This is a genomic window from Arthrobacter sp. EpRS71 (assembly GCF_001512285.1).
Classification (GTDB): Bacteria; Actinomycetota; Actinomycetes; order Actinomycetales; family Micrococcaceae; genus Arthrobacter.
The window spans coordinates 594,059-1,004,685 of the sequence record NZ_LNUV01000003.1; the positions used below are offsets into that span (position 1 = coordinate 594,059).

General features: G+C 62.9%; 371 protein-coding genes, 1 tRNA gene, 1 rRNA gene, 3 pseudogenes and 3 riboswitches. Of the genes and pseudogenes, 227 read left to right on the plus strand and 149 right to left on the minus strand.

Annotation, left to right across the window (positions count from 1 at the left end; all coding sequences use genetic code 11):
* Positions 1-442: LysM peptidoglycan-binding domain-containing protein (locus AR689_RS22650; protein WP_156424543.1), on the minus strand; the 442-nt coding region annotated here is incomplete at its 3' end.
* Between the two features lie 257 nt (positions 443-699).
* On the opposite strand from AR689_RS22650, the gene AR689_RS05525 reads away from it, so the two are divergent.
* Positions 700-1,053 carry an Rv2175c family DNA-binding protein gene (locus AR689_RS05525; protein ID WP_062067875.1) on the plus strand — a complete coding sequence of 118 codons (354 nt, stop codon included), beginning with the start codon at positions 700-702 and terminating at the stop codon, positions 1,051-1,053.
* Between the two features lie 170 nt (positions 1,054-1,223).
* On the opposite strand, the gene AR689_RS05530 is transcribed toward AR689_RS05525, so the two are convergent.
* The gene (locus AR689_RS05530) at positions 1,224-2,318 is read right to left on the minus strand and encodes a polyprenyl synthetase family protein (RefSeq protein WP_062067878.1); all 1,095 of its coding nucleotides are present in this window, start codon (positions 2,316-2,318) and stop codon (positions 1,224-1,226) included.
* Positions 2,315-2,893: a hypothetical protein gene (locus AR689_RS05535; RefSeq protein WP_062067881.1), complete on the minus strand. Its 579-nt coding sequence runs from the start codon at positions 2,891-2,893 to the stop codon at positions 2,315-2,317. Before AR689_RS05535 ends, AR689_RS05530 begins: the two co-directional genes overlap by 4 nt.
* A 72-nt stretch (positions 2,894-2,965) precedes the next feature.
* On the opposite strand from AR689_RS05535, the gene dinB reads away from it, so the two are divergent.
* The 23 genes from dinB (at position 2,966) to dnaE (ending at position 30,164) form a co-directional block, all read left to right on the plus strand.
* Positions 2,966-4,228 (plus strand): DNA polymerase IV, encoded by a 1,263-nt coding sequence (gene dinB / locus AR689_RS05540; protein WP_082697814.1) that lies wholly within the window; start codon positions 2,966-2,968, stop codon positions 4,226-4,228.
* A gap of 238 nt (positions 4,229-4,466) precedes the next feature.
* Positions 4,467-4,835 (plus strand): SCO2097 family morphological protein, encoded by a 369-nt coding sequence (locus AR689_RS05545; protein WP_062067895.1) that lies wholly within the window; start codon positions 4,467-4,469, stop codon positions 4,833-4,835.
* Positions 4,836-5,316: 481 nt separating this feature from the next.
* Complete coding sequence (mraZ, locus tag AR689_RS05550; protein ID WP_062067897.1) at positions 5,317-5,748, plus strand: division/cell wall cluster transcriptional repressor MraZ; 432 nt, start codon at positions 5,317-5,319, stop codon at positions 5,746-5,748.
* A gap of 167 nt (positions 5,749-5,915) precedes the next feature.
* A complete protein-coding gene (rsmH, locus tag AR689_RS05555; protein ID WP_062067899.1) occupies positions 5,916-6,914 on the plus strand; it encodes a 16S rRNA (cytosine(1402)-N(4))-methyltransferase RsmH in 999 nt (332 codons plus the stop codon).
* Positions 6,911-7,579, plus strand: coding sequence for a cell division protein FtsL (ftsL, locus tag AR689_RS05560; RefSeq protein WP_062067901.1), 669 nt, complete (start codon positions 6,911-6,913; stop codon positions 7,577-7,579). Before rsmH ends, ftsL begins: the two co-directional genes overlap by 4 nt.
* A gap of 42 nt (positions 7,580-7,621) precedes the next feature.
* The gene (locus AR689_RS05565) at positions 7,622-9,418 is read left to right on the plus strand and encodes a peptidoglycan D,D-transpeptidase FtsI family protein (RefSeq protein WP_062067903.1); all 1,797 of its coding nucleotides are present in this window, start codon (positions 7,622-7,624) and stop codon (positions 9,416-9,418) included.
* 102 nt (positions 9,419-9,520) lie between these two features.
* Positions 9,521-11,167: a UDP-N-acetylmuramoyl-L-alanyl-D-glutamate--2,6-diaminopimelate ligase gene (locus tag AR689_RS05570; protein WP_062067905.1), complete on the plus strand. Its 1,647-nt coding sequence runs from the start codon at positions 9,521-9,523 to the stop codon at positions 11,165-11,167.
* A gap of 6 nt (positions 11,168-11,173) precedes the next feature.
* Positions 11,174-12,664, plus strand: a complete 1,491-nt coding sequence (locus AR689_RS05575) for a UDP-N-acetylmuramoyl-tripeptide--D-alanyl-D-alanine ligase (RefSeq protein ID WP_062067906.1) — start codon at positions 11,174-11,176, stop codon at positions 12,662-12,664.
* Entirely contained in the window at positions 12,661-13,770 is a 1,110-nt protein-coding gene (gene mraY / locus AR689_RS05580) for a phospho-N-acetylmuramoyl-pentapeptide-transferase (RefSeq protein ID WP_024820469.1), read from the plus strand. The genes AR689_RS05575 and mraY overlap by 4 nt, the downstream gene beginning before the upstream one ends.
* Complete coding sequence (murD, locus tag AR689_RS05585; RefSeq protein ID WP_082697815.1) at positions 13,752-15,341, plus strand: UDP-N-acetylmuramoyl-L-alanine--D-glutamate ligase; 1,590 nt, start codon at positions 13,752-13,754, stop codon at positions 15,339-15,341. The genes mraY and murD overlap by 19 nt, the downstream gene beginning before the upstream one ends.
* 2 nt (positions 15,342-15,343) lie before the next feature.
* Positions 15,344-16,645 (plus strand): putative lipid II flippase FtsW, encoded by a 1,302-nt coding sequence (ftsW, locus tag AR689_RS05590; RefSeq protein ID WP_062067908.1) that lies wholly within the window; start codon positions 15,344-15,346, stop codon positions 16,643-16,645.
* Positions 16,646-16,651: 6 nt separating this feature from the next.
* The gene (gene murG, locus AR689_RS05595; protein ID WP_062067910.1) at positions 16,652-17,770 is read left to right on the plus strand and encodes an undecaprenyldiphospho-muramoylpentapeptide beta-N-acetylglucosaminyltransferase; all 1,119 of its coding nucleotides are present in this window, start codon (positions 16,652-16,654) and stop codon (positions 17,768-17,770) included.
* Complete coding sequence (gene murC, locus AR689_RS05600) at positions 17,767-19,137, plus strand: UDP-N-acetylmuramate--L-alanine ligase (RefSeq protein WP_062067912.1); 1,371 nt, start codon at positions 17,767-17,769, stop codon at positions 19,135-19,137. The genes murG and murC overlap by 4 nt, the downstream gene beginning before the upstream one ends.
* Positions 19,130-20,041 carry a cell division protein FtsQ/DivIB gene (locus tag AR689_RS05605; RefSeq protein WP_062067914.1) on the plus strand — a complete coding sequence of 304 codons (912 nt, stop codon included), beginning with the start codon at positions 19,130-19,132 and terminating at the stop codon, positions 20,039-20,041. The genes murC and AR689_RS05605 overlap by 8 nt, the downstream gene beginning before the upstream one ends.
* Positions 20,042-20,257: 216 nt before the next feature.
* A complete protein-coding gene (gene ftsZ / locus AR689_RS05610; protein ID WP_024820475.1) occupies positions 20,258-21,478 on the plus strand; it encodes a cell division protein FtsZ in 1,221 nt (406 codons plus the stop codon).
* Between the two features lie 25 nt (positions 21,479-21,503).
* Positions 21,504-22,277 carry a purine nucleoside phosphorylase YfiH/LACC1 family protein gene (locus AR689_RS05615; protein ID WP_062067916.1) on the plus strand — a complete coding sequence of 258 codons (774 nt, stop codon included), beginning with the start codon at positions 21,504-21,506 and terminating at the stop codon, positions 22,275-22,277.
* Positions 22,270-23,028 carry a YggS family pyridoxal phosphate-dependent enzyme gene (locus AR689_RS05620; RefSeq protein ID WP_062067918.1) on the plus strand — a complete coding sequence of 253 codons (759 nt, stop codon included), beginning with the start codon at positions 22,270-22,272 and terminating at the stop codon, positions 23,026-23,028. The genes AR689_RS05615 and AR689_RS05620 overlap by 8 nt, the downstream gene beginning before the upstream one ends.
* Positions 23,029-23,113: 85 nt before the next feature.
* Positions 23,114-23,650, plus strand: a complete 537-nt coding sequence (locus tag AR689_RS05625; RefSeq protein ID WP_062067920.1) for a cell division protein SepF — start codon at positions 23,114-23,116, stop codon at positions 23,648-23,650.
* A gap of 106 nt (positions 23,651-23,756) precedes the next feature.
* Complete coding sequence (locus AR689_RS05630; protein ID WP_062067922.1) at positions 23,757-24,044, plus strand: YggT family protein; 288 nt, start codon at positions 23,757-23,759, stop codon at positions 24,042-24,044.
* Between the two features lie 155 nt (positions 24,045-24,199).
* Positions 24,200-24,898, plus strand: a complete 699-nt coding sequence (locus AR689_RS05635; protein WP_062067924.1) for a DivIVA domain-containing protein — start codon at positions 24,200-24,202, stop codon at positions 24,896-24,898.
* Positions 24,899-25,021: 123 nt separating this feature from the next.
* Positions 25,022-25,630, plus strand: coding sequence for a signal peptidase II (lspA, locus tag AR689_RS05640; RefSeq protein WP_062067926.1), 609 nt, complete (start codon positions 25,022-25,024; stop codon positions 25,628-25,630).
* Entirely contained in the window at positions 25,623-26,549 is a 927-nt protein-coding gene (locus AR689_RS05645) for an RluA family pseudouridine synthase (protein WP_062067928.1), read from the plus strand. Before lspA ends, AR689_RS05645 begins: the two co-directional genes overlap by 8 nt.
* A 57-nt stretch (positions 26,550-26,606) precedes the next feature.
* On the plus strand, positions 26,607-30,164 hold the full coding sequence (gene dnaE, locus AR689_RS05650) for a DNA polymerase III subunit alpha (RefSeq protein ID WP_062068641.1): 3,558 nt from the start codon (positions 26,607-26,609) through the stop codon (positions 30,162-30,164).
* 21 nt (positions 30,165-30,185) lie between these two features.
* On the opposite strand, the gene AR689_RS05655 is transcribed toward dnaE, so the two are convergent.
* Complete coding sequence (locus AR689_RS05655) at positions 30,186-30,686, minus strand: flavin reductase family protein (RefSeq protein WP_062067930.1); 501 nt, start codon at positions 30,684-30,686, stop codon at positions 30,186-30,188.
* Between the two features lie 111 nt (positions 30,687-30,797).
* Between AR689_RS05655 and AR689_RS05660 the strand changes: the two genes are divergently transcribed.
* From AR689_RS05660 to nrdR, 3 genes are all read left to right on the plus strand, one after another.
* Positions 30,798-31,331, plus strand: coding sequence for a hypothetical protein (locus AR689_RS05660; RefSeq protein ID WP_062067932.1), 534 nt, complete (start codon positions 30,798-30,800; stop codon positions 31,329-31,331).
* A 4-nt stretch (positions 31,332-31,335) separates the two neighbouring features.
* Positions 31,336-32,709: a histidinol dehydrogenase gene (hisD, locus tag AR689_RS05665; RefSeq protein ID WP_062067934.1), complete on the plus strand. Its 1,374-nt coding sequence runs from the start codon at positions 31,336-31,338 to the stop codon at positions 32,707-32,709.
* 166 nt (positions 32,710-32,875) lie between these two features.
* On the plus strand, positions 32,876-33,376 hold the full coding sequence (nrdR, locus tag AR689_RS05670; RefSeq protein ID WP_082697816.1) for a transcriptional regulator NrdR: 501 nt from the start codon (positions 32,876-32,878) through the stop codon (positions 33,374-33,376).
* A 61-nt stretch (positions 33,377-33,437) separates the two neighbouring features.
* On the opposite strand, the gene AR689_RS05675 is transcribed toward nrdR, so the two are convergent.
* The 3 genes from AR689_RS05675 to map all read right to left on the minus strand — a co-directional run bounded on the left by AR689_RS05675 (position 33,438) and on the right by map (position 35,979).
* Positions 33,438-34,217, minus strand: a complete 780-nt coding sequence (locus AR689_RS05675) for an SDR family oxidoreductase (RefSeq protein ID WP_062067938.1) — start codon at positions 34,215-34,217, stop codon at positions 33,438-33,440.
* A gap of 7 nt (positions 34,218-34,224) precedes the next feature.
* On the minus strand, positions 34,225-35,028 hold the full coding sequence (gene ppgK / locus AR689_RS05680) for a polyphosphate--glucose phosphotransferase (RefSeq protein WP_062067940.1): 804 nt from the start codon (positions 35,026-35,028) through the stop codon (positions 34,225-34,227).
* 72 nt (positions 35,029-35,100) lie between these two features.
* The gene (gene map, locus AR689_RS05685; RefSeq protein ID WP_062067942.1) at positions 35,101-35,979 is read right to left on the minus strand and encodes a type I methionyl aminopeptidase; all 879 of its coding nucleotides are present in this window, start codon (positions 35,977-35,979) and stop codon (positions 35,101-35,103) included.
* Between the two features lie 106 nt (positions 35,980-36,085).
* Between map and AR689_RS22975 the strand changes: the two genes are divergently transcribed.
* Entirely contained in the window at positions 36,086-36,250 is a 165-nt protein-coding gene (locus AR689_RS22975; protein ID WP_156424532.1) for an SPOR domain-containing protein, read from the plus strand.
* Between the two features lie 45 nt (positions 36,251-36,295).
* Here AR689_RS22975 and panB read toward each other — a convergent pair whose 3' ends face one another.
* Positions 36,296-37,201 (minus strand): 3-methyl-2-oxobutanoate hydroxymethyltransferase, encoded by a 906-nt coding sequence (panB, locus tag AR689_RS05690; RefSeq protein WP_062067944.1) that lies wholly within the window; start codon positions 37,199-37,201, stop codon positions 36,296-36,298.
* 190 nt (positions 37,202-37,391) lie between these two features.
* Here panB and glnA (AR689_RS05695) point away from each other — a divergent pair, with 190 nt between their 5' ends.
* The gene (glnA, locus tag AR689_RS05695) at positions 37,392-38,732 is read left to right on the plus strand and encodes a type I glutamate--ammonia ligase (RefSeq protein ID WP_062067946.1); all 1,341 of its coding nucleotides are present in this window, start codon (positions 37,392-37,394) and stop codon (positions 38,730-38,732) included.
* Positions 38,733-38,741: 9 nt separating this feature from the next.
* Positions 38,742-41,753, plus strand: coding sequence for a bifunctional [glutamine synthetase] adenylyltransferase/[glutamine synthetase]-adenylyl-L-tyrosine phosphorylase (locus tag AR689_RS05700; protein WP_062067948.1), 3,012 nt, complete (start codon positions 38,742-38,744; stop codon positions 41,751-41,753).
* Here AR689_RS05700 and AR689_RS05705 read toward each other — a convergent pair.
* Complete coding sequence (locus tag AR689_RS05705) at positions 41,741-43,231, minus strand: arylsulfatase (RefSeq protein ID WP_062067950.1); 1,491 nt, start codon at positions 43,229-43,231, stop codon at positions 41,741-41,743. The two genes, AR689_RS05700 and AR689_RS05705, sit on opposite strands and share 13 nt — an antisense overlap.
* Before the next feature lie 62 nt (positions 43,232-43,293).
* Here AR689_RS05705 and AR689_RS05710 point away from each other — a divergent pair, with 62 nt between their 5' ends.
* The 4 genes from AR689_RS05710 to AR689_RS05730 all read left to right on the plus strand — a co-directional run bounded on the left by AR689_RS05710 (position 43,294) and on the right by AR689_RS05730 (position 46,447).
* Positions 43,294-43,878, plus strand: a complete 585-nt coding sequence (locus AR689_RS05710) for a GNAT family N-acetyltransferase (protein ID WP_062067952.1) — start codon at positions 43,294-43,296, stop codon at positions 43,876-43,878.
* Between the two features lie 318 nt (positions 43,879-44,196).
* The gene (locus AR689_RS05715) at positions 44,197-44,547 is read left to right on the plus strand and encodes a hypothetical protein (RefSeq protein WP_062067954.1); all 351 of its coding nucleotides are present in this window, start codon (positions 44,197-44,199) and stop codon (positions 44,545-44,547) included.
* A 480-nt stretch (positions 44,548-45,027) separates the two neighbouring features.
* Entirely contained in the window at positions 45,028-45,858 is an 831-nt protein-coding gene (locus tag AR689_RS05725) for an alpha/beta hydrolase (RefSeq protein ID WP_286158871.1), read from the plus strand.
* A 91-nt stretch (positions 45,859-45,949) separates the two neighbouring features.
* A complete protein-coding gene (locus AR689_RS05730) occupies positions 45,950-46,447 on the plus strand; it encodes a hypothetical protein (protein ID WP_156424533.1) in 498 nt (165 codons plus the stop codon).
* Positions 46,448-46,953: 506 nt separating this feature from the next.
* On the opposite strand, the gene glnA (AR689_RS05735) is transcribed toward AR689_RS05730, so the two are convergent.
* Positions 46,954-48,378 carry a type I glutamate--ammonia ligase gene (glnA, locus tag AR689_RS05735; protein ID WP_024820496.1) on the minus strand — a complete coding sequence of 475 codons (1,425 nt, stop codon included), beginning with the start codon at positions 48,376-48,378 and terminating at the stop codon, positions 46,954-46,956.
* A gap of 311 nt (positions 48,379-48,689) precedes the next feature.
* Here glnA (AR689_RS05735) and AR689_RS05740 point away from each other — a divergent pair, with 311 nt between their 5' ends.
* On the plus strand, positions 48,690-49,127 hold the full coding sequence (locus tag AR689_RS05740; protein WP_062067962.1) for an RDD family protein: 438 nt from the start codon (positions 48,690-48,692) through the stop codon (positions 49,125-49,127).
* Positions 49,128-49,235: 108 nt separating this feature from the next.
* Here the strand turns inward: AR689_RS05740 and AR689_RS05745 are convergent, their stop codons facing one another.
* From AR689_RS05745 to lipB, 3 genes are all read right to left on the minus strand, one after another.
* The gene (locus tag AR689_RS05745; protein WP_062067963.1) at positions 49,236-49,997 is read right to left on the minus strand and encodes a DUF4191 domain-containing protein; all 762 of its coding nucleotides are present in this window, start codon (positions 49,995-49,997) and stop codon (positions 49,236-49,238) included.
* A gap of 84 nt (positions 49,998-50,081) precedes the next feature.
* Positions 50,082-51,101 carry a lipoyl synthase gene (gene lipA, locus AR689_RS05750; protein ID WP_062067964.1) on the minus strand — a complete coding sequence of 340 codons (1,020 nt, stop codon included), beginning with the start codon at positions 51,099-51,101 and terminating at the stop codon, positions 50,082-50,084.
* Positions 51,098-51,766: a lipoyl(octanoyl) transferase LipB gene (lipB, locus tag AR689_RS05755; RefSeq protein ID WP_062067965.1), complete on the minus strand. Its 669-nt coding sequence runs from the start codon at positions 51,764-51,766 to the stop codon at positions 51,098-51,100. Before lipB ends, lipA begins: the two co-directional genes overlap by 4 nt.
* A 147-nt stretch (positions 51,767-51,913) precedes the next feature.
* On the opposite strand from lipB, the gene AR689_RS05760 reads away from it, so the two are divergent.
* Positions 51,914-53,542 carry a protein kinase domain-containing protein gene (locus AR689_RS05760; protein ID WP_062067966.1) on the plus strand — a complete coding sequence of 543 codons (1,629 nt, stop codon included), beginning with the start codon at positions 51,914-51,916 and terminating at the stop codon, positions 53,540-53,542.
* Positions 53,543-53,589: 47 nt separating this feature from the next.
* Here the strand turns inward: AR689_RS05760 and AR689_RS05765 are convergent, their stop codons facing one another.
* On the minus strand, positions 53,590-54,489 hold the full coding sequence (locus AR689_RS05765; RefSeq protein WP_062067968.1) for a TIGR01777 family oxidoreductase: 900 nt from the start codon (positions 54,487-54,489) through the stop codon (positions 53,590-53,592).
* A gap of 86 nt (positions 54,490-54,575) precedes the next feature.
* Here AR689_RS05765 and AR689_RS05770 point away from each other — a divergent pair, with 86 nt between their 5' ends.
* Complete coding sequence (locus AR689_RS05770) at positions 54,576-58,103, plus strand: S41 family peptidase (protein ID WP_062067970.1); 3,528 nt, start codon at positions 54,576-54,578, stop codon at positions 58,101-58,103.
* Between the two features lie 105 nt (positions 58,104-58,208).
* On the opposite strand, the gene AR689_RS05775 is transcribed toward AR689_RS05770, so the two are convergent.
* Positions 58,209-58,637: an OsmC family protein gene (locus tag AR689_RS05775; RefSeq protein ID WP_062067972.1), complete on the minus strand. Its 429-nt coding sequence runs from the start codon at positions 58,635-58,637 to the stop codon at positions 58,209-58,211.
* Positions 58,638-58,770: 133 nt separating this feature from the next.
* Between AR689_RS05775 and AR689_RS05780 the strand changes: the two genes are divergently transcribed.
* Complete coding sequence (locus AR689_RS05780; protein ID WP_062067974.1) at positions 58,771-59,154, plus strand: VOC family protein; 384 nt, start codon at positions 58,771-58,773, stop codon at positions 59,152-59,154.
* Between the two features lie 18 nt (positions 59,155-59,172).
* Here the strand turns inward: AR689_RS05780 and AR689_RS05785 are convergent, their stop codons facing one another.
* From AR689_RS05785 to AR689_RS05800, 4 genes are all read right to left on the minus strand, one after another.
* Complete coding sequence (locus tag AR689_RS05785; protein ID WP_024820506.1) at positions 59,173-59,526, minus strand: hypothetical protein; 354 nt, start codon at positions 59,524-59,526, stop codon at positions 59,173-59,175.
* 150 nt (positions 59,527-59,676) lie between these two features.
* Complete coding sequence (gene sucB, locus AR689_RS05790) at positions 59,677-61,431, minus strand: 2-oxoglutarate dehydrogenase, E2 component, dihydrolipoamide succinyltransferase (protein ID WP_062067976.1); 1,755 nt, start codon at positions 61,429-61,431, stop codon at positions 59,677-59,679.
* A gap of 111 nt (positions 61,432-61,542) precedes the next feature.
* On the minus strand, positions 61,543-62,925 hold the full coding sequence (lpdA, locus tag AR689_RS05795; protein ID WP_026005508.1) for a dihydrolipoyl dehydrogenase: 1,383 nt from the start codon (positions 62,923-62,925) through the stop codon (positions 61,543-61,545).
* Positions 62,926-63,220: 295 nt separating this feature from the next.
* Positions 63,221-64,744 (minus strand): leucyl aminopeptidase, encoded by a 1,524-nt coding sequence (locus tag AR689_RS05800; protein ID WP_062067978.1) that lies wholly within the window; start codon positions 64,742-64,744, stop codon positions 63,221-63,223.
* A gap of 333 nt (positions 64,745-65,077) precedes the next feature.
* Between AR689_RS05800 and AR689_RS05805 the strand changes: the two genes are divergently transcribed.
* From AR689_RS05805 to AR689_RS05820, 4 genes are all read left to right on the plus strand, one after another.
* On the plus strand, positions 65,078-66,016 hold the full coding sequence (locus AR689_RS05805) for a proteasome assembly chaperone family protein (protein WP_062067980.1): 939 nt from the start codon (positions 65,078-65,080) through the stop codon (positions 66,014-66,016).
* Positions 66,017-66,051: 35 nt separating this feature from the next.
* Positions 66,052-67,407: an MFS transporter gene (locus AR689_RS05810; RefSeq protein ID WP_062067982.1), complete on the plus strand. Its 1,356-nt coding sequence runs from the start codon at positions 66,052-66,054 to the stop codon at positions 67,405-67,407.
* Between the two features lie 91 nt (positions 67,408-67,498).
* A complete protein-coding gene (locus tag AR689_RS05815) occupies positions 67,499-68,758 on the plus strand; it encodes a DUF4192 domain-containing protein (RefSeq protein WP_062067984.1) in 1,260 nt (419 codons plus the stop codon).
* Positions 68,759-69,003: 245 nt separating this feature from the next.
* Complete coding sequence (locus AR689_RS05820; RefSeq protein ID WP_062067986.1) at positions 69,004-70,311, plus strand: RNA polymerase sigma factor; 1,308 nt, start codon at positions 69,004-69,006, stop codon at positions 70,309-70,311.
* A 205-nt stretch (positions 70,312-70,516) separates the two neighbouring features.
* Here the strand turns inward: AR689_RS05820 and AR689_RS05825 are convergent, their stop codons facing one another.
* Positions 70,517-70,738, minus strand: coding sequence for a DUF7455 domain-containing protein (locus AR689_RS05825; protein WP_018778705.1), 222 nt, complete (start codon positions 70,736-70,738; stop codon positions 70,517-70,519).
* A 255-nt stretch (positions 70,739-70,993) separates the two neighbouring features.
* Between AR689_RS05825 and AR689_RS05830 the strand changes: the two genes are divergently transcribed.
* Positions 70,994-73,102: a DNA gyrase/topoisomerase IV subunit B gene (locus tag AR689_RS05830; RefSeq protein ID WP_062067988.1), complete on the plus strand. Its 2,109-nt coding sequence runs from the start codon at positions 70,994-70,996 to the stop codon at positions 73,100-73,102.
* Here the strand turns inward: AR689_RS05830 and AR689_RS05835 are convergent.
* Positions 73,099-74,307: an MFS transporter gene (locus AR689_RS05835; protein ID WP_062067990.1), complete on the minus strand. Its 1,209-nt coding sequence runs from the start codon at positions 74,305-74,307 to the stop codon at positions 73,099-73,101. The genes AR689_RS05830 and AR689_RS05835 overlap by 4 nt on opposite strands.
* Positions 74,308-74,341: 34 nt before the next feature.
* Here AR689_RS05835 and AR689_RS05840 point away from each other — a divergent pair, with 34 nt between their 5' ends.
* On the plus strand, positions 74,342-74,878 hold the full coding sequence (locus AR689_RS05840) for a Chromate resistance protein ChrB (RefSeq protein WP_062067992.1): 537 nt from the start codon (positions 74,342-74,344) through the stop codon (positions 74,876-74,878).
* 39 nt (positions 74,879-74,917) lie between these two features.
* Here the strand turns inward: AR689_RS05840 and AR689_RS05845 are convergent, their stop codons facing one another.
* Together AR689_RS05845 and AR689_RS05850 are read right to left on the minus strand one after the other, a co-directional pair.
* The gene (locus AR689_RS05845; protein ID WP_062067997.1) at positions 74,918-75,919 is read right to left on the minus strand and encodes a M56 family metallopeptidase; all 1,002 of its coding nucleotides are present in this window, start codon (positions 75,917-75,919) and stop codon (positions 74,918-74,920) included.
* Between the two features lie 5 nt (positions 75,920-75,924).
* Entirely contained in the window at positions 75,925-76,311 is a 387-nt protein-coding gene (locus AR689_RS05850; RefSeq protein WP_011774471.1) for a BlaI/MecI/CopY family transcriptional regulator, read from the minus strand.
* Positions 76,312-76,591: 280 nt separating this feature from the next.
* On the opposite strand from AR689_RS05850, the gene AR689_RS05855 reads away from it, so the two are divergent.
* From AR689_RS05855 to AR689_RS05870, 4 genes are read left to right on the plus strand one after another with little or no spacing between them, the layout of a single operon-like run.
* Positions 76,592-78,190 carry a cytochrome ubiquinol oxidase subunit I gene (locus tag AR689_RS05855; RefSeq protein ID WP_062067999.1) on the plus strand — a complete coding sequence of 533 codons (1,599 nt, stop codon included), beginning with the start codon at positions 76,592-76,594 and terminating at the stop codon, positions 78,188-78,190.
* Positions 78,191-78,209: 19 nt separating this feature from the next.
* Positions 78,210-79,292, plus strand: coding sequence for a cytochrome d ubiquinol oxidase subunit II (gene cydB, locus AR689_RS05860; RefSeq protein WP_062068001.1), 1,083 nt, complete (start codon positions 78,210-78,212; stop codon positions 79,290-79,292).
* Between the two features lie 7 nt (positions 79,293-79,299).
* The gene (gene cydD / locus AR689_RS05865) at positions 79,300-82,791 is read left to right on the plus strand and encodes a thiol reductant ABC exporter subunit CydD (protein WP_062068003.1); all 3,492 of its coding nucleotides are present in this window, start codon (positions 79,300-79,302) and stop codon (positions 82,789-82,791) included.
* A gap of 9 nt (positions 82,792-82,800) precedes the next feature.
* Positions 82,801-83,811: a GNAT family N-acetyltransferase gene (locus tag AR689_RS05870; protein WP_062068005.1), complete on the plus strand. Its 1,011-nt coding sequence runs from the start codon at positions 82,801-82,803 to the stop codon at positions 83,809-83,811.
* Positions 83,812-83,814: 3 nt separating this feature from the next.
* Here AR689_RS05870 and AR689_RS05875 read toward each other — a convergent pair whose 3' ends face one another.
* A complete protein-coding gene (locus AR689_RS05875; protein WP_062068007.1) occupies positions 83,815-84,333 on the minus strand; it encodes a DinB family protein in 519 nt (172 codons plus the stop codon).
* Between the two features lie 139 nt (positions 84,334-84,472).
* Here AR689_RS05875 and AR689_RS05880 point away from each other — a divergent pair, with 139 nt between their 5' ends.
* Complete coding sequence (locus AR689_RS05880) at positions 84,473-84,856, plus strand: VOC family protein (protein ID WP_062068009.1); 384 nt, start codon at positions 84,473-84,475, stop codon at positions 84,854-84,856.
* A 125-nt stretch (positions 84,857-84,981) separates the two neighbouring features.
* Here the strand turns inward: AR689_RS05880 and AR689_RS05885 are convergent, their stop codons facing one another.
* On the minus strand, positions 84,982-87,498 hold the full coding sequence (locus tag AR689_RS05885) for a DNA gyrase/topoisomerase IV subunit A (protein ID WP_062068011.1): 2,517 nt from the start codon (positions 87,496-87,498) through the stop codon (positions 84,982-84,984).
* Between the two features lie 55 nt (positions 87,499-87,553).
* On the opposite strand from AR689_RS05885, the gene AR689_RS05890 reads away from it, so the two are divergent.
* The 4 genes from AR689_RS05890 to AR689_RS05905 are packed head-to-tail and all read left to right on the plus strand — an operon-like array spanning position 87,554 to position 93,019.
* Positions 87,554-90,241 carry a bifunctional acetate--CoA ligase family protein/GNAT family N-acetyltransferase gene (locus AR689_RS05890; RefSeq protein WP_062068014.1) on the plus strand — a complete coding sequence of 896 codons (2,688 nt, stop codon included), beginning with the start codon at positions 87,554-87,556 and terminating at the stop codon, positions 90,239-90,241.
* Between the two features lie 57 nt (positions 90,242-90,298).
* Positions 90,299-91,024 carry a DUF5998 family protein gene (locus AR689_RS05895; RefSeq protein WP_062068015.1) on the plus strand — a complete coding sequence of 242 codons (726 nt, stop codon included), beginning with the start codon at positions 90,299-90,301 and terminating at the stop codon, positions 91,022-91,024.
* Positions 91,021-92,265, plus strand: coding sequence for an alkaline phosphatase family protein (locus AR689_RS05900; RefSeq protein WP_062068017.1), 1,245 nt, complete (start codon positions 91,021-91,023; stop codon positions 92,263-92,265). Before AR689_RS05895 ends, AR689_RS05900 begins: the two co-directional genes overlap by 4 nt.
* Complete coding sequence (locus AR689_RS05905; protein ID WP_062068019.1) at positions 92,258-93,019, plus strand: thymidine kinase; 762 nt, start codon at positions 92,258-92,260, stop codon at positions 93,017-93,019. Before AR689_RS05900 ends, AR689_RS05905 begins: the two co-directional genes overlap by 8 nt.
* Positions 93,020-93,064: 45 nt before the next feature.
* Here AR689_RS05905 and sepH read toward each other — a convergent pair whose 3' ends face one another.
* On the minus strand, positions 93,065-94,405 hold the full coding sequence (gene sepH / locus AR689_RS05910; RefSeq protein WP_062068021.1) for a septation protein SepH: 1,341 nt from the start codon (positions 94,403-94,405) through the stop codon (positions 93,065-93,067).
* 301 nt (positions 94,406-94,706) lie between these two features.
* Between sepH and AR689_RS05915 the strand changes: the two genes are divergently transcribed.
* Positions 94,707-95,006, plus strand: a complete 300-nt coding sequence (locus AR689_RS05915) for a DUF4193 domain-containing protein (protein WP_062068023.1) — start codon at positions 94,707-94,709, stop codon at positions 95,004-95,006.
* Positions 95,007-95,071: 65 nt separating this feature from the next.
* Here AR689_RS05915 and AR689_RS05920 read toward each other — a convergent pair whose 3' ends face one another.
* Positions 95,072-95,569: a DUF3093 domain-containing protein gene (locus AR689_RS05920; RefSeq protein ID WP_062068025.1), complete on the minus strand. Its 498-nt coding sequence runs from the start codon at positions 95,567-95,569 to the stop codon at positions 95,072-95,074.
* A 105-nt stretch (positions 95,570-95,674) separates the two neighbouring features.
* Between AR689_RS05920 and dut the strand changes: the two genes are divergently transcribed.
* From dut to AR689_RS05940, 4 genes are all read left to right on the plus strand, one after another.
* Complete coding sequence (dut, locus tag AR689_RS05925) at positions 95,675-96,214, plus strand: dUTP diphosphatase (protein ID WP_062068643.1); 540 nt, start codon at positions 95,675-95,677, stop codon at positions 96,212-96,214.
* Between the two features lie 116 nt (positions 96,215-96,330).
* Positions 96,331-97,089 (plus strand): DUF3710 domain-containing protein, encoded by a 759-nt coding sequence (locus tag AR689_RS05930; RefSeq protein ID WP_062068027.1) that lies wholly within the window; start codon positions 96,331-96,333, stop codon positions 97,087-97,089.
* Positions 97,082-97,459, plus strand: a complete 378-nt coding sequence (locus AR689_RS05935) for a hypothetical protein (RefSeq protein ID WP_231745445.1) — start codon at positions 97,082-97,084, stop codon at positions 97,457-97,459. The genes AR689_RS05930 and AR689_RS05935 overlap by 8 nt, the downstream gene beginning before the upstream one ends.
* Complete coding sequence (locus AR689_RS05940) at positions 97,456-98,238, plus strand: DUF3159 domain-containing protein (RefSeq protein WP_062068030.1); 783 nt, start codon at positions 97,456-97,458, stop codon at positions 98,236-98,238. The genes AR689_RS05935 and AR689_RS05940 overlap by 4 nt, the downstream gene beginning before the upstream one ends.
* On the opposite strand, the gene AR689_RS05945 is transcribed toward AR689_RS05940, so the two are convergent.
* On the minus strand, positions 98,205-98,942 hold the full coding sequence (locus tag AR689_RS05945; protein ID WP_062068037.1) for a potassium channel family protein: 738 nt from the start codon (positions 98,940-98,942) through the stop codon (positions 98,205-98,207). The two genes, AR689_RS05940 and AR689_RS05945, sit on opposite strands and share 34 nt — an antisense overlap.
* Entirely contained in the window at positions 98,942-99,613 is a 672-nt protein-coding gene (locus AR689_RS05950; RefSeq protein ID WP_062068039.1) for a potassium channel family protein, read from the minus strand. The genes AR689_RS05945 and AR689_RS05950 overlap by 1 nt, the downstream gene beginning before the upstream one ends.
* A gap of 113 nt (positions 99,614-99,726) precedes the next feature.
* Between AR689_RS05950 and AR689_RS05955 the strand changes: the two genes are divergently transcribed.
* The 22 genes from AR689_RS05955 to AR689_RS06060 all read left to right on the plus strand — a co-directional run bounded on the left by AR689_RS05955 (position 99,727) and on the right by AR689_RS06060 (position 124,779).
* A complete protein-coding gene (locus AR689_RS05955; protein ID WP_062068043.1) occupies positions 99,727-101,700 on the plus strand; it encodes an APC family permease in 1,974 nt (657 codons plus the stop codon).
* Positions 101,701-103,074, plus strand: a complete 1,374-nt coding sequence (locus tag AR689_RS05960; protein ID WP_062068045.1) for a class I SAM-dependent RNA methyltransferase — start codon at positions 101,701-101,703, stop codon at positions 103,072-103,074.
* Between the two features lie 243 nt (positions 103,075-103,317).
* A complete protein-coding gene (gene acnA / locus AR689_RS05965) occupies positions 103,318-106,125 on the plus strand; it encodes an aconitate hydratase AcnA (protein WP_062068047.1) in 2,808 nt (935 codons plus the stop codon).
* 199 nt (positions 106,126-106,324) lie between these two features.
* Positions 106,325-108,298, plus strand: coding sequence for a 1-deoxy-D-xylulose-5-phosphate synthase (gene dxs / locus AR689_RS05970; RefSeq protein ID WP_062068049.1), 1,974 nt, complete (start codon positions 106,325-106,327; stop codon positions 108,296-108,298).
* On the plus strand, positions 108,295-108,864 hold the full coding sequence (locus tag AR689_RS05975) for a DUF402 domain-containing protein (protein ID WP_062068051.1): 570 nt from the start codon (positions 108,295-108,297) through the stop codon (positions 108,862-108,864). Before dxs ends, AR689_RS05975 begins: the two co-directional genes overlap by 4 nt.
* Positions 108,861-109,421, plus strand: coding sequence for a hypothetical protein (locus AR689_RS05980; protein WP_062068053.1), 561 nt, complete (start codon positions 108,861-108,863; stop codon positions 109,419-109,421). The genes AR689_RS05975 and AR689_RS05980 overlap by 4 nt, the downstream gene beginning before the upstream one ends.
* 31 nt (positions 109,422-109,452) lie before the next feature.
* A complete protein-coding gene (locus AR689_RS05985) occupies positions 109,453-109,671 on the plus strand; it encodes a helix-hairpin-helix domain-containing protein (protein WP_062068055.1) in 219 nt (72 codons plus the stop codon).
* Between the two features lie 68 nt (positions 109,672-109,739).
* Positions 109,740-110,717 (plus strand): aldo/keto reductase, encoded by a 978-nt coding sequence (locus AR689_RS05990; RefSeq protein ID WP_062068057.1) that lies wholly within the window; start codon positions 109,740-109,742, stop codon positions 110,715-110,717.
* Between the two features lie 295 nt (positions 110,718-111,012).
* Positions 111,013-111,816, plus strand: a complete 804-nt coding sequence (locus AR689_RS05995; RefSeq protein WP_024818157.1) for a hydroxypyruvate isomerase family protein — start codon at positions 111,013-111,015, stop codon at positions 111,814-111,816.
* A gap of 116 nt (positions 111,817-111,932) precedes the next feature.
* Positions 111,933-112,838 (plus strand): 2-hydroxy-3-oxopropionate reductase, encoded by a 906-nt coding sequence (locus tag AR689_RS06000; RefSeq protein WP_082697833.1) that lies wholly within the window; start codon positions 111,933-111,935, stop codon positions 112,836-112,838.
* 133 nt (positions 112,839-112,971) lie between these two features.
* Complete coding sequence (gene gcl, locus AR689_RS06005; RefSeq protein ID WP_062068061.1) at positions 112,972-114,747, plus strand: glyoxylate carboligase; 1,776 nt, start codon at positions 112,972-112,974, stop codon at positions 114,745-114,747.
* 25 nt (positions 114,748-114,772) lie between these two features.
* On the plus strand, positions 114,773-115,939 hold the full coding sequence (locus AR689_RS06010) for a glycerate kinase (RefSeq protein WP_062068063.1): 1,167 nt from the start codon (positions 114,773-114,775) through the stop codon (positions 115,937-115,939).
* A complete protein-coding gene (gene allB, locus AR689_RS06015; protein WP_062068064.1) occupies positions 115,932-117,281 on the plus strand; it encodes an allantoinase AllB in 1,350 nt (449 codons plus the stop codon). The genes AR689_RS06010 and allB overlap by 8 nt, the downstream gene beginning before the upstream one ends.
* A 10-nt stretch (positions 117,282-117,291) precedes the next feature.
* A complete protein-coding gene (locus AR689_RS06020; protein WP_062068065.1) occupies positions 117,292-118,131 on the plus strand; it encodes a winged helix-turn-helix domain-containing protein in 840 nt (279 codons plus the stop codon).
* A gap of 81 nt (positions 118,132-118,212) precedes the next feature.
* Positions 118,213-118,680, plus strand: a complete 468-nt coding sequence (gene bcp / locus AR689_RS06025) for a thioredoxin-dependent thiol peroxidase (RefSeq protein WP_062068067.1) — start codon at positions 118,213-118,215, stop codon at positions 118,678-118,680.
* A 146-nt stretch (positions 118,681-118,826) separates the two neighbouring features.
* On the plus strand, positions 118,827-119,948 hold the full coding sequence (locus AR689_RS06030) for a PP2C family protein-serine/threonine phosphatase (RefSeq protein ID WP_062068069.1): 1,122 nt from the start codon (positions 118,827-118,829) through the stop codon (positions 119,946-119,948).
* Positions 119,949-119,967: 19 nt separating this feature from the next.
* Positions 119,968-121,944: a glycosyltransferase family 2 protein gene (locus tag AR689_RS06035; RefSeq protein WP_062068070.1), complete on the plus strand. Its 1,977-nt coding sequence runs from the start codon at positions 119,968-119,970 to the stop codon at positions 121,942-121,944.
* Positions 121,934-122,266: an STAS domain-containing protein gene (locus AR689_RS06040; RefSeq protein ID WP_062068071.1), complete on the plus strand. Its 333-nt coding sequence runs from the start codon at positions 121,934-121,936 to the stop codon at positions 122,264-122,266. Before AR689_RS06035 ends, AR689_RS06040 begins: the two co-directional genes overlap by 11 nt.
* Positions 122,259-122,678, plus strand: coding sequence for an ATP-binding protein (locus tag AR689_RS06045; protein WP_062068072.1), 420 nt, complete (start codon positions 122,259-122,261; stop codon positions 122,676-122,678). The genes AR689_RS06040 and AR689_RS06045 overlap by 8 nt, the downstream gene beginning before the upstream one ends.
* Positions 122,679-122,857: 179 nt before the next feature.
* The gene (locus AR689_RS06050) at positions 122,858-123,403 is read left to right on the plus strand and encodes a hypothetical protein (RefSeq protein WP_231745446.1); all 546 of its coding nucleotides are present in this window, start codon (positions 122,858-122,860) and stop codon (positions 123,401-123,403) included.
* A complete protein-coding gene (locus AR689_RS06055) occupies positions 123,404-124,498 on the plus strand; it encodes a C2 family cysteine protease (protein WP_062068075.1) in 1,095 nt (364 codons plus the stop codon). It begins immediately after the preceding gene.
* 8 nt (positions 124,499-124,506) lie between these two features.
* A complete protein-coding gene (locus tag AR689_RS06060) occupies positions 124,507-124,779 on the plus strand; it encodes a hypothetical protein (RefSeq protein WP_156424534.1) in 273 nt (90 codons plus the stop codon).
* 60 nt (positions 124,780-124,839) lie between these two features.
* Here AR689_RS06060 and AR689_RS06065 read toward each other — a convergent pair whose 3' ends face one another.
* Positions 124,840-125,934 (minus strand): pyridoxal-phosphate-dependent aminotransferase family protein, encoded by a 1,095-nt coding sequence (locus AR689_RS06065; RefSeq protein ID WP_062068079.1) that lies wholly within the window; start codon positions 125,932-125,934, stop codon positions 124,840-124,842.
* Between the two features lie 193 nt (positions 125,935-126,127).
* Here AR689_RS06065 and AR689_RS06070 point away from each other — a divergent pair, with 193 nt between their 5' ends.
* From AR689_RS06070 to purM, 6 genes are all read left to right on the plus strand, one after another.
* Positions 126,128-126,970 (plus strand): phosphatase PAP2 family protein, encoded by an 843-nt coding sequence (locus AR689_RS06070; RefSeq protein WP_062068081.1) that lies wholly within the window; start codon positions 126,128-126,130, stop codon positions 126,968-126,970.
* 153 nt (positions 126,971-127,123) lie between these two features.
* Entirely contained in the window at positions 127,124-127,633 is a 510-nt protein-coding gene (gene uraD / locus AR689_RS06075) for a 2-oxo-4-hydroxy-4-carboxy-5-ureidoimidazoline decarboxylase (protein ID WP_062068084.1), read from the plus strand.
* Complete coding sequence (uraH, locus tag AR689_RS06080) at positions 127,630-127,971, plus strand: hydroxyisourate hydrolase (protein ID WP_062068086.1); 342 nt, start codon at positions 127,630-127,632, stop codon at positions 127,969-127,971. Before uraD ends, uraH begins: the two co-directional genes overlap by 4 nt.
* An 88-nt stretch (positions 127,972-128,059) precedes the next feature.
* Entirely contained in the window at positions 128,060-128,392 is a 333-nt protein-coding gene (locus tag AR689_RS06085) for a hypothetical protein (protein ID WP_062068088.1), read from the plus strand.
* A gap of 135 nt (positions 128,393-128,527) precedes the next feature.
* Positions 128,528-130,159, plus strand: a complete 1,632-nt coding sequence (gene purF / locus AR689_RS06090; RefSeq protein WP_062068090.1) for an amidophosphoribosyltransferase — start codon at positions 128,528-128,530, stop codon at positions 130,157-130,159.
* On the plus strand, positions 130,156-131,304 hold the full coding sequence (purM, locus tag AR689_RS06095) for a phosphoribosylformylglycinamidine cyclo-ligase (protein ID WP_062068092.1): 1,149 nt from the start codon (positions 130,156-130,158) through the stop codon (positions 131,302-131,304). Before purF ends, purM begins: the two co-directional genes overlap by 4 nt.
* Before the next feature lie 84 nt (positions 131,305-131,388).
* Here purM and AR689_RS06100 read toward each other — a convergent pair whose 3' ends face one another.
* The 3 genes from AR689_RS06100 to AR689_RS06110 form a co-directional block, all read right to left on the minus strand.
* On the minus strand, positions 131,389-132,159 hold the full coding sequence (locus tag AR689_RS06100; protein ID WP_062068094.1) for a VOC family protein: 771 nt from the start codon (positions 132,157-132,159) through the stop codon (positions 131,389-131,391).
* Positions 132,156-132,938 carry a VOC family protein gene (locus AR689_RS06105; protein ID WP_197412811.1) on the minus strand — a complete coding sequence of 261 codons (783 nt, stop codon included), beginning with the start codon at positions 132,936-132,938 and terminating at the stop codon, positions 132,156-132,158. Before AR689_RS06105 ends, AR689_RS06100 begins: the two co-directional genes overlap by 4 nt.
* Before the next feature lie 184 nt (positions 132,939-133,122).
* Positions 133,123-133,347 carry a DUF3073 domain-containing protein gene (locus AR689_RS06110; protein WP_011776148.1) on the minus strand — a complete coding sequence of 75 codons (225 nt, stop codon included), beginning with the start codon at positions 133,345-133,347 and terminating at the stop codon, positions 133,123-133,125.
* 243 nt (positions 133,348-133,590) lie between these two features.
* Here AR689_RS06110 and AR689_RS06115 point away from each other — a divergent pair, with 243 nt between their 5' ends.
* Complete coding sequence (locus tag AR689_RS06115) at positions 133,591-134,478, plus strand: septum formation family protein (RefSeq protein ID WP_231745447.1); 888 nt, start codon at positions 133,591-133,593, stop codon at positions 134,476-134,478.
* A gap of 9 nt (positions 134,479-134,487) precedes the next feature.
* Here the strand turns inward: AR689_RS06115 and clpB are convergent, their stop codons facing one another.
* Entirely contained in the window at positions 134,488-137,145 is a 2,658-nt protein-coding gene (gene clpB / locus AR689_RS06120) for an ATP-dependent chaperone ClpB (RefSeq protein WP_062068098.1), read from the minus strand.
* 150 nt (positions 137,146-137,295) lie between these two features.
* On the opposite strand from clpB, the gene AR689_RS06125 reads away from it, so the two are divergent.
* Positions 137,296-137,913: an MSMEG_1061 family FMN-dependent PPOX-type flavoprotein gene (locus tag AR689_RS06125; protein WP_062068100.1), complete on the plus strand. Its 618-nt coding sequence runs from the start codon at positions 137,296-137,298 to the stop codon at positions 137,911-137,913.
* A 15-nt stretch (positions 137,914-137,928) separates the two neighbouring features.
* On the opposite strand, the gene AR689_RS06130 is transcribed toward AR689_RS06125, so the two are convergent.
* The 4 genes from AR689_RS06130 to AR689_RS06145 are packed head-to-tail and all read right to left on the minus strand — an operon-like array spanning position 137,929 to position 141,032.
* Complete coding sequence (locus AR689_RS06130) at positions 137,929-138,996, minus strand: sulfate/molybdate ABC transporter ATP-binding protein (RefSeq protein ID WP_062068102.1); 1,068 nt, start codon at positions 138,994-138,996, stop codon at positions 137,929-137,931.
* Entirely contained in the window at positions 138,993-139,811 is an 819-nt protein-coding gene (locus AR689_RS06135; RefSeq protein ID WP_062068104.1) for an ABC transporter permease, read from the minus strand. Before AR689_RS06135 ends, AR689_RS06130 begins: the two co-directional genes overlap by 4 nt.
* A gap of 7 nt (positions 139,812-139,818) precedes the next feature.
* Positions 139,819-140,625: a molybdate ABC transporter substrate-binding protein gene (gene modA / locus AR689_RS06140; RefSeq protein ID WP_062068106.1), complete on the minus strand. Its 807-nt coding sequence runs from the start codon at positions 140,623-140,625 to the stop codon at positions 139,819-139,821.
* Positions 140,622-141,032 (minus strand): TOBE domain-containing protein, encoded by a 411-nt coding sequence (locus tag AR689_RS06145; protein ID WP_062068108.1) that lies wholly within the window; start codon positions 141,030-141,032, stop codon positions 140,622-140,624. Before AR689_RS06145 ends, modA begins: the two co-directional genes overlap by 4 nt.
* Positions 141,033-141,302: 270 nt before the next feature.
* Between AR689_RS06145 and AR689_RS06150 the strand changes: the two genes are divergently transcribed.
* The 4 genes from AR689_RS06150 to AR689_RS06165 all read left to right on the plus strand — a co-directional run bounded on the left by AR689_RS06150 (position 141,303) and on the right by AR689_RS06165 (position 146,113).
* Entirely contained in the window at positions 141,303-142,637 is a 1,335-nt protein-coding gene (locus AR689_RS06150; RefSeq protein WP_062068109.1) for an FAD-binding oxidoreductase, read from the plus strand.
* Positions 142,638-142,766: 129 nt separating this feature from the next.
* A complete protein-coding gene (locus AR689_RS06155; RefSeq protein ID WP_062068649.1) occupies positions 142,767-143,636 on the plus strand; it encodes a DUF4031 domain-containing protein in 870 nt (289 codons plus the stop codon).
* Complete coding sequence (locus AR689_RS06160; RefSeq protein WP_062068111.1) at positions 143,633-144,397, plus strand: 2-phosphosulfolactate phosphatase; 765 nt, start codon at positions 143,633-143,635, stop codon at positions 144,395-144,397. The genes AR689_RS06155 and AR689_RS06160 overlap by 4 nt, the downstream gene beginning before the upstream one ends.
* Before the next feature lie 54 nt (positions 144,398-144,451).
* Entirely contained in the window at positions 144,452-146,113 is a 1,662-nt protein-coding gene (locus AR689_RS06165; RefSeq protein WP_062068113.1) for a sialidase family protein, read from the plus strand.
* Between the two features lie 12 nt (positions 146,114-146,125).
* On the opposite strand, the gene AR689_RS06170 is transcribed toward AR689_RS06165, so the two are convergent.
* The 6 genes from AR689_RS06170 to AR689_RS06195 all read right to left on the minus strand — a co-directional run bounded on the left by AR689_RS06170 (position 146,126) and on the right by AR689_RS06195 (position 152,112).
* Entirely contained in the window at positions 146,126-146,527 is a 402-nt protein-coding gene (locus AR689_RS06170; RefSeq protein ID WP_062068115.1) for a YccF domain-containing protein, read from the minus strand.
* A 182-nt stretch (positions 146,528-146,709) separates the two neighbouring features.
* Positions 146,710-147,162, minus strand: coding sequence for an SRPBCC family protein (locus AR689_RS06175; RefSeq protein WP_062068117.1), 453 nt, complete (start codon positions 147,160-147,162; stop codon positions 146,710-146,712).
* Between the two features lie 297 nt (positions 147,163-147,459).
* Entirely contained in the window at positions 147,460-148,833 is a 1,374-nt protein-coding gene (locus AR689_RS06180; protein ID WP_062068119.1) for a class-II fumarase/aspartase family protein, read from the minus strand.
* Positions 148,830-149,762 (minus strand): carbohydrate ABC transporter permease, encoded by a 933-nt coding sequence (locus AR689_RS06185; RefSeq protein ID WP_082697818.1) that lies wholly within the window; start codon positions 149,760-149,762, stop codon positions 148,830-148,832. Before AR689_RS06185 ends, AR689_RS06180 begins: the two co-directional genes overlap by 4 nt.
* Positions 149,762-150,721, minus strand: coding sequence for a carbohydrate ABC transporter permease (locus AR689_RS06190; RefSeq protein ID WP_062068121.1), 960 nt, complete (start codon positions 150,719-150,721; stop codon positions 149,762-149,764). The genes AR689_RS06185 and AR689_RS06190 overlap by 1 nt, the downstream gene beginning before the upstream one ends.
* A gap of 11 nt (positions 150,722-150,732) precedes the next feature.
* Positions 150,733-152,112, minus strand: coding sequence for an ABC transporter substrate-binding protein (locus AR689_RS06195; protein WP_197412812.1), 1,380 nt, complete (start codon positions 152,110-152,112; stop codon positions 150,733-150,735).
* Between the two features lie 218 nt (positions 152,113-152,330).
* On the opposite strand from AR689_RS06195, the gene AR689_RS06200 reads away from it, so the two are divergent.
* Entirely contained in the window at positions 152,331-153,338 is a 1,008-nt protein-coding gene (locus tag AR689_RS06200; protein WP_062068123.1) for a LacI family DNA-binding transcriptional regulator, read from the plus strand.
* A gap of 399 nt (positions 153,339-153,737) precedes the next feature.
* Here the strand turns inward: AR689_RS06200 and AR689_RS06205 are convergent, their stop codons facing one another.
* On the minus strand, positions 153,738-154,277 hold the full coding sequence (locus AR689_RS06205; protein WP_062068125.1) for an Lrp/AsnC family transcriptional regulator: 540 nt from the start codon (positions 154,275-154,277) through the stop codon (positions 153,738-153,740).
* Positions 154,278-154,412: 135 nt separating this feature from the next.
* The gene (locus AR689_RS06210) at positions 154,413-155,909 is read right to left on the minus strand and encodes an amino acid permease (protein WP_231745448.1); all 1,497 of its coding nucleotides are present in this window, start codon (positions 155,907-155,909) and stop codon (positions 154,413-154,415) included.
* Positions 155,910-156,263: 354 nt separating this feature from the next.
* Here AR689_RS06210 and AR689_RS06215 point away from each other — a divergent pair, with 354 nt between their 5' ends.
* Together AR689_RS06215 and AR689_RS06220 are read left to right on the plus strand one after the other, a co-directional pair.
* On the plus strand, positions 156,264-157,415 hold the full coding sequence (locus AR689_RS06215; protein WP_231745449.1) for an aminotransferase-like domain-containing protein: 1,152 nt from the start codon (positions 156,264-156,266) through the stop codon (positions 157,413-157,415).
* A 48-nt stretch (positions 157,416-157,463) separates the two neighbouring features.
* Positions 157,464-158,195, plus strand: a complete 732-nt coding sequence (locus AR689_RS06220; RefSeq protein ID WP_062068130.1) for an HpcH/HpaI aldolase family protein — start codon at positions 157,464-157,466, stop codon at positions 158,193-158,195.
* Between the two features lie 1,080 nt (positions 158,196-159,275).
* Here the strand turns inward: AR689_RS06220 and AR689_RS06225 are convergent.
* Together AR689_RS06225 and AR689_RS06230 are read right to left on the minus strand one after the other, a co-directional pair.
* Positions 159,276-160,355, minus strand: a pseudogene (locus tag AR689_RS06225) (IS110 family RNA-guided transposase).
* 364 nt (positions 160,356-160,719) lie between these two features.
* On the minus strand, positions 160,720-161,316 hold the full coding sequence (locus tag AR689_RS06230; protein ID WP_062068131.1) for a phosphoribosylanthranilate isomerase: 597 nt from the start codon (positions 161,314-161,316) through the stop codon (positions 160,720-160,722).
* A gap of 97 nt (positions 161,317-161,413) precedes the next feature.
* Between AR689_RS06230 and AR689_RS06235 the strand changes: the two genes are divergently transcribed.
* The 5 genes from AR689_RS06235 to AR689_RS06255 all read left to right on the plus strand — a co-directional run bounded on the left by AR689_RS06235 (position 161,414) and on the right by AR689_RS06255 (position 164,787).
* Positions 161,414-162,061, plus strand: a complete 648-nt coding sequence (locus AR689_RS06235) for a HutD/Ves family protein (protein WP_062068132.1) — start codon at positions 161,414-161,416, stop codon at positions 162,059-162,061.
* A gap of 57 nt (positions 162,062-162,118) precedes the next feature.
* A riboswitch (guanidine-III (ykkC-III) riboswitch) is annotated at positions 162,119-162,184 on the plus strand.
* Between the two features lie 10 nt (positions 162,185-162,194).
* Positions 162,195-162,509, plus strand: a complete 315-nt coding sequence (locus AR689_RS06240) for a DMT family transporter (protein ID WP_062068133.1) — start codon at positions 162,195-162,197, stop codon at positions 162,507-162,509.
* Between the two features lie 2 nt (positions 162,510-162,511).
* Positions 162,512-162,895, plus strand: coding sequence for a DMT family transporter (locus AR689_RS06245; protein ID WP_062068135.1), 384 nt, complete (start codon positions 162,512-162,514; stop codon positions 162,893-162,895).
* A 232-nt stretch (positions 162,896-163,127) separates the two neighbouring features.
* Positions 163,128-164,132, plus strand: coding sequence for an aldo/keto reductase (locus AR689_RS06250; protein ID WP_062068655.1), 1,005 nt, complete (start codon positions 163,128-163,130; stop codon positions 164,130-164,132).
* 4 nt (positions 164,133-164,136) lie between these two features.
* Positions 164,137-164,787: an MBL fold metallo-hydrolase gene (locus AR689_RS06255; protein ID WP_062068137.1), complete on the plus strand. Its 651-nt coding sequence runs from the start codon at positions 164,137-164,139 to the stop codon at positions 164,785-164,787.
* 142 nt (positions 164,788-164,929) lie between these two features.
* Here the strand turns inward: AR689_RS06255 and AR689_RS06260 are convergent, their stop codons facing one another.
* Entirely contained in the window at positions 164,930-166,651 is a 1,722-nt protein-coding gene (locus AR689_RS06260; RefSeq protein ID WP_062068139.1) for a DEAD/DEAH box helicase, read from the minus strand.
* A 353-nt stretch (positions 166,652-167,004) separates the two neighbouring features.
* Positions 167,005-168,402 (minus strand): MFS transporter, encoded by a 1,398-nt coding sequence (locus AR689_RS06265; RefSeq protein ID WP_062068141.1) that lies wholly within the window; start codon positions 168,400-168,402, stop codon positions 167,005-167,007.
* Here AR689_RS06265 and soxR point away from each other — a divergent pair.
* Both soxR and AR689_RS06275 read left to right on the plus strand, forming a co-directional pair.
* Positions 168,401-168,925, plus strand: coding sequence for a redox-sensitive transcriptional activator SoxR (gene soxR / locus AR689_RS06270; RefSeq protein ID WP_082697820.1), 525 nt, complete (start codon positions 168,401-168,403; stop codon positions 168,923-168,925). The two genes, AR689_RS06265 and soxR, sit on opposite strands and share 2 nt — an antisense overlap.
* A 45-nt stretch (positions 168,926-168,970) precedes the next feature.
* Positions 168,971-169,684, plus strand: coding sequence for an SAM-dependent methyltransferase (locus AR689_RS06275; protein WP_502686008.1), 714 nt, complete (start codon positions 168,971-168,973; stop codon positions 169,682-169,684).
* Here AR689_RS06275 and AR689_RS06280 read toward each other — a convergent pair.
* A complete protein-coding gene (locus AR689_RS06280; protein ID WP_062068147.1) occupies positions 169,681-170,718 on the minus strand; it encodes an Lrp/AsnC family transcriptional regulator in 1,038 nt (345 codons plus the stop codon). The genes AR689_RS06275 and AR689_RS06280 overlap by 4 nt on opposite strands.
* A 140-nt stretch (positions 170,719-170,858) precedes the next feature.
* Between AR689_RS06280 and AR689_RS06285 the strand changes: the two genes are divergently transcribed.
* Positions 170,859-172,076: a M20 metallopeptidase family protein gene (locus AR689_RS06285; RefSeq protein ID WP_062068149.1), complete on the plus strand. Its 1,218-nt coding sequence runs from the start codon at positions 170,859-170,861 to the stop codon at positions 172,074-172,076.
* Positions 172,077-172,106: 30 nt separating this feature from the next.
* The gene (locus AR689_RS06290; protein ID WP_062068150.1) at positions 172,107-173,399 is read left to right on the plus strand and encodes an MFS transporter; all 1,293 of its coding nucleotides are present in this window, start codon (positions 172,107-172,109) and stop codon (positions 173,397-173,399) included.
* A 74-nt stretch (positions 173,400-173,473) separates the two neighbouring features.
* Here AR689_RS06290 and AR689_RS06295 read toward each other — a convergent pair whose 3' ends face one another.
* From AR689_RS06295 to AR689_RS22655, 3 genes are all read right to left on the minus strand, one after another.
* The gene (locus tag AR689_RS06295) at positions 173,474-174,751 is read right to left on the minus strand and encodes a CynX/NimT family MFS transporter (protein ID WP_062068151.1); all 1,278 of its coding nucleotides are present in this window, start codon (positions 174,749-174,751) and stop codon (positions 173,474-173,476) included.
* Between the two features lie 70 nt (positions 174,752-174,821).
* On the minus strand, positions 174,822-175,382 hold the full coding sequence (locus AR689_RS06300; RefSeq protein WP_062068152.1) for a pyridoxamine 5'-phosphate oxidase family protein: 561 nt from the start codon (positions 175,380-175,382) through the stop codon (positions 174,822-174,824).
* On the minus strand, positions 175,379-175,618 hold the full coding sequence (locus AR689_RS22655; protein WP_082697821.1) for a DUF1272 domain-containing protein: 240 nt from the start codon (positions 175,616-175,618) through the stop codon (positions 175,379-175,381). Before AR689_RS22655 ends, AR689_RS06300 begins: the two co-directional genes overlap by 4 nt.
* A 115-nt stretch (positions 175,619-175,733) precedes the next feature.
* Between AR689_RS22655 and trmB the strand changes: the two genes are divergently transcribed.
* The 3 genes and pseudogenes from trmB (at position 175,734) to AR689_RS22660 (ending at position 177,574) form a co-directional block, all read left to right on the plus strand.
* Positions 175,734-176,639 (plus strand): tRNA (guanosine(46)-N7)-methyltransferase TrmB, encoded by a 906-nt coding sequence (trmB, locus tag AR689_RS06305; protein WP_062068154.1) that lies wholly within the window; start codon positions 175,734-175,736, stop codon positions 176,637-176,639.
* A 21-nt stretch (positions 176,640-176,660) separates the two neighbouring features.
* Entirely contained in the window at positions 176,661-177,053 is a 393-nt protein-coding gene (locus AR689_RS06310) for a hypothetical protein (RefSeq protein WP_062068156.1), read from the plus strand.
* Positions 177,054-177,574: pseudogene (locus AR689_RS22660) on the plus strand (type II toxin-antitoxin system RatA family toxin).
* Between the two features lie 5 nt (positions 177,575-177,579).
* Here AR689_RS22660 and AR689_RS06320 read toward each other — a convergent pair.
* Both AR689_RS06320 and AR689_RS06325 read right to left on the minus strand, forming a co-directional pair.
* Positions 177,580-178,254, minus strand: coding sequence for an anti-sigma factor family protein (locus AR689_RS06320; RefSeq protein ID WP_062068160.1), 675 nt, complete (start codon positions 178,252-178,254; stop codon positions 177,580-177,582).
* A complete protein-coding gene (locus tag AR689_RS06325; protein WP_062068162.1) occupies positions 178,251-178,748 on the minus strand; it encodes a sigma-70 family RNA polymerase sigma factor in 498 nt (165 codons plus the stop codon). The genes AR689_RS06320 and AR689_RS06325 overlap by 4 nt, the downstream gene beginning before the upstream one ends.
* A gap of 144 nt (positions 178,749-178,892) precedes the next feature.
* Here AR689_RS06325 and AR689_RS06330 point away from each other — a divergent pair, with 144 nt between their 5' ends.
* Positions 178,893-179,411 carry a COG4315 family predicted lipoprotein gene (locus AR689_RS06330; RefSeq protein WP_062068164.1) on the plus strand — a complete coding sequence of 173 codons (519 nt, stop codon included), beginning with the start codon at positions 178,893-178,895 and terminating at the stop codon, positions 179,409-179,411.
* An 87-nt stretch (positions 179,412-179,498) separates the two neighbouring features.
* Here the strand turns inward: AR689_RS06330 and AR689_RS06335 are convergent, their stop codons facing one another.
* Positions 179,499-180,446, minus strand: a complete 948-nt coding sequence (locus AR689_RS06335) for a type IV toxin-antitoxin system AbiEi family antitoxin domain-containing protein (protein ID WP_062068166.1) — start codon at positions 180,444-180,446, stop codon at positions 179,499-179,501.
* A 209-nt stretch (positions 180,447-180,655) separates the two neighbouring features.
* Here AR689_RS06335 and AR689_RS06340 point away from each other — a divergent pair, with 209 nt between their 5' ends.
* Positions 180,656-180,859: a hypothetical protein gene (locus AR689_RS06340; RefSeq protein ID WP_062068168.1), complete on the plus strand. Its 204-nt coding sequence runs from the start codon at positions 180,656-180,658 to the stop codon at positions 180,857-180,859.
* Between the two features lie 91 nt (positions 180,860-180,950).
* Here the strand turns inward: AR689_RS06340 and AR689_RS06345 are convergent, their stop codons facing one another.
* From AR689_RS06345 to AR689_RS06360, 4 genes are all read right to left on the minus strand, one after another.
* Positions 180,951-181,928, minus strand: coding sequence for an ABC transporter ATP-binding protein (locus AR689_RS06345; protein ID WP_062068170.1), 978 nt, complete (start codon positions 181,926-181,928; stop codon positions 180,951-180,953).
* Between the two features lies 1 nt (position 181,929).
* Positions 181,930-182,784: an ABC transporter permease gene (locus tag AR689_RS06350; RefSeq protein ID WP_062068172.1), complete on the minus strand. Its 855-nt coding sequence runs from the start codon at positions 182,782-182,784 to the stop codon at positions 181,930-181,932.
* On the minus strand, positions 182,777-183,571 hold the full coding sequence (locus AR689_RS06355; protein WP_062068175.1) for an ABC transporter permease: 795 nt from the start codon (positions 183,569-183,571) through the stop codon (positions 182,777-182,779). The genes AR689_RS06350 and AR689_RS06355 overlap by 8 nt, the downstream gene beginning before the upstream one ends.
* A 105-nt stretch (positions 183,572-183,676) precedes the next feature.
* Positions 183,677-184,525 (minus strand): DMP19 family protein, encoded by an 849-nt coding sequence (locus AR689_RS06360; protein ID WP_062068177.1) that lies wholly within the window; start codon positions 184,523-184,525, stop codon positions 183,677-183,679.
* Between the two features lie 165 nt (positions 184,526-184,690).
* Here AR689_RS06360 and AR689_RS06365 point away from each other — a divergent pair, with 165 nt between their 5' ends.
* The gene (locus AR689_RS06365; protein WP_062068179.1) at positions 184,691-188,146 is read left to right on the plus strand and encodes a DEAD/DEAH box helicase; all 3,456 of its coding nucleotides are present in this window, start codon (positions 184,691-184,693) and stop codon (positions 188,144-188,146) included.
* Between the two features lie 71 nt (positions 188,147-188,217).
* Here AR689_RS06365 and AR689_RS06370 read toward each other — a convergent pair whose 3' ends face one another.
* The 3 genes from AR689_RS06370 to AR689_RS06380 form a co-directional block, all read right to left on the minus strand.
* Entirely contained in the window at positions 188,218-188,499 is a 282-nt protein-coding gene (locus AR689_RS06370) for a hypothetical protein (protein ID WP_062068181.1), read from the minus strand.
* A gap of 110 nt (positions 188,500-188,609) precedes the next feature.
* Entirely contained in the window at positions 188,610-189,785 is a 1,176-nt protein-coding gene (locus AR689_RS06375) for an MFS transporter (RefSeq protein WP_062068183.1), read from the minus strand.
* Positions 189,782-190,444 (minus strand): GntR family transcriptional regulator, encoded by a 663-nt coding sequence (locus AR689_RS06380; RefSeq protein WP_062068185.1) that lies wholly within the window; start codon positions 190,442-190,444, stop codon positions 189,782-189,784. The genes AR689_RS06375 and AR689_RS06380 overlap by 4 nt, the downstream gene beginning before the upstream one ends.
* 285 nt (positions 190,445-190,729) lie before the next feature.
* Here AR689_RS06380 and AR689_RS06385 point away from each other — a divergent pair, with 285 nt between their 5' ends.
* Complete coding sequence (locus AR689_RS06385; RefSeq protein ID WP_082697822.1) at positions 190,730-194,248, plus strand: Ig-like domain-containing protein; 3,519 nt, start codon at positions 190,730-190,732, stop codon at positions 194,246-194,248.
* A 101-nt stretch (positions 194,249-194,349) separates the two neighbouring features.
* Here AR689_RS06385 and AR689_RS06390 read toward each other — a convergent pair whose 3' ends face one another.
* The 4 genes from AR689_RS06390 to AR689_RS06405 all read right to left on the minus strand — a co-directional run bounded on the left by AR689_RS06390 (position 194,350) and on the right by AR689_RS06405 (position 200,288).
* A complete protein-coding gene (locus AR689_RS06390; RefSeq protein ID WP_062068189.1) occupies positions 194,350-195,150 on the minus strand; it encodes a GNAT family N-acetyltransferase in 801 nt (266 codons plus the stop codon).
* 83 nt (positions 195,151-195,233) lie between these two features.
* Positions 195,234-197,132: a DUF2264 domain-containing protein gene (locus AR689_RS06395; RefSeq protein ID WP_062068191.1), complete on the minus strand. Its 1,899-nt coding sequence runs from the start codon at positions 197,130-197,132 to the stop codon at positions 195,234-195,236.
* Positions 197,132-198,280 carry a LacI family DNA-binding transcriptional regulator gene (locus tag AR689_RS06400; protein ID WP_062068193.1) on the minus strand — a complete coding sequence of 383 codons (1,149 nt, stop codon included), beginning with the start codon at positions 198,278-198,280 and terminating at the stop codon, positions 197,132-197,134. Before AR689_RS06400 ends, AR689_RS06395 begins: the two co-directional genes overlap by 1 nt.
* On the minus strand, positions 198,273-200,288 hold the full coding sequence (locus AR689_RS06405; RefSeq protein ID WP_231745450.1) for a heparinase II/III family protein: 2,016 nt from the start codon (positions 200,286-200,288) through the stop codon (positions 198,273-198,275). The genes AR689_RS06400 and AR689_RS06405 overlap by 8 nt, the downstream gene beginning before the upstream one ends.
* 163 nt (positions 200,289-200,451) lie before the next feature.
* On the opposite strand from AR689_RS06405, the gene AR689_RS06410 reads away from it, so the two are divergent.
* The 6 genes from AR689_RS06410 (at position 200,452) to AR689_RS06435 (ending at position 207,278) form a co-directional block, all read left to right on the plus strand.
* On the plus strand, positions 200,452-201,465 hold the full coding sequence (locus tag AR689_RS06410) for a hydroxyacid dehydrogenase (RefSeq protein WP_062068195.1): 1,014 nt from the start codon (positions 200,452-200,454) through the stop codon (positions 201,463-201,465).
* Positions 201,466-201,526: 61 nt separating this feature from the next.
* On the plus strand, positions 201,527-202,807 hold the full coding sequence (locus AR689_RS06415) for an ABC transporter substrate-binding protein (protein WP_062068197.1): 1,281 nt from the start codon (positions 201,527-201,529) through the stop codon (positions 202,805-202,807).
* Between the two features lie 125 nt (positions 202,808-202,932).
* Entirely contained in the window at positions 202,933-203,859 is a 927-nt protein-coding gene (locus AR689_RS06420) for a carbohydrate ABC transporter permease (protein ID WP_024818234.1), read from the plus strand.
* Positions 203,859-204,800 carry a carbohydrate ABC transporter permease gene (locus AR689_RS06425; protein WP_062068199.1) on the plus strand — a complete coding sequence of 314 codons (942 nt, stop codon included), beginning with the start codon at positions 203,859-203,861 and terminating at the stop codon, positions 204,798-204,800. Before AR689_RS06420 ends, AR689_RS06425 begins: the two co-directional genes overlap by 1 nt.
* 5 nt (positions 204,801-204,805) lie before the next feature.
* Positions 204,806-205,504 carry a DUF624 domain-containing protein gene (locus tag AR689_RS06430; protein WP_231745451.1) on the plus strand — a complete coding sequence of 233 codons (699 nt, stop codon included), beginning with the start codon at positions 204,806-204,808 and terminating at the stop codon, positions 205,502-205,504.
* 19 nt (positions 205,505-205,523) lie between these two features.
* Positions 205,524-207,278: a glycoside hydrolase family 35 protein gene (locus AR689_RS06435; protein WP_062068203.1), complete on the plus strand. Its 1,755-nt coding sequence runs from the start codon at positions 205,524-205,526 to the stop codon at positions 207,276-207,278.
* Between the two features lie 180 nt (positions 207,279-207,458).
* On the opposite strand, the gene AR689_RS06440 is transcribed toward AR689_RS06435, so the two are convergent.
* From AR689_RS06440 to AR689_RS06450, 3 genes are all read right to left on the minus strand, one after another.
* On the minus strand, positions 207,459-207,800 hold the full coding sequence (locus AR689_RS06440; RefSeq protein WP_062068659.1) for a hypothetical protein: 342 nt from the start codon (positions 207,798-207,800) through the stop codon (positions 207,459-207,461).
* Positions 207,801-208,015: 215 nt separating this feature from the next.
* Positions 208,016-209,734, minus strand: a complete 1,719-nt coding sequence (locus AR689_RS06445; RefSeq protein WP_062068205.1) for an amidase — start codon at positions 209,732-209,734, stop codon at positions 208,016-208,018.
* Positions 209,734-210,792: an agmatine deiminase family protein gene (locus AR689_RS06450; protein WP_062068207.1), complete on the minus strand. Its 1,059-nt coding sequence runs from the start codon at positions 210,790-210,792 to the stop codon at positions 209,734-209,736. The genes AR689_RS06445 and AR689_RS06450 overlap by 1 nt, the downstream gene beginning before the upstream one ends.
* Positions 210,793-210,875: 83 nt before the next feature.
* Between AR689_RS06450 and AR689_RS06455 the strand changes: the two genes are divergently transcribed.
* From AR689_RS06455 to AR689_RS06465, 3 genes are all read left to right on the plus strand, one after another.
* On the plus strand, positions 210,876-211,511 hold the full coding sequence (locus AR689_RS06455; RefSeq protein WP_062068209.1) for a TetR/AcrR family transcriptional regulator: 636 nt from the start codon (positions 210,876-210,878) through the stop codon (positions 211,509-211,511).
* A gap of 76 nt (positions 211,512-211,587) precedes the next feature.
* Positions 211,588-212,238, plus strand: a complete 651-nt coding sequence (locus AR689_RS06460; RefSeq protein WP_062068211.1) for a CG0192-related protein — start codon at positions 211,588-211,590, stop codon at positions 212,236-212,238.
* A 197-nt stretch (positions 212,239-212,435) separates the two neighbouring features.
* The gene (locus tag AR689_RS06465; protein ID WP_062068213.1) at positions 212,436-212,858 is read left to right on the plus strand and encodes a hypothetical protein; all 423 of its coding nucleotides are present in this window, start codon (positions 212,436-212,438) and stop codon (positions 212,856-212,858) included.
* 124 nt (positions 212,859-212,982) lie between these two features.
* On the opposite strand, the gene AR689_RS06470 is transcribed toward AR689_RS06465, so the two are convergent.
* Positions 212,983-213,741: a carboxymuconolactone decarboxylase family protein gene (locus AR689_RS06470; protein WP_062068215.1), complete on the minus strand. Its 759-nt coding sequence runs from the start codon at positions 213,739-213,741 to the stop codon at positions 212,983-212,985.
* A 300-nt stretch (positions 213,742-214,041) separates the two neighbouring features.
* On the opposite strand from AR689_RS06470, the gene AR689_RS06475 reads away from it, so the two are divergent.
* Entirely contained in the window at positions 214,042-214,443 is a 402-nt protein-coding gene (locus AR689_RS06475) for a hypothetical protein (RefSeq protein ID WP_062068216.1), read from the plus strand.
* Between the two features lie 6 nt (positions 214,444-214,449).
* On the opposite strand, the gene AR689_RS06480 is transcribed toward AR689_RS06475, so the two are convergent.
* The 9 genes from AR689_RS06480 to AR689_RS06520 form a co-directional block, all read right to left on the minus strand.
* Complete coding sequence (locus AR689_RS06480; RefSeq protein WP_024818246.1) at positions 214,450-214,872, minus strand: heat shock protein transcriptional repressor HspR; 423 nt, start codon at positions 214,870-214,872, stop codon at positions 214,450-214,452.
* A gap of 10 nt (positions 214,873-214,882) precedes the next feature.
* Positions 214,883-215,866 carry a DnaJ C-terminal domain-containing protein gene (locus AR689_RS06485; RefSeq protein ID WP_024818247.1) on the minus strand — a complete coding sequence of 328 codons (984 nt, stop codon included), beginning with the start codon at positions 215,864-215,866 and terminating at the stop codon, positions 214,883-214,885.
* A 151-nt stretch (positions 215,867-216,017) separates the two neighbouring features.
* Positions 216,018-216,677 carry a nucleotide exchange factor GrpE gene (locus tag AR689_RS06490; RefSeq protein ID WP_062068218.1) on the minus strand — a complete coding sequence of 220 codons (660 nt, stop codon included), beginning with the start codon at positions 216,675-216,677 and terminating at the stop codon, positions 216,018-216,020.
* 2 nt (positions 216,678-216,679) lie between these two features.
* On the minus strand, positions 216,680-218,545 hold the full coding sequence (gene dnaK / locus AR689_RS06495; RefSeq protein ID WP_062068221.1) for a molecular chaperone DnaK: 1,866 nt from the start codon (positions 218,543-218,545) through the stop codon (positions 216,680-216,682).
* 426 nt (positions 218,546-218,971) lie between these two features.
* Complete coding sequence (locus AR689_RS06500) at positions 218,972-219,202, minus strand: hypothetical protein (RefSeq protein ID WP_062068223.1); 231 nt, start codon at positions 219,200-219,202, stop codon at positions 218,972-218,974.
* Positions 219,203-219,205: 3 nt separating this feature from the next.
* Positions 219,206-220,012 carry a RelA/SpoT-related domain-containing protein gene (locus tag AR689_RS06505; protein ID WP_062068225.1) on the minus strand — a complete coding sequence of 269 codons (807 nt, stop codon included), beginning with the start codon at positions 220,010-220,012 and terminating at the stop codon, positions 219,206-219,208.
* Between the two features lie 123 nt (positions 220,013-220,135).
* Complete coding sequence (locus AR689_RS06510; protein WP_062068227.1) at positions 220,136-221,056, minus strand: DUF817 domain-containing protein; 921 nt, start codon at positions 221,054-221,056, stop codon at positions 220,136-220,138.
* A complete protein-coding gene (locus AR689_RS06515) occupies positions 221,049-221,840 on the minus strand; it encodes an oxygenase MpaB family protein (RefSeq protein WP_062068229.1) in 792 nt (263 codons plus the stop codon). Before AR689_RS06515 ends, AR689_RS06510 begins: the two co-directional genes overlap by 8 nt.
* Positions 221,841-221,857: 17 nt before the next feature.
* Positions 221,858-222,601 (minus strand): TetR/AcrR family transcriptional regulator, encoded by a 744-nt coding sequence (locus AR689_RS06520; RefSeq protein ID WP_062068231.1) that lies wholly within the window; start codon positions 222,599-222,601, stop codon positions 221,858-221,860.
* 144 nt (positions 222,602-222,745) lie between these two features.
* On the opposite strand from AR689_RS06520, the gene AR689_RS06525 reads away from it, so the two are divergent.
* Complete coding sequence (locus AR689_RS06525) at positions 222,746-223,684, plus strand: NAD-dependent epimerase/dehydratase family protein (RefSeq protein WP_062068233.1); 939 nt, start codon at positions 222,746-222,748, stop codon at positions 223,682-223,684.
* Here AR689_RS06525 and AR689_RS06530 read toward each other — a convergent pair.
* Positions 223,681-223,926 (minus strand): phytanoyl-CoA dioxygenase family protein, encoded by a 246-nt coding sequence (locus tag AR689_RS06530; RefSeq protein ID WP_062068235.1) that lies wholly within the window; start codon positions 223,924-223,926, stop codon positions 223,681-223,683. The two genes, AR689_RS06525 and AR689_RS06530, sit on opposite strands and share 4 nt — an antisense overlap.
* A 264-nt stretch (positions 223,927-224,190) precedes the next feature.
* Here AR689_RS06530 and AR689_RS06535 point away from each other — a divergent pair, with 264 nt between their 5' ends.
* Positions 224,191-226,206, plus strand: a complete 2,016-nt coding sequence (locus tag AR689_RS06535) for a hypothetical protein (protein ID WP_062068237.1) — start codon at positions 224,191-224,193, stop codon at positions 226,204-226,206.
* A gap of 54 nt (positions 226,207-226,260) precedes the next feature.
* On the opposite strand, the gene AR689_RS06540 is transcribed toward AR689_RS06535, so the two are convergent.
* Complete coding sequence (locus tag AR689_RS06540; protein WP_062068239.1) at positions 226,261-227,397, minus strand: ROK family transcriptional regulator; 1,137 nt, start codon at positions 227,395-227,397, stop codon at positions 226,261-226,263.
* Positions 227,398-227,531: 134 nt separating this feature from the next.
* Between AR689_RS06540 and AR689_RS06545 the strand changes: the two genes are divergently transcribed.
* Genes AR689_RS06545 through AR689_RS06580 form a run of 8 tightly spaced genes read left to right on the plus strand, consistent with a single transcriptional unit; the run spans position 227,532 to position 235,736 of the window.
* Positions 227,532-228,578, plus strand: coding sequence for a hydroxyacid dehydrogenase (locus AR689_RS06545; RefSeq protein ID WP_062068241.1), 1,047 nt, complete (start codon positions 227,532-227,534; stop codon positions 228,576-228,578).
* Positions 228,579-228,580: 2 nt separating this feature from the next.
* Positions 228,581-229,927 (plus strand): sulfatase family protein, encoded by a 1,347-nt coding sequence (locus tag AR689_RS06550; RefSeq protein ID WP_062068243.1) that lies wholly within the window; start codon positions 228,581-228,583, stop codon positions 229,925-229,927.
* A 5-nt stretch (positions 229,928-229,932) separates the two neighbouring features.
* Positions 229,933-231,219: an extracellular solute-binding protein gene (locus tag AR689_RS06555; protein WP_062068245.1), complete on the plus strand. Its 1,287-nt coding sequence runs from the start codon at positions 229,933-229,935 to the stop codon at positions 231,217-231,219.
* A gap of 29 nt (positions 231,220-231,248) precedes the next feature.
* The gene (locus AR689_RS06560) at positions 231,249-232,205 is read left to right on the plus strand and encodes a carbohydrate ABC transporter permease (RefSeq protein WP_062068247.1); all 957 of its coding nucleotides are present in this window, start codon (positions 231,249-231,251) and stop codon (positions 232,203-232,205) included.
* Positions 232,202-233,101 carry a carbohydrate ABC transporter permease gene (locus AR689_RS06565; RefSeq protein WP_231745452.1) on the plus strand — a complete coding sequence of 300 codons (900 nt, stop codon included), beginning with the start codon at positions 232,202-232,204 and terminating at the stop codon, positions 233,099-233,101. The genes AR689_RS06560 and AR689_RS06565 overlap by 4 nt, the downstream gene beginning before the upstream one ends.
* Complete coding sequence (locus AR689_RS06570) at positions 233,098-234,024, plus strand: Gfo/Idh/MocA family protein (RefSeq protein ID WP_062068249.1); 927 nt, start codon at positions 233,098-233,100, stop codon at positions 234,022-234,024. Before AR689_RS06565 ends, AR689_RS06570 begins: the two co-directional genes overlap by 4 nt.
* A 26-nt stretch (positions 234,025-234,050) precedes the next feature.
* Complete coding sequence (locus tag AR689_RS06575; RefSeq protein WP_062068251.1) at positions 234,051-234,842, plus strand: glucosamine-6-phosphate deaminase; 792 nt, start codon at positions 234,051-234,053, stop codon at positions 234,840-234,842.
* 45 nt (positions 234,843-234,887) lie between these two features.
* Entirely contained in the window at positions 234,888-235,736 is an 849-nt protein-coding gene (locus tag AR689_RS06580; RefSeq protein ID WP_062068253.1) for a CPBP family intramembrane glutamic endopeptidase, read from the plus strand.
* 202 nt (positions 235,737-235,938) lie between these two features.
* On the opposite strand, the gene AR689_RS06585 is transcribed toward AR689_RS06580, so the two are convergent.
* The 3 genes from AR689_RS06585 to AR689_RS06595 form a co-directional block, all read right to left on the minus strand.
* Positions 235,939-237,195, minus strand: coding sequence for an AGE family epimerase/isomerase (locus tag AR689_RS06585; RefSeq protein WP_062068255.1), 1,257 nt, complete (start codon positions 237,193-237,195; stop codon positions 235,939-235,941).
* Between the two features lie 211 nt (positions 237,196-237,406).
* Positions 237,407-238,189 (minus strand): DeoR/GlpR family DNA-binding transcription regulator, encoded by a 783-nt coding sequence (locus AR689_RS06590; protein ID WP_024818269.1) that lies wholly within the window; start codon positions 238,187-238,189, stop codon positions 237,407-237,409.
* A gap of 74 nt (positions 238,190-238,263) precedes the next feature.
* Positions 238,264-239,406 (minus strand): Gfo/Idh/MocA family protein, encoded by a 1,143-nt coding sequence (locus tag AR689_RS06595; protein ID WP_062068257.1) that lies wholly within the window; start codon positions 239,404-239,406, stop codon positions 238,264-238,266.
* Positions 239,407-239,542: 136 nt separating this feature from the next.
* Here AR689_RS06595 and AR689_RS06600 point away from each other — a divergent pair, with 136 nt between their 5' ends.
* The 9 genes from AR689_RS06600 (at position 239,543) to AR689_RS06640 (ending at position 248,479) form a co-directional block, all read left to right on the plus strand.
* The gene (locus tag AR689_RS06600; protein WP_062068259.1) at positions 239,543-240,442 is read left to right on the plus strand and encodes a carbohydrate kinase family protein; all 900 of its coding nucleotides are present in this window, start codon (positions 239,543-239,545) and stop codon (positions 240,440-240,442) included.
* A 16-nt stretch (positions 240,443-240,458) separates the two neighbouring features.
* Positions 240,459-241,343 carry an aldolase gene (locus AR689_RS06605; protein ID WP_062068261.1) on the plus strand — a complete coding sequence of 295 codons (885 nt, stop codon included), beginning with the start codon at positions 240,459-240,461 and terminating at the stop codon, positions 241,341-241,343.
* Between the two features lie 76 nt (positions 241,344-241,419).
* A complete protein-coding gene (locus tag AR689_RS06610) occupies positions 241,420-242,709 on the plus strand; it encodes an ABC transporter substrate-binding protein (protein ID WP_062068263.1) in 1,290 nt (429 codons plus the stop codon).
* Positions 242,706-243,662 (plus strand): carbohydrate ABC transporter permease, encoded by a 957-nt coding sequence (locus AR689_RS06615; RefSeq protein WP_062068265.1) that lies wholly within the window; start codon positions 242,706-242,708, stop codon positions 243,660-243,662. The genes AR689_RS06610 and AR689_RS06615 overlap by 4 nt, the downstream gene beginning before the upstream one ends.
* A gap of 4 nt (positions 243,663-243,666) precedes the next feature.
* The gene (locus AR689_RS06620; protein WP_062068267.1) at positions 243,667-244,482 is read left to right on the plus strand and encodes a carbohydrate ABC transporter permease; all 816 of its coding nucleotides are present in this window, start codon (positions 243,667-243,669) and stop codon (positions 244,480-244,482) included.
* A 58-nt stretch (positions 244,483-244,540) separates the two neighbouring features.
* Positions 244,541-245,980 (plus strand): NAD-dependent succinate-semialdehyde dehydrogenase, encoded by a 1,440-nt coding sequence (locus AR689_RS06625; protein ID WP_062068269.1) that lies wholly within the window; start codon positions 244,541-244,543, stop codon positions 245,978-245,980.
* On the plus strand, positions 245,981-246,724 hold the full coding sequence (locus AR689_RS06630; RefSeq protein ID WP_062068271.1) for a sulfite exporter TauE/SafE family protein: 744 nt from the start codon (positions 245,981-245,983) through the stop codon (positions 246,722-246,724).
* Positions 246,725-246,776: 52 nt separating this feature from the next.
* Entirely contained in the window at positions 246,777-246,980 is a 204-nt protein-coding gene (locus AR689_RS06635) for a hypothetical protein (protein ID WP_062068273.1), read from the plus strand.
* Positions 246,981-247,084: 104 nt separating this feature from the next.
* Positions 247,085-248,479, plus strand: a complete 1,395-nt coding sequence (locus AR689_RS06640) for a phosphomannomutase/phosphoglucomutase (protein ID WP_062068275.1) — start codon at positions 247,085-247,087, stop codon at positions 248,477-248,479.
* A gap of 113 nt (positions 248,480-248,592) precedes the next feature.
* Here the strand turns inward: AR689_RS06640 and AR689_RS06645 are convergent, their stop codons facing one another.
* Positions 248,593-249,201: a dihydrofolate reductase family protein gene (locus AR689_RS06645; protein ID WP_062068277.1), complete on the minus strand. Its 609-nt coding sequence runs from the start codon at positions 249,199-249,201 to the stop codon at positions 248,593-248,595.
* Between the two features lie 117 nt (positions 249,202-249,318).
* Between AR689_RS06645 and AR689_RS06650 the strand changes: the two genes are divergently transcribed.
* Positions 249,319-249,825 carry a methyltransferase family protein gene (locus AR689_RS06650; RefSeq protein ID WP_062068279.1) on the plus strand — a complete coding sequence of 169 codons (507 nt, stop codon included), beginning with the start codon at positions 249,319-249,321 and terminating at the stop codon, positions 249,823-249,825.
* A gap of 21 nt (positions 249,826-249,846) precedes the next feature.
* Here AR689_RS06650 and AR689_RS06655 read toward each other — a convergent pair whose 3' ends face one another.
* From AR689_RS06655 to AR689_RS06665, 3 genes are all read right to left on the minus strand, one after another.
* On the minus strand, positions 249,847-250,899 hold the full coding sequence (locus AR689_RS06655; protein ID WP_062068280.1) for a PDDEXK nuclease domain-containing protein: 1,053 nt from the start codon (positions 250,897-250,899) through the stop codon (positions 249,847-249,849).
* 48 nt (positions 250,900-250,947) lie between these two features.
* Positions 250,948-252,027 (minus strand): substrate-binding domain-containing protein, encoded by a 1,080-nt coding sequence (locus AR689_RS06660; protein WP_231745453.1) that lies wholly within the window; start codon positions 252,025-252,027, stop codon positions 250,948-250,950.
* Positions 252,028-252,155: 128 nt separating this feature from the next.
* Positions 252,156-254,177, minus strand: a complete 2,022-nt coding sequence (locus AR689_RS06665) for an outer membrane protein assembly factor BamB family protein (RefSeq protein WP_062068284.1) — start codon at positions 254,175-254,177, stop codon at positions 252,156-252,158.
* A gap of 289 nt (positions 254,178-254,466) precedes the next feature.
* Between AR689_RS06665 and AR689_RS06670 the strand changes: the two genes are divergently transcribed.
* The 5 genes from AR689_RS06670 to AR689_RS06690 all read left to right on the plus strand — a co-directional run bounded on the left by AR689_RS06670 (position 254,467) and on the right by AR689_RS06690 (position 261,299).
* Entirely contained in the window at positions 254,467-255,780 is a 1,314-nt protein-coding gene (locus tag AR689_RS06670) for an ABC transporter substrate-binding protein (RefSeq protein ID WP_062068286.1), read from the plus strand.
* A 69-nt stretch (positions 255,781-255,849) separates the two neighbouring features.
* On the plus strand, positions 255,850-256,782 hold the full coding sequence (locus AR689_RS06675) for a carbohydrate ABC transporter permease (RefSeq protein WP_062068288.1): 933 nt from the start codon (positions 255,850-255,852) through the stop codon (positions 256,780-256,782).
* Positions 256,779-257,726 (plus strand): carbohydrate ABC transporter permease, encoded by a 948-nt coding sequence (locus AR689_RS06680; protein ID WP_062068290.1) that lies wholly within the window; start codon positions 256,779-256,781, stop codon positions 257,724-257,726. Before AR689_RS06675 ends, AR689_RS06680 begins: the two co-directional genes overlap by 4 nt.
* Positions 257,723-258,736, plus strand: a complete 1,014-nt coding sequence (locus tag AR689_RS06685) for a hydroxyacid dehydrogenase (protein ID WP_062068292.1) — start codon at positions 257,723-257,725, stop codon at positions 258,734-258,736. The genes AR689_RS06680 and AR689_RS06685 overlap by 4 nt, the downstream gene beginning before the upstream one ends.
* Positions 258,737-258,866: 130 nt before the next feature.
* On the plus strand, positions 258,867-261,299 hold the full coding sequence (locus AR689_RS06690; RefSeq protein ID WP_062068294.1) for an HAD-IC family P-type ATPase: 2,433 nt from the start codon (positions 258,867-258,869) through the stop codon (positions 261,297-261,299).
* Here the strand turns inward: AR689_RS06690 and AR689_RS06695 are convergent.
* Entirely contained in the window at positions 261,281-261,691 is a 411-nt protein-coding gene (locus tag AR689_RS06695) for a hypothetical protein (protein WP_231745454.1), read from the minus strand. The genes AR689_RS06690 and AR689_RS06695 overlap by 19 nt on opposite strands.
* A 133-nt stretch (positions 261,692-261,824) precedes the next feature.
* On the opposite strand from AR689_RS06695, the gene AR689_RS06700 reads away from it, so the two are divergent.
* Positions 261,825-263,420: an alkaline phosphatase D family protein gene (locus AR689_RS06700; protein ID WP_062068296.1), complete on the plus strand. Its 1,596-nt coding sequence runs from the start codon at positions 261,825-261,827 to the stop codon at positions 263,418-263,420.
* Positions 263,421-263,497: 77 nt separating this feature from the next.
* On the opposite strand, the gene AR689_RS06705 is transcribed toward AR689_RS06700, so the two are convergent.
* Complete coding sequence (locus AR689_RS06705; protein WP_062068298.1) at positions 263,498-265,024, minus strand: GMC family oxidoreductase; 1,527 nt, start codon at positions 265,022-265,024, stop codon at positions 263,498-263,500.
* A gap of 213 nt (positions 265,025-265,237) precedes the next feature.
* Between AR689_RS06705 and AR689_RS06710 the strand changes: the two genes are divergently transcribed.
* The 3 genes from AR689_RS06710 to AR689_RS06720 all read left to right on the plus strand — a co-directional run bounded on the left by AR689_RS06710 (position 265,238) and on the right by AR689_RS06720 (position 268,283).
* A complete protein-coding gene (locus tag AR689_RS06710) occupies positions 265,238-266,215 on the plus strand; it encodes an AraC-like ligand-binding domain-containing protein (protein WP_197412813.1) in 978 nt (325 codons plus the stop codon).
* A gap of 124 nt (positions 266,216-266,339) precedes the next feature.
* On the plus strand, positions 266,340-266,999 hold the full coding sequence (locus AR689_RS06715) for a hypothetical protein (RefSeq protein WP_062068300.1): 660 nt from the start codon (positions 266,340-266,342) through the stop codon (positions 266,997-266,999).
* 48 nt (positions 267,000-267,047) lie between these two features.
* The gene (locus AR689_RS06720; RefSeq protein ID WP_062068302.1) at positions 267,048-268,283 is read left to right on the plus strand and encodes a pyridoxal phosphate-dependent aminotransferase; all 1,236 of its coding nucleotides are present in this window, start codon (positions 267,048-267,050) and stop codon (positions 268,281-268,283) included.
* 68 nt (positions 268,284-268,351) lie between these two features.
* On the opposite strand, the gene AR689_RS06725 is transcribed toward AR689_RS06720, so the two are convergent.
* Positions 268,352-269,389 (minus strand): zinc-dependent alcohol dehydrogenase family protein, encoded by a 1,038-nt coding sequence (locus tag AR689_RS06725; RefSeq protein WP_062068304.1) that lies wholly within the window; start codon positions 269,387-269,389, stop codon positions 268,352-268,354.
* Positions 269,390-269,482: 93 nt separating this feature from the next.
* On the opposite strand from AR689_RS06725, the gene AR689_RS06730 reads away from it, so the two are divergent.
* Both AR689_RS06730 and AR689_RS06735 read left to right on the plus strand, forming a co-directional pair.
* Entirely contained in the window at positions 269,483-269,941 is a 459-nt protein-coding gene (locus AR689_RS06730) for a carboxymuconolactone decarboxylase family protein (RefSeq protein ID WP_062068306.1), read from the plus strand.
* A 17-nt stretch (positions 269,942-269,958) separates the two neighbouring features.
* Positions 269,959-270,867, plus strand: a complete 909-nt coding sequence (locus tag AR689_RS06735; protein ID WP_062068308.1) for a sigma-70 family RNA polymerase sigma factor — start codon at positions 269,959-269,961, stop codon at positions 270,865-270,867.
* Positions 270,868-270,898: 31 nt separating this feature from the next.
* Here AR689_RS06735 and AR689_RS06740 read toward each other — a convergent pair whose 3' ends face one another.
* Together AR689_RS06740 and AR689_RS06745 are read right to left on the minus strand one after the other, a co-directional pair.
* Positions 270,899-271,357 (minus strand): hypothetical protein, encoded by a 459-nt coding sequence (locus AR689_RS06740; protein ID WP_062068310.1) that lies wholly within the window; start codon positions 271,355-271,357, stop codon positions 270,899-270,901.
* Between the two features lie 19 nt (positions 271,358-271,376).
* On the minus strand, positions 271,377-273,383 hold the full coding sequence (locus tag AR689_RS06745; protein WP_062068312.1) for a primary-amine oxidase: 2,007 nt from the start codon (positions 273,381-273,383) through the stop codon (positions 271,377-271,379).
* Between the two features lie 123 nt (positions 273,384-273,506).
* Between AR689_RS06745 and AR689_RS06750 the strand changes: the two genes are divergently transcribed.
* The 3 genes from AR689_RS06750 to AR689_RS06765 all read left to right on the plus strand — a co-directional run bounded on the left by AR689_RS06750 (position 273,507) and on the right by AR689_RS06765 (position 275,617).
* Positions 273,507-274,097, plus strand: coding sequence for a TetR/AcrR family transcriptional regulator (locus AR689_RS06750; protein WP_062068314.1), 591 nt, complete (start codon positions 273,507-273,509; stop codon positions 274,095-274,097).
* Positions 274,098-274,219: 122 nt separating this feature from the next.
* Positions 274,220-274,906 (plus strand): helix-turn-helix domain-containing protein, encoded by a 687-nt coding sequence (locus AR689_RS06755; RefSeq protein ID WP_062068315.1) that lies wholly within the window; start codon positions 274,220-274,222, stop codon positions 274,904-274,906.
* Between the two features lie 270 nt (positions 274,907-275,176).
* A complete protein-coding gene (locus tag AR689_RS06765) occupies positions 275,177-275,617 on the plus strand; it encodes a hypothetical protein (protein WP_062068319.1) in 441 nt (146 codons plus the stop codon).
* Between the two features lie 4 nt (positions 275,618-275,621).
* On the opposite strand, the gene AR689_RS06770 is transcribed toward AR689_RS06765, so the two are convergent.
* Entirely contained in the window at positions 275,622-276,263 is a 642-nt protein-coding gene (locus tag AR689_RS06770; RefSeq protein WP_062068663.1) for a LysE family translocator, read from the minus strand.
* Positions 276,264-276,425: 162 nt separating this feature from the next.
* On the opposite strand from AR689_RS06770, the gene AR689_RS06775 reads away from it, so the two are divergent.
* From AR689_RS06775 to AR689_RS06795, 5 genes are all read left to right on the plus strand, one after another.
* A complete protein-coding gene (locus AR689_RS06775) occupies positions 276,426-277,838 on the plus strand; it encodes an aldehyde dehydrogenase family protein (RefSeq protein WP_062068321.1) in 1,413 nt (470 codons plus the stop codon).
* Between the two features lie 200 nt (positions 277,839-278,038).
* Positions 278,039-278,896, plus strand: coding sequence for a prephenate dehydratase (locus AR689_RS06780; protein ID WP_062068323.1), 858 nt, complete (start codon positions 278,039-278,041; stop codon positions 278,894-278,896).
* Between the two features lie 80 nt (positions 278,897-278,976).
* Positions 278,977-279,303, plus strand: a complete 327-nt coding sequence (locus tag AR689_RS06785; RefSeq protein ID WP_062068324.1) for an ArsR/SmtB family transcription factor — start codon at positions 278,977-278,979, stop codon at positions 279,301-279,303.
* Positions 279,300-280,043 (plus strand): cation efflux transmembrane domain-containing protein, encoded by a 744-nt coding sequence (locus AR689_RS06790; RefSeq protein WP_082697823.1) that lies wholly within the window; start codon positions 279,300-279,302, stop codon positions 280,041-280,043. Before AR689_RS06785 ends, AR689_RS06790 begins: the two co-directional genes overlap by 4 nt.
* Positions 280,043-280,726 carry a DsbA family protein gene (locus tag AR689_RS06795; protein WP_062068325.1) on the plus strand — a complete coding sequence of 228 codons (684 nt, stop codon included), beginning with the start codon at positions 280,043-280,045 and terminating at the stop codon, positions 280,724-280,726. Before AR689_RS06790 ends, AR689_RS06795 begins: the two co-directional genes overlap by 1 nt.
* A gap of 30 nt (positions 280,727-280,756) precedes the next feature.
* On the opposite strand, the gene AR689_RS06800 is transcribed toward AR689_RS06795, so the two are convergent.
* From AR689_RS06800 to arsB, 4 genes are read right to left on the minus strand one after another with little or no spacing between them, the layout of a single operon-like run.
* Complete coding sequence (locus tag AR689_RS06800; RefSeq protein ID WP_062068326.1) at positions 280,757-282,130, minus strand: FAD-dependent oxidoreductase; 1,374 nt, start codon at positions 282,128-282,130, stop codon at positions 280,757-280,759.
* A 50-nt stretch (positions 282,131-282,180) separates the two neighbouring features.
* Positions 282,181-283,158: a thioredoxin-disulfide reductase gene (gene trxB / locus AR689_RS06805; RefSeq protein WP_062068327.1), complete on the minus strand. Its 978-nt coding sequence runs from the start codon at positions 283,156-283,158 to the stop codon at positions 282,181-282,183.
* 23 nt (positions 283,159-283,181) lie between these two features.
* Positions 283,182-283,604, minus strand: coding sequence for an arsenate reductase ArsC (locus AR689_RS06810; protein ID WP_062068328.1), 423 nt, complete (start codon positions 283,602-283,604; stop codon positions 283,182-283,184).
* 15 nt (positions 283,605-283,619) lie between these two features.
* A complete protein-coding gene (gene arsB / locus AR689_RS06815) occupies positions 283,620-284,720 on the minus strand; it encodes an ACR3 family arsenite efflux transporter (protein WP_062068329.1) in 1,101 nt (366 codons plus the stop codon).
* A 108-nt stretch (positions 284,721-284,828) separates the two neighbouring features.
* On the opposite strand from arsB, the gene AR689_RS06820 reads away from it, so the two are divergent.
* Together AR689_RS06820 and AR689_RS06825 are read left to right on the plus strand one after the other, a co-directional pair.
* Positions 284,829-285,185 (plus strand): ArsR/SmtB family transcription factor, encoded by a 357-nt coding sequence (locus AR689_RS06820; RefSeq protein ID WP_062068330.1) that lies wholly within the window; start codon positions 284,829-284,831, stop codon positions 285,183-285,185.
* A 47-nt stretch (positions 285,186-285,232) separates the two neighbouring features.
* Entirely contained in the window at positions 285,233-285,715 is a 483-nt protein-coding gene (locus AR689_RS06825) for a GNAT family N-acetyltransferase (protein ID WP_062068664.1), read from the plus strand.
* Between the two features lie 38 nt (positions 285,716-285,753).
* On the opposite strand, the gene AR689_RS06830 is transcribed toward AR689_RS06825, so the two are convergent.
* Positions 285,754-287,928 carry an MMPL family transporter gene (locus tag AR689_RS06830; protein ID WP_062068332.1) on the minus strand — a complete coding sequence of 725 codons (2,175 nt, stop codon included), beginning with the start codon at positions 287,926-287,928 and terminating at the stop codon, positions 285,754-285,756.
* 167 nt (positions 287,929-288,095) lie between these two features.
* Here AR689_RS06830 and AR689_RS06835 point away from each other — a divergent pair, with 167 nt between their 5' ends.
* From AR689_RS06835 to AR689_RS06855, 5 genes are all read left to right on the plus strand, one after another.
* Positions 288,096-288,617: a MarR family winged helix-turn-helix transcriptional regulator gene (locus tag AR689_RS06835; protein WP_062068334.1), complete on the plus strand. Its 522-nt coding sequence runs from the start codon at positions 288,096-288,098 to the stop codon at positions 288,615-288,617.
* A gap of 29 nt (positions 288,618-288,646) precedes the next feature.
* Positions 288,647-289,462 carry a methyltransferase domain-containing protein gene (locus AR689_RS06840; RefSeq protein ID WP_062068336.1) on the plus strand — a complete coding sequence of 272 codons (816 nt, stop codon included), beginning with the start codon at positions 288,647-288,649 and terminating at the stop codon, positions 289,460-289,462.
* A 125-nt stretch (positions 289,463-289,587) separates the two neighbouring features.
* Entirely contained in the window at positions 289,588-289,947 is a 360-nt protein-coding gene (locus AR689_RS06845) for a YciI family protein (protein ID WP_062068338.1), read from the plus strand.
* A 45-nt stretch (positions 289,948-289,992) separates the two neighbouring features.
* Entirely contained in the window at positions 289,993-291,171 is a 1,179-nt protein-coding gene (locus AR689_RS06850; protein ID WP_062068340.1) for an RNA polymerase sigma factor, read from the plus strand.
* 18 nt (positions 291,172-291,189) lie between these two features.
* The gene (locus AR689_RS06855; RefSeq protein ID WP_062068342.1) at positions 291,190-292,173 is read left to right on the plus strand and encodes an aldo/keto reductase; all 984 of its coding nucleotides are present in this window, start codon (positions 291,190-291,192) and stop codon (positions 292,171-292,173) included.
* A 37-nt stretch (positions 292,174-292,210) separates the two neighbouring features.
* Here the strand turns inward: AR689_RS06855 and AR689_RS06860 are convergent, their stop codons facing one another.
* Positions 292,211-293,302, minus strand: coding sequence for a DNA polymerase IV (locus tag AR689_RS06860; protein ID WP_197412814.1), 1,092 nt, complete (start codon positions 293,300-293,302; stop codon positions 292,211-292,213).
* Between the two features lie 151 nt (positions 293,303-293,453).
* Between AR689_RS06860 and AR689_RS06865 the strand changes: the two genes are divergently transcribed.
* Positions 293,454-294,077, plus strand: a complete 624-nt coding sequence (locus AR689_RS06865; protein WP_062068344.1) for a LysE family transporter — start codon at positions 293,454-293,456, stop codon at positions 294,075-294,077.
* Positions 294,078-294,113: 36 nt separating this feature from the next.
* Positions 294,114-294,386 carry a hypothetical protein gene (locus AR689_RS06870; RefSeq protein ID WP_062068346.1) on the plus strand — a complete coding sequence of 91 codons (273 nt, stop codon included), beginning with the start codon at positions 294,114-294,116 and terminating at the stop codon, positions 294,384-294,386.
* A 29-nt stretch (positions 294,387-294,415) separates the two neighbouring features.
* On the opposite strand, the gene AR689_RS06875 is transcribed toward AR689_RS06870, so the two are convergent.
* Positions 294,416-295,459, minus strand: a complete 1,044-nt coding sequence (locus AR689_RS06875) for a LacI family DNA-binding transcriptional regulator (protein WP_062068348.1) — start codon at positions 295,457-295,459, stop codon at positions 294,416-294,418.
* A 211-nt stretch (positions 295,460-295,670) separates the two neighbouring features.
* On the opposite strand from AR689_RS06875, the pseudogene uriH reads away from it, so the two are divergent.
* The 3 genes and pseudogenes from uriH to AR689_RS06890 all read left to right on the plus strand — a co-directional run bounded on the left by uriH (position 295,671) and on the right by AR689_RS06890 (position 299,102).
* A pseudogene (gene uriH / locus AR689_RS06880) lies at positions 295,671-296,707 on the plus strand (uridine-preferring nucleoside hydrolase UriH).
* Complete coding sequence (uriT, locus tag AR689_RS06885; RefSeq protein ID WP_062068350.1) at positions 296,707-298,149, plus strand: uridine transporter UriT; 1,443 nt, start codon at positions 296,707-296,709, stop codon at positions 298,147-298,149. The pseudogene uriH and the gene uriT overlap by 1 nt, the downstream one beginning before the upstream one ends.
* Positions 298,146-299,102: a ribokinase gene (locus AR689_RS06890; RefSeq protein WP_062068352.1), complete on the plus strand. Its 957-nt coding sequence runs from the start codon at positions 298,146-298,148 to the stop codon at positions 299,100-299,102. The genes uriT and AR689_RS06890 overlap by 4 nt, the downstream gene beginning before the upstream one ends.
* 79 nt (positions 299,103-299,181) lie before the next feature.
* Here AR689_RS06890 and AR689_RS06895 read toward each other — a convergent pair whose 3' ends face one another.
* Positions 299,182-299,493, minus strand: a complete 312-nt coding sequence (locus tag AR689_RS06895) for a putative antibiotic biosynthesis monooxygenase (protein WP_062068354.1) — start codon at positions 299,491-299,493, stop codon at positions 299,182-299,184.
* A 100-nt stretch (positions 299,494-299,593) separates the two neighbouring features.
* Here AR689_RS06895 and AR689_RS06900 point away from each other — a divergent pair, with 100 nt between their 5' ends.
* From AR689_RS06900 to pabB, 3 genes are all read left to right on the plus strand, one after another.
* The gene (locus AR689_RS06900) at positions 299,594-300,199 is read left to right on the plus strand and encodes a TetR/AcrR family transcriptional regulator (RefSeq protein ID WP_062068356.1); all 606 of its coding nucleotides are present in this window, start codon (positions 299,594-299,596) and stop codon (positions 300,197-300,199) included.
* 109 nt (positions 300,200-300,308) lie between these two features.
* Positions 300,309-300,869: a low molecular weight protein-tyrosine-phosphatase gene (locus AR689_RS06905; protein WP_062068359.1), complete on the plus strand. Its 561-nt coding sequence runs from the start codon at positions 300,309-300,311 to the stop codon at positions 300,867-300,869.
* Entirely contained in the window at positions 300,866-302,899 is a 2,034-nt protein-coding gene (gene pabB, locus AR689_RS06910; RefSeq protein WP_062068361.1) for an aminodeoxychorismate synthase component I, read from the plus strand. The genes AR689_RS06905 and pabB overlap by 4 nt, the downstream gene beginning before the upstream one ends.
* 45 nt (positions 302,900-302,944) lie before the next feature.
* Here the strand turns inward: pabB and cls are convergent, their stop codons facing one another.
* Entirely contained in the window at positions 302,945-304,417 is a 1,473-nt protein-coding gene (gene cls / locus AR689_RS06915) for a cardiolipin synthase (RefSeq protein WP_156424545.1), read from the minus strand.
* A gap of 85 nt (positions 304,418-304,502) precedes the next feature.
* On the opposite strand from cls, the gene AR689_RS06920 reads away from it, so the two are divergent.
* The gene (locus tag AR689_RS06920; RefSeq protein ID WP_062068365.1) at positions 304,503-305,444 is read left to right on the plus strand and encodes an aminodeoxychorismate lyase; all 942 of its coding nucleotides are present in this window, start codon (positions 304,503-304,505) and stop codon (positions 305,442-305,444) included.
* A gap of 254 nt (positions 305,445-305,698) precedes the next feature.
* On the plus strand, positions 305,699-307,165 hold the full coding sequence (locus AR689_RS06925; protein ID WP_062068367.1) for an amino acid permease: 1,467 nt from the start codon (positions 305,699-305,701) through the stop codon (positions 307,163-307,165).
* A gap of 210 nt (positions 307,166-307,375) precedes the next feature.
* Here AR689_RS06925 and AR689_RS06930 read toward each other — a convergent pair whose 3' ends face one another.
* The 5 genes from AR689_RS06930 to AR689_RS06945 all read right to left on the minus strand — a co-directional run bounded on the left by AR689_RS06930 (position 307,376) and on the right by AR689_RS06945 (position 312,120).
* On the minus strand, positions 307,376-307,858 hold the full coding sequence (locus AR689_RS06930; RefSeq protein WP_062068369.1) for a carboxymuconolactone decarboxylase family protein: 483 nt from the start codon (positions 307,856-307,858) through the stop codon (positions 307,376-307,378).
* A 9-nt stretch (positions 307,859-307,867) separates the two neighbouring features.
* Positions 307,868-308,011 carry a hypothetical protein gene (locus AR689_RS23290; protein WP_165450169.1) on the minus strand — a complete coding sequence of 48 codons (144 nt, stop codon included), beginning with the start codon at positions 308,009-308,011 and terminating at the stop codon, positions 307,868-307,870.
* Positions 308,012-308,168: 157 nt separating this feature from the next.
* Positions 308,169-309,233: a PLP-dependent cysteine synthase family protein gene (locus AR689_RS06935; RefSeq protein ID WP_062068371.1), complete on the minus strand. Its 1,065-nt coding sequence runs from the start codon at positions 309,231-309,233 to the stop codon at positions 308,169-308,171.
* Positions 309,227-310,792 (minus strand): aromatic amino acid ammonia-lyase, encoded by a 1,566-nt coding sequence (locus AR689_RS06940; RefSeq protein WP_062068373.1) that lies wholly within the window; start codon positions 310,790-310,792, stop codon positions 309,227-309,229. The genes AR689_RS06935 and AR689_RS06940 overlap by 7 nt, the downstream gene beginning before the upstream one ends.
* Positions 310,792-312,120, minus strand: a complete 1,329-nt coding sequence (locus AR689_RS06945) for an NtaA/DmoA family FMN-dependent monooxygenase (protein ID WP_062068375.1) — start codon at positions 312,118-312,120, stop codon at positions 310,792-310,794. The genes AR689_RS06940 and AR689_RS06945 overlap by 1 nt, the downstream gene beginning before the upstream one ends.
* 153 nt (positions 312,121-312,273) lie before the next feature.
* Between AR689_RS06945 and AR689_RS06950 the strand changes: the two genes are divergently transcribed.
* The 5 genes from AR689_RS06950 to AR689_RS06970 all read left to right on the plus strand — a co-directional run bounded on the left by AR689_RS06950 (position 312,274) and on the right by AR689_RS06970 (position 316,754).
* A complete protein-coding gene (locus AR689_RS06950; RefSeq protein WP_062068376.1) occupies positions 312,274-313,974 on the plus strand; it encodes a SulP family inorganic anion transporter in 1,701 nt (566 codons plus the stop codon).
* Positions 313,975-314,061: 87 nt separating this feature from the next.
* Positions 314,062-314,173, plus strand: a riboswitch (SAM riboswitch).
* A 13-nt stretch (positions 314,174-314,186) separates the two neighbouring features.
* On the plus strand, positions 314,187-314,447 hold the full coding sequence (locus AR689_RS06955) for a DUF1737 domain-containing protein (RefSeq protein WP_062068378.1): 261 nt from the start codon (positions 314,187-314,189) through the stop codon (positions 314,445-314,447).
* Positions 314,444-314,854, plus strand: coding sequence for a rhodanese-like domain-containing protein (locus AR689_RS06960; protein ID WP_062068380.1), 411 nt, complete (start codon positions 314,444-314,446; stop codon positions 314,852-314,854). Before AR689_RS06955 ends, AR689_RS06960 begins: the two co-directional genes overlap by 4 nt.
* Positions 314,855-316,063 carry an O-succinylhomoserine sulfhydrylase gene (locus tag AR689_RS06965; protein ID WP_062068382.1) on the plus strand — a complete coding sequence of 403 codons (1,209 nt, stop codon included), beginning with the start codon at positions 314,855-314,857 and terminating at the stop codon, positions 316,061-316,063.
* Between the two features lie 10 nt (positions 316,064-316,073).
* Positions 316,074-316,754 (plus strand): hypothetical protein, encoded by a 681-nt coding sequence (locus AR689_RS06970; RefSeq protein WP_062068384.1) that lies wholly within the window; start codon positions 316,074-316,076, stop codon positions 316,752-316,754.
* 183 nt (positions 316,755-316,937) lie between these two features.
* On the opposite strand, the gene AR689_RS06975 is transcribed toward AR689_RS06970, so the two are convergent.
* Positions 316,938-318,461, minus strand: coding sequence for a UDP-N-acetylglucosamine 1-carboxyvinyltransferase (locus AR689_RS06975; protein ID WP_062068386.1), 1,524 nt, complete (start codon positions 318,459-318,461; stop codon positions 316,938-316,940).
* 212 nt (positions 318,462-318,673) lie between these two features.
* Between AR689_RS06975 and AR689_RS06980 the strand changes: the two genes are divergently transcribed.
* Together AR689_RS06980 and AR689_RS06985 are read left to right on the plus strand one after the other, a co-directional pair.
* On the plus strand, positions 318,674-319,672 hold the full coding sequence (locus AR689_RS06980; protein WP_062068388.1) for a WXG100 family type VII secretion target: 999 nt from the start codon (positions 318,674-318,676) through the stop codon (positions 319,670-319,672).
* Positions 319,669-320,148: a hypothetical protein gene (locus AR689_RS06985; protein WP_062068391.1), complete on the plus strand. Its 480-nt coding sequence runs from the start codon at positions 319,669-319,671 to the stop codon at positions 320,146-320,148. The genes AR689_RS06980 and AR689_RS06985 overlap by 4 nt, the downstream gene beginning before the upstream one ends.
* Before the next feature lie 27 nt (positions 320,149-320,175).
* Here the strand turns inward: AR689_RS06985 and AR689_RS06990 are convergent, their stop codons facing one another.
* Positions 320,176-320,910 carry a siderophore-interacting protein gene (locus AR689_RS06990; RefSeq protein WP_062068393.1) on the minus strand — a complete coding sequence of 245 codons (735 nt, stop codon included), beginning with the start codon at positions 320,908-320,910 and terminating at the stop codon, positions 320,176-320,178.
* A 101-nt stretch (positions 320,911-321,011) separates the two neighbouring features.
* Between AR689_RS06990 and AR689_RS06995 the strand changes: the two genes are divergently transcribed.
* Together AR689_RS06995 and AR689_RS07000 are read left to right on the plus strand one after the other, a co-directional pair.
* Entirely contained in the window at positions 321,012-323,132 is a 2,121-nt protein-coding gene (locus AR689_RS06995) for a penicillin acylase family protein (RefSeq protein ID WP_062068395.1), read from the plus strand.
* A 67-nt stretch (positions 323,133-323,199) separates the two neighbouring features.
* The gene (locus AR689_RS07000) at positions 323,200-323,799 is read left to right on the plus strand and encodes a GNAT family N-acetyltransferase (RefSeq protein ID WP_062068397.1); all 600 of its coding nucleotides are present in this window, start codon (positions 323,200-323,202) and stop codon (positions 323,797-323,799) included.
* 82 nt (positions 323,800-323,881) lie between these two features.
* Here AR689_RS07000 and AR689_RS07005 read toward each other — a convergent pair whose 3' ends face one another.
* The 3 genes from AR689_RS07005 to AR689_RS07015 are packed head-to-tail and all read right to left on the minus strand — an operon-like array spanning position 323,882 to position 326,882.
* Positions 323,882-324,676 carry an energy-coupling factor transporter transmembrane component T family protein gene (locus tag AR689_RS07005; RefSeq protein ID WP_062068399.1) on the minus strand — a complete coding sequence of 265 codons (795 nt, stop codon included), beginning with the start codon at positions 324,674-324,676 and terminating at the stop codon, positions 323,882-323,884.
* Positions 324,673-326,262 carry an ABC transporter ATP-binding protein gene (locus tag AR689_RS07010; RefSeq protein ID WP_062068401.1) on the minus strand — a complete coding sequence of 530 codons (1,590 nt, stop codon included), beginning with the start codon at positions 326,260-326,262 and terminating at the stop codon, positions 324,673-324,675. The genes AR689_RS07005 and AR689_RS07010 overlap by 4 nt, the downstream gene beginning before the upstream one ends.
* Positions 326,262-326,882: an ECF transporter S component gene (locus tag AR689_RS07015; protein ID WP_062068403.1), complete on the minus strand. Its 621-nt coding sequence runs from the start codon at positions 326,880-326,882 to the stop codon at positions 326,262-326,264. Before AR689_RS07015 ends, AR689_RS07010 begins: the two co-directional genes overlap by 1 nt.
* Positions 326,883-326,957: 75 nt before the next feature.
* Positions 326,958-327,094: riboswitch (TPP riboswitch) on the minus strand.
* A gap of 291 nt (positions 327,095-327,385) precedes the next feature.
* Here AR689_RS07015 and AR689_RS07020 point away from each other — a divergent pair.
* On the plus strand, positions 327,386-328,078 hold the full coding sequence (locus AR689_RS07020) for an NUDIX hydrolase (RefSeq protein WP_062068405.1): 693 nt from the start codon (positions 327,386-327,388) through the stop codon (positions 328,076-328,078).
* 35 nt (positions 328,079-328,113) lie between these two features.
* Positions 328,114-328,374, plus strand: a complete 261-nt coding sequence (locus tag AR689_RS07025) for a DUF4235 domain-containing protein (protein WP_024818347.1) — start codon at positions 328,114-328,116, stop codon at positions 328,372-328,374.
* A gap of 70 nt (positions 328,375-328,444) precedes the next feature.
* On the opposite strand, the gene mnhG is transcribed toward AR689_RS07025, so the two are convergent.
* The 6 genes from mnhG to AR689_RS07055 are packed head-to-tail and all read right to left on the minus strand — an operon-like array spanning position 328,445 to position 334,789.
* The gene (gene mnhG / locus AR689_RS07030) at positions 328,445-328,837 is read right to left on the minus strand and encodes a monovalent cation/H(+) antiporter subunit G (protein WP_062068412.1); all 393 of its coding nucleotides are present in this window, start codon (positions 328,835-328,837) and stop codon (positions 328,445-328,447) included.
* The gene (locus tag AR689_RS07035) at positions 328,827-329,105 is read right to left on the minus strand and encodes an MrpF/PhaF family protein (protein ID WP_062068414.1); all 279 of its coding nucleotides are present in this window, start codon (positions 329,103-329,105) and stop codon (positions 328,827-328,829) included. Before AR689_RS07035 ends, mnhG begins: the two co-directional genes overlap by 11 nt.
* Entirely contained in the window at positions 329,102-329,668 is a 567-nt protein-coding gene (locus AR689_RS07040; RefSeq protein ID WP_062068416.1) for a Na+/H+ antiporter subunit E, read from the minus strand. The genes AR689_RS07035 and AR689_RS07040 overlap by 4 nt, the downstream gene beginning before the upstream one ends.
* Positions 329,665-331,278, minus strand: coding sequence for a Na+/H+ antiporter subunit D (locus AR689_RS07045; protein ID WP_062068417.1), 1,614 nt, complete (start codon positions 331,276-331,278; stop codon positions 329,665-329,667). Before AR689_RS07045 ends, AR689_RS07040 begins: the two co-directional genes overlap by 4 nt.
* Positions 331,275-331,775 (minus strand): Na(+)/H(+) antiporter subunit C, encoded by a 501-nt coding sequence (locus AR689_RS07050; RefSeq protein ID WP_062068418.1) that lies wholly within the window; start codon positions 331,773-331,775, stop codon positions 331,275-331,277. The genes AR689_RS07045 and AR689_RS07050 overlap by 4 nt, the downstream gene beginning before the upstream one ends.
* Positions 331,772-334,789 carry a Na+/H+ antiporter subunit A gene (locus AR689_RS07055; protein WP_062068419.1) on the minus strand — a complete coding sequence of 1,006 codons (3,018 nt, stop codon included), beginning with the start codon at positions 334,787-334,789 and terminating at the stop codon, positions 331,772-331,774. Before AR689_RS07055 ends, AR689_RS07050 begins: the two co-directional genes overlap by 4 nt.
* 202 nt (positions 334,790-334,991) lie before the next feature.
* On the opposite strand from AR689_RS07055, the gene AR689_RS07060 reads away from it, so the two are divergent.
* From AR689_RS07060 to AR689_RS07070, 3 genes are all read left to right on the plus strand, one after another.
* Entirely contained in the window at positions 334,992-336,395 is a 1,404-nt protein-coding gene (locus AR689_RS07060) for an MFS transporter (protein WP_062068420.1), read from the plus strand.
* Between the two features lie 64 nt (positions 336,396-336,459).
* A complete protein-coding gene (locus AR689_RS07065; RefSeq protein WP_024818355.1) occupies positions 336,460-336,942 on the plus strand; it encodes a cation:proton antiporter regulatory subunit in 483 nt (160 codons plus the stop codon).
* A gap of 5 nt (positions 336,943-336,947) precedes the next feature.
* Positions 336,948-338,147 carry a cation:proton antiporter gene (locus AR689_RS07070; RefSeq protein WP_062068421.1) on the plus strand — a complete coding sequence of 400 codons (1,200 nt, stop codon included), beginning with the start codon at positions 336,948-336,950 and terminating at the stop codon, positions 338,145-338,147.
* A gap of 99 nt (positions 338,148-338,246) precedes the next feature.
* Here AR689_RS07070 and dcd read toward each other — a convergent pair whose 3' ends face one another.
* Complete coding sequence (gene dcd / locus AR689_RS07075; RefSeq protein WP_011776299.1) at positions 338,247-338,822, minus strand: dCTP deaminase; 576 nt, start codon at positions 338,820-338,822, stop codon at positions 338,247-338,249.
* A 108-nt stretch (positions 338,823-338,930) separates the two neighbouring features.
* On the opposite strand from dcd, the gene AR689_RS23510 reads away from it, so the two are divergent.
* A complete protein-coding gene (locus AR689_RS23510; RefSeq protein ID WP_231745458.1) occupies positions 338,931-340,943 on the plus strand; it encodes a CAP domain-containing protein in 2,013 nt (670 codons plus the stop codon).
* A gap of 79 nt (positions 340,944-341,022) precedes the next feature.
* Here the strand turns inward: AR689_RS23510 and AR689_RS07090 are convergent, their stop codons facing one another.
* Complete coding sequence (locus AR689_RS07090; protein WP_062068425.1) at positions 341,023-341,466, minus strand: SRPBCC family protein; 444 nt, start codon at positions 341,464-341,466, stop codon at positions 341,023-341,025.
* 214 nt (positions 341,467-341,680) lie between these two features.
* Between AR689_RS07090 and AR689_RS07095 the strand changes: the two genes are divergently transcribed.
* The 7 genes from AR689_RS07095 to AR689_RS07120 all read left to right on the plus strand — a co-directional run bounded on the left by AR689_RS07095 (position 341,681) and on the right by AR689_RS07120 (position 347,608).
* A complete protein-coding gene (locus tag AR689_RS07095) occupies positions 341,681-343,189 on the plus strand; it encodes a M15 family metallopeptidase (RefSeq protein WP_062068427.1) in 1,509 nt (502 codons plus the stop codon).
* Positions 343,190-343,419: 230 nt separating this feature from the next.
* The gene (locus AR689_RS07100) at positions 343,420-344,373 is read left to right on the plus strand and encodes a hypothetical protein (protein ID WP_062068429.1); all 954 of its coding nucleotides are present in this window, start codon (positions 343,420-343,422) and stop codon (positions 344,371-344,373) included.
* A 154-nt stretch (positions 344,374-344,527) separates the two neighbouring features.
* Positions 344,528-344,665: a hypothetical protein gene (locus tag AR689_RS22980; protein ID WP_156424536.1), complete on the plus strand. Its 138-nt coding sequence runs from the start codon at positions 344,528-344,530 to the stop codon at positions 344,663-344,665.
* Between the two features lie 120 nt (positions 344,666-344,785).
* Positions 344,786-345,172, plus strand: a complete 387-nt coding sequence (locus AR689_RS07105; protein ID WP_082697837.1) for a Panacea domain-containing protein — start codon at positions 344,786-344,788, stop codon at positions 345,170-345,172.
* Positions 345,173-346,032: 860 nt separating this feature from the next.
* Positions 346,033-346,106, plus strand: a tRNA-Gly gene (locus AR689_RS07115).
* A gap of 213 nt (positions 346,107-346,319) precedes the next feature.
* On the plus strand, positions 346,320-346,454 hold the full coding sequence (locus tag AR689_RS23640) for a hypothetical protein (RefSeq protein WP_011776304.1): 135 nt from the start codon (positions 346,320-346,322) through the stop codon (positions 346,452-346,454).
* On the plus strand, positions 346,451-347,608 hold the full coding sequence (locus tag AR689_RS07120; protein WP_062068435.1) for a N(5)-(carboxyethyl)ornithine synthase: 1,158 nt from the start codon (positions 346,451-346,453) through the stop codon (positions 347,606-347,608). The genes AR689_RS23640 and AR689_RS07120 overlap by 4 nt, the downstream gene beginning before the upstream one ends.
* Positions 347,609-347,661: 53 nt before the next feature.
* Here AR689_RS07120 and AR689_RS07125 read toward each other — a convergent pair whose 3' ends face one another.
* Entirely contained in the window at positions 347,662-349,047 is a 1,386-nt protein-coding gene (locus AR689_RS07125; protein ID WP_062068437.1) for an MFS transporter, read from the minus strand.
* A gap of 178 nt (positions 349,048-349,225) precedes the next feature.
* On the opposite strand from AR689_RS07125, the gene AR689_RS07130 reads away from it, so the two are divergent.
* Together AR689_RS07130 and AR689_RS07135 are read left to right on the plus strand one after the other, a co-directional pair.
* Complete coding sequence (locus AR689_RS07130) at positions 349,226-350,080, plus strand: LysR substrate-binding domain-containing protein (RefSeq protein WP_011776307.1); 855 nt, start codon at positions 349,226-349,228, stop codon at positions 350,078-350,080.
* 226 nt (positions 350,081-350,306) lie between these two features.
* Positions 350,307-351,080, plus strand: a complete 774-nt coding sequence (locus tag AR689_RS07135; RefSeq protein WP_062068439.1) for a sugar phosphate isomerase/epimerase family protein — start codon at positions 350,307-350,309, stop codon at positions 351,078-351,080.
* A 27-nt stretch (positions 351,081-351,107) separates the two neighbouring features.
* Here the strand turns inward: AR689_RS07135 and AR689_RS07140 are convergent, their stop codons facing one another.
* Both AR689_RS07140 and AR689_RS07145 read right to left on the minus strand, forming a co-directional pair.
* Positions 351,108-351,860, minus strand: a complete 753-nt coding sequence (locus AR689_RS07140) for an alpha/beta hydrolase (protein ID WP_062068441.1) — start codon at positions 351,858-351,860, stop codon at positions 351,108-351,110.
* Positions 351,857-352,894 carry a LacI family DNA-binding transcriptional regulator gene (locus AR689_RS07145; RefSeq protein ID WP_062068443.1) on the minus strand — a complete coding sequence of 346 codons (1,038 nt, stop codon included), beginning with the start codon at positions 352,892-352,894 and terminating at the stop codon, positions 351,857-351,859. Before AR689_RS07145 ends, AR689_RS07140 begins: the two co-directional genes overlap by 4 nt.
* Positions 352,895-353,089: 195 nt before the next feature.
* Between AR689_RS07145 and AR689_RS07150 the strand changes: the two genes are divergently transcribed.
* From AR689_RS07150 to AR689_RS23295, 4 genes are all read left to right on the plus strand, one after another.
* Positions 353,090-354,259, plus strand: coding sequence for a Gfo/Idh/MocA family protein (locus AR689_RS07150; protein WP_062068445.1), 1,170 nt, complete (start codon positions 353,090-353,092; stop codon positions 354,257-354,259).
* Positions 354,259-355,473 carry a dihydrodipicolinate synthase family protein gene (locus AR689_RS07155; RefSeq protein WP_062068447.1) on the plus strand — a complete coding sequence of 405 codons (1,215 nt, stop codon included), beginning with the start codon at positions 354,259-354,261 and terminating at the stop codon, positions 355,471-355,473. The genes AR689_RS07150 and AR689_RS07155 overlap by 1 nt, the downstream gene beginning before the upstream one ends.
* The gene (locus AR689_RS07160) at positions 355,470-356,312 is read left to right on the plus strand and encodes a sugar phosphate isomerase/epimerase family protein (protein ID WP_062068449.1); all 843 of its coding nucleotides are present in this window, start codon (positions 355,470-355,472) and stop codon (positions 356,310-356,312) included. Before AR689_RS07155 ends, AR689_RS07160 begins: the two co-directional genes overlap by 4 nt.
* Before the next feature lie 416 nt (positions 356,313-356,728).
* Positions 356,729-356,902, plus strand: coding sequence for a hypothetical protein (locus AR689_RS23295; RefSeq protein WP_197412815.1), 174 nt, complete (start codon positions 356,729-356,731; stop codon positions 356,900-356,902).
* A gap of 4 nt (positions 356,903-356,906) precedes the next feature.
* On the opposite strand, the gene AR689_RS07165 is transcribed toward AR689_RS23295, so the two are convergent.
* From AR689_RS07165 to AR689_RS07175, 3 genes are all read right to left on the minus strand, one after another.
* Complete coding sequence (locus AR689_RS07165; RefSeq protein WP_062068451.1) at positions 356,907-357,131, minus strand: hypothetical protein; 225 nt, start codon at positions 357,129-357,131, stop codon at positions 356,907-356,909.
* A 5-nt stretch (positions 357,132-357,136) separates the two neighbouring features.
* A complete protein-coding gene (locus AR689_RS07170; RefSeq protein WP_062068455.1) occupies positions 357,137-358,216 on the minus strand; it encodes a YihY/virulence factor BrkB family protein in 1,080 nt (359 codons plus the stop codon).
* Positions 358,217-358,324: 108 nt separating this feature from the next.
* Complete coding sequence (locus tag AR689_RS07175) at positions 358,325-359,593, minus strand: ROK family transcriptional regulator (RefSeq protein ID WP_062068457.1); 1,269 nt, start codon at positions 359,591-359,593, stop codon at positions 358,325-358,327.
* A gap of 82 nt (positions 359,594-359,675) precedes the next feature.
* Between AR689_RS07175 and xylA the strand changes: the two genes are divergently transcribed.
* The 7 genes from xylA (at position 359,676) to AR689_RS07210 (ending at position 368,574) form a co-directional block, all read left to right on the plus strand.
* Positions 359,676-360,863 (plus strand): xylose isomerase, encoded by a 1,188-nt coding sequence (xylA, locus tag AR689_RS07180; RefSeq protein ID WP_062068459.1) that lies wholly within the window; start codon positions 359,676-359,678, stop codon positions 360,861-360,863.
* Between the two features lie 89 nt (positions 360,864-360,952).
* A complete protein-coding gene (locus AR689_RS07185; RefSeq protein ID WP_062068461.1) occupies positions 360,953-362,383 on the plus strand; it encodes a xylulokinase in 1,431 nt (476 codons plus the stop codon).
* A 67-nt stretch (positions 362,384-362,450) separates the two neighbouring features.
* Positions 362,451-363,434, plus strand: coding sequence for a LacI family DNA-binding transcriptional regulator (locus AR689_RS07190; RefSeq protein WP_062068463.1), 984 nt, complete (start codon positions 362,451-362,453; stop codon positions 363,432-363,434).
* Between the two features lie 226 nt (positions 363,435-363,660).
* Positions 363,661-365,382 (plus strand): ribulokinase, encoded by a 1,722-nt coding sequence (gene araB, locus AR689_RS07195; protein ID WP_062068465.1) that lies wholly within the window; start codon positions 363,661-363,663, stop codon positions 365,380-365,382.
* Positions 365,379-366,086: an L-ribulose-5-phosphate 4-epimerase gene (locus tag AR689_RS07200; protein WP_062068468.1), complete on the plus strand. Its 708-nt coding sequence runs from the start codon at positions 365,379-365,381 to the stop codon at positions 366,084-366,086. Before araB ends, AR689_RS07200 begins: the two co-directional genes overlap by 4 nt.
* 59 nt (positions 366,087-366,145) lie before the next feature.
* Entirely contained in the window at positions 366,146-367,681 is a 1,536-nt protein-coding gene (gene araA / locus AR689_RS07205) for an L-arabinose isomerase (RefSeq protein ID WP_062068470.1), read from the plus strand.
* Positions 367,678-368,574, plus strand: coding sequence for an aldose 1-epimerase family protein (locus AR689_RS07210; RefSeq protein WP_062068472.1), 897 nt, complete (start codon positions 367,678-367,680; stop codon positions 368,572-368,574). Before araA ends, AR689_RS07210 begins: the two co-directional genes overlap by 4 nt.
* An 86-nt stretch (positions 368,575-368,660) precedes the next feature.
* Here the strand turns inward: AR689_RS07210 and AR689_RS07215 are convergent, their stop codons facing one another.
* Entirely contained in the window at positions 368,661-369,671 is a 1,011-nt protein-coding gene (locus AR689_RS07215) for a LacI family DNA-binding transcriptional regulator (RefSeq protein WP_062068474.1), read from the minus strand.
* A 126-nt stretch (positions 369,672-369,797) separates the two neighbouring features.
* Between AR689_RS07215 and AR689_RS07220 the strand changes: the two genes are divergently transcribed.
* From AR689_RS07220 to AR689_RS07245, 6 genes are all read left to right on the plus strand, one after another.
* Positions 369,798-370,202 carry an L-rhamnose mutarotase gene (locus AR689_RS07220; RefSeq protein ID WP_062068476.1) on the plus strand — a complete coding sequence of 135 codons (405 nt, stop codon included), beginning with the start codon at positions 369,798-369,800 and terminating at the stop codon, positions 370,200-370,202.
* Positions 370,199-371,365, plus strand: coding sequence for an L-rhamnose isomerase (gene rhaI, locus AR689_RS07225; protein WP_062068478.1), 1,167 nt, complete (start codon positions 370,199-370,201; stop codon positions 371,363-371,365). The genes AR689_RS07220 and rhaI overlap by 4 nt, the downstream gene beginning before the upstream one ends.
* Before the next feature lie 11 nt (positions 371,366-371,376).
* Positions 371,377-373,419 (plus strand): bifunctional rhamnulose-1-phosphate aldolase/short-chain dehydrogenase, encoded by a 2,043-nt coding sequence (locus AR689_RS07230; protein WP_062068668.1) that lies wholly within the window; start codon positions 371,377-371,379, stop codon positions 373,417-373,419.
* Positions 373,420-373,427: 8 nt separating this feature from the next.
* Positions 373,428-374,936: a rhamnulokinase gene (locus AR689_RS07235; protein WP_062068480.1), complete on the plus strand. Its 1,509-nt coding sequence runs from the start codon at positions 373,428-373,430 to the stop codon at positions 374,934-374,936.
* Positions 374,937-375,090: 154 nt separating this feature from the next.
* Positions 375,091-375,522, plus strand: coding sequence for an aspartate 1-decarboxylase (panD, locus tag AR689_RS07240; RefSeq protein WP_197412816.1), 432 nt, complete (start codon positions 375,091-375,093; stop codon positions 375,520-375,522).
* A 160-nt stretch (positions 375,523-375,682) separates the two neighbouring features.
* Positions 375,683-376,609: an AEC family transporter gene (locus tag AR689_RS07245; RefSeq protein ID WP_062068482.1), complete on the plus strand. Its 927-nt coding sequence runs from the start codon at positions 375,683-375,685 to the stop codon at positions 376,607-376,609.
* A 76-nt stretch (positions 376,610-376,685) separates the two neighbouring features.
* On the opposite strand, the gene AR689_RS07250 is transcribed toward AR689_RS07245, so the two are convergent.
* The 3 genes from AR689_RS07250 to AR689_RS07260 form a co-directional block, all read right to left on the minus strand.
* Entirely contained in the window at positions 376,686-379,322 is a 2,637-nt protein-coding gene (locus AR689_RS07250) for a trehalase-like domain-containing protein (RefSeq protein ID WP_062068484.1), read from the minus strand.
* A 181-nt stretch (positions 379,323-379,503) separates the two neighbouring features.
* Positions 379,504-380,865: an aspartate aminotransferase family protein gene (locus tag AR689_RS07255; RefSeq protein WP_062068487.1), complete on the minus strand. Its 1,362-nt coding sequence runs from the start codon at positions 380,863-380,865 to the stop codon at positions 379,504-379,506.
* A 43-nt stretch (positions 380,866-380,908) separates the two neighbouring features.
* Positions 380,909-382,396 carry a CoA-acylating methylmalonate-semialdehyde dehydrogenase gene (locus AR689_RS07260; RefSeq protein WP_062068489.1) on the minus strand — a complete coding sequence of 496 codons (1,488 nt, stop codon included), beginning with the start codon at positions 382,394-382,396 and terminating at the stop codon, positions 380,909-380,911.
* A 125-nt stretch (positions 382,397-382,521) separates the two neighbouring features.
* On the opposite strand from AR689_RS07260, the gene AR689_RS07265 reads away from it, so the two are divergent.
* Positions 382,522-384,189 carry a PucR family transcriptional regulator gene (locus AR689_RS07265; protein WP_231745459.1) on the plus strand — a complete coding sequence of 556 codons (1,668 nt, stop codon included), beginning with the start codon at positions 382,522-382,524 and terminating at the stop codon, positions 384,187-384,189.
* A 22-nt stretch (positions 384,190-384,211) separates the two neighbouring features.
* Here the strand turns inward: AR689_RS07265 and AR689_RS07270 are convergent, their stop codons facing one another.
* Positions 384,212-385,201, minus strand: coding sequence for an LLM class flavin-dependent oxidoreductase (locus AR689_RS07270; protein ID WP_062068493.1), 990 nt, complete (start codon positions 385,199-385,201; stop codon positions 384,212-384,214).
* Between the two features lie 281 nt (positions 385,202-385,482).
* Between AR689_RS07270 and AR689_RS07275 the strand changes: the two genes are divergently transcribed.
* Entirely contained in the window at positions 385,483-386,472 is a 990-nt protein-coding gene (locus AR689_RS07275; protein WP_062068496.1) for an ABC transporter substrate-binding protein, read from the plus strand.
* Positions 386,473-386,606: 134 nt separating this feature from the next.
* On the opposite strand, the gene AR689_RS07280 is transcribed toward AR689_RS07275, so the two are convergent.
* Entirely contained in the window at positions 386,607-387,536 is a 930-nt protein-coding gene (locus AR689_RS07280; RefSeq protein ID WP_062068498.1) for a threonine/serine dehydratase, read from the minus strand.
* A 78-nt stretch (positions 387,537-387,614) separates the two neighbouring features.
* On the opposite strand from AR689_RS07280, the gene AR689_RS07285 reads away from it, so the two are divergent.
* Together AR689_RS07285 and AR689_RS07290 are read left to right on the plus strand one after the other, a co-directional pair.
* Positions 387,615-388,058, plus strand: coding sequence for a GNAT family N-acetyltransferase (locus AR689_RS07285; protein ID WP_062068500.1), 444 nt, complete (start codon positions 387,615-387,617; stop codon positions 388,056-388,058).
* Between the two features lie 120 nt (positions 388,059-388,178).
* On the plus strand, positions 388,179-389,384 hold the full coding sequence (locus tag AR689_RS07290) for an FG-GAP repeat domain-containing protein (protein ID WP_062068502.1): 1,206 nt from the start codon (positions 388,179-388,181) through the stop codon (positions 389,382-389,384).
* A gap of 2 nt (positions 389,385-389,386) precedes the next feature.
* Here the strand turns inward: AR689_RS07290 and AR689_RS23300 are convergent, their stop codons facing one another.
* From AR689_RS23300 to AR689_RS07325, 8 genes are read right to left on the minus strand one after another with little or no spacing between them, the layout of a single operon-like run.
* Positions 389,387-389,548, minus strand: coding sequence for a hypothetical protein (locus AR689_RS23300; RefSeq protein ID WP_197412817.1), 162 nt, complete (start codon positions 389,546-389,548; stop codon positions 389,387-389,389).
* Positions 389,548-390,891, minus strand: coding sequence for an NtaA/DmoA family FMN-dependent monooxygenase (locus AR689_RS07295; protein WP_062068504.1), 1,344 nt, complete (start codon positions 390,889-390,891; stop codon positions 389,548-389,550). Before AR689_RS07295 ends, AR689_RS23300 begins: the two co-directional genes overlap by 1 nt.
* Positions 390,892-390,900: 9 nt before the next feature.
* On the minus strand, positions 390,901-391,968 hold the full coding sequence (locus AR689_RS07300) for an LLM class flavin-dependent oxidoreductase (RefSeq protein WP_062068506.1): 1,068 nt from the start codon (positions 391,966-391,968) through the stop codon (positions 390,901-390,903).
* A complete protein-coding gene (locus tag AR689_RS07305) occupies positions 391,965-392,819 on the minus strand; it encodes a DUF1684 domain-containing protein (RefSeq protein WP_062068508.1) in 855 nt (284 codons plus the stop codon). Before AR689_RS07305 ends, AR689_RS07300 begins: the two co-directional genes overlap by 4 nt.
* Complete coding sequence (locus tag AR689_RS07310) at positions 392,794-393,960, minus strand: LLM class flavin-dependent oxidoreductase (RefSeq protein ID WP_062068510.1); 1,167 nt, start codon at positions 393,958-393,960, stop codon at positions 392,794-392,796. Before AR689_RS07310 ends, AR689_RS07305 begins: the two co-directional genes overlap by 26 nt.
* Positions 393,957-394,961, minus strand: a complete 1,005-nt coding sequence (locus tag AR689_RS07315) for an ABC transporter substrate-binding protein (RefSeq protein WP_062068511.1) — start codon at positions 394,959-394,961, stop codon at positions 393,957-393,959. The genes AR689_RS07310 and AR689_RS07315 overlap by 4 nt, the downstream gene beginning before the upstream one ends.
* Positions 394,962-394,970: 9 nt before the next feature.
* On the minus strand, positions 394,971-395,882 hold the full coding sequence (locus AR689_RS07320) for an amino acid ABC transporter ATP-binding protein (protein WP_231745461.1): 912 nt from the start codon (positions 395,880-395,882) through the stop codon (positions 394,971-394,973).
* Positions 395,879-396,844 (minus strand): amino acid ABC transporter permease, encoded by a 966-nt coding sequence (locus AR689_RS07325; protein WP_197412818.1) that lies wholly within the window; start codon positions 396,842-396,844, stop codon positions 395,879-395,881. Before AR689_RS07325 ends, AR689_RS07320 begins: the two co-directional genes overlap by 4 nt.
* 288 nt (positions 396,845-397,132) lie before the next feature.
* Here AR689_RS07325 and AR689_RS07330 point away from each other — a divergent pair, with 288 nt between their 5' ends.
* From AR689_RS07330 to AR689_RS07345, 4 genes are all read left to right on the plus strand, one after another.
* Positions 397,133-399,091, plus strand: coding sequence for an FAD/NAD(P)-binding protein (locus AR689_RS07330; protein ID WP_062068515.1), 1,959 nt, complete (start codon positions 397,133-397,135; stop codon positions 399,089-399,091).
* A 57-nt stretch (positions 399,092-399,148) separates the two neighbouring features.
* Positions 399,149-399,667 (plus strand): GNAT family N-acetyltransferase, encoded by a 519-nt coding sequence (locus AR689_RS07335; RefSeq protein WP_062068674.1) that lies wholly within the window; start codon positions 399,149-399,151, stop codon positions 399,665-399,667.
* Positions 399,668-399,676: 9 nt separating this feature from the next.
* On the plus strand, positions 399,677-401,401 hold the full coding sequence (locus AR689_RS07340) for a helicase HerA-like domain-containing protein (RefSeq protein ID WP_197412819.1): 1,725 nt from the start codon (positions 399,677-399,679) through the stop codon (positions 401,399-401,401).
* A 151-nt stretch (positions 401,402-401,552) separates the two neighbouring features.
* On the plus strand, positions 401,553-402,545 hold the full coding sequence (locus AR689_RS07345; protein WP_197412831.1) for a hypothetical protein: 993 nt from the start codon (positions 401,553-401,555) through the stop codon (positions 402,543-402,545).
* Positions 402,546-402,658: 113 nt separating this feature from the next.
* On the opposite strand, the gene AR689_RS07350 is transcribed toward AR689_RS07345, so the two are convergent.
* The 5 genes from AR689_RS07350 to AR689_RS07370 form a co-directional block, all read right to left on the minus strand.
* The gene (locus AR689_RS07350; RefSeq protein WP_062068519.1) at positions 402,659-403,147 is read right to left on the minus strand and encodes a pyridoxamine 5'-phosphate oxidase family protein; all 489 of its coding nucleotides are present in this window, start codon (positions 403,145-403,147) and stop codon (positions 402,659-402,661) included.
* Positions 403,148-403,679: 532 nt separating this feature from the next.
* On the minus strand, positions 403,680-405,653 hold the full coding sequence (locus AR689_RS07355; RefSeq protein ID WP_062068520.1) for an NHL domain-containing thioredoxin family protein: 1,974 nt from the start codon (positions 405,651-405,653) through the stop codon (positions 403,680-403,682).
* Positions 405,653-407,926 carry a bifunctional copper resistance protein CopD/cytochrome c oxidase assembly protein gene (locus AR689_RS07360; protein ID WP_062068522.1) on the minus strand — a complete coding sequence of 758 codons (2,274 nt, stop codon included), beginning with the start codon at positions 407,924-407,926 and terminating at the stop codon, positions 405,653-405,655. The genes AR689_RS07355 and AR689_RS07360 overlap by 1 nt, the downstream gene beginning before the upstream one ends.
* 122 nt (positions 407,927-408,048) lie before the next feature.
* Positions 408,049-408,336, minus strand: a complete 288-nt coding sequence (locus AR689_RS07365) for an HU family DNA-binding protein (protein ID WP_011776355.1) — start codon at positions 408,334-408,336, stop codon at positions 408,049-408,051.
* A 229-nt stretch (positions 408,337-408,565) separates the two neighbouring features.
* A complete protein-coding gene (locus AR689_RS07370) occupies positions 408,566-409,129 on the minus strand; it encodes a GNAT family N-acetyltransferase (RefSeq protein WP_062068524.1) in 564 nt (187 codons plus the stop codon).
* Positions 409,130-409,328: 199 nt separating this feature from the next.
* Between AR689_RS07370 and AR689_RS07375 the strand changes: the two genes are divergently transcribed.
* A complete protein-coding gene (locus AR689_RS07375) occupies positions 409,329-410,354 on the plus strand; it encodes a patatin-like phospholipase family protein (protein WP_156424538.1) in 1,026 nt (341 codons plus the stop codon).
* 147 nt (positions 410,355-410,501) lie between these two features.
* Here AR689_RS07375 and rrf read toward each other — a convergent pair.
* Positions 410,502-410,618 (minus strand): 5S ribosomal RNA (gene rrf / locus AR689_RS07380).
* Positions 410,619-410,627: the final 9 nt, after the last annotated feature.

Consider the following 410,627-nt stretch of genomic DNA (forward strand, 5'->3'; position numbering starts at 1 on the left):
CTGCCGGGGCCGGCTGTCCCTGCGCTGCCGGGGCTGTGCCGGTGAGCTTGATGGTCTGACCCGGGTAAATCAGCGTGGTGGCAGAAAGCTTGTTCAGCTGAAGAACTGCCGTTGTGTCCAGGTTGAACCGGCGCGCGATGGCGCTGATGGTATCCCCGCGGACAATCGTGTAGGTGTCCGGTACGGACGGAGCCATGGGGCGCAGGGCGGAGGGAAGGGTGGCTGCCACCGCATTGGCAGGAATGACGGAGCCAACGTTGACTGCTTGTGCCTTCATGGCCGCAGCGAGCGTGGCGGGGATCTTTCGCGGCTGCGGAGCCGGTGTTGCCATGGATGGTTGGGCCAGGGCCAGCGAGGACAAAACCACGGCGGGAAGCGCAGCCGTGGTTGCCGCGATAACCGGCATGCTCATGGTTCGTTTCGGCGAACGGGGCGTCGTCATGGAATGTGTCCTCATCTCAAACAGCGGGGGGATTGTTAGCGCTGTTGTCAGTGTTACCAATGTGGCTGATGTTATCAATGATGCAAATGTGATCAGTGTGAATCTCTCACACTTAGTCGATCAGCACAACAATTCCTGTCAAACCCAACAAATAGACACAATTGATGCGGACAAAAGGACCCTTGCAGTGCAGCCCGGAGGAACCAGCCCCGGGCTTCGGCTAGGCGTGGGGCGGGGCGGCGTGGCAACCTTGTTCCGTGAGTAATGTAGAAAGCCTTGTTTCCGACTGGCTGCCGCTGCCGGATGTCGCCGAACTTTTGGAAGTTTCCATCACCAAAGTCCACGGACTTCTGGATGAGCGTGCGCTTGTCGCCATCCGACGGGGAGAGCGGAACATCCGTTCAATCCCGGCCCTCTTTGTCCAGGACGGGCATGTTGTGGACAGCCTGAAGGGAACCGTTGCGGTTCTCGGCGACGCCGGCTACAACGACGAAGAATTGATTATCTGGCTTTTCACCCCGGACGAGTCATTGCGGGGGCGTCCCATTGATGCCCTGCGCGAGGGGCGAAAGACGGAGATCAGGCGTCGCGCCCAGTCTCTGGCTTGGTAACGTCGCTGGCTGAATAGCAGCGCCTCCCCAGCGTGAGACTGCCTCAACGCGGACGACGGCGGTGATTCACCGCCGTCGTCGTCGCAGGTGTTGCGATGGCTGGAACAAGCTCTTGGAACGCTCCACAAGAGCTAAGGGTTAAGAATTGTCTTTGCCCAAGGCCCCGGGGGTCAGGCTGCCCGGCTGACTGCGGCTTCGGCCAAGTGACGCAATGCCATCAAAGGCAGTTCCTCAAGGGGAAGGCGTTCAAGAGCGTCGAACGCTCTGTTGCTTAGCTCGCCGATCAAAGATTCCGTGGCCTCCAAGGCGCCGCACTCAATGATGATGCGCCGTATTTCAGCTACCTCATCCTCCGCCAGGAGGGGGTTGCCCAGCATGCGATCCAGGTAATCCGCCTCTGCCCGGGGTGCTTGGTTAATGGCGAAGCCAACCAATACCGTCCGCTTGCCTTCCCTGAGATCATCTCCCGCAGGCTTTCCGGTGGTTTCCGGATCCCCAAAAACACCCAGGACGTCATCCCGCATCTGGAATGCCTCGCCCAGCGGCAAGGAGAACTCCGAGTAACCTTTCATCAGCGCAGCGGGTGCACCAGCCAGTGCCCCACCCAGCGCCAGTGGGTGCTCGGTGGAATATTTGGCGGATTTGTAACGAATGATTGATTGCGCCCGGGCTACAGATCCGGCCCGGTCACGTACCGGGCCGGCCACTTCTTCCAGGATGTCGAGGTACTGACCTGCCATCACTTCTGCCCGCATCACATTGAAGATGCGACGCGCAGGGCTTCCCGCTGCTGCCCGGGGGCCGATTTCCGTAAAGGACTCTTCGCTGAAGGAAAGGCAGAGATCGCCGGTCAGGATGGCTGCCGCATCCCCAAAGCGACCGCTGTCCAAGGCCCAGCCATTCACTTCATGGAGCTGGCTGAACCGCTTGTGCACGCTCGGGCCGCCGCGGCGGGTGTCCGAACGGTCAATAATGTCATCGTGGATCAGGGCGGCTGCCTGGAAGAGCTCGAGGGCGCACCCCGCGGTAATGATGTCCAGGTTGTCGGCAGGGCCGCCGGCGCCTCTCCAGCCCCAGTAGCACATCAGTGCCCGAAGGCGTTTGCCGCCCGTGACAAGATGCGAAATCGATCCAATGAGCGGTTCGACGTCCGGAGAAACAGTAGCCATGAGTTCCTGTTGCGCGGAGAGGAACCCGTTCAATTTGCCGGTGACGCCGTCAATGAACTGTGCCTGCTCTGAACTGACGAGTGCAGCTGCCGTCACTTGACGGACCCGGCCGCCACGTTGGCGCCGATAGTGAACGTTGAGACGCCTTCCTTTTGCCTGACCGAAACATTCACCGTTTCGCCGTCACCACGGATGAAGTCCAAGGAAGTGACATTTCCAACAGCGGATGGACCCGGGACGAGTTTGAAGCCCTGTGACTCCATGGAGGCCTTGTAGTAGTCCATAACCCCCTCCGGTGGGGCTTTGACCGTTCCGACAAGAGCCACGGTGGCTACTGCTGCGCTTTTGTCCACGCTGCTTGAACGAATGGACGTGTTGGGCATGACCGGAATGAGCTGCGCCGGGAATCCAGGGACCAGTGCGTTTACCGTGGCCGTGGTATCGGGTGCCGGTGCCGGTGTTTCGGTGAACGTGGTGGTTTCCGGTGAGGCTGTGGAACCCGAAGCGGAGGACGACGGGGTGGGAGCCGCCTGGGCGGACGCCGCAGCGGTACCTGATGTGGACGGTGCTGCTGAACCGCCGGGCGATGGTGTGCACGCGGACGCCGCCAAAGCGACACTGACTGCGAGCAGGGCAAACCCTCGCGATTGAGGAGTTCCAAAGAGCTTCACAGGGTATCCTTCCTGGGGCTGAGCCGGACTTTGCCTCCAGTTTAGTCAGTGGCCGGGCATAGTATTGCCGATGTGAGGCAGGAAGCATTCGGTGGCGCTCAAAGCGCCGGCAGCAAGCCGCCCCGCAGTGCCGGAGATGCCCTGCGGGAAATGCGGCGAACCAGCATACTTCACGTGGATATGGACGCCTTCTTCGTCTCCGTGGAACTGCGCAGCCGCCCCGAACTTCGAGGCAAGCCGGTCATTGTCGGATTCCCGGCGGAACGGTCTGTGGTGCTCTCCGCGTCCTATGAGGCACGGGCCACAGGGGTGAAGTCGGCCATGCCGATGTCCATTGCCATGAGGCGGTGTCCCTCGGCAGTGATCATCAACCCCAGACACAAAGAGTATTACGAGGTTTCTGCCCGGCTCATGGAGATTTTTGCTTCCATTACCGATCTCGTTGAGCCATTGAGTGTGGACGAGGCCTTCCTGGATGTGAGCGGCGCAATTCGCCGTCTGGGGTCACCGATGGACATTGGCCACCTCATCCGCCGCAGGGTTCAGTCGGAACTTGGCATCACTGCATCCGTGGGGATCGCAAGCACCAAGTTTGTGGCCAAGATCGCATCAACGAGGTGCAAACCCGATGGCATCCTCCAGATCGATGCCGAGGACTCCGTTCCCTACCTCCACAGCCTTCCAGTCGGCGCCTTGTGGGGTGTCGGCGGAAAAACGGCCGAAGTGTTGTCCCGGCTGGGTATCCGCACGGTCGCCGATGTCGCAGCAACCCCGCTGGCATCGCTCAAAAAGGTTCTGGGAGCAAGTGGTGAGCATGTTCACCGCCTATCCATGGGTATTGACCCGCGGCCCGTAACTCCAGCCAGGCTTGAGAAAAGCATCGGGGCGGAGGAGACGTTCTCCGTGGATACAGGGGACGAAGCATTACTGCACAGGGAACTGCTTCGCCTCTCGCACCGGACCGCCATCCGGCTCAGGAGTTCAGGCATGGTGGCCAGGACTGTGGCATTGAAGCTGCGGTACTCGGACTTCTCAACAGTGACACGCAGCCGCACGGTGCAGACTCCCGTGGACAGCGCCCAATTGATCTACCAGGTGGCCGTTCAGCTCCTTGAATCCTTGGGCAACCGATCCATGAGCGTCCGGTTGGTGGGGGTTCGTGCCGAACAACTGGAGCCGGCCGGTCAGACGTCCCTGCAATTGAGTCTGGACCGTCGGGACGACAACTGGCGGGCGGCCGAACAGGCACTGGACCGTGTCTCCGAACGTTTTGGGTCCAAAACACTTCTTCCAGCGCGGCTTTTGGAGCCCGGGAAGCCCGCAACGGACACCTGAGCCGCGCACGGTTACCCGGCAGGACCCCCGGCGTCTTTCAGAACGGCGTCGGACAAACTATCCTATTTATTACAGAGATTTAGATCGTCTGGACAAACTGTTTCCTGAACAGTCGGCCCCGAGATGCCCGCTGAACCAAGAGGGGATTTTTGGGGAACGATTTTCTTGGTCCGATCGTTGTGGAAACAGACGCACAGGAAGCGTTTGTCCAGACGCTGGCTGACTAAAGGAGGTCGCGATGCCCCTCTCGGAGCATGAACAGAAGCTGCTTGAGCAACTTGAAAAGCAACTTCATGAGGACGATCCGAAGTTCGCCAACACCATGGGTTCGGATCCCATCCGCAGCTGGTCTACCCGGCATGTGATCATAGGTGTGCTTGGAGCCATTGCCGGCATCCTTCTCCTGCTTGTCGGAGTATCACTGCAGGCGATACCTGTGGGTGTCCTCGGTTTCGTCGTTATGGGTGCTGGCGTCTATTTCGCTACGTTGCGTGGCGCGTCCTTCGGCAAAGCCGCCAAGGGGAAACCTGGCAAGAGCAAGCCAAAGAGTTCGTTCATGAGCAGCCTGGAAGAGCGCTGGGACGAACGGCGTCGGGACGACCACTGACGTACCGCTTCGAATCAGTGGCCGGCAGCCCCGGTCCCTCCTGAGTCAACCATGCCCCTGAGATTCAACGGGACATAACGAAAGACCCGCGCTGCGGGTCTTTTCGCGTTTAAGGGCGACTATTCACCACCAGGGTTGCATCTCTCCATGTACCCATCGCTTGGCTCTGCCCCGGGTCCTCCACTTTGCACCCCTTTCTCCGCTGTTCCTCATCTGCTCTGGGTCAGGCCGGACATTTCCAGTGCCGCAGCAGAGAATCAGGGACGCTGACGCCCGCGTGTCTGCCTTGGTGGATCCGCTCCTCCACTTTTCTCCACCACGCAAAAACCCCGTGATCTCGGGCCGGATAATTCTCAAAGTGGTGGAGAAACGCCTTCCCGTGCGTTGACTGTGGGGCGTTGTGGAGTAAAGTGGAGCACATAAGAGGGTAGTGGCAGTGTTGGGAATGTGCGGGCACCTTGATTGAGGGGCGGTGGGGCCAGTGTTTCTGGGTACTCACTCGCCGCGTCTCGATGAAAAGGGCCGGATCATCCTTCCCGCCAAGTTCCGCGAGGAGCTTGCTGATGGATTGGTTCTCACCAGGGGCCAGGAACGCTGCATCTACGTTTTCAGTCAGAAGGAATTTGAGCGCATCCACGAGTCGATGCGGGAGGCACCACTGTCTTCCAAGCAGGCGCGTGATTACATTCGGGTTTTCCTGTCTGGAGCCTCTGATGAAGTACCTGACAAGCAGGGGCGCGTGACGATTCCGCCGGCGCTCCGGACTTACGCAGGGCTTGGGCGGGAATTGGCAGTCATTGGAGCCGGTACCCGGGCCGAGATCTGGGACGCCGAAGCTTGGAATGAGTACCTCAACGAGAAGGAAGCAGCCTACTCGGAAACGGATGACGACAATCTCCCCGGGTTCATCTGACCCCGGTGGGAGGAAGCCGCTGTCCGGCTTCTTGAATGGGATCTCCAGCCGCCCATCGAACTGTCTTCCTGGCTCAACTTCCCCTGAGCCAGGCGGCGGCCGATAGGCGCGGATGGGGATCCGATTCAAGAATCAGCAGTTAAGCGATTGAGGAAAGAGGAGGCAGCGTGGAAGAGCAGGACGCGGCAAAGCCCACATCGGAGCGCCACGTGCCCGTCCTGAAAGACCGCTGCATCAATCTGCTCGCGCCCGGCTTTGAAGCTGCCAGGAAACGCGGCGAGACCCCAGTCGCCATCGATGCCACGTTGGGCATGGGCGGACACTCCGAGGCAATGTTGCAGCGTTTCCCGGATCTTCACCTGGTGGGCATCGATCGCGACGAAGAAGCGTTGGCCTTGGCCGGTGCCAGACTGGAACCCTTCTCCGACCGTACCGACCTTGTTCACGCGGTGTACGACGAGATTGAGGACGTCCTGCTGGACCTTGGCATATCCGAGGTCCATGGCATTCTCATGGACCTCGGAGTTTCGTCCCTGCAGCTCGATGAGCGTGAGCGGGGCTTCGCTTACTCTTATGACGCCCCTTTGGATATGCGCATGGACACCAGCCGGGGCCAAACGGCAGCTGATGTGGTCAATAGCTACACCGAAGACGAGCTGGTGCGCATCATCCGTAAGTGGGGTGAAGAGAAGTTCGCCGGACGGATCGCCAACCGGATCGTCACTGCCCGCGCGGAGAAACCCTTTGCAACCACGGGGGAGCTCGTGGAGCAGATCCGCAGCGTTGTCCCTGCCGCCGCAGCCAAGAGCGGCGGACACCCCGCCAAACGCACCTTTCAGGCTTTGCGAATTGAGGTCAACGAGGAACTGGATGTCCTGGAACGCGCAGTTCCGGCAGCAGTGGCCGCGACGGCCATGGGTGGTCGGATCGTGGTCATGTCCTACCACTCACTGGAGGACAAGATCGTGAAGTCAGTTTTCCAATCAGGATCCAAATCGTCAGCGCCACTTGGCTTCCCCGTGGAACTTGAAGAACACAAACCCGAGTTGAAGACCATCACCAAGGGCACGGAAGTGCCTACTGCAGCAGAAATCGCTGAAAACCCCCGCGCGGCGTCTGCCCGACTGAGGGCAGTGGAGCGTATCAAACCGAGGAGAGACGCATGAGCAACGCCGCAGCGAAGACCTCGCCCTCCACGGTGGGCAACACCGCCCGTAGCCTGTCCGCGCCTGCGGAAAGGGCCGAGCCCGGTCGCAAGGCCCGTACACCTCTGTCGTTGGTACGCAGTGCCCCTGGCAAGCGACGGACCCCGTTCGTTGTCCTTTGCTTTGTGGCGATGGCGGCCGCACTCCTGACGGTCCTTGTACTGAACATCTCCGTGTCCACAGCGCAGTACCAGTTGGTGCAACTGAAAGCCGAAGCTGCAACGCTCAACAAGGAAAACCAAGACCTGACACAGAAAAAGCAGAACTACGAAGCTCCGCAGAACCTGGCTGCCAAGGCTGCAGAATTGGGAATGGTTGCTTCCACAGTCAAGGGTCAGATTGATCTGAACACTATGTCAGTAACCGGCAAGGCGTCACCGGCGGTTAAGGGAGACAACCCCGGTGCCCTGCTCGCTCCGCCGGCCGTTGAGGGGTTGATTGATGTGGTTCCGTCGGTGACTACCAAGGACCCGCTGGAAAGCCGCAAGCCTGAGTCAACTCCGGTGGCCCCGGCCGCAACGCCGTCCACCCCGGCGGCAACTCCGGCGTCCCCCGCGGCCGCTCCACCCGTTGAACTCCACGGGGGCTCGGTACCGGCACCGCAGCAAAAGGCTCCAGGGCAGTAGATCGTCAAACCACCGAAGCAGGGCCAGCAGCAAGGAATCAACGTGGCAAAGAACCCCGGCACATCGACAAAAACGAAGACGCCGGCGGCAAGAAAGCGGTTGCGCGTTGGCCTTGGCATCATGCTGACCCTGCTTCTTGTGGTGGGCGGCAAACTCTTCATGGTCCAGGGCCTGGATATGGGCGGGATGGCTGAAGCTGCGCTGGCAAGCCGCCTGACGCCGCAAATACTTCCTGCTGAGCGGGGTCAGATTGTGGATGCCAATGGCACAGTGCTGGCCAGCAGTGTGATCCGCTACAACATCGTGGTGGACCAGACCGTGAACACCAGCACGGAAACTTTCCACCGATTCAATGACAAGACTGAGAAGCTGGACGAGATCACCCGTGATCAGGGGATTGCAGACCTTGCCGGCCTTCTGGGCGCGGATGAAAGCACCATCCGCGAATCGTTGACCGGAGAGAAGAAATACTTTGTGGTGGCAAAGGACGTTAAGCCGGAGCTTGAAGACCGGATTTCCAAACTCTATATCCCTGGCCTCAGCGCCGAAGGTGTCAGCAAGCGCGTATATCCCAACGGCAGCGTTGCCGGTGGCGTGGTGGGTTTCCTCAAGGACGGAACCAACGGTCAAGCCGGCATCGAACAAACCCAGGACGAGGTTCTTCGTGGTGTTGAAGGCAAGCGTGTCTTCGAGATCGGTGCTGACGGCCTGAGGATTCCAGTGGCCACAGATGAACTCACTCCGGCCGTTGATGGTAGCGACGTCAAGCTGACACTGAACACGGATATTCAGTACTTTGCCCAGCAGGCCATCCAGAGCCAGGTCAACAAGATGAACGCCGAGTGGGGTTCCATAGTTGTGATCGACACCAAGACAGGCAATCTCATTGCCTTGGCTGATACCAATTCGCCGGACCCTAACGACCCCGGGAAGGTTGATGCCAAGGATCGCGGCGTCAGGTCCGTGACGGCAGCCTACGAACCCGGTTCGGTGCAGAAGATGATTACAGCCGCCGCAGTAATCGAAGAGGGGAAGTCATTTCCCCTGGATCACTTCACTACTCCCGCGGCCTACACCATTGATGGGCAGACCTTCACCGACGCGTTCGAGCACGGCACCGAAGAACGAACCCTTGCTGGAATTCTTGGGTGGTCCATGAACACCGGAACGGTGATGGCGGGCAGCAGGCTGACCAAGGAACAACGGTACGACTGGCTGAAGAAATTCGGCATCGGAGAGCAGACGGACATCGGCCTCCCCGCCGAGGCCACCGGCATACTGGCCAAACCCGAGCAGTGGGACGACCGCCAGCAGTACACGGTGCTTTTTGGGCAGGGTGTCTCCCAATCCACGCTCCAGACCGTGCGTGCGTTCCAGAGCATCGCCAATGATGGCGTGATGCTGCAGCCCAGGCTCATAGACAGCTACATCACTCCGGAGGGCGAGGAACAAAAAGTTCCCGCCAAGGACTCGCGCCAGGTGGTTTCCAAGGAAACCGCCCAGCAAGTCCGGGACATCCTGGAAAGCGCCGTGACCGAGGGGCAGATTAAGGATGCGGCCATTGACGGCTACCGTGTGGGAGCCAAGACGGGAACGTCCCAGGCGCCCCGCGAGGATGGGCTGCCCGGGTTCGACGGTTTCACGGCTTCCATGGTGGGCATGGCACCCATGGATGACCCGAGGTTCATCGTGGAGGTGGTCCTCCAGCGCCCCAAGGGAAACATCTATGGCGTCACCAATGGGCCCGTGTTCCGATCGGTGATGTCACAGGTCCTGCGGACCTACAACGTGGCACCGTCCACCGGAACGCCCGCGCGGTTGCCGCAGTTCGTCAAGTAAGCTTCTTGGGCGTCTGTTTCGGCCCATTATCGATCCACCACTAACGGCCCGGGCGCCGCTGGCCCCCAGCCGGTCGTTCCACGAGCACCATCGGAGAACCACGTGTCAGAGCACAATGAGGCAGCTACCAACGCCACGACGCCGGACGCCGGCCAGACCGGCTTTCGTCCCGCATCCGTGGCTGCAGTGCCGTTGGCCACCATCGCGGAAACACTCGGTGTTGCCGTTCCTGAGGCCAGCCAGGACAGGGGAGTAACCGGCATTACCCTCAATTCGAGGGCCGTCGAAACCGGTGACCTTTATATGGCCTTGCCCGGCGCCTCCCGTCATGGTGCGGACTTCGTTCCGCAAGCAATCGAAGCAGGAGCGGTTGCTGTCGTCACGGACGACGCCGGGGCTCGCCAACTGGCGCTGGCAGGGGAGCAGCCGGTGCCGGTCCTCATCGTCGCCCAGCCGCGAACCGCCGTCGGACGCTTGGCTGCTCTGATCTATCGCAGCCAGCCTGCCGATGGCGGGTTCCCGACGCTGTACGGCGTTACCGGCACTAACGGCAAGACCACCACCACCTACTTCATCAACTCCTTGCTCGCAGCTTTGGGTAAGAAGCCTGGCCTGATCGGGACCATCGAGATCCTTGCGGGCGGGAAGCCGATCCCCAGTCTCCTCACCACGCCCGAATCCACGGATGTCCATGCGCTGCTGGCTCTGATGCGCGAACGGGGACTGGATGCCGCATCCATGGAAGTCTCGTCCCACGCCATCTCTTTCCACCGCGTGGACGGAGTGATGTTCGACGTCGCCGGATTCACCAATCTGACCCAGGACCACTTGGACCTGCACGGCAGCATGGACGAGTATTTCCGGACCAAGGCGGAACTCTTTACCGGGGGAAGAGCCAAGCACGCCGTGGTCACTGTGGACGATGAGTGGGGCCGCAAGCTGGCCGGTGCAGCCGACATCCCTGTGACCACCCTCGCGACCAAGCTCGTCGATGCAGGCGGCCCGGACGCCGACTGGAAGGTTGCCTCCACCACGGCGCGCGGGCTGGGCTCGGAATTCGAGCTTAGGCACACCGACGGACGGACCCTGCGCGTCCACACCGGCCTGCCTGGCGATTTCAACGTGGCCAACGCAGCCTTGGCCACTGTTATGGTCTTGGCTTCGGGGGTGGACGAAGCGACGCTTCAGGCGGCCTTGGATACGCACGACCCCTTTACTGTGGCAGTACCCGGACGCATGCAGCTCGTTTCGGCAGAGCCAGCTTCGGTTGTTGATTTCGCTCACAATCCCGACGCTTTGTCCCGGGCCCTGGAGGCCGTTCGCTCTCCCAAGGAAGGATCCCGGGTCATCGTGGTTTTCGGGGCAACGGGTCAGCGCGACCAAGGCAAGCGGCCCACCATGGGTGCAATCGCTGCCCGCCTCGCCGACGTCGTGATCGTCAGCGACGACGATCCCCACGATGAGGACGCAGCAGCAATCCGCGCCGAGGTGCTCCAGGGGGCCTACGCTGCCCGGGATTCCGAGAACCTGGACAGCGAAATTATCGAGTCCTACCCCCGGGATGCAGCCATCAGGCTGGCCGTCGACATGGCCACTGCCGAAGACACCATCCTCATCGCCGGGCGTGGCCATGAGGTGTGGCAGGAGGTCAAGGGCGTGAATCTTGCCCTGGACGACAGAGTGGAGTTGCGGGCTGCCTTGACATCCAAGGGATTCAGCGTTTCAACGGACCAGCGGATAGAGTCCTAAACCGAGATGATTGCACTTACTGCGGCGGAGATCGCCGACATCACCCATGGCCGATTGACCGGAGATCCGGACATCGTGCCCACTTCCGTCGTCACTGATTCCCGGGAAACGAGGCCCGGATCGTTGTATGTGGCCAAACCGGGCGAGCACGCCGATGGGCATGACTTCGTCGATGCCGCTTTCGAACGCGGTGCCGTGATGGTTCTCGCCGAACGCGAAATGACCGACGCCGACGGCCGGCCCTATCCCGCCGTCGTGGTTGAGGACGCTGTGCTGGCCATGGGGGCGCTGGCGGCGGAGTCCGTGAGCCGCATCCGTGCTGAACGCAAGAGCCGTGGCGAGGACTTCACCGTCATCGGCATTACCGGGTCCGCGGGGAAAACCACCACCAAGGACCTGCTTGCCGGTGTGCTGTCCACGGCCGGTGCCACGGTGGCACCCCAGGGCTCTTACAACGGCGAGGTGGGCGTCCCGCTGACGGTGTTTGCCGCGGACGCCGGCACCCGCTTCCTGGTGATCGAGATGGGGGCAACGGGTCTGGGCCACATCAAGTACTTGGCCGAGATGGTCAAGCCGGATATCGGCGTGGTCCTCGTTGTTGGCACTGCCCACGCCGGTGAATTCGGTGGCGTGGAGAATATCGCCAAGACCAAAGGCGAACTGGTGGAAGCCTTGAGCGAGCACGGTACGGCCGTGATCAACCTCGATGATGGCCGGGTTGCTGCCATGCGCACCCGGACCAAGGCCAAGGTGCTGGGCTTCACGGCCTCGCCGGCCACCACTGAAGAAGTGGAAGCACGCAACGTTGTGGTCAATGGGCCAGGTTTCCCGGACTTCGATCTTGTACTGCCCGACGGCGGCCCGTCCGTTCAGGTGCGCAGCCGACTGATCGGTGGACACCACGTTACCAATCTTCTGGCAGCAGCAGCCGCCGCGTTCGCCGCAGGCATCCCGGCCGCTGATATTGCGTCCTCGCTCAGTTCCCAGTCCGCAGCCAGCCGCTGGCGGATGGAGCGCACTGAACGCGAAGACGGCGTCACCATCATCAACGACGCCTACAACGCCAACCCCGAATCCATGCGGGCTGCCTTGCGTACCCTGGCCGACCTGGGACAAGGCAGAAGGACCTGGGCCGTTCTGGGAGCCATGCTTGAGCTGGGCGAGGACTCCATCCGGGAGCACACCGCAGTGGGCACTCAGGTGGTTCGCCTGAACATTTCCAGGTTGGTGGTGGTGGGACGTGCGGCCCGCGCGCTCTACGTCTCAGCCATCCAGGAAGGATCCTGGGGTGACGAGTGTTCCTTCACCGAGACAGTGGAAGAAGCGTACGAGCTTCTTCAACGTGAGCTGGAACCCGGAGACCTGGTGCTCTTCAAGTCCTCCAACGGTGTGGGCCTGCGGCATTTGGGTGATCGGATAGCATTACCTCCACGGGCCGAGCCCACCGGAGAAAACGCGGATGAAGCTGCCGCAGGCGAAGGGAACGAGCTGCTGTGATTGCACTTTTGATCGGCGCCGGCGTCGCCCTTCTGGTGGCCCTGATCGGGACACCACTGTTTATCAAGTTCCTTGTGGCCAAGAGCTACGGGCAATTCATCCGGGACGACGGACCGACGTCGCACCACACCAAGCGCGGCACGCCCACCATGGGCGGAACCGTGGTGGTGGCTGCCGTGCTGATCAGCTACTTCGTGACACACCTGATCATGTGGATGATGAATCCGGCCTCGGCAGGCCCGTCCGCATCCGGGCTGTTGCTGCTGTTCCTCATGGTGGGTATGGGTTTTGTTGGTTTCCTTGATGACTTCATCAAAATCTCCAACAAACGCAGCCTTGGCCTCAATGCACGGGCCAAACTGATCCTGCAGGCAGCAGTGGGCATCATTTTTGCGGTGCTGGTCCTTCAGTTCCCCAACGAGGACGGCCTGCGCCCCGCATCAACCCAAATCTCCCTGGTCCGCGACATCCCGTGGCTGGACCTCGCTTTTGGCGGCACAGTAGTGGGTGCCATCTTGTTTGTGCTGTGGTCAAATTTGATCATCACCGCTGCCACCAACGGCGTGAACCTGACCGACGGCCTTGACGGGTTGGCGGCCGGAGCGTCCATCATGGTCTTCGGCGCGTACACCATCATGGGGATCTGGCAGAGCAACCAAGCCTGCGGGTCACCCCGGGAAGCCGGCAGCGGGTGCTATCAGGTCCGCGACCCCATGGACCTTGCCATGCTGGCCGCGATACTCAGTGCGGCGTTGGTGGGATTCCTTTGGTGGAATACCTCACCTGCCAAGATCTTCATGGGGGACACCGGTTCGTTGGCCATTGGTGGTGCCGTTGCGGCGTTCGCCATCCTGTCACGCACCGAACTCCTGCTGGCGTTCATTGGTGGCCTCTTTGTGCTCATTACCCTGTCCGTCATCATTCAAGTGGGCTTCTTCAAGCTCAGTGGCGGAAAACGCGTCTTCAAGATGGCCCCGCTGCAACACCACTTTGAATTGAAGGGGTGGGCGGAAGTCACAGTGGTGGTCCGGTTCTGGATTCTCGCCGGGCTCTTCGTGGCCGCGGGCCTAGGGATTTTCTATGCTGAATGGGTGGTGCTGCTGTGAACGAAAGCCCGGAGATGACGCCGTCGAACGCTGACAGGCTTAAGACACTCACCAGCTGGGATGCTGACTGGGCCGGTTTGCGCGTTGTGGTGACCGGCATCGGTGTGTCCGGCTTCGCGGCCGCAGACACCCTCATCGAACTAGGTGCGAAGGTGGTGGTGGTTGACGCCGCCACCAGCGCCAAGGCCGAAGCCCAGGCGGACACCCTCAAGATTGTTGGTGCCGTGGACGTGCTGCTGGGGGAGGAAGCCGTGACGGCCCTTCCGTTGATTGAGGACAGTTTGCCGGACCTCGTGGTGACGTCGCCCGGTTGGCGCCCCGACCAAGCACTGCTTGCCGCTGCGAAGCGGAAGCACATCCCCGTCTGGGGCGATGTTGAGCTCGCGTGGCGGCTCAGGGAGCGCTCCGGCCGCAAGACCGCGGACTGGCTGACGATTACCGGGACCAACGGCAAGACCACCACAGTGGGTATGGCTGAATCCATGCTGCAGGCAGCCGGGCTCAAAGCGATCGCCGTAGGAAACGTCGGAACCCCTATTCTCGATGCTCTCCGGGACCCGGTGGACTACGATGCCTTCGCTGTGGAGCTCTCCAGCTTCCAGCTGCATTGGAGTCACTCCTTGTCTCCGGTGGCAAGCGTCTGCCTGAACGTCGCCGAGGACCATGTTGATTGGCATGGCTCCTACGCCTCCTACCTTGCGGACAAAGCCAAGGTCTATGAGAACACCCAAAAGGCGGCGATCTACAACGCCGAACAGATCGAGACTGAGCGAATGGTGGAGAACGCTGACGTCGTTGAGGGGTGCCGGGCCATCGGCTTCACCACCAACACGCCCGCCATCAGCATGGTAGGCGTGGTGGATGGCCTGCTCGTTGACCGGGCGTTCATTGCCGAGCGTAAAGACTCCGCGGCGGAACTCGCCGCCATGTCAGATCTCGGTCCTGTGGCCCCCCGCCATATGGTGGCCAACGCCCTCGCGGCAGCGGCCTTGGTCCGTGCCTACGGAGTTGACGCGGCAGCCGTGAAACAGGGCCTGGCCAACTACCTGCCGGGTGCCCACCGCATCCAGCTCGTGGCCAACAACAATGACGTTTTGTGGATCAACGACTCGAAGGCAACCAACCCGCACGCGGCCTCCGCTGCCCTCTCTGCATTTCAGCGGGTTGTGTGGATTGCCGGGGGGCTGTCCAAAGGTGTCAACTATGACGACCTCGTCAAAGAGCATGCGGCCAGGCTCAAAGCGGTGGTGCTCATTGGTACAGATACAGAGGCATTGGAGGGTGCCCTCCAGCGACACGCACCCGATGTCCCCGTGATCACGCCGTCCAAGGGCGACACTGAAAGAGTGCAGACCGCAGCCGGAGACGGCGCTTCGCCCATCTATGGTGAGACCATCATGGCCCGGGCAGTGGCATCGGCGGCCGGAGTGGCAACGCCCGGCGATACCGTGCTGATGGCACCTGCGGCTGCATCCATGGATCAGTTCTCTTCCTACGCTCACCGTGGCGACGCTTTCGTCCTGGCAGTTCGCGAGCTTGTGGAAGGGCAGGCACCGACCACCGAGGAGTAACAATGGTCAGCACGCCCACCCGCACCCGCGGCAAGGAACCCCGGGACGGGAAGCCCAAGGCCGCATCTGTTGACAGCAGCCGCCCCAAGAGGCTCCGCGGACACTTGCGCGGCTTTTGGGAGAGCCTTGAAGGCAAGAGCAAAGCACCTAACAGCTCCACGTACTACCTGATCCTCGGCTGTGCCCTGGCCTTGACGGCCATCGGGATCATGATGGTGTTGTCCGCTTCAAGTGTTGAAGCTATCTCCGAGGGCAAATCGCCGTACGCTGATGCCCTCAAACAGGCACTGTTCGGTGTTGTTGGACTCATCGCCATGTATGTCATTTCGCGGACCAACGTTAACTGGATGAAGAAGCTGTCCTGGTGGGCGCTCGGCGCTGTGATTGTTCTACTGGCCCTGGTCCAGGTCATGGGCAACTCGGTCAACGGCAACAAGAACTGGATCGATATTGGAGGCATCACCCTCCAGCCCTCGGAGATGGCCAAGCTGATCCTCTGCGTGTGGATCGCTGCCGTTCTGGCGCGGAAGCAGAAACTGCTGCACCGTTGGATGCACGTCATCATTCCAGTAGTTCCCGGTGCAGGGCTCGTCATTGCCTTGGTGATGTTGGGCAACGACCTTGGAACAGTCATCGTCATCGCGGCGATCACCGCTGCCGGGCTGTATTTCGCAGGCGTTCCCGGCCGCATGCTGGCTATTGCCGGAGCGGTGGGTGCTCTCGGCGCCGTCCTGGGGACCATCAGCAGCCAAAACCGGATCTGCCGCATTACCTCCTGGTTGGGGACGGCCTCCACGCAGTGCACGGAACAGTTTGACTTCGATTTCCAATCCACCAATGGCATGTACGGCCTGGCGCAAGGCAGCTGGACCGGACTGGGCCTGGGCCAAAGCCGCCAGAAATACAACTGGCTGCCGGAGGCGCACAACGACTTTATCTTTGCCATTATTGGCGAGGAACTCGGCTTGGTGGGAACCATCGTGGTGCTGGTCCTGTTCGCGATCCTTGGCATCGCCATTTTCCGCGTCGTGGTGAGGCAGACCGACCCGTTCCAGCGCACCCTCGCTGGTGGCATCATGGTGTGGCTGCTCGGCCAGGCAAGCATGAACATGGCCGTAGTGACCCAGCTCCTTCCCGTGGTGGGCGTGCCTCTTCCTTTCATCTCCTATGGAGGATCCGCGCTGATCATGTCGCTTTGCGGTGTGGGCGTAGTCTTGTCTTTGGCCCGAGGCCAATTGCCGGCGCAGCAGCGTTCAGGATTCTTCCCGCGCCTCATGTCCAAGACCGCACGAAAGCGTACCTAGCACTTCATGACTCCTGACTCCACCAACGTGCCCAAGCCTTTGTCCGTCGTCCTTGCCGGCGGTGGAACTGCCGGTCACGTCAGCCCACTTTTGGCTATAGCCGATGCCATCAAGGACCGACGGCCGGACGCCGCCATTCTGGCTGTGGGGACGCCGTCGGGTATGGAAACCCGGCTCGTTCCCGCGGCCGGATACGAGCTCGCCACCATCGACCGTGTTCCCTTTCCGCGGCGCCCGTCGGCGGACCTCGTCAAGTTGCCCGCCCGGTTGAGCGGGGCCGTGCGGCAGGCCCGGCGAATCCTGGAAGAGTCCCGTGCCGATGTTTTGGTGGGTGTGGGCGGCTACGTCTGCACGCCCATGTACCTTGCCGCACGGAAACTTCGGATTCCCATCGTCATCCACGAAGCCAACATGAAGGCGGGCCTGGCCAACCGAGTGGGCGCGCGGTTCACCAACCATGTTGCCGTGGCCTTTGCCGGGACCCGCTTGCGGGGTGCATGCCACGTAGGCATGCCCATGCGCCGGGCCATCTCGCACTTGAACAGGACCGTAGCTGCGCCTGCGGCGAAGGCCTCCTTGGGGCTGGATGCCAACCGCCCGGCGTTGATCGTCACAGGCGGTTCCTCAGGGGCGTTGAGCATCAACCGGGCCATCACTGCCGCGCTCCCGGCACTGGCGGCTGCCGGCATTGAGACCCTTCACATCACAGGCAAGGGCAAAGCGGTGGAAGACGACGACGGCGGCCTGCTCGCCGCTGACGGCTACCGGCAGGTTGAGTATGTGGACGGCATGGAGAACGTCTACGCCGCTGCCGACGTCATCCTCGCCCGTGCCGGAGCCGGAACTGTCAGCGAGGTAGCGGCTGTGGGTCTTCCGGCCGTATTCGTGCCCTTGCCGATTGGCAATGGGGAGCAGGCGCTGAACGCAGCTCCCTTGGTTGCCGCGGGTGGCGCGCTGATGGTCAGTGACCAAGACCTCAGCCCGGAATGGCTCCGGACACAATTGATTCCGCTGCTGAGTGACCGCGGCAGACTTAACGACATGGCCCGGAAATCCGAAGCCCTTGGTATCAGAAACGCCGATCAGCAAATGGCTGATCTTGTCTTGGAAGCGGTATCCGCATGACCAACAGCATCGCCCCGATTGATTCCCTCGGACGCGTCCACTTCATCGGAATCGGCGGAGTGGGAATGTCCGCGGTGGCGCGCATCATGGTGTCGCGGGGCGTCCCGGTCAGCGGATCCGATGTCAAGGACCTTCCGGTGATGCGCGACCTCGCCGCTGCAGGTGCGCGCATTGCAGTGGGCTACGACGCCGGAAACCTGGGCGATGCACAGACCGTCGTTGCCGGTTCAGCCATCCGTGCAGACAACCCGGAGCTGGTGGCGGCGCGCGAAGCCAAGCTGCCCGTACTGCACCGCTCGGAAGCCCTGGCCGCCACCATGACCGGCCATCGGGTCGTCACCGTGGCCGGTACACATGGCAAGTCCACCACCACCTCCATGGTGGCTGTCCTCTTGAAGGAAGCCGGCCTGGATCCTTCCTTCGCCATTGGCGCAAATGTTCCGGCACTTGGCGTCAACGCAGCGCACGGAGGATCCGACATCTTCGTAGCAGAGGCCGATGAATCGGACGGATCATTCCTGAACTACCGTCCGCTGATTGCCGTGGTCACCAACGTCGAAGCCGATCACTTGGATCATTACGGGACTCCGGAGGCCGTCTTCGCTTCCTTTGATGCCTTCGCCGCGCTCCTGCCTGCCAACGGCGTTCTTCTGGCTTGTGCCGACGACGCCGGGGCCCGGGCCTTGGCGGAGCGCACTGCGTCGACTGGGACAACACGGGTGTTGACGTACGGAACCGCAGCCGACGCGGACGTCCAGCTTCACGACGGCGGTCCGGGCGACGTTTCAGTTGCCGTTGGCGGAGACGTCCACAGGCTTGAACTACAGGTACCCGGACGGCACAACGCCTTGAACGCGGCAGCCGCGTTCGCCGTCGCCGTCGAACTCGGCGTGGAACCCGGCGCCGCAGCGGCCGCGCTGGGCCACTTCACGGGTGCGTCACGGCGCTTTGAACTCAAAGGCCAGGGGAGGGGAGTGCGGGTCTATGACGACTACGCCCACCATCCCACGGAAGTCCGCGCAGCGCTGTCTGCAGCACGCTCCGTGGCCGCTGGCAACAAGGTGCACGTCCTCTTCCAACCGCACCTGTTTTCGCGGACCCGTGAGTTCGCTCAGGAGTTCGCGGCCGCATTGGATCTGGCAGACACCGCTTTGGTCCTGGATATCTATCCTGCCCGCGAGGACCCTGTCGCCGGGGTGACAAGCTCGCTGATAACGGACCATTTGATGAACGGCCGGCTCGTTTCAGCTGAGGAAGCCGTGGACGCCGTAGCGGCCATTGCAAGCGACGGCGACGTCGTGCTGACGGTCGGAGCCGGAGATGTCACTGCCTACGGTCCGGTCATCGTGGCGGCGTTGGATGGCTAGCACCCGCAAGCCCACCTTCAAACCCGCTACGGACCCGCGCCAAAGCAAGGCCGGCCGTCCCGGAGGTGACTCCGGGGAGGTTATCAGCGCTCAGCGCTCCGTTGAGCCGGAAGTGGACAGCAAGGTGACCGGAACAACTAAGGTGACCGGTGCCGCGAAGGCGGGCAAGACGTCCGCTGCGGGCAACGTTATTGCCTTTCCCGAGCCAAAAAACCGCCGACAGCGACGACTCGTTCTCTGGACGCTTTCAGTGGTGGCTGTGGTGGTAGGGGCACTGATTGCCGGGGCTGTCTTTTCGCCGGTCCTGGCAGTCCGCACCATCACCGTGGACGGCACATCGTTAGTCACCCCGGATGCGGTGCGGACTGCTCTCGCCGGCCTCGAAGGCAAGCCGTTGCCGCAAGTTACCGAGCAGGAAATCAACGAACTCCTCAAACCCCTCGTCCAGGTCCGTTCGGCCACCATGGAAGCGCGGCCGCCGTCTGAATTGCTGGTGCACGTGGATGAGCGGATTCCGGTGGCACTGCTCAAGCAGGGCGACAGCTACGTGATGGTGGATGTGGACGGAGTGCAACTCGGCGCAACCCAGGATTTGGCCACTGTGGCACTGCCCTTGATAGACGCGGGAGTCGGGACTACCAACACGGAGTTGTTCAAGGCAATTGCTGCTGTTCTGGACACCCTGCCCGCGGATATCCTGGCCAGGATGTCCACCGCTTCCGCAGCATCACCGGACGCCGTTGAGCTGAAACTGGTGGATGGAAAGACGGTAGTGTGGGGCAATGCCGAAGACAGGGAGCTGAAGGCGAAGGCACTTGAAGCGTTGCTGAGGATGCCGCCGGACCCGAAGGTCCCGGTCAGTGTCTACGACGTCAGTGTGCCAAGGCATCCCTTCACAAAATAGGCAGTTTGGAGAACGTAACCTGCGGCTGGCGGTGGCCTTATTTCGCGGCAATCCCACGACACGCGCAAGCGGAGATTGCATGTGGGAACCAGAGGAAATACCGTCGCAGTAGAGTTACTTGACATAACTATAACCTTCAACTAGAGGGTTAAGGTCCAAGGATTCAAGTTGGACTCGATCAGTTTCGCTATAGGACACAAGCAAGGGGCACGAAACGTGGCAGCACCGCAGAATTACTTGGCCGTCATCAAGGTCGTCGGCATCGGCGGCGGTGGCGTGAACGCAGTCAACCGTATGATCGAGGTCGGCCTTCGGGGCGTCGAGTTCATCGCCATCAATACGGACGCGCAGGCGCTGCTCATGAGCGACGCAGACGTCAAGCTGGACGTCGGGCGTGAGCTCACCCGCGGCCTCGGCGCGGGGGCGAACCCCGAGGTCGGCAAGCAGGCCGCAGAAGATCACGCCGACGAGATCGAAGAAGTTCTCCGGGGTGCTGACATGGTTTTCGTCACCGCAGGCGAGGGCGGTGGCACCGGAACCGGTGGCGCTCCCGTGGTCGCGCGCATCGCCCGCTCCCTGGGTGCGCTGACCATTGGCGTCGTCACCCGTCCGTTTACTTTCGAAGGCCGACGCCGTGCAGGCTCTGCCGAGGCCGGCATTGACGCCCTCCGCGACGAAGTCGACACCTTGATCGTCATCCCCAACGATCGCCTCCTGTCCATCAGCGACCGCAACGTGTCCGTCCTGGATGCTTTCCGCTCTGCGGACCAGGTGCTCTTGTCCGGTGTCCAGGGCATCACCGACCTCATTACCACCCCCGGTCTGATCAACCTGGACTTCGCTGACGTCAAGTCAGTCATGCAGGGCGCAGGATCGGCCCTGATGGGTATTGGTTCCGCCCGTGGTGAAGACCGTGCCGTCAAGGCTGCGGAACTCGCTATCGCCTCCCCGCTCCTGGAGGCTTCCATTGACGGTGCCCACGGTGTCCTGCTGTCCATCCAAGGCGGCTCTGATCTCGGCCTCTTCGAAATCAACGAGGCTGCCCGCCTTGTCCAGGAAGTGGCCCACCCGGAAGCGAACATCATCTTTGGTGCCGTTATTGACGACGCCTTGGGAGACGAAGCACGCGTGACGGTTATCGCCGCAGGCTTCGATGACGTCAAGGCAACTTCGCCTTCCATGGACCAGTCTCGTCCGGCCCAAAACCCGGTGCCGTCGGAAAGGCCTGCTGCTCCGAGCAGTGCGCCGTCCAACGCTGCAGCCCCGCAGCACGCCACCGCAGGAATCGGTGCTGCAGGCCTGAGCAACTGGGGCCAGCAGCGTCCCTCGGCTCTGCCGGCAGACTCCGGCTTCGACGTCGATCTCCCCGCAGTGGTTGAGCCGGACCTTTCGGGCAGCCGCTCCGATGATCTCGATGTTCCTGACTTCTTGAAGTAAGCCACGTTCGGAGAGTCAGTACCAGGTGTTTTGGTGGCGAAATGAAGTTCGGCCCGGCGTATCTGTAGCCTTCACGGATACAGGCGCCGGGAACCTGGCTCTCCACGTGCAGGACGACCCCTTGGACGTGATGGCTCGTCGCGCCCGGTTGGAACAGGCCGTCGGCCTGGGCGGCGACTCGGGGTCACGGCGGTTCCAGTACATGGACCAGGTTCATGGAAACCACGTCGAGTTCGTTGAAGCCTACGGTCCTGGTCCAACGGCTGATGCCTTGGTCTCCGCTGTTCCGGCGTCGTCCACGGCTTCCGGACCTGTGGCACCTTTCCCGAGCCCGGCAATCTCCGGGCGATCAGTACAGCCTCTGGCCGTCATGGTGGCTGACTGTGTTCCGGTTCTGCTTGTTGGCACCGACTCCGCTAACAGCCCCGTCCTGGCTGCTGCCCATGCCGGACGTCCCGGTGTCGCTTCAGCGGTGGTGCCCGCGACCGTCGCGGAAATGCGGCGTCGGGGAGCTGCCGGTATCAGCGCTTGGCTCGGGCCCTCTATTTGTGGATCCTGCTATGAAGTCCCGGAACAGCTGCGTGCTGATGTGGCAGCAAAGTATCCCGAGACGTGGTCTTCCACCTCGTGGGGAACGCCTGCCCTGGATTTGCCGGCGGGTGTTCGGGCCCAGTTGGCCGCGCTGGATGTCCCCGTGGAGTATTCGGGGGACTGCACCCTTGAGAACGACTCCCTATTTTCCTACCGGCGGGACTCCCTGACCGGTCGATTCGCAGGTTTGGTGTGGACGCATGACTAGCTTTGACGATGGCGACGAACAGCGGGAAGAGCCAGTTGGCGACCCCCGCGCCGCTGAGCTGGCTGAGCGGCTGGGGTTGGTGCGGCAGCGAATCGAGTCGGCCACGCGCGCTGCAGCCCGGAGTGATCTGCCGACATTGATGGTGGTGACCAAATTCCATCCCGCGGCTGACGTCCGCCGACTGGCAGCCCTTGGCGTTCGGGATGTCGGTGAGAACCGTGATCAGGAAGCAGCCGCCAAAAGTGCTGAACTCTCAGAGGTTGACGTCCGCTGGCATTTCATCGGCCAGCTTCAGAGCAATAAGGCAAAGTCCGTGGCCAGGTACGCTGCCTCGGTCCAGTCCGTTGACCGTCCGCAGCTTGTTGAAGCTTTGGCCAAGGCCGTCGCCCGGGAGAAGGATGCCACCGGCCGTAGCGATCTTGACTGTTTCATCCAGGTCAGCTTGGACCACGACGCCGGTGCGCACCGAGGTGGCGCCAGCCCCGCAGACGTTGAGCTGCTGGGGGAAAAAATCGAGTCGGCGGACGGCCTCGTGTTGTCCGGACTCATGGCCGTGGCGCCGTTGGGGGGGGACCCGGACGCTGCGTTTGAAAGGCTGGCGGCGATTTCCGAGGCGCTCCGGGCCGTTCATCCGGCAGCAGTGGGGATTTCCGCCGGGATGAGCCAGGACCTCGAATCCGCTGTGAGGTTCGGGGCGACACACCTGAGAATTGGCTCCGATATTCTCGGTTCCCGCCCAGCCGTGGGGTAGCGTCAAAGTATTGGAATGACGGGCCGGGGTTCCAATATGTCAAGTCATGGCGGCCCGCCTACTGCAGAAATGATAGGAGTGCACCATGGCTGGCGCTCTGCGCAAGACAATGATCTATCTTGGGCTCGCCGACGGCGATGAACACTACGAATCTGAGCAGTCCGTCGCCACGCACCACGATGAAGAACGCCCCCAGGCACAGGAACGGGAAGAGCGCCGTGCGCCTGCTCCCGTCCGGGAAGTTGTCCGTGAAATGCCCACTGTAGATGCCGAAGAGGAATACCGCGCACCCGTGACACCCATCAAGCGTGCGGCGTCCAGCCGCGAAGATGCCTCGGGCCTGAGGCAGATCACCACTGTTCACCCACGTTCATACAACGATGCCAAAGTCATCGGTGAGAGCTTCAGGGATGGCATTCCGGTCATCATGAATGTCACGGACATGGGCGAGTCCGATGCCAAGCGGCTTGTGGACTTCTCGGCCGGTCTTGTGTTTGGCCTTCACGGCAGCATAGAGCGGGTCACCAACAAGGTGTTCCTGTTGTCGCCGTCATATGTTGAAGTCATCGGTGATGACAAGAAGGCCAGCGAGACGCAGGCCAGCTTCTTCAACCAAAGCTGACAGACTGTTTCCATGGATGCCAGGCGGGTTCACCTGCCTGGCATCTGTGTTGCAATAGTAGGGACCGATTGACATTCCGGAACAAGTGGGAGATCTGAGCTAACTCGTGGGCATTGTTTTCGGCCTTATCTACATAGTGTTGTTGCTGTTCTTCATTGCCTTGATCATCCGGCTCGTTTTCGAATGGGTGCAGATGTTCGCTCGCCAATGGCGTCCTAGCGGTGTGGCGTTGGTTACAGCCCATGTGGTCTATTCCGTGACGGATCCGCCGTTGAGGAGACTTCGTAAGCTCATACCTCCACTCCAACTGGGCGGAATTTCTCTGGATCTGGGCTTTTTGATCCTGATTATTGCCGTCAGTATTGCCATGAACGTGGCTGCTGGCTTGGCATAACCGCCCGCGGAACCTGGGCCACCGATGGTTCACAGGCCGCAAATTCGCCAATTCAACACGATGGTGTTGAATTGGAGGAACAAGATGTTATTTAGGTACCGTAGTTTTGAACGGCCGGAAGGCCTACTGACTAACTAGACCAACGAGGTGACCAGATGGCTTTGACGCCAGAAGACGTTGTCAACAAGCGCTTTCAGCCGACCAAGTTCCGCGAAGGCTACGACCAAGACGAGGTTGATGACTTCCTTGACGAGATCGTGGTGGAACTTCGCCGCTTGAACCAGGAGAACGACGAGCTTCGCAAGAAGCTTGGCGAGGCCGGTTCGGCTGTGCCTGCTGCAGCTGCTGCTGCCCCGGTGGTTGAGAAGGTTCCGGCTCCGGTCAAGGTTGACAAGGAAGCTGAGGCAAAGGCGGAAGCTGAAGCCAAGGCTGCTGAGGCTGCCAAGAAGAAGGAAGCCGAGCAGGCTGCTGCAGCAGCATCGGCTCCCAAGGCTCCCGCAGCATCCAACACCCACACCGCTTCCGCTGAATCGGCTGCCGGCTTGCTGGCCATGGCACAGCAGATGCACGACAAGCACGTTGCTGATGGTGCACAGCAGAAGGAAAAGATTATTGCTGAGGCACAGATCGAGGCTTCCAGCCTTGTGAACGATGCCCAGGAAAAGTCCCGCAAGATTCTGGGTGCTCTGGAGCAGCAGCGTTCGGTTCTGGAGCGCAAGGTGGAGCAGCTCCGCGGCTTCGAGCGCGATTACCGCTCCCGCCTGAAGGCCTACATCGAAGGCCAACTGCGTGACCTCGACGCCCGTGGTTCCGTTGCTGCCCCTGAGGTCGGCGAAGCAACCGCTGACGTTTAGCAAGTATTCTGAAAGCCGGTGGCTGAGGACTCCTCGGCCACCGGCTTTCGCCGTTAAAGGACAATAAAGACTGACAACGGCTAAATCTGACAGCAGCCCGCACGCTTCCCGAATGAAAGCACTATGACCGACGACTTCACCGCTGACGCCACACAGCCGAAGCCCGCAGAGCGCCGTAAGTGGCGTCCTGCCATGCTCTGGCTCTTCACCGGCTTTGCCGTGTTCGCCTACGTTTTTGACCAGCTCACCAAATGGTGGGTGACCAGCACCATGACGGAGGGGGAGCGTATTCCGGTCCTGCCTCCGCTGCTGCACTGGTACTTCATCCGTAACTCCGGGGCGGCGTTTTCCATTGGCGAGAACGTCACATGGATTTTCACAATCGTCATGGCAGCCGTCTCGGTCGCGATTCTCTTTCAACTGCGAAAGTTGGGCTCGGCCTGGTGGGCGCTTTCACTCGGCCTGCTCTTAGGTGGTGCCCTGGGCAACCTGACTGACCGCCTCTTCCGGGAGCCATCCTTCGCGATGGGCCATGTGGTGGACTTCATTCAGCTGCCAAACTTTGCCATCTTCAACATCGCAGACTCGGCGGTGGTGTCCGGCGTCGTTATTATCTGTCTCCTGACACTGCGGGGGATCGGCATGGACGGTACACGTCAAGTGGCTGCCGCCAAGCCAGCCAAAGATGCCAAACCCGCCAGCGGCGCCACCGGGGAGCCCGCTGGTGAGTAAATCGGTGGTGGTACCGGAAGAACTGGCCGGGGTACGTGTTGACGCCGGGCTGGCGCAGCTCCTGGACATCTCCAGGTCAGCAGCGGCATTGCTGATTTCAGAGGGAAACGTCATCAGCGGCGGCGTTGCGCTGGGTAAATCGGCGAAGCTCGTCGCAGGCGCAGTGCTTGATGTCACGGTTCCCGAGCGGCCGGATCCCTTGGAAATCGTGGAGGAAGTTGTGGAAGGCCTGAACATCCTGCTGGACGACGAGGATTTCGTTGTCATCGACAAACCCGTGGGGGTTGCAGCCCACCCTTCACCCGGCTGGGTTGGGCCCACAGTCGTGGGAGGCTTAGCCGGTGCCGGATTCAGAATTTCCACATCAGGGGCGCCCGAGCGTGCGGGGATCGTTCACAGGCTTGATGTGGGGACGTCCGGTGTCATGGTGGTGGCCAAGACCGAGCATGCTTACACGGTGCTGAAGAAGGCGTTCAAAGAACGCACTGTGGACAAGGTGTACCACGCCGTTGTCCAGGGGCTGCCCGATCCCCTCCAAGGGACTATTGATGCCCCGATCGGACGCCATCCGGGCCACGACTGGCGATTCGCTGTGATCGAGGACGGCCGGCCCTCAGTGACCCACTACGAGGTCCTGGAAGCATTCGGCAAGGCAACACTGGTGGAAGTGCATCTGGAGACCGGCCGCACCCACCAGATCCGCGTCCATTTTTCAGCGTTGCGTCACCCCTGCGCCGGCGACCTGACCTATGGGGCGGATCCGCGCCTCGCAGCAACCTTGGGGCTCACTCGCCAGTGGTTGCACGCCCGCCAGCTCGGTTTCACCCACCCCCGCACGGGGGAGTGGGTGCAAGTCAGCAGCGACTACCCCGCAGATCTCCAGTACGCCCTGGATCTGCTGGCAAGCGGTTCTGCGTAGACTGCCATCCCGTCCCGGTTCCGCATCGTGTCGGACCCGGGACGGTAGACTGTCGTGGTGACTTCCAGCAATGATTCGTTCGTCCATCTGCACACCCATACCGAATACTCCATGCTGGATGGAGCTGCCCGGCTCGGGGAGCTGTTTGATGAAACCGAACGGTTGGGCATGCCCGCCCTGGCCACGACGGACCACGGATATCTGTTCGGTGCGTTCGACTTCTGGCGCAAAGCCACAGACAAGGGCATCAAGCCGATCATCGGCGTCGAAGCCTACGTAACCCCCGGCACTGCCCGCGGTGACAAGGAACGCGTGCGCTGGGGCGACGAAAGCCAGCGCAAGGACGACGTCTCCGGTGGTGGCTCGTACACCCACATGACGCTCCTGAGCTACAACAACGTGGGCATGCGGAACCTCTTCAGGGCCTCGTCCATTGCTTCATTGGACTCCGTCTTTGGCAAATGGCCGCGGTTGGACCGGGAGCTGCTCAACACCTACTCCGAAGGTCTCATCGCCACCACGGGTTGCCCTTCGGGGGAAGTCCAGACCAAGCTTCGGCTCGGCCTCTACCGCGAGGCCGTGGAGGCCGCAGCAGAGTTCCGCGACATTTTTGGGGCAGAGAACTACTTCTGCGAACTAATGGATCACGGCCTGGACATTGAACGGCGCGTCACCGGCGACCTCCTCCGTTTGGCCAAGGAGCTCAACCTCCCGCTGGTGGCCACCAATGACCTCCACTACACGCATGAGCACGATGCCAAGGCCCACGAGGCGTTGTTGGCGATCCAGTCGGGTTCAACGCTCCTGGAACCGACGTATGACAACGGCGGGTCCCGCTTCGCGTTCTCCGGCAGTGGCTACTACCTGAAGTCTCCGCGGGAGATGCGCGAGCTGTTCCGTGATCACCCTGAAGCCTGCGACAACACGCTGCTCATCGCCGAGCGCTGCGAAGTTTCCTTCAACACCGGCGCCAACTACATGCCGCGTTTCCCATGCCCTCCCGGGGAAGACGAGACGTCCTGGCTGGTCAAGGAAGTGGATACCGGCCTGCAGTACCGCTATCCGCAAGGCATTCCTGACAAGGTCCGGAAACAGGCGGACTATGAGCTCGGCGTCATCACGTCCATGGGGTTCCCCGGGTACTTCCTGGTGGTTGCCGACTTCATCAACTGGGCCAAGAACAACGGCATCCGCGTAGGTCCCGGCCGTGGTTCAGGTGCAGGTTCCATGGTGGCCTACGCCATGCGCATCACCGACCTTGACCCGCTGCAGCACGGCCTGATCTTTGAACGCTTCCTCAACCCGGACCGCGTCTCCATGCCTGACTTCGACGTCGACTTCGATGATCGCCGCCGCTCCGAGGTGATCGACTACGTCACCAAGAAGTACGGCGATGAACGCGTGGCCATGATCGTCACCTACGGAACGATCAAGACCAAGCAGGCGCTCAAGGACTCCTCCCGCGTGCTTGGCTACCCGTTCAGCATGGGCGAGACGCTCACCAAAGCCCTTCCGCCTGCCGTCATGGCCAAGGACATTCCGCTGGCCGACATCCAGAACAAGGAATCAAAGCGGTACAGCGAAGCAGGGGATTTCCGCCAGCTGATCGCCACCGATCCCGAGGCCGCAAAGGTCTTTGAGACTGCGCTGGGCATCGAGGGCCTGAAGCGCCAGTGGGGTGTTCACGCTGCCGGCGTCATCATGTCCTCGGACCCCATCATCGATGTCATCCCCATCATGCGCCGTTTCCAAGACGGCCAGGTCATCACCCAGTTCGATTACCCAACGTCTGAAGGCCTCGGCCTGATCAAGATGGACTTCCTGGGCCTCCGAAACCTCACGATCATTTCGGATGCCCTGGAAAACATCAAGATGAACCGGGGCGTTGACCTCGATCTTGAAAACCTGGAACTCGACGACGCAGCCTCCTACGAACTTCTGGCCCGCGGTGACACTTTGGGCGTCTTCCAGCTCGACGGTGGACCCATGCGGTCCTTGCTCAAGCTCATGAAGCCTGACAACTTCGAAGACATCTCAGCAGTTCTTGCGCTCTACCGGCCCGGACCCATGGGCGCCAACGCCCACACCGACTACGCGCTGCGCAAGAACGGGATCCAGGAAGTCATTCCCATCCACCCGGAGTTGGAAGAGCCGCTCAAGGAAATCCTCGGTGGGACCTTCGGCCTGATCGTGTATCAGGAGCAGGTCATGGCCGTTGCCCAGAAGCTGGCCGGCTACTCGCTTGGCCAAGCAGACATTCTCCGCCGCGCCATGGGCAAGAAGAAGAAGTCCGAGTTGGACAAGCAGTTCGCCGGCTTCTCCCAAGGCATGCAGGACAACGGCTACTCCATGGCCGCCGTCAAGACACTCTGGGACATCCTGCTCCCGTTCTCCGACTACGCCTTCAATAAGGCTCACTCGGCAGCGTACGGCGTGATCTCCTACTGGACGGCCTACCTGAAGGCGCACTACGCGCCGGAGTACATGGCCGCCCTGCTCACGTCCGTGGGTGATGACAAGGACAAGTCCGCCATCTATCTCAATGAGTGCAGGCGCATGGGGATCACCGTTTTGCCGCCGGATGTCAATGAGTCCTCGCTGAACTTCACTCCTGTGGGCACGGACATCCGCTTCGGTATGGGGGCCATCCGCAACGTGGGCGTCAACGTGGTGGATGCCATGGTGGCCGCCCGCACGTCAGAGGGCAAGTACACGTCCTTCAAGGACTTCCTCTTGAAGGTTCCGGCCGTGGTGTGTAACAAGCGCACCATAGAATCGCTGATCAAGGCCGGAGCGTTCGATTCGCTGGGCCACCATCGGCGTGCTTTGGCGATGATCCACGAAGAAGCCATTGATTCGGTGATCACTCTTAAGCGCAACGAAGCGATTGGCCAGTTCGATCTTTTCGCGGGCTTTGAAGACCAGGAGCCCGAAGCGTCGCTGACCACCGAGATCCCTGACCTGCCCGAGTGGGAGAAGAAGGACAAGCTGTCCTTCGAAAGGGACATGCTGGGACTTTACGTTTCAGATCACCCCCTGCAGGGGCTGGAGGGTGTCCTCAGCCAGCACGCGGAACAGTCCATTACATCAATCATCGCCGAGGATGGACCGCACGACGGCGCCATTGTCACCATTGCCGGCATGATCACCTCGCTGAGCCGCAGGATCGCCAAAGCCAGCGGCAACGCCTACGCCCGGGCCGAAATCGAAGACCTCGGCGCCTCCATGGAGGTCATGTTCTTCGGCCAGGTGTACGGGCCCATCGCGTCGGTCCTGGCGGAGGATTTGATCGTTGTGGTCAAGGGGCGGCTGCAGCGCCGCGATGACGGCGCGGTCACCCTCAACTGCATGGAGCTTTCCGTACCGGACCTCAGCGAAAGCGTGAATGGTCCCGTGGTGATCACCATTCCCACGTTCAAGGCCACCGAAGCGGTAGTAACGGACCTGCGTGACGTGCTGCGTACCCACCGCGGGAACTCCGAAGTCCGGCTCAAGCTCATGGGCGATACCAAGGTGGAAGTCATGGGCCTGCCCGTCCATATGCGGGTCAACCCAAGTCCCTCGCTCTTCGGCGACCTGAAAGTGCTGTTGGGTCCGGCCTGCCTGGATCACTAGGCAGGTGGCCTGCGCGCCCGGTCAGATCTCGTAGTCGAGCGGGGCAGGCTTGCTGTAGCCGCCGCTGTGGTACAGCAGGGGAGTGCCGTCGTCGCCGACTTGCCCGTCAACAACCTCCACCACCACCACCGCGTTGTTCTCGAAGGACAGGCGCATCTGGATCCTGCCCACGAGCCAGCCGCTGACGTCTTTGAGGATGGGGACGTCGTGGGGGCCCGGCTCCCAGTGGTCGCCGTCGAAGCGGTCGCGCGTCCGTGCGAAGCGATTGGCCAGGGCCTGGTTGTCCAGCCCCAGCATGTGGACTCCAATGTATTCCGAGTTGGCCACCGCCGGCCAGGAACTGGAGCTCCTGGCCATATTGAAGGTGAAGCGGGGTGGCTCCGCGGACAAGGAGGCCACGGAGGTGGCGGTGAATCCAAACGGGCTTCCGTTGAGGTTCGCCGTGATGATCGCCACGCCGGCCGCGTGCCGACGGAACATCTCCCTGAAAGTCTGATCGAAGCCGGATGGTTCGCTTGACACGTGGGTATTCTCCTGAATTGTGGCGGTACATCTCACCTTCAGGGTATTCCTCCCATACTGCGAGACCCACATTTTGTTGAGTAGGCATGAACCTTTGTTAATGTGTGTTGCATGACCGAGCCAACAATGCACGCCCCCGCCGTTGCAGAACCGATACCCATGGTGAAGCCGCGCAGGTCCAAGGAGGTTCTTTGGCTGGTCCTTCCGGCTGCTTTGGGCGTGGTGGCCGGGGTGATCTGGTGGCTGCTTGCTCCGGGCGGGCTGAACCTGGTGTCCGGCAATCCGGATCTTGCGACGGCGGCCAATCCTGATACGTGGCTTCCGCGGGACCTGGTCCTTGGAGCTTTGATGGTGCTGGCAGGCTGCCTCACCGGACTCATGCTTGACGGTAAGTTACAGGGTGAGGGTTCCGGGCGACGTTTGACCTTTGCCCTTGTTGGCGGCGCTGCGGGAGCGCTTATCGCGTGGCTGGTGGGGTTGCTTACCGCCCAGGTGCTGGGCCCAGCCCCGGATCCGGCTCTTGGCCCCGGGTTTGGTTTTACTCTTCGCTCCTACGCCGTGCTGGTTCTGTGGCCGGCTGCGATCGCCTTCATCACGTTTGTCCTTTCCCTGTTCGGGGTTCTGTCAAAGAAGCCCGTAAAATAGCGGGGTGACCACTTCCTCGGATACTTCTGCCCCCTCCACTGACGCCCTGAACTTCCGGAGCATCGATTTCCGGGGCCGCCACCTCTCCTTGGCGGAGCTGCGTGCGGCTGTGCCCAGGGCGCAGCATCAGACCATGGCAGACGCGGAGCAGAAGGTCCTTGACATCATTTCCGACGTCCGTAGGCGGGGCTTTGCCGCCCTGGGCGAATTGGCAAGGAAATTCGACGGCGTGGAACAGTCCCACCCCCGGGTCCCGGCTGAGGCGCTCACCAGGGCCCTGGCCGAACTTGATCCCCAGGTACGGGCCGCCTTGGAGGAGTCCATCAAACGTGCCCGGCAGTTTGCTGACCAGCAGCGCCCTGCCAACGTGGATGTCCAACTTGGCGACGGCGCTGTTGTCAGCCAAAACTGGATCCCGGTGGGTCGCGTCGGACTCTACGTCCCGGGTGGACTGGCGCCCCTGGCATCATCGGTCATCATGAACGTCGTCCCGGCGGTTGCTGCCGGCGTCGAGTCCATTGCGCTGGCCTCCCCGCCTCAGAAAGACTTCGATGGCCTTCCGCACCCCACCATCCTCGCCGCCGCGAAGCTCTTGGGCATCGATGAGGTGTATGCCATCGGTGGTGCGCAGGCGATTGTTTCGTTTGCCTACGGCATCCCGGGAAGCGGAGATGAATTGCCCCTTGAGCCTGTTGACGTGGTCACGGGACCGGGGAACATCTTCGTGGCCACAGCCAAGCGGCTGGTCAAGGGTGTGGTGGGCATTGACTCTGAGGCCGGGACGACGGAGATCGCCATTCTCGCCGACTCCACTGCGCAGGCTCCGTTGGTGGCCGCCGATCTCATCAGCCAGGCCGAGCATGACCCCAAAGCAGCCTCCGTCCTGGTGACGGACTCCGCAGAGCTGGCTGACGCCGTCGTGCTTGAACTGGCACGGCAAGCCGGTGCCACCAAGCACAGTGCCCGCGTCCTTGAGGCGCTCTCCGGGCCGCAGTCCGGTGTGGTGCTGGTGGATGATCTCGAGCAGGGCATCGCGGTCTGCAACGCGTACGCCGCTGAGCACCTGGAAATCATGACCACGGAGGCAGCCGCCGTCGCGTCGCGGATCCGTAACGCCGGGGCGATTTTCGTGGGCGATTACAGTCCGGTGAGCTTGGGCGACTACTGCGCCGGGTCCAACCACGTACTGCCCACCAGCGGGACGGCTGCTTTCTCCTCGGGGCTCAATGTCACCACCTTCCTCCGGGCAGTCCAGGTCATCAATTATGACCGCGCCGCTTTGGAGCAGGTCAGCGGTCATATAGAGAGCCTGTCCGGTGCTGAAGACCTCCCTGGCCACGGTGACGCTGTCCGGATCCGCTTCGCTCAGGGGCTTTAACCACTACATATAAGGGTGCCTACTACTACATGTAGTAATTACACGCTTGTCATTACGGGACGGCTGACCGTAAACTGGTGCCGGAAGTGAATCTTCCGGCACCTTTTGCGTATCCGGCGTCCTGCCGCATTCGATTCCGTGCCGGAGCTGTCAGGGGAGGCCCAGCGTGTATTGTCCGTTCTGCCGGAATCCCGACTCCCGCGTCGTCGACAGCCGTATGGCTGACGACGGCTCCTCCATCCGCCGCCGCCGCCAATGCCCGGAATGTGGACGCCGCTTCACCACTGTTGAAACCACCAGTTTGTCCGTCATCAAGAGGTCGGGCGTCGGTGAACCGTTCAGCCGGATCAAGGTCATCAGCGGAGTGCGCAAGGCCTGCCAGGGACGTCCCGTCACCGAAGACGACCTCGCCATGCTGGCCCAGGAAGTCGAGGAGAACATTCGTTCCTCCGGCGCAGCGGAAATCGATGCCCACGAGGTGGGCCTGGCCATTCTGGGCCCGTTGAGAAAGCTTGATGAAGTGGCGTACCTTCGCTTTGCCAGTGTCTACCAGGCGTTCGAGTCTTTGGAAGACTTCGAGTCAGCCATCTCGCTGCTCCGCCATGAGGCAGAAGAGGCCAAGGCAGGCGCCAAAGAAGCCACAGGTTCAGGAAAGAGCCAACTCTAGCTCCGGTGGCGGCAGCGGAGGGGAAGCCGCAGCCGTCACCGGCATCAATGACGGTCCGGCGTCATCGCCCGCCAGCCACGGGGAGCACCGCTCCCGTAATGTATCCGGCGGCGTCGGACATCAGCCACATCACTGCAGCTGCCACCTCTTCCGGTTCAGCTCCACGCCCCATGGGAATAGTTGGGTTCAGTCGCTCCACCCGGTCCGGCATTCCCGCCGCCGCATGAAGACCGGTGTTGGTGCTCCCCGGGGCAACGGCATTGACACGGATGCCCTGTTTGGCCACTTCTGCTGCCAGACCCACCGTCAGGACGTCAACGGCGCCCTTGGTGGCCGCGTAGTGGACCCAGGTGCCGGGCGAGCCGGCCTTGGTGGCTGTGGAGGAGATGTTGACGATGGATCCGCCGTTGCCGCCGTTGGCTGTAGAGAGTCTCCGGACGGCTTCCTGGCACATGAAGATCATGCCGGCAACGTTCACGTCAACAACCCGCTGGACCGTTTCGGCCGGTACTTCCACCAGGGTACCGATCAGATTCCCGGTGACAGCCGCGTTGTTGATGACGGCCGTTACGGGACCCATGACGGCAGATTCGTCGAACAGGCGTACGACGTCGGCGGGCTGGCTGACGTCTGCCTGCACGGGCAGCGCCTGGCCGCCGTGGGCAATAATGTCCCGGACCACCGCCTCGGCGCCGTCGCTGTCTGCAGAATAATTGACCACGACATCATAGCCGGCAGCCGCCGCGGCCTTTGCCACGGCGGCACCGATCCCGCGGCTGGCGCCCGTGACGATCGCGACTCCCGCTGCATTACCCCTGGCAGTAGTCCGGTCCCCGGCCATGCCGCGGCTACTTCGCGAGTTTGTGGTGCAACGCGACCTCAAGCGCGGCGCCCACGATCCCGGCGTCGTTCTTCAACTTTGCCGTGACGATCTTGGTCCGCAACTGAAGGTGCGGGAAGTACTCGTCGGAGCGCTTCGAAATGCCGCCCCCCACAATGAAGAGCTCAGGGGAAAACAGGAACTCAACGTGCTGGAGGTAGCGGTTCAACAGGACACCGTACTCGTCCCAGCTCAGGCCATCGCGTTCGCGGGCCACAGCTGAGGCTTTCGTCTCGGCGTCATGTCCGTCCACCTCGAGGTGGCCGAGCTCAGCATTGGGGACCAACTGACCGTTGAAGATAAAGGCGGATCCGATCCCTGTACCCAAGGTGATCACCAGGACGGTGCCATCCACACCTTCGCCGGCGCCGTAGCGGGCTTCGGCGAGGCCCGCCGCGTCGGCGTCATTAATGACCTCAACGGGGCGGCCAAGGCGCTTGGTGAACGTGGCATCGATGTCGGTGCTGAGCCAGGTCTTGTCCACGTTGGCCGCCGAGTTGACCACGCCGTGCTGAATGATGCCCGGGAAAGTTACTCCCACCGGCGTGTCCGCTGCCGGAGCATCGGGACGGCTGGAGAGTTCCTCGACGATTTGGGCAACTACCTCAGCCACAGCCTCAGGGGTGGCGGGTTGCGGAGTGGGGACGCGGAAGCGGTCGCCAATCAGCTTGCCCTTCTTCAGGTCGACAATGCCGCCCTTGATGCCGGTGCCGCCGATGTCGATACCGATCAACGGGGCGTTCTTGTGGGTCTTCTCATCCTTCTTGGACAATGCATTTCCGATCATGGCAGGAGGGGATGGGCATGGCACAGCCGCCCGGGCTGCGGGGACCTTCCAGAGAGCTCAGGGAAGGGTAAGGATTTCCGCGCCGGTCTCGGTGACCAGCAGGGTGTGTTCGAATTGGGCCGTGCGTTTGTGGTCCTTGGTGACAACCGTCCAGTCATCGGACCACATCTCCCATTCGATGGTGCCGAGGGTCAGCATGGGTTCGATGGTGAACACCATGCCTGCCTCGATCACTGTGTTGTACGCCGGGGCTGCGTCGTAATGCGGAATGATGAGGCCGGTGTGGAAGGCCTCACCCACGCCGTGGCCGGTGAAATCCCTGACGACGCCGTAGCCGAAGCGTTTGGCATAGGACTGGATTGCCCGGCCGATTACGTTGATTTCGCGGCCAGGGGCCACGGCCTTGATGGCCCGGTTGAGTGACTCCTGCGTACGCTCAACCAGCAAACGGGACTCTTCATCCACGTCGCCAACCAGGAAAGTGTAATTAGTATCCCCATGCACTCCGTTGATGAAGGCGGTGATGTCAATGTTCAGGATGTCGCCATCCTGGACCACGGTTGAGTCGGGGATGCCGTGGCAAATGACTTCGTTGAGGGAGGAACACAGCGATTTGGGGAACCCGCGGTATCCGAGTGTGGAGGGGTATGCCTGGTGATCCAGAAGAAACTCGTGGCCAACCCTGTCCAGCTGGTCCGTGGTGACGCCGGGCTGGATGTGCTTGCCTACCTCGACGATCGCCTGCGCGGCGATCTTTCCCGCAATCCTGATCTTCTCGATGGTCTCAGGAGACTTCACTTCAGAACCGGTGAACTTGGCGGGTGCCTTCTTGCCTACATACTCCGGCCTGGGAATGGATGCCGGGACGGGTCGTTCAGGGGTGATGGTTCCCGGAGTGAGGGCGCCAATGGGTGCAGTCGAAGCAAGAGAAGGCATAGATTGATCATATAAGGCACACAAGAGACGCAAGTAACAAAGCATGGCCGGGTACCCGTGACCCCGCCAACGTTACGCGTCGAAGTCACCAAATGGAGGAGGAGAAGTGACGGAGTACTGGTACAACGTCAAAACGCACGAGATCGAAGAGGACGCAATGTCCGATTGGACCCAGCTGATTGGCCCCTATAAAACCAGGGAAGAGGCTGAGCACGCCTTGGAGAAGGTCAAAGCACGCAATGAGACGTGGGACGCCCAGGATGACGACTAGCTGTACCAGCCCGGTAGGCAGGCCCAGGCAACTGGAAGGCCGCGACTAGAAGGAGTGCTCGGGTCCGGGGAACTGTCCGGACCGGACATCCTCCCCGTAAGCGGCCGCCGCATCACTCAATGTGGTGCGGAGATCCGCGTATTGCTTGACGAATTTTGCCATCTTTCCTCCTCGCAATCCTGCCATGTCCTGCCATACGAGCACCTGCCCCGTGGTGCTCTTGCCAGCGCCGATACCGACGGTGGGCACCCGCAAGGCGGCATCCACAGCGGCTGCGGTTTCGGCCGGGACCATTTCCATGAGGACACTGAAAGCGCCCGCATCCTGCAGGGCAACTGCATCCTCCACGATCCGCTGGGAGTCATCCCCACGGCCCTGAACGCGGTAACCACCCAACGAGTGCTCGCTCTGCGGCGTGAAGCCAACGTGGGCCATAACCGGGATACCGGCCTGCACCATGGCTCTCACGGTTTCCGCGTAGTAGGCCGTGCCTTCGATCTTGACGGCATGGGCCAGGCCCTCCTTGAGGAACCTGACGCCAGTGGCAACTGCCTGTTCTTTGGACACCTCATAGCTGCCAAAAGGCAGGTCCGCCACCACCAGCGCGCGCTTGGCAGACCTGCTCACTGCCCGCGTCAAGGGCAGGAGCTCGTCCACCGTGACGGGAAGGCTCGTCTCATTGCCGAACACATTGTTGGAAGCGGAGTCGCCTACCAGCAGGACTTCAATTCCGGCCTGATCAAAGATCTCGGCGGTGTACTGCTCATAAGCGGTCAGCATTGCAAAGTGCTCACCGTTGTCCTTGGCCTGCTGGAGATGGTGTATCCGGACCCGGCTGACAGGCTTCCTGCCCGCCGCTGACGGCGCAGGGGCAGCAGCTGCCGGGCCCGTGCCGTAGGGTGCGGGAACTTCGGCGGGCGTGGTGGACTCAGGAAGGTTGCTCGGGGCCATGGATAGAGCCTAAGCGGTGCCGACGGCGGCTGCCACCAGTGTGCTCGGCGTCACCTTATGTAAACGCTGTGTTACGCGCAGGTCCTGCTGCGGCATTAGCACGGAACTCTTAGTAGAGTGAAGGCTGAGCTGTCGTGGCTTCTATCCATTGAAACCAGCGGCATGGACACCGAATCGGAAAAGAGGCCCTATGGACCGCCAGCAAGAGTTCGTTCTGCGGACGATCGAAGAGCGTGACGTGCGCTTCGTACGCTTGTGGTTCACCGACGTCGTGGGTTCCCTCAAATCGGTGGCGCTTGCGCCGGCCGAAGTGGAGGGTGCCTTTGAGGAAGGCCTTGGCTTTGACGGTTCAGCCATTGAAGGCCTGGCCCGGGTGTTCGAGTCGGACATGCTTGCGCAGCCGGATCCGTCCACGTTCCAGATCCTGCCGTGGCGTGGCGAGACAGAGCAGACGTCGCGGATGTTCTGCGATGTCCTCACCCCCGACGGTGAGCCATCTGCCGCCGACCCCCGCAACGTCCTCAAGCGGACCCTTGCGAAGGCCGCTGATATGGGCTTCACCTGCTACACCCACCCTGAGATTGAGTTCTATCTGTTGAAGTCCAAGGACCTCGGTCCTGACGGCGCTCCTGAGCCCGTGGACGAAGGCGGCTACTTTGACCACGTACCAGGTGGCGTAGCGCAGGACTTCCGCCGTACTGCGGTCACCATGCTCGAATCCGTCGGCATCTCGGTGGAATTCAGCCACCACGAGGCCGGCCCGGGCCAGAACGAGATCGACCTCCGCTATGCGGATGCGCTTCAGACCGCGGATAACATCATGACGTTCCGGACGGTCATCAAAGAAGTTGCCCTTCAGCAGGGTACGTACGCCACCTTCATGCCCAAGCCGTTCACGGACCACCCCGGTTCAGGCATGCACACCCACTTCTCGCTCTTCGAGGGCGACACCAATGCGTTCTTCGAAGCCGGTGCCGAGTTCCAGCTGTCCAAGACGGCTCGCCAGTTCATTGCTGGAATCCTCAAGCACGCTCCTGAATTCACAGCCGTCACCAATCAGTTCGTCAACTCCTACAAACGCCTCTGGGGCGGCGGCGAGGCCCCCAGTTACCTGAGCTGGGGCCACAACAACCGCTCGGCGTTGGTTCGCGTTCCGCTGTACAAGCCCGGCAAAGGCCAGTCGGCGCGCATCGAATACCGCGGTATCGACAGCGCAACCAACCCGTACCTGGCTTACGCCGTCCTGCTGGGCGCCGGTCTGAAGGGCATCGAGGAAGGTTACGAGCTTCCCGCCGCAGCTGAAGACGACGTATGGTCGTTGACCACCGCGGAGCGACGCGCCATGGGGCACGCTCCTTTGCCGGCCAGCCTCCACGATGCCATTCGCGCCATGGAGGAATCCGAATTGGTGGCCGAGATCCTGGGGGAGCAAGTGTTCGAACACTTCCTGCGCAACAAGCGCGCGGAATGGCAGGACTACCGCCTCCAGGTCACCCCGTACGAGTTGCAGCGCAACCTCGGCATTCTCTAGGCCAGGGCCATGAGCCTTGCGCGTCGGCTCATCTCAGCCGGATTCAGTGACCTCGAAAAAGGCGAGCGGTTCCTCGCTGCCCCGGAACTTGACGGGATAGATGAGGACGCCCTGTTCGCCGGGCTTTCCTTGTCCGCTAGCCCGGATACCGCGCTCCAATCTTTGGTCCGGCTGATCGAGAAGAATCCGGGGCTGAAGAAGCTGGCCGCGGCGGATCAGGACACCAGCGAGCCCATGTACCGGCTCCTGGGTGCCTCGGAGGCTCTGGGGGAGTTCCTCATGCGGCGTCCGGAGCACTTGGATGTGTTCAATGTCAGGGTCAGCCCGGAGCCGGTTCAGGCCTCCAGTGAAGAGCTCCGGGCCCGGCTGCTGCGCTCCGTGAAAGCCGAGCCCGGTGCCCAGCGACCGGTTGCCGGAATGACAGGGCTGCCGGCCTACGCGGCCCTCCGGAGTGCGTACCGTCGCGGTCTGACGGAGTTGGCCATCCGTGATCTCTGCGCAGCCTCGCCGCAGGACTACATGCCCGCGGTGGGGGCTGAGCTTGCCGACTTGGCAGGTGCCGCCGTTGAAGCGGCGCTCGCCGTCTCCAGAGCCGAAACCGCGGGCCAGTTCGACGCGGAGGAGATCGCGGACGTCGGCCTGACCGTCATCGGGATGGGCAAATGCGGAGCCCGCGAGCTGAACTATATTTCCGACGTCGATGTCATTTACGTCATTGAGTCGGAACAACTCGACGATGCCAAAGCAGCCACCATCGGAACAGCCCTGGCCTCGGGAATTTCACGTGCCATTTCCTCTTCCGCTCCGGAACCCGGATTGTGGGAAGTGGACGCCAACCTTCGGCCGGAAGGAAAATCAGGGCCATTGGTGCGTACTCTGGCCTCGCACCTGAGTTACTACGCACGGTGGGCGCAAAGCTGGGAGTTCCAGGCGCTGCTGAAGGCGCGGACCATTGCCGGTGATCGGGACCTGGGGCAACGCTATGAGAAGGCCGTGGAGCCTCTGGTGTGGGCCTCAGCGGGCCGTGAGGGCTTTGTGGAGTCCGTCCAGGCCATGCGCCGAAGGGTGACCGATTACATTCCGGCGGCCGAGGAACAGCGACAGATCAAGCTGGGGCGCGGCGGACTCCGCGACGTTGAATTTACGGTGCAGCTGCTGCAATTGGTGCATGGAAAGGCTGACGAGTCACTTCGTTGCCGGGACACCACTTCTGCCATCGCTGCCTTGTCTGCCGGCGGGTACATCGGGCGGTCGGACGCCGCGGCCTTCGACAACGCGTACCGGTACCTGCGCCTGCTGGAACACAGAATCCAGCTTTTCCAATTGCGTCGGACCCACCTCATGCCCGTTGCTGAGGATGCCCAGCGCTTCCTGGCCAAGGCTGTCCTGGGTCCGTTCGCCTTGGAGCGCCCACACCCTGACCAGTTGATGGCCACGTGGCAAAAGACCAAGAAGGCTGTCCGCGAACTGCACGAGCGCATCTTTTACCGGCCGCTGCTTAACACTGCTGCAAAGCTGAGCAGCGAGGACGCGAAGCTCAGCCCGGAGGCAGCGCAAGGCCGGCTGGCCGCACTTGGCTATGTGGACCCTCAAGGTGCCATGCGGCACATTGAGGCACTCACCGCGGGAGTCAGCCGACGCGCTGCGCTGCAGCGGCAGCTCTTGCCTATCCTTTTGGGATGGCTCGCCGAAGGCGTTGACCCCGACGCCGGACTCCTCGCCTTCCGCAGGGTCAGCGAAGCGCTCGGTACCACCCACTGGTACCTGGGCCTGCTCCGGGATTCTCAAGCGGCAGCCGAGCGCCTCTGCCAAGTCCTGGCCAACTCCCGGCTGATTTCGGATCTGTTGGAAGTATCTCCGGAGTCCGTCGCATGGTTGGGCAGTGACAAGGACCTCGTGCCCATCCCCTTTGAAGCCCAGTGGCAGGAAATCCGTTCCAAACTCTCCCGCCACGCTGATCCCGAGAGTGCCATGAGGCTGATCCGGCTGATCCGGCGTCGGGAGATCCTGCGTACCGCAATTGCGGACAGCGCCGGCTTGCTCGATCAAGATGCCGTGGGCTTGGCCTTGTCCGAAACGGATCGCGCGGCGGTTCTCGGGGCATTGCATGTAGCAGAGGCCGCCATCGCGGCGTCGGGGCCTTTGAAAACCGATGTCCTGGTGGTGGCGATGGGTCGGCAGGGCGGCCGGGAGATCGGCTACGGCTCCGACGCGGACGTTATCTACGTCCACCGTGCCCGTCCCGGGTTCACTGATGCCGAGGCCCAGGAACAGGCAACCACCATCGTGGCCAAGGTATCCAGCTACCTCACCCAGCCGCTCAAGCCCGCCATCATGGCCGAACGAGTACTCATGGTGGATGCAGACCTCCGTCCCGAAGGCAAGAACGGCGCTATGGTGCGGTCCTTGGATTCGTATGCGGAATACTACCGGCGGTGGTCCCTCATTTGGGAGGCGCAGGCCCTGCTTCGGGCCCGCCCGATGGCGGGCTCGGATGAGCTTGCCGCCGACTTTGTTCGTCTCATTGATCCGCTTCGATACCCGGAGCAACTCGCGGACAACGACCTCCGGGAGATTCGCCGTGTTAAGGCGCGGGTGGAGTCCGAGCGTCTGCCTCGTGGCGCTGATCCGGCCCGTCACGTCAAGCTTGGCCGGGGCGGCCTGAGCGACGTCGAATGGCTGGTGCAGTTGATGCAGCTCCAGCACGCCGGAAAGCACCCGGAGTTGCGGACGTCCTCAACCCTGGATGCACTGGCTGCTGCCGAAAAGTTGGATCTCATTGCCGAAGACGACGCGGCGCTCCTGCGGGAGGCGTGGCGGCTCGCCAGCAGGATCCGCTCCGCCAACGTCATTGTGACCGGACGCGCCTCGGATCTGCTGCCCTCATCCCGTAAGGACCTTGAGGCTGTGGCTCGCTGGTGTGGTTACGAACCCGGGAACGCTGGTCATTTCGAAGAGGACTACCTCCGGCTGAGTCGACGGGCCCGGGGCGTTTTTGAGAAGGAGTTCTACGGCCACTGAGGCATGGCCGCGGACGCCCTTTCACGGGCGTGCCGCAGCATGGTGACAACCGGGGCTCCCGGCGTGAGGGTCCCGTCAACGACGTAACCTTCTTCGCGGTCCCGGAGCGTCTCCACCATCCTTTGCTGCCATGACTGCAGTTCACCCAGATGGGCAGGGTCTTTGGCGAGGTTGTACCGTTCCTGGGGATCGGCGTCGAGGTTGAAGAGTTCCTCAGTTCCCTCGCCGGATCCCCAGATGTATTTGTGGTGGCCATCTGTCAGCCAGTGCAGGTTCTGTCCCCAGTACACGTGCTCGCCGTGAAGGACCTCCCTCACCGCTTCGCTGCTTTCGCCCTGGACAATGCGGGCCAACGATTTTCCGTCTACGGACTCCGGGATGGGCAGCCCTGCAAGGTCCAGCAGGGTGGGCATGATGTCCCTGAGCTCCACCACGTGATCCACCACCCTGCCACGAGCGGCTTTCGGGGCGGCAGGAGAATTGGCGATGATGAACGGTACGCGGGAGGACCCTTCATACGGCACAGCTTTTCGGAACATATGGTGATCGCCCATCATTTCGCCGTGGTCGCTCGTGAAGGCAATCACGGTGTTCTCGTGCAGGCCGAAGTCGGCCAGGGATTCCTTGATGCGGTTGATCTGCAGGTCAATCTGGGCCATGAGGCCGTAGTAGCCCGCCCTGGCCCGATGGACCACGTGGTCCGGGATCCTGCCGTAGCTGGCCTGATAGTTTCCGTCTTGTCGATGCTCATCCCAGTGATGTTCCCAGTCACCTTCCACAGCTTCATAAGGCGGTATGTTGAGGTACTGCTCAAAAGCCCACGACGGCGGGTCATAGGGCGGGTGCGGGCGATGAAAGGAGAGATAGAGGAAGAAGGGTTTGACGGGATCGCGCCTGTGCATCCATTCGATGGCTTGGGTGCCGATCCACTGCGTGGGATGCAGGTTTTCTGCCTTGTCCCAGGGGCGGGCGACGATCGAATTGCAGTTGACGCCGTGATCGAAATACTCCGCGTCCGGGCCCACCCCGGGTTGGCGACGGAGCCACGGCACGTAGTCGTCAAATTTTGCGAAGTGTTGTTGGTGTTCCTGCCTGGCATGGTGCAGATATCCGTCGTGAAGGATGACGTCGTCAAAGTCGAGCCTGGAGCGCTCCGGCCACACATGCATCTTCCCGATGGCTTGGGTATGGTACCCGCCCTTCCTGAATTCGCCCTGTACCGTCACAGGATGGACCGCATGGAACGGCACGCCGTCGTTGTAGCCCACCCGGCCATGCCGTTCCTGTGATTGCCCGGTGAACAGGGCCACGCGGGCAGGTACGCACGACGGTGTAGCAGAATAGCCTTTGGAAAACCGGACGCCGTTACGGGCGAGGTCATCGAGGTGGGGTGTCTCCACAAAGGGATGGCCGTCTGCGGACAAGCAGTCACCCCTCCACTCATCAACGCAGATAAGGATGACGTTGGGCTTGTTCATCGGAAGTGGTCCCTTCATCGCACTTAACGGTTGTGACAATCCTAAGAGGAGAGACTCTGGAAATGCTTGAAGATGACTTGGAAGAAGAATTTCCAATCGAAAGTGATCACTTCGACCATGGCGATGTTTGGCTGATACCCCTCAAAATGCTCGACGACGACGCCCGGGCCATTCACCTTGGCGCGGTAGCGGAGTTGGCCGTGGAGGCAGGGCAGCGGGATTTTGTGGGCGATCCGCTGCGCATGATGCTGATCTCTCTGGAAGAGGAATCCCGCTTCCCGTATGTCATTGAGTCCGGGGGAGTCGCGGTTGGCGTACTGACCCTCCAGTCCGGGGCGGCCACACTGGCAGGCTGGCCCGATGACGAGTCTGTGTGGCTGTTGCGGGGATTTCTCATCGACTCTAAAAGCCAAGGCCGCGGACTCGGCACCTCGGCTGCGCGGGCCGCGTCGGAGGAGGCGCGCAAGCTGACGTCCAGGCTGGGAGGCGGACAGGCCGGCGTCGTGCTTTCCGTCAACGAGCGCAATCCCGCAGGCCTGGCCGCGTATACAAAGGCGGGATTCACGGACAATGGCCGCTATGTGGGCGGAACCGCGGGACCACAAAGAACAATGGTGAAGCTGTTCCGGCCGAGGATCCCGCAGTAACCAAGTAGTCGGCCGGGTACAGTGCCGGAAAAACGAGTACACACTACTCGTGCCCCAAGGCAGGGCCTGCAGGCAGCATGGTCGGTATGACAGCCTACGTGATTGAATCAGCAGCCCTGCTCCATCGCTGCCAGTGCTGCGGTGAAGAAACCGAGCACGTCTTCTGCCCGGACTGCGCAGCTCCGGAAGAACTCGGAAAGACGCCCACTACCGCGCACTGACCCTGCCCCGGACCCTTCGGTTCGGGATCGCATGACCAAAAGCTAAGTATCCTTATAGACTTCTCATGTATCTGATCTCAACGCATAGGGGAAGTACATGGAATACAACGGAAATCCGACTGAGAGGGCCATTCCTGCCGGAGAACTGGACCGGCGTCACGTTGGCCATTCTGTGAGCTTTCAGCCCAACGATTTCACCGTGGTCTTCGGAACGATTGCTGGTATCGCCAGGACCGAAGCCCTTGTGTACCTATCGCTGGCCGGCGTCTCCGGGGGTACTCATCTGAAAGACGAATACGATCTTCCCATCGATCACAACGTGTACCTTCAGTTGGACCCGCTGGGTAGCGCGGAAAAGGGAATCTCTGATGCCGCGAGTTTCGTTAAGGACAAGCTGGACGAGATCACCAAGAACCTCAGGGACCGCGACCAAGGCAAGTCTGAGTAGCCCGCACCAACAAAAGAGGCCAGCCTCCGTCTATTGGGACGGAGGCTGGCCTCTTTGCTATGCGGTGATCTTAGACGCCGTAGTAGAGCTCGAACTAAACAACCGTGGTTGGGCCTGTCAGTGGGTGCCACAAATCCGCGAGTTTGCAGGAATTTTGGGGTTGTAGGTGATGGGCTGATTTAGGGGTTAATCGGTCCTCTTGCGGACTTTCTGCGGACTGCGGTCCTTATGGCCTCTTAGGGATGCGCGGCGCCCGCCGTGGCGACGCATCCGGGGGCGGTTTTTTGCGGTTCATGACCTTAATAGCGTCAATGTCCTCTGCGCTGAACCTTAGGCTGTCCCCGAACGTGTGGTGCAGCCATTCTTGAGTCTTCTTTAACCTGTAGGCGTGCGAACGAGTGATCTTCAAGAGGCCGGATACTTCCATGATTGTGTATAGCTGTTGATCCATGCCGAGGATAGGCACGCCGGGGCCCCGTTGTGAACCACAGACAAGGCTTGACTTGCGCCGAAGTTTCAGAAGTACTGCGGACTACTGCGAGCAGTGTCACCTACGCGGTTCCGGGCATGAACACCACCACCGGTGACATGACGGGGTGGACGAAGGTTGCCCAAAAACTGCATAACCTGCTTCCTCAGGGAAGTGCTGTGGTTTCCTGGATTGGGTACGAGACCCCGCCTGCCCCTGCACTGGATAACAACCTCAACCTCGGCGTTCTTGACGTGAATCGAGCGGTCGCGGGTGGGCAGAAACTCGCCGGGGCGCTCGGTGGCCTGTCTGCAGTCCGCGGGGAGAGCGCGCCGCAACTCAATATTGTGGCTCACTCGTACGGGAGTACCACTGCCGCGGTGGCACTGACGCAGCCGGGTATCAAGGTGGATAACTTCGTCACGCTCGGCTCGGCAGGTTTACCCGATAACGTCCATACTGCCGCTGACCTCAACGCAGGACACGTATACTCCGGTCATGCGCGCGACAAGATCCCTGGCGAAACCGAAAGCGGTGACCAGTGGGCCTGGACTGGCCGGGAAGGCAGCCGTGACCACCACGTGAACCCGATTGAACCTGAGTTTGGTTCCCACGCCTTCGGCACTGATACCGGCGACGCCGGGCGGGCCGTGACCGACCACAACGGTCTTATGTCTGATGGTGGCGAGCAGGCGGGATATTTTGACGAGCGAACAGAGTCTCTAAAAAACGTAGCCTGGGCAATCAGGGGAGAAGCCGAGAAGATCACCCCGTATGTCCCGTTAGGGCCGACTGATCTGCAAGAGGCCCTATTGGAAGGAATGTCGAATGCCAGCGGTTAAGACGCATATACGAATTCTCACGGCCGCGACGGCCGTGCTCATGATGGGAATGACAATAACCGCATGCGCTGAGAAGGGGCCAAGCACGACAATGTCTGACGATGCGACGCCTGACAAGACAATCAGTGCCAGGGAAGGGCGGGATCGCGTGGTCGAACTCGTCATCAACGCCACCAAGCAGCTCGACGTCACCGGTTGGTGGCCCCGCAACGGCGTCGCCGGAGCACAGGAGTGCTCCCTCGGAAAGGGCGAGAAGGGCGCCAGCTATGGTTACGACCACTGGGCACCCCAAGGAATCGACCATATCGAGGACGCCAAACGGGTAGCCGAGTATTGGAAATCCCTAGGGATGACCGTACGCACCGTGAACCCGACAACACATCCGACCGTTTTCGCAGAGGGTGGTCCTGTCCTTCGGGCTGAGTTCGATACTGATGCATCTGACAAGTCGTACAGCGTTGGTGCCACTGCTCCCTGCTCGCCGGGAGACGCTTGGGAGCTCAACGTTGAAGATCAAGCCGAGCGGGATCAGGGCAAAGTACTCCCCGGGGATGAAGGCGTTGTCGTTCGAAAAGATCCGCCGCAATAACTCCCTGTTGGTGGCATTCTCCTTATGCCTGAAGACGATTTGCCAAGTCCGCGTTTCCTGACGATTGAGCAGGTAGCGGAGGACTGGAAAATACGTAGGCCATGCTGCCCACCGACACAAAGCGCAATCTTTGTCTCCCGGCGCATACACCACATGGAAGTTGCGCCAAGGCTGCGCCGTGGGCGCATGTGACAATTCATCCGCGATGGTGACGTTGGCGTTTCGTCAGCATCTTGGTCAAAGGAGGCTTCGGCCCACACGGTTCATTTCGGCATTGAGTACATGCTCGACAGTGCGTTTGAACGTCCACATCCATTGGTCTATGCCCGTATCCGAGGACTACTGCTCCTGGTTTTGGTCTGAGGTTCCCGGCGAGCCCTGAGCGGGTGTGGAATTGGGCATGGAAAAGCCGACCCCAAGGTGGTGAAACCTGGGGCCGGCTTTTTCTGTATTCAGATTCTTGCGGACTGCCTGCGGACTATGACCGCTTCTGCCGCGTGATCTAGCTAGACGCCGTAGTAGAGCTCGAACTCGTAGGGGTTCGGGCGCAGTGACAGCGGGCGGATCTCGTTCTCGTACTTGTAGTCAATCCAAGTATCGATCAGGTCCTGGGTGAAGACGCCGCCGGCCTGGAGGAACTCGTTATCCTCGCGCAGGGCCTCGAGTGCTTCTTCCAGGGAGCCCGGAGCCTTGGGGATGTCCTTGGCTTCCTCGGCCGGGAGCTCGTAGAGGTCCTTGTCAATGGGAGCCGGGGGTTCAATGCGGTTGCGGATGCCATCGATGCCGGCCATCAGCTGGGCAGCGAACGCCAGGTACGGGTTGGACGAGGGGTCCGGAGCGCGGAACTCGATGCGCTTGGCCTTCGGATTGGTGCCCGTGATCGGGATACGGATACCGGCGGAGCGGTTGCCCTGCGAGTAGACCATGTTCACGGGGGCTTCGAAGCCCTTGACCAGTCGGCGGTAGGAGTTAACCGTCGGGTTGGTGAAAGCAAGAACTGCGGAGGAGTGCTTCAGCAAGCCGCCGATGTACCAGCGGGCCATGTCGGAAAGGCCAGCGTAGCCCTTCTCGTCATAGAACAGCGGGTCGCCGTTGCTCCACAGCGACTGGTGGCAGTGCATGCCCGAGCCGTTGTCACCGAACACAGGCTTCGGCATGAACGTGACGGACTTGCCCCAAGCATCTGCCGTGTTCTTGATGATGTACTTGAACTTCTGCAGGTCATCAGCAGCCGCGGTCAGCGTGGTGAACTTGTAGTTGATCTCAGCCTGGCCGGCGGATCCAACTTCGTGGTGGGAGCGCTCAACCTCAAGGCCGGCCTTGTCCAGTTCGATGCACATGGCATCGCGAAGGTCAGCCTGCTTGTCGGTGGGGGAGACCGGGAAGTAACCGCCCTTGACGGGGGTCTTGTAACCGAGGTTTCCACCCTCTTCCTTGCGGCCTGTGTTCCAGTGTGCTTCTTCAGAGTCAATCTTGTAGAAGCTGCCCTGCGGGGAGGACTCGTACTGGATGTTGTCGAAGACGAAGAACTCGGCTTCGGGAGCGAAGAAGGCGGTGTCGGCGATGCCTGTGGATGCCAGGTACGCTTCAGCCTTCTCTGCCACGCCGCGGGGGTCGCGGTGGTACGGGTCGCCCGTACGGGGGTTCACGATGGAGAAGTTCAGCGCGAGAGTCTTCTCGATGCGGAAGGTGTCGATGAAGGCCGAGGTCACATCCGGGATGAGCTGCATGTCGGACTCGGCGATGCCCTGGAAGCCGCGGATGGAAGATCCGTCGAAGAGCTGGCCGTGGACGAAGAAATCGAGGTCGACGCTCTTGGCCGGCACGTTGAAGTGCTGCTGGACACCAGGGAGGTCGGTGAAGCGGATATCGACGAATTTGACGTCTTCGTCTTTGATGAACTTGAGGACTTCGTCCGCAGTCTTGAACATCTATGCTCCTTATGCATATCAAGTAACAGGCCCGGAAGGCCGCGTGGTGCAGCCCATACCAAGGGTCCGGAGACACAAAAAGATCCCCGTGCCGTGGTGGCTGGCAACTCATACCACCATAGGGAGATGGGATTTCCCGGGGGTGTCAGTATTGTTTCCGGCAGGTTACAGAATCATCTGTTGTGTAAACGGTAGTCGGCTGTCCGGTGTCCGGTCCATCCGGGTCCGGTGGGCGAACACCCGGGGCGTTGCGCGCCGATCAGTCTTCCCGCGGGTCGGTCAGCAGGCATGCCAGCCGTTAGGCTTGGAGTGTGGTGGATCGAAAAGACATTGGCTCCTGGTTGAGCGGCCCGGATACTTCCGGAATCTCCAAATATCCCGGTGAACGGCTGGGCTTGCCCGAGTCCGGTCCCGGCTCCATGGCGCGGGCCGGGCGCCGCATCCTTGGCATCGTGGTGGACTGGACCATCGCCTTGGTGATCAGCAATTTCGCCTTCGGCGGTAATTCGTGGGCTACCTTGGCCATTTTTGCTGCAGAGCAAATCCTCCTGATCGGAACGCTGGGATACAGCATCGGACACAGGATCGCCGGCATCCATGTGGTTCGTCTGGGTGGTGGCCCCGCAGGACCATTGGCCGCTGTGGTGCGGACCGTCCTACTCTGCCTGGTCATTCCTGCGGTGGTGTTCGACCCCGACCAGCGCGGTTTGCATGACAAAGCGATGAACACCATCCTCATCAGGATGTAGCCGAACGCCAGGTTAGCTGGCTCTGCGATAGAGCAACCCCAACCAGAAACCGCCCCTGTCTCACTGAGAGACAGGGGCGGTTTCAGTTTTGTCGAGCAGCTTCGTGAATCAGCGTCCCCGAGCGGCCTTGCGGTCCGGGCGGGCCTTGTAAGGATCAATGCCCTTGGGGATCGGCAGACGGTTTCCCAGGGAGTTAATGCGCTTTGACACGGCGTTCACTTCCACCTTGGTCAGTTCGTTCTTCAGTTTGCCCATGGTCTTGGCCAACTTGTTCAGTGGCACCTGGCCTTCACCGCGACCGGATTCCAGAACATGGATGGTCACGTTGGGCAGGATGCGCGCGAGGCGTTTGCGCTCGGCATCCACCAGAGGCTTGACGCGGTGCGTGGGCCCTTCGCTGACAAGGACGACGCCCGGACGGCCAATGGCCATGAACACGGCGTCTTGAGTGCGGGGGTTGACGGCAACTGGCTGATCCTGGGTGACCCAACCGCGGCGAAGAGTACCCAAGGCTGCGCCGGAAGCACCGGGCTGGTTCTCAATTTGAGCGAAGGCAGCCTTCTCAGCCCGGCGGGAAAGAATGAAGACAGCCGCGAGCAGACCCAGTGGGATGCCAATGATGAGGCCGGTAACCCAGTTCTCCAGCAGGAAGCCTACGAGCAGGGCCACAGCAACCACGGCAAGGAATGCCAGCAGCATGACCCACACAACCTGCGGATCATTACGCCGGGTCATTTTGAAGACTTCAGCGATCTGCTTCAGCTGGCTCGGCTTCTTGGCCTTGGCTTCCTTGGGCTTGCGCTTGAACAGCCCACGCTTGGGTGCGTCGGCCGAGGGGGTCGAATTGCTGGAATCAGAGGAGTTCGCCATAGTGCCTTAATTCTACGTGATGGACGCCGAAGGACCGGACGCCATGACGCAGGCATCCGGTCCCCAGGTACTGCTGTGTGGTGTTTAGCTGTGGGCGGCGAGGATGGTGGAGGCTTCCTGGCGGGTGGTGCCGGAGTCCTGGATGCCGTCGGCGATGTGGGCGAGTTCGGCGGGGATGTCGCGGCCCTTCTTGCGCATCGCGGTGGCCCACAAACGCCCGGCACGGTACGAGGACCGCACCAAGGGGCCGGACATGACGCCGAGGAACCCGATCTCCTGGGCTTCTTCCTGGAGGTCCACGAATTCCTGGGGTTTGACCCAGCGGTCCACCGGCAAGTGCCGCTCGGACGGGCGCAGGTACTGGGTGATGGTGATCAGATCGCACCCGGCCTGGTGCAGGTCGCGGAGGGCTTCGGAGATTTCCTCGCGGGTCTCGCCCATGCCCAGGATCAGGTTGGACTTGGTCACCATGCCCAAATCCCGGCCCTGGGTAATCACATCGAGGGAGCGCTCGTAGCGGAACGCCGGACGGATCCGCTTGAAAATCCTCGGCACGGTCTCCACGTTGTGCGCGAACACCTCGGGCTTGGAATCGCAGATCGCCGCGATGTGCTCGGGCTTGCCGGAGAAATCAGGGATCAGCAACTCCACCCCGGTACCGGGGTTCAGTTCGTGGATCTTCCGGACCGTTTCGGCGTACAACCACACGCCCTCATCGGCCAGGTCATCCCGGGCCACCCCGGTCACCGTGGCGTAGCGCAACTGCATCGCCTGGACACTGCGGGCCACCTTGGTGGGTTCGAACATGTCCACCGGGGACGGTTTGCCGGTATCGATCTGGCAGAAATCACAGCGCCGGGTGCACTCGGACCCGCCGATCAGGAACGTCGCTTCCTTGTCTTCCCAGCACTCAAAAATGTTCGGGCAGCCGGCCTCCTCACACACCGTGTGCAGGCCTTCCTTCTTCACCAGATTCTTGAGCTGAACAAACTCAGGACCCATCTGGACCTTGGCCTTGATCCACTCAGGCTTACGTTCAACCGGGACCGCCGAGTTACGCTGCTCAACGCGCAGCAACTTACGGCCTTCAGGTGCCAAGGTCACTGGAGTGCTCCTTCGGGTGTGGAAACGAGTGCTTCTTCGTGCTTGCTGAATTCTTCAACGAAGCGGTCAACGATATCGGCAGGGTTGATGGTCCGGCCGGTTTCCAGCGACATGGTGGTGACGCTGGCGTCGGTGATGCCACAAGCGATGATCTGCGCATAGGGTGCGAGGTCATTACTGCAGTTGATGGCCACGCCGTGCATGGTGACGCCGTCCAGGACGCGAATGCCGATCGCGGCAATCTTACGGTCAGGTCCTTTGTCGTCGGCCAGGATCCAGACTCCCGCCCGGCCCTTCACCGTGACGGCCTTGATGCCGTAGTCGTCCATCACGGCAATCATGATGGCCTCAAGACGTTCCACGTAATCGCGGATGCCGGCGCGGTTCTTAAGTTTGAGGATTGGATACGCAATGAGCTGGCCTGGGCCGTGCCAGGTCAGTTTGCCGCCGCGGTCCACGGGAACGACGGGAGTGCCGTCAAAGGGGCGTTCGTGGTCCTCCGTGAGTTTGCCGGCCGTGTAGACGGCGGCGTGCTCAAGGATCAAGACGGTGCTGTTCTTCTCGCCCGCAACAACTTTGTTGTGGATTTCGCGTTGCAGGTCCCAGCCCTGCATGTAATCAACGAAGTCCGGGGCAAGACCCAGTTGTGAAAACTCAAGAGTCATGGGTTCAAGCTTAGACCCAGCAGGAGTCTGGCCCTGGTTTTGTGGTGAACCTCTCAGTCGCATCCCGGGTGGTCAGTACGGGCACAGGTGGGGGAGGGCCTGTGGATAACTTCTGCGCAATCTTCTGCATTCGGGTACACCTTATCTATGGAAACTCTGGACCTCCCCGAGGCTGTGGCTCCCCACGTTCCGGGCTATTCGATATCCCGCCCGCTGGGCCACGGCAGTAGTTCGACTGTTTGGCTTGCCACGAGGATGAGGGACGGTGCACATTTCGCGGTCAAGTGCGCCAGGAAAGGTGTCGGAGCTGGCGGGTCAACGGAATCGGATCGGATCCGCGCGGAGACAGTCCGGGAGATGATGCTTCTCTCCGGGCTGAGGCACAAGCACCTTATACGTGTCCACGAAGTCCTCCAGGTGGGCGGCACGGACGGGGGAACCCTTGGGATCGTCATGGACTACGCAGCGGGAGGTTCGCTGGCCAACCTTGTCTCCGCGAGGGGGAGGCTCAGGATCGGCGAAGCCGTGACCATCCTGACTCCCATTGCCCAGGCACTGGACTACCTGCATGACAGCGGCTCGGAACATGGCGATGTGTCACCTGGAAACGTCCTGTTGACGGCGGATGGGATGCCTCTGTTGGCAGATCTCGGCGTTGCCGCCACGGTGGGCGGCACACCTCACGGCTTTCGGGTCGGAACGCCTGGATTCATGGAACCCCCGGGGCGGGCCTCCGGGGACGGCAACCTTTCCCGGCACAACATCCAGCCCCAACGCGACGTCTATTCGCTCGGGGCGCTGGGTTGGTACTGCCTGACAGGGACAACGCCGGGCCCGGAACAGGATCGCCCACCCCTGTCACTTCTGGTGCCGGAGGTACCCAAGGCATTGGCCGCGGCCCTGGAGTCTGCCTTGACCATGGATTCTCGGAGCCGTCCCTCGGCCAGGGAACTCGGCACGGCGATCTTCAGAAGTGCTGCCCCCGAGTCCCTCGACTTATCCGGCGTCGTGCACGAGTCGGTTATCCCGGACTTGCTGACGCGGCGCGAGACATTGGGGCGTGCACCCCGCTGTCCAACCCGGTTGTTGAAGACATGGTGGAGACTGCGGCCGTCCATGCGCAGAGCGCGGCTCCCCGCTTCACAGCGTCCGCGTCGCCAACAAGGCCGTCCCGGCCGCGGGGTGGGACGCAGGCGGGTTGTGGTGGTGGCGATTGCGGCGGTGATTGGTGTCGTGTCGTGGATTTCCTGGCAGCAGAACGAAACGACGACGGCCATACTGCAGCAAGGGGCGACGGAGAACGGCGCTGCCGATTCCGGTGAGGCAGCCGATCTTCGTGGCGCCCATCTTCTTCCGCAGGCGCTCACTGAAGGACTGCACTCCGAAGATCCCTTGATTGCCGTTCCGGCGTTGTCTGCTGTGCGCGACATCGCCTTGGCAGAGCGGCGCCTGGACCTTTTGGAGGCCGTCAACGCGCCAGGTTCACAGGCCGAGGCGAGCGATCGACAGTTGGCAGACTATCTGCGGGGCGCTGGAACAGCGTTCAACGGTTTCCATACAACGTTGACTGCGGTGACCTTGGACGGACCTCCACAGGCAGGACATGTGGTGGTGGCGGTGACTGCCACTACGTCCGGATATGAGGAACGCCGGGCCTCGGGGGAGGTTGTCAGGACCGAAGTGGCCGGGGCGCCACAACAGTTGCGGCTGGATGTTTTTCGTTCTGATGGGCGCTGGCGGATTTCAGGAGTCCTGGCCGCTGTTCCCGCACAGTGATAACAAAGCACCAGGACAGGCCTCAACCGGCCCGGGCCAAGGTCTTGTCAGCGGCCCTTTTCCGGGGCCAGCCATTCCATGGCGTCCGAGAGAGTGGGATGCAACCAGTGGAAGCCGCCTTCCTGCAATCGTGCGGGCTCCATTCGCTGGTTGGCCATGACGAGTTCGTCCGCCAGCCCGCCTAGAACCAGTTTCAGCGCTGGCCGGGGCACGCGGAGGAAAGCCGGCCGGTGGAAGGCCTTGGCGAGTTCGGCAACGATGGTGTTGACGTCTGCGCTCTCCGGGGCGCAAACATTCACGGGCCCCTCAAGGTTTGCTGTGATGAGGTAGGCAAGTGCACGGGCTTCGTCGGTCAACGTGATCCATGGCCAGTACTGGCGCCCGTTGCCAAAGGGTCCGCCCAGCCCGATTTTCAGTAAGGGAAGCAGAGGTCCGAGGGCGCCACCGGAGGTACTAAGCACCACACCGGTCCGGGGAGTGACCACCCTCACCCCGGATGGCGCCGTCCTGGCCATTCGCTCCCATTCACCGGACAGCTGCCCGAGTACGCCGTCGCCCTGGCCTGAATCTTCCCGCAGGACACCGTCGCGTGAGGCTCCGTAATAGCCTGAGGCGGATTGGCTGATGAAGGTGGCTGGCGGTTTGCTGAGTCGTCGCATGGCAGCGGTCAGGGTCTGCGTGGGCTGTAGCCGGGATTCTGTGAGGACTTGTATCCGGCGTTTTGTCCAAGGACGGTCTCCGATGCCGGCGCCGGATAGGTTGACCACAGCATCGGCACCCTCCAGGACAGCTTCATCAAGCTCACCCCTGGCAGGGTCCCACGTCCATTCGAGGGCCGACGTAGCTGGGCGTCTCACCAGCCGGACAACCTCATTGCCTTCCGCAGTCAACTGCTCGGACAGGGCCGTCCCGATCATTCCCGAAGCTCCGGACATCACGATTCTCATGACCCATCTCACCATGGCGAACGCTTGTGGTGGAAACGACCGGCCGATGCCGCAACTGAGGGGTGCCTCTTGACTATGATCGAACAATGACCTCCTCCAGCTACCTCCGTTTCCCGCATGTGCACGGCGATCTGGTCACCTTCGTGGCCGAAGACGACGTCTGGATCGCACCCCTTTCAGGCGGCCGCGCCTGGCGGGTTTCCTCCCAGCAACTTCCGGCCAGGAACCCGCGGTTCACTCCGGACGGAAAGAAGCTGGTCTGGACCACTGTTGTGGGCACGTCGCCGGAGGTGGTCACGGCAAACGTCGACGGCGGCGGGTACAGGCAGCTGAGCTACTTCGGGCACAGCACCACCAAGGTCAAAGGCTTCACACCCGCAGGGAATGTGGTGGTAACCAGCGCCTTCCAGCAAGCCGAAAGCCGCCACACGCACGCTTACAGCCTCCCGTTGGACGGCGGCGCCGCCGTCGAACTTCCCTTCGGCCCGGTGGAGGCGGTCGCCTTCGGGCCCGAAGTTGGCGACGAGAAGCCCGTTGTCCTGGCAAGCGTGCTCTCCCGTGAGCCCGCTTGGTGGAAGCGCTACCGTGGCGGCACAGCCGGGAAGCTTTGGATCGATGCTGACGGCAACGGCGAGTTCGAGCGGTTAGTGAAGGAGATCGACGGAAACCTGACCGATCCCCTGTGGATCCAAGGACGGATCGCCTTCCTCTCTGATCACGAGGGTTACGGGAACCTCTATTCGGTGCTCCCGGATGGTTCCGGACTGCGCCGCCACACGGATCACGAGGACTTCTATGTTCGGCACGCCAGCACTGATGGCACCAGGGTGGTCTTTGAATCGGCGGGCGAGCTCTGGATGTTGTCGTCGTTGGATGCCGAGGCCGAGCCGGTCAAGCTGGACGTCACTCTTGGATCGGCATCACCGGGCCGCCGACCCGCGCCGCTCAAGACCTCGGCCCACTTGGGGGACGTCTTTCCGAACGTGAGCGGAACGGCCAGCGCCGTGGAATCGCATGGCACTATCCATTGGCTCCGCCACAAAGATGGACCTTCGCGGGTGGTCGAGGCGACACCGGGCGTCCGCGCACGGCTGCCCCGGCCCCTCACTGATGGCCGGATAGCCTACATCGCGGACCATGGGGGAGTGGAAGCGCTGTACATCAAGCGCATCGCCGCCCGACTTGCGGCTGTGGTGGAGGTTCCCACCCTTAAGGCTGAACAACCCGCTCCCGCTGCAGAGGAATCAGCTTCTCTGCCGAAGCCCGTTTCCGCATCCAACGTGCTGGGACAAGCAGCAGCTCCCGCGCAAGCAGTCAACAAAGCCGCGCAGGCAGCTGGAGTACAAGGTCAGGCCGGCTCGGGGGAGACGGGCGACGCCGAACCATCCGCGGACACTGTGGGTGGCGCCGTTGCGCCCGCGGGTACCGTGGCACCGGAAGACTCCGCGGATCTCCGTTATGAATTCCCGGCCCCTAACCGGACGAGTGCGTTGGAAGCCAGCCCGGATGGCCGGTGGATTGCCGTTGGCACGTCCTTCGGCGACGTCTTTGTAGCCGACACCACTGCAGGAACGTTGGCGCGCGTTGTCAGCATTGGCGAGGGCAGCATTGAGCAACTCGCGTGGTCCAGCGACTCACAGTGGCTTGTATGGTCCGAGCCGGTGACGTCGTTCGGTTCGCGGAGCAAACTCAGGATCTCCCGCCCGGCAGAACCGGACGCGGGGATTATCGATGTTACTGACGGACGGTTCTGTGACGAGTCTCCGAAGTTTACGCCGGACGGAAAGTTCCTGGCCTTCCTGTCCAACAGGAGCTTCGACCCCGTGTATGACGGTCACTCCTTCGACCTCTCCTTCCCGAGCCCCATCAAGCCGTACATGGTGGCTTTGGCTGCGGATACACCGTCACCGTTTGGACCTTCCATCGACACGCTGGAGGACGCCGCGGCCACATCAGACGCGGTCAAGGCCGACGACGGCGAAGCGCCCGCTGTGCGCGTGGACCCGGACGGGCTCGCCCACAGGGTGATTGCTGTGCCGGTTCCCCAGGGGAATTACTCGGAGCTGAGTGTGGGTGACGGCGCTTTGCTGTGGCTCGACACCGAACTCTCCGGTGTGATGGGTGATGGTCGAGGAACCCTCCAGGACAAGAAGACGGCGCCGTCCCTGGTCCGTTACGACCTCGCCAAGCGCAAACAGGTCACACTCGTCAAAGCAGTGGACAGCTACCGGCTGTCCGCCGACCGCAGCCGCATTGTTTATGTGCTCGATAAGCAGGTGACGTCCGTCCCTTCAGAGAACAAGGTGGACGAGGATTCCGCAGAACTTGTGAAGGTGGAGCTCAACAGGGTGCGGGTGACCATGGACCCCGTGGCTGCTTGGGGACAGGCTTTCGATGAGGCATGGAGGCTGCAGAGGGACTTCTTCTGGACGGCCGACATGGCTGGCCAGGATTGGGACTCCGTGCACAAACGCTACCGTCCCATCGTGGACAGGCTCGGTTCCCACGATGACCTGGTTGACCTGCTGTGGGAAATCCATGGCGAGCTGGGAACGTCGCACGCCTATGTCAAGCCGATGGCTGTTACCGAGCCCGGACGAAACGGCCAGGGAAGGCTTGGAGCGGAGTTCCAGCTCGGCGCCAAGGGGTGGGAGATTACGCGGATCCTCGCAGGAGAGTCTTCCGACCCCCTGGCCACTTCACCGTTGACGCGTCCCGGGGCTGACGCCAAGGTGGGCGACGTCCTTTTGGCGATCGACGGCGTCGGGCTTTCGGCGGTCTTGACCCCGGCAATGCAGCTGGTGGGTTCGGCGGGCAGGACCGTTGAGTTGACCCTCTTGAACGGTGACGGCCACGGTGGAGCTGCTGGTGCCCAACGACGGGTTGCGGTGGTTCCCGTGCGTGACGAGGAACGGCTGCGATACCAGGATTGGGTCCGGGCCAACCGACGTACTGTCCGCGAAGCGTCGGACGGCGCATTCGGCTATCTGCATATCCCGGACATGATGGCCAACGGCTGGGCGCAGCTCCACCGGGATCTCGATACTGAGACGGCCTTGGACGGCCTGATTGTGGATGTGCGGCGCAACCGCGGTGGCCACACCTCTCAGTTGGTTGCCGAACTGATCGGCCGCAAGGTTACGGGGTGGAGCATGCCGCGCGGTGAAAAGCCGCGGACCTACCCGCACCACGCACCACGCGGACCGGTGATTATCCTTGCCGATGAATTTGCCGGATCCGATGGCGACATCATCACCCAGGTGTCCAAGCTGAGGGGCATCGGCCCCGTCATTGGTACGCGGACCTGGGGCGGCGTCGTCGGTATTGATAATCGCTTCTCACTGGCCGACGGCACCGGTGTGACCCAGCCTCGATACGCCACGTGGTTTAGTGGCGGGGTCGGTTGGGACGTCGAAAACCGTGGTGTGGAACCGGATATTGAAGTTCTGTTCCCGCCGCATGCGTACGCGGCCGGGACTGATCCTCAGTTGGAGTACGGAATTGGTGCGCTCAAGGAAATGATCCAGGAGCTGCCCACCGACCGTCCACCAGTGCGTGAGGGCTACCGAAAGCTCCGCCCGGCACCGCTTCCGTCGCGTCCCCAGAAGGGCTAATCGATACAGAGGAATGACAAAGAGCCCCGACACTTCCTTGAGGGAGTGTCGGGGCTCTTTTCATGGGTCCAGGGCGGTGATGTTCAACCCTGTGTGTTGCTGGTACTAGGCCGAGAGGGTGGCATCCAAGGTGATCTCGATGCTCGCCAGAGCGCCGGAAACCGGGCAACCGGTCTTGGCGTCTTCGGAGATCCGGCGGAAATCTTCCTCGGACAGGCCCGGAACCTTGGCGGTCATGGTCAAGTGGCTGCCGGTGATGCCCGTACCGGGAACGAAGGTGACGTCAGCTTTGGTGTTGACTTCCTCCGCGGTGAATCCTTCGCCTGCCAGGGCATGGCTGAACGCCATGGAGAAGCAGGCGGAGTGGGCAGCGGCGATCAGTTCTTCGGGGCTGGTCTTGCCGCCGGACTGCTCGGTGCGTGCCTTCCAAGTGACATCGAACGTGCCCAGTCCTGAGCTGTCCAGCGTTGTGTTGCCGGCGCCCTCGATCAGGTTGCCGTTCCAAACCGTGTGTGCGGTGCGTGTTGCTGCCATGTCCACTCCTTGGGATCGTTGTGAGTCGGCAACCAGCCTTCGGCAGGTGCCACCGGGATCAATCCTATGGATTTGCCTGCCGTACCGCACGGCCATTCCGCTGACGGTGGATTGTGACCCCTAAACTGGCGCCATGGATATCGAAGAACCCGCACAGCCCGGGTACAACAGCGGCCCCAGAATCGCCACCATCATGGTCAACGCCGTGGATGCCGCCCGCCTGGCATCATTCTGGTCGGAGCTGCTGGACATGCCCGTGTCAGCGGAACACGAAGGCTTCATCTGGCTACGGCCAGCTGAACCTGGTCTGCCGCAACTGGCGTTCCAACAAGTCGCAGCACCCACTGAGGGGCGACGCCGCCTGCATCTGGACCTTCACGACGCCGACCCCTCAGCGCTGCGGCGCAAAGCTGAGACGTTGGGGGCTACTTTTGTTGAGGAGCACAACATCGGCGATTTTCGCTGGGATGTGATGCAGGATCCCGAGGGTAACGAGTTCTGTATCGCCCAGGACTAAGCGCCCTGCAGGACCGGACTAGTTCCAGAGGGTGGCGATGGCGATGTTGACCAGGGCCAGCCCACCTACGCCGTGGGCCAGGCCGGTGGAAACAGGCTCGCCGTTCTTCACCTTCCGTGAGCCGATGACGGCGAGGACAGCGACGGCCACCCCAATGGCGAACTTAACACCCAGCTTGAAGTAGTTGGGATCGGCGTCCGGCAGCAACGGGAACAAGCCCATCATCGCGATGCCTGTGAGGAGCTGGAGGAAGGCACCGTCGCGCTGGCGGGGGTGGACAGTTGGCGTCTTGAGGGTGGCGATCCAGTAGCCCACAATCATGGCTGCGCCGACGATGTGCAAGAACACCAGAATGTTGAAGAGAATACTCATGGACCCAGCTTATCCAGTTGGTTCTACGTCCCGTAGCAAAGCCACGCGGATGCCCTCAGGCAGGCGTCTATCACAGCAGAAGGGCAGGTTACCGGTATCCGGTAACCTGCCCTTCTGGTTCAGCAAGCCGTGCTGTGGGGCGCCTGAATCCTAGAGACCGAGGTCTGCTTCGAAAGCACCTTCTTCAAGGCGGGCCTTGAGGGTCTGCAGGAAGCGTCCGGCGTCCGCACCGTCAACCAGGCGGTGATCGTACGTCAGCGACAGGTACATCATGGAACGGATGGCAATCGAGTCGTCGCCATTCTCGTCGGCAACCACCACTGCGCGCTTGACGATCGCGCCGGTTCCGAGGATGCCCACCTGAGGCTGGTTGATGATCGGGGTGTCAAACAGGGCGCCAACAGAACCGATGTTGGTGATGCTGAAGGTGCCACCGGAAAGCTCGTCCGGGCCGATCTTGCCGTCGCGGGTACGGCCTGCGACATCGGCGATCTTGCTGGCCAGGCCGGCGAGGTTCAGGTTGCCGGCGTCGGAAATGACGGGAACCAAAAGGCCCTTGTCAGTGTCGACCGCGATCGCCAGGTGCTCGGCGTTGTGGTACGTGATTTCCTGCTTCGACTCATCGTAGGCAGCGTTCAGCTTGGGGTGCTGCTTCAGGGCCTCGGCCACAGCCTTGGCGATGAACGGCAGGAACGTCAGCTTGACGCCATTCTGGGCCTGGAACGAGTTCTTGGCCTTGAGGCGGAGCTTGGCGATCTTGGTCATGTCGACCTCGTGCACCTGGGTCAGCTGAGTGGAGACCTCAAGGGACTCGCGCATGCGGCGGGCGATAACCTGACGGATGCGGGGGGCCTTTTCGGTGGTGCCTCGCAGGGAGGACGCCACCACGGGGGCAGCGGCCTTGGCGGCCGGAGCTGCTGCGGCCGGAGCAGCAGCAGGGGCAGCGGTTGCCTGCTTGGCTTCAGCGGCAGCCAAAACATCCTGCTTGCGGATGCGGCCACCGACGCCGGTGCCGGAAACCGAAGCGATGTCTACGCCGTGCTGGTTGGCAAGCTTGCGAACCAGGGGAGTGACATAACCGGATTCCGAAGAACCTTCAGCCGCCGGAGCAGCTGCGGGAGCCGGAGCGGCTGCGGGGGCCGGAGCGGCGGCGGGGGCCGGAGCAGCAGCAGGTGCCGGAGCGGCTTCGGGGGCCGGAGCGGCGGCGGGGGCCGGAGCAGCAGCGGGTGCCTCGGCTGCAGGAGCGGGTGCCTCGGCTGCAGGAGCGGCTGCCGGGGCAGCTGCACCGGAACCGATGACGGCCAGGACGGAGCCAACCTCAGCGGTCTCGTCCTCGCTGACACGGATTTCCTGCAGTGTGCCCGCTACCGGGGACGGAATCTCGGTGTCAACCTTGTCGGTGGAAACCTCCAGAAGCGGCTCGTCAACCTCAACGGTGTCGCCTACGGCCTTGAGCCAGCGGGTGACAGTACCTTCGGTGACGCTTTCGCCCAGTGCAGGGAGGGTTACTTCATGGCCTTCGCCACCGGAAGCAGCGGGGGCCTCAGGGGCAGGCGCTTCTTCAGCTGCGGGCGCAGCAGGAGCTTCTGCGGGGGCAGCCTGCTCGGCGGGAGCGGCGGATGCTTCCTCAGCCGGTGCGGCTTCGGCAGCCGGAGCGGCGGAGCCGGAGCCGTCACCGATGCGGACCAAGGGGGCGCCAACTTCAGCCGTCTCGTCTTCAGCGACGAGGATTTCTTCGATGACGCCAGAGATCGGAGAAGGGATTTCGGTGTCTACTTTGTCGGTTGAAACCTCGAGCAACGGCTCGTCGATCTCCACCCGGTCACCAACCTGCTTGAGCCAGCGGGTGACGGTTCCTTCGGTGACACTCTCACCGAGGGCGGGCAAGTTAACGGATTCAGACATGTCGTCCCCGTTCTCCTTATTGATCTTTGTGCGGATGAATTCTGCTGGTCCGGGTCAGGTGCATGCGGCATATATCGCCGCATGCACCTGACCCGTGGGTCTTGGTAAGACTTAGCCGTGGAGAGCTTTGCCCGCGAGGGCAAGGTGGGCTTCGCCCAGGCTTTCGTTCTGGGTGGGGTGGGCGTGGACCAGCTGGGCCACGTCCTCCGGGTAGGCTTCCCAGTTCACGATCAGTTGGGCTTCGCCGATCTGCTCGCCCATGCGGGAGCCGATCATGTGGATGCCCACTACGGGGCCATCCTTCTGGCGGACAAGCTTGACGATGCCACCGGTGCCGAGGATTGAGCTCTTGCCGTTACCGGCCAGGTTGTACTCCTGGGTCTGCACCTGGTCGTCGCCGAACTTCTCCTTGGCGGCCTTTTCGGTGTAACCGACTGTGGCGATTTCAGGCTCGCAGTAGGTGACCTTGGGGATGTTGATGTCCTCAACGATTGCCGGGTTCAGGCCGGCGATTTCCTCGGCGACGAAGATGCCCTGCTGGTAGCCACGGTGCGCGAGCTGAACGCCGGGGACGATGTCGCCAACGGCGTAGATGTTGCCGACTCCGGTGTGGAGGCGTTCGTTGGTGATGACGAAGCCGCGGTCGATGGTGATGCCGGCTTCTTCGTAGCCGAGGTTGGCGGTCACGGGACCACGGCCAACGGCAACCAGAAGGAGGTCGGCTTCGAACGTCTGGCCGTCCACCAAGGTGACCTTGACGCCGTCGTCGTTCTGCTCAACACCCTGGAAGAAGATGCCGGTGGTGAACTTGATGCCGCGCTTCTTGAAAGCACGCTCAAGGTTCTTGACGATCGAGGCGTCCTCGTTGGGGACCAAGGAGGGGAGGCCTTCGATGATGGTGACGTCCACGCCGAAGGACTTCCAGACGGAAGCGAATTCGACACCGATGACACCGCCGCCCAGGACAATGGCGCTCTTGGGGATGTAGTCCATGGTGAGGGCCTGGTCAGAGGTGATGACCTTGCCGCCGATTTCAAGGCCGGGCAGCGAACGGGAGTACGAGCCGGTGGCCAGGACGATGTTCTTGCCTGTGTAGGAGGTGCCGTTCACGACGACGGTGTTGTTGCCCTGGAGCTTGCCTTCACCCTCGATGACGGTGATGCCCTTGGACTTGATAAGACCCTGGAGGCCCTTGAACTTACCGGCAATGATGCCGTCCTTGTACGCATTCACGGCCGACATGTCGATGCTGTCGAGCGTGACGTTCACGCCGTACTTGGCGGAATCGCGTGCATGGTCGGCCAGTTCAGCCGAGTGCAGGAGTGCCTTGGTGGGAATGCAACCGTTGTGCAGGCAGGTTCCGCCGAGCTTTGCCTTTTCCACAAGGCCAACGGTGAACCCAAGCTGAACGGCCCGCAGGGCAGTGGCGTAGCCGCCGCTGCCGCCACCGAGTACCAGGATGTCGAATTCTTGCGCAGTTGCCTGATCGGCCACTAAAACGCTCCCTCGCGTGAATGATGACACGGGACTGCGTGTCATCTGGTCTTTGGAACTTGTTCTGCCGTGATTATGCCAGCACCTAAGTTCTCTTGCATTTGTGACTATCGAGTTCACCTTAGCGAACCACCTACCCATGCTCCACCCTCTGCGGGCGTTTTGGGGAGCGCTTGTGTCGAGACTCACGTTCACTTGTGACACAGCGCTACACCCCGCATAATTCCGGGGCTGTTCAGGCCGTCGCCGGGATCCGGCAGGGGCCTGCGCAACCCCGGAAGGGCAGGGTGGTGTGTTAGGCGGAGACTGCCAGGAGATCCTCGGCATAGGCAAGCAGGGTGCGGACGGTGCATCCGGTACCTTGCTTGGGTGTGTAACCATACGGGGCGCCGTTATTGAACGACGGTCCGGCGATGTCCACGTGGGCCCAAGGGATCTGCTGGCCGGCGTCGTTCTTGCCCACGAACTCGCGGAGGAAGACCGCTGCGGTCATCATGCCACCGTTGCGCTCACCGATGTTTGCAAGGTCAGCCACCTGCGAATCCAGGCTCGGACGGAGTTCTTCCGGCAGCGGCATCGGCCAGACCAGTTCACCTGCCCTGTCAGCCGCAGACTTCAGCGCTGCAGTAACGGAATCGGATCCCATGACCCCGGCCGTGCGCAGACCCAGGGCGATGAGCTGGGCACCTGTCAGTGTTGCGACATCAATGATGGCGTCCGGCTTCTCCATGCTGGCAGCGACGATGCCGTCTGCCATCACCAGTCGGCCTTCAGCGTCCGTGTTCAAAACCTCAACGGTTTTACCGCCGTAGATGGTGAAGACGTCCGCAGGCCGGGCGGCGGCACCTGATGGCATATTTTCCGCAATGCAGAGCCATGCAGTCGCCTTGATGGGCAGGCCAAGCGAGGCGATGGCCAGGACAGTGTTAAGGACGACGGCGGCACCGGCCATGTCGCTCTTCATGTCGCCCATGCCGAGGGCCGGCTTAATGGAAATACCGCCGGTGTCGAACGTGATGCCTTTGCCGACCAGGGCAATCTTCTTTGTAGCCTTTGCGGGGGCGTATTCGACCTTAACGAGGCGCGGCTGGCGCGTGGAGCCCTTGCCGACGCCGAGAATACCCCCGAAGCCTTCCTTTTCAAGACGCTTTTCATCCCAGACGGTGATCTTGACCGGAAGTCCCTTGGCCAGCTCCTTTGCGGATTCTGCGAAGGACTCCGGGTACAGGTGGCTCGGGGGCTCGTTGACCAGAGTGCGCGTTGCGTTGACGGCACGGGCGAGCACAATGGCCCGATCCAGCGCGGGCTGGGCAGACTTGGCGTCGATATCCGAGAAGATCAAGGCCTTGGCCACGGGCGCCTTCAGACCTTCCTTGCTGGAACGGTGCTCCGTGTAGGCGTACGCGCCCAACGCGGCTCCTTCGGCGACAGCGGTGACATCCGCCAGGGTCGCCGTCGGGAACGCCAAGGTGACTGAAGCGGTGCCAGCCAACTGGCGTACGGCGGATCCCGCGGCGCGCCGCAGGGCTTCCTCGCCAAGGCTTCCGTCATCGGAAAGCTTTCCTACTCCGGCCAGAACAAGAATCCCTGAGCCTGTCTCCGGCAAGCCGGGAAGCCGGTGCACCTGGTCGGCAGCGCCGGTGATCCCCAAGAGCTTCAGTGACCCCGCAAGGGACTCTGCGGTCTTCGCGCTCAGCGGGTTGGACAGCAGTAGCGGCCCGTCCGCGCCTTGGGCAACGCCAATCACGAGTGCGTCGCTGGGGGACTTTTTCAGGTCCTTGGCGATGATTCCCAGGATGATGTCAGTAGTCTTGACCACGAGGATGTGTCCTCACTTCTCTCTACATTGCATGGCGGGGCCGCATGTTTGGCGGCCTGCCCCGGTACGCGCCCGACGTCCTCTTGCGACGGCGGCCTTGGTCTTCAGATCCAGCGTCGCAAAGCGCGCCGGCCCTTTTTCGATCGTAGTCTCTAGAGTGCTGCGAACAGCAATTAAATGAGAGCTGCCGCACATCCGGGTCAGGAATGCCCGTTGGGCGTGCAGCGTTGTATCGATGAGTAGAGTCCCGCAGCCAGGCGTTGGCGCCTTTTGATGCCAGGTTGCCGGCACCCGGGACCTTCCCGAAATTTGTCATTGCGAAAGGAACACGCCGTGTTTGAACGGATATCCGGCTCCCTCCTGGACCCTGAATCGCTGTACGCCCGTAACATCGAGACCTTCCACAGCCCTGAGTTGCGTGGACTGAACATGGTCATGGGATTCACGGGCTTTGCTGATGCCGGTCACGTAGTCCGGCAGATCAACGCGGAGCTGTTGGACGAATTGGACGCTGAGGTGGTGGCCATGTTCGATGCCGACCAACTCATTGACTACCGCTCCAGGCGGCCCCACATCAGCTTCGTGGAGGACCACCTGCAGGACTACCAAGCGCCAAAGCTGGGCCTGTACAAGCTCAATGACGGCCTCGGCCAACCGTTTCTGCTCCTTGCCGGCTTCGAGCCCGATCTGCAATGGGAGCGGTTCTCGAGGGCCGTGGTTGGAATCGTGGAGGAACTGGACGTCAACCTGGTGACCTGGATTCATTCCATCCCCATGCCCGTCCCGCACACGCGTCCTGTTGGGGTCACGGTTCATGGCAACATGCCCGAGCTCATCGCGGGGATTTCGAGTTGGAAGCCCACCGTTGATGTTCCCGCCGCCATCGGACACATTCTTGAACTGCGGCTCACGGAAGCGGAACGCAATGTGGCCGGGTACGTAATCCACGTCCCGCATTACCTCTCCGAAGCCGAGTATCCGCCAGCGGCCGTAGCCGGTTTGGAATACCTGGGGGCGGCAACGTCACTCATGCTGCCCACGGACAGGCTCCGGGAAGCAGGCCGTGAAGTGGGCCGACAGATTGCCGAGCAGATCGAGGCCTCTGAGGAAGTACAGGCCGTGGTGACAAATCTGGAGACGCGCTACGACGAGAAATCCGAAGGCGTCGTCCGCCGCTCGCTGCTGGCTGATGAGAACGACGAACTGCCCAATGCGGAAGACATTGGAGCCGCGGTTGAGGCTTATCTGGCACGTAAAGACTCGCCTCAATAAATCAGCTTTGTGTAGCCGACAGGCATAATTGGGGGGTGAATGCTCCCCGCGCCTGGCTCATCTGGACGATCGGCGTCTTCGCCTACCTGGTGGCAGTGGCGCAGAGGACCTCTTTTGGCGTTGCAGGCTTGGAGGCCACGGACAGATTCCATGCCAGTGCCTCTGCCATCTCTTTTTTCACGGTGCTTCAACTTCTGGTGTACGCAGGGTTGCAGATCCCCGTGGGCGTCCTGGTGGACAGGTTTGGTTCGCGGGCCATGATTGCCGGCGGCGCCGTGCTCATGGGATTGGGACAGTTGCAGTTGGCCTTTGCGGACAGTGTTCCCGGCGGCGTCCTGGGCCGGGTCCTGGTGGGTGCAGGGGATGCGATGACCTTTATTTCGGTGATCCGATTGGTTCCTTTGTGGTTCGCTCCTGCCAAGGTTCCGCTGGTCACCCAGCTGACCGGCATGAGCGGCCAGCTTGGTCAGCTCTTCAGTGTTGTTCCGTTCGCGCTGCTTCTCCACACGGCCGGTTGGGCGCCCGCTTTCCTGACCCTGGCAGCTATGTCCGTGCTGGCAGTGGTGCTGGTACTGGCAGTCCTTCGCGATGCCCCACCCGGGCACCCACCCCGGGAAACCGGCCAGGGGCTCCGTGCCACCGGCGTTTCCCTGTCCCGCGCATGGAAACAACCCGGGACCCGGCTGGGACTCTGGAGCCACTTCACCGTTCAATTCAGTGGCAACCTTTTCGCGATGACCTGGGGCTATCCCTTCCTGTTGTCTGCCCAAGGACTTGATGCCGGAACCGTCTCCGGCCTCATGGCGCTGTTTGTGGCCACCGCGATCATTGCCGGGCCAGGGTTCGGACGGTTCGTTTCCAAACATCCCATGCGGCGGTCCGCCATGGTTCTGCTGATTGCCTTGGCGACAACCATGGCTTGGGCTGCTGTGCTCATACTTCCCGAGCGCGCCCCATTGTGGCTCCTGGTTATTTTGGTGGTGGTGCTGGCTGTGGGCGGGCCTGGATCCATGATCGGATTCGACTTTGCCCGAACCTTCAATCCCTCGCACCGGATCGGCACAGCCACCGGTATTGTCAACGTCGGCGGTTTCATCGCTGCCCTCATTGCCATCTATCTCATCGGACTGGTGCTGGACCTCCTGTACGCCAGCGGTTTCTCCGGCGGAGATCTCTACGGTCTCGCACCGTTCCGTATTGCCCTGAGTGTGCAGTTCGTCTTGCTGGCCCTTGGTACGGTGCTCATCCTGGTGGCGCGGCGGAAGGTTCGCCGCCAAATGGCAGCCCAAGGGATTCATGTGCAGCCGCTTCTGGCCGCCTTGGCCAGGCAGCGCCGGGAACGGATCGAGCGACGACGTGCCACACGCCCCGCGTCTCAGGACGAGCAGTAGACACCAGCCCTTGAGGCTTTTCCGCTGCAGCTTTTCCACATAGGCATGATGGTCACTGTCTCCTCCGGATGGAGTTGCGCAGGGTGGAACCATGACTTCCAACAGAACGCTCAGCATCCACCAGCCCGAAGACATTCTTGCTTACATTCCCCACATGTTGGGTTACTGGCCCGAGGACAGTCTCGTAGCAATCACCATGCAAGGGAAAACCCTTGGAGCCACGCTGCGCGTGGACCTGCCACATCTTGCGTCACGTGAGGCCCGTGCAGGTTTCGCAGACCAGATCCGGAGCTTCCTGGTTGCTGATGAGGACGCCAACGGGGTGGTGCTCGCGGTCTACACGGACGCCGGGTGGGAGGACGGCACCGTGGTGCGGCAGGCAATTCCGCTGCTCCATGCACTGCAGCTGAGTCTCGATGAGGTTGACTTATCGGTTCGTGACTCATGGTTGGTTGGCTCCGAGTACTGGCGTAGCGCTTACTGCACAGATCTTCACTGTTGCCCGGTCCCGGGGTTGCCTGTTGAACGCATCAAGAACAGCAGGCTCAGCGCAGAGCTGGTGTACAGGGGGAGTTCCATAGGGCCGTCACCCAGGAGCGCGCTCGGAAAACCACGGCTTGCCAGTCCGGGGGCCCTTGATCCTTTGGTTTTGGCAGCAGAGTCGCGCTACGGCAAGCAAATTCTCGGTCGATGGCGGAGTGAGCGCTGCCTGGACGCCATCCTTGCCGTGTGGCACCACGTGCTGAGCCGGGTGGAGGCGGGCCACCCTTTGCAATCCGGCTTGGATGCTCACATCATGGGCTTCTTGAGGACAACCCTCAGGGTCCCTGCCTGGCGGGACGCTGTGGTGGTCATGGCGGCAGCCGGCGTGGACTCTGCGAAGCGCGGCGCATCAGCGATCGGCCTGTTCGCTGACGACGACGATGACGGCGACACACCGTTCGACCCCCAAGAACTAGGAGTAGCAGGGCCGGTTCCCGCCGCCGCAAAGGTACTGCCTGAACGACCTGCCGACGGTGACGTCTTCACGTACGGTGACGTCCTGCTGGGGATGCAGCCGGATGTGCCTTGCTGGAGAACCTTGGATGCCCTGCAAACGGTCCTGGCCGGGTTATGTGTCGATGGCGAATCCGGCGTCGTGCCTGCAGCGGCACTGACGCTGCAGGGCTGGATTGCCTGGTGCAAGGGGCGCGGATCCATCGCCCACGCGTGCCTCAGCGGGGCGGAGGCCGCCCAGCCGGGCTATCGACTCGCCGAACTGCTCATGGGTGTCCTGGGCCAGGGGACCATTTGTGCGTGGGCGCGACGTTCCAGCACTGCCTGGCGTGGATATAAGGACACGGTCGCGTAGGGGTTTGGGCATTCATCAGGAGTATGTTTCGCAAAACCGTGAGACAATGGATGCCGAGACCCGGTTGGGTCCGCGTTCGAATGCCTGAATTGGCCCCTTCGCCGGGAACAATACAGTGTCGTCGGGAGTTCTCTATAGAGACTCTGCAGACGGCGATCGCATTTGAAATTGATCGCGGACTTGACAGGGTCATAGTGGTGTTGCCCGTATGGTGATTCCACAGACCGCCGCTAGAAAGGTTTTCTGTGACCCCGTCTTCCGTCGAGAAGGAACCCGCCGCCCAGGCCGAATTGTCCGCTGAGGAAAAGAAGGCGGCAACATCGGCAAAGCGCGCAGCGACACGTGCTGCCAACAAGGCCTCAGAGGGCGACCCTGACAAGCCGGCACCCAAGAAGCGCGGACCCAAGCCCGGCGCGAAGGCCGCCGCTGAAGCCGCAAACAAGTCTTCAGGCTCCGACGCTGAGGACTCCAGCGGCGAGGATGAAGACTTTGATCCCGCAGCTGCCGAGGAAGTCGAAGTCGGAGACGACGAGGACGGCGCCACGGCCACCAAAGACAAGGCTGCGCCTTCCGGTTCAGGATTCGTCTACTCGGATGCCGACGACGACGACGCTCCTGTCCAGCAGGTCATGTCGGCCGGCGCTACGGCCGACCCCGTCAAGGACTACCTCAAGCAGATCGGCAAGGTGGCTCTGCTGAATGCAGAGCAGGAAGTTGATCTCGCGCTTCGGATTGAGGCTGGCCTCTTTGCCGAGGAAAAGATCAACGCTGACGACGGATCCATGGATCCCAAGCTCAAGCGTGAGCTTGAATTCGTCATTCACGATGGCAAGCGCGCCAAGAACCACCTGCTCGAAGCCAACCTGCGCCTCGTCGTGTCCTTGGCCAAGCGCTACACCGGCCGTGGCATGCTCTTCCTGGACCTCATCCAGGAAGGCAACCTGGGCCTTATCCGCGCGGTAGAGAAGTTCGACTACACCAAGGGCTTCAAGTTCTCCACCTACGCAACGTGGTGGATCCGCCAGGCAATTACGCGCGCCATGGCAGACCAAGCCCGCACCATCCGTATTCCGGTGCACATGGTGGAAGTCATCAACAAGCTGGCCCGCGTACAGCGCCAAATGCTGCAGGACCTCGGCCGCGAACCGACGCCTGAGGAGCTGGCACTCGAACTGGACATGACGCCTGAGAAGGTTGTTGAGGTCCAGAAGTACGGGCGCGAGCCGATTTCACTGCACACCCCGCTGGGTGAAGACGGTGACTCGGAGTTCGGCGACCTGATTGAGGACTCGGAGGCTGTTGTTCCGGCCGACGCCGTCAGCTTCACGCTCCTGCAGGAGCAGCTGCATTCCGTTTTGGACACGCTGTCCGAGCGCGAAGCCGGAGTCGTGGCGATGCGCTTCGGTCTGACCGACGGACAGCCGAAGACTTTAGACGAAATCGGCAAGGTCTACGGCGTCACGCGGGAGCGCATTCGTCAGATCGAAAGCAAGACCATGTCCAAGCTGCGGCACCCGTCCCGCTCGCAGGTCCTGCGGGACTACTTGGACTAAACAAGCAGAGTCATGAGACGTGGCCCGGCCGGATTTCCGGCCGGGCCACTTTCTTGAGCGCAAACAGTTGAGAATCTGGAGCGAAAGCAGTTCAGGCACCTCAGCCAGTTAACTGCACGTCAGCCAGTTATACGCAACAAGGCCCCTCCCTGGTGGGAGGAGCCTTGTCATGTAGTCACCGCGGGTTCCGGGTGAGCCGGGTTGCCTAGTCGACGGGGACGGGAGCCTTCTCGTTGAGGCGCTCGGTCTCATCGTGCCAGTCGGAAGTCATGGGCCGAAGCGTGGCTTCAACTGCGCGGGCGTGGTGGCCGCAGAAGAGCAGCTCACCGCCGGAGGACTCGAGTACAACGCGGACGTACGCTTGGGCTCCGCAACGGTCACAGCGATCAGCTGCGTTCAGCGTGCGGTCTGCAACTGCTGTTGTCATGTCGGCCTCCTTAGTAGTTCTGTACATCCATATAACCAGCATTCGACGCAGATCCATGGCAAGGATGGGTCACTTTCGCTGTCCGCGTATCACATGTGCGTAACGTAACCGGGAAGGCTGCGCCCGCTGTGGAGTGGCAAGCAGGGGTTCCAGCCTTCCCCGGCTAGGCTGGTACGGGCAGTGTTTGCCGTGATTTACCAGCCATACACGGCTGGGAAGTACCCCCGAGATATACCCCGAAGGAGCACACCGCGAGTGGCACCGAGTTCTGAATACAACGCCCGGCATTTGTCTGTCCTTGAGGGCCTGGAAGCCGTTCGAAAGCGCCCGGGCATGTACATCGGCTCAACGGACTCCCGCGGTCTCATGCACTGCCTGTGGGAAATCATCGACAACGCCGTGGATGAAGCCTTGGCTGGCTTTGGACATGACATCAAGGTCATTCTGCACGCGGACAACTCGGTGGAGATTCACGACGACGGCCGCGGTATTCCCGTGGACGTCGAACCGAAGACCGGCCTCTCCGGCGTCGAGGTCGTCTTCACCAAGCTGCACGCGGGCGGTAAATTCGGCGGCGGCTCCTACACTGCCTCGGGTGGCCTGCATGGTGTGGGAGCATCTGTGGTGAACGCGTTGTCGAGCCGCTTGGACGTCCAGGTGGATCGTGGCAGCAAGACGTACCAAATGTCATTCCGCCGTGGCGAGCCTGGACGCTTCGTCGATTCGGGGGCAAAGCCAAGCCCCAATGCGCCCTTTGAACCGTTCGTTGAGAAGTCGGTGCTCGACGTTGTGGGCAAGGCAAAGCGCGGTGTCACGGGAACCCGCGTGCGTTATTGGTCGGACCGCCAGATTTTCACCCCTGACGCCAAGTTCTCTTACGACGATCTGGCGTCAAGGGCGCGTCAGACTTCCTTCCTTGTGCCGGGCCTGAAGATTACCGTGCGCGACGAACGCAAGCTGGCCGGGACGCCGGGGGAGTCCGGTGTTCATGAGGAAGTGTTCCACCACGACGGCGGTATTTCCGAGTTCGTTGAGTTCCTCGCGGCCGATTCCGGAGTGACGGACGTTTGGCGCCTTCATGGGTCCGGAAAGTTCAAGGAAACCGTTCCCGTGCTCGATGACAACGGGCACAGCAAGATCGCCGAAGTGGAGCGTGACTGTGAGGTGGACATAGCCCTGCGTTGGGGCATTGGTTATGAGACCACTATGCGCAGCTTCGTGAACATCATCGCCACGCCCAAGGGCGGCACGCACCAGTCCGGTTTCGAAACTGCCTTGTTGAAGACCTTCCGCAAAGCTGTGGAGACGAATGCACGCAAGCTAAAGGCCGGGAACGACAAGATCGAGAAGGACGATATTCTCGCCGGGTTGACTGCCGTACTCACTGTCCGGCTGGCGGAGCCGCAGTTCGAGGGACAGACCAAGGAGATCCTTGGCACCTCCGCGGTCCGGGCAATTGTTGCCAAGGTGGTTGAGAAGGAAATAACCGCGAGGCTGAATTCGGCCAACCGCAACGACAAAGCCCAGTCCGCGCTCCTCCTGGAGAAGATGGTGGCCGAGATGAAGTCGCGCATCTCGGCCCGTGTGCACAAGGAAACCCAGCGCCGCAAGAACGCGTTGGAAACGTCTTCGATGCCCACCAAGCTGGCGGACTGCCGGACTGATGACGTGGCGCGCTCTGAGCTGTTCATCGTAGAGGGCGACTCGGCTCTCGGTACCGCCAAGCTGGCGCGGTCCTCTGACTTCCAGGCACTGCTGCCCATCCGGGGAAAGATCCTTAACGTCCAGAAGGCATCTGTTGGCGACATGTTGTCCAACGCTGAGTGCGCCGCGTTGATCCAGGTTGTTGGCGCCGGCTCGGGTCGAAGCTTCGATATTGACGCTGCACGCTACGGCAAGGTGATCCTGATGACCGACGCAGACGTTGACGGCGCGCACATCCGGACCCTGCTGTTGACGTTGTTCTTCCGTTATATGCGGCCCATGGTTGAAGCAGGCCGCGTGTTTGCGGCTGTCCCGCCGCTGCACCGGGTGGAGGTCATCAACCCGGGACAGAAGGCCAATGAGATGATCTATACGTACTCGGAGGCCGAGCTCCACGTGCTTCTCTCCAACCTCGCGAAGGAAGGCAAGCGTTACAAGGAGCCCATCCAGCGGTACAAGGGTCTGGGTGAGATGGACGCTCAGCAGCTGGCCGAGACCACCATGGACCCGCGCCACAGGACCCTTCGGAAGGTGGGCATCGAAAGCGCCCAGCGCGCCGAGGAGGTCTTCGACCTCCTGATGGGCTCCGACGTTGCACCACGCAAGGAATTCATCATTGCGGGTGCAGCCACCCTGGACCGGGAACGCATCGACGCTTAGCTCGGGGTCCGGGGAGCCGGTTCGTCTCCAGCGGCTGCTTTGGTGTGCGAGGGGGCGGCGAACGTAGCGGCCCCCACCACCAAAGCCAACGCGCCCAGGCCCCAAGGCAGCCCGGCGGCGACGGCAACACCGCCCACCAGCAGCGGACCACCGGCGTCGCCGAGTTCACGGCCCAGTTCCGCTGTGCCCATGGTCCTGCCGAGCCGTTCGGGGGGCGTGGCATCGGCCAGGTGGGCGAAGGCGAGGGGCGTGGAAACCCCTATTCCCACACCGATGAGTACTGCCGCGCAGTAAATCCAGACCGCTCCTGACAACGCTGCGGCCATCAGGGTTCCTGCCGAGATGGCGAGCAGGCCTGCCACCATCCCTGGCCTGTCCACGATTCTTCCGTGATGGCGAAGCCGGCCGACGCGGGGCTGTATCAGCGCCGACGCGACTGCCAGCACCGTGACCACGGCTACGCTGCCCCCTGTCCCCAGCCCCTCCCGTGCGGCCAGGGCGGGGAGGAAACCAACGGTAGCCCCGAGGGCTCCCGTGGCGGCAGCCAGTACGAGCGTTGGCCCAAGGAATGAGCGCTCGGTGCTCTGCCGCCAGACATCCACGATGGTATATCTGGGGCGGGGAAGCGGCTGCAGCCGGGGTACCGATGCAAGGGCCCAAACAGCCACCGCCAGGCCCAGCGCCGCAAGAATACCGAACAGGAGGCTGAACCCTCCAAGGATGATGGCCAAGGCTCCCAAGAGTGGGCCGACGGCGTAGCCAAGCCCTTTCCATGATCCGTAGCGTCCAAAATAGTGTCCGGTCTTCCCGCCTGCTAGCCGGGCGACACTGGCGGACGAGGCCGGTGAAAAGGCAGAGGCGGCCATTCCTTGACCCAAGCGGGCAGCCGCGAGCAGGGCGGGCTGATCGGCCCAGAGGCCAATCAAGGAGGCGGCGGAGAAGGCCACCAGGCCACCCACGATCACCGGCTTGGGTCCAATACGGTCGCTGAGGGCGCCGAATACCGGTTTGAGAAACACTTCTGCGACGTCGTACAAAGCCAGCAGGATGCCCAGAGTCAGCAGGCTGAGTCCGATGTCGGCGCTTTCAGCCCCCAGTCCAGCAGCGACAGCATGGGCGCCGAAGGCGGTGGTAAAGCCCGCGGCGTAGAGGGGCCAACGCTGGCTGGCCGGAATATCAGGATGATCTGCTTCGGGGGCTTTCACATCATTGAATGTAACAGCTGCTACATTCGATGATGTGATTGATGAACGATGGCTCCTGATTTTGGTCCAGGTTCCTGCGCAGCCGTCCCGGCACAGGGTGGCCGTGTGGCGGGAATTGCGTCGGACCGGGGCGGTTCCGTTGTCGCCGGGAACCTGGGTTCTTCCTGCCCACCCGGCCTTTGACGAGGGCCTCTCTCGAGCTGAGGCGCTGGTGGCGAAGGGCGAAGGATCCTGGACGCTGGTGGACGCCGTGCCCCGGAATCAAGGGGCTGGGACTTTCCGTGGCGCGTTCGAAGCAGCCCGGCTGGAGGAATGGGAAGAGTTCACGGCCGATTGCGGAAAATTCGAGCAGGAGATAGCCAAAGAGATCTCACGGGAGAAGTTCACTTTTGCCGAACTGGAGGAGGAAGAGCAAAGCCTGGAGCGACTGAGGCGGTGGTTCAGGGAGTTGAAATCGCGTGATGTCCTCCGCCTGCCCCAGGCGGACGACGCTTCCGCACATTTGGTTCGCTGCACCGAAGCGCTGGAGGCTTACGCGTCCTTGGTGTATGACGCGACGCTGCCCGAGTAGGCGCTGCCCGAGTAAGCGGTTCTCAGTGGGAGGTGCTGGTCAGCCCAGTAATCCTGGAACGATCAAAAGTGCCGTGGGCACCGCAAGCAGCAGGGCCGAGGCCAAGAGGACCAGTACCCGCGCAGGCTTGGTGAGCGGCGGCTTGGGTGAGAGCAGGCGGCTGACGCGGGACGCCGTCGTGCGCGGTGAGTCGGCACCACCGGTGGCGCTGACAGCGTTGCCCTCCACGACGGCGCCAGCAGCGCTCAGTGCCTGGCCGCCGGGAACCTGCCCGTTGAGTGCCGGCTGTGAGGTGCCGCTGGCAACAATGGCGATGGCCTTGATGAGCGTGCCTTTGCTCTCGGTGCGGAGTGCGACGTCGTCGGCCAGCATTTCGATCAGTGAGTTCACGGCCGTCTGGGCCAGCCGGGTGGTGGGGAACCAGGGCAGTGCCTGACGCCAGGCGGCAAAAGCCCACAGCAGGAGATCGTGGCGTTGGGACAAATGGGCATTTTCGTGAATGAGGACGGCCCTGAGCTCGGCTGGTTCCAGCGCTGCCATGAGGCCGTCGGACAGGACCGTTACTGATCGGGCGCCGCCGGGCAGACAGTAAGCCACCGGGGAGTCGTGGTTGATCACCACGGTGCCGGGACCGTCGTCGGACGGTGATGCCAGCAGGGCGAGCAGTTCCCGGTGGCGTCGCCGCTGGCGTTCAATCTTGTAGTAGGTCAGCAGGAGGGTGAAGACCAGGTGCGCGGTCAGCAACGCCGCTGCGGAGAGCGCAAAGAGATGCCAAAAGCCAAGCGCGGTGGTGGGTTCGTTGTTGAAAACCATCCCGGCCAGGCTTTTGAGCCCAGCTATGAGGTTGTCCCCGATTGGCTCCAGTCCGTAGACCAGCATGGCCCCAATCATGGACAAGCCACCTGCAAGGGCGATCGCCTGCCACAGCACCATGGCGGTGAAAGGGGATCGCGCAGGCCACTGTGCGCGCGAGAGCAGCACGGGTACCGGCCACGCCAGAATCAATGCCAGGACCGCAAGCAGGTATGAGGTCCAGAACATAGTGGCTAATTGTAGCCGAGCAGTTTGCGCAGGGTAGCGGCTTCACTTTCGGTGACGGAACCAATGAAGCGGGCAAGCACTGCCTCGCGGTCCGGAGCGGAGCCCAGGACTTCATGCATGAGTTCGGCGGTGTGGTCCGCGCGGCTCGAGACGGCTTGGTAGCGGTGCGGCCGCGTTCCGCGTTCGCGCTCTACCAGGCCCTTCTTTTCCAGGCGTGAGAGCACGGTAAGGACCGTGGTGACTGCCAGGTCCTTGCCTTGATGACCCGCTGTGCCGTCCCCGGCCTCGGAATCCTGCGCCAAGAGATCACGCAGTGTGTTGGCAGTTGCAGCCTCCTGACCTGCCCAGAGCAGATCCATCACTGCCCGTTCCAGTTCCCCAAGACTTGCCATCGATACGTCCCTACCTTCCGCTTTCCGGTGCAGCGTGCCTGCTGCCGGAAGCGATGATCCAACATTCCACAATAAATCTACCGCTTTTCAGACCTTCATTCTACGTGAGGTAGAACTATCGGCGCGCCGCTTCCGCCGGAAGTCCCTTGCGCGTGGCTTAGGCCACTTGAAGAATGGGTTTCGTCGGCCCACGTTTGTTCTACACTGTGTAGAAGAGAAGTTTTCTACGTTACGTAGAAGTTAGGTCATCGTACTTCGGTCCACCGCACAAAGGACAGCCATGGACGCCTTGGAAATCGCACGCTGGCAATTCGGCATCACCACCGTCTACCACTTCATGATGGTGCCGCTCACTATCGGTCTGGGACTGGTGGTGGCCATCATTCAAACCATCTGGTACCGCACCGGCAAACCCGAGTACCTGCGGATGACCAAGTTCTGGGGAAAGCTCTTCCTCATCAACTTCATCATGGGTGTAGCCACCGGCATCGTCCAGGAATTCCAGTTCGGCATGGCATGGAGCGAGTACAGCCGCTTCGTCGGCGACGTATTCGGCGCACCGCTGGCCCTCGAGGCACTGTTGGCGTTCTTCGTTGAATCCACCTTCCTGGGCTTGTGGATCTTTGGTTGGAAGCAGCTCAAGCGCGGTGTGCACCTGGCCTGCCTGTGGATCGCCGTGATTGGTTCGGTCTTCTCCGCGTACTTCATCATCGTGGCGAACTCCTGGATGCAGCACCCCGTGGGCGTTGACATGGTGGACGGCCGGCCAGTGATGACCGATGCCTGGGCAGTATTTACCAACAACACGGCGCTGGTTGCCGTGCCGCACACCCTGTTCGGTGCACTCGCCGTAGCAGGAGCCTTCCTTCTGGGCATCGCCTGGTACCACCTCTGGCGCCGGCGCCACGACGGCATTGACGTTGTGGGCAAGGACGGCAAACTGGTCCCCGGCGAAGCCGCCATTCCGGGTCGCGACAAAACCGATTACACCGTCTGGATGAGGTCCCTGCGGATCGGTGCAGTGGTGGCCATGATCTCCTTCGCAGGAACTGCCATCACAGGTGACCTGCAGGGCAAGCTCATGTTCGAGCAGCAGCCCATGAAGATGGCTGCCGCCGAAGCTGCCTGCCACGACGGCACGGGCTTCTCGGTACTGAGCGTCGGTAACCTCGGCGCCACCAACTGCGACGACATTGTGGCTGTCATCGAAGTACCCGGAATCCTCTCCTTCCTGGCCAAGGGCGACTTCACCACAGAGGTCAAGGGTGTGAACAGCCTGCTGGGTGAGTACAAGGAGAAGTACGGCACGCACCTGCCGGACAACCCCCTGTACGGCGAGCGCGCCGGACAGGAAATCCAATACGTTCCCGTCATGGAAGTCACTTACTGGGGCTTCCGCATGATGATCGGCTTCGGGGGCATCGCCGCCTTCGCCGCCCTGCTGGCACTCTGGGTGACCCGAAAGGGTGTAGTTCCCGAGTCCAAGTGGCTCATGCGCCTGGCCGTCTTCGGAATCCTTGCACCGTTCGGCGCCAACGCCGCCGGTTGGATCTTCACCGAAATGGGCAGGCAGCCTTTCGTGGTGGCCCCCAACCCGGATATGAACGGCATAGATCAAGTGTTCATGTTTACCGCCGCTGCGGTGTCGCCGGGCGTCAGCGCAGGCGAGCTCATGACCTCGCTGGTGGTTCTCACCGCCATCTATGCCGTGCTCCTGGTGGTGGAAGTGAAGCTCCTGGTCAAGTACATCCGTGGCGGGGTGGCCTCGGCGATGCCCGAACTGGCGCACGCGCAGGACTCAAAGGATCCACACGATAAGAACGACGACGGCGCCGGCCCGGACAAGTCCGGCGACGACGTCCTGGCATTCGCCTACTAGAAACCAAGGGGTAATGACAATGGAACTGTTGCCAACCATCTGGTTCGTGGCCATCGCAGTGTTATGGACCGGGTATCTCTTCCTGGAGGGTTTTGACCTGGGCGTCGGCATGCTCATGAAGCTGTTCGCCCGCAACAATACTGACCGGCGTGTACTGCTTAACACCATTGGCCCGGTCTGGGATGGCAATGAAGTGTGGCTGCTCACCGCAGCCGGTGCCACTTTCGCCGCCTTCCCCCTCTGGTATGCCTCGCTGTTCTCCACCCTTTACCTCCCGCTCCTTGCAGTCCTGGCTGCATTGATCTTCAGGGCAGTCGCTTTTGAGTACCGCGGCAAGGTGGACTCAGAGCGCTGGCGCAACCGTTGGGACTGGGCGATCGCCATCGGGTCCTTCGTGGCCGCCTTCGGCATCGGCGCCGCACTGGCGCTCACCACCACAGGACTGCCTTTGAACGAGAATGGTGACCGCGTCGGTGGCCCCATGGCCTGGTTCAGCGGCCATGCACTTCTGGGCGGTTTCGGTGTGGTGGCGTTCGCGCTGGTGCACGCCCTGGCGTTCCTCGCCCTGAAGACCGACGGCGATGTTCGGTACCGGGCCCGCCGCTGGTTTGTGCGACTGGTGCCGTTTGCGGTGTTGCCAATGTTTGGCTGGATGGTGGCGGTCCAGTTCCTGAGCGGCAAGCCGTGGACCTGGGCTTTGGTGGCGGCCGCGGTTATCGCCGTCGTGCTGGCCTGGCGCTTGGCCCGCGCAGGATCCGAGGGGCGCGCGTTCGGTGCCCTCGGCGCGTTCATTGTCTGCGCCACAGCGTCCATCTTCGGAGCCGCATTCCCTGTGGTCATCCCCTCCACGATCGATCCCGCTTTCAACCTGACCATTTCCAACGCCTCTTCTTCGGACTACACACTGGGCCTCATGAGCATCGTGGCGGCCGTTGGCCTGCCACTGGTGATCGCCTACCAATCATGGACGTATTGGGTGTTCCGGCGGCGTGTCAGCGCAGCCCACATCCCGGAAGCCCACGGATTCCTGCCCGCCATTGCTGCGAAAGTGATGGTATCCAAGGACAGCCCCTCCTCCACACGAAGCCAAACGGGAGATTAGTCGCTCCATGAAACCCGTGTTCCCCTCCGGCCCGGCAACGCGATCGGCGCTTTACGCCATTGGCCTCATGTCCGCCCTCAAGGCACTGTCCCTGGTTCTCATGGCGCAAGCCGTAGCGGGGATGCTGGCAGGGCTCGCCTCCGGATCAGGGGACTGGCACAACGGACTCGTCTGGGGTGCGGCCGGTGCGGTCCTGAGGTCGTTGACCGTGTGGGGTCAAGGCATTGCGTCCAGGCGGGCTGCCTTGGGCGTCAAGGAGGAATTGCGGGCCCGGCTGCTGAGGCGCTCACTGTCCGACGCCGGTCCGTCACCGGTAGCGGGAATGAACGACGGCGGCCTGGCGATCCTCGCCACGCGGGGCCTGGACGCGTTGGACGACTATTACACCCAGTACCTGCCGGCAATCGTAAACTGCGCCACGGTCCCATTGCTCATCGGAGCACGGATCCTCTTTGCTGACTGGGTCAGCGCCGTGGTGATCGTCCTGACGGTTCCTTTGGTGCCTCTCTTCATGGTCCTGATCGGCAGGCATACCGAGGACACCGTCCGGGAGGCGCAAAGCACGCTCCGGAAACTGTCCGGCCACATTCTTGAACTCGCCAAAGGACTTCCCGTCCTGGTGGGCCTCGGACGTGCCACCGAACAGCGCGCAGCGCTGGAAGACATCTCCGAGCAATACCGTGCCCGAACCATGGGCGCCCTCCGCACGGCATTCCTCTCCGCGCTGGCCCTGGAACTTATCGCCACCATCTCAGTGGCCGTGGTGGCTGTGTTTATCGGCGTCCGGCTGGTGCATGGCGATATGGCCCTCGAAGCAGGACTCCTTGCATTGATCCTGGCCCCGGATTGCTACCTTCCCCTCCGGGAGCTCGGCACCGCCCACCACGCCAGTGATGATGGCAGGGCCGCGCTCGAAACCACCAACGCCGTACTGGACGCCCCCTCGCACCAGCGGCTGCAGGAGGGCCGCCCGTCAAGCCCGGCTCAAGTGTCCAGTACGGCTCAAGTGTCCAGTACGGCTCAGGCCGGGGTGGTGGTGAGCGGGCTGACGGTGACGTACCACGGAAGGTCCGCACCCGCCGTCGGGCCCCTCAGCTTTACGGCAGAGCCGGGCCGCGTCACGGCCCTCGACGGCGACAGCGGCGCCGGGAAGAGCACAGTCCTGGGCGTCCTTGCCGGCCTCATAGGGCAAGGGCCGGGGACCTCGGTCACCGGGACCATCACCGGAGCAGCCCCCGGAACAGTGGCGTGGGTGCCGCAACACCCGGTCATGGCCACTGAAACGGTGCAGGCAGAGATTGAGCTTTATTTGGAGGGATACCGGGGGAACGCAGCCGAAGCCGTCACCCGTGTCCTTCGGAAGGCGTCCGCCGAGCACCTGGGCGCCGGGAATCCAGCGGAGCTGAGCCCCGGAGAAGTGCGGAGAGTTGCCTTGGCGCGCGGACTGGCCCGTGTGGAAGCCGGCGCAACCGTCCTGCTGCTCGACGAACCCACCGCCCATCTGGACCACTATTCGGCAAGCGTGGTCCGCCGCGCCATTGAGTCGCTGCGTGGCAACGTCACCGTGATCCTGGTGGCCCACGACGCCGCCACCCGGGCGCTCGCCGACCACCTGGTCCCTGTAGGGAAACAGCGCCGAAACTCAGCGCTCTCAGCACCCGGAGCGGGCAGTTCGCACGGCGCCACCGCTACAGCACGGGCAGCTGCCGTCCCCCCGAAGGGCCCTGAAGCAAAAATCGCGCCACCATCGGCTCCCACGGCCAGCAGCCTGCGAGGTCTCCTCCAGACGCTGAAGCCCGTGCGGTGGAAGTTTGCCGCAGCCGGTGTAGTGGCCGTCCTGGCCGCCCTCTTCGCAGTAGCGTTGTCAGGCCTGTCCGGGTGGCTCATCATCAGGGCCAGCGAACAGCCGCCCATTCTCTACCTGCTCGGCGCGATCGTGGGAGTAAGGTTCTTCGGCATCGGAAGGGCCGTGCTGCGCTACTGCGAGCGTCTGTTGACCCATGACGCCGTCTTCGCTGCCATGACACGGCTCCGCGGTTCACTCTGGGCATCGCTGAGCCGCAAGGCGCTGTCCCTACGGCGCCTCCTTCAAGGCGGCAACGTGTTGGGCACCATCGTGGATGACGTAGACACCCTCAGGGACCTTCTTCCCAGGGTTGTCCTACCGCCCGTGACTGCGCTCGGAGTAGGAGCTGCGGCCATCCTCGCCACAGCCATCGTTATCCCCGAGGCACTGCCGGCTGTGATGGTGTCCGCCGTGGCGGGCCTGCTCATTGCGCCAACCCTTGCCGTCCTGGCTGACAGGAACGCGGCCAAAGCCGAACAACAGATGCGTTCCGTCGTGTTGCGGGGAGTGGCAGCCGCCCTCGACGCCCGGGCGGAACTCAACGCCAACGCAGTGCAGGAGCCGATCCTTGACGCACTGCGCGCCAAGGACCGCAGCGCCACTCTCTCTGCGCAGCGCTCGGCATGGGCAGAAGGGCTGGGCCAGGCCACCATTGTCCTGGCGTGCTCTCTTGCCGCCCTGTGGGCGGGCGCGCTGAGCGCACCCGGCGTGCTCAACGGCACCATCGCCCCTGAACTCGCAGCCGTCATTGTCCTGATGCACCTGGCACTGGTTGAACCCTTCGGTGGAATCGTGTCCGCTGTACGCCAAGGCCCGGCGCTCGCAGCTGTCCTGGGCCGGGTTTCATCATCCGGCGCTTTGGACACACCCGGCCCCACCACCCCTTCTGAAGAGCACGACTCCCATCAGCACTACTCAGAAGAGCACGACGGCGGCACGCTGCGCCTGCCGGATCGTCCTGGCGGGGCAGGCCTGGAACTTCTGGACGCGTCAGCGGCGTGGCCGGGTGGCCCCACAGTCTTTGCCGGCGTGAACGCGGTTGCCGGTCCGGGCCGTTGGCTGGCCGTGACTGGCCCCTCCGGCGCGGGGAAGTCCACGCTCCTCTCCGTATTGCTGGGATTCCTGCCGCTGGCGGGAGGAACTGTGAAGCTCTCCGGGACCGCGGCGTGGTGCCCCCAAGAGGCGCACCTGTTCGACTCCACCATCCGCGGCAACCTCCTGTTGAGCCGGCCGGCCGCAGCAAAGCCCAGCGAGGCCCAGATGCATAAGGCCCTGGCCGACGTCGGGCTTGACGCTGTGGTGGCAGCATTACCGGAGGGGCTGGACACCCGCATCGGGCCCGGAGGTTCTTTCCTCAGCGGCGGAGAACGTCAGCGGCTTGCCATGGCCAGGACGCTCCTGACCGGAGCGTCCGTGTTGCTGCTTGATGAACCAACGGCGCATTTGGATGCGGCCTCGGCGCGGGACATGATGGCCATTCTCCGTAACGGACTCAAGGACGTCACCGTTGTGCTGGTTACCCACAACCCTGAGGACATTGACCCGGCAGATGTGAGGCTTGAGTTGCCTGGAGGGCAGGCTGCCGCGGAGCACGCTTCCGGGAGATCCACACCGGGCGCGGCGGAACTGGTGGGAAGGCCTACTCCTCAGTAGCCTGTTGGCATGCCTTCCGAAACCCCGAGCCAAGCCATTCCTGATGCCATAGCCACCGGGCTGAGCTGGCGGCCAGCCATCATGGCGGACCTCGATAACTGGGCGGGCCTGATAGCCCGGACAGCCGCGGCCGAACATCCCGTCTGGTATGAAAAGCGCGGCGACCTGCTCCATGTGCTGGAGTCCACCAAGAACCCGGCGGAGACAAGCACTCTGCTGGGCTTGGACTCCGAGGGCGTGGCCCGTGCTTATGGGCGCATCGTCAAGAACCCTGGTGGAGACAAAGCCACCGGGATGGCGTGTGTTGACCCGGAATGGCAACGACGCGGCATCGGCTCCGCCGTCCTGGCGTGGCAGGAAGGACAAGTGCGCAAGCGGTTCCAGGCCGACCACGCTGCCGGGCATACTACGGCGCCGCCTCGTCTCCGGATCCAGACGGAGGAACAACACGAGCATCAGGCCGCCCTCCTGATGGGGCACGGCTACGGTGCCGTGCGCTGGTTCAACGAAATGCACCGGCCCCTTTCGGCCGAACTGCCCCAGGCACTCCTGAGCGCAGGGCTTGAGCTGAGGACGTTAAATCCCTCACTCTTTGAACCCGTGCGCCGGGCCCATAACGATGCGTTCAGGGACCACTGGGGGAGCGAGCCGCGGGATGAAGAATCCTGGCGCTTCACCATCGAGGAGCCTACCGCCAGGCACGATCTCAGTGCCGTGGTGATCGATTCCGCCACGGGGGAGGTGGCCGGATATCAGCTGACCAGCTTCGATCCCGACTCGGCCGCGGAGCGCGGTTTCACAGAAGGCTACACGGAGCTCCTTGGTGTGCGCCGTGCCTATCGGGGCCGGGGCATTGCCCAAGCACTCCTCGCCGACGCCATGCAGCGTTACGCCTCAGCCGGCATGGAGGTGGCGTCACTGGACGTGGACTCGGCCAACCCCACGGGGGCGTTGGAACTCTACCTCGGCATGGGCTACACGCCCGTGAACCGCAGCATGACGTGGGAGAAGATGCTCTAGGGCCTAGCCGTCCACATCATGAAGATGATGGACAACATCGTGAAGGAAATACTGGGAGAACGTCAGCACAGTAAAGGAGGATCCGTTGCTTCGGGTCCCGCTGCGCTGCCAATCATCCTCGGTGACCCTGGCGAAGGACCCGGCAATTTCCTTGCCTTCCGCCTCAAGTTCGTCGGCCACCGTCCGAGGATCCGCTGTTGCGTACTCGCCGTCGATCGCTGCTTGGTCCTGGTCCCAGTTGGCGAAGCGGGCGTCATCCTCTGTGAGCATCAGGTTCAGTCGCTGGTCGAACAGGCTGAAGACGTCGCGGACATGGCAGGCGTACTCAAGGTTGGACCACGTGTGGTCATTGGGGCGTGTGGCCACGCCTTCCTTGTGCAGCACGGACCGCCAGCGGGGGAGCATGTTCAGGACGGTGCCGGGCACCGTGGAAGGCGTCACCGTGGCGGGGTCGAAGCCGCACTCGGGGCAGGGCTCCGAGAGCACCCAGGTCCAGTCTTTTTCATCAGGAATGATGGGCATGCGGCCAGTCTAAACTGATCCAGCCCATGCGCTTGCGCGGCCCTGTAAATCCCGGGAAATATGGCGTCGTTTTCTATAACATACGGACCCGCCCGAGAGTAAAGTTCGTTCCGGGGGGAGAGCCGGAAAAGAGAAAACAATGCTCAAGGATCAGCAGGTTGGTGCCGTCCTACCGGCACAGGACATAGCCCGAGCACGCGCTTACTACAGCGAAAAACTCGGACTGGAACCCGAAAATCCGGACGACGACGACAACCTTCAGTACAAGTGCGGCGATGGAACTGGATTCTTCATCTATCAGACACCGAATGCAGGGACTGCCAAGAACACTCAGATCGGCTGGATGGTCAGTGACATCAAAGCCGCGGTACAGGAGCTGCGAGGCAAGGGAGTCAAGTTTGAAGACTATGACTTCCCTGGCTTGAAGACCGAGGATGGCGTCGCCACCATGCCGGACGGTACGGCTGCGGCCTGGTTCCTGGACAGTGAGGGAAACATCCTCAGCATCAACCAAACCGGCTAGCCCACGCGGTGGCCTCACATGGCTACGGCATCACAAGGGCCGGAGGCTTGTACCCCCGGCCTTTGCCGTGCCTGACACCACCGCCGTGCGTGACATCACCGCCGTGCGTGGCGGAGACCCTGCGGCTATTCTGCGGCTTCAGCCCACGCCATGCTCGGGCCGATCGCTTCCACGGGCTGTGACAGCGGAACCCCGGATCCATCCCTGCGGCCGTGTTCGTGGGGAAGTGCCCGTGCCACCCCGGCCGCTGAGGACGCCTTGGCGGGACCATGCCCTGCCCAAGCCAGGAGCAGAGTGTCCTCGCCCTTAAGGAACCGGTGGACACGTACGCCGCCCGTGGCCCGGCCCTTGGCCGGATACTCCTCGAAAGCGGTCACTTTCGCAGTACCAGGTGCCGTTCCGGGCAGCGCGCCGTTGGTTCCGGCGATCGTCACCACGACGGCGGCAGGGTCGTCCGCGCGGACGGTACCGAAGTGGATCACTTCGTCGCCCGCGGCGAGCTTGATGCCGGCCATGCCACCGGCCGTGCGTCCCTGCGGGCGGACGTTCGATGCACTGAAGCGAAGCAATTGAGCCTGCCGGGTCACGAAGACCAGATCAACGTTGTCCTCCTGCGCCGCTTCCACAGCGAGTACCGAGTCCTTGTCCTTCAGGGCAATGATTTCCCAGTCCTCGCGGTTCAGCGGGTAATCCGGTTGGACACGCTTCACTACGCCCTGGAGCGTGCCAATGGCGAGGACAGCGTCCAAGGGCACAAACGCCACCAAGGTTTCACCCTTAAGCAACGTGATGAAGTCCTTGGCCGGTACGCCACCGGCCAGGTTGGGCAGGCCTGATACCGGTGGCAACACAGGCATGTCCATCACTTGGAGCCGGAGCATGCGTCCCTGCGACGTAACCGCACCGATTTCACCCCGCGCGGTGGTCTTCACCACGGAGCGGAACACATCATGCTTGGTACGGGGGCCAGCCTCGGCGAGCGGCTCCTGATTGGATGTCCTGGCGATTTGGCCCGAAACGCTGAGCAGGGCCCAGCAGGGGTCGTCCGGAATTTCCAAGGGCAACGCTGCGGCTTTGCCCTTGGGCCCCGGGACGGACGCTGCCAGCGCTGCAGCAACGGTGGGGGAGACCGCTTCTGATTCCAAGAGCACGGTGCGCCGGGGCGTGCCGTACTTCTCCGCCACCACAGCCAACTCGCCGGAGACAAGATCGCGGAGCAACTCGTCCGAGGCAAGGATGGCTTCAAGTGCCTCGATTTCGCGGCGGAGTTCGTCCTGTTCCTTCTCCAGTTCAAGGCGCGAGTACTTGGTCAATTGCCGCAGGCGCAGTTCCAGGATGTAGTTGGCCTGGATTTCGGTGAGGTCATAGATGGACATGAGGCGTTCACGCGCAGCCGAGGCTTCGTCGGAGGAACGAATGATCTGGATGACTTCGTCGATGTCCACGATCGCGATCAGCAAGCCCTCCACCAGATGGAGGCGGTCCTTCTTTTTGCCGAGGCGGAAGGCGGTGCGGCGGCGCACCACATTCAGGCGGTGTCCAACGTAAACCTGCAGCAACTGCAGCAGACCCAGGGTCTGCGGCTGGCCGTCCACCAAGGTGACGTTGTTGATGCCGAAGGAATCTTCCATGGGCGAGTAGCGGTACAGCTGCTGGAGCACGGCGTTGGGGTTGAAGCCGTTCTTCAACTCGATGACCAGGCGCAGGCCGTGATTACGGTCAGTGAGGTCCACAACATCGCTGATGCCGGTCAGTTTCTTGGCGTTGACTGCATCCTTAATCTTCTCGATGACCTTTTCCGGGCCCACCATGTAGGGCAGTTCGGTGACCACCAGGCCCGTACGGCGGGCGGACAGCTGTTCCACCTCAACCTTCGCGCGGGTCTTGAAGGATCCTCGTCCCGTGGCATAGGCATCCCGGATTCCGTCCAGGCCCACGATCCGGCCACCCGTGGGAAGGTCCGGGCCTGGGATAAACCTCATGATCTCCTCCAGCGTGGCAGCAGGGTTCGCGATCAGATGGCGTGCCGCGGAGATCACCTCCACCAGGTTGTGCGGAGGCATGTTGGTGGCCATACCTACGGCGATGCCCGTGGTGCCGTTGACCAACAGGTTGGGGAATGCTGCCGGGAGGACGTCGGGCTGCGTCAATTGGTTGTCGTAGTTGGGGACAAAGTCCACAACGTCTTCGTCCAGATGGTCCGTCATGGTCAGCGCGGCGGCCGCCAAGCGAGCCTCGGTGTAACGCGGAGCTGCCGGTCCGTCGTCGAGCGATCCGAAGTTGCCGTGGCCATCGATCAGCGGCAGGCGGAGCGAGAAGTCCTGCGCCATACGCACCATGGCGTCGTAGATCGCGGTGTCGCCGTGCGGGTGGAGCTTGCCCATGACTTCGCCCACCACGCGCGCGCTCTTGACGTGTCCGCGATCCGGGCGGAGGCCCATGTCGGACATCATGTACAGGATGCGCCGCTGAACGGGCTTCAGACCGTCGCGGGCGTCCGGGAGCGCACGCGAATAAATCACCGAGTAGGCATACTCCAGGAAGGAGCCTTCCATCTCGGACGTGACGTCGATGTCCACGATGTTCTCTGTGAAATCGCCAAGGGGCTCGGCTGTGCGTGCTGATTTTTGGCTGCGGGCCATGGGGTCGGTAAATCCTTGAAAGTTGAACTGCGGATGTTTTAGCTAGGCTAAGCCTATGGTGGATCAGCCCAGCGTCGGCATTTATCCGGAATATTGGGAAGCTGATGTCGTGCTGCGCGACGGCGGGACAGCCCACCTTCGCCCCATACGGCCCCAAGACGCCGACGCTTTGCAGGCGTTCCATGCCGGCCAGTCGCAGGCCTCCATCTACATGCGGTTCTTCTCGTTCAAGCCCAAGCTCTCCGGCAAGGAAGTCCGGCGTTTCACTGAGGTGGACCACATCAACCGCGTGGCGTTCGTCATTACCATCGGCGGCGAAATCATGGGGATCGGCCGCTACGACCGTCTGGACGATCCCACCGAGGCCGAGGTCGCGTTCAACATTTCCGACGCCCATCAGGGCCGCGGGATCGGCTCCATCCTCCTGGAGCATCTGGCAGTGGCCGCCCGGGAGAACGGCATCCGCCGGTTTACGGCGGAGGTCCTCCCGGATAACCGGAAGATGCTGATGGTCTTCGCCGACGCCGGCTATGACCTCAAACGCCAATTCGATGACGGCGTCGTCAGCGTCGAATTCAACATCGATCCCACGGAGAAATCGCGGGCCGTCATGGAGTCACGCGAGCACCGCGCGGAGGCGCGCAGCGTGCGCGACCTTTTGTCGCCGTCGTCGGTGGCTGTAATCGGTGCCAGCCGCAAGTGGGGGACCGTGGGTTACCAACTGCTGGAGCACATCATTGAAGGCGGCTTCAAGGGACCGGTGTATGCCGTCAACCCGGAAGCGTTCGAACTCGCCGGAATGATTTCCTTCGCAAAGTTGTCCGAGATCCCTGGACCGGTTCAGTTGGCCATCATCGCGGTCCCCTATGAGGAAGTACCCAAGGTAGTGGACGACTGCGCCGCGGCCGGCGTCAAGGGCATTGTGGTGGCCACGGCCGGATTTGCCGACGACGGCGAGCGGGGACTCGCACGTCAGCATGACCTGGTGCGGCGGGCCAGGGCGAACGGAATGCGTGTCATTGGCCCTGAGTCCCTCGGAATTCTTAATACGCACCCGGCGGTGTCCCTGAACGCTTCCATGGCGCCCACGATGCCGCCGAGGGGCAGCCTGGGGTTGTTCAGCCAGTCCGCCGCCGTGGGTGTGGCGGTTTACGCTGCCGCCAGCCGCCGCCGGCTCGGTTTGTCCTCGTTCCTCTCCGCGGGAAACCGTGCGGATGTCTCCGGCAATGACGCCATGCAGTACTGGGAGGATGACGCCGATACTTCCGCCGTGGGCCTGTACCTGGAGTCAATCGGTAATCCCCGCAAATTCTCGCGACTGGCGCGCAGGTTGTCCCGCAGCAAACCCGTGATCGTTGCCAAATCGGACGTCACAGGCCTCAGCCTGCCGCCCGGGCACGAGGTCCGCACCACCCAGGCGCCCGCAGCGGCAGTGGATGCGATGATGCGCCAGGCCGGTGTAATCCGTGTTGAGACGATCGAACAACTCATGGACATCGCCCAGATAGCGTCCTCACAGGCGTTGCCCAAGGGGCCGGGCGTGGCCGTCTACTCGAATTCCGTGGCACTGGCCAAAGTGGTTGCCGATGCTGCCGGCCCGTTCGGGCTGGATGTGAACAGATTGGTAACGGACCTTGATCTCGACGCCGGAATGTCACTGGTACTGCCGGCGCTGAGGGCCAGCCTCCGGGAGAGCCTCGCGGACGATTCCGTGCATGCTGTGGTGGCGGCTCTTCTCCCGGCGCGCGGGCTGACCGTGGAGGCGCTCGCCGGAGTCCTTGCCGAATGCGCCGCCGAGGCCGGCAAGCCTGTGGTAGCGGCGTTCACCGGAATCCTGGACCCTTCTGTTCAGGTGGAGGGCATGGCAGGTGCTGCCGGACATCCCGTCCTGCCGTGCTACTCAAATGCAGGTGCTGCTGTGGCTGCACTTGCCGCGATTGTGCGATACGCGCAGTGGCGCGACCGGGACCAAGGGCTCTTCGTGGAGCCCGAGGGCTGTGACGTCGAAGGCACCAGGGAGATACTGAGCGCGATGCTGGCCGGCGTGACGGGCGAAAAGATCAGGAAGCTCGACGCCGGTGCTGCCGCCGCGCTGCTGTCAGGTTACGGGATCGACGTGGTGCCGACGCTGGGATTCGTTACCGCCGATGAGGCTGTGCGGGCCGCGGAGACTGTGGGCTGGCCGGTGGTCCTCAAGACGACCGATCCCGCGCTGCGTCACCGATTGGATCTCGGCGGTGTGCGCCTGGATATTCAGGACGCCGAATCCCTGCGGCAGAACGTAGCCCACATGCGCCGGGCCTTGGAGCCTTACGGATCGCCGGCGCTCGAAGTACAGGCCATGGCACCGGTTGGGCAGGCTTGCACCTTCCGTGCCATGGAGGACCCGCTGTTGGGGCCGGTGTTGTCTTTTGGGCTGGCCGGCGATGCGGTGAACCTGTTGGACGATTGGGCTCACCGGGTGCCGCCGCTCTCTGCTGCCGATCTTCACGACGTCATCCGCTCGCCTCGGGCATCCCGGAAGCTCTTCGGTTACCAAGGGCTGCCCGCGGTTGATGTGGAGGCCCTGGAGGACATCGCGGCCCGGCTTGCCAAGCTCAAGGATGACCACCCCGGGATCGCACTGGTGGAGTTCAATCCTGTCCTGGCGGGTCCCTCAGGGGCCACCATCCTTGGAGCGGATGTGTGGATCGGCAATGCTGCGCAGCGCACCGACAGCGCCCGCCGCGCCATGCGGGGTTAGTCACAGGAGCGCGCCGCACGGTTAGGTAGTCACCAACCGATCTGTGAAAATGGGGGAATGAGCACCCAGTCTCCGACGCCTCAATCCCGCCCGTCCAATGCCGGGCCCCACACCGCCCACCATCACAGCTCGCAGGGACAGAGCCTGGACCAGGCGCTGCAGCAGGCCGGTTTCTACCCGCGGTTGGTGGCCGACGTGGTTGATGACGCGTTGGATGGCCGCGAGTGCCTCTCCCATCTGGTCCATTTGGAGACCCACTTTGACCGGGCCGAGGTCCGCAGGCACATCACGGTGCTGGTGCTCACCGAAGACATGCTGGTGATTACCCACGTGGATGACCAGCAGTTGGATGAGGCCGGACAGCAGATCGTTGCCCAGGTTTCCACAGAATCGGTACCGGTGGCCCAGATCCGTTCAGTAGTCCTCAGCTACATGTATTCCCAGCCCCAGGACTACAAGCCCTCAGATCCTGTCCGTGAAATGACGGTGTCCATCGCTTGGTCAGGCGGCCAACGGCTGGACATGGGCCCCGCAAGCTGCGGTGATCCCCAATGCGAAGCCGATCATGGTTACAGCGGAACCATTGCCCAGGAAGACATTGTCCTGCGGATCAGTGCCGAAGCAGACGGGCTCCAAGCTGTTCAGGACGCCAAGATTTTTGCCCGAGCACTACGGGCAGTCAATACGGGAAACCCATCACCCGCCCAACATGCCAGCATCCCTGCACCGAGGCCGCGTTCGGGCGTCTTCAGCAACCGCCTCAGCCGCGGGCACCAGCGTTGAGAGAAGCCGCACAGAACCCGGTGAACACCTCTGCGGGAAACTCTCCGGCCGCAGACCTCCCATCGCCCCCACTGTTCGGGAGCAAGTCCATAGCGGAAGTCCTGACCAGTGCTGCAGCATCCCTGGGCATGCCAGGCTTCACCAACCACCTTCAGTTGCCACCAGCGCAGCGTGTCTGCGTGGTTCTTGCCGATGGTCTTGGCCGTAGCCTGCTGAAGCAGAAGTCCTCCCACACGCCCTTCCTCCGATCGGTCATGGCGGAGGGACAACGCAACGTCCCCACATGGATCGACGCCGCCTTCCCCAGTACCACTGCGGCATCCCTCGCCAGCCTTGGCACGGGCTTACCTGCCGGACAGCACGGAATGGTGGGCTACGACGTCCTCGACCCCGCCCAGGACAAGGTCGTCAACCTCTTGGGAAACTGGGATTCGAACGTGGACCCCGCACAGTGGCAACCCCACGCTACGGTCTTCGAGAGGCTGGCCGGGGAACTGGACGTCGTCACCGTCAGCCTGCCGCAGTTCGCAAACTCCCCGATGACGCAGGCTGCACTCCGGGGAAGCCGCTTTGTTGGCGGGACCACGCTGCATGCGCGGACCGCCGCGGCCGCTGAGGCTATGTCCGGCGGCGGCCGTTCCCTGATGTACTTCTACGCCAACGAGCTGGACAAGGCCGGCCACCGCTACGGCTGCCAATCGGACCGCTGGGAGCACCAGCTCGAAGAACTCGACTCCACAGTGAAAAGGCTCTCCACCGCCCTGCCAGCCGGGACTACCATCCTTCTGACCGGCGACCACGGCATGTTGGACGTCCCTGAATCCCAGAGGATCGACTATTCCGCTGATGAACCCTTGGTGGCTGGAGTCCGGCACACAGCCGGGGAGCCCCGTATGGTGCATCTCTATCTTGAACCTGATGCCACCCCTGCACACAGGGAATCCTTGATTGCGGCCTGGCGTTCACGCTTTGGTGAAAGAATCTGGGCCTTTACGCGGGAGCAGGCCGTTGACGCGGGCTTGTTTGGCGCGGTGCGACCCGAGGTCGCTCCCCGGATTGGCGATGTCATGATTGCGGCGCGGGACACCCTGGCCCTTTATGACACCCGGCGGGCCCGACCAGCATCACTGGAAGTGGTGGGCCAGCACGGATCGCTGACCAAAACCGAACGCGAAGTACCTTTGCTGTGCTTCGCCGCTGCAAGCAAGGGCGCTGCGGGGAAAAAGGGCAAGCGTGGCTGAGCTGGTCTTCTTCTCAGGCACCATGGACTGTGGCAAGTCCACCCTGGCTCTCCAAATGGACCATAACCACCGTGCACGGGGACGCGGAGGTGTTCGGTTCAGCTGCAACGACCGCGCAGGTGATTCAACGATCTCCAGCAGGCTGGGCCTGCAAACCGATGCCGTGGAAGTTGTGGACAGCACCGATTTCTGGGACGAAGTGGTGGCCCGGCGAACCAACGGGCTCCGCGTGGACTACCTCATTTGTGATGAAGCCCAGTTCTACTCGCCCGTCCAAGTTGAGCAGTTGGCCCGGGTAGTGGATGAGATGGCGGTGGACGTCTTCGCCTTCGGCATCACCTCAGACTTCCGCACCCGCTTGTTTCCCGGCTCACAGCGACTCATCGAACTTGCCGACAAAGTGCAAATACTCCAGGTTGAAGCTTTGTGCTGGTGCGGCCGCCGTGCAACCCAGAACGCCCGCACCGTGAACGGCATCATGGTGGTGGAAGGTGACCAAGTGATGGTGGGCGACGTGGCACCGCAAAACGGCGACGACGCTGCCCACACGGAGAACACCCTGCACGTGCAGGAGACGTTGCCCATGGAGGCCGTTCCCGCGCAAGCGGTGGGTTATGAGACGCTGTGCCGCCGGCACTACATGAGGCGTGTCACGGCTCATGGCGCCCATCTGATGGCCGGTGCGGACCAGCCCCTGCCGTTCGACATCGATGCCTGCCTCTGGCCAGGTGCAGGAGCTGTGCGGCACAGCTAGGCGATCGCCGGGATCCAATGGGCGGGTGACGTCCGGCCGGTGACATTAGTCGCCGCGGGCGCCGAACACGATCTCGTCCCAGCTCGGAATGCTGGACCGCTTGGGACGGGACGGCTGGCGTTCCGCAGGGGCATCAATGTCCTTGCGCGTCTCTGCGTCTTTCTGATCCTCTGACGGAGTCTCATCCCCATGGAGGTCACGGGCCGAGGGCGTGCCGGTGGCTTCCTCGTCTGCCTGTGGCCGCGTACTGCCGCTGCCGCCCAGGAGTTCATCCAGTCCAGCGGGTTTACGGCCCGACAGCGAAGTTACAGGCCGCAGTGGACTGGCTACCACCGTTATTTCCCGGGTGTCGGTGCTCACTCCGTTGTGGAGCTTGAGGGAGTCGTCATCGGCGTCGTGTGATTCGAAGTGCTGCGGAGCCAGGCTCAGCCGCGACAACATTGAAGGACGTCCGTCATGACGTGCTGGCTCTTCGGCGCCAGTGGCCACCGGCCCGGCATCGTGGAGGCCGGGATCTTCAGCCGCATCGTCAAGTTCTTCACCAGGCCGGGGGTGGGCTGCTGGGACGTTGCTCAACAGTACAGCCAAGGCGTCGTCGCCGTCTTCGTCCACGCCCAGGCGTTGGCCGCGCCGTGATCGGAGCATTTCCAGGAGGCTGTCTGATTCTTTCGCTGACGCACGTGCGGCTGTTTCGGCGTCGGACTCGAAATCGAACGGCTTGTCCGAGACGGCAGCAAGCCGCCTGGCGGGGACCGGGCCGTCCATCGGTTCAAGTTCGCTGAGTTGCTGGGCCCAACGGGTGGCGTTCTGCAGCGACTTGCGCTGGGGACTGAAGGTCCACATGGCAGGCGGCTCTTCGCCGATGCTCCCGTGAGCGCCGGGGACGGTTTCGAAACGCGCGACCACTGTCCAGGTGCCGTCCGGGCGGCGCCATGAATCCCAGTCCACCGTGGAGGAATCAATGCCGTGCGCAGAGAGCCGGTAGTCCACCATCTCGCCCAGAGTGGCCGGGTTGTCACCAAAAGCGGAGCGGTAGATCTCATGCCCGGGAGCAGGGGAGGCAACCTCGATGTTGCGGGCCTGGCGGACCACGTACTCGCGCTCTGCAAGAACCGGGCCTTCATAACGTTGGACGTTGGCAAGGGGGAGGCCGGACAGCTCGGCGACTTCGCTGGCTGTGGCACCGCTGCGGATCCTGGCCTGGATGTCGCGGGGCGACATGGCAATAGGAGTGTTGGAGGCGCGTGCCGCCACTTGGGCAGGGGTGCGGCTCGCCGCGGCCCTTAAGGCTTCGTCGATCGGAAGCTGGAACATCGCACCACCGGGGCCGCTCAAGAGCAGATGCCCGCCGTCGTCGTGGACGCCTACCAGTCGTAGATCCTGCATAACACCCTCCACCACATGGCATAACTGACATTCGAAACTCTGCCACCCGCGGGGGTCTTTTCCTACTAGGACAAAGGGCGTGCCGTGATATTCCGCTGAAACCGGTGGATTCGCGAGAGCTTTCCAGCCATCATCCGCTCAAAACAAGGGCTATGGACATTCAGGGCAGGGGGGGAGGACAATCTGGCCGGGATCGGGCACAAATCCGGGTTGTCCGGCGTTTGCCCTTTAACCCGGATGCAGGGAACTGCCCGCGTTCCGGTTTCCCGCCAGGAACAGGTATGGAGGACGAAGAAGGACCATGGCCACGGACTACGATGCCCCCCGAAAAACCGAGGAAGATGTCAGCGAGGATTCCCTGGAGGAGCTGAAGACGCGCCAACCAGGGAAGCAGTCCTCCGCGGTGGACGTCGATGAGACGGACCTTGCCGATGGCTTTGAGTTACCGGGTGCGGATCTCTCCGGAGAAGAACTCCTCATTCAGGTGATGCCACCGCAGCCTGACGAATTTACGTGCTTCAACTGTTTCCTGGTTAAGCACAAGTCCCAGATCGCTGCCGAAAGGGGCGGGCACCAATATTGCATGGAATGCGAGAACTAGTCACACCATGCCTGCCGCGAATCCCGGCCTGCATGGTGTGACACCCAGCCCATTGCCGGGTTCAGCTAGTCCCTTGAGGGGGTCAGTGCCGAAACGAGCTCATCAGGACGTCGGGATGATGCCAACCAGTAAGGGGTCCGGTCTGCGGGGTCGGTGATTTCAATCTTGACCACCGGGTCGATCCAGCCGCGGAAGCACATAAAGGCCAGTCCATTCAGGCGGGGGCCACGCTCGGCGGTGGCCTCTGCTTTGGTGAACGCCTGGACCGAGCCTACGAATTTGCGGTCGATGCTCGCCCGGCCCACTCTGACGGTGTCAGTAGTAACGGTGATGGTGGGCGTGGAGAGCACCAGCATGATGGTCATGATGGCCAGCAGCACCAAGGCTGCGATGATGCCGGTGGCAGCGCTGATGGGACCAAACATCAGGACGCCCGCACCGGACAAACCCACAACCACAATCCAGATCCACACTGACGGCCATAGCTTCTCGGTGTACAGGACCTCTGAGGCCGAAGGGGTGTTCCGGGCAGGAACGGGGGAGGACTGGTCAGGCGTAGGCATGGATCCAGCTTATCGGGCGTTGGCCCCGGCCTGAGCCCTCCTGCGCGGTTGGTCCGGTTGGCCGGACCGGCTCAGGAGGAACAAGTCCCGGTAGAATGGACCACTGTGAGCAATGAGACCGCAGTATTCAGTAAAAATGCCGCTTCCGCAGTCGCGGACAGCAGCGAAACCACCGCAGCATATGGCGCCCCCACTCTGGAGGTGCAGTTGAAAATGCTCGACGCCGGCTTGGAAGCCCCGTCCTATGCTCACCCGGGAGATGCGGGTGCCGATCTCCGTTCCCGTGAGGATGTTCACCTTGCCCCCGGAGAGCGCAAACTCGTTCCAACAGGTGTCTCCATTGCACTGCCGGACGGATTCGTGGCTCTGATCCACCCCCGTTCCGGGCTCGCCACCAAACACGGGCTGACCGTTGTCAACGCTCCCGGGACTGTGGACGCCGGCTACCGTGGCGAAATTGCCGTCACGCTCCTGAACACCGACCAAAACAATGCCATTGACCTCAAGCGCGGCGATAGAATTGCACAAATGGTGATTCAGCGCGTCGAATACGCGCAGTTTGTTGCTGTTGACCAACTGTCCGATTCCGTCCGGGGAACCGGCGGCTTCGGGTCCACGGGCGGCTTCAACGCACCGAAGGCCTGAGAAACCACTGAACCTTGCGTACCGCACGCCGACGCTTGACGCATGGGAGCGGTTTAGCGAGGTTTAACGTGGTTGCGGTTTACTTGGGGATAGACCACTACTAAGGAGAAAACCCAATGCTTTTTGGGCGCGGCAAAAAGTCCAAGGACGAGCAGCCGGAAACCGCCGGCACCGTCGGGGAATCCGGTTCCGAGGCACCGAGTTCTGAACCGGGTGGTTCCGGCACTCCCGGTGACTTCCGGCTCGGCAAAGGCCCCTTGGACATCGACGAAATCGACAACCGCGATGGCTATGTGGACCTCGGTGCACTGTTGATCGCACCGGCCGAGGGCCTCCAGTTGCGGCTTGAGGTTGAAGAAGCCACCCAACGCGTGGTCGCCGTGACCATGGACCTCAACGGTTCCAGCCTGCAGCTCCAGGCGTTTGCGGCACCGCGCTCCGAGGGACTCTGGGATGAGATCCGTGAACAGATCACCCAATCGGTGGCGAGCCAGGGCGGGGAAACCGAAGAAGTTTCCGGAACTTTCGGCACTGAACTCGTGGCCAAACTGCCTGCTGAAGCGGCAGACGGCAGCCGAGGTTTCCGTGCAGCCCGTTTCATGGGAGTGGACGGGCCGCGGTGGTTCCTCCGCGGCGTCCTGGGCGGGCAGGCTGCCCTGGAGCGAGATGCCGCTGCAGGACTTGAGGAGCTCTTCCGTAAAGTAGTGGTGGTCCGCGGCGACAACCCCATGCCTCCGCGCGAGCTGCTGCAGCTGCGGCTGCCCAAGGACGCTGCGGTCCCCGGCCAGGCCGGCGCTCCGCAGGGTTCGGTTCCCCCTGCAGATCCCGCCTTGCAGCAGCCGGAGCGAGGGCCGGAGATCACCCAGATTGGCTGATGAATCGGTCCGCAACGGGGTGGCCGGCCAAGGTCCCCAACGGCAGGGCGTGCGTGATCTCCCTGCCAGGGGCAGGGCGGTATGCACCGGCTTCATCGAGTCGGTAACACACCAGCCGCCCAGCGAGCAGCCGTTTTTCTCCGCTGTGGTGGTCGATTCCGGTCGTCGCGGACCTGCGCCGGACACGGGGACCGGCGGGGTCAGGAAGCCCTACGATCGCCTCCGCGTGATTTGGCTGGGCAGGACCCGCGTTCCGGGCATTGAAGCCGGCGTGGAACTCCGCTTGGACGGCATGGTGACCCAGGTTGATGGCTTTCCGGCCATGTTCAATCCCCGCTACGAAATCCTTTCCCGTCAGGAGCACCTATGACCGTGGCCAACGGCTCAGACCCGAAGGACACGGGGCGCGATACGCCCCACGAGAACGAAGAACTGCACACGGATGCTCCAAAATCCGGCGCGGAAGGGCCTACCGTGTCCCACCTCGCTGCCGGGTATGCCGAAAAAGCCGGTCTCCATCGGAACAGCGCAGGCCACGTGGACATGCTGAAGTCCGCTGGAGGTGTGCAGGGCATTGCCGAGAGCATCCTCCCGGGATTGGTGTTCCTGGTGGCTTTTACCATCACACGCGATCTCACGCCTGCCCTCATCGCAGCCTTGGCTGCAGCCGCCATCTTCACTGTGGTTCGCCTGATCCAGCGACGTCCACTGACGCAAGCGTTGGCGGGCGTGGTGGGCGTGGGTATTTCTGCCTGGCTGGCAAACACCACGGGCAAGGCCGAGGACTTCTACGTGCTTGGCTTCTTCACCAACATCGCCTACATCGCAGCCATGGTGCTGTCCGTCGCCTTCAAATGGCCGGTGGCTGGACTTCTCTTCGGCTTTGTACGTAATGAAGGACTGGAGTGGCGCAAGGACCCGGAGCGGCTCCGGGCTTACTCGTTGGGCACGTGGATTGTGGTGGCGGTGCTGACACTGCGCCTTGTGGTGCAGGTCCCCTTGTACTTCATGGGCGAGCCAGGCCTGACAGCGTTGGCCACCACCAGGCTCCTGATGGGCGCCCCGCTGTACATCCTGGGCCTCTGGGTGGCTTGGTTGGTGACCAAGCCGGTACCTCAGCCGTCGAAGCCGTCGTCCTCAGCGGACTGATCCACTGTTTCGGAAGACCCCTCGCGCGGTTCTTGAACGTCGTCGGTCGCTGGTGACAGCAGGGCCCTCAAACCGTCCTCGGCCGCGATGGTGGTGACGAAGAAGAGCTCGTCACCGCCGTCCAGGACATCATCACGTGTGGGCGTAATGGGCGCCTGATCACGGAGGATGGCAACCAAAGTGGCGTCCTCGGGCCACTGAATTCCGCCCACCGTGCTGCCAATGACGTGGGAGTCATGCGGAACAGTGAATTCCACGATCGAGGCCACACCCGTCTGCAACGTCAACAGGCGAACGATGTCACCGATTTCCACGGCCTCTTCCACCAATGCCGTCATGAGCTGCGGAGTATTTACTGCTACGTCCACGCCCCATGAATCGTTGAACATCCAGTCGTTCTTGGGGTTGTTCACGCGTCCCACGGTGCGGCCCACACCAAATTCGGTCTTAGCCAGCAAGGACACCACAAGATTCACTTTGTCGTCGCCGGTGGCAGAAACCACGACGTCGGCATCCTCGAGTTTTGCGTCCTGCAGGGTGCTGAGTTCGCAGGCATCGCCCACCAGCCAGCGGGCGCCACGCAGGCCGCTGCGTCCAATCACCTCGGGCTTCAGGTCAATGAGGAGAATCTGGTGCTTGTGGGCCAGAAGCTCACGCGCAATGGACGAGCCGACGCTGCCCGCGCCAACAATGACAACTTTCACTAAGACTCCTTGGCGGGTGCTTTTGCGAGAATCCGGCTGATCTCGGAGGTCCGGTCCAGGCTCACCATCGCGTGGACGGTATCACCCTCCTGGTATGCGGTGCCGGTTTGGGGCAACAGGCCTTCGCCGAACCTGGTGAGGAAGGCGATGCGGATTCCGGCAGCGGACTCGATGGAGTCCAGGCTGTGTCCGATCCACGCCTCGTGCAGGTCCACTTCGGCCAGGACCAGTCGGCCTGAGGGCTCGCGGTAGTCGCCGGCGAGATGCTGCTCGGGAAGAATGCGCCGAAGAACCTGGTCCGCGCTCCAGCGCACGGCTGCCACTGTGGGGATACCGAGCCGCTGGTAGATTTCGGCACGGCCGGGATCGTAGATCCGTGCCACCACATGGGCAACGTGGAACGTCTCCCGGGCAACCCGCGTGGCCAGGATGTTTGAGTTGTCGCCGCTGGAGACGGCGGCGAAGGCGTAGGCCTCTTCCACGCCGGCCTGTTTGAGGGTGTCCCGGTCGAAGCCGACTCCGGTGACTTTGCGCCCCGCGAAAGTGTTGCGCAATCGGCGGAAAGCCCGCTCGTCCTGGTCGATGATGGCCACGGAGTGGCCGGCATCCTCCAAAGTGTGTGCCAGGGTTGCGCCAACACGGCCGCAACCCATGATCACGAAGTGAGCCACCGTGTCTCCTTATGTGTGTAGTCCGTCCGCTCGGTATGACTTTACCGGTGCAGAGGAGGTATCCCGGCGACAACCGTCATGACATCCCTGGGGATTCAGAGTAGCTTTGCGGAGTGCTGACAATTCTGAATGCCGCGAAGCGGGTGTTGGTGGGCCGGCCAGTCAGGAATGACCGCCTGGCCCATACCTTGTTGCCCAAACGCATCGCCTTGCCGATCTTCGCCTCGGACGCCTTGTCCTCAGTGGCTTATGCCCCGGATGAAATCCTTCTGACTTTGGCACTTGCAGGCGTCAGCGCGGTGGCATTTTCCCCGTTGGTGGGCCTCGCGGTGATGGTGGTGTTGCTCACAGTGGTGGCTTCCTACCGCCAAAATGTCCATGCTTATCCCTCCGGCGGTGGCGACTATGAGATTGCCAACGTCAATCTGGGAAAGTACGCCGGGCTTACCGTAGCTTCCGCACTGTTGGTGGATTACGTCCTGACTGTTGCCGTGTCCATGTCCTCGGCGGCCACGTACCTCACCACGGCCATACCTGCTCTGCACGGCCAGCAGGCGTTGATCGCCACTGTCGGTGTCATCATTCTGGCGCTGGTCAATCTTCGGGGTGTCAAGGAAGCCGGGACCGTCTTTGCCATTCCCACCTATATCTTCATGGCATCCATTCTGGGAATGACGGCGGTGGGCATCTTCCAGGCCATCAGCGGCACCTTGGGGGAGGCTCCGTCCGCAAACTTCACCATCGTGCCCGAGCCCGGATTTGATGAGGGCCTGGTTGGGCTGGCCGGCGCGTTCCTCCTGCTGCGTGCCTTTTCCTCCGGGGCCGCTGCACTCACGGGTGTTGAAGCGATCAGCAACGGGGTGCCCAATTTCAAGAAGCCCAAGAGCAAGAATGCGGCAACAACCCTGCTGCTGCTCGGCGTCATAGCGGCTTCCATGCTGGCAGGCATCCTCTACCTGGCCAACGCCACCAAGGTGCACATCGTCCTGGACCCTGCCCGCGAATTCCTGGTGGACGGCAAACCACTGCCCGAGGGCTACATCCAAACTCCTGCCATCAGCCAGATAGCCGACACCATCTTCGGCTCCGGCTCCATCCTTTTCTATGTGGTGGTTGCGGCCACGGGCATCATCCTCGTGTTTGCTTCCAACACGGCGTTCAACGGATTCCCCGTGCTGGGTTCGATCCTGGCCCAGGACGGCTACCTGCCACGCCAACTCCGTACGCGCGGCGACAGGCTGGCGTTCAGCAACGGCGTCCTTGCCTTGGCGGCCGGCGCACTGGTTCTGATTCTCGCGTTCAACGCAGATGTCACCAAGCTGATCCAGCTCTATATCGTGGGCGTGTTTATCTCCTTCACCGCCAGCCAATTAGGGATGATCCGGCACTGGGGCCGCGAACTGAAGCTCGCCCGGGACAAGGCTGTCCGGCGGCGCATCATCAAATCGCGGACTATCAATATGCTGGGTTTCGGGATGACGGCCCTGGTCCTTGTCATTGTCCTCATCACCAAGTTCGAGCAAGGCGCTTGGATTGCCTTGCTCGCGATGTTCGTCCTCTTCCTCATCATGTGGAGCATCCGCGCGCACTATGACAACGTGGCCAGGGAGTTGGCGGTGGATGAGGACTCCTCGCCCCGTGCACTGCCCACCAGGGTTCACGCGGTTCTCCTTGTTTCACACGTCCGTAAGCCGGTCCTTCGGGCTCTGGCCTACGCCCGGGCGTCGAGGCCTTCGCGCTTGGACGCCGTCACCGTGGACATCAGCGCTGAAGAGACGGCCCAGACCGTCCGTGATTGGGAGAAGCTGGAAATTCCGGTTCCCCTGACGGTCTTGGCCAGTCCTTACCGCGAAACCGTGACGCCCATCATGGATTACATCAAGAACATGCGCCGCGACTCCCCGCGGGACCTGATCGTGGTCTACATCCCCGAATATGTGGTGGGCAAATGGTGGGAGCAACTCGTCCACAACCAGACAGCACTCAGAATCAAGACGAGGCTCCACTTCGAACCTGGCGTCATGGTCGCCAGCGTTCCGTGGCAGTTGAAGTCCTCCGAAGAAGCAAAGGCACTGCAGGATACCTAAATGACCTCCCACAGCAATTCCCCCCAACACCAACCCCATCACACCAAGGACCAGGGCGCGCCAGGTACTGAACTGGTGGTGGACATCGGCCCCATCGCCCATGGAGGGCACTTCGTCGCGCGGCACGAAGGGCGCGTCATCTTCGTCCGTCACGCCATCCCGGGGGAGAAAGTCCGCATCCGCCTGACCGACTCCGGCGACTCGTCGCGCTTCTGGCGTGCCGACGTCGTCGAGGTCCTTGAAGGTTCAGCGGACCGTGTTCCGCACTTCTGGAAGCAGGCGGATTCGCTGGGCTCATGGAGCCGCGGGACGGCGCCGGTAGGCGGCGCTGAGCTCGGACACATAACCTTGCAGCGGCAGCGGTCCTTGAAGGCCGAAGTGCTGGCAGAGCAGCTCAAGCGGCTGGCCGGCTTGGATCTCGCCACCGAGGTGGAAGCTGTGGGAGAGAACCACGACGACGGACTCGGCTGGCGTACGCGCGCCAGCTTCGCGGTGACTCCCAAAGGCCGGTTGGGCATGCATGCGCACCGATCAGACACGGTGCTGCCCATCAAGGAAATGCCGCTGGCGCTTGCGGGCATCAACGAGCTGAAGCTGTGGGACCTTGACCTGTCCGGCATAGCCCGCGTGGAGGTCGCGCTCCCCGCCAACGGATCGCGTCCCCTGATCCTGCTGGCCCCCGGGGAATCGACGAGCCCCAAGCGATTGCACAGCATCGTGTCTCAGTTGCCGCAGGACGTTTCAGTTGCAAGCTTCGATCCCGGCAAGGGAGAGGTCCTGCAGCTGCGGGGGAGGACGTGGGTGCAGGAAACTGCGGCTGGCCATGACTACCGGGTGACCGGTGAGGGTTTTTGGCAGATCCACAAGGATGCCCCGGACGCGCTGGTGGGCGCCGTGACGGGCTATCTTTCCCAGGGCGGGTACTTGCAGCCCGGCGCTGCAGTTGCTGATCTCTACGCCGGTGCCGGCCTGTTTACGGCACCTCTGGCGGACGCCGTGGGTGTCACGGGATCGGTCCTGTCCGTGGAAGGCGCGCCGGGCACCAGCCGTGACGCCCGCAAAAACCTGCATGGTCAGTCCCAGGTGGAGATTATGCAGGGACGGGTGGAGCGGGTCCTGCACCAACGCGCCCGCAGCTTCGACTCGTTGGTGTTGGATCCGCCGCGCGCCGGTGCGGGCAAGGCCGTGATCAAGCAATTGATGGCCACGGGACCCCGCGCAATCGCCTATGTGTCGTGTGATCCAGCATCGTTTGCACGTGATCTGGGTTACTTCCATCAAGGTGGTTGGCGGTTGGAGTCGCTGCGGGCCTTCGACCTTTACCCGCATACCCACCACTTGGAAACCGTCGGGCTGGTCGTCCCCGCCGCCTAGCCACGGCGCCGTCCCGGTTCCATGGTGCGAAAGGCCGAACTGCGCGTTTCCGCGGCTAGGCCTGATCAGTGACGCAACAGCGGAGTATGCCATTACGATGGCAGTAGTAGCCCCGGTCCGCAGCAATCATCGCCGCGGACCGGGGTGACCACGAGAGATGCCGCCCGGCTAAGTAAGGTGCGCCTAACTGGCTAGCGGCCAACCACGCGACAAAGATGAAACTGTTGCGAGAGGAGTCCTGCCATGAGCACTGTGGACAGCTTCGGTTCCAAAGGCGTACTGAATGTAGCCGGCACCGACTATGAAATTTTCCGGTTGAACTCCGTAGAGGGCGCAGACAGCCTTCCGTTCAGCCTCAAGGTATTGCTTGAAAACCTCCTGCGGACTGAGGATGGCGCCAATATTACGGCTGACCATGTCCGCGCCCTGGCCGGTTGGGATCCCAATGCGGAGCCCGACACGGAAATCCAGTTCACCCCGGCCCGCGTCATCATGCAGGACTTCACCGGCGTTCCCTGCGTCGTGGACCTGGCTACCATGCGTGAAGCCGTCAAGGAGCTCGGCGGTGACCCCAAGCGCGTCAACCCGTTGGCGCCTGCAGAAATGGTCATCGACCACTCCGTCCAGATCGATGCTTTCGGTAACTCCGGCGCACTGGAGCGCAACATGGAGATCGAGTACCAGCGCAACGGTGAGCGCTACCAGTTCCTTCGCTGGGGCCAGACCGCGTTCGACGACTTCAAGGTTGTCCCCCCGGGAACCGGCATCGTCCACCAGGTCAACATCGAATACCTGGCACGCACCGTCATGACCCGCGAGGTAGACGGCGTTGTCCGTGCCTACCCCGACACCTGCGTTGGCACCGACTCGCACACCACCATGGTCAACGGCCTGGGCATCCTGGGTTGGGGCGTTGGTGGCATCGAAGCCGAGGCTGCCATGCTCGGCCAGCCCGTCTCCATGCTGATTCCCCGTGTTGTGGGCTTCAAGCTCAAGGGCAGCATCCCCGCCGGAGCCACCGCTACGGACGTCGTGCTGACCATCACCGAAATGCTGCGCAAGCACGGTGTTGTTGGCAAGTTCGTTGAGTTCTACGGCGAAGGCGTTGCCGCTGTGCCGCTGGCCAACCGCGCCACCATCGGCAACATGAGCCCGGAATTCGGTTCCACGGCTGCCATGTTCCCCATTGATGACGTCACTTTGGACTACCTGCGCCTGACCGGCCGCTCCGAGGCAAATGTTGCCCTCGTGGAGGCTTACAGCAAGGAACAGGGCCTCTGGCACGATCCCTCCCGTGAACTGCGCTTCTCCGAGTTCCTGGAGCTGGACCTGTCCACCGTTGTTCCTTCCATCTCCGGCCCCAAGCGTCCCCAGGACCGCATTGAGCTCACGGATGCCAAGGAGCAGTTCCGCAAGGACATCCACAACTACGTCTCCATCGAAGACGGCAGCGTGGATGAGTCCCTGGACGAGTCCTTCCCGGCTTCCGATTCGCCGTCCTTCACCCACGCCGATTCGCACACCACGGAAACGGACCGCGTTTACTCTGCCGCCAACGGTGCACACGGCCGGCCCTCCTCGCCGGTCAAGGTCAAGACCGCCGATGGCCGCGAGTTCGAGCTGGACCACGGCGCAGTGTCGATCGCTTCGATCACGTCCTGCACCAACACGTCCAACCCGTCCGTCATGCTGGCTGCGGCCCTCCTTGCACGCAACGCCGTGGACAAGGGCCTGACCTCCAAGCCGTGGGTCAAGACCTCCGTGGCACCGGGCTCCAAGGTTGTCACTGACTACTACGAGAAGTCCGGCCTCACCCCCTACCTGGAGAAGCTCGGCTTCTACATTGTGGGTTATGGCTGCGCCACCTGCATCGGTAACTCCGGCCCGCTTGAGCCGGAAATCTCCGAGGCAATCCAGGCAAATGACCTTTCTGTCACTGCTGTCCTCTCCGGTAACCGCAACTTCGAAGGCCGCATCAACCCGGACGTGAAGATGAACTACCTGGCGTCACCGCCACTGGTCATCGCTTACGCCCTGGCGGGTTCCATGGACTTCGACTTCGAGGCAGACGCCCTTGGCACTGACTCCGAGGGCAACGAGGTCTTCCTCAAGGACATTTGGCCGAACCCCACTGAGGTGCAGGAAGTCATTGACTCCTCCATTGACGAGGCAATGTTCGCCAAGGGCTACGAGGGCGTCTTCGACGGCGACGACCGTTGGAAGGCCCTCGACACCCCCGCAGGCGACACCTTCGCTTGGGCCGAGGACTCCACCTACGTGCGGAAGCCCCCATACTTCGAAGGCATGAAGGCTCAGCCGGATCCCGTCAAGGACATCTCGGGCGCCCGCGTTCTCCTGAAGCTCGGCGATTCCGTCACCACGGACCACATCTCGCCGGCCGGTTCCTTCAAGTCGGACACTCCTGCAGGACAGTACCTCCTGGCCAACGGCGTGGAGCGTAAAGACTTCAACTCCTACGGTTCACGCCGTGGCAACCACGAAGTCATGATCCGCGGAACGTTTGCCAACATCCGTATCAAGAACCAGCTCCTGGACAACGTTGAGGGTGGCTTCACCCGCGACTTCAGCCAGGAAGGTGCACCGCAGGCTTACGTTTACGACGCAGCCCAGAACTACCAGGCAGCAGGAACGCCGCTGGTTGTCCTGGCAGGCAAGGAATACGGCTCCGGCTCATCCCGTGACTGGGCTGCCAAGGGCACGGCGCTCCTGGGCGTCAAGGCCGTGGTCGCTGAGAGCTACGAGCGCATCCACCGCTCCAACCTCATTGGCATGGGCGTCCTTCCGCTGCAGTACCCCGCTGGCGAGTCCGCAGCCACGCTGGGTCTGACCGGAACGGAAACCTTCGCGGTGGAAGGCGTTACCGAGCTGAACAACGGCACCACGCCGAAGACGCTCAAGGTAACGGCAACGGCTGAAGACGGTACCGACAAGTCCTTCGATGCCGTTCTGCGCATCGATACCCCGGGTGAAGCGGACTACTACCGCAACGGCGGTATCCTGCAGTACGTTCTCCGCCAGATCTCGGCATAACGAACCCGCTGGTTTCCAGCTGATTCAGTAGCCGGACAGCCCCGGCTGGTCGCCCGACCAGCCGGGGCTGTTGGCGTCCGGGCATCAGGCAGGCGACCTGGCCGGGAGAACAATGCCAAGGCTCGAAGCCGCGGCGCAACGCGCGGGCCCGGGCACGCGCTAAAGTTAACAAGCACGTCATTCACCCTAAGGAGGGCCGTTGGGACTTTTGGAAACCGTCAAGGATCCACGGGACCTGGCCACATTGTCCGGCACGGAGCTGGAACAATTGGCTGGGGAAATCAGGGAATTCCTGATCACCAACGTAGCCGCAACGGGTGGACACCTGGGTCCTAACCTGGGCGTTGTGGAGCTTACTCTCGCTGTCCACCGGAACTTTGAGTCTCCGCGGGACAGCGTCATCTTCGATACCGGCCACCAGTCCTATGTGCACAAGCTGCTGACTGGACGCCAGGATTTCACGACGCTCCGCCAGCAGGGTGGTCTTTCCGGCTATCCGGACCGTGCCGAGTCTGAGCACGACATCGTGGAGAGTTCACATGCCTCCTCGTCCCTGTCCTGGGCTGATGGCATCTCCCGGGCCCGGCAGCTAACCGGTGAAGGTGACCGGTTCGTCGTCGCCGTGGTTGGCGATGGCGCGTTGACCGGCGGCATGGCGTGGGAAGCCATCAACAACATTGCCGCGGACAAGCGGCGTCGCGTGGTGATCGTTGTCAACGACAACGGTCGCTCCTATGCCCCGACTGTTGGCGGGTTTGCCGATTACCTGGCGTCGCTGCGTCCCACCATTGACTCCTTGCGCACCACCCCTGCCTACGAACGCATGCTGGACTGGTGGAAGAAGAAGCTGCAGGACGGCGGCCCCGCCGGCCAATTCACCTACAAGAGCCTGCATGCCATGAAGAAGGGCATCAAGGACTGGTGGGTCCCGCAAGGTATGTTCGAGGACCTTGGCATGAAGTACATCGGCCCGGTTGACGGACACAACCTCCAGGCCATGGAACATGCACTCAATACCGCCAAGGCCTACGGTGGACCGGTCATTGTGCATGCCATGACGGAAAAGGGCCACGGCTACGCGCCTGCCCTGGCCAATGAAGCAGACCAGTTCCACGCAGTGGGAATCATCGATCCCGAGACCGGCGAGCCCACGGAAATGCCCGGTGCCAGGTCCTGGACGTCCGTGTTCGCCGAGGAGATCGCTGACATCGCCGATGAACGCCCGGACATCGTGGGTATCACCGGCGCAATGCTCATCCCCGTGGGACTGCACAAGTTCGCTGAGCGCCACCCCGAAAGGGTCATCGACGTCGGCATCGCTGAGCAGCATGCGTTGGCGTCCGCCGCTGGAATGGCGTTCGGTGGCCTTCACCCCGTTGTAGCGGTGTACGCCACCTTCCTGAACCGTGCCTTTGACCAGCTCCTGATGGACGTTGCCCTCCACAAGGCCGGCGTGACCATCGTCCTGGACCGTGCCGGCGTGACCGGCCCGGATGGGCCCAGCCACCACGGCATGTGGGACATGGCGATGGTTCAGATCGTGCCCGGCCTCCATCTGGCCGCTCCCCGTGACGCCACCAGGCTCCGCGAAGAACTGCGGGAGGCCGTGGCCATTGACGATGCCCCCACTGTGGTGAGGTTCTCCAAGGGCAGCGTAGGATCCGAGGTCGAAGCTATCGAGCGGCTTCATGACGGCGTGGACATCCTCGCGAGGCGACCGGAGGGTTCCACCGAGAACGATGTCCTGATTGTCAGCGTCGGCGCGATGTCAGAACTCGCACTTGATGTCGCGGCCCGCCTGGGCGCCCAAGGCATCAGCTCCACGGTGGTGGATCCGCGGTGGGTGCTTCCCGTCCGTAAGTCGATCATCGCCCTTGCTGCCCGTCACCGCCTGGTGATCTGCATTGAGGACGGAGTGCGGGCAGGTGGTGTGGGATCCCGTATCCGTCAGGAGATGCGGGCTGCCGGTGTGGATACAGCCTTGAACGAAGTGGGCCTGCCGGTGGAGTTCCTGGTACACGGCTCCCGCAGCCAGGTCCTGGAACGCGTTGGCCTGACGGCCCAGAAAATAACCCACGACGTCGTAGCCCAGGTTTTGGGGACGAAGGTCCCGTTCGCAAGGCCCCTCCCGGGTCAGCAACACCCGACCACCGGCAGCCTGCCAACGCTGTGACGGACGAGCGCGCGCCGGGCGCATTGCAGCCCGGTGACCTCGTGGTGTCGAGGAACAGGAAATGGGACGGTAAGGCCCACTGGGTGGTGCCCGGCCGCTACCTTGGTGAAGACATCCACGGTTGGTGGATCTTTCAGGGAGCAGGGGAGTTCTGCGCCCGCCCCGGCGCGGCGTTCTATACGGCGTCGGATGCACTTCTGTTGGTTCCGCGGACCGGCGAGTTCGTGGCCACCTTCTACGATGACAGCTATCCGGGCGACTTCAGGATCTATGTTGATTTGGCCACTGGCCATGACTGGAATCCCATCAAGCCCGGCGTTACCGAATTTCACATGATTGATATGGATCTGGACGTCATCCGGTCCACCAAGCATGGGGTGTTCGTGGACGATGAGGACGAATTTGAGCAGCATCGGATGGCCATGGGCTATCCGCAACAGACGGTGGACGCAATGCGCGCAGAATGCGCAGCCCTCTTTGAGGCAGTGAACACCATGAAAGCGCCCTTCGACGTCAATGGAGCCACCAGCACCAGCGCCGAGTGGTTCAGAAAAGGACGAGCATGAGCGGCATCATCCGAGCGTACAAGCGCGACGACGACGGAGTACTTCACTTCCGCGAGGCCTGGTATGACGACGAAGACCAGCAATTCGTTGTTAATCACGGTGTGGTGGGTCACCAGAGCAAAACCGACGAGGCAGACGTTGAGGACGAATCTGCCGTGGATGGCCTGATGGCTGCTTTTGCTGCGCAATGCGAGGAAGACGGCTACGCCGAGATTCCCGAGTCGGAACAGTTTTGGGTGGTTGCCCAGATTGCGTTGAAGTCCAAGGACGGCACCGAACGCGACCGTCACCTTGAGCGTAAAGCCAAAGCTGCCCTTACTGGTGAGTTGGCGTGGCGTGGGCTGGGAGTAGTGGACCGTTCGGAAATCGGCAACGGCCACCTGAACATCTTCTGCCTCTGCCCGGACGTCAACAAGGCAGTGAACGCCATCAAAATCTGCGTTCGCGGTGAGGACCTGGACTTCACCAAGCTCACGGTTGCGGCAGCTCCCCACACCGACCCCACGGCATTCCGTGTGAAGCACTCGCCCAAGCAGGGTGTGGGCTTTACTCTCTAAGTAGCACCCCAACGCACCAGGAGGTATCCCCATGGCGTCCAAGAGCAACTGGCCCGGACATACGCCGCTGCCCAAAGGTCTGGCCGCTCCGGCCAGACGGGCCTTGGCGCATGAGGGGATAGAGACGTTGGAGCAGTTGGCCGAGTTCGGCGAGGCCGGGCTGTCCAAGCTTCACGGGATGGGGCCGGTTGCTGTAGCGCAGCTTGAGGATGCCATGGAGGAATCAGGGATCTCGTACGGAACCGGCTAACTGTACTGCTGGGGGGAGATTGTTGCCTTGGGTGACAATGAGTGCCGGGGCGCGTATAGGCTGAATTCATGACTGAATACCGACGCCTTGGCCATTCCGGACTGACTGTCTCAGCTGTAGGGCTGGGCTGCAACAACCTGGGCCGCGCCAATACCCCCACCGAGTCCCAGGAAGGCACGGACGCTGTTGTCCACGCCGCGCTTGATGCCGGGGTGACCTTCTTCGACGTCGCCGATGTCTACGGCCGCGAGCCCGGCCTGAGTGAAGTCATGCTGGGCAAGGCGCTGAAAGGCCGCCGTGATGACGTGGTCATCGGCACCAAGTTCGGCATGGACATGCGCGGAGTCAACGGTAACGACTTCGATGCCCGTGGTTCGCGCAGATACATCATTCGGGCTGTGGAGGCTTCTCTCCGCCGTTTGGATACCGAGTGGATTGATCTCTACCAGTTCCACACTCCGGACCCGCGCACTCCCATCGAGGAGACGCTGGCAGCCTTGGATGACCTGGTATCCAGCGGGAAAGTCCGGTACATCGGCCACTCGAATTTTGCCGGCTGGCAGATCGCCGAGGCTGACTACGTTGGTCGCCAGTCCGCTGGCGTCCGTTTCATTTCGACCCAGAACCACTACAACCTCCTGGACCGCCGCGCCGAACTCGAAGTGCTCCCGGCCGCAGGAGCTTTCTCCCTGGGCGTCCTTCCTTACTTCCCTTTGGCCAACGGGCTGCTCACCGGAAAATACTCAGCGGGCAAAGCCCCTGAAGGTTCCCGATTGAGCCACACGCGCACCAACCTGGTGCATGACGCCGATTGGGAGCAGCTTGGCCGCTTCGGCCAGTTTGCCAAGGAACGCGATATCAGCGAGCTTCAGTTGGCCTTCTCCTGGTTGGCCGCACAACCTGGAGTCAGCAGCGTCATCGCGGGGGCGACCCGTCCCGAGCAGATCCGGGAGAATGCCGGGGCAGTGTGCTGGGTACCCACTCAGGAGGATCGCGCGGAACTGGATGAGATCTTCCCGCGGGCACCGAAGGTAGCCCTCTTCTAGCCCTCACTCAGATCCCGCCCACCCGCAGGTTGTCAAACTGTGTGGAGTCAGTGGGTGGGTTGTTTGGTTGGTTTTTCGGGGAGGTTGATTCCGACGTGGCTTCGTGGGGCCGGTGTGGTGGGTCGTTGCCGGAATCGGTGAGGGTTCTGGACCCCCTTGACTCCCACCCCCACCTTCCCTAAACTTTTCATAAAGCAGAATCTAAATTCCACAAAGCGGAAACTGAGGCCCAAGCATCAAGGCAGCAGTCAAGCAGCGGAAGATAGATCAAAGCCCCTCCTCGGAAGGACCTACGATGACGTACACAGTGAACTGCTCCATCCTCCTGACGGAGCTGCCCTTGCTCGAGCGCCCCGCCGCCGCGAAGGCAGCCGGTTTTGACGCCGTCGAGTTCTGGTGGCCCTTCGAGACCTCCGTCCCCAGCGACGCACAAGTAACCGAGTTTGAAACCGCCATCAAGGACGCCGGCGTTCAGCTCACGGGCCTGAACTTCAACGCCGGCAACATGCCCGGCGGCGACCGCGGCCTGGTTTCCTGGAAGGGACGTTGCTCCGAGTTCAAGGACAACATCGACGTCGTCGCCGGCATCGGTGAGCGTCTCGGCTGCAAGGCCTTCAACGCCCTCTACGGCAACCGCCAGGACGAGTTCACCCCTGAAGAGCAGGACGAACTCGCCGCCAAGAACCTCGCCGCAGCAGCGGAAGGCGTCGCCCGCATCGGCGGCACCGTCCTCCTCGAACCGGTCAGCGGCGCACCCAAGTACCCGCTCCTCACCGCCGAAGACGCACTCAAGGTCATCGCCCGCGTCAAGGCGGAATCCGGCGCACAGAACATCAAGCTCCTCGCCGACTTCTACCACTTGGCAGTCAACGGCGACGACGTCGAATCCGTCATCGAGAACCACGCCAAGGACTTCGGCCACATTCAGATCGCCGACAACCCCGGCCGCGGAGCTCCCGGAACCGGCACGCTCCCCCTCGGTGAATGGATCGCCCGCAGCCGCGAACTCGGCTACGACGGCTACATCGGCCTCGAGTACAAGGAACCGCAGGAATCGGCTTTCAGCTGGGCCATCCGCCAGCGCGCCAACGCCAACTAAGGACAGGGCGCCCAACTAAGTAGCAGATCAGGCCGTTCTGAGCGCTGAGAACGACGCGAACTGCTACCTAGTTGGGTAAGCACGCCCGGGTTAAAACACTCGGACTCCAGACACACATAGACTTCCCCAGAAAGAGAACCACAATGAGCAACGTTGCAGTCATCGGACTCGGAATCATGGGCCTCCCCATGGCCATCAACCTCGTCAAGGCCGGCCACACGGTCACCGGTTTCAACCGCAGCCAGGACAAGATCGACAAGCTGGTCTCCGAGGGCGGCCAGGGTGCCACCAGCATCGCGGACGCAGTCAAGGACGCCGACGTCGTCATCACCATGGTCCCGGACTCCCCCGATGTTGAGGGCGTAGTCAGCGGCAAGGACGGCGTCTTCGCCAACGCAAAGAAGGGCACCCTCTGGATCGACGCATCCAGCATCCGCCCGGACGTCGCCAAGCGCCTCTCGGACGACGCTGTAGCAGCCGGCATCCGCCCGCTTGACGCTCCCGTATCCGGTGGTGAGCAGGGCGCAATCGACGCCGTGCTGTCCATCATGGTCGGCGGCGACGCTGCAGACTTCGAGGCAGCACAGGATGTCCTCAACGCAGTGGGCAAGACCATTGTCCACGTCGGCCCTTCCGGCTCCGGCCAGACCGTCAAGGCAGCAAACCAGCTGATCGTGGCCGTCAACATCCAGGTCCTCGGCGAGGCCATCGCCTTCCTTGAGGCCTACGGCGTAGACACCGACGCAGCACTGAAGGTCCTGGGCGGCGGCTTGGCCGGCTCCAAGGTCCTCGACCAGAAGGGTCAGAAGATGCTGGACCGCAACTTCGACCCCGGCTTCCGCCTGGCCCTCCACCACAAGGACCTCGGCATCGTCACCTCCGCAGCCCGCGAAGCCAACGTCGCTGTCCCGCTCGGCGCAGTCGTCGCCCAGCTCGTCGCCGCAACCGTCAACCAGGGCGACGGCGGCCTCGACCACTCAGGCCTCTTCAAGCAGGTCCTCCAGCTCAGCGGCCGCAAGTAAGCACCCCGGCAAAAGCCAGCTAAGCAACACAAAGCAGGGAACCCGCCGTCGTACTTAAACGACGGCGGCTCCCTCACCACACCCAAAAACACCACAGACTTCGCCCGAAAGGGCAAAAAACAAGGAGTACACCATGGCTAAGATGCGCACCGTTGACGCGGCAGTCGCCATCCTGGAAAAGGAAGGCGCCACCGAGGCTTTCGGCCTGCCAGGCGCAGCGATCAACCCCTTCTATTCCGCAATGCGTGCCCACGGCGGCATCCGCCACACGCTGGCCCGCCACGTTGAGGGCGCCAGCCACATGGCTGACGGTTACAGCCGCGCGGCTGATGGCAACATCGGCATCTGCATCGGCACGTCGGGCCCCGCTGGGACGGACATGATCACCGGCCTGTACGCAGCATGGGCAGATTCCATCCCCATGCTCTGCATCACCGGCCAGGCACCTGTTGCCAAGCTGCACAAGGAAGACTTCCAGGCCGTGGACATCGAGTCCATCGCCAAGCCGTTGACCAAGTTCGCCATGACCATCCTGGAGCCGGGCCAGGTTCCCGGCGCTTTCCAGAAGGCGTTCCAGCTGATGCGTTCGGGTCGCCCGGGCCCGGTTCTGCTGGACCTGCCCATCGACGTTCAGATGGCCGAGATCGAGTTCGACATCGACGCCTACGAGCCCCTGCCGGTGGAGAAGCCCAAGGCTTCCCGCAAGCAGCTGGAAAAGGCGTTGGACCTGCTGACAGCAGCCAAGCACCCGCTGATCGTTGCCGGTGGCGGCATCATCAACGCCGGCGCTTCGGCCCAGCTGGTTGAGCTGGCCGAGATCCTGAACGTTCCCGTGATCCCCACCCTGATGGGCTGGGGCGCCATCCCGGACGACCACCAGCTGATGGCCGGCATGGTTGGCCTGCAGACCTCGCACCGCTACGGCAACGAGACGTTCCTGCAGAGCGACTTCGTGATCGGCATCGGCAACCGTTGGGCCAACCGCCACACCGGCGGCCTGGACACCTACACGGCCGGCCGTAAGTTCGTGCACATCGACATTGAACCGACGCAGATCGGTCGCGTTTTCTCCCCGGACTTGGGCATCACGTCCGACGCCGGTGCGGCGCTGGACGGTCTGTTGGAGCTGGCCCGCGAACGCCAGGCCGCCAAGACCCTGCCGGACTACTCGGGTTGGGTTGCCGAGTGCCAGGAGCGCAAGGGCTCCCTGCACCGCAAGACCAACTTCGACAACGTGCCCATCAAGCCGCAGCGCGTGTACCAGGAGATGAACAAGGCCTTCGGCCGCGACACCACCTACGTGTCCACCATTGGTCTCTCGCAGATCGCCGGCGCACAGATGCTGCACGTGTTCGGTGCCCGCAAGTGGATCAACGCTGGCCAGGCCGGCCCGCTGGGTTGGACCGCTCCCGCCGCACTGGGCGTGGTTCGTGGAACCCCGGACGCCACTGTTGTTGCCCTGTCCGGTGACTACGACTTCCAGTTCATGATCGAGGAACTGGCCGTTGGCGCACAGTTCAACCTGCCGTACATCCACGTTGTGGTGAACAACAGCTACCTGGGCTTGATCCGTCAGAGCCAGCGCGGCTTCAACATGGAACAGAACGTTTCCCTGGCCTTTGAGAACATCAACAGCCCGGAGACCAACGGCTACGGCGTGGACCACATCAAGGTTGCCGAAGGTCTGGGCGTCAAGGCCATCCGCGTTGAGGACCCCAACGATCTGCCTGCCGCTTTTGACAAGGCCAAGGCACTGATGGGCGAGTTCAAGGTTCCCGTGGTTGTTGAAGTGATCCTGGAAAAGATCACCAACATCTCCATGGGTGTTGAGATCAGCGGCGTGAACGAGTTCGAAGAGTTGGCAGAAACCGCGGCGGACGCACCCACCGCGATCCTGACCAAAGCGTAAGTAAGTAAAGGAAGGAGGCACCGGAATGCGTGTTGTCATCGCCCCGGACAAATTCAAGGGCTCGCTGTCCGCGCCCGACGTCGCCGAGCACCTGGCAACAGGACTGCTGGCGGGGTTCGGCCACGGCATACAAGCAACACGCATTCCGGTGGCCGACGGCGGCGAAGGAACCATCGACGCCGCCATCGGCTCCGGCTTCACCCGCCGGACCACCACCGTCACCGGCCCGCTCGGCGAGCCGGTGAAGGCCGACTTCGCGGTGCGGGACCAGGAAGCTGTCATCGAAATGGCGGCAGCTTCCGGTCTCGCCCTCCTCCCGGACGGCCCCACGTCCGAGGCGGCCAAGACAGCAACCAGCATCGGCACGGGCGAACTCATCCGCGCCGCGCTGGACCTCGGCTGCCGCAAGATCATCCTGGGTGTGGGCGGCAGCGCCAACACCGACGCCGGCGCAGGAGTCCTGCAGGGCCTCGGCGCCGTGTTCCTGGACAAGAACGGCAACGAGCTCCCCGGCGGCGGCGCGGCCTTGGCCGAGCTGGACACCATCGACTTCTCCAACTTCGACGTCCGCGTTGAGGCAACGGAGTTCGTGTTGGCGTCCGACGTCGACAATCCCCTTTTGGGGGCCAGCGGAGCCCCAGCCATCTTCGGTCCGCAGAAGGGCGCGACGCCGGACGACGTCACCTCGCTCGATGCGGCGCTGAGCCACTTCGTCGACGTCCTCGCAGCCACCACCGGGCAGCACGCCAAGTTCGCAGCCAAGGCCGAAGGCGCAGGAGCGGCAGGCGGCGTTGGCTACATTGCCATCGCGGCACTGAAGGCTGAGCGGCGGCCGGGCATCGACGTCGTGCTTGAATTCACTGAACTCGAGCAGCGACTGAAGGGCGCCGATCTGGTGATCACCGGAGAAGGCAGCCTGGACGAGCAAAGCCTGCTCGGCAAGACCCCCATGGGCGTCTCCCGCGCGGCACAGAGGAACGGGGTTCCCGTGATCGCAGTGTGCGGGCGGAGTACCCTGAGCCGGGAACAACTCACGGATGCCGGCTTCCACACGGTGCACGCACTGACCGATCTGGAAAAAGATGTCCAAAAATGTATCGCTGAAGCAGGTCCGTTGCTTGAACAATTAGGTAAGCACATAGGCGTGTACCTGGCGGAACGGACCGAAAACAAGGAGTACCTCAATGTCTGAAGCAATCGGCGCCTATGACCTCGTTATCCGGGGCCAGCGCATCCTCACCACCGCAGGCATCGCAGCCCGCGAAGTTGGCATCCGTGATGGCGTCATCGTCGCGATCGAACCCCTCGGTAACGGCCTGACCGGCAACGAGGTCATCGAACTCGCAGACGACGAAACGCTCCTCCCCGGCCTGGTGGACACCCACGTCCACGTCAACGAGCCCGGCCGCACCGAGTGGGAAGGCTTCGCCTCCGCCACCCGCGCCGCTGCTGCCGGTGGCGTAACCACCATCATCGACATGCCGCTGAACAGCATCCCGCCCACCACCAGCGTGGACGGTCTGGAGCAGAAGCGCGTGGTCGCCAAGGACCAGGCGTTCGTGGACGTCGGATTCTGGGGCGGTGCCATCCCGGGCAACAAGAGCGACCTCCGCCCGCTGCACGACGAAGGCGTGTTCGGCTTCAAGTGCTTCCTCCTGCACTCCGGCGTGGACGAGTTCCCGCACCTGGACGCCGATGAGATGGAAGAGGACATGGCTGAGCTCAAGTCCTTCGACTCCCTCATGATCGTGCACGCCGAGGACTCCCACGCGATCGACCGCGCCCCGCACCCCGGCGGCGACCACTACGAAACCTTCCTCGCCTCCCGCCCCCGCGGCGCCGAGAACAAGGCAATCGCCGAGGTCATCGAGCGCGCCCGCTGGACCGGCGCCCGCGCCCACATCCTGCACCTCTCCTCCTCCGACGCCCTGCCGATGATCGCCTCAGCAAAGCGCGACGGCGTCAACCTCACCGTTGAGACGTGCCCGCACTACCTCACGCTCATGGCCGAAGAAATCCCCGACGGCGCCACGGCCTACAAGTGCTGCCCGCCCATCCGCGAAGCCTCCAACCGCGAGCTCCTCTGGAAGGGCCTGCAGGACGGCACCATCGACTGCATCGTCTCGGACCACTCCCCCTCCACACTGGATCTGAAGGACCTTGAAAACGGCGACTTCGCCGTGGCATGGGGCGGCGTTTCCTCGCTGCAGCTGGGCCTGTCCCTCATCTGGACCGAAGCCCGCCACCGCGGCATCCCGCTGGAACAGGTTGTCTCGTGGATGGCCGAGAAGCCCGCCGCCCTGGCACGCCTGCACAACAAAGGCCAGCTCGCCCTGGGCTACGACGCCGACTTCTCCATCTTCGCCCAGGACGAAGCCTTCGTGGTGGACGTCAGCAAGCTCAAGCACAAGAACCCGATCACCCCGTACGACGGCCGTCCCCTGGCCGGCGTCGTCCGCAAGACCTACCTGCGCGGCACCCCGATCGACGGCCAGAACCCCGGCGGCAAGCTGCTCCGCCGCGGCAACGTTTAGGTCAACCGTCATGGCAGTCAATGCCTACGGGCCACCGCCGTCGCGAGGACCCGCAGCACGCGGCTCTTCCGCGCGGCGGGCCGGCTTGAATCAACGAAACGGCCTGACAGCACACGGCCTGGCGCTCTGGGTCAACCCTGCCGAGGGCGACGAGATCGATCCTGAGGTCTGGGAGCGGGCAGCACGCCTCGTGCTGGCCCGCGCCATGAAACTTGCCCCGGAGGCGGAAGTCCGCATCTGGCCCGCCACCGGGGCAGAGCACTCCGGCGTCGGCGACACTTCCTGGGGCGGCACTCCGCAGGAAGCCGCCGACGCCGGTACCAACGGCCGCTCTTCGAGTACGGTAACGCTCGCCGATGCCCTCGCTGCCGCCCGTGCCGACGGAAATTCCACCTCATCCGGACAATTCACCGGCGCACGCGAGGGTGAATTGTCCGGCGGAGGGGGACACCCCGAAACCGGCGGAGGGGGACGCACCGCGACGGGTGACAGCACCGCCGTCGAGCCCGTAACGTTGGCGAGCCGCCGCAGCCAACTTGCGGTGGACCTCGCCGCTGAAGTAGTGCTGCTGGACGGTGAGCCGGTTGCCTTTACTGGCATGGAATACAAGCTGCTCCGCTACCTGGTGGTGAACTGCTCCCGCGCCATTGCACGTGAAGAATTGCAACGCTTCCTGGAGTCATTTGACCTTCCCGGCGCGGCATTTCGCTCGATCGACGTCTATGTTGGAAGGGTGCGGCGGAAGCTAGGCTCCGCCCGACACACCGTCGCCACCGTTCGTGGTGGCGGTTACCAGTTCGTGCCAGGCCCCTATGCCACAGTGCGCGGACCTGCGGAATACAGCATCTAAGTTCGCTGTTGTGTCTATTAGACAATCCGTTTTTTGAATGATGAATGCCGGCTGTTTGCCGGTGAAACGTAAAGGATCGCCATGACCCAGAAACTCCTCGTCGGAACGCAAGCACCTGATTTCGCGCTTCTCGACGCCGACGGCACTAAGGTCTCGCTGTCCGATTACCGCGGACGCAACGTCATTGTGTATTTCTACCCGAAGGCTGCCACCCCCGGCTGCACCACCGAGGCTTGCGATTTCCGCGACAACCTGGCCAGCCTGCAGGGCAAGGGCTACGACGTCATCGGGATCTCCCCGGACGCTCCGGAGGCACTGTCCAAGTTCACGGGTGAATTTGCACTGACCTTCCCGCTGCTCTCCGACGAAGACCACAAGGTTGCCTTGGCCTACGGTGCCTGGGGCGAGAAGTTGGTTGACGGCGAAATCCACGAAGGCCTGGTCCGCTCCACCGTTGTCCTGGACGGCGAAGGCATCGTGAAGCTCACGCAGTACCAGGTTGCCGCTCAGGGCCACGTCCAGGCGCTGCGCGAAGAGCTGGGCGTCTAGCCCTCCCGCACATCACGCGTGCTTGAACGAATCCCTCTCGCACATAACTGAACAAAACGTGTAACGCCCGCCCACATTTGTGAGCGGGCGTTTCATGTGTCGTGACTAAACGTGACAAATACCCAGCAGCATTAGTTAATGGAGCCATGGTCTCAACCTCGTCCCCTCGCCATGCTGTCGTCGTAGAAGACGATGCTGACATCCGCGGCCTCCTCGTCCTGGTACTGGAGCAGCTCGACTTTGTGGTGACCGAAGCCCCTGACGGTCTCTCCGGCGTCGAGGCTGTCCGTAAAACCAACGCCGAGTTGGTGACGCTGGACATCAACCTTCCGGACATTGATGGTATGGAAGTCTGCCGCCGCCTCCGCGAATTCTCGGACGCGTACATCCTGATGCTCACGGCCCGCGCCGATGAGATCGACAGGCTCAACGGCCTGGACACCGGCGCGGACGACTACATCAACAAGCCGTTCAGCCCCAAGGAACTGCAGGCCCGCATCCGCGCACTGTTCCGCCGCGCCGCCCGGACGCCCGCCGCCCCTGCCGTCGACACCGGCCAGAGCGACGAACTCGCCCGGGCCGCCGTGGTGCAGCAAAGCCTCCTGCCGCGCGAAACGGTCCGCCTCAGCGGTTACGACGTCGCTGGCGCCTTCCGCCCTTCGCGCAGCGTTGGTGGGGACTTCTATGACTGGTACCAGACCCGTGACGGCATGCACCTCACCTTCGCCGATGCCATGGGCAAGGGAATGGGCGCCGCACTCATCGCCGCAACGGTCCGCGCCGTCATGCGATCCGTTGCGGACACCCCCGCGATCGACGCCGCATTTGGCTCAGCCAGCGCCACCATTACTTCAGACTTGGACCAGTCCGGCTCCTTCGTGACCATGTTCCATGCGCGGCTGGACAGCGCCTCCGGAAAACTCAGCTACATCGACGCCGGGCATGGCCTTGCGCTGCACGTTCCGGCCGAGGGCGCGGCGCGGAGGTTGGTTTCCGCGGGCCCGCCTGTCGGCATCCTGGACGATCAGCAGTGGCCTGCTTCGGAGCTGGAATTGGAGCCAGGCGATTCCCTGGTGATCGTCAGCGACGGCGTGCTGGACGCCCATAACTCCTTGGAAGAGTTCCAACGCAACGTGGAGAAGGTGGCACGCAACGGCGCCACATCGGATGATGTGTGCGCCGCCCTTCTCGAGTTGGCGCCGGCGTCAACCGCGGAAGATGACGTGACCGCCGTCGTGGTTCGCCGAAAACCAAACACAGGACTTTAAACCGCAAAAGGGGGGATTTGTGACTCGTTTCTGGACTCGACTGATAGTTCTTCTCACGGTCATTCTGGGCGTCAACTATGTGGCGTGGCGCTGGATGGCCTCGCTGAACTGGGAGGCCTGGTGGATTGCTGTTCCGTTGGTGATCGCGGAGACGTACAGCCTCATTGACGTGATGCTGTTCGGCCTCACAGTGTGGAATCTGAAGATCCGCAAGCCTCCGCCCCCTGCCCCGGCCGATGCCACCGTGGACGTTTTCATCACCACCTATAACGAGCCCCTGGATCTGGTGATGACCACGGCCCTGGCTGCGAAGGATATCCGCTGGCCGCACAGTACCTGGATCCTCGACGACGGCGATCGGCCTGAGATGCGCGAACTCGCCGAATCGAACGGGATCGGTTACGTCACGCGTGGCGCGGACTGGACACCTGACATGCCGCGGCACGCCAAAGCAGGCAACCTGAACAACGCGCTCATGGTCACCTCGGGCGAGTACCTGTTGATTCTCGACGCCGATCAGATCCCCGAGCCGGACATCCTGGACAAAACGCTGGGCTACTTCAACGACGACAAAGTGGCGTTGGTCCAGACCCCGCAGTACTTCATCAACGTCCCTGCCGACGACCCCTTGGGCAGCCAGGCACCCCTGTTCTACGGTCCCATTCAGCAGGGCAAGGACGGCTGGAACGCGGCATTCTTCTGCGGATCCAACGCCATCCTCCGCCGGGAAGCCCTCATGCAACTGGGGTTGGTGGGCTACGTCAAAGCCACGGAGAAGAGTATCCGGCGTGCCCTCGCTGCTTCCAGGACCGCCATCAAGAAGGCCCGGCGATCCTCCGAGGCGGAGAACCCGCTGGTGGCACAGATGCTCGACGAAGTGGAGGCAGCTACGGAGTCGGCCCAAAGAGAGCTCGAAGCCGGGGCCTCGTTGAGTGAGATCACGTACCGGGTTCGCCGCAAGGTGGACGACGCCGTACGCACCCTCGTGGCCGCCGACTTCTCCGCACTCCAATCCGACCTCGAAGAGATCGCCGCGATGGAACTCGCCCACGTCGGCGAAGGCGGGGTCACTACAGTGGCGAGTGACGCCGTCGAACGCATGTCCGGACGTGACTGGTCGCCCTTGGGTGCGCTCGAGTCGGTTCACGCCGTGCTGGACGCCATCTCCGTGGAACGCACTGACGAAGCACAGCCGATCATGCCGCTGGCCACCATCTCCGTCACAGAAGATATGGCCACGTCCATGCGCCTGCACGGCCTCGGCTGGAAGAGCGTGTACCACCACGAAATCCTCGCCAACGGGTTGGCCCCGGAGGACGTCAAGACCATGCTGACCCAGCGCCTCCGCTGGGCCCAAGGCACCATGCAGGTCCTCCTGCGCGAGAACCCGTTGGTTCAGCGCCGCATGTCCTGGGGCCAACGGCTGATGTACTTCTCCACCATGTGGACCTACCTGAGCGGTTTCGCGGCGGTGGTCTACTTCGCGGCGCCCATCATCTACCTGACACTGGGCATCCTCCCGGTGAGCAGCCTCAGCTGGGATTTCTTCATCCGCTTCATCCCGTTCATGGTGGTGAACCAATTGCTGTTCCTCGTGGCCGGGCACGGGATACCTACCTGGCGCGGGCAGCAGTACAGCCTCGCGCTCTTCCCCACCTGGATCAAGGCCTGCACGACGGCGGCACGGAACGTCTGGTTCGGTCGTCCCCTCGGGTTTGCCGTCACCCCCAAGGCCCGGCAGAGCGGCGGACCCAGTTGGAGCCTGATCAGGCCCCAGATCATTGTGGCTGTGCTTCTGGCTGTGGCGCTGGTGGTTGGGGTGATCCGGCTGCTCGCAGGAATGTCCGAGCCTCTTGGCACACTGGTGAACGTGGCCTGGGTTGCGTTTGATCTGGTGGTCCTGAGCGTTCTGGTCAAGGCAGTTTTGTACAAGGGCTTCGTGCCCGAGGTTGTTGGGCCGGAGCGCCCCGAGGAGAGGAATGCAGATGCAGTTTAGCTATGAAGTCAACGACTCCTACGCGGAGGTGAAGGGCGTGGGCCGGCTGAACATGGTGGCCGCGCCCAAGCTGCGCGAAGTTGTGGCCGAGGTGGTGGCCGGCGGCTCCAGCCGTGTTGTGGTGAACCTGTCAGAAACCGACTTCATGGACTCCTCCGGGCTGGGCGCCCTCATCGGCTGCCTCAAAGCCGCACGGCAGGCAGGCGGTGACCTCCGGATCGCCGGCGTTCAGCCGCAGGTCAAGATGGTTCTGGAACTGACCAACATGGACAGGGTGCTCACGGCCTACCCCACCGCAGAAGCGGCCTTCGGCGATGACTGAGGTCATCGCCCACAGGGGCTTCCATGGGCCGTCCAATGAGGAAGCCATCGAAGCCATCCACAACGAGTTGGACGCCCTGTGGGACGATGCGTCTTTCGTTCCGGACATGGACCGGATGACGTTCGCTACGGCCGTCATCGAGGCTGCCGCGAATATCGTGCAGCATGCGCTTCCGGCCGCGGAGAAACCGGTGGAGATTGACGTCGAGATCAGTGTGTGGCCAGCCCGGCTGGTGGCACGGGTCAGTGCGTTCAACGCCCGTGAGCCGTTCGCCGATGACATGCAGGCTTCCATGCCGGATTCGGAGGCTGAGTCCGGGCGCGGGCTGGCGCTCATCGAGGCTTTGGTGACCACGGTGACCTTCGAACGCCAAGACGGCACCAACACCTGGATCCTGACGCGCAACACCTGATCCTCTCTCACATCCCACGTGCTTGAGGCGAACCATCTCTCACATCCCACCCGCTTGAGCCGAACGTGAAGCGCAACGGGTTGTTCTGCCCATGGCCAAGGCGCAACTAAGCGTGACAGCATTCGGTGAGATCCGCCGTCGAGCACCTAACGAAACCGGGGAACCACATGAACCGCCGCATGCACCTTAACGCTTGGGCGCTGGCTGCTGCCCTTGCTGTGGTGACTGTTGCTGCAGGCTGCAGCAACACCCCGGACACGCCCCAACGGGAACCCAGCGACGCACCGCCTGTTACTGCCGAGCCCGGCCCGGTGGCCGAGAGCGCCGCCAAATACAACGCCATCACCACCGAGCTTGTTGCTGCCTTGGAAGCGAAGATGCCGGACATCACCTGGACCGTGGATGATCCTGCCCGCTTGAGCCGCACCCAGGACGGCAGATGCATCCTGTCACCGAGGAGCATGAAAAGCAGCGCAGACATCGTGGAGCCGTCCAAAAACTTTGAGGACGTCTTCGCCGCAGCCGATCCAGTCTTGGAACGGCACGGCTTCCCTGCCTTCGACGGAACCGACCCCGTGCCTGGTGGATGGGTGGTCACACGCAGCACGGATGCCGCGGGCGCCACGGTGACCATCGAATCAAAGAGCCCGGCATACCTCAGCGTCACCGTTCCGGTTGAGTCCGAGACGTGCGATTCCAACGAAATTCCTCAGGGGGAGAGATAAATGCCGGGATTCTACGGTGCAGATATTGCCCAGTTGCGCGCACTCGCCAAGACCATGTCGCGGCATTCGGAACGGATGAGCTCGCTCTCCATGGAACTGGGCAACCTCATCAACAACGCACGTTGGGATGGCCGCGACGCCGTGATGTTCCGCGCCTCGTGGGACTCCGAGCACCGTCCCATGCTGAAGAAGATCTCCAGCGAGTTGCAGAACCAAGCCAAAGCGCTGATCCGCAATGCGGACGAGCAGGACAAGTCCAGCTCAGGTTCCTCGGGCTCCTCGGGCTCCGATCGTTCCGGGCGGGGAGATTCGAACCCTCCCGGCGACCCGGGACCATTGGATCCGGACAAGCCCGACGTCGATGTGCACGGCGATGTCCGCAACGACCCCGATGCCGGGGACCCCAGCGACATCAACCAAGGGCAGATTGGCGACTGCTGGCTGTTGGCCGGAATCGGTTCGGTGGCACAGGTCTTGGAGCGCGAAGGAAAACTCGACGAATTCCTCGAAGAACATATGCGTCCCGTGGGTGACCCGCCAACGCACTGGGTTGTCACCCTTTACGAAGACGGCGAACCCGTGGAAGTCACTGTGGAGGCCAAGTCGGTTGACGGCGGCGTCCGCGGCGCTGACGGCGAACCCAACTGGCTCTCCATCTACGAACGCGCGGCAGCTGAGCACCGCGGCGGGTCCTATGACGACATCGACGGCGGTTTCAGCAACGAAGCGATGGAGCTGATGACCGGGCAGTCCGCTGACAAGGACGGCGAGCTGAACTTTGATGACATCGAGGACAAACTCTCGGACGGCCAAGCCATCTCCGTGGGAACGGAGGATGTCAAGGACGACGACTTCGACTGGGTCTGGGAGTCCGACGAAGTCAACCGCACCGACGTCGTGCCCAACCACGCGTACGTTGTGGTGGATGTGAAAACCAACGACGACGGCGAGAAAGTCATTGTCCTGGCCAACCCGTGGGGCCCCTCCGGCGGTTACATGGAAGGCGACGACGACCTCAAGTCCGGCACGCTGGAACTGACCGAGGACGAGTACAAAGAAAACTTTGACTCCGTATACTCCGTGGACGTGAATTAAGGATGGCCGTGGAACAGCTGGTAACAGTCAAGCAAGGCATGCAGCCCACCTTCGACGGCGTCAAAGTGGGAGTGGTCAAAATCGGCATCGCGGACGGTGCTCCGGCCATCCAGTTCTGGATCCGGACCGCCGAGCAGCAGCGAAAGCAGGCCTTCCGCGAGGGGCAGTCGGTCACCCTTCCGGGTGCTGGCCTGTTGACGGTCACCTCGATCCAACCCGCGGAAGGCAGCACGGCAGCCTCCGCCACACTGACGTACGACGGCGGCCCGGTCGCCGATTGAGCGTCGGCGCCGGAGGGGTGCGAGAGGGATCAGCTCAAGCACGCGGGATGTGAGAGAGGGTCAGGCTTTGGCGATGGCCTCTTTGAGCGCACCCAGGACCAAGGTCACCGAGGCACTGTTGGCGTTCGGGCCCATCATTCCGATGCGCCACACAGTGTCCGCGAACTCCCCCACACCTGAGCCAATTTCCATACTGAAGTTTTCCAGAAGGTAAGCGCGGACGGCAGCCGAGTTGACGCCGTCGGGCACTTTGACCGTGGTGAGGCTCGGCAACCGGGAGCCCTCGGCGGCGAACAGTTCCAGTCCCATGTCCTGCAGTCCGTCCTGCAAGGCGGCGCCGGCGGCACGGTGCCGGGCCTGCACAACGTCCAACCCTTCGGCGAGGATGCGGTCCAGGGCGGCTTCGAGCCCGGCGATCATGGTGACCGGCGCGGTGTGGTGATACGTTCGGGCGCCGCTGGCCGCTCCGACGTACCCGCCGAGCAGCCCGATATCGAGGTACCAGGACCGCGGATCCTTCACCCGGCGTTCGAACGCGCGATCGGACACTGTGAACGGCGAGAGTCCCGGCGGCACCCCCAGGCATTTCTGGGTTCCTGCGTATCCGACGTCGATTCCCCAGTCGTCTGCATGGAGTTCCAGTCCGCCGATGGAGGTGACGGCGTCGGTTATCAACAGCGCGTCACCCTTGCCGGCGCCGAGGGCCGCGATGTCGGAGAGCACGCCCACCGAAGTCTCGGCGTGGACGGCGGCGATGACTTTGGGGTTCGGGTGCGCTGACAGCACACGATCAGCGTCCACGGGTTGGCCCCATTCGTGATCGACCCGGACCACCGTGGCCCCGCATCGCCGGGCAACCTCACACATCCGCGCCCCAAAGAGTCCGTTGACAGCGATCACTGCCACGTCGCCGTCGGACACGGTGTTCACGAAAGCCGCTTCCATCCCGCCGGAACCGGTGGCACTCAGCGGAAGCGTCCGCGCGTTGGACGTACCCCACACAGTCCGGAGGCCCTCGCAGGTGTGGTCCAGCCGCTCGATGAACACAGGGTCAAGGTGGCCGAGCACGGGATAGGCCAACGCGGCCATGGCTTCGGGGTAGCAATTGCTCGGGCCGGGACCGAACAGGAACCTGGACGTCAGAATGTGCTGCATGTGCGAACTCCTTCAGCTGGTTGAGGTCATTCTGCCCCACCCAACGTTGCGGGGCCCACTCTGCGCCCCAAAACGCGCGTAGAGGGCGTAGAGCGGGCCTCGCAACGTTCAGGGCCGCTCACCCAGGATCCTCCAAGCCCAAACTGCTAAGGTTGCTCACCAATACTGAGGCCGCCACGGATAGGGGACGAGAGTGACGACTGAAGGAAAAACCGGAGCGAACGAGGCGCCCGAGCAAGGGGTCACCGGCGAAGTGAGCCAGGACCGGTTCGTTGCCGGCCAAGACCTGACGCGCTGGAAATCCCCGGCTGGCCGAGCACTGGCCGGCGGTGCTGAAAAAGTCACCTCCCTGCTCGGCCCCTATGCTGCCCTGATCATTACGCTCGTTGTTGGACTGGCCATCGCCTTGTCGCTGACGCTGGTGTTCGGCGAGGTCTACGAGTCCGTGACCGAGGCGGACGGGGTTGCCGGGCTTGACGATCCCGTACTGGCAGCCGCTAAGTCAGTACGCTCCCCCGCCTTGGACATGGCCACCACGGCGTACACCAATATTGGCGGAACAGTTGGGATGCCCCTCCTCGCCGTGGGCATCATGATTTTCCTGGCCACACGGCGGAGATCATGGACTCCTGTGATCCTGATGCTCGCTGCCGGCTTGGGATCCCTGATCATCACCGTCCTGGGCAAGCCGATCTTCGGCCGCAGCCGCCCGGACATGGCGGACGCGATTCCGCCCTACGAGCACTCTGCATCATTCCCCAGCGGCCACTCGCTCAACTCGATAGTGATCGCGGGAATCGTCGCTTACCTGATAATCCTCAGGCTCAAGACCACCAAGGCGAGGGTCATCACGGTATTGGTGGCGGCAGCATTCGCCTTCACCATGGGGCTGAGCCGGGTCTATCTGGGCCACCACTGGCTGACCGATGTCCTGGCTGCTTGGGCCATCGGCATCGCCTGGCTGGCGTTGGTCATCACGGCGCACCGACTTTACCTCACGGGCAGAACACGGCGTCACAGCGCGGTAGTCTCTTGACACCAGCCCGCCCACTCGGCTTAACTAAATTACGTATGCTGAAATAACAGTTCCATGATGCGGAAGCTTGAAGCACGGGCTTCCTCCTGCACCAGCAGGGGTTCCGCATAGCCCACACCATGGATGCCAGCATTTTGCACGAGGATGACAAGCATGGAGCTTGCAGTATTCAACAGTGTTGACCGGGAAGAGGCCATCAGGACTCTCACCCCTTGCCTGGACATCAGCCGCTGGGTGGAGACCATCGTCGACGCGCGTCCCTACGCCAGCGTCGACGAACTGCTGGGGCAAGCCCAGCGCGCCGCCGAGCCGTTCACCCCTGCGGAGGTGGAGTCCGCCATGGCGCACCACCCCCGGATCGGCGAACGCCCCAAGGCCCAGACCACCGAGGCGGCCATGTCGCGTTCGGAGCAGGCTGGAGTGGATCCCGGCGACAACCACACAACAGCGGCACTCGCCGAGGGAAACCGGGCGTACGAGGAGAAGTTCGGCAGGGTCTTCCTGATCCGCGCTGCCGGTCGCAGCGCCGAGGAAATCCTCAGCACCCTCCAGGAACGCATTACCCACACCCCCGAAGAAGAAGACACGATCGTGGCTGGCCAGCTGCGGGAGATCGCACTGCTGCGCCTCTCCGGACTGATCAGCGAAGGAGTCAACGCATGAGTGTTTCACAGGTAACAACCCACATCCTGGACACCGGTTCCGGCCGCCCGGCGGCGGGTGTCGCCGTCGTACTCTACGTCCGCGAAGGTGAGGACTGGACGCTGGTGGCGAAGGGCGAAACCGACGCCGACGGCCGCATCAAGACGCTCGGCCCGGAGCGGATCCCTGGCGGCGCGTACCGTCTGAATTTCGCCACCGGCGCCTACTACGAGGGCCTCGGAACCGAGACGTTCTTCCCGGAAGTGGACCTGAACTTCACAGTTTCGGACGCCGGCGAGCACTATCACGTGCCCCTGCTGCTGAGCCCGTTCGCGTTCTCGACGTACCGCGGCAGCTAACCCCCGGAGTTTGTGGACAGATAATGCCCCCAGGAGTCACCTGAGGGGCATTATCTGTACGCAAACGCGGAACGGTACGCTTGAAGGCATGGCTTCAGAGGACACCACCCCCAACTCCGCCCGCCGCGAGATCACGGTTCGCCGGGCACCCAAGTTTGTACCCTTCATGATTTTGGGAGCCGTGGTTGGTGCAATCGTGGCCGCAATCATCGCCTATGGCCGCCAAGCCGACCCCGCCTTTGATGCCGGCACCGTTTTCGGCTTCTTCCTGATCGTCTGCGCGGGCGGCGGCGTCATTCTCTTCTCGATCCTCGCCCTGATCCTGGACCGCATCAGCGTCAAGCGCACCCAGCGCGCCGTGGTTGAGCCCGTTCCGGATTCGGTTCCGGACGAAGGACCAGAGAACGACGACGTCCGCTAAGTCGGGCGTTCGGCTCCCTCTCTGGAGGGCTTGCAGATGTGAGACACACCGCATTTTCGCGGGAACACGCCAGTTCACGGGGTCACATAGCCTGCGGGGGAACGTACCACGCCGACATCATGAGACAATCGACCAGTGGCACGTGGCGACGGAAAACTTTCTCATGATCTTCTCCCCGGCGAAAAAGGCCCTCAGGACGCTTGTGGCGTCTTTGGGGTTTGGGCTCCCGGTGAAGAAGTAGCAAAACTCACCTATTACGGGCTGTATGCGCTGCAGCACCGCGGACAAGAATCGGCTGGTATAGCTACCAGTGACGGCAAGCGCATCAATGTCTATAAGGACATGGGCCTCGTGTCCCAGGTCTTCGATGAGACAACCCTGAACACCCTTACCGGGCACCTGGCCGTTGGCCACTGCCGGTACTCCACCACCGGTGCAAGCCACTGGGCCAACGCGCAGCCAACCCTGGGCGCTACCGCAACAGGCACTGTTGCCTTGGCTCACAACGGCAACCTGACCAATACCGCTGAACTCCGGGAAATGATCCTTGAGCGCAACGATGGCCAGCTGACCGGTGAGATGAAGCAGGGCAATACCTCGGACACCGCGCTGGTGACCGCTCTCCTTGAGGGCGAAGAGGGAAAGACCCTGGAGCAGACCGCTTTGGAGCTGCTGCCCAAGATCAAGGGTGGCTTCTGCTTCGTCTTTATGGATGAAGGAACCCTCTACGCAGCACGCGATACCTACGGCATCCGCCCGTTGTGCCTGGGTCGTCTGGATCGCGGCTGGGTTGTCGCGTCCGAGCAGGCCGGCCTGGCCACTGTTGGCGCCAGCTTCATCCGCGAGATCGAGCCCGGCGAGTTCATCGCCATCGACGAGGACGGCGTCCGTTCGCAGCGCTTCGCCGAGGCAACCCCGGCCGGCTGCGTCTTCGAATACGTTTACCTCGCCCGCCCGGATGCTGCCATTGCCGGCCGCTCCGTGTACGAGGCACGCGTTGAGATGGGCCGCCAGTTGGCCCGCGAGAACACGCATGAGGCAGACCTCGTCATTCCGGTTCCCGAGTCCGGTACCCCCGCGGCTGTTGGTTACGCTGAGCAGTCCGGCATCCCGTTCGCCCATGGCTTCGTCAAGAACGCGTACGTGGGCCGCACCTTCATCCAGCCCTCGCAGACACTGCGTCAGCTCGGTATCCGGCTCAAGCTCAACGCCTTGGAATCCGTGATCCGCGGCAAGCGCATTGTGGTGGTGGATGACTCAATCGTCCGCGGCAACACGCAGCGTGCCATTGTTCGGATGCTCCGCGAAGCCGGTGCCGCCGCAGTGCACGTCAAGATTTCCTCTCCCCCGGTTCAGTGGCCCTGCTTCTACGGCATCGACTTCGCCTCCCGTGCGGAACTGATCGCCAACGGTGCCACCATCGAGGAGATCTCCACGGCTATTGGTGCGGACTCGCTGGCTTACATCTCTGAAGACGGCATGATCGGCGCCACCCAGCAGCCGCGCGAACGCCTGTGCACCGCTTGCTTCACCGGCAAATACCCCATCGAGCTGCCGCACGCGGACAAGTTGGGTAAGAACCTGCTGGAGCGCACCGACCTCGGTGGCCTTGAACCGGCCGCTCAGTCCGAGTCTGTGGACGATTCCGAGGATCCTGCCGAGAAGCCGGGCGCCACGGGTTGCGATCCCGGCCCCGACGCCGAATTCGAAAACCTCCTTACCGACGCTGATCGTTTGACCGACGCCGACAAGAAAGAGTCTGTATGAGCTCCGCAACACCCGCCGCTGAGAATAACTCCGGTATCACCTACGCCTCCGCGGGTGTCGACGTCGAAGCGGGAGACCGCGCAGTCGAACTCATGAAGGGCGCCATTAAGGCGACTCACAACTCGTCGGTGATTGGCGGCGTCGGCGGTTTCGCAGGCCTGTACGACGTCTCGAAGCTGCTGACCTACAAGAAGCCGCTCCTGGCAACGTCCACTGACGGTGTTGGTACCAAGGTTGCCATTGCTCAGGCCATGGACATTCACGACACCATCGGTTTCGACCTCGTGGGCATGGTGGTGGACGACATCGTGGTGGTGGGTGCCGAGCCGCTCTACATGACCGATTACATCGCCTGCGGCAAGGTTGTTCCGGAGCGCATCGCTGACATCGTCCGCGGTATCGCTGCTGCTTGCTCCGTAGCCGGCACCGCCCTGGTGGGTGGCGAAACCGCTGAGCACCCGGGCCTCTTGGGTGAGCACGAATACGACGTAGCGGGTGCCGCTACCGGCATCGTGGAGGCCGACGCCCTGCTCGGCCCGGACCGTGTCCGCGCTGGCGACGTCGTGATCGGCATGGCATCCTCCGGCCTGCACTCCAACGGCTACTCCCTGGTCCGCCGCGTCATCAACCACGCTGGCTGGGCACTGGACCGCCAGGTTTCCGAACTTGGCCGCACCTTGGGCGAAGAACTCTTGGAGCCGACCCGCGTTTACGCAGCTGACTGCCTGGACTTGGCCCGCACCTTCCCGGTGCACTCGGCCAACGCGGTCCACGGCTTCAGCCACGTCACCGGTGGCGGCCTGGCAGCCAACCTGGCACGCGTACTCCCCCAGGGCCTGGTGGCCACCGTAGACCGCAACACGTGGGAACTGCCCGCCATCTTCAAGCTGGTCTCCGAGCTGGGCAACGTCCCGCTGGCCGACCTGGAGCGCACGCTGAACCTCGGCGTGGGCATGGTCGCCATCGTTTCCGCGGAGGCAGCCGACGCTGCAGTGGCCCGCCTCAACGACCGCGGCCTGCCGTCCTGGGTCATGGGTACCGTTTCGGCTGACAGCGACTCGATCGACAAGACCGGCCCGGACTACGTCCAGGGTGCCAAGGGCGTCGACGGCGGCGCTGTCCGTTTGGTGAACGCCTACGCCTAAGCGGCGTCTCGCCCACCCATCTAAGTAGCAGATCAGGTCGTTCTCAGCGCTCAGAACGACCTGATCTGCGACCTAGTTGGGTTCCTAGACCTGGATCAGGCTCAAGATCCCACCCTGCGGATCCTGGATGGTAGCGAGGGAGCCCGTTTCGGGTTTGTCCTCCGGATCCACCAAAAGCTCTCCTCCCGCGGCAACTGCTGCTTCCACGGCTTTGCGCAGATCCGCCACGCCGAAGTAAATCTGCCAGCCGGCGTCATCGCCCTCGTCGGCCGGAACAACGCCGGCCACCTCGTCACCGTTGACCATCAGCGTGCTGTAGCTGCCGCCGTCGTCTTGGGGATATTCGGTGACCTCATGCCTGAAAAGCTGCTGGAAAAACGCGACGGCGGCCTGCGGCTCAGGCGTCAACAGTTCAGCCCACGCCAACGCTCCGGGCTCGTTGAACAAATGACTGCCCGTGTGAGTCCCGGCCTGCCAGATGCCGGTGGTTCCACCACCCGGAGGCTCAATGAATGCCAGGACGCCCGTGTCCGCAACGGCCTCTGGGCCGAACTGGAGCTTCCCGCCCGCATGGACCGCGTCCTCGGCAATTTCTTCAGTGTCAGTGGCCGACAGGTAGATGTTCCACTGGCCGTGTGTTCCGGCGGCCTCCTGCTGGGGATTCTGCGGGGCAATGACGGCCACCAGCTGATCCTTGAGGAACGCCTGCGCATAGCTACGGCTGTCCGGGGTGGGAAGGTCCTTGAACGTCCACCCGAAAACCTCTCCATAGAAGGTCTTTGCCGCGGCGACGTCCCTCGTCTGAAGATCGGCCCAACACGGCTCACCACTTGCGTAGTGCTTGCGGGCCGTCATGCTGCCAGCCCTGTCATGATGCTGAACGCCGCGCCCGCCGGGTCCATCAGGACTGCCATTCGTCCCACTCCCGGCACGTCGAACGCGGGGGCGATCACGTGGCTCCCCAACTCAACGGCCTGCTCAACCGTGGCGTCAATATCCACCACGTTGAAGTACGTCATCCAGAACGGCGACAACCCCTCAATGGGCAACGTGAGTGCACCCGCAACGCGTCTCCCGTTCACCAGCAGGCTCGTGTACTCCTGCAGCTCGCCGGCCGGCTCGGTTTCGCTGCTGCATCCGGTCACGGCTTCATAGAACGCTACGGCTTTGGGGACGTCATTTGTTTGCAGTTCGTTCCAGATCATGGCTCCCGGCTCGTTCACCAGACCCGAACCGGGATGCTTGCCGGCTTCCCAGAAACCGATCTGCGCGCCGGTGGGATCTGTGGCGAAGAACATACGTCCGCTGCCGTTAGGAACCGAGTCAGGCGGGAAGAGAAGGGTCCCACCCGCAGCCTCCACCCGCCGTGCGGCTTCGTCGGCGGAGTCCACCGCAAGATAGTTGGCCCAGTAAGAAGGCATTCCCTCGGGAGCATCAGGCTGTTGCTGCATCATCCCGGCCACGTAGCGGCCGTGGAGTTTGGCCATGTAATAGGTCATGCCATTTCCGGCATCCATGGCGTCCAACTCCCATCCGAGAAGGTCGCTGTAAAACTTCTTGGAAACATCAATGTCGGTGGAGGACAGGTCCACCCAACACGGTGTTCCCTGCTGATAACTCTGGACCTCCGGCATGGATAACCCTTTCGATGCGCTCGAACTCCAGCCTACGCACAAAAGGACCCCCAGGGTACGCCAATGAACGGCGTGGCCTGAGGGCCCTTTTCAAAAGAAATACGGCATTCGAAAATGCGCGATGACCGTAATGTACGACGGCGGTCCGCAACTCAGCGCCGAAGGCACCTGTTGGTTGCGACAGCTATCCGATCCGGCGGGTGTCAACCTCGTCGTCGTCATCTTCCGCGTACTTATCCTCGTAGGCCGAATAGTCCGGCTCCGGGGGATCGTCGGGGAAGTGGCTCTTTACACGACTGGACGGACCCGTGAGCTCCCGCTCAAGTGCCGAATAGTCAGTGTTCGGGGAGTAGTACTTAATATCCCGAGCCTGCTTGGTAGCTTTTGCCTTTTGACGGCCGCGCCCCATGGCGTGACCCCCTTTTGTACTTGGACCGGAGGTGGTCACCTTGGCTATCGGTGAGGCCCCGGAATGTTTGGTCAATTTGTCGTATGTCTAGATTACATGCTTTCGGGGGTGCCTGCGCGCCACCTCAGCGCCGCGTCCGGGCCGACGACAGCCGAAACCACGCCGTTGCACCTCCAAGAGACGCGAAAATTGGGTAGAGTCTGCCTCAATGCGGCTCCACAGCAGGAAGGCACACCCCGGAATATGAGCCAGGACAACACTTCACCCCGCGATGGTTCACCACGCGATAATGGCGAGGATGGAGAACCTTCCGCGCCCCAAAATCCGCCATCACCGGGCCAACAACCGCCGGCAGCTCCTTGGACGCCGCCATCAGGCCTGCAGCCGGATCCCGCCCCCGAGCTCGACCCTGACTTTGTACCCAACCCGGCAGAACAGCCCGACCCCGCCTTGCCTCCCAAGGATGCAGAGCCGAGTGACACCGCCGATGCGCCCACATACGCAGGAACGCAACCATATGCTGGGCAACAGCCCTACGTAGGCCAGCAACCGTATGTTGGCCAGCAGCCGTATGCGGGTCAGGAGTGGCCCCAGGGTCCGAATGAACAGCCCGAACCTCACGGGGATCCTGTTAAGCGGCAGCGATGGGTCATCGGCGGAATCGTCGTTGGCGTGCTGGTTCTTATTGGAGTTGTCATTTGGGTCCTGCTCAGCCTGTTGGGAACGCGTCCCGAAGCAGCGGTATCCTCACCCAGCGCAGTTCCCTCGGCTGGCCCGCTCCCCCGCGACGCAGAGGCCAAAGATTTCCAGGTGGGCGACTGCTTCTCCGACTTCGATGCCAACTCCTCAAAAGCCAGAGCCGTAGCCTGCGATACCGAACATTCGGCCCAACTGGGCGCCGTTTTCAGCTACGCGGCGGATGACTCCTTCCCCGGAACCAACGCGCTGAAGGATAAAGGGCGCGAGGTTTGCAAGGACGTGAAGCTCAACGAGGCGGCCGACAACTACATACTGCTCCAGCAGAACGTCTACCCGAGCACCACTAGTTGGGACCGGGGCGACCGCCGCGTTGATTGCTTCATCGTGGTGGATTCAGGAAACACCATCACGGAAGATCTCCTCAAGAAATAGCCTGAAACGCTACTTCCTGCGAACCGTGAGGCCCGTCCCTGCGGGGGCGCCGCCGTCGGGACCCGTCAGCGCTTCGAAGCCCTCAACGGTGAGTTCGTCCAGATCAGCGGCGGTGTCCACCAGCACGGTGTCGCCGTCGCTGATTTCGCCTGCAAGAATCTCCTTGGCGAGGCGGTCGCCGATCTCGCGCTGAACCAGCCTGCGCAGCGGCCGTGCACCGTATGCGGGGTCGAAGCCGGACATGGCCAGCCACGCACGTGCGCCATCGGAGACTTCCAGGCTCAGGCGGCGCTCACGGAGCCGGTTACCCAACTCGGCCACATGCAGCTCAACAATCCGGGCCAGTTCCTCCACGGACAACGGATCAAACAGCACGATCTCGTCCAGGCGGTTCAGGAACTCCGGTTTGAAGGATGCCTGGACCACCGCCATGACGGCCTCACGTTTCGCCTTGGCATCCATGGTTGAGTCCACCAGAAACTGGCTGCCGGAGTTGGATGTCAGCACCAGGATGGTGTTGCGGAAGTCCACGGTGCGGCCTTGGCCGTCGGTGAGGCGTCCGTCGTCGAGGACCTGCAGGAGGATGTCGAAGACCTCCGGGTGGGCCTTTTCCACCTCGTCCAGCAGCACCACGGAGTACGGCCTGCGGCGGACAGCCTCGGTCAGCTGGCCACCTTCCTCGTAGCCGACATATCCCGGAGGGGCACCCACCAGACGCGCCACCGAGTGCTTTTCGCTGTACTCGGACATGTCGATCCGGATCATGGCGCGTTCGTCGTCAAAGAGGAAGTCCGCGAGTGCCTTGGCCAGCTCGGTCTTACCCACGCCGGTGGGCCCAAGGAACAGGAAGGAACCCGTGGGGCGGTTGGGATCGCTGATGCCGGCACGGGCACGGCGCACGGCGTCGGACACGGCCTGAACAGCTTTGGACTGCCCGATCAGCCGCTTTCCAAGTTCCTCTTCCATGTGCAGCAGTTTCTGCGACTCACCTTGGAGCATGCGGCCGGCCGGGATCCCCGTCCACGCCGAAATGACTTCAGCGATGTCGTCCGCCGTCACGTCCTCCGCCACCATGAGTTCGGGCTTCGAATCGCTCCGGGCGGACTCCTCCTCAGCAGCGGCGCTCAGCTCCCGTTCGAGGGCAGGCAGCTCTCCGTAAAGGATCCGCGACGCCGATTCGAGGTCGCCTTCGCGCTGGGCCTTATCGGCGACGGAACGCAGTTCGTCGATCTTCGCTTTGAGGTCACCAACCCGGTTGAGCCCGGCTTTCTCGGCTTCCCAGCGCGCGTTCAAAGCACTGAGTTCTTCGTTCTTATCGGCTTTGTCCGCACGGAGCGCTGCCAGCCGTTCCACCGAGGCAGGGTCGGTCTCGCCTTGGAGGGCCAGTTCTTCCATGGTCAGGCGGTCCACGGCGCGGCGAAGCTGGTCGATCTCCTCCGGAGCGGAATCGATCTCCATGCGAAGCCGGGACGCGGCCTCATCAACGAGGTCGATTGCCTTGTCCGGAAGCTGCCTGCCCGAGATGTACCGGTTGGACAGTGTTGCGGCTGCCACCAACGCCGAGTCGGCAATAGCCACCTTGTGGTGTGCCTCGTAGCGCTCCTTCAAACCACGAAGAATCCCGATGGTGTCCTCAACGCTGGGCTCGCCGACGTAGACCTGCTGGAAGCGGCGCTCCAGCGCAGGGTCCTTCTCGATGTTCTCGCGGTACTCATCCAAAGTGGTGGCACCAATCAGGCGCAGCTCGCCGCGGGCCAGCATGGGCTTGAGCATGTTTCCGGCATCCATGGCGCTTTCACCCGTGGCACCGGCACCCACCACCGTGTGGATTTCGTCAATGAACGTGACAATCTGCCCGTTGGAGTTCTTAATTTCCTCCAGCACGGCCTTCAGGCGTTCCTCGAACTCACCGCGGTACTTGGCCCCGGCCACCATGGAAGCGAGGTCCAGGGCGATCAGCGTTTTGCCGCGCAGGCTCTCCGGGACGTCGCCGGCCACCATGCGCTGGGCGAGGCCTTCGACGACGGCGGTCTTGCCAACGCCGGGCTCGCCGATCAGCACGGGGTTGTTCTTGGTGCGGCGGCTCAGGACCTGGACGACGCGTCGGATTTCGCTGTCGCGCCCGATGACGGGATCCAGCTTGCCGGAACGGGCCACGGCCGTGAGGTCCGTACCGAACTTCTCCAAGGCCTGGAAGGTGTTCTCCGGATCGGGCGAGTTGACGTTCCTGTCACCCCGGACACCCGGCAGGGCGGCGAGCAGCGCCTCATGGGAGGCACCGGCGTCGCGCATTAACTTCCCGACGGCGTCGCTTCCGGCTGAGAGGCCCAGCAGCAGGTGCTCGGTGGAGACGAAGGAGTCGCCGAGTTTGTCGGCCTCGTTCTGGGCGGCCTGGATGGCTTGCATGGACTGGCGGGAGAGCTGTGCTTGCTGGACCGAGCTTCCTGAGGATGACGGCAGGGCCTTGATGGCCGAGCTGGCCTGCACGCTCACCGCATCCGGATCAGCGCCGGTGGCACGCAGCAGGGCAACAGCGACGCCCTCGCGCTGGTCCATCAGGGCCTTCAGCAGGTGCGCTGGTTCGAGCTGCGGGTTACCGGCAGTAGAGGCGTTCATGGCGGCCGCAGAAAGGGCCTCCTGGCTTTTGGTGGTGAATTTGACGTCCAAAGAGTGCTCCCTTTCTGGAGTGATGCCTAGTGATGACAAAGTTGAGTCTACTACGCTCAACTTTGCTTTGGGTCCGCTGAGGTCAATGTTTGCCCACGGCGAAACCAGAGTCCAGAGCCCACCTAAATCCGGGAAAAGTAGGCTGGTGCCATGGAGACCATTTCGACCGCAGAAGAACTCGAAGAACTCATCGGATTGCCCCTCGACCGCACCAGGAAGAAAGTGCGTACATCCCTGAGTGACTTCGACACGCAATGGCTCGCTGCCAGCCCCTTCTGCGTCATCTCGACAACCGACGCACAGGGCCGCGTGGACGCCTCGCCCAAGGGAGATCCTGCCGGATTCATCCAAGTCCTTGACCGCCACACCATCGCCATCCCGGAACGCCCCGGAAACAAACTGGTGTTCGGCTTCCACAACATCCTGGAAAACCCGAACGTCGGCATCCTCTCTGTTGTCCCGGGCCGCACCGACACCTTGCGGATCAACGGGACTGCACAACTTGTCCGGGACGCCGACTTCTTTGACCTCATGGTGGTCAAGGGACACAGGCCACGCGCCGCCGTCGTGGTTTCTGTGGAGGAAGTGTTCACGCATTGCGGCAAAGCGTTCATGCGGAGCGGGCTGTGGCAGCCCGAAACCTGGGACGCCGACGGTCTGCCAAGCATCGCGGCCCTCGCAAAGACTTACACCCAGCCCGAGACGCCGCTGGAAGAGCTCGAGACTTACTACGGACCGTCGTACGCCGAACAGATGTACCGGGACTAACACCGGTCCTCAACCTCAGGCCGGGTAAACAGACACCAGCGCGGATTTGACCACGAACCGCACCTCCATGCCCGGAACCAGCCCCAAATCGGCGGACGCTGCGGGGGTGATGTCCGCGGACAAAGCTTGGGCCGAATCTCCCGCGCGGACGCGGATCTGGTCCCCGTACGGTTCCAAATCCGTGATGGTCACCGGAAACGAATTGCGGGGGCTTCCGTGGACGTCACCCAGAAAAACGGAAACGCTCGACGGCGGGAACGCTGCCACGCCTGCCTGGCCAGGTGAAGGTGACCAGCCGGAATCGTGCTGGCCGGCGAAAACCCGGCCATCCGGCGTCGTTATTCCGTCCCCGGTGATGGTGCCGGTGACGAGGTTCAGCCCTGCGAGGCCGGCAGCGAAGTGGCTTCTGGGCCGCTCGAGGACATCCCGGGTGGGGCCTTCTTCCACCATGCGGCCCTTCTCCACCACCATCACACGGTCGGCGAGCATGTAGGCGTCCAGGACGTCGTGCGTGACGACGATGGCTTTGCGGCCTTCGAGGACCCGTTTGAGCACACGTCGGAGCAAGGGCGCTGCGTGGATGTCCAGAGCGGCCATGGGTTCATCGAGCAGCAGAAGCTCAGGCTCGGCGGCCAAGGCGCGTGCCACGGCAACGCGTTGAGCCTGCCCGCCGGACAGCTGGGACGGCTTCCGCTTGGCCAAGTTCGCGGCGTCAACTTCCGCCAGCCAATGCTGCGCGGTTTCCCTCGCAGTGGCGGTCGAAGCGCCTGCACTCCGCGGACCGAATGCCACGTTGTCCAGTGCATTCAGATGCGGAAAAAGGAGCGCTTCCTGGGCCAGAAGCGCAGTCCCCCGGAGGTGGGGAGGGCTCCAAAAGTTGGTGCCGTCGTCGAGGTTGAAGAGCTCTTTATCCCCGATTCGTGCTGAACCGGAATCCGGCCGCAACAGTCCTGCGATCACGCCCAACAGAGTGGATTTTCCCGCACCGTTGGGACCGAGGATGGCCACGGTTTCGCCATCTTCGAGGCTGAGGGACATCTCGAAACTCCTGGCGCGGAGGCTGGCTTGCAGCTCAAAAGTCATGGCCGCACCTCCACAGGCGTGCTGCTTCGTCGGCGCCCGTAGCTGAGCCCAACCACCGCAACGGCTACCGCCACAAGCACCAGGGAAAGCGCGACGGCGGCGTCAGCGTCGGTCTCGCGCTGCAAATAAATTTCCAGCGGCAAGGTGCGGGTAATCCCTTCGAGGCTGCCGGCGAAGGTCAAGGTAGCGCCGAACTCGCCCAAGCTGCGCGCGAACGACAACACGGCTCCCGACGCAAGCCCGGGCAAAACCAGCGGCAGCGTCACCCGACGAAGAACGGTGGTGGGCCGTGCGCCCAAGGTAGCCGCTACAGCCTCGTACTTACTTCCCGCTGATCGGAGCGCGCCTTCCAGGCTGACCACCAGGAACGGCATAGCCACGAACGTTTGAGCCAGAACAACTGCGGTAGTGGAAAACGCGATCTGGATACCGGCCAGCTCCAAGGACTTGCCGAGAAGACCCTGCCGCCCGAACGTGTACAGCAGCGCAATACCCCCTACCACCGGCGGCAGCACCAGCGGCAACAGCACGAAAGCCCTCAGTAATCGCTGGCCCGGAAACTCACCACGCGCCAGGACCAACGCCAACGGAACACCCAGCACAATGCAGAGCACTGTGCTGGCTGCGGAGGTCCTCAAACTCAGACCCAGCGCGGCTACGGAGGAATCCGACGTGATGAGGGGAAGGAACTGCGGCCAGTTGACCTTCGCCACCATCGCCACCAACGGAAGGACCACCAAGAGCCCACCCACGGCCGCCACGGCATAGACCCATCGCGGGATGCCGTGGTAGCCGGACGCGCTTTTTCTGTTCATGGACTTCCTACGGTGCGCCAAATCCGGCGTCGCTGAGGACCTTCTTGCCTGCTTCACTGGTCACGCTCGCGACGAACGCGGCAGCAAGTTCCTTGTTCTTGCTGGAGCTTACCGTGGCGATCGGGTAGGTGTTGACGGCCTTGTCCGATTCCGGGAACGCTATGCCCTTGACCTTGTCGCCGGCCCCCTTCACATCCGTGACGTAGACCAGGCCGGCGTCAGCCTCGCCCGAGGTGACCTTGCCCAGGACATCGGTGACTGACGATTCTTCACTGACAGGGCTCAACGTGATGCCGCTGGCCTTCTCCACCGTGTCCGTCGCCGCGCCGCAGGGAACCTGGCTGGCGCACGTCACTACTTTGACGCCTGGCTTGGCCAGGTCAGCCAAGGACGAGATCGACGCCGGGTTGCTGGGTGGGACAGCGATCTCCAGGACATTGGTGGCGAAGTTTGTTGCGGTACCGTCCAGCAGCTTGGCATCGGCCAGCTTTGTCATGTTCTTGGTGTCCGCCGAAGCGAAAACGTCGGCGGGGGCGCCTTGGCTGATCTGCGTCACCAGGTCCGAGGAACCGGCGAAGCTCAGTGTCACCTTGGTTCCGGGGTTCTTCGCCTCGAAATCCTTGGCCAGCTGCGTGAACGTGGCTTTGAGGGAGGCGGCCGCGAAGACGGTCACTGTTCCGCTCAAGGGGGATGTGCTGCTGTCGCCCGACGGCGTTGCGGCGGGTGCCGAGGTGCCGCAGGCCGCGAGGGCACTGGTCAATCCCACCGCAACGGCCGTGGCCAGGAAGCTCTTCTTCAGCTGGAGGGTCCTCATATGATGCTCTTTCCCTGGGGTGTTTCGATGATCACGGTGGTGGCCTTCACTACGGCGGTGGCAACCGAGCCCAGTTCCAGCCCGAGCTCCCGGACAGCTTCACTGCTCATCAGCGAGACCACCCGGAACGGGCCACACTGCAGCTCCACCTGGGCCATGACCTTGTCCGCGGTGATTCCCGTGACCAGGCCGACGAAGCGGTTGCGTGCCGAGCTTCCCGCCCGGGAGGGATCATCCGGGAGGTGGGACTGATCGCGGGCCAGCGTGGCGAGTTCCAACCCGTCCACTGCGAGGCGCCCGGCTGAATCCTTGTGGGCGGTCAGCACCCCATTCTCTGTCCAGCGCCTCACGGTGTCGTCGCTGACACCGAGGAAACGGGCGGCCTCGGAAATTCGTATGTGCGGCATAGATGCATCATAGTTCCGTATTTGCGGATCAATGTTCTCAAATAGTCCGCAAACGAAATATGACTGTGTGGTGAGGTGCCTGCGTCCGCACCCCTTCCCGCCCGACGCACCCATTTGGCGTTCCCATCGCACCCGGTGCCGCACGAAGCACCCGTAACCACTGGTGCGCCTGGCGGAAAGTGGTGCGCCGCCGTCGTCGTCCTCTAGCCGCCGGGGACCCGCAGCCGTACCCTGTTCTAGGGGAGAGTTTCATATTCGAAGGAACGTCCCATGGAATGGATTCGTCCGGACAACCCGGACTATGACGAAGCCCGAAAACTCTTCAATGCGATGATCGACCGCAGGCCGGCCGTCATCGCCAAATGCTCTGATCCCGGCGAGGTAGCCGAGGCGCTGAGCTACGCGCACAACCACAATCTGGACGTTGCAGTCCGATCTGGCGGGCACTCGGTGGCCGGCATGTCCACCAACGACGACGGCCTGGTAGTGGACGTCCGCCCCATGAAGTCCATCAGCGTGGACCCTGAGGCAAAAACCGCCACGGCGGGCGCCGGACTCACGTGGGGCGAATTCGATCGCGCAACCCAGCAATATGGGCTGGCTGTCACAGGCGGACGCGCGTCCACCACCGGAGTCTCGGGCTTCACACTGGGTGGCGGCTCAGGATGGCTGGAGCGATCGTACGGATTCGCGTGCGACAACCTCCTCTCGGTAGACCTCGTCACTGCCTCCGGCGATCGCGTGACCGCCAGCCGGGACGAGAACCCTGAGCTGTTCTGGGCCCTCCACGGAGGCGGTGGGAACTTCGGCGTGGCCACCTCCCTCACGTTCCAACTGCACGACCTCGGACCCTCGGTGGTGGCCGGCCTCATGCTCTTCCCCGGGGACGACGCACCGGGGCTATCGCGCGCCTACCGGCAGATTGCTTTGGAAGCGCCCGACGCCGTCGGGACCGCGCTGGTGTATCTCACCGCCCCGCCGGAAGAGTTCGTCCCCGAAGAGATGGTGGGCAAACTCGCCGTCGGGATGGCCTACATCTACGCGGGCGATGTTGAGGCCGGCGAGGAGCATGCAAAGCCATTCAAGGACCTCGGCCCCTCAGTGGACCTGGTCTCACCCATGGAATACGCGGACTTCCAATGCATGATCGATGACCCTCCGGACCTCTACAACTACTGGAGCGCCGACTACCACAACGAACTGTCCGATGCTGCCCTGGACCTCCTGGTGGACTCGGCACAGCGCCTCCCCGGACCGCACTCACAGCAGCTGGTGGCTCGTTGGGGCGGGGCTGTAGGCGGTCCTGCTGCGGCGAACACTCCGTTGCAGCACCGCGGAGCCTCGTGGGTCAGCCACCCGTTCGGCCTGTCCGAGACCCGTGAGGGCGGGCAGGAAGCCAAGGCCTGGGTCAAGCAGTTCCGGCAAGACATCGCCCCTCACACCACGGGCGGCGTGTGGTTGAACTTCATTGGCGACGAAGGACAGGACCGGATCATGGCCGCCTACGGCGAACAGAACTACCGGCGGTTGTCCTTGGTGAAGCGCGAGTTCGATCCCGACAACGTGTTCCGCGGCAACCAGAACATCCTGCCGGCTGAGCACTGAGTTTCTGCACTCCTTCCCAGTTGCCGTGATCAGCGCGGGCAGTGAAGCCTGTACTTCCGGGACGGCAGCACGGCGGTAGACGTCCCGATGGCCGGCAACTGGGAAGGATCACATGGGTACACTTTGGCCATGGCCATCTACGTCGATCCACCCTTATGGCCAGCGCACGGAACCGTGTTCTCGCACCTGGTCTCAGACTCGTCGCTGGAGGAGTTGCACGCGTTCGCGGCCGCCGCCGGAGTTCCCGAGCGAGCTTTCGACGGCGACCACTACGACGTCCCCGAACGCCGATACGACCACCTCGTTTCAGCGGGCGCCATCCCTGTGGAGGCCCGCATCCTGGTCCGCAAGCTCATCGCCAGCGGACTGCGCATCCCGGCTCGTGAACGGAGCAAGGCCTTGACAGTACCTCTGATGGAACGTTGGAACAGCACCTACCCCGGCCACGAGGAGCTGGGTCTTGAACTCCTCGAGCGCTGGGGAGAGGACCGCAGGAAGTATCACAACCGGACGCATCTCCTGGCAGTCCTTGAAGCCTTGGATGTGCTGGCCGAACCTGACCAGCCTGCCCGAACCGTCCTGCTGGCAGCGTGGTTTCACGATGCCGTCTATGAAGGAGTGGCCGGGCAGGACGAAGAAGAGTCCGCCCGTTTGGCAGAGGACCGGCTAACAGCCACTGGTTTGGCTCCGCACGAGGTGGCCGAAGTGGCACGTTTGGTCCGCCTCACCGCCACGCACAGCCCAAAGACAGGCGACTACGCGGGTGCCATGTTGTGCGATGCAGACCTCTCCGTGCTCGGCGGTGACCAGCAGTCCTATGCCCGCTATCGTGCCGCCGTCCGCGAAGACTACGCCCACGTCAGTGACGACGACTTCGCCAAGGGGCGCGCCGCCGTCGTACGTGACCTCCTGAGGCTGGATCCCCTGTTCCACAGCGAACGCGCCAAGGCACTCTGGTTGACGGCTGCGCGACGAAACCTCACCGGCGAACTCGCGTGAGCGGTGCGCTCGACAAACCCGGCGCACCGCAACGGCAGCTGCCGTACTCGATCCGCTTCGAATGGGGGCTCGACGGCGCGCGTGCGGTGGTGCCCGGAGCTGACCTGGCGGTGGTGGTTGACGTTTTGTCATTCACCACGTGCGTCAGCGTTGCCATGGACCGCGGTGCGGTGGTTTATCCGTACCCTTGGCGGGATGCGGCTGCCAGCGAGTTCGCCGCTCGTCACGGAGCCTCACTTGCGGGGCACCGGGGTTCGGACGGGTTGAGCCTCTCCCCCTCGAGTCTTCGGGCTGCGTCGGTTCTGGACCGGCTGGTTCTTCCGTCCCCCAATGGTTCCGCGATCAGCCATTACCTTGCCGCATCTGCCCCGCAGGTGGTGGCCGTCTCGCTGCGCAACGCCGCCGCTACGGCCGGCTGGGTTCTCGCCGCGTTGCCTAAAGATGCTGTCATTGCGGTTATTGCTGCCGGCGAGAAGTGGGCTCAAGGCACTCTCCGCCCGGCGTTGGAGGATGAGCTTGGTGCGGGGGCATTCATCGCCGGACTCGCAACCGCCGGACGACAGAATTTCTCCCCGGAGTCGGCGGCTGCGGCATCGGCTTTCGTTGCCGCCGAACCGCGGCTGGCCGAGGCATTGCGTGGTTGCTCCAGTGGGCGGGAACTCATAGACACCGGCTACGCGGATGACGTCCAGATCGCCGCCGAGCTGGACTCAAGCCATGCGGTGGCTTTATTGCGGAACGGGGCATTCCAAGGCGCTTAGGCCTTCAGCCGTGCGGAGAGTTCCAAGGAGTGCTGGCCAAGCTAGCATAGAGGTGTGACCTCCTACCTCCTAGCTTTCCCTGAACTCCCGCTGGCCGTGCCCGACGTCGAGCACGTCCTGGCTGTCCGCGGAGTGGGCGGCTACCGCCAGTACCGCATCCCGGCCCTTGCCGTCAGTACGCGGGGCACCGTGTTGGCCGCCTACGATGGCCGGCCCAACCTGGACGACCTCCCCAATCCCATAGACCTCCTCCTGCGCCGCAGCTACGACAACGGACTGACCTGGGAGCCGCAGCAGCTTGTGCGCACGGGCTCGGGGCTCCACGGCTTCGGTGATCCTAGCTTGCTGGTTGACACGGAAACCGGGCGGATTTTCATGTTCCATGCGGCAGGCACTCATGCGGGCTTCTTCGAAGCCGTCACCGGATTGGAGCCCGAGGACGACGTGCAGCATGCAGACGTCAGCTTCTCAGATGACGACGGCGACACCTGGCAACACCGCAGGCTCACCGGACAACTCAAGCACGGAGCCGTCACCGGCCTGTTCGCCGCAGCGGGACAAGGAGTCCAGATACACACTGGCCCTTTTGCGGGCCGGCTGGTGCAACAGTATGTGCTGTTGGCAGACGGAGCCATCATGGCTGCGTCCGCCTACAGCGACGACCACGGCGAAACCTGGTCCCTCGGAGACATGATCGGAACCGGCCCCACCGGCATTGGGCCCAACGAAAACAAGGTTGTGTGTTTGGACGACGGCCGGCTGCTCCTGCACTCGCGGGCAACCCCGTGCAGGTTGTCAGCTGTGTCCGGAGACGGCGGTCAGACATGGAGCCCGTTACAGCCCATCCCGGAACTACCCGACCCCAGTGACAACGGCTCCGTGGCGCGCTTCGACGGCCTTCCCAGTGTTGATTCCTACGCGACACCTGAGACCTCGGAGTGGCTGATCGCCAGCAACAACCAGGACCCTCATCTGCGTCGGAACACGGTCCTGAGCCTCTCCCCCGACAACGGCGCCACCTGGCCGGCCAAGCTGTTGCTGTGCGAGGGCAGTTCCGCTTACTCGACGGTTACGCGGCTTCCGGATGGGAACATCGGGGTGCTGTATGAGCGTCAGGGGTACCGCGAGATCGTGTTCGCGTCGATCCCTGCCGGGCAGCTGACGGGGCAGCTTCACCGAGCCGCAGCGGTTCAGGACTCTTCAGACACCTCAGGGCTCGTCTTCGACATGGAATTACGATCCATCACTCCGGGCAGGCCCGCAGAATGGCAAAACGCGGGTGACCACCACGTGATTCCGGCCAACAGCGACGGCGAATGGGATGTGCAGACCTGGAAGGAAATCGGCCAAGGCTACGCCGGTCACCAGGTCCTTGGCACCCGCGAAGCCCAAGACCTCAACTACGGCCCCATCATCGCCGGCTACAAGGCCGGGGACATCCTGGCTTTCACCGGACGCATCCGCAACTGTGGCACCGAGCCGGCTGCCGGCGTCGTCCTTCTCGGACCGCACAACAACCCTGACAGTTTCCCGCCAGCGGACCTACTGCCCGGCGAGTACGCGCTGTACTTCACCCCGACGTACACCATTACCGAGACTGACCTGGCCCGGAAAACGCTGAACCTCACTTTCACGGCAGAGGCCGACGCCGGAAGGGTGCGTTTGGAGCGCACCTTCCGGTTCGAGCTGCTCACCGGCGCCGTGGTTGCGTCTTAGAGGTGGCGCTTCTTAGCGATAGGTGCTGACGAACGGCTGGCTGGTGGGCACAATCTGCTTACCGAGGGGCATCAGCGATACCGGGATCAGTTTCAGGTTGGCGATAGCCAGCGGGATTCCGATGATGGTGATGGCCATGGCAACAGCCGTGACCACGTGACCGATCGCAATCCAGATGCCTGCAACCAGCAGCCAAATCACGTTGCCCAGGAGCGCAAACACCCCGGAACCACCCGGCTTCTCAACCACCATTTGCCCGAAAGGCCAGAGGCAGTAGGCGCCGATTCGGAACGAAGCGATGCCCCACGGAATGGTCACGATGAGCACGCAGCAGATAATGCCGGCTGCAAAGTATCCCAGCGCCAGCCAGAATCCGCCGAAGACCAGCCAGATGATATTAAGGAGCGTTTTCATAGTCATCATTCTCCCCTGCAGGCACGACAAAAAGCCTAGGGGTCTGCCCTGAATCTTCCCTGACTTCCAGCGGCGCCCAGTGGCGCGCGTACTGCTGCGCTACGCCGTCGGGCGTCGGGCATCGGGCATCGGGCATCGGGCATCGGGCATCGGGCATCGGGCATCGGGCATCGGGCATCGGCTCAGCCAGCCAGGACGCCGTCCAACTTGTCGAACGAGGTACCCCAGCCGTCGCGGGTCATCTCCACCCACTCCTCGGACGCAAACGGCCCCTGGGTGAGATTCATCCGGGTGCGTCCGTTGAGGTCCTCGAATTCGAGGTACATTTCCTCGTACTCGTGATCAGCGTCCGGAGCAGCTTTGGCCTGCGCCACCAAGAGAGCCGGGCTGTTGAGCTCGGTGATGGTGGCCTCGATGGGCGCCGATTGCTCGCCGTTCTCATCCGACCACACCATGACTACCTGCCACACGCCGCCAACCCGGGGCTCAACGATGATCTGATCGCGGGGAGCCTCCACTTCCACGGGCCCGAACCACTGGGTGAGTTTGTCCGGCTCCATCCAGGCTTCAAAAACCTTCTCGCGCGGAGCATCGAATTCACGGCTCATGGTCAGGGTGTGCTGTTCGGTGCTCATTGCTATTACTCCCGGGGTGTCGGTAATGCTCGATATCCAAGTAGAATCTTCTATGCCTGTCAAGGCGTCGGATGCCGTTGCAGAGACGTTGAGCGTGCGGTGGATACAGCGGCGAGGTAGTGCTTGATGTGGGCGTATTTCACCGCCTTGGGATCCCAGCCTTTTCGGAGACCACCCTTGGTGACCTTGGAAGACCACCGGATACGGGTAACTGACGCGGCCCTTCCCTATGAAGGGTGTTCCGCTTCCAAGCTAGCTGTACTGCACAGGGCGGAATGGCTCTGCCCGGCCTGCGTGTCATCGTCCAACAAGCAACCGCTCAGCTCTGGCGGCCGTCTCGTGGGCCACCTGTGCGCTGAGTCCGGCGTGGCGGGCCGGGTCGAGCAGCTGGCCCAGTTCGTCTTCGGAGAGCACTGCGGTGATCCGCGTGTCCTTCCTCAGCACCTCAAGGAAGTCCGTGCCCGTGGTCACAGCTTCCGTGGCCGCATGGTGGACGATGTCATGTGCTGCCTGTCGTCCGACGAACCCGGCCAGGCTCATCATCATGGCCTCGGCCGAGATGAGACCGTGCGTCAGGGCCAGGTTGTCTTTCATTTTCTCCGGGAACACATGCAGCCCCTCCAAGAGTTCTCCCAAGAGACTGACTGTTTCTGTGCCGTGCACCGCAGCCGTCATGACGGCATGGTCCATCAGGGCGGAGCGGGCACCGTCTACTTCATGGGACTGGATCATCGCTTCCAGTGCCATGGGAGCGGCCGCTTGTACGATTGCCGCGCTGGTGACGACCCCGCCACTGAGTTTGGGGTTCCGTTTCTGTGGCATGGTGGAGCTTCCGATGTCGCCGGGCGGGATTTCTTCGCTGAGCTCTCCGAACTCGATGGCCATCAGACGGGAGACTTCCCCGGCGATCTGGCTTGATGTCGCGGCCATCAGGGCCAGTACGGACACGAACTCGGCGAAGTGGTCCACGATTCCGCGGCCTGGAACGGGCATGGGAACCAGGCCCAGTTCCTGGGCCACGAGTTCCTGAACCTTTGGCCCTAGTTCACCGAAGGTGGCGAACGTCCCTGCCGCCCCGCCCGTCATGGAAACGCCCAGGCGGGGACGGAGCTCATCGAGACGGGTCAGGTGCCGGAGCATGGGGTCCAACCAGCAGGCTGCCTTGTAGCCGAAGGTGATGGGAACGGCCTGCTGCCAGTGTGTCCGGCCCGCCATGAGGGTATCCGCGTGGGTCCGGGCCAAGTCCGCCAGTGTCCGGATGACGCGGACAGTCTGTGCTTGCACAACGTCCAGTGCCTTGATGATCCCCACGGTGTCACCGGTCTGCTGAATGTTCTGGGTCGTGGCGCCCCAGTGAACCCAGCCGCCGGCCTCGGGCCCGGTAACACGGGAGAGTTCCCTGATGAGCGGGACCATGACGTGGCCTGTCACGCGTTCTTGGGCGTCGAGTTCGGGTTCGTCCAGGAGCTCCAGGCGGGCGCACTGCACGATGGTCCGGGCGGCGTCCTCCGGGACGATGCCGAGCCGGGCTTCGGCCTTGGCCAGGGCCGCTTCAACGTCCAGCCACCGCTGACGTCTGCTTTGTTTGGTAAACAGGTCCCGGACCTGGTCGGCGGCGGTCTTGGTGAGCGGCATGCCGGGTGCCGAGTTGAGCTGGCGCGTGTCGGTCATTTGTCCGATCCTGCCGTCAGGCCTTCGCTGAGGAGTCGTTCACTGCCGAAGAAGAGGATGATGATCGGCAATGTGAGGATCACGGAGCCTGCCATGAGCACGGTAGTCGGAACCTCGAGGCTGCCCGAGAGCTGTGCCAACCCGAGCGAAACTGTCCATTTGTCGCGGTCTTCGACGAGGAACAGCAGCGCGAATAGGAATTCGTTCCAGGCGATCATGAAGACGAACAGCGCGTTGGACATGATCGCCGGGCCCGCCAGGGGCAGGCTGATACGGAGCATCGTTCCGATCCTGCCAAGACCGTCGAGGGCCGCGGCTTCCTCGAGACTTTCAGGGATGGTCTGGAAGTAGTTGCGCAGCATAAAGATCGACACGGCGATGGTCTGGGACACGTAGACGACCAGCAGCACACCGATGGCGCCGCGTAACCCCAGCTTCGTGAAGAAGACAAACAACGGGACGGCAAGCAGGATGCTGGGGAACAGGTACACGGCGAGGAACAGAGCGCTGATTTGACGGCGCCCGAAGAACTGCAAACGGCTCACAGCGTAGGCACCGGGAATGGCGATCAGCAGGGTGAGCGCAACGGTTCCCAGAGCGACCAGCCCACTGGTGATGATGAAGCCGGTGAAGCCTTGGCCACCGTCGGCGACTGAGGCGAGGACGCTGGTGTACGCGTCGAAGCTGATCTCTGCGAGGTTGGGCCAGATACGGGCGGGGTCGGCAATGAGCGAGCCGATGTCCCGCACGGAGAGAGTGATCATGTAGTAGAACGGGAACACCGTCACCACCAGCAGTCCGATGATCACGAGCCACCGGAGGACCCTGAAGAGTTTGGTTTCCGCGATGTCCCGTGAGAACTGCCGTTTCCGCGGCCGTCGGGCGGCCGGAGTGCTCGGACGTATGGGGGTTTCATTCATGACGGTCATCAGGCCACTTCCTCGTCCTTGACGGCGAACTTCATGTAGATCAGGACCATCACTGTCAGGATGGCCGCCAGAACCAGTGCCTGGGCTGAGGCGGAGCCGATGTCTCCGCGGCCGATCAGGTAGTTGAACACGCCCACGCTGACCACTTCGGTGCCGGCGCCGCCTCCGGTGAGGAGGTAGACGTCGTCGAAGTTGTTGAACGTCCAGATGAAGCGGAGCACGCTGAGCACGGCGATGGTGGGGAGCAGTTGCGGCAACAGGATGTGCCGGAACATTTGGGTTGGTACGGCCCCGTCCATGCGTGCCGCTTCCTCGATGGACTTCGGCACTGCCTGGAGCCGGGCCGTTACGAAGAGGAACACGAATGGGAAGGTCCGCCAGATTTCAAAGGCGATGACCGTGAACAGGGCGGTCGGCACAGGGACAGTCAATCCGAGGATCTCAACCTCGCTCGTGCGGGTGGTCAGGAAGGAAACGGGTTGGTCCCAGCCCAGTGCACCGGTTCCCCAGGCGTTCACGACGCCGAACTGGGGGTTGAGCATGGTCTTCCAAACGAAGGCGGCTGCGACGACGGGCGAGACGTAGGGAAGCAGCATTGCTGCCCGGACGAGTGTGCGTCCGCGAAAGGCGTTGCGGAGGGCCAGTGCTGCCATGAGGCCAACGACAATTGCTCCGCCGGTGCCGAGCACCGAGTAGGTGAGGGTTGTGCCCAGGGAGGACCAGAGTGCTTCGGAGGTCAGGACATTGATGAAGTTGTCGAGTGTGTAGTTGCCGAAGAGGTTGGCTCTGCGGATCTGGATGAGGCGGACGTCCTGGAAGGCGAGCATGACGGTCCAAAGGATCGGCAGGACGACCAGGACCAGGACGATGATGACGCTGGGTGAGACAAGGGCGATACCGGCGCGGGCTTGGCGGCGGCTGACGCTTCCTTTGCGACGGAGTGTGGTGGTGGTACTCATGGTTTTGTCCGTTACTTGAGGGTGGACTGGATGGTACGTGCCGTGTCAGCTGCGCTCTTGGCAGCTTCCGGGCCCGTAGTACTGCCGGTCACCATGGAGTTGATGGCCTTGGCGACGGGTTGCTCTGCCAGCAGGGCACCAGCAAGTGCGCCTTGGCCCTGGGGCACTGCCCAAAGGGTCATCTTCTCGGGTGAAGAGCTCAGCTGGTCAATGACGGATTGAGGGTAGAAGTCCGAGAGCGGTGCTTTGGTAGTCGTACCTGAGGGGAGCGCCTTCCAAGCGTCGATGTAGGCGGTCGGCTTGTCCTTGGTTCCCTGTCGGGCGGGGACTTTACCTTCCGGGGCGAAGGTGAGCCAGCGCTCGTAGCCCTCGCTCATCATGTACTTCACGAAGTCCGATGCTGCGGGTGCAGCTTCAACAGGTATGGCCCAGTTCACCTGTGAACCGAACTGGGCAGCGGACTCACCACTAGGACCCTTGATGGCGGTCACGACGCCGGTGTTCTTGGCAAGGTAGCCGGTGTCGCCGGCACATTCGGCACAGGAGGGCAGCATGTCTTTCCGCAGGCCGGCCAGCTCGTCGAGGATGAACGAGGAGAACATGGTCATGGCTGATCGTCCGGAAAGGTAGTTGGACCGTGCCGTGTTGGTGTCCTGCTCACCGGGGACCGAGTACTTGGTCATGAGTTCGCGGTAGAAACTGAAGGACTCAACGCATTCGGGGCTTTCAAGGCCAATCTTCTTGTCCTGGTCCACGAGTTGGCAGCCGTTGCCCAGTGCCAGATGCTCGAAGGTTTCCTGGTTGGTGGTGAACCCGGAAAAGCCAACACGGCCGTCACCGGTGAGTGCCTGCGCGGCCTTCATGATGTCGTCGTATGTTTCGGGGGCCTTCAGGCCCGCCTTGTCGAAGAGGTCTTTGCGGTAGACCAAGACTGAAGCCCAGGAGTCGGAAGGGACGGCCAGTTGTTTGCCGTCGATGCTTGCCAGTTCCAGAGACCGGGATGCAAAAGTTTCCTTGCCGAGATCGTTGACGACCTTTGTTGCGGCGTCGCCGTCGAGCAGATCGTTCGCTTGCAACGCTCCGACCCCGGGTAAGCCCAGGCCGCCGATAACATCCGGCAACTCACCCGATGCCGCCGAGGAGACCAGCAGTTGGTTGTACTGTGCTTCGTCAATGGCGACGATGTCCACCTCGACACCTGACTTCTTGGTGTAGTCCGCCGCGATCTGCTTCTGGATCTCCACCCGGTCGGGCTGCCGCTCCAGAGTCCAAACCGTCAGCTTCTGGTTCTCGGCGGGCTGCTCAGAGCCGGCGGTGCAGGCCGAAACTGAAAGGGCAAGGGCTCCCGCAACGATCACTGCTGCTGCAATATGCCGCTTCTTTGCGTTCATGAGAAGTCTCCATGGGTTGGAAAGTTGATCAATCGATCTAGCAATAATGTGAGCATGTGGCGACAGTCACTGTCAAGCAATAAATGAACACTGCTGCCATCACAGCCGAGTGCTGCGCTGTAAGTGTTGAATTTTCGCTAGATCGATATATCATAGTTCTAGCATCTGGCATGGGATAATGTTCCATACTGCGCTCAGAGATCCCCGAGGAGGAGTCCGTGACCGGACCCGTAACACTGCAAGACGTCGCCGATCATGCCGGTGTTTCGCGGGCCACGGCATCGTTGGTGCTGAGGGAAACCGGACGGGTTTCCAAGCAGACCCGGCAACGGGTTTCCGAAGCCATGAGTACCTTGGGCTATGTCTATAACCGCGGGGCCGCGTCCCTTCGCACTCAAACGGCGAACACTATCGGCGTCGTGGTGACACATATTGCCAGTCCCTTCTTCGGCGAAGTCATTCACGGACTTGAAACCGGACTGACCGCCTCCGGATACCTGCCGCTGCTCGTCAACACTGAGGACGACCCGGCACGCCAACACGACGCCATCCGCAAACTACGCGAGCACCAAGTCGCCGGCCTGGCTGTGGTCCCGGCGACCGGAACGAGCGCGGCACTGATCGATGAGCTTCGGGCCTGGAAAATGGAACATGTCCTGGTCAGCCGCTACCTCAAGGACGTCAACGCCCCCTATGTTGGTGCCGATGATGTCGTCGGTGGTCGGCTGGCTGCGACCCATCTGCTCGAAACCCACGGATGCGAAACCCTCGCTTATCTGGGCGGTCTGCCTGCCATCCTGTCACGGACCGACAGGACCGACGGCGTAAGGGAAGCACTCCTCCGCCACGGGTTTGACGCCTCAGCACTTACCGACATGCCAGGTGAGGTCTCCGGTTCCGGTGGACTTGAACTGGGCGAACGGCTCATCGCGTCGGGGCCGTTGCCGGACGGCATCATCTGCCACAGCGACAGCGTCGCGTTCGGTCTCTACCGCGCCCTGAGAATCCATGGCTTGGGCAATGACACCCGCGTCATCGGCTACGACAACATCGGCGGGGCAGCACTCTGGGAACCGCCCCTCACAAGCGTGGCCACCCAAGGCGAGGCGCTCGGAAGACGGGCCGCCCGCATGCTACTCGAACGCATCAAGGAACCGGGCACTCCAAAATCCATCGACAAAACCATCCCCGAGCTGGCAGTGCGCCAATCGTGCGGATGTCCATAGCGATCCGTTTCTTACCTTCCCGCCGACGGAAGAGTGTTCCACGTCGTTGGAACCGGGACGCTCACTCTCGGAAAACGTTCTGATGGAACAATCGGGGGGCTGGGTTCAACTGAACTGCGATTCATCAACCCATGAGCCGTGAAATGGCCCCCAAGTGCGGAGATCAGCCCTGACACATCAGGCGGCGTCAACGCGTAACTGAGCATTACTGTTGGTCCGGGGGTGACGTCAGTGTCCATTTCCTTGGAACAGGACAGGACCATCCGGACCTTACGGTACCGCCCGTGGTGGCCGCTGTAGGACCGGCGCGGTGCCACAGTCTACGAGAGCGAAGTCAACGGCAAGGGCTCTTGCCAGGGTCTTCGCTGTCTGCGGGTCTGTCTGGCGTTGTGTGGTGTGTTAGTTGTGGTGTTTGGCGATCTCTCCCAGGCGTCGCTCGGCGAAGTCTTCGACGTCCTGGTAATAAATTGCCATTTGGGTCTCTGTGTTGTCGACACCTTCGATGGTCCACAATTCTTGGGCGAGGATTCGCCGCAGGTCGTCGAATCCGGCGGTTCTCATTTGGACGAGAAAGTCGCGTCCCCCGGTGACGATGGAAACCGATTCGATGCTGGGCAGGTCGAGGAGACGACGAAAGACTTGGTCGCGGTCGAAGCCTGATTTGACGCTGATGGAGACGTAGCTGGAAACGGTGTAGCCGATCCTTGCCCAGTCGATGTCGACACTGAATCTTTTGATGACACCGAGGCTGGTCAGTCGGGTGATCCGTTCTGATATTGACGGAGAGGAAAGTCCCACGCTTTGGGCCAGACTCTTGAGGCTGGCCCTGCTGTCCTGTGCGAGGGCTTTAAGAAGTTGGACGTCTACCGCATCAAGCTCCACGGTGTCGGCTGTTTCGTTAAGCCTGTCCGCCAGTCCCTGAAGGGGTCCTTCATTCATGTTTTTCCTCCTTGGCGGTGACCTTGTGGTCTGCACGAGTCAGTGTAGCGGCGATTCGGGGAGGGCAGGTTGGGCCACCCGTTGTGTAGTGATCGTTGGAGGCCCAACCTGGACAGTTACGAGTTGTGGGATGGGTTAGGCGTCTCTGTCAACTCCTGAGCGATTTCCTGCTGTGCTGGCTTTGGCGGCGATCTCCTGTACCCGTGCGCGGCAGGCGTACCAGCCGAAAATAAGCAGAGGGATGCCCAAGATCACGAAGGTTCCCACTGTGAGGGTGCCGGTGGGGAAGTCAAAGGCCATGAGGACGAACACCGCGAGGTAGAAGGCCAGGGATATGTAGGCGGTGAACGGGGCGCCGGGAAGCCGGAACGCGGGGCGCTTGGCAAGTCCTCGCTTCGACCAGCGCTGCAGTTGGATTTGGCATAGAAGGATGGTGCCCCAAGCCGAGACGACGCCGATGGCGGCGAGATTGAGCATTATCTCGAATGCCTGGCTAGGAACCACCAGGTTGAGGATTACTCCCAGAATCGCGAAGGCACTGGTTAGGAGGATTCCTCCGTACGGGACGCCGGCGCTGTTCATTTTTGCGGTGAACTTGGGCGCCGTGCCTGCCAACGACATGTTGCGCAGGATCCTGCCTGTGGAATAGAGCCCCGCGTTGAGTGAAGAGAGTGCTGCCGTGAGGACAACGAAGTTCATCGCGGAGCCGGCGATCATTCCGAACTGGCCGTCTCCTAGGCTGGCGAAGAACGTCACGAAGGGGCTCTGGCCGGCCTTGTAGGCCGTGAAGGGGAGGAGGAGGGTCAGCAGAAGGACGGAGCCGATGTAGAACAGCGCGATGCGGTAGATGACCGATCGGATGGCTTTGGGCATGGTCTTGGCCGGGTCCTTGGCTTCGCCGGCGGCTGTGCCGATGAGTTCCGTTCCGGAGAACGCGAAGATCACGCCTTGGATCACAAGGACCGTGGCTAGAACCCCACTGGGGAAGAGTCCGCCGTTGTCAGCCCACAGGTGGATCCCGGGGGTTACGGTGCCGCCTTCCGTCCGCAGCGGCCACGCCGCTGCAAGAACCACAGCACCCACGATCAGGAAAACGGACAGCGTGGCGACCTTGATCAGAGCAAACCAGTACTCCAGTTCTCCGAAGATCTTCACGGAGAGAAGGTTTAGCAGGAGCACCACGGTGAGGGCAATCAATGCCAGTGCCCATTGCGGAACCGAGGTGAACGCTGACCAGAAATGGGCGTACAGGGCAACGGCGGTGATGTCTGCGATGGCGGCAGTAGCCCACATGAGGAAGTAGAGCCAACCCGCGGTGAACGCTGCCCGTTCGCCCAGGAACTCCCTGGCGTAAGAGATATAGGACCCCGACGTGGGGCGGTGTGCGATCAGCTCGCCCAGGGCGCGCACGACGAAGAAGGAAAAGATGCCGCAGACGACGAAGGCGATGAAGAGGGACGGCCCCACGGAGGCCAGGCGGCCTCCCGTACCCATGAAGAGCCCACTGCCGATGGCGCTGCCGAGGGCCATCATTTGGATTTGGCGGGACTTCAGTACCTTTTTATACCCGCCGTTGTCCCCTTCCTGGGGAACTTTCGGCGGAGTGGCGGGTGGTTGTAGTTGTGCTTCCAATGGGACTCCTGGAGTTTGATGAGGCGCGGCGGACGGTTCTTTTTGTGATGACAGTGCGACGGCCCCTCCCGCGATGGGGGATTCGAGGCTGCCGGTCTCAGAGCTCCATTCCCCACTAGGATCTCGTTGACATGAAGCAAAAGTACCCGCTAGCCTTTGATGAAGCAAGAGATTTTGTGATTTGACTTACAATCAAAGGTAGAGAGCCTACTTTACCTAACTATTCACCTTCGGTCCGTTGTAGTCCGTGTGGATGGCTGGTCAGGGGCTCGCCGATAGTTCAGAGAGAAGACAATGGCTAGAAGCTTCGCCCAGCGCATGAACGGGGTACATCCGTCCGCCATCAGGGATTTGATGAGCCTCGCCGCAGATCCGGAAATCATTTCCTTCGGGGGAGGCTTCCCGGACCCGGAGTCGTTCCCATCGGAGGCTTTCGCCGAAATCCTCAGCGAGCAGATGGCCTCACATGCCAAAGTTGCGCTGCAATACTCCGCCTCTGAAGGCCTTCCATCTCTCCGCTCACACATCGCTGATCTGATGGGCATAGACGGTATTCAGTGCGCGGCAGATGATGTGCTTGTCCTCCAAGGCGCCCAACAGGGGCTGGACCTGGTTGCCAAGCTGATGATCGACCCTGGGGATCTCATCGTCACCGAGAACCCGACCTTTATCGGCGCTCTGGTCGCCTTTGCCCCCTACCAACCCCGATACGCGGTTGCTGAACTCGATGAGGACGGAGTGAACACCGACGATTTGGAACGCGTCCTCATAAGCAATCCCGGGGCAAAGTTCATTTATACCGTTCCTGATTTCCAGAACCCCACAGGGGTGACAATGTCCTTGGAGCGGCGGCGAAGGCTCCTCGAACTTGCCCAGATCCACGACATCCTGATCCTCGAAGACACCCCCTACCGGACATTGCGCTATGACGGATCTTCTCTGCCGTCACTCAAGAGTCTCGACACCACCGGGAGGGTGATCCATCTGGGAAGCTTCTCCAAGATGTTGGCGCCCGCCCTGCGGCTCGGATGGGTGATAGCTCCCGCGGAGATTCTCAGGAAACTCGCGTTGCTCAAACTTGCGGCCGATACCCAATGCAGCACACTGAACATGTCCGTTGCCTCCGCTTTCCTGGACGAGTACGACCTGACAGCCCACACGCGACGTTCTGTGCAGATCCACAAGACCCAGCGGGACCTGGCGCTGGAAACTATTCAGCACACGTTCCCGGACACCATCGACTTCAGCAAACCCGATGGCGGACTCTTCATCTGGCTGACGTTCCCGAAAGGATTCGACGCCGGCAAACATCTGGCCGAGCATGCCATCCCCGAAGACCGAGTGGCCTACGTCCCGGGAGCGCCTTTCTATTCTGTGCTCCCTGAACCCAACCATGCCCGCCTCAGCTACGCGGGAAAGAACCCCGATGACCTGGTGCATGGGCTGACCAGACTAGGAGAATCCTTCCACCGGGCCGAACTTGGACTGCGAGCCATTGCGAAATAACTGCCCGTTAGCCCGCACGCTTCACCCCACCAGCGGAGAGAGAAATCCATGACCACAACCACACACAGGCTCTGGCACTTCCTTGGGTCCAGCCAGATCGTCTCCACAACCGCGACACTCGGTTACAACTGGCACTGCCTGGACATGCAGCACGGCCTATGGGATGAGGCAAAAGTTCTCGCCGCAATAGCCAGCCAACCCACAGAACACTTCGCAGTCCGCCTGCGGAACGCCAGCTACTCAAATATCGGATTCGCACTGGACGCGGGTGCCAGAGAAATCATCGTTCCAATGATCAACAATGCCGAGCAGGCAGCGGCCGTCACGTTCGCAGGACGTTACCCGCCCTTGGGAGGGCGTAGCTGGGGTCCGCTGACGGCACTGTCCGGGTCCAGCGTTCCCGATCCGCAAGAGGCCAACAGCAAGATCCGGCTCGCCGCCATGATCGAAACGCGGCAAGGCCTGGCCAATCTCGACTCGATCATCGACACCCCCGGGATCGACTCCATATTCGTCGGCCCCTTCGATCTTGCCCTGGATCTGGGAACCAGCGTTGACGCCTTGCTCAGTGATCCAGAATCGCCGCTCAAGAGAATCGCGGACGCATGCCGGGGCCGCGGCCTAGAGGTCGGGGCCTACGCTGGTTCCGCCGAAAAGGCTGCGGCATTCGAGGCCATGGGATACGACTGGGCAGTGGCCGACAGCGACACCGCCCTCCTAGCCAGCGGCGCCCGGAACGCCCTTCAAAACCACGCCCAAACGGTCAAAACGGCCTACTAACGAGCCACGAAAGAACAGCTGATGGAAACAGGCAATCCCGAAACGAAGGCAGGGTCCCTCCGCGCTGCGACCGGGCAACACGCCCCGGCCAGTGGGTGGTGGCGGCCAGCACACCACCCGGCGCCCTTCCAATACGTTCAGCGAGGTGACATCATGCCCGCCGCTGACGGTTTCGCAGTTTCTTGGATCCTGCTGCAGGCCCTCGAACCGGAGCACAGATTCCACCGACGCCCACCAACAGGCTAAACACCCCACCCACTGCCCCAGCATTTTGGCTGAACCACCATCAGCAAGAGCAGGAGAACTCCAATGAAAAGCAGAACCCTGATCCGAAAAAACGAACAGCAAACCATCGTTACGCCGCCCAGAGCCAGTATCAAACCGGCCCTCGAAGGGAAGCCCGAACCCTCGAAGCAGGGCCCGGTGGCGGCACCGGCAAAACGCGCATCGCCGCTAAACATCGAGAGAGCTGGATAGGAATGAACGCAGGCCAATTCGCCCGACCGGCCTACCTCCCAACGAAATTAGCAACCACCCCCAGAACCGCCCGGGAAACCATGACTAAACAACGTCATACCGAATGGCACCGTCTTATCGGCGCTGAGGTCGAGATCCGGCGGGGCGGGTCCACAGTCCGAATCGGTATCGTCGGGGACGTAACGTCTGACGCCTCTGCCGTCTGGATCCAGGCAAGCGCGTGTGAACCACGACGAATCTATGATTCAGCAGACGGCTACGAAATATGGGTCGAACCACGCCAACTACCCGGCCCCAACGCGTACCGGATGACCCGGCTGCGACTGTATGAGGACCTCATCTGAGCACGCCGGCAGCGATGCGCCGTGATTCTCGCGGCACCCTCGACCAGCCGACAATCACTATTTCCAGGAAACCCCTATCACCACATAGATATGACCCACATAGATACGACCCACATAGATACGACCCACAGAGCACAGACATCTCGAAGGCACGGCTGGTCAGAGACTGTCCGTGTGTCGTTCAGATAAGACCCCGAATGCGTCAGGATTGCCCGTGATGCACTCATTCCACAGGTCTTCGTCGGTTCTTCTACGTCTGTCAAGGCGTTTGTGCTGCCGTTGCTGAGCTGTTGAGCGTGCGGTAGATATGGCGGGCGAGGTAGCGCTTGATGCAGCGGCGTATTTCTTTGTTGGTTCGCCCTTGGGCGCGTCGTTTCTCCGCATACTCGCGGGTTTTGGCGTCATGGGCCATTTCGGTGACCGCGACCATGTGCAGGGCACTGTTCAGGGACCCGTCTCCGCCCCTGTTCAGTCGGTGGCTGAACGTGTTCCCGGATGATGCGGGTATGGGATTCACCCCGGACAGGGAGGCGAATGCCGCCTCGTAACGGACTCTTCCCTCGTGTGACTATGCAGCGAGGCACTTCGCGGCGCTTATCGCTGCGAACCCTGTTTCCTCCAGCAAGGGTGCGGCGTCACTGACCTTGATCAATTCATCGAGTTGGTTCTCGTTGGCCGTGAGCTGCTCATCGAGGGCAAGGATGTGTTTGGCCAGTCGCACGGCCTCTGTGCGGGCGATCGTCAAGGAGAGCTCTTCCTCTCGGGACCGCCACTTTGAGACCTCAGCGATCTGGGTGCTGGTGAGCTTCCTCCGCCCGTCGATGCCCAGATCATTGCTCCGCACCAGGGCGTTGAGCGCATTGACCGACCGGGTGCGGTCCTTGCTCATGGATTCCCGTGCCGTCACCAGAATCCTCACGCCTTGGCGGATCCCGTGATGCAGGCGGGGGCGGCGCAGCTTGTCCACCGGCAGGGGCAGGGTGGAGATGGCGATCTGGTGGGCGTCCAGGGCGTCGGTCCTGCACACTCCACGGCGCTGTCTGGCATCCATGCGCGGTGCCTCGGCCACAGGGAAGCCGTGGCTGGCTACGGCGCCGGCCAGGATCGCCCCGTAGGACTCGGCACCCTCGATCACCCAGAGAGTATCGGCACTACCATCGGTGCGGCGAGCGACCCAGACGATTGCCCGGTTGATCCCGGCCCCCTTGGCGGGGAAATCCCGGGATTCCAGCAAGGCGCCGGTATTCGCGGCGAGGATCGAGTAGACGTGGTTGCGGGCGTGTGTGTCGACACCGACGGCAAACGGATGGCTATGCGCGACGATAGACATGGCGGTCATTGGTACCTTTCCTCTTCACGGACATGGTTATGGCCGTCGCTGGCCGATACCAGTCCGGGTTCAGGTCACCAAGGAACAGCACTGTGATGGGTCACGCCCCGCAAAGGGGGTGGACAGTCTTCTGATCAAGCTACCGAGGTGGGCCGGACAGGTGCCGGCTGGACCACCCTAATGGACCGACAAATCTACTTGAAGACACCATGCGGGTCAGTTGTGCGGTGAGTCACATCCATGAGGCGGAACGGCCTGCACCCATCCTGCCAGCCAGTCCCAGACCAGCCACTGTCAAGACTCACAGTGGTGCGTTGATGTAAATCGTGTTTTTGAGCGAGCCTCATGGGCCCTGCTGACACGATAAGTGACCTCAGGCTTTAGCGGCCTCGACGAAAGCGCGGATCTTGGCCAGGTCCTTCACACCGCGGGATTCCTCGACGCCGGAAGATACGTCCACTCCCCAGGCGCCAGCCGCCGTTGCGGCGAAAGCCACGTTGCCGGATTCGAGCCCTCCAGCAAGGAGCCACTCCCGCCCATCAAGTTCTTTCTCGCGCACGGAAGCGTAGTCCCACGACTCCCCTGAGCCGGGAACAGCGGCATCGATCAAGAACATGTCCTCGCCCAGATCAGCGAACTCATCCTGCGAGGCACTCATGGTGACGGCCCGGATGAGGCGCATCCCGGCGTCGTGCACTGTTGTGACGTCGTCGGCAGTCCGGTGACCGTGCAGTTGCACCCAGTCCAGGCCGGCGGCGCGTGCCGTAGCCACTGCATCAACGGCCTCCTCGTGCCGGAAAACACCCACGGCATGAACCCCGTCAGGCACCAGCGGCAACAAAATTCGCACCTGGTCCGGGCTGACTTCGCGGGGGCTGGCGGTGAGAACGAAACCAACCGCGTCCGCACCGGCGTCCACCGCTTCACGCACGGACTCGGGCGTGCTCAAACCACACACTTTGACAAACATTCCCGTGCCTCCAGCCGTCATCAGAACGTTTTCCACATATGACGTTAGCAAGCCGCATTGCCAACGCAGAAGCGGCGTCCACCACTAGGCTGGTCGAATGGAGATTATCCGCTTTGCCGATGTCCGTCCCGAACCGTGGCGCAACGGGGGCGGGGTGACGCGCGAACTCGCCAGCCATCCGAAGGCCGCCTCCGCACAGGACGGCGCCTGGGATTGGCGCGTCAGCATCGCGGACGTTTCCAAGGCCGGGGAGTTTTCTGTGTTTCCGGGCATGGAGCGGGTCATCACCATCATCGACGGCGAACTGCTGCTCCTCACGGTGGACGGCTCGGAGCATCCGTTGGAGAAGTACCGTCCATTCCGTTTCTCAGGCGAGGCAGCGTCGTCGGCCGCCCTCCCCACCGGTGATATCCGGGATTTGAACGTCATCGCACGCACCGGCGCTTTCAAGGGCTACACGTCCATCGTTGAGATCTCCAAGAAACGCGCGCACCCGGTCTTCGAGGGCCAGCTGGCCATCCTGCTTGAGGGTAAAGCAACGGTTGCGCCCGGGGCCGTTGTGGAGGAACCAGCCGCTGTGGAGGAAGGGTCCGACGGCGACGGCCCGGCACCCAGCGTCGGCGAACCTGTCGAGCTGTCCCGCTACGACGCCGTGGTTGGCTCGGATACCCGCAGCCCGGAGATCTCAGGCCGGGGCTTCGTCGCAGTAATCTCGATCGATCATGTGGACCCGTCGCACGCCTGAGCTGGTGACGTTAACCACCAGAGGTGGCCACCCCGCACCGGAGTTGCTAGCCTGAAATGAAGGTTCCCCTCTGGAACCTCCGGACGACGGTTCAGTACCCGGCATGCGACAAGACTGGCCAAAGGAAAAAGTCATGTCGTGGTTAATTCTCATTCTCTCCGGGGCACTCGAAGCCGTCTGGGCCGCAGCTCTCCATCGCTCCAAGGGCTTCCGTAAACCCGTCCCCACAATTGTCTTCCTCGTATCTGTCGTGGCCAGCATGGCCGGACTCGCCATTGCGATGCAATCCATTCCCACCGGCACGGCCTATGCAGTGTGGGTTGGTGTCGGCGTGGTACTGACAGCCACCTACGCCATGGTTACCAAAGTTGAACGTGCGACGACGGCCCGGCTGCTTCTGCTTGCGGGCATCGGGGCATGCGTCATCGGCCTGAAGGTGGTGGCATAGCCATGACTAAGAACACTGGAAACACCAAGAACACCGGCAACGGCATCTACTGGATCATCCTCCTGGCGTCAGCGCTGCTGGAAGCCGTGTGGGCCACGGCCCTGGGCTTGTCCAACGGCTTTACGCAACTCATGCCCACCGTGGTTTTTGCCATCACTGCCGTGCTGAGCATGCTCGGCCTGGGTATCGCTGTGAAACGAATCCCCCTCGGCACTGCCTACGCGGTGTGGGTTGGTATCGGAGCTGCGCTGACCGTTGGTTGGGCCATGATCACGGGTGTGGAATCCGCGAGTCCGTTGAAGCTCCTGTTCATCGCGGGAATCGTGGGCTGTGCTGCCGGTTTGAAGGCCCTGCCCGCCGAGAAGCCCGTAGCCAAGGCCGAGTAGCAAGCACTCCCCCCGGCCCTCCATTTCGGGGGTTCCCTGCACACCGTGCCGCGCGCCCGGCACTTCTAGCAGGGAACCCCCGAAATGGCCGGGCAAGGAGGTGCGCCGGGCAAGGAGGTGCGCCGGGCAAGGAGGTGCGCAGGACTCGGACCCCGCAGGAATACCCTTAGCGTCCGTGGAGTTCACGCCATCAAAGGGCACTCTGGAACACCTACGCGTATTGGAGAAGTTCATGACGGCAGTTCAGCTCGGCGATGGCCTCACTGTAAGTCCGCTCGGTTTCGGCGGAATGGCACTAACCCCGGTTTATGGCGGAATCGACCCTGAAGAAGGGCTCAAAACGCTGAGGCACGCGGTGGATGCGGGGATCACGTTCATCGACACCGCGGATGTGTATGGCGCGGGCAGTAACGAGGAACTCGTGAGCAGGCTCTTGAGGGACCGGCGCGACGAGATCCAAGTAGCAACAAAGTTTGGAATTGAGGGCAACCCCGCGGACGGATACACGGGAGTCCGCGGGGATGCACCCTACGTCAGGCAAGCGGTGGAAGCGAGCCTCCGCCGCCTGGATACTGACGTCATTGACCTCTACTACATGCACCGCCGTGACCTCCGCGTTCCGATAGTGGAAACCGTGGAGGCCATGGCGGAGCTGGTCCGTGAGGGCAAGGTCCGGCACCTGGGACTGTCTGAGGTGACAGCCGAGGAGCTCAGGCAGGCCAACGCTGTCCATCCCATTGCCGCGGTCCAGAGTGAATGGTCAATCTGGAGCAGGGATGTTGAGCTCAACGTTGTTCCTGCAGCCAAGGAACTTGGCGTCGGGTTTGTGCCGTATTCGCCGCTGGGCCGTGGCTTCCTTACGGGAACCGTCAGCGCGGGCGACCTCGGCGAGAACGATTTCCGCCATAAGATCCCCCGTTTTGGTGACGAGGCACTTGATGCGAACCAAGCCGTGGTGGCTGCGGTTCGCGAGGTAGCCAGCGGGCTGGATGCAACTCCGGCCCAGGTAGCCCTGGCTTGGCTGTTCGCCCAAGGTCAGCGCCTCGGGATTTCTGTGGTCCCCATCCCCGGCACGCGTAAGACGCACCGGATCGACGAGAACCTGGGGGCACTGTCCCTGCAACTGGGGACAGCACACCTTGAGATGCTTGACCAAGCCGCTGCCGCCGTCGTGGGTTCACGCTCTGCCGACCCCAACTGGGTGTCGCAGGGCCGCGAAGCCAACAACGTAGGCTGAACGAATGGATTCACTTATTCACTCACTGCGTGACGTCACTATCCGCAGCATTTCTGTCAGCGAGATGAACAACAACGTGTATCTGTTGACTTCCAAGTCCACGGGTACGCAGGTGTTGATCGACGCTGCCGACGACCTTCCGGCCATTCAGCAACTCCTGGAGGACGCCGCCGCGGATACTGCCGTGACGCCGAAACTCGCCAGGATTGCCACCACCCACCAGCACTGGGACCACGTCCGTGCGCTGGAGGAGTTGGTGGCCGCCACGGGTGCGGCTACTTCTGCTGGAGCGGACGACGCCGACGCGTTGCCGGTCCCGGTGGATGTTCGCCTTGGTCACGGCGACGTTGAGCGGTTTGACGATGTTGAGCTCACGGCAGTCCACTTGCGCGGACATACCCCGGGCTCGATCGCTTTCGTGTACCAGGATCCGGACGGGCCGGCCCACATTTTCAGTGGCGACTCGTTGTTTCCGGGCGGCGTCGGCAACACACAGAACGATTCCGCACGTTTCACTTCTCTGTTGAACGACGTGCAGGAGCGACTGTTCGATGCCTATCCGGATGAAACCCTGGTGCACCCGGGCCATGGATTACCCACCACCCTCGGCGCCGAGCGGCCACACCTTGAAGAGTGGCGCGCCCGAGGCTGGTGACTTGCGGGGCCTGCTCTGCGTCCTAAACCCTAGGAATAGCGCGCAGAGCGGGCCTCACAACGATGCCGCCTGAAGTTGCGGGGCCTGCTCTGCGTCCCAAACCCAAGGAATAGCGCGCAGAGCGGGCCTCACAACGCGAGACCTAGCGGCCGCGACGCTCGTTCGAGGCCGGAGCCGATGCACGACGCGGACCGCTGCGTGCCGGACGACCCGCGCCCGAGCCACCGCGACCGGAGTTGCCGGAAGCACCTGAACCATAGGATCCGCCGGACGTAGCGCCCGTTGCGGAAGACCAAACGGCCTTGTTTCCGCCGGTACGGGTGCTCGTGGTGGATGCCGTGCGCGGAGCCGAAGCTGAGCGCTGGCCGGTAGCCGGACGTCCGCTGCGGCCGTTCTGGCCCTGGGAGCCGGGAACGTCATTCCGGTGAGTAGCGCCGGCCTTGCCGCGACCGCGGGGGCTGCGGGCGACGTCGTCGTTCATTGCTGCGCGGCGATCTGCACGATTGGTGTCCGTGCGAACCGGCTCAGCCCCAACCTTGCCGCGTCCGTTGCGACCCCCACGACCACCAGCGGTGGGCGCCGCCTGGGTGGAGCGGCGGGCGCGCTTGCGCTGGGCGTTGGCGCCGGTGGAGGTGCCGCCACCCTGCTGGGTTTTCGCAGCGAGTAGGGCCGCACGGGTGCGGGGATCAACCTTGTCCGCGATGTCGCCAACGAGCTCGGCAACCAACGGGGAGTTGGCCGTGACCCGCTCGAAGGAAACATCAACGCCGGCAGCCTTCATGAGCTTCTTGACGTCGCTCTGCTGCTCGGGGAGCGTCAGAGTAACCACGGTGCCATCGGAACCTGCGCGGGCCGTACGGCCGGAGCGGTGCAGGTATGCCTTGTGCTCTGTGGGCGGGTCCACGTGGATGACGAGTTCAACGTCGTCAACGTGCACGCCGCGGGCTGCGACGTCGGTGGCCACCAGGACGCGGACGTCACCGTTGGAGAACTCGGCAAGGTTGCGGTCGCGGGCGTTCTGCGACAGGTTGCCGTGAAGGTCGACGGCGGGGATGCCGGCATCCGTGAGGGTCTTTGCGAGCTTGCGGGCGTGGTGCTTGGTCCTCATGAAGAGGACGCGGCGGCCGGCGCCGGAGGCCAGTTCAACAATGAGCTGCTTCTTGACGGTCTGGTCGTTGACCACCAGGACGTGGTGTTCCATGGTGGTGACAGCGGCCTGGGGATCGTCCACGGAGTGCGTCAACGGGTTGGACAGGTAACGGTTGACCAGCTTGTCAACACCGTTGTCCAGCGTGGCGGAGAAGAGCAGGCGCTGACCCTGGGTGGGGGTCATGTCCATGAGCTTCTTGACTACCGGGAGGAAGCCGAGGTCGGCCATGTGGTCAGCCTCGTCCAGCACGGTGACCTCAACGGCTTCGAGGGTCAGGATGCGCTGGCGGATCAGGTCTTCGAGGCGGCCCGGGCAGGCGATGACGATGTCGACGCCGGCGCGCAGCGCCTTTTCCTGGCGTGCCTGGGAGATGCCGCCGTAGATGACCGTGGTGTTCAGGCCCATGGCCTTGGCCAGCGGCTCGATGGTGGCGTTGATCTGGGTTGCCAGTTCACGCGTCGGTGCAAGGACCAGGCCCATGGGGCGGCCGGGCTTGCGGAAGTGCTTTGCTTCGCGCTCGGCCAAGCGGGCCACGAGCGGGATGGCGAAGGCGATGGTCTTGCCGGAACCGGTGCGGCCACGGCCCAGGACGTCGCGGCCTGCGAGCGTGTCCGGGAGGGTCTTGACCTGGATGGGGAATGCCTCTTCGATGCCATCTGCGGCGAGGGATTCAGCAATGGGCTTGGGCGTGCCAAGGGCAGCAAAAGTAGTCATGTACTTAGATGTCTTTCGGGCGGTGTCCAGGTGCGGACATCGGCCCCCGACGCCGGTTGGGCCAGGGGTTCGCCGAGGAAAAGTCAGGTGGTCTACCGATTCGCTTCATCAGCGGTGGCCGGGACCAAATAGAACGCGTTCATCGACGCAGGATGTGCCTCTCACATGAAAACTGCCCTGTCGCGTAGCCTGTCAGGCCACCTGCTTCAGGGCGTCACTGCACATCAAGTGATTCCATCCTAGCAGTATCCGGGCGAGGGCCCGCATCGGGGCAGGTCAAGGTCCCGTTGCGGGCACCCAAGTAGGTAGCAGATCAGGTCGTTCCCAGCGCTGGGAACGACCTGATCTGCTACCTACTTGGGTTGGGTGAGTGAGAGCTCCGGTGCGGCGCTCGCGGTTTCCGCATCGGGCCTGCGGGCGGCGACCCGGGGCGCTATGACAACCCCGACGACGGCGATCACGGCCGTCAGCGCAAAGACCGCAGCGAAGGGGCCGGCAGTAAAGGCCGCGAACACGAGCCCGGTTGCAGCCAGTGACAGTGCGCCACCGAGGGAATCGGAGATGGACATGGCCGCACTGTTGAAGCCCTGGTTTTCCTCTGTGGAGAGCGCCAACGTCATCACGGAGAGCCGCGGGTACATGAGCCCCATGCCGCCGCCGGCCAGGATCCACCCGGCAATGGCCACGGCTGCGGGCAGGGCAAATGCTGCGGTCACCAGGGTGGAGATCACGGCCATCAGCACCAAGGCAGCGCCGATCTTGACGGCAAGATCGTCCGCCAGCCGCGCACCGAGCTTCCCTTGGATGGCCGATGCCCCGGCCCACGCCAGCGCGGCTCCGGTCAGCGTCAGCCCGGCAAAAGTGGGGGTGAACGCGTACCGCTCCGTCAGCAGGTATGGCAGGTACACCTCGGCCCCGAAAAACGCCGCCGAGGCCAGGCCGCGGACCAGGATCACGCTGGGCAGTCCGCGTCGGGCGGTCAACGTTCCGCGCGGTACCAGCGGCTTTACCGCGATCAGGGCAAGGACGAGCGCGACGACGGCAATCACCCCGCCGAAGCCCGGCACCTCAGCGGAGAGGTTCAGTCCGAGGACGGCGACGGCGGCGAGCGCCGCCCAGCCCATCCGACCGAAAGCCCATGGGACGGGCTCGGCAGCGGGTTCGGAATCCATCCCCCGCACAGCCGGGACCACCATCAGCAAAGCAGGCACCACCAAGCCCACAACGCCGAGGAACACCCAGTGCCAACTGCTCAGCTGGGCCACAACACCCGCAGCGAACGGCCCCACCAAGGAAGGGACCACCCAGGAGGCTGCGAAGGCGGCAAAGATTTTAGGGTGCAGCGCCGGCGGGTACACGCGGGCCACCAGGACGTACAGGGCAACGGTCATCGCACCGCCGCCAAGGCCCTGCACCAAGCGTCCGAGTACCAGGATCTCCATTGTCCCGGCCGTGCCCGCAATGAGCAGGCCAGCTACGAACAACGCAACCGAGGAGTACAGGGGCGCCGCGGGACCACGACGATCTGACCAGTTACCAGCCGCCACCATGCCCATGACGCCCGTAGCCAGCGGGCCTGCGAAAGCCAGCGCGTAGAGGCTGGCTCCGTCCAGGTCGCGGCTGACGAGCGGCATGATGGTGGTCACCGCGAGGGACTCGAAGGCGCTCAGGAACACGAGCGCGCAAGCCCCCACGGTGGCAAGCAGGTATGGACGGTGGAGTATCCCGGCCGTTGAGGTGTCAGAGGTCATGGACGTCAGCCTAGAACCTCAACTAATGTTGAGGTCAATCCACCGCCCACCCCACCGAAAGCGACCCATGCCGCCAGTCGAAACGCACCGGCCCCTCACTATTGGTGAGCTGTCCGAACGGAGCGGAGTGTCGGCGTCGGCCCTTCATTTCTACGAACGCAACGCGCTCATCGAAGCGGAGCGAACGGCCGGCAACCAGCGGCGCTACCGGCGGGACACGCTGCGGCGGGTGGCGTTCATCAAGACATCCCAGCGGGTGGGCTTGCCGTTGAAGGACATCCGCGAGGCGCTGGACTCGCTGCCTGACGGCCGGACCCCCACCAAGCGCGACTGGGCCAGGTTGTCCTTGCGATGGCGCAAGGAGTTGGACGATCGCATCGCTGCGCTGCAGCACCTGCGCAACGACCTCGACGGCTGTATCGGCTGCGGCTGCTTGAGCCTGAAGTCCTGCACGCTGCAGAACCCGTCGGACGAACTCGGGGCCTCCGGCGCGGGCGCCCAGCGCTGGACTTTGCCGGAATAGCAACAGGCATTGCCTTTGAACGCAGCGCCACGGCACGCTTGGGTTATGACTGAAAAGACGCACGACGCCGGCGCTCACCAGCACGGTCAGCACACCCACGATGGCGCTCAGCAGAGCGGCCTGAACCTTCATGAGGACGCGGACAATGCCGTGGACATGTGGGACGGCATGTACCGGGAGCGCGCCAAAATTTGGAGCGGCAACCCGAACCCTCAACTGGTTGCCGAGGCCACTGGACTGGAACCCGGGAAGGCGCTGGACCTGGGCTCAGGGGAAGGTGGCGACGCTATCTGGTTGGCACAGCAGGGCTGGACCGTCACCGCGCTGGACGTGTCCGCCGTCGCGCTTGAACGCGCAGCTGCGCATGCAACGGAAGCCGGGCAGGCGGAACGGATCACGTGGCAGCAGCAGGACCTCACCGAGTGGGAGCCGGAACCGGTGTTCGATCTGGTCTCGGCCCAGTTCCTCCATTCCCCGTTGTTGCCGTGGCGGGACTCGGCAACAAAAGCCGCTGCCGCGGTGGCACCCGGCGGGACGTTGTTGATCGTGGGGCACCACCCCCACGGTCTCCCTCCGTGGAGCCATCACCACGAGTCCGGCATGTTCTTCACACCGGAGCAGTTGGCGGGTGCCTTGCGGCTGGATCGCGAGCCGTGGTTTGTTGAGGTCCTCACGGACAGGGCGCGGACTATTGAAGGGCCCAACGGCGAGTCCGGCACCACCCTGGACACGGTCCTGAGGGCGAGGAAGCACGCCTAAACACCGTGGGGCAGCAGTTCCCCGTAGGGCGGCACCACTGTTCCGGTGGCGGTGGAGTCCGGGTTCAGCATCCAGCCCACCCGTTTGGCAGTGTTCAGCATGACCACGCTCTCCACCAGTTCGATGCCCGGGATCCGCTGCTGGATGGTGAGCTCCATTTCCATGACATCGGCCAGGGATCGCAGCCACATGATCATGGTGAAGTTGGTCCGGCCTGTGGTGGAAGCTGAGAACCGGACGTTGCGGATGGCCCTGAGTTCCGTGGCAGCGGCCTCGTGCTGGCCGGCGGGAACGTTCGCGAACCATTGCACGGTGATGGGAAACCCGGAGAACTGCTGGGCAATTTCGCAGCGGAAGGACAACATCCTGCTGGCCAGTACACGACCGAGTTGCCGTTGAACCGTTGCTGGATTGCGGCCGAGGGCCCGGGCAATTTCCGCTGCGGTGGCGCGGCCGTCGCGGGCGAGGAACGGGATGAGCGCCAGATGGCTTTCCGGGAGCGGGACCACGATCGCGTCGGGTGCTGAGGGGTTGGCCGACTCGGGTCCCGCGAGCGCCCGGAGTGCCTGTTGTTCGGCTTTGCTGAGCACGTTCAGCCTCCACGCATAGCCGCTGGTGTGGATCCGTGTGCAGAGGGCTGTGTGGTACTTGGTGAGGCCCCGGATTTCCTTGAGCCTGGGCAGCAGTTGTGTGCTGAACTGTTCCAGGTCCTGGGTGATGACGGTGAGCGTGAGGTCGCGGTTGCTGGCGGCTTCCTCCACGGTGATGACCTCGGGGAGCTGGGCAACAGCGGCGGTGACACCAGGCCGCAGGTGCATTTCGCAGTCGATGTCCACCATGGCCAGGCACATGTCTTTGGGATCGCCCATCAGGTGCGCGGTGGTCCACGCTGCGCCTGCCGCCCGCAGGCGCTCCCACCGGGTGGCCAGTGTGGTGGCGTGGACGCCGAGGACGTCGCCGGCGTCGGACCAGCTGATCCGGGGCGACATCTGTAAGGCGTTGATCAGCCGCAGATCTTCTTCACTGAGCTCCATGAGCTAATTCTCCCAGATAGCTGCATAAATCCTGTGCTTTATGCAGAATCAATGCATATTTCCAGATGTTTCACGGCATGTGAATCACATCACCCCAGAATGGCATAAGGAACCCATCCCCGAGCACCACAGGAGCCCTTATGACCATCGCGGCTGACGCCAAGGAACTGCGGGACGACATCGTCCGCCTCCGCCACGACCTCCACCGTGAACCCGAAATCGGACTGCAGCTACCCCGCACGCAGGAGAAGGTACTCAAGGCGCTGGATGGGCTGCCGTACGAGATCACCCTTGGCAAGGAAACGACGTCGGTCACCGCCGTTCTGCGGGGCGGCGCGGATCACGCGTCGGCCGAGAAGCCCGTGGTCTTGCTGCGAGCGGACATGGACGGACTTCCGGTCCAGGAAACCACGGGCGTGGACTACACCTCCCGTGTGGATGGCGCGATGCACGCCTGCGGTCACGACCTCCACACCTCCATGCTCGCCGGTGCGGCCACCCTCCTGGCAGAGCGTCGCGATCAGCTGGCCGGCGATGTGATCCTCATGTTCCAGCCCGGCGAGGAAGGCTTCGACGGAGCCAGTTACATGATCAAGGAGGGTGTCCTTGATGCCGCCGGTCGTCGCGCTGACACCGCCTACGGAATGCATGTGTTCTCTTCCCTGGAACCGCACGGGCAGTTCGTCACCAAGCCCGGCGTCATGCTCAGCTCCTCGGACGGACTCGTTGTCACCGTGCTTGGCGCGGGCGGCCATGGCTCAGCTCCTTACTCAGCCAAGGACCCCGTCACCGCCGCTGCCGAGATGGTCACCGCACTCCAGGTCATGGTCACGCGCCAGTTCAACATGTTCGATCCCGTAGTCCTGACAGTCGGTGTGCTGCACGCAGGAACCAAGCGCAACGTCATCCCCGAGACCGCCCGCATCGAGGCCACCATCCGGACCTTCTCCGAAGAGTCCCGCCGGAAGATGATGGAAGCAGTACCCAGGCTTCTGCACGGCATCGCGGCAGCCCACGGTTTGGAGGCGGACGTGCACTACCAAGAGGAATACCCCCTCACCATCAACGACGACGACGAAACCACCACCGCGGAGAAAGTCATCGCCGGAATGTTCGGTGAATCCCGGCACACCCGCATGGCAACTCCCCTGAGCGGGTCCGAGGACTTCTCCCGTGTCCTCGCCGAAGTCCCCGGCACCTTTGTGGGACTTAGTGCCGTTGCCCCCGGCGCCGACCACACGACGTCGCCGTTCAACCACTCCCCGTACGCACTGTTCGACGACGGCGTCCTCACCGACGGCGCCGCGCTGTACGCCTCACTTGCCGTATCCCGCATCGCTGCCCTCGCCGGCAACTAACCCCAGCCCCTCCCCACCTTGGAGAACCACATGACCGCCACCGTAGGAACGTCCCCGGACGTCAAGGTCCACAAGTCGCACATGCGAACGCTGGTTGGTACCGGCATCGGCAACGCCGTTGAATGGTACGACTGGGCCATTTACGCAACGTTTGCGCCATTCATCGCCAGTGCCCTGTTCAGCCAGGCGGACCCCACCTCGGCGATGTTGTCCACATTGGCGATCTTCGCCGTCGGGTTCGTTGCCCGCCCGTTCGGCGGCTTCGTGTTCGGCTGGATCGGCGACAGGATCGGCCGCAAGACGTCCATGACCGTAGCTGTGGCATTAGGGGCGGTGGGTAGCCTGCTCATCGGCATCGCGCCGACGTTCCAGTCCGTAGGCGTCTTCGCTTCGGTGATGCTGCTGGTGGCCCGGCTGATCCAGGGCCTGGCGCACGGTGGTGAGTTGCCGTCGTCGCAAACGTACTTGTCCGAGATGGCACCCAAGGAACACCGCGGCTTCTGGGCCACCCTCATCTACACGTCCGGCACTGCCGGAATCCTGGCCGGTACCCTGCTGGGTGCCATCCTCACGGGCGTCCTGAGCAAGGAAGAAATGAACGACTGGGGCTGGCGCATCCCGTTCCTGATCGGCGGCGCACTGGGCATCTACGCCCTGTTCATGCGGGCCAAGATGAAGGAAACCGAGGCGTTCGAAGCTGAAGCTCCCAACGAGAAGCGGCTCCCGATCCTGCCGCAGATCATCAAGTACCGTAAGCAGGCGCTGCAGGTTATCGGTCTCACGGTTGGCCTGACCGTTGTGTACTACATCTGGGGTGTGGTGGCGCCGAGCTACGCTGCATCCTCGTTGAAAATGGACCGGGGCGCAGCGCTCTGGGCTGGTGTGATCGCCAACGTGGTGTTCATTGCGGCCCTGCCGTTCTGGGGCAAACTGTCCGACCGCATCGGCCGCAGGCCCGTGATCATCGCATCAGCCGCGGGCGCCGCGTTGCTGCACTTCCCCATGACGTGGCTGCTCAAGGACTCCCCGTGGCAGCTCGCAGTGTCCATGTCCGTGATGCTGTTCTTCATCGCCGGCAGCGCTTCGATCGTCCCAGCCGTCTACGCGGAACTGTTCCCGACGCACATCCGCACCATCGGCGTCGGCGTCCCGTACTCCATCTGCGTCGCGGTCTTCGGTGGCACGGCCCCGTACCTGCAGACGTGGCTCGGCAGCATCGGGCAGGGCTACCTGTTCAACGTGTACGCCGTGATCCTGCTGCTGGTGGGCATCGCGTTCGCCTTCTCCATCCCGGAGACCAAGGGCAAGGACCTCACCGTCTAGCCCCCTCCCCCAACTAGGTCGCAGATCAGGTCGTTCTCAGCGCTGGGAACGACCTGATCTGCTACCTACTTGGGTTAAACGAAGCGGTCGCGGCCTGCCCGGTAGCCGAAGAATGCCGCCAGCGAACCAACCACCAGGAACAGGATTCCAGCGGCCGCGAATTCGCCCGTCGCCTGATGGAGTTGGCCTACCAACAGCGTGCCCACCGATCCCACTCCATACCCGACGCCCTGCATCATCCCGGACAGGTGCGCGGCAGTATGGGCGTCACGCGTGCGGACCATGATCATGGTCAGCGCTACCGCGGTGAGCGAACCCTGGCCCAGCCCATTGAGTCCGGTCCACACCCAGATGAGCTCCGTGGGGCCAAAAATGGTCAGCGCAAACCCGCCACCCGTCATGAGTGCCACCACCATGTTGATGATCCGCTGGTCCTTGAAACGCGTGGCCAGCGCCGGGGCAAACAGCGAGCCGAGCATCTGAAGCACAATCGACACCGAGACAATCAGCCCGGCCGTACTCCCGTCGATCCCCCGGTCTCGCAGGATCGGCGCCATCCACGCGAACACGCTGAAGGACATCATGGCCTGCAGCACCATGAACATGGTCACCTGCCAGGCCACGGCTGACCGCCACACGTTCACGCCGCCGTGGACGGCCTGGTGCTTGACCGATGGCTGGCGGATTGCCAACGGCAGGAACAGCAAAAGTACGACGGCGGCCGGCACCGCCCAGAACCACAGAGCCGAGGTCCAGTGGCCGGTTGCCGTAAACACCGGATACGTGAACCCCGCGCCAAGGGCGGCCGAAGCGCAGATCGCCGTCGTGTAGAGGCCGCCCATCAGGCCAAGCCGGTGCGGGAAATCCCTTTTGACGACCCCCGGAAGGAGCACATTGCACAACGCGATGGCCGCTCCACAGGCCGCGGTACCTGCCAGGAGGGTAGGGAGGTGTCCTATTCCCGGGATGTCCAAGGGCCTCAGGAGCAAGCCCGCCGTAAGCACAGCCATAGCCCCGAGGAGCACCCGTTCCGCACCGAACCTCCGGGCCAGACTGGGGGCAAGGGGTGCGAAGACGCCCAGCAAGGTCACCGGCACCGTGGTGAGGACCACCAGCGACCAGCCCGGTAGGCCGGCGTCGGACGTTATTTCCGGTAGAACCGCAGAGAAGCTCGAGAAGACTGTCCGAAGATTGAGGCCTATCAGGACCAGGCAGATACCCAGGTAAACGAGACCTCTCTTGCCGCGGAGCTGTGTGGGATCCGGGGCCGGCTCTTCGTCGATCTCAGCGTCCACCGCGATCTCAGGGAGGACTGACTTCTCTGGGTAGCCGGGGGTCTTGGAGGAGGTCACACGTCCTATTCTGTCAGCAGGCGCTTACCGAGCCCCAGCCGGCGGCCAGTGCCCGGGATGTGACCGGATGTCAGGGGACGATTTCCTGTCCGCGCCAGGTGCTGCCGTCACGAGTGAACTGCCAGCGGATGTGGGGATCGCCTGAGAGGTCCAGCCAATCCAGATCCGTCATGTCGATACTGATCCAGGCAAAACGCTCCATGGCCATCGCATCGTCACCCGGGCCATCCACTGGCTGATCCGGGCGAGGAGAGCCCGGAACAAGCCGTGAGGCATAAAGGTGGCGGCTGTTCGGGCTGAACCGCTCCCAGGCCCGGCGTCGCTCGCTCTCATCGGTGACCACCTCAGCGTTACCCAAGATGCGCAGCTGAACCCCGCGGTCGTCGTCGTACAAGGTCAGTGCCACCCGTGGCTGATGGCCAATCTCCGCGACCTTAAGGGACAAGGAATTGGTGGCCACCATGACCCGGCCAGCGGCGCGGTCCACCTCCCGGATGATGACCGCGCGGACCCGTGCTCCTCCGTCCGTTCCCGTGGTGCCCAGGAAACCGAGCGTAAAAGGGGTGCGCCCCTCCGTGGCCGCCACCAAGGAACCGAGGGCCAGCTCCAGCGTCTCCGCGCTTGTGCTCATTTACGGAGACAATCAGGAGACACAACCCGCGTGGTGCTGGCTGGATTGTTGACCAAAGCGGCCGCGGGACGGATCGGGCGCAGCTGGAGGTTCCCGCCGCAGTTCGGGCAGGACCTGTTGGGGAAGCGAGCAACACAGTCCGGGCACCACGTGCACTCAAAAGTGCAGATGTAAGCCTCGCCGGAAGGCAGGATGTCACGGTCGCAGCATTCACAATTCGGGCGGATCTCAAGCATCAGGCAACTCTACCCACAGGGGCACAACTCCCCCGGCACGGCCGCGGACCGGGGCTGATCGTCTGATCCGGAACGCAGAGAATCCTCGCATCCGAACCCAAGTATTCTGGAGGTGATGAGTGAAACCCCAGATACCCCTCGACCCGTCACCCCCGGCAGCCAAGCCTCCTTCGGCACCTATGGTGGCCGGCCGGTCAGTTTTGTGCGCCGCGGCACCCGTTTGCAGGGGCGTAGGCAGGCGGCCTGGGAAGAGCATGCTGAGCGTTGGGCCATCCAAGTCCCCCGCCACGTGGCCAACACGTCCGTTCACCCCGACTACACGTTCGACGCCGAGGCTGTGTTCGGACGCAAGGCACCCCTGATCGTGGAGATTGGCTCCGGACTGGGTGACGCTGTGGTTCATGCCGCGGAGCAGAACCCGGACAAGGACTTCCTCGCAGTAGAGGTCTACACCCCGGGCCTGGCCAACACCATCATCAAGATCAACAGCCGCGGGCTGACCAACGTGCGGGTGGTGGAAGCCAACGCCCCTGAGGTCCTGGAATCAATGCTTCCCGAAGGCTCAGTCAGCGAACTCTGGGTGTTCTTCCCCGACCCCTGGCACAAGGCACGGCACCACAAGCGCCGCCTCATCCAGCCTGCCTTCGCTTCGGTGGCTGCCAAAGCGCTCGAAAAGGGCGGCTACTGGCGCATCGCAACCGACTGGTCCAACTACGCGGTACACGTCCGCGACGTGCTGGCAGAATCCACCGAGTTCGAGAACATGCACGAAGGCGAGCGCAGCGGCGAGGAGAGCCCCCTGACGCAGGTGTGGCAGTCCGGCGTCGAGTCTGTTGTTGGCGGTGCGCCCGTCAGGGAAGGCCGCGCGCCTGTCAGTACCGAGCACACCGGACCGAACGAAGGCGTGGATGATGAAGGCGGCTGGGCTCCGCGGTTCGACGGCCGGATCCGGACCAGCTTTGAGAACAAAGCCCACGAGGCCGGGCGCATGATCTTCGACCTCACCTACCGCAAGATCTAGCCGCCGGACTTTGGGGGAATCATGAGTTATCAGCCACCGATCGAGTACTACCAACAACCGCAACGTTCCGGCAACCGGGGGTTGGGCGCCGGGATCACGAGCATCGTCGCTGCCGTGCTTTCGCCGATCGCCGCGGTGGTCAGCATCCCGTTGGGCATCGCCGCCGTGGCATCTGCCATGAGCCGTTACAACGAGGGCAACGATGCGTGGTGGTTTGGTGCGCTTGTCCTGGCGGGGGCTGCGGTGCTGCTGGCCATTGTTGCTGTGGTGTGTGGGCTGATCGCCGTCTTTCGTGCCGGCCGCATGAACGCAGGACGCATCACCGGCATCATCGGATTGTCCATCATGGCGGTCAACATCTTCGGCATTGTCTTCATGGTGTTCTTGGTGCTCGGCTCAGGTCAGGGGTTCTAAATGCCGCAGGTGCGCGCCGAGCGGTTCATCCGGCTGGATCCGGAAACGGCCTTCGCCCTCTCCCAGACCACCGGCGAGTTCCGGCTGAAATGGGACCCCTTCATCTCTGAACAGGGATTCCTGGATGGAGCCACTGCAGCGGGCAAAGGCGTCAGGACGCGAACGGTGTCCCGCATGGGCCTGAAAATGGTGAGCGAATATGTCTCCTACATGCCTCCCAAAAATGTGGGCATGACCATGGTGTCCGGGCCCTGGTTCTTTGAGAATTTCGGTGGCGGTTGGCGGTTCACACCGGACGACGGCGGCACGCGGGCAGTCTGGAAGTACACCTTTTCCTGCCGGCCGGCTTTGCTGAAGCCCGTGGCGGAGAGGATCGGCGGCTGGTCCTGGGCCGGGAAATTGAGCGTCGGATTGAGGCGTTCGCCCGGGCCTGCGAGGATCCTGCACTCGTGGCAGAACTCCGCTCGCAAGGCGAAGGCGTACCTGGCACCGGCACTGGCGCCGGAGTCACAGAGCACTAAGCCCGCTACGGCACCGAAATCGAGGCCACCGTCTTCTCAGCCTCATCGCGAAGCTCAACACCAGCGATGCCAGCCAACTGCACCGGCGTGGCACCTGTGATCTTGATCCGGCCGCTGGCTGTGGCCGTCCATCCGCAGGTGCGTTCCTCGGCGCCGTCCCGGCCCTTCACCCACAGATACAGGGTGCCTTCCAGCGGCATGGACCGGCCCTCAACCTCGAGCTCCGTGCCCCAATTCTTTTTCACCATGCCCACGGTCAGCTGCAATCCACTGTCCGACTGCACCGAGTAGCTCGCATCCGGTTTCGGTGGCTGGTTCACCAGCGGCCCGGCGAGAAAACCAACAGCCAGGCAGGCAGCGGCCACCGCAGCCACCAAAGCCGCCCACCGGCGTCGTGATTTCCGCCTGCGGACGGACAAGTCCACCAGGACGTTCTCGGGAAGCACCTCGGGTTTCGGTTCCAGAGGCGAGAGCCCGTTCGCACCCCCGGCGACGGTGAGGGCAACCGCATCAGCGGCGGGAACGGCGTCGAGCAAAGCCGGCAGGCTCTCCAGCTGCTCCAATTCGTGGCGGCATTGGGCGCAAGCGGCGAGGTGGTCTTCAAACAAGCGCGCCTCCTGTGGCTCAAGGCCACCCAGTAGGTAGGCGCCCAGCAATTGGTGGACGGAGTTGCCGTTCATCGTTCCACCCCCATTTCGTCAAGGATTGTTCGGAGGGCTTTCACGGCGTAGAAAGCCCGGGATTTCACGGTTCCCGCCGGGATATTCAGCTGCAGGGCTGCCTCGCTGACGGTGAACCGCTGGTAGTGCAGGGCCACCAGGACCTCGCGGTGTTCGTGGCTGAGCCGGAGCAAGGCTTCCTCCATGAGGACCCGGTTGAGGAGTTCGTCAACGCGCTCCCTCGCAGGATGGTCCGGGAGGTCTTGTTCGCCGGATTCGGAAGGGCGGCGCTGCGCCTTCCTGTAGTTATCGATGATGACGTTCCGCGCCGTCCGGAAGAGGTAGCTCCGCAGGCTTCCCGTGATCTGCGGGGCATGCTGCCACACCTTAAGGATGGTTTCCTGCACGACGTCATCGGCCTGGTGGGCATCGGAGGTGCAACTCAGAACGAAGCGCTTCAGAGCCGTGCCATGGTCGCGGTACATCGCGGCCACCACGTCCTCGTCCAACGGCATAGCCACCTCCCTCGTTCCGCTGCCTTTCGCTTATACGACGACGCCTGCAAGGAAAAGGTTCAGCCTCGTGAACCATTCTTCCCCCGACGGCGTCATAGGGGTTAGCGCCGGTCCATCCCGGCCGGCTCGTCAAAGGAGCTAGACATGAAGAAACCACTCAGTTTTGGACTCGGTGCGTTGATCCTGACCGCCGCTCTGGCAGGGTGCGGCGGCAGCCCGGGAACCGCCACTACGTCCGCTCCTCCTCCCGCCGCTGCCTCCTCTGCGGCACCTGCCTCCAGCGCATCGGCCACCAGCACCACTGCTGCTTCCGGTGCCGACATGATGGTTGCATCCTCCAGTGCAGGTCAGATCGTGGTGGACGGCGAAGGCATGAGCCTCTACTTCTTCACCAAGGACGTCAAGGACTCGGGAACCAGCGCGTGCACAGCGGCCTGCCTGGACGCGTGGCCTATTTTCACCACGACGTCGGACGCCCCCATTGTTGATGGCGTCACCGGGTCTGTGGGAACCATTGCTTCGCCTGACGGGAAGAAGCACGTGACGCTCAACGGCATGCCCCTGTACTACTACGCCAAGGACAAGGCTCCCGGCGACGTTACCGGCCAGGGCGTGGGCGGTGTCTGGTATCTCGTCAGCCCCACCGGAGAAATGATCAAGTAACGCCGCCGAGGTCGCGGGAAGCCTGCCAGATCGCCGTACGTTTCCCTGCGGCCACGCAGGTTTCCCGCGACCTCGCGGTCCGGCCCATCACCTGAAGGCCCGCAGGATACGTTCCTTGAAAGCGCGTTCGTTGAATAGGTCCTTCCACTCGACCCGAATGAACCGCCAGCCTTCCTCCATGAGTACTTTCTCGCGACGCCGTTCCTGAAAAATGACCTCGTCCGTGGATTTGTAATCGAAGTACTTGGTGCGCCCGTCGAATTCCAAGGCCAGTTTTTCCTCTTCCCAGGCGAAGTCCATGCGATGACGCCCCAGTCTGGACTGGACCTCAAATTGTGGCTGTGGGGGTTTGATGCGCAGCCTCTGCAACAACTCACGGGTCAGCGTCTCACCGGCAGACTCGGACCGTGGATCCGCATTGTCCAAGGCTTTTCGCAACGTGCGGACACCTCGTTTTCCGGCAGAGACTGCTGCCATGTCAGCAAGGGCGCTGATGTTGGCACCCAACCGCAACCCGTGGTCCATGATCACGAGCGCCTTGGGATAGCTAAGCATCCTGACGCAGTCGAAAACGGTGCGTTCCAACGTGGTGGCCCGCAGTCCCCGAACCACCACCACATCGTCTTCCGTAAAGGTTTCCGTGTGCCCACGAACATCCTTGCCCGAACGGTCAGAGGAAGGCCTGGCGGCGTGAAGGACATGAACTTTGTCATCAACACCCCACACGAACAGCCCATGGAGTCGTGCCGCCGACAAATGGCTGTAGACCAAACCACCTGTCGACGACGTCAGGGTTCCATGAGCGTGCGCCATAATACGTTCCATAGCCCGCCTGTTAGGACCCAAGGCGCTCCATTTGTCACTCCTGACGTAGCAGCCATGTCTCAAGCGGTAAAGCACATCGGAGTCCACTAGTTTCTTGATTCGTCGACTGTTCAGACCGAACCGGAGTAACTCGTCGGTTCTCCACAGGTACCCGCTCACGGGTAGATCGGAGACAGTCATGGCGGGAGGGTGAGTTGATGTTGGATCCATCGATTCAGCATGGAGACAACACATCAAGTCGCTGAAGGGGGATGCCCTGCTATGTGGACAGTACAGTGCCGAGGACCCGGGAAAGTGGCGAATTCGCCGATGTTTTGCACACGCCGCCGCAGCTTTGGGGCGAGTTCGAAGGTCCATGCCGCAAGACTGGCCGGTGAACGGGTCCGCTATACTTGCAGGCTACTCAGTGGGGAGAGAACATGGCACAGAAGACAACCAACACGAATCCGCCAAGCCTGCGATTCCTTGCCATCCAAGAGGTGGCCTGGGCTCTGGGAGTAGTGGCTATGATTCTGTACGCGTTCGGCCACGGTACGGATTGGGTGTGGATCGGCCTGCTGACATTGTGGCAGGCGAGCATCATTTGGGGCTTCATCAAGTTCCGGCAAGCCAGAGCAAGCTAGCGCGTCGAGATCGCCGGAACGCGTCGGGATCGCTGGAGTTACCCGGCGATCCTGCAGCGTTCCGGCGATCTGGGCAACGAAGGCACAGGCATCACAGCCGCGCGCTCCCATACAGCTGCCGCACCAGATGCTCGATGTCCGGCTCGTGCAAGGACAAGTCAGCTACCTCAGCTGTGCTGGAGATGGCGGCAAGGACAGTGGCCGCAGAGAGTTTGCGGGGGTCGAAGGAAACGCTGTGCCGGATTCCCTCCGCCTCGATGCCCTGGTGCACGGCGCCGTCAGGCAGTGACAACAGATCAGCCGAATGCACGGGGGCGGCGAGGTCAACCACCATGGTGCGCACGGCTCCGGCGACGTCAGCCAAACCTGTGAGCGGACCGTCGTAGGCGATGGCGCCGTCGTCGACTACCAGGACGCGTTGACACAAACGCTGGATGTCGCTCATGTCGTGGGTGGTGAGCAGCAGGGTGGTGCCGTTCTCCCGGCGCTCCGCATCCAGGAACTGCCGTAGTTTCTCCTTGCTGATCATGTCCAGGCCAATGGTCGGTTCGTCCAGGATGATAAGTTCCGGCCGGTGCAACAGGGCGGCGGCCACCTCGCCGCGCATACGCTGCCCCAGCGAGAGCTGCCGGACGGGCGTGGTGAGGAACTCCCCCAAATCCATCTGCCCGGCGAGTTCCTGGAACCGTGGCTTCCAATCGGCTTCGGGCATGCGGTGCATGGCACCCAGGATGGGGTAGGAGTCCTGCAGGGGCAGGTCCCACCACAGCTGGGAGCGCTGCCCGAACACGACGCCGATCTTCCGGGCCAGCGCTTTACGCTGCGGCACAGGGTTGAACCCGCACACGCTCACGCGTCCCGAGCTTGGCACCAGGACACCGGTCAGCATCTTGATGGTGGTGGATTTGCCGGCACCGTTGGCTCCGATGTAGCCCACAGCCTCCCCCGGTTCCACGATGAAATCGATCCCCCGGACTGCATGAACGGTCTTTTTGCGTCGGCGGAACCTTCCCGCGGGCTCCATGACCTGGAACTCCCGGCTCAGTTCTTCCACTTCAATGATGGGCATATCAGCCTCCTGCGCCGGTGTACTTTTTGATGGCTGCCCGCCAGAGGAGCAGCATGAGTCCGCTGAGGACGACGGCGGCCGGCAGTCCCAGCCAGCCCGTCCATGCAGGGATTCCGGCCGGTCCGTCGAGTCCGAGAATGACCAGGCTGGGTGCGTACGCCACGAGCGTTGCGGGGATGACGAACGTGAAGAAGATCTGGATCGGGAAGAACAGTGCCGCTCCGGGCATGGAGGCAACATACCGTCCCCCGTAGGTGAACGCGTTGGCGAACTGCCTTCCGTCGAGAATCCAGAATTGCATTGCTCCAGCGCCGAGGAAGAGAGCACAGAAGATGGCCGCGCCAGCCAGCGGCGTGATCAGGGCGAGTACTACTTTGGCTGGATCCCACGCGATGTCTGCGAACAGTAAGGCCGCGGCCAAGGCCGCCAGCGCGAAGATCAATCGGCCCACGCGTCTGAGTTGAAAGTCGGAGGTAGCCAGCTGAAGCAGCACGGGAAGGGGCCTCACCAAGAGCACCTCCAGCTTCCCGGACCTGATGGTCTCGGACATGGAGTCGGTCTCCCCCAGGAGCAAGTCACCCAGCGCGAACGCTACGGATGCGAGCCCAAACACCAAGAGGGTCTGCGCAAAGGTCATCCCGCCGAACGAGGAGACGTTGTGGACAATCGCGTAGAGCTCAACAAACTCCGTGAGTCCCAAGAGGATCTGGCCCGCGACGTCGGAGAGGAAGCTGCCCCGGTAGGCGAGTTGCGAGCGCAATCTTGCCGAGACCAACAGCTTGAGGAGCACCAGGTTGGTGACGGGGGCGTGGGGATCGCGGCCTGCACCAGAACGGAGTGCACGGGGGCTAGCCACCTTGCACCACCAACCGCCGCGAACCGAAGCGAACCATCATCTGCACAATGATCAGCAGCACAGCCAGCCACAGAAGTTGGATGCCAACCATCGCCAGGCTCTCACCGCCGTCGGTCCTGCCCGCAAGAATGTCCACCGGGGTTTGAAGCATCGACGGAAACGGTGTGGCCCGGGCGAGATCGAGCAGCCACCCCGGGAACCACGTCACCGGGACCAGGAACCCGGACAACAGGTTCATCACCACCATGTACAGCATCCAGAAGCCCCGGATTTCGAGCACCCAGAACGACAAAAGGTTGATGGCGAAGAAGCCCAAAAAGTTCAGGGAAACGGCAGCGAGGATCGACACGAATCCCAGCACGTACGGTCCAGGACTACCCGGCATCGACAGGCCCGTCACCAAGGCACCGACAATAAGTGGCGGCAGGCCGCGCGGAAGGACGTCGAAAGCGGCACGGCCCAGGTCCTGCGCCCAATAGGACGCCGTCAGGTTCACGGACCGGGAAAGGTCGACGGCGATGTCCCCCGACTTCACGCGATTGGCCAGCTCAGCGGTCCCGAAGAGCCCCAAAGGTGCCAGCAGCGCCTGCCCCAGCCACACATAAGTGGCCGCCTCCATGGCCGAGTATCCCCCGATGGCGCCACCCGCCGTCGTAATGGCGCTTAGCAGCAGCGACGCCCGGATGAGTCCGAAGACCGAGTTGGTAAAAGCACCGGCGACGGCGGCAGTACGGTACGTGGAATGGCGGCGGAATGATGACTTGGCCAGTTCCCAATACGCACGCACCGGACGAGTCTACTCACGGGCTTCGCCGAATTCGCCGGAACGCGTCGGGATCGCTGGAGTTATCCGGCGATCCTGCAGCGTTCCGGCGATCTCGGCAACGAAGGCTTACGCGTCGGCGAATTCCTCGGACTCTTCGAACTCGACGGCCGCGATGATTTCCTTGGTCTCGGGGTGGATCATGAAGGCCTCGTCGTCGTCCTCGATCATGAGGTAGTCGCCGTGGTCGGTGGAGAAGTGCCAGGCGAGGGTCTTGACGCCGTCGTGCTCGTAGTTGGGGTCGCCCATGGTGATCTTTTCGAGGGCGTAGCCGGCAACATCGCAGAGTTCGCGGATGATGACCTCGAACTCGGGGGCGTTGGCGAGGGCTTCTTCGTCGGCTTCGGCCTGACGCTCGGCCAGGTCAGGGATCTGCGCGACGCGCTGGGCGATGTGCTCTTCGATTTCTTCGTCGGAGAGAACCAGCAGGGCTGACTGATCGCGCAGGTATGCGGCGCTGAGTTCGATGATGTCCTCTTCTTCCAGCAGCGCTTCAAACTCGCCGTCGAGCTCGTCCAGGGCGGCCACGGAAGCTGGCGGGGTGTCGGACTCGTCCAGTTCGCCGTCGAGGTAGGCCTCGGCTTCATCCTCGCTCAACGCATCAAAGGCAGCTGCGGTCCGGTCGAACAGCTCAAGGTGGCGGACGGCGCCCATTCCCGCAAGCCCTGCCCGCACAAAGGCGTCCACTTCTTCACGCTCCGGCGCGGTGAAGACATACTGGGCAAAGCCGCCAGACAGTGCCTGGGTGAGGTAGAAATCCACGAAGTAGCTGTTGAGCGCTGCGGTGGCGATTTCGTCGCTGTTGAGGAGCTCTTGGTACATGTGGTTCACCACGTTGACATTGGAATCCACCACGTCCGCATTGCCGGCTTCAAAGCTGGTCTTGTTCAGGACAACGGGGTACTCGTTGGTAGTCATGGGAAATCCTCACTGCTGAAAGCTGATGGTGCTCCGGACCCTTTCAACGTACGCGCGGGAGCGGCGCAGCAATCGAGGATGAGGTTAACGGAGGGCGAAGTTTGGGAGCCGTTTTCTGCTGACTAAGATTGAACAGATATCCTCCTGCCGAAAGTAGCCCTGCGCATGCCGTCCCACACAGACGAAAACTGGGAACTGGCCATTCAGACTCCTGCCATCACGGACCGCTCGCTCGCGGCCGGACTGGCTTATGCCATGGGCAGCCGCGTGAACGGTATTACTTTCGACGCCGCCACGGGCCTCCTGATGGGCAAGGTTCGCGGCACCGGTCCGCAGCCGTATTCGACGTCGGCAAAACTGGTTCGCAAGCCCAGCGGCTGGAGCTGCACTGTGGGTATTTGCAGCTGCCCGGTCCGGAAGGACTGCAAGCATGTGGCCGCGTTGCTCTTCACTGCGGAGGACCACCCCACCATTCGCGCCCAGCTCCTCTCCCAGGCCCCCGGGATCCAGACGTCACGCGCAGGTTCAGGGCAACAGGGCAGTGCCGCCCGTCCTGCCTGGGAACAAGCCCTCAACAGGCTGATCACCAAGCCCGGCACAGCACCCAGCGCTGCGGGCATCCAGCTGGCGCTTCAGTTCGAAGTGGAAGAGCCCGCGGCCCACTTCTCCTACACAGGCCGACGCGATCCCCTGCGCAGTGTCCGCCAGCTCAAAGCGCGCCCGGTCATGATGGGCGCCAAGGGCAAATGGATCCGCGGCGACGTCTCCTGGAACAACCTCAGCTATGTCAGCTTCCGGCGTGAATTCAACGAGGTCCACGTCGAATGGCTTCAGACTTTCCTGGCTGCCCACGGTTCAAGCAACGGCCGGCAGCAACCCTCCGGGGCCATGTGGTTGAGCCTGAACGATTTCGCGGCCAAAAACCTCTGGACCCTCCTCGCGGAGGCCACCAAAGCCGGCATCCCGCTCATTCACTCCGCCGGTAGCGAGCCTGTCCGCGTCGAGACGCAACCCGCCGTCGTCGGACTCAGTTTGGCGCGCCTGGCCACCCATCCGGACACCGCAAAACATGAAGCGCCCGACGGCGGCCTGCAGCTCGCGCCGTCAGTGACCCTGGGTGGGGAAGCCGTGGATCCCGGATCCGTGGGTTTCCTGGGCAAGCCGGCCAACGGAATCTTCTTCACCCACTCCGGGGAAACCCTGCCGGGCGTGCCCCAGCAGAAGAACCTCATCACGCTCGCCCCTATGGACGGGGGCATCAGTGATGAGTTGCTGGAGTTCGTCATGGACGGCGACACACTTCAGATCCCGGCGGAGGACGAAAGCCGGTTCCTGACCTCGTTCTACCCGAAGCTGCGGCAATCCACGCCCGTGCAGGCTGCGGATGAATCGGTGGAGCTGCCCACGCTGGCTGTCCCCACGCTGTCACTGCTGGCCAACTACGGCACGGACCACAAAGTGCGGCTGCACTGGGAATGGCACTACAAATCGGGCACCCTTGTCACCGCCCAGCCCTTGTGGCGGCACCCGGACGACCGCGGCTACCGCGATGACCTTGAAGAAGCCCGGATCCTGGAGTCGCTGGGGAGGCCGTGGGACGTGGTGCCCGCGCTCGCCGAATCGGCAACGGGCGGCTGGGGTGCGCCCCGAATAGCTGCCTCCGCTGAGCTCAGTGGCCTGGACACACTGGCGTTCACCGAAGAGGTGCTGCCAGCGCTTAAGGAGCTGCCGGACGTGGTGGTGGAAACCTCCGGCGACATCGCCGATTACCGTGAGGCCGCCGAAGCGCCCGTGGTGTCCATTTCCACGAAGGAAACGGCAAGCGGCGACTGGTTCGACCTCGGCATCGTGATCACCCTCGAAGGCGAACCCGTGTCCTTCGCTGCTGTCTTCTCCGCGCTTGCCGCCGGGATGAGCCGCATGCTGCTGCCCAGCGGCGCCTACTTCTCACTGGATCTTCCCGAGTTGCACCAGCTCCGGGCCCTGATTGACGAGGCCCGGTCCTTGCAGGACAACCCGGACAACAAGGACGGCACCCTGCAGATCAGCCGCTTCCAGGCAGGCCTCTGGGACGAGCTGGCGCAGTTGGGGATCGTGGACGAACAGGCCGCCGCGTGGCGCGAGGCCGTGGGTGGACTGCTCGACGACGGCGTGACCGGGCTTCCCCTCCCGGCGGGACTTAACGCTGAGCTGCGTCCGTATCAGCTTGAAGGTTTCAACTGGCTCAGCTTCCTGTACAAGCACAGCCTCGGCGGCGTGCTGGCTGACGACATGGGCCTGGGTAAAACCGTGCAGGCCATCGCGCTGATCTGTGCGGCGAAGGACTTGGCTGCGGAAACGGCTGCCGCTGCCCAGGGTGATTCTTCCGAGGTGACCCCGCGGGCTCCGTTCCTTGTAGTGGCCCCCACCAGTGTGGTGAGCAACTGGGCGGCTGAAGCGCAGCGCTTTGCCCCGGGCCTGGTGGTACGGACCGTCGGCGAAACCTTTGCCAAGAGCGGCCAGTCCCCTGCCGAAGCGTTGGCGGCTGCCGACGTCGTGATTACCTCCTACGCCCTGTTCCGCATTGATTACGATGCCTACGCCTCCTTCCAATGGGCGGGGCTGATGCTCGATGAGGCGCAGTTTGTGAAGAACCACCAATCCAAGGCGTACCAGTGCGCTCGCAAGCTGCCGGCCCGCTTCAAGCTGGCTATCACGGGTACCCCGTTGGAGAACAACCTCATGGAGTTCTGGGCGCTGACCTCCATTGTGGCCCCGGGATTGTTCCCGAGCCCCAAACGGTTCGCGGAGAATTACCAAAAGCCGGTGGAAAAGAACGGCGACTCCGCCCAGCTGGGCAAGCTCCGGCGTCGTGTGCGTCCGCTCATGATGCGCCGCACCAAAGAGCAGGTCATCAAGGACCTGCCGCCCAAGCAGGAACAGATCCTTGAAGTGGTGCTGAACCCGAGGCACCAAAAGGTTTACCAGACGCATCTGCAGCGCGAACGGCAGAAGATCCTGGGCTTGATCGATGATGTGAACAAGAACCGGTTCACGATTTTCCAGTCGTTGACGTTGCTGCGGCAGCTGAGCTTGGACGCGTCGTTGGTGGATTCGTCACTGTCCGGAGTGCGGTCCTCCAAGCTGGACGTGCTGTTCGAACAACTGGAGGACCTCATTTCGGAGGGACACCGGGCACTGATTTTCAGCCAGTTCACGGGGTTCCTGGGCAAGGTTCGCGAGCGTTTGGATGCCGAAGGCGTGGAATATTGCTACCTCGACGGCAGCACCCGCAACCGCGGCGATGTTGTGAGCGAGTTCAAGAACGGTGCCGCTCCGGTGTTCCTGATTTCGCTGAAGGCTGGTGGCTTCGGGCTCAACCTGACCGAGGCAGATTACGTGTTCCTGCTGGATCCCTGGTGGAACCCGGCGTCCGAGGCCCAGGCCGTGGACCGCACGCACCGTATTGGACAGGCCAGGAACGTGATGGTCTACCGGCTGGTGGCCAAGGACACCATCGAAGAGAAGGTCATGGCGTTGAAGGCGAAGAAATCACAGCTGTTCGCGGACGTGATGGAAGGCGATGCCTTGGCCGGTGGCTCGTTGACGGCGGACGACCTTGCTGCGCTGTTCGCGGAGTAATCGCCGGCGCAAGCATCTGAGGGCCGACCCGGCTGACAGTCCCGCTCCGGCGACTGCCACGGGTTGCCTTTTCACGCCGGCCCCCGACCCTCCTTTATGGCACGTACCTGAGTGCCGTGACGGGTAATTTGCACGTCATCCTCAACGTCGAAGTATCGGCGGCCCACGCCGTTGAGATAGACCCAGATTCCGCTGCCGTCACGCCTGACATCAGTCACCAGGCCGGTGTACGAGTCAGGTCCGGGCCGCCACACGTCCACTTCGTCGCCCACCGAAAAATACTCCCACGCCCGGACGAATCGCACTGGCAATGCGTCCGGCTCAGTCAACTCAAAAACAGTGCTTGTCTTCACTGATAACCGCCCCTCGCTTCGCCGCCTATTGAGAAGTGCGGCAACGGGGCAAAAGATGACGCCAGGGAGCGTTTATTCGATGGATGAAGCGGATTACTTCCGTAATGCCGCTAGTCGTCCAGCCGCACACCCCGCAGCAGCAGCATGGTTCCGCCCACGGCAACTGCGGAGGCCAGGAACACGCCCGCCGCGCCAAGGCCCACCGCCACTACGCCGATGGCACTGGGCAGGACCACTTGGCCCACCCTGTTTCCCGCCAACCTCAAAGCCAGGGCACGGCCGCGCTGGCCTTCGGGGGCTTGGGCCGAGAGCCAGGACATGGTGAGCGGCTGACCGATTCCCAGGCCCAAACCGAGGAACGCCATCACCACGAAGAGCAACCACTCCGGCATGGGGATGGCTGCTACACCGAGGGCAACTGTGGAGATGGCCAGGCTCAGGATCAACAGCCTCATGCGCCCGAGCCTGCGGGATACGGTACCGAGGCCCAGCCTGGACACCATGGAAAACACCGCACGGACGGTCAGCATGAGACCCACGGTTGCTGCGGTTAGCCCCCGCTCCGCACCTAGTGCCGGCAGGTAGACAACGGTCAGGTCCACCACGGCCAGGACGGTGGCGCTGGTGGCCAACGCCCGGGCCACGCCAGGGGTCCTCAGCAGCGCCAGCGAACCACCCTTGGCGGTTTGGCCCTTCACCGCGCGTTTCCGTCGGCTGGCTTTTGCGGACATCAGGAACGTGGTCAGGAACATCACCAGGCTCATGGCCGTGGCGAGCAGGAAGATCGCCTGCGTATTCGGGCGAATGGAAGCACCGCCCACCACCGAAATAGCCAGCGGCCCGAGGGCCTGGCCCAGCGACGCGGCAAAAGTCAGGTACCCGAAGGCAGAATCCAACTTCGACGACGCCGCATTGTTGGCAACCACAGCTTGCTGACCCACCACACACGCCAACTGCCCGGCGCCCAGAAGTGCCGTGCCGGCCACCAGAGCCGGGACTGACGTCCCCCAGAACAGCAGAAACGCAGAACAACCCAGCACGACGGCGGCCCCGATCGCCATGAGCCTGCGCTCACCCAGGCGGTCCACCAGTCCGCCGATGGGCAGGGCGAGCAGCAGGGGAAACACGGCGTAGCTGGCGGCGAGAAGACCCAGCGCGAACCCGGGGACGTCCAATTCGAGCGCGCGGTAGGTGGTGGCGGGCCGGACCAGGAACGTGACTGCTTGGATGAGCGTGGAGTGGACAAGGAGTGCTGTGGACGAACGCCGCCCGAGTTCGCCGATCATTCGACCGCGAGGCCGGATGCAGAGATCACGCGGAGGGTCTCGTCCCGGGCGCCGATCACGTGTTCGAAGGCAACCTTGGCTGCCTTCTCCTCGTCCTTGGAAGCGATGGCTTCGACCAAGAGCCGATGGTTGGCGAGCGCTTCATCGCGACGTTCGGGGGCGTTGTTGGTGAAGTAGCGGTAGCGTTCCACTTGGCTGGCGATTTGCCCGTGGAAGCGTTGAGCCCAGGAGTTTCCTGCGATTCTGGCGATGGCTGCGTGCAGGGCAACACCGTACTTCATGGCTTCATCGGCGAACTCCACCATGGCAGCGTTGCGGGCCAGGATTCCGCGGAGTTCTTCAAGGTCGGCAGCGGTGGCGTTGGCGCAGGCCTCCCGGGCCATCAGGGATTCCAGGGCGGCGCGGACGTCGTACAGCTCGGAGATCACTTTCTCGTCCAGTGCCGGAACCAGGACTCCGCCGGTGGGCAGTTGTTCGAGAAGGCTCTCGGAGATGAGACGGCGGATGGCTTCCCGGAGGGGTGTGCGGCTGACCTGCAGGGCCGTGGCCATGGCGGGTTCGTAGATGCGTTCGCCGGGTTTCAGGTCGAGGCTGAGGATTCGTCGTTTCAGTTCGCCGTAGACGAGGTGTGCCCCCGTGTTGCGTGGTTCTTCTGCCATACCGTGCTGCTTTCACAAGAGTGTACTTGTATACAAGTATCCACTTTCAACCAAGTACCCCGCAACCACAGCAACGCGGGGTCACTTATGGCCCCTTCCAGCGCCAAAAAGGGGCCATAAGTGACCCCGCGTTGTTTGAGTGGAGGTGACCACTTCTGACTGACCCCGATCGAGCCTGTTCGAGTCCCTTGTTGCTGTCCCTGGCCCCTCGTAGGGTCGCTTGTGCCTGGCCTTTCCCGAAGCCGGACACAGCACCCACAACAACCCCGACGATGAGGTTCACCCATGGCGTTTACCGCTCGAAGAATCCGAAGGCCAGTGGCCGTCCTCGCAGCAGCTGTGACTGCTGCCACCAGCTTGGCGCTCATGCCGGCCGCCACGCCGCAAGCCCACGCAGCCGACGCAACGGCGGTCACCATCACCCCGAACCCCGCCAGCCGCGGCGAAGCGTTCGAAGGGTGGGGAACCAGCCTGGTGTGGTTCGCGAACGCGACGGCGGGATACTCCCCCGAGCTGCGTGAGGAGCTGTACCAAAAGGTCTTCGGCAAGGACGGCCTGAACCTCAACATCGCCCGTTACAACGTGGGCGGCGGCAACGCATCGGACGTCAAGGACTACCTCAATGACGGCAGCGCTGTGGAGGGATGGTGGAAGCCGGTGACTGAAGCGCAACCCGGCCAGCCGGCGTCGAACCTTTACAACCCGGACGGCTCCGTGGATAAGACCCAAGCCAACAAGCTCGCCTTCCTCAAGGCCTGGAACCCGGACGACCCCGCGTCCTACAACCCCGACGCCGATCAAAACCAGCGCTGGTGGGTGGAACGCCTCGCCGCGGACCAGCAAATCACCCACTGGGAAGCCTTCAGCAACTCCCCGCCGTGGTTCATGACCAAGAGCGGTTACGTTTCGGGGCAAGTAAACACCGCCAAGGGCGAGAACCTGCTGCCCGAAGCGGAAGCGAAGTTCGCCGCTTACATGAGGAACGCCGTCGAGCTCCTTGAAAAGGGAAGTGGCATCACGGTGGACACCATCGATCCGTTCAACGAGCCGAACTCGGGCTACTGGGGTACGGACATTGACGCCGCTACCGGCAAACCACCCACCTCGTACACGCAGAAGCAGGAGGGCGCCCTGATATACCCGGCCGCCCAGGACCGCGTGACCAAGCTGCTGGCCGCAGAACTGGAAAAGGGCAGCACGGACGCCGTCATTTCTGCCATGGACGAGACGGATCCCAGCAAATTCATGACCAACTGGAACGGCTACAGCCAGGAGGCAAAAGATGCGGTAGCCCAGCTCAACGTCCACACCTATGGCACCAATGACCGCCGCAGGGTCCGCGACCTCGCCAACTCCACGGACAAGCCCTTGTGGATGAGCGAGGTTGGGGGCTTCTGGACGGGCAACCCGGTGCTCGGCGACTCCACCAGCGGCTGGGACCGCTCCAACATCACCAACGGTTTGGGGATCGCGGGCCGCATGGTCAACGATCTCCGCGAGCTCGAACCGGACGCATGGGTCTTCTGGCAGCCCGTGGAGGACACGTACAAGCAGGAGAAAGCCGACAAAGGCTGGGGCTCCATCTACGTGGACTTCGACTGCAACTACGAGGGCCGCGAAGGCTTCTCCAACCGCCGCATCAACGACGGCGCATCCCAGGAACAAGCCAAGTGCAAGGTCCTGACCAACCAGAAGTACAACACCACCCGCAACTTCACCCATTACATCCGTCCCGGCGACTTCCTCATCCAGAATGACAACGCCAAGACCGCCAGCGCCCTCCGCGCCGACGGCAACGGTGCCACGCTGGTCCACTTCAATGACACCCCGACGCCGGAAGAGGTCACCATCGATCTCAGCCGCTTCGGCAGCATCGCCCCCGGTGCCAAGGTCACTCCTGTGGTGACCACCAAGTCGCCGCTGGATGACATCGAGAAGAACGCACTGGTCAAGGGTGCGCCGGTGGCAGTGGATGCGACAGCCAAGTCCGCCACGCTGGAGGTTCCTGCCGCATCAGTGGTGACATTCGTCGTCGACGGCGTCAGCGGAGTTTCGGAGGATGCCGCCCCTGTGCAGGACGGCCACAGCTACCACCTCAGCGGTGAAGCGAGCGGCAAGTACCTGACCGCGCGTGCGAACGGCTCGGCCTCGATCGAGGAATTGGGCACGGATGCTGCCGGTGTGGCTCCGCAGATGTGGACGTTCAACGCCGTGTCCACGGACGATGAGTTCGCGAACGATCGCCGATGGGTTCTTAGCAACAAGGACGGACAGGTCCTCACAGGCAACGGTGGAGTGCTGAACGGCAGCCAAAGCGGTGCGGCTTCACTGTCTCCACTGACGGTGGACCAGGCCAAGGCCACTCCTTCTGCACAGTGGATAGTGACCACGGAAAACGGCAAACAGTGGACCTTGGTCAACGCTGGTGCCGCGATTGCCCTGCAGGTTCAGGGCAACCAGACAGCGGCGGGCACGTCCGTGGGCTTGGCATCCTCAACCGGCACCACAGCAACAGCCCTGGCCAGCCCACACCAGGCATGGGCCTTCACGGACATTGCAGATCTCAAGCTCCTGGGAGTTTCCCCCGTTGAGCTGAGCACGCCCGTAGGGACAGCGCCGGTCCTGCCAGCCACGGTCACGCCCGTTTACGAGACAGGCCCCGGCAAGCAGTTGGCCGTCACCTGGGCACCGGTGGATCCTTCCTCATGGCAGAAAGCCGGCAAAGTAACGGTCTACGGTTCAGGGGTTGACCCGTACGGTCAAACCTTCGAAGCCGTTCTCACAGTCACGGTGGGTTCCTACATCGCCACGGACCCTGTTTCCGTGACCGTTGGAACCGGATCATCAGTGGCTTCCGTCCAGGCCTCGGCTCCGGCGAGCGTTCCTGGGCAGATCGCCGATGGTCCCGCCCGGAACCCACTGGCCGTCACCTGGGACTGGTCCGCAGTGGCAGACTCAGCTCTGCACAACCCGGGAACCGTCACGGTGCCCGGAACCGCCAACGGCCTCCCGGCCACGCTGACCATCATTGTGGTGGACAGTGTTCCAGTAGCCAATATCTGCAAGGACGACCCCACCACTACGGCCACCGCAAGCTACACCGAGGGCTCCTACATCGCGAAGAACACCTGCGATGCCAACGCCACCACGCGCTGGTCCAACTGGGTGAGTGGCGGCCGTGCCGGTGACAGCCTGAGCTACGCCTTCAGCCGCGACTACACCGTTTCCTCCGTGACCGTCACGTCCGCGGAAAAGGCTGCAGCGAGCCTGAAAGTCCAGTACCAGGATGCCTCCGGAACGTGGAAGGACACCTCCGCGGGAACCATCACAGGACTCTCCATCTCTTCACCGGCCACCGTCCGCTTCGACCCCGTCACCACCCGCGGGATCAGGGTTTCGTTCGTGACCACGGCGTCGTACACCAAGGTCGCGGAGGTCGCCATCGCTGGTTCGCGCTTGGCCGACGCCGGGCTTGCCAACCTCGGCCGGCTCCTCGTCAACCAGGCCTCAGTAGTGGGCTTCGACCCAGCGAGCACCGACTACCGGGCACTGACCGCGACGGCGACTCCCGCCGTCGTCGGCTACCCGCTGGACACCAACGCCAAGGTGACGGTCCAGCAGCCCACCGCTGAGAACCCGACGGTGGTAGTCACCGTGACGGCGCCGGACGGCACCACCAAGGAGTACCGCGTGACAGTGTCCACGGGCAAGGAAGCGTGCAAGAACGATGGGTGGACGACGAGCCCATCGCCCGTGTTCAAGAACCAAGGCCAGTGCGTGAGCAGCTTCGCGGCTGGGAAATAGCCAAAAATCTGAGACAGTGAGGCCCCTCGGGAAGTTGATCCTGAGGGGCTTTGCTGTGTCTTCACCGAGGTGGGAGGAGTACGTGCAAATGAAAGAACACCTTAGCCACGCACCCAGCGGTACGGCGTGGTTGTGGAGACCTTGAGCAGGCCGGAGCGTTCCAGGATGGGCCTGGAGAATTCGGTGGAGTCACTGTGGATGAGGGTCTTTCCCATCTCGAGTGCGGCCTGCGCCCGGCGGGCGGTCAAGGCCCTGTAGATCCCCCGGCCGCGCCATTCCTCCCTCGTGGCACCACCCCAGATACCGGCGAAGTGCGTGCCCTGAACTGGCTCCAAGCGGCCTGCGCTGACAATCTGACCTTCAGCCTCCGCCACCCAGAGCTGCATGCCGTCATTGAGGGAGAGCCTGCGCAACAGGGCATCAGCCATCTCATCTGAGACCGGCTCTCCGAAGACCTCGTCCTGCATGGCGCTCATGGCCCGAACATCGGCTTCATCCGTCACCTGTTGGAGGGTCACGCCGTCGGGAAGGGGAACATCCACGGCGAGGGCCTGCGCCTCGCCGATCATGATCGATTCCGGGTCATCCTGGGTGAAGCCATTGTGGATGAGGGCCTCGTGCAAACCCGGGGCGTGGTCATGCCCGCGGGATTTCCACTCCACCCTGGTGATGTCAGGTTCAGCACGGTAGTAGGCCACTGAATCAGCCACGAGCCGCATGATGGTGTCCGCATCAGCACCACCGAGGTCCTGATACGTGACGAAGCCGCGGCCCTTCATGAAAGTGACCCAGCGCAGCGGCCCGTGCCGGGTCACCTTCAGGGCACTCGGTGTCTCAGCGTCGGTGCGGAGGTCGGCGTCGTAGGCGGCAAGGAAACGTGCGCGGTCTTCGCTGTGGCTCATTCCGCGAGCCTACTGCAGCCTGCCTTGGCACCCGATTCGATGGCTCCCTGCGCACCATGCCGTGCGCCCGGCACGTTCAGCAGCTACGCATCGAAATGGGCGAGGACACCGGCAATCGAGGAGCCATCCGGGAAATCGAACCGCCCCTGGCCCTCCCCTTCCCCGGCAACAAACGTGACACCCCCGTCCGGCGAAGCACCTCCCGCACCGGCGAGGATCACGACGGCGGCGTAGTCGCCGTCGTGCGCGGTGCCCGAGGTTCCCACCCATGGAATGGTGAGCTCCGAGCCCATCGGGTGGGCGCCGGGGCGGGCGAATGTTCCTGACGAGTCCAGAGCCACCCCGAACCCCGGCACGGGAAGCACCGAGCTGACCATAGAGGAGGCAGCGTCCACCGGCCAGCCACCAATCCTTAGCGAGACCGCAGAACCCTCAGCACCCGAAACGCGCACCAACCTCAGCTCGACGGCACCCCGTGTCACCGAAACCACCGTCACCGAAGGACCAGACGTTGCAGTGCCGGCCACCCCGCTGCCGTGATCGGGGCCTGCGTCGGGGTCGGGTTCGATCCAATGTGCCGTGAACCGGGACGCCCCCACCTGGAAGCCGCCTTCGGAGAACGAACCGAGGTGCTCAAAACCCGTCCGATGCGTCAGCCGGCCAGAGGAATCAACGAACGCCACCGCATTGTCCACGGACTCAGGTGCCAGGTCAGGGAACGTGTGCGTCGAGTACCCGAGCCGTGCGTACAAGGGCGAGTCAGCCACCACAGCGCCAACAACAGCGTGATCCGTGGCGTGGTTCCGGACCCGGACCACACCGTCGGCACGAGTTCCATCAACCTGCCAGCCCGGCGCCACGATCAGTCGCTGAGTGTCGGCAACCTCCACGGGCAAAGGCGCCTCAACGGAGGTCCACGCCGCATGATCCGCCGGCAAGGCCAACCCCAGCATGCCCTTCGCTGCCCAGTAGGGCGAGCCCGCACCGGAGTAGGCCTGCTTCATGCCGGCAAATTCTCCGTGCCAGCCGATGGACAGGAGCCCGTCCTCGGTGATCGCTCCGTGCCGGGCAAAGTAGTCGAGCATCCCGGACGCTGCCCGGCGCGCCATTCCTGGCGCCAACCGCGTGTGCCCGGACAACTCCCCCACCCAGAATGGTGCCGCGGCCGCGAACCGGTAGATCAAGCTCCGGCCTTGGATCAGCGGAGCGCCATTCGCGCCGACGAGGAACGCGGCGTCGTCCAGGAAGTCAGCCAGCCGGTCGCCGTCGAGCTTCTTCCGGGCGGCAACGCGCGGATCGTTCGGAGCCATCAGCGCCCAGAGCTGCGGATACACCTGGAAAGCCCAGCCAACGTAGTGGTCGTACGCGCGTTCCGGTCCGTCCGCGAACCAGCCACCGCCCCGGTACAGCAAATCGTGGATGGCGAGTCCGGCGTCGATGTCCTCGTCCGAGTATCGGCCGCCAACGGATGCCAGGAACGTCTCCACCACAATTTGGAACCACACCCAGTTGATGGGCGGGTACTCCTCGCCGATCACCGTCTCGAACCAGGCAATGAGCTGCTCCTGGACGCGCTCGGGTAGCTTGTCCCACAGAACGTCGCGGGTCAACGCCAGTCCAACAGCCAACGACGCCGCCTCTACCTTCGCCTGCCCCAGCTCTCCTGGCGTCGGCCACCGGTCCGGGTTGGCGGGGTTGGTCCCGGCGTCGAGTCCGGCGGCGTACCAATCAGCGATCCACCCGGTGTTGGCGGGATCCCCGGCTATACGGAACGACGCCAGCAGGAACGTCCGGGCGAACGCTTCCAGAGAGTCACTTCGCGGGCCGTACCGGCTGTTGGCTCCGGGCAGGTGGATGTTGGCGTGGTCGGCAGTGGCGTAGCGGTGGGCGGAACCCAGAAGGTGATCCGCATACGCGCACCAGTGCTCACGGGTCAGGCCGGTGAAAGGGGAAAGTTTGTGGTCCAAGGGCGGCAACAGCATCAGAGCGAGTCCTCCAACGCAACTCCGGCGAGCCCCCGCGGCGCACCCAACGACGAATCGCGCACAATCAGCTCGGGGTTCAGGTCAATACGATGCACAGGGCGCATCCTTCCTTCGGCCAGGCGGGCAGCCATCAGCTGCACCGCCACCTTGCCGACGTAGCTTTTGGGCGGCCGGACCGCCGAGATTGCGGGTTCGGCGAGGTACGCCACTTCGTCGTCGTATCCAACGATCGCCATGCTGCCGGGAACATCCACCCCACGGTCCACGCAGTGCTGCACGAACGCCACGGCCTGGGTATCGGAGTGCACCAGCATGGCCGTGGTCCCTGATGAACGGCAGAGCTCCAGGACTTGATCAAAGTGCTTTGCCCGGTCACCGTTGTCCAGTTTGGCGGAGTCCTCATGGATGGACTTTTCCAGCGGAATCTTCAGGGCAGCAAGGGCCTGCTTCCAACCGCGGACCACGTGGGGGCTGGTGGGGCTCGTTGAATCGGTGAGGCAGCCGATCATCCGGTGTCCCTCCTGCCATAAGTGCCGCACGGCCATCCCCGCACCGAAAGAATGATCCGTGGCCACCCACTCCAGACGGTGGGACGGGATCTCGGACGGCGCCCGACGCTCTGCCATGATCACCGGGATGGGCAGGGCGTTCAGCCAGCGGAGAAGTTCTTTGCCATGCTCACCACCCATATCCGGGGCAACAATCAGGCCGTCAATGTTCTGCGTATCCAAGAGAGCCTGGACCTGGCGGCGGTTATCGGCAGCGTCATAGGCGGAACCCCGGACCAGGATACGGAGATTCTGCACCTCGGCCTCTCCACGGGCCCCGGAAATCACCTGCGGCCAGTAATAATCCAGCGACGGAACCACCATGCCGATGGAGTAGCTGTGAGCCGACGGCCTCCCCACAGCCGCCGATCGATCCAACGGGCTGGGCAACGTGGCACCGCCGTGAACACGTGACACCAGGCCTTCGTCGGCGAGCGTGTTCACGTCGCGGCGGATGGTCAGCTCGCTGACGCCCAGCTTCGCGGCGATATCGCGCACGGTAATGGCACCATGCGCACGCAGCTCCTCCATGAGCCGCTCACGGCGTTGCAGCGAAAACAACGACTTCCCGGGTTCCGGGCTTGATTCGTTAGTCATGTGTTGCCTCCACTGTGAGGGTGAACGCGCCGGAAGCGCGGGTGTCTGCGGGCATTCGGAAACGGAGCCTGGTGAGCTTTTCGCCCCAGATATCGCTGAGGAGCGGATCGTCGAGGTGCCATTCGTCAACGAGTACGACGGCGGTGGCCGGCTTCCACCTCAGGTGCAGGCCCTTGGTGGTTTCCGCAGCCGGAATCCCCTGCGGCGTGCTGGTGGCCGTCGCGTCTGTGCCGACGCTGACGGTGCCGGCAACCAGGTAAGTGATGTCGACGTCGTGCGTTCCGTCCGCTTGGTGTGCCGGCAGGTTCCATCGATCGTCAATCACCACGGATCCCTGCTCCCGGTTCATCAAGGAGGTCCGGATCCATTGCTCGGCGTGGCCCAGGCCGTAGGCGGCCCCGAGACCCAACGCCAGGGTGGGCTCCTCCGGGGTGGGTTCCTGCAGAACAGTCGCCGCGAATTCCGCACCGGTCCCCTGTTCCAGCCCAAACGGCGCGGGCACGCTGTGCCAGGCGCTCTGCATGGCCCGAATCTGGTACCGATCAGGTCCGAACGTTTGGGCGGTGTAGGTGGGCTGGCCGGCGTCGACCAGCAGCGGCACGCCGTCCACGGCAACAACCACGGAGCCGACGTCGCGGTGGTTGTGGTGCTCGCCGTTGTGCCCGCCCTTGGCCGCGAGCGTGAGCCCGTCCGATGAACCCGGGATTTGCCGCGCCACCATGATCTGGACCGACGGCAGGTACGTCCCCCAACTAGGTAGCAGATCAGGTCGTTCTGAGGGCTCAGAACGACCTGATCTGCTACCTAGTTGGGTGCGGGAGGAGACGGAGGTGAGGTGGGTGAGGACGCGGCCCAGCCCGGCGGCGGCGTTCGGTTCAGGCTCGACGGCGGCAAAGGTTGCGGCATGCGCTGCTGCCTCGGAGTCCCCCAGCCGGACGGCCCAACGGTGCAGCATTCCCCACGGCAGTCCTTCGTGGGCGCGGGCCGGGCCGTCGGCGACGTTCAAGAACCACCGGTGACCCAGGTGCATGCGGTGCGGGAAGGCCACCAAGGCACGGATCACGGGCAGGTCCGGATTCAGGACACCGCCGCTTGCTTCCTCCAACAGGGCCAGGCCCTCCAGCGCCCGCCCGGCGCCATTCCACCAATAGGCGAAGCCCTCGTCGATTGCGCCGTCGGCCGGGATGGAAGCCAGGAAACGGTCCAGGCCCTCGATGCACCGGACAACAACCTCCGCCTGCACCTGAGAATCCTCAACCAGCATGAGCGCGGCCACGATGATGTTGGAGTGGATCCACGGGTTCCAGTTGTGGACGTCCCCATCGAGGCCCAGCCAGTGCCAATCGAGCCGGTCCAGGAATGGCCGGATCACCCGTTGGTTCGCTTCCGCACGGATCCGCCCGCGCAGGCCGGGTGCACGCTCATCCAGCGCGTCACCGAGCACCAGGTCCAGCCAGGCGAGCTGCGCCACCACCTCACCTGCGCCCAGATCCAGGTACGGCCGGGAAAGATCCGGCACCACGTGGCCGCTACGGGTGAACACGTCGTCGTGCGCTGCCCAACTCCACGAGCTTTGCTCACACAGGAGGTACGCGCCGTCAATCACTTCGTCGAGCCAGCCGTCACCAGCTGGTCCACCCGAGGCGGCCATTACGACGGCGCGGGTCAGCCGCTGCTGTCGGCTCGCCACAAGTCCCTCGTAGGCAGTGCGGTTGCCGTCGCGGAAGTAGCGCGCGTAGTGGGATACCAAGGGTTGTGGCCACGGGGTTCCCTTCTCCGCTTCCGCTTGGGCGCGAAGCTCCGAAACGAGTAGCTCCGAAGTGGGGCGGGCAGCAGCGAGCTGCCATCCGGCGTCGGACGCTGAGTTGGACGCTGGACGAGACGCTGGGCGAATAGTGAGGCGATCACGGGCGCCGCGAAGTGTATCCATCAGGGAGGAGGCGTCGGCGCTGGATCCCCAGGCACGCACGAGGGGTGGCTCTTGAACGGCGGCGGTGCCGGTTGCCATAGGAATTCTCTCTCATTTGTTCGAGTTTGAATGTTTCAGATCAAGCTCGATTGAGTTGAATGAACTGTCTTGTTTATGAGTATGTACTGATTATTAGATGTGATGCAACACATAAATCACGGTCGAACAGACCGCTGTTAGTTTCGAAAGGAGGATCCCCTCAATGTCGCTCAAGCCCCAGGCACTGCTGGTCATGAATAGCGGAACCTTTGCTGACCAGTTCGACTCCACACGACTGGAGCGGCTGGCGGGAATGGTGGACCTCAGCGCTCAGCCGTGGACGGATTCCTTGGACGCCCCGGAACTGACGGGCCGATTGGAAGAGGTGGAAATCCTCCTCACCAGCTGGGGAGTTCCGCAGCTCAACGCAGAGCGTCTGGAACGCATGCCCAAACTCCGGGCAGTTTTCCACTGTGCAGGAACAGTGCGCAGCTTCGTCAGCGAAGAACTCTGGGATCGCGGCATCACCGTCACCAACGGTGCCGACGCCAACGCGATCCCGGTAGCCGAGTTCACGTTCGCTTCCATAGTCCTGGCAGGCAAGAAGGCCCACGTGTTGGCCAACGACGCCCGCGTATCCAAGGATGACTGGAGCTACATAGCTAACCGTGGCGAGCTGGGCAACATCGGACGGGTCATCGGCGTCATCGGGTTCTCCCGCATCGGCCGCCGGGTAGTCCAACTGGTTCAGCAACTCCAGGACGTCACGTGCCTGGTGAGCGATCCCCACGCCGACCCTCTTGAAGTCGCAGCCATGGGCGGCAAGCTGGTCACGCTCGAAGAGCTCCTGCCAGTGTCCGACGTCGTCACCATCCACGCGCCTGCCCTACCTGAAACCCGCCACATGATCAGCACCGCCGAGCTGCAGTCCATGAAGGACCATGCGACGCTCATCAACACCGCCCGCGGTTCACTCGTTGACACCGAAGCACTCGAAAAAGAGTGCGCCACCGGACGGATCACTGCACTACTGGACGTGACGGAGCCGGAGCCGCTGCCCGCGGAATCCACCCTGTACAACCTTCCCAACGTCATCATCACCCCGCACATCGCTGGTTCGCTCGGCACGGAAACCAGGCGGATGTCCGATGCCGCACTGGATGACCTGGAACGATATCTCGCCGGCAAGGACCTCCTGGCCCAGGTAGTCCACGCGGACCTCGGCCTCAGCGCCTAGCCCCGTCAAACACAAAGCCGCAATCGCGGCAGACTTAAGAAAACCCACTAAGGAGAACGCAATGAAGCGCACAACCCTCGCCGCAATCGCCCTTGCGGTGACTGCAGGGCTCGGACTTACCGGCTGCGCCGGCGCTGCCGGTCCCGCCGAACCGCAGGCGGCCGAAGGCAAGACCCGGCTGACCGTCTCGGTGTGGAACTACGAGGGCACCCCAGAGTTCAAGGCCCTCTTTGACAGCTACGAGGCTGCCAACCCCACCATCGACATTGAGCCCGTGGACATCCTGGCTGATGACTACCCCCAGAAGGTCACCACCATGTTGGCAGGCGGCGACACCACGGACGTCCTGACCATGAAGAACGTGATCGACTACTCCCGCTACGCCAACAACGGCCAGCTGCAGGAAATCAACAGCGTGGTAGACAAGCTGGGCAAAGACAACCTTGCCGGCACGGACGCCTTCAACATTGACGGCAAGTACTTCGCAGCCCCCTACCGCCAGGACTTTTGGCTCCTGTATTACAACAAGGACCTGTTCAAGGCTGCCGGAATTGAAGATCCCAAGGACCTGACGTGGGAGAAGTACACGGAGATCGCCAAGAAGCTCTCCACCGAGGCCGGCGGCAAGAAGACCTACGGCACCTACCACCACATCTGGCGTTCAACAGTCCAGGCCATCGCAGCAGCCCAGAACGGTGCTGACCAGAACAGCGGCGACTACGGCTTCATGGAGGACCAGTACAACACTGCACTGGACTTGCAGAAGTCCGGCGCCACCTTGGACTTCGGCACCGCCAAGAGCCAGAAGACCAGCTACCGCACCATGTTCGAGTCCGGCCAGGCCGCCATGATGCCCATGGGTACCTGGTACATCGCCGGCATCCTCCAGGCCAAGAAGGACGGCAAGACCAACGTCAACTGGGGCTTGGCTCCGATGCCGCAGAAGAACGACGACGGCAAGGTCACCACGTTCGGTTCGCCCACGGCCTTCGCCGTGAACAAGAACGCAACGCACTCCGATGAGGCCAAGAAGTTCATCGAGTGGGCTGCCGGTGAAGAAGGCGCCAAGGCGATCTCCAAGATCGGCGTAGTCCCTGCCCTGCAGAACGATTCCATCACCGCTGAGTACTTCAAGCTCGATGGCATGCCCACGGACGATCTGTCCAAGAAGGCCTTCACGCCGGACACCACCGAGCTGGAAATGCCCGTCAGCGACAAATCAGCCGCTACCGACAAGATCCTCAACCAGGAGCACGACCTCATCATGGTGGGCGAGCGCTCCGTCAGCGATGGCATCGCCGAGATGGGCAAGCGCGTCACGAGCGAAGTGCTGGGCAAGTAATACAGCCCAACAAGCAACTCTCCCCGGTCCCGGTATCAGCGTCCCCGAGACGCGGTACCGGGACCGGATCTGAACTCTCCGGATCCTGAAATGGAGGAACGCCCCCGCCCCCGGGAGCGGTCATCATGACTACAGAAACAATCCCCCAGGCGCCTGCCCCCGTGCAGAGCCGCGGCAACAGAAAGCAAGCCAGGCGCAACACGCTGATTGGCTGGACGTTCATCCTTCCGAACTTCCTTGGCTTCCTGGCCTTCACCCTCATTCCAGTCGTGGCCGCCTTCGCGCTCTCCTTCATGGAATGGACCTCTTTCAGCGCTCCAAAATGGATTGGCCTGGCCAACTTTGAGCGCATGTTCGCGTCCGACTCCTTCTGGATCGCGCTGCGAAACACTGTTGTTTACGCCTTGGGCCACGTCCCGCTGACCATGGCCCTGGCACTGCTCCTGGCCATGCTGCTGAACCGTAAGCTCAAAGGCATCGGCTTCTTCCGGGTTGCCATCTTCTTCCCGTACATCACCTCGCTGGTGGCAGTGGCCGTGGTCTGGAACATGTTGTTCAGCCCGGACAGCGGCCCCATCAACCAGTTCCTCGGCGCAATCGGCATCGCCAACCCGCCTGGCTGGACCTCCAGCTCCGACTGGGCCATGCCGGCTGTGATCATCACCAGCGTGTGGCGCGACATGGGCTACTACATGGTCCTGTACTTGGCCGGCCTCCAGGCGATCCCCACGGAGCTGTACGAAGCGGCCGAAGTGGACGGTGCCAGCGCCTGGCAGCGTTTCTGGAACGTCACCATCCCGTCCCTGCGTCCCACCACGTTCTTTGTGGTGGTCATGCTGACGGTCTCCAGTTTCAAGGTGTTCGACCTCATTGTGGTCATGACCAACGGTGGCCCCGGACGGTCCACCACGGTGCTGTCCCAGCTGATCTACCAGGAAGGCATCGGCGAAGGTAAGTTCGGCTACTCCTCGGCCATCTCGCTGGTCCTGTTCATCATCGTGCTGACGGTCACCGTCCTGCAGTTCAAGATCCAACAGCGGAGGGAACGCTGATGACCAACATGGCCGAAGACCTCAAAGCCACTCACCTAACGGACGCAGCCCCGTCCCCGTCGGCGGCGCCCAGCGCGGAAGACCGCCGTCGTACTGACCGTAAGCGCTCCCCGCGCGAAGCGAAAAAGCGGACCGCCAACATCGTCATCTACGGCGTCCTGGTGGTCCTGGTGGTGGCGCTCATGGTGCCGTTCATCTGGATGCTGTCCTCCTCGCTGAAGGAGAACAACCAGGTCCTCACCGTCCCCATCCAGTGGATCCCGCAGGAGTTCGTGTGGAGCAACTACACGGACATCTGGACCCGCATTCCCATGATGGGCTACCTGCAGAACTCGCTCTACCTTGCAGTGATCATCACGTGCCTCCAGGTCCTCACAGGCTCGCTGGCTGCCTACGGTTTCTCCAAAGTTCGTTTCCCGGGCCGCGATGTCCTGTTCCTCGCCTACATCGGCACCATCGCCGTTCCGTGGCAGGCGTACATGGTGCCGCAGTACATCATGATGCAGAACCTTGGACTGACCAACAGCTTCAACGCCTTGATCCTGCTTCAGGCGTTCGGCGCCTTCGGCGTGTTCTTGATGCGCCAGTACTACATGACCATTCCGGACGAGCTCTGCGAGGCTGCCCGCATTGATGGCCTCAGCGAGTACGGCATCTGGGCCCGCGTGATCCTGCCGCTGTCCAAGCCGGCCCTGGCCAGCCTGGCCCTGCTGACGTTCGTGAATACCTGGAACGACTACATGGGCCCGTTCATCTACCTCACGTCCAACCGCCTCTGGACCGTCCAGTTGGGCCTGCGGTCCTTCGTGGGCCAGTTCGACGCCGAATACGCCATGATCATGACCGGCTCGGTGATCTCCGTGATCCCCATCCTCATCATCTTCCTCATCGGCCAGCGGTACTTCATCCAGGGCATCGCCACCAGCGGGATGAAAGGATGAGTGTTGTGAGCGCTAAACCGCGGCGGTGGGCCGGGCCAGGATTCGAGACCTTCGGAAGCATTTTCGGGTTCATCTACACCTTCCTGGCCGGAAATGCCCTGCTCGCCGTGGCCAACGCTCCCCTGGTCCTCAGCCTTTCGCTGGTGGCCGACCCCGCTGCCGCATGGCCGTTCTTCCTGGCGCTCTCGGTCACCATCGCGCCGTCCCTCGCCGGCATCTTCGCCGCCTTCAAGGCATTGAACGACGACGGCGGCGCGGTCAAGCCGGTTGCCGCCTTCCTGCGCGGATACAAGCGCAGTTTTGCCAAGGCCGCGCTGCTGGGCGTGGGGGCAGTGGCCATGCTGATGTTCCTTGGCGTGGACCTTGCCGTCATCCAGAACAACTCCGCCTCCCTTCCGGGTGCGGCACTCCTGGTGCCGCTGATCGTCGTAGCAGCCGCCGTGACGGTGACCCTTTCCGTCACGGCGATTGCCGGCGTCGTACTCCTTCCGGAAGCGACGCTGAAAAGCGTCCTCAAGGCCGCGCTGTACCTGGCCGTTCAGCGCTGGTACCTCAGCATGGCCATGCTGATCCTGCTGGGCATCATCGTCTCCGCGGCCGTGCTGCAACCCGTCCTGGGCATCGCGCTGGCCCCGGCCCCACTGCTGTTCGTGATCTGGAGCAACGCCTCCTACGCTTTCCACGCCGTGCTCCGTACCCCGTAATACTGTTAGGACCTTTTTCTTGGACACGTTCGAAATCGGAGATCAGGACTTCCTCCTGAACGATCAGCCCTTCCGCATCTTGTCCGGAGCCATCCACTATTTCCGGGTTCACCCCGATCTGTGGGCGGACCGGATCCACAAGGCACGGCTCATGGGGCTGAACACCATCGAGACGTACGTGCCGTGGAACCAGCACTCGCCTGTTCCCGGTTCGTTTGTTGCCGAGGGCGGACTGGATCTCGGGCGGTTCCTTGATCTGGTGGCCGATTCCGGGATGCACGCGATTGTTCGTCCTGGCCCGTACATCTGCGCTGAGTGGGACAACGGAGGGCTGCCGGCGTGGCTGTTCACGGACCCCACCGTGGGCGTGCGCAGCAGCGAGCCCGGCTACTTGGCCGCCGTCTCTTCCTATATGAAGTCGGTCCTGGCTTTGGTGGTGCCGCGCCAGATTTCCCACGGCGGCCCAGTGATCATGTTCCAGATAGAGAACGAATACGGTGCTTACGGCAGCGACAAGGCCTACCTGCAGCACCTGGTCGACCTGTCCAAGCGCTTGGGGGTGGACGTTCCGCTGTTCACCTGCGACCAGCCCTTCGGCACCATGATCGAGGACGGCTCACTGCCAGAGCTGCACAAAACCGGGACCTTCGGCTCACGCGCTGATGAGCGGCTGGCTTTCCTGCGGGAACGGCAACCCACTGGCCCACTGATGTGCGCCGAGTTCTGGAACGGCTGGTTCGACAACTGGGGAACGCACCATCACACCACCGACGCCGCCGCTTCCGCCGCCGAACTGGACGCGCTGCTGACCGCCGGGGCTTCGGTGAACATCTACATGTTCCATGGCGGCACCAACTTCGGGTTCAGCAACGGAGCAAACGACAAAGGTATTTACGAGCCCACCATCACCTCGTACGACTACGACGCGCCGCTCTCCGAAGACGGACAGCCCACGGCCAAGTACTTTGCCTTCCGGGACGTCATTGCCAAGCACTTCCCGGTTCCTTCCGAAGTGCCTGCCGCGCGGCCTTCGCTGACGGCTTCCGTGGTGGCCGTCTCCGGGTCCGCGCCTCTACTCTCTGTCCCGCCTGCTACGCAGCTGGTTCCCGGGCCGGTTCCGCCGGTGGACATCACCGGGCATTACCGAGGCTTCTACGTCTACGAAGTGTTGCTGCAGGGCGGCGGCGTCCTGTCCTTCTCCGAAATCCGGGACCGGGCGCAGTTCTTCCTTGACGGCGCGCCCATTGGGGTCCTGAGCCGGGAAGCGGGCGAGCGCGCGGTTGTGATCCCCCATGGTGGCCGCCTTCAGGTTCTTCTGGAAGACCAAGGCCGGGTGAACTACGGGCAGAGGATCGGCGAGGCCAAGGGGCTGATAGGGCCCGCGTTGCTCAACGGTGCGGAGGTAGTGGACTGGAGGGTTGGCGCAGTGGACCTGGAGTCCCTGGATGCCTACCGTGCTGCCTCGCTGCCGTATCCAGGGGGCGACCCCACCCACGCTGGTGTGGCCGGTCCCAGCATCTCCTTCGCCACCTTTGAAGCCGAAGGCCCGGGCGACCGGTTCCTTCGCCTGGACGGTTGGACCAAGGGCAATGCCTTCATCAATGGCTTCAACCTTGGACGGTATTGGAGTCGCGGTCCGCAGCGCACCCTCTATGTGCCCGGTCCGCTGATCCACGAAGGCGCCAACGAGCTCGCCATCCTGGAACTTCACGGAAGCGCGACGCGTGAGGTGAGTTTCGTCGTCGGGCCTGACCTGGGCCCCGACGAAAAGTAACCGTCTCTCACATCCCACCTGCTTGAACCCGACCGTCTCTCACTATCTTCAGGGAAGTGATAGAGGGTTGCCGTTGAACGGCCGGGAAGTGATAGAGGGTTGCGTACGCAGAAGGGGACCGGTCATCCAACCGGTCCCCTTCTGTGTGTTCAACTCTGTGTGTTCAGCGCGCGGGCGTCATTAGCCGCGGCAGAGCTCGCCATACTTGGTGCCGGCTTCCTGGTAGGCCTGGCCGAGCTCGCCAAGCTTCGCCTCGTCCGGGGTTTCCTTGGACTGCTCATCCATGTATTCCAGAATGGCGGTGACAACCGGCTTCATTTCGTCCGATGCCACAGCTTCGATGGGCCGGATGGCGTTGGCCACGCGGTTGGTGGCTGTCTTGCTAGCGTTCTGGGGAATGCTTGCGGCGGCCACACCGACGCGGTCGCAGGTTTCCGCGGTGGTCAGCTGCTGCTGGGCGGAACAGGCGGATGCCGAGGCGATGAGCCCGGCAGCGATCAGGACAGTGGTGAGTTTCTTCATGATTCCCTCAGTGGTCGACGTCCCTTTGATTGTAATCAGAGCAGCGGCCCCTCCACGCATCGGCGGTAGTCCGTTTGTCCGCGTTCCTCCCCGGTTACCTCCCACATCCGACCCAAATCGACGCCGATCCGCCGGCGTCGGGGCATATTTTCGGTGACAGTGGGGAAGCAACCGGGCAGGAACGCCGGGCAGCCAAAGTTACAGGGCAGCCAAAATTACAGTGCCGGCGTCCGGGGCGGAGGAGTGCGGCGCGACCCCGTGGCTTCGAAGGCGGCGGCCAGCGTCAGCAGAGCAGTATCGTCATACGCGCGGCCAGCGAAAGTGAGGCCCACGGGCATGCCGATGTCTGCCATGGTTCCCATCGGCACAGTGACCGTGGGGATGCCCAGGTGGCGCGGGACGAGGTTTCCGTTGGACACCCATACGCCGTTACGCCAGCCCAGGTCAGCCGAGGCCGGATTGACGTCCATATCGGCAGGGCCTACGTCTGCCGCTGCCGGGAACAGGACCGCGTCCAGTCCGAGCCTGTCCATCCAGTCCTCCAGATCAATGCGTCGTGTCTCCTCAAGGCCGCGCACGCCGTTTTCCAGCTCGGGGATCTCAGTCAGCTGGTTGTAGCCGTGATCGCGAACGTGTCCCGGGTACTCGGCAATGTCGTCGTCGAACCCGGCGTAGCGGTCCGGCAGGGCACCCTCAGGGTGCGGGAAGATCCTTGCGCCATCCACGTCCGCAAGCCGATTCAGTGCGGGATCACCGTTGGCACGCAAGAAATCGTCCCAGGCCCAGGAGGAAAGATCCATGATTTCGCGCTGGAGGTATTCATGGGTGACAAGTCCACGGGTGGCAATGGTGGGTGCGCCGGGGCGGTCGCCTTCGTAGTTGGAGACCACCGGGAAATCCACCAAAACAACCTCAGCACCAGCGGCTTCGAGATCTCGCTTCGCGGCGTCCCACAGATCGATCACGGAAGCCCGCGTCTCGATGCGTTGCCCGGTGGGGCCGCCGATGCCCGGCTTTGCGCTGGTCCCGGCATCCGGGTCTGCGTTGACATACATGCGCGGCACACCGAAGCGCTTACCTTTCAAAGCCGCGCGTCCGTCGTCGAGCGTTTCCGGAGCCAGCGCCGGGTACCTCTCCGGCCGGACCTCGGACGACTTCGGGATCTCAACCCACGGCTGCACACGCCAGAAGTCGCCACGGGTCTGAGAGTCGTCGGCCACGATCACGTCCAGCAACTCCAGCATGTCCGCCATGGTGCGGGTATGCGGGACCACCACGTCCATAGTGGGGACCAGCGGCCAGTTGCCGCGCACCGAGATGACGCCGCGCGAGGGCGTGTAGGCGCACAAAGCATTGTTCGACGCCGGTGCGCGGCCACTTGACCAGGTCTCCTCACCCAGGCCGAAGGCCGCGAAGCTTGCCGCCGTCGCGGTCCCGGAACCGTTGGAGGAACCGGAACCGAACGCTGCCGTGAGGAAGTCGGCGTTATAGGGGCTTTCGGCGCGGCCGTACACACCGCGCTGCATGCCGCCGTTGGCCATGGGCGGCATGTTGGTCAGCCCGATCAGCACCGCGCCGGCGTCCCGGAGGCGTTCGATGGTGAAGGCGTCCCGTTGCGCCACCAGATGCTCAAAGGCCGGGGACCCGGCTGCGGCAGTGAGCCCCTTGGCTAAGTAGCTGTCCTTGGCCGTATACGGAATGCCGTCCAGCGGGCCCCTCACTTCGCCCTGAGCCCGGCGCGCATCAGAGGCCCGTGCGTCCGCCAAAGCATCGGGGTTCATGACCACGAGTGCGTTGAGAGTGATGCCGTTACGGTCGTAGGCCACGATGCGGTCAAGGTACGCCTGCGTGAGCTGCTCGCTGGTTACCTCCCCTGTTTCCAGCGCCTCACGCAGCTGCGCGATGGAGGCCTCAACCACGTCGAAGGGAGCCATTACGCTGCACCCCCGTTGATCTGTGGTCCGCCGAGACGCGGCTGCTGCTGCGTGATGCAGTGGATACCACCGCCGCGGGCAAGGATGGGGCGCGCGTCAACAGTGACAACGCGGCGGCCGGGGTAGGCCTCAGCCAGGATTTCTGCCGCAAGCGAGTCCGCGCGTTCTTCGCCGTAACCACAGGCGATGACTCCGCCGTTGACCACGAGGTGGTTGACGTAGCTCCAGTCCACAAAGCCGTCTTCATCCCGCAGGGTTTCCGGCGCGGGCAGCGGGACAATCTCAAACGGTTTACCCGCCGCGTCAGTCTGAGTTTCAAGGAACGAGTGCAGCGCGCGGCTGACCTCGAAGTCCGGGTGCTCCGGGTTGGTCTGGGAATGCAGCAGGACACGGCCAGGTGTGGGGATGGTCGCCACCATGTCAATGTGGCCGCGCGTGCCCAGGTCCTCGTAGTCGCGCGTCAGACCACGGGGCACCCATACGACTTTGGTGGCGCCGATGGTGCGGGCCAGCTCAGCTTCAACTGCTGCCTTGTCCGCGTAGGGGTTCCGGCCTGGATCCAGCTGGACCGTTTCGGTGACCAGCACGGTTCCTTCACCGTCCACGTGGATGGCGCCACCCTCATTCACCAGGAGGGAGCTCACCAGTTCAGCACCGGACTTTTCGGCAACAAAGCGCCCCATTCCGGCGCTCTTCTGCCATTCGGACCACGCCGGGGCACCCCAGCCGTTGAAGATCCAGTCCACTGCGCCAAGCACACCGGGACGTTCGTCGTCCAGCACAAAGGTGGGTCCGACGTCGCGCATCCAGAACTCATCCAAAGGCGCCTCAACCTGTTCGATGCCGCCGCCCAGCATGTGCGCAGCACGTTCGCGCTCGCTGGGGTCCACCACCATGGTCACCGGCTCGAACTCGGCCACGGCATGGGCGACGGCGGCCCACGCCGCGTAGGCCTCTTCGGCCGACGCGGCGTCGTCGCCAAGCGTCAGGCCGGTTCGGGGGAACGCCATCCAGGTGCGCTCATGCGGTGCGGTTTCGGCCGGCATTCTCCAAGCCATGGGTGACTCCTTCGTCTTCAGTGCAAATCTCTTGTTGATCACACGATCAACAATGCTGAAAACGTAATCTAGACTGGTCCTTGATGTCAAGCACTCCACAGAAGCGCGCAGTCCGGAAGTCACCGGCAGAGCGCGCAGCAGAAATCACCGAAGCCGCCCGCGAGATCGCACTCGAGGCGGGCCTCTCAGCACTCACGCTGCGCAATGTTGCCGCCCGCGTGGGCGTCGCTTCCGGTCTTGTTGCGCACTATCAGCCCACTATGGACACGCTCGTTGCAAGCACCTTCGCCACCATCGTGGCGGCAGAAACGCAGGAAGTAGCCGGCTTGCTAAGCCAGCAACCTGGACCACCCGAACGCCTGAGCCTGCTGGTGGAAACGCTTCTGGACAACAGCAGGCTGGACGTCACCGCAATCTGGGTGGAAGCCTGGACGCTGGGACGCCGCAACGAAGCCTTGGCCGCTTCCGTCCGCGAACAAATGGATGCCTGGCAGAAGGTTTTCCAAGGAGTAGTGGAGGACGGAAACGCAAGCGGAGCCTTCAACGTTTCCGATGCCGCCGCCGTCGCCTGGCAGATCCTGGGCATGGTGGACGGTCTGAACGCCCAGGCCTTGGTGCGCTGGAACGGCGTCAACGATCGTGGCACGCATCTGGCCCACGCCGTCGAGGGGATGGTGGGCGCGGCCCGGGGTTCCCTGGCCGCCAAGCCGAGCGCCTAAGGCCGAGCGCGTAAGGCTGTCGACCACCAGGCCCTGTCTTTCATGGCCCCGCCCACACTGCCCTAGGCTGGTGAGCATGGCGATCATTCACAAGGCAAACCTGTCCCCGTCCAAGCTCGAACTCATCGCTGACTACCTCCCGAAGCAGCCCTGGTTCATCCAGGATGGTTCCCCGGAGCTCATTGGTGCCTACCGTTTTGACGATCCCGCCGGCGAGGTGGGCCTCGAGACTCATGTTGTGACCGCAGGGGAACGCGTCTACCAAGTTCCGCTCAGCTACCGCGGCTACGAGCTGGCCGGCGCCGAGGAGTGGCTGGTGGGAACCATGGACCATTCCGTCCTTGGCAAGCGTTGGGTGTACGACGCCTGCGCCGACCCCATCTACGTCAAGGCCCTGGCCACCGCCATCCTCACTGGCCAGCAAGAGGCCGAACTCATTGTCGACGGAGAGCTGGGACCGCGGCCCAGCACGGTCACAGTACAGGGCAGCGGAAAGCTCGACGGCGACGTCCCCGCCTTGAGTGCCTCGGCGCCGGTATCCGGCAGCGGCGTGACCATCATTGATGCGGGCGAGCTGCGGTTGAAGGTCACCCGGGTCCTGGATATGGCAGCGGATGCCTCGGCCAATACCGCTGCTGCCCCGGAGCTTCATGGAGACCTGATCCTTAACGGTAAGTGGGCCGGCCTGGAGAACCCGGTAGAACTGGCCTCGGTGGTTCGGATCTGACCTCCGCTTCGCCTCGCTCCTTCCCAGTTGCCTCGCATCGCTGCTTGCAAACCACGGCGTGTCGCCGCCAACCCTGCATTATTTGGGCGATGGCACAAAGGCAACCGGGAGGGAGTGCACGCCGGGGGCACCTGTTGGCTACAGATGCTGCAGCGTAGGCTGGCAAGCAAGCCGTCTAACTATGTGAGGGGTCAAGCATGTACACAACACAAAACATCATTCCCGCCGCCCAGGATCTTGCACGGGAGTGGGTAACGCATGCAACAGATGGCACATCCGCACAGACAGACGCCGTGGTGAGGTGGGCTTTGGCCCGGATCAACCACGCAGATGTCCCTTCCGTGGTCCAGGGCGTGATGCTCACCCTGACTGGAAACAAGAAGGCAGCCAAGGAAGCTAAACGCACAGCCACCAAGGCAGTAAAGAAAGCCACCCAGGCGCTCAGCCGGAAGACCAGTCAGCGCAGCTCGGGCCGTGCAATATGGTTCACCGCCATCGCCGCCGCCCTGGCGGGAGCGGGCGCAGTTTTTGCTTGGCGCATGATGATGCCTCCGGGTGAACCTGAGCCCGCCAAGCAGCCTGAGACACCAGTCCAACCGCCGGTGCCCCCGGTTCCGTAAAACCTGCCACGGACAGCACCCGCCGGCTCCACTTGCCGACTCCGCCTGCCACGGGCGCCAACCGTGCCCTGTCGCAAGCGGTGGCCAGTCGCAAGCAGCGGTGCCGCAGGAATCAGGTGGCTAGCTAGGTTGCGGGGGCGGCTTCGTTGAGTACGCGCAGCGCGTTCAGCGTCCGCGGGTAACCGATGTAGGGCAGCAACGCCGTGATGACTTCCAGCATTCGTGCGCGATCATTCCCCACGTTGAGGTTGCCTTGAACGTGCCCCTTCACTTGCGCCTCACAGCCGCCCATGGACGCCAGCATGGATAGAGTCAGGAGCTCACGCGTTGCAACGTCAAGGCCGCCGCGTGTGAGGTAATCACCAAAGCAGTTGCCTGCCAGATAATCCTGGAAGTGTTCCTCATCCTCGGCTGCGGCTGCCCGCATGCCACCCACGCGTTCGGCGCCCGCAATGACTTTCTGGACCGCGAGGCCCTTTTCCGCGCGGTTGGCTATTGTGGTGCTGGACTGTCCAGCCAGCGGCAATTCCACACCGTGATTGGTGAGGATCTCATTTGTGGCGTGCAGGAAGTCGGAGACCTTGGCCATGCCGACGTATGGCACGGCTTGGTAGACGATTTCCTTGGCTTGAGTTGGGGTCACCCCCACTGTGAGGGCCGCGCCCAACAACGTCCGGAACTCCCCCATGGCTTGGCACGCGATGAGTGAGGCGAGTTGGACCATGAGCCGGGTCTTCGTCTCCAGGTTTCCATAGCCTCGGGTCTCATCGAACGCAAAATTGTTGAAGATCTCCGCGAGCTCGGGATCCGTGACGGCAAAGGCCGGGAGCTGACCGGGGAAGAGTTCGTCATGGTTCTTGCGGGCGGGTTCGGTGAGGGCCATGGGGTCTCCTTGAAACAGCTGTTCCGACTGCCCGCCGAGTTGGCTGGCGGTATGGAAGCTTTCGATTGCGGTGCCTGATCGGTGGGCCGGAAAGGCCACCTACACATAACACCCCATTGAGGAGCCTTGTGGGAGAGTCCCTTGATACAGGTTCCGGCAGTACATGCTTCGTCCGCCCCTCGCAGCAGCTCACGCGAAGCGACTTACCAGGAGTTCTCAGCATGCTTACGATGGAAGGGCAGGATTCTGACGCACCACGAGCACGGAACCCCGATCGCCGACTGGAAAGTTGAACTCCCCATGGCACGACGAAGCGCTAAGAAAGCACCCATCATCACGGAAGCGGCTCCTGGGCGTCGCGGACCCGGAAAGGCCATTTGGCTTATTGCCGCGGGCCTCGTGGCTGGGATAGCCGGCGGAATTTTCGGCTTCCGCATGCTGGTACCGTCCAGAGAATCTGAGCCAGCAAAGGCTCCGCAGCGGCAACCCGAGGAGATTCTGGTCAGGGAGGAACCTGTGGAGATCTCCACCAGAATGCGCCCGGGGGAATGGACTGAAGCGTCACTGCTGGAACATGTCGAGGACTACAAGCAGCAGATCCGCGATATGGGGGCGAAGGAATCGCAGATTGTGGTGGACGTTGAGCGGACCGAAGCCGGCGCTGCCCGGGTGGTGGTCAGCTGGGACCGAAGCCGGGCTTAGCCCAAGCTAGTCCCCGGCTCGGGGACGCCACACCACGACGGCCTGGGACCGCGCCCGGGGACGCTGGCCACGCGCCAGTGAGACGACGTCGCCCGCGGCACCTGCCGCGAAGATACGAGCATCCACGGGTGAGCGGCGGCGCGACAGCTCCTCCGTGAGCTCAACTACCCGGTACTGCAGCGCAGCCACCTGGTTTTCGAGGTCCAGGATGCGTTTGATGCCCTCGAGCGAGACGCCAGACTGCGAGAGGCGTTGAACCTCCCGCAGTTTGTTCACGTCGTTCTGCGAATAACGGCGGGATTTGCCGGGCGCACGGCTGGGCGAGACGATGCCCAAGCGGTCGTACTGGCGCAACGTCTGCGGATGCATGTCGGCAAGCTCCGCAGCAACGGAGATGACAAAGATCGGCTGGTTGACGTCGATTGCCATGACCGTCTCCTTACAACCGGGCCTTCGCGGCCAGATCGTGACGCGGGTTGGCGTCAGTGGTGGCAGCGGCGAAGGCCTTCACGGCTTCTTCCGCTTCCTTGTTCAGGTTCTGTGGAACCGCGACGTCGATGGTCACCAGCAGGTCACCGGTCGCCTTGGACGTCTTCACGCCACGGCCCTTCACCCGGAGGGTACGGCCCGACGGTGTTCCGGCCGGAACGCGCACCTTGACGGTGTCGCCGTCGAGCGTTGGCACCTCAATGGTGGCGCCGAGCGCCGCTTCCGCGAACGTGACGGGCACGTGGATGCGGATGTTGTCGCCGTCGCGGTGGAAGAAGTCGTGCGGCTTCACGCTCACCGTGATGATGAGGTCGCCATTGCCGGCCGGGCCAACATTGCCCTTGCCGCGCTGACGGACTTTCTGCCCATCCTTGATACCGGCGGGAATCTTGACATCGATCACGTTGCCGTTGCTCTCACGCAAGCTCACAGTGGTGCCGTTAATTGAGCCGGCAAACGAGATGGACGTAGTTGCCGTCCGGTCGGAGCCCTTCTGCGGGGCACGTTGGAACCCTGTGGGGCCAGCTCCGCCGAAGCCGCCACCAAACAGGTCCGCGAACTCCGGAGGAATGCCACCGCCACCGGCAGGCTGACGAGCACCAGGCCCGCCACCAAACAGGCCGCCGAACAGGTCCTCAAACCCGCCATTGGCTCCTGCACCACCACGTCCAGCGCCAGCACCCGGAGCAAACCGGGCACCACCCATGGCACGAATGGCGTCATACTGCTGCCGATCCTCAGCACTGGACAGCACCGAGTAGGCCTCGGAAATGTCCTTGAACTTCTTCTCCGCAGCAGCATCCCCGGCATTAGTATCCGGATGGTACTGCCGGGCTAGCTTGCGGTAAGCCTTCTTAATATCCGCATCGGACGCGTCCTTGGCAATACCAAGGATCGCGTAAAAATCCTTTTCAACCCAGTCCTGGCTGGCCAAGAGCGTTTCCTTTCAAGTCAATAAAAAACGTGCGGCTGCAGTCATCGCGCCTCTGGCGAGCTTACAACCGACGCGAAACCGGATATGGGGCGGCGGTGTGGAGGGCACCGCGAAGCGGGCACCGCCCCATATCCGGTGAAGCGTCTGCTAGTTACGCCGGAACCGCGACGATCACTTGGGCTGCACGCAGGACCCGCTCACCTGAGCGGTATCCGGAGCGCAGCACCTGGCTGACCGTGTCAACCTCGATGTCTTCGCCGGGCTGCTGGATGAGTGCTTCGTGGATGGTGGGGTCGAATTCGACTCCGGTGTCCGCGATGCGTTCCAGTCCGTACGTCTTGAGCGCGTTCTCCAGCTTGGTGGCGATGGCGGCGAAGGGGCCGTCTTCGAGGTCACCGTGCTGGCGTGCGGCGTCGACGTCGTCCAGCACCGGGAGCAGGGAGTTGAGGACGCCGATGACGGCCATCTCTCCTGCTACGGCACGGTCGCGTTCCACGCGTTTGCGGTAGTTGACGTACTCAGCCTGAAGGCGAAGGAGGTCGTTGCGGAGCTCCGCTGCCTGGGCTTCAGCCGCGGCACCGGAGGCTACCGATTCCTCAGCCGGCACCTCTACCCCGTTGAGGATTTCCTCAGCCTGGGAGAGGGCGTCACCGTCTGTGGGAGCGGCGTTGCCTTCGGTGGGAGCCGCAGCTTCGCTATCGGGGTGACGGGCTGCCCCGGTCTCCGGGTCAACCTTGCGGTTGTCCCGGATAACCGGCTTGCGCGGCTCGTTGCCTTCAGAGTGCTCTGCTTCGTTGCCGTGGTGAGGCATGGCTACTTCTTCGCTTCGTCTTCGTCGATGATTTCGGCGTCAACGATGTCTTCGTCGTCAGCAGCCTTCTCACCGGCAGGAGCACCTTCTGCGCCGGCACCCGGAGCGTCAGCTGCGGAGGCCTGCGAGTAGATGGCTTCGCCGAGCTTCGTCTGGGAGGCCTGGAGCTTCTCGAACGCAGTCTTCACAGCGGCGTCGTCGGTGCCTTCCAGTGCGGACTTGAGGGCGTCGACGTCGGCCTTGACCTCGGTCTTGACTTCCTCGGGCAGCTTGTCGTCGTTGTCGGCGATGAGCTTCTCGACGGAGTAGGCGAGCTGCTCAGCGGAGTTACGGGTGTCCGTAGCTTCGCGGCGGGCCTTGTCCTCAGCAGCGTGCTCTTCGGCTTCACGGACCATGCGGTCGATGTCGTCCTTGGAGAGTGCCGTGCCACCGGTGATGGTCATGGACTGTTCCGTGCCGGTGCCCTTGTCCTTGGCGGACACGTGGACGATGCCGTTGGCGTCGATGTCGAAGGTGACCTCAACCTGCGGAACGCCACGAGGTGCCGGAGCGATGCCGGTCAGTTCGAACGTGCCCAGCGGCTTGTTGTCGCGGGTGAATTCACGCTCGCCCTGGAAGACCTGGATGGCCACGGACGGCTGGTTGTCGTCAGCGGTGGTGAAGGTCTCGGAACGCTTGGTGGGGATGGCGGTGTTGCGCTCGATGAGGTGCGTCATGACACCACCCTTGGTTTCGATGCCGAGGGACAGCGGGGTGACGTCGATGAGGAGAACGTCCTTGCGCTCGCCCTTCAGGACACCGGCCTGGAGTGCCGCGCCAACGGCCACAACTTCGTCCGGGTTGACGCCCTTGTTCGGTTCCTTGCCACCGGCGAGTTCCTTAACGAGCTCGGAGACAGCAGGCATACGGGTGGAGCCACCGACGAGGACGATGTGGTCGATGTCGGAAACCTTGATGCCGGCTTCAGCGATGACGTCCTGGAAGGGCTTCTTGGTGCGGTCCAGCAGGTCCTTGGTGAGGTCCTGGAACTTGGCACGGGTCAGCTGCTCGTCCAGGTGAACCGGGCCGTCGGGGGTGACGGACAGGTACTGGAGGGAGATGTTGGTGCTGGTGGAGGAGGACAGTTCCTTCTTGGCCTGCTCTGCAGCTTCGCGGAGACGCTGGAGGGCAATCTTGTCCTTGGAGAGGTCGATGCCCTTGACCTTGAGCTGGCTCAGGAGCCACTCGACCACGCGGTTGTCCCAGTCGTCGCCACCGAGGCGGTTGTCACCGGCGGTTGCGCGGACCTGGATGGTGGAGAAGTTGTCTTCGTCCTTGCCAACCTCGAGGAGGGAGACGTCGAAGGTTCCGCCACCGAGGTCGAAGACCAGGATGAGTTCGTCTTCCTTGCCCTTGTCCAGGCCGTAGGCCAGTGCGGCCGCGGTGGGCTCGTTGACAATGCGGAGGACGTTGAGGCCCGCGATTTCGCCGGCTTCCTTGGTGGACTGGCGCTCGGCGTCGTTGAAGTAGGCCGGAACGGTGATCACAGCGTCGGTGACCTTTTCGCCCAAGTAGCTCTCGGCGTCGTTCTTGAGCTTCATGAGGATACGCGCGGAGATTTCCTGCGGCGTGTACTTCTTGTCATCGACGGCGACGTTCCAGTCGGTGCCCATGTGGCGCTTGACGGAAGCGATGGTGCGGTCGATGTTGTTGACGGCCTGGCGCTTGGCGATTTCGCCGACCAGGACTTCGCCGGACTTGGAGAACGCAACGACGGACGGGGTGGTGCGGCCGCCTTCTGCGTTGGCGATGACGGTGGGCTCGCCACCTTCGAGAACAGAGACCACGGAGTTGGTGGTTCCGAGGTCGATACCTACTGCACGTGACATATCTTGTTTTCCTTTCAATGGCCGATGTTGGAGATCGCACCTGGCAACGGTCCGCTGAGCGGGTTACGTGCTGGGAGCCTGCTCAACAATCGGCTAGTTGAGCGTTCTGCACTCAACTGTACTCAGCCTCAGAATTAAGTCAATCCAAAGTTGAGTCGAGTGCGCTCAACTCTGCCCTGAGGGCTCAAGAAAGCCCCGGAATCACGCGGCTTTCGGACTGGTTTCGCCCACGGTGAACTGGCAAACTGGCTGTTTCGCCGGTACAGAACCTACGCCTGCATCGCATGGGCTCCTGGATACATCTGTCGAGAATCGAGAGGGGGCCGGAGGCCACGCGAGCTCGAAAATTTCCATTCGTGAGGAAACGAAAGAAGGACTCGACCTGTCTACCGACGGGCCAAGTCCTTCATAAGGTGACGCTGCGTTTTACGCGCTCAGAACGTGAACTTCTTTGCCTGTGAAGTAACGCGAATGAGTCTTCTGGACGGTTTCCAAAGAGTCGCTATTGAGCGAGACGACTTCCCAATCCTCGCTGGGGCGGAGTTTCTCCAGTCTCAGGCGTTCCAAAAGCGCCGCCTTGTGACCATCAGCTCCCGGAAAGGCTGTGACCAGCCGATCGCCCGTGAGGCGGTTGTATTCGATAACGTAGCCAGGCATGCCTCACCCCTTCCTAGTAATCCGCATCGTATCAAACGAGGCTTTGAGGTTCGCCAATCCGTCCAAGACAACCTTCTCGGTCTCGTCCATGTCCTTCTCCGCTGTTCTAATCTCTCTCAGCCTGCGCTTGGACGGCTGTTTTTTGGCCTCTTCCAAGCTGCGAACCGTGCGGACATTGCTACGGCGTTGCTCGAGGGTGGAAAGACCCCTGGTGGAGATGTCTTGTAGATCAACGACGAACTTTTTCTCCCGATCGTCTGTGGGCAACTCACCATATCGGATTCCCCGGCCCAGCACGTCTGCGGCCGCTTCATACGTGTTCGCCCATTGTCCTTGCAGGTGAGTTCTGATTTGGACTTCGACTCGCGCCGGGAGTTTTAGCCACAGGTGAAGCGCGCGGTATCCACTGTGTGGCTTGTCACGCATGTCGCGACAGCAAACCTGCAGATCATGCCCGAACAAACCGGCGATGGCATTCGCTACTCCGTCCTGCTCTTCAAGGGTCATTTCTGCTTCAAACCGCACTCCGGCGATGTCCTGCACGCTTTGCAAGGGCGTGGAGTGGTCGCGCTGAAGCTTTTCTCGAAGGGTATCGATGGTCTTAGGGCGGGAAGTGACCTCCGGAACGCGCTCACCGAGTAGCGGGGCCCAATCCAATGCTTTGATCCTTGATTGTGTTTCGGCAGCTACGTCGTTGTAGTACACCATGACCGAGTCGTAGGTCGGGAGTGCATCTGGAATGGGCCGGGAGTCTCTGATACAGATGCCCAGTTTACGCAACTGATTGGTGGTCCATGGCAGATCCGGCATTCTGTGATCATAGGCGACCCTGCGGCCCTCGACAGTCGCTGAACTGCAGGGCCTGAGTAATGGTCGCCCATCTACAGAGTGACCATATATTGACGCCGAACGAATTGATCACGGCGCGAAGCGTCACTCACTCGGAGTGGTGACACCCATATCCGGGTGGCTTGGACGAATTTGGGTGGCGTCAGCCGTTTGGGTCGCGTCAAGCGGTTCGGGCTTGTACACCCATGCCACCAGCACCACGGAGATGATCATCAGCAGGAACCACGCCAGCAGCTTGTCGATGGAGACCGCCTGCCACCCATCCAGCTGGTTGGGATACAGCCACGCACGGGACCACGTGCCGATGTTCTCCGCGAACCAAATGAACAGCGCCACCAGCAGGAACGAAACCAGGATGGGCATCTTGAAACGACGCCGGAACACACGGAAGTGCATCACGCACCGTCCGTAGACCAGCACGACGGCGGCCAGCAGCACCCAGCGCGCGTCGAAGATGTAGTGGTGCGAGAAGAAGTTGATGTAGATCGCAGCCGCAACAAGGGCCGTGATCCAACGGCGTGGGTACCGGTCGAAGCGGAGGTCGAACAGCCGGAACACCCGCACCATGTAGGAACCCACGGCGGCATACATGAAGCCGCTGAACAGTGGAACAGCCCCGATCCGGAGGAAGCCCTCGGCCTCGTACGCCCAGGATCCGACGTCCGTCTTGAACAGCTCCATCACTGTCCCCACCACGTGAAAGAGCAGGATGACCCGCAATTCCCGCAGCGTCTCCAGCCTGAAAGAGATCATCAGAACTTGGATAACGACGGCGGCAAGGGTCAGGAAATCGTTGCGGGCGAGCGCCGCGTTATCGGGGTACCAGAGGCGCGCGGCGATGATCACCGCGAGCAACGCCGCACCGAACACACAAGCCCACGCCTGCTTCAGACCGAACACCACAAACTCGGTCAGCCCGGCCCGCAGACGGCCAGCGCGAGTGCCCTCCAGGTAACGGTGCGCAAGGGCGTCGATGGACTCTTCCACCGACGTGGAGTTACGCATGCGGCACCGCGGAATCCACCACAAGCTGGCCCAAATAATGATCGCGGGGCCAATGCCGGATCCGCTGGGGCAAGCGCGGATACACGCGACCCACCAGCCGCATGGTCCGCTCGAAGCGCCGCGCCTGGCTTTTGCCCCAAGTGAAGCCAAATCCTTCCCGCACGTGGTCCGGCAACAGGCCGGCGGTGAGGAACCGCGCCAACGGCATGGCCAGGCGCAACAACCGCGGCCCACCCGTCGGGTAGAGCAGGTCCCGGGCTACCTTGAGCGCTTTGTCATCCGGGCGAAGTCCGCGCACATGGGACTCCCAGTACGCAGCGAAAGCGGCCCGATCAGACGGCCACTTATCCTCCGGAAGCTGCAGGGCTGTCCCGATCCGCGCATACTCGCGGTAGATACGGTCGGCGGTATCGTCGTCGAGCATTCCATGGACCTGCTGATAGACGGTGACGGCGGTGTCGTAGAGGGTGGCGACCACCCAGAGTTGGGAGTCGGCGTCGAAGGCGCTGTATCCGTGTGAAGCGGCATCGGGTCCGCGACGAACCGGGGCATGGGCGCGGTTGACGGCGCGGCGGACGGCCTTCACCTGCTCCTCGGAACCGTAAACCACCGCATACACGTAGGTCATGGTCGCGCGGAGCCGATCCATGGGCCGTTCGGCGAAATTGCTGTGCTCGGCCACGCCGTGACCCACTGTGGGGTCGGCGATTTGCAGGAGAATTGCGCGGCCCGCGCCGGCCAGGAGGACACCCTCCGCACCAATGTCAGCCAGTCCACGAACCATCTGAATACTGTAGCGCCCTAGCCTTGGAGCCCGGCGACGCCCTGCAGTACGCCCAACTGATGCTCAAAAAGATCGTCGCGGGCCGTGAAAGTCTCCGGCCCGTACTGCCCGAAAACCTCAAAACTGATAGCCCCGAACACTGAGGTCCACACCAGGACACCGCGCGCTAACGACGCATCTGGTGCCGCGAGATTCATTTCGGCGCGTATGGCCGCCAGGTCTTCAGCCAGCGTCGGGGGAATCACGACGGCGGGAGTCACCTCTGCGGACAGGGCACCTGCGCGGTAGGCGGCATCGAAGATCCCGACGAGGCGGACAATGACGCGTGTTCCGGGCACAGTGGTGCGCTCCCCCGGTGCCTGGTACCCGGGGACGGGGCTACCAAAAAGCAGGGCGTAGCTGGAGGGCTCGCGGACCGCCCAGGCGCGGACGGCCTTGCTCAGTGCCCTGAACTGCCCGGGGAAGTCACCCGCCGGGACGGCATCTACCGCAGCATCCACTGCATCGCCGAGCTCGTTGTACGCGTCGATGAGCAGGAGGGTGAGGAGCTCGTCGCGGTTCTCGACGTACCGATACACGGCAGAAGATACGACGCCGAGATCCCTCGCCACGGCGCGCAGGGAAAGAGCCGCTGCGCCGTGGACCGCGAGGTGTTCGCGGCCCAGCCGGATGATGTCCGCGATGGTTTGCGTGCGCGCCCGTTCCCGCGGCGTTGGTGGCTTGGCCTTGGTCTTAGCTGCGGCGGGTTCGGCAGTTGTCATGCCCCCAGCTTGCCATAACAGAGAGCGCTGTGAACAAACGAGAGCAGTGCTCTTGACTTTGGCTCTGATAATGGTCATTCTTGATTGAGAGAGCACTGCTCTTGCTTTAGCTTTCCAGGTAACGAACGCGAAAGAAGGAACATCATGTACGTCGTCACAGGAGCAGGGCCCGTGGGATACACGGTCGCCGAACAACTGGCCGGGCAGGGTCACCAAGTACGCATTTTGACTCGCTCAGGCAGCGGACCGGACCACCCCCTGGTGGAGCGCATGCGCGTGGATGCCGCCGATCCCGAGCGGCTCACCGAAGCGGTGTCAGGTGCCGCGGCGGTCTTCCACTGCATCCACGGATCGGCCTACCGTGCAGCGTCGTGGGCCGCCGAACTCCCCCGGGCCGAGCAAGTGGTGATGGATGCCGCGGCAGCCGCGGGCGCCGTCGTCGTCTTCCCTGAAAGTCTCTACTCGTACAGCGAGCCTGACCGCATGATGACCGAAGCAAGTCCCCGGACAGCCACCGGCGGCAAGCGCGGCATCCGGACCGCACTACTGGCAGCCCGGCAGGCGCATGCCGCCAACACCGTCAGCGTTGTTGCCGGCGACTTCTTCGGACCGCGCGTGAAGATGGCACATGCCGGAGAACGGATGGTGACACCCATCCTGGCGGGCAAGGCAGTGCAGTTCATCGGGTCCATCAACCAGCCGCATTCCTTCACGTACGTCCCGGACCTGGCCGCCGCCATGATCGCAGCAGCACAGCAACCCGAACTATGGAACACCGTGCTGCACGCCCCCACAGGCCCCGCCGTCACGCAGCGGGACATGGCCGCAGCGCATGCAGAGGCCGCCGGCGTTGCTGCACCCAAGGTGAGCGCGGTGCCCGGATGGGTGTTGCGGGTGGCGGGCATTTTCTCCACGGACATGCGCGAGCTCGCCGAATTGCTATACCAGTTTGAGCGCCCGTTCGTAATGGATTCCTCGCAGAGCCAGAAGCTTCTGGGCCTCGAGCCGACTCCTTTGGCGGAAGCTGCTGAAGCAACCGTGACGTGGTGGCGCGGCGCCGTTCAAGTAGGCGCGGGAGGCTAGAGGCCGTCGTCGTAATTCCAGTGCTCCTGCCAGCGCCAATCGATGGGCTCGCTGAGGCGCTGGTACCGGATGTCGGTGGACAGGCGCATGGTGCCGTTGGGGTCGGCATTGTCCAGGGCCGCGTGGACAATATGCGCCGAGTGGACCACCACGTCACCAACCTCGTAATCGGTCACGAGCCACCGGGCGTCCCGCTCGTCCGCCAGCCCGGGGAGGTCCGCAGTGATGGAGGCGGCCGGCATCTTTGGCTACGACGATCCCGCTTACTTCAGCCGACTCTTTACCAAGAAGACCGGGTCCTCGCCAAGCGGGTTCCGGCGGGAACACCAGCGTGCTGACCCAGCGAAGCAGCACACGTGGGATGTCTGAAAATGTTCGAATCATGGATTTCCTGATGGCTGGCTGAAACGCTGGATGGAGTGCACAGGACGCCTCCGGAAACGTCCCCGCAGCACGAATAACACTCCTGGAAACACCCCACGGGACACTCAATGAGGAGATCTTCCATGTCCACTTTCGCCATCAATCGTCGTCAATTGCTGCAGACCGGAGGAATCGGCGGACTGGCCGTAGCACTGTCGGCAATGTCCTCCGGCACCGCACAGGCCACGCCAAAGATGCAGACCGCAGGGGTTCCGCAGATCACCGACCTTGGACCCGCCGTCGTTCAGTTTTCCCTCATGAGTTCGCTGCTGGTGGGCGACACCGTCTACATCGGGTCCCGCAACCTGAACCCGGTACGGGTGATTGGATACCACCTCCCCACCGGCACCATCACGTCACGGACAGACCTCGGCTCCGGGTACAGCATCCAGGCTTTGGCCGCAGATCCCACCGGACGCTACCTGTACGCAGGCGTGCTGCGTGACGGAATCGATGGAAAGCCGAACCTGTACCGCTGGGACCTCAGCACTCCCAACGTGCCGGCAGTGGGCGTGGGCGAAACCGGAGACCGCGACATCCGGGCCCTGGCCGTGGCCCCTGACGGAAAGGTCTACCTTGCCGGCGGAGGGCTCACCTCCAAGGCACCCTCCCTGTGGGAATTCGATCCCGCCACGAATGCCATGACCAGCTGGGGCATACCTGACCCCGGAGCCACCATTGCCCAAGCTGTGGCCGCCACTGCCAGCCACGTGTATTTCGGCACGGGCAGCACGCTGGGAGGCGGCAACGGATCAAGTCCCGGCCGCCTGTTCGCCTTCGACCGGACCACGAAGGCGTCCACGAATATCCTCCCGGCGGAAGTAGCAACCGGCGTCTCGGTCACCTCCCTCAGCGTGCTGAACGGGCAGCTCGGGGTGGGGGTCAAGGGCCCCGGTAAGTCCGTGCTGATCAACCTTGCCAGCCACGCCCAGTACACCATCATCGCCAAGACCGGTGTGATGTTCAGGCAATTGGGCAACGACGTGTTCTTCGTCAAGGAACCGGGCGTGTGGTCCTACAACATGGTCACCAAGAAGATCACCCAAATCCTCACGGAAGATGTGGGGGCCATGTGGGGCCTGGATGTCTACGGCAGCAAGGCGCTCACAGTGTCTTCCTATGACGTCATTGAGATAGATCCCGTGGCGAAGACCGCCGTCAAGCATGACCTCCAACAGGCCGGGGCGCCGGGCGGACCTCAGCTATGCATGGGCCTCGCTGCGGGTGCCGGGGACGTTTATGTGGGCGGCACCGGAACCATTGCCCGGCACCAACTGGCCACGGAACAGGTGTCCTATCTCCGGGCAACAGGTGAAGCCAAGGACGCCGTGATCGTAGGCGGTGTCCTCTACACGGGCCAGTACAACTCGCGGGGAATCTACGCCTACGACCCCACCACCGGGCAGCTTCCCTATCAAGTGGCTGCGCTCCCGGCCGGACAGAACCGTCCCCTGGATGTCTGCTGGGATGCCGTCAACGGCCTGGTCATAGCCGGGGCCCAGAACGACACCGGCGGTGGCGGCTGCTTCGCCGCCTACAAGCCTTCCACCACGCAGGTCATCACCAAGGTCAACCCGATCGATGCCCTCCAGATGGTCCGTGCCGTGGCGACCAAGGACGGAATGGCCTACCTGGGTGGCGACAACATCTACGCCTCAGGTCCCCGCAGCACCGTGGTGGCGTGGGACCCTGTGGCGAACCAGGAGTTGTGGCGCCTGGATCCAGGGCAGCCTCAGGGCATTGCGGCCATGGCGATCCATGGCAAATTCCTTTACGGCATGTCCCGCAGGGCCGCCGGCCTGTTCGTGATCGATCTGGATACCCGGCAGGTGGTTCATCGGGGAGACCTGAGCGCGGTGTGCACGGACTTCGGAGCTCTTCAGGTCAGCCGCGGGATGGTCTACGGCGTCTCCGACACCACGGTGTTCCGCATCGATCCGATCACTTTCGCCGTCTCGGTTGTTGTTGCTGACATCAACGGCGGTTGGTACAGCGGACCGCACATCACGGCGGACGAGGACGGCTTGCTCTATACGCTGCGCGGCCCGAACCTTGTCCGGATTGACGATCAGCAGGCCATGCAAACCATGCGGCGTTAGCCCCATGTAAGTTGCAGCAGATGTCGTTCTGAGCCCTCAAAACGACATCTGCTGCTACCCAGTTGGGCTGGCCGTGAACAAGCCGGCCAGCACGGAGCACGCAGCACCCCGGGCCAGGGCCACAGGATCTGCAATGGCTGCATCAAACAGTGGAGGCGGAGTGTTGGCGTGAAGGTACTGACTCATAAACGCGTGCTTGGTCTGCTCGGCGAACGTCCCCAGATGAGCTTCGGGCGCGAAGCCCACCACCACCTGCTCGGGCCCGAGGACCTTGGCGGCGTTGGCCATGCCAATACCCAGATGCACGGCGGCGTCGGCAATCAGGCTGGAATCGACGTCGGGGTCTATCTGCCGGTTCTGGCCGTTTCGCTCCAGCTCCTGCTGCATGCCCCACAGGCTGCCGCGGGTTTCACAGCAATCTTCGGCTCCGCAGTGGCAGGGCCTGGCCGGTCCGGGTCCGGTGATCGCACGCGAATGGGCGAAGCCGCCCGCCGCGCCGTTGAAGCCGCGCTGGATGCGGCCTTCAATCACGACGGCGGCCCCCAAGCTGGTGCCGACGCTGAAGATGAGCATTTCGCGACCTTTGAAAACGTCGTCGAACAGCAAACCGCGTGCGTAGGCGTTGACGAAACTGTCCACGACGACGGCTTGGCCCACAGCCTCTTCAAGAAGCATTTGGAATGTGATGTCAGTCCAGCCCATCGCCCCGCTATGCCGCACCAGACCACCGGCTTGATCCACCACGCCGGAAACGGCTGCGCCCACCCCGATCAGCCTGGACTCCATCTGCCCTGCCGCGGATCGAACAGCCCGGGCAGCGGCCGCTGCCGCCTCGTCGGGCTCGGTGGATGCCAACGGCTCGCTGTGCGTTGCCACCACGTCACCGCGCAAATCGACCACGACGGCGTGTGCCTCCGTGGCGGACAGTCTCACCCCAGCTGCGAAGACGCCTTCGCGCCCCAGCTCCAGGAGACGCGCCGGACGGCCACCCGTGCTGGGCGCAATCTCGGTTTCCACCAGCAGCCCGGAGTGGACCAGCTTGCCGGTGATCCCGGTGACGCTGGCTGCGCTCAAACCGGTTTGGATCGTGATTTTGGCGCGGGATACCGGCGCCTGTGTGCGGACGATGTCCAGCACCAGGGCCTCGTTGATCTCGCGGATCAGCGCCTTGCTGCCTGCGCGTGGCTTCATAGCTCGTGGCTCCTGTTGTTGCGTCGCAAGGGATCTCCCCCATTCTGGCATCCGCGGTCCGGATGTCTTCACACTCTCCATTGTACTTACTTTAGTCATTGACAAAAGATATTGAAGCTGGCAATCTCGGTCTCATGAACATCAACAAAGGCGTTGCATCACCCTCCTCGCCCCCCACAGCACCCCGGCTGCGGATCCTGCTGAGCATCCCGGACGCCGAACGGGCAGCGTTCATCACTCCCGAAACCCGCACTGCCCTCGGCGAGCTGGGCGACATCACTGAAATCGCCCCCGCCGAACTCCAGTCCTTGGATACTTTCGCGGCGGCCGCCGCAGACAAGGATGCGTTCATCACCGCGTGGGGATTCCCCCGGCTCGACGCCGAACACTTGGCAGCGGCGCCGAACCTCAAGTGCGTCGTCCATGCAGCGTCTTCGCTGCACGCCCTGGTCAGCGACGACTTCTGGGCCGCCGGCATCCCCATCTCCCAGGCGGGCGCGGCCATGGCACCGGCCGTCGCGGAACTGTCGCTGACCTTCACGCTGAATCTCCTCCGCCGTGTGCACCTGCTCGATCACAGCCTCCGGACGGGGGCCAGTTGGGACGACGCCCGCAACGTCAGCAGGGCCCGCGAAATCTCCGGGGCCCGCATCGGAGTAGTTGGAGCGTCCAGGACAGGACGCCGCTACATCGACGCCTGCCTGGCACTCGGCGCCAAGATGTCCGTCTACGACCCCTACATTCCCGCCGGAGATCCCCTCGCGGCCCACTCAGCAACCCTGCACGATCTGCTGGCCGACAGTGATGTGGTGGCTATCCATGCTCCGGCCACTCCGGAAACCGAAGGTCTCATCAGTGCCGCCGAACTTGCCCTGCTTCCGGACGGGGCCGCGTTGGTAAACACCGCCCGCTCCACCATCGTGGACATGGAAGCCCTCTACAAAGAGGTCCGCTCGGGCCGGATTGATGCAGCGCTGGACGTCTTCGACCACGAGCCCCTGCCCACGGACAACCCCTGGCGTTCGCTGCCCAACGTGCTCCTGACGCCCCACCTCGGAGGGGCCACCGTGGACTCCAGGCGCCGGGCCGGCGCCATTGTGGTTGACGAACTCCGCCGCTTCATCAACGGCGAACCCCTGGAACACGCCCTCACCCGCACCGACCTCGAACGAATGGGCTGAAAATGCGCAACATCCTCCTGATCCATTGCCACGATCTGGGCCGCTTCCTGGGCACCTATGGAGTGGAGACTGTCTCCACACCCAACCTGGACGCCCTGGCAGATGAATCCACCCTCTTCGAACAGGCCTTCGCCACGGCCCCGCACTGCAGCCCTGCCCGCGCCTCACTGTTCACCGGGACGTATCCGCAGAGCAACGGGGTCCTCGGGCTGACGCACGAGCCCTTCAGTTGGGACCTCACAGAACCGAAAGACCACATCGCCTACAGGTTGAAATCGGCCGGCTATCAGACCGAACTGGTTGGCGTGCACCATGAATCCCGGGTCCTGGCCGACGACGTGGTGGCCAGCAGGCTTGGCTTCGACCGTGCCCGTACGGGAGGTGCGCGGGACGTCGTCGTACATCGCGCCACTGACGCACTGCGTCGGATGTCCGGCAGCGACCGTCCCTTCTACCTGCAGGTGGGCTTCACGGAACCGCACCGCGTGCCGTCCGAACGGGACCGCCCAGGCGTCATGGGATTCCTGGCCGACGGCGTGAACCCGGACGTCTCCCGGGGGCACACAGTCCCTGCCCACCTGGTGGACAACGAGGGCGCCCGCGAGGAAATCGCCGAACTGCAGGGCGCTGTGAAGCACATGGACGAAGGCGTGGGCAGCATTCTCGCGGAACTCGAATCGTTGGGCCTCCGAGACCGGACACTGGTGCTGTTCACCACCGACCACGGCCTTGCGCTGCCCCGCGCCAAATGCACCCTGTACGACGCCGGACTGGGCGTTGCGCTGATGCTCCGCCACCCCGGCAACGCGGCTTGGTCCGGGAAACGCGTGACGGACATCGTCAGCCACGTGGACGTCCTGCCCACCTTGCTGGAGCTGGCCGGACTGCCGCTCCCGGAAGGCCTCGCCGGGGCCAGCCTGCGTCCGGCCGTCGAAGCAGGAGAGGCTCCGCGAAGCCACTGCTTCAGCCAATTGAGTTATCACACGTATTACGACCCCAAGCGGTCAGTGCGGACATCCACGCACAAGCTGATCGTCAACTTCTCCAACGCACCACGCGCCATGGATCCCACCCAATCCTGGATTCACCGCAGCCTGCCGGCAGACCTTGGCGGGCCAACCATCGGCACCAGCCCGGCGCTGGAACTCTACGACCTCAGGGTGGATCCAGAGGAACTGGACAACATCGCCGGCCAGCCGGAGCAGTCGGAGATCCTCAGGGATCTCTCCGCAACCCTTTTCGACTGGATGCGGGAATGCGGCGATCCCCTCCTTACCGCCCCCGTAGCAGCCAGCCGCCACAACCTCGCCCTCGACGCGATCCACGAAGCCACCCTCACCCGAAAGTAGTCACCATGTTTACTCGAAAAATGCGCACCGCCACTTTGGCCACAGCCGTGGTCGTTACCGCTGCTTTGACCCTCACCGCTTGCGGTTCTTCTGGTTCGTCAACGTCCGACGGCGGCCAGGCCACCGGCAAGGTGACGCTCTGGATGTACCCCGTCATCAAGGACGAGACCGCCAGCAAGAAGTTCTGGCAGGACACTGAGGCAAGCTTCGAGACGGCCAACCCTGGAATCGACCTGACCATCGAGCTCCAGACGTTCGACAAGCGGGACGCCCAGATCTCGGCGGCGCTTGCCGCCGGCTCGGGACCCGACGTCGTACTTATTACGCCTGACCAAGCAGCCACGTACCGTAACGTGCGCGGGCTGCTGCCGGTGGATAAGGCGGTTGAGCAGGACAAGGACAGCTTCTATCCCGGCACGCTGGAGGCCGCGACGTTCGACGACGAAGTATTCGGCGTTCCGCTGTTCCAGAACATCAACACCACCGCTTACAACACCAAGATCTTCGCGGACGCAGGCGTGCCGCTGCCCAAGACCTGGGATGACCTGCGCAGCGCGGCGCCGGTTCTGGCGAAGAAGGGCGTCGCCGTGATGGACTACGCCGGAAGCCCCGAGCAGACGCTCAACCTGTCCTTCTATCCGCTGCTGTGGCAGGCCGGCGGAACGGTTTTCACCGATGACGCCAAGGACATCGCCTTCGATTCAGAGGCCGGTGTTTCGGCACTGCAGTTACTGATTGACCTGAAGAAGCTCGGCGGGCTACCCGCGGATGCAGCCACCGATGGACCCAAAGTTGAAGGTGCTCCGATCGCCACCGGCAAGGCCGCGATGCGGGCCACCACGTCGTTGCCGGAATTGAAGCAGATGCGTGCCGCGCTCGGAGCCGAAAACGTTGCACTGGGCGCTCCGTTGCAAGGCAAAGTCCAGGCGACCTACGGCAACCCCGGTTTGCTGGCACTGACCTCCATCAACAAGAAGGAAAACCGGGACGCCGCCTACAAGGTGATGAGTTACTTGAGCTCGGCCGAGTCCCAGAAGGCCCTCAATGCCGCCGCGGGAAACCTCCCCACCCGGACCGACGCCGCAGCTTTGGGCACCGACCCGGACTCCTTGGCCATGGCAGAAGCTTTGAAGACCGCCAACCCCGGCGAATCCTCACCTGTTGCACGCCAGGTCATGGGTGCCCTCGCTCCGAACATCCAGGCCGCCCTCCGCGGTGATGTCACCGCCAAGGAAGCCCTTGACCGTGCAGCCACGGAAGCCCGCGGCATCCTGCAGCGCTCGGCATCCTAAGCCCGGCCCCACCACCGATTGGTCACCCCATGTCCATAAACACCCGTACCAGAAACACGCTGGCCGGCCGACATCCCGAGTTGACGGCCCAACCTCTCAAGCCTTTCGGGGCCAAGAAAGCCCGCAGCCGGGAGGCGCTGGCCGGCATCCTGTTCGTCCTTCCCACGCTGATCATTTTTGGCCTCTTCAAATTCCTCCCCATCTTTGGGGCCGGAGCCATGAGCCTCACCGAGTACAGCCTTAACGGTGACTTCGAGTTCCTGGGCGCAGATAATTACGTGCGCCTGGCCGAGGACCCCAACTTCTGGCAAAGCCTGCGCGTGACATTCCTGTACGTGGCGATTTTTGTTCCGTTCATCATCGCCGTGTCACTGGCCGGTGCCGTCCTCCTGGACAAACTGGTCAGGTTCACCGGCACTTTCCGGGCGTTGCTGTTCATTCCGTACCTGAGCTCGTTCGTGATGGCCGGCATCATCTGGACCTGGATCTTCTCCACCGACGGTCCGCTGAATGCCGCACTGGGCAGCCTGGGCATGGGACCCGTTCCCTTCACCTCAGGCCCTCAACTGCTGGTCCTCTTGTCCCTGGCCGTGGTGTCAGTGTGGAAAGGCTTCGGCTATTCCATGTTGATCTTCCTGGCCGGCCTCAAAGCCCAGCCCGCTGAAGTCCACGAAGCCGCCCGCATTGACGGGGCCGGCGCCTGGAAATCGTTCTGGTACGTGACGTTGCCGCTCCTGAAGCCCGTGGTGTTCTTTGTCCTGGTCATCGAGACGATCGTCGGCTTCCAGGTCTTCGACACCATCTATGTGATGACCGGAGGCGGACCCGCCCGGGCCAGCCACAGCCTCATCTACTTCCTGTTCGACGAAGGCTTCAAGTTCTTCGACTTCGGCTATGCCTCGGCCATCGGCGTGGTGCTGTTCGTCATTGTGCTCATCCTCTCGCTCATCCAGCAGCGCTTCTTCGAAGGTAAGGACTCCAAGTGACCGCCACCCTTTCCACTCCAACTGGTGGGCGTCACCCCGCCGGACGTCCCGCCCAAAGCCCCGCCGGGCACAGCCCAGGGCGCAATACCGAGAAGCGCCGCCAACGCACCCTGACATGGGTGTTGGCAGTAATCTCACTCTTCACTGTTGCACCGCTTATTGCCGTTGCAGTGCTGGCGCTCTCCCCCGCCGATGCTCCCACCTTGCCGTACGCGCTGCCGTCGTCGCTGACGTTGGACAACATTGTCCGCATCTTCAACGTGGGTGAGTTCCCGCTCTGGCTCTGGAACTCGTTCCTGTACTCGGCTGTGTCCGTGGTGGTTGTCCTGCTCACGGCATCCATGGCCGCCTACGCCTTGGCCCGCAAGAGGTTCCCGGGACGGAACGCGCTGCTGTGGGCCATCATTGCCACCATGATGGTGCCCGTCCAAGCCACCCTGATCCCCACGTTCATCCTCATCTCCAAAATGGGCGGGGTGAACACCCTCTGGGGGCTGATCCTGCCCACGCTGGCCAACGCCCAAGCGATCTTCCTCATCCGGCAGTTCGTCCGGGACATGCCCGAAGAACTCTTCGATGCCGCCCGCATCGACGGTGCCGGCGAATGGCGGACGTTCTGGCAGATCGTCCTCCCCTTGATCCGCCCCGTCCTGGCAACACTGGCAATCTTCGTCTTCCTATGGCACTGGAATGATCTTCTGTGGCCCTTGGTGGTGGGCCAGTCGGACGCAGCCAGGACGCTCACGGTGGGCTTGGCAACGTTGAACACCGAGACCGCCTCCACGTCCAACGTCATGGCAGCCACTCTGGTCAGCTTCATACCATGCCTGGTGATCTTCGCCCTCCTGCAAAAGCACATCGTCGCCAGCATCACGCACAGCGGGGTCAAAGGATGACGTCTGCCGCGCCGATCCGTTTTGGGCTCATCGGTGTCGATTCCCCGCACGCGCCGTCCTTTACGCGCCTCTTCGGCAATGGCCTCGACGGCGTGGTCCCCGGCGGCACGGTGACGCACGCTTGGAAGGGGGAACCGGCGTCGGACTTTCCGCTGAGCCTCCACCGCATCGACGCCTTCGCAGACGAAGTCAGCGGACTTGGGGTCACCCTGTGCGACTCCCCCGAAGCTGTGGCCGAGGCGTGCGATGCGCTCTTGATCGTGGCCTCGGATGCACGCACCCACCCGGAGTACTTCAGGCGGGTTGCCCGGTACGGAAAGCCCATTTACGTTGATACCCGTTTTGCGCCGTCCCTTGCTGAGGCGCGGAGCATGTTGGCTTGGGCCGAAGCCTCGGGTTCGTTGGTGCTGGCCGGTTCACCGAAGCGCTTTGCGCGCGAGTTCCGAACGGCTCTTGGGGCTGCCGACGCGCACCGGGTATCGCTCACTGGACCGCTACCCACTCAGCCCGGCCATCCCGGCTTCTCCTGGTACGGGGTGCATTTGGTGGACCTCGCCGTCGCGTCGCTGGGTTCGGTCGCCACCCGCTCCGGAAAAGTGACGGTCGACGCCGGGCGGCCAGAACCCGCTGCGGGCCCGGTTTCCGTGACGGTCGACTGGGGCGACGGCCGGGTGGCGACCATGAGCGGCGAATCCGAATGGACCCCGCACACGCTGGGCCGGATTGAAACCACCGAGGGTCTGGCCACCTTCTCGATTGAAGCCGGGCCCCCGATGCTGGTGGGCCTCCTTGAGGACATCGTGGAATCGTGCCGCAGCGGCAGGCCCAATGTGCCGCTGCCCGAAATCCTCAGCATCGTGGCCATCGTGGAAGCAACCAACAGGAGCCTCGAAACGGGAGTCCCCGTGACAGTAGGCAGCTAGTTACGCACCCAAATGTTAGGAAACCCATGGCAGAAGTCATCATCGTCCGCGACCAAACCGAGGCTGGGAGTGTGGCCGCGTCGATCTTCGCGCAGCAGATCTCCACGAACCCCTGCACCGTCCTTGGCCTCGCGACAGGTTCCACTCCCCTGTCCACGTACGCTGCGCTGGCTGCGACAGTCGCGGAGGATGCCATCGACGTCTCCGGAGTACGTGGCTTCGCTTTGGACGAGTACCTCGGCGTTCCGCCGCAGCACCCGGAAAGCTACCGCTCAGTGATCACCCGCGAGGTGGTGGAACCGCTGGGGCTCAATCCTGATTACGTGTTCACGCCGCGAGGCACCGGCCCGGGCATCACCCAGGCCGGCGCAGAATACGAAGACATGATCGCGGAGGCCGGGGGCATCGACATCCAAATCCTGGGCATCGGTTCCAACGGCCATGTGGGGTTCAACGAGCCCGGGTCCTCCCTGGCGTCCACCACCCGCATCAAGGCTTTGGCCGAACAAACCCGCAAGGACAACGCACGGTTCTTCGATTCCCCGGACGAGGTCCCCACCCACTGCATCACCCAAGGCCTGGGCACCATACTCAAGGCCAGGCAGTTGGTCCTCCTGGCTTTCGGAGCAAACAAGGCGCAGGCCGTCGCAGCCGCTTTGGAAGGACCCGTCTCGTCCGCCGTTCCCGGCTCAGTGATCCAGCAGCATCCGCGGGCCACGGTGATCATCGACGAATCAGCTGCTGCAGGGCTGGCTCACGCCGAGTACTACCGGCACGCCTGGCGATCAGCGCAGATCTTGAATGCAGTAAGTTTTTGAGCGGGAGCATCATGCTTCCAGACTCGTAAAAAAAGGGGGCCTCACATGGACCACACCGTCCAACCGACACGATGGAAAGCATTTTGGGACAAAGGTGGTTGGTGGCGGGCCATCCTGCTGACAGTCCTCTATATGGCGATCTACCTTGGCGCAGGCCTGGTAATTGGGACAGTCGCGGGCGACCAAGTTGTCGCCGAGGATATTTTCCGCACACCCCAGAGCGTCTTCGTTGGCCTGACGCTGTCCTTGATTGTTGGCAGTGCGGCACTGGCCGCGTTTGTGTACTCCGTGGGCTGGTTCAAACCGCTCTTCGCGCAGCAACCTGTCAAGGGAAGTTGGTGGATGTGGGCGGCGCCGTTATTCCTGGTCGCCGCCATTGTGTTGCGCTTCCTGGGTATCAACTACAGCAGCTACCAGGCCTCGGTGGTGGTCCTCATGCTCGTCACCGGCCTGCTGATCGGTTTCGCGGAGGAAATCCTCACCCGCGGCATCGTGGTGAAAATGCTGCGGGACTCAGGAAAGTCCGAGTGGGTGGTCATGGTGCTGTCTTCCTTGATTTTTGCCCTGTTGCACTCCGCAAATGCCCTGTCAGGCATGCCGATCGTCACCGTGTTGGTGACAATTGTGTTCACATTCGGCTTCGGCATTTGCATGTACCTGACCCTGCGGGTCACCGGCAACCTGATCTGGCCCATGATTCTCCATGCCCTCTATGACCCCACGCTCTTCCTGTCCACGGGAGGCATCGACCAGGCTGCTGCGGGGCCGCAAAGCCCGCTCGTGCAGCTGGCTGGGCCGGCCAACATGATCTACATCCTGATCGCAGTCGTGGCTTTGATGGTGGTGAGGGGACGCGTGCAGCGCGCGCCTTTGTCCGAACCTGTGTTGAGGTAGTTCCACATAACAGAAGCGTTCGACGGCGGGTGCGTACCCGCCGTCGAACGCTTCTGTTTTAGCCGCGCAGGTCGGTCCCTTGGCAGGGGTTAGTCAAAGTGCTCCCCCGGTCCGCCTTCTCCTTTATTGATGTCAGTGCTCGGAGTTTACGCAGCAGCCTATGGGTCGACTCGAAGAGATCCCGCGGATTCCCTGCGATCCGTTATTGCCCTTGGGCAGCCAGAAGACGCGAGTCCAGCAGTCCTGCCGCGACTGCCGGAGCGAGCCCGGGAGCCAGCGGAAGCCGCGGAACTACCAGGCAGTGCCACAAGTGATAGATATCAGCCTTGCCAGACCAGACAGTGGACGCGACGTTGCCGTGCTCATCCAGCTCTTGTTTCCAGGAACCGTGCTCATAGTCGATGAACCAGTCCCGTGCGTGGTCCCAGATTCGCTCGTACCACTCCGCGTAGGCCTCGTCTCCGGTTGCCATGTACAGCGCTGCCGCGCCCCCGATTGCTTCCACCGGTACCCAGCGAATGCGGGACGTGACAATGGGCTTGCCCTCCCAATCAACGGAGTACACAAACCCGGGATGGCCATCCGGCTCCCATGCGTCACGGATCGCAGCGGCGAAAAGGCCCTGCGCGTCTTCCATCAGCCACCCAGGAACGTCCATGGCGCGGGCCTCCAAGCCGGCGCGGAGGTGCAACAGGAGCCTGGCCCACTCAACCCAGTGGCCGGGCGTGCCACCATAGGCGCGGAACTGGCTGGCCCGGTCATCGGTGTTGTACTCCGGAATCGGGTTCCATTCAGGGTCGAAGTGCTCGAAGACCCGGTAGTTGTTGTTCCGCGCAAACTTATGGATGAGCACCTCAGCAATATGGAGTGCCCGCTCGATCCAGCGGTTTTCGCCGGTCACGTCGGCCACGATGAGGTAGGCCTCAACAGAGTGCATACTGGCGTTCCCGCCACGGTAGGCCTCGGTTTCCGTAAACTCCCGGTTCCACGAGTCGAAGCACATATTGGCTTCGTGGTCCCAAAACTTCGAGTCGGCAATGTGCAAGGCTTCGTCCAGCAGTTCCTGGGCGCCAGGACGTTTGGCAGCGACGGCGCTTGCGGCTGCCAGGAGCACGAACGAATGCTGGTACCCGGACTTGGTGTCATTCACGGGCCCGTCCGCGTCGACCTCCGCGTACCAGCCACCGAATTCGCGGTCCCGGAAGACTCCATTGAGCGCGGCAATGCCGTGGTCCACCATGGACGCGGCACCCGGGCGACCCATCAATGCCGCAACGGCAAAACTATGGACCATACGGGCGGTGATCCAGAGATGGGTCGGCTTCTCCGTCATGACCTTCCCGTAGTTGTCGAGCCAGCCAAAGCCAGTGGGGACCTTCGAACCGGAGGCGAAGTTGATGAGCCGGTCTGTTTCCGTTTCGAGCCAACGTGCGTGAGCGGCGCTGTTCAACCACGTCATGTGCATCTCCTCAATAAATGTGCGGCCACCAGAGGTAGGGCCTGTTCTTATGCTAATCCCTGGTGATTGAATACCACCAGATAAAGTTTGTTTTTCAACAATTGGTAACGACACTTCGGCCTTGAGCGCAAGCCAGAAGGCACGCAGACAGCCTCATGCAGCCCGCTTCGGGGGAACGCCAAGACCCGCAGGTATAGCCAGGGTCAGTGAGTCATTCAGCGACGATCAAACGGACGTTGGAAGCGGACAATGCCGCAGCCACTTCACGGGGCGGCGGCGCGTCGGTGACAAGAATGTCTACAGCCTCAAAGGAAGCCAACCGAGCCAGCGCGTACCGAAGCATCTTCTGGTGGGTCGCGACCACCACAACTTGTTCCGCCGAACCCATCAGCGCCAACTTCGTTGCCCGTTCCACATCCCGCTCAATGTAGAAACCTTCATCATGGATTCCGCTCACCCCAATGAAAGCCGTCTTGGCCCGAAGCCCCTGGACGGCGTTGACCGTCATGGGCCCGTTGAACGCCTGGCTATCCAACAACAGTTCACCGCCCAGGCAAATGGTCCGGGCAGAAGTGAGCTGCAGGCACCGTTGTATGGCAGGAGCGGAGTGGGTGATGATGGTGCCCATGAAAGCGGCCGGGAGCTCCTGGGCGATCTGGTAGGTAGTGGTTCCAGCGTCCAGAATAATCGCGTCGCGCTCTGAGATCAGGTCCACGCAGGCCTTCGCAACCCTCTGCTTCGCGTCGGCGTCTTCCCGGACGCGTGCCGCGAAATCAGCATTTTGGCCGTGGCCTTCAATGGCACTGACCCCGCCATGAACCACCTTGACCAGTCCGAGTTTGGACAACGCACGCGTGTCACGGCGGACTGTCATGTCCGACACGTCGAAAGTGCCGGCAAGGTCTGCGGTGGAAAGGAATCCCCGCCTGCCAAGCTCGTCCAGAATGGTCTGCTGCCGCGGTGTCAGCGGCGCCTCTTCTCGTGCGATGCTCATGGCTTCCCCTCTTTTGACGCCCCCCGGACCGATCATCGGTGTAGGAAAGTGTTGTAATTCCAACACAATCTTACTTACTTCTGCGCACCGACATGGGTAGCGAGGAGATCAATGGAGCGGCCTTCCACGATGGAGCGCTCCGCCGCCAAGCCCATCCGCACGGACTGGAGACCATCCGCAACAGTCACCTCCACGGGCCCTTCGCCCAGAATGGCCTTCCGGTAGCCAAGGTGCTCGTAGTATGTAGAACCGTGGTGGGCCCCGGCAGCCAGGACCGCTTCATCTACCGGAACGTCGTGCTTCTCCGGGCCCAGTGGCGAGCGCGGGCTGAACTCGACTGTCGCTTCGCATTCGTCTCCCTCAATCCAGTGGTTGGCAGCAACGGGGATCAGCGTTTCAATCTTGGCCGCGTCGCCTACCACTGAGATTCGTTCCTGAAATTTGGATCCCTCGGCGAACATGGACAGTTCCAGCATGGCGCGGCGACCGCCCTTGAAGTCAACGATCACGTAAGCGTTGTCCACCATGTCCGAAACTCGACCGTCGTACACCTCGTCCATGTGGTTGACGTCGTGTCCACCACTGGCGAAGACGCGCGTGGGTTCGTCCTGCAGGATCAGGCGCATGAGATCGAAGAAGTGACAGCACTTTTCCACCAGGGTCCCGCCGGTGCGTTCGGCGAACCTGTTCCAGGCGTCCACTTTGTGCAGGAACGGAAAGCGGTGCTCAACGATCGAGAGCATGTGGAGGTTACCCAGCTTGCCGCTGTGTGCAGCTTGGATGACTTCCTGCACTGGAGGCATGTACCGGTACTCCATGGCTACCCAGATGGGGGCAGGGTAGCCAGCCGCAAGGGTCTCAAGTTCATCTGCTTGCTCCGCGCTGGTGCACACCGGCTTTTCCACCAGAATCGGCAGGTTGGTGCCGCTGGCAAAGATGTCCTTAAGGATTCCCAGATGTGTGTCGTTGGGGCTGGCGATCACCAAGGCATCCACGAGTCCTGATGCCAGCAGATCCTGGTGCGAGGAGTACGTCTGCACTTCGTAGCCAATTTCACGCGAGGTCTCTTCAAGGGACGAAGGAGTGGGGTCAGCGACCGCGGTGATTCGGCTTCCCGGAATCAGTGCGAGGTTCCGGACATGTTCGCGGGCCATATGACCGGCGCCTATAAGGCCATAGCGAATGGTGTGGACCGTTTCTCCAGAAGGCAATGACATGAACTGCTCCGTTTCTCAGCGTTGAGTGAAGGGGATCGACGTTGCATCCCGAACATCACTATACCGAATGTGTTGTTTTTCACACATAGCGTGTGTATATTTTTTCACTACCAGCCCAACTACAACGAGGTGGAACGTGCCCCAACCGTCATCCGGAACCCTGCTTTTCGTCGGGTGTGCCACTTTGGACTCCATCGCTCTCGTGCAGGAATACCCTGCAGCCGACAGCCGGACTGTAGCCGAAGACTTCGCTACGGCGGGAGGCGGACCTGCCGCAACAGCCGCCGTGGCTGCAGCCCGAGCCGGTGCCAAGGTTGCCTTTGCCGGCATCCTCGGCGCAGACGAAGAAGGCGACCGGATCATCACCGGACTCCAAGCCGAAGGCGTGGACACTTCCGCTGTCATCCGTGACCCTCATGTCAACACAGGCGCGAGCGTGATTGTTGTCAGCAAGGCTACCGAAAGCCGGGCTATCGTCACCCGGCCCGTACCGCCCATTAACTTTCCTGCCGGCAGCCGCTTTCATGAACTCCTGCACGCTGCTGAGTGGGTCCACGTGGATCACCTGGGCTGGAACGCCATAGCTGATGTGACCGGCCTACGGATCAGCGTGGATGCGGGAAACCCGATTCCATCCTTCAGCCCACAGGGCGTTGAGCTCTACGTTCCCACCATCGAACGCCTGCAGGCCCTGTACGGAGCCGATCTCACACCTGAAGACCTCGTGCACAGGGCCAATGAAGACGGTGCTTCAACCGTAGTTGCCACCGCAGGGTCGGAGGGAGCATGGGGCCTTGAACGGGGCGGCGTCCCCTTCCACATCCCCGCAACCCCCGCCAACATCGTCTCGACGCTCGGCGCCGGTGACGTCTACCACGGCGCCATCCTCGCGGCCGTCGCTGCGGGACTTCCACTCGCAGAGGCTGCGTCGTTCGCAGGCCGTACTGCCTCGGCTTCCTGCGCTGGCCTGGATGGGCGTTCCATGATTCCCCGCAAGACCATCACCTCTGTCCTCACCGCTAATCCCACCCTCTAGCTGAAAGAAGCAGCCCATGAGCATCACAGACCTTTCCTCCCTCCAGCGCCCGTCCGGTGCGTTCGCCATGCTCGCCGTCGACCAGCGCGAAGCCATGCGAAACATGTTCGCCGAGCACACAGACCAAGCCGTCACTGACGAGGACCTCCGCGACTTCAAACTCGCAGCTGCCCGCATCCTCACTCCTTATGCTTCCGGCGTCCTGATTGATCGCCAGTTCGCCCTGGATCAGGCCATCGAGGCCAAGGTGGTAGCTGACGGCTGCGGACTTATCGCCTCTGCCGACCACTTCGAATCAGCCCACGGCGAGCTTGTGGGCGAAGTGACAATTGACAAACTGGTTGATCCCAAGAAGTACGCAGCATTGGGCGTCACGGCACTCAAGCTGCTGGTTCTGTACCGTCCGGACGAAGCCGCAGAAGGGCGGGTGGCAATGGTCCGCGAGTTCGTGGAGAGCTGCAAATCCGCCGGGCTCATCAGCATTATCGAACCCGTATCCCGCAAGCCACTGGCAGGAGGCGAGTTCGACTGGAACGCCGGCATTCTCGCCGCAGCCAAGGAACTCGGCGATCTTGGAGCTGATCTCTACAAGGCCGAAGTCCCCTACAAGGGCCAGGCTTCCGAAGCCGAGGTTCGTGCCGCCTGCGCCGAACTTACCCAAGCCATCAATGGTCCGTGGGTAGTACTTTCTTCGGGCGTACCGGAGGACATTTTTCCTGACGCCGTCCGCTGGGCTTGCCTGGAAGGCGCCAGCGGCTTCCTGTCCGGACGCGCCGTTTGGGCGTCCTGCATCGGCTCGCCGGATGTCACCGAATCCTTGTCTACGGACGCCGTCAAACGTCTGCAGCGGCTCTGCGACGTGGTGGACGAAGTGGTCTCTGCGCAGCGAACCACCGCCTGATCTTTCGGGGCATCACGGGTGCCCCTTCCCTCTTCACCCATAACTAGGCACAGCAACACTCAACGAGGAGATTATTGTGAGTCAGATTTCACGCAGGCAGGCCATGGCTGTTCTCGGAGCTCTGGGTTTTGGCGCAACCGCCGCAGCATGCGCAGGACCGGGTGGGTCCACCGCCCCAGGTGGAGCCACAGGTCCGGCCGCTCCTGCCACCGGCGCCATCACCGGGAGGGTGTCCTTCGCCCACTGGCGCGGCGAGGACAAGGCGGTGTTCGACGAGCTCATCAAACGCTTCGCAGCAAAGAACAGCGGCGTGGAGGTCGTGCAAGATATTTCCACGTCCAACGACTACAACGCCCAGGGCCTGCAGAAGGTCCGAGGCGCTGCCATCGGCGATTCATTTGCCACCTTCCGCGGCGCGCAGTTCAACAATTTCAGCGAAGCCGGGATCTACACGGAGCTGAAGAACAGCAAAGCTGTTGGAAACTACCAGAAGGGGCTGCTGGCAGCTGGACAGTCCGGAGACAGCCAACTGGGTCTGCCGTATCAGGTGGTCTTCCCCATGCCGATGGCCAACACGGACCTCTTCGACAAGGCCGGCGCGGAACTGGCTCCCAAGGACTGGGACGCTTTCCTGGCCATGTGCGAGAAACTTGCCTCGTCCGGCGTCGTCCCTATCTCCTGGCCCGGAGGCGATGTGGGAAATGGCGGTCAGCTGTTTAACTGCATGATCGCCAACAATGCCCCCGCAGATGACATGTGTGCTCAGATCGAGCAGGGCAAGCTCAAGTGCACGGACGACTGGTTCATCAAGATGCTGAACCAGTACAAGGACCTGATCCCCTACCTTCAGCCCAATGCCACCGGCACCGCGGTGGAACCGGCACAGAACCTGTTCTCACAAGGCAAAGCCGCAATGCTCGCCACAGGTTCGTACCACATTGCGGCTGTCCGCAACCTGGGTGCGGCATTCCCCATCGAACTGGTCTTCCCCAACACCTCCACAGACGGCAACGCCACGTTCGAGGGCGTCTACAACGCCACGTTCATCCTGGGCGTCAATTCCGCCAGCAAGAACCAGGCGGCAGCGGCAGCATGGATTGATTTCCTGTCCGAACCGGAGAACGCCGGATACTACGCCAATCAGACGGCACAGCATGTCTCTGTCAAGGACGTCGAGTACACCAACGCGGACCTCAAGCGTTTGAGCCCGTGGCTGGACAAGAAGACGGCCCTGGCTGCCCGTTTCCAGTTCCAGAACCTGGACGTCCGCAACGCCGTCGAAGCCAGCGCCACGGCGGTCATCTCCGGCAGCAGCCCGGAACAAGCAGCTGAAGCAGCCCAGAAGATTGTTGACGAACGGCTATGAGCACCCATACCGGAACGGCTGCCAAGCGAAAGGCGCCGGACAGCACCACCGAAGCTGCGTCGAAGAAGCGCCGGTCCCCTACCCGCGTGAACCCAGCGCTGTATTTGTTCCCGCTTCCAGCAGTTGCCATCATCGCCTTCTTCCTGGTGATGCCCACGCTGCAGGCTTTCCAATACGCTGTCACGGACTGGAACGGGTTCTCGGCAGCATTCAACTACGTAGGTGTGGACAATTTCGTCCGGGCATTCACCAAGGATTCGCTGTTCACCAACGCCCTGACCAACAACCTGAAGTTCGTTTTGCTGGTAGTCATCGCGCAAACCGTATTCTCGTTGCTGCTGGCGCTGCTGCTGGTAAAGAACTCCCGCGGAAATGTGGTGCTGCGTGCTTTGTTCTTCTTCCCCACCATTCTGTCCTCGGTGTCCGTGGCCTTCATCTGGAAGTTCATCTACGATCCCAACTTTGGTCTCGCCAACTCCGCTCTGGGCGCCATAGGTTTGGAAGGCCTTCAGGGCTCATACCTCGGCAACAATTCCCAAGCACTGTATTGGGTTGCGGTAACGCAGGTGTGGTTCCACGCAGGCCAAATGATGGTTGTCTACATCGCAGGCCTCCAGGCCATTCCGCGTGAACTGTATGAAGCAGCCGAGATGGACGGTGCCAATAAGTGGCAGCAATTCAAGTCCATCACGTGGCCGTTCGTAGCCCCGGCCACATCCATCGTGGTCGCTTACACCACGGTCCAGTCGTTCAAGGCCTTTGACCTGATCCTGGGTATCGCGGGCAACCCACCCAAAGGGTCCTTGGACATTCTCTCCACCCGCATCTACAGCACTTTTGCCAACTCGGAGTTCGGATATGCCGCCGCTCAGTCAATCATCTTCATGGGGATGATCGCCTTGGTCACCTGGCTGCAGCGCCGGTTGCTCCGTCTGACCCCGAAGGGGGAATGACAGCATGCTTGCATCAATCAGCCGCCGCGGAATCCTCGCCATCTACGCGGTCATTATCATCGTCCCCATCACTGTTGTCCTGTTTGGCAGCTTCAAGTCCACGCAGGAACTTTTCGAGGGTCCGTTCAGCCTTCCGCAGTCCCTCGCGCCGGATAACTTCGCCGAAGTCATTGGCGGCCAGGATCTCGGGTCATCCTTTCTGAACAGCGTCATCGTCACCGGGATTTCCGTTCCCGTCACACTCTTCATTGCCAGCCTGGCTGGCTATGCAGTGGCCCGGCTGAGGGGCTTCGCATCGTGGGCCATCTTCGGATTCCTGGTCCTGGGAATGGCCATCCCGGCCCAGGCCAACATGGTGCCCCTGTATGTGCTGTTCGGCCGCATCGGCCTGCTGGACAACCTCACCGGACTCATCGTGGCCAACGTCGTCTCCACGCTGCCCATTGCCGTGTTCATCCTGGGCGGGTTCATGCGTACGCTGCCCAAAGAGCTCTACGAGGCATGCTCCATTGACGGTACCGGGCCATGGCGGACGTACGTATCCATTGCCCTCCCGCTCTCGGCGCCCTCCATCGCTGCCGCTGCGATCTTCCTGTTCGTCATCCACTGGAACGAGCTGCTGTACCCGCTCTTGTTCATCCAGTCCCCCGGAAACCGAACCCTTCCCTTGGCGTTGCTGAGCTTCCAGGGTGAATTCCAAACCAACTACCCGCTCTTGTTCGCCGGCGTCATCCTGGCATCGCTGCCTGTTGTGGTGGCCTATGTCTTCCTGCAGCGCTACTTCGTTGCCGGCATTACCGCCGGTGCCAGCAAGGGATGAGCGCCATGCGCGGCACATCCCGTCATGGAACTCCATCAGCCAACGAAAGGCATTTACCGTGAACCTGAAGTCAGCGCAACACCTGATCAACGGAAACTGGCACTCGGGCGGAACAGCCAAGGATGTAACAGACCCGGGGAACGGGAGCACAGTAGGCGAGGTGGCCTGGGGAACAGCCGAGGACGCGGGCAAAGCCGCTGACGCTGCTGCAGAAGCGTTCGGCGCATGGTCCCGAACCACTGCCCGCACCCGCGCCGACCTCCTCCGCAACGCCGCTGCGCTGTTGTCCGAACGCCGCGACGAACTGGCGCATACCCTGGCGTTGGAAGCGGGCAAGCGACTCCCCGAGGCGCAAGGCGAAGTGGACTTCTCAGTGGAGTACTTCCGCTGGTTCGCCGAGGAAGTGCGCCGTACAACCGGTACCGTCAGCCCACCCGAACTCCGGGGCCGCCGGCACCTCAGCACCAGCAAGCCCATTGGGGTTGCCCTGAGCCTCACCCCATGGAACTTTCCAGTTTCCATCCAGGCCCGCAAACTCGCCGCCATGCTTGCGGCCGGCTGCACCGTGGTGGGCCGGGTCTCCGAGAAGGCACCGCTTGCCGCCACCGGCCTTTTCGAGATCCTGCACGACGCCGGATTCCCCGCTGGAGTGGTCAACCTGGTGCACGGCCCCTCCCGCGAAATCACCGGTGCTCTACTCAAGCACCCCGCAGTCCGCGCCGTCAGCTTTACTGGCTCCACCGGGGTTGGCCGGCAGATCATGGCTTCTGCCTCCGAACGCGTAGTGAGGCCACTGCTGGAACTTGGCGGCAACGCACCGTTCATCGTCTTCGAGGACGCAGACCTGGACGCCGCTGTTGAGGGGGCAGTGCTCGGAAGGCTCCGCAACACAGGACAGTCCTGCGTCGCTGCCAACCGGTTCCTGGTCCAAGACAGCATCGCGGACGAATTTGGCCGGAAACTTGCCGCGAAATTCGACGCCATGACCATCGGGCATGGGGTGCCAGACGGCGACGAACCCGTCCCGGATCTTGGTCCTGTCATTGATGTTGAGCGCGTCACCGCTGTGCAGGCCCTGGTGGACGATGCCCTTGGCCGCGGAGCCCGCCGCCTCACTGAACGTACCCACGTTCCCGGCGGAGGCTCCTTCATGGCACCGACGCTTCTCACTGATGTTCCCGACGACGCCCCTTTGGTGAGCGACGAAGTCTTCGGTCCCGCGGCAGGAGTCATCACCTTCTCCTCGGAAGAGGAAGCCATCAGGAAGGCAAATGCCACCGAGATGGGACTTGCAGCCTACGTCTGGAGCAGCAGCCCCAAACGCGGCTGGGACATCCCTGAACAGCTCGAAGCAGGCATTGTAGGAGTCAACGATCCTCTCCCGTCCGTGGCCTTCGCACCCATGGGCGGCGCCAAGCAGTCCGGCCTGGGCCGGGAGGGATCAAGCCTCGGCCTGGAGGAGTTTGAGGAGGTCCAGTACGTGGCCTGGAAGCCCTGAATGCTGACTACCGGACTTGTTCTGGGCGCTGTGCTGATGGGCGCCGGGATGCAACGCGTTACCGGTATGGGGTTTGCCTTGGTAGCGGCCCCGTTTCTGGTACTTCTCCTCGGCCCCGCCGAAGGTGTGGTGCTGGTGAACGTGTGCGGGGCCGTGACAGCGGGTGCCATCATCTTCCGCGTCAAGCGGGATATTGACTGGAAGAGGTATGTAGCGCTCGCTGCCTCGGCTCTTCTGGGGATTATCCCGGCCGCAATCCTCGTCCGGTACCTTCCGCCACCGGTCCTGGAGATTTCGATCGGGGTGACCCTTGCTGTTGGACTGACAGTCCTGCTGGTCATGAAGTCCGCTGTCCTGCCCCAGCGTCGCCGCTACCTCTTGACCGCGGGTGGCCTCAGCGGCTTCATGAACACTGCCGCGGGTGTGGGGGGACCGGCCGTCAGCATCTACTCCATAGCTACCCGGTGGCAGCACAAGTCATTCGCAGCCACGATGCAGCCCTACTTTTTCACCATCGGCGCCTTTTCCCTGATCTCCAAAGCAGTCACCGCACCAGCCTCGTTTCCGGTCCTGCCGATGACCATGTGGCTCGGGGTCGCTGCCGCCTGCCTGGTGGGACTCGTTCTGGGTGACCTCGCGTCCAGGCGGGTGTCCACCAAGGCCGCCCAGATTCTCCTGATTGTCCTTGCATACCTGGGAGCAGCAGCAACCATCATTCGCGGTGTGCTGGACGCAATGGGCTGACCGCCCGACCCACCAACTTTAGAATCCCACCACCACCTTCGAAAGGACTGTCATGTCCCTCGCTTCATCAAAGATCGCTTCATCAGAAGAACGTACCCTGCGAGTTTCCACACCCCAGGGGGAACCTGTTGCCCTCTCGATTGATGCTTCCGATGCTGTGGCCGTTCGGCTGGAAATTGACAGCAACTGCGGCTGTGCCCACAGCACGGTTCGGGGCGTCGGCTCCTACACGGATACCGACTTCGGTAAACGCTGAGTTCCACGGGTGGCGTCTCGTGTGCTCGAGCGACGCTGGTAGTGTTGGTTTTCCAACACATACCGTTTACTTCCTATCACTGAGGCGTACCTCCAAGGAGAACTATGGATCTTTCCTCATCTTTCAAGGCCTACGACGTCCGTGGCTTGGTGGGGGTTTCCCTCACCGATGACGTTGCAGAGGCCATCGGGGCAGCATTCGTGGACGTCCTGGGCCTTGCCGGCAAGTCTGTGTTCTGCGGCGGAGACATGCGTCCGTCGTCCAAAGGGTTCGTATCTGCGTTCTCCCAAGGGGCCGCAACCCGGGGAGCCGACGTCTACGACCTCGGGCTCATTGCCACCGACGAACTCTATTTTGCGTGCGGGGCCATGAACGCAGCCGGTGCCATCTTCACAGCCAGCCATAACCCTGCCCAGTACAACGGAATCAAGATGGCCAAGGCTGGCGCCGTCCCCATCTCTTCCGACACGGGTCTGTTTGAGATCCGGGACCTCGCCCAACGCTATCTGGACGAAGGGTATCCCGAGGCTCACGAAGTGGGGACCATGGCCCCGCTCGACGTTCTTGGCAAGTACGCGCGCAAGCTTCGTTCGCTCGTAAACCTTGCGGGGATCCGGCCACTGAAAGTTGTAGTTGACGCAGGGAATGGCATGGCCGGACTCACCGTACCTGCCGTCTTGGGCAGCCAACTGCTGGACGCTTTGCCGCTGACCATCGTCCCGTTGTATTTCGAGCTGGACGGCACCTTCCCCAACCACCCCGCCAATCCCTTGGAACCGGAGAACCTCCGGGATCTGCAAGCAGCCGTGCTTGCCCACGGCGCGGACCTTGGGTTGGCATTCGACGGCGATGCGGACCGCTGCTTTGTTGTGGACGAGACCGGTCACCCGGTGACGCCCTCCGCCATTACCTCCATGATCGCGGTGCGCGAGATTTCAAGGGTCCAAGCAGCGGGTCAGGGCAACCCGGTGGTGATCCACAACTTGATAACGTCCCAGTCGGTGCCCGAGTTCGTGAAAGCGGCCGGCGGCAGGCCAGTCCGCACGCGAGTAGGCCACTCGTTCATCAAGGCCCAAATGGCCGAAGAGGACGCCGTCTTTGGTGGGGAACACTCTGCCCACTACTACTTCCGCGACTTCTACAACGCTGACACCGGGATGCTGGCGGCCATGCACGTACTCGCTGCTCTGGGTGAGCAGCCCGGCACCCTTTCCTCCCTTGCACGGCAGTACGAACCGTACTCGGCCAGCGGCGAAATCAACTCAACAGTGGCGGATGTTTCCCGAGCCATTGCAGACGTGCGCAGAACCTACGATCAGACGGAAGGTGTCCGCATCGATGACCTGGACGGGTTGAGCGTGATCGCCGAGTCGGGCGAATGGTGGTTCAATCTCAGGGCATCAAACACGGAAGAACTTCTTCGGCTCAACGTTGAAGCCGCCGATCCCCTGACCATGGGCCGCATGCGGGATGACGTCCTGGAACTGATCAGGAAGTAGCCACTCCACACCAGCGGCGCCGGCTGGCGAATGGCCACCAAACAGAAGCGTTCGACGGCGGGTTGCCACCGCCGTCGAACGCTTCTGTTGTGCTTGCAGTACTTGGTGCGCTGTTAGGCCTGGCTGATGTCGATGCCTGTGACCGGGGCGCCGGCCCGCTCGTAAACGAGGGCTACGGCGCCCTTCGCGAAGCCACGCGGTGGCTTTGCCAGGCGGAAGGCCGCGGGCTCGCCGGCTCCGTCGGGGAACAGGCGCTTACCCGAACCAAACGTGAGCGGGTAGAGGTACAGGTTGAGCCGGTCCACGAGGTCTGCTTCGAGTAATGATCTGGCGAGGTCGCCGCTGCCGATGACGTGAATGTCCTGGAATCTGTCCTTCAAAGCTCCCACCTCCGCAACGTCCGGCAAGGCTGTGGTCCCTGTCCATCCAGGGTCTGTCAGGGTCCGCGAGACCACGAACTTCGGCAGGGCGTTAAGAGTGTCGGCAATGTGGTCACTCTGGTTGGGCCAGAACCCGGCGAAGATGTCATAGGTCCTGCGGCCCAGCAGCAGCGCGTCCATCCGGTCGATTCCCGCGACGATCGCCTCGCCGCTCTCCTCGTCCGAGTACGCCGCCTGCCAACCTCCGAACTCGAAGCCGCCCGAGGTGTCCTCGTCGGGACCGCCCGGCGCTTGATACACGCCGTCGAGGGTGATGAAAAGGTCAACGGAGAGAATTCCCATGGTGTGCTCCTCTTGGTGAATTTTTCCAGGCCGCTCTTTGATGCGCGTCATCCTAGTCCGGACGCCGAGTTGGCGGGAGGGTCGCGCGGTAAGCCGGGTGGGGCTATTCTGGCGCGCATGGCCCAGGCAAGCTCACCAGCACGTGCGTGGATCGGGACGGTTCTCTTCCTGTTCCTCGCACCCGGCATCGTGGCAGGACTCGTTCCCGGACTGATCTCCGGCTGGCGGTGGTTTGACTGGGGCTCAGCGTGGTTGGTGGTGGTGATCGCGTGGGTCGCTGTTACCGCGGGCGCCGCGTTCCTCCTGCACGCCTTCGCTTTATTTGCCCTTCAGCGCGGAACGCCCGCTCCGGTGGCTCCCACTGAAACGCTGGTGGTGACGGGCGCCTACCGCTTTGTACGCAATCCGATGTACCTCGCGGTGCTGAGCATCATTCTGGGCCAGGCGCTGCTATTCGGAAGTTGGGGGCTGGTGATCTATGCAGTGATTGTCCTCGCCGCGGTAGTCGCGTTTGTGAAGGGCTACGAGGAACCAACCCTCACCGAGTCCTACGGCGAGCAATACCTGAACTACCGACGCCATGTCCCAAGGTGGTGGCCGCGGTTCACGCCGTGGCGGGGGTAATCGCACTCGTTGCCGTACCGCCTAAGTGGGCTCGGCCTGTCCCTCGTCAGGTTCTGCCCATTCGAGCGCAGCGACCAGGTGCCCTTCGTTGGGCAGGGCTTGCTGTTCGGAGGCCGGGAGCTTGTCGTATGTATAGGCGGCGACTGCCATGGGTGAGGTTGACCGCCCGAGGCTGTACCTGACGCTGCGGTCGTTCTTAGTGCCGCAGATCAGGATGCCAATCGTTTCGTTGTGATGCTCCCGGCGAAGCATGTCATCCACAAGGGCAACGTAAAAGTTCAGCTTGCCGTCGTACTCAGGCTGGAACTTTCCTGTCTTGAGCTCTACGACGACGTACCGGTTCTGGTCCATGTGGAAGAACAGCATGTCGACGTAGTAGTCGTCGCCATCGACATCGAAGTGGACCTGCCGGCCAACGAACGAGAATCCCGGCCCGAGTTCCCTGAGGGTTTCAGTGATTCGGCTGGTAAGGGCCAGTTCAAGGTCACGTTCGGCGACTTCCCCCGACAGGCCGAGAAATTCGAAGCTGTAGGGGTCCTTGGCCACCTGCTGGGCCAGTTCGGAATCTTGTCCAACAAGCCGTTGGACAAAGTTCGATGGCGCCGCGCCTGTCCTTTCCAACGTCCGGTTCATGATCATGTTCAGCAGGACGTTGCGAGACCAGCCGTGGTCAACTGCGGCGCCAGCGTACAAATCCCGGTCCTCCGGCATGTCTAGTTTGTCTAACAGCACTGTGATGTGGCCCCACGGCAATTGTCCAACGGCTTGTTGGACAATTGAATCCGGCCAGGCGGCTGCGAATCCCCGCATATAGAAAAGGTTGGATCGCGATAGGCCCTTCATCTCCGGGAACTCTGCACGGAGGTCCTCGGCCAGGCGTCCCATGACCCCGCTCCCCCATTGCTCCGCCTGCTGGCGCTCCAACACAGTCTTCCCGATCGACCAATACAACTCGATCAGCTGTGTGTTGACGGTTCGACGGGCGGTCTGACGCGCATCGCGCACGCGTTTCTTGAGCGCGTCTAAGAGATCTTTGTAATCTGCGGGTAAAGCCAGGGCACGCGAATCAGTCATGCACACAAACCTATTGACCGCCACTGACATTTCTCAGAGCGGCTCCCCCTACTCCACGTCCTCCCCCGGCACGGTGGACTCCCGGATGATCAGTTTCGGGGCCAGGCTCACCCGGCGGAGGGCAGGCGAAGCCGCAGAGCCGGTCTTGCCGGCAAGTCGTTCCATGCACATGGCGACGGCGGCATGGCCTACGTCCCGCTTCGGCGGGGCGATGGAGGTCAGGGGTACCGGGGCGAGGTCCGCCACCTCGTCGTCATAGGCCACGATCGCAAGGTCCTCCGGGACGTCGAGCCCCGATTCCTCGGCGAGGTTGATCAACGTGATGGCTTCTTCATCCGGGAGCACCAGGGCCGCGTGCGTCCCAGTGCGACGGCAGTCTTTGAGGAATTTCGCGAACTCTTTTTGGTTGTTGCCTGCACCCACCACTGAACGAACGTATTCCATGATGGGCGCATCAGTTTCGAGCCCCAGCTTGGCTACCATGCGCTCGTGGCTTTCACGGAGCCACGGCGCTGTGGGGCTGGTGGCGATGGCAAGCCCTATCCTGCGGTGGCCCAGGGATGCGAGGTGCTCAAGGGCAAGCTCGGCACCATAGCTGTGATCGGACATCACGGATTCGAACACCCGGCTTGAACGTTCCACGAGCACTACGGGGATTCGCAGCCCGGACAGCAGCTCGAACGTTGGAGATCCGGGTTCAAGGGACCCGGCGGTTGCCAACAGTATCCCGTCCACGGAGTTGGCCACCATGCGTTGGAGCTGCCGGTGTTCGTCCTCCGCGGAGTAGTTGCTGACCCCCAGAATCAGCCGGGCGTTCAATTCCCTGGCGGCTGATTCCGCGCCGCGGATGACCTCCGGAAAGTAGTAGCCCGTGGTCGGGACAATGAGGCCCAGGGTCGCGATCGGCTGGCGGGATCTCCTGTGAACGGTGTCGCCTGGCCGTTCGGAGGGAACGGGAACCGCACCACCGTGGACCCGGCGCAGCAGCCCTTGGGCAGCAAGCTGTGTCAGGTCCCGTCGGATGGTCATGGTGGACAGGCCGGTCTTCTCCGCGAACCCATTGACGGTCAGGGTTCCCCGCATTTCAAGCTCGCGCAGAATCTTCTCGTGGCGTTCGCCGCTAAGCATGCCCACCCTCTCCGGAATCCAGATGTTCAAACAAGCATAGGTGACCGTATGCACGTGCGTTGCGGGGCCTGCTCTGCGCGGTAAATACTCGCCAGAGAGCGCAAAGCGGGCCCCGCAACGCCGGGCAGCTACCGCCGGGGGTGGTCGTTGATCCGCACGAGGTTCCGGCCCCGCATGGTGTAGAGGTAGCCGTCCTCGTCGTTGTTAATGTGCGAGCCGCTGTACCAAGCGCCGTCGATGTCGGCCACCACGGTGGCAACCTCGAAGGTCTTCGGGTCGAAGCGGAAGACGTGGGTGTTGGAAACGCCATACACCGCGCCGCGGTTGGTCACCAGGGCCGCAAAGCCGTAGCTGACCGAGGTGATATCGGCTTGGTGCACCACCTTGCGCTGGGGCAGGTCGATGACGAACACCGTGCCCTTGCGGGACACCCCATAGAGGTACTTTCCCTGCACTGCCAGGGCACTGACTCCGGAATTCTGTCCGGGATCGATCCTCCAGAGTTCCTTGCCTTTCACGGGGTCGAAGGCAACCACGGTCCCCGCCCCTCCAAGGTCCGGAAGGCCGCCGCCCAAGTAGGCCACGCCGTCACGGCTTGCAACGGCACGAACCAACTGGGTGTCATCCACCGGGTTGACGAAGAAGCCCTTCTTGCCGGTGCGCGGGTCATACGTCCACAGCGAACCTCCGCCCTCGGTGTCCGCTTGGGTGACTACCAGGACAAGCTTGTTGCTGTCGTCCCAGCAGACGTCCAGGGGCCGGTTTTGCTCCTTGGGAAAGTCAGCCACCTGCGTGATCGGCTTACCGTTCCGGGGGTCGTAGCTCCAGATGCCCTGACCGCTGTACTGGCCTGTATAAAGGGCGCCATCCACCACGATCGCGTCTTTCGCCTCACCCGGAGCGCTCATGTTCGTGACCTGGCCATCCTTCAGCGAGCGGCGTGCAATGACCCCGTTGCCGCCCACATAGACATAACCTGCGCCTGCCGCGATCCCCATCACCGATTGAGGATCAGAGGGTGCGCCGGCCTCGCCGAGGTCAGTGGTCTTGGTGGCGCCGGTTACGGGGTCGATCTCCGCTACGAAGCCGTAGCCCGAGGTGACCAGCAACATGCCATCCCTGGAATCGACACCCCAAACTTCCCCGAGGGAGGGGCCCTCAAACGGCACGGCAGCGATCGTGTTCGCTGCCAGCGAGTAGGCGAGCAGTCCGGTCTCGTTGGCGAAATAGACGGTGTCCCCCAGCACCGCGAAACTCTTGGCCACCTTGCCTTCCGAGACGGTCAGTGCATACGACGAGTGGTTGGCCAGACTGAGAGCGGCCATCTTGGCGTCCTCCAACGATCCTGCGGAGCTGACCACAAGCTTGTCCCCCACCACTGCGAGGTCGCGGATGCTGGGATCCGGCAGGATTTCGGAGGGAGTCACGTTGGTGAACTTCGCGGAAGCTGTGTCGTAGGCGTAGAGGCAGGCCCGGCTGGCGCCACTTCCGCCGTTGAGCGTGCTGCCCGCGCCGAAGAACACCGTGGCGTCGGTCGCGGCCACAGCGCGGGCCAAGGTTGCTCCCGCGTCCGGGATGCCAAGGCTCACTACCTGGCCGTTGGCGGGGTTGTACTCCCAGAGCGCCGGCGCGGTGCCGCTTCCGCCGCCAACTGCATAAAGCCGGCCATTGGGTGCAACGCTCATATCCCGGACATCCCGGTCTCCGATGTACCCGATCGCCGTGGCCTTGGTAGCCAGGCTGTTGAGGTCCCAGCGGAAGAGGTTGGGCAGTGTGCCGGTGGACTTCTGGAGGACACCCGCGTAGAGGTACCGGCCTGAAGGATCGGCGGCCAACGTCTGGATGGAGTGGCCGTTGCTGAGTTCGGTTTGGCCGATGACCTTGCCCGTGGGGACGTGGAAGGCAATGATCCGGACCGGCTCCAGGTTGCGGGAACCGATGTACAGAACATCGCCAACCAGCAGGCCGCTCATCAAGGAGAACTGTACGACGGCGGGACCCAGGTCCAGGATTTCCGTCGCCTTTGGCTTGGACCCCAGGAGGGCGGATGCCGACGCCGGTTGGCCGGCTGCCAGCCCGATGGCCGCCGCGAGCGAAACTGCTCCGCCAACGTGAAGGACTGACCGTCTGCTGATGTTCGATTTCTCCATTGGAATCCCTGTTCTTAGGTGATGGCTTTTCAGTAGTCGCCGTTTCGGGTGTCCAGAATTCATAGCAGCGTGAAGCTGACAGCGTCCAGCATTTCTGTTCGTTCAAACAGAACTGGCCGCAAGTCTGCCTAATGAGGTTGCTACAGATCAACGAGAGCACCATTCAGCAATGTTTGAAAATGTTTGAAATCTTGTAGATGTTCGAAGCAGCGCGGTTACATGGATTCACCTCATGTGGCCCCAACCACACAAACCTTCTTCGCATCGCAAGTCTTCAAAGGAGAACACCATGAAGCGTCGTCATCTCTTTGCCGGAGTTGCTGGCTTGGCCGCCAGCACTCTGTTGCTGGCCGCCTGCGGTACTGGCCCCACCCCGGCGGCAGCGCCCACCCCCACGGAAGATCCCTCAGGATCCATCACCTTCTGGTCCTCGTTGGCAGGCATGGACAAAGTGGCTGAAGCGTTCAACGCCAGCCAGGACAAAATCAAGGTCAGCTTCGAAACCATTCCCAATGGTGCCAACGGTGGCTACGCAAAGCTCTCCACCGCCATCACGGCAGGCAACGGCCCGGACGTAGCCACCATCGAATACCCGCAACTGCCGCAGTTCGTCAGCAACAGCCAGGTGGTCCCGCTCGATGGCCTGATCAACAAGGCCGAGACCGTGGACAAGCTCACGGACGAGACCAAGGCCTTGGTCCAGTTCGGTGAGAAAACCTACGCACTTCCGTACGATGCAGCCCCCATGCTCATGTGGTACCGCCAGGACATGCTGGCGAAGGCCGGCGTCGAGATCCCCAAAACCTGGGATGAATTCGAACAGGCCGGCAAAAAGCTCAAGGCCGTAGCACCCGACTCCTACCTGGCCAGCTTCAACCCCAACGAGGTAGCGGCGAGCGCCGGATTGGCCTGGCAGGCAGGTGCCAAGTGGTTCGGGACCGAGGGTGACAGTTGGAAGGTGGGCGTCAACGACGAGGCCACGCAGAAGGTTGCCTCTTACTGGCAGAAGCTCATTGACCAGAAAATCGTCAAGGTCAGCCAGGCCTACAGTGACGAGTGGAGCCTGGACCTGGCCAACAGCAACGTAGTTGGCGTGCTGGGTGCCAACTGGAGCGCCACGGGCATCCAGAAGCGCACCGAGGCCAGCGGCCAGAAGGGCCAGTGGATCGCTGCGGAATTGCCGACGTGGGGCAACGAGTCCGGCGCCTTCTATGGCGGATCCAGCTTCAACGTGACCAAGAGCAGCAAGAATCCAGCCGCGGCCGCCAAGTTCGTCGAGTTCCTCACCACCAGCCAGGAAGCCATCAAGGCCCGCGGCAACACCGGCTCCGCTTTTCTCGCCTTCCCGGGCCTGACGCCGGTGGCGCAGAAGGCGTATGACGCCAGCTACTTCGGCAACGACATCTATGAGGTCTTCAACCAGGCGTACGGCACCATCACCCCGGGCTGGCAGTGGGGTCCCAACTGGGACATCACCAACACTGCGCTCAAGGACGCCTACGGCAAGTTGACCACCGGCGGCACCATCCATGACGCCGTGGATACTGCCCAGGACGCCACCGTGGCAAGCCTGAAGCAGGCCGGCCTTTCCGTCAAAGAGTAACTCCATCACCGAATAGCCACACAGGCAGGGGGCCTCGTGATGAGGCCCCCTCCAAGCTAGGAGAATCCCATGGCCACCCAGGCCCTCACCACCACAGTGCGCCGCCAAGGCCGCGCACTGGCGGGAACCGGCGGAAGGACTGCCGCGCTGTTCCTGGTTCCCTTCTTCGCGGTCTTCGCGATCGCCATGATCGCACCGGTGATCTACTCCCTGGTGCTGAGTTTCCACTCGCAGCAGAAGTCCGGGCTGGGCTTCGGGGAAGCCAAGACGGTCTTCGTTGGACTTGAGAACTATGTGCAGGTCTTCCAGTCCGAAACGTTCGTGGAAGGCATCGCCCGCCTTGGCTTGTACTGCCTGATCTACATTCCCTGCATGGTGGGCGGCGCAGTGGTGTTCGCCCTCCTCCTGGATGCAACGGTGGCCAAAGCACGCAAGCTGTTCCAGCTCCTGGTGTTTCTTCCCCATGCCGTCCCCGGCGTCATCGCCGCCCTCATTTGGGCCTACCTCTACACCCCTGGTATCAGCCCGCTGGTCCAGGCTCTCCAAGGCGGCGGGATCCAGATCAACTTCCTTGATGCACACATGGTCCTTCCGTCCATCGTGAACATCGGCGTCTGGGAGTGGACCGGTTACAACGTCATCATTCTGTTCACCGCATTGCAGGCTGTTCCCCGGGAAATCCTGGAAGCCGCCCGCGTGGACGGTGCCGGCGAAATCCGTGCGGCCATCAGCATCAAATTTCCGCTGATTCTTCCGGCGCTGAGCGTCATCATGCTCTTCACCATCATCGGCACCCTGCAACTGTTCACGGAACCGTCCATCATCTCCAAGGCCACAGCATCAGTCACCAGTACCTGGGTTCCCAACCTCTGGGCCTATGACGCGGCCTTCATCCGTCACAACCTCAACCAGGCCGCGGCTGCCTCCATCATCATCGCCGGACTGGCCGCAGTCCTGTCCCTGGCCGTCACCCGCCTTAGCTCCAGGATGAACAAATCATGAGCGCCTCAACTCTCCCCCGCCCCCGCACCACCCCGGACACAGCAACTTCCCGCCGCACCGGATCCCGTTTTAACGGATCCCGTTCCGGCCGCGGCAGCTCCAACCGCGGCGGTGGCTTCGCCAGCAAGCTCACCGTCAACGGGCTCCTGATCATCGGCTCCGCCTACATGGTGGTACCGGTCCTGTGGCTGGCGTTCGCCTCCACCAAGAACGCAGCAGACCTGTACGGCACCAGCGCCTACGCCTTGGGGAACTTCTCCTTGTTCGAGAACATCGCCAACGTGGCCAGGCAGGACGGAGGGTTGTTCTTCCGCTGGCTGGGTAACTCCGTAATGTATGCCGGTGTTGGCGCCGTGCTGGGAAGCCTGATTTCGGTGATGGCCGGGTATGCGTTCGACAAGTTCCAGTTCCGTTGGAAAGACTCGCTCTTCGGTTTCGTCCTGGTGGGCGTCCTGATTCCCAACACGGCCACGGTGCTGCCCATGTACCTTCTGGCTTCCTTGGTGGGCATGACCAACACCATCTGGGCTGTCCTCATCCCGGTCCTGTGCAACCCCTTCGGCGTGTACCTGGCGCGGGTTTACTCGGCCAGCTACGTTCCTGCCGAAACCCTGGAAGCCGCTCGCATGGACGGCGCCGGACCCATCCGGTCCTTCTTCTCCCTGGGCCTGCCCATGATGATGCCGGGCTACATCACCATTGCCCTGTTCCAGTTCGTAGGGGTGTGGAACAACTTCATGCTTCCCCTGGTGATGCTTCAGGACCAGCAATTGCTGCCCGTCAGCGTCGGCATCTCCATCTGGCAGGGCTACTCGGTACCGCAGCCTGAATTCACACCAATGGTTATCACGGGTTCTCTGTTGTCCATCATTCCCCTGCTGGTGGCGTTCATCATGCTGCAGCGTTTCTGGAAGTCCGGCCTCACTGCAGGGAGCGTCAAATGACCACCACATCACTGAACGTCGCGCTGGCCATGGGTCCCGGCGTCGTATCCCGCGTGTTTCCGCAGCGCCGGCTGGACTCCTTGGCACCCGGGCTGCGGCTCCTCAGCCCGAGGCCCATGGCAGACTTCACCTCACCGCGTTCGCTGGAACTCCTTGCGGAGACGGACATTCTCATCACCGGCTGGGGATGCCCGAAGCTGGACGCCGCTGCCCTGGCCTCGGCCCCGCGCTTGACCCATGTCCTCCATGCCGGAGGCACGGTAAGGCATCACGTGGGCGAGGAATGTTGGGAAAGGGGCCTTGAAATCAGCACGGCTGCCGATGCCAACTCCATTCCGGTTGCCGAATACACGGTGGCCATGATCCTGCTGGCCAACAAGAGAGTCCTGCAGATCGCCCGCAAGCTCCACACAGAGAGGGTGGAGATCGAGCCGGACCAGGTGTTTCCGGACATGGGCAACTTCGGCAAGCGGGTGGGCATCATTGGCGCCTCAAGGATCGGCAAGCACGTCATCCGCCTGCTGAAGTCCTACGACGTGAAGGTCTTCGTCTCCGACCCCTTCCTGGACCAGGCCGCGGCGGCCGCGCTCGGCGTCGAACGTCTCAGTCTGGAAGAGCTGGTGGCCACGTGCGATGTGGTCAGCCTCCACGCGCCGTCGCTCCCGTCCACCTACAACCTGATCCACCGGGCGCTGGTGGCGAGCTTCAAACCGGGAGCCACCTTCATCAACACCGCCCGCGGCGAGCTGGTTGATCAGGATGCGTTGCTCGGACGCATCGAACAAGGCGACCTCTACGCAGTCCTGGACGTCACCACGCCGTGGGTGCTGCCCGCGGACTCAGGCTTCTACACCCATCCCAACGTGCTGCTCACACCGCACCTGGCTGGTTCACTGGGCATGGAACTGGAGCGCATGGCGGTCAGCACCATGGAGGAAGCGCGCCGGATCTCCCGCGGCGAACCTCTCCTCCACAGGCTCAACGCCAAAGACCTCGCCTTTACGGCTTAACGGCCATGCCAGCCGGACAGCGACGGCCGACGGCGACAGCGACTTAACGCCGCCCGGCTGGCATACTCATTCCCATCGCACGGCCTGTCCAATGACAATCCCTGAAGCGACACAAACAACGGGGGAATGAGTGGAACTCGAGAAGGATCAAGCAGGGGAAGCCGTCCGGCACAAGACGGCCTCCACGCAAGGATTGAGTAGCGCCGAAGTTGCCGAGAGGGTGGCGGCCGGACAGACCAATGCGTTTGTCCAGGACACCAGCCGCAGCGTGTGGAGCATCGTCCGGGCCAATGTGCTCACCCTGTTCAACGGCATCATCCTTGCCTGCTTCATTGTTCTGTTCGCGATCGGACGCTGGCAGGATGCGCTCTTCGGCTTCAGCGCCATCGCGAACGCGGTCATCGGGAGCGTCCAGGAATACCGGGCAAAGCGGGCTTTGGACCGTCTGGCCCTGTTGAACGCCCCTCATGCACGGGTGATGCGTGATGGATCAGAGGCAGAGATCGCCTTGGACGATGTTGTACTGGGCGACACCCTTGTCCTGAGGGCTGGAGACCAGGTGCCGGCCGACGGTCTGGTGTCCGGGTCACGGGGCCTCCAAGTGGACGAGTCCATGCTCACCGGCGAATCCGATGCTGTGGAAAAGACCGACGGCAGCCGGGTACTCTCCGGATCCGTGGTGGTGGCAGGCGAGGGCTCAGCCGTGGTGGACCGGGTGGGCGTGGACTCGTTCGCGAACTCGCTCGCGGCGGAGGCCAAGAGATTCTCCTTGGTGGCCTCTGAGCTCCGGTCCTCGATCGACCGGGTACTGAAATGGGTCACCTGGTTCGTGGGTCCCGTGGCGTTGCTGGTGTTGAACGCGCAGATGATTGCCCAAGGCGGGTGGGCCGAAGCCTCCGCCAGTGGCGCATGGCGAGAGGCAGCGACAGCGACTATTGCCTCAGTCGTCGCCATGGTTCCCTTGGGTCTGGTGCTGATGACCAGCATTACTTTCGCTGTGGGCGCGGTGAAGCTGGCCAGGCAACAGGTCCTGGTTCAGGAGCTTCCGGCCGTGGAGGGCCTGGCTCGGGTAGACATTATTTGCCTCGACAAGACCGGAACCCTCACCCAGGGCGACATTGTTTTCGACGCCGCCCATCCCCTCACGGTCCGGCCCGGGTGGGAGTCCGTGCTCGCCTGGTACGGCGTGCAGAAAGACGCCAACGCCACAGCGCGCAGCCTGGCCGGACATTTCAACGAGCAGCCCTCTGATCTTCCTGCCGATCGGGTGCCGTTCTCCTCGGCCCGCAAGTGGAGCGCGGTGGTCTTTGAGGATGGAATGTGGATCCTCGGCGGTCCGGAAATGGTCTTCCCTGCTCAGAACTCCGCAGACCCCGTGCTGCAGCAACTCGCCACACGGGCCGCAGATCTGGCCACCACCGGCCGCCGCACCCTGGTCCTGGCACATGGCACCCCCACGGACGACGAAACCGTTCCGGCAGATGCCGTCCCCGTTGCACTCCTGACGTTCAAGGAAAACATCCGCCCCGACGCAGCCGAGACACTCTCCTACTTTGCCGCCCAGGACGTTGACGTCCGGATCATTTCGGGTGACAACCCACAGACCGTGGCTGCCATTGCCCGGGAAGTCGGCCTGGACGCACCGCACGGTTTTGACGCCCGCGAGCTGCCGGAAGACGACCAGGAATTCCTGGAGGCCATCAACAACAACGTGGTTTTTGGCCGGGTGACTCCGGACCAGAAGAAGCGCATCGTGGTGGCCTTGAAGTCGGCCGGCCACACAGTAGCCATGACCGGCGACGGGGTCAACGATGCCCTGGCCATCAAGGAAGCCGACATCGGCGTCGCCATGAACTCGGGCGCGGCCGCTACCAAGGCTGTGGCCAGGTTGGTGCTCCTGGACGGGAAGTTCTCCCACCTGCCCAGCGTGGTGGCGGAAGGCCGGCAAGTCATTGCCAACATCGAGCGCGTCTCCATGCTCTTCCTCACCAAGACCGCCTACGCCACGTTCCTTGCCATCTCGTTCGGCATCCTCCTGCTGCCCTTCCCGTTCCTTCCCCGGCAGCTCTCGGTCACGGACGGCTTAACCATCGGGATTCCGGCCTTCTTCCTGGCCTTGCTGCCCAACGCCCAGCGCTACATCCCGGGTTTCCTGAGGCGGTCGCTCACCTTCGCCGTGCCTGCGGGTGTTTCGGTGACGCTGGGCCTTGCCGCCTACGCCCGCCTCGCAGCGAACCTGCAGATACCCGAAGCGGAGATTCGGACCGGCTCCACCTTGATCCTGACCATTATCGGCATCTGGATCCTGGTGGTGCTCTCGCGACCGGTCACCCGTTTCAAGGGGATGGTCATCGGGGCAATGATGGTGGGGCTGATCCTGGTGTATTCGGTACCGATTGCCCGGGACTTCCTGCAGTTCACGGATCCGACGCTGCCCACGGCACTGCTCGTCCTGGGAACCTCGGTAGCGTGCATCGCACTGATTGAGGTGGTCCGTTTCGTTCACCGCCGGGTGGCGTACCGGGACGCCCAGGAAGCACTACATCAGCGCGTCTCGAAATAGCGGCGGCCCCGCCCAACCCACAGCGGCACCAGCACTGCCACCGTAGCGATGGACTGGGAAAAGACGGCCGACCAATCTCCGTCCGCGGCAATGATGAGGTCCAGCACGGCAAAGGCCAGGCCCAGCAGCATGACCGCTGTTGCGCCGCGACGGGCTGCTTCGCTTCCCCTAGCAACCCCGGAAGCCAGCCCGATCACCATCAGGCCGAACAGGATCATTCCTGCACCCAGCAAGGTGATGGGCAAGGTGATTCCACCGGACTGCGCCTCCGGGGTGTAGCGCAGGAAAATCGTCAGGATTCCCAGAATGATCTGAGCGATGCCACCGATGTACATGAGCACCACCGCGAATGTCACCGCACCAGGCCGTTTAGGAATCTCCCCCGTCATCATGAACTGAGCATAGACGAGCCCACCTCAGGGCCGGCACCGGCCCAGCCCGAGATAACAACTTTTGTCACACAATTAACCACTGATTCACGCCGCCCTTGGGCACAGGCAACCCGGGCTTCCTAGTGTCGAAGCCATGGAAAACATCTCCCGTAGATCCCTCATCTCAGCCGGCATCGGGGCCGGTCTCGTCGCCGCACTGCCGGGCGCCGCCGTCGCCAGTCCCGCCGTCGCGGTGTCAACAGCGGACGACGCCGGTCTCCGCACCGATCCGTTTACGCTGGGCATCGCGTCGGGCGAACCATGGCCGGACGGCTTTGTCATCTGGACCAGGCTGGCGGTGAACCCCGTGGCCGAAGACGGCCTGGGCAGCATGCCCTCCCGCAACGTCGCCGTCGCTTGGGAAGTGGCAGAAGACCCGGCCATGCGCCGGGTAGTAGCCCGCGGCGTCGAACATGCCAGGATCGAAAGCGCCCACTCCGTGCACGTCGAACTGAGAGGGCTCAGGCCGGGCCGCGAATACTTCTACCGTTTCCGCACCGGGCGGCACCTGAGCGAGGTTGGCCGCACGCTGACAAGCCCGGCCCCTGGCGAGACTCCCGCTGCTTTGGCCATGGCGTTCGCCAGCTGCGCCCAGTACGAGCACGGCTACTTCACTGCTTACAAGCGGCTGGCCGAGGATCACCCGGACCTGGTGCTGCACCTGGGCGACTACCTCTACGAATACAAGAAAGACAGCTATGTGATCGGCGGCGGCAACCCCCGCGATCACGAAGGACCGGAAACCGTCAGCCTCGCGGGCTACCGCCAGCGGCACGCCCAATACAAGGCCGACGCCGACCTGCAGGCTGCGCACGCAATCGCACCGTGGCTGGTGGTGTGGGATGACCACGAGGTGGACAACAACTGGGCGGACGAGATCCCCGAGAACAGTGACCCCGGCCAGTTGAACGACACCACGGAGCACTTCCGGCAGCGCCGCTCAGCTGCCTTCCAGGCGTACTACGAAAACATGCCGCTGCGCGCGTCATCGGTTCCCGCCGGGTTCGACATGAAAATCTACCGCACCATCCAGTGGGGCCAGCTGGCCAACTTCCACGTGATGGACACCCGGCAGTACCGGGATGACCAGCTCGCCGGTGACGGCTGGAAGAAGAACGTCGCCGAGCGCCTGGATGAGAACCGCACCATCACCGGTGCCGAACAGGAAAAGTGGCTGCTGGACGGCTTCAAGAACTCCACACAACGCTGGGACATCCTGGGCCAGCAGGTCTTCTTCGCCGAGCGGGACCGGGACAAGGCGCCGGACATCGACGACGTCTCCATGGACGGATGGGACGGTTACGCTTCCTCCCGCCGCCGCATCACCCAAGGGTGGGTGGACGCGAAGGTGCGCAACGCCGTCGTACTCACCGGTGACGTTCACCGGCACTGGGCCACCGACCTCAAGGTGGACTACAAAGACCCTGCCTCGGCTGTGGTCGGTACGGAACTGGTGTGCTCGTCCATTACCTCCACCGGCGACGGCACCGGCTCCACCACCGACCCCACCATGGCGTGGAACCCGCACCTGAAGTTCTACAACGACAACCGCGGCTACGTGAACACGCGCATCACCAAGGACGCCATGACGGCGGACTTCCGTGTGCTGGACTACGTCACCACCCCGGGCGCACCCGTCAGCACCAAAAAGTCCTTCACCATCAAAGACGGTGTGCCGGGCCTCGCCTGACCCTGGTCCACCCATCAAGGGGACAGCACATGCTCCGTTGTGGCCTCACGACGACGTGTGCTGTCCCCCTCCACGGGTTAGCCGCCGAGGATGAGTTCCGCCGCCTTCTCCCCGATCATGATGGAAGGAGCGTTAGTGTTGCCGCTCGGCACGGACGGAATGATGGAAGCATCCGCCACCCGCAGGCCCTCGATTCCACGGACACGGAGCTGCGGATCCACCACGGAGAGATCGTCCACGCCCATCTTGCAGGTGCCAACCTGGTGGTGGTAGGTCCCGGCTACCTGCCGGGCGAATTCCCGGAGTTGATCCCGGCTCTGGACCGCGGGACCGGGGGTGAACTCGGACTTCCGGAAGGGCGCAAAAGCCTCCTGCTGCCCGATGTCCCGGCACAGGATGATCGCGTCCACCAGTGCCTCAACGTCGTACTCGTCCGCGAGGATGTTCGGATCCACCAACGGCGCAGCGGCCGGGTCAGCCGAGGCCAGCCTCAATGTGCCGCGTGACCGGGGACGGACAATTCCAGGCGCAATGGTGTACCCGTGCTCCGGCGCAGCCCCGCCATCTGTGGGATACGGCAAGTGAAGGAAAAGTGGCTGAAGGTCCGGCGCTTCTTCGTCCGTCTGGTTGCTGTGGGCGTAGAGCTGGCTCTCCAGCAGGTTGTGCCGGCCAGCCACCAAGGGTTCCTTCGCCTCGTAGATGTTCCCGGCCAGCAGGTGATCGTGGAGGTTTTCACCCACGCCGGGCAGGTCCACCACAGACTCGATCCCCACGGACCGCAACTGCCCGGCCGGACCGATGCCGGACAGTAGCAGGATCTTCGGGGAGCCAATGGCACCGGCACTGATGATCACCTCAGCGCCAGCGTCCACCCGAAGCACCTCACCGTCACGGTGGTATTCGACGCCGGTAGCCCGCCCGTCGTCGACCACTATCCGGCTGACCAGCGCGTCCGTAGTGACCGTCAGGTTCGGATGGTCCAGGACCGGGGCCACAAAACTTTGCCACGCACTGGCGCGTTTTCCGTCCTTGGTAGTGGTGTGGTTGAACCCGACGCCGGTCATCTGAATTCCGTTGAAGTCCTCCGTCTCCGCGTGGCCAAGCTCCTTGGCGGCGTCGACGAAAGCCTGGGCGGCCGGGTGCCGTTCGGCGATTCGTTCCACGTGAAGCGGCCCGCCTTTGCCATGGAAGTCGTTGGCACCGTCCTCATGGTCTTCGGACTTTTTGAACAACGGCAGGACCTCATCCCAGGACCAGCCCTCTGCTCCATGGGCGGCCCAGGCGTCGTAATCATTCTTATGCCCGCGGATGTAGATCATGCCATTGAGCGAGCTGCTGCCGCCCAGCACCCTGCCGCGCGGCCAATAGAGGCTCCTGTTGTGGGCATGCTTCTGGGGCGTCGTCATCACTGCCCAGTCGTTGGCGCCTGTCAGCAGGAGCGGCCAACCCTGGGGGCTGTGGATGTTGGGGTCGGTGTCCACGGATCCGGCCTCGATGACGTGGACCGTATGTCCGGCATCCAGCAAACGCCGGACAACCACGCTACCTGCCGAGCCTGCGCCCACCACTACGTAATCCGCAGTGTGGGTTGGATTTTCAGCCATGGGGTTCCTCCTTGAACGGGCATAACACTGGGTCTGTTGAAGCAACCGGACCACAATGGCCGGTGCCTTCAACAGCAGTCTGCCGCGGACCGGCGTCGGGAATCTTGACCCGGAGCGCACAGCACTGCGCACCATCCGCACACTTGTGACGGGGATCACGAATGGGAGTGCGCTCGTGGGACACTGGAAGGGTCATTTCAAAGGAGAACCGACGTGACCGGCACCATCGCAAAACAGCCACGAGAAGAATTCACCACCACAGCCCTTGCCCGGACCGAGCGCTTTGACGCGTGGAACCAGGCCGTGAACAACGCCTTCGTCCCGCTATCCGTGGTGGCCCGGGAGCCGGGCGAATTCGACGGCGGACTCATCAACCAGACAGTCGGCCCGGTATTCCTCAGCGCCGTGTCCGGAACAGCCAGCCACGTCAGCCGGACCACCAAAGAGATCAAGGCAAACGATCCCGGCCTGGTGAAACTCGGTCTCCAGCTCACGGGCTACTCCGTGGTGGCACAGGACGGGCGCGAGGCGGCCCTGACCCCCGGCGACTTCGCCATCTACGACACCACCAGGCCATACGACCTCTACTTCGACGACGCCTTCCGCATGATGGTGGTCATGTTCCCTCCCGCGGCCCTCCACCTGAACCGCAAGAACATTGCCACCCTGACAGCCTCGCGGGTTTCCGGCCGCCAAGGACTCGGCTCACTGACCTCGGCACTCCTCGGGGCGGTGGCCAAGCAATTACACGAAGGATCCGTTGCCGAGGCCGCCACCGTCTCGGATGCCCTCATGAACCTGGTCTCCGCCGTCTTCGCAGAGCGGGTGCCGCCGTCGTCGCCTCTTTCGCATGAGCGGCACGCGCTGATGGAGCGGATCGATGCGTTCGTCACTGCCCGTCTGGGTGACCCTGAACTGACCGTCAGCGAGATCGCCGCCGCCCACAACGTCTCAGTCCGGTACCTCCAGAAACTCTTCGAAGAGCGCGACGACACCGTGAGCGCGTGGCTGCGCCGCCAACGGCTGGAGAAATGCCGCACGGACCTGGTCGACCCTCGCCTGCAGCTGAGGCCGGTGTCGGCCGTGGGGATGCACTGGGGCTTTACTGATGCTTCAAGCTTCTCCCGTGCTTTCAAGAGCGCCTTCGGTTACTCGCCTTCGGAGTACAGATACTCCTACAGGCCCGCCTGAGTCCGACGATCTGCCCGGCACTCAATCGATGGGAGCCACCCCGCATCCCAGTGACTACGGTCAAGAGCGGGAGTAGCCTAGTTCCAGTTGATGTAGTGGATCTCTGTCCGGCTGGGGTTCTTCCGTGGGCCATGTGCAATCGTCGCTGTCCGACCTCCTTGGGGTACTTGCGGACGCCGTCGCCCCGCAGCATGTAAGGTTCGACGACGGGTCCCCCACCGCCGTCGTTCCTCCACCGGACGCTCCGGTCACCGTGCGGGCGGCAACCCTCACCCGGATTGGAAGGTCCCGCCGCGAGGGCCCGGCCCTGGACCTCGAACTGACGGTTGCGGTGCAATGCCACGGGCCCGGGCAGCTGGACAACATGGAGCAATTACTCTTGGCCGTCGAACACCACAGCCAGTACTCCGTAGCATCCAACGGCGAGTTCCGGCCTGAGGAGTATTCCAGCGCAATCGGGCAGGGACTGGGGTTCCTGGTCCGCATCCCTGTATCCCTCCGCTTCGAGGAACCCTCCGATCCGCCTGCCCAAGCTGCCGTGGGTGCCGCCGCTGCCGCCCGCCGGATCCGAGGACGGCTGGTGGATGGGCACAACAAAGGCATTTCCGACGCCTACATCCACGCACATTCGTCAGCGACCGCCGTTGTCAGTGACGCGACCGGGCATTTTGAGGTCCCCGCGTCGGCGGACGAAGTTCAACACTTCGCTGTTGCGGTTGACGGCACTGAACGGGAAGTGTCGGCCAGCACCAAGAGCCTGCCCGTGGTCATTCGCTGGGTCTGATTCCGGAACAGTTTGCCCGCACGGGCCGCTGCCATGAAAAGATCAACCATGCGTCCGATGCAGCACTCCAGCAAACTTCAGAATGTCCGCTACGAACTCCGTGGGCCCATCCTCCAAGCGGCCAAGGCCATGGAGGCCGAAGGGCACCGTATTCTCAAGATGAATCTTGGCGACACGGCACCGTTTGGACTGGAGGCACCGGAGTCCGTGGTGGTGGACATGATCCACCACCTTCGCGGCGCGCAGGGCTACAGCGACTCCAAAGGCATCTTCTCCGCCCGCACCGCCATCTCGCAGTACTACCAAACGCGCGGGCTGATGACCATCGGCGTCGAGGACGTCTTTGTTGGCAACGGCGTCAGCGAGCTCATCTCCATGAGCCTGCAGGCGTTCATGGAGAACGACGACGAAATCCTCGTCCCGGCACCCGATTACCCTTTGTGGACTGCGGCAGTGACCCTGACGGGCGGCAAACCCGTTCACTACCTGTGCGACGAGGAGGAGAACTGGTGGCCGGACATGTCCGATGTGGAAGCCAAGATCACCCCGCGCACCAAGGGCATAGTGATCATCAACCCGAACAACCCCACCGGCGCCGTCTACCCCCGGCACATTCTGGAGCAGTTCGCAGCGCTGGCCAGGAAGCACGGCCTCGTCCTTTTCTCTGATGAGATCTACGAGAAAATCCGCTACGTGGATGCCCCGCACATTCACACCGCAGCCGTGGCCGATGACGTTTGCGTGCTGACGTTCAGCGGATTGTCCAAGGCATACCGTATGCCGGGATACCGGGCGGGCTGGGTTGCCGTCACCGGGCCCCGCACCGCAACCGCTGCCTACCGGGAATCCTTGGAGCTGCTGGCCTCCCTGCGATTGTGTGCCAATGTTCCGGCCCAGCACGCCATCCAGACCTGTCTGGGTGGGTACCAAAGCATCGATGCGCTCATTCGTCCCGGCGGCCGCCTCCGTGAGCAGCGGGACCTCGCATGGAAGTTACTGACTGCTATCCCGGGCGTCAGCTGCGTACCCGCGGCGGGAGCCATGTATCTGTTCCCGCGCCTGGACCCGGAGATCTATCCCATTGCCTCGGATGAGAAGTTCGTCCTCCAACTACTTCAGGAACAGAAAATCCTGGTCTCGCACGGGACCGCGTTCAACTGGCCCACGCCGGACCATTTCCGGTTCGTGATCCTGCCGGCTGTGGAGGACATCGAGGAAGCCGTGCGCCGGATTTCCACCTACCTTGCTGCGTATCGGAACCGCCCGGCGGACGCACCCAACTAGGTCGCAGATCAGGTCGTTTTGAGCGCTGAGAACGACCTGAACTGCTACCTAGTTGGGCGGGGGAACAGCTATAGCGCAGGGTCCACCATGGTCATGCCAGCAGGGTTGGCTTGGTCGAAGCCGGGCAGGAGTGCTGCAGCGTCTTCCAAGCCAATGGTTCGTTCGATCAGCAGCTGTGGCTTGAGCGCACCCTGTTCAATGAGCGCCATCATGCCCGGATAGTCCACAGCGGCCATACCGTGACTGCCCAAGAGGTCCAGTTCCCAGCCGATCACGCGTGCCATGGGTACCTGCGGGTTACCGTCGATGGACGGCAGCAAACCGATCTGGACGTGCCGGCCGCGCCGTCGAAGGCTCAGGATCGCATCGGCGCAGGTCTGTTCACTTCCGACGGCGTCTACCGCCACATGGGTGCCTCCGCCGGAAAGGGCGTTGACTGCGGCCGGGATATCCGCACCATCAGCGAGCACCGTATGGTCGGCGCCCAACCGCGCGGCCACAGCCAGGGCATCGGGGTTCCGGTCCACAGCAACCACCTTCGCTCCCATGGCCTTGGCAATCATCACAGCGCTCAGCCCCACTCCGCCCGCGCCCACCACGGTCACCCACTCGCCGGCCTTGACCTGCGCACGGGCAGCCAAAGCACGGTATGCCGTGGCGAAGCGGCAGCCGAGACTTGCCGCCGTCGTAAATTCAACGCCGTCAGGTATGGCAACCAAGTTGCTGTCGGCAGCATGCAGGGCCACAAACTCGGCGAACGATCCCCAGTGGGTAAAGCCGGGCTGCTGTTGGTCCGGACAGACCTGCGCCACGCCGGCCAGGCACCATTCGCAGGTGCCGCACCCGCAGACGAAGGGGACGGTGACGCGGTCGCCAACCTTCCAGCACTGAACACCTTCGCCGACGGCGTCGATCACACCGGCGAGTTCATGGCCGGGCACATGGGGCATGGCGATGTCATCGTGGCCGGCCCAGGCATGCCAGTCGCTGCGGCACATGCCTGTTGCCAACACTTTCACCACCACACCTCCCGCGGGAGCTTGGGGTTTGGCGACTTCCCTCACATCGGGCTGGGTCCGGACCTCATCAAAAACTACTGCGCGCATCGACTGACTCTAACAATTTGCCGGAACTGTCACACTTTCGGCGTCGTATCCGACATCCCTGATGTAAGCCACTATCGCTGAAGGGAAAACATCATGCCCCGCATCAACATCGGCCGCAGCAACAAGCTTGGTTACGCCGCCGTCATTGGCCTTGAAGGTTATGCACGCAAATCCGTGGATCCTGACCTGTATGAACTCATCAAGCTCCGCGCCTCCATCCTCAACGGCTGCGGATTCTGCGTCGACATGCACGCCACTGACGGCCGGAAGCGCGGCATCCCCTCCCGCAAGCTCCACGCGGTAGCGGCGTGGCAGCACTCTAAGGTGTTCTTCGATGCGCGCGAGCAGGCGGTGCTCGCCCTGACGGATGCACTAACCCAGCTCGGTCCGGATACCGTCACCGACGACATTTGGAATGCTGCGGCCACCCATTTTGACGACAGCCAGATGGGTGGACTCATCATGGCCATCTCCACCATCAATGTGTGGAACAGGATCGCCATCAGCACGCAAATGGAACCGCCCGTGGATGAGAAGAACCCGGTCATCTGAAAGGTAGCGTTGGCAGCATGAGTCTTGCGGTGTCGGCCACTTCGGCGTGGCAGAGCGAACGGAATCGCCTCTTGGGGATTGCCTACCGGATGTTGGGCGACTTCGGCCATGCCGAGGACGTCGTCTCGGAGGTGGCTATCGACGCCGTGCGGCAGGAGCGGAACGCCGACGCCGGCCGGGTCGAGTCCTGGCCCGCGTGGCTGACGACGGTGTGCGTACGCCGCTCCGTTGACCGGGTACGCCAGCTCGCCGCGGTGCGGGAGGACTACACAGGGCCGTGGTTGCCCGAGCCAGTGGATGCGGCCACCCTTCCGGAAGAGACCGTGGCCAACCGCGAGCTCCTGTCCCTGACCTTGCTGCATTTGGCCGAGCAACTGGCCCCAGAAGCCAGGGCAGCGCTCGTATTGCACCGCGCCTTCGCGATGCCCGCCCCGGAGATCGCGGAAATCCTGGAAAAGACCCCCGCTGCCGTGCGCCAGATGATTTCACGGGCCGAGCGTCGTTTGGAGATCGATCCGGACGCACCCGCACCCCGGGCCAAGGATCGCGCGGCCTTGGAGAAGCTGGTACGGGCCATAGAACAGGGCGAAATTGACACGGTTGTAGCCATGCTGGACCGGGACGCCGTTCTGTGGGCCGATGGCGGCGGCAAGGTCAAGAGCTCCATGAACCCGTTGTTCGGGGCGGCCCGGATCGCGCGCTTCTTCGCGGGCATCCTCGCCAAAGCGGTGGTTTTCGATCCGGTGATGCCGGTGAGCGTTGGGGTGATTGGGGTCAATGGCGAGGCGGCCCTGGTGCTCAGGCATCATGGCCGCTCCGACATCCTGGTGATCAACACCGGCCCGGACGGGAGCATCCGGGAACTGCGCCAAGTGTCCAACCCGGACAAATTGACGCGGATTTCGTTGTCCGCCGGCGCGAAGTAGCGGGAAACCTGCCAGGTCGCTGGATATTTCCCTACGACGTGGAAGGATTCCCGCGAACTCGCCCAGGCCGCCAACGCCGGAGGCGGGCCACCAGCGTGGCGGCGAGTAACGCCGTCGTGATTTCCAGTCCGATCACCAGCAGCAGTTGCGCTGCGCCGGACGTATCAACAGCGTTCGACGCCGGTCCCCCGCCGTGGGCGTGTCCGGAGCCGCCTGCTCCCAGCAGCAGGACGGTGTGCAGTCCCACCATGGCCAGGGCTGAGATGGTCACTTGATGGAGCGCGCCCACGCGACTGTGGCGCCAAATGTGGACCGTGCACGGAACGCAGATGGCGGCCAAGGCGATCATGAGGACGCCCAGCCACGCGTCGTGGTGTCCCGAGGCTGCGAGCCACAGATGCACCAGGCAAGAGACAGCCGTGAGGGCCGCGCAGATCCGGGGATGGAGGACGGGCCCGGCTAACCGGACCCGTCCCGCCGTGGTGGTCATGGTGTGTCCCGGAGCGGTTCTAGTGGCAGTGCCCGGCGGGCTCGCCGTGCTCACCGTACGCGCCGTGTTCGGCGTGTTCGCCGTGTTCGCCGGCAGCGGCGCTGTGGCAGCTCGAACCCGAGGTGTTGGCCGGCACATCCAGAACGGGGCTGCGATCGAAGAACCCTTCGGGGCGGAGTTTGAAGCCGACCGTGTCCACCGGCATGATCGGCCAGTCCTCCACGCGCGGGAAGTGCGTGAGGCCGAAGGTGTGCCAGAGGACGATGTCCTGTCCGTCGATGTCGCGGTCTTGGGCAACGTAGGCCAGCAGCCCGGCACCGCCGGAGTGCTGGTTCACGAAGTCGCCCGTGGGGTAACGCTCCTCGTCGGCGTAGCGGGTGACCCACACGTCCTTGGTGGCGAAAGCCGCGCGCTTGGCAATGGATGAGCCGGGATCGGCCAAGAGCGTGGGCTGGTTCTCGGCGTGGAGTTTGTAGCCAACAGGCTCGCCCAGACGGTTCTTCGAATCCGGGTTGGAAATGATCCACGTCCGGCCTGCGCGGGCGTCTGCTTCGCGAACGGCCTCGGACTCTTTCGCCAGGAGTGTGCGCTTGCGGGAGAAGGCATTGCCGCGCTCGTTGCCTTCGCCCATGGCCTGGCGGACCACGTCTTCTTCCTCCACGCGGTTGGTGAAACCGTCAATGGCCATGTCCAGGCGGGCGCTGAACAGGTGCTGGTGGAAGGGCGCGCCGAGGCCCGGGGCGAGCTGGGAAATGTTGTCTGAGCCGCCTTCCGGGAACGCGCTGGTGAAGACGACGCCGGTTGCCTTGGCTTCGAATTCGATGGTGCCGTCCAGGTAGAGGTACCAGTAGAAGCCGTAGTCGTAGTTGCCGATGGTGGTGAAGAAGGAGATCACCAGGCGGCGGTTGCGGCGGGTGTAGTTGATGCCGGTCCAGAGGTCGGAGTGCTTGGAGAGGATGCCCCAGTCTTCCTCGTGCATGCAGATGCCGTTGCGGATTTCGCGGGGGTTGCCGAACGCGTCGCTGATGACCGGGCTGAGGTAGGTGATGTCACCCAGGCAGTCGCAACCTAGTTCCAAGGAGTTCGCGTACTGGCCCACCAGGTATTCGCCGGTATCGAAGTAGTTCTGCCAGGACCTGATGGGCGAAGGGTCACCGTAGGGCACCACCATTTCGGCGATGGAGGCCCGGTTGATGATGGGCCTGAGCCGGTCGCCGTCCTGGAAGGCCAGGTTGTGGAGGACAACTCCTTCGCGGACGTCGAAGCCCACGTCCACGCTCCACTTTTCCCACTCGACGTGGTTGCCACCCGTGACGGTGAAGCTGGGGCCTTCTGGCTGCGTGATGCTGATGGGCTTCTGGGTTTCCCGGAGCGGGCCGGTCAGTTCAGGGTCCGTGTAGTTTCCGTGCTCTGCAGGGATCGGCATGACGCCGAGGTCAATGACCTGGGTGACTTCCTTGTTGACCACGTCCACGTAGGCTACGAGTCCATCCACGGGGTGCGCCCAGGCGCTGTCCTCGGGGAAGTCCTGCACAAAAGCGAGCCCACGGAGGATGCGCCGGCCCCTTTCGTCGTCATATTCAAAGACGCCGGCGGACAACGGAGCAACACGAACCTTCTCTACGTCCAACTCCCGGGCCGCGAGCGCAGCCAGCCAACGCTCATCGGTGGCGAGGAGTGTCTCCACCACCTCGAATTCTTCTTCCAACACAGGGAGTTCACCGGAGACCTTGGTGTCCAGTTCTGTTGAGGAGAGGATCTCGCCGCGGGTCACCGAGACAAGGACATCCTCGGGGGCGCCGCCGGAGATGTCGTGGAGGAAGACCCGGAACCGACGGTCCTGCCCTGACTGGCCACGGGCCGGGTCCAGCAGCCCCAAATAGGCGATGCGTTTCTCGGCGCCAAGGTGGCCGGCGGCCTGCAGGATTCCCTGCACCTGGGAGATTTCGGCGCCCGTTGCCAGGGCGTACTGTGCTTCCTCAATGGCGGTGGCGTCGGTTGCTGTCTCAGTTGCTGTGGGCGTCATGGCTGCCTCTTGTCCGGGACCTATGATGGGTCAGGATTTATTTTCTATAGGTGTAGAGAATAACCAAAACGTAAGATGGGTCACAAGACCTGTCCGCCATTTATTTTTCCGGGAGCCCCTCCAGTGCCAAAGATTGTGGACCACGATCAACGACGCCTCGAGCTGGTGGACGCAACCTGGCGGATCATCGCGAAGCTTGGCATGGAGGGCGCCACCATGCGGGAAATTGCCGAGGAAGCCGGCTTCGCCAACGGCGCCCTCAAGCCCTACTTCCCCACCAAAGACCTCCTGCTGACCTCCGCGTTCGGGCACGTCTTCAACCGCACCAACCAGCGCATCGCCACCATGACCGAGGGACTATCAGGCGTCGCGGCCCTCCGCGCGTTCTGCGCCGAAGTCCTGCCGCTGGATGAGGAACGCGTCAACGAAGCGCGGATCGTGATCCCGTTCTGGCAAAAGGCGCTCAACGACGCCCATATGGCCGCACTTCACAGCAAGTCCATGCGGCAGTGGCACTCCACCCTTGCGGCGCATTGCGCAGCAGCCCGCACGGCAGGCGAGATCAAAGCCCCCATCGGGGACGCCGCCGTCGCCGATCACCTGCTGAACATGATGCTCGGCGCGCAGATAGTTGTGGCACTGTCCCCCGCCGAGCATTTCTCGCAGGACCTTGCGGGGCAGCTGGATAACTACCTCGCGCTGCTGGCCGGCTAACTAGCTCGTGGCGCCCGAGGCCACCACGCCCACGCCTCCCGGGCCGATGGCCACCGCACTTCCAGTAGGCTCTTGACCCAGGGCTGATTACATATTCATAGCGATACCGATATGATTATGAAATGGCATTGAGTATCCCCGAGCTGGCGAAGCGCCTCAACGTCAACGAGAGCCGAGCGCGGCAGCTCGTCCAATCCGGACGTATACGCGGCCAACGAGTCGGTGGACGCTGGATCGTTGAGGAAGCCAACGCCGTCCAGTACCGGCCTGGAAAGCCAGCCGGCCGGCCGTTGTCCGAACGAAGCGCCTGGCAACTCATGTCCTGCTTCTGGGAAAACAGCCCGCAGCACTCCCTCCTTGAGTACCTGGAACCCTCCCCAGTCGAGAAACATCGCCTGAAAGAGCGCATCAGCCGGCTGCAGGGCTCCCCCGACCCACTCAACCTTCTCGCGGCATGGCTGGCCAATCGCGCAGAAAGATTCGAGTTCTCTTCCAGCCAGGACGACATCGCCGAGCTTCGGGAGGACAAACGAATCCACCTCTCCGGAGTCTCTCACCCGCGCTCTGGGCTGCTTGCCAACTCAGAGGTTGAAGCCTACGTGCGACGCAGCGACCTCAAGGACATCGTCAAGGACTGGTTCCTGGTTGAGCCATCCCCCGGCAAAAGAGCGAATGTGATCCTCCGCGCCGCCGAGCAAGTCCCCGACGAACTTCCCCCACTAGTGGTGGCGGCAGACTTGGCCGAACGGCCCGGCGTCCGTGAACAACAAGCCGCGCGTGAAATCCTCAGGAGCATCCACGCCCATTGAACTTCCCGCAATGCTCGCCGAACAGCAGGAAGCGTGGCAGGCTGTCTTCGAAATCCATAGTGTGATGCCGCAAGGTTGGGTCTTGGTCGGCGGCCAAGCGGTTTTCCTGCACGCTGTCGAACGAGGTGCCCCGTACGCGCGTCCCACCAAGGACGCCGATATGGCGTTGGACATCCGGGCATACCCCACGATGCTCCACGATTTCACTGAGCTCCTCGTGCGGCGCCGCTTCAAGTCCGCTGGAGAATCCCCGGAGGGCTACCAGCATCGATGGGAGCGCGGCCAAGCTTTAGTGGACGTCCTCATTCCCCGACATCTGGGGAACGCGCCGAGAAGCGACGCGGGTTTACCGGCGGGACCACGATTGCTGCACCAGCCAGCCAGCAAGCGCTCGATCGCTCCGAAACCGTCGAAGTTCAAGCCGGAACAGCGTCCGGCAGTGTCAACCGGCCCACGATCCTCGGCAGCCTCATCGGCAAAGCGGGAGCGCTTACCATCATCAACGACCCCCTGCGGCAGCGACACATCGATGACTTCCTTACTTTGGCCTCTGTTGTGCGAGCCTCTGACCTTCGTGGCGTCACCTACAAGCCCGCCGAACGGGACCATCTGGCAAACATGCTTGGTCGCCTTGCCAATGAACCGGAGCTCATGGAACAAGTGCCGGAAGGGGCCGAGGGCGTGGAACGTCTGCGAATTTCGCTGAACTAGCGGCCTAGCTCGTGGCGCCCGACGCCACCACGCCCACGCCCAACCCGGCGATCACACCGCTGCTGACACGCTCGACGGCGGTGCTCACCTTGGGGCGCTTAAGCCACCGCATCGCTTTGAACGCGACGACCGCGATCATCGAAAGATACGCAAAGGCAATGACAGCCACGACCACGCCCAGAATCAAGGACGTGCCCATGGTGTCCCCACCGTGCGGGATGAACTGCGGAACCACGGCCAGGTAAAAGAGTCCCACCTTAGGGTTGAGCAGCGTTGACAGCGCACCCGCACCCAAAGCAGACAGCCGGCTGTACGGGAGGGGCGCTTCCGCGGCGGAACCGTCCGCGCCTGCTTTGGCCGCCTTCCGGGACTTGATGAACGAGGAAACTCCCAAGTACAGCAGGTACAGGCCTCCGGCGATCTTGACCCATCGGAACAGCTCCGCGGACTGCTCCAGGATCGCGGCCAAACCAACTCCCACCAGCGCCGCCCACATAATCGCGCCCGCCGCGGAACCTGCCGCGGCAGCGATTCCGGCGCTCGGCCGATTAAGGGCGATGCGCAAAACGAGGAAGGTGTCCGGGCCGGGCGTAACGGACAGGACCAAGCAGAGGCCGGCAAAGGCAGCGAGGGAAGCAAGAGTCACAAGGTCGATTATCAGGCAGGACACCCGGAACGGAAAGCGTTCGCTTCCCGTCAAGGGCTGTTCGTGCAATGACAAGGCCGTCAGGGGTGACGCCGACCACACTGGAAACATCGCCGCGTGCCTCACTGGCCGCCAAGAATTTACTACCCGAGCGGAGTACCAATGGAGACTTACGACGCCCTGCTGGCCTCGATCACCCCAGCCGACGGCCAGAACAGCCGCACCATCCTCGACCCCGCCACCGGCGAGGCCGTCGGTCAAGCCCCTGTTCACACCGTCGAAGACCTCGAATCCGCCATCGCAGCCGCCACTGCCGCCCAAGTTGCGTGGGCTGCCTTGGGTCACGACGCCCGGTCAGCCGCACTCATGAAGGCCGCCGACGCCGTCGAACGTTCCGCCGAGGAACTGGCCCATCTGCTCTCCCGCGAGCAAGGCAAACCGCTGAACGGTCCCAATGCCCGCTTCGAAGTAGGCGCCTGCGCCGCCTGGCTCCGCGCCACGGCCGCAACGCCGCTTGATCCGGAAACCGTGGTGGACGACGGCGAAACCCGCGCCGAACTGCACTACCGGCCCATCGGTGTGGTGGGCGCTATTGGTCCGTGGAACTGGCCCATGATGATCACCGTCTGGCAGATCGCCCCGGCACTGCGCATGGGCAACGCCGTGGTGGTCAAGCCCTCCGAATACACCCCCCTGTCTGCGCTGGCACTGGCATCGATCATCAACCAGGAACTGCCTGAAGGCCTGTTGTCCGTCGTTTCCGGCGGGCGCGACGTCGGCGAAGCGCTGGCCTCACACGACGCCATTGGCAAGGTCATGTTCACCGGCTCCACCGCCACGGGCAAGGCGATCATTCGCTCCTCGGCCGACACCGTCAAGCGGCTCACCCTTGAACTCGGTGGCAACGACGCCGGCATCGTCCTGCCCGATTCCGACCCCAAGGCCATTGCCGAGGGCTTGTTCTGGGGCGCATTCATCAACACCGGCCAGACCTGCGCCGCCCTCAAGCGCCTGTACGTGCACGAGTCCCAGTACGAGGCCGTTTGTTCCGAGCTCGCCGCGGTGGCCGCTGCCATGCCCATGGGCAACGGGCTGGACGAGAACAACGTGCTTGGCCCGCTGCAGAACCGCCAGCAGTACGACATCGTGGCCCGGCTGGTTGAAGCCGCCCGCGACTCCGGCGCACGCATCCTGATCGGCGGCGATCCCGACGCCGAGCAGCCCGGCAACTTCTACCCCACCACCCTGGTGGCCGACATCGACAACGACAACCCGTTGGTCGCCGAGGAACAGTTCGGACCCGCCCTGCCGATCATTAAATACAGCACCGTTGACGAGGCAGTGGCCAAGGCAAACGCGCTCGACGTCGGACTGGGCGCCTCAGTCTGGTCCTCCGACCTAGGTGCCGCGCGCGAGGTCGCCTCCCGCATCCAGGCCGGAACAGTGTGGATCAACAAGCACGGAGCAGTGGACCCACGCATCCCGTTCGGCGGCGCCAAACAGTCCGGCTACGGCCTCGAGTTCGGCGCCGAAGGCCTCAAAGCCTTGGGTGTCCCGCAGATTATCAACGGCTAACACTTACTCCCCCTCCCGCTCCTCCCGCTTCTCCCAACTGAGTCGCAGTTCAGGTCGTTTTGAGCTCTCATAACGACCTGAACTGCGACCTACTTGGGCTTGCGGGTGTCTCGGGGACGTATGGCGAGGGTGCCTGCTTGTCCAGTCAAAGGATGGACGCGGTTGGGTTGCCGGGGGCTTCGCGTGTAAGCATGAGCAGCATGTCCCAGAAGATTGCGTACCAAGGTGAGCCGGGAGCTAATTCGGATCTCGCGTGTAAGGAAATGTTCCCCGAGCTCGAAAGCGTTCCGTGCGCGAGCTTTGAGGACGCGTTTGAGCTGGTATCAACCGGCGAAGTGGATCTGGCCATGATCCCGATCGAGAACTCCATCGCCGGACGCGTCGCCGACATCCACGTCCTGCTTCCCCAGTCGAAGCTGCAGATCGTGGGCGAGTACTTCCTGCCTATCCGCTTTGACCTGCTTGGCATTCCGGGAAGCACCATTGAGGGTGCCACCGAGGTCCACAGCCACATCCATGCGCTGGGGCAATGCCGCCGGATCATCCGCGAAGCCGGCCTTAAGCCCGTTATCGCTGGCGACACCGCCGGATCAGCCCGCGAAGTCCGGGATTGGAACGACCCCCGCAAGCTATCACTCGCTCCGCCGCTTGCCGCCCAACTGTACGGATTGGATGTCCTGGCTTCCGGCGTCGAAGATGACCCCACCAACACCACGCGCTTTGTTGTCCTGGCCCGTGAACGTGAGCTTCCCACGAAGGAAGAACTTCCGGGGCCGGCGATCACCAGCTTCGTCTTCCGCGTCCGCAACGTCCCGTCCGCCCTCTACAAGGCCCTCGGGGGTTTTGCGACCAACGGACTCAACATGACCAGGTTGGAGAGCTACATGGTGGGCGACGAGTTTGCCGCCACGATGTTCCTCTCTGACGTCGAAGGCCACCCTGAGGACGCACGTCTCCGCCGGGCACTGGAGGAACTCGAGTTCTTCACCACCGAAGTACGGGTCCTCGGTGTTTACGCCGCAGATGGGTATCGCGAGCGGAACACCGTCAGCGCCTGACGCTTCGGTGTCCCGCCACCTTGTGGCGCGCCCCTGAGTACAGAATTGCGTGAATACATCCAAATCTGTACTTTGGGCCTATGGAGACACTCACGCACGCGCCAGTGCTGGCCCGCTTTGGCTACGCCGTCTCAGACCCCACCCGGGCCCAAGTGCTGCTTGCCCTCGCGGAGTCGCCGTCGTATCCGTCCGACCTGGCGGACTCGGTGGGCGTATCCCGCCAAAGCATGTCCAATCATCTGACCTGCCTGCGAGGCTGTGGTCTGGTGGTTGCCGTACCTGACGGTCGGCGGACGCGCTACGAATTGGCTGACGCCCGTTTGGGGCACGCGATCAAAGACTTGCTGGGCGTGGTGTTGGCGGTGGATCCTGCCTGCTGCGCGCCGGACGGGACCTGTCTGGCATGAGCGCCCCTTTGCTCCTCCTCACAGCGGATCGCCGTGTTGTCCTCATGCGCCGAATCCGGTTATTTGCCGCCGCGACCATTACTTACAACGTCCTGGAAGCCGTCGCAGCACTCTGGGCTGGTGGCATTGCCGATTCTTCTGCCCTGATTGGTTTTGGGCTGGACTCCGTTGTGGAGGTAGCGTCAGCTGCTGCCCTGTCCTGGCAGTTCTCCGCCAAGGATCCCGAACAACGTGAACACCTGACGCTGCGCATCATCGCCTTCTCGTTCTTCGCTCTTGCGGCGTTTGTTGCTGTGGACGCCATCCGGTCCCTCACAGGCGGGGGCGAGGCCCAGCATTCCACTCCAGGTATTGTGATCGCGGCCTTGAGCCTTGCGATCATGCCGGCCCTTTCCTACTACCAGCGCCGGGCCGGGCGGGAACTAGGCTCCAGAACCGCAGTGGCGGATTCCAAGCAGACGTTGCTCTGCACGTACCTCTCCGGCGTGTTGCTGATCGGCCTGGTGCTGAACAGCACCCTGGGTTGGTGGTGGGCAGACGCCGGCGCAGCCCTGGTGATAGCAGCCATCGCCGTCCGTGAAGGCGTGAACGCCTGGCGCGGCGACGTTTGCTGCAACGTGCCCGGTGCGGACACGACATCCCATGACTCAGAGGCCGACGACTGCTGCCAGTCGATTGATCCCCCAGCCCGTCATTTCACAGCAGCCGCCCACAGCGACGAGGAAAGTAACCAGCCCTGATGACACAAGCACCACCAAAACCCCAGCCCGTGGACACCGCCAAGAAGGTACGCACCATCCTGTGGATCCTGATCGCGGCTGTTGTTGCAACGGGGGTCATCTGGTTCGCCATTTTCATGGCCACTAAGCCAGCCCCCGCTGTGCCGACGGGCGGGGCACAGCTGGTCCGAGAAGACAGCCACAGGATCACCAAGCCTGCCACTGAGAAGGCGCAACTGGTGGAGTTCCTGGACTTCGAATGCGAGTCCTGCCGCGCCGCCTACCCGTTGGTCGAGGAACTAAAAAAGGAATACGGCGACCGGATCACGTTCGTCCAGCGCTATTTCCCCCTCCCCGGACACCGAAACTCCGGAACTGCTGCATTGGCTGTTGAAGCGGCGGCACAGCAAGGCAAATACGAGGTGATGGTGGCCAAGTTGTTCGAAACCCAGCCGCAGTGGGGCGAAAAGTCGGACTCTCAGGCCGCTACGTTCCGCAGCTATGCACAGGACCTCGGCCTCGACATGGCGAAATACGACGCAAGCATCCTGGACGAAAAGACCCTAGCGCGGATCCGGAAAGATGCCAGTGACGGCAACGCCCTGGGCGTCACGGGCACCCCCACGTTTTTCCTCGACGGCCAAAAACTCACCCTGGACACAGAAGAACAGTTCCGCCAACTGCTGGACGAAGCCGCCAAATAGAAGCTCCCGCGACAGGTTTCGAGTGTTGGGCTATCTTTCGCCGGAACGGCCATGTGCCAATCCCGTGGGAATACCGATCAGCACCGGTTCTGGAGTTGAGCAGCACCCGTCCGCTGCCTCCGGTGTCGGCGGGACCAATGCCGGTACGTCACAGCTGGTGCCGGCGTCGGATGAGCACACACCGGTTTCCGGAAGCTCCAAATGAACAATGTCCGCGGCCGCATGGTCCCCTGCGAGCGCCGCAGCCACGGACCGGACCTGCTCGTACCCCGTTGCCAGCAAGAAGGTGGGCGCACGGCCGTAGGACTTCATGCCCACAATGTAGAAATCCTTCTCCGGATGGGCCAGGACCTTGGCCCCATGGGGCGGGACAGTTCCGCAGGAGTGGAACTCCGGATCAATGAGCGGCGCCAGCTCCGCAGGGGCTTCGACGGCGGAGTCAAGATTAAGCCGGAGCTCCCTGAGCATGGTGAGATCAGGACGGAAGCCCGTACAAGGCACGACGACGTCCGTCACCACTGTGCGGGCGTCGCCTGAGGTTACGGTGAGGCCTGGTTCGGAGTCTGTCAGCTTGCTGATACCGAAACCTGTGTGCAGCTCGATCCGGCCCGCGTCCACCAGCCGACGAAGCCTGGATCCGAGCTGTCCGCGTGCAGGCAGACCATCTGCATCTCCGCCGCCGTAGACCTTGTCCGGAGAAGCTCCCCGCACAGCCCACAGGATGCGCGTATCCGGCTCCTGTTTCGCCAGCTCCGAAAGACTGATCAATGTGTTGGCCGCAGAGTGCCCCGCTCCGACCACTAAGACGCGCCGCCCAGCGAAGGTAGCGCGGTCACGCCCGGCAACGTCCGGCAAGGGTGAGGAGATCCTGCGCGCTGCCTGTTCCTCTCCAATTGCCGGCAGACCGGACGTTCCCAGGGGATTTCGGGTGGACCACGTGCCGGAGGCGTCGATGACTGCTGACACCGTGTAATCGCGTACTTCCCCGATGGATTGCTCAACGCGAACAGTAAAGGGAGTTGTATCCCTGTGGCGCACATGGGTCTTGTCCATGCCCTGACGGGTGACGGCCAGGACCCGGGCGTTCGTGTGGAGCCGGGAAGCCAGCTCCGATGTTGCTGCCAAGGGAGCCAGATAGTGATCGATGATTTCCCCGCCGTAAGGCAAAGCCGTCAGCCGAGGCGACTCCCAGCCTGTCGGCGTGAGCAATCGGACTGCTGCGGCGTCGAGGTTGAAGCGCCACGGAGAGAACAACCGGATGTGGCGCCACTGCTCCATGGCGGCACCTGCGGTGGGGCCGGCTTCGAAAATCACCGGCTCCAGTCCGCGTTCGAGCAGGTGGGCTGCTGCGGCTAATCCGATAGGGCCCGCGCCGATGATGGCCACGGGAAGGTTGTCATTCATGGTTTCTCGTTCCTCCGCTGGGAAAATTCCTGGAAGTCGGCGCGCTTAGCTCAGAAGTGTGTGGGCTCTTCGACCAATGCGGTTGCAATGCTGTCTGCATCATCCAAGGCAGCCAGATACCGCTCGGCGTCCAGGGCAGCCGAGCATCCTGTGCCGGCCGCTGTAATGGCCTGGCGGTAGCGGTGATCCACGGCGTCGCCGCACGCGAAGACACCGGAGAGGTTGGTCATAGTGGTTGGCGAGGCCACCTTGATATAGCCCTCGGCGTCGAGGTCCACTTGTCCTTCCACCAGTTCTGTCCGCGGCAGATGACCGATGGCTACGAAGATTCCTGTGGCAGCCTGCTCTCGGGTTTCACCGGTACGTGTGTCCTTGAGTGTCACGCCAGTGACCTTCGTATCCCCATGAATGGCCGTAATAGCCGAGTTCCAGGCAAAGGTTATCTTGGGATTGTCCTTTGCACGCTGCGCCATGATGCGTGAAGCACGGAGCTCGCCTTTACGCACCACCACGGTGACGGACTTCCCGAAGCGTGTCAGGAACGTGGCTTCTTCCATGGCGGAGTCGCCGCCGCCCACCACAATGATGTCCTGCTCGCGGAAGAAGAAGCCGTCACAGGTGGCACACCACGACACCCCGTGCCCGCTCAGTTTCTTCTCTTCCGGCAGCCCGAGTTCCTTGTACGCAGAGCCCGTGGCGAGGATGACTGCAGGCGCCTCGTGGCTCTCCCCCGCTCCGGTGACCACCCGCTTGAGGTGCCCTTTGAGGTCAACCTCAGTGACGTCGTCGAACACTATCCGCGCGCCGAACTTCTCAGCCTGTTCCTGGAGCCCGTCCATCAACTCAGGGCCTTGTATCCCGCCAGGGAACCCGGGAAAGTTCTCCACTTCCGTGGTGTTCATGAGGGCCCCGCCGGCAGTAACAGAACCGGCCAGTACCAACGGATTCAGCCCGGCACGGGCGGCATAGATGGCCGCGGTGTAGCCGGCAGGGCCGGACCCGATGATGATCAGTTGTTCGTTGCTCATGGGACTCGCTCCTGGTGGTTGGATTATTTTGCCGCTGGGGTCAACGAGGTGATCAGCTTCTCTATGCGGGTCTTGATGTCGTCGCGAATGGGCCTGACAGCGTCCACTCCCTGTCCGGCGGGATCTTCAAGGACCCAGTCCTCGTAGCGCTTGCCGGGGAAGTAGGGGCATTCGTCGCCGCAGCCCATGGTGATGACAACGTCCGACTCCTTGACGGCCTCAGTAGTGAGGACTTTGGGGATCTCGGCAGACATATCGATACCCAGTTCAGCCATGGCTTCAACGGCAGCGGGATTGACCTTGTCCGCGGGCTGGGAGCCAGCAGACCGAACCTCGATGGCGCCCTGGGAGAGAGTGGTAAGGAACGCAGCGGCCATTTGCGAGCGCCCTGCGTTGTGGACACAGACGAAAAGGACGGAAGGCTTCTTTACGGAATCGGTGGTCATGAATTTCCTCGAGGGTCAGGCAGCTATATGGGTGGGGGTGAAATAGCGCTTGCGTGCCCACAGGGCTACATACACAAGTGCAACAAGGACGGGTACTTCAATCAAGGGTCCAACAACACCGGCCAGGGCCTGACCTGAAGTGACGCCGAAGGTTCCGATGGCTACAGCGATGGCAAGCTCGAAGTTGTTGCCCGCAGCGGTAAACGCCAGAGTCGTGGTCTTGGCGTACCCCAGATTCAGCAAGCGGCCAATCACCATTCCGGCGCTGAAGACCACAACGAAGTACACCAATAACGGCAAAGCGATGCGAAGGACGTCCATCGGCTTGGACATGATGGTCCCACCTTGAAGCGCAAACAGGAGCGTGATGGTGAAAAGGAGTCCGTAGAGCGCCCAAGGACCAATCCTTGGCAGGAAGTTCTTCTCGTACCAGAGGCGACCTTTGACTTTCTCACCGATGACGCGGGTGAGCAGGCCAGCGAGCAGCGGAATGCCCAGGAAGATCAGCACCGAGAGCGTTATGGCCCAGAAGGAGAAGTCGGCGGCCGTGGTGGGAAGTCCCAGGAGGGATGGGAGCCACTGGAGGTAGAACCAGCCCAAGGCCCCGAACGCGATCACTTGGAAGACGGAATTAATGAACACCAGAACGGCGGCGGATTCACGGTCCCCACAGGCGAGATCGTTCCAAATCATGACCATGGCTATGCAGCGGGCCAAACCGACAATGATCAACCCGGTCCGGTACTCCGGCAGGTCCGGGATGAACACCCAGGCAAGGGCGAACATGAAAGCTGGAGCCAGGACCCAGTTGATCACCAAGGACGTGACCAGCAGCTTTCGATCGGCCAGCACACGGTGAGCTTGGTCGTAGCGCACCTTGGCAAGGACCGGGTACATCATCACCAAGAGGCCTATGGCGATAGGCAAGGAGACCTCACCGATCTTCACGGCTTCCAGGGCGGTATTCAGGCTTGGGATCAGGCTGCCCAGCAGGAGGCCCAGCACCATGGCCGCGACGATCCATACCGGCAGGAACCGGTCCATGGCCGAGAGTTTCCCCGCGGCGTCAGGGCCGGCGGCACTCTGCCGGGCCGGGGTTTGCGTTGGGGTGCTCACTGAACTCCAGAGGTGTTGTGGTGTCATGGAAGACCGTAGATTGATGAACTTCGATATGAGTATGTCCACCTATATCGATGATTGTCAATGTATGTGCATAATGGATGAATGAACTCCGGGGAAACTCTTGAGCTGACACCAGTGGATGCAGAAGCGTGCTGCGAGCCGTCAGGGCAACCATCCATGGACGACTACGAGGCACAGCTGAGGGCATCCGTGTTCAAAGCCCTCGCAGATCCCAACAGGCTGCGCCTCTTATCAATCGTCAGGAGTTCAGAGGGCGGCGAGGCCTGCGTCTGCGATCTCACCGAGCCCCTGAACCTGGGGCAGCCCACAGTGTCCCACCACCTGAAGATCCTGGTGGATGCCGGCCTCCTCCACCGCGAGAAGCGTGGGACGTGGGCGTACTACTCCATGGTCCCCGGGGCCATTGAGCGGACCACCGGTTTGCTGGAGAGCCTGTGACCAGTCAAGCGACCACCGGCCCACGCCCCCAAGACACCATCCGGCCCATGACAGCGGCGGACTGGCCAAGCGTCCGGGAGATCTTCACCGCAGGTATCGAGTCCGGGCACGCCACTTTTGAAGCCGTCGCCCCGGAGTGGGAGCAATTCGATGCAACCCGGCTCAAGGAACACCGCCTCGTCGCCGAGAAGGAGGGCCAGGTTCTGGGCTGGGCCGCCGTTTCCCCAGTGTCCTCCCGGGCCGCCTACTCGGGCGTCGTGGAGCATTCCATCTACGTCGCCGGGGAAGCCCGCGGTCTTGGCGTGGGGAGGCGCCTCCTCCGGGCACTCATCACGTCCACCGAGGACGGCGGTATTTGGACGATCCAAGCCAGTGTTTTCCCCGAGAATGCAGCCAGCCTCAGGCTCCACGAAAACCAAGGATTCAGCGTTGTGGGCCGGCGGCATCGAATCGCTCGCATGCCGCACGGACCCCTCGCCGGGCAGTGGCGGGACACCGTCCTGATTGAGCGCAGATCCTCCGTGCTGTAATCCTCATGTCGGCACGCGAATCCACCCAGGACTGACGGCTACCGCCCCACGGACGCTTCTTCCTCCTCGCGCGGAGCCACCGAAGCTGCGGAGGACTCACGGCCCAGCTTGCCCGGCCACCAGATCTTGCTGCCGATGTCGTACGCCAGCGCGGGAACCAGCAGGGATCGGACCAGCACGGTATCCAGCAGCACACCGAACGCCACGATGAACGCGAGCTGGACCAGGAACATGATGGGGATGACGCCCAGGGCTGCGAACGTGGCCGCCAGGACCACACCCGCTGAGGTGATCACACCACCAGTAACGGCCAGACCCCGCAGGATTCCCGGACGCGTCCCGTGCTTCAGCGATTCTTCGCGGACCCGGCTCATCAGGAAGATGTTGTAGTCCACGCCGAGGGCCACCAGGAACACGAAGCCGAACAGAGGCACCGTGGCATCGGCCCCGGAGAATCCGAAGACGCCGTTGAACACCCATGCGGAGACACCCATGGCGGCGCCGTAGGACAGGACCACGGACAGGACCAGCAGCACGGGTGCCACCACGGAGCGCAGCAGGAGCATCAGGATGAAGAGGATGACCACCAGCACGATCGGGATGATGACCACCAGGTCGCGTTGGGCAGTGGTGTTGGTGTCCAGCGCGGTTGCTGTCACGCCGCCCACCAGCGCTGCGGAATCAACCTCGCGAACGGCGGAGCGCAACGACTTCACGGCCTCTTCGGCCTCAATCGAGTCTGCCGCCGAGTTCAAGGTGGCATTGATGAGGACCCGGCCGTCGCGTACTGCGGGCTCAGTGGGAGCGCCGGGTGCGCCGGTGATGAGAACGGAACCGTCGGCCAGGAGGTAAGCGTCACCCACGCCGTCGGCCGCTTTGACTTTGTCCAGGACCTGCTGCGCGGACCTTTGGGAGGCGACCACGACGGCGGGGCTGCCGCTGCCGGCGTCGAAGTGGCGCGCCAGCGCTTCCTGACCGTCCACGGCGTCGGACGCGGAAAGAATGACGTCCGTCTGCGGAACGCCGTTGGCTTTCAACTGCATGAGCCCAGTGGAGGCGGCAAGAAGCAGCAGGACCGAAGCGACCCACACAACGCGCGGCCGCTTGGAGACGAGACGACCCGTGGCGCGCCACAGACCCTTCTGCCCCTCAAGGCCGGTAACGATCTCCGGTTCGCGTTCGTCGTCGGGCAGCAGCTTGGGGCGGAAGGGCCAGAAGGCCGCACGGCCAAGCAACGCCATGAGCGCGGGCAGGAGCGTGAGCGCAGCGAAGAGTGAGCAGAGGATTCCGGCGGCTGCTACAGGTCCCAGCGCTTTGTTGGAATTCAGGTCGGAGAACAGCAGGCAGAGCAGGGCGATGATGACGGTGGCTCCGGAGGCGAGGATCGGCTCGAACGAGGCCTTCCACGCCGTGATCACGGCCTGCGTGCGGTTGGCGGTGTGCGTCAGCGCCTCCCGGAACCGCGCCACGAACAACAGCGCGTAGTCGGTGGCAGCGCCAATGACCAGGATGGACAGAATGCCTTGGCTTTGGCCGTTCAATTGGATCCAGCCTGCCTTGGCCATGCCAAACACCAGCAGAATCGCGGCGCATAGTGCAAAGACCGAGGTGAACAGCACTGCGATAGGCAGCACCACTGAACGGTAGACCAGCAGCAGAATCACGAACACGGCGCCAAGGGCAACCAGCAGCAGGATGCCGTCGATCCCGCCGAAGGCGTTGACAAGGTCCGCGGTCAAGCCTGCCGGACCGGTAACGAACGCCTTCATGCCGTCGGGAGCGCCGGGCTGCACCACGTCTCGCAGCTCCTGGACTTTCTCGCGCAGCTCATCGGAGGACGCCATGGGAACAACGAACTGAACGGCTTTGCCGTCTTGGGACGGAATGGGCCCGACGACGGCGCTCCCCAGCTTGAGTGCCTCGATGTCGGCTTTCAGCTGGGCTGCTTCGCCCAGTTGTGCCGGGGTGAAGGACGCATCGCTTTCAACGATGACAAGTGCCGGGATCTCTTCGGAGTCCCGGAATTTGGCCTGCCAGTCACCGGCTTCGGTGGCTTCAGCGCCGGCGGGAAGGAAGGAGGCTTGATCGTTGGAGGAGACTTCTTCCAACCGTCCGAAGGTGGGGCCGCCGATTCCTGCGATGCCCAGCCACGTGATAACCAGCACCACGGGTATCAGCCAGCGAAGCCAGAACGGTACTTTCCGCGAGTTCATGTGTCCTTCTTCTGTGGGGATGCTTGAGTGGGCTTTATTCCATCATAGATTATCTCTATGATGGAACTATTCCAATACCAAACTGCTGACAATGCCGTATTCCAGCATCTCTGGGAGTAATATCCGGAAGGCAGTCATCACGAGACAACGCGGGCAGGAGGGCGGACATGTCGGACCCAGCAGGCCCGCGCCCCGAGGCGAGCCGCCCCGAGAACGCAGCTCCCCAGGAACTCGTGCGGCTCCTCCAGGACTTCACCCTCGAAGCCAACCACTATGTGGACGCAGCAGGTGGCCGGAATGACATGCACCGGACCGACTTGAACGCTCTTGCCGTCATCATGCGCCACTCCGCAGCGGGCAAGGTGGTCACCCCGGGCGTCCTCCGCGCTGAACTCCGGCTCAGCTCCCCCGCCACCACGGCATTGGTTGATCGCCTGCACGCTTCCGGGCATGTGGTGCGCGAACGCCTTGGCACGGACCGGCGGCAAGTCCAATTGCAGATGACACCCAAGGCGTACCGGGACGGCAGCGCCATGTTCATGCCCCTTGCCATTCGCATGGGCAAAGCGATGTCCGCTTACAGTTCCGAGGAACTGGACATCGTGACCAGGTTCATGGCGGACATGGTGGAGGCCACTCTCGAAGCACGCGAAGAAGCGACCCAAGCTGACGCGACGCGTTCCACCTAATTCCACCTTCCAAGTTGTAGCGTTTCCCTATGAACGCGCAGCAGCCTGAAGATGTCTATACCCACGGGCACCACGAGTCGGTTGTCCGGGCCCATGCCTCACGAACGGTGGAGAATTCGGCCGCGTTCGTGATTCCCCACCTCACCCCGGGGACATCCGTACTGGACGTCGGGTGCGGCCCAGGCAGCATCACGTGCGACTTCGCGGGGCTGGTTGCGCCCGCCCACGTGATCGGATTGGACCGGTCTGCCGACATCGTGGCCCAGGCCACCGAACTGGCTAGAGACCGCGGGGTGGACAACGTGACGTTCCAAACCGGCAACATCTACGACCTCGACTTTGAGGACGAAACCTTCGACCTCGTCCACGCCCACCAAGTCCTCCAGCATCTGACCGACCCCGTCGCGGCTCTCCGCGAGATGCGCCGCGTGGCGAAACCCGGGGCGATCGTTGCAGTGCGCGACGCCGACTTCCACGGTATGAGCTGGTACCCCGAAGTCCCCGAGTTGGACGACTGGATGGAGCTCTACCAAAAGATCGCCCGACGCAATGGAGCAGAACCCGACGCCGGTCGCCGCCTGGTTTCCTGGGCCCAGCAGGCGGGTTTCACCCAGGTGGCACCCACCAGCAGCAACTGGCTCTACGCCACCGCCCAGCAACGTTCGTGGCAATCCCGGGTCTGGAGCGAACGGGTGCTCCACTCAGCCTTCGCCGAGCAAGCCCTCGAATACGGCTTCGCCAACGAGGCCGACCTCGCCCGGATCGCCGCGGGCTGGCACCGCTGGGGAGCCACCGATGACGGCTACTTCCTCATTCCCAATGGAGAAGTCATCGCTCGGGCCTGAACTTTTCCAAAGAGGCACCTGAACTTTTGCATGAAAGTTTGCCCCACCATGTAGAAATGCCGGCCGCAGTTCCGACCCATGAGTGAAAGCACCCACCAAGGGCGCCCCTCATAAGGAGTTTTGAGATGAAATACATGATCATGATGTTCGGATCGGCCGAGGGCATGATGGAGACCGCCGACCCCGCATGGATCCAGGAAATGATCGGATTCATGATCCAGATCGACAAGGACCTCACCGAATCCGGGGAAATGGTGTTCAACGCCGGCCTGGCCGATGGCAGCACCGCGAAGCTGGTCAAGCAAACCCCGGACGGTGTCATCACCACGGACGGGCCCTACGCCGAATCGAAGGAGTCCCTGGTGGGCTACTGGGTGGTTGATGTGGCCAGCGAGGAACGCGCGGTGGAGATTTGTTCCAGCATCGTGAAGTACGCGCAGGTGGTTGAGCTTCGCGCAGTTCAGGAAGCGCCTCCGGAGGTTTAGCTGGATTCGTCGCCCACCGCACCTTTAGAGGACCTGCTGCGCACTCTGGCGCCGCAGGTCCTCGGCGTGCTGGCGCGCAATCACGGCCACTTCGATGCTTGCGAGGACGCCGTCCAGGAAGCACTCCTCGAAGCTTCCCTACGATGGCCAACCGCGTGGCCGGACAACCCACGAGCATGGCTGCTGGCCGTCGCCAACCGCCGTTTGGTGGACTTTTATCGAAGCGAAAGCGCCCGGCGAGCACGCGAGGAACGCGTTGCTGCCATGGACGTGGACTTCTCCTACAGCTCTGTTTCAGAAGCTGACGACACCCTCACCTTGATGTTCCTGTGCTGCCATCCTGCACTCTCAGCCCCATCACAACTCGCGTTAACGCTCCGGGCCGTTGGAGGACTCACGACGGCGGAAATCGCCTCGGCTTTCCTGGTTCCCGAAGCGACCATGGGGCAGCGAATCAGCCGCGCGAAACAGGGGATCCAGAAGGCGGGAGGCACCTTCACCATGCCGCCGCCTTCCGAGCGCAAGGCGAGGCTCGGCGTCGTACTTCACGTCCTGTACCTGATCTTCAACGAAGGTTACGCGGCAAGCTCGGGTCCATCCCTGCAGCGCGAAGAGCTCACCACTGAGGCCATCCGCGTGACGCGCCTGCTGGTGGCCGTTGCCCCGCGAGAGCTGGAGGCGACTGGGCTGCTGGCACTGATGCTGCTCACCGATTCCCGGCGCGCAGCCCGTGCGTTGGCAGACGGAACGCCTGTGCCGTTGGCGGAGCAGGAACGGCGCCTGTGGAACCGGGAACAGATCGAAGAAGGCATCACTCTGCTGTCCTCCGTGCTGGGTCGCGGCGCCGCCGGGCCCTATCAGCTCCAGGCGGCCATCGCCGCCGTGCACGCCGAGGCCGCCTCCGACGAAGAGACCGACTGGCCCCAAATTCTCGCGCTGTACACAGTCCTTGAAGCCGTGGCGCCCAGTCCCGTGGTCACGCTGAATCGCGCGGTAGCTGTGGCCATGGTGCACGGGCCGGCCGCGGGTCTGGAGTTGCTGGCAGGACTGGATGCGGCGCTGGCCCGGACGCACCGGCTGGACGTGGTGCGTGGCCATCTACTGGAAATGTCCGGCTCCTACGCCGAAGCCCGCGCAGCGTACCTTTCCGCCGCCAAAAAGACCGGAAGCCTGCCGGAACGAAAGTACTTAATGGGAAAGGTAGCGCGGATGGACGAGCAGTGACCCCATATAGTCGAATCCATGGTACAACGCATACTTGGCAAGACCGGCCGGGCCGTCTCCACCGTCGGACTGGGCACATGGCAGCTTGGAGCCGACTGGGGTTCCGTCACGGAAGAGGACGCCCTTGCCGTCCTGGAAGCCTCGGTGGAAAGCGGCGTCAATTTCTTTGACACCGCAGACGTCTACGGGGACGGCCGCAGCGAACAGTTCATTGGACGCTTCCTCCGCACCCACCCTGACCTGAACATTACGGTGGCCACCAAGATGGGCCGCCGCGTGGATCAGGTCCACGAAAATTACACTCTGGAGAGCTTCCGGGCGTGGACCGACCGCTCACGCCGAAACCTGCAGCAGGACACCCTGGACCTGGTTCAACTGCACTGCCCTCCCACGTCCGTCTACAGCAGCGACGAAGTGTACGACGCACTGGACACCTTGGTCAGCGAGGGTGCAATCCGCAACTACGGCGTCAGCGTCGAGCGTACGGACGAAGCCCTGGAGGCCATCAAGCGCGGGAACACCGCATCCGTGCAGATCATCCTCAACGCCTTCCGCCTCAAGCCCTTGGATGAGGTTCTACCCGCAGCAAAGGAAGCTGGCGTAGGTATCATCGCCCGCGTGCCGCTGGCCTCCGGTTTGCTGTCCGGGAAGTACACGCCGGATACCGAGTTCCCGGAGAACGATCACCGCAATTACAACCGCGACGGGTCTTCGTTCGACGTCGGTGAAACCTTCTCCGGCGTCGATTTCGCCACCGGAATCAAGGCCGCGCAGGAGTTCAGCGGATTGGTTCCCGACGGCGTCACCACCGCGCAAGCGGCCCTCGCCTGGGTCATCGCCCAGGACGGTGTCACCTCGGTCATTCCCGGTGCGCGGTCCTCTTCCCAGGCAGCGGCCAATGCTGAAGCGGGTGGGCTGCAGGCTGTGGGCGCAGGCTTGGCTGACGGTGTTCGGGACATCTACGACCGCTACTTCCGCGAAGCGATTCACCCGCGCTGGTAGCGGCAGGGCCGCCGTCGGGCGTTAACGTTCGACGGCGTCACCAGCCGCTGCGCGTCGGCGTGTGTCCCTTACGGGCCTCCTCGGGCATGGACATCTCTGCACGCAGGCCGAGGAGCCTGATGGGACGGTCCGGTTCGATCTTCGCCGTGAGTTCCAAAGCCTGCGCCAGGACTTCCTCGCGGTCGAATGACTCGGGGATCTTCCTTGCGTAGGTTTTTGTGAAGAACGGCTTGTAACGGACCTTGAGCGTCAGTCCGACCACCGGCCGGCCCTCGGCCGCCACGTCCTCGAGGACGCGAGCGGTCAACTCCTTGATGGCGTCGCTGATCTGGGCGGGTTCTGTCAGGTCTTGTTGAAAGGTTGTTTCGCGGCCGTGTGCCCGGGCCACCCACGGAGTGTCATCCACCTCGCTGGAACCTTCCCCGCGTCCCAGCTGCGCGTACCAAGGCCCCATCTTGGGCCCAAACTCCGGTACCAGTTCCTGCGGGTCGATTGCTGCAAGCTCAGCCACCGTGGTGATGTGATGCTTCGCCAAACGCTGTGACACTTTGGGTCCCACGCCCCACAATTCCTTGGTGGGCTTGTCACCCATAACCTCCAGCCAGTTCTCTTGGGTGAGCCGAAAGGTGCCGGCAGGTTTGCCGAAATCCGTTGCGTTCTTGGCGCGGACCAGCGTGTCGCCAATGCCCACGCTGCACTGCAACCGGGTTTGCTCCAGGACTGCAGCTTGGATCTGCCTGGCGTAGGCTTCCGGGTCTTCAGTGGTCACACCGACGAAAGCCTCGTCCCAGCCGAGGACTTGCACCGTGGCCCCGGGTTGCGCACGAAGGGTGGCCATCACCACCTCCGAGGCCGCAAGGTAGGCCTCCTGATCGACGGGCAAGATGATGGCGTCGGGCACTTTCCGGGCTGCGATCCTCAGGGGCATGCCGGAACCGACGCCGAACGCCCGGGCTTCGTAGGACGCGGTGGACACCACGGCCCGTTCCGTGGGATCTCCCCTGCCACCCACGATGATCGGCTTGCCCGCAAGCTCAGGCCGTCGGAGGACCTCGACGGCAGCAATGAACTGGTCCAGATCAACGTGCAGCACCCACGGGATTCCGCTCACGGCACCAGTTTGCCCCATGGTGTTGCGTGCGTTGTACCTTCCCCACCTACTTTGAACTCCGGGAGCACTGGAAACAACCTATTTCGGGTGCCTTCGGGTAGGTCAGCCGCCAAAGAGGGTGGTGAAGGCGCACGTCCAGAGCACCCACGCCGCCGACATAAGCTGAGGTGTGCAGTTTTCACTTTGGCTGGCCTTGGTTGGTGCCGGCACCCTGATCAGTTTCACTCCCGGCGCCGGTGCCATCTTCACCATGAGCAACTCGCTCAATTCGGGCTTCCGCCGCTCTATCTGGGGCATCCTCGGACAGCAGGTGGCGTTGGTCATCCACATCGTGATCGTCGCTTTGGGCGTCGGCGTGCTGGTGTCCAACTCGCCAGTGATCTTCAACGTTATTCGTTATGCCGGCGCGGCATATCTGGTCTACCTCGGCATCCGGCAGTTCCTGCACAAGCCGGACCTGGACCAGGAAGAAGTTGCGGACAAGAAGAACGAGTCCGCCCTCTCCATGTTCCAGCGCGGCATCTGGGTGAACCTGCTGAACCCCAAGGCAATCGTCTTCTTCCTCGCGTTCATGCCCCAGTTCATCAGGCCGGACCAGCCGCTGCTCCAGCAATACGCTGTGCTGACAGCCACGGTCTTGTTCATCGACATCATGGTGATGTGGTTCTTCTTCGCCCTTGCCGCCCGGTCCTTCCAGCGATTTACCCACGACCAGCGCGGCCAAACCATCCTCAACCGCATCTTTGGCTGCTTGTTCGTCCTCGTGGGCATCCTGCTGGCCGTCATCCACTAGCCCCGGCAGCAAAACGCGGCTGCTACCGTCGAAGCCATGGAACCGGACTGGATCGAACACCGACGAGCGGACGACCGTGAGCACGTGGGCTGGATGAAGCCCGTTGACGAGCTCGGGCTTCGCTACCTTGCCGACCCGCACGAATTACTGCTCGACGACGGCGCGTGGCTGCGTGTGCGGATCGCGGAAGTCACTGCGTCGGTGGTGCGGGTGAAGAAAGAGGATTGGGGCGATATGACGGCGCCCCAGATCTACTTCACGGTGCCGAACCCCGTCTCGGAAGAGCAGCTACGCCCACTCCTCCCCTAGCCCCTCTCCTCCGTAGCATTTGCCCAGTACTAACTGAGCGACGTAGATCCGCGCACCACCAGCGAGCTCTCGAGCGTCACATGTGACTCGTCGAGCGGCAGGCCTTCCATGAGCCCCCGTAACTGCTCGCCCGCTTTACGTCCCAGGGGCGTTGCCGGCAGGTGGACGCTGGTGAGGCTGGGGTTGCTGGTGGCCGAGTAGGGCAGGTCATCGAAGCCTGCCACGGCCAACTCCTCGGGAATCCGGACTCCCTCAACGCGGGCTTCCTGCAGCACGCCATAGGCATGCGTATCGGTACCGCAGACGACGGCGGTGACCCCCTGCCGTTGCCACTCCGGCCACGCTTCGGCGAAGGAGGCAGCGGCAGCACCGACGTCGATCGGGGTGCTGATGACGTGCCCGTCTGCCACTGAAAGACCACAGGCAGCTGCCTCAGCCAAGAAGGCTTCGCGGCGCAGCTGGAAGGTGGTTGTGCCTGTCACGCCGTCCACGTATGCGGCGCGGGTATGACCGGACGACGCCAAATGCCGGGCAAGTTCCCGGGCGCCCTGGGCAACATCGAGGTTCACAGATGGGGCGTAGGCCTCGAGGCCCGGGGCGTCCAACAGCACCAGGGGTCCTGCGGCGGACAGGTCTTCCAGGAATTCCGCACTGGGGGCGCCCACCAGGAGGCCGGCGGGCCGGAGGGCCAAAAGTTTGCGGACGTCGTCAGCCTGTGGTGACTGGCCGGCGTCGGTCACTGACAGCAGCAACTGATATTGGGAGCCCAGCGATTCCCGAACCCCTGCGATCACGTTGGCGAAGAATGGGTTGGACACGTCCGGAGTTACCAAAATGACGATGGAGCTGACCCCGCGAGCCAGGGAACTGCCGATGCTGTCCACCACGTAGCCAAGCTCGGAAATGGCTGTGCGGACCCGGGAAATGTTGTCGTCGGACACCCGTCCCTGGGTTTTGCCGTTCGCCACCAGGGAGACGGTGGCCGTCGAGACGCCTGCCCGGGCGGCCACCATCGCGGCCGTCACGCGAGGCGAACGTGGCGCGCGGGCGTGGCGCCGATCCAGGGATTCCATGCATCGATCGTAGCGTTCATGAACCGCTCTGACCTGCGAGAAGGCATCAAGCGCTTGACGTTGTAAGCAGAGTTGGGGCATTGGATCTACGTTAAGCGTTTGACGTAACCCACAAAGCAGTGCCAGAATTCCCCTGAATGCTTAGCGCCCTGCCCCGGGCAAGTACCTGGCAGGCCCCAATGACGTGGAGAGAAACGTGGATCCCAACACCATGACACCGGCACGCAAGAAGATCATTCTTGACTGCGACCCCGGCCATGACGACGCCGTGGCGTTGCTGCTGGCACACGGCAACCCGGACATCGAGCTGCTCGCAGTGACAACCGTGGTGGGCAACCAGACCTTGGAAAAAGTCACCCGCAACGCCCTGTCAGTGGCCACGATTGCCGGCATCACCGGCGTCCCTTTCGCCGCAGGTTGCGTTCTCCCCTTGGTCCGCACCATCGAAACAGCCCCCAGCATCCACGGTGATTCCGGGATGGACGGCCCGGAGCAGCCCGAGTCCGCTATCGAACTGGACCCGCGCCACGCCGTCGACCTCATCATTGACACCGTCATGGCTCATGAGCCGGGCACCGTCACCCTGGTCCCCACAGCGGGCCTCACCAACATCGCCATGGCTGCCCGCAAGGAACCGCGCATCGTTGAGCGCGTCAAGGAAGTCGTCCTCATGGGCGGCGGCTACCACGTGGGCAACTGGAGCGCCGTAGCCGAGTTCAACATCATCATTGACCCCGAAGCTGCGCACATCGTCTTCAACGAAAATGGCCCGTTGTCATGGTGGGACTGGACCTGACGCACCAGGCGCTGGCCACTGATGAGGTTGTCCAGCGGATAGCCAAAATTGGCACCAAGCCGGCCAAGTTCGTCATGGAACTCATGGACTTCTTCCAGAAGACGTACAAGGACGCCCAGGGCTTCGACTTCCCGCCGGTACACGACCCCTGCGCTGTTGCCTACGTCATCGACCCCACCGTCATGACCACCCGCAAGGTCCCCGTGGACATCGAACTCCAAGGCAAGCTCACCCTCGGCATGACCGTGGCCGACTTCCGCGCTCCCGCGCCGGAGGACTGCCACACCTCCGTGGCCGTGGACCTGGACCACAAGAAGTTCTGGGATCTGGTCACCGATGCGATCGTCAGGATCGGCGAACCAACGCTCGACGGCGGCGCTGACGCCACCGCTGTTGCTGAGGCCGACGTCAGTGCCACCGCAGAGGCCATCCTGGCTGGAGAGGCAAAGTAATGACCGCCATCCCAGAAACCAAGTCCTCCCGCGGCAACGTCACCGCCCTCATGGTTGCCCTGTTGGCAGCCTGCGTGGCCTTCCAGCTCAACGCCTCCATGCTCAGCCCGGCCCTGGTGACCATGGGCAACGAACTCAACACGGACCAAGCCACCATCGGCCTGTCCCAGACCTGGTTCTTCACCGCTGCAGCCCTGTTCTCCCTCTTCCTCCCCCGCCTGAGCGACATCGTGGGCAGGAAAAAGATCCTCGTCGGCATGATGCTCCTCATGGCTGTCGGCTCCGTCATTGCAGCCATGGCCCCTGATGTCACGTGGCTCTTCGTGGGCCGCATCATCCAGGGCGTCAGCGGCCCCACGGTTCCGCTCTGCCTGATCATGCTCCGGTCAGCCGTCAGCAACCCACGCAAGTACGGCACCCTCATGGGCCTCATCACAGCAGTCAACGGCGGCGTGGCCGGTGTCGACTCCTTCGTTGGCGGCTACTTCGCTGAGAACTTCGGATTCCGCAGCATCTTCTGGCTCATGGTGGCTTTGGCCCTCGTAGCAACCGTCCTCATCGCTGTTCTGGCCGGCGAGAGCAAGCCCGCCGCCGGGACCACCATGGACTGGCTGGGCGTGTTCTTCATCGTTATCGCAGTGGGCGCCCTGCTGACTGCCCTGAACGAAGGCGCCAAACTTGCCACGGCTTTCGACGCCGGCACCTTGACCCTCGCGGTCGTGCTCACGGTGGTTGCCGCCGTCGCGTTCTTTGCGTTCTGGACTGTGGAGAAGCGCGCGAAGCAGCCCATGGTGGAAACCGTGCACCTGCGCCAGCGCTCCACGTGGGCCCCGCTGCTGACCACTACCTTGACCATGACCGGCATCTTCGCGGTCATCAACGGCATAGTCCCCGCGTACGTTCAGGCCGCCGACCCCGGGTTCGGCGTGGGCCCCACGGAGATGTCGCTCATCATCCTCACCCCGTATGCCCTCCTCGGCTGGCTGTTCGGTCCCATCAGCGGCCGCCTGGCACCGGTACTCGGCTACACCAAGGTGCTGCGCATCGGCCTGCTCGGGAGCCTCGTGGCCTTGGCCATCATTGCGTTCTTCGGCCTCAACAACCTGCCCATGATGATTGTGGGCACGGCCTTGCTGGGCATCATGTACGCCGGTACCGTCAACATCATGCTGAACGGACTCGGCGTGGTTCTCTCGCCGCAGGGCAACCCGGGCTTCCTCCCCGGCATGAACGCGGGCGCCTTCAACCTGGGCGCCGGGCTGAGCTTCCTGGTTCTTCCGGCAGTCCTCGTGGCCACGGCTTCGCTCAATGATGCCAAGGCCTCTTATCTGACGGTGGTTGTGGTTGGCCTGGCCATCACCCTCGCGGCCTTCGCGGCCTCGCTCCTGATCCCCAAACCGGTGGACGCAGAAGTGACCGAAACCGAAAAGGTGACCGCATGACCAGCGCACCCAAGGCGGGAATCGTCGTCGTCGGCTCCCTGAACGCAGACCTCACCATCTACTGCGACCGACTCCCCCAACCCGGCGAGACGGTCCATGGCAACGGTTTCGCCGTCAATCCCGGCGGGAAGAGTGCCAACCAGGCCGTGGCTGCGAGCAAGCTCGGCGGTCAGGTCAGCCTGATCGGCGCCGTGGGTGACGATGCCAACGGCACCATGCTCCTGGACTCGACGGCCAGCGCCGGTGTGGACGTTTCCCGCGTCCGACGCTCCGACGTCGCTACCGGGGTGGCCGTCATTTCGGTGGATTCCAGCGGTGAGAACAGTATCATCATCTCGGCCGGCGCTAATGGCACGCTCAGGCCTGCGGACGTTACGCCCGACGCCTTCCAGGATGCGGCCGTGGTGTGCCTCTGCCTGGAGGTGGAGACCGATACCGTGATTGCCGCCGCCCAAGCAGGGCACGACGCCGGTGCGACCGTTCTGCTGAACCTCTCGCCTTATGCGGAGGTGCCTGAGATTTTGGCCGACGTGAGCGATGTGCTCCTGGTGAACGCCCACGAGGCCTCGCTGTTCCTCGGTACCGAAGCGGATGTACCGGGCGCCGACGCGGAGGCCGAGGCGTGGGAACCTGTCCGGAGCCAGTTCGCCGACCGCGGTTTGCAGCGCGTGCTGGTGACCCTCGGCGCGCAGGGTTCCGTGGTGCTCGATTCCTTGGCCCGTGGCGCCGAAGACCAGATCACCCGCATTGCCCCAACCCGGGTTTCAGCCGTTGACACCACAGGAGCCGGCGATGCTTTCACTGGCGCCGTGGCTGCGCGGCTTGCCGCCGGCGAATCACTTGCCGACGCCGCCGCGTTCGCCTCGGTAGCCGCTGCGTTGGCTGCAACAAAGAAGGGCACGCAGGCCGCCTACCCAACCATTGCCGACGTCGAGAAACTGCGGGGCGCTTAGTCCCGGCGCTGCACCCAACTGGGTCGCAGATCAGGTCGTTCTGAGCGCTCAGAACGACCTGATCTGCGACCTACTTGGGTTAAGCGGACTTGCGGGCTGCACGTTGGGCGGCGCGCTCCACGGCCTTGCGACTCAGTGCACCGTGGCCGGCGAACAGGCGGGGAACTACAAAGTAGACCGCCGTGGGAACCACGAACGCTGTCAGGACCAGCGCACGGAGGACCGGGTGCCACGGCTCCATGATGGGGCCCAGCAGCAGCATCCCAATGGACACGAGCGGGAAGATGGCGAGCCAGGTAATGAGGGCCCTCATGTGGACGGACGGCGCTTGCGGACGAGCAGTGGCCGCGGGTGACGCAGCGGTGACTTCAGACGTAGCTTGGGCAGTCATAACATTCTCCAACTAAACGGTTGCTTTTGGCTTGGAATCACCATAACCAAGCCCGCAAGAAATTACAACCACCTAGTTGGAAACTGGTAATATGACCCCTATGGCATGGGACACAGAACGAACCAAGGCGCTGCTTCTCGAGGCGGCCACCAGCGAGTTCTGCACGCGTGGACTCGCTGGCGCCCGCATCGACCGCATCGCGGCAGAAGCCGGCGTCAACAAGGAACGGATCTACCAGTACTTCGGCAATAAGAACGCGCTCTTCGACGCCGTGATCGTTGCCGCCCTCAGCTCCCTCATGGACGAAGTACCCATCGAAGGCAGCGGACCTGAAGCCATGGCGGACTACGCCGGCAGGCTCTTCGACCACCACCAGAAGGACGCCACAGCACCACGCCTCCTCTTCTGGGAAGGACTGGAACGGGGCACGGAAGTTGTTGGGCTACCCAAGCGGATGGCCAACTGCGCTTCAAAGGTCAACAGCACCATCGCAGCCTTGCCCGGAGTCTCCAGGGAGGATGCGGGAGATCTCCTCATCACCATCGTGAGTCTCTGCGACGCCGCCCCCGTGCTGCCGGCGCTCGACGGACTGATGGCCGGCGGCGGCCCGGACCGCACCGAAAGGCGACGCGCCGCCGTCGTACGCACCGTCTATCTGACAGCCGCAGCGCTGGCCGCCGAGGCCCAGGAACCTGCCTCCGCCTGAGCGCAACCCGCTGACCCGAAGCACCCGCGTGACAGCTTTGACAGGAAAAGTGACTCACTTGTGAAGTTGCCCCTAGCCAAGAGGGGTCGCCATGAACCATGCTTGCTGCATGTACTCAACGACGAGCCCATACCGCATCATCACGGTCTGCACCGGAAACATCTGCCGTTCGCCCATGGCAGCGCTTATGCTGACCGAAGCCTTCGACGCGGAAGGGCTCGGCGAGCTCGTAGTGGTGGACTCCGCGGGCACCACGGGGTACGAGGTGGGACACCCCATAGACCCCCGGGCCGCGCGGGTTTTGACAGCCCATCACCTGGCTTCCGAAGACCATGTTGCCCGCGAATGGCGGCCTGAATGGTACGCCGAAAGGGACCTGATCCTCGCCCTTGACGTTGATCATTTCGGTTGGCTCCAAGCAGGCGCCCCGAATCACGCCTCCCTCGAAAAAGTCCGGATGTTCCGCAGCTACGATCCCCACATGGCAGGCCGCAGCTCCTTGGACCTCGGCATCGAAGACCCTTGGTACGGTGGCCACACCGACTTCGACAACACGTGGACGCTCATCAAAGCCGCCATTCCCGGGATCGTGCAGCATGTCAGGGCAGCCGTCGCCGCGTCCCAGGACGCGAAAACCCACGAGCCCCAGCAGGTAACCTCTATGACATGACCCCTGCACCTGTGATCATCGCTGTTGACGGCAGGTCCGGCGCAGGAAAAACCACACTTGCCGTTGAACTGGCGGCCCGGTTACGGCAACACCACAAGGTTTCGCTGTTCCACCTGGAGGACATCTACCCCGGCTGGAACGGCCTCATGCCCGGCATTGAGCGCTACGTGGGCACGGTCCTGAAGCCTCTCAGCGAAGGCCTGGCGGCAGAGTGGACCAGCTGGGATTGGGACAAGCATTACGACGGCGGCCTGAACGTCACGCTGCCCGCCGAGATCGTGATTGTTGAGGGGGTAGGAGCGGCAGCGGACGCCGCCCGTTCCATGCTGGACGCCGTGGTGTGGGTGGAATCCCCCGGCGACGACCGCCGTCGTCGTGCTTTGACCCGTGACGGAAGCACCTACGAACCGTACTGGGACAGTTGGGCAGCCCAGGAAGACGAGTGGCTTGCCAGCGATCAGGTGATCAGCGCCGCCGACGTCCGCGTTCAAAACCTCGCCGACGGCAGTGCGCCGGACCATGTCCTGCAGGCCCTCATGTACCTGCCTTCCGTTGCGTCGATTTTGTCGCCGGAACTCAGTGCGCGGCGGGGACTGCAACTGCGTTCGGAGCGCCTGGAGGCTACCCCCGACGCTGCGGTGCTCTTCGAGTCCCTCTACGGCAAGTCCACGAACGCCGTGTGGCTGGATTCTTCCAACGCCTCCGCCGTCGCCGGCCGTTCCCAAGCGGCCGCCCGCAGCCGCTTCAGCATCCTGGCTGACGACGGCGGCACGTTCGGCCAGTCGGTACTGCACCGCTCCGGAACCACCCAAGTGACCACCGGTTCCGCCTCCGTCAGGACCTCCGGGCCGTTCTTCCGCTGGCTCGATTCCGTCTGGGGCCGCCGGGCCGTCCGCGCGCCCCGAGGTTACGACGGCCAGTTCACGCTCGGCTGGCTCGGCTACCTCGGCTACGAACTCAAGCGCGAAACAGGCGGGAATGACGTCTCCTCCCCCACCCCGGACGCCGCCTTGCTCTTCGCCGGCCGGGCTGTGGTGGTGGATCATCGCGAACAGACTGTCTGGCTGCTCGCCTTGGAAGCGCCCGACGCCGAGGAATGGTTGCGTGCGGCCCGCACCGCCATTGAGGCTGCTGCCGCCGGGGTTGCCGGGGCTGTCGTAGAGCCTTCCGGGACGGTTCCCGAATTCGTTAGCCGGGACTCCGCCACGGAGTATAAGCAGAAGATTGCACACTCCCAGCATCAAATCAGCGAAGGTAACTCCTACGAGATCTGCCTGACCACCACGTTGGAATCTCCGGCGGGGACGTTGGATCCGTGGGCAAGCTACCTGGCGCTGAGGCGCCGGAACCCTGCACCCTTTGCCAGTTACCTTCGGTTCGGCGAATTGGTGGTGGCAAGTTCATCACCTGAGCGGTTCCTGCGCATCATGTCCGACGGCGGTATGCGCGCCGAGCCGATCAAGGGCACCCGCGGCCGGTCTGCTGACGCTTCTGAGGATGCTGCTCTGCGGCACGACCTTGAGACGTCGCTGAAGGACCGTGCGGAGAACATCATGATTGTGGACCTGCTGCGCAACGACCTCAGCCATTTCGCCGTCCCGGGCTCCGTGACTGTCAGCAGGTTGTGCGCGATCGAGAGCTATGCAACAGTCCACCAAATGGTGAGCACCATCGACGCGCACCTTCGGCCGGGTGCTCCACGGGCGGAAGCCTTGGCTGCGGCCTTTCCCGCCGGGTCCATGACAGGAGCACCGAAGATCAGCACCATGGACATCCTGGACCAGCTCGAGTCCGGGCCCAGGGGGATCTACTCCGGCGCCATCGGCTACTTCTCATTGAATGCCGCCACGGACCTTGCCGTGGTGATCCGCACGCTGGTGGTGAACCCGGATGGCGCTGGCGGACGAACCTTGTCCCTCGGCGTGGGTGGGGCCATCACCGCGGATTCCGTGGCCGATGACGAGTACCAGGAAATCCGGACCAAGGCTTTCGGTGTGCTGTCCACGCTGGGCGCTGACTTCCCGGACTGAGTTTTTGTACAGCTCCTGCTCTAAAGGGCGTTAGCTGTACGCAAACTACTGGAGCGTGGCGGTCAATCTGGCCACGTTATCCACATACTTGGCCAGCGGGGGCCTATCCATCCAGTCGTCCAGCATAAGCTCACGGGACACCTCGCGATACGTGGATTCAACCGCGCGCATGAGGTCCACGGTTTCGGCGCCCAAAAGCATCACCGAAACCTCCATGTTCAGGGAGAAGGAGCGCATGTCCATGTTGCTGGAACCAAGAACGGCCACTTCGTCGTCGATAGTGAAGTGCTTGGCGTGGAGGACATATGGCGCCCGGTACAGGTAGATACGCACGCCAGCACCCAGCAACGCTTCATAGTAGGAGCGTTGGGCGTGGTGAACCAGGAATTGGTCGCCCTTTTCGGACACGAAGAGCTCCACATCGACGCCTCGCTGCGCGGCGGTGGTAATGGCGTAGAGGAGGGAGTCGTCCGGCACAAAGTAGGGGCTGCAGATGGAGATCCTGTGCTGCGCTGAATAGATCAGGGTGTTGAACAAGCGGAGGTTGTTCTCGGTGGCGAACCCTGGACCACTCGGCACTACTTGCGCTGTGACGCTGCCCGGAGAGGGCTGGCTTGGTAGTCGGAGCTGGTCCTCAAGGGATTCGTCCGTTTCGCTGAGCCAGTCTGTGGCGAAGACGACGTTGAGGGTTGCCACGATGGGACCTTCGAGCCGGGACATGAGTTCAACCCATTTACGGCCAACCTTGTGGTGCTTCGGGTTGTTGTACGAGGGCTCGATCAGGTTCTGGGAGCCGGTGAAAGCGATCTCGCCGTCGATCACCATGATCTTGCGGTGGTTCCGGAGGTCCGGACGCCGCCATTGACCATGGATGGGAAGCAGCGGAAGCATCCGCTTCCATTGGATCTTGCCTGCTTTGAGCCGGCGGATCAGGCGACGGTATCCCTTGACCCGCAGCGTTCCGATGTGGTCGAAGAGCAGCCTGACGGTGACACCCCGTTCAGCAGCGTTCTCAAGCTCGGTGAGCAGTTCGTCCGTCACGGAGTCGCTGCTCATGATGTAGAACTCGGCGTTGATGTAGCTCTTGGCACCCTTGACCGCTTCGGCCATGGCTTTGATGGACTCGTGGTACCCGGGGATCAGCTCAACCTTGTTGCCGTCAACCATGGGCAGCGAACCGAGGCGATGATTCAGCTCACCCGCTGACTTCACCCATTCCGGCCCCGAGTAAACGCTCACCGGGTCGGCAAGATCGGAGGTGACGGCACGAACGCGCCGATTTACCTCTTCCTGCTGCTCACGCCGTCGCTTGGACAGTTTGAAGTTGCCGAAAAGGAGGAAGAGAACAAACCCTACGGAAGGGATAAGGAACACAGCCAAAAGCCAGGCCATGGCAGTAGTGGGGCGCCTGTTACCGGGAATGATGCCCAGCAGGACGATCCGCATGACCACTTCCGCGATGGCCCACGCACCCAGTAACCAGGTCCACTCCTGGCCAAACGGAAAAGGAAAGAGCACCTGCAAACCCCCACGCTCCAAGAACAACAGTGACCTCAGCCTATCCGGCAAAGTCATGGCAACGGCACCGCACTAAGCTGGGAGCATGACTTCACCTGCTCCCACGGTCTTGGTTTTCCTGGACCCGGCCTTTGAAAACGGACGTGTTGCCGACTCCAGCCAGCCCCAGATCATGGCCACGGACCTTGGCGCCACGCGTGGCGACGGCGTGTTCGAATCACTCCTCGCCGTTCAAGGCCGTCCCCGCAAGGTGCAGGCTCATCTGAACCGCTTGAGCAGTTCCGCGGCAGCATTGGACCTGGTGCTTCCGGAGCAGGATGCCTGGCGCAAGGCGATCGATACCGCCATCAACGAGTTCCGCGACGTCCATCCTGCCCCTACGCCGGAGGAAGACGAGGTTGTGGTCAAGTTAATCGTCACCCGTGGTGTTGAAGGCGCAGCCAGCCCTACCTGCTGGGTGCAGGCTTCGCCCTCGCCCGCGGGCAGCCGACGGCAGCGTGAGACGGGCATCGACGTCGTCCTTTTGGACCGTGGCTTCGACACCGAAGCCGGTGAGCGTGCGCCGTGGCTGTTGCTGGGCGCCAAGACGCTCTCCTACGCGGTCAACATGGCTGCGCTGCGCTTCGCCCACAAACAAGGCGCAGACGACGCCATTTTTACGTCCACAGACGGCCGCGTCCTGGAGGGGCCGACGTCCACGGTCCTGTTGGCTCATGTGGAAACGGTCGACGACGGCGGCGGTTCCGTCAGGTCTGTTCGCCGGCTCATCACGCCTCAGCATGACAGTGGCATACTTCCCGGCACCTCGCAGGGTGCGCTGTTTGCCGCCGCGAAGGCCGCCGGATGGGAGCTCGGCTACGGGCCGCTTGTCCCCCAGGACCTGTTCGACGCCGACGCCGTGTGGCTCATCTCGAGCATCCGCCTGATTGCTCCCGTGAACCACATTAACGGCAAGGAAATCGGTACACCGGCTGTTCGGAAGCAACTCACTGCCGAGCTCAATGCGCTATTTGCGGGCATCGAGTAAGCCACGGGACTGCGAGAGTTTTCGCTGACGGAGCTCCGCTAGGAACCTAGCAGATGGCAAGTAGAGTAATCGCTCGCATGACTCAATGATTAGAACTTCTTGCCCTCGACCGTGGGTGGTCCGCGCGTTCAATCGCATTTCTTAGGCTCCTTGAAATGGTCATTCGCCATGTGATGAATCTTGTTCTCGTGTTAGTTGGATCACGTCCGGCTGGTACTACTTCAGACTTTGCTGGCTAACTTCCCGGAGGGAATATGGGACTCAGCTCCCCCACAGAAGCCGAAGCATCGGCACACGAGGCGCAGTCCCGGACTGACGCCTCACCCACAGGCCTCCGCCGGTCCATGGAGGCCCGGCACCTGGTGATGATCGCCATGGGCGGCGTCATCGGCTCTGGCCTGTTCGTTAGTTCCGGATACACCATCTCCACCGCCGGGCCCCTGGGCGCGGTCATCGCTTTCCTCATCGGCGCCGTGGTGGTCTATCTGGTGATGGCATGCCTCGGGGAGCTCGCTGTCGCGTTCCCCGTCTCCGGCGCCTTCCACATTTACGCTGCCCGCACCATCGGCCCGGCTACTGGTTTTGCCACAGCATGGCTGTACTGGCTCTGCTGGGCTGTGGCTTTAGGTTCCGAGTTCACGGCAGCGGGCCTACTCATGCAACGCTGGTTCCCGGGTGTGGACGTCTGGATCTGGTGCTTCGTCTTCGCCACCGTCCTGTTCACACTGAACGCCATTTCATCGCGTGTCTTTGGTGAATCAGAGTTCTGGTTCGCGCTCATCAAGGTCGCCGCCGTCGTCGGCCTGATCATCCTGGGCGGGGCCGCACTGGCCGGGTTCCACCCCCTCGCCGCTGGCGATTTCCCCTCCTTTGGCGAGAACTTCAGCACACCGGACGGGCTCTTCCCGAACGGCTTCACCGGCGTCTTCGTCACCTGCCTGGCAGTGTTCTATGCTTTCTCGGGCTCCGAACTGATCGGCGTTGCCGCCGGCGAGACCGCGAACCCCGGCGCGAACATCCCCAAGGCCATGCGGACCACGGTCATCCGGCTGATGATCTTCTTTGTTGGTGCGATCGTGGTCATCGCAGCCACCATTCCCTATGAGCAGGTCAGCGTGGACGAGAGCCCGTTCGTCACGGTCTTCTCCATGCTCGGCATCCCGTTCGCCGCGGACATCATGAACTTCGTGATCATCACGGCGCTTCTTTCGGCCGGTAACTGCGGGCTCTTCTCCTGCGCCCGCATGCTCTTCTCGCTGGCAGACGAAGGCCACGCACCCAAGGTATTCCGTAAATTGACCAAGCGCGGGATCCCCATGGTGGCCCTCTGCGTCAGCATGCTGGGTGGACTGGCTTCGCTGATCAGCAGCGTGGTTGCCCCGGCCACCGTCTACCTGGTGCTGGTCTCCGTGGCCGGTTTCGCCACTGTTGGTGTGTGGATGTCCATTGTGGCTTCACACTTCATCTACCGCCGGACCTTCATCAAGAACGGTGGAGACCTTTCAACGCTCCCCTACAAGGCCCCGTTGTTCCCGCTGGTGCCCATCCTCGCGTTCGCACTCTGTGTGGTGTCGCTGATCGGCATCGCGTTCGATCCCAACCAGGTGGCGGCACTGTTGTTCGGCGTCCCGTTCGTGGGGGCTTGCTACGCGATCTTCTACTTCAAATACGGGCGGCGGCGTTCGCTCAAGAAAGCAGCGAGTGGCTCTGCGGCTTCCTGACCTTCTGTGGATACAGATCAGCCCCTGTGCAACCTATTCCGGTTGTCCAGGGGCTGATCTCGTCTCAAACTAGGTCAGGAGCCCAGGCCAGCTGGGCCTCCACCACCGACTTTGATGGCCAAACCTCCCCGACACGCCAGCCACGGGGTGTGTCGACGGGCTCCCGCCGCCAAAGCAGGTGGATGCCGCACGCCCTTTCAGCGGTTGGACCTACTTCTTGGCAGCGCGGACCGGGTGCTCGCTCAAAATGGACAACCGGTTGAAGGCGTTGATCCCAATGGCCGCCATGCACAGCACGCTGATCTGCTCATCGCTGTAGTGCTGGCGCGCCTGGCCGAAGAGCTCCGGGCTGGGCCTCGATGAGCTCATGCGGGTGATCTGCTCCGCAATCTCCATGGCCAGGGCCTCAGCGGGCTCAAACAACTGCACTTCCTTGTACACGGCAACGAGGGACAGCCGTTGTTCCGTCTCGCCATACTTCAGGGCCCGACGATGGTGAAGGTCCAGGCAGAAGGCACAGCCGTTGATCTGCGAGCACAAGTAGTTGATGAGTTCAAGGGTGCGGCGCGGGATGCCAAGCCGGTCAGCTTCGTCCACCAGTTGCTGTGAATAGTGGCTCAGTGTGGCGTAGAGATCCGGCTGCTGCTTGTCCAGATAGCCGGCCAAACGTGGTGTTGTTTCCTGTTCAGGCATGCTTGGAGCCTAACGCAACGGGGGTTCCTGTCCTCGCTTCAGCTCCTGAATGCGCAGTCGCAAGAAGATGATTGCGAGCACCAAGGCGTAAATCACCAACGCGGCGACGGCCACCATCAGCAGGGTGTAGAGAATACCAACAAGTGAAAACAAGAAATCCCCCAATTTACGGCGGCAACGTGCCGGGCCGAAGCTTCAGATGCTAGCAGGCCTCAGGGACACGCGCAGGTCATCGTGAGAGAGGGATCACCCCAAACCCGAGGGACGTGAGAGAGGGATCACCCCAAACCCGAGGGACGTGAGAGAGGGTTCACTCGCGCGCGGCAGCGGTGTCGGCGGCGAGCCGGATGCCGTGCTCTGCCAGCCACACCGGGTTGAAGGCCTTGCTCATATAGTTCGTTCCGGCGTCGGGCGCGATGGCCACCACCACGGAACCGTGGGGCGCCGCCCGTGCCACACGAATGGCCGCAGCAACAGCGAGACCCGAGGACGGTCCCAGCGCGAGCCCTTCTTCGTCAAGGAGCCGGTGGACGGTGGTGTAGACCTCGTCGTTGGGGATGCGCAGGAAACGGTCCACGATGGAGCGGGCGAAAGCCTTCGGCCATTCGGGCTCGGGCCAGGAGTTGCCCACACCGTCCACCAGGATCTCGCCCGGATGTCCGCCGCTGTAGGCGGAGCCGTAGGGATCGGCGCCAACAACCTCCAGATGCCCGCCCGGCCGCGAAGCTGCCACGCGATCCTTCAAGAACCTGCCGTTCCCGCTGATGGTCCCACCGGTTCCGATGCCTGCAACGAAGTGGGTGATCAACCCGCCAGTTTGTTCCCAGATTTCCGGCCCGGTGGTTTCATAGTGCGCGGCGGGATTGGCAGGGTTGTCGAACTGCATCGGCCGCCACGCTCCGGGTGTCTCCGCGGTAATCCGCGCTGCCACTGCCCGGGCGTTTTCCGGCGATTCCGACGGTGCGTTCCAGTCGGTCAGGATGACGCGGGCGCCGTAGTTGTGCAACGCGGCGAGCTTCTCCTCGGAGATCGTGTCGCCGGTAACCACCACTACCGGGTGTCCGGTCAGGTGACCAATGAGGGCCAGCCCTATCCCGGTATTGCCGGACGTACTCTCCACAATGGTGGCGCCCGGCTTCAGTTCCCCGGACTTTTCCGCCGCCCGGACCATGCTCAGCGCTGTCCGGTCTTTGATGGAACCGCCTGGGTTTTCGGACTCGAGCTTGACATGGATGGTGCTGCCCAAGCCCCGGCCCAGCGCCTCCAACGTCACCAGAGGTGTGTTGCCCACCTTGTCCAGGACTGAAGCGTCCAGCCCGTCAGGGACGGAGACAGCCGCGTGCACTCCATGTTTGCGGATCACTGTACTCACCACGTTCTCTCCCCAGCCTCCGAAAATTCCCGGGCGACGGCATCACGTAACTCCGCCCGCGCCCGTTCCACCAAGTCCGGCGCGGATGGCCGGTGGGCGAGCACGTCCGCGAGTCGACCCACCACGAATCCGGTCCCCTTTCCCAGCGGCTGCGCGGCTCCTGCCTCAAGCAGCAAATATGAGGCCGTCAGCGCCTCGATCACCAAGAGCTTTTCCGCTGCCTCCACCGACTTTTCGAGTTGCTGCAAGGCAAGCGGGGCCAGGGTTGAATGGTCCTCGACGTCGGCAGAAAGAGTCGGCGCTCCCAGCGTGGCGGGGGCGGCAAGGAACTTGAGCTCGGCCAGCAGTCCGGCAGCCGAATACCAGAGCAGCCCGGGAAGTTCCTCCTGAGCCAGGCCCGCCCCGGAGGATGCCGACTCCAGATGGCGGGCGCGGATAGCCCGTTGCGGCGGATACAACTTGGCGATGCGACGTTCACTGGACATTCCCACGTGCGCCAACGCCAGCCGCAGGGCCTCAAACGCGAGCGCCAACTGCATCGGTTGGAAGTTCCCGCCGGACACCATGGCCCCGGACTCGATATCAACCAGCGGATTATCGCCGCGGCCGTTCAGTTCCACCTCCAAGGCAGCATCGAGCTGCGCCACGAGGGTTCGAAAGGCTCCGTGAGTTTGCGGCGCGGCCCTGAAGGACAACGCATCCTGAACGGACGCTTCGGGACGAACATCCTCGAGCCACCCACCGCCCAAGAGGCGGCGCACCGCGGCAGCCGAGTCCCGCTGCCCGTCCACCGCCTTGGCTGCCTGGATTGCCGGCGAAAACGGGCTGAGGTTCCCGCCGCCGTCGTACCTGGCGATTGTCTCCAGCGAGAGGGAAAGTGCGACGTCGGCCAGCTCGGCCAGGTGCCGCAGCCGCAGCAAGGCGAGCGTTCCGGCGCCCACCGAGTATGCGTTTGCGCTGACCAGGGCGAGGGCCTCACCGGGCGCGGGAACCAGGGGCTGCAGGCCGGCGTCGGCGAGCGCTTTGGCGCCGGAAATCAGGGTGCCGTCCGCCCCGAACGCTTCACCCTCCCCGATGGCAACGGCGGCGACGGCGGCAAGCTGGGTCAGGTCCGAGGACCCCACCGAACCTTCGCGCGGGATGGCGGGAAACACGCCTCGGTTGAGCATTTCGGCGTAAAACTCAGCGGTTTCGGGTCGGACTCCGGAGCCGCCGCGGCTGAACCCGATCAGTCGGGTGAGGATCACGGCCCGGGCGGCGGCGCGGTCCAGGTACGAGCCCACTCCGCTGTTGTGATACCTGATCACCTGGATCTGATAGGCAAGGAGGGACTTCTCCTCCACAGCCGTATCCCGTCCGGAGCCAAGCAGTGTGTTGAGTCCGTACACGCGTTGCCCGGAGGCTGCAGTCAGTGCCACAATTTCCCGCGATTTCTGTAGCAAAGACAACGCATCTTGGTTGAGTTTCACGTGAAACGCAGGATCTTCGGCAACACGGGCCACGTCCACAGCACGCACCGGAGCCGTGCCAATCACCAAGGTCAGCGGCGTACCGGTCACCATTAGAAGTCCAAGAGGTTCTGCCGGAACCCGCCGTTGCCGTAGCTCTTCCTCAACAGGCCGCGACGCCGCAGTTCGGGCGTGAGCTTGTCCAGCACGCTGTGCACCGTCACCGGGTCCACGAAGCCGGAGAAGAGGAACCCATCGCCACCCACCTCGGACCCTGTCGACTCCAGGTAGTCGGCGATCTCGCCTGCCGTGCCGATGATCGAGTCGCCCGCGCCGCCGCTGCGGGCCTGCAGGATCTGGCGCAGCGTGGAACCCGGAGGTGCGGCCTTGGCGAAATGCTCCAGGGTGCCTTGGTTGCTGTTGGTGGTCAATTCAGGCAGTGGCGCGTCGAGGTCGAACTGTTTGAAGTCGATTACGGAGAGGTAGGAGATGGAGTTCAGCTGGCTGTCGATGTCGCGTTGGGTGAGTTCCCGCCGCTGGGCCCGCAACTCCTCGGCCTCGGCCGGGGAACCAACAACGGTGGGCTTCAGGACGAAAAGTACCTTGACGTCGTCGGGATTGCGGCCGGCCTTCACAGCTTCTGCGCGAATCGAGTCCCGGTAGGACTTCATCCCGTCAACGCCACGCGCCAGGGCAATGGCCACGTCAGCATTGCCGCCGGCAAACGCCTTGCCCCGGGGAGAAGCACCGGCCTGAACCAGCACCGGTTCCTCAGGTAAAGGCGCAGTGTTCAGTGGGCCCCTGACCTTGAAGAAGTCACCCTGGTGGTTAATAGGGTGCACCTTGCTGTGGTCCGCGAACACCCCCGCGTCAACATCCTCAAGCACGGCGCCCGGTTCCCAACTGCGCCAAAGCCGCCTGACGACGTCGACGAATTCCTCCGCTTTCTCGTATCGGAGGTCATGCTCGATCTGTTGGTCCAAGCCGTAGTTCTGCGCGGCGAGGTCACTGCCGGACGTGACAACGTTCCAGCCAAGCTGCCCTTCAGAGAAGTGCTGCAGCGTCGCCAGGAGCCGGGCGGCCGTGAAAGGCGGGTAGAAGGAGGCGCTGACCGTCGGGACAATCCCGAGGTGCTCGGTGGCGGAAAGAAGGTAAGGGACCAACGCCAACGGATCATGCTTCGGGGCGAACGACGCGTGCGCCAGGGATACCTCGGCTGTGCCGCCATAGGTGTCCGGAACGGTGAGGGAATCTTCAATGATGAACAGGTCCAACCCGGATCGCTCAAACGCCCGGACGGCCTCCTGATACAGGGCGGGTTTCTTCCAGTCGTAGCCCAGGCCGTAGCCGGGAGTCCCCCAGCCCTGAACACCGAAACCGTGGCCTACGAACCATCCAAAGTGCAGCATGGGCTTGAGTGTAGAACTGCTTTGTCCGTTCACCGCGACCTGATTTCATGCGAAGTTACAGGGGGTCGTACTGGGTCAATTATGCTCCCGGGACGTCACATTTGGGCCGGACTCATGATGGTTGCATTTTCCACATACGGCGTTCACGTTGTTCCACAAACACCATGTGTCCGGAATGATCGCTGTATGAGTTCAGCCACCCGCACTTCCGCCAAGGATCGCCTTTCAGGCGTCTGGGCACTCAAGGGGTACAAACGTGAATGGCTGCGGCACGACGCCGTGGCGGGTGCTGCACTGTTTGCCCTGCTGGTGCCCGCGGGCATGGCCTACGCGCAAGCGGCTGGTTTGCCGCCTGTCACCGGGCTCTACGCCACGGTGATCCCGTTGCTGGTGTACGCCGTGGTGGGGCCATCCCGCATTCTGGTGTTGGGACCCGATTCCTCCCTTGCCCCGATGATCGCCGCAGCGATTGTTCCGCTCGCGGCCGGCAGCAGTGAAAGGTCGGTGGCACTCGCCGGGCTGTTGGCTGTGTTGATCGGGGCGATCATGCTCGCGGGCTCCGCACTGAAACTCGGTGCCATCACCGGTTTGCTGTCCAAACCCATCCGGCTCGGATACCTGAACGGAATCGCCTTGCTGGTGGCGTTGTCCCAGCTCCCGGCATTCCTGGGGATAGAGGCCGACGGCGACATCTGGCAAAAGCTCGCGAAGGTCACCACCGGGTTGCTGGGCGGCGGAGTCAACATCACCGCGCTGCTGCTGGGAATAGGTTCACTCGCGCTCATCTGGATCCCCAAACTTCTGAAGTGGAAGGTACCCGGCGTCCTGCTGGCGGTGGTGGGCTCATGCGTTGCAACAGCCCTTTGGGGCCTGAACGACGACGTCAAGGTCACCGGGGTTCTGCCGCAAGGGCTGCCGATGCCTGCGCTCGGCGGCATTGGCTGGGCTGACGCTCTGATGCTGCTTCCCGCTGCGGCCGGTATTGCCCTCATGGCCTTCGCGGACACCGGTGTCCTGTCCCAAACCCTGGCAGCCAAGGAAGGGAAGAAAGTCTCTGGCAACAGGGAGATGGCAGCCCTTGGGGCAGCCAACGCAGCCACCGGCTTGCTGGGCGGATTCCCTATCTCCGGGAGTACCTCGCGCACCCCTGTAGCTGTGGACGCCGGCGCCAAGTCCCAGATGACCGGGGTGGTGGGCGCGGTGCTGGTTGTGGCTTTCATGCTGCTGGCTCCCGGAGTTACCGGATACCTTCCTTCGGCAACCCTGGCCGCCGTCGTCATCGCGGCGGCGATTGCCTTGGCAGATCCGGCAGGCGTTAAGCGGCTCCTCAGCCTGAGCCGGAGCGAATCCGTGGTGATGCTGGCAGCGTTCCTGGGAGTCCTGACCGTAGGTGTGCTGCAGGGAATCGTCGTAGCCATAGCCTTGGCACTCCTGGACTTTGTTCGGCGGGCTTGGGACCCCTACCGGACAGAACTTGGCGCCGAATCCGGGCTCCCCGGATACCACGACCTCGAGCGGCACCCCGACGCCGCGCGCATCCCCGGGCTTCTGATCCTCCGGTTCGATGCACCTCTCTTCTTCGGCAACGGGCAGGTTCTGGCGGCCTTTGTCCGGGAACAGTTGGACGAAGCCCCTGAGGAGACTGCGGACCGGGTGACCCACGTCATCCTCGCCGCAGAGCCCATCACGGGGATCGACACCACCGCACTGGATGACCTTGTCACGCTGGACGAATGGCTGGCCAGCAAAGGTGTGGACCTTGTGTTCGCCGAACTGAAGGGACCTGTCAAGGACAAATTGGTCCGGCTGGGCACGGCAGCCCGGTTCACGCCCGACCATTTCTTCCCCACAGTGGGCGCCGCAGTGCGTGCACTGAAGCACGTATAAGGGAAGCGGCCTCCGATTACGCAACATGACGGCCGGACAACAGCCCGCAAGTGCAGCCCGGGGCCCGTGGATGTTACGTTTTTCTTGAGTAATGAGTACCAGCGCAAAGCCCTGACTTGCTGGTCGGCAACCCTCTCTCCGGCGGGGTGCCTCAGGTGACTACTCGGCGTATCGACAACTCGAACTGCAAGCGTGACTGAGGAGCACCAGCTATGCCTGAACCCACTGAAGAAAAACTTTCCTATCGCCTGATTACAGGCCCGGATACCCGTGATTTCTGCGAGCGGATCCACAATGCCCTCGCCGAGGGCTATGTGCTCCATGGCAGCCCGGCAGCCACATTCAACGGCACGGACGTTATTGTGGCCCAAGCAATTGTGCTCCCCGCCGCCATCGCCAATGCCGATGCCGCCGTTGCCACCGCAGTGGACCAACTGGAGAACGACGACGAAGCGTTCGAGGGCCACGCATGAGCTACGCAGGTGACCTGACCCCGCACGATGCGTGGGCCAAGTTGGAAGAAGGCGCCATCCTGGTGGACGTCCGCACCGAGGGCGAGTGGGCCCACATCGGCATCCCGGACACCAAAGCCACCGAGAACGATCCCCTGTTCATTCAGTGGAACCTTGCCGGCGGTATCCCCAACTCCCGCTTCATCGAGGATTTGCGTCAGCAGGCCCCCGAGGATGACGGCGTTGAGCTGGTGTTCCTGTGCCGCTCCGGCCAGCGCTCCATCTCCGCCGCCATTGCCGCAACGCAGGCCGGCTTCACTGCCTACAACGTCCTGGAGGGCTTTGAAGGTGAACCGGACCGCTACGGTGAGCGCACAGTGAACGGTTGGAAGAACCGTGGCCTGCCGACGAATTTGGGGACCGAGTAAGTGACTTTCAATCCCGACGCCGCCGGTTGGAGCCCCGACACCCAGGCCGTCCGCGGTGGCCTTGACCGTACAAATTTCCAAGAAACGTCCGAGGCCGTTTTCCTGAACTCCGGGTTCGTGTACGAATCCGCCGCTGCCGCCGAGCGCGCCTTCACCGGTGAGGACGAACGTTTCGTTTACTCCCGCTACGGCAACCCGTCCGTCGCAACCTTCCAGGAGCGGCTGCGGCTGCTCGAAGGAACCGAAGCCTGCTTTGCGACGGCGTCGGGTATGTCCGCGGTCTTCACTGCTTTGGGTGCCCTGCTGGCTGCCGGCGACCGCGTGGTTGCCGCCCGCTCCCTGTTCGGCTCCTGCTTCGTGATCCTCAATGAGATCCTGCCGCGCTGGGGCGTTCACACGGTCTTCGTGGACGGCCCGGATTTGGAGCAGTGGCGTGAAGCCCTCTCCGAGCCCACCACCGCCGTCTTTTTTGAATCTCCGTCCAACCCCATGCAGGAGATCGTGGACATCGCTGCGGTCAGCGAGCTGGCTCACGCTGCCGGGGCCACCGTAGTGGTGGACAACGTCTTTGCCACTCCCCTGCTGCAACGCTGTGGAGAACTGGGCGCCGACGTGATCGTGTACTCCGGCACCAAGCACATCGACGGCCAAGGACGTGTTCTTGGCGGTGCGATCCTTGGCACGAAGGAATTCATCGATGGCCCGGTGAAGCAGCTCATGCGGCACACTGGTCCTGCATTGTCCGCGTTCAATGCCTGGGTGCTGACCAAGGGTTTGGAGACCATCGGACTGCGGGTAAACCACAGCTCGGCATCGGCGTTGAAGATCGCCGAGTGGCTCGAGCAGCAGCCTGCTATTAGCTGGGTCAAGTACCCCTTGTTGAAGTCTCACCCACAGTACGAGCTTGCAGCGAAGCAGATGAAGGCGGGCGGCACCGTCCTGACGTTTGAGCTGTCCCCTTCGGCCGGACGTTCAGCCAAAGAGGCTGCGTTCGCCCTGCTCGACGGCCTCCGCGTCATTGACATCTCCAACAACCTGGGCGACTCCAAGTCCCTCATCACCCACCCTGCCACCACCACCCACCGGGCCATGGGACCGGAGGGTCGGGCAGCAATCGGGCTTTCCGACGGCGTTGTCCGCCTGTCCGTAGGGCTCGAAGACGTGGACGACCTCATCTTGGATCTGGAGAAGGCCTTCAAACAGGTCTAACCTTGCTGCCATGAGCGGGAACCATCCCTATCGCCGTGCCGGAGCTGTGATCGTTGCCGGCACGGTGGTGTGGTTCGTTGGAATCTCTCCGGTCTCACGCGTTTACATCACACCCGACGACGCCGAGCGGCTGCGCATGCTGACAGCAGGCCAACGCGGATGGATCGTCGGCCAGCACCTTACGGCCGTGGGAACTGTCGCCGTGCCGGTGGGATTCGCCGCGTTCGCCCAAGCTGTTCAGGACAAGAGCGCTGTCCCGAAGCAGGGCCCTGCCCCGGACAAGAGCACCGTCCCTGGGCGAAGCACATCCTCGGGCAGTGCATCGCGCGGGAGGGCGAAGAAGTGGGCTTTCGCTGCATCCGCCGCCTTGCTCGCCGGCGCCCCGTTCTTCGTCTCAAGCCTCGCCCGGCGGGCTTCTGACATCGAAGGGTTCGCCTATCGCAGGGGGTCCAGCGCGCCGTTCCTGGCATATTCCGGGCTGCATGTCGTGGCGTTGGCTGCGCTTGGTGGGAGTCTTCTTTCCTTGCCGACTAAACGGTGGATCGCTGTCACGGCTGCGGCCAGCGCACCCGTCTACGGCGCCATCCTTGTGGCGAAGAAGGACATTCCGCCGCTCTTTTTCTACTTAGTGGAAGGGACCATCGGCGCATACCTGATGGCATGGAAAGAGCCGGACTCCAAGGCCGCCTGACCGACTTTGAGCAGCTCCAGCTCGCCTTGGCCAGCCCCTCAACCGTTGCGCACCCGTTTCCGCCATCCGCACCAGAGGTAACTGGCGCAGATGGCGGAAACGGAAGCGCAAGAGGCGGGAACGGGCGCGTCCAGCGGGAACGGGCGCGTCCAGCGGGAACGGGCGCGTGCGGCAGCCCCGACCCTAGTCCTGGAAGTACTCGATCTTCGCGCCAATGGTGTTCAGGCGCTCTGCCAGGTCCTCGTAGCCGCGCTCGATCACGTAGATGTTGCGAAGCTCCGAGGTTCCCCTGGCAGCCAACATGGCCAAGAGCAGGCAAGCGGCCGGGCGCAGGGCTGGCGGGCAGCCGATTTCCGCGGCACGCCACTTGGTGGGGCCGTTGACGTAGATCCGGTGCGGGTCCAGGAGCTGTACCTGAGCGCCCAGCTTGTTGAGTTCGGTCAGGTAAATGGCACGATTCTCGTAGACCCAGTCGTGAATCATGGTCTGGCCCTCGGCATTGCCCGCGATCACTGCGAAGAACGGCAGGTTGTCGATGTTCAGGCCCGGGAACGGCATGGGGTGGATCTTGTCCTGCGGGGCGCGGAGCTCCGATGGCTTGGTGGTGACGTCCACCAGGCGGGTGCGTCCGTTGCGTGCCATGTACTCGCCGGAAACCTCGAGGTTCTGGCCCATCTGCTCCAGGGTGGCGAGTTCAATTTCCATGAACTCGATGGGAACCCTGCGGATGGTGACCTCGGAGTTGGTCACGATGCCGGCGGTGATCAGGCTCATGGCCTCAATCGGGTCCTCCGACGGGAAGTACTCGATATCCACGTCAATGGCCGAGCGTCCGGTGATCTTCAGCGTGGTGGTTCCCACGCCGTCAATGTCCACACCGAGGCCCTGCAGGTAGAAGCAGAGGTCCTGCACCATGTAGTTGGGGCTGGCGTTCCGAATGATGGTGGTGCCTTCGCGGTGGGCCGCCGCCATGATGGCGTTCTCCGTTACGGTATCGCCGCGTTCGGTCAGGACGAAGGAGCGATCGAGATCGTCGGCGGGAGGTGCAGTCACGGAGTAGAAACCGGACTTCGCCTCTACCTCGAGGCCGAACTGGCGAAGCGCCTGCATATGTGGTTCCACCGTGCGCGTTCCGAGGTCACAGCCACCGGCGTAGGGAAGAAGGTATTCGCTGGTTTCGTCCAGGAGGGGACCCAGCAGCATGATGACGCTGCGGGTACGCCGGGCGGCGTCAACATCCATGGACTCAAGATCCAGCACCTCGGGGCGCCGGATGCGGAGATCGCTGCCGTTGAGCCATGTACATTCCATGCCGATGGAGGTCAGCACCTCAACGATCCTGTTGACTTCCTCAATCCGGGCGAGCCGCCGCAGCGTGGTGGTGCCGCGGTTGATGAGGCTCGCGCACAAAAGTGCCACGCCGGCGTTCTTGCTGCTGTTGACGTCCACTTCACCGGAGAGGGTCCGGCCGCCCTCCACGCGGAGGTGGGTCATCTGAGGCTTGGCCACTTTGACGATGGACCGCCCAAAAATGGCTTCGAGGCGTTCGATCATTCTGAGGCTGAGATTCTGTTTGCCCTGTTCCATCCGGGCGATTGCGCTCTGGCTGGTTCCCAGCTCAGTAGCCAGCTGCCCCTGCGTCCAGCCTTTTTCGCCACGGGCGTCGCGGAGCAGGAGGCCTACATGTTCGGCGGTAGGTTGCGTCATAACCAATAAATATCACAAGTGATCTAGAAGTTGAGTGCAACATGCCAATTCAGCGGTAAACATCACACCGTACCCGCCCTGTGCGATATAGGGCTCGACGTCGGCGACTCGCCGTGGGCGAACGCTTTCCCTCAATTTCTTCAAGGGTAGAGCTCCCCATTGTGCCCCAACGGGAGTTGGCGAAGGATGTACAGGAAAGCTCAGGGGGAAATATGCCTTTCTACGGCGCCGACGTCGATCAGCTCAAAGCACTATCGAAAACCCTTGCCAGCGGGGCCTCGCTGCTGACCACCCGCGCCCGGGAACTCGACTCCTTGATCGCGCAGGGCGGCTACTGGCAGGGACAGGACGCCAAACGCTTCTCCTCCGAGTGGCAGGGCCACTTGCGGCCGCTGCTCGAAAGGACCTCCCGGGGAATAGAAGAAGCGTCCAAGGCTGTGCTCACCAATGCGGACGAGCAGTCGAGCGCGTCCACTAAGGGCGGCAGCGGTAGCGGTGGCAGCGGTTCAGGCAGCGGCGGCTCAGGGAGCAGCGGTTCAGGAAATTCCGGCGATTCAGCCAAGCCGGCGAACGATCCCACAACAAAGGCCACGGACCCCACCCAGCCCACACCCCAGGAAATCCTGGAGCAGTACCAAGTCAGCGACGCCGAGACCACCAACTGGCCCGGCGACTGGGATCCGCTGCGATTCGTGACGGATCAGAGAGTGGTTACCGAGAAGGAAGCGGAACTGCTGAACGGCCTTGGACCTTTTGAGCTGAACGCTTTCAAGGGCATTCACGACGACGCCTTCAGTGTTGCCGATGAGCGATTCCCCAGCGAAGACCGCAACGATGACCAGAATGACGCTTTCCGCCACGCCTATTGGAACGCCCTCATGGTCAAGGAGTTCGGCGCTGACTGGGCTGAGGACTACGCCACCGCCCACGAGCAACTTCCCGGAAACCCGGCTCCACGCGAAGCAATGGATCTGTACAACAATGAGGTTGGCCGCAATGTAGCCATAGCCAATCCGGATGCCAGTGCTGAGGAGCTTGCAGACTTGATCGAGGAAGCCGTCAACAACGGAGACACTGTGGTGGTGGGACCTGACCTGTTGCCGCACCCGTCCAACCAGATCCCCGCCGACCAGACGGGCGACGCCGGCAATGCCGAGCCCGCCCCTGGTGAAGATCCTGAGTTCAACGACGAGTCCAGGACTACTTCGTGAGCCGTCCTGCCAACCCAAACGTACGACGCCGCACCAAGACTGCGGTGCCCCGCGTCACCATGACCAGCCTGCTCACCTTAGTTCTGGCCTGCGCCTTGGCCGCCTGTTCCCTCGGAGGATCCGTCATGCCCGAAACGAACGACCACCTCAACAATCAGGTCCTGGAGTCCGCCACGAACGGCACGGCACTCAAGCTGTCCGATGCCACGGATTTCGACTGGGACCAAGCAGGTTTTGTCACGTCTGGAACCCCGGCCAAGGACATTGAGGAAACCTTTGGGGAACCGCTCACCAAGGAGAGCCGCTACACCGCGTCACCGGCACTCTTCGTTTTCTTGAAGGACGGCAAAGTCACCAAAGCGGTCCGCATCGTCCCGGACGCCTTCTCCGGGGCCGACGCCAGGAAGAAGTATGGCCGCGACGTGGTGCTCACTCCGCGGGAGGGGCAGAAGGGCTATCTCAACTGGCGCGAGTAACGCCCACCGCGAGTAAACCGCCACTCGCTAGACCCGCCAGTACCCCAGAGCATCAATCCGGTGCTTATCCACGCCGAGTCCTTTTCTCAGGTGCTTGACGATTGCCCGCGTACTTGATGCTTCGCAAGCGATCCAGAAGAAGTCGTCCGCCACGGAAACAGCGTCTGCCGTGAGCGCAGCGCAGACTTCCTCCACCAGGGCGGCACCGTCACGTTTGCGCGGAACCCAGGTGACGACGTCGGAATCGGAGGTACGCACCTCAAGTGAGGGGTCGGCGTCGTGCTGGTATTCAAGCCACGCCGTCACGGGAGCTGCGCCTGCAGCAACACGCTGCCGCTCATCCAGCAGTGAATTGATGGCCGGGATGGAAGCGGGATCGCCTACCACCCAGATCCGCCGCGGGGCTGGCTGCGGGAAAGTGAAGGAGCTGCCTTGGACGGTGGCATCAATGGTGTCGCCTGGCTGCACTGAGCGCGCCCAATCCGCAGCAACGCCGTGATGCATCGCGAAGTCCATGCTGAACGTACCGTCTGCAGGGGAGGCGTTGACCACGGTGTAGGCGCGCTGGTGGGCCTTACCGGAATCGTTGAACCAGAGCCGGATCCACAGGGTGGGATGCAGGCCGCTGCGCTCCAGTAGTCCGCCGTCCCGCACGTGCACGCGGAGGAAGTCAGGGGTAATTTCTTCACTCCCCGTGACTTCCAGCGTGAAGTCCTTGGCGCCCATGACTTTGAGGACGACGCCTTCCCAATTGCGCTTCAAGCAACACTCCTTCACGAAGGTCCACGATTTGTGAACGGGGCCAAAGCCATTTATCTTGAGCTTAAGTAAGCCTAACCTAAGCTCGAAAGCGGCCTGAGATTATGACGCCTGCCCCAACGCAGCAACCCGCCCCGGCAGGCGGCCCCGGAACGTACCGGGATCAGTGGGGAATCCCGCATTTGTGGGCTGACTCAGCCGATGAACTCGCCTTTCTGCAAGGTATGAATGCGGCCACGGACCGCTCCTGGCAGATCGAGCTGGAACGGTGGCGTTCGGAAGGCCGCACAGCCGAAGTACTGGGCGCAGACGCGGTGCTCTGGGACCGTTTTGCCCGGCAAGCGCGGCTGGATGACACCGCGCGCCGCTGCTTCGAAAACCTCGACGCCGTCACTCAACGCTGGTGCGGGCAGTACGTGGCCGGCGTCAATCAAGCACTCGCGGAAGGCCATCGGGGCGGAGCCGAGTTCCAAGAGTCCGGGTGCGAACCCGAGCCGTGGAATCCATGGACCCCGCTCGGCGTCTTCCTGGTGCACCACATCCTCTTCTCCACCTTCCCCAACAAACTGTTCCGGGCACACGTCGCGCGAACGCTCGGCGAGGATGCCGTCAGCCTGTTCAGCATCGAAGCGCCCGTTTGGTCAGGCAGTAACGCCTGGGCCGCCCACGGCTCGACGACGGCCACCGGCCTGCCGCTGATAGCCGGCGACCCCCACCGGCTCATGGAACTCCCCGGCGTCTACCAACAAATACGGCTGGCCTGCCCAGAGTTCGACGCGATCGGATTCGCGTTCCCCGGAGTCCCCGGCCTCCCCCATTTTGCCCACACCGGCACCACCGCCTGGGCCATCACCAACGCCATGGCCGATTACCAGGACCTCTTCGTGGAGGAGCTGCGACGGATCAGCGACACCTTCGGAGAGCGCGTCGAGGCGCGGGGAGCGGAATCCTGGGAACCCGTCGTCGTGAGTTCCGAAACCATCACCGTCCGCGGCGGTGAGCCAGTGACCGTTGAGATTATTGAAACCGCGCGCGGTCCGGTGATCTCCGAAACGCCCGACGGCGGAGCACTCAGCTTGCGCTTCCCGGCCAGGGTTGAGGGGCGGCTGGGTTTCGAGGCCCTCCTGCCGCTGCTGCGGAGCCGGAGTGCCTCCGAGGTGGAAGCCGCGTTCGATGCTTGGGTGGAGCCCGTCAACAGCGTGGTGGCCGCGGACGTTTCCGGGTCTGTTCGGCATTTTGTTGCCGGACTGGTTCCGCAACGGAATCCGGCCAACCGCCGCTTGCCCGCCCCGGCCTTCTCGGCCCGCCATGAGTGGGAAGGACAGTACGTGATCCTGCCCCGCACCGAGGTTCAGCGTTTTGCCGTGAGCGCGAACGACCGCGATGCCGGCGGAGGTGATGCCGTGGCCATGGAGTTCGCGCCCGCGCACCGTGCCCTGCGTATAAGGGAGCTCCTGGAATCGGCTCCGGCGCCGTTGTCCGCGGATGACCTGCAAGCCATCCACATGGACGCCTTGCTGGGTCCGTGGCCACTGTTCCGGTCATTGCTCTCCGGACTGGCCGCCGAGGACCTGTCCGCGGAGGCCAAGGAACTGCGTTCGCTGTTGTTGACGTGGGATGGCCTGATGGATGCCGGCAGCCATGAAGCCGCCGTCTTCGCAGCATGGCGCGGCGCCATGGTCCAGCGCTTGGCCCGGCACCCTGCACTGGCTCCCCTGAATGAGCCCACCGGCTATTCCCCACTCTTCGGACCGTGGTTGTCCGTGGCCTCCCGCATTGGTTTCGCCGTGGAGACCCTGCTGGTTCGAGGCAACGAACGTGGCATCAGCGTTGGAGTGGAAGCCGGCGCAGCGCTTGAAGACGTGGCGTTGGAGGAGGCCATGCTCAACGGCGCTGCCTGGGGTGACCGGCACAAGCTTCTGGCCGTTCATGTCCTCCCCGGACCGCTCGCCTCCTCCGCGCCCACTGCTGATCTCAGCGGAGACACCGGGTGCGTCCTGTGCACCGAGAGCCTGCCCGGCATGGATGACCGAAGCTTCCGTGGACCCGTAGCCCGTTACGTCTGGGACCTGGCCGACCGGCGCAACAGCCGTTGGATAGTGCCATTCGGTTCTTCCGGCACACCGGGCCACCAGCACTTCGCCGATCAGCTCCCGCTCTGGACCGCGGGGCAACTCGCCCACGTGGTCACAGACTGGCCTGAACTGACCAGAGATCACCACTGACCCACCCGTTTCCCCCAGCAAGCTCGCATCAACTCCGCATCAGCCCGCATCAGCCCCGAAGGAAGCCATGACCACCACCACCCAGGACTTCTCCGTCCGCTCCACCGTCTACTCCGAAGACCTCGAAGGATGGGGCGCACTGCGGCTTGTCCCGCTGGTTCCTGCCGAGGACATTGACCTCATCTACGAATGGGTCACCCAGCCCCGCGCCAAGTTCTGGGGCATGACGGAGAACTCCCGGGAAGAAGTCTTGGAGATTTACGAGTTCCTTGACTCCCTGGAAACCCACCACACCTTCCTGGCCATCCTTGATGGCGAGCCACTGGCCCTCTTCCAGACGTACGAGCCGCTGCACGATCCCGTGGGCGAGGCCTACCCGGCCCGCGAGGCAGACATCGGCATGCACCTGCTCCTGGCCCCCGCCACCCGGCCCATCCCGCACTTCACGCCGAAGCTTGGCACGTCCCTGATCAAGTACATGTTCTCCCTGCCGGGCAAGGACCGGATTGTGGTGGAGCCGGACTCCCGCAACGCCAAGGCCCTCCGGCGCCTGGAAGCGACGTGTTTCGAGCTGGGCCCCATCATTCAGCTCGCGGAGAAGGAAGCCCAGTTGGGGTTCTTGACCCGCGCGGGGTTCGACGAAATCCAGGAGCAGCAGGCACCGTAGCCTCCTCTGAACAGCGAAGTGCCGCCGGCGCCCCCAACAGGCCGGCGGCACGCTTGGTGCCAGCTCACCAACGCCTCCAGCGCTAGCGCCAGACGAAACTCCAGGTTCCGGCCCCTACGGCCGTCAGCACCGCACCGGCTGCGATGACCAGTCCGCCGAGGACCACCCACGCATCCAGCATCGAGTACGTGGATTCACGCGCCCACGTCCGCTGCCCGCCGCCGAAACCGCGCGCTTCCATGGTCACTGCCAGCCGGGAAGCCCTGCGGACGGCTTGGACCAACAGGCCAAAGCTCTGCCCGAGGGTTGCTTTGAGCCGTTGGAACGGGCTGCCTTGGGAACCCACACCACGGGCCCGGCGGGCCATTCCGATGGTCTGCCATTCCTCAGCCATCAACCCCACCAGCCGCATCGCCGCGAGCGAGCCCAGGACGAACCGGTGCGGCAGCTTTGCCTTCTGCGCCAAGGCATCAGCCAGGTCCGTGGGATCGGTGCAGGTCATCAGGAGGATGGCCGGCAACGCAATCGCCAAGCCGCGCAGCATGAAACCCAGCCCCAGCTCCAAGGAACCTTCACTGATGGACCAGAGTCCGACGTCGAGCAGTACAGCGCCGCTGTCCGCCGCCACAATCGCGGTACTCCAGCCGCCAATCGCTGCCGCGATGATCAGGGGCCAGGCCCGCTGCCACAGAAGCCTGAGGGTGAGTCCGGCCAGCGGGAAGAGCGCCAGTTCCGCAAGGAGTGCCGTGGAGGCGGAGACCCAGTCGATGGACAGGGCCAGCACCAGGGAAATCAGGAAAACGGACGCGAACTTGGCCAAAGGGTTGGCTTTGGTCAGGAGGGCGTGGTTCCCGCGCAGGTTCAGGGCGTCCCTCATGCTGCACCCGCTGCCTGACGCGTGGCTTCACCCTGGTGGACCGGGCCGAGCCGCAATTCCGTTCCGCCGAGCACCGTACTGAATTCTTGGTCGTGGGTCACGGAGACCACCGCGGTTCCGGCATCCAGCAGCTCGGAAAGGAACGACGCCAGCTCTGCCCAGGTGTTGGCGTCCTGACCGAACGTGGGCTCGTCCAGGACAAGCACTTTCGGATGGGCCGCGAGCACCGTGGCCACCGAAAGCCGCCGCTTCTCCCCGCCGGACAATGTGTACGGGTTCGCATCCACCAGGTGCGTCAACCGCAACCGCTCCAGCAGTTCATCCACACGTTCTTCGCCGTGGCCAAGATGCTTCGGACCAAACATGAGCTCATCCAGGACGTTGCCTGTGACGAACTGATGCTCAGGTTCCTGGAAAACCGTCCCGATGCGGGAAATCAACTGCTCGGCTTTCCACCTGTACGGGTCAATACCGGCGCCCTGGGAAAGGTCGACGGCGGCACTGACCTTGCCGTCCACCGGCGCCAGAAGACCGGCCAACGTGAGCGCAAAAGTGGACTTTCCGGCACCGTTCGGACCCGTGATGGTCAACGCCTGGCCGGCCCTGACCTGTGCACTGATGCCCGTCTGCACCGGCACGGGCGGGATGGTCTTGAACCTCTTGCGTCGTGGCTTTTCCCGGGAAACAGCGAGGTCCTGGGCGGCGAGGAGGAGTGGGGCGGCGTGGGTCTCGTTGCGCCGTTCCCGGGTTGCCGGGACGTATCCCGGCACCCAGACGCCGGCCGACATCAGCATGGTCCGGGCTTCTGAAAGGACCTGGTCCGGTGGCCCGTCCAGGAGGACTCCCCCTGTGGCACTGGTTCCGCCAGCGGAGCCGTGAACCGCGGTTGACCCCGGCTGCAGGACCACAATCCTGTCCACCAGGTCCTTCCACACGGACACGCGGTGTTCCACCACAACAAGGGTGGCGCCGGTCTTGTCCAGGCACCGCCCCACCGCATCACGGACCTCCAGAACGCCTGCCGGATCCAGGTTGGCCGTTGGTTCGTCCAACAGAATCAGGCCGGGTCGCATCGCCAAAATGCCGGCCAGCGCAAGGCGTTGCTTCTGGCCTCCGGAGAGTGCCGCCGTCGGGTGATCCAACGCCAAACCGCCGCCTGCCGCGGTACGCAAGCCGACGTCGTCGAGCGCTTCATGGACGCGCGCCCAGATCTCCTCCCGCGGGACGGCCAGGTTCTCCGCACCGAAGGCGACGTCGTCCCCCACCCGGGAGAGGACCACCTGTGTTTCCGGGTCCTGCTGCATCAGCCCGGCGCGGCCACGCTGCTCACGGGGAGCAACGCCGTCGATCAGCAGGGAGCCGGTCTCATCCGAGTCGTCTTCCTCGTCACCCAGCACGCCCGCCAAGGCATGCAAGAGGGTGGACTTGCCGGCGCCGGAAGGACCCAGCAGCAGCACGCGCTCCCCCGGTTCAATCCGAAGGTCGAGGCCCTGAATGGCGGCTTGGGCCCGGCCGGAATGCCGCCACCCCCAGCCCTCGGCTGAGATGGCGGCAGGCCGCACCGCGCCGTTTTGCGTGGCGGACATCAGTTGAAAACTGGCTCCGACGCGGCCTTGCGCGAGGCGAAGGAGCTCAGCACGCCGGTCTTCGCCAAGCCGCGCGTCGCAACCCAGGAGAGTGCGCCCGCGATGATCGCCCCGGAAATGGTGGTGAAGGTGATGTACGCCAGCTTGTCCACCGCTTCGTAGGCGATGTTCCAGCCCCACGGCAGGAAGGAGTCGTTCAAACCGCAGAAGAGACCCGCGCCGGCGCCCGCGAGGAGGGCCGTGGGCAGGTTGAACTTCTTGTACCGGAACGCGGCGAAAATGAGCTCGGCGCCCAGTCCCTGCAGAATGCCGGAGATGAGCACCGTGGTGCCGTACTGCGAACCCATGATGAGCTCGCCCGTGGCGGCCACAGCTTCGCAGAACAGCGCTGCACCCGGCTTGCGGACAATGAGCATGCCCAGGACAGCGGGGATCATCCACCCACCGGCGATCAGACCGGTGAGCGGCGGATACGTCGCGTTCATGGGGATGGAGACCAGTGCCGCGCCCTGGGACCATGCCCAGAAGATCACGCCGCCGGCAATAGCGATCAAGGCCGCCACAACAATGTCTACAACACGCCAGTTATAACTGGTCTTCTTCACGTTTACCGTGGTCATTTTCTGCCTCCTGAGGTTACAGGAGGGGAAAGTGCTCCCCGGAACCCGGTAGGCCTGCGCCGCCCGGATCCGGACACTCTGAGAAGCTCGACTCCCTTGCGCCGGTACTAACCGGATCAGGTTCGAGGGTCTGCGGCTGTCCGCACTCTCAGCGCCCTCGCGTCTCCTGCATCTCTGCAGAGTCCGACGGCGGCGCTCCCCTGTCGTTATCAAATCTGCCCTGATGGGCTGGTTCAGTTTACACCTGCGGGTGTTGCCGGTGCGGATTGGTTGCCGGGATCCAGTCACAATCGCCTTGTGGGGGCTGCGGGGTGCGTTGCGAGGCCCGCTCTACGCCCCACCCACTCGTTTTAGCACGCACACCAGGCCCCCCAACGAGCACAGGGTCCGTTGCGAGGCCCGCTCTACGCCCCACCCACTCGTTTTGGCACGCACACCAGGCCCCACAAGCAGACCTGAGAGAATGAACCAGCAGACGTCACCGCGGCAAAGGGGCACATTTCATGACTGACCTTCCCAAGCAAGACCTACCCAGCACTGACAGCGCTGTGTCACAACCACGTCTCGCCGCAAGCGTCATCCTGCTCCGCGACGCCCCGGACGGGCTCGAAGCCTTCGTCCAGCACAGGGTGGACACCATGGACTTCGCCGCTGGCATGGTGGTCTTCCCGGGAGGACGCGTTGACTCTGCCGACGGGTCCGGGTGGGACTACCCGTCGGAACTGCTCGAACGTCACTCGGCGGACTGGAACCAGAGCTCCATCGGGGCGGAGCCGGGCGAAGCAGCAAGAAATGCCGGGACAGTACTGACGGCCGCAATCCGCGAAGTCCGTGAAGAAGCCGGACTGAGCATCAACGCCGCTGATCTCCGTCCGTGGGCCAACTGGGTTACCCCGACGGACATGCCCAAGCGCTTCGACACCTACTTCTACGTCGCCAAGCCTGCCCCGGGGGCTGAACCCCAGCACCAAACCACGGAGGCCTGGAAATCACTCTGGATGCCGGTAGACGGAATTCTTGCCTCCGAGGCGGCGGGCACCCTGAAGCTGATGCCACCGACGTATTACCTGCTCAAGGAAATTTCCCGCTTCCTGACGGTGGACCACGTGTGGTCGGCCGAACACAAGGTTGTCCCGGTGCTGGCGCCGGTTGGCTCCATGGACGCGTTCCTGAAGGAACGGGAAAACCGCCGCTGACGGTGTTCACCCTGCCTTGCAGCTAGGCTGGGGACATGAATCTCTTCCTCAAGCTACTGGGTACCGGAGTGAGCCTCGGAGCGGGCTTCGTCGGAACCAAACTCGTCAATAAAGGGTGGGAAAAAGCCACCGGCAACAAGCCGCCCACAGGCAACGATGACGTGGAGACGAGCCTGCGCTCGGCCCTGACTTTTGCGTTGATTTCAGCGTTCGTGAGTACCCTCATCCAGGTCCTTGCCAACCGCGGAACGCAGCGTGCCATCGCCCGCTTCGCCAAGTCCCAGGACATCGTCTAGATATCAGCCGCAGAACAAACAAGCGCGGGTCCACCTCAGTGGACCCGCGCTTGTTGCCGTTTAACTCAGTTTACTTCTCGCTCCCGGGCTCCTGGCCGGCCGCCGCCCTTTGGACCACGGCCTCCAGCTCATCCTTGGTGAGCTTTTCGCGGTGTCCATGCTTGGTGCGGTAGGCGGAGCGGCCCACCATGTGGGCGGACACTGGTGCTGTGAGGAGCTGGAAAATCCATGCCACCAACAGAACCGGCCACACCCACCACGTGCGCATCTGGAGTCCGATTGCGGCCAACATGAGGAATAACCCCAGGACTTGCGGTTTGGTGGCCGCGTGCATGCGGCTCATGAGGTCCGGAAATCTCAGCAGACCAATGGCTGCACCGAGGGACATCAGGGCTCCCACCACCAGGAACACAGCGGTGACAACATCAATGACAAGGTCAAGGCCGGACGCGTCAGGACTCATTGCTCTGTTCCCTCCTCTCGGCTACGAACCGGGCAACGGTCACCGAGCCAATGAACCCGATCACTGCCAGGGCTACCAGCAGCATCAGGTTGTTCAGGTGCCTGTTCAGCGCCATGTCGATCGCGAGGGCCGCGCCGAGGATGGCCAGCAATACATCTGATGCCAGGACCCTGTCCAACAGGGAAGGCCCGACGGCGATGCGGATAATCGCACCCGCGGCGGCCAGGCTGAGGATCACGGCGGTAACTACCAGGACTATTTCCTTCATAGCGCTGCACCTTCCAAGCCGGGACCCTGTTCGGCGCTGAGGGCCTCGACTTCTTCGCGCGTACCCATAATGCGGATCAGCCCTGCCTCAATGTCTTGGGTTTCCTGACGAATTTTGTCGATGTCCGCCTCTTCATAAATGTTGAGTGCGTGCAGGTACAACGTGGAAGTGGAGCGGTCCACCTCCACCACCAGGGAGCCCGGGATCAGCGAGATGACGTGACCGGTGGCCGTCACCATGAGGTCGGAACGGCTCCGCAACGGAACGGCGACGACGGCGCTGCGGACCCTGGGTCCTTTGGCTACCGCCAGGTACAGCACCAGGAAGCTCGCTGCCACCACTTTGGCGAGGAACATCAGGGCAAATGGTACGGCGCGCAGGACGTTGAACCTGCCGCTGAGCTCCACCGGCGGCAGGTAGAAAAATTTGGCCACCAGCACGGCAATCAAGGCGCCGAACAGGAGGTTGCCCGGGCTGAAGTCCCGCCACAACGCACCCCATACAATCACCAGCCAGATGAGCAGGGGCAGTTCAGTGCGGAACGAGATCGGTTTACGGCTCATTTGGCATCCGCCGTCCGTGCATCATCCGCTGGGGTCTGGTCATTCTGCGATTCATCCTTCTGAGCCACCGGTGGCACCACAACGGAGTCTCCCAGAACCGAGTGAATATACGCCGAACGGTCCAGCATGATCCCGGCGGAGCCGTCAGCAACCTTGAACAAAGGACCCGCGAAGACTGTCAGTGCAACACCGAACACCACCAGCCCAGCTGTGGATCCCACCATGGTCCGCGGAAGCACTCCTACGTTCCCTGGGGTTTTCAGCACGGGGTCCGGGTACTCAGCGTCCTCCGGCTTGCGCCAGAACGCCCTGTTCCAGACACGGGCGATCGCCAGCAGTGTCAGCAGGCTGGTGACTACGCCGCCCACCACCAACGTGATCGCCAACGGCGTCCCCAGCTCCACACCTGCTTGCAGCAGCCCCAGCTTTCCAAGGAAACCGGAGAACGGCGGAATGCCTGCCAAGTTCATTGCGGGGATAAAGAACAGCAAGGCCAGCAGCGGAGAGAGCTTCGCCAAGCCACCCAAACGGTCAATGGAAGAGCTTCCACCCCGACGCTCAATGAGACCCGTGACCAAGAACAAACTGGTCTGGACGGTGATGTGGTGGGCTACGTAGAAGACCGCTGCGCCCAGCCCGGCCACGGAACTCATGGCGAGGCCAAACACCATGTAACCAATGTGGCTCACCAAGGTAAAGGATAGAAGACGTTTGATATCGCTCTGGGCCAGGGCGCCCAGAATTCCGACAACCATGGTTAGTAACGCCACCACCATCAGCGGGATATTGAGCGTGTCCCCCGGGAACAGGAGAGTTTCCGTGCGGACCATGGCGTAAACGCCCACTTTGGTCAGCAAGCCCGCGAACACGGCTGTCACTGGAGCGGGGGCGGTGGGATAAGAGTCGGGAAGCCAGAAGGACAGGGGGAAGACGGCTGCCTTGATGCCGAACGCCACCAGCAGCATCACGTGCAGCAGGTTCTGGGTGCCTTGATCCAACTCGGCCAGCTTAATGGCCAGGTCCGCCATGGTGATGGTTCCGGTGGCCCCGTAAATCATGGCAATCGCAATGAGGAACAGCACGGAGGACACCACTGAGACCACCACGTACGTGACGCCTGCACGGATGCGCGGTCCCGTTCCACCCAGCGTCATCAAGACGTAGCTTGCTGTCAGCAGGATCTCGAAACCAACGTAGAGGTTGAAGAGGTCACCGGTCAGGAACGCGTTGGAAACGCCTGCCACCAGGATCAGATAGGTGGGGTGGAAGATCGAGACCGGGGCTTCTTGGTCGCCGTCGGCCATACCCTGGCCCGTTGCGTAGATCAACACCGCCAGGCTCACCACGGTGGAGACCACCAACATGAGCGAGGAGAACTGGTCCACCACCAGGACCACGCCCCACGGCGGCAGCCATCCGCCCAGAGTGACCGAGGTGGTTCCCCCGTCCCAGACAGAGATCAGGAGCAGGCATTCGAGCAGGAGGGTTGCGCTGAGGATACCAATGCTCACCACTCGCTGTGCGCTGTGGTGACGGATCAGCAGGAACGCCAGGGCCGCACCCAGAATTGGCAGGAGGACAGCTAGCGGCGACAGGTTCGCGAGATTCACGCGCTGCCTCCTTCCTGGGTTGTTGCCTTGTTGGGGGTCTCCGTGGCGTCCGGTTTTTCGCGATCCGCCGAGCTTGCGGGAGTGACCGCGAACTCCGAGGTTTCCAGCGGGACAATGGCGTCGTCCTCGGCGTCGAAGCTTGGTGTCTTGGCCACGCGCACGTCTTCGAGGTCGTCCTGGATCTCGTCCTGGCGGGCCAGGACCCAGGTGCGGTAGATGATCCCCAGCATGAAGGCCGTGACGGCGAAGGAAATGACGATTGACGTCAGGATCAGTGCCTGAGGCAGGGGATCGCTGTAGGTCTCCGGATTCGTTTCCTTACTGAACAGCGGTGCCAGGCCGGCGTAACCTCCGGTGCTCAAGATGAGGATGTTGGTGGCGTTGGCCAGGAGCATCAAACCCAAGAGCACGCGCGTCAGGCTGCGTTCGAGGATCAGGTAGATGCCGCAGGCGTACAGGACGCCCATGACGATCAACAGGGTCAGGTTGATGCTCATGAGTTACCCTTCCCGAGCGCAGCGGACTCGGCGGCTTCGTGGGCAAGTTCCGGATGCTCGGCAGCATCTTCCTCCGCCAGCGGCGCGCCTTTCCCTTCAAAATGCTCATCGATTTCGGCACCGAGGCTGCGGAGGACGTCCAGCGCCAACCCCACCACCACGATGTACACGCCGATGTCGAAAATCGTGGACGTGACGAACTTGACGTCGCCAAACACCGGCAGCCAGAACTCGATGATCGCGCTCTGGAATACCTGTCCGCCGAGGAAGAGCGGGACAACACCGGAGGCTGCCGCCGTCGCAAGTCCCGTCCCCAAAAGCGTGCCGGCACTGATGGTCGCTGCCTCACTCAGCTCGAATCGGCCACCGGCCAGATACCGGATGGTGAGGGCCAGTCCTGCGGTGAGGCCGCCTGCGAAGCCGCCACCCGGCAGATTGTGTCCCGCCAGGAGAAGGTAGATGGAGAAGACGATCATCGAGTGGAAGATCAGCCTCGTCACCACTTCAAAGATGATCGAGCGCCGCTCAGGTGCGAGGGTGCGTCCCGCCACCAACCACGCGTCGCGGGTGACGTCAGTGAACTTTTTGGCAACGGCCAGCGAGGCGCCGTCGTGCGAATCGCGGTCGACGCCGGTGCGGCGCCCCACGCTGCCTTCCGGCACAGCTTCCGAGGTCTTGATGCGATCACCACGGCTGCGGACGAATATCAGGCTGGCGACACCCGTGGCTGCAATGGCCAGCACGGAAATCTCGCCAAAGGTATCCCAGGCGCGAATATCCACGAGGGTCACGTTGACCACGTTCAGTCCCCCGCCGCCTTCATAGGCCAACCGCGGGAAATCAAGTGAAATGGGAGTAGCCACGCGGGCGCCCATGGCGTAGATCGCCACAAAGATCATGGTGATACCGAACGCCGCACCGATGATCACACGGATCACCCTGAGCCGGCCACCGGTCCTGTCCCTGAGCTCTGCGGGGAGGCTGCGCATGGCCAGCACAAACGCCACCAGCACAATGGTTTCCACCAGCATCTGGGTGAGGGCGAGGTCCGGCGCGCCCTGCAAAGCGAACATCAGGGCAATGCCATAGCCGGTGACGGACACCATGAGAACGGCGAGGAAACGCTTGTTGGCACGGACTGCGGCCAAGGCACCCACCACAATTCCGACTCCAGCCACCAACTGCAGCGGCGAATTCGGGTCAATGAGGTAGATACCGTCCGGCAACGGCTTGTTGGCCATGATCAAGGCGGTCGCCGGCACAGCGAACGCTACCGTCAGAATGACTGCCAGGTAGAAGTACAGGGAACCACGCTGTGTTCGGCCCGTGACCCACACCGCTACATCGTCCAGGGCGCCGATGGTGTTCTGGTAGGCGCGGTCGCCGTCCACCCAGTCAGGGACCAAGCCTTGGGCTCGGGAGACGAGGTTACGTCCATAGAACATCGCAGCGCCGGCCGCGAAAGTAATCGCTGTCAGGCCCAGTGCCGGGGTGACACCGTGCCACAAAGCCAAGTGTCCGGCGTCGACCGCGTCTGGACGGTTGGCGAACAACGCCGCATAAGGCTGGATCCACGTGTCCACGGGAGCCGGCCAAAGGCCGTACACAATGGTGAGCAGGCTGAGGATGGCCGGAGCAGCAAGGAACGCGGGCTTGATGGGTTTGAAAGGTGTGGGTTCAACGCCCGGTTTGACGGCGAACGCACCCCACATGAAGCGGGCACTGTAGGCGAAAGTGAGGATGGAACCGATGACCAGCCCAACCAGGATCCAGACACCCCATGCTGGAGCATGATCGCCGGTGCCGTAGTGGACGAAGGCTTCGAAGACCGACTCCTTGGCCACGAAACCAGCCAACGGCGGCACGCCGGCCATGGAAGCGGCGGCAATTCCGGCCACGACACCCAGGGCTCGTGACGAGCGGAAGACACCGGAGAGCTTGCGGATATCGCGTGTTCCCGACTGGTGGTCGATGATGCCCACCACCAGGAACAGCGCGGCCTTGAACAAGCCGTGGGCCAGCAGCAATCCGAGCCCGGCCAGGGCAGCATCGGGACGGCCGAGCCCCACCACCATGGTGAGGAATCCGAGCTGGCTGACGGTGCCGTAAGCCAGGATGAGCTTAATGTCGGTTTGGCGAAGCGCCCGGTAGCCGCCAACGAGCATGGTGGCCAGGCCCAGCCCCAGAACCACGGGAAGCCAGAACTCCGACTCCGAAAAACCCGGCGCAAGGCGCGCCACAAGGTAAATGCCGGCTTTGACCATCGCCGCCGCGTGCAGGTACGCGCTGACAGGCGTGGGGGCGGCCATCGCTCCAGGCAGCCAGAAGTGGAACGGAACAAGCGCCGATTTGGTGACCGCGCCTGCCAGGACAAGTACGACGGCGGCAGCCACCGCTCCCTGCATTGGTCCGCTCATGAGCGTCCCGGCTTCGTCCAGAATGGTTGAGATCCGATATGTGCCGGCAGCCTGGCCCAAGATGATGAGGCCTACGAGCATAGCCAGCCCGCCTGCAGTGGTCACCATGAGTGCCTGCAACGCCGAGCGGCGTGCAGCCAAACGGGTGCGCGCATAGCCGATCAGCAGGTAGGAGAGGATGGTGGTGAGCTCCCAGAAGATGAACAGCATCAGGAGGTCATCGGACGTCACCAAACCGAACATTGCCCCGGCGAAGGCAAGGAGCTGAGCCCCGAATCCGCCGAGGTCCGCGTCCTTGTTCTTGAAATAGCGGGCGCAATAAACCAACACCAAAGATCCGACGCCGAGGATCAGAAGCGACATGACCCAAGCCAAGGGATCCATGCGGAAGGCGAGTTCCAGCTTCAAACTGGGGATCCACGGAAGGACCTCTTCTATGCCTCCGCCGGAATATACGGCGTTGTACTGGAACAGCAGCCATATAAATGCGCCTGCGGGCACCGCTGCCAGAGCGTAGAACGCGTTTCTCCCGAGTTTCCCAAAGATCAAGGGCGCCACAGTTGCCGCTACAAAGGTGATGGCGAGAACTGTGATCACTGTTATCTCCGCAAAGTCAGGAACATATTGTCAAAAGTTGGAGCAGGCGGTCATACGTTGGGTTCGGTTTACCTAGTTTATCAAGGCGGACTGACAGTTTTCGGCATCGGAACCCGTCTGCGCGCACGGCTTAAAGCGGTGTTCTCCACAACCCGGTCTGTCATGCGCCCGCGGGTATCCCGGTCCCTATAGCATTCAAGCTATGAACGCGGCCGCAGTTCCCGAAGCCTCCCACCCGACGTCCGAGCTTGCCTCGGGACCCGTCGCCTCCAAAAAGGCGCAGATACTCGCCTGGGCATCCTGGGATTGGGGCTCGGCTGCCTTCCAAGCGGTGATGACCACCTTCGTTTTCACCGTCTATCTGACGTCCAATGCCTTCGGTGGTGAGGACGCTGCCTCGGCAGCCCTCGGTGCCGCCCTGGCCATTGCAGGCCTCGCCATTGCGCTTCTGGCTCCTGTCACCGGTCAGCGTTCGGATGCCGTAGGTCGCCGCAAGCTCTGGTTGGGCGTCAACACCGCCGCCACCGCGGTGCTCACCGCGCTGTGCTTCTTCGTTTTCCCGCAGCCTGAGTTCCTGCTCCTCGGCGTGTGCCTGATCGCAGCCGGCAACATCTTCTTCGAGTTTGCAGGCGTGAACTACAACGCCATGCTGGCCCAGATCTCAACCCCCAAGAACATTGGCAGGGTCAGTGGCTTTGGCTGGGCCATGGGATACCTCGGAGGAATCGTGGCGCTCCTCCTTGTCCTGCAGTTATTTGTTCAGCCTTCGTTTGACTGGTTCGGTTCGTCAACACAGGACTCCCTCAACATCCGCCTCGTTGCCATCTTCTCCGCCCTGTGGTTCTTCATCTTTGCCCTCCCCGTGATGTTCGCCGTGCCGGAAGTTTCCGTAAAGAAAGACACCGCCTCCCTGGGTTTTGCGGCATCGTACAAGTTGCTGTTCCGCCGCATCAGGGCGATCTACAAAACCAGTCCCCACACCATCTACTTCTTGTTGTCCAGCGCTATCTTCCGCGATGGCCTGGCGGCCGTGTTTACCTTCGGTGGCGTCATTGCCGCGGGCACCTTCGGCTTCGAACTGAAGGACGTCATCTTCTTCGCCATCTTCGGCAACGTTGTAGCTGCCGCGGGTGCCATCGCCGGAGGCTTCCTGGATGACAGGATCGGGCCCAAGTCCGTCATCATCCTCTCCTTGGTTGGGCTCCTTATCGCGGGCACGGCCATCCTGGTTCTCGGCAACGGCGATTACGTCTTCTTCGGAAACGCCTGGCCCGGAACGTCCACGTTCTGGGTCTTCGGCCTGTTGCTCTGCTTGTTCGTGGGGCCGGCCCAATCGTCTTCACGCGCCTATCTGGCAAGGCTCGCCCCCGCCGGGGAATCCGGTGAACTCTTTGGGCTTTACGCCACAACGGGCAGAGCCGTCAGCTTCCTCGCCCCCACCCTCTTCACACTGTGCATCACCATTGCCGCGCCGCTTGTTGCAGAAGGTGAAGCCCAGCGCTGGGGCATCCTGGGAATCATGGTGGTGCTGCTTGCGGGCCTGCTGGTGATCCTGCCGGTGAAACCACCGGCAGAGGTGGAAATAGCTGTGGTCCCAGAGCGTTAACTACATAGACCTGGCTGAGCACAAACGCCGAACCAGATCTATACAACAGAGTTAGGGTGGAGCTATGAACGTGGATGAGACAGAACTCCCGGGCCTCGGGATCCGCAAGGATTTCGTCACGGCCTCGGGCCGTCGAATCGGTGTCGTGGAACTTCGTGAGGGCGAGACAGAACTTTTTGTGTCCACGTGGGATGATCCTGACACATGCCAAGCATCCATCCCGTTGACGGCCGATGAAGCGTCGACCCTGGGGAACCTGCTGGGTGGTCAGCACATTGCCATGCGTCTGGCTGAGGAGCATCGCGAGATACCGGGCATCGTCACCCGCCAGTTCTCCATCACCCCTGAATCGCCCTTCGCAAACCAGCCCATGGGCAAGGCACAGATACGCACGCGCAGTGGCGTGTCCATCGTTGCGATCATGCGCGAAGGCGAGGTAGTCCCGTCGCCGGCACCCGACGTCGTACTTCACACTGGTGACTTGCTCGTAGCGGTCGGCACGCAGGAAGGTCTTGACTCGGCGGCCGACATCCTGCGCAACGGCTAACCGGAATGGATCCGCTCGCACTAGCCCTCGTTGAACTGGGGGCCGTCGTCTTCTGCCTCGGTCTCCTTGCTCGACTAGCGGGCCGTATAGGTATGTCCCCCATTCCTCTGTACTTGGTGGGGGGCCTGGCTTTCGGAGCCGGCGGGTTCGTCAAGCTCGATGGCATGCACGAGTTCGCCCATCTCTCAGGAGAAATCGGCGTCATCCTCCTGCTGCTTATGCTCGGACTGGAATATACGGCATCGGAGCTCGTCACGGGCCTTCGGAGGTCCTGGCAGGCCGGCGTCATGGATTTTGTCCTCAACTTCATCCCGGGCGCGGGCTTGGCCTTGCTTCTGGGCTGGGGGCTCGTGGGCGCAATCGTCATGGGTGGCGTCACCTACATCTCGTCGTCCGGAATCGCCGCCAAGGTGATCACCGACCTCGGCCGGATCGGTAACCGCGAAACCCCCGTAGTGCTTTCCATCCTGGTCTTTGAAGACCTCGCCATGGCCATCTACCTCCCCATCCTGACCGCCATCCTTGCCGGTGTAGGGTTCCTGGGCGGATTGCAAACAGTGGGCATTGCCCTCGCCGTGGTCACGGTGGTGTTGGTCATCGCCCTCAAACACGGCCACCGCGTCTCACAAGCGGTGCACAGCGAGAACTCCGAAGTTTTCCTGCTCAACGTGCTGGGCCTTGCACTCCTCGTGGCGGGCATTGCCTCCGCCCTCCAAGTGTCGGCCGCAGTGGGAGCCTTCATGTTGGGCATCGCCATCTCAGGCGCGACGGCACACAACGCCACCAGGATCCTGGAACCGTTGCGGGACCTCTTTGCGGCGATCTTCTTTGTAGCGTTCGGGCTCAACACGGACCCCACCTCGATACCGCCGGTCCTTGGATGGGCTCTGGTGCTGGCAGTCCTCACCGCCGCAACCAAGATGCTCACGGGAATATGGGCCGCCAAGCGCGCCGGCATCGCTGTGCCGGGCCGCTTCCGCGCAGGAGCGGCCTTGATCGCCCGTGGTGAGTTCTCCATAGTCATTGCGGGGCTGGCTGTTGCTTCGGGCGCGGTGCCCGACGAACTCGCGGCACTCGCTACGGCTTATGTCCTCATCATGGCCATTCTCGGTCCACTTGCGGCCCGCTTCGTGGAACCGGTGGTCAAGGCCATCCGGAAAACCCCGGGAGCCCCACCGCGTACGCCCGAGCGCGCCCCCGCGTAGCAAACGCGTCACACACCCCCGAATCGAGGGGCGGGATCTCACCCCAAAGACACCCCCAAAGTGCCGAGAACCAACCCCTCGGCGGCGACGGGGAAGAGGCTAGATGGACGTCCGGTGGAAGTTCTGGTGGCTGCGGCTCGCGGTGGGTCCACGCTGGCCTTGGTAGCGGTTGCCGTATTCGCCGGAACCGTAGGGGTGCTCCGCTGAGGACGTCAGCCGGAAGAAGCACAGCTGGCCGATCTTCATGCCCGGCCACAGCTTGATGGGCAACGTGGCAACGTTGGAGAGCTCCAAAGTGACGTGACCTGAGAAGCCGGGGTCGATGAAGCCGGCCGTGGAGTGCGTCAACAGCCCGAGGCGACCCAAGGATGACTTCCCCTCGAGGCGCGCAGCAATGTCGTCGGCCAGGCTGACAGTCTCGTACGTGGAGCCGAGCACGAATTCCCCCGGGTGCAGGATGAACGGCTCGTCTCCCTCCACCTCCACCAACCGGGTCAGTTCCGGCTGTTCCTCGGCGGGATCGATGTGGGCGTATTTATGGTTGTCGAAGAGCCGGAAAAACCGGTCAATCCGCACGTCCACGGAGGACGGCTGAACCATCGCGGGGTCGTACGGTTCAAGAACAATCCGTTGGGAGTCTATTTCGGCACGAATATCGCGGTCAGAGATCAGCACAGCATCAAAAATACCCCATGCATTGTCCGCGCCGCCCCATGGGACTATAGTTCCCGGACATGTAGAACCGCGCCCGTACTTGGGGCAACGAGCATTCGCGGGGTAATTGTGAGAAAACTGGCTGCGCCTGCCGCTGTTGTGCTGGCCTGCACGCTGGCTCTCGGGGTGGCTGCTTCCAGCCAGATTTTCCCCGCAACGCAGACACATCCCGGCCCGACTTCCGCCCCTTCGGCAGCTGTCCCGTCAGGATTGACGGCACCGAAGGAAAGCACGACGGCGGACCCCTCACCGTCCGCGCCCTTCCCGGCGGCCGGCAACGCATCCCAGCCAGCCACAGTGCCCGCCCCGGACGCCGGGCCTTTGGAGCCGACACCAGGGGTAGCCCCGGGAACCGGTTCGGACAGCGGACCCGTTGCTGTGGATCCTGTCTTTGAAACTCCGCCGCCTGTGCCCACCATTGGGCCCTCGTGGGGTCCGGACAACCCCTCGGACACTGGTGTTACCGAACCACCAGCAACGGAACCGACTCCCCAGGGGACCTCTGGCGCACTCCCGAGTGAAATGCAGCCGACCGCGCCGGCTGCAGGGCCGAGCGCATCAGGCTCTCCCACAGACCCGGCCTCCCCGAGCGAAACCCCCTCAGCTTCCCCCAGCGAAACCGCATCATCCGAACCGACGGCTAGCACGCCCACCCCGAGCACGCCGACACCGAGCGCACCGGCCGCGACTCCGACGCCCACGGCCATCACGCCCACGGAAACCGCCAACCCAGGCCCTGCACCGGCCCCCGCACCGGCCACGCCGTTCCCCGGCAAGAGCCCCAGCGGCGACGTCAGTCCCGACAACGGCGCCTTGGCTCTGCTCCCTGACAGCAACGCGGCAGCCATCCTGACGGTGTTCAACGCGATCAACAGCTACCGCGCGTCACTTGGCCTGGCTCCCGTGAAGTACCACGCAACGGTGGCCAGCCTGGCCCAGGACTGGTCCAACAACATTGCAACGCGTGAGGTGATCCAGCACCGCGCCAATTTCTGGACAGATCCCAGGGCCCTCAATCCAAATAATGGCGCGGGTGAGGTGATCGCTGTTCGCTGGGACCGGGACGCGGCGCAGCTGGTGGAGTGGTGGAAGGGCTCCCCTGGGCACGATGCCCTTTTGCGTGATCCCCGGTTCAACGTCATGGGCATCGGCATCACGTACACGGACGGCAATTGGCAGACCACCCCCAACCGCTTCACGCTCTGGGGTGTGGTGAATTTCTTTGGCTACACGTCGTTGCCGGCAGGTACCACCACCAGACCGGGAGGCACGGTCCCACCCCCTACAGACCCCGTGGCTGTCTGCGAACCGGGCAGCAAGCACCAACCACCCACCCTTAATCTGAGCGGGGCATCGATCAGCAGCGCAGCTGACCTCGTTTCGATCGCCGCCGACGGTTCAGTGGTGGCGTACCCCTCGTGGGGTGGCGGCCGGTACGGCGGAGGCAAGAGGATCGGCGTCGGGTTCACCGGGCTGAAGGACCTTTTCATTACGGACTGGGACCGTGACGGCGTGTTTGACCTGATCTCCCAAAGGTTTGATGGGGCCCTCCTGGTGTATCCCGGTCTTCAATCCGGCGGATTCAAGGATCCGGTTGCGCTGGGCCAAGGCTGGGGGACGCTGAACATTGCGGTCGGCACCTGGTGCGCCAACAACCGGCTTCCCCAGATTGTTGCCATGGATTCGGGCGGCAACCTGTACCTGTACAAGAACGCGGGCCTGGCGTACATCCGGTCGCAGGCGGCGATCGGTACGGGCTTCCCTGCGATTCGGCTCAGCATGGTGGATTACAACGCCGACGGTTTCCAGGATCTGCTCACCACCGAAGCCAACGGCACCCTCCGCCTGTATCGGGGTAGTGGACTGGGTACGCCGAAGCAGGAATCACGTCCGGTAGTGGGCTCGGAGTGGACGGATTACATCGGGTTGCGGGCCCTGCGTGGGGTGACGGGTCCCGATTCGACGGGCATCGCCGGGCTGAACCGCAACGGTGTTGTTGAGTATTGGGATCTCAACACCGGGCGGCTGACAACGCCGGTGACCATCGGCATCGGCTGGGGCGGGCTGAAGTTCGCCCAATAAAGCGTTGGGAACTGACCCACCCAACCCGGGTGTCGGCGTCGTACGCCACGAGCCGCAAGCCGAAAGCCCTAAGCCGCGACTAGTCGTCCGCGTGGGATTCGATGGCGACCTTGAGCTGTTCCAGCTGCGCTACCTCGCCCTCCAGGGCCTTTTGAATGATGCCGTTCATGAGCTTCCTCAGGCCCTTGGGATGGTACTCAAGGGCGAACCGGAGGCGGGTGGTGTTGCCCTCGGTGCTGAGGTAGAAACCGCCTGTGGGCCTTGCTGGTCCAGTCACCACGGCATAGCGGACTTCGGCTCCGGGGCGGGCGTCCGTGATCCTGAAGTCTGCGGCGACGGGTCGGCCGCCGGGGCCGGTCAGCGTCTGTTGGTAGAGGGCGCCTTTTTGGCCGCGAACGCCGGAGCGAAGCGCGATGCTGCGAACTCCCGAGCGCCACAGGGCGTTGTTCATCCCGTCCATGAGGAACCCGTAAACGGTCATGGCGTCCCTGCTGATCACCACTTCATTGGCTGCGAATGCCACGGGAACCTCTTTCGGCGTACGTTTGAATATTCGTAGCCCGGTTCCCCATACGCTGCAGCTAACAACTTCAGAATAGACAGCGGCGGGGTGCCCGCGACACAAGACAGCCGAGCCTTGACCGAATGGTTATCTGCCATTTTGCGGGGCACTGCTGACATGCGACCGCCGCCCCGGTAGAGTTCCTGCGGCTGGCAACAAGCAAATTGGGGGCGTTATGCGAGGGAAAAATCATTCGGGTTCCGCGAGGAACGTACGACGACGACTGGCAGCTTGCGCTGCGATCTTCAGTCTGGCGGTGGCTGGCGGCGTTGTGGCCGGGACCCCTGCCATGGCAGCGCAGGTCCCTGCCACGGCAGCACCCGCCGCCGTCGTTCAAGCAGCGGTACCAACCGCAGCGAATCCGCTGCCGAGCGTCGATCCTGTGGTCCACCCTGCGAATTTCTCTGTCTTGGTCAATAAGTCGCGGCCCTTGAACCCAGTGAGCTACGCTCCCGGTGACTTGGTCAACGCCCGCGGCTCCGGCCAGTATCTGCGGGCCGAGGCTGCGGCTTGGCTCAATGGTTTGTTCCAAGGTGCAGCTGATGCCGGCACGGGCGGCCTTGCCGTGGTGAGCGGGTATCGTTCCTATGCTCAGCAGCAGCAGGTCTATTCCTACTACGTCAGTATCTATGGCCAGGCCCAGGCGGATCTCATTTCGGCACGCCCGGGACACAGCGAGCATCAGACCGGCTTGGCCGTGGATGTGGGCAACGCCAACGGTTCTTGCGGGCTCAGCACCTGTTTTGGGGATACGGCTGCGGGCATCTGGGTGGCCGCGAATGCCCATAAATACGGCTTCATTGTCCGCTACCCCAACGGCTATGCAAACATCACGGGTTACAGCTATGAGCCGTGGCACCTGCGTTATGTCGGCGTGGATCTGGCCACGGATATGAAACGCCGGGGCTTCCCCACCATGGAACAGTATTTTGCGGGCAACCCCTCTGCGTATGCGAGCATCACCTCCGGCGCGGACTTGGTGGCCGCTGACTCTTCCGGCCGACTCCTTCGCTACCCCGCACACGGTGGCGGCGGCTATGGCGTTCCCACGGTGATCGGCTCCAACTGGCAAGGCTTGAAGCAGGCCTTCGTAGTGGACTGGGACTCTGACGGCGTCTACGACATTCTGGCGCAGTGGAATAACGGCACTTTGGGCTTGTTCACTGGCTGGCCTGGCGGCGCTTTCTCCACTCAGATCGTGGTGGGAACGGGTGACTGGGACAAGATGACCATCACCGTGGGCAAATGGTCCGCTGCGGAGCGCTTCCCAGGGGTGGTTGGCTATTTCCCGGATGGCGGGCTGCGCTACTACCCGAATACCTTGGGCAGGGCATTGATCTACCGCGTGGACATTGGAAGCGGTTGGGCGGGAATGGGCCTGACCATGGCCGACTGGAATGCCGACGGCGCCAACGACATCCTGGCCACCACCACCTCCGGGCACCTTCTCAGCTACCCCGGCAACGGCGGTGGCGGCTTTGCGGGCCTGCCCGCCACCATTGGTTCCGGCTGGGGCACCATGAAAGCGCTGGTTCCGAGCTTCGGTTTGTCGGGTCCGGGAACGCGCAGCATCACTGCCCATACCGTGGACGGACTACTCGTCGATTACGCCTTGGGGGCCGGGGTTTGGGGTGCGCAGCGCCAGGTGGGTAAGGGCTGGAATGGCATGAAGCTCTTCAAATAGGGCCTAAGGGGCACGCGGTGCGCTGGTCAAGAGGAGTCCCGCAACTGCGCTAAGCTAGGACTCGCTCGGGGGATTTTTCCCGGGCAAATCGGGCGGCCTCGGTCAATATTCCCACGGCCCCTAGAATGTGCGGCAGGCACAATGCTGCCAAAACGCCAATGCCTGGTTTCGCAACGAGTTCCATGAAGTAGGGCCAGAAAGGTGCCCGAATAATCTGGCATCCTGTATTCATGACCCTCGATTCATGGCTCCCGTTCGGCAAACAGCACGACCCGCAGAACCTCTACAGTGCTCTCCATGACGGAGTGCCTGAGTGGATGGGAAAAGCACTCAGGGCTTGGCAGTATGACATCCTGGAAGTAGTTTTCGGGAGTGCAGATAAGCCGATGCGTCGTTTCCACAGCATTGAGCAAGAATTGCGGACGGTCATCACCCCGCCGCAGAGCGCAAGCACCCTTAGTCTCGCGTCCTCTGTGATTGCACATTTCAAGTCGAGCGATGATTCCTTGATGCTCACAGACTACCTTTTGTCGTTAGCTAGCCTAGAAAAACTGGGGGGTTGGGAATCCCTGAAGGATGCGATGGATGATGGAGATCACCTATTTGGACAACTGGAATCCACACTGAGAAAGTCCGGATCGAAATGGACTATTGGCATACGCGCCGCAGACAGAGTTGGATTAGTTCAGCGTGTACCTGAAGGGGTTCAGCTTGGGGCAGACGAAGCGATGCGCAGTTCTGGACATGCGGGAAAACGACTAGCTGAAGCTTGGGGAGCAGCGTTTGGGCTTGAGCCTGATCCAGCGAAAGCATACGGGCTAGCAGTGAAGTCTGTTGAGGATGCGGCTCTCCCCAAGATCCCCTTAAAGCCGAACGACCATAGAACCCTCGGTTCTGTGATTCGTGAGTTGAATAGCACAAAATATGACGCCGCAGATTGGACACTCAAGTTCCAGCGGGAAGACAAGCACTACAGTAACGGGCAGACCCTGGTTGCAATGCTCAAAACGCTCTGGTCCGGACAGACTGATCGTCACGGTGGGGACCACGAGGTTGTCACTGGAGCCGCGATATCTCAAGCAGCTGCTGAAGCCGCCGTTATGCTGGCCGTGCCGCTCGTGCAGTGGTTCTCGTCCGACTTTGTGGTGGCATCAGGTACCAGTACAAAACTCACGCCAGAGTGATGCCATCGGGTCGTGTCCCCTCCACCAACCTCGCTCGGCATTATTGTCAGTCCTCAATGGCAGACTGCAAACCGTGACCACAGATGTATGGAAACCACTTGCTTTGACCTTTCGAATTCGACCAATACGACCCACTTTCCGGCGTGCCTGCTTGATGGAAAAGTCTTTCTTGGCCGGGCAGGCTGACCGTCGCGGCGGACACCAAGGCCCTGAACTCGCGATTAAGCAGGAAGCGGCGGAGCCGGCAGTCAAGACGCTGCTTCAGTGGTTCACCTCCGAAGCCGTGGTGTGACGGCCAACAGCTCACGCCACTAACTCCAAGACCGCTACAATAAATGAGAAGAAGAAGGGGTGATCGGACGTGGCAAGTGTTCATGATGTGGCCGCTTACGTGCTTCAGCACGAAAGCCAAATGACCACCATGAAGCTGCAAAAGCTCTGCTACTACAGTCAGGGCTGGTCCCTTGCATGGGATGGTAAGCCGCTCTTTCACGAAGAGATTCAGGCGTGGATGAACGGTCCTGTCGTGTACGAACTGTTCAAAGCGCACAAGGGACGGTTTGTCGTCAGCGACTGGCCTGATGGCAACGTGGACAACCTCACCCCTGATGAGCGCGAGACCATCGATGCCGTGTACGACGCCTACGGCAAGTACAACGCCCAGCAGCTCAGCGATATGACGCACAATGAATCACCGTGGATGGACGCACGTTCGGGACTGCCTGAAGGCAGTCGGAGCAGCGCAGCCATCGACTTGGATTCGATGCAGGAGTTCTTCGACGCACTCAACAACGGTTAGTGAGGCGCGGTAAAGGCAACGGCAAACAGGTCAAGACAGGGCATACGCCGAATAAGAACGGCAAGAATGTCCCGGTTAGCGCAGCCACGCCTCCAGCAACTAACGACATGATATTCGCGTATCGTGCGAACTTTATTGATGCCGAATACGAGGGGCTTTGGGACTGGCATCTAACCGCAGAAGAATCACGCTCGCTGCTCCAGTTCTTATGCGCTATGCACGGCAAAACATGGGGAACTATTAAGACTGAGACGGCTGGCCCCAAGGGCGCAGCTAGATCACACTGGCAAGACGTTAGCGATCTAGTGAAAGATGCTCAGAATCGGCTCGCGGAAATCGGACATGGGGACCTAACGCAGATTTACCGATTCCGCCTTAGCCGAAAAGAGCGGCTATGGGGAACTCTCAACAACGGCGTGTTCGAGATGATCTGGTGGGACCGTAAACATGCCGTTCTCGAAGGGGACAAGTAGCCGCTACTTAGGGCATATCTCTCAAGGTGCTCCAAACGTGCCTCCAGCAACGAGTAGCGGACGCTACTGTCAAGTATGCGTCCGCCACTTCTTTACGAAGAACCCAACTTCCTCTATGAGAACCGAGAGCCGATGCTGCGGGATGGCGCAGCAAGTGGGAAAGCGTCTTCATGTACTCCTCGATGCCTTCCCAGGCGGGGTTCCCCTCCACCTCAGGCAAACGAAGTGTGTCTTCAGTCATCCTGCCTAAGTTCCACTTGATCAGCCCGTCACGACTACTCCTTGCCACGCATGTCGCGGTTACGAGTACTTCGCAGACTGAGGTAATGTAAACCTCGTTGTTTCATCAGGGATTATTGACCAATTTTTTGGCTGATGCCCTGCAGCGCGGGCGTAGCTCAATGGTAGAGCGCTAGCTTCCCAAGCTCGATACGCGGGTTCGATTCCCGTCGCCCGCTCCAAGAAAACCCCGGATCCAGTGATCCGGGGTTTCTTTTGTCTCAAACTGAACGCTCGACGCCGGTACTCACCAATCGACGTCGGCCGTCACCTGAGAGGGCGGCCGCGCCGTCGAAAAAACGCTCCCGCCTTGGTGACTCCGGCCACAGCGCCTTCCGGGGAGGTGTATCGTCAGGAGTCAGGAGCCATCGCGGCTCCGCTCTAAGGGAGCCATCATGGGCGACAAATCACCGCGCCAAACTGCATCGAAGAAATCCAGCAAATCCATCAAGGAAAAACGCGCGGATAAGCGGGCTTCCGAGTCTTCCGCCACCGAGGCCGCAAAGCCTTCCACCGGAAATAAGAAGTGACCGCACCAAACGGCCAGCTGAGCGTTGGCGTCCTCGCTTCCTCGCTGAAGCCCAATGAGCGCCGCTTGCCCATCCACCCGCAGCATTTGGAGCGCATCGCTCCTGAAGTTCGCCGGCAGCTTCGTTTTGAGCACGGCTACGGCGAGCGGTTCGGTGTCCCGGACAGCACACTTGAATCCTTGGTGGGCGGGCTCGGGACGCGCGAGGAGTTGATCGCCACCAGCGACGTCATCCTGCTCCCGAAGCCGCAGGCCCAGGATTTGGCCGAACTCCGCGACGGTCAAACGTTGTGGGGCTGGCCTCACTGCGTGCAGGACCGGGCCATCACCCAGTTGGCCATTGACAAAAAGCTCACGCTCATCGCCTTCGAGGCCATGAATCACTGGGCGGGCGACGGCGGGTTCGGCCTGCACGTCTTCCATAAGAACAACGAGCTCGCCGGATACTGCTCCGTACTCCATGCTCTGGCCCTCACGGGTTCCACGGGCGATTATGGCCGCCGGCTCAGCGCCGTCGTTATTGGCTTCGGTGCCACGGCCCGCGGCGCCGTCACGGCGCTCAACGCCCATGGCATCCACGACGTCCAGGTCCTGACCAACCGGGGCGTCGCCGCCGTCGGGTCTCCGATCCATTCAGTACGGATTGTGCAATTCGACCATGACAGCAAGGCGCCGTTCCTCAGCGAAGTCATAACCGACAAGGGACGCAAGCCCTTGGCGCCGTTCCTGGCCGCTGCGGACATCGTGGTGAACTGCACCCTGCAGGACCCGAACGCCCCGCTGACGTACCTTCGCACTGAAGACCTGACGGAATTCCAACCGGACAGCCTGATTGTGGATGTGTCCTGTGACGAAGGCATGGGCTTCAGCTGGGCGCGGACCACCACGTTCGACGAGCCCATGTTCCGCGTGGGCGGGCACGTCAATTACTACGCCGTGGACCACAGCCCGTCCTACCTGTGGAATTCGGCCAGCTGGGAAATCAGCGAGGCCCTGCTTCCGTTCCTGGACACCGTGGTGGCGGGACCGGACGGATGGGATGCCAACGAGACCGTCTCCCGCGCCATCGAAATACGCGATGGCGTTATTCGCAATCCGGACGTCCTGGAGTTCCAGGGACGCTCAGCGGAATACCCACACTTGCCAGTGGCCTAGCCACCAGCTCGACGCACCATGAAGCGCCCCCGTCTCGCCGGGGGCGCTTCACTTTAAACCGTTTGCGGCTCCTGCACGATCCGCAGCACCCGCCGCCGATCCCGCAGGTCCACTTTGATGTGCAGGGATGACTTCCGGGCCAGGACGACGGCGACTACCACCGCCGCGATGGCCGGCACACCACCGGAGATCAGGACGGCCAAGTGGGGTCCGAGATGCTCGGCGAGCCAACCCATCATGGGTCCACCGATTGCCTGCCCACCGATCAGCACCACGAGGTACAAGCTCATGACGCGTCCGCGGATGCTCATGTTGGAGCTGGTCTGCACCATTTGGTTGGCGGCGGTGAGGAACATCAGGCACCAGAATCCGGCGAGGACCATGGTGACACTGAACCACACCATGGTTGGCATGAGCGAAGACACGCAGAGCATCAGGCCATACAGCCCGGCAGAGGTCACCACCGACCGCAACCGCAGCTGACGGCGGCGGGTGGACGCAACCGCTCCCGCGAGTGCACCGAGCGCAACCATGGCGTTCAGCAGGCCGTAGCCTCCGGCGCCGGCGTCGTACACGTGGTCCGCGAAAGCAGCCAGCAGCACGGGCAAGCTCATGGCGAAAACTGCGACGAAGCCGGCCATCAACCACGGCCAGTAGATGGTGGGCTTGCTGAGCGCGTAATTGAGGCCTTCGCGCAGCATCCCCTTCTTGCGGGGAGTTGGCTGGCTCAGGTGCAACTGGTCCTTGCGGAGGATCAGCAGCATGGCCACCGTGGAGCAGCATGCCACCGCGTTCGCGGCGAAGGCCCAGCCGGCACCCAATGCGGTGAGCAGCACACCGGCCAGGGCGGGGCCAATCAGTCCGCCCAGCTGGAACGTTGTGGAGTTCACGCTGATGGCGTTCCGCAGGTACTTGGGGCCCACCAGCTCGTTGACGAACACTTGCCGGGCCGGCTGGTCCAGAACCGTTACGAAGCCCAGCGCCAGCGCGATCACATAAACGTGCCAGACCTCAACGCGCTGGCTCAGCGAGAGCACCGCGAGCAGGGCGGCAAGTACCGCTGCCGCCGATTGGCAGATGATGAGGATCTTTCGCTTGGCAAAGCGGTCGGCGATCATGCCGCCCCACGGGCCAAGGAAAAGCGACGGCATGAATTGCAGCGCCACCGTAATTCCGACGGCGGTGACGGAACCGGACAGCTGGAGCACCATCCAGTCCTGGGCGATGCGCTGCATCCAGATGGCGATCACGGCAATGAAGTGGCCGATCGCGAAGATCCTGAAATTGGGGACCTTCAGGGAGATGAAGGTATGCCGCCAGGGCAGCTTTTCACTCACGACGGCGAGTGGCTGGGTGACGGTGTCCGCGGGCGGAGGTGCGGACAGGGAATCGATGACGGGCTGGCTGACGTTTGCCGCTGAAGGCGGTGGGGGTGCCAAAGGTAGTCCTCGGATGGAGAGTTTCGGTGGGATGCGTTTAACGCTAAGGTTGCCAGCAACAATTATGGAAGCGTATTGCGCCTATAACTAGCATTGCGGAATGCAATGAGCTGCTTGCGGCACCAAGGAAAGCGGCGCAGTACTCCGGCCCGGCGCTGACCTGCGCTTTAGGAGTTCCGTGTTCGAACCTGTCCAGCTCCGTTCCTTTTTGGCCGTCGCGGAAACGTTGAGTTTCACCAAAGCCGCAGAGCGTCTTGGGCTCGCGCAGCCCACTGTCAGCCAGCATGTCCGCAAGCTCGAGGCGTCCGCCAAAAGGGTGCTGGTTGCCCGCGATACGCGCGAAGTCCGGCTCACCGATAACGGCGATGCCATGGCCGGTTTTGCCCGCAGCATCCTTGCCGCCCACGACTCCGCCGCCCGCTACTTTTCGGGTTCTGCCATGCGCGGACGCCTCCGATTTGGAACCGCCGACGACCTCGCCATTACGGGCCTCCCCCGCATCCTCCGAGAGTTCCGGCAGCTCTACCCGCAAATCAACCTGGAGCTCACCGTCAGCCAAAGCGACCAGCTCTACAAGCGGCTCAATGCCGGTCAACTGGACCTGGTCTTCGTGAAATGGGTAGCCGGAGCCAAGGAAGGCACGGTGGTCCGGCACGACAACTTCGCCTGGGTGGGCGTCGAGCAGACCGTCCTTGAACCCGGCGCACCCGTCCCGCTCATCGCCTACCCCGCGCCCAGCCTCAGCCGAAAACTCGCCATCGATGCTTTGGAAGCCGAGGGCCGGACCTGGCGGATCACGTGCAGCACCAAGCAAATCAGCGGGGTGCTTGCCGCAGTCCGGGCAGGCATTGGTGTGGCGGTGATGCCGGCGTCGCTGGTTCCCGAGGACTTGAAAGTCATCACTCAGAGGTTCGGACTGCCGCCCGTGGGGGACGTCGATTTCACCCTGATCCGCAACCCGCTGGCCAACGCCGAAGTGATCGATGCCCTCACCCAGGCCATCATGGGGCGGACGTTGAGTAAGTCGAACTAGTGGTCCGGGCGGCTCGGCCGATTTGATCTCGCGTAGTGCGTCGCACCCGTTTCCGCAGTGCGCACCCGTAACCTCTGGTGCGTGTGGCGGGAGCGGGTGCGGTGTCGCTGCCTGAGGGGTGCGCGCGGCGGGAACGGGCGCGCAAGACCGGCGGGAGCGGGCTCGGAAATGCTCAACAGGCGATACACCCTTACCGGGTAAGCGCATTCCCGGTATCCTGTGAAGCATGATCGACCTCACCACTCTGGCTGACCTCACGCCGGGCATTTGTTCCGTCACCCTTCGCTCGCACGGGATCGACGAGGTGGTCCGGATTTCCTCGAATGCGGGCCTTGCCGGCATCGAGTGGGGTACTGACGTCCATGTGAGTGATGTTGATTCCGCCGCGCACGCCAAGGCCGCCACTGAAGCCGCCGGACTGACAGTCCTATCGCTCGGCTCGTACTACCGTTGCGGCGCTTTTGGAGACTTCGGGCGGGCATTGGACCTTGCCACCGCGGTCGGCGCCCCAAGGATCAGGGTATGGGCCGGGGAGCTTGGCTCAGCCGGCGCGAGCCAGGAGCACTGGGATGCAGTGGTGAAGGACACGCAACGCATTGCCGATCTGGCCTCTGAACACGGCGTGGCCATTGCTTTCGAGTACCACGGCAACACTCTCACCGACTCCCCCGCCACCACCCTCGACCTCCTGAACCGGGTCAACCACGCCAACGTCGGCACTTACTGGCAGCCCGCCGTCGGACTTTCAGACCAGCAGGCGCTGGAGTCCCTCCACCAGGTCCTGCCGCATGTGGTGGGCGTGCATTGTTTCTCGTGGGGGCCGGAGGCCGAGCGCTTCCCGCTGCGCAACCGGAAACTGCTGTGGCAGACCGTCACCGATGTTCTGCGGGGCAACGGCAAGGACATGGACATCATGTTGGAATTCGTCGAGGACGACCTTCCGGACAACGTGCTCAACGACGCCGCTTTCCTGCACACCATCACTTTGGGCGAGGACTAACCTTTCCGGCGGACCACGCTGCCCGGGCTATACAGCCCAACCCATCCGGCGGAGCCACGCGGCGCAGAGCCCGGTCCATTGCTCGGCGCCGGGCGCGCCTGCTGCCAGGCCGATGCCGTGGATGCCGTTCGGAAACACATGCAGCTCCGTGGCAACTCCGGCCCTGCTCAGCGCTCCCGCGTAGGCCAGGCTGTGGCTGACAGGGACGGATTGGTCGTCGGCCGTGTGCCAGAGGAATGCCGGGGGTGTTGCCGGGGTGACGTGCAGTTCGGCGGACAGCTGCCGCAGGATTTCAGGCCCCGCTCCCTCGCCGGCCACGTTGTCCACGGACCCTTGGTGCACCGAATCCACGAAGGAAATGACCGGATAGCAGAGGATACTGAGGTCCGGCACGGACTCGCTGATGTCCAGCGCAGGCTCGCCCGTTGGCACCCGCACAGACAAAGTTGCGGCGAGATGCCCACCAGCCGAGAACCCGAGGACACCCACACGCGAGGGATCAACCTTCAGCCCGTGTCCTCCGCTGCGGATCCAGATCATGGATTGCTTGGCGGCGGCTAACGGCGCCGGGTGCCGATGGGGTGCCACTGGGTATCGGAGCACGAACGCGTGGATCCCCAGCGAAGCGAGCCACTCTGCCACGGGTTCGGCTTCATGGTCTGCCGTTTTCGCGTAGCCTCCGCCGGGCAGAACCAGGGCTGCGGGCGCCGCCAGACCGGAAGGCCCGACGGCGGGAATCACCGTGAGCGCTTGGGGCGCCTGAGCCTCCGCGGTGGTCATACCTGCGATTCCACCGGGGTTTCAGTGCTGCGGCGGAGCTTGACCGCGCCGCTGACGGGCGGGGTGTCAGGATCTCCTGCGGCGAGGCGTCCAATGTCCTCGAGCGGCAGATGCACCGTTGAAAGAGCGGGCCGGAAGTCGCGGAGGGTTTCAATATCGTCGAAGCCGGCAATCGTGGCGTCCCGGGGAATCCACACACCTTCGGGTCGGAGAGCAGCGGTAACGCCAATGGCCATGACGTCGTTCACCGCGAAGATGCACAGCCGTTCCGGGGATGCCTTGATCCGGTCTGCGAGCGCCAGGCCGGCTTCGTATCCACCGGCGCGGTTGAATCCGGTGCGGATGATTTCCGCTGTGGGCCTGCCGGCGTCTGCTAGTCCTCGCTGGAATCCGCGAACCCTGTCGTCGGAGGTGTAAAGCCCTTCGGGGCCGGCAACGATCAGGAATTCGCCGTGGTGGGTCGCGGCCAGTTCGGCGGCCAGCCCCGCAGCGAGTTCCTCGTTGGGGACTTTCACCACGTGGTAGCCCTCGGTGGTGGATGCTCCAACTACCGGGTGGCCCACCACTCCCACGTGCCCGCCGTTGCGGCAGTAGCGGTCCAGTTCGGCGGCGAGTTCAGTGTTTCCCTGCTTGTCCTCGGGGCGGACGGAGCGCGAGCCGGCGATCACGATGGAGTCGGCGCGGCGGGCAGCGAAGGCAGCTACTGCTTCCTTTTCGTCGTGCGGGGCACCGGATGTGCTGGCCAGCAGGACCATGCGGTTCTGTTGGCGGGCTGCTTCCTGGACGCCGCGGGCGATGGCGGAGAAGTAGGGATCGGCTATGTCGTGGACAATCAGGCCGATCAACCCTGAACTGGACTTTGCGAGCGCCTGCGCCTGCGCATTGGGAACATAGCCCAGCTTGTCGGCGGCTTCGCGGACGCGCTCGGCGATGTCCTCGGCCGGCTTGCGGGTGGAGCCGTTAAGGACCCGGGATGCCGTGGCCAGGGAGACCCCGGCCATACGGGCGACTTCACTCAGTGTGCTGGCGGCCACGGGGCCCTCCTTTTCTGCAAGCGTCGGGACTGGCGCTAAGGAAATTATGGCAGTTCTCGCAGAATTTTGGGAAAGCGCTTGCCAGCACGGCGCGCCATAGTGCATGATCGATTGCAGCGGGAATGCGCTTTCCCACATGACAGAAGTAAGCACCGGCAACGCTCAGCGGCCGGCACACAAGGCACTGGAGAAAACATGGGCTTCGAAACAAAGACGATCCGTATCGCCATGAACGGCATCACCGGCCGTATGGGCTACCGTCAGCACCTGCTGCGGTCCATCCTCCCCATCCGCGATGCCGGCGGCTTCACCCTCGAAGACGGCACCAAGGTTCAGGTGGAACCGATCCTGGTTGGCCGCAACGAAGCCAAGATCCGCGAGCTCGCCGAGCTCCACAAGGTCTCCGAATGGTCCACCGACCTGGACGCCGTCATCGCCGATCCCACCGTGGACATCGTGTTTGACGCTTCCATGACCAGCCTCCGCGCCGCCACCTTGAAGAAGGCAATGCGCGCCGGCAAGCACATCTTCACCGAAAAGCCCACGGCCGAGACCCTGGAAGAGGCAATCGAGCTCGCCCAGATCGGCAAGGAATCCGGCGTCACAGCAGGCGTTGTGCACGACAAGCTGTACCTCCCCGGCCTGGTCAAGCTCCGCCGTCTGGTGGATGAGGGCTTCTTCGGCCGCATCCTCTCCATCCGAGGCGAATTCGGCTACTGGGTCTTCGAAGGCGACGTCCAGGCCGCACAGCGTCCCTCCTGGAACTACCGCAAGGAAGACGGCGGTGGAATGACCACGGACATGTTCTGCCACTGGAACTACGTCCTTGAAGGCATCATCGGCAAGGTCAAGAGCGTCAACGCCAAGACCGCCACGCACATCCCCGCACGCTGGGACGAAGCCGGCAAGGAATACAAGGCCACCGCCGACGACGCCTCCTACGGCATCTTCGAACTGGAGACCCCGGGCGGCGACGACGTCATCGGCCAGATCAACTCCTCCTGGGCCGTTCGCGTCTACCGCGACGAACTGGTGGAGTTCCAGATCGACGGCACGCACGGTTCCGCCGTCGCCGGTTTGAACAAGTGCGTTGCGCAGCAGCGCGCCCACACCCCCAAGCCCGTCTGGAACCCGGACCTGCCCGTCACGGAATCCTTCCGCAGCCAGTGGCAGGAAGTTCCCGCCAACGCTGAACTGGACAACGGCTTCAAGCTGCAGTGGGAAGAATTCCTGCGCGATGTGGTCGCCGGCCGCGAGCACCGCTTCGGCCTGCTCTCCGCAGCCCGCGGCGTGCAGCTGGCTGAGCTCGGCCTGCAGTCCTCGGCTGAACGCCGCACCATCGACATCCCGGAGATCACCCTCTAATGACGTCACTGATTCTTCCCACCAACGACGGCGGCACCCGCGAGTACCGCCTGCAGGCGGCCACATCGTGGGTCAAGCCGACCGCTCCTTTGACCGCTCGCCGCGCCTACGCCGCAGCACACGTCATCCCTGAGGTCGCCGCGGACAACACCCCCGGCGCACCAGCACAGCTCGACTGGGATGCCACCCTGGCGTACCGGCACGAGCTGTGGTCCTATGGCTTGGGCGTTGCCGATGCCATGGACACCGCCCAGCGCGGCATGGGCTTGGACTGGGCCGCGACCCAGCAGCTCATCAAGCGCACCGGGGCCGAGGCCGCTTCCGTGGTGGCAGCAGGCAACGCCGCTATCGCCGGTAAGTCCGTCCGCGACCTCGTGTCCTGCGGCGCGGGCACCGACCAGCTGGACATTGCGACGCTCCCTGAGGGTGCGGCCGGAATCCAGGCCGTCATCGACGCTTACCGCGAGCAGATCGCGGTGGTCAGTGAGGCCGGACCCAAGGTCATCCTCATGGCATCCCGTGCCCTGGCCAAGGTTGCCAATGGTGCCGACGACTACCTGCACGTCTACTCGACGCTGCTTCAGGAAGTTGACCAGCCCGTCATCCTGCACTGGCTCGGCACCATGTTCGACCCCGCGTTGGCTGGCTACTGGGGCTCCGACGACGTCTCCGTCGCCACCGAAACGTTCCTCAGCCTGATCCGCGAGCACTCGGACAAGGTTGACGGCGTGAAGGTTTCACTGCTGGACGCTTCCCACGAGGTCGCCCTCCGCGCGGCCCTGCCTTCCGGTGTGCGCTTGTACACCGGCGACGACTTCAACTACCCGGAACTGATCGACGGCGACGAAACCCACCACTCGGACGCCCTTCTGGGCATCTTCGCTGCCATCTACCCGGCCGCTTCGGTCGCGTTGCAGAAGTACGACGCCGGCCAAGGTGCGGAAGGGCGCGCCATCCTGGACTCCACCCGTGAGCTCGGAAAGCACATCTTCAGCGCACCCACGTTCTACTACAAGACCGGCATCGCCTTCATGTCCTGGCTCAACGGCAAGCAGCCCGGTTTCCAGATGGTGGGTGGACTGCACTCGGGCCGCTCGGTGCTGCACTTGGCAAAGACCTTCGAACTGGCAGACCAGGCCGGTCTGCTGAAGGACCCCTCGCTGGCGGCGTTCCGCATGTCCGACTTCCTGCGGATCAACGGAGTAGGCGCATGAGCACGGACTTCTCACGACTCTCCCTGAACAGCGCCACCACCAAAAAGTGGACGTTGACCGAAGCCGTTGACGGTTGCGCCCGCGCAGGCATCCCCGCGATCGGGCCGTGGCGTGACCGCGTTGCCGAGGCCGGACTGGACAAGGCAGCCAAGCTCATCAAAGACGCCGGACTCCGTGTTTCCTCGTTGTGCCGCGGCGGCTTCCTGACGGCGGCCGATCCCGAGGGACAGGCCGCTGCATTGGCAGACAACTTCGAAGCCGTGCGCGAGGCAGTAGCGCTGGACACCCAGGAACTGTTCCTGGTGGTTGGCGGGCTCGCCCCGGGTGAGAAGGACGTCGTCGCCGCTCGTCAGCGTGTGGCGGACCGCCTCGAGGAACTGGTCCCCTTCGCCTCTGAAAACGGCGTCCGCCTGGTGCTCGAACCCCTGCACCCCATGTACGCCGCGGACCGCGCACTCATCTCCACCCTTGGCCAGGCACTCGATCTCGCAGCGCCGTACGACGCAAAGGCTGTTGGCGTCGCCGTCGACACCTTCCACGTCTGGTGGGATCCGGAACTGAAGGCGCAGATCGAACGTGCCGGCCGCGAAGACCGCATTGCCTCCTACCAGGTGTGCGACTTCAACCTGCCCATCGCTGCGGACGCGCTGTTGTCCCGCGGCATGATGGGCGACGGCGTGATCGACTTCGCCACCATCGGCACCTGGGTCAGGGACGCCGGATACAAGGGCGACATTGAAGTTGAGATCTTCAACCAGGACATCTGGGATGCCGATGGTGACAGCGTCCTGGAAACCATGAAGCAGCGCTACGCGGAGCTCGTCCTCCCGTTCGCGTAACAACGTGATCCTCCCGCGGATGCCCTAAGCTCCGCGGGAGGATCGCTCCAAAGCCAGCGGGCTCCTGCCAAGGTCACGGCAGGGGCCCGCTTTTGTGGTCCTGTGCCACCCATAGTCGCTGGGCAAGCGCCGCCGTCGGGCCTTCAGCGTGATGGGTTCGTGAACGGTGCGGCCACCACCCACTTTGATTGCTGGCATCGGTGGACACACCGCATTGTGCGTGTGTCGCGGAGCTTTGAGTTTCAAAGAAGGTGGTGGCCGCACGCCGGACTTTGTGTCAGCTATAAGTCCTTGAACGCGCAGGTGAGATAAGTGGTACACAGCTGAAACATTGCGTCGATGGGAGGAAACAATGGGCACCTACGCTGGATTTACCTGGACAAAGACGTCCACGAAACCCCTGAAAGGACACCACCATGATGCTCTTGAAGACACTGACCTTTTTCCTCGACGCCGGCGGCAGCCACAGCGGGCCGTCCGGCGATTCCGCCAGCGAACACGCCCCTGCTTTCGCCACCGAACGCCTGACCTCCAGCGCCTGGGAGGGCTGGTGGGATGACGCCGATCAGGGTTTCCCCGCCGAAGCCTGATCGCTCAGGAAGCTCGAGCAGTAAGCTGCATGCGGGCTGTCGGCCGGCCGATCAAGGTGACCGAGCCGCCGTCGAGCGCTTGCAGTTCCAGGCCGATGTTCCGCGAGCCGTCCTGCGGCACGACGGCTCGGACCTGAAAAACCTCACCGCTAATCTTTACTGAGTCGCCATTCTTGATTGACTTGAGTTTCTTGTTCTGCGCTTCGGCGCCCACGGTCGGGGTCTCCACTTCGGCTACTTACTTTTCGTCGACGTGTCGCCGTGGGTTTCACGGATTTCTTCGCCGTCCCGAATCACTTCATCGTCCTTTTCCTGCATCTTGTCACTCTTCTTGGTGTCTCGGGGCGGGAGTTGAATGCTCTCCTCGGCCTCAATGCCGCCCTGCAGTTGGCGGCCGCGCTCCATTTCGGCGTCGAATTCCGCGCCAAACAGCAAGGACATGTTAAGGATCCAGAGCCACAGCAGCATGATGATGACCCCCGCGAGGGCACCGTACGTCTTGTTGTAGTTGCTGAAGTTGGCGACGTAGAAACCGAAACCCAGCGATGCCAGCGCGAAAATCACCAAGGCAATGAGCGAACCCATGCTCATCCAACGGAACTTGGGCTGCTTGACGTTGGGGGTGAAGTAGTAGAGCACAGCGATGATCGCGACCACAATAACTATGAGGACGGGCCATTTGGCGATATTCCACACGGTCAAGAAGGTTTCGGACAATCCGATGGCACCGCCGATGGCCTCCGCCACGGGTCCGCTCAGGACCAGCATGGCCGCTGCCAGCGCAGCTCCGACGACGGCAACGATGGTCACGGCGAGCATGGTGCCGCGCAGTTTCACGAATCCGCGGCCCTCGTCCACTTCGTACACACGATTCATGGCCCTGCTGAAGGCTGTGGTGTATCCGGATGCCGACCAGAGCGCCACCAGAATTCCGATGATCAGCGTGAAGCCGGCGGCGCTGGACTGCGTCAGCTCCTCGATGGGTTGGCGCATTGCGTCCACACCCGGTCCAGGCGCGAACTGCTGGACAATGTCCAAGAGGGACGAGGTGGTTTTCCCAGCATCGCCAAAGATGCCGATCAGCGAAACCAATGCCAGGAGGGCGGGGAACAGCGAGAGGACGGCGTAGTAGGTCAGCCCTGCCGCTGCATCCGGGCACTGATCCTTGGTGAACTCCCGTAGCGTCCGCTTGGCGATATACATCCACGTGGGCTTGGCGAGGTCATTCGGACTGTCGGGTTTACGCGAATCCTCCGGAGAGGGAGCGGTCTGCGCCTTGGCCGTGCTGGTGTGGGCTGAGTCTTGAGTAGTCATGGGGCACTCGTCCGTGGGGTTGGTTTTCGCGAACAGCTGACCCATCAATAGTAAGCATACTGATGAATACTAGGAAGCGCCCACGCCAGTTAATCCCCACAAGGCGGGCTACGCCAGTTTGCTCGCCAGCAGGAACTCAAACGGCGACTCAATCACGGACCGGATCACTTGGCCGGCAGCGCCGAGGAGCGTTCCGGAGTGCTCAAGGGTGGAAACTGTGAGGTTGCCCGGATCCAGCAGACCTGGCGCGTATCGCTCCAAACTGGTCAGCAGTGCCGGCTTAAGCCACTCCGCAAGCACGGCGAAGTGCCCACCGAGGACGACGGCCTCAATGTCCATCAAGCGGGCAGAAGAGGCGAGCGCAACACCCAAGTACCTCCCGGCGTCGTGAACTGCCTGAGTGGCCTGCGGCTCCTGAGCAGCCAAGGCCGCCAGAAGCAGTTCCGTGCGCTCGCCCAGCGATCCCTGCGGAGTTCCGGCAGCCTCGAAAATGGCTTCCTGTCCAGCGAACGTTTCCAGGCACCCCGCGCCCCCGCAGGAACAGCCCGGCCCGTCAGGGTGGACCACAATGTGGCCGAGCTCGCCCGCCGTACCGCCAGGTCCGGTATAAAGCTCGGAGCCGATGATCACGCCACCGCCCACGCCGACTTCCCCTGAAACATAGAGGAAGTCCGGCTGTCCAGTGCCATACCAAAGCTCACCGAGAGCAGCACTATTGGCCTCATTGGAGAGCCGGACGCCCAGCGGGGCGCCCTCCAGCAGGGCCCGGGGATTCAGCTCCTCTTGCTCCCAGTGCAGGTTAGGCGCGGAAAGGACAAGGTTGCGCTGCGCATCCACCAGCCCCGGGACCGCAAGGCCACCACCCAGGATGGCGATGTTGGCGGCGGCGGCCTCGGCCTTCACCTCAGCCGCCAAGAGGCCAAGGCGTTCCATAACCTTGGCCGGAGCCAGACCGCGGTTCCGCGACTCCACCGCTGAGTGGAACCGGAGGTTTCCGCCAAGGTCCACCAGCCCAACAGCCAGGTAGTCAACGTTAATCTCCATTCCCACCACGCCGCGGCGCGAGCTGAGTTCGAGCCCCTGCCCCGGCCGACCCCGCTCCCCGTCACGATAGAGACCCACCTCGGAAACCAGCCCGGATTCCACGAGGTCTGCAACAAGGCTGGATACGGCGGCTTTAGTGAGTCCGGTCCCGGCCGCGAGCTGTGCGCGGCTGGGTTTGGCGTCGCCGGTTCGGGCGATGGAGTCCAAGACGAGCGAAAGATTTCGACGGCGGACGTCCCCTACGCGCCCAGGCGCGGCTGCTTCATTCACTGGCGTGGGACCTCCCTGCAGATTCAAAGAACTTTTTTCCGGCTTCCATTGACCATGATCCATTATCCCCCATATAGTTCAGATTGAAAACTAATTGGAATGCACTTCTTCAAGTTCTTCCCCAGTGCTTTGCAAAGGAGCAAATATGACCCCGCAGCCCACCCCGCAGGACCGCTTCACCTTTGGCCTCTGGACTGTCGGCTGGACCGGCGCAGATCCCTTCGGCGTGGCCACCCGCCCGGCACTGGACCCCGTGGAAGCCGTGCACAAACTCAGCGAGCTGGGCGCCTACGGCATCACTTTCCACGACAATGATCTGATCCCCTTTGACGCCACCGCCTCCGAGCGCGACCTCATCCTGAAGAACTTCAAGGCAGCCTTGGCGGAGACCGGGCTAAAGACACCCATGGTGACCACCAACCTCTTCAGCCACCCGGTGTTCAAGGACGGCGGGTTCACGTCGAACGATCGCTCCATCCGCCGCTTTGCCCTCAGCAAAATCCTCCGGAACATTGACCTCGCCGCGGAGCTTGGCGCAGAGACCTTCGTGATGTGGGGCGGCCGTGAAGGCAGCGAATACGACGGCTCCAAGGACCTCTCCGCAGCGCTGGACCGCATGAAGGAAGGCGTCGACACCGCAGCCGGGTACATCAAGGAAAAGGGCTACGGCCTCCGGATCGCGCTGGAGCCCAAGCCCAACGAACCCCGCGGCGACATCTTCCTCCCCACCGTCGGCCACGGCCTGGCGTTCATCGCCCAGCTCGAACACGGCGACATCGTGGGCCTCAACCCGGAGACCGGCCACGAACAGATGGCCGGGCTGAACTTCACCCACGGCATCGCCCAGGCCCTGTGGGCGGGCAAGCTCTTCCACATTGACCTCAATGGCCAGCGCGGCATCAAGTACGACCAAGACCTCGTTTTCGGCCACGGCGACCTCACCAGCGCCTTCTTCACGGTTGACCTGCTGGAGAATGGCTTCCCCAACGGCGGACCAAAGTACGACGGCCCCCGCCACTTTGACTACAAGCCCTCACGCACGGACGGCTACGACGGCGTGTGGGAATCGGCCAAGTCCAACATGTCCATGTACCTCCTGCTGAAGGAACGGGCTTTGGCCTTCCGCGCAGATCCGGACGTTCAGGAAGCACTCGCTACATCGGGTGTGTTCGAGCTGGGCGAGCCGACGTTGAACGCCGGCGAAACCACAGCGGACCTGCTCGCTGACGCCAGCGCCTTCGAAACGTTCGACGCCGATCAGGCCGCCGAACGCTCGTTCGCTTTCGTCCGCCTCAACCAGCTGGCCATCGAGCACCTGCTCGGCGCCCGCTAAATCAAACCACCACACTGATATCCCGCCGCCAGGTCGTTCCGGAATTCACTCCTGGAACGGCCTGGCGGCGACCCCAAAAGGATTAACGCATGCCTCTCGTAGCCGGGATCGATAGCTCAACCCAGTCCTGCAAAGTGATCATCCGGGACTCCGTCACCGGTGCCTTGGTGCGTCAGGGCAGGGCCTCCCACCCTGACGGCACCGAAGTCCACCCGGATCACTGGTGGACAGCCCTTCAGGACGCGATCACTCAGGCAGGCGGCCTTGACGACGTCGATGCCGTCTCCATCGGTGGACAGCAGCACGGCATGGTGTGCTTGGACGAATCCGGCAACGTCGTCCGACCGGCCTTGCTGTGGAACGACACCCGCTCGGCGCCCGACGCAGAGGAGTTAATCCTTGAAGCCGGTGGTGGCGATGCCGCCGCCGGGGCCGCGTATTGGGCCTCCACCACAGGCACAGTGCCCGTGGCATCCTTGACCGCAACCAAGCTTCGCTGGCTCGCACGGAACGAACCCGCCAATGCCCACCGTACGGCTGCGGTGTGCCTTCCGCACGATTGGCTGTCTTGGCGTTTGGCGGGTCACGGACCCGGAACCGGCCTGGCATCGTTGGAACTCCTCCGCACCGACCGCTCGGACGCCTCCGGCACAGGCTACTTTTCGGCAACCACCGGGAAGTACTTGCCCGAGGTCCTGGAACGCACGCTGGGCCACGTCCCGGTGCTGCCAACCGTCGTCGGGCCTTTGGAAGCGGCGGGCAAGACTCCCACAGGAGCGCTGATCGGCCCGGGTGCGGGAGACAACGCCGCAGCGGGGCTGGGCGTCAGCGCCGCCGTCGGGGACGTTGTTATTTCGATAGGAACCTCGGGGACGGTGTTCGCGGTATCAGATGTTCCTGCTCAGGATGCCAGCGGACTCGTGGCCGGCTTCGCGGATGCGACCGGCAACTATCTTCCGCTGGCCTGCACGCTCAATGCGACCCGGATCTTTGACGCGACAGCTGCACTTCTGGGAGTGACCCTGGCGGAACTCGGCAACCTGGCCCTGTCCGCCCCTGAAGGTGCGGAGGGGCTGACCCTCGTCCCGTACTTCGAAGGGGAGCGGACGCCCAATCTGCCCGATGCCGCAGGATCGCTCCACGGCATCACGGTTTCCAATTACACTCCCGCCAACATGGCCCGGGCAGCCATCGAGGGCGTGCTGTGTTCCTTGGCTGACGGGCTCGCTGCTCTGCAGGCGCAGAGTGTCTCTGCCCAGCGCATCATTCTGGTTGGCGGCGGAGCGCAATCAGACGCCGTCCAACAGATTGCAGCCTCAACATTCGGCTTGCCCGTCTTCGTTCCAAGGCCCGGCGAGTACGTGGCCGATGGCGCTGCCAGGCAGGCGGCAGGCGTTCTCACCGGTCAGCTCCCGGACTGGAAGCTTGAAGGCCGGGAGCTGACACCGCAGAGTGCTTCCGGGGTTCCCGGGGTCCTGGCCCGATACCGGCTTTACGCCGCGGGGGTCGCGAAAGGCTGATCCCGCAGCGGTGCTCTATCGTGACAGGGTGAGCATTGAACAATCTGCACATCAGCGACCTCCTGTCATGGAGGATGTGGCCCGCGTGGCAGGCGTCTCGCATCAAACCGTGTCGCGCGTCCTGAACAACCACCCCAACGTGAGTTCCAAGACCCGCGAGCGAGTGGAACAGGCAATCACAGAGCTCGGCTACCGCCGAAACACGGCTGCTCGCAGCCTGGTAACGCGGCGTTCCCAGACCATCGGCGTGCTCGGCAGCGAAATGGCCCAGTACGGGCCGTCCCACACCCTCCTTGGGGTCCAACAGGCAGCAAGGGACGCGGGCTATTTTGTGAGCGTCGCCGGTTTGCGGGAAGTCACCCCGGAGACCATCAAGGACGCTATTGCCCACTTCATGGACCAAGGCGTAGATGGGATTGTGGTGACAGTTCCGCACCCGGGTGCGCTCGACGTCCTCCGCGACGTCACCGCTCAGGTTCCGCTGGTGGCCGTAGGGTCTGTGGGCGATGAACACCTCAGCGGCGCCACGGTCGATCAGAAGCACGGGGCACGGCTTGCGGTCCAACACCTTATGGACCTCGGCCACACTCAGATCGGCCACTTGTCCGGGCCGTCCGATTGGATTGATGCTGCCGCCCGCATCGAGGGCTGGCGGGAGGCGCTGACTCAGGCCGGCCTAAAGCCAGCCACGCTGATCGAGGGCGACTGGAGCGCCGAATGTGGTTATAGGGAGGGCCTGAAGATTGCGGCCGACCGTTCCGTGACCGCTCTCTTCGTCGCTAATGACCAGATGGCTCTTGGCGTCCTCCGCGCGTTCCATGAAACAGGGGTCCAAGTCCCCGGCGATCTCAGCGTGGTGGGTTTTGACGACCAACCAGAGTCGGCGTTCTTCATTCCCCCGCTGACCACGGTGGCGCAGGACTTTGAGGAGCTCGGCCAACGCTGCATCGGCTTGCTGTTGGATCGCCTCGAAAACGGCAACACCGCCTCGGCCGCCACCGTCACACCCCGCCTGGTCATCCGCTCCACCACGGCCCCCGTAGCAAAGTAGCCCCCCTCCCCCAACTAAGTCGCAGATCAGGTCGTTCCCAGCGCTGAGAACGACCTGATCTGCTACCTACTTGGGGGCGCCCGGTATGAACCCGCGTCATGAGCCTCGTTTCCACACGGTTGGCTCTTGACATCAAAGTTGTGAGCGCTAACAATTGCATCAGACCTTCTTTACTTTCCACCCCGACCCCCGGCAATGAGGCCTTGGCCAGCCGGATGGAGACCCCATGAATACCCCAGAAAATCTTCCGCTCGACGAACTGTTCGTCATCGGCGTGGACTACGGCACGTTGTCCGGCCGCGCCGTCGTTGTGCGCGTATCCGACGGCGCCGAACTCGGCAGCGGCGTGTTCGAATACCCGCACGCTGTGGTGACAGACAAAGTCCCCGGCAGCAGCCAACGACTCCCGGCCGACTGGGCGCTCCAAGTCCCCAACGACTACCGCGACGTCCTGCGCAATGCTGTGCCGGCCGCCGTCGCTGACGCCGGTATCAACCCGGCCAATGTGGTGGGCATCGCCACCGACTTCACCGCGTGCACCATGGTTCCGACGACGGCGGACGGCACGCCGCTGAACGAACTGGAACGCTTCGCTGACCGGCCGCACGCTTTCGTGAAGCTCTGGCGTCACCACGCGGCCCAGCCGCAAGCTGACCGCATCAACCAACTCGCAGAAGAACGCGGCGAGTCCTGGCTCCCGCGCTACGGTGGACTGATTTCCTCTGAATGGGAGTTCGCCAAGGGCCTGCAGCTTCTCGAGGAAGACCCTGAAGTTTACGGCGCCATGGACCACTGGGTTGAGGCAGCCGACTGGATCGTGTGGCAACTCTGCGGCAGTTACGTCCGCAATGCCTGCACCGCCGGATACAAGGGCATCTATCAGGACGGCAACTACCCGTCCAAGGACTTCCTGGCTGCACTCAACCCCGACTTCAAGAACTTTGTGTCCGCAAAGCTTGAACACACCATCGGCCGCCTGGGAGATGCCGCGGGCTATCTGACCGAGGAAGCAGCAGCGTGGACCGGACTTCCGGCAGGGATCGCCGTGGCCGTGGGCAACGTGGACGCCCACGTCACCGCCCCGGCCGCGAACGCCGTCCAGCCCGGACAGCTCGTCGCGATCATGGGAACGTCAACGTGCCACGTCATGAACGGCGACGTCCTGCGTGAAGTCCCGGGCATGTGCGGCGTGGTGGACGGCGGGATCGTGGACGGGCTGTGGGGTTACGAAGCCGGCCAGTCAGGAGTGGGCGACATCTTCGGCTGGTTCACCAAGAACGGCGTCCCACCCGAATACCACCAAGCCGCCAAGGATAAGGGCCTGGGTATCCACGAATACCTCACCGAACTCGCGGAGCAGCAGGCCATCGGCGAGCACGGCCTCATCGCGTTGGACTGGCACTCGGGCAACCGCTCCGTGCTGGTGGACCACGAACTCTCCGGCACCGTGGTGGGCCAAACACTGGCCACCAAACCCGAGGACACCTACCGGGCATTGCTTGAAGCCACAGCGTTCGGCACCCGCACCATCGTGGATGCCTTCCGCGATTCCGGCGTCCCGGTCAAGGAATTCATCGTGGCCGGCGGGCTGCTGAAGAACAAGTTCCTGATGCAGGTGTACGCCGACATCACCGGCCTGCAGCTCTCCACCATCGGATCGGAGCAGGGCCCCGCACTGGGCTCGGCGATCCATGCTGCAGTGGCTGGCGGGAAGTACAAGGACATCCGTGAAGCCGCCGCCGCCATGGCCTCGGCTCCGGGCGCTGTCTACACGCCGATCCCGGAAAACGTGGCCGCCTACGAGGTCCTCTTCCAGGAATACCGGACCTTGCACGACTACTTCGGCCGCGGCACCAACAACGTCATGCACCGGCTCAAGGCCATTCAGCGCGCCGCGATTCAGGGTTCACAGACCCAGGCCACCGTCCTGGAAGGAGCCTCCGCATGAGCGCCCTGCTGGAAACCATCGCCCGGGTCCGCAAGGAAGTCTGCGAACTCCACGCCGAGCTGACCCGCTACGAGCTGGTGGTCTGGACAGCCGGCAACGTCTCGGGCCGAATCCCTGGGCACGATCTCATGGTCATCAAGCCGTCCGGCGTTTCCTACGACGAGCTCACACCGGAGCTCATGGTGGTCACCGATCTTTATGGCACACCTGTGCGGGGAATGAACACCGGCAGCGCGGGAACCGTGGATTGGGGCAACCCGGATCTCTCCCCGTCCTCTGATACCGCCGCACATGCCTACGTGTACCGGCACATGCCAGAGGTAGGCGGAGTGGTGCACACGCACTCCACCTACGCCACGGCCTGGGCCGCGCGCGGTGAGGAAATCCCCTGCGTACTGACCATGATGGGCGACGAATTCGGCGGATCCATTCCCGTGGGACCGTTCGCGCTCATAGGCGACGATTCCATCGGCCAGGGCATTGTGGAGACGCTCAAGAACTCCAACTCCCCCGCAGTGCTCATGCAAAACCATGGGCCTTTCACCATCGGCAAGGACGCCCGCAGCGCAGTCAAAGCCGCCGTGATGTGCGAGGAAGTGGCCCGGACGGTCCACATCTCCCGCCAGCTCGGCGATCCGCTGCCCATCGACCCTGCCAAGATCGAGTCGCTCTACGACCGATACCAGAACGTCTACGGCCGCTAATCCGCCTCAGCCGGCAGCCGCCAGCACCCATACCCGGACCACACCCAGGAGCCACGAAAATGCCCAGCGCCACCACATCATCCGCCAACAACACGTCCCTCAAACAGTTCGAGGTCTGGTTCCTCACCGGCAGCCAGCACCTGTATGGCGAGGACGTCCTCAAGCAGGTCGCAGCGCAGTCGCAGGAGATTGCCAACGCCCTGAACGCCAACAGCGACGTGCCGGTGAAGCTCGTGTGGAAGCCGGTCCTCACCGATTCTGATGCCATCCGCCGCACCGCACTGGAAGCCAATGCGGATGACGCAGTGATCGGCGTGACCGCATGGATGCACACGTTCAGCCCCGCAAAGATGTGGATCCAGGGCTTGGACCTGCTCCGCAAGCCACTACTGCACCTGCACACCCAAGCCAACCGGGACCTTCCTTGGGCTGACATCGACTTCGACTTCATGAACCTCAACCAGGCCGCCCACGGTGACCGTGAATTCGGTTACATCCAGTCGCGCCTCGGCGTGCCGCGGAAGACCGTCGTCGGGCACGTCAGTAATCCAGAGGTCGCCCGCCAAGTGGGCGCATGGCAGCGTGCCTCGGCCGGATGGGCCGCCGTCCGTACGCTGAAACTGACCCGCTTTGGCGACAACATGCGCAACGTCGCCGTCACCGAAGGCGACAAGACCGAAGCCGAGCTGCGCTTCGGCGTCTCGGTAAACACGTGGTCCGTCAACGAGCTCGCCGAAGCGGTCCACGGTGCCAACGAGTCCGACGTCGACGCCTTGGTTGCCGAGTACGAGCACCTTTACGAAGTGGCTGACGAGCTGAAGGCCGGCGGAACCCGCCACGAGTCGCTGCGGTACAGCGCCAAGATCGAGCTGGGGCTCCGCAGCTTCCTGGAGGCTAACGGTTCCGCGGCCTTCACCACGTCCTTCGAGGATCTTGGCGAACTACGCCAACTCCCTGGCATGGCAGTCCAGCGCCTCATGGCTGACGGTTACGGCTTTGGCGCGGAGGGCGACTGGAAGACCGCCATCCTGGTTCGCGCGGCGAAAGTCATGGGCGGGGATCTGCCCGGCGGTGCCTCGCTGATGGAGGACTACACCTATCATTTGGAGCCAGGCAGCGAGAAAATCCTGGGTGCCCACATGTTGGAGGTCTGCCCATCACTGACCGCCAAGAAACCGCGCGTCGAGATCCACCCGCTGGGAATCGGCGGCAAGGAAGACCCCGTCCGCATGGTGTTCGATACCGACGCCGGGCCGGGAATCGTCGTCGCACTGTCCGATATGCGCGACCGGTTCCGCTTGGTGGCGAACGTGGTGGACGTCGTCGACCTCGACCAGCCGCTGCCCAACTTGCCCGTAGCCCGCGCGCTCTGGGAACCGAAGCCCAACTTCGCCACCTCCGCCGCCGCGTGGCTCACTGCCGGCGCCGCGCACCACACGGTATTGTCCACGCAGGTGGGTCTGGAGGTGTTCGAGGACTTCGCCGAAATCGCCAAGACCGAACTTCTCACCATCGACGAGGACACCACCATCAAACAGTTCAAGAAGGAACTCAACTGGAACGCCGCGTACTACAAGCTGGCCGGCGGCCTGTGAGCACCGAATTCACGCTGGGCGCGGGCGGTTACACAGCAGTTGTGACCATCCGCGCTGCCGCGCTGCGCGTTCTGCAGTTTGAGGGCAGGGACCTCATCGTCCCGTTTCCGGAGGGCGGTCCGATCCCGGATTACCGCGGCATCATTGCTGCTCCGTGGCCCAACAGGATCGCGGACGGCAAATACACGTTCGACGGCGTCGATCACCAGTTGCCTGTCAACGAACCTGAGCGGGGCACTGCCCTGCACGGGCTCGCCTTCCCGCTCGATTGGACTCCGAAGGAGTCCGACGCCGGTTCGCTCACCCTCACCTGCACCGTGGGGCCCACGGCGGGTTACCCGTTCGTGCTGGAGCTTTCGGCCCGGTTTGTGCTGGACCACGCCGGGCTTCACACGTCGGTCACGGCCCGGAACGCCGGCAGCATCGCGGCGCCTTATGGCGTCTGTCCGCACCCGTATCTCGTGGCCGGGTCCTCGCCCTTGGACGAGTGGATCCTCGAGTTCGCCGCTGACTCGTTCCTTGAGGTCACGCCCGACAGATTGCTGCCCGTTGGTGTTGCGGGCGTGGACGGGCACGCCTACGACTTCCGTACCCCGCGCGCCATCGGCAGCACCGAGATCGACCACGCCTTCACAGGAATAACGTTCGACGACGGGCTGGCGCGGCTTTCCGTGCGGGACCCGGCGGGCACCGGCGTCGGAATGTCCTGGGACGAAAGCTGCCAGTGGCTGCAAATCCATACGGCTGACAAGCCGGCACCGATTCCGGGCAGGATCGGCCTCGCCGTGGAGCCCATGACCTGCCCGCCGGATGCCTTCAACAGCGGAACAGACCTGATCCGCCTGGAACCCGCGGCCGAGCACACGGCCTCGTGGAGCATCTACGCGCTGTAATTGACCCAAGTAGGTAGCAGATCAGGCCGTTCTGAACGCTGAGAACGGCCTGATCTGCTACCTACTTGGGTGCGCCGCGGCCGAGTCTAAGCGCCGGCAGTGCTTTGGCGGACCACAAGCTCGGGGGTGAACACGACGGACCGGTGCTTGGTTCCGCCGCTCTCCTGTTCTTCCGCGAGCAGCTCGATCGCGGTCCGGCCCAGCGCCTCAGTGGGCTGGCGGATGGAAGACAACGGGACCACTGCGGAAATGGCGAAATCGATGTCGTCATAGCCAATGAGCGCGATGTCCTCCGGAATCCGGACGGTCCGCAGCATGGTCAGCGATTGCATGACGCCGAGCGCCAGAAGGTCGTTGGAGCAGAAAACGGCTTCGGGACGCTTTTCCGGCGAGCGTTCCACCAGCTTGTTGCCCACCTGTCGTCCGGCGAGGACTGTCTGCCCGGCGGAGTCGAGCACCTCAATGCTGGCACCGGTCACCTCGCCCACGGCGCGCTGCGCGCCCTTGAGTCGGCTGGCTACCTGTCGGATGGTGGGGGTGCCAACAAAGGCCAGACGACGGCGGCCCGTGTCCAGCAGGTGCTTGGCGGCCAGATACCCACCTTCCTGGTCGTCCACGGAGACTGAGCTGCAGCGATCGGTGTCGGCGAGTTCGTCCACCAGAACCGTGGGAACGCCACGTTCGCGGAGCGTATCAATGCGCCCTGAAACGTCACCCACTGGAGAAATCAAGAGACCCTGTACGCGCTGCTCTTGGAAAAGGTCCATGTAGTGGGCTTCGCGGGAGGAGTCCTGACCGCTGTCCCCCACCAGCACTACGCTGCCCAAGGCCGCCGCCGCATCTTCCGCCGCGCGGGCTACGGAGGAGAAGAAGGGGTTTCCAACGTCCAACACGATCAGGCCAATGGTGCGGCTTTGGCCGGCGCGGAGCTGACGGGCGGCGTCGTTGCGGACGAAGCCGAGCTCAGCAATGGATTTGAGGACGCGTTCCTTGGTCCTCTGCGAAACCCTGTCCGGATAGTTCAGCACATTGGAAACAGTTCCCACTGCTACCTGGGCGTGAGTGGCAACGTCTTTGATGCTGGCTGTCTGGGACATGCTTTCCGATCTCCGCTGGCTGACGTCAATGTGTTGGAAACGCCTTGACACCCTCCCGTTTACGAGGGTAATTTGAATCGTAACAAATGAAACGATTCAAAGACGAGTAACCCTGGAGATCCGCACATGAGGGTTTGTTTCCGCTCTTCAGTCCAGCCTGAACTGATGGCCGAGTACAAGCAGCGCCACGCCGCCGTATGGCCGGAGATGCTGTCCGCACTGAAAAACGCAGGGTGGAACAACTACTCCCTGTTCCTCGCTCCCGATGGCCAGCTGATCGGCTACCTGGAATGCGAAGACTACGCAGAAGCGCAGGCCCGCATGGCAATCACGGAGGTTAACGCCCGCTGGCAGGCCGAGATGGCAACCTTGTTCGCCAACAATGACCTCCCTCCAGACCAGGGCTTCGAAATCGTCGAGGAAGTTTTCAACCTTGAGGATCAGCTCGCCGGAGCAGGCGTCACAGATGCCGCCAGCCCCACACACATCAACAAGCACGCCGCCCACGAATACCAAAAGGAACAAGCATGAACACCACAGAATCGGCCCTGGGCCGTCTAGGGGAACTGGCCATTGAAGTGCCGTCCTGGGCCTACGGAAATTCCGGGACCCGGTTCAAGGTCTTCGGCACCCCGGGTACTCCGCGCACCGTTCAGGAAAAGATCGCCGACGCCGCCAAGGTTCACGAACTCACGGGGCTCGCTCCTACTGTGGCGCTGCACATTCCCTGGGACAAGGTTGATGACTACGCCGCGCTCCGCGAATACGCTGCAGGGTTGGGCGTGGGGCTGGGCACCATCAACTCCAACACCTTCCAGGATGACGAGTACAAGTTCGGTTCCCTCACCTCGTCCAACCAGTCAGTGCGTCGCCGGGCCATCGATCACCACCTGGAGTGCATCGAGATCATGCACGCCACCGGGTCCAAGGACCTTAAGATCTGGCTTGCTGACGGCACCAACTACCCCGGCCAGGATGACATCCGCGGCCGCCAGGACCGCCTTGCCGAGTCCCTCCAGGAGATCTACGCGGGCCTCGGTGACGAGCAGCGCCTGGTCTTGGAGTACAAGTTCTTCGAGCCCGCTTTCTATCACACCGATGTTCCAGACTGGGGAACCTCCTACGCGCAGACCCTTGCACTCGGCGAGAAGGCCTTCGTCTGCCTGGACACCGGCCACCACGCTCCGGGTACCAACATCGAGTTCATCGTGATGCAGCTCCTGCGACTGGGCAAGCTGGGCTCGTTCGACTTCAACTCCCGCTTCTACGCCGATGATGACCTGATTGTTGGCGCAGCTGATCCGTTCCAGCTGTTCCGCATCATGCACGAGGTCATCCGCGGTGGCGGCTTCGGCAAGGACTCCGGTGTCGCGCTGATGTTGGACCAGTGCCACAACCTCGAAGAGAAGATCCCGGGCCAGATCCGCTCGGTCCTCAACGTCCAGGAAATGACCGCCCGCGCCCTGCTGGTGGACACCGCAGCACTCTCCGAAGCACAGCGTGCCGGGGATGTCCTGGCCGCCAACGGCATCTTCAACGATGCCTTCTACACCGATGTCCGCCCGGTCCTGGCTGAGTGGCGCGAATCCCGCGGCCTGCCCGCCGACCCGATGGCCGCGTACAAAGCCAGCGGATACCAGAAGAAGATCAACGAGGACCGCGCAGGCGGCCAGCAAGCCGGATGGGGCGCATAAAAGGCATGAACATGCAGAACACAGCCAAGATTGTTGAAGACCTGATTTCCCGTTCCAACCGCCTCGGTGCGGACAAGCGGAACACCAACTTCGCCGGCGGCAACACCTCCGCCAAGGGCACCGAGAAGGATCCTGTCACTGGCCAGGACGTTGAGCTCCTGTGGGTCAAGGGCTCCGGCGGAGACCTCGGCACGCTGAAGGCTGAGAACCTGGCTGTCCTCCGGCTGGACCGCTTGCAGGCGCTCAAGTCCGTTTACCCCGGCGTCGAGCGTGAAGACGACATGGTGGCCGCGTTCGATTACTGCCTGCACGGAAAGGGCGGCGCTGCGCCGTCCATCGATACCGCCATGCACGGGCTCGTGGACGCTGCGCACGTTGACCACCTGCACCCTGACTCGGGGATTGCCATCGCGACGGCGGTGGACGGCGAAGCCCTGACCTCAAAGGTCTTCGGCGACAAAGTGGTGTGGGTTCCCTGGCGCCGCCCCGGATTCCAGCTCGGCCTGGACATCGCGGCGATCAAGGAAGCCAACCCGCAGGCCATCGGCACCATCCTGGGCGGCCACGGCATCACCGCCTGGGGCGCCACCAGTGAAGAAGCAGAGGCCAACTCGCTCTGGATCATTGACCAGGCCGAGAACTACATCAAGGACAACGGCAAGACCGAACCCTTCGGCGCCAAGCTCCCTGGCTACGGCGCCCTGCCGGAAACGGAAAGAAAAGCCAAGGCAGCCGCCCTCGCACCCGTGATCCGCGGCCTGGCTTCCACGGACAAACCGCAGCTGGGGCACTTCAGTGACGACGCCGTCGTGCTTGAATTCCTTGAGTCCGCAGAGCACCCGCGCCTCGGCGCGCTGGGCACCTCCTGCCCGGACCACTTCCTGCGCACCAAGGTCAAGCCGCTGGTCCTGGACCTGCCGGCCGACGCCACCATCGAGGAGTCAACCAACCGCCTGAAGGAGCTGCACGCCGCGTACCGCGAGGACTACCAGGCGTACTACGACCGACACGCAGACGCTGATTCGCCCGCGCTACGTGGCGCTGACCCGGCCATCGTGCTGATCCCCGGCGTGGGCATGTACTCCTTCGGCAAGGACAAGCAGACCGCCCGCGTGGCCGGCGAGTTCTACATCAACGCCATCAACGTGATGCGCGGCGCCGAGGCCATCTCCACCTACGCCCCCATCGAGGAATCCGAGAAATTCCGCATCGAGTACTGGGCGCTGGAAGAAGCCAAGCTCGCCCGCATGCCCAAGCCCAAGTCCCACGCCACCCGCATCGCACTGGTGACCGGCGCGGCGTCGGGCATCGGCAAGGCGATCGCCACCCGGTTGGCGTCCGACGGCGCGTGCGTAGTGATTGCCGACCTCAACCTTGAGAATGCGCAAAAGGTCGCCGAGGAACTGGGCGGTTCCGACGTCGCCATCGGCGTCCAGGCCGATGTCACCGATGAAGCCCAGATCGCTGCTGCCATCCAGGAAGCCGTGCTCGCGTTCGGCGGCCTGGATCTGGTGGTCAACAACGCCGGCCTGTCCATTTCCAAGCCGCTGCTGGAAACCACGGAGAAGGACTGGGACCTGCAGCACAACGTCATGGCCAAGGGCTCGTTCCTGGTGTCCAAGGCCGCGGCCAAGGTGATGATCGATCAGGGCCTGGGTGGGGACATCATCTACATCTCCTCCAAGAACTCCGTGTTCGCCGGACCCAACAACATCGCCTACTCCGCCACCAAGGCTGACCAGGCGCACCAGGTCCGCCTGCTCGCTGCTGAATTGGGCGAGTATGGTGTCCGCGTCAACGGCATCAACCCCGACGGCGTGGTCCGCGGCTCCGGCATCTTCGCCGGCGGCTGGGGCGCCAAGCGCGCCGCTGTATATGGCGTGGACGAGCAGGAACTGGGTAAGTACTACGCCCAGCGCACGCTCCTCAAGCGCGAAGTCCTCCCGGAACACGTGGCCAACGCCGCGTCCGTGCTCACCAGCAACGAGCTCTCCCACACCACCGGCCTCCACATCCCCGTGGACGCCGGCGTGGCAGCAGCCTTCCTCCGCTAGGACCGACAGTGACCAACGGAACCACCGTGAACACCGCCCCGGCACATGCCGGGGCGGTGTCCGCTCCGCAGACAAACCAGGTTTTTGCCGCCATCGACATCGGCGCCTCCTCCGGCCGCGTCATGCTGGGTCGCGTCTCCCCCTCCACAGGCGTCTCCCTTGAGACGATCCACCGCTTCCCCAACGGGGTGGTGGAGCTCGACGGCGGACTCCACTGGGACTTCGACGCCCTGTTCGCTGAGGTACTCAAGGGTTTGGCAGCCGCCGCTTCCGTGGCTGGCGCCAACGGGGAACGCATTGTGAGCATCGGCATCGACACCTGGGCTGTGGACTACGGCTTGGTGAACGACGCCGGCGAACTCACCTCGGTTCCGTTCAGCTACCGGGATGAGCGCAGCCGGGCAACGGTGGAGCGGGTCCATGCAGTTATTCCCCCTGAGAAGCTGTACGCCACCACCGGCTTGCAGTATTTGCAGTTCAACACCGTGTATCAGCTCGCTTCAGAACCGAATCTGGACGGTGTGCAGGCTCTTCTGATTCCGGACCTGATCGCGTTCCTGCTCACCGGTGTTCGCCGCACCGAGGCCACCAACGCCTCCACTACAGGACTGTTCGACGCTGTTGCGGGCCAGTGGGCCACGGAGTTCCTGGACGCTCTGGGCCTGCCCCGGAACACCTTCTCTGAGCTCATCCAGCCCGGAGAAACCGTGGGCACACTGTTGCCGGCGATCCTTGAGCAGACGGGCCTGCCCGCAGACACCACAGTGGTGGCCGTGGGCTCACATGACACAGCCTCGGCGGTGGCAGCCGTTCCCGCGCAGGAACAGCACTTTGCCTACATCTCTTCCGGCACCTGGTCGCTGGTGGGCGTGGAACTGAACAAGCCCGTGCTCACTGACCCGAGCCGGAAGGCCAACTTCACCAACGAACGCGGTGTGGACGGCACCATCCGATACCTCCGCAATGTCGGTGGCCTGTGGTTGCTCAGCGAATGCCAGAGGGCTTGGGCTGCGCAGGGATTCAGCCAGTCGCTGCCCGCGTTGCTCGACTCGGCTGCCGCACTGCCAACCGGCGGTCCACAGATCAACGCTGACGACCCCGCGTTCACGGCGCCGGACAACATGCCGGACCGCATCCGCGCTGCCGTGCGCAACACCGGTGCCGTGCTCCCGGACCGGCCCGCCGCCGTCGTGCGTTGCATCATGGACAGCCTCGCGGCCGGTTACGCGCGGACTCTTGCCGACGCCGAGCGGCTAACGGGCCGCAGCACCGGCGTGGTGCACATTGTGGGCGGCGGTTCGCAGAACCGGCTCCTCTGCCAGCTCACTGCGGACGCCACGGGCAAAACCGTGATCGCGGGACCTGTGGAAGCGACCGCGCAGGGCAATGTCCTGGTGCAAGCACGCGCTGCGGGCGTGGTGGCCGGCGGGCTGGCTGAGCTGCGCGCGCTGGTGGTGGCAGGCGAAGAACTGGTGCGCTACGAGCCAGCCCAGGAGGTCAGCGACGTGGCATCCTGACCTTCTTTGGCAAAGGGATGGCCGTGAAACAACCTGCAGGGGTTGTTTTGCGGCCATCCTTCGTTCAATCAAGGTCAGGAAGCCGCACGGCCACCAGCCCGAGTCTGGTACGTCACAGCGCCGGGTGAGGGTGCCGCGCTAAACTGATCGCATTATGATCCGCACAATGTTCAAGTCCAAGATTCACCGTGCAACGGTGACCCATGCCGACCTCCACTACGTCGGTTCGGTCACTGTCGACCTGGACCTCCTGGACGCGGCCGACATCCTTCCCGGCGAGCTCGTCTCCATTGTGGACGTCACCAACGGTGCCCGGCTGGAGACGTACACCATTGCCGGCGAGCGCGGTTCCGGCGTGATCGGGATCAACGGTGCAGCGGCACACATGGTCCACGTTGGTGACACCGTCATTCTCATCACCTACGCGGAGATGACCACCGAAGAGGCCCGGACTTATGAGCCCCGTGTGGTCCACGTAGGCAAGGACAACAAGATCACGCAGCTGGGCAACGATCCCGCCGAGGGCCACACCCCCGGCCTCATGCGCCCGCCGCATGCGCTCAGCAACGCAGCGCACCTCAGCTAAGGCTCCACAACAACGCTCGACGTCGGCACTTACCGAAGTGCCGACGTCGAGCGCGTTGTGAGTCCGTATGACGGAACTCTCAGCAGAAAACGCTTACTTGGGAGGCGGTTCTGGCTAGGCTGGGAACCGTGATCCACCGAAACCCCACCCGCAAACTGTCATGATTGGCGTCCTGTCCGGGTTTTTCGTGGTGTGGGCCATCATTCTGGTGGGCATGTTTGTTGGACGTCGGAACATCCTGGGTGAGAACGCCCGGTCCGTGTTGAGTTCGCTGACGTTCTTCGTGGCCAGCCCGGCTCTCCTGTTCGAGACCTTGAGTAAAGCCAAACTGCATGACGTCTTCGCGGCTCCCCTGCTGGTCACGGCCGTGGGCGCCGTACTGACGGGCCTGCTGTTCTTCCTGATGGTGAAGTTCTGGCTCAAACGCAGCATGCCGGAGTCGCTCATGTCGTCCATGAGCGCGTCCCTGGCCAACTCGGCCAACCTCGGCATCCCCATTGCCGTCTACGTGCTGGGTGACGCCAGCTATGTGGCGCCGCTGCTGATATTCCAGTTGGCGTTCTTCACGCCGATGTACCTCATGGCCCTCGATGCCAGCACCAGTTCGCATCGCACCACTCCCCTGCGTTTCCTGCTGATGATCGTGAAGAACCCCATGATCGTGGGCTCGGCGCTCGGGTTGCTGGTGGCCGGTACTGGTTTCCAAGTCCCTGCGCTGATTGTGGAACCCATCCACCTCATTGGCGGCGCAGCGATTCCGGCCATGCTGATGGCCTTCGGCATGAGCCTGAACGGATCCAAGCCCCTGCGGAAGGCCTCAGGACGCCGCTTGGACACTTTGCTGGCGAGCGGATTCAAGCTGGTGGTCCACCCTCTGATCGCGTACCTGTTCGCTCGCTTCGCCTTGGGCATGGACGGTCACGCACTGTTTGCCGTGGTGGTCACGTCCGCGTTGCCCACAGCCCAGAACGTGTTCGTTGCGGCCAACCGTTACCAGGCAGGCATCACCGTAGCCAAGGACACCGTGCTCATCACCACCATCGTGGCCGTACCTGCCATGATCGCCGTGGCGCTGCTGCTCGCCTAGCGCCCCCTCACCCAAGTAGGTAGCAGATCAGGCCGTTCCCAGCGCTGAGAACGACCTGATCTGCGACCTAGTTGGGTTACTCCACGTCCGCGCTGGCCAGGTAATAATCCAGAAGCTGGGCGCAGCGGATGAAGCCCAGATGCGAGTACGCCTGAGGATGGTTGCCCAGATGCGTTTCCGTGCCGGGATCATATTCCTCCGGCAACAGGCCCGTGGGTCCGAACAATGCCACCAACTGATTGAACAACTCCAAGGCATCATCCAGGCGGCCAACAGCAAGGTACGCCTCGATCAGCCAAGTAGTGCAAATGTGGAAGCCGCCCTCCAAACCCGGCAGACCGTCGTCGTACCTGTACCGGAAAACGGTGGGTCCCACGCGCAACTCGCGCTCAACCGCAGTGACGGTATCCAGGAAGCGCTGGTCCTGAACATCCAACAGACCCGAGAGCCCAATGTGGAGGACCGCGGCGTCCAAGTCAGGGCTGTCGTAAGCCACAGTGTAAGAAGCTGCCGACGAATCCCAGCCCTCGCGAAGGACTTCCTCCCGGATTGCCCGGGCAGTGGGCTCCCAGTCAGCGTGGGGTGTGCGCCCATGCAAAGCGGCAGCCCGGAGGGCCCGGTCCAGCGTGACCCAGCACATCACCTTGGTGTAAACGTGGTGCCTTGGGGCCCGCCGCGCTTCCCAAATCCCGTGATCAGGTTCGTGCCAGCGGGCCAGCACCGCGTGGGCCATCTGCTCCATCAGGAACCAGTGTTCATCGGGCAGGAACCCGCGGCGCTCGGCAAGATCATGGATCAACTCGGCGATGGGCCCAAACACGTCCAGCTGCACCTGGTGGTCCGCCGCGTTGCCAATACGAACCGGCCGCGAGCCCGCGTAGCCGGGCAGGCTTTCCACGATGGCCTCCGTGGAGAGCGGCGCCCCGGTCACCGAGTAGAGCGGATGCAGCCACTCGGGCCCCGGCGCATTCTGGAGGATACGGTCCAGCCAGGCCAGGAAACCGTCGGCCTCCTGCGAGGAGCCCAACGACACCAAGGCATTCACGGTCATGGAACCGTCCCGCAGCCAGCAGTAGCGGTAGTCCCAGTTCCGGGTACCGCCGATGCCCTCAGGCAGTGAAGTGGTGGGCGCGGCCAGCACAGCGCCGGTGGGCTCATGAACGAGCGACTTCAGCACCAGGGCGGATCGGCGCACCAACGACGTTTTGATGCTGGGCAGCTGCAGTGCCTTGATCCACTCCCGGGAAGACTGCCCGACGGCGGTGCGCCGGTTTGGTTCGCCGCCCGGGTCCGCGGGTGGCGGCTCGGTGTCACCGCAGCGAAGATTCAGCACCACAGGACCATGGCTGAGGGGAACTTCAGCCGTGGCCGTGGCATATTTGCCGTCGCTGGTGATCCGGAAGGGAACCCCGGGTGCGGAGAGGATGATCGGATCCGAAGTACCCATGATATGGACCTCGTCGCCCCGGACCTCCATGCTGAACGGCGCATTGGCGTAGTCCGGCCTGGGCGCGAACACCACGCGCGCGGTGCCCGTCCCGGAGAGCACCCGCACCAGGCTGGTGATCCCTTCGGGTGCAGGCTCCAAATAGTCAGTGACGGTGACGTCGGCCCAGCGCGTCTCCACGATCATGGTGTTATCCACATACCGCTGAGCCAGCACCTGCGATGGCTTCACCGGTTCTATGCTGAAGTGACCGGCGGGTTCACCGCCAAGAATGTGGGCAAAAATAGATCCTGAATCAGGCAGGGGGTGGCTCATCCAACAGACCTTGGCGTCCGGGGTCAGCAATGCCGTGGAGCTCCCGTTGCCGATCATGGAGTGCCGTTCCAGCCCCACCGCATCTTCGCCGAACAGCCATGCACGCCGGAGTTCGAACAACAAAGCCAGCACACGCGCAAAGGCTTCCGGGTCCGCAATGGTGTGCGCCGCCGTCGTATCCCCTGGGCCGACATGAAGGCCGAGGTCCGGTCCGCGCAGGGTGGCGATCGCTTTTTCGTCGCTCTCAGCGTCCCCTGCGTAGAGTGCCGCGCTCACTCCGAGCCGGGCGCGCAGCTGCTCCAGAGCCTGGCCTTTGGCAGGCTCCTCCACGGTGAGGTCCAAAACGGTGCCGTCGATGATGAAGTACAGCCCGAACTCGATGGCAATCTTCTGAGACAGGAAAATCACCCGATCCACCACCTCGGGGGTTGCCGGCCGGGTATGCACCGCCATGCCCACAGGCTTACGGACAATGCTGATGCCCTTCTCAAAACCCACCGCCTCGGTCAGCGCCGTAGCCACGTGTTGGAGCAACTGTTCCGTGGCCAGGGAAAGGGTGTAGGCGTAGCCCATATCGAACTCCACACCGTGGGAACCCACCAGATGAACCTCGGCCGGAAGCCGGGAGACCGCTGCAAGATCCCGCAAGGACCGTCCGGAGATGATGGCCGTGTGAGTGTTGGGCAAGGCTGCGAGTGCACGGAGCGCCACCGCCGCACTGTCCAGCGGCAACGTCTCAGTGGATACTCCCTCCGCGGAGCAGAGCGTTCCGCCGTAGTTGCACGCCACCAGCAGGCCTGGGACTCGGGCGAGTTCCCTGAGTTCGGCAAAAAGCTGCGGCGTGATTCCACTCTCCTCGTCAGACTGGAGAACGGTGCGGAGGAGGCCAAGCGGGAGAGACTTCATGAGCAGCGCAGAGTCGGCTACTGCTTGGTTCAGGTGCGTAGGCATGGCGGATCCTTCCGGGGCGGATAGCTACAGTCTCCGCCCTTCCGGTTTCGCTTGACTACCTAGTAAGTTGCAAATGCGTAAAGCTTTTCCTTGGATTTATACGCGGCAGGATTCAAGCGCGGCAGGTCCCGCCCCCGAGCGCTTCCTACCGGCTCGGGGAGCAGGACCTGTAGCGGTACACCTACTGCGCGAACGTATCCGCGATGTCCAGGACCTCGTCCAGAATGGCCAGGCCCGCCCGGGCATCCTCATCACTGATATTGCACGGCGGAACCACATGGATGCGGTTGAAGTTCGCAAAGGGGATGAGTCCGCGCGACTTGCACGCCGCCACCAACTGGTTCATTTCAGGGCTGGAAGAACCGTACGGAGCCAACGGTTCGCGGGTGGCGCGGTCCTTCACCAGCTCGATGGCCCAGAAAACGCCGCGGCCCCGCACTTCGCCCACAGAGCGGTGGCGTTCGGCGAATCCGGCGAGCGCCGGGCCGATCACCTCGGTGCCGAGGCTTGCCGCATGCTGCACGATGCCTTCGCGTTCCATGGCGTTGATGGTGGCTACGGCGGCCGCGGTTGCCAGTGGGTGGCCGGAGTAGGTCAGCCCGCCGGGGTAGGCGCGCGTACCAAAGGTGGCCGCGATGTCCGGGCTGATGGCCACGCCTCCCAGGGGTACGTAGCCGGAGTTCACACCCTTGGCGAAAGTGATCAGGTCCGGAACAACGTCAAAATGCTCCACGGCGAACCACTTGCCGGTGCGTCCGAAGCCGGCCATGACCTCGTCGGCGATCAGGACGATGCCGTGTTTGGTGCACAGTTCCCGCACGCCCTGCATGTAGTCAACCGGCGGAACATAGATCCCGGCCGTTCCGGGGATGCTTTCCAGCATGATGGCCGCGATGCTGGAAGGGCCTTCGAACTCGATGAGCTGCTCCAGATGCTCCAAGGCGCGCTGGGCTTCTTCTTCCTCGGTGGTGGAGTGGAACGCCGTGCGGTAGAGGTAGGGCGGGAAGAAATGGATGGTGCCTGTGGAGGCGTTGTCGCTGGCCCAGCGCCGGGGGTCGCCGGTGATATTGACGGCCAAGTGCGTTCCGCCATGGTACGAGCGGTAGGCGGAGAGGACCTTGTGGCGGCCCGTGTGGAGCCTGGCCATCCGGACGGCATGTTCGTTGGCGTCCGCTCCACCGTTGGTGAAGAAGATCCGGTTCAGCTCCCCCGGGGTTCGCTCGGCGATCAACCGTGCGGCCTCCGATCGGGCCTCGTTGACGTAGCTGGGAGCAATGGTGCACAGCTTGGCGGCTTGTGCGGCGATGGCTGCAACAACGGCCGGGTGCTGGTGGCCGATGTTGGTGTTGACCAGCTGGGAAGAGAAGTCCAGATACTTGTTGCCGTCACCGTCCCAAACGTGTGACCCCTCTGCGGCTGTGATGACCATGGGATCCAGCGTGTCCTGCGCGGACCAGGAGTGGAAGACGTGTTGACGGTCCAGCTGGTAGGCACGGAGCGCTGCGTCACGGTCCGTCTGTGGTGGTTCAAGGATGGCGGTCATGATGGTTTTCCTGACGTCGTCTCTGAGTAGTTCGGGGGAACGCTTAGGAGTTTTGCGGGAAACCGAGGTTGATCCCGCCGTGGCTGGGATCCAGCCAGCGGGTGGTAACTGCTTTGCCCCGGGTGAAGAAGCCCACTCCTTCAGAACCGTGGGCGTGCGTGTCTCCGAACAGGGAGTTCTTCCATCCGCCAAACGAGTAGTAGGCCATGGGCACCGGGACGGGGACGTTGATGCCAACCATTCCCACCTCAACCTCATTTTCGAAGCGGCGGGCGGCACCGCCGTCGTTCGTGAAAATTGCGGTGCCGTTGCCGTACGGGTTGGCATTGATGGTGGCCAGGGCGTCGTCGTAGCTGTCCACCCGCACCACAGAGAGAACGGGGCCGAAGATCTCTTCCTGGTAGATGGACATGTCCGTGGTGACGTGATCGAACAGGGTGGGGCCTACGAAGAATCCGTCGCCTTCAGCGTCCGGGACAACGCCGCGACCGTCGACGACGAGCGTGGCACCTGCTGCTTCACCGGCGTCGACGTATCCCGAGACCTTGTCCCTGTGCTGGGACGTGACCAAGGGGCCCATGTCGCAACCACGCAGTCCATCGCCGGTGCGCAGCGAGCGGGCACGGTCAGCGATCTTATCCACCAAAGCATCGGCGATGTCGCCGACGGCCAGGAGCGCTGAGACCGCCATGCACCGTTCGCCGGCTGAACCGAACCCGGCGTTAATGGCGGCGTCGGCAGCGAGGTCAAGATCGGCGTCGGGCAGGACAATCATGTGGTTCTTCGCGCCGCCCAGCGCCTGGACCCTCTTGCCGTGGGCGGTGGCGGTCTCGTACACGTACTTGGCGATCGGGGTGGAGCCCACGAAGGAGACAGCCTTGACGTCCGGGTGCGTCAGCAGGGTATCCACCGCTACTTTGTCGCCGTGAAGGACGTTGAAGACGCCGTCCGGCAGGCCGGCTTCCTTCCAGAGCTCGGCCACCCAGTTGACGGCCGTGGGGTCCTTCTCACTGGGCTTGATGATCACGGTGTTGCCTGCCGCAATCGCGATGGGGAAGAACCACATGGGGACCATTGCCGGGAAGTTGAACGGGCTGATGATTGCCACGGGGCCCAGTGCTTGCCGGATGGAGTGGATGTCCACCTTGGTGGAGGCGTTTTCGGTGTAGCTGCCCTTGAGAAGGTGCGGAATACCGCAGGCGAACTCCACCACTTCCTGGCCCCGGCTTACCTCGCCCAGGGCGTCGTCCAGGACCTTGCCATGCTCGGAGGTGATGATCGCGGCGAGCTCGTCCTTGCGGGAGTTGAGGAGCTCGCGGAAAGCGAAAAGGACCTGGGTTCGGCGGGCCAGGGAGGTATCGCGCCATGCCGGGAAGGCAGCTTTGGCGGCGGCGACGGCGGTGTTGCCGTCCTCCACGCTGGCCAGGGCAACCTGCCCGGTGACCTTACCCGTGGCCGGGTTGGTAACGGGAGCGGTGCGCTCCCGGGCCGGGACGTAGCTGCCGTTGATCCAGTGCTCGATGGTGTTCAAGAGTTCTCCTTGGTGCGGGGTGGTGTGAAGACTGACATCAGTCTGTCCGCCCACGAGCCGGCACAGTAGGGCCGATCTGTAAAGGAATCTCCATTGAGCCTTACACTGTGTAAATGCTGTCCACCGTGAGTGCCATCCTTCAGCTCCCTGTGCTGCGTGCCGCCGCACCCACCGTGCTGGGCGGCCTGAAGGGCTTGGACACGCCTGTTCGTTGGGTTCACGTCAGCGAAATCCTCGACGTCGGCGGCCTTCTGTCAGGCGGAGAACTGGTGCTGACCACCGGGCTGGAGCTGGAAAAGTCCCCCGAAGAATCGGCGTCGTTCATCCGCTCCCTGGAAGCAGCCGGAGCGGCCGGACTGATCGTGGAACTCGTCGGCCAACGGCCCCGCAGCCGGAAGGCCCTGGAGAAAGCTGCCCGCACCGCCTCAATGCCCGTGGTTGTGGTGGAACAGCGGGTGAGGTTTGTTCAAGTCACGGAGATCGTCCACAGGATGATCGTGGCCGAACAATTGGAACGCGTGGAACGTGCCCGGGACGTCCACGAAGCGTTCACTGTGCTGAGTTTGGAAAGCGCCGACACCCAACGTGTGGTGGAGCAAGCGGCCACCATGATCGGTGCCTCGGTGGTGCTGGAAGACCTCTCGCATCTGGTTCTCGCTTACGCCGGGCAGGGGGTATCCACCACGGAACTTCTGGACGATTGGGAGCGACGATCCCGGACCACGCCCTTCCCCGCGCACACCGCGCGGTCCGGACCGGAGCAGTGGCTCCAGGCGGCAGTGGGGGTCCGTCAACAAGTGTGGGGCAGGTTGGTGGCGCCCATGCCACCCGCGGCATTCGATGCCGATGAGGACATGGCCATCATGGTTCTGGAACGGGCAGCCCAGACCCTGGCCATCAACCGGCTGGCGGACCGGGATCAGCGCGAGCTCAGCCACCACGCACAAGCCGGACTCCTCAACGCGCTCCGCCAGCCCCGTGGGCTCAGCGAAGCGGAGGCACTGGCACGCGCGGGTTCCTTGGGTTTGAAGCGCTCGTCCTTCTACGTACCGCTCGTTTTCAGGACCGCACTCCAAGCCTGGGGTTCCCCTATCCTTCCCGGCGACCCCCTGGCCGGTCAGCAGGACGAGCGCGAGCTCCTTGAACGGCTGGCACAGGGTGTGAAATCCAGCGCGGGTACAGCCTTGGCGGCAAGCATCCACTCCGGTTCGGTCGGGATGATCCTCGCCCTCCCCGCACGGCAGCAGGAAGAGCCGACGCTGCAGATCCTGGCAGGGGCCGCCGCCGGGGCCGGGGCCCCCGGGGCTGCCGCCGGGCCAGGGATTAAAGCCAACCTGGCGGCACCCCCTCCCTGGATCATCGGCGTCGGCCGCATGAAAGGGACGCTCTTGGAGGCCGCGGCAGGAATCGACGAAGCAGCCCACGTGGCCGAAAGCGCTGCCACTCTCCGGAACACGGGCAAGCCCTACTTCCGGGCTACGGACGTACGCCTTCGCGGGCTGCTGGCGCTCCTCCGCAAGGATCCCCGCGTTCAGCAGTTCGTGGAATCCGAGTTGTCCGCCGTCCTCCAAGCGGAGGCGGAAGGCAAAGGCGAATACCTGGAACTGCTGGGGCTCTACCTCGGATCCGGTGGCAACAAGGCCGCCATGGCACGCAGCGGATACCTGAGCAGGCCCACGCTTTATGCCCGGCTCGCCAAACTGGAGGAACTACTGGGCGTGGATCTGGAGGACGCCGAGTCGCGGACCTCACTGCATGTGGCGCTCCTGGCGCACCTCATCCGGGGGCAGTGAACGGGGGCAGTGAAGCGGGGCCCTACGCGCTCACAAGCCCCGCAACCTCAGCCACGAGTTCAACGGAGCGCAGGCGCTCTTCGGTGCCGATGCTCTGGTGAGCCACAATCAGCTCATCGGCGTCAGCGAACGATGCAAACTCGTCGAGATAATCCCGCACCACATCTTTGGTACCTACGGCGGAGAACTTCATCATTTGGGCAATGTGCTGGCCCTGTGGGGAATCGAGCACCATGTCCGCTTCGTCATCGGTGAACTCGCGGCCGCCACCGAAGAACAGTGAGACGCGGGCACGCTTCACAGCGAGATGGATGGCCTGTGCCTCGGCGTTTGAGTCCGCGGCAGTGACGTTTACACCGGCGATCACGTGCGGCTGGGACAACTGATCCGAGGGCTTGAATTCGCGGCGGTAAACGGCAACGGCGTCCTGAAGCGCGGCGGGGGCAAAGTGTGAAGCGAAGGCGTAGGGAAGACCCAACTGGGCTGCCAGCTGGGCGCCGAACAGCGAGGAGCCCAAGATGTACAGGGGCACATTGGTGCCCTTGCCCGGCGTCGCTTCAACACCTTGGATGCGGGTGGGACCGGTGAGGTAGCCCTGCAGTTCCAGAACGTCCTGGGGGAATCGGTCCGAGGATGTGTGGTCCCTGCGCAGCGCACGCATGGTGTTCTGGTCGCTGCCGGGGGCGCGGCCCAGTCCGAGGTCGATTCGCCCCGGGTGCAGTGTTTCCAGCGTGCCGAACTGCTCAGCGATGGTCAGCGGCGAGTGGTTGGGCAGCATCACACCACCGGCCCCGAGGCGGATGGTGTTGGTGTGGGCGGCGACGTGAGCGATCAGCACGCTGGTAGCGGAGGAGGCAATCGCAGACATGTTGTGGTGCTCGGCGTACCAAACACGGCGGTACCCAACCTCTTCGGCTTTCTGCGCCATGGCAACACTGCCCGCCAAGCTCTCCGCCACCGTCTGGCCCTTTCCGATGGTTGCCAGGTCGAGGATGGAAAGAGGAACAGTCACAGGAAAGCCTTTCGGTACGTTGTGGTGCCCGCATGGTTGATTGCCGGGCACTCTATGGACAACGACGACGACCCCCGGCTTATTTCTGTGAGTTGCGTCGCGCGGTGCCCTGGCCCGTGTTTTGTGACCCATTTCGACGCCCGATTAACTGCCGTGAACCCCTGTATCCCAGCGTTTCAGAACACTTTGACCCGCTCCCGGAGGCTGCCGGATAGTTGCAGCCACAAGTACGCATCAGACCTCCCTGTCGCGATGATCAGGGGAAACCCAAGGAGAAACACATGGCACGCTTCGCTCTCAAGACCGGCGCCACCGCGGCGCTGGCCGCTACGGCGCTACTGGGGCTGGCTGCCTGCTCCGATCCTGGGGCGACGGCGGCGACGGGGGCGAGCGCCCCGGCGTCGAACGCTTCATCCAGCTCCACCAAAGAATTCAACCTGACCCCGCAGCAGGACCGCATCAAGGTGACGGTGGACTCCGCCGCAGCCGCCCTGGTTCCCGACGCCATCAAGGCCGACGGCAAGCTGACCGTGGTGACCACGGGCGGCACTCCCCCGTTGAGCACGTTCGCCACGGATAACAAGACCCTGATCGGCAGCGAAGTGGACATTGCCTATGCAGTGGGCGAGAGCCTGGGCCTGCAGGTTGAGGTGCTGCCGGTAGCTTGGGCGGACTGGCCGCTGGGTGTCGAGTCCGGCAAGTACGAGGCTGTCCTCTCCAACGTCACCGTCACTGAGGCGCGCAAGGAGAAGTTCGACTTCGCCACCTACCGCAACGACCTCCTGGGCTTCTACGCGAAGACCGACTCGGACATCTCCACTATCAAGGAAGCCAAGGATGTTGCCGGGAAGCGCATCATCGTTGGCTCGGGCACCAACCAGGAAGCCATCCTGGTGCGCTGGGACGAGGAGAACAAGAAGAACGGTTTGAAGCCGGTTGAGTTCCAGTATTACGACGACGACTCAGCCTCCCAGCTCGCCCTTCAGTCGGGCCGTGCGGACCTGACGTTCGGACCCAACGCATCTGCGGCCTACAAAGCTGCGAAGGATGGCAAGACCAAGGAAGTAGGCACGGTTGAAGGCGGCTGGCCGCTGAAGGCTGAAATTGCTTTCACCACCCAGAAGGGCAACGGCCTTGCGGTGGCTGCCCAGGCTGCACTGAACACCCTCATCAAGGACGGAAGCTACGCGAAGATCCTGGACCGTTGGGGCCTCTCCTCCGAGGCGATTCCCGCGTCCGAACTGAACCCGGCAGGCCTGCCCAAGAAGTAGGGCCCGCCAACCCAACTGGGTCGCAGTTCAGGTCGTTCTGAGCGCTCAAAACGACCTGAACTGCGACCTACTTGGGTGCGGTGCGGGTCTAGATGCGGCGCGCTCCGGGGCGGTGCGGCTCGGGTTGGGTGCGGTTAGAAGTGCGCGGGATCGGTGTTGGCTCCGCAGAGCACGACGGCGACCGTCTCACCTTCGCGCGGGACGTACGCGCCGGAGAGCAGCGCCGCGTAGGCTGCTGCAGCACCGTGCTCCACCACGATCCTGTGCTTCTCCCAAAGAGTGCGCCGGGCTTCGACAATGTCCTCGTCGCTGACCAAGACGCTCCGAACACCGGTACGCCGGGCAACTCCAAAGCCGATTTCGCCGATCCGCCGGGCGCCAAGGGAGTCCGCAGCGATTCCGGACACGGCCACATCCACTGGCTCGCCCTGGGCCAAGGCGGTGTGCAAAGTGGGGACAGTCTCGGGTTCGACGCCCACCACCTGAGCCCTGCCCTCCGTCGCCGCCGCAATGCCGCCCATCAACCCGCCGCCGCCTACGGCAACGAGGATGGTATCGACGTCGGGCAGTTCGTCCATCAATTCAAGGCCAACACCACCCGCACCGGCCACGATCTCAGGCTGATCATAAGCGTGGCAGTAAACGGCGCCCTTTTCCTCGGCGAAGCGGATCGCCGCGGCATAGGCTTCCGCGTACTCCGCTCCGCCCTGGACCACGGTGGCGCCAATGGCGTAGAGCTTGTGCACCTTGTTTGCCGGCGCCGACTCAGGGACGAACACCGTTGCCGGCACCCCCAGCTTGGCAGCGGCGTAGGCATTGGCCAGTCCGGCATTGCCGCCGGAAGCCACCACGATGCCCACCTCCGGGTTGAGCTCGCCGCTTTCCTGCGCCGTGAGGAGCCTGTTGAAGGCACCGCGTGCCTTGAAGGAGCCGGTGTGCTGCATGTACTCGCATTTGAACCACAGGTGATAGGCCTCTTGGTCGCCGCTTTCAGCCAGCGGAGTATGGCGAACCCAACCTGCCGTCCGTGAGTACGCTGCTTCTACCTCTTCACGTGTGACCATCCTGGCTGCACCTTTCGTCCATGTCATCCTATGGTTTGCGTGGGCGGGCACCCACCTGCCGGGCATAGGCTTGAACCCATGTCCGTTGACTTCGTCCTCCGCCCCACCGTTGCCACCGACGCTTCCTGGATAGCTGAACTGCGCGCCGTGGTGATGCGCCCGGACCTCGAACGGTTGCATCGCTTTGATCCTGTGAGGGTCCGCGAGCGCTTCCTGAACAGCTTCCAGCCCGAGCACACGTACATCATCCATTCGGACGGTGTGGACGCTGGCGTGATCGCTGTCCGCCCCGCCCCGGACAGCCGTTGGATTGAACACTTCTACGTGGCTCCGGCGCATCAGGGCAAGGGGCTGGGCGGTGCCGTGCTTCGCCACGTGATGTCGGCGTCGGTAGATGAGCGTCCGTTCCGCCTGGACGTTCTGCAAGGAAGCCCGGCCCGTCGCCTCTACGAGCGCCACGGTTTCGTGCTGGAATCCGAGGACCCCGTTGATGTCTTCATGGTGGCTCCCGCCAAGCCGTGACCGCCAAGCCGTGACCACCAGCCACTGACCGCCACCCCCAACCCCTGACCCCACGGACGGAAGTGCGGTACCCTCAGCACACACCACGCGGCCACGTCGCGATACTTTCCGGGGGGAAAAATGGGGATCTTCGAAGCGCGCTCGTTGAGGCGCGCCACCACTACCGCACTTGCACTAGCACTGCTGGGCTCCGGGTTGCTCGCGACTGGTCCGGCCGCTGCGGCATCCCAGCCGACACCGTTCATTGACGGCGTCCCGTACGTCGGTTCTGAGATGAGGCGGCAGTACAACTACGACTACTGGGGTTGCCGGAACCCGGATGGTTCCGGGGACGCGATCACCTTGGAGTGGTTGCGTGACGGAGAACCCCTGCCTGTGGAGCGGCAGGGTGAAACGTTGCGTGTCCTCCCCGAAGACCAAGGCAGCCGCATCTCCCTCAGGGTTTACCCGCTCACTCCTGGTGAACAAGGCTGCCCCACTGGAACGCAAGTCAGCGCCGAAACCACACCCATCAAGGCGTCCAGCCGCGCCATGGGCTGGACGGGGCGCGGCAATTTTGAGCCCCTGGCGCGCACCCATGACGGCAGGCTCGTCCTGTACCCGCGCACCTATACGTACTACAAGGGCATGTGCGAGGGCCCGTGCCCGGCCTATTTCGGCTCGTGGGATGAACCCCGACAGGTGGGTGCCGGCTGGAACATGTTCAACATCGTCTTCTCTCCGGGAGATTTCGACGGCGATGGATTCAATGACCTCCTGGCGAGGAACGCGTCCGGCCAGTTGTTCCTGTATCCGGGTGACGGCGACGGCGGCTGGCTTCCAACACGGCAAGTCGGCTCCGGCTGGAACGTCTTCGACTCCATTGTGGGTCCCGGCGATTTCACGGGCGACGGCACCAACGACGTCCTGGCCAGAAATGCTGCCGGCGAGCTGTTCCTCTACCCCGGCGACGGCAACGGCGGATGGCTCGCCCCATCCAAGGTGGGCTGGGGTTGGCAGGTCATGAACAAGATCATCCCCGCCGGCGACATGAACGGTGACGGCACGGTGGAGGTCTTCGGCCGCGACTACAACGGCGGTCTCCAGCTCTACTCAGCTAACGGCCAAGGCGGATGGGGTGCCCAAGCATTCATGGGCGGAGGCTGGAATGAGTTCCAGGATGTGGCGGGCCTGGGCAGTTTCGCTCATCAGAAATACAACAATCTTGTAGCCATCAACGGCAACGGCGACCTCGTCACGTACTCCACCGGCGCCGCTACCACAGGCCTCTATGGTCCTTACGGGCCCATAGGAAACGGATGGAACGTGTTCCGGGAACTCCTGTAGAACTACAGCGGCTGGCCGCCCACCGTCAGTTGCAAGCTGACTGTCCCGCGCGAAACGTCGACGACGGCGGCACTCACGCCGCCGTCGTCGGGCGCTGTTCCTCCGCGGCGCGGCTGGAAGCCGAGCCGCCGCAGCACGTTCCTCAGCAGGCGTTCAGCCTTCATCAGACGTGAGCCGGCTGTTCGGACCGTACCGGAGTCTCCAGCCCCAGGTTTTCGCGCAGCGTCGTGCCCCGGTATTCCGTAGGGTAGACGCCGCGTTCCTGGAGCTCGGGCACCAGATGGTTCACGATGTCGTCCAGACCTGTGGGGATGAGCCACGGTGAAATGTTGAAGCCATCCACGGCCCCAACCCGTGCATATTCTGCCAGGTGGTCCGCCACGGCGGTGTAGGAGCCGGTAAACGTGGAGTCGATGCGTGCCGTTTTGGAGCTCACGAACTGGCGGATGGAGAGGCCTTTGTCTTTGGCCTCGGCCCGCCACTGGTCCGCCAGCTGGCGGGCCTTCGCGCCGTGGAAGCCGCTGCCGCGGGTCTCCGAGGTTTTCTCCACCACGGGGTCGATCTCCGGCAGGGGGCCATCGGGATCGTAGGAAGAGAGCTCCCTGCCCCAGAACTGTTCCAAGTAGGCGATGGCCTGCTGTGGTCCGATCTGCAGGCTCCGGACCCAGGCCTTCTTTTCCTGCGCTTCCTGATCCGTGGCACCCAGAATGAACTCACTGGCCGGCATGATCTGCACGGCGTTGGCACCCCTGCCGGCTGCGACGGAGCGGGCCACGATGTCGCGGCGGAACTCCACAGCGGCATCGAACTTGGGGTGCGCGGAGAAGATCACGTCAGCTTGGCGGGCTGCGAAGTCGCGGCCGTCCGGGGAATCACCGGCTTGGAAGAGCACCGGGCGGTACTGGGCACTGCGAGGGAGGCGCGGGGTGACGTCAACGGTGTAGTGCTGGCCTTCGTGGAGGACCCGCCGGGCGGGTCCGGTGGGGGTTTCCCAGGAGTCCCAAATACGCTTGGCGGTTTCCACGAACGCTTCGGCGTGCTTGTAACGGTCGGCGTGGTCCAGGTATCCACCGCGGCGGAAGTTCGCACCCGTCCAGGCGTTGTCCGTGGTGACGATGTTCCAGGCGGCGCGGCCCCCGGAGATCAGGTCCAGTGAGGACAATCGGTGTGCCAGGTCCGCGGGGTCGTTGTACGTGGTGTTTTGAGTGGCTACCAAGCCGATGTTCCTGGTGACTGCAGCAAGTGCGGCCAGCATGGTCTGGGCGTCAGGCCGGCCCACCACGTCCAGTGCGTGGGGGCGTCCGAGGTGTTCGCGCAGGCGCAGTCCTTCGCCCAGGAAGAAGGCTGCGAACTTCCCGCGCTCGGCTGTCTGGGCGATGTGCCGGAACGATTCGAAGTCCGTTTGCGAGCCCGCTTCGGGTGCCTTCCAGATGGTGCCGGAGTTGACGCCTTGGAAGAAGATTCCAAACTGGATCTGCCCGCTTGGCTGGAAAATGTCGCGTGTCATGGTGTTCCCCTACTTTCCGGCGGCAAGAGGAGCCACGGCAGTGGTTGAATAGCGGTTCTCCGCAGGTGCAAGCCCGAGGACATCACGGAAAGTGCCGTCCTGGACCGGTGGCCGCAAGGCCCCACGGCGGCGCAGCTCAGGCAGGACGAGGCGTGACAGTTCCTCCAGCTCCACGTCCAGGGCAGCGAGGTGGAGCCGAACGCCGTCGGCTTCGTTCAGAAGGGAGCCGAGCAGTTCGGTGAGGTCGGCCGCCGAGCCAACGAACCGCGCGAGGCCGCTCTCAGGCGACGGCACCTGCCGCGTAGCTGCGCTTTGCCCGCGCGCGTCCAGTACGACGTCGAGCTCTGCCACAATCGCCACCGAAGAACCAAGCCGTGCCCGCGCGTCGCGGACTTCTGCAGCCAGCAGCTCCGGTGTGGGAGCGGACACCAGCACAGCATCCACGGCATCGGATGGAACCAGGCCCTCGCCCACCAATGAGGCAGCAGCGAGCACGGGCAGCTGTCCCTGCAGGGGCCTCGGAATGATGGACGGGCCCTTCACGGAATAGGCGGCCCCTGAAAAGTCAGCGGGCGTTTCGAAATCCGCGTAGTGCAGCTTGTCCACGTCGATGTACCGCCCGGTGGCGACGTCGCGGATCACGGCGTCGTCCTCCCAGGAATCCCACAAACGGCGGCTCACCTCGATGGACGCGGCAGCCTCTTGCGCCAACGCGTCGCCCTCAACAAACGAACGTCCGACGGCGGCTGCGGCCTCAGGTGACACCGCTGCGGTTGCGATCCAGCCAGCCCGGCCGCCGGACACGTAGTCCAGGCTGGCGAGCTGCGTGGAAACGTGGAAAGGCTCTGTGTAGACGGTGTCGATTTCCGGCACGACGGCGATGGTGCGCGTGACGGGTCCGGCAAAGGCTGCGCGCTGCAGGGCGTTGGCACGGCCGGCTTCCGGGGTGTCCTTAAAGGTTGCTGCGTGGAAACCGGCTGATTCGGCTGCGAGGACGGCGGCGGCAATGCCCTCATATCCGGCGCCGTCGAGTTCAACGGCCAGGAACCCGGCCTTGCGTTCTTCGAAGGTACTCACTTCTGGTCCTGACGTTCGTAGGGAATCTTTTCGCCGGCTTCAATGGCCACCGGAAGCCGGTTTTCGGCGGGCGGCAACGGGCAGGTGGCGAGGTCTGTGTAGGCGCATGGCAGGTTCACGGCCCGGTTGAAGTCGAGCTGGACTGAGCCATCGGCGGCGGGGACCACGGACAGTGAGCGGTTGGCTGGGTAGGTGGTCTTGCCGGAGGTCTGGTCGGTGAACAGCACGGACAACGAGCCCGGCGCGTGGCCGTTGAACGCCGTCAGCGCCAGTTCCTCGCCGGCGAGCTTGAAGCGGATTTCGCCCGGCGCTTTGTACACGTGCTGGATACCCTCGACGGCGGCACCCACCGTGGTGGGACGCGGCGCCTCAAAGGGCACGAACGTACCCGCCACGGCAAACGCCGCGTTGGGTGTGTAGGCGGGCGTCCCCTGATATTCCTGCAGGAGGGCGTTGGACGGGTTCCGCGGGCGCACAATGTACTCGCCGCCGCGCTTGGCAACCTCAATCACGGTGTCGCCGGAGACCAGGTTGATCCCGCCGCGTTCCTCAATGGGACCGAATTCCAGCGGCTCTCCGGCGTTGAGTTCCACTCCGTCCTGCTGCAGGCTCTCGCCAGGCTCCAGCACAACGCGTACGACGTCGTCCTCCGCGCTCCAGGTGCCCGGCGCGCCTTCCAGCCGGGTTGCGTCGCTGCTGAGCCAGTGAAGGTGGGACACGGCGAGGAAGCCATGCGGGTGGGCACGGTGCCGCTCGTGGGCGTCGTGCCACTCCTGCCATTCCTGGTCAAAGGCTTCGAATGCTGTTTCAGTGTGCGTTGTAGTTTCAGTGTGCGTAGACAAGAGCGTCATCCGTCCTGTTGAAGGCATGGTCTGCTGCAACGGTTGCTGCTGCGTCCGGCTCGGTGGCGCCGGCGAACTCCGGGCGGCCCGCGAAAGGATCCCCGGCTTCCCAGAGTGTGGTGGGCGCCGAAGCCCGGACGGCCGGGATGACCTCCAACGCGAAGCGTTCCAGGATCTCCAACTGCTGTTCGAAGGGCAGCGTGGTGGGCAAGGAAATGGACTGAAGATCGTGGCTGTACAGGGAGTGGTAGCTGAGAATCTTGTCAATCACCTGCTCCGGGCTGCCCACCAACGCCGGCCCCTCGGCTACGGCGTGCTGGATATCCCGGAACGGCGAGTTGTTGCCGGGGACGTTGCGGTTGGCGGTCAATCCCTCGTACACCGGGCCGTACTGACGGATGGCTTCCTGCGTGGTGTCCGCGATGAACACACCGCCAGCACCACTTCCCGAGCCCAGGTACTGGTGCCGTGGATCGTGCCCGTGGCGTTCGTACTCTTCGCGGTAGTGGTCGATCAGGACCTTGTAGTTCTCACGGGGCTGGATGGCGTTGGCCGTGAACAGCGGGTCACCCCACTTGGCTGCGAGCGCAGCGGATGTCAGGGTTGTAGCCGAGCCGTGCCAAATCCGGGGCGACCCCGCAAAGGGGCGTGGCGTCGTCGTCGTTGGTTCGGTCAGGGCGGGCCGGAAGCGACCGGACCAGGTGACGCTTTCCTTGCGCCACAGCGTCCGCAGCAACACGTACTTTTCGGCCAGGAGCTCCCATTGATCGTCCAAGGACAGGCCGAACAACGGGTACTGCAGGACCTCGTTGCCCTTGCCGATCACCAGTTCCAGGCGGCCCCGGCTCAATTGGTCGATGGTGGCGTAGTCCTCGGCCACGCGAACCGGATCCAGCACGGAGAGCACAGTTACCCCGGTCTGGAGGCGGATGCGGCTGGTGACGGCCGCGATCGCGGCGAGGACCGTCGTCGGGGATGACGAGACGAACTCGCCGGCGTGACGCTCGCCCACGGAGAAGCTGTCAAAACCGAGTTCCTCGGCCCGCTTCGCCGTTTCCACCACCTGGTTCAGCCGGTCAGCGGTGGAGACGATCTCCCCCGTCACCGGGTTCTTCAGGTGGGGAATGATGTCCAGGACCTGGAACTTCATTTGGTGGTCCCGGCCGGCGCAACAAAGGTGGCTTCAGTGACCGTCTTGGACTCCGGGATGGCTTCCTCGGAGAGGCCCCAGCGCTCCAGGACCTTGCCGTAGGAGCCGTCCTTGATGGTGGAGTTCAAGGCGTCGGTGATGGCCGGCGCCAGACCGTTGCCCTTGAGGGTGGTGGCGGCAACGAGCGTTTCTGCGGGCCAGCCTGCGTTGACCTTGCCCACTACCTTCAAGTCATCGCGGGTGTTTTCTCGGTACGTCACTGACGGGTACGGGGCAATGTTGAGGTCGGTGCGGCCGGAGGAGAGCGCCAGGATGGTGTCGGCGTCCGAGGAGTAGTACTGCAGTGTGGCCGGCGCCTTGCCCTTGGCTTCGAGTTCCTGGTTCCACGCAAGCAGGATCTTTTCCTGGTTGGTGCCGGAGCCAACAGAGATCTTCAGGCCGGAAATGTCATCCGAGCCCTTGATGTCGTATGTGGAGCTCTTTTTCGCTTCAAAGCCCATGTACGCCGCACGGTAGGTGGAGAAGTCGAACAGCTTCACGCGCGCTGCGTTGATGCCCACGTTGGAGAAGACGGCCTCGAAGTCGCCGGACTGGGTCTTGAGCGGCCAGTTCTCCCAGGACGTCACCTGTAGGTCAAGTTCCAGGCCGAGCTTGTCTGCAACGAGCTGGGCGATGTCCACCTCTACGCCGATCGGAGTCTTGTCGTCCGTGGCGTGGAAGGACAGCGGAATGGAACCCGCGGTGGTGGCTACGGTCAGCTTGCCGTCCTTGGCGATGGCCGCAGGAACAGTGGCGGCTGCGGCTGCGTCTTTCTCGCCCCGGATCCGGTTCTGGTCCACGGACGTGTTGTAGACAATCCCGTTCCTGGCAGCTTCGGACTCCGGCTGGGCTGCCGACGCTCCAGGATCGGAGCACCCGGCCAGCACGGGAAGCACGACGGCGGGAAGGACAGCGAGTGCCAGGATCTTGCGTTTCGTGGTGAAGCTGGTAGTGCGAAGCATGGGGATGTCCTAGATGTTGAAAGCTGGTTCGATGACTTTGGAGAAGAAGCTGCGGGTACGTTCCTCGCGGGGGTTGGCGAAGATGTCCTGAGGAGTGCCGGACTCCACAATCTGGCCCTGGTCCATGAACACCACGGTGTCCGCGACGTCCCGGGCAAAACCCATCTCGTGCGTCACCACAATCAGGGTGGTGCCGGACTTGGCCAGTTCACGGATGACGTCCAGGACCTCGTTCACGAGTTCCGGGTCCAGTGCCGATGTTGGCTCGTCGAACAGGAGAATCTTGGGATCCAGTGCCAGCGCCCGTGCAATCGCAACGCGCTGCTGTTGGCCACCGGAAAGCTGGCGCGGGTAGGCATCGGCGCGATCCTTCAGGCCCACCCTGTCCAGGAGTTCCAGGCCACGCTTCCGGGCCTCGGCCTTGGACCGTTTCTGGGCCACGATGGGCGCCTCGATCACGTTCTCCAGGGCGGTGAGGTGAGGGAACAGGTTGAAGCTCTGAAACACCATGCCAATGTGGGTGCGTTGCTTGAGGATGTCCTTTTCACGCAGCTCGTGAAGCTTGTTGCCGCGGACCTCGTAGCCCACCAGTTCGCCGTCGATGGTGATGTACCCGCCGTCAACCTTTTCCAGGTGGTTGATGGTGCGCAACAGGGTGGACTTGCCGGAGCCGGACGGGCCAACAATGACGGCCACGCCACCCGGCGGCACGGACAAGGAAACACCCTTGAGGACCTCGGTGGTGCCAAAGGACTTCCGGACATTCGTGATGTCCACCTGACCGCGGGTTGCCGGCCGGTTCACTGAGGCGGGCTGGGCCGTCGTCGTGTTGGCAGGAGAAGCGGCCGAAGCGGGGGCTTGCTTTTCCTCTGCGACCTTGGCGGCCGCGGCGGAATCTTTGCGTGCAGCGATAATGCTCATCGGGCGTCCTTCGTGGGAGAGGCAGCAACGTGGGTGGTGAAGAACTTCCGGGCCCTCTGCAACGGCGTGAGCGGCAGGGTCCGCAGGGCGCCCTTGGAGAAGTGGCGCTCAATGTAGTACTGGAAAATGCTCAGCACTGAGGTGATCACCACGTACCAGAGCGTGGCCACGAGCAGCAGGGGAAGCACTTGCTGGGTCCGGTTGTAGATGACCTGGACCGTGTAGAACAGTTCGGAGTAGGCCAGGACGTAAACAATCGAGGTGCCCTTGACCAGGCCGATGATCTCGTTGAAAGCGTTGGGCAGGATGGCGCGCATGGCTTGCGGCAGCACAATCCTGGTGGATCGCTTCCATGCGGGGATGCCCAACGCGGAGGCGGCCTCGAGCTGGCCCTGGTCCACGGAGAGAATACCGCCGCGGATGATCTCGGCAGAGTAGGCGGCCTGGTTCAGCGTGAGCCCCAGCACCGCAGCAGCGAACTGGCTGATGAGCGTGGTGGTTTGTGCTTCGAAAAAGCGGACGTCCGTGAAGGGGATGCCCAGGCTGATCTTTTCGTAGAGGTAGCCCAGGTTGTACCAGAGCAGGAGCTGGACCAGCAGCGGGGTGGAGCGGAAGATCCAGGAGAACGTCCAGGACACCGAGACCAACAGCGGAGAAGAGGACAGACGCATGAGGGCCAGGATGAATCCGAGGACGAAACCGAGGACACCTGAAATGGCCGTGAGCTTGAGGGTCTCGATCAGTCCGTTGACTACCGACTGAGCGGTGAACCATTCGGCCACCACGCCCCACTCCCAGCGCGGGTTGGTGACCAGCGACCACGCTATGGCTGCGACGCCGGCGGCTACCAGAACGGTTCCCACCCAACGCCAGGGCTGCCGGGCCGGAACCACCTTGTACTCGGAGTAGTTCGGGGTGGGCGGTGCAGTTTCCGCCGTGGCAGGCGGTGCGATTGCACTCATGCGCCACCTCATTTCAGATCGGTTGTTGTCTATCGGATGGCTGCCAATCTAGGGCCGCGCGAAACCCGGCAGCAAGGCGGGAATTTGCACTTCTTCACTGGACTTCGCGCGGCTTCTCGGGAGTACGCACGGCGTCACAGTCTTGGTCACGGGGCGCCTTATGAGTCGGGATTTTGCGCTCGTTAACGCTGCGTGACGTGTGGTGAACGGCGGTTACCGCCGCCTCGACCGGCATGGCTCAACGTCCCTAGATTGGGCATCACCAACCACTGTTTTTCAGGAGATCCCATGCCGTCACGAGTACCTGCCATCGCCTTCATCGGCGGCGGCCCGCGCACGGCCGGCGTCCTTGAACGGCTTGCAGCCAACCGACCCGAACTTTTCGGCGGCCCCCTGCACATCCATGTCATCGAACCCCATGAACCCGGTTCCGGGAGGATCTGGCGCTATGACCAGGATCCCGGGCTGCTGCTGAACTCCACGGCCGCGGACGTCACCATGTTCACCGATGCTTCCGTGGCCTGCGATGGGCCCGCTGCTGACGGACCCGGACTGTCCACGTGGGCGGCCGGAGTCCTGGATGGCAGTATCCGCGACGTCCCGGCGTTGGACCCGCACCTTCTGGACCAACTCCGCGCGCTGACACCATCGTCCTTTCCCACCCGGCAACTGCAGAGTAAGTACCTCGAGTGGTTCTTCCGCCGGGCCGTGAGCAATCTTGGCCCCGAGGTCACGGTGACCGTTCACCGCGACACAGCCACCGGCGTCGAGCGTTCTCCCGCGGACAGCGGCGCGGCGTCAACAGCAGAGCACCACGACGATGCGCACCGCGTGCGGCTGGCCTCCGGCGCCGACGTGGTTGCCGACGTCGTGGTGTACGCGCTGGGCCACACCGATTCGGTGACTGATCCCGAATCGGCGCGTCACAGTGAATTCGCTGCCCGGCACGGCGGGTTCCATGCGCCGCCGTCGTACACCACTGATGTGGACTACTCCGGGATTGAAGCAGGGCAGGACGTGATTGTCTCCGGCATGGGGCTCGCCTTCGTGGACCTGCTGGTGCTGTTGTTTGAGGGCCGTGGCGGCCGCTTTGACGAAAGGCCCGACGGCGAACTGGACTATGTGCCCTCCGGCGCCGAGCCGCGGGTCTGGGCCGGTTCACGGCGCGGTGTGCCGTACCATTCCAAGATCTCCTCGGCTCTGCGGGGTGAAGCGGTGGCCCGTCCGCGATACTTCACGTCCTCCGCCATTGACGCTCTGTTGGCCACGCACCAGGAACTCGATTTCCGCACACACCTGTGGCCGCTGATCGCCAAAGACGCCGGCTACGCTTACTACCGCGAGCTGTTCACCGGCTACCCGTCGTGGGTGTTGGGGACGTGGGCAAGCTTTGAGGCGCGACTGGATGCCGTTGACTGGTACAGCGCTGCCCGGGAAGAACTGGCGGCCTACTCCATACCGGATCCTGCGTTGCGCCTGGACCTCGAAAAACTGGACCACCCCCTGAGCGGCTGCGCTTTCGCCGACCATGAAACGGTCCAGCGCTCCGTGGCCGCCTACATCCAGAACGACCTGAACCTGCGGACCAGCCCGGACCATTCCGAAACCCTCGCCCTGTTCACGGCGTTGTTGTACGTGTACATGGACTTGGGGCGTTTGGTCCCGCAAGACCGGCTCAATGCACGTTCTCAACAGACCATTCACGGTTGGTGGCACGGCTTCTTCAGCTTCGTGGACTCGGGGCCGCCAGCGCACCGGCTCCGCGAAATGCTCGCACTGCACAGGGCCGGGCTCCTGAAGTTCCTTGGCCCTGGCATGTGGGTCCGCGCCGACGACTCCATGGGGAGGTTCGTTGCCGGGACGTTCCAATCGCCCGTGGTGGTGGATGCGTCCGCGTACATTGAGGCCCGGTTGCCTTCCGCGTCCGTGGAACGCTCAGCGAACCCCGCCCTGGCTGACCTGCACCACGCCGGATGGGGCACCGAACAACGGCTCCTCACTTCGGAGGGCGCCCACTCCACCGGCAAACTCCTGGTGTCCGGGAATCACGAGGTCCTGTCCCCTGTTGCTATTCCTCAGAAGGGGTTGTTCGCGGTGGGACCGTGGACGTCCGGTTGGGGCGCGGGGGCGTTTGCCCGTCCCAACACCAACGCGGCACCGTTCAGGGAAAACGACGCCCTGGCACGCCGCATCCTCTCCACAGTTGCCGCCACCCACCCAACTGAGTCGCAGTTGACGTCGTTATGAGCCCTCAGAACGACCTGAACTGCTACCTACTTGGGATCCACCGACGAAAGGCCTGACATGACCACCACGCCAACCCTGCCGACGTCGGACCTGACCGTCCTCAGCCTGCCCATGCGCGATCCCCGCGTTCGTCCGCTCCTGGACGAGCTCGCCGTCGAATACGAAACCCGCTACGGCAACCTGTTCGGCACCGGCGGCGCAGCCGAAGAACTGAACAGGTACCCGGCCGAGGAATTCGAAGCCCCGCACGGCGCCCTGATCATCATCCAGGAGAACGGCGAGTCAGTAGCTGGCGGCGCGTTCCGGCGCTACGACCAGCACACCGCGGAACTGAAGCGGATCTGGACGCATTCGGCCCACCGCCGCCGCGGTCTGGCACGGCTGGTGCTCACAGAACTGGAGAATGAAGCTCGACGCCGGGGCTACCGGAAGCTGTACCTCACCACCGGGCCGCGCCAGCCTGAGGCCAAAAACCTCTACCTCGCCACGGGCTACAAAGCGCTGTTCGATCTCGCCGCGGACCCGGAAGACATCAAGCATTTGGCCTTCAGCAAGGATCTTGCCGTGCAGAGCTAAGCTATGCGCATGGCCAACAAGACGACTGCCGAAAAACTCGCCACCATCCAGCAGGGGTACACCCTGGAAGGTGCCACCATTGAACTCGGCGCCGCGATCGTAGACGGCGAGATCCACAAAGAAGCGCAGGTCCGGCTTCCGCTCGCCATGATGAACCGACACGGTTTGGTGGCCGGTGCTACGGGCACCGGCAAGACGGTCACGCTGCACATGATTGCCGAGCAATTGTCGACGGCGGGTGTTCCGGTTTTCCTCGCGGACATCAAAGGTGATCTGTCCGGACTGGCGACGCCCGCCACCGGCAGTGAGAAGCTGACCGCACGCACGCAAGCGCTTGGGCAGGATTGGCAGGCCAAAAACTTCCCGGTGGAGTTCCTCTCCTTGGGCGGCGACGGCCACGGCATCCCCGTCCGCGCCACCATCACCTCGTTCGGACCCATCCTGCTCTCGCGCATCATGGATTTGAACGACACGCAGGAGTCCAGCCTCCAGCTGATCTTCCATTTCGCGGACCAGAACAACCTGGAACTGATCGACCTCAAGGACTTGAGGGCTGTCATCCAGTTCCTCACCTCGGACGAAGGCAAGGCTGAGCTCGCCAACCTCGGCGGGCTGTCCAAAGCCACAGCCGGCGTGATCCTGCGCGAGCTGGTTGGGTTGGAAGCCCAAGGTATGGAGAAGTTCTTCGGCGAGCCCGAATTCGATACCGCAGAACTCCTCCGCACGGCACCGGATGGCCGCGGCGTCATCAGCTGCCTGGAGCTTCCCACGCTGCAGACCAAGCCGCTGTTGTTCTCCACGTTCCTCATGTGGCTCCTGGCCGACCTCTTCGAAGACCTGCCGGAGGCCGGCGACCTGGACAAACCTAAACTCGTTTTCTTCCTTGATGAGGCGCACCTGCTGTTCAACGGCGCGTCCAAGGCCTTCCTCGAAGCGATCACCACCACGGTCCGGCTCATCCGGTCCAAAGGCGTGGGCATCTTCTTCGTCACCCAGACGCCCAAGGATGTTCCCGCCGATGTCCTTGGCCAGCTCGCCAACCGTGTCCAACACGCCCTGCGCGCCTTCACACCCGAGGATGCAAAGGCATTGAAGGCCACCGTCTCCACGTTCCCGGTCAGCGACTACGACCTCGAAGAGACACTCACCTCCGCAGGCATCGGCGAGGCCGTCATCACCGTCATGAACGAAAAAGGCGCACCTACCCCCGTGGCTTTGACCCGGCTCCGCGCTCCCGAGTCCGTGATGGGTCCCAGCACTGATGAACTCATCCAAAGCGCGGTGGCCGCGTCCCCTCTGCTGGCGAAATACGGCACCGCCGTGGACAACCTGTCCGCCTACGAGAAACTCACTGGCCAGGCAACCGCTCCTACCGGAGATGCTGCGCCGGGATTGCCGCCGGTGCCCTCTTCCGGAACCCCCGGGGCGTCCGGTACTCCCGGGGCTTCGCAGGCGGACATCGACGCCGAAGCCCGCCGGATCGAAGAGGAAATCCTGGGCCGTCCCAGCTCACGGTCCTCATCGCCTGAGCCTTTCCCGGCACCGCCCGCTCCTCCCGCTCCGGCACCGGCTCCGCAGTCTTCACAGCAGGACGGCATGTTCGGCGACATCGCCGGTGCCCTCGGTGGAGCGCTGGGTGGCGGGCTCAAGAGCATGGTCCGCTCCATGGGAACCCAACTGGGCCGCGACCTCATGCGCGGGGTCTTCGGCACGTCCTCGCGGCGTCGCCGCTAGTCCCGTCTAAAAGCCGGAACCACGACGCCGGGCGGCAGCAACGCCCGCTGCCACCCGGCGTCGAGCCTTCTCCAGTCGGTGGATATATGTCGTTCCAAGGTCTTCCTGCACGGCGTTCGCTGCCGTGGCAGGTAACGTAAAGGGCGTGCAGTTGAGTCAAGCGTTCGTCAAGACCGCAGCCGGATGGCTGCTCGGTCTGATGCTCGCTGCCGCCGGAGCCATCGTGTGCATCAACCTGGTGAGCTCCTCCGTTGCCAGCCCGCAGCAGCCTGTCAAGGAGTATCTGACAGCCCTGCAGCACGGCAAAGGCGAAGAAGCGCTGGGCCTGCTCCGCGCCAAAGTACCCAGCGCAAACGCCGCCATGCTGGACGGCACAGCCCTGCAAACGGCAGCATCCAAGATGACCGACATTAAGGTGGGAAACCCCGAAGCCCGGGGCAGCAACCGGATGGCTGTGCCTGTGGACTACACCCTTGACGGCAGCCGCCTTCATACGGAATTCCTGATGGAACGGACCGGGACCCAGTGGCTGTTCTTCGCTAAATGGGCGTTCGTCCCCACCACGCTTCCCACCATTGAAGTCACCGTGGTCAATTCCAGCGAGGCCACCCTCAACGGTGTACCCGTGAACATGCCCAATGGGCGCAACAACTTTGCTGTCTTTTTCCCCGGTAAGTACGAGGCAAGCCTGAACGGCACTTACTTCGAAGCCCCGGCGGCCTCCGCCTTGGTGGCGACGCGCGACGGCGGCCAGGCACCCCTGAACCTGCAGACGCGGTCCACCAAGGCCATGAATGAAGCCGTCGCAGGCAAGGTCCGGGAATTCCTGGACACGTGTGCCGCCCAAGCCACCGAGCAGCAGCGCCTGCAGCCCGATTGCCCGTTCTATCACGCCAGCAATGCCCGTGTGGTGGATGGAACCATCAAGTGGGCCATCACGGAGTACCCCAAGATCACCATTGAGCCGTTCGGCGGCAAGTGGGTGGTGGCCCCCCTTAACGGCAAGGCCACATTGACCGCCCGGGAGATCAACCTCTTCACCGGGTTCGTCAACGACCTCAACGTGGAGCACGATTTCAGCTTCACCACCCAGTTGGACGTGGGCGCTGACACTGTGACGGTCACCCCGATGCTGACATTCTGATTCCACCACCGGTGCTGCAAAATCTCTAGCTATAGAGCTACGGGTGGAACCGGATAAGTTCCTCTACCCTGGGGTGGTCGCCGGTGCCGTGCCGCTCTTGGTGTCGATTCCCGTTATTCGAATAATGCCCGGCGGGCGTCGTTGGTGTTGGTCTCCCACAGATCGGGACGATTTACTACGAATCTGCGCCCGGTGAGGGCCCTGGGTTTCAGTCGAATGTAGTGGCTCTTTGCCCCTGGCTGCCACGGTTCGAGCCCGAGCTGGTCAACTTTCGCCGTCTCCTGAGGATCGGTCATGAGTACCGTTTCGCCACGTGCCATGACGCTCCACGCTTCTGTGGCCTGGGCGTCGTATCCATCGATTTCGAAAGCGCCCGGCCGGGAAGCCATCGCTCCCCACAGTTTCCGTCCGGCGTCGGTTCGGAAGACGATGTTCCGGTCGTACAGGACATAGTTCACGGGGAAAATTTCGGGGTGGTCATCCACCACCAAGGCAAGCCGCCCTACGTTTGCTGCAGCCAGCAACTCCCAGCACTGGTCAAAGGACAAAGGCGGGGCGCCACCTTCGGAAGACTGTTCGTCGGCAATTTTGGATTCATTCATCTCAGACCTCGCAAGCCTGTTGTAGGGATCAAACGTTCAGTCATCGGCCATTCATGCTCACGATTCCGCGTGGGCCACCAACGCTTCGTGTCGCTGATGACGAATCGACCACCCGTCACGTCAGCTGGCGCAATCCGAATCAGGTAGTCCTTGCCGCCTGGTTCCCACGGAGTGATTGCTCCACGTTGCTCATGAGGTGAGCATACTCATCAGACCAGGGCATCCATAGAGTCGAAGGGAAAGGCGGCGAAGGTTAGACGCGCAAACAGACACGCAACGCAGCAGTATCGGACGAGCACAATGCGGACAAAGGACTCACGATAGATTCGGGCGCCGAAGGACCCGGACTGCGTGAATGGTTGGAGTCCATGGGCCCTGGCTCCTGCAAAGCCGCTGCATTCGATACAAGGGTTCCGACGACTCCGCTCAGTCCGCCAACGGCGAGGACTGCTGCCGGCTGCTGCCACGGCATGAAAATGGCCCGGGCAACCTCCTGAGAGGTCGAACCCGGGCCATTACAACCTAGCGGGGCTTAGTCCATGCCGCGCAGGTCCAGCACCAGCTCGGACTCACCGTCGGCCTGCAGCACTACGGGAATGCCCCAGTCCTGCTGGTAGAGGTGGCAGGCCGCGTGGTCCGGGATTTCGCCGTCCTCAGTCTCGGGACCATCGCATGCAGCCGCGCGGGCAGTGATGTGAAGGATGCCCTCAGGTACGTCGGCAGACAGTTCAAGGGTGCGCAGCAAGCCCACCGAGGTGCCACCACCTGAGACCAGGAGCTCTGGCGGCGTGGAGGAAATCTTCAACTGCGTGGGGTCGCCCCAACGGTCGTCCAGCTTCTGGCCGGTGGGAGCCTTGAAACGTACCGCGAGCTCCAGGGTACCGGGGGTCACCGGGCTCTTGGGACGGTGCGTCTGCGAGGCTCCCTCGTCCACTTGCAGGGCTTCCTTGGGAATGGGAACCAGGACCAGTTGGTGCTTGTTGGACTCAACCACCACCAGCAGCGGATCGCTGCCTTCAACCTGAACCACGACGACGTCGCTGGGCTCCGCGAGGCCCCTCGCCAAGGTGGACACGGACTTGGTTGCGGGGTCGTAGCGGCGCACGGCACCGTTGTAAGTGTCTGCGATGGCCACGGAATTGTCCGGCAGAACCGTAACACCCAAGGGATGTTGCAGGCGGGCTTCATCGGCCCCGCCATCGCGGAAGCCGAAATCGAAGAGGCCCTTGCCCACTGCGGTTTCCACGGTCACGCCGGAATCGCTGACCACCAGGCGACGCAAGGACGACGTTTCCGAGTCCGCAACCCAGATGTTGTCTTCACCATCAATGGCCAAACCGGACGACTGGGCGAACCAGGCTTCCTCCGCTTTGCCGTCAAGGAGTCCCTCAAGTCCGGAACCGGCGAGTATGGAAACTTCGTTGGCCAAGGGATCGAAGGCGAAGATCTGGTGTGTTCCCGCCATGGCGATGACCACTCGCTGCAGCTTCTCGCTCCAGACCACGTCCCACGGTGAGGACAGTGAAACCTCGGTACCGAGACCCAAAGACCCAACATCGATCGCGTCGGCAGCGAAGTCAGCTTGGCCGCCGTCGTGGTGTTCAGACCACGTTCCGGCACCGGTGTCCGTTACTCGGGCAGGGCCGGCGTCGAGCAGCCGCTGAACACCGTTGCCGGCGAGGGTCTGCACGTAGCCGGAGCTCAGCGTGACGCCACGCAGGCGATGGTTGACGGTATCGGCAACCACTGCGTCGTAGCCGAGCTTCCACGCCAATTCCGACGGCAGGACGGTCACGCCCTGGGGTTCGTTGAACTGTGCGATCTCCGACTGTCCGTCCAGGAACCCCTTGGTGCCGGAGCCGATGATGCGCTCAACGGTTTCAAGATCGGGGCGGAGCTCCACCAGCCGGTGATGGCCGGAATCCACTACCAGGTAGTTGCCGTTGGCGAGCTGCGTGGCCTTTCCAGGGAAACGCAGAGTGCCCGACGTTGGCTCGGGAGCCACGTACGGTCCGTTACCGCGGTGAAGCGTACCCTTGGCCTCGTGCTCGGCCACGAGTTCCTCCAGGAGGACGGCGAGGCCGCCTGCGTGCCCCTCGCCGGAGAGGTGGGCCACGATGTAGCCCTCGGGGTCGATGACCACCAGTGTGGGCCACGCACGGGCGGTGTAGGCCTTCCACGTTGCCAGCTCGGGATCATCCAGAACGGGGTGGTGGATTTCGTAACGTTCAACGGCGGATGCCAGTGCGACAGGATCCGCTTCGTGTTCGAACTTGGGCGAATGCACGCCGACCGTCACCAGGACGTCCGAGTACTTTTCCTCAAGGGGGCGCAGCTCATCCAGCACGTGCAGGCAGTTGATGCAGCAGAAGGTCCAGAAATCCAGCAACACGATCTTGCCGCGCAAGGACTCGAGGTCCAGCGATTTCCCGCCCGTGTTGAGCCAGCCGCGGCCCTCCAGTTCGGAGGCCCGGACCCGGAGTTGGGTACGTACGGTTTCGCTCATCAGCGTCCTTCCAGCTTGGTGTTCGGTTCGGTCTGCCCTGCAGAGTCTGTGGTGGCGTGTTCGGCGTTGCCGCGTTCCGACCGCGCCGGTGTGGATCCTTGGGCCTCCATGGACGCCTGAGGGGTCCTGGCTGCCTGGTTGGTTCGGTTGATGATCTTGGCGTCGCGGTCGGCGAGCCGGGCAAACATATCGTTGTAAGCACTGAGATCGGCGTCGTTATTCCTGTCGGCGGCCCGATCCACCCGGCGGGTCTCCCGTTCGTCCGAACGGGACCACATCACTGCGACGCCGATCGCCACCAGCAAGGTGGGAACCTCTCCGATGCCCCAAGCCACTGCACCACCCAGTTGCTGGTCCCCAATGGCCGACGGGCCCCAGGCCCTGCCCAGGTTTCCGAAGTAATCCGCGGCCAGCAGGCCTGTGCCACCCATGATGGCCACGCCAAAGAATGCGTGGAAGCCCATGGTGGCCAGCAGCAGGAGCAGGCGCATAGGGTACGGGGCGCGGCGGGGAAGAGGATCGCTACCGATCATGCTGAGCACAAAGATGTAGCCGGTCAGCAGGAAATGCACGTTCATGAGCTCATGGCCTACGTGCTCGCGCATCGCCAGGCTGAACAGGTCCGAGTAGTAGAACAGGACGATCGAGCCCGCGAAGTTTGCAGCGGCGAACAACGGGTGCGTCACGATCTGCGAGAACTTTGAGTGCACGAACAGCAGCAGCCATTCGCGGAGGCCCCGCGAGCCGTGAACGCCTTCACCCCGGGCCGGAAGTGCACGCAAGGCAAGCGTCACGGGGGAACCGAGGACCAGGAAGATGGGAGCCACCATGGTGAGGGCCATGTGATCCACCATGTGTGCAGAGAAGAGCACGCGTCCGTAAACGGCGGGCGGACCGGACGTGATGTACATGAGCACCACCAGTCCGATGAGCCAGTTCACCGTCCGGAACCACGACCACTTGTCGCCACGCTTGCGGACTTTGATGATGCCAAGGATGTAGGAAACGGCACCGAACAGGGCGACGCCAACCCACAGCCAGTCGAAGCGCCATTCAGTCAACCAGCGTTCCGGGGTGAGCTCCGGTGGGAGCTCGTAGCCGGAGAGGATGAACGACGGCGAGGCGTCGGGTGCGTAGGTGGTGGGCTGCGGCGGCGCCGAGCGTCCGAGCGCAACGGCGAGTCCCGACGTCGCGCCCATCACCAGCAGCTCAACCAAGACGAGCTGCCACAACACTCGGCGGGCGGACAGGGAACCGTTCTTGCCCAGCTGTGGGATGACCCACTGGCGGTGCATGAAGCCGATACCACCGAGCACCAAGGTGGCCAGGGACTTGGCGATAATGAGCTGGCCATAGGCGGAGCCGAAAAGGTCGGCAGGGTTTGTCACGCGTATGGCTGCGTTGATGACACCGGAAGCGAACACCAAGACAAAGGCGAAACCGGCCAGCGACGAGAAGCGACGCAGGGTTTGCTCGGTGATGTCCGGGGTCCCCTTGCTCCGGGAACCCGTGAGAATACCGGAGAGGACCGCGAGCATGATGATGCCGCCAACCCAGGTGGACACACCCACCAGGTGGAGGCCCAGGGAGTTAATGGCGCCTTCATGGTCGCTTGAACTGGAGGAGTGGCCAATCAGGGCTGTGGGAATCAGGCCGATCAGGGCCAACAGGAGCGTGAACGCCAGGCCTGTCAGCGACCTCACGCCGAACAACGCAGTAGTGACAACGGCGGCAATGATGGTGACCGCGAGCCAGGCTTTGCCGGTCTCGATGTCCGTCATGAAGTAGACCAAGGAACGTGTGAACTCCGCGTCTCCGGAGAGCCCCTGACCTGCGACATCTGCGTACGTCAGTACGAGGACCGCCACTGCGGACAACGTCCAGGCTGCGCCGGCTGCCGCCGCGACGGCCAAGGCCCGGGCGAAGGCCGGATGTTCGGGGGCGTCAAGGTCCTTTTCGCGCGACCGGGAACCGCCGACGTTCTTGGGCAGGATACCGACGGCGAAGATCAGGCCGCCAACCACCGTTGCAACTGACACATTGTGGATGGCTTTCGCGATGGGGAGGCCCCATCGGACCAACTCGCCGGGGTCGGAGACCTGCCGGGCAGCTGAGGCGCCGGAGAAGATGAGGGCCGCTGCGAGAGCCAGGAACAGCACCCCCAGACCAGCCAGTTGCCACGGCAAGGAAATACCCGCGACTGTAGTGCCTCCCCGCGCTCCGGGCTTGGGAACAGGCGAAGGGGCAGTAGCGGAACTTCTTGCTGATGGCACCTATCCATTGTCCGCTACCTGCCGCCGGGCTGCGAATCGAAAAAGGCGCTATGTGCATTAACTAACAAAAGGGACGGCAACCATCAGGTTGCCGTCCCTTTGAGGCATTCGCCGAAGAGTAGTTACTTCTTCTTGGCGACAGCTGCCTTCAGCTTGGAGCCAGCGGTCAGCTTGACGCTGTGGCCAGCTGCGATCTGGATGGTTTCGCCGGTCTGCGGGTTGCGGCCGGTGCGAGCTGCACGGTCGGTGCGCTCAACTGCGAGCCAGCCCGGGATGGTGATCTTTTCGCCGGCGGCGACAGAAGTCTCGAAAACTTCGAACAGTGCATCGAGCACGGAGTTGACTGCTGCCTGGCTGGTGCCAGCCTTGCCTGCTACCTCTGCAACGAGTTCACTACGGTTCTTAGCCATTTACGTCCTCCTGGACTCATACGTTTTTGAGCTTTCAAGCGGAATGCGAGCAAGCCACTGTTCGAAAACTTACCAGCTTGGGCTGGCATGGCCAGCAAATTCCGCGTGTTTCCGCGCCTTTTTGACCAAAATCACCGGGTTTTCGGGGTTTTTAGGAGTGCTTTACGCCCTTGGCGTACCCTACGGCGTTGGCATTGCGCCCAAGGCGGGCACTCGCTGGCCGCCCTGACTAGAACAAAATACGTTGGAACAACACGTGGTCCTGCCACTCCCCGGCTATCTGGAGGTAGGACGGAGCTATCCCTATTCGCTCGAAACCGGACCGTTTCAGGACGGTTTGGGAGGCTGCGTTGTGCGCCAGCGTAGCGGCCTGGATTCGATGAAGGCCGAGTTCCTCGGTGGCCATGCTCACGACGGCGGCTACCGCGCCGGACGCTACACCCTTGCCGGTGCATCCCTCATCCACCCAGTAGCCGAGGTTGGCATTCAGGAAAGGCCCACGGACGATGCCGGAAAGCGTAAACATCCCGACGATTCCCTGTGCGGTGGTCACAACCCACTGCACCTCCGATCCCTGTTCATAAAGGTCCAACTTGTCCCTTATTACCGCCGACTGACCTGCGATACTGAAGAAATCGTCGGCCCGGACTGGTTCCCACGGCGCCAAGTGCCCTCGGTTCCGCCGGTAGGCAGCGGCCAGACCGGACGCATCTGAAATTTCCAGTGGTCGCAGGAGGAGCTCAGGGGCATCTTCGCCCGCTGATTCAATGTCCAGGTTTCGCGTGAGAATCATCTCTGGACTCTACCGGCGGAAACCCCACCGATTGCGCACGATACAGCCGAGTGATAACTTTCCGGTGATCGTGATCTTTGACAGGAGGTGAGTCCCATGAACGCAGTATCCACAGTGGCCGCTCCCCTGTCCACGATCCCGCGACTGAGCTAGTCGCCTCTGGGAGCGCCGAACAGGCACATCGCGAAAGGCGACTCCCATGAACACAACTCGTTCTTCTTTAGACATCAACGCACCCTCTGATGGACAGGATTCCAATCAGCTGGTCTCTCACCAGCCCCACCCGGCGATTGACGCCTCAAAGAGGGTGCCCACTGGCGAGCGGGCGCTGATCCTCGGCGGCGGCGGGTCCACAGGCAACGCATGGCTGATCGGCGTCGTCGCTGGGCTTTTCGACGCCGGGTTGGACGTAACCGCTGCGGACCTCACCGTTGGCACGTCCGCCGGTTCGACGGCGGCGGCCCAGTTGGTGGGGGCAACTCCACCCGAGCTCTTTGATGCCGTCCTTGCCGCGGCCGCGGTGATGCCCGCCGTGATCCCTGGCGCCGACTCCGCGCCATCCGCTCCTGCCAAGCACGTCGGCGGGAGGAACGGAGCCCGGGCTGTGACCGACCATATGGAACGAACCGGAAAAATCCTGGAGGACTCCACGGACATGGCTGATATGAGACGCCGCATGGGTGCCGCGGCTCTGGACATGGCCGAAGCCATGGAAGGCTCCAGTGCACGCTGGCGCCAAACCGTAGCCGCCCGACTACCCCATCAGGAGTGGCCGGAACGATTAGTGCTCCTCACGGCGGTTGACGCCCGCACCGGTGAACCGGTGGTGTTCGACCGCCATAGCAGAGTGGCGTTGGTTGACGCTGTGGCCGCCAGCTGTGCCAGTGGGTTCGCTTATGGCATTGGCAGCAATCACTATATCGACGGCGGCTACCGTTCCAACGCCGATAATGCCGACCTAGCGGCCGGGTACAGCCGCGTGCTGGTGCTGTCACCCTTTGGAGGTAAGACGCGAACTCCCTTGGAATGGGGCATGCACTTAACCGCACAGGTAGACGAACTACGCCGCAGCGGAAGCCGGGTTGAAACGGTCTTCCCCGTCAAGGAGGCTGAGCACCTGTTTGGCGTCAACGCCATGGACCTGTCGCTTCGGCCGGCAGCTGCCCAAGCCGGCTTCGATCAGGGCAAAGCCTTGGCCGGTCCGCTTAGCGCGTTCTGGCGCTGACCCGTCGCATGTCAGCCGCGACTGGGGGTTCCTCCAACCGTCAGTCGCGGCTGCTTCTAACTGGGTTCCGGCCGTCTTCGTGGGTGGTTTTGGTTGTTAAATGCGGGGAGCCCCGACCTGTGTGGTCGGGGCTCCCCGTGAATGGTTGTCCGGCGGTGTCCTACTCTCCCACACCCTCCCGGGTGCAGTACCATCGGCGCTGTGGGTCTTAGCTTCCGGGTTCGGAATGGGACCGGGCGTTTCCCCCACGCTATGACCGCCGTAACTCTGTTA

Coding starts and splice junctions, on each gene's coding strand:
- AR689_RS05545 (WP_062067895.1), top strand. CDS start 4,467: ATGCCCCTCTCGGAGCATGAACAGAAGCTGCTTGAGCAACTTGAAAAG.
- ftsL (WP_062067901.1), top strand. CDS start 6,911: ATGAGCAACGCCGCAGCGAAGACCTCGCCCTCCACGGTGGGCAACACC.
- AR689_RS05575 (WP_062067906.1), top strand. CDS start 11,174: ATGATTGCACTTACTGCGGCGGAGATCGCCGACATCACCCATGGCCGA.
- murD (WP_082697815.1), top strand. CDS start 13,752: ATGGGTGGTGCTGCTGTGAACGAAAGCCCGGAGATGACGCCGTCGAAC.
- ftsW (WP_062067908.1), top strand. CDS start 15,344: ATGGTCAGCACGCCCACCCGCACCCGCGGCAAGGAACCCCGGGACGGG.
- murG (WP_062067910.1), top strand. CDS start 16,652: ATGACTCCTGACTCCACCAACGTGCCCAAGCCTTTGTCCGTCGTCCTT.
- murC (WP_062067912.1), top strand. CDS start 17,767: ATGACCAACAGCATCGCCCCGATTGATTCCCTCGGACGCGTCCACTTC.
- AR689_RS05605 (WP_062067914.1), top strand. CDS start 19,130: ATGGCTAGCACCCGCAAGCCCACCTTCAAACCCGCTACGGACCCGCGC.
- AR689_RS05620 (WP_062067918.1), top strand. CDS start 22,270: ATGACTAGCTTTGACGATGGCGACGAACAGCGGGAAGAGCCAGTTGGC.
- AR689_RS05625 (WP_062067920.1), top strand. CDS start 23,114: ATGGCTGGCGCTCTGCGCAAGACAATGATCTATCTTGGGCTCGCCGAC.
- AR689_RS05635 (WP_062067924.1), top strand. CDS start 24,200: ATGGCTTTGACGCCAGAAGACGTTGTCAACAAGCGCTTTCAGCCGACC.
- lspA (WP_062067926.1), top strand. CDS start 25,022: ATGACCGACGACTTCACCGCTGACGCCACACAGCCGAAGCCCGCAGAG.
- AR689_RS05660 (WP_062067932.1), top strand. CDS start 30,798: ATGACCGAGCCAACAATGCACGCCCCCGCCGTTGCAGAACCGATACCC.
- AR689_RS05675 (WP_062067938.1), bottom strand. CDS start 34,217: ATGGCCGGGGACCGGACTACTGCCAGGGGTAATGCAGCGGGAGTCGCG.
- map (WP_062067942.1), bottom strand. CDS start 35,979: ATGCCTTCTCTTGCTTCGACTGCACCCATTGGCGCCCTCACTCCGGGA.
- panB (WP_062067944.1), bottom strand. CDS start 37,201: ATGGCCCCGAGCAACCTTCCTGAGTCCACCACGCCCGCCGAAGTTCCC.
- glnA (WP_062067946.1), top strand. CDS start 37,392: ATGGACCGCCAGCAAGAGTTCGTTCTGCGGACGATCGAAGAGCGTGAC.
- AR689_RS05700 (WP_062067948.1), top strand. CDS start 38,742: ATGAGCCTTGCGCGTCGGCTCATCTCAGCCGGATTCAGTGACCTCGAA.
- AR689_RS05705 (WP_062067950.1), bottom strand. CDS start 43,231: ATGAACAAGCCCAACGTCATCCTTATCTGCGTTGATGAGTGGAGGGGT.
- AR689_RS05710 (WP_062067952.1), top strand. CDS start 43,294: ATGCTTGAAGATGACTTGGAAGAAGAATTTCCAATCGAAAGTGATCAC.
- AR689_RS05715 (WP_062067954.1), top strand. CDS start 44,197: ATGGAATACAACGGAAATCCGACTGAGAGGGCCATTCCTGCCGGAGAA.
- AR689_RS05730 (WP_156424533.1), top strand. CDS start 45,950: ATGTCTGACGATGCGACGCCTGACAAGACAATCAGTGCCAGGGAAGGG.
- glnA (WP_024820496.1), bottom strand. CDS start 48,378: ATGTTCAAGACTGCGGACGAAGTCCTCAAGTTCATCAAAGACGAAGAC.
- AR689_RS05745 (WP_062067963.1), bottom strand. CDS start 49,997: ATGGCGAACTCCTCTGATTCCAGCAATTCGACCCCCTCGGCCGACGCA.
- lipB (WP_062067965.1), bottom strand. CDS start 51,766: ATGACTCTTGAGTTTTCACAACTGGGTCTTGCCCCGGACTTCGTTGAT.
- AR689_RS05760 (WP_062067966.1), top strand. CDS start 51,914: ATGGAAACTCTGGACCTCCCCGAGGCTGTGGCTCCCCACGTTCCGGGC.
- AR689_RS05765 (WP_062067968.1), bottom strand. CDS start 54,489: ATGAGAATCGTGATGTCCGGAGCTTCGGGAATGATCGGGACGGCCCTG.
- AR689_RS05770 (WP_062067970.1), top strand. CDS start 54,576: ATGACCTCCTCCAGCTACCTCCGTTTCCCGCATGTGCACGGCGATCTG.
- AR689_RS05775 (WP_062067972.1), bottom strand. CDS start 58,637: ATGGCAGCAACACGCACCGCACACACGGTTTGGAACGGCAACCTGATC.
- AR689_RS05780 (WP_062067974.1), top strand. CDS start 58,771: ATGGATATCGAAGAACCCGCACAGCCCGGGTACAACAGCGGCCCCAGA.
- AR689_RS05785 (WP_024820506.1), bottom strand. CDS start 59,526: ATGAGTATTCTCTTCAACATTCTGGTGTTCTTGCACATCGTCGGCGCA.
- sucB (WP_062067976.1), bottom strand. CDS start 61,431: ATGTCTGAATCCGTTAACTTGCCCGCCCTCGGTGAGAGTGTCACCGAA.
- AR689_RS05815 (WP_062067984.1), top strand. CDS start 67,499: ATGACTTCCAACAGAACGCTCAGCATCCACCAGCCCGAAGACATTCTT.
- AR689_RS05825 (WP_018778705.1), bottom strand. CDS start 70,738: ATGACAACAGCAGTTGCAGACCGCACGCTGAACGCAGCTGATCGCTGT.
- AR689_RS05845 (WP_062067997.1), bottom strand. CDS start 75,919: ATGTTCTGGACCTCATACCTGCTTGCGGTCCTGGCATTGATTCTGGCG.
- AR689_RS05850 (WP_011774471.1), bottom strand. CDS start 76,311: ATGGCAAGTCTTGGGGAACTGGAACGGGCAGTGATGGATCTGCTCTGG.
- AR689_RS05855 (WP_062067999.1), top strand. CDS start 76,592: ATGGACGCCTTGGAAATCGCACGCTGGCAATTCGGCATCACCACCGTC.
- cydB (WP_062068001.1), top strand. CDS start 78,210: ATGGAACTGTTGCCAACCATCTGGTTCGTGGCCATCGCAGTGTTATGG.
- cydD (WP_062068003.1), top strand. CDS start 79,300: ATGAAACCCGTGTTCCCCTCCGGCCCGGCAACGCGATCGGCGCTTTAC.
- AR689_RS05870 (WP_062068005.1), top strand. CDS start 82,801: ATGCCTTCCGAAACCCCGAGCCAAGCCATTCCTGATGCCATAGCCACC.
- AR689_RS05875 (WP_062068007.1), bottom strand. CDS start 84,333: ATGCCCATCATTCCTGATGAAAAAGACTGGACCTGGGTGCTCTCGGAG.
- AR689_RS05880 (WP_062068009.1), top strand. CDS start 84,473: ATGCTCAAGGATCAGCAGGTTGGTGCCGTCCTACCGGCACAGGACATA.
- AR689_RS05885 (WP_062068011.1), bottom strand. CDS start 87,498: ATGGCCCGCAGCCAAAAATCAGCACGCACAGCCGAGCCCCTTGGCGAT.
- AR689_RS05890 (WP_062068014.1), top strand. CDS start 87,554: ATGGTGGATCAGCCCAGCGTCGGCATTTATCCGGAATATTGGGAAGCT.
- AR689_RS05895 (WP_062068015.1), top strand. CDS start 90,299: ATGAGCACCCAGTCTCCGACGCCTCAATCCCGCCCGTCCAATGCCGGG.
- sepH (WP_062068021.1), bottom strand. CDS start 94,405: ATGCAGGATCTACGACTGGTAGGCGTCCACGACGACGGCGGGCATCTG.
- AR689_RS05915 (WP_062068023.1), top strand. CDS start 94,707: ATGGCCACGGACTACGATGCCCCCCGAAAAACCGAGGAAGATGTCAGC.
- AR689_RS05920 (WP_062068025.1), bottom strand. CDS start 95,569: ATGCCTACGCCTGACCAGTCCTCCCCCGTTCCTGCCCGGAACACCCCT.
- AR689_RS05930 (WP_062068027.1), top strand. CDS start 96,331: ATGCTTTTTGGGCGCGGCAAAAAGTCCAAGGACGAGCAGCCGGAAACC.
- AR689_RS05940 (WP_062068030.1), top strand. CDS start 97,456: ATGACCGTGGCCAACGGCTCAGACCCGAAGGACACGGGGCGCGATACG.
- AR689_RS05960 (WP_062068045.1), top strand. CDS start 101,701: ATGACCTCCCACAGCAATTCCCCCCAACACCAACCCCATCACACCAAG.
- acnA (WP_062068047.1), top strand. CDS start 103,318: ATGAGCACTGTGGACAGCTTCGGTTCCAAAGGCGTACTGAATGTAGCC.
- AR689_RS05980 (WP_062068053.1), top strand. CDS start 108,861: ATGAGCGGCATCATCCGAGCGTACAAGCGCGACGACGACGGAGTACTT.
- AR689_RS05985 (WP_062068055.1), top strand. CDS start 109,453: ATGGCGTCCAAGAGCAACTGGCCCGGACATACGCCGCTGCCCAAAGGT.
- AR689_RS05990 (WP_062068057.1), top strand. CDS start 109,740: ATGACTGAATACCGACGCCTTGGCCATTCCGGACTGACTGTCTCAGCT.
- AR689_RS05995 (WP_024818157.1), top strand. CDS start 111,013: ATGACGTACACAGTGAACTGCTCCATCCTCCTGACGGAGCTGCCCTTG.
- gcl (WP_062068061.1), top strand. CDS start 112,972: ATGGCTAAGATGCGCACCGTTGACGCGGCAGTCGCCATCCTGGAAAAG.
- AR689_RS06010 (WP_062068063.1), top strand. CDS start 114,773: ATGCGTGTTGTCATCGCCCCGGACAAATTCAAGGGCTCGCTGTCCGCG.
- allB (WP_062068064.1), top strand. CDS start 115,932: ATGTCTGAAGCAATCGGCGCCTATGACCTCGTTATCCGGGGCCAGCGC.
- AR689_RS06020 (WP_062068065.1), top strand. CDS start 117,292: ATGGCAGTCAATGCCTACGGGCCACCGCCGTCGCGAGGACCCGCAGCA.
- bcp (WP_062068067.1), top strand. CDS start 118,213: ATGACCCAGAAACTCCTCGTCGGAACGCAAGCACCTGATTTCGCGCTT.
- AR689_RS06030 (WP_062068069.1), top strand. CDS start 118,827: ATGGTCTCAACCTCGTCCCCTCGCCATGCTGTCGTCGTAGAAGACGAT.
- AR689_RS06040 (WP_062068071.1), top strand. CDS start 121,934: ATGCAGTTTAGCTATGAAGTCAACGACTCCTACGCGGAGGTGAAGGGC.
- AR689_RS06045 (WP_062068072.1), top strand. CDS start 122,259: ATGACTGAGGTCATCGCCCACAGGGGCTTCCATGGGCCGTCCAATGAG.
- AR689_RS06050 (WP_231745446.1), top strand. CDS start 122,858: ATGCACCTTAACGCTTGGGCGCTGGCTGCTGCCCTTGCTGTGGTGACT.
- AR689_RS06055 (WP_062068075.1), top strand. CDS start 123,404: ATGCCGGGATTCTACGGTGCAGATATTGCCCAGTTGCGCGCACTCGCC.
- AR689_RS06065 (WP_062068079.1), bottom strand. CDS start 125,934: ATGCAGCACATTCTGACGTCCAGGTTCCTGTTCGGTCCCGGCCCGAGC.
- uraD (WP_062068084.1), top strand. CDS start 127,124: ATGGAGCTTGCAGTATTCAACAGTGTTGACCGGGAAGAGGCCATCAGG.
- uraH (WP_062068086.1), top strand. CDS start 127,630: ATGAGTGTTTCACAGGTAACAACCCACATCCTGGACACCGGTTCCGGC.
- AR689_RS06085 (WP_062068088.1), top strand. CDS start 128,060: ATGGCTTCAGAGGACACCACCCCCAACTCCGCCCGCCGCGAGATCACG.
- purM (WP_062068092.1), top strand. CDS start 130,156: ATGAGCTCCGCAACACCCGCCGCTGAGAATAACTCCGGTATCACCTAC.
- AR689_RS06100 (WP_062068094.1), bottom strand. CDS start 132,159: ATGACGGCCCGCAAGCACTACGCAAGTGGTGAGCCGTGTTGGGCCGAT.
- AR689_RS06105 (WP_197412811.1), bottom strand. CDS start 132,938: ATGCCGGAGGTCCAGAGTTATCAGCAGGGAACACCGTGTTGGGTGGAC.
- AR689_RS06110 (WP_011776148.1), bottom strand. CDS start 133,347: ATGGGGCGCGGCCGTCAAAAGGCAAAAGCTACCAAGCAGGCTCGGGAT.
- AR689_RS06115 (WP_231745447.1), top strand. CDS start 133,591: ATGAGCCAGGACAACACTTCACCCCGCGATGGTTCACCACGCGATAAT.
- AR689_RS06125 (WP_062068100.1), top strand. CDS start 137,296: ATGGAGACCATTTCGACCGCAGAAGAACTCGAAGAACTCATCGGATTG.
- AR689_RS06130 (WP_062068102.1), bottom strand. CDS start 138,996: ATGACTTTTGAGCTGCAAGCCAGCCTCCGCGCCAGGAGTTTCGAGATG.
- AR689_RS06135 (WP_062068104.1), bottom strand. CDS start 139,811: ATGAACAGAAAAAGCGCGTCCGGCTACCACGGCATCCCGCGATGGGTC.
- modA (WP_062068106.1), bottom strand. CDS start 140,625: ATGAGGACCCTCCAGCTGAAGAAGAGCTTCCTGGCCACGGCCGTTGCG.
- AR689_RS06145 (WP_062068108.1), bottom strand. CDS start 141,032: ATGCCGCACATACGAATTTCCGAGGCCGCCCGTTTCCTCGGTGTCAGC.
- AR689_RS06150 (WP_062068109.1), top strand. CDS start 141,303: ATGGAATGGATTCGTCCGGACAACCCGGACTATGACGAAGCCCGAAAA.
- AR689_RS06155 (WP_062068649.1), top strand. CDS start 142,767: ATGGCCATCTACGTCGATCCACCCTTATGGCCAGCGCACGGAACCGTG.
- AR689_RS06170 (WP_062068115.1), bottom strand. CDS start 146,527: ATGAAAACGCTCCTTAATATCATCTGGCTGGTCTTCGGCGGATTCTGG.
- AR689_RS06175 (WP_062068117.1), bottom strand. CDS start 147,162: ATGAGCACCGAACAGCACACCCTGACCATGAGCCGTGAATTCGATGCT.
- AR689_RS06180 (WP_062068119.1), bottom strand. CDS start 148,833: ATGACCGACACGCGCCAGCTCAACTCGGCACCCGGCATGCCGCTCACC.
- AR689_RS06185 (WP_082697818.1), bottom strand. CDS start 149,762: ATGACCGTCATGAATGAAACCCCCATACGTCCGAGCACTCCGGCCGCC.
- AR689_RS06190 (WP_062068121.1), bottom strand. CDS start 150,721: ATGAGTACCACCACCACACTCCGTCGCAAAGGAAGCGTCAGCCGCCGC.
- AR689_RS06195 (WP_197412812.1), bottom strand. CDS start 152,112: ATGAACGCAAAGAAGCGGCATATTGCAGCAGCAGTGATCGTTGCGGGA.
- AR689_RS06205 (WP_062068125.1), bottom strand. CDS start 154,277: ATGAATGAAGGACCCCTTCAGGGACTGGCGGACAGGCTTAACGAAACA.
- AR689_RS06215 (WP_231745449.1), top strand. CDS start 156,264: ATGAGCCTCGCCGCAGATCCGGAAATCATTTCCTTCGGGGGAGGCTTC.
- AR689_RS06220 (WP_062068130.1), top strand. CDS start 157,464: ATGACCACAACCACACACAGGCTCTGGCACTTCCTTGGGTCCAGCCAG.
- AR689_RS06230 (WP_062068131.1), bottom strand. CDS start 161,316: ATGTTTGTCAAAGTGTGTGGTTTGAGCACGCCCGAGTCCGTGCGTGAA.
- AR689_RS06235 (WP_062068132.1), top strand. CDS start 161,414: ATGGAGATTATCCGCTTTGCCGATGTCCGTCCCGAACCGTGGCGCAAC.
- AR689_RS06240 (WP_062068133.1), top strand. CDS start 162,195: ATGTCGTGGTTAATTCTCATTCTCTCCGGGGCACTCGAAGCCGTCTGG.
- AR689_RS06245 (WP_062068135.1), top strand. CDS start 162,512: ATGACTAAGAACACTGGAAACACCAAGAACACCGGCAACGGCATCTAC.
- AR689_RS06250 (WP_062068655.1), top strand. CDS start 163,128: ATGACGGCAGTTCAGCTCGGCGATGGCCTCACTGTAAGTCCGCTCGGT.
- AR689_RS06255 (WP_062068137.1), top strand. CDS start 164,137: ATGGATTCACTTATTCACTCACTGCGTGACGTCACTATCCGCAGCATT.
- AR689_RS06260 (WP_062068139.1), bottom strand. CDS start 166,651: ATGACTACTTTTGCTGCCCTTGGCACGCCCAAGCCCATTGCTGAATCC.
- soxR (WP_082697820.1), top strand. CDS start 168,401: ATGGACGTCAGCCTAGAACCTCAACTAATGTTGAGGTCAATCCACCGC.
- AR689_RS06265 (WP_062068141.1), bottom strand. CDS start 168,402: ATGACCTCTGACACCTCAACGGCCGGGATACTCCACCGTCCATACCTG.
- AR689_RS06275 (WP_502686008.1), top strand. CDS start 168,971: ATGACTGAAAAGACGCACGACGCCGGCGCTCACCAGCACGGTCAGCAC.
- AR689_RS06280 (WP_062068147.1), bottom strand. CDS start 170,718: ATGGAGCTCAGTGAAGAAGATCTGCGGCTGATCAACGCCTTACAGATG.
- AR689_RS06285 (WP_062068149.1), top strand. CDS start 170,859: ATGACCATCGCGGCTGACGCCAAGGAACTGCGGGACGACATCGTCCGC.
- AR689_RS06290 (WP_062068150.1), top strand. CDS start 172,107: ATGACCGCCACCGTAGGAACGTCCCCGGACGTCAAGGTCCACAAGTCG.
- AR689_RS06300 (WP_062068152.1), bottom strand. CDS start 175,382: ATGAGCACAAGCGCGGAGACGCTGGAGCTGGCCCTCGGTTCCTTGGTG.
- AR689_RS22655 (WP_082697821.1), bottom strand. CDS start 175,618: ATGCTTGAGATCCGCCCGAATTGTGAATGCTGCGACCGTGACATCCTG.
- trmB (WP_062068154.1), top strand. CDS start 175,734: ATGAGTGAAACCCCAGATACCCCTCGACCCGTCACCCCCGGCAGCCAA.
- AR689_RS06310 (WP_062068156.1), top strand. CDS start 176,661: ATGAGTTATCAGCCACCGATCGAGTACTACCAACAACCGCAACGTTCC.
- AR689_RS06320 (WP_062068160.1), bottom strand. CDS start 178,254: ATGAACGGCAACTCCGTCCACCAATTGCTGGGCGCCTACCTACTGGGT.
- AR689_RS06325 (WP_062068162.1), bottom strand. CDS start 178,748: ATGCCGTTGGACGAGGACGTGGTGGCCGCGATGTACCGCGACCATGGC.
- AR689_RS06330 (WP_062068164.1), top strand. CDS start 178,893: ATGAAGAAACCACTCAGTTTTGGACTCGGTGCGTTGATCCTGACCGCC.
- AR689_RS06335 (WP_062068166.1), bottom strand. CDS start 180,446: ATGGATCCAACATCAACTCACCCTCCCGCCATGACTGTCTCCGATCTA.
- AR689_RS06340 (WP_062068168.1), top strand. CDS start 180,656: ATGGCACAGAAGACAACCAACACGAATCCGCCAAGCCTGCGATTCCTT.
- AR689_RS06345 (WP_062068170.1), bottom strand. CDS start 181,928: ATGCCCATCATTGAAGTGGAAGAACTGAGCCGGGAGTTCCAGGTCATG.
- AR689_RS06360 (WP_062068177.1), bottom strand. CDS start 184,525: ATGACTACCAACGAGTACCCCGTTGTCCTGAACAAGACCAGCTTTGAA.
- AR689_RS06365 (WP_062068179.1), top strand. CDS start 184,691: ATGCCGTCCCACACAGACGAAAACTGGGAACTGGCCATTCAGACTCCT.
- AR689_RS06375 (WP_062068183.1), bottom strand. CDS start 189,785: ATGATCGGCGAACTCGGGCGGCGTTCGTCCACAGCACTCCTTGTCCAC.
- AR689_RS06380 (WP_062068185.1), bottom strand. CDS start 190,444: ATGGCAGAAGAACCACGCAACACGGGGGCACACCTCGTCTACGGCGAA.
- AR689_RS06385 (WP_082697822.1), top strand. CDS start 190,730: ATGGCGTTTACCGCTCGAAGAATCCGAAGGCCAGTGGCCGTCCTCGCA.
- AR689_RS06390 (WP_062068189.1), bottom strand. CDS start 195,150: ATGAGCCACAGCGAAGACCGCGCACGTTTCCTTGCCGCCTACGACGCC.
- AR689_RS06395 (WP_062068191.1), bottom strand. CDS start 197,132: ATGCTGTTGCCGCCCTTGGACCACAAACTTTCCCCTTTCACCGGCCTG.
- AR689_RS06400 (WP_062068193.1), bottom strand. CDS start 198,280: ATGACTAACGAATCAAGCCCGGAACCCGGGAAGTCGTTGTTTTCGCTG.
- AR689_RS06405 (WP_231745450.1), bottom strand. CDS start 200,288: ATGGCAACCGGCACCGCCGCCGTTCAAGAGCCACCCCTCGTGCGTGCC.
- AR689_RS06410 (WP_062068195.1), top strand. CDS start 200,452: ATGTCGCTCAAGCCCCAGGCACTGCTGGTCATGAATAGCGGAACCTTT.
- AR689_RS06415 (WP_062068197.1), top strand. CDS start 201,527: ATGAAGCGCACAACCCTCGCCGCAATCGCCCTTGCGGTGACTGCAGGG.
- AR689_RS06420 (WP_024818234.1), top strand. CDS start 202,933: ATGACTACAGAAACAATCCCCCAGGCGCCTGCCCCCGTGCAGAGCCGC.
- AR689_RS06425 (WP_062068199.1), top strand. CDS start 203,859: ATGACCAACATGGCCGAAGACCTCAAAGCCACTCACCTAACGGACGCA.
- AR689_RS06440 (WP_062068659.1), bottom strand. CDS start 207,800: ATGAAGAAACTCACCACTGTCCTGATCGCTGCCGGGCTCATCGCCTCG.
- AR689_RS06445 (WP_062068205.1), bottom strand. CDS start 209,734: ATGGCTCCCTTCGACGTGGTTGAGGCCTCCATCGCGCAGCTGCGTGAG.
- AR689_RS06450 (WP_062068207.1), bottom strand. CDS start 210,792: ATGGCTTGGAGAATGCCGGCCGAAACCGCACCGCATGAGCGCACCTGG.
- AR689_RS06455 (WP_062068209.1), top strand. CDS start 210,876: ATGTCAAGCACTCCACAGAAGCGCGCAGTCCGGAAGTCACCGGCAGAG.
- AR689_RS06460 (WP_062068211.1), top strand. CDS start 211,588: ATGGCGATCATTCACAAGGCAAACCTGTCCCCGTCCAAGCTCGAACTC.
- AR689_RS06465 (WP_062068213.1), top strand. CDS start 212,436: ATGTACACAACACAAAACATCATTCCCGCCGCCCAGGATCTTGCACGG.
- AR689_RS06470 (WP_062068215.1), bottom strand. CDS start 213,741: ATGGCCCTCACCGAACCCGCCCGCAAGAACCATGACGAACTCTTCCCC.
- AR689_RS06475 (WP_062068216.1), top strand. CDS start 214,042: ATGGCACGACGAAGCGCTAAGAAAGCACCCATCATCACGGAAGCGGCT.
- AR689_RS06480 (WP_024818246.1), bottom strand. CDS start 214,872: ATGGCAATCGACGTCAACCAGCCGATCTTTGTCATCTCCGTTGCTGCG.
- AR689_RS06490 (WP_062068218.1), bottom strand. CDS start 216,677: ATGCCTCACCACGGCAACGAAGCAGAGCACTCTGAAGGCAACGAGCCG.
- dnaK (WP_062068221.1), bottom strand. CDS start 218,545: ATGTCACGTGCAGTAGGTATCGACCTCGGAACCACCAACTCCGTGGTC.
- AR689_RS06500 (WP_062068223.1), bottom strand. CDS start 219,202: ATGCCTGGCTACGTTATCGAATACAACCGCCTCACGGGCGATCGGCTG.
- AR689_RS06505 (WP_062068225.1), bottom strand. CDS start 220,012: ATGCCGGATCTGCCATGGACCACCAATCAGTTGCGTAAACTGGGCATC.
- AR689_RS06510 (WP_062068227.1), bottom strand. CDS start 221,056: ATGCGTAACTCCACGTCGGTGGAAGAGTCCATCGACGCCCTTGCGCAC.
- AR689_RS06515 (WP_062068229.1), bottom strand. CDS start 221,840: ATGGTTCGTGGACTGGCTGACATTGGTGCGGAGGGTGTCCTCCTGGCC.
- AR689_RS06520 (WP_062068231.1), bottom strand. CDS start 222,601: ATGACAACTGCCGAACCCGCCGCAGCTAAGACCAAGGCCAAGCCACCA.
- AR689_RS06525 (WP_062068233.1), top strand. CDS start 222,746: ATGTACGTCGTCACAGGAGCAGGGCCCGTGGGATACACGGTCGCCGAA.
- AR689_RS06530 (WP_062068235.1), bottom strand. CDS start 223,926: ATGCCGGCCGCCTCCATCACTGCGGACCTCCCCGGGCTGGCGGACGAG.
- AR689_RS06535 (WP_062068237.1), top strand. CDS start 224,191: ATGTCCACTTTCGCCATCAATCGTCGTCAATTGCTGCAGACCGGAGGA.
- AR689_RS06540 (WP_062068239.1), bottom strand. CDS start 227,397: ATGAAGCCACGCGCAGGCAGCAAGGCGCTGATCCGCGAGATCAACGAG.
- AR689_RS06545 (WP_062068241.1), top strand. CDS start 227,532: ATGAACATCAACAAAGGCGTTGCATCACCCTCCTCGCCCCCCACAGCA.
- AR689_RS06550 (WP_062068243.1), top strand. CDS start 228,581: ATGCGCAACATCCTCCTGATCCATTGCCACGATCTGGGCCGCTTCCTG.
- AR689_RS06555 (WP_062068245.1), top strand. CDS start 229,933: ATGTTTACTCGAAAAATGCGCACCGCCACTTTGGCCACAGCCGTGGTC.
- AR689_RS06560 (WP_062068247.1), top strand. CDS start 231,249: ATGTCCATAAACACCCGTACCAGAAACACGCTGGCCGGCCGACATCCC.
- AR689_RS06570 (WP_062068249.1), top strand. CDS start 233,098: ATGACGTCTGCCGCGCCGATCCGTTTTGGGCTCATCGGTGTCGATTCC.
- AR689_RS06575 (WP_062068251.1), top strand. CDS start 234,051: ATGGCAGAAGTCATCATCGTCCGCGACCAAACCGAGGCTGGGAGTGTG.
- AR689_RS06580 (WP_062068253.1), top strand. CDS start 234,888: ATGGACCACACCGTCCAACCGACACGATGGAAAGCATTTTGGGACAAA.
- AR689_RS06585 (WP_062068255.1), bottom strand. CDS start 237,195: ATGACGTGGTTGAACAGCGCCGCTCACGCACGTTGGCTCGAAACGGAA.
- AR689_RS06590 (WP_024818269.1), bottom strand. CDS start 238,189: ATGAGCATCGCACGAGAAGAGGCGCCGCTGACACCGCGGCAGCAGACC.
- AR689_RS06595 (WP_062068257.1), bottom strand. CDS start 239,406: ATGTCATTGCCTTCTGGAGAAACGGTCCACACCATTCGCTATGGCCTT.
- AR689_RS06605 (WP_062068261.1), top strand. CDS start 240,459: ATGAGCATCACAGACCTTTCCTCCCTCCAGCGCCCGTCCGGTGCGTTC.
- AR689_RS06615 (WP_062068265.1), top strand. CDS start 242,706: ATGAGCACCCATACCGGAACGGCTGCCAAGCGAAAGGCGCCGGACAGC.
- AR689_RS06620 (WP_062068267.1), top strand. CDS start 243,667: ATGCTTGCATCAATCAGCCGCCGCGGAATCCTCGCCATCTACGCGGTC.
- AR689_RS06630 (WP_062068271.1), top strand. CDS start 245,981: ATGCTGACTACCGGACTTGTTCTGGGCGCTGTGCTGATGGGCGCCGGG.
- AR689_RS06635 (WP_062068273.1), top strand. CDS start 246,777: ATGTCCCTCGCTTCATCAAAGATCGCTTCATCAGAAGAACGTACCCTG.
- AR689_RS06640 (WP_062068275.1), top strand. CDS start 247,085: ATGGATCTTTCCTCATCTTTCAAGGCCTACGACGTCCGTGGCTTGGTG.
- AR689_RS06645 (WP_062068277.1), bottom strand. CDS start 249,201: ATGGGAATTCTCTCCGTTGACCTTTTCATCACCCTCGACGGCGTGTAT.
- AR689_RS06650 (WP_062068279.1), top strand. CDS start 249,319: ATGGCCCAGGCAAGCTCACCAGCACGTGCGTGGATCGGGACGGTTCTC.
- AR689_RS06655 (WP_062068280.1), bottom strand. CDS start 250,899: ATGACTGATTCGCGTGCCCTGGCTTTACCCGCAGATTACAAAGATCTC.
- AR689_RS06660 (WP_231745453.1), bottom strand. CDS start 252,027: ATGCTTAGCGGCGAACGCCACGAGAAGATTCTGCGCGAGCTTGAAATG.
- AR689_RS06665 (WP_062068284.1), bottom strand. CDS start 254,177: ATGGAGAAATCGAACATCAGCAGACGGTCAGTCCTTCACGTTGGCGGA.
- AR689_RS06670 (WP_062068286.1), top strand. CDS start 254,467: ATGAAGCGTCGTCATCTCTTTGCCGGAGTTGCTGGCTTGGCCGCCAGC.
- AR689_RS06675 (WP_062068288.1), top strand. CDS start 255,850: ATGGCCACCCAGGCCCTCACCACCACAGTGCGCCGCCAAGGCCGCGCA.
- AR689_RS06680 (WP_062068290.1), top strand. CDS start 256,779: ATGAGCGCCTCAACTCTCCCCCGCCCCCGCACCACCCCGGACACAGCA.
- AR689_RS06685 (WP_062068292.1), top strand. CDS start 257,723: ATGACCACCACATCACTGAACGTCGCGCTGGCCATGGGTCCCGGCGTC.
- AR689_RS06695 (WP_231745454.1), bottom strand. CDS start 261,691: ATGATGACGGGGGAGATTCCTAAACGGCCTGGTGCGGTGACATTCGCG.
- AR689_RS06700 (WP_062068296.1), top strand. CDS start 261,825: ATGGAAAACATCTCCCGTAGATCCCTCATCTCAGCCGGCATCGGGGCC.
- AR689_RS06705 (WP_062068298.1), bottom strand. CDS start 265,024: ATGGCTGAAAATCCAACCCACACTGCGGATTACGTAGTGGTGGGCGCA.
- AR689_RS06720 (WP_062068302.1), top strand. CDS start 267,048: ATGCGTCCGATGCAGCACTCCAGCAAACTTCAGAATGTCCGCTACGAA.
- AR689_RS06725 (WP_062068304.1), bottom strand. CDS start 269,389: ATGCGCGCAGTAGTTTTTGATGAGGTCCGGACCCAGCCCGATGTGAGG.
- AR689_RS06730 (WP_062068306.1), top strand. CDS start 269,483: ATGCCCCGCATCAACATCGGCCGCAGCAACAAGCTTGGTTACGCCGCC.
- AR689_RS06735 (WP_062068308.1), top strand. CDS start 269,959: ATGAGTCTTGCGGTGTCGGCCACTTCGGCGTGGCAGAGCGAACGGAAT.
- AR689_RS06740 (WP_062068310.1), bottom strand. CDS start 271,357: ATGACCACCACGGCGGGACGGGTCCGGTTAGCCGGGCCCGTCCTCCAT.
- AR689_RS06745 (WP_062068312.1), bottom strand. CDS start 273,383: ATGACGCCCACAGCAACTGAGACAGCAACCGACGCCACCGCCATTGAG.
- AR689_RS06755 (WP_062068315.1), top strand. CDS start 274,220: ATGGCATTGAGTATCCCCGAGCTGGCGAAGCGCCTCAACGTCAACGAG.
- AR689_RS06765 (WP_062068319.1), top strand. CDS start 275,177: ATGGGAGCGCGGCCAAGCTTTAGTGGACGTCCTCATTCCCCGACATCT.
- AR689_RS06775 (WP_062068321.1), top strand. CDS start 276,426: ATGGAGACTTACGACGCCCTGCTGGCCTCGATCACCCCAGCCGACGGC.
- AR689_RS06780 (WP_062068323.1), top strand. CDS start 278,039: ATGTCCCAGAAGATTGCGTACCAAGGTGAGCCGGGAGCTAATTCGGAT.
- AR689_RS06785 (WP_062068324.1), top strand. CDS start 278,977: ATGGAGACACTCACGCACGCGCCAGTGCTGGCCCGCTTTGGCTACGCC.
- AR689_RS06790 (WP_082697823.1), top strand. CDS start 279,300: ATGAGCGCCCCTTTGCTCCTCCTCACAGCGGATCGCCGTGTTGTCCTC.
- AR689_RS06795 (WP_062068325.1), top strand. CDS start 280,043: ATGACACAAGCACCACCAAAACCCCAGCCCGTGGACACCGCCAAGAAG.
- AR689_RS06800 (WP_062068326.1), bottom strand. CDS start 282,130: ATGAATGACAACCTTCCCGTGGCCATCATCGGCGCGGGCCCTATCGGA.
- trxB (WP_062068327.1), bottom strand. CDS start 283,158: ATGAGCAACGAACAACTGATCATCATCGGGTCCGGCCCTGCCGGCTAC.
- AR689_RS06810 (WP_062068328.1), bottom strand. CDS start 283,604: ATGACCACCGATTCCGTAAAGAAGCCTTCCGTCCTTTTCGTCTGTGTC.
- AR689_RS06820 (WP_062068330.1), top strand. CDS start 284,829: ATGAACTCCGGGGAAACTCTTGAGCTGACACCAGTGGATGCAGAAGCG.
- AR689_RS06825 (WP_062068664.1), top strand. CDS start 285,233: ATGACAGCGGCGGACTGGCCAAGCGTCCGGGAGATCTTCACCGCAGGT.
- AR689_RS06830 (WP_062068332.1), bottom strand. CDS start 287,928: ATGAACTCGCGGAAAGTACCGTTCTGGCTTCGCTGGCTGATACCCGTG.
- AR689_RS06835 (WP_062068334.1), top strand. CDS start 288,096: ATGTCGGACCCAGCAGGCCCGCGCCCCGAGGCGAGCCGCCCCGAGAAC.
- AR689_RS06840 (WP_062068336.1), top strand. CDS start 288,647: ATGAACGCGCAGCAGCCTGAAGATGTCTATACCCACGGGCACCACGAG.
- AR689_RS06845 (WP_062068338.1), top strand. CDS start 289,588: ATGAAATACATGATCATGATGTTCGGATCGGCCGAGGGCATGATGGAG.
- AR689_RS06855 (WP_062068342.1), top strand. CDS start 291,190: ATGGTACAACGCATACTTGGCAAGACCGGCCGGGCCGTCTCCACCGTC.
- AR689_RS06860 (WP_197412814.1), bottom strand. CDS start 293,302: ATGGGGCAAACTGGTGCCGTGAGCGGAATCCCGTGGGTGCTGCACGTT.
- AR689_RS06870 (WP_062068346.1), top strand. CDS start 294,114: ATGGAACCGGACTGGATCGAACACCGACGAGCGGACGACCGTGAGCAC.
- AR689_RS06875 (WP_062068348.1), bottom strand. CDS start 295,459: ATGGAATCCCTGGATCGGCGCCACGCCCGCGCGCCACGTTCGCCTCGC.
- uriT (WP_062068350.1), top strand. CDS start 296,707: ATGACCGCCATCCCAGAAACCAAGTCCTCCCGCGGCAACGTCACCGCC.
- AR689_RS06890 (WP_062068352.1), top strand. CDS start 298,146: ATGACCAGCGCACCCAAGGCGGGAATCGTCGTCGTCGGCTCCCTGAAC.
- AR689_RS06895 (WP_062068354.1), bottom strand. CDS start 299,493: ATGACTGCCCAAGCTACGTCTGAAGTCACCGCTGCGTCACCCGCGGCC.
- AR689_RS06900 (WP_062068356.1), top strand. CDS start 299,594: ATGGCATGGGACACAGAACGAACCAAGGCGCTGCTTCTCGAGGCGGCC.
- AR689_RS06905 (WP_062068359.1), top strand. CDS start 300,309: ATGTACTCAACGACGAGCCCATACCGCATCATCACGGTCTGCACCGGA.
- pabB (WP_062068361.1), top strand. CDS start 300,866: ATGACCCCTGCACCTGTGATCATCGCTGTTGACGGCAGGTCCGGCGCA.
- AR689_RS06920 (WP_062068365.1), top strand. CDS start 304,503: ATGACTTCACCTGCTCCCACGGTCTTGGTTTTCCTGGACCCGGCCTTT.
- AR689_RS06925 (WP_062068367.1), top strand. CDS start 305,699: ATGGGACTCAGCTCCCCCACAGAAGCCGAAGCATCGGCACACGAGGCG.
- AR689_RS06930 (WP_062068369.1), bottom strand. CDS start 307,858: ATGCCTGAACAGGAAACAACACCACGTTTGGCCGGCTATCTGGACAAG.
- AR689_RS06940 (WP_062068373.1), bottom strand. CDS start 310,792: ATGGTGACCGGTACGCCGCTGACCTTGGTGATTGGCACGGCTCCGGTG.
- AR689_RS06950 (WP_062068376.1), top strand. CDS start 312,274: ATGAGTTCAGCCACCCGCACTTCCGCCAAGGATCGCCTTTCAGGCGTC.
- AR689_RS06955 (WP_062068378.1), top strand. CDS start 314,187: ATGCCTGAACCCACTGAAGAAAAACTTTCCTATCGCCTGATTACAGGC.
- AR689_RS06960 (WP_062068380.1), top strand. CDS start 314,444: ATGAGCTACGCAGGTGACCTGACCCCGCACGATGCGTGGGCCAAGTTG.
- AR689_RS06970 (WP_062068384.1), top strand. CDS start 316,074: ATGAGCGGGAACCATCCCTATCGCCGTGCCGGAGCTGTGATCGTTGCC.
- AR689_RS06975 (WP_062068386.1), bottom strand. CDS start 318,461: ATGACGCAACCTACCGCCGAACATGTAGGCCTCCTGCTCCGCGACGCC.
- AR689_RS06980 (WP_062068388.1), top strand. CDS start 318,674: ATGCCTTTCTACGGCGCCGACGTCGATCAGCTCAAAGCACTATCGAAA.
- AR689_RS06995 (WP_062068395.1), top strand. CDS start 321,012: ATGACGCCTGCCCCAACGCAGCAACCCGCCCCGGCAGGCGGCCCCGGA.
- AR689_RS07000 (WP_062068397.1), top strand. CDS start 323,200: ATGACCACCACCACCCAGGACTTCTCCGTCCGCTCCACCGTCTACTCC.
- AR689_RS07005 (WP_062068399.1), bottom strand. CDS start 324,676: ATGAGGGACGCCCTGAACCTGCGCGGGAACCACGCCCTCCTGACCAAA.
- AR689_RS07010 (WP_062068401.1), bottom strand. CDS start 326,262: ATGTCCGCCACGCAAAACGGCGCGGTGCGGCCTGCCGCCATCTCAGCC.
- AR689_RS07015 (WP_062068403.1), bottom strand. CDS start 326,882: ATGACCACGGTAAACGTGAAGAAGACCAGTTATAACTGGCGTGTTGTA.
- AR689_RS07020 (WP_062068405.1), top strand. CDS start 327,386: ATGACTGACCTTCCCAAGCAAGACCTACCCAGCACTGACAGCGCTGTG.
- AR689_RS07025 (WP_024818347.1), top strand. CDS start 328,114: ATGAATCTCTTCCTCAAGCTACTGGGTACCGGAGTGAGCCTCGGAGCG.
- mnhG (WP_062068412.1), bottom strand. CDS start 328,837: ATGAGTCCTGACGCGTCCGGCCTTGACCTTGTCATTGATGTTGTCACC.
- AR689_RS07035 (WP_062068414.1), bottom strand. CDS start 329,105: ATGAAGGAAATAGTCCTGGTAGTTACCGCCGTGATCCTCAGCCTGGCC.
- AR689_RS07040 (WP_062068416.1), bottom strand. CDS start 329,668: ATGAGCCGTAAACCGATCTCGTTCCGCACTGAACTGCCCCTGCTCATC.
- AR689_RS07050 (WP_062068418.1), bottom strand. CDS start 331,775: ATGAGCATCAACCTGACCCTGTTGATCGTCATGGGCGTCCTGTACGCC.
- AR689_RS07060 (WP_062068420.1), top strand. CDS start 334,992: ATGAACGCGGCCGCAGTTCCCGAAGCCTCCCACCCGACGTCCGAGCTT.
- AR689_RS07065 (WP_024818355.1), top strand. CDS start 336,460: ATGAACGTGGATGAGACAGAACTCCCGGGCCTCGGGATCCGCAAGGAT.
- AR689_RS07070 (WP_062068421.1), top strand. CDS start 336,948: ATGGATCCGCTCGCACTAGCCCTCGTTGAACTGGGGGCCGTCGTCTTC.
- AR689_RS07095 (WP_062068427.1), top strand. CDS start 341,681: ATGCGAGGGAAAAATCATTCGGGTTCCGCGAGGAACGTACGACGACGA.
- AR689_RS07100 (WP_062068429.1), top strand. CDS start 343,420: ATGACCCTCGATTCATGGCTCCCGTTCGGCAAACAGCACGACCCGCAG.
- AR689_RS22980 (WP_156424536.1), top strand. CDS start 344,528: ATGGAAAAGTCTTTCTTGGCCGGGCAGGCTGACCGTCGCGGCGGACAC.
- AR689_RS07105 (WP_082697837.1), top strand. CDS start 344,786: ATGACCACCATGAAGCTGCAAAAGCTCTGCTACTACAGTCAGGGCTGG.
- AR689_RS23640 (WP_011776304.1), top strand. CDS start 346,320: ATGGGCGACAAATCACCGCGCCAAACTGCATCGAAGAAATCCAGCAAA.
- AR689_RS07135 (WP_062068439.1), top strand. CDS start 350,307: ATGATCGACCTCACCACTCTGGCTGACCTCACGCCGGGCATTTGTTCC.
- AR689_RS07140 (WP_062068441.1), bottom strand. CDS start 351,860: ATGACCACCGCGGAGGCTCAGGCGCCCCAAGCGCTCACGGTGATTCCC.
- AR689_RS07150 (WP_062068445.1), top strand. CDS start 353,090: ATGGGCTTCGAAACAAAGACGATCCGTATCGCCATGAACGGCATCACC.
- AR689_RS07155 (WP_062068447.1), top strand. CDS start 354,259: ATGACGTCACTGATTCTTCCCACCAACGACGGCGGCACCCGCGAGTAC.
- AR689_RS07160 (WP_062068449.1), top strand. CDS start 355,470: ATGAGCACGGACTTCTCACGACTCTCCCTGAACAGCGCCACCACCAAA.
- AR689_RS23295 (WP_197412815.1), top strand. CDS start 356,729: ATGATGCTCTTGAAGACACTGACCTTTTTCCTCGACGCCGGCGGCAGC.
- AR689_RS07170 (WP_062068455.1), bottom strand. CDS start 358,216: ATGACTACTCAAGACTCAGCCCACACCAGCACGGCCAAGGCGCAGACC.
- AR689_RS07175 (WP_062068457.1), bottom strand. CDS start 359,593: ATGGATCATGGTCAATGGAAGCCGGAAAAAAGTTCTTTGAATCTGCAG.
- xylA (WP_062068459.1), top strand. CDS start 359,676: ATGACCCCGCAGCCCACCCCGCAGGACCGCTTCACCTTTGGCCTCTGG.
- AR689_RS07185 (WP_062068461.1), top strand. CDS start 360,953: ATGCCTCTCGTAGCCGGGATCGATAGCTCAACCCAGTCCTGCAAAGTG.
- AR689_RS07190 (WP_062068463.1), top strand. CDS start 362,451: ATGGAGGATGTGGCCCGCGTGGCAGGCGTCTCGCATCAAACCGTGTCG.
- araB (WP_062068465.1), top strand. CDS start 363,661: ATGAATACCCCAGAAAATCTTCCGCTCGACGAACTGTTCGTCATCGGC.
- AR689_RS07200 (WP_062068468.1), top strand. CDS start 365,379: ATGAGCGCCCTGCTGGAAACCATCGCCCGGGTCCGCAAGGAAGTCTGC.
- araA (WP_062068470.1), top strand. CDS start 366,146: ATGCCCAGCGCCACCACATCATCCGCCAACAACACGTCCCTCAAACAG.
- AR689_RS07215 (WP_062068474.1), bottom strand. CDS start 369,671: ATGTCCCAGACAGCCAGCATCAAAGACGTTGCCACTCACGCCCAGGTA.
- AR689_RS07220 (WP_062068476.1), top strand. CDS start 369,798: ATGAGGGTTTGTTTCCGCTCTTCAGTCCAGCCTGAACTGATGGCCGAG.
- rhaI (WP_062068478.1), top strand. CDS start 370,199: ATGAACACCACAGAATCGGCCCTGGGCCGTCTAGGGGAACTGGCCATT.
- AR689_RS07230 (WP_062068668.1), top strand. CDS start 371,377: ATGCAGAACACAGCCAAGATTGTTGAAGACCTGATTTCCCGTTCCAAC.
- panD (WP_197412816.1), top strand. CDS start 375,091: ATGATCCGCACAATGTTCAAGTCCAAGATTCACCGTGCAACGGTGACC.
- AR689_RS07245 (WP_062068482.1), top strand. CDS start 375,683: ATGATTGGCGTCCTGTCCGGGTTTTTCGTGGTGTGGGCCATCATTCTG.
- AR689_RS07250 (WP_062068484.1), bottom strand. CDS start 379,322: ATGCCTACGCACCTGAACCAAGCAGTAGCCGACTCTGCGCTGCTCATG.
- AR689_RS07255 (WP_062068487.1), bottom strand. CDS start 380,865: ATGACCGCCATCCTTGAACCACCACAGACGGACCGTGACGCAGCGCTC.
- AR689_RS07275 (WP_062068496.1), top strand. CDS start 385,483: ATGGCACGCTTCGCTCTCAAGACCGGCGCCACCGCGGCGCTGGCCGCT.
- AR689_RS07280 (WP_062068498.1), bottom strand. CDS start 387,536: ATGGTCACACGTGAAGAGGTAGAAGCAGCGTACTCACGGACGGCAGGT.
- AR689_RS07285 (WP_062068500.1), top strand. CDS start 387,615: ATGTCCGTTGACTTCGTCCTCCGCCCCACCGTTGCCACCGACGCTTCC.
- AR689_RS07290 (WP_062068502.1), top strand. CDS start 388,179: ATGGGGATCTTCGAAGCGCGCTCGTTGAGGCGCGCCACCACTACCGCA.
- AR689_RS23300 (WP_197412817.1), bottom strand. CDS start 389,548: ATGAAGGCTGAACGCCTGCTGAGGAACGTGCTGCGGCGGCTCGGCTTC.
- AR689_RS07295 (WP_062068504.1), bottom strand. CDS start 390,891: ATGACACGCGACATTTTCCAGCCAAGCGGGCAGATCCAGTTTGGAATC.
- AR689_RS07305 (WP_062068508.1), bottom strand. CDS start 392,819: ATGACGCTCTTGTCTACGCACACTGAAACTACAACGCACACTGAAACA.
- AR689_RS07310 (WP_062068510.1), bottom strand. CDS start 393,960: ATGAAGTTCCAGGTCCTGGACATCATTCCCCACCTGAAGAACCCGGTG.
- AR689_RS07315 (WP_062068511.1), bottom strand. CDS start 394,961: ATGCTTCGCACTACCAGCTTCACCACGAAACGCAAGATCCTGGCACTC.
- AR689_RS07320 (WP_231745461.1), bottom strand. CDS start 395,882: ATGAGCATTATCGCTGCACGCAAAGATTCCGCCGCGGCCGCCAAGGTC.
- AR689_RS07325 (WP_197412818.1), bottom strand. CDS start 396,844: ATGAGTGCAATCGCACCGCCTGCCACGGCGGAAACTGCACCGCCCACC.
- AR689_RS07330 (WP_062068515.1), top strand. CDS start 397,133: ATGCCGTCACGAGTACCTGCCATCGCCTTCATCGGCGGCGGCCCGCGC.
- AR689_RS07335 (WP_062068674.1), top strand. CDS start 399,149: ATGACCACCACGCCAACCCTGCCGACGTCGGACCTGACCGTCCTCAGC.
- AR689_RS07340 (WP_197412819.1), top strand. CDS start 399,677: ATGGCCAACAAGACGACTGCCGAAAAACTCGCCACCATCCAGCAGGGG.
- AR689_RS07350 (WP_062068519.1), bottom strand. CDS start 403,147: ATGAATGAATCCAAAATTGCCGACGAACAGTCTTCCGAAGGTGGCGCC.
- AR689_RS07355 (WP_062068520.1), bottom strand. CDS start 405,653: ATGAGCGAAACCGTACGTACCCAACTCCGGGTCCGGGCCTCCGAACTG.
- AR689_RS07365 (WP_011776355.1), bottom strand. CDS start 408,336: ATGGCTAAGAACCGTAGTGAACTCGTTGCAGAGGTAGCAGGCAAGGCT.
- AR689_RS07370 (WP_062068524.1), bottom strand. CDS start 409,129: ATGATTCTCACGCGAAACCTGGACATTGAATCAGCGGGCGAAGATGCC.
- AR689_RS07375 (WP_156424538.1), top strand. CDS start 409,329: ATGAACACAACTCGTTCTTCTTTAGACATCAACGCACCCTCTGATGGA.